This is a genomic window from Streptomyces sp. NPDC034099, assembly GCF_055575415.1.
Window position 1 is genome coordinate 227431 of sequence record NZ_JBVISR010000002.1, and the last position, 457574, is coordinate 685004.

The 457574-nt window shown below is 72.3% G+C and carries 380 protein-coding genes, 12 tRNA genes and 5 pseudogenes (2 of these 397 only partly in view); 179 read left to right on the plus strand and 218 right to left on the minus strand.

What is annotated here, in order from left to right; genetic code table 11:
* The 4 genes from ACZ56V_RS06115 to ACZ56V_RS06130 form a co-directional block, all read left to right on the plus strand.
* Nucleotides 1–2349, plus strand: the end of a protein-coding gene (locus ACZ56V_RS06115; protein ID WP_468939688.1) for an SAV_2336 N-terminal domain-related protein. The gene continues 2382 nt to the left of window position 1, outside the view; 2349 of the gene's 4731 nt are visible here — the last part of the coding sequence; its start codon lies off the left edge, out of view; it ends in the stop codon at nucleotides 2347–2349.
* 198 nt (nucleotides 2350–2547) lie between these two features.
* Nucleotides 2548–3609: a rod shape-determining protein gene (locus ACZ56V_RS06120; protein ID WP_398914278.1), complete on the plus strand. Its 1062-nt coding sequence runs from the start codon at nucleotides 2548–2550 to the stop codon at nucleotides 3607–3609.
* A 67-nt stretch (nucleotides 3610–3676) separates the two neighbouring features.
* Entirely contained in the window at nucleotides 3677–5101 is a 1425-nt protein-coding gene (locus ACZ56V_RS06125; RefSeq protein WP_467377923.1) for a GAF domain-containing sensor histidine kinase, read from the plus strand.
* Between the two features lie 70 nt (nucleotides 5102–5171).
* Nucleotides 5172–5318 (plus strand): hypothetical protein, encoded by a 147-nt coding sequence (locus tag ACZ56V_RS06130; protein ID WP_356360201.1) that lies wholly within the window; start codon nucleotides 5172–5174, stop codon nucleotides 5316–5318.
* A 422-nt stretch (nucleotides 5319–5740) separates the two neighbouring features.
* On the opposite strand, the gene ACZ56V_RS06135 is transcribed toward ACZ56V_RS06130, so the two are convergent.
* The 3 genes from ACZ56V_RS06135 to ACZ56V_RS06145 form a co-directional block, all read right to left on the minus strand.
* Nucleotides 5741–5814, minus strand: a tRNA-Ile gene (locus tag ACZ56V_RS06135).
* 198 nt (nucleotides 5815–6012) lie between these two features.
* A tRNA-Asn gene (locus ACZ56V_RS06140) sits at nucleotides 6013–6085 on the minus strand.
* 5 nt (nucleotides 6086–6090) lie between these two features.
* A tRNA-Asn gene (locus ACZ56V_RS06145) sits at nucleotides 6091–6163 on the minus strand.
* 148 nt (nucleotides 6164–6311) lie between these two features.
* Here ACZ56V_RS06145 and ACZ56V_RS06150 point away from each other — a divergent pair.
* The 4 genes from ACZ56V_RS06150 (at nucleotide 6312) to ACZ56V_RS06165 (ending at nucleotide 11911) form a co-directional block, all read left to right on the plus strand.
* Nucleotides 6312–6617, plus strand: coding sequence for a YtxH domain-containing protein (locus ACZ56V_RS06150; protein WP_016326153.1), 306 nt, complete (start codon nucleotides 6312–6314; stop codon nucleotides 6615–6617).
* Nucleotides 6618–6661: 44 nt separating this feature from the next.
* The gene (locus ACZ56V_RS06155; RefSeq protein ID WP_467377927.1) at nucleotides 6662–8110 is read left to right on the plus strand and encodes a xylulokinase; all 1449 of its coding nucleotides are present in this window, start codon (nucleotides 6662–6664) and stop codon (nucleotides 8108–8110) included.
* Between the two features lie 139 nt (nucleotides 8111–8249).
* The gene (locus ACZ56V_RS06160; protein ID WP_468939694.1) at nucleotides 8250–9983 is read left to right on the plus strand and encodes an ABC transporter ATP-binding protein; all 1734 of its coding nucleotides are present in this window, start codon (nucleotides 8250–8252) and stop codon (nucleotides 9981–9983) included.
* Nucleotides 9983–11911 (plus strand): ABC transporter ATP-binding protein, encoded by a 1929-nt coding sequence (locus tag ACZ56V_RS06165; RefSeq protein ID WP_398911112.1) that lies wholly within the window; start codon nucleotides 9983–9985, stop codon nucleotides 11909–11911. Before ACZ56V_RS06160 ends, ACZ56V_RS06165 begins: the two co-directional genes overlap by 1 nt.
* Nucleotides 11912–11920: 9 nt before the next feature.
* Here the strand turns inward: ACZ56V_RS06165 and ACZ56V_RS06170 are convergent, their stop codons facing one another.
* The 5 genes from ACZ56V_RS06170 to ACZ56V_RS06190 form a co-directional block, all read right to left on the minus strand.
* Entirely contained in the window at nucleotides 11921–13018 is a 1098-nt protein-coding gene (locus ACZ56V_RS06170) for an RNA polymerase sigma factor (RefSeq protein ID WP_467378473.1), read from the minus strand.
* A gap of 216 nt (nucleotides 13019–13234) precedes the next feature.
* The gene (gene dnaG / locus ACZ56V_RS06175; protein WP_468939698.1) at nucleotides 13235–15160 is read right to left on the minus strand and encodes a DNA primase; all 1926 of its coding nucleotides are present in this window, start codon (nucleotides 15158–15160) and stop codon (nucleotides 13235–13237) included.
* Nucleotides 15161–15189: 29 nt separating this feature from the next.
* Nucleotides 15190–16455: an NAD(P)/FAD-dependent oxidoreductase gene (locus ACZ56V_RS06180; RefSeq protein ID WP_398911108.1), complete on the minus strand. Its 1266-nt coding sequence runs from the start codon at nucleotides 16453–16455 to the stop codon at nucleotides 15190–15192.
* Nucleotides 16456–16634: 179 nt separating this feature from the next.
* Nucleotides 16635–17909 carry a deoxyguanosinetriphosphate triphosphohydrolase gene (locus tag ACZ56V_RS06185; RefSeq protein ID WP_468939700.1) on the minus strand — a complete coding sequence of 425 codons (1275 nt, stop codon included), beginning with the start codon at nucleotides 17907–17909 and terminating at the stop codon, nucleotides 16635–16637.
* 59 nt (nucleotides 17910–17968) lie between these two features.
* Entirely contained in the window at nucleotides 17969–18784 is an 816-nt protein-coding gene (locus tag ACZ56V_RS06190) for a sirohydrochlorin chelatase (protein WP_468939703.1), read from the minus strand.
* A 167-nt stretch (nucleotides 18785–18951) separates the two neighbouring features.
* On the opposite strand from ACZ56V_RS06190, the gene ACZ56V_RS06195 reads away from it, so the two are divergent.
* From ACZ56V_RS06195 to ACZ56V_RS06210, 4 genes are all read left to right on the plus strand, one after another.
* Nucleotides 18952–19638 carry a vancomycin high temperature exclusion protein gene (locus ACZ56V_RS06195; RefSeq protein ID WP_398911102.1) on the plus strand — a complete coding sequence of 229 codons (687 nt, stop codon included), beginning with the start codon at nucleotides 18952–18954 and terminating at the stop codon, nucleotides 19636–19638.
* 103 nt (nucleotides 19639–19741) lie between these two features.
* Nucleotides 19742–21874, plus strand: a complete 2133-nt coding sequence (locus ACZ56V_RS06200) for a molybdopterin oxidoreductase family protein (RefSeq protein WP_398911100.1) — start codon at nucleotides 19742–19744, stop codon at nucleotides 21872–21874.
* A gap of 128 nt (nucleotides 21875–22002) precedes the next feature.
* On the plus strand, nucleotides 22003–23646 hold the full coding sequence (locus ACZ56V_RS06205) for a M4 family metallopeptidase (protein ID WP_468939707.1): 1644 nt from the start codon (nucleotides 22003–22005) through the stop codon (nucleotides 23644–23646).
* A gap of 78 nt (nucleotides 23647–23724) precedes the next feature.
* Nucleotides 23725–24654 carry a LysR family transcriptional regulator gene (locus ACZ56V_RS06210; RefSeq protein WP_104634876.1) on the plus strand — a complete coding sequence of 310 codons (930 nt, stop codon included), beginning with the start codon at nucleotides 23725–23727 and terminating at the stop codon, nucleotides 24652–24654.
* On the opposite strand, the gene ACZ56V_RS06215 is transcribed toward ACZ56V_RS06210, so the two are convergent.
* From ACZ56V_RS06215 to ACZ56V_RS06225, 3 genes are all read right to left on the minus strand, one after another.
* The gene (locus ACZ56V_RS06215) at nucleotides 24603–25346 is read right to left on the minus strand and encodes an SDR family oxidoreductase (protein ID WP_468939711.1); all 744 of its coding nucleotides are present in this window, start codon (nucleotides 25344–25346) and stop codon (nucleotides 24603–24605) included. The genes ACZ56V_RS06210 and ACZ56V_RS06215 overlap by 52 nt on opposite strands.
* A gap of 65 nt (nucleotides 25347–25411) precedes the next feature.
* Nucleotides 25412–26179 carry an SDR family oxidoreductase gene (locus tag ACZ56V_RS06220; protein ID WP_467377939.1) on the minus strand — a complete coding sequence of 256 codons (768 nt, stop codon included), beginning with the start codon at nucleotides 26177–26179 and terminating at the stop codon, nucleotides 25412–25414.
* A gap of 145 nt (nucleotides 26180–26324) precedes the next feature.
* Entirely contained in the window at nucleotides 26325–26912 is a 588-nt protein-coding gene (locus tag ACZ56V_RS06225) for an NADPH-dependent FMN reductase (RefSeq protein ID WP_398911093.1), read from the minus strand.
* 165 nt (nucleotides 26913–27077) lie between these two features.
* On the opposite strand from ACZ56V_RS06225, the gene ACZ56V_RS06230 reads away from it, so the two are divergent.
* The 3 genes from ACZ56V_RS06230 (at nucleotide 27078) to ACZ56V_RS06240 (ending at nucleotide 29081) form a co-directional block, all read left to right on the plus strand.
* Nucleotides 27078–27611 (plus strand): hypothetical protein, encoded by a 534-nt coding sequence (locus ACZ56V_RS06230; RefSeq protein ID WP_468939716.1) that lies wholly within the window; start codon nucleotides 27078–27080, stop codon nucleotides 27609–27611.
* A gap of 118 nt (nucleotides 27612–27729) precedes the next feature.
* On the plus strand, nucleotides 27730–28362 hold the full coding sequence (locus ACZ56V_RS06235; RefSeq protein WP_104634881.1) for a class F sortase: 633 nt from the start codon (nucleotides 27730–27732) through the stop codon (nucleotides 28360–28362).
* A gap of 227 nt (nucleotides 28363–28589) precedes the next feature.
* On the plus strand, nucleotides 28590–29081 hold the full coding sequence (locus ACZ56V_RS06240; protein WP_398911089.1) for a hemerythrin domain-containing protein: 492 nt from the start codon (nucleotides 28590–28592) through the stop codon (nucleotides 29079–29081).
* A 48-nt stretch (nucleotides 29082–29129) separates the two neighbouring features.
* Here ACZ56V_RS06240 and ACZ56V_RS06245 read toward each other — a convergent pair whose 3' ends face one another.
* Nucleotides 29130–29912, minus strand: a complete 783-nt coding sequence (locus tag ACZ56V_RS06245) for a sulfite exporter TauE/SafE family protein (protein ID WP_121704708.1) — start codon at nucleotides 29910–29912, stop codon at nucleotides 29130–29132.
* Nucleotides 29913–30111: 199 nt separating this feature from the next.
* Between ACZ56V_RS06245 and ACZ56V_RS06250 the strand changes: the two genes are divergently transcribed.
* From ACZ56V_RS06250 to nirD, 3 genes are read left to right on the plus strand one after another with little or no spacing between them, the layout of a single operon-like run.
* Nucleotides 30112–31368 (plus strand): NAD(P)/FAD-dependent oxidoreductase, encoded by a 1257-nt coding sequence (locus tag ACZ56V_RS06250; RefSeq protein WP_398911087.1) that lies wholly within the window; start codon nucleotides 30112–30114, stop codon nucleotides 31366–31368.
* Complete coding sequence (gene nirB / locus ACZ56V_RS06255) at nucleotides 31368–33980, plus strand: nitrite reductase large subunit NirB (protein ID WP_468939722.1); 2613 nt, start codon at nucleotides 31368–31370, stop codon at nucleotides 33978–33980. The genes ACZ56V_RS06250 and nirB overlap by 1 nt, the downstream gene beginning before the upstream one ends.
* Nucleotides 33977–34342 carry a nitrite reductase small subunit NirD gene (gene nirD, locus ACZ56V_RS06260; RefSeq protein WP_468939725.1) on the plus strand — a complete coding sequence of 122 codons (366 nt, stop codon included), beginning with the start codon at nucleotides 33977–33979 and terminating at the stop codon, nucleotides 34340–34342. The genes nirB and nirD overlap by 4 nt, the downstream gene beginning before the upstream one ends.
* A gap of 51 nt (nucleotides 34343–34393) precedes the next feature.
* Here nirD and ACZ56V_RS06265 read toward each other — a convergent pair whose 3' ends face one another.
* A complete protein-coding gene (locus ACZ56V_RS06265) occupies nucleotides 34394–35326 on the minus strand; it encodes an oxidoreductase (protein ID WP_468939728.1) in 933 nt (310 codons plus the stop codon).
* 183 nt (nucleotides 35327–35509) lie between these two features.
* Between ACZ56V_RS06265 and ACZ56V_RS06270 the strand changes: the two genes are divergently transcribed.
* A complete protein-coding gene (locus ACZ56V_RS06270; protein WP_398911076.1) occupies nucleotides 35510–35965 on the plus strand; it encodes an LAETG motif-containing sortase-dependent surface protein in 456 nt (151 codons plus the stop codon).
* 31 nt (nucleotides 35966–35996) lie between these two features.
* Here ACZ56V_RS06270 and ACZ56V_RS06275 read toward each other — a convergent pair whose 3' ends face one another.
* Entirely contained in the window at nucleotides 35997–37205 is a 1209-nt protein-coding gene (locus ACZ56V_RS06275) for an acyltransferase family protein (RefSeq protein ID WP_468939732.1), read from the minus strand.
* A 225-nt stretch (nucleotides 37206–37430) separates the two neighbouring features.
* Complete coding sequence (ppdK, locus tag ACZ56V_RS06280; RefSeq protein WP_468939735.1) at nucleotides 37431–40160, minus strand: pyruvate, phosphate dikinase; 2730 nt, start codon at nucleotides 40158–40160, stop codon at nucleotides 37431–37433.
* A gap of 482 nt (nucleotides 40161–40642) precedes the next feature.
* On the opposite strand from ppdK, the gene ACZ56V_RS06285 reads away from it, so the two are divergent.
* A complete protein-coding gene (locus ACZ56V_RS06285; protein ID WP_468939737.1) occupies nucleotides 40643–42424 on the plus strand; it encodes an alkaline phosphatase family protein in 1782 nt (593 codons plus the stop codon).
* Here ACZ56V_RS06285 and dusB read toward each other — a convergent pair whose 3' ends face one another.
* A complete protein-coding gene (gene dusB / locus ACZ56V_RS06290) occupies nucleotides 42425–43591 on the minus strand; it encodes a tRNA dihydrouridine synthase DusB (protein WP_468939739.1) in 1167 nt (388 codons plus the stop codon). It lies immediately after the preceding gene.
* 108 nt (nucleotides 43592–43699) lie between these two features.
* Here dusB and ACZ56V_RS06295 point away from each other — a divergent pair.
* Nucleotides 43700–45144: pseudogene (locus ACZ56V_RS06295) on the plus strand (MFS transporter).
* Nucleotides 45145–45152: 8 nt separating this feature from the next.
* On the opposite strand, the gene ACZ56V_RS06300 reads toward ACZ56V_RS06295, so the two are convergent.
* The 4 genes from ACZ56V_RS06300 to ACZ56V_RS06315 form a co-directional block, all read right to left on the minus strand.
* Nucleotides 45153–45281, minus strand: a complete 129-nt coding sequence (locus ACZ56V_RS06300; RefSeq protein ID WP_468939741.1) for a hypothetical protein — start codon at nucleotides 45279–45281, stop codon at nucleotides 45153–45155.
* Between the two features lie 259 nt (nucleotides 45282–45540).
* Nucleotides 45541–49947, minus strand: coding sequence for an HAD-IC family P-type ATPase (locus ACZ56V_RS06305; RefSeq protein ID WP_467377956.1), 4407 nt, complete (start codon nucleotides 49945–49947; stop codon nucleotides 45541–45543).
* A 9-nt stretch (nucleotides 49948–49956) separates the two neighbouring features.
* Nucleotides 49957–50697, minus strand: coding sequence for a hypothetical protein (locus tag ACZ56V_RS06310; protein ID WP_468939744.1), 741 nt, complete (start codon nucleotides 50695–50697; stop codon nucleotides 49957–49959).
* 103 nt (nucleotides 50698–50800) lie between these two features.
* Entirely contained in the window at nucleotides 50801–51706 is a 906-nt protein-coding gene (locus ACZ56V_RS06315) for an MmyB family transcriptional regulator (protein ID WP_356359919.1), read from the minus strand.
* A gap of 101 nt (nucleotides 51707–51807) precedes the next feature.
* Here ACZ56V_RS06315 and ACZ56V_RS06320 point away from each other — a divergent pair, with 101 nt between their 5' ends.
* Both ACZ56V_RS06320 and ACZ56V_RS06325 read left to right on the plus strand, forming a co-directional pair.
* Complete coding sequence (locus tag ACZ56V_RS06320) at nucleotides 51808–53238, plus strand: MFS transporter (RefSeq protein WP_468939748.1); 1431 nt, start codon at nucleotides 51808–51810, stop codon at nucleotides 53236–53238.
* Nucleotides 53239–53362: 124 nt separating this feature from the next.
* On the plus strand, nucleotides 53363–54436 hold the full coding sequence (locus ACZ56V_RS06325; protein WP_468939751.1) for a chitinase: 1074 nt from the start codon (nucleotides 53363–53365) through the stop codon (nucleotides 54434–54436).
* 140 nt (nucleotides 54437–54576) lie between these two features.
* Here the strand turns inward: ACZ56V_RS06325 and ACZ56V_RS06330 are convergent, their stop codons facing one another.
* Entirely contained in the window at nucleotides 54577–55959 is a 1383-nt protein-coding gene (locus tag ACZ56V_RS06330; RefSeq protein WP_398911053.1) for a glycine--tRNA ligase, read from the minus strand.
* Between the two features lie 160 nt (nucleotides 55960–56119).
* Between ACZ56V_RS06330 and ACZ56V_RS06335 the strand changes: the two genes are divergently transcribed.
* The 4 genes from ACZ56V_RS06335 to ACZ56V_RS06350 all read left to right on the plus strand — a co-directional run bounded on the left by ACZ56V_RS06335 (nucleotide 56120) and on the right by ACZ56V_RS06350 (nucleotide 59307).
* Nucleotides 56120–57100, plus strand: coding sequence for a zinc ABC transporter substrate-binding protein (locus ACZ56V_RS06335; RefSeq protein ID WP_468939754.1), 981 nt, complete (start codon nucleotides 56120–56122; stop codon nucleotides 57098–57100).
* Nucleotides 57101–57138: 38 nt separating this feature from the next.
* Complete coding sequence (locus ACZ56V_RS06340; RefSeq protein WP_356359912.1) at nucleotides 57139–57909, plus strand: metal ABC transporter ATP-binding protein; 771 nt, start codon at nucleotides 57139–57141, stop codon at nucleotides 57907–57909.
* Nucleotides 57910–57922: 13 nt separating this feature from the next.
* Nucleotides 57923–58825 carry a metal ABC transporter permease gene (locus tag ACZ56V_RS06345; RefSeq protein ID WP_398911047.1) on the plus strand — a complete coding sequence of 301 codons (903 nt, stop codon included), beginning with the start codon at nucleotides 57923–57925 and terminating at the stop codon, nucleotides 58823–58825.
* Nucleotides 58826–58887: 62 nt separating this feature from the next.
* Nucleotides 58888–59307 carry a Fur family transcriptional regulator gene (locus tag ACZ56V_RS06350; RefSeq protein WP_087809450.1) on the plus strand — a complete coding sequence of 140 codons (420 nt, stop codon included), beginning with the start codon at nucleotides 58888–58890 and terminating at the stop codon, nucleotides 59305–59307.
* A gap of 109 nt (nucleotides 59308–59416) precedes the next feature.
* Here ACZ56V_RS06350 and ACZ56V_RS06355 read toward each other — a convergent pair whose 3' ends face one another.
* From ACZ56V_RS06355 to ACZ56V_RS06370, 4 genes are read right to left on the minus strand one after another with little or no spacing between them, the layout of a single operon-like run.
* On the minus strand, nucleotides 59417–60250 hold the full coding sequence (locus ACZ56V_RS06355) for an isoprenyl transferase (protein ID WP_468939759.1): 834 nt from the start codon (nucleotides 60248–60250) through the stop codon (nucleotides 59417–59419).
* 45 nt (nucleotides 60251–60295) lie between these two features.
* Nucleotides 60296–61045: a DNA repair protein RecO gene (gene recO / locus ACZ56V_RS06360; RefSeq protein ID WP_398911043.1), complete on the minus strand. Its 750-nt coding sequence runs from the start codon at nucleotides 61043–61045 to the stop codon at nucleotides 60296–60298.
* Nucleotides 61046–61067: 22 nt separating this feature from the next.
* Entirely contained in the window at nucleotides 61068–61289 is a 222-nt protein-coding gene (locus ACZ56V_RS06365; RefSeq protein WP_104632944.1) for a hypothetical protein, read from the minus strand.
* The gene (locus ACZ56V_RS06370) at nucleotides 61286–61492 is read right to left on the minus strand and encodes a hypothetical protein (protein WP_061444852.1); all 207 of its coding nucleotides are present in this window, start codon (nucleotides 61490–61492) and stop codon (nucleotides 61286–61288) included. Before ACZ56V_RS06370 ends, ACZ56V_RS06365 begins: the two co-directional genes overlap by 4 nt.
* Nucleotides 61493–61606: 114 nt before the next feature.
* Here ACZ56V_RS06370 and ACZ56V_RS06375 point away from each other — a divergent pair, with 114 nt between their 5' ends.
* The 4 genes from ACZ56V_RS06375 to ACZ56V_RS06390 all read left to right on the plus strand — a co-directional run bounded on the left by ACZ56V_RS06375 (nucleotide 61607) and on the right by ACZ56V_RS06390 (nucleotide 64794).
* Nucleotides 61607–62437: a helix-turn-helix domain-containing protein gene (locus tag ACZ56V_RS06375; RefSeq protein ID WP_468939764.1), complete on the plus strand. Its 831-nt coding sequence runs from the start codon at nucleotides 61607–61609 to the stop codon at nucleotides 62435–62437.
* Entirely contained in the window at nucleotides 62419–62631 is a 213-nt protein-coding gene (locus tag ACZ56V_RS06380; RefSeq protein WP_468939766.1) for a DUF397 domain-containing protein, read from the plus strand. The genes ACZ56V_RS06375 and ACZ56V_RS06380 overlap by 19 nt, the downstream gene beginning before the upstream one ends.
* A 29-nt stretch (nucleotides 62632–62660) precedes the next feature.
* The gene (locus ACZ56V_RS06385) at nucleotides 62661–63203 is read left to right on the plus strand and encodes a hypothetical protein (RefSeq protein WP_468939769.1); all 543 of its coding nucleotides are present in this window, start codon (nucleotides 62661–62663) and stop codon (nucleotides 63201–63203) included.
* A gap of 91 nt (nucleotides 63204–63294) precedes the next feature.
* The gene (locus ACZ56V_RS06390; protein ID WP_468939772.1) at nucleotides 63295–64794 is read left to right on the plus strand and encodes an alpha/beta hydrolase; all 1500 of its coding nucleotides are present in this window, start codon (nucleotides 63295–63297) and stop codon (nucleotides 64792–64794) included.
* On the opposite strand, the gene ACZ56V_RS06395 is transcribed toward ACZ56V_RS06390, so the two are convergent.
* The 9 genes from ACZ56V_RS06395 to ACZ56V_RS06435 form a co-directional block, all read right to left on the minus strand.
* Complete coding sequence (locus tag ACZ56V_RS06395) at nucleotides 64782–65459, minus strand: response regulator transcription factor (protein ID WP_467377970.1); 678 nt, start codon at nucleotides 65457–65459, stop codon at nucleotides 64782–64784. The genes ACZ56V_RS06390 and ACZ56V_RS06395 overlap by 13 nt on opposite strands.
* A complete protein-coding gene (locus ACZ56V_RS06400) occupies nucleotides 65456–66742 on the minus strand; it encodes a sensor histidine kinase (RefSeq protein WP_398911032.1) in 1287 nt (428 codons plus the stop codon). Before ACZ56V_RS06400 ends, ACZ56V_RS06395 begins: the two co-directional genes overlap by 4 nt.
* Nucleotides 66743–66809: 67 nt before the next feature.
* Nucleotides 66810–68888 carry an MMPL family transporter gene (locus ACZ56V_RS06405; protein ID WP_468939777.1) on the minus strand — a complete coding sequence of 693 codons (2079 nt, stop codon included), beginning with the start codon at nucleotides 68886–68888 and terminating at the stop codon, nucleotides 66810–66812.
* A gap of 147 nt (nucleotides 68889–69035) precedes the next feature.
* Nucleotides 69036–70151: a hypothetical protein gene (locus ACZ56V_RS06410; protein WP_468939779.1), complete on the minus strand. Its 1116-nt coding sequence runs from the start codon at nucleotides 70149–70151 to the stop codon at nucleotides 69036–69038.
* 98 nt (nucleotides 70152–70249) lie between these two features.
* A complete protein-coding gene (locus ACZ56V_RS06415) occupies nucleotides 70250–71230 on the minus strand; it encodes an SCO2521 family protein (protein ID WP_467377976.1) in 981 nt (326 codons plus the stop codon).
* A gap of 1 nt (nucleotide 71231) precedes the next feature.
* The gene (locus ACZ56V_RS06420) at nucleotides 71232–72197 is read right to left on the minus strand and encodes an SCO2522 family protein (protein ID WP_356359886.1); all 966 of its coding nucleotides are present in this window, start codon (nucleotides 72195–72197) and stop codon (nucleotides 71232–71234) included.
* A complete protein-coding gene (locus tag ACZ56V_RS06425; protein WP_468940450.1) occupies nucleotides 72194–73111 on the minus strand; it encodes an SCO2523 family variant P-loop protein in 918 nt (305 codons plus the stop codon). The genes ACZ56V_RS06420 and ACZ56V_RS06425 overlap by 4 nt, the downstream gene beginning before the upstream one ends.
* Before the next feature lie 2 nt (nucleotides 73112–73113).
* Nucleotides 73114–74958 (minus strand): SCO2524 family protein, encoded by a 1845-nt coding sequence (locus tag ACZ56V_RS06430; RefSeq protein ID WP_467377978.1) that lies wholly within the window; start codon nucleotides 74956–74958, stop codon nucleotides 73114–73116.
* An 83-nt stretch (nucleotides 74959–75041) separates the two neighbouring features.
* Entirely contained in the window at nucleotides 75042–75815 is a 774-nt protein-coding gene (locus ACZ56V_RS06435) for an SCO2525 family SAM-dependent methyltransferase (protein ID WP_468939783.1), read from the minus strand.
* Between the two features lie 252 nt (nucleotides 75816–76067).
* On the opposite strand from ACZ56V_RS06435, the gene ACZ56V_RS06440 reads away from it, so the two are divergent.
* On the plus strand, nucleotides 76068–76613 hold the full coding sequence (locus ACZ56V_RS06440; protein ID WP_468939786.1) for a GNAT family N-acetyltransferase: 546 nt from the start codon (nucleotides 76068–76070) through the stop codon (nucleotides 76611–76613).
* On the opposite strand, the gene ACZ56V_RS06445 is transcribed toward ACZ56V_RS06440, so the two are convergent.
* Both ACZ56V_RS06445 and leuA read right to left on the minus strand, forming a co-directional pair.
* On the minus strand, nucleotides 76610–77305 hold the full coding sequence (locus ACZ56V_RS06445; RefSeq protein WP_398911019.1) for a TerB family tellurite resistance protein: 696 nt from the start codon (nucleotides 77303–77305) through the stop codon (nucleotides 76610–76612). The two genes, ACZ56V_RS06440 and ACZ56V_RS06445, sit on opposite strands and share 4 nt — an antisense overlap.
* Before the next feature lie 184 nt (nucleotides 77306–77489).
* A complete protein-coding gene (gene leuA, locus ACZ56V_RS06450) occupies nucleotides 77490–79211 on the minus strand; it encodes a 2-isopropylmalate synthase (RefSeq protein WP_467377982.1) in 1722 nt (573 codons plus the stop codon).
* Nucleotides 79212–79563: 352 nt separating this feature from the next.
* Between leuA and ACZ56V_RS06455 the strand changes: the two genes are divergently transcribed.
* From ACZ56V_RS06455 to ACZ56V_RS06485, 7 genes are all read left to right on the plus strand, one after another.
* The gene (locus tag ACZ56V_RS06455; RefSeq protein ID WP_467377984.1) at nucleotides 79564–80634 is read left to right on the plus strand and encodes a M4 family metallopeptidase; all 1071 of its coding nucleotides are present in this window, start codon (nucleotides 79564–79566) and stop codon (nucleotides 80632–80634) included.
* Nucleotides 80635–80655: 21 nt separating this feature from the next.
* Nucleotides 80656–80922, plus strand: coding sequence for a protealysin inhibitor emfourin (locus tag ACZ56V_RS06460; RefSeq protein WP_356359872.1), 267 nt, complete (start codon nucleotides 80656–80658; stop codon nucleotides 80920–80922).
* Nucleotides 80923–80979: 57 nt separating this feature from the next.
* Nucleotides 80980–82308: a GH1 family beta-glucosidase gene (locus tag ACZ56V_RS06465; protein WP_467377985.1), complete on the plus strand. Its 1329-nt coding sequence runs from the start codon at nucleotides 80980–80982 to the stop codon at nucleotides 82306–82308.
* A 105-nt stretch (nucleotides 82309–82413) separates the two neighbouring features.
* A complete protein-coding gene (locus tag ACZ56V_RS06470; protein ID WP_398911011.1) occupies nucleotides 82414–83493 on the plus strand; it encodes a PhoH family protein in 1080 nt (359 codons plus the stop codon).
* A 12-nt stretch (nucleotides 83494–83505) separates the two neighbouring features.
* Complete coding sequence (gene ybeY, locus ACZ56V_RS06475) at nucleotides 83506–84003, plus strand: rRNA maturation RNase YbeY (protein ID WP_104632961.1); 498 nt, start codon at nucleotides 83506–83508, stop codon at nucleotides 84001–84003.
* Nucleotides 84000–85304, plus strand: coding sequence for a hemolysin family protein (locus ACZ56V_RS06480; RefSeq protein WP_398911009.1), 1305 nt, complete (start codon nucleotides 84000–84002; stop codon nucleotides 85302–85304). The genes ybeY and ACZ56V_RS06480 overlap by 4 nt, the downstream gene beginning before the upstream one ends.
* Complete coding sequence (locus tag ACZ56V_RS06485; protein WP_467377987.1) at nucleotides 85301–85672, plus strand: MmcQ/YjbR family DNA-binding protein; 372 nt, start codon at nucleotides 85301–85303, stop codon at nucleotides 85670–85672. The genes ACZ56V_RS06480 and ACZ56V_RS06485 overlap by 4 nt, the downstream gene beginning before the upstream one ends.
* Here ACZ56V_RS06485 and ACZ56V_RS06490 read toward each other — a convergent pair.
* Nucleotides 85634–87091 (minus strand): MFS transporter, encoded by a 1458-nt coding sequence (locus tag ACZ56V_RS06490; RefSeq protein ID WP_468939794.1) that lies wholly within the window; start codon nucleotides 87089–87091, stop codon nucleotides 85634–85636. The genes ACZ56V_RS06485 and ACZ56V_RS06490 overlap by 39 nt on opposite strands.
* A gap of 103 nt (nucleotides 87092–87194) precedes the next feature.
* Here ACZ56V_RS06490 and ACZ56V_RS06495 point away from each other — a divergent pair, with 103 nt between their 5' ends.
* The 4 genes from ACZ56V_RS06495 to ACZ56V_RS06510 all read left to right on the plus strand — a co-directional run bounded on the left by ACZ56V_RS06495 (nucleotide 87195) and on the right by ACZ56V_RS06510 (nucleotide 89763).
* Nucleotides 87195–88088, plus strand: coding sequence for a helix-turn-helix transcriptional regulator (locus ACZ56V_RS06495; protein ID WP_468939796.1), 894 nt, complete (start codon nucleotides 87195–87197; stop codon nucleotides 88086–88088).
* Nucleotides 88089–88146: 58 nt separating this feature from the next.
* On the plus strand, nucleotides 88147–88500 hold the full coding sequence (locus tag ACZ56V_RS06500; RefSeq protein WP_398911003.1) for a cytidine deaminase: 354 nt from the start codon (nucleotides 88147–88149) through the stop codon (nucleotides 88498–88500).
* Nucleotides 88501–88565: 65 nt separating this feature from the next.
* Nucleotides 88566–89519, plus strand: coding sequence for a GTPase Era (era, locus tag ACZ56V_RS06505; protein ID WP_059302590.1), 954 nt, complete (start codon nucleotides 88566–88568; stop codon nucleotides 89517–89519).
* A gap of 85 nt (nucleotides 89520–89604) precedes the next feature.
* Nucleotides 89605–89763: a hypothetical protein gene (locus ACZ56V_RS06510; RefSeq protein ID WP_398911000.1), complete on the plus strand. Its 159-nt coding sequence runs from the start codon at nucleotides 89605–89607 to the stop codon at nucleotides 89761–89763.
* A gap of 9 nt (nucleotides 89764–89772) precedes the next feature.
* Here ACZ56V_RS06510 and ACZ56V_RS06515 read toward each other — a convergent pair whose 3' ends face one another.
* From ACZ56V_RS06515 to ACZ56V_RS06530, 4 genes are all read right to left on the minus strand, one after another.
* A complete protein-coding gene (locus ACZ56V_RS06515) occupies nucleotides 89773–90915 on the minus strand; it encodes a carbohydrate kinase family protein (RefSeq protein WP_398911152.1) in 1143 nt (380 codons plus the stop codon).
* A gap of 124 nt (nucleotides 90916–91039) precedes the next feature.
* Nucleotides 91040–92425, minus strand: a complete 1386-nt coding sequence (locus ACZ56V_RS06520; protein WP_468940453.1) for an MFS transporter — start codon at nucleotides 92423–92425, stop codon at nucleotides 91040–91042.
* A gap of 107 nt (nucleotides 92426–92532) precedes the next feature.
* The gene (locus tag ACZ56V_RS06525; RefSeq protein WP_467377990.1) at nucleotides 92533–93828 is read right to left on the minus strand and encodes a glucarate dehydratase family protein; all 1296 of its coding nucleotides are present in this window, start codon (nucleotides 93826–93828) and stop codon (nucleotides 92533–92535) included.
* On the minus strand, nucleotides 93825–94799 hold the full coding sequence (locus ACZ56V_RS06530; protein WP_468939802.1) for a 5-dehydro-4-deoxyglucarate dehydratase: 975 nt from the start codon (nucleotides 94797–94799) through the stop codon (nucleotides 93825–93827). Before ACZ56V_RS06530 ends, ACZ56V_RS06525 begins: the two co-directional genes overlap by 4 nt.
* 111 nt (nucleotides 94800–94910) lie before the next feature.
* Between ACZ56V_RS06530 and ACZ56V_RS06535 the strand changes: the two genes are divergently transcribed.
* A complete protein-coding gene (locus ACZ56V_RS06535) occupies nucleotides 94911–95717 on the plus strand; it encodes an IclR family transcriptional regulator (RefSeq protein ID WP_468939804.1) in 807 nt (268 codons plus the stop codon).
* 174 nt (nucleotides 95718–95891) lie between these two features.
* Entirely contained in the window at nucleotides 95892–97241 is a 1350-nt protein-coding gene (locus ACZ56V_RS06540; RefSeq protein WP_398910991.1) for an MFS transporter, read from the plus strand.
* Nucleotides 97242–97244: 3 nt separating this feature from the next.
* Here the strand turns inward: ACZ56V_RS06540 and ACZ56V_RS06545 are convergent, their stop codons facing one another.
* From ACZ56V_RS06545 to ACZ56V_RS06565, 5 genes are all read right to left on the minus strand, one after another.
* A complete protein-coding gene (locus tag ACZ56V_RS06545; protein ID WP_468939808.1) occupies nucleotides 97245–98243 on the minus strand; it encodes an adenosine deaminase in 999 nt (332 codons plus the stop codon).
* Nucleotides 98244–98263: 20 nt separating this feature from the next.
* Nucleotides 98264–99169: a ribonuclease Z gene (locus ACZ56V_RS06550; RefSeq protein ID WP_468939811.1), complete on the minus strand. Its 906-nt coding sequence runs from the start codon at nucleotides 99167–99169 to the stop codon at nucleotides 98264–98266.
* 16 nt (nucleotides 99170–99185) lie between these two features.
* Complete coding sequence (locus ACZ56V_RS06555; protein WP_398910985.1) at nucleotides 99186–99539, minus strand: histidine triad nucleotide-binding protein; 354 nt, start codon at nucleotides 99537–99539, stop codon at nucleotides 99186–99188.
* Between the two features lie 90 nt (nucleotides 99540–99629).
* Complete coding sequence (locus ACZ56V_RS06560) at nucleotides 99630–102869, minus strand: S41 family peptidase (RefSeq protein WP_467377996.1); 3240 nt, start codon at nucleotides 102867–102869, stop codon at nucleotides 99630–99632.
* Between the two features lie 82 nt (nucleotides 102870–102951).
* Complete coding sequence (locus ACZ56V_RS06565; protein WP_467377998.1) at nucleotides 102952–103440, minus strand: hypothetical protein; 489 nt, start codon at nucleotides 103438–103440, stop codon at nucleotides 102952–102954.
* A gap of 99 nt (nucleotides 103441–103539) precedes the next feature.
* Between ACZ56V_RS06565 and ACZ56V_RS06570 the strand changes: the two genes are divergently transcribed.
* Entirely contained in the window at nucleotides 103540–103917 is a 378-nt protein-coding gene (locus ACZ56V_RS06570) for a hypothetical protein (protein WP_467377999.1), read from the plus strand.
* 9 nt (nucleotides 103918–103926) lie between these two features.
* Here the strand turns inward: ACZ56V_RS06570 and ACZ56V_RS06575 are convergent, their stop codons facing one another.
* From ACZ56V_RS06575 to hrcA, 4 genes are all read right to left on the minus strand, one after another.
* Complete coding sequence (locus tag ACZ56V_RS06575; protein WP_398910978.1) at nucleotides 103927–104676, minus strand: 16S rRNA (uracil(1498)-N(3))-methyltransferase; 750 nt, start codon at nucleotides 104674–104676, stop codon at nucleotides 103927–103929.
* Nucleotides 104673–105767 (minus strand): nitronate monooxygenase, encoded by a 1095-nt coding sequence (locus ACZ56V_RS06580; protein WP_398910977.1) that lies wholly within the window; start codon nucleotides 105765–105767, stop codon nucleotides 104673–104675. Before ACZ56V_RS06580 ends, ACZ56V_RS06575 begins: the two co-directional genes overlap by 4 nt.
* A gap of 110 nt (nucleotides 105768–105877) precedes the next feature.
* On the minus strand, nucleotides 105878–107014 hold the full coding sequence (gene dnaJ, locus ACZ56V_RS06585; RefSeq protein ID WP_003976250.1) for a molecular chaperone DnaJ: 1137 nt from the start codon (nucleotides 107012–107014) through the stop codon (nucleotides 105878–105880).
* Nucleotides 107015–108031: a heat-inducible transcriptional repressor HrcA gene (hrcA, locus tag ACZ56V_RS06590; RefSeq protein WP_356359829.1), complete on the minus strand. Its 1017-nt coding sequence runs from the start codon at nucleotides 108029–108031 to the stop codon at nucleotides 107015–107017.
* Between the two features lie 149 nt (nucleotides 108032–108180).
* On the opposite strand from hrcA, the gene ACZ56V_RS06595 reads away from it, so the two are divergent.
* Entirely contained in the window at nucleotides 108181–108921 is a 741-nt protein-coding gene (locus ACZ56V_RS06595; protein WP_398910974.1) for an MBL fold metallo-hydrolase, read from the plus strand.
* Nucleotides 108922–108955: 34 nt separating this feature from the next.
* On the plus strand, nucleotides 108956–109759 hold the full coding sequence (locus tag ACZ56V_RS06600; protein WP_356359825.1) for a DUF3097 domain-containing protein: 804 nt from the start codon (nucleotides 108956–108958) through the stop codon (nucleotides 109757–109759).
* 97 nt (nucleotides 109760–109856) lie between these two features.
* On the opposite strand, the gene hemW is transcribed toward ACZ56V_RS06600, so the two are convergent.
* From hemW to lepA, 4 genes are all read right to left on the minus strand, one after another.
* Nucleotides 109857–111089: a radical SAM family heme chaperone HemW gene (hemW, locus tag ACZ56V_RS06605; protein ID WP_468939820.1), complete on the minus strand. Its 1233-nt coding sequence runs from the start codon at nucleotides 111087–111089 to the stop codon at nucleotides 109857–109859.
* A 94-nt stretch (nucleotides 111090–111183) separates the two neighbouring features.
* Nucleotides 111184–113583, minus strand: coding sequence for a SpoIIE family protein phosphatase (locus ACZ56V_RS06610; protein ID WP_468939823.1), 2400 nt, complete (start codon nucleotides 113581–113583; stop codon nucleotides 111184–111186).
* Nucleotides 113584–113789: 206 nt separating this feature from the next.
* The gene (locus ACZ56V_RS06615; protein WP_468939825.1) at nucleotides 113790–115667 is read right to left on the minus strand and encodes an AMP-dependent synthetase/ligase; all 1878 of its coding nucleotides are present in this window, start codon (nucleotides 115665–115667) and stop codon (nucleotides 113790–113792) included.
* Between the two features lie 297 nt (nucleotides 115668–115964).
* Entirely contained in the window at nucleotides 115965–117833 is a 1869-nt protein-coding gene (gene lepA, locus ACZ56V_RS06620; protein ID WP_356359817.1) for a translation elongation factor 4, read from the minus strand.
* Between the two features lie 237 nt (nucleotides 117834–118070).
* Between lepA and rpsT the strand changes: the two genes are divergently transcribed.
* On the plus strand, nucleotides 118071–118337 hold the full coding sequence (rpsT, locus tag ACZ56V_RS06625) for a 30S ribosomal protein S20 (protein WP_030180898.1): 267 nt from the start codon (nucleotides 118071–118073) through the stop codon (nucleotides 118335–118337).
* Nucleotides 118338–118601: 264 nt separating this feature from the next.
* Here the strand turns inward: rpsT and holA are convergent, their stop codons facing one another.
* From holA to leuS, 9 genes and pseudogenes are all read right to left on the minus strand, one after another.
* A complete protein-coding gene (gene holA / locus ACZ56V_RS06630) occupies nucleotides 118602–119591 on the minus strand; it encodes a DNA polymerase III subunit delta (RefSeq protein ID WP_468939829.1) in 990 nt (329 codons plus the stop codon).
* 57 nt (nucleotides 119592–119648) lie between these two features.
* A complete protein-coding gene (locus ACZ56V_RS06635; protein ID WP_356359813.1) occupies nucleotides 119649–119894 on the minus strand; it encodes a hypothetical protein in 246 nt (81 codons plus the stop codon).
* Nucleotides 119895–119908: 14 nt separating this feature from the next.
* Nucleotides 119909–120790 carry a YceI family protein gene (locus ACZ56V_RS06640; RefSeq protein WP_356359812.1) on the minus strand — a complete coding sequence of 294 codons (882 nt, stop codon included), beginning with the start codon at nucleotides 120788–120790 and terminating at the stop codon, nucleotides 119909–119911.
* A 628-nt stretch (nucleotides 120791–121418) separates the two neighbouring features.
* Nucleotides 121419–121991: pseudogene (locus tag ACZ56V_RS06645) on the minus strand (N-acetylmuramoyl-L-alanine amidase); the annotation flags it as partial.
* 355 nt (nucleotides 121992–122346) lie between these two features.
* Nucleotides 122347–124917 (minus strand): ComEC/Rec2 family competence protein, encoded by a 2571-nt coding sequence (locus ACZ56V_RS06650; RefSeq protein WP_468939833.1) that lies wholly within the window; start codon nucleotides 124915–124917, stop codon nucleotides 122347–122349.
* The gene (locus ACZ56V_RS06655; protein ID WP_468939835.1) at nucleotides 124914–125966 is read right to left on the minus strand and encodes a ComEA family DNA-binding protein; all 1053 of its coding nucleotides are present in this window, start codon (nucleotides 125964–125966) and stop codon (nucleotides 124914–124916) included. The genes ACZ56V_RS06650 and ACZ56V_RS06655 overlap by 4 nt, the downstream gene beginning before the upstream one ends.
* Nucleotides 125967–126115: 149 nt before the next feature.
* Nucleotides 126116–126961: a DegV family protein gene (locus tag ACZ56V_RS06660; protein ID WP_398910957.1), complete on the minus strand. Its 846-nt coding sequence runs from the start codon at nucleotides 126959–126961 to the stop codon at nucleotides 126116–126118.
* 96 nt (nucleotides 126962–127057) lie between these two features.
* Nucleotides 127058–127825, minus strand: a complete 768-nt coding sequence (locus ACZ56V_RS06665; protein ID WP_468939839.1) for a hypothetical protein — start codon at nucleotides 127823–127825, stop codon at nucleotides 127058–127060.
* 163 nt (nucleotides 127826–127988) lie between these two features.
* Nucleotides 127989–130898 (minus strand): leucine--tRNA ligase, encoded by a 2910-nt coding sequence (leuS, locus tag ACZ56V_RS06670; protein WP_468939842.1) that lies wholly within the window; start codon nucleotides 130896–130898, stop codon nucleotides 127989–127991.
* Nucleotides 130899–131437: 539 nt separating this feature from the next.
* Here leuS and ACZ56V_RS06675 point away from each other — a divergent pair.
* Together ACZ56V_RS06675 and ACZ56V_RS06680 are read left to right on the plus strand one after the other, a co-directional pair.
* On the plus strand, nucleotides 131438–132703 hold the full coding sequence (locus ACZ56V_RS06675) for a cytochrome b/b6 domain-containing protein (RefSeq protein ID WP_398910950.1): 1266 nt from the start codon (nucleotides 131438–131440) through the stop codon (nucleotides 132701–132703).
* On the plus strand, nucleotides 132700–134310 hold the full coding sequence (locus ACZ56V_RS06680) for an NADH-ubiquinone oxidoreductase-F iron-sulfur binding region domain-containing protein (RefSeq protein WP_356359798.1): 1611 nt from the start codon (nucleotides 132700–132702) through the stop codon (nucleotides 134308–134310). Before ACZ56V_RS06675 ends, ACZ56V_RS06680 begins: the two co-directional genes overlap by 4 nt.
* 43 nt (nucleotides 134311–134353) lie before the next feature.
* Here ACZ56V_RS06680 and ACZ56V_RS06685 read toward each other — a convergent pair.
* The 9 genes from ACZ56V_RS06685 to ACZ56V_RS06725 form a co-directional block, all read right to left on the minus strand.
* Nucleotides 134354–134426, minus strand: a tRNA-Ala gene (locus ACZ56V_RS06685).
* A gap of 125 nt (nucleotides 134427–134551) precedes the next feature.
* Nucleotides 134552–134785: a hypothetical protein gene (locus tag ACZ56V_RS06690; protein WP_003976229.1), complete on the minus strand. Its 234-nt coding sequence runs from the start codon at nucleotides 134783–134785 to the stop codon at nucleotides 134552–134554.
* Nucleotides 134786–135164: 379 nt separating this feature from the next.
* Nucleotides 135165–135237 (minus strand) — tRNA-Ala (locus tag ACZ56V_RS06695).
* 108 nt (nucleotides 135238–135345) lie between these two features.
* Complete coding sequence (locus tag ACZ56V_RS06700; protein ID WP_398910948.1) at nucleotides 135346–136017, minus strand: histidine phosphatase family protein; 672 nt, start codon at nucleotides 136015–136017, stop codon at nucleotides 135346–135348.
* Complete coding sequence (gene rsfS / locus ACZ56V_RS06705) at nucleotides 136014–136460, minus strand: ribosome silencing factor (protein ID WP_398910946.1); 447 nt, start codon at nucleotides 136458–136460, stop codon at nucleotides 136014–136016. Before rsfS ends, ACZ56V_RS06700 begins: the two co-directional genes overlap by 4 nt.
* A 93-nt stretch (nucleotides 136461–136553) precedes the next feature.
* Nucleotides 136554–138341, minus strand: a complete 1788-nt coding sequence (locus ACZ56V_RS06710; RefSeq protein ID WP_468939847.1) for a LytR C-terminal domain-containing protein — start codon at nucleotides 138339–138341, stop codon at nucleotides 136554–136556.
* A gap of 16 nt (nucleotides 138342–138357) precedes the next feature.
* Nucleotides 138358–139062 carry a nicotinate-nucleotide adenylyltransferase gene (nadD, locus tag ACZ56V_RS06715; RefSeq protein WP_127895218.1) on the minus strand — a complete coding sequence of 235 codons (705 nt, stop codon included), beginning with the start codon at nucleotides 139060–139062 and terminating at the stop codon, nucleotides 138358–138360.
* 59 nt (nucleotides 139063–139121) lie between these two features.
* Nucleotides 139122–139289, minus strand: a complete 168-nt coding sequence (locus tag ACZ56V_RS06720; RefSeq protein ID WP_003976223.1) for a hypothetical protein — start codon at nucleotides 139287–139289, stop codon at nucleotides 139122–139124.
* Nucleotides 139290–139431: 142 nt separating this feature from the next.
* Nucleotides 139432–139593: a hypothetical protein gene (locus ACZ56V_RS06725; RefSeq protein ID WP_052838172.1), complete on the minus strand. Its 162-nt coding sequence runs from the start codon at nucleotides 139591–139593 to the stop codon at nucleotides 139432–139434.
* Nucleotides 139594–139734: 141 nt separating this feature from the next.
* Here ACZ56V_RS06725 and ACZ56V_RS06730 point away from each other — a divergent pair, with 141 nt between their 5' ends.
* Complete coding sequence (locus tag ACZ56V_RS06730; RefSeq protein WP_468940455.1) at nucleotides 139735–140904, plus strand: M48 family metallopeptidase; 1170 nt, start codon at nucleotides 139735–139737, stop codon at nucleotides 140902–140904.
* Nucleotides 140905–140917: 13 nt separating this feature from the next.
* Here the strand turns inward: ACZ56V_RS06730 and ACZ56V_RS06735 are convergent, their stop codons facing one another.
* The 5 genes from ACZ56V_RS06735 to proB all read right to left on the minus strand — a co-directional run bounded on the left by ACZ56V_RS06735 (nucleotide 140918) and on the right by proB (nucleotide 145876).
* On the minus strand, nucleotides 140918–141988 hold the full coding sequence (locus ACZ56V_RS06735) for an SCO2583 family membrane protein (protein ID WP_468939851.1): 1071 nt from the start codon (nucleotides 141986–141988) through the stop codon (nucleotides 140918–140920).
* An 85-nt stretch (nucleotides 141989–142073) separates the two neighbouring features.
* The gene (locus tag ACZ56V_RS06740) at nucleotides 142074–142643 is read right to left on the minus strand and encodes an SCO2584 family spore wall biosynthesis protein (RefSeq protein ID WP_398910940.1); all 570 of its coding nucleotides are present in this window, start codon (nucleotides 142641–142643) and stop codon (nucleotides 142074–142076) included.
* A gap of 121 nt (nucleotides 142644–142764) precedes the next feature.
* Complete coding sequence (locus tag ACZ56V_RS06745; protein ID WP_398910938.1) at nucleotides 142765–144051, minus strand: glutamate-5-semialdehyde dehydrogenase; 1287 nt, start codon at nucleotides 144049–144051, stop codon at nucleotides 142765–142767.
* Nucleotides 144052–144124: 73 nt separating this feature from the next.
* Nucleotides 144125–144637, minus strand: coding sequence for a hypothetical protein (locus ACZ56V_RS06750; RefSeq protein WP_398910936.1), 513 nt, complete (start codon nucleotides 144635–144637; stop codon nucleotides 144125–144127).
* Between the two features lie 135 nt (nucleotides 144638–144772).
* Nucleotides 144773–145876: a glutamate 5-kinase gene (proB, locus tag ACZ56V_RS06755; RefSeq protein WP_356359787.1), complete on the minus strand. Its 1104-nt coding sequence runs from the start codon at nucleotides 145874–145876 to the stop codon at nucleotides 144773–144775.
* Nucleotides 145877–146119: 243 nt separating this feature from the next.
* On the opposite strand from proB, the gene ACZ56V_RS06760 reads away from it, so the two are divergent.
* The 3 genes from ACZ56V_RS06760 to ACZ56V_RS06770 all read left to right on the plus strand — a co-directional run bounded on the left by ACZ56V_RS06760 (nucleotide 146120) and on the right by ACZ56V_RS06770 (nucleotide 154685).
* Entirely contained in the window at nucleotides 146120–148282 is a 2163-nt protein-coding gene (locus ACZ56V_RS06760; RefSeq protein ID WP_468939857.1) for a hypothetical protein, read from the plus strand.
* A gap of 584 nt (nucleotides 148283–148866) precedes the next feature.
* Nucleotides 148867–151098, plus strand: coding sequence for a bifunctional glycosyltransferase/CDP-glycerol:glycerophosphate glycerophosphotransferase (locus ACZ56V_RS06765; RefSeq protein ID WP_467378032.1), 2232 nt, complete (start codon nucleotides 148867–148869; stop codon nucleotides 151096–151098).
* Between the two features lie 23 nt (nucleotides 151099–151121).
* The gene (locus ACZ56V_RS06770) at nucleotides 151122–154685 is read left to right on the plus strand and encodes a bifunctional glycosyltransferase/CDP-glycerol:glycerophosphate glycerophosphotransferase (protein ID WP_468939861.1); all 3564 of its coding nucleotides are present in this window, start codon (nucleotides 151122–151124) and stop codon (nucleotides 154683–154685) included.
* A 79-nt stretch (nucleotides 154686–154764) separates the two neighbouring features.
* On the opposite strand, the gene ACZ56V_RS06775 is transcribed toward ACZ56V_RS06770, so the two are convergent.
* The 10 genes from ACZ56V_RS06775 to ACZ56V_RS06820 form a co-directional block, all read right to left on the minus strand.
* Nucleotides 154765–156807, minus strand: coding sequence for a glycosyltransferase family 4 protein (locus ACZ56V_RS06775; protein WP_467378034.1), 2043 nt, complete (start codon nucleotides 156805–156807; stop codon nucleotides 154765–154767).
* A gap of 212 nt (nucleotides 156808–157019) precedes the next feature.
* Nucleotides 157020–158456 carry a GTPase ObgE gene (gene obgE, locus ACZ56V_RS06780; protein WP_398910927.1) on the minus strand — a complete coding sequence of 479 codons (1437 nt, stop codon included), beginning with the start codon at nucleotides 158454–158456 and terminating at the stop codon, nucleotides 157020–157022.
* Between the two features lie 110 nt (nucleotides 158457–158566).
* Nucleotides 158567–158821, minus strand: a complete 255-nt coding sequence (gene rpmA, locus ACZ56V_RS06785; protein ID WP_003976205.1) for a 50S ribosomal protein L27 — start codon at nucleotides 158819–158821, stop codon at nucleotides 158567–158569.
* A 14-nt stretch (nucleotides 158822–158835) separates the two neighbouring features.
* Nucleotides 158836–159156: a 50S ribosomal protein L21 gene (gene rplU, locus ACZ56V_RS06790; RefSeq protein ID WP_007449531.1), complete on the minus strand. Its 321-nt coding sequence runs from the start codon at nucleotides 159154–159156 to the stop codon at nucleotides 158836–158838.
* 199 nt (nucleotides 159157–159355) lie between these two features.
* Nucleotides 159356–160417, minus strand: a complete 1062-nt coding sequence (locus tag ACZ56V_RS06795; RefSeq protein WP_398910925.1) for an iron-containing alcohol dehydrogenase family protein — start codon at nucleotides 160415–160417, stop codon at nucleotides 159356–159358.
* A 139-nt stretch (nucleotides 160418–160556) separates the two neighbouring features.
* A complete protein-coding gene (locus ACZ56V_RS06800) occupies nucleotides 160557–164537 on the minus strand; it encodes an Rne/Rng family ribonuclease (RefSeq protein ID WP_468939867.1) in 3981 nt (1326 codons plus the stop codon).
* A gap of 274 nt (nucleotides 164538–164811) precedes the next feature.
* A complete protein-coding gene (locus tag ACZ56V_RS06805) occupies nucleotides 164812–165588 on the minus strand; it encodes a TIGR03936 family radical SAM-associated protein (protein WP_052838159.1) in 777 nt (258 codons plus the stop codon).
* Nucleotides 165589–165636: 48 nt separating this feature from the next.
* Nucleotides 165637–166719, minus strand: a complete 1083-nt coding sequence (locus tag ACZ56V_RS06810; protein WP_467378041.1) for a hypothetical protein — start codon at nucleotides 166717–166719, stop codon at nucleotides 165637–165639.
* 51 nt (nucleotides 166720–166770) lie between these two features.
* A complete protein-coding gene (locus ACZ56V_RS06815) occupies nucleotides 166771–167541 on the minus strand; it encodes an SAM-dependent methyltransferase (RefSeq protein WP_468939872.1) in 771 nt (256 codons plus the stop codon).
* Nucleotides 167542–167665: 124 nt separating this feature from the next.
* Nucleotides 167666–167806, minus strand: coding sequence for a hypothetical protein (locus ACZ56V_RS06820; protein ID WP_468940488.1), 141 nt, complete (start codon nucleotides 167804–167806; stop codon nucleotides 167666–167668).
* A gap of 49 nt (nucleotides 167807–167855) precedes the next feature.
* Between ACZ56V_RS06820 and ACZ56V_RS06825 the strand changes: the two genes are divergently transcribed.
* Nucleotides 167856–169418: a recombinase family protein gene (locus ACZ56V_RS06825; RefSeq protein WP_468940458.1), complete on the plus strand. Its 1563-nt coding sequence runs from the start codon at nucleotides 167856–167858 to the stop codon at nucleotides 169416–169418.
* Nucleotides 169419–169477: 59 nt separating this feature from the next.
* On the opposite strand, the gene ACZ56V_RS06830 is transcribed toward ACZ56V_RS06825, so the two are convergent.
* The 5 genes from ACZ56V_RS06830 to ACZ56V_RS06850 form a co-directional block, all read right to left on the minus strand.
* On the minus strand, nucleotides 169478–169603 hold the full coding sequence (locus ACZ56V_RS06830) for a hypothetical protein (protein ID WP_468939875.1): 126 nt from the start codon (nucleotides 169601–169603) through the stop codon (nucleotides 169478–169480).
* Nucleotides 169600–170958 (minus strand): replication initiator, encoded by a 1359-nt coding sequence (locus ACZ56V_RS06835; RefSeq protein ID WP_468940460.1) that lies wholly within the window; start codon nucleotides 170956–170958, stop codon nucleotides 169600–169602. The genes ACZ56V_RS06830 and ACZ56V_RS06835 overlap by 4 nt, the downstream gene beginning before the upstream one ends.
* 302 nt (nucleotides 170959–171260) lie before the next feature.
* On the minus strand, nucleotides 171261–171458 hold the full coding sequence (locus tag ACZ56V_RS06840; protein WP_136207521.1) for a hypothetical protein: 198 nt from the start codon (nucleotides 171456–171458) through the stop codon (nucleotides 171261–171263).
* Nucleotides 171455–172756, minus strand: a complete 1302-nt coding sequence (locus ACZ56V_RS06845) for an FtsK/SpoIIIE domain-containing protein (protein WP_398911340.1) — start codon at nucleotides 172754–172756, stop codon at nucleotides 171455–171457. The genes ACZ56V_RS06840 and ACZ56V_RS06845 overlap by 4 nt, the downstream gene beginning before the upstream one ends.
* Complete coding sequence (locus ACZ56V_RS06850; RefSeq protein WP_361855384.1) at nucleotides 172756–173106, minus strand: SCO3933 family regulatory protein; 351 nt, start codon at nucleotides 173104–173106, stop codon at nucleotides 172756–172758. Before ACZ56V_RS06850 ends, ACZ56V_RS06845 begins: the two co-directional genes overlap by 1 nt.
* A 165-nt stretch (nucleotides 173107–173271) precedes the next feature.
* Here ACZ56V_RS06850 and ACZ56V_RS06855 point away from each other — a divergent pair, with 165 nt between their 5' ends.
* Nucleotides 173272–174051 carry a GntR family transcriptional regulator gene (locus ACZ56V_RS06855; RefSeq protein WP_468939881.1) on the plus strand — a complete coding sequence of 260 codons (780 nt, stop codon included), beginning with the start codon at nucleotides 173272–173274 and terminating at the stop codon, nucleotides 174049–174051.
* A gap of 410 nt (nucleotides 174052–174461) precedes the next feature.
* On the opposite strand, the gene ACZ56V_RS06860 is transcribed toward ACZ56V_RS06855, so the two are convergent.
* Nucleotides 174462–174761: a hypothetical protein gene (locus ACZ56V_RS06860; protein ID WP_468939884.1), complete on the minus strand. Its 300-nt coding sequence runs from the start codon at nucleotides 174759–174761 to the stop codon at nucleotides 174462–174464.
* A 323-nt stretch (nucleotides 174762–175084) separates the two neighbouring features.
* Nucleotides 175085–175651, minus strand: coding sequence for an ATP-binding protein (locus tag ACZ56V_RS06865; protein WP_468939886.1), 567 nt, complete (start codon nucleotides 175649–175651; stop codon nucleotides 175085–175087).
* A gap of 210 nt (nucleotides 175652–175861) precedes the next feature.
* Here ACZ56V_RS06865 and ACZ56V_RS06870 point away from each other — a divergent pair, with 210 nt between their 5' ends.
* Nucleotides 175862–177238: a sporulation protein gene (locus ACZ56V_RS06870; protein WP_468939889.1), complete on the plus strand. Its 1377-nt coding sequence runs from the start codon at nucleotides 175862–175864 to the stop codon at nucleotides 177236–177238.
* Between the two features lie 4 nt (nucleotides 177239–177242).
* Here ACZ56V_RS06870 and ACZ56V_RS06875 read toward each other — a convergent pair whose 3' ends face one another.
* The 13 genes from ACZ56V_RS06875 to ACZ56V_RS06935 all read right to left on the minus strand — a co-directional run bounded on the left by ACZ56V_RS06875 (nucleotide 177243) and on the right by ACZ56V_RS06935 (nucleotide 197705).
* The gene (locus tag ACZ56V_RS06875) at nucleotides 177243–178157 is read right to left on the minus strand and encodes a phosphotransferase enzyme family protein (RefSeq protein ID WP_468939892.1); all 915 of its coding nucleotides are present in this window, start codon (nucleotides 178155–178157) and stop codon (nucleotides 177243–177245) included.
* 126 nt (nucleotides 178158–178283) lie between these two features.
* Nucleotides 178284–181487 (minus strand): AAA family ATPase, encoded by a 3204-nt coding sequence (locus tag ACZ56V_RS06880; RefSeq protein WP_468939895.1) that lies wholly within the window; start codon nucleotides 181485–181487, stop codon nucleotides 178284–178286.
* A 17-nt stretch (nucleotides 181488–181504) separates the two neighbouring features.
* Nucleotides 181505–183001 (minus strand): alpha/beta hydrolase, encoded by a 1497-nt coding sequence (locus ACZ56V_RS06885; protein WP_468939898.1) that lies wholly within the window; start codon nucleotides 182999–183001, stop codon nucleotides 181505–181507.
* A 489-nt stretch (nucleotides 183002–183490) separates the two neighbouring features.
* Nucleotides 183491–185440 carry a TIGR03960 family B12-binding radical SAM protein gene (locus ACZ56V_RS06890; RefSeq protein ID WP_398910916.1) on the minus strand — a complete coding sequence of 650 codons (1950 nt, stop codon included), beginning with the start codon at nucleotides 185438–185440 and terminating at the stop codon, nucleotides 183491–183493.
* 91 nt (nucleotides 185441–185531) lie between these two features.
* On the minus strand, nucleotides 185532–186731 hold the full coding sequence (rodA, locus tag ACZ56V_RS06895; RefSeq protein ID WP_104633582.1) for a rod shape-determining protein RodA: 1200 nt from the start codon (nucleotides 186729–186731) through the stop codon (nucleotides 185532–185534).
* Nucleotides 186728–189025 (minus strand): penicillin-binding protein 2, encoded by a 2298-nt coding sequence (gene mrdA, locus ACZ56V_RS06900; RefSeq protein ID WP_468939902.1) that lies wholly within the window; start codon nucleotides 189023–189025, stop codon nucleotides 186728–186730. The genes rodA and mrdA overlap by 4 nt, the downstream gene beginning before the upstream one ends.
* A gap of 98 nt (nucleotides 189026–189123) precedes the next feature.
* Nucleotides 189124–189795: a rod shape-determining protein MreD gene (mreD, locus tag ACZ56V_RS06905; RefSeq protein ID WP_398910912.1), complete on the minus strand. Its 672-nt coding sequence runs from the start codon at nucleotides 189793–189795 to the stop codon at nucleotides 189124–189126.
* 13 nt (nucleotides 189796–189808) lie between these two features.
* Nucleotides 189809–190852, minus strand: a complete 1044-nt coding sequence (mreC, locus tag ACZ56V_RS06910) for a rod shape-determining protein MreC (RefSeq protein ID WP_468939905.1) — start codon at nucleotides 190850–190852, stop codon at nucleotides 189809–189811.
* Between the two features lie 182 nt (nucleotides 190853–191034).
* Complete coding sequence (locus ACZ56V_RS06915; protein ID WP_007449816.1) at nucleotides 191035–192054, minus strand: rod shape-determining protein; 1020 nt, start codon at nucleotides 192052–192054, stop codon at nucleotides 191035–191037.
* 319 nt (nucleotides 192055–192373) lie between these two features.
* Nucleotides 192374–192787 (minus strand): nucleoside-diphosphate kinase, encoded by a 414-nt coding sequence (gene ndk, locus ACZ56V_RS06920; protein WP_356867991.1) that lies wholly within the window; start codon nucleotides 192785–192787, stop codon nucleotides 192374–192376.
* Between the two features lie 114 nt (nucleotides 192788–192901).
* Nucleotides 192902–193258, minus strand: coding sequence for a DUF4233 domain-containing protein (locus ACZ56V_RS06925; RefSeq protein WP_104633586.1), 357 nt, complete (start codon nucleotides 193256–193258; stop codon nucleotides 192902–192904).
* Nucleotides 193259–193264: 6 nt separating this feature from the next.
* Complete coding sequence (gene folC / locus ACZ56V_RS06930) at nucleotides 193265–194788, minus strand: bifunctional tetrahydrofolate synthase/dihydrofolate synthase (RefSeq protein WP_468939910.1); 1524 nt, start codon at nucleotides 194786–194788, stop codon at nucleotides 193265–193267.
* Between the two features lie 292 nt (nucleotides 194789–195080).
* The gene (locus ACZ56V_RS06935; protein ID WP_398910905.1) at nucleotides 195081–197705 is read right to left on the minus strand and encodes a valine--tRNA ligase; all 2625 of its coding nucleotides are present in this window, start codon (nucleotides 197703–197705) and stop codon (nucleotides 195081–195083) included.
* A gap of 138 nt (nucleotides 197706–197843) precedes the next feature.
* Here ACZ56V_RS06935 and ACZ56V_RS06940 point away from each other — a divergent pair, with 138 nt between their 5' ends.
* Nucleotides 197844–198848: a hypothetical protein gene (locus tag ACZ56V_RS06940; protein ID WP_398910903.1), complete on the plus strand. Its 1005-nt coding sequence runs from the start codon at nucleotides 197844–197846 to the stop codon at nucleotides 198846–198848.
* 76 nt (nucleotides 198849–198924) lie between these two features.
* On the opposite strand, the gene clpX is transcribed toward ACZ56V_RS06940, so the two are convergent.
* The 5 genes from clpX to ACZ56V_RS06965 form a co-directional block, all read right to left on the minus strand.
* Entirely contained in the window at nucleotides 198925–200211 is a 1287-nt protein-coding gene (gene clpX, locus ACZ56V_RS06945) for an ATP-dependent Clp protease ATP-binding subunit ClpX (RefSeq protein ID WP_003976182.1), read from the minus strand.
* Nucleotides 200212–200402: 191 nt separating this feature from the next.
* Nucleotides 200403–201113 (minus strand): ATP-dependent Clp protease proteolytic subunit, encoded by a 711-nt coding sequence (locus tag ACZ56V_RS06950; RefSeq protein ID WP_398910902.1) that lies wholly within the window; start codon nucleotides 201111–201113, stop codon nucleotides 200403–200405.
* Nucleotides 201114–201163: 50 nt separating this feature from the next.
* Nucleotides 201164–201769, minus strand: a complete 606-nt coding sequence (locus ACZ56V_RS06955; protein ID WP_059302418.1) for an ATP-dependent Clp protease proteolytic subunit — start codon at nucleotides 201767–201769, stop codon at nucleotides 201164–201166.
* Between the two features lie 383 nt (nucleotides 201770–202152).
* Nucleotides 202153–203556 carry a trigger factor gene (tig, locus tag ACZ56V_RS06960; protein WP_356359744.1) on the minus strand — a complete coding sequence of 468 codons (1404 nt, stop codon included), beginning with the start codon at nucleotides 203554–203556 and terminating at the stop codon, nucleotides 202153–202155.
* A gap of 170 nt (nucleotides 203557–203726) precedes the next feature.
* Nucleotides 203727–203803, minus strand: a tRNA-Pro gene (locus ACZ56V_RS06965).
* Between the two features lie 162 nt (nucleotides 203804–203965).
* Between ACZ56V_RS06965 and ACZ56V_RS06970 the strand changes: the two genes are divergently transcribed.
* Nucleotides 203966–204036, plus strand: a tRNA-Gly gene (locus ACZ56V_RS06970).
* Between the two features lie 98 nt (nucleotides 204037–204134).
* Here the strand turns inward: ACZ56V_RS06970 and ACZ56V_RS06975 are convergent.
* On the minus strand, nucleotides 204135–204329 hold the full coding sequence (locus ACZ56V_RS06975) for a hypothetical protein (protein ID WP_104633591.1): 195 nt from the start codon (nucleotides 204327–204329) through the stop codon (nucleotides 204135–204137).
* 712 nt (nucleotides 204330–205041) lie between these two features.
* On the opposite strand from ACZ56V_RS06975, the gene ACZ56V_RS06980 reads away from it, so the two are divergent.
* Nucleotides 205042–206202, plus strand: coding sequence for an acyltransferase family protein (locus ACZ56V_RS06980; protein ID WP_398910899.1), 1161 nt, complete (start codon nucleotides 205042–205044; stop codon nucleotides 206200–206202).
* A 9-nt stretch (nucleotides 206203–206211) separates the two neighbouring features.
* On the opposite strand, the gene ACZ56V_RS06985 is transcribed toward ACZ56V_RS06980, so the two are convergent.
* Nucleotides 206212–206700 carry an HD domain-containing protein gene (locus ACZ56V_RS06985; RefSeq protein ID WP_356359722.1) on the minus strand — a complete coding sequence of 163 codons (489 nt, stop codon included), beginning with the start codon at nucleotides 206698–206700 and terminating at the stop codon, nucleotides 206212–206214.
* A 32-nt stretch (nucleotides 206701–206732) separates the two neighbouring features.
* Nucleotides 206733–207920, minus strand: a complete 1188-nt coding sequence (locus ACZ56V_RS06990) for a PP2C family protein-serine/threonine phosphatase (protein WP_398910897.1) — start codon at nucleotides 207918–207920, stop codon at nucleotides 206733–206735.
* A 162-nt stretch (nucleotides 207921–208082) separates the two neighbouring features.
* Here ACZ56V_RS06990 and ACZ56V_RS06995 point away from each other — a divergent pair, with 162 nt between their 5' ends.
* Nucleotides 208083–209354 carry a GNAT family N-acetyltransferase gene (locus tag ACZ56V_RS06995; protein ID WP_467378060.1) on the plus strand — a complete coding sequence of 424 codons (1272 nt, stop codon included), beginning with the start codon at nucleotides 208083–208085 and terminating at the stop codon, nucleotides 209352–209354.
* Nucleotides 209355–209525: 171 nt separating this feature from the next.
* Here ACZ56V_RS06995 and ACZ56V_RS07000 read toward each other — a convergent pair whose 3' ends face one another.
* Nucleotides 209526–210356 carry an Fpg/Nei family DNA glycosylase gene (locus tag ACZ56V_RS07000; protein ID WP_468939920.1) on the minus strand — a complete coding sequence of 277 codons (831 nt, stop codon included), beginning with the start codon at nucleotides 210354–210356 and terminating at the stop codon, nucleotides 209526–209528.
* 322 nt (nucleotides 210357–210678) lie between these two features.
* On the minus strand, nucleotides 210679–211164 hold the full coding sequence (locus tag ACZ56V_RS07005) for a ribose-5-phosphate isomerase (protein ID WP_468939923.1): 486 nt from the start codon (nucleotides 211162–211164) through the stop codon (nucleotides 210679–210681).
* Between the two features lie 207 nt (nucleotides 211165–211371).
* On the opposite strand from ACZ56V_RS07005, the gene ACZ56V_RS07010 reads away from it, so the two are divergent.
* Nucleotides 211372–212835, plus strand: coding sequence for an amino acid permease (locus tag ACZ56V_RS07010; protein ID WP_398910890.1), 1464 nt, complete (start codon nucleotides 211372–211374; stop codon nucleotides 212833–212835).
* Nucleotides 212836–212926: 91 nt separating this feature from the next.
* On the opposite strand, the gene ACZ56V_RS07015 is transcribed toward ACZ56V_RS07010, so the two are convergent.
* On the minus strand, nucleotides 212927–213511 hold the full coding sequence (locus ACZ56V_RS07015) for a biotin transporter BioY (RefSeq protein ID WP_398910889.1): 585 nt from the start codon (nucleotides 213509–213511) through the stop codon (nucleotides 212927–212929).
* Between the two features lie 330 nt (nucleotides 213512–213841).
* Here ACZ56V_RS07015 and ACZ56V_RS07020 point away from each other — a divergent pair, with 330 nt between their 5' ends.
* Nucleotides 213842–215227, plus strand: coding sequence for an amino acid permease (locus ACZ56V_RS07020; protein WP_398910887.1), 1386 nt, complete (start codon nucleotides 213842–213844; stop codon nucleotides 215225–215227).
* Nucleotides 215228–215379: 152 nt separating this feature from the next.
* A complete protein-coding gene (locus tag ACZ56V_RS07025) occupies nucleotides 215380–216021 on the plus strand; it encodes a superoxide dismutase (protein WP_356359707.1) in 642 nt (213 codons plus the stop codon).
* A 116-nt stretch (nucleotides 216022–216137) separates the two neighbouring features.
* On the opposite strand, the gene ACZ56V_RS07030 is transcribed toward ACZ56V_RS07025, so the two are convergent.
* Nucleotides 216138–216776, minus strand: coding sequence for a mycothiol-dependent nitroreductase Rv2466c family protein (locus ACZ56V_RS07030; RefSeq protein ID WP_468939928.1), 639 nt, complete (start codon nucleotides 216774–216776; stop codon nucleotides 216138–216140).
* Between the two features lie 170 nt (nucleotides 216777–216946).
* On the opposite strand from ACZ56V_RS07030, the gene pepN (ACZ56V_RS07035) reads away from it, so the two are divergent.
* A complete protein-coding gene (pepN, locus tag ACZ56V_RS07035) occupies nucleotides 216947–219529 on the plus strand; it encodes an aminopeptidase N (protein WP_468939931.1) in 2583 nt (860 codons plus the stop codon).
* A 300-nt stretch (nucleotides 219530–219829) separates the two neighbouring features.
* Nucleotides 219830–220903, plus strand: coding sequence for a hypothetical protein (locus tag ACZ56V_RS07040; RefSeq protein ID WP_398910882.1), 1074 nt, complete (start codon nucleotides 219830–219832; stop codon nucleotides 220901–220903).
* A 7-nt stretch (nucleotides 220904–220910) separates the two neighbouring features.
* On the opposite strand, the gene ACZ56V_RS07045 is transcribed toward ACZ56V_RS07040, so the two are convergent.
* Entirely contained in the window at nucleotides 220911–222050 is a 1140-nt protein-coding gene (locus ACZ56V_RS07045; protein ID WP_398910880.1) for a serine hydrolase domain-containing protein, read from the minus strand.
* 334 nt (nucleotides 222051–222384) lie between these two features.
* On the opposite strand from ACZ56V_RS07045, the gene ACZ56V_RS07050 reads away from it, so the two are divergent.
* On the plus strand, nucleotides 222385–225675 hold the full coding sequence (locus ACZ56V_RS07050) for a S8 family serine peptidase (protein ID WP_468939934.1): 3291 nt from the start codon (nucleotides 222385–222387) through the stop codon (nucleotides 225673–225675).
* 84 nt (nucleotides 225676–225759) lie between these two features.
* Here ACZ56V_RS07050 and ACZ56V_RS07055 read toward each other — a convergent pair whose 3' ends face one another.
* Together ACZ56V_RS07055 and ACZ56V_RS07060 are read right to left on the minus strand one after the other, a co-directional pair.
* A complete protein-coding gene (locus ACZ56V_RS07055) occupies nucleotides 225760–226503 on the minus strand; it encodes a hypothetical protein (RefSeq protein ID WP_467378070.1) in 744 nt (247 codons plus the stop codon).
* 1 nt (nucleotide 226504) lies between these two features.
* On the minus strand, nucleotides 226505–227035 hold the full coding sequence (locus ACZ56V_RS07060; RefSeq protein WP_398910874.1) for an RNA polymerase sigma factor: 531 nt from the start codon (nucleotides 227033–227035) through the stop codon (nucleotides 226505–226507).
* Nucleotides 227036–227391: 356 nt separating this feature from the next.
* Between ACZ56V_RS07060 and ACZ56V_RS07065 the strand changes: the two genes are divergently transcribed.
* Nucleotides 227392–228408 carry an aspartate-semialdehyde dehydrogenase gene (locus ACZ56V_RS07065; RefSeq protein ID WP_467378073.1) on the plus strand — a complete coding sequence of 339 codons (1017 nt, stop codon included), beginning with the start codon at nucleotides 227392–227394 and terminating at the stop codon, nucleotides 228406–228408.
* Between the two features lie 20 nt (nucleotides 228409–228428).
* On the opposite strand, the gene ACZ56V_RS07070 is transcribed toward ACZ56V_RS07065, so the two are convergent.
* Nucleotides 228429–228905 carry a DUF1203 domain-containing protein gene (locus ACZ56V_RS07070; RefSeq protein ID WP_398910870.1) on the minus strand — a complete coding sequence of 159 codons (477 nt, stop codon included), beginning with the start codon at nucleotides 228903–228905 and terminating at the stop codon, nucleotides 228429–228431.
* Nucleotides 228906–229018: 113 nt separating this feature from the next.
* Here ACZ56V_RS07070 and pepN (ACZ56V_RS07075) point away from each other — a divergent pair, with 113 nt between their 5' ends.
* The gene (gene pepN, locus ACZ56V_RS07075; protein ID WP_468939939.1) at nucleotides 229019–231592 is read left to right on the plus strand and encodes an aminopeptidase N; all 2574 of its coding nucleotides are present in this window, start codon (nucleotides 229019–229021) and stop codon (nucleotides 231590–231592) included.
* A 230-nt stretch (nucleotides 231593–231822) separates the two neighbouring features.
* Here pepN (ACZ56V_RS07075) and ACZ56V_RS07080 read toward each other — a convergent pair whose 3' ends face one another.
* Genes ACZ56V_RS07080 through ACZ56V_RS07090 form a run of 3 tightly spaced genes read right to left on the minus strand, consistent with a single transcriptional unit; the run spans nucleotide 231823 to nucleotide 234654 of the window.
* The gene (locus ACZ56V_RS07080) at nucleotides 231823–232725 is read right to left on the minus strand and encodes a LysR family transcriptional regulator (RefSeq protein ID WP_468939941.1); all 903 of its coding nucleotides are present in this window, start codon (nucleotides 232723–232725) and stop codon (nucleotides 231823–231825) included.
* 9 nt (nucleotides 232726–232734) lie between these two features.
* Nucleotides 232735–233667, minus strand: a complete 933-nt coding sequence (locus ACZ56V_RS07085) for a DMT family transporter (RefSeq protein ID WP_398910864.1) — start codon at nucleotides 233665–233667, stop codon at nucleotides 232735–232737.
* A 33-nt stretch (nucleotides 233668–233700) separates the two neighbouring features.
* Entirely contained in the window at nucleotides 233701–234654 is a 954-nt protein-coding gene (locus ACZ56V_RS07090; protein ID WP_468939945.1) for an EamA family transporter, read from the minus strand.
* A gap of 130 nt (nucleotides 234655–234784) precedes the next feature.
* Between ACZ56V_RS07090 and ACZ56V_RS07095 the strand changes: the two genes are divergently transcribed.
* Complete coding sequence (locus ACZ56V_RS07095; RefSeq protein ID WP_398910860.1) at nucleotides 234785–235306, plus strand: MarR family winged helix-turn-helix transcriptional regulator; 522 nt, start codon at nucleotides 234785–234787, stop codon at nucleotides 235304–235306.
* An 88-nt stretch (nucleotides 235307–235394) separates the two neighbouring features.
* On the opposite strand, the gene ACZ56V_RS07100 is transcribed toward ACZ56V_RS07095, so the two are convergent.
* The 3 genes from ACZ56V_RS07100 to ACZ56V_RS07110 all read right to left on the minus strand — a co-directional run bounded on the left by ACZ56V_RS07100 (nucleotide 235395) and on the right by ACZ56V_RS07110 (nucleotide 238206).
* On the minus strand, nucleotides 235395–235688 hold the full coding sequence (locus ACZ56V_RS07100; RefSeq protein WP_468939948.1) for a hypothetical protein: 294 nt from the start codon (nucleotides 235686–235688) through the stop codon (nucleotides 235395–235397).
* A gap of 85 nt (nucleotides 235689–235773) precedes the next feature.
* Nucleotides 235774–237885 carry a 4-alpha-glucanotransferase gene (malQ, locus tag ACZ56V_RS07105; protein WP_398910856.1) on the minus strand — a complete coding sequence of 704 codons (2112 nt, stop codon included), beginning with the start codon at nucleotides 237883–237885 and terminating at the stop codon, nucleotides 235774–235776.
* Between the two features lie 9 nt (nucleotides 237886–237894).
* A complete protein-coding gene (locus ACZ56V_RS07110) occupies nucleotides 237895–238206 on the minus strand; it encodes a hypothetical protein (RefSeq protein WP_398910854.1) in 312 nt (103 codons plus the stop codon).
* Between the two features lie 301 nt (nucleotides 238207–238507).
* Here ACZ56V_RS07110 and ACZ56V_RS07115 point away from each other — a divergent pair, with 301 nt between their 5' ends.
* Complete coding sequence (locus ACZ56V_RS07115) at nucleotides 238508–239164, plus strand: class I SAM-dependent methyltransferase (RefSeq protein ID WP_398910853.1); 657 nt, start codon at nucleotides 238508–238510, stop codon at nucleotides 239162–239164.
* An 84-nt stretch (nucleotides 239165–239248) separates the two neighbouring features.
* Here the strand turns inward: ACZ56V_RS07115 and ACZ56V_RS07120 are convergent, their stop codons facing one another.
* Nucleotides 239249–239785 (minus strand): HNH endonuclease, encoded by a 537-nt coding sequence (locus ACZ56V_RS07120; RefSeq protein ID WP_356359669.1) that lies wholly within the window; start codon nucleotides 239783–239785, stop codon nucleotides 239249–239251.
* Nucleotides 239786–240101: 316 nt separating this feature from the next.
* Here ACZ56V_RS07120 and ACZ56V_RS07125 point away from each other — a divergent pair, with 316 nt between their 5' ends.
* The 10 genes from ACZ56V_RS07125 to ACZ56V_RS07170 all read left to right on the plus strand — a co-directional run bounded on the left by ACZ56V_RS07125 (nucleotide 240102) and on the right by ACZ56V_RS07170 (nucleotide 252259).
* On the plus strand, nucleotides 240102–241220 hold the full coding sequence (locus ACZ56V_RS07125; protein ID WP_467378479.1) for a mechanosensitive ion channel family protein: 1119 nt from the start codon (nucleotides 240102–240104) through the stop codon (nucleotides 241218–241220).
* A 222-nt stretch (nucleotides 241221–241442) separates the two neighbouring features.
* Nucleotides 241443–242660: an ROK family transcriptional regulator gene (locus tag ACZ56V_RS07130; RefSeq protein ID WP_468939952.1), complete on the plus strand. Its 1218-nt coding sequence runs from the start codon at nucleotides 241443–241445 to the stop codon at nucleotides 242658–242660.
* A 71-nt stretch (nucleotides 242661–242731) separates the two neighbouring features.
* A complete protein-coding gene (locus tag ACZ56V_RS07135; RefSeq protein WP_467378087.1) occupies nucleotides 242732–244078 on the plus strand; it encodes an ABC transporter substrate-binding protein in 1347 nt (448 codons plus the stop codon).
* A gap of 5 nt (nucleotides 244079–244083) precedes the next feature.
* On the plus strand, nucleotides 244084–245064 hold the full coding sequence (locus tag ACZ56V_RS07140; protein WP_467378089.1) for a carbohydrate ABC transporter permease: 981 nt from the start codon (nucleotides 244084–244086) through the stop codon (nucleotides 245062–245064).
* Between the two features lie 11 nt (nucleotides 245065–245075).
* Nucleotides 245076–245966 (plus strand): carbohydrate ABC transporter permease, encoded by an 891-nt coding sequence (locus ACZ56V_RS07145; protein WP_356360209.1) that lies wholly within the window; start codon nucleotides 245076–245078, stop codon nucleotides 245964–245966.
* Between the two features lie 7 nt (nucleotides 245967–245973).
* On the plus strand, nucleotides 245974–247239 hold the full coding sequence (locus ACZ56V_RS07150) for a 6-phospho-beta-glucosidase (protein ID WP_468939957.1): 1266 nt from the start codon (nucleotides 245974–245976) through the stop codon (nucleotides 247237–247239).
* Complete coding sequence (locus ACZ56V_RS07155) at nucleotides 247230–248201, plus strand: N-acetylglucosamine kinase (protein WP_468939960.1); 972 nt, start codon at nucleotides 247230–247232, stop codon at nucleotides 248199–248201. The genes ACZ56V_RS07150 and ACZ56V_RS07155 overlap by 10 nt, the downstream gene beginning before the upstream one ends.
* A 154-nt stretch (nucleotides 248202–248355) precedes the next feature.
* Nucleotides 248356–249720: a hypothetical protein gene (locus tag ACZ56V_RS07160; protein WP_467378094.1), complete on the plus strand. Its 1365-nt coding sequence runs from the start codon at nucleotides 248356–248358 to the stop codon at nucleotides 249718–249720.
* An 83-nt stretch (nucleotides 249721–249803) separates the two neighbouring features.
* On the plus strand, nucleotides 249804–250853 hold the full coding sequence (locus ACZ56V_RS07165) for a glutamate ABC transporter substrate-binding protein (protein ID WP_398910840.1): 1050 nt from the start codon (nucleotides 249804–249806) through the stop codon (nucleotides 250851–250853).
* A gap of 71 nt (nucleotides 250854–250924) precedes the next feature.
* Nucleotides 250925–252259, plus strand: coding sequence for a coiled-coil domain-containing protein (locus ACZ56V_RS07170; protein ID WP_468939964.1), 1335 nt, complete (start codon nucleotides 250925–250927; stop codon nucleotides 252257–252259).
* Between the two features lie 87 nt (nucleotides 252260–252346).
* Here the strand turns inward: ACZ56V_RS07170 and ACZ56V_RS07175 are convergent, their stop codons facing one another.
* Entirely contained in the window at nucleotides 252347–252607 is a 261-nt protein-coding gene (locus ACZ56V_RS07175; RefSeq protein ID WP_467378098.1) for a hypothetical protein, read from the minus strand.
* Between the two features lie 10 nt (nucleotides 252608–252617).
* Here ACZ56V_RS07175 and ACZ56V_RS07180 point away from each other — a divergent pair, with 10 nt between their 5' ends.
* The 4 genes from ACZ56V_RS07180 to ACZ56V_RS07195 all read left to right on the plus strand — a co-directional run bounded on the left by ACZ56V_RS07180 (nucleotide 252618) and on the right by ACZ56V_RS07195 (nucleotide 259499).
* A complete protein-coding gene (locus ACZ56V_RS07180) occupies nucleotides 252618–255008 on the plus strand; it encodes a serine/threonine-protein kinase (RefSeq protein WP_468939967.1) in 2391 nt (796 codons plus the stop codon).
* A gap of 3 nt (nucleotides 255009–255011) precedes the next feature.
* Nucleotides 255012–256376, plus strand: a complete 1365-nt coding sequence (locus ACZ56V_RS07185) for a PP2C family serine/threonine-protein phosphatase (RefSeq protein ID WP_468939970.1) — start codon at nucleotides 255012–255014, stop codon at nucleotides 256374–256376.
* Nucleotides 256377–256489: 113 nt separating this feature from the next.
* On the plus strand, nucleotides 256490–257836 hold the full coding sequence (locus tag ACZ56V_RS07190; protein WP_467378104.1) for a vWA domain-containing protein: 1347 nt from the start codon (nucleotides 256490–256492) through the stop codon (nucleotides 257834–257836).
* Between the two features lie 46 nt (nucleotides 257837–257882).
* Nucleotides 257883–259499, plus strand: coding sequence for an FHA domain-containing protein (locus tag ACZ56V_RS07195; RefSeq protein WP_468939974.1), 1617 nt, complete (start codon nucleotides 257883–257885; stop codon nucleotides 259497–259499).
* 18 nt (nucleotides 259500–259517) lie between these two features.
* On the opposite strand, the gene ACZ56V_RS07200 is transcribed toward ACZ56V_RS07195, so the two are convergent.
* Complete coding sequence (locus ACZ56V_RS07200) at nucleotides 259518–260492, minus strand: methyltransferase domain-containing protein (protein ID WP_467378107.1); 975 nt, start codon at nucleotides 260490–260492, stop codon at nucleotides 259518–259520.
* Between the two features lie 86 nt (nucleotides 260493–260578).
* Here ACZ56V_RS07200 and ACZ56V_RS07205 point away from each other — a divergent pair, with 86 nt between their 5' ends.
* The 4 genes from ACZ56V_RS07205 (at nucleotide 260579) to ACZ56V_RS07220 (ending at nucleotide 268591) form a co-directional block, all read left to right on the plus strand.
* The gene (locus ACZ56V_RS07205) at nucleotides 260579–260992 is read left to right on the plus strand and encodes a globin (RefSeq protein ID WP_052838099.1); all 414 of its coding nucleotides are present in this window, start codon (nucleotides 260579–260581) and stop codon (nucleotides 260990–260992) included.
* 166 nt (nucleotides 260993–261158) lie between these two features.
* The gene (locus ACZ56V_RS07210) at nucleotides 261159–264458 is read left to right on the plus strand and encodes an FtsX-like permease family protein (protein ID WP_468939977.1); all 3300 of its coding nucleotides are present in this window, start codon (nucleotides 261159–261161) and stop codon (nucleotides 264456–264458) included.
* Nucleotides 264459–264855: 397 nt separating this feature from the next.
* A complete protein-coding gene (locus ACZ56V_RS07215) occupies nucleotides 264856–267579 on the plus strand; it encodes an FtsX-like permease family protein (protein ID WP_468939980.1) in 2724 nt (907 codons plus the stop codon).
* 52 nt (nucleotides 267580–267631) lie between these two features.
* Nucleotides 267632–268591: an ABC transporter ATP-binding protein gene (locus tag ACZ56V_RS07220; protein ID WP_398910823.1), complete on the plus strand. Its 960-nt coding sequence runs from the start codon at nucleotides 267632–267634 to the stop codon at nucleotides 268589–268591.
* Between the two features lie 26 nt (nucleotides 268592–268617).
* Here the strand turns inward: ACZ56V_RS07220 and ACZ56V_RS07225 are convergent, their stop codons facing one another.
* From ACZ56V_RS07225 to ettA, 3 genes are read right to left on the minus strand one after another with little or no spacing between them, the layout of a single operon-like run.
* Entirely contained in the window at nucleotides 268618–269313 is a 696-nt protein-coding gene (locus ACZ56V_RS07225) for a DUF8185 domain-containing protein (RefSeq protein ID WP_468939984.1), read from the minus strand.
* Entirely contained in the window at nucleotides 269310–269720 is a 411-nt protein-coding gene (locus ACZ56V_RS07230; RefSeq protein ID WP_104635765.1) for an acyl-CoA thioesterase, read from the minus strand. The genes ACZ56V_RS07225 and ACZ56V_RS07230 overlap by 4 nt, the downstream gene beginning before the upstream one ends.
* Nucleotides 269721–269722: 2 nt before the next feature.
* Nucleotides 269723–271387 carry an energy-dependent translational throttle protein EttA gene (gene ettA, locus ACZ56V_RS07235; protein ID WP_398910818.1) on the minus strand — a complete coding sequence of 555 codons (1665 nt, stop codon included), beginning with the start codon at nucleotides 271385–271387 and terminating at the stop codon, nucleotides 269723–269725.
* A gap of 135 nt (nucleotides 271388–271522) precedes the next feature.
* On the opposite strand from ettA, the gene ACZ56V_RS07240 reads away from it, so the two are divergent.
* Nucleotides 271523–272020 (plus strand): HAD domain-containing protein, encoded by a 498-nt coding sequence (locus ACZ56V_RS07240; protein ID WP_468939988.1) that lies wholly within the window; start codon nucleotides 271523–271525, stop codon nucleotides 272018–272020.
* Here ACZ56V_RS07240 and ACZ56V_RS07245 read toward each other — a convergent pair.
* The 4 genes from ACZ56V_RS07245 to ACZ56V_RS07260 form a co-directional block, all read right to left on the minus strand.
* A complete protein-coding gene (locus ACZ56V_RS07245; protein WP_468939990.1) occupies nucleotides 271989–273404 on the minus strand; it encodes a Cys-Gln thioester bond-forming surface protein in 1416 nt (471 codons plus the stop codon). The two genes, ACZ56V_RS07240 and ACZ56V_RS07245, sit on opposite strands and share 32 nt — an antisense overlap.
* A gap of 283 nt (nucleotides 273405–273687) precedes the next feature.
* Nucleotides 273688–274179, minus strand: a complete 492-nt coding sequence (locus ACZ56V_RS07250) for a single-stranded DNA-binding protein (RefSeq protein WP_468939993.1) — start codon at nucleotides 274177–274179, stop codon at nucleotides 273688–273690.
* Between the two features lie 181 nt (nucleotides 274180–274360).
* Nucleotides 274361–276829, minus strand: coding sequence for a YfjP family GTPase (locus ACZ56V_RS07255; RefSeq protein ID WP_468939995.1), 2469 nt, complete (start codon nucleotides 276827–276829; stop codon nucleotides 274361–274363).
* A 3-nt stretch (nucleotides 276830–276832) separates the two neighbouring features.
* On the minus strand, nucleotides 276833–278440 hold the full coding sequence (locus ACZ56V_RS07260; protein ID WP_468939997.1) for a dynamin family protein: 1608 nt from the start codon (nucleotides 278438–278440) through the stop codon (nucleotides 276833–276835).
* A gap of 330 nt (nucleotides 278441–278770) precedes the next feature.
* Here ACZ56V_RS07260 and ACZ56V_RS07265 point away from each other — a divergent pair.
* A tRNA-Arg gene (locus tag ACZ56V_RS07265) sits at nucleotides 278771–278843 on the plus strand.
* 76 nt (nucleotides 278844–278919) lie between these two features.
* Entirely contained in the window at nucleotides 278920–279903 is a 984-nt protein-coding gene (locus ACZ56V_RS07270; protein ID WP_467378151.1) for a D-2-hydroxyacid dehydrogenase family protein, read from the plus strand.
* 6 nt (nucleotides 279904–279909) lie between these two features.
* Here ACZ56V_RS07270 and ACZ56V_RS07275 read toward each other — a convergent pair whose 3' ends face one another.
* Entirely contained in the window at nucleotides 279910–280488 is a 579-nt protein-coding gene (locus ACZ56V_RS07275) for a DUF2087 domain-containing protein (protein WP_468940465.1), read from the minus strand.
* A gap of 308 nt (nucleotides 280489–280796) precedes the next feature.
* Here ACZ56V_RS07275 and chpF point away from each other — a divergent pair, with 308 nt between their 5' ends.
* Complete coding sequence (chpF, locus tag ACZ56V_RS07280) at nucleotides 280797–281069, plus strand: chaplin ChpF (RefSeq protein ID WP_104635758.1); 273 nt, start codon at nucleotides 280797–280799, stop codon at nucleotides 281067–281069.
* Between the two features lie 74 nt (nucleotides 281070–281143).
* On the opposite strand, the gene ACZ56V_RS07285 is transcribed toward chpF, so the two are convergent.
* From ACZ56V_RS07285 to chpG, 6 genes are all read right to left on the minus strand, one after another.
* Nucleotides 281144–282010: a tyrosinase family protein gene (locus ACZ56V_RS07285; RefSeq protein ID WP_398910807.1), complete on the minus strand. Its 867-nt coding sequence runs from the start codon at nucleotides 282008–282010 to the stop codon at nucleotides 281144–281146.
* A complete protein-coding gene (locus tag ACZ56V_RS07290; protein ID WP_398910805.1) occupies nucleotides 281994–282602 on the minus strand; it encodes a tyrosinase family oxidase copper chaperone in 609 nt (202 codons plus the stop codon). Before ACZ56V_RS07290 ends, ACZ56V_RS07285 begins: the two co-directional genes overlap by 17 nt.
* Before the next feature lie 118 nt (nucleotides 282603–282720).
* Nucleotides 282721–283236 (minus strand): hypothetical protein, encoded by a 516-nt coding sequence (locus tag ACZ56V_RS07295; RefSeq protein ID WP_398910803.1) that lies wholly within the window; start codon nucleotides 283234–283236, stop codon nucleotides 282721–282723.
* Between the two features lie 98 nt (nucleotides 283237–283334).
* Nucleotides 283335–283637 (minus strand): hypothetical protein, encoded by a 303-nt coding sequence (locus ACZ56V_RS07300; RefSeq protein ID WP_398910801.1) that lies wholly within the window; start codon nucleotides 283635–283637, stop codon nucleotides 283335–283337.
* A gap of 180 nt (nucleotides 283638–283817) precedes the next feature.
* Nucleotides 283818–284537, minus strand: coding sequence for a hypothetical protein (locus ACZ56V_RS07305; RefSeq protein WP_468940004.1), 720 nt, complete (start codon nucleotides 284535–284537; stop codon nucleotides 283818–283820).
* Nucleotides 284538–284812: 275 nt separating this feature from the next.
* Complete coding sequence (gene chpG / locus ACZ56V_RS07310) at nucleotides 284813–285052, minus strand: chaplin ChpG (protein ID WP_007449696.1); 240 nt, start codon at nucleotides 285050–285052, stop codon at nucleotides 284813–284815.
* 275 nt (nucleotides 285053–285327) lie between these two features.
* On the opposite strand from chpG, the gene ACZ56V_RS07315 reads away from it, so the two are divergent.
* From ACZ56V_RS07315 to ACZ56V_RS07350, 8 genes are read left to right on the plus strand one after another with little or no spacing between them, the layout of a single operon-like run.
* Nucleotides 285328–286590, plus strand: a complete 1263-nt coding sequence (locus tag ACZ56V_RS07315) for a glycosyltransferase (protein WP_398910797.1) — start codon at nucleotides 285328–285330, stop codon at nucleotides 286588–286590.
* On the plus strand, nucleotides 286587–288050 hold the full coding sequence (locus tag ACZ56V_RS07320; RefSeq protein WP_468940008.1) for a sugar transferase: 1464 nt from the start codon (nucleotides 286587–286589) through the stop codon (nucleotides 288048–288050). Before ACZ56V_RS07315 ends, ACZ56V_RS07320 begins: the two co-directional genes overlap by 4 nt.
* A gap of 5 nt (nucleotides 288051–288055) precedes the next feature.
* Nucleotides 288056–289372, plus strand: a complete 1317-nt coding sequence (locus ACZ56V_RS07325) for an O-antigen ligase family protein (protein ID WP_468940011.1) — start codon at nucleotides 288056–288058, stop codon at nucleotides 289370–289372.
* Nucleotides 289369–291153 (plus strand): murein biosynthesis integral membrane protein MurJ, encoded by a 1785-nt coding sequence (gene murJ, locus ACZ56V_RS07330; protein WP_468940014.1) that lies wholly within the window; start codon nucleotides 289369–289371, stop codon nucleotides 291151–291153. The genes ACZ56V_RS07325 and murJ overlap by 4 nt, the downstream gene beginning before the upstream one ends.
* A 31-nt stretch (nucleotides 291154–291184) precedes the next feature.
* Nucleotides 291185–291874 (plus strand): polysaccharide deacetylase family protein, encoded by a 690-nt coding sequence (locus ACZ56V_RS07335; protein WP_467378484.1) that lies wholly within the window; start codon nucleotides 291185–291187, stop codon nucleotides 291872–291874.
* A gap of 10 nt (nucleotides 291875–291884) precedes the next feature.
* The gene (locus ACZ56V_RS07340; protein ID WP_398911140.1) at nucleotides 291885–293057 is read left to right on the plus strand and encodes a glycosyltransferase; all 1173 of its coding nucleotides are present in this window, start codon (nucleotides 291885–291887) and stop codon (nucleotides 293055–293057) included.
* Nucleotides 293054–293770, plus strand: coding sequence for a YveK family protein (locus ACZ56V_RS07345; RefSeq protein ID WP_468940016.1), 717 nt, complete (start codon nucleotides 293054–293056; stop codon nucleotides 293768–293770). The genes ACZ56V_RS07340 and ACZ56V_RS07345 overlap by 4 nt, the downstream gene beginning before the upstream one ends.
* On the plus strand, nucleotides 293767–294909 hold the full coding sequence (locus tag ACZ56V_RS07350; RefSeq protein WP_468940019.1) for a GNAT family N-acetyltransferase: 1143 nt from the start codon (nucleotides 293767–293769) through the stop codon (nucleotides 294907–294909). The genes ACZ56V_RS07345 and ACZ56V_RS07350 overlap by 4 nt, the downstream gene beginning before the upstream one ends.
* A 37-nt stretch (nucleotides 294910–294946) precedes the next feature.
* On the opposite strand, the gene ACZ56V_RS07355 is transcribed toward ACZ56V_RS07350, so the two are convergent.
* On the minus strand, nucleotides 294947–296134 hold the full coding sequence (locus ACZ56V_RS07355) for a glycoside hydrolase family 26 protein (protein ID WP_398910787.1): 1188 nt from the start codon (nucleotides 296132–296134) through the stop codon (nucleotides 294947–294949).
* A gap of 175 nt (nucleotides 296135–296309) precedes the next feature.
* On the opposite strand from ACZ56V_RS07355, the gene ACZ56V_RS07360 reads away from it, so the two are divergent.
* On the plus strand, nucleotides 296310–297620 hold the full coding sequence (locus ACZ56V_RS07360) for an ATP-grasp domain-containing protein (protein WP_398910785.1): 1311 nt from the start codon (nucleotides 296310–296312) through the stop codon (nucleotides 297618–297620).
* An 87-nt stretch (nucleotides 297621–297707) separates the two neighbouring features.
* On the opposite strand, the gene chpA is transcribed toward ACZ56V_RS07360, so the two are convergent.
* From chpA to rdlA, 3 genes are all read right to left on the minus strand, one after another.
* Nucleotides 297708–298493 (minus strand): LAXTG-anchored chaplin ChpA, encoded by a 786-nt coding sequence (chpA, locus tag ACZ56V_RS07365; protein WP_468940022.1) that lies wholly within the window; start codon nucleotides 298491–298493, stop codon nucleotides 297708–297710.
* Between the two features lie 152 nt (nucleotides 298494–298645).
* Nucleotides 298646–298873, minus strand: a complete 228-nt coding sequence (gene chpD / locus ACZ56V_RS07370) for a chaplin ChpD (protein WP_019325477.1) — start codon at nucleotides 298871–298873, stop codon at nucleotides 298646–298648.
* Between the two features lie 286 nt (nucleotides 298874–299159).
* Nucleotides 299160–299552 (minus strand): rodlin RdlA, encoded by a 393-nt coding sequence (rdlA, locus tag ACZ56V_RS07375; protein ID WP_031014367.1) that lies wholly within the window; start codon nucleotides 299550–299552, stop codon nucleotides 299160–299162.
* 262 nt (nucleotides 299553–299814) lie between these two features.
* Here rdlA and rdlB point away from each other — a divergent pair, with 262 nt between their 5' ends.
* The gene (rdlB, locus tag ACZ56V_RS07380; RefSeq protein WP_104632096.1) at nucleotides 299815–300207 is read left to right on the plus strand and encodes a rodlin RdlB; all 393 of its coding nucleotides are present in this window, start codon (nucleotides 299815–299817) and stop codon (nucleotides 300205–300207) included.
* Nucleotides 300208–300298: 91 nt separating this feature from the next.
* On the opposite strand, the gene ACZ56V_RS07385 is transcribed toward rdlB, so the two are convergent.
* The 6 genes from ACZ56V_RS07385 to mmsA form a co-directional block, all read right to left on the minus strand.
* The gene (locus tag ACZ56V_RS07385) at nucleotides 300299–302227 is read right to left on the minus strand and encodes an AMP-dependent synthetase/ligase (RefSeq protein ID WP_468940026.1); all 1929 of its coding nucleotides are present in this window, start codon (nucleotides 302225–302227) and stop codon (nucleotides 300299–300301) included.
* Between the two features lie 145 nt (nucleotides 302228–302372).
* Nucleotides 302373–303965, minus strand: coding sequence for a vWA domain-containing protein (locus ACZ56V_RS07390; protein WP_468940029.1), 1593 nt, complete (start codon nucleotides 303963–303965; stop codon nucleotides 302373–302375).
* A 146-nt stretch (nucleotides 303966–304111) separates the two neighbouring features.
* Nucleotides 304112–305011: an ABC transporter permease gene (locus ACZ56V_RS07395; protein WP_467378175.1), complete on the minus strand. Its 900-nt coding sequence runs from the start codon at nucleotides 305009–305011 to the stop codon at nucleotides 304112–304114.
* Nucleotides 305008–307659, minus strand: a complete 2652-nt coding sequence (locus tag ACZ56V_RS07400; RefSeq protein ID WP_468940033.1) for a CocE/NonD family hydrolase — start codon at nucleotides 307657–307659, stop codon at nucleotides 305008–305010. The genes ACZ56V_RS07395 and ACZ56V_RS07400 overlap by 4 nt, the downstream gene beginning before the upstream one ends.
* Nucleotides 307660–307806: 147 nt before the next feature.
* Entirely contained in the window at nucleotides 307807–309228 is a 1422-nt protein-coding gene (locus ACZ56V_RS07405) for an APC family permease (protein ID WP_468940036.1), read from the minus strand.
* A gap of 314 nt (nucleotides 309229–309542) precedes the next feature.
* Complete coding sequence (gene mmsA / locus ACZ56V_RS07410) at nucleotides 309543–311045, minus strand: CoA-acylating methylmalonate-semialdehyde dehydrogenase (protein WP_468940039.1); 1503 nt, start codon at nucleotides 311043–311045, stop codon at nucleotides 309543–309545.
* 796 nt (nucleotides 311046–311841) lie between these two features.
* Between mmsA and ACZ56V_RS07415 the strand changes: the two genes are divergently transcribed.
* The 4 genes from ACZ56V_RS07415 (at nucleotide 311842) to ACZ56V_RS07430 (ending at nucleotide 315338) form a co-directional block, all read left to right on the plus strand.
* The gene (locus ACZ56V_RS07415) at nucleotides 311842–312033 is read left to right on the plus strand and encodes a helix-turn-helix transcriptional regulator (RefSeq protein WP_198601421.1); all 192 of its coding nucleotides are present in this window, start codon (nucleotides 311842–311844) and stop codon (nucleotides 312031–312033) included.
* A gap of 58 nt (nucleotides 312034–312091) precedes the next feature.
* Complete coding sequence (locus ACZ56V_RS07420; RefSeq protein WP_467378184.1) at nucleotides 312092–312676, plus strand: GNAT family N-acetyltransferase; 585 nt, start codon at nucleotides 312092–312094, stop codon at nucleotides 312674–312676.
* Nucleotides 312677–312781: 105 nt separating this feature from the next.
* The gene (locus ACZ56V_RS07425; RefSeq protein WP_007388555.1) at nucleotides 312782–313024 is read left to right on the plus strand and encodes a heavy-metal-associated domain-containing protein; all 243 of its coding nucleotides are present in this window, start codon (nucleotides 312782–312784) and stop codon (nucleotides 313022–313024) included.
* Nucleotides 313025–313058: 34 nt separating this feature from the next.
* Nucleotides 313059–315338 (plus strand): heavy metal translocating P-type ATPase, encoded by a 2280-nt coding sequence (locus ACZ56V_RS07430; protein ID WP_468940044.1) that lies wholly within the window; start codon nucleotides 313059–313061, stop codon nucleotides 315336–315338.
* Nucleotides 315339–316000: 662 nt separating this feature from the next.
* On the opposite strand, the gene ACZ56V_RS07435 is transcribed toward ACZ56V_RS07430, so the two are convergent.
* The 4 genes from ACZ56V_RS07435 to ACZ56V_RS07450 all read right to left on the minus strand — a co-directional run bounded on the left by ACZ56V_RS07435 (nucleotide 316001) and on the right by ACZ56V_RS07450 (nucleotide 321305).
* Complete coding sequence (locus ACZ56V_RS07435; protein WP_356369380.1) at nucleotides 316001–317311, minus strand: citrate synthase; 1311 nt, start codon at nucleotides 317309–317311, stop codon at nucleotides 316001–316003.
* Between the two features lie 225 nt (nucleotides 317312–317536).
* Nucleotides 317537–319798, minus strand: a complete 2262-nt coding sequence (recD2, locus tag ACZ56V_RS07440; protein ID WP_467378189.1) for an SF1B family DNA helicase RecD2 — start codon at nucleotides 319796–319798, stop codon at nucleotides 317537–317539.
* Nucleotides 319799–320277: 479 nt separating this feature from the next.
* The gene (locus ACZ56V_RS07445) at nucleotides 320278–320463 is read right to left on the minus strand and encodes a DUF397 domain-containing protein (RefSeq protein WP_468940047.1); all 186 of its coding nucleotides are present in this window, start codon (nucleotides 320461–320463) and stop codon (nucleotides 320278–320280) included.
* A gap of 5 nt (nucleotides 320464–320468) precedes the next feature.
* On the minus strand, nucleotides 320469–321305 hold the full coding sequence (locus ACZ56V_RS07450) for a helix-turn-helix domain-containing protein (protein ID WP_468940050.1): 837 nt from the start codon (nucleotides 321303–321305) through the stop codon (nucleotides 320469–320471).
* Between the two features lie 219 nt (nucleotides 321306–321524).
* Here ACZ56V_RS07450 and ACZ56V_RS07455 point away from each other — a divergent pair, with 219 nt between their 5' ends.
* Nucleotides 321525–321935, plus strand: a complete 411-nt coding sequence (locus ACZ56V_RS07455) for an ATP-binding protein (protein ID WP_468940053.1) — start codon at nucleotides 321525–321527, stop codon at nucleotides 321933–321935.
* Nucleotides 321936–322053: 118 nt separating this feature from the next.
* Here the strand turns inward: ACZ56V_RS07455 and ACZ56V_RS07460 are convergent, their stop codons facing one another.
* Nucleotides 322054–322794 (minus strand): AraC family transcriptional regulator, encoded by a 741-nt coding sequence (locus ACZ56V_RS07460; RefSeq protein WP_468940056.1) that lies wholly within the window; start codon nucleotides 322792–322794, stop codon nucleotides 322054–322056.
* 54 nt (nucleotides 322795–322848) lie between these two features.
* On the opposite strand from ACZ56V_RS07460, the gene ACZ56V_RS07465 reads away from it, so the two are divergent.
* Both ACZ56V_RS07465 and ACZ56V_RS07470 read left to right on the plus strand, forming a co-directional pair.
* A complete protein-coding gene (locus ACZ56V_RS07465) occupies nucleotides 322849–324057 on the plus strand; it encodes an MFS transporter (protein WP_468940058.1) in 1209 nt (402 codons plus the stop codon).
* A 75-nt stretch (nucleotides 324058–324132) separates the two neighbouring features.
* Nucleotides 324133–324924 carry an ArsR/SmtB family transcription factor gene (locus ACZ56V_RS07470; RefSeq protein ID WP_468940061.1) on the plus strand — a complete coding sequence of 264 codons (792 nt, stop codon included), beginning with the start codon at nucleotides 324133–324135 and terminating at the stop codon, nucleotides 324922–324924.
* A gap of 10 nt (nucleotides 324925–324934) precedes the next feature.
* On the opposite strand, the gene ACZ56V_RS07475 is transcribed toward ACZ56V_RS07470, so the two are convergent.
* Nucleotides 324935–325912, minus strand: a complete 978-nt coding sequence (locus ACZ56V_RS07475; RefSeq protein ID WP_467378200.1) for an RNA polymerase sigma-70 factor — start codon at nucleotides 325910–325912, stop codon at nucleotides 324935–324937.
* Between the two features lie 134 nt (nucleotides 325913–326046).
* On the opposite strand from ACZ56V_RS07475, the gene ACZ56V_RS07480 reads away from it, so the two are divergent.
* Entirely contained in the window at nucleotides 326047–326532 is a 486-nt protein-coding gene (locus ACZ56V_RS07480) for a carboxymuconolactone decarboxylase family protein (RefSeq protein ID WP_467378202.1), read from the plus strand.
* 19 nt (nucleotides 326533–326551) lie between these two features.
* On the opposite strand, the gene ACZ56V_RS07485 is transcribed toward ACZ56V_RS07480, so the two are convergent.
* Nucleotides 326552–326902, minus strand: a complete 351-nt coding sequence (locus ACZ56V_RS07485; RefSeq protein WP_468940065.1) for a hypothetical protein — start codon at nucleotides 326900–326902, stop codon at nucleotides 326552–326554.
* A gap of 273 nt (nucleotides 326903–327175) precedes the next feature.
* Between ACZ56V_RS07485 and ACZ56V_RS07490 the strand changes: the two genes are divergently transcribed.
* From ACZ56V_RS07490 to rbsD, 5 genes are read left to right on the plus strand one after another with little or no spacing between them, the layout of a single operon-like run.
* Nucleotides 327176–328219 carry a LacI family DNA-binding transcriptional regulator gene (locus tag ACZ56V_RS07490; RefSeq protein ID WP_398910742.1) on the plus strand — a complete coding sequence of 348 codons (1044 nt, stop codon included), beginning with the start codon at nucleotides 327176–327178 and terminating at the stop codon, nucleotides 328217–328219.
* Entirely contained in the window at nucleotides 328216–329760 is a 1545-nt protein-coding gene (locus tag ACZ56V_RS07495) for a sugar ABC transporter ATP-binding protein (protein ID WP_468940069.1), read from the plus strand. The genes ACZ56V_RS07490 and ACZ56V_RS07495 overlap by 4 nt, the downstream gene beginning before the upstream one ends.
* Nucleotides 329750–331705, plus strand: a complete 1956-nt coding sequence (locus tag ACZ56V_RS07500) for an ABC transporter permease/substrate-binding protein (protein WP_468940072.1) — start codon at nucleotides 329750–329752, stop codon at nucleotides 331703–331705. Before ACZ56V_RS07495 ends, ACZ56V_RS07500 begins: the two co-directional genes overlap by 11 nt.
* A gap of 59 nt (nucleotides 331706–331764) precedes the next feature.
* Nucleotides 331765–332685 carry a ribokinase gene (locus tag ACZ56V_RS07505; RefSeq protein ID WP_467378208.1) on the plus strand — a complete coding sequence of 307 codons (921 nt, stop codon included), beginning with the start codon at nucleotides 331765–331767 and terminating at the stop codon, nucleotides 332683–332685.
* Nucleotides 332682–333071, plus strand: a complete 390-nt coding sequence (rbsD, locus tag ACZ56V_RS07510) for a D-ribose pyranase (protein WP_467378210.1) — start codon at nucleotides 332682–332684, stop codon at nucleotides 333069–333071. Before ACZ56V_RS07505 ends, rbsD begins: the two co-directional genes overlap by 4 nt.
* Nucleotides 333072–333256: 185 nt before the next feature.
* On the opposite strand, the gene ACZ56V_RS07515 is transcribed toward rbsD, so the two are convergent.
* Genes ACZ56V_RS07515 through ACZ56V_RS07525 form a run of 3 tightly spaced genes read right to left on the minus strand, consistent with a single transcriptional unit; the run spans nucleotide 333257 to nucleotide 336428 of the window.
* Nucleotides 333257–334072 (minus strand): sugar phosphate isomerase/epimerase family protein, encoded by an 816-nt coding sequence (locus ACZ56V_RS07515; RefSeq protein ID WP_468940472.1) that lies wholly within the window; start codon nucleotides 334070–334072, stop codon nucleotides 333257–333259.
* A gap of 38 nt (nucleotides 334073–334110) precedes the next feature.
* Entirely contained in the window at nucleotides 334111–335280 is a 1170-nt protein-coding gene (locus ACZ56V_RS07520; protein ID WP_468940077.1) for a dihydrodipicolinate synthase family protein, read from the minus strand.
* Complete coding sequence (locus ACZ56V_RS07525; protein ID WP_468940079.1) at nucleotides 335277–336428, minus strand: Gfo/Idh/MocA family protein; 1152 nt, start codon at nucleotides 336426–336428, stop codon at nucleotides 335277–335279. Before ACZ56V_RS07525 ends, ACZ56V_RS07520 begins: the two co-directional genes overlap by 4 nt.
* A gap of 215 nt (nucleotides 336429–336643) precedes the next feature.
* Between ACZ56V_RS07525 and ACZ56V_RS07530 the strand changes: the two genes are divergently transcribed.
* Nucleotides 336644–337690 (plus strand): LacI family DNA-binding transcriptional regulator, encoded by a 1047-nt coding sequence (locus tag ACZ56V_RS07530; protein ID WP_398910731.1) that lies wholly within the window; start codon nucleotides 336644–336646, stop codon nucleotides 337688–337690.
* A gap of 170 nt (nucleotides 337691–337860) precedes the next feature.
* Nucleotides 337861–338661 carry a sugar phosphate isomerase/epimerase family protein gene (locus tag ACZ56V_RS07535; protein ID WP_467378215.1) on the plus strand — a complete coding sequence of 267 codons (801 nt, stop codon included), beginning with the start codon at nucleotides 337861–337863 and terminating at the stop codon, nucleotides 338659–338661.
* Here ACZ56V_RS07535 and ACZ56V_RS07540 read toward each other — a convergent pair.
* Nucleotides 338645–339292, minus strand: coding sequence for a GNAT family N-acetyltransferase (locus ACZ56V_RS07540; protein ID WP_398910728.1), 648 nt, complete (start codon nucleotides 339290–339292; stop codon nucleotides 338645–338647). The genes ACZ56V_RS07535 and ACZ56V_RS07540 overlap by 17 nt on opposite strands.
* Nucleotides 339289–340224, minus strand: coding sequence for an EamA family transporter (locus ACZ56V_RS07545; RefSeq protein ID WP_398910726.1), 936 nt, complete (start codon nucleotides 340222–340224; stop codon nucleotides 339289–339291). Before ACZ56V_RS07545 ends, ACZ56V_RS07540 begins: the two co-directional genes overlap by 4 nt.
* Before the next feature lie 121 nt (nucleotides 340225–340345).
* Here ACZ56V_RS07545 and ACZ56V_RS07550 point away from each other — a divergent pair, with 121 nt between their 5' ends.
* From ACZ56V_RS07550 to ACZ56V_RS07560, 3 genes are all read left to right on the plus strand, one after another.
* Nucleotides 340346–341272, plus strand: coding sequence for a LysR family transcriptional regulator (locus ACZ56V_RS07550; RefSeq protein ID WP_468940086.1), 927 nt, complete (start codon nucleotides 340346–340348; stop codon nucleotides 341270–341272).
* Nucleotides 341273–341464: 192 nt separating this feature from the next.
* On the plus strand, nucleotides 341465–343312 hold the full coding sequence (locus ACZ56V_RS07555; protein WP_468940089.1) for a glycoside hydrolase family 3 protein: 1848 nt from the start codon (nucleotides 341465–341467) through the stop codon (nucleotides 343310–343312).
* Nucleotides 343313–343463: 151 nt separating this feature from the next.
* The gene (locus tag ACZ56V_RS07560; RefSeq protein ID WP_468940092.1) at nucleotides 343464–344087 is read left to right on the plus strand and encodes a hypothetical protein; all 624 of its coding nucleotides are present in this window, start codon (nucleotides 343464–343466) and stop codon (nucleotides 344085–344087) included.
* 38 nt (nucleotides 344088–344125) lie between these two features.
* Here the strand turns inward: ACZ56V_RS07560 and ACZ56V_RS07565 are convergent, their stop codons facing one another.
* The 4 genes from ACZ56V_RS07565 to ACZ56V_RS07580 all read right to left on the minus strand — a co-directional run bounded on the left by ACZ56V_RS07565 (nucleotide 344126) and on the right by ACZ56V_RS07580 (nucleotide 350978).
* Nucleotides 344126–345550 carry a S28 family serine protease gene (locus ACZ56V_RS07565; protein WP_467378224.1) on the minus strand — a complete coding sequence of 475 codons (1425 nt, stop codon included), beginning with the start codon at nucleotides 345548–345550 and terminating at the stop codon, nucleotides 344126–344128.
* A 64-nt stretch (nucleotides 345551–345614) separates the two neighbouring features.
* The gene (locus tag ACZ56V_RS07570) at nucleotides 345615–346007 is read right to left on the minus strand and encodes a hypothetical protein (RefSeq protein WP_398910718.1); all 393 of its coding nucleotides are present in this window, start codon (nucleotides 346005–346007) and stop codon (nucleotides 345615–345617) included.
* Between the two features lie 84 nt (nucleotides 346008–346091).
* Nucleotides 346092–349832, minus strand: a complete 3741-nt coding sequence (locus ACZ56V_RS07575) for an ABC transporter ATP-binding protein (RefSeq protein WP_468940474.1) — start codon at nucleotides 349830–349832, stop codon at nucleotides 346092–346094.
* A 111-nt stretch (nucleotides 349833–349943) separates the two neighbouring features.
* Nucleotides 349944–350978 carry an esterase-like activity of phytase family protein gene (locus tag ACZ56V_RS07580; protein ID WP_468940096.1) on the minus strand — a complete coding sequence of 345 codons (1035 nt, stop codon included), beginning with the start codon at nucleotides 350976–350978 and terminating at the stop codon, nucleotides 349944–349946.
* Nucleotides 350979–351068: 90 nt separating this feature from the next.
* Between ACZ56V_RS07580 and ACZ56V_RS07585 the strand changes: the two genes are divergently transcribed.
* The 5 genes and pseudogenes from ACZ56V_RS07585 (at nucleotide 351069) to ACZ56V_RS07605 (ending at nucleotide 355039) form a co-directional block, all read left to right on the plus strand.
* Nucleotides 351069–351443 carry a hypothetical protein gene (locus ACZ56V_RS07585; RefSeq protein ID WP_398910715.1) on the plus strand — a complete coding sequence of 125 codons (375 nt, stop codon included), beginning with the start codon at nucleotides 351069–351071 and terminating at the stop codon, nucleotides 351441–351443.
* 162 nt (nucleotides 351444–351605) lie between these two features.
* Nucleotides 351606–352412 carry an SDR family oxidoreductase gene (locus ACZ56V_RS07590; RefSeq protein WP_468940100.1) on the plus strand — a complete coding sequence of 269 codons (807 nt, stop codon included), beginning with the start codon at nucleotides 351606–351608 and terminating at the stop codon, nucleotides 352410–352412.
* A gap of 26 nt (nucleotides 352413–352438) precedes the next feature.
* Nucleotides 352439–353326, plus strand: a complete 888-nt coding sequence (locus ACZ56V_RS07595) for a helix-turn-helix transcriptional regulator (RefSeq protein WP_468940103.1) — start codon at nucleotides 352439–352441, stop codon at nucleotides 353324–353326.
* A 43-nt stretch (nucleotides 353327–353369) separates the two neighbouring features.
* A pseudogene (locus ACZ56V_RS07600) lies at nucleotides 353370–353865 on the plus strand (glycosyltransferase family 39 protein); the annotation flags it as partial.
* 361 nt (nucleotides 353866–354226) lie between these two features.
* Nucleotides 354227–355039 (plus strand): endonuclease I family protein, encoded by an 813-nt coding sequence (locus ACZ56V_RS07605; RefSeq protein WP_398910709.1) that lies wholly within the window; start codon nucleotides 354227–354229, stop codon nucleotides 355037–355039.
* On the opposite strand, the gene ACZ56V_RS07610 is transcribed toward ACZ56V_RS07605, so the two are convergent.
* Genes ACZ56V_RS07610 through speB form a run of 4 tightly spaced genes read right to left on the minus strand, consistent with a single transcriptional unit; the run spans nucleotide 355002 to nucleotide 360401 of the window.
* Nucleotides 355002–357275, minus strand: coding sequence for a tetratricopeptide repeat protein (locus tag ACZ56V_RS07610; RefSeq protein ID WP_468940106.1), 2274 nt, complete (start codon nucleotides 357273–357275; stop codon nucleotides 355002–355004). The two genes, ACZ56V_RS07605 and ACZ56V_RS07610, sit on opposite strands and share 38 nt — an antisense overlap.
* The gene (locus tag ACZ56V_RS07615; protein ID WP_398910706.1) at nucleotides 357272–357691 is read right to left on the minus strand and encodes a hypothetical protein; all 420 of its coding nucleotides are present in this window, start codon (nucleotides 357689–357691) and stop codon (nucleotides 357272–357274) included. The genes ACZ56V_RS07610 and ACZ56V_RS07615 overlap by 4 nt, the downstream gene beginning before the upstream one ends.
* Before the next feature lie 59 nt (nucleotides 357692–357750).
* Nucleotides 357751–359436 (minus strand): thiamine pyrophosphate-binding protein, encoded by a 1686-nt coding sequence (locus ACZ56V_RS07620; protein ID WP_398910704.1) that lies wholly within the window; start codon nucleotides 359434–359436, stop codon nucleotides 357751–357753.
* Complete coding sequence (speB, locus tag ACZ56V_RS07625) at nucleotides 359433–360401, minus strand: agmatinase (protein ID WP_398910702.1); 969 nt, start codon at nucleotides 360399–360401, stop codon at nucleotides 359433–359435. The genes ACZ56V_RS07620 and speB overlap by 4 nt, the downstream gene beginning before the upstream one ends.
* A 209-nt stretch (nucleotides 360402–360610) precedes the next feature.
* Between speB and ACZ56V_RS07630 the strand changes: the two genes are divergently transcribed.
* Nucleotides 360611–361399, plus strand: coding sequence for a phosphatase (locus ACZ56V_RS07630; RefSeq protein ID WP_398910700.1), 789 nt, complete (start codon nucleotides 360611–360613; stop codon nucleotides 361397–361399).
* A gap of 18 nt (nucleotides 361400–361417) precedes the next feature.
* On the opposite strand, the gene ACZ56V_RS07635 is transcribed toward ACZ56V_RS07630, so the two are convergent.
* From ACZ56V_RS07635 to ACZ56V_RS07650, 4 genes are all read right to left on the minus strand, one after another.
* Nucleotides 361418–362398: a cation diffusion facilitator family transporter gene (locus tag ACZ56V_RS07635; protein ID WP_398910698.1), complete on the minus strand. Its 981-nt coding sequence runs from the start codon at nucleotides 362396–362398 to the stop codon at nucleotides 361418–361420.
* A gap of 5 nt (nucleotides 362399–362403) precedes the next feature.
* Nucleotides 362404–363276 carry an acyl-CoA thioesterase gene (locus ACZ56V_RS07640; RefSeq protein WP_468940111.1) on the minus strand — a complete coding sequence of 291 codons (873 nt, stop codon included), beginning with the start codon at nucleotides 363274–363276 and terminating at the stop codon, nucleotides 362404–362406.
* A 10-nt stretch (nucleotides 363277–363286) separates the two neighbouring features.
* Entirely contained in the window at nucleotides 363287–364444 is a 1158-nt protein-coding gene (locus ACZ56V_RS07645) for an acyl-CoA dehydrogenase family protein (protein WP_123624372.1), read from the minus strand.
* 127 nt (nucleotides 364445–364571) lie between these two features.
* Nucleotides 364572–365171 (minus strand): SACE_7040 family transcriptional regulator, encoded by a 600-nt coding sequence (locus tag ACZ56V_RS07650; RefSeq protein ID WP_398910694.1) that lies wholly within the window; start codon nucleotides 365169–365171, stop codon nucleotides 364572–364574.
* Nucleotides 365172–365276: 105 nt separating this feature from the next.
* Here ACZ56V_RS07650 and ACZ56V_RS07655 point away from each other — a divergent pair, with 105 nt between their 5' ends.
* From ACZ56V_RS07655 to desD, 10 genes are all read left to right on the plus strand, one after another.
* Entirely contained in the window at nucleotides 365277–366893 is a 1617-nt protein-coding gene (locus ACZ56V_RS07655) for a carboxyl transferase domain-containing protein (RefSeq protein WP_398910692.1), read from the plus strand.
* A 50-nt stretch (nucleotides 366894–366943) separates the two neighbouring features.
* Nucleotides 366944–368884 carry an acetyl-CoA carboxylase biotin carboxylase subunit gene (locus ACZ56V_RS07660; protein ID WP_398911135.1) on the plus strand — a complete coding sequence of 647 codons (1941 nt, stop codon included), beginning with the start codon at nucleotides 366944–366946 and terminating at the stop codon, nucleotides 368882–368884.
* Complete coding sequence (locus tag ACZ56V_RS07665) at nucleotides 368881–369828, plus strand: hydroxymethylglutaryl-CoA lyase (RefSeq protein WP_468940115.1); 948 nt, start codon at nucleotides 368881–368883, stop codon at nucleotides 369826–369828. Before ACZ56V_RS07660 ends, ACZ56V_RS07665 begins: the two co-directional genes overlap by 4 nt.
* A gap of 5 nt (nucleotides 369829–369833) precedes the next feature.
* Nucleotides 369834–370994, plus strand: a complete 1161-nt coding sequence (locus ACZ56V_RS07670) for an acyl-CoA dehydrogenase family protein (RefSeq protein WP_398911133.1) — start codon at nucleotides 369834–369836, stop codon at nucleotides 370992–370994.
* A gap of 131 nt (nucleotides 370995–371125) precedes the next feature.
* Nucleotides 371126–372166, plus strand: coding sequence for a siderophore-binding protein DesE (desE, locus tag ACZ56V_RS07675; protein ID WP_468940118.1), 1041 nt, complete (start codon nucleotides 371126–371128; stop codon nucleotides 372164–372166).
* Between the two features lie 26 nt (nucleotides 372167–372192).
* Complete coding sequence (locus ACZ56V_RS07680; protein WP_398910688.1) at nucleotides 372193–373089, plus strand: siderophore-interacting protein; 897 nt, start codon at nucleotides 372193–372195, stop codon at nucleotides 373087–373089.
* Nucleotides 373090–373236: 147 nt separating this feature from the next.
* Nucleotides 373237–374679, plus strand: coding sequence for a lysine decarboxylase DesA (gene desA / locus ACZ56V_RS07685; protein ID WP_398910686.1), 1443 nt, complete (start codon nucleotides 373237–373239; stop codon nucleotides 374677–374679).
* The gene (locus tag ACZ56V_RS07690) at nucleotides 374663–375943 is read left to right on the plus strand and encodes a lysine N(6)-hydroxylase/L-ornithine N(5)-oxygenase family protein (RefSeq protein WP_467378243.1); all 1281 of its coding nucleotides are present in this window, start codon (nucleotides 374663–374665) and stop codon (nucleotides 375941–375943) included. Before desA ends, ACZ56V_RS07690 begins: the two co-directional genes overlap by 17 nt.
* Before the next feature lie 14 nt (nucleotides 375944–375957).
* Nucleotides 375958–376503: a GNAT family N-acetyltransferase gene (locus tag ACZ56V_RS07695; RefSeq protein WP_467378488.1), complete on the plus strand. Its 546-nt coding sequence runs from the start codon at nucleotides 375958–375960 to the stop codon at nucleotides 376501–376503.
* On the plus strand, nucleotides 376500–378284 hold the full coding sequence (gene desD / locus ACZ56V_RS07700) for a desferrioxamine E synthetase DesD (protein ID WP_468940123.1): 1785 nt from the start codon (nucleotides 376500–376502) through the stop codon (nucleotides 378282–378284). Before ACZ56V_RS07695 ends, desD begins: the two co-directional genes overlap by 4 nt.
* Nucleotides 378285–378357: 73 nt before the next feature.
* On the opposite strand, the gene ACZ56V_RS07705 is transcribed toward desD, so the two are convergent.
* Nucleotides 378358–379965, minus strand: coding sequence for a beta-N-acetylhexosaminidase (locus ACZ56V_RS07705; protein ID WP_468940126.1), 1608 nt, complete (start codon nucleotides 379963–379965; stop codon nucleotides 378358–378360).
* Nucleotides 379966–380079: 114 nt separating this feature from the next.
* On the opposite strand from ACZ56V_RS07705, the gene ACZ56V_RS07710 reads away from it, so the two are divergent.
* The 3 genes from ACZ56V_RS07710 (at nucleotide 380080) to glmS (ending at nucleotide 383181) form a co-directional block, all read left to right on the plus strand.
* Nucleotides 380080–380967: a DUF4429 domain-containing protein gene (locus ACZ56V_RS07710; protein ID WP_468940129.1), complete on the plus strand. Its 888-nt coding sequence runs from the start codon at nucleotides 380080–380082 to the stop codon at nucleotides 380965–380967.
* A gap of 87 nt (nucleotides 380968–381054) precedes the next feature.
* Nucleotides 381055–381312 carry a hypothetical protein gene (locus tag ACZ56V_RS07715; protein WP_003976012.1) on the plus strand — a complete coding sequence of 86 codons (258 nt, stop codon included), beginning with the start codon at nucleotides 381055–381057 and terminating at the stop codon, nucleotides 381310–381312.
* A 51-nt stretch (nucleotides 381313–381363) separates the two neighbouring features.
* A complete protein-coding gene (glmS, locus tag ACZ56V_RS07720) occupies nucleotides 381364–383181 on the plus strand; it encodes a glutamine--fructose-6-phosphate transaminase (isomerizing) (RefSeq protein ID WP_104632154.1) in 1818 nt (605 codons plus the stop codon).
* An 81-nt stretch (nucleotides 383182–383262) separates the two neighbouring features.
* Here glmS and ACZ56V_RS07725 read toward each other — a convergent pair whose 3' ends face one another.
* Entirely contained in the window at nucleotides 383263–383790 is a 528-nt protein-coding gene (locus ACZ56V_RS07725) for a universal stress protein (protein WP_104632155.1), read from the minus strand.
* A gap of 292 nt (nucleotides 383791–384082) precedes the next feature.
* Between ACZ56V_RS07725 and ACZ56V_RS07730 the strand changes: the two genes are divergently transcribed.
* From ACZ56V_RS07730 to ACZ56V_RS07745, 4 genes are all read left to right on the plus strand, one after another.
* On the plus strand, nucleotides 384083–384361 hold the full coding sequence (locus tag ACZ56V_RS07730) for a hypothetical protein (protein ID WP_356371143.1): 279 nt from the start codon (nucleotides 384083–384085) through the stop codon (nucleotides 384359–384361).
* 386 nt (nucleotides 384362–384747) lie between these two features.
* Entirely contained in the window at nucleotides 384748–385938 is a 1191-nt protein-coding gene (locus ACZ56V_RS07735) for a helix-turn-helix domain-containing protein (protein WP_104632157.1), read from the plus strand.
* 173 nt (nucleotides 385939–386111) lie between these two features.
* Entirely contained in the window at nucleotides 386112–386714 is a 603-nt protein-coding gene (gene orn, locus ACZ56V_RS07740) for an oligoribonuclease (RefSeq protein ID WP_467378252.1), read from the plus strand.
* Between the two features lie 123 nt (nucleotides 386715–386837).
* Nucleotides 386838–386910, plus strand: a tRNA-His gene (locus ACZ56V_RS07745).
* 124 nt (nucleotides 386911–387034) lie between these two features.
* On the opposite strand, the gene ACZ56V_RS07750 is transcribed toward ACZ56V_RS07745, so the two are convergent.
* Nucleotides 387035–388090: a LacI family DNA-binding transcriptional regulator gene (locus tag ACZ56V_RS07750; RefSeq protein ID WP_398910674.1), complete on the minus strand. Its 1056-nt coding sequence runs from the start codon at nucleotides 388088–388090 to the stop codon at nucleotides 387035–387037.
* A 364-nt stretch (nucleotides 388091–388454) separates the two neighbouring features.
* On the opposite strand from ACZ56V_RS07750, the gene ACZ56V_RS07755 reads away from it, so the two are divergent.
* The 4 genes from ACZ56V_RS07755 to ACZ56V_RS07770 all read left to right on the plus strand — a co-directional run bounded on the left by ACZ56V_RS07755 (nucleotide 388455) and on the right by ACZ56V_RS07770 (nucleotide 393280).
* The gene (locus ACZ56V_RS07755) at nucleotides 388455–389780 is read left to right on the plus strand and encodes an ABC transporter substrate-binding protein (RefSeq protein ID WP_356371136.1); all 1326 of its coding nucleotides are present in this window, start codon (nucleotides 388455–388457) and stop codon (nucleotides 389778–389780) included.
* 5 nt (nucleotides 389781–389785) lie between these two features.
* Nucleotides 389786–390799 carry a carbohydrate ABC transporter permease gene (locus ACZ56V_RS07760; RefSeq protein WP_467378490.1) on the plus strand — a complete coding sequence of 338 codons (1014 nt, stop codon included), beginning with the start codon at nucleotides 389786–389788 and terminating at the stop codon, nucleotides 390797–390799.
* A 12-nt stretch (nucleotides 390800–390811) separates the two neighbouring features.
* Nucleotides 390812–391723 (plus strand): carbohydrate ABC transporter permease, encoded by a 912-nt coding sequence (locus ACZ56V_RS07765; protein WP_356371134.1) that lies wholly within the window; start codon nucleotides 390812–390814, stop codon nucleotides 391721–391723.
* A 114-nt stretch (nucleotides 391724–391837) separates the two neighbouring features.
* The gene (locus tag ACZ56V_RS07770) at nucleotides 391838–393280 is read left to right on the plus strand and encodes a GH1 family beta-glucosidase (RefSeq protein WP_468940138.1); all 1443 of its coding nucleotides are present in this window, start codon (nucleotides 391838–391840) and stop codon (nucleotides 393278–393280) included.
* Between the two features lie 115 nt (nucleotides 393281–393395).
* On the opposite strand, the gene ACZ56V_RS07775 is transcribed toward ACZ56V_RS07770, so the two are convergent.
* The 3 genes from ACZ56V_RS07775 to ACZ56V_RS07785 all read right to left on the minus strand — a co-directional run bounded on the left by ACZ56V_RS07775 (nucleotide 393396) and on the right by ACZ56V_RS07785 (nucleotide 397125).
* Nucleotides 393396–394853, minus strand: coding sequence for a glycoside hydrolase family 18 protein (locus ACZ56V_RS07775; RefSeq protein WP_468940141.1), 1458 nt, complete (start codon nucleotides 394851–394853; stop codon nucleotides 393396–393398).
* Nucleotides 394854–395011: 158 nt separating this feature from the next.
* Nucleotides 395012–396424: a sensor histidine kinase gene (locus ACZ56V_RS07780; protein ID WP_468940144.1), complete on the minus strand. Its 1413-nt coding sequence runs from the start codon at nucleotides 396422–396424 to the stop codon at nucleotides 395012–395014.
* A complete protein-coding gene (locus ACZ56V_RS07785) occupies nucleotides 396421–397125 on the minus strand; it encodes a response regulator transcription factor (protein ID WP_467378260.1) in 705 nt (234 codons plus the stop codon). Before ACZ56V_RS07785 ends, ACZ56V_RS07780 begins: the two co-directional genes overlap by 4 nt.
* Before the next feature lie 119 nt (nucleotides 397126–397244).
* On the opposite strand from ACZ56V_RS07785, the gene ACZ56V_RS07790 reads away from it, so the two are divergent.
* Nucleotides 397245–397814 carry a hypothetical protein gene (locus ACZ56V_RS07790; protein ID WP_468940148.1) on the plus strand — a complete coding sequence of 190 codons (570 nt, stop codon included), beginning with the start codon at nucleotides 397245–397247 and terminating at the stop codon, nucleotides 397812–397814.
* Between the two features lie 28 nt (nucleotides 397815–397842).
* Here ACZ56V_RS07790 and ACZ56V_RS07795 read toward each other — a convergent pair whose 3' ends face one another.
* On the minus strand, nucleotides 397843–398712 hold the full coding sequence (locus ACZ56V_RS07795; RefSeq protein ID WP_467378263.1) for a spermidine synthase: 870 nt from the start codon (nucleotides 398710–398712) through the stop codon (nucleotides 397843–397845).
* A 54-nt stretch (nucleotides 398713–398766) separates the two neighbouring features.
* Nucleotides 398767–399147, minus strand: coding sequence for a hypothetical protein (locus tag ACZ56V_RS07800; RefSeq protein WP_398910662.1), 381 nt, complete (start codon nucleotides 399145–399147; stop codon nucleotides 398767–398769).
* Between the two features lie 285 nt (nucleotides 399148–399432).
* Here ACZ56V_RS07800 and ACZ56V_RS07805 point away from each other — a divergent pair, with 285 nt between their 5' ends.
* Complete coding sequence (locus ACZ56V_RS07805; RefSeq protein WP_468940152.1) at nucleotides 399433–400845, plus strand: hypothetical protein; 1413 nt, start codon at nucleotides 399433–399435, stop codon at nucleotides 400843–400845.
* Nucleotides 400846–400961: 116 nt separating this feature from the next.
* On the opposite strand, the gene ACZ56V_RS07810 is transcribed toward ACZ56V_RS07805, so the two are convergent.
* Nucleotides 400962–401558 (minus strand): histidine phosphatase family protein, encoded by a 597-nt coding sequence (locus ACZ56V_RS07810; protein WP_356372197.1) that lies wholly within the window; start codon nucleotides 401556–401558, stop codon nucleotides 400962–400964.
* 213 nt (nucleotides 401559–401771) lie between these two features.
* Between ACZ56V_RS07810 and ACZ56V_RS07815 the strand changes: the two genes are divergently transcribed.
* From ACZ56V_RS07815 to ACZ56V_RS07830, 4 genes are read left to right on the plus strand one after another with little or no spacing between them, the layout of a single operon-like run.
* Nucleotides 401772–402749: a phosphatase PAP2 family protein gene (locus tag ACZ56V_RS07815; protein WP_468940154.1), complete on the plus strand. Its 978-nt coding sequence runs from the start codon at nucleotides 401772–401774 to the stop codon at nucleotides 402747–402749.
* Complete coding sequence (locus ACZ56V_RS07820; RefSeq protein WP_467378267.1) at nucleotides 402646–403878, plus strand: hypothetical protein; 1233 nt, start codon at nucleotides 402646–402648, stop codon at nucleotides 403876–403878. The genes ACZ56V_RS07815 and ACZ56V_RS07820 overlap by 104 nt, the downstream gene beginning before the upstream one ends.
* Complete coding sequence (locus tag ACZ56V_RS07825) at nucleotides 403875–405509, plus strand: hypothetical protein (protein WP_468940158.1); 1635 nt, start codon at nucleotides 403875–403877, stop codon at nucleotides 405507–405509. Before ACZ56V_RS07820 ends, ACZ56V_RS07825 begins: the two co-directional genes overlap by 4 nt.
* Nucleotides 405506–406867, plus strand: a complete 1362-nt coding sequence (locus ACZ56V_RS07830; protein WP_398910652.1) for an AAA domain-containing protein — start codon at nucleotides 405506–405508, stop codon at nucleotides 406865–406867. The genes ACZ56V_RS07825 and ACZ56V_RS07830 overlap by 4 nt, the downstream gene beginning before the upstream one ends.
* Before the next feature lie 150 nt (nucleotides 406868–407017).
* Here the strand turns inward: ACZ56V_RS07830 and ACZ56V_RS07835 are convergent, their stop codons facing one another.
* Nucleotides 407018–407344, minus strand: coding sequence for an ArsR/SmtB family transcription factor (locus tag ACZ56V_RS07835; protein WP_468940162.1), 327 nt, complete (start codon nucleotides 407342–407344; stop codon nucleotides 407018–407020).
* A 91-nt stretch (nucleotides 407345–407435) separates the two neighbouring features.
* On the opposite strand from ACZ56V_RS07835, the gene ACZ56V_RS07840 reads away from it, so the two are divergent.
* From ACZ56V_RS07840 to ACZ56V_RS07855, 4 genes are all read left to right on the plus strand, one after another.
* Nucleotides 407436–408695, plus strand: a complete 1260-nt coding sequence (locus ACZ56V_RS07840; RefSeq protein WP_468940164.1) for an MFS transporter — start codon at nucleotides 407436–407438, stop codon at nucleotides 408693–408695.
* The gene (locus ACZ56V_RS07845) at nucleotides 408683–409249 is read left to right on the plus strand and encodes a dihydrofolate reductase family protein (protein WP_468940168.1); all 567 of its coding nucleotides are present in this window, start codon (nucleotides 408683–408685) and stop codon (nucleotides 409247–409249) included. The genes ACZ56V_RS07840 and ACZ56V_RS07845 overlap by 13 nt, the downstream gene beginning before the upstream one ends.
* Before the next feature lie 133 nt (nucleotides 409250–409382).
* Entirely contained in the window at nucleotides 409383–409847 is a 465-nt protein-coding gene (locus tag ACZ56V_RS07850) for a pyridoxamine 5'-phosphate oxidase family protein (protein WP_468940170.1), read from the plus strand.
* An 82-nt stretch (nucleotides 409848–409929) separates the two neighbouring features.
* Complete coding sequence (locus ACZ56V_RS07855; RefSeq protein ID WP_398910644.1) at nucleotides 409930–411030, plus strand: LLM class flavin-dependent oxidoreductase; 1101 nt, start codon at nucleotides 409930–409932, stop codon at nucleotides 411028–411030.
* Here ACZ56V_RS07855 and ACZ56V_RS07860 read toward each other — a convergent pair.
* Nucleotides 411006–412904, minus strand: a complete 1899-nt coding sequence (locus ACZ56V_RS07860; RefSeq protein ID WP_467378281.1) for a putative bifunctional diguanylate cyclase/phosphodiesterase — start codon at nucleotides 412902–412904, stop codon at nucleotides 411006–411008. The two genes, ACZ56V_RS07855 and ACZ56V_RS07860, sit on opposite strands and share 25 nt — an antisense overlap.
* Before the next feature lie 284 nt (nucleotides 412905–413188).
* On the opposite strand from ACZ56V_RS07860, the gene ACZ56V_RS07865 reads away from it, so the two are divergent.
* Nucleotides 413189–414541 carry a M6 family metalloprotease domain-containing protein gene (locus ACZ56V_RS07865; RefSeq protein ID WP_468940174.1) on the plus strand — a complete coding sequence of 451 codons (1353 nt, stop codon included), beginning with the start codon at nucleotides 413189–413191 and terminating at the stop codon, nucleotides 414539–414541.
* A gap of 334 nt (nucleotides 414542–414875) precedes the next feature.
* On the opposite strand, the gene ACZ56V_RS07870 is transcribed toward ACZ56V_RS07865, so the two are convergent.
* The 4 genes from ACZ56V_RS07870 to ACZ56V_RS07885 all read right to left on the minus strand — a co-directional run bounded on the left by ACZ56V_RS07870 (nucleotide 414876) and on the right by ACZ56V_RS07885 (nucleotide 417752).
* A tRNA-Lys gene (locus tag ACZ56V_RS07870) sits at nucleotides 414876–414949 on the minus strand.
* Complete coding sequence (locus ACZ56V_RS07875; protein WP_467378283.1) at nucleotides 414940–415536, minus strand: bifunctional DNA primase/polymerase; 597 nt, start codon at nucleotides 415534–415536, stop codon at nucleotides 414940–414942. The genes ACZ56V_RS07870 and ACZ56V_RS07875 overlap by 10 nt, the downstream gene beginning before the upstream one ends.
* A gap of 152 nt (nucleotides 415537–415688) precedes the next feature.
* On the minus strand, nucleotides 415689–416036 hold the full coding sequence (locus ACZ56V_RS07880) for a hypothetical protein (protein ID WP_210975326.1): 348 nt from the start codon (nucleotides 416034–416036) through the stop codon (nucleotides 415689–415691).
* Nucleotides 416037–416186: 150 nt separating this feature from the next.
* Nucleotides 416187–417752 (minus strand): polysaccharide lyase family 1 protein, encoded by a 1566-nt coding sequence (locus ACZ56V_RS07885; RefSeq protein ID WP_398910636.1) that lies wholly within the window; start codon nucleotides 417750–417752, stop codon nucleotides 416187–416189.
* A gap of 307 nt (nucleotides 417753–418059) precedes the next feature.
* On the opposite strand from ACZ56V_RS07885, the gene ACZ56V_RS07890 reads away from it, so the two are divergent.
* Nucleotides 418060–418251, plus strand: a complete 192-nt coding sequence (locus tag ACZ56V_RS07890; protein ID WP_467378288.1) for a peptidoglycan-binding domain-containing protein — start codon at nucleotides 418060–418062, stop codon at nucleotides 418249–418251.
* Nucleotides 418252–418333: 82 nt separating this feature from the next.
* On the opposite strand, the gene ACZ56V_RS07895 is transcribed toward ACZ56V_RS07890, so the two are convergent.
* Together ACZ56V_RS07895 and ACZ56V_RS07900 are read right to left on the minus strand one after the other, a co-directional pair.
* Nucleotides 418334–419065: a maleate cis-trans isomerase family protein gene (locus ACZ56V_RS07895; RefSeq protein WP_398910633.1), complete on the minus strand. Its 732-nt coding sequence runs from the start codon at nucleotides 419063–419065 to the stop codon at nucleotides 418334–418336.
* On the minus strand, nucleotides 419062–419964 hold the full coding sequence (locus ACZ56V_RS07900) for a maleate cis-trans isomerase family protein (protein WP_398910632.1): 903 nt from the start codon (nucleotides 419962–419964) through the stop codon (nucleotides 419062–419064). Before ACZ56V_RS07900 ends, ACZ56V_RS07895 begins: the two co-directional genes overlap by 4 nt.
* A 188-nt stretch (nucleotides 419965–420152) precedes the next feature.
* On the opposite strand from ACZ56V_RS07900, the gene ACZ56V_RS07905 reads away from it, so the two are divergent.
* Both ACZ56V_RS07905 and ACZ56V_RS07910 read left to right on the plus strand, forming a co-directional pair.
* Nucleotides 420153–421124 (plus strand): D-2-hydroxyacid dehydrogenase, encoded by a 972-nt coding sequence (locus ACZ56V_RS07905; protein WP_398910630.1) that lies wholly within the window; start codon nucleotides 420153–420155, stop codon nucleotides 421122–421124.
* 36 nt (nucleotides 421125–421160) lie between these two features.
* Nucleotides 421161–422555, plus strand: coding sequence for an amidase (locus tag ACZ56V_RS07910; protein ID WP_468940181.1), 1395 nt, complete (start codon nucleotides 421161–421163; stop codon nucleotides 422553–422555).
* A gap of 205 nt (nucleotides 422556–422760) precedes the next feature.
* Here ACZ56V_RS07910 and ACZ56V_RS07915 read toward each other — a convergent pair whose 3' ends face one another.
* Nucleotides 422761–423258 carry a DUF3830 family protein gene (locus ACZ56V_RS07915; protein ID WP_468940184.1) on the minus strand — a complete coding sequence of 166 codons (498 nt, stop codon included), beginning with the start codon at nucleotides 423256–423258 and terminating at the stop codon, nucleotides 422761–422763.
* A 107-nt stretch (nucleotides 423259–423365) separates the two neighbouring features.
* Between ACZ56V_RS07915 and ehuB the strand changes: the two genes are divergently transcribed.
* From ehuB to ACZ56V_RS07945, 6 genes are all read left to right on the plus strand, one after another.
* Complete coding sequence (gene ehuB / locus ACZ56V_RS07920; RefSeq protein ID WP_398910626.1) at nucleotides 423366–424295, plus strand: ectoine/hydroxyectoine ABC transporter substrate-binding protein EhuB; 930 nt, start codon at nucleotides 423366–423368, stop codon at nucleotides 424293–424295.
* Nucleotides 424292–424993, plus strand: a complete 702-nt coding sequence (gene ehuC / locus ACZ56V_RS07925) for an ectoine/hydroxyectoine ABC transporter permease subunit EhuC (RefSeq protein WP_398910625.1) — start codon at nucleotides 424292–424294, stop codon at nucleotides 424991–424993. Before ehuB ends, ehuC begins: the two co-directional genes overlap by 4 nt.
* Nucleotides 424990–425640: an ectoine/hydroxyectoine ABC transporter permease subunit EhuD gene (gene ehuD, locus ACZ56V_RS07930; RefSeq protein WP_356361414.1), complete on the plus strand. Its 651-nt coding sequence runs from the start codon at nucleotides 424990–424992 to the stop codon at nucleotides 425638–425640. Before ehuC ends, ehuD begins: the two co-directional genes overlap by 4 nt.
* Nucleotides 425630–426415, plus strand: a complete 786-nt coding sequence (gene ehuA / locus ACZ56V_RS07935) for an ectoine/hydroxyectoine ABC transporter ATP-binding protein EhuA (protein ID WP_059300561.1) — start codon at nucleotides 425630–425632, stop codon at nucleotides 426413–426415. Before ehuD ends, ehuA begins: the two co-directional genes overlap by 11 nt.
* Nucleotides 426416–426596: 181 nt before the next feature.
* Nucleotides 426597–427355 carry an IclR family transcriptional regulator gene (locus ACZ56V_RS07940; RefSeq protein ID WP_468940479.1) on the plus strand — a complete coding sequence of 253 codons (759 nt, stop codon included), beginning with the start codon at nucleotides 426597–426599 and terminating at the stop codon, nucleotides 427353–427355.
* Nucleotides 427356–427456: 101 nt separating this feature from the next.
* Nucleotides 427457–427530 (plus strand) — tRNA-Lys (locus ACZ56V_RS07945).
* A gap of 58 nt (nucleotides 427531–427588) precedes the next feature.
* Here ACZ56V_RS07945 and ACZ56V_RS07950 read toward each other — a convergent pair.
* From ACZ56V_RS07950 to ACZ56V_RS07960, 3 genes are all read right to left on the minus strand, one after another.
* Nucleotides 427589–428194 carry a lytic polysaccharide monooxygenase auxiliary activity family 9 protein gene (locus ACZ56V_RS07950; protein WP_398910621.1) on the minus strand — a complete coding sequence of 202 codons (606 nt, stop codon included), beginning with the start codon at nucleotides 428192–428194 and terminating at the stop codon, nucleotides 427589–427591.
* Nucleotides 428195–428332: 138 nt separating this feature from the next.
* The gene (locus tag ACZ56V_RS07955) at nucleotides 428333–429505 is read right to left on the minus strand and encodes an SPFH domain-containing protein (RefSeq protein WP_468940187.1); all 1173 of its coding nucleotides are present in this window, start codon (nucleotides 429503–429505) and stop codon (nucleotides 428333–428335) included.
* A gap of 56 nt (nucleotides 429506–429561) precedes the next feature.
* Nucleotides 429562–430614, minus strand: a complete 1053-nt coding sequence (locus ACZ56V_RS07960) for a peptidoglycan-binding protein (RefSeq protein WP_468940190.1) — start codon at nucleotides 430612–430614, stop codon at nucleotides 429562–429564.
* 197 nt (nucleotides 430615–430811) lie between these two features.
* Between ACZ56V_RS07960 and ACZ56V_RS07965 the strand changes: the two genes are divergently transcribed.
* The 3 genes from ACZ56V_RS07965 (at nucleotide 430812) to glxA (ending at nucleotide 435079) form a co-directional block, all read left to right on the plus strand.
* Nucleotides 430812–430885 (plus strand) — tRNA-Lys (locus tag ACZ56V_RS07965).
* Between the two features lie 292 nt (nucleotides 430886–431177).
* Nucleotides 431178–433145: a glycosyltransferase family 2 protein gene (locus ACZ56V_RS07970; RefSeq protein WP_468940192.1), complete on the plus strand. Its 1968-nt coding sequence runs from the start codon at nucleotides 431178–431180 to the stop codon at nucleotides 433143–433145.
* The gene (glxA, locus tag ACZ56V_RS07975) at nucleotides 433142–435079 is read left to right on the plus strand and encodes a radical copper oxidase GlxA (RefSeq protein ID WP_398910614.1); all 1938 of its coding nucleotides are present in this window, start codon (nucleotides 433142–433144) and stop codon (nucleotides 435077–435079) included. Before ACZ56V_RS07970 ends, glxA begins: the two co-directional genes overlap by 4 nt.
* 90 nt (nucleotides 435080–435169) lie before the next feature.
* Here the strand turns inward: glxA and ACZ56V_RS07980 are convergent, their stop codons facing one another.
* The 4 genes from ACZ56V_RS07980 to ACZ56V_RS07995 all read right to left on the minus strand — a co-directional run bounded on the left by ACZ56V_RS07980 (nucleotide 435170) and on the right by ACZ56V_RS07995 (nucleotide 438425).
* A complete protein-coding gene (locus ACZ56V_RS07980) occupies nucleotides 435170–436201 on the minus strand; it encodes a glycoside hydrolase family 6 protein (RefSeq protein WP_398910612.1) in 1032 nt (343 codons plus the stop codon).
* 91 nt (nucleotides 436202–436292) lie between these two features.
* A complete protein-coding gene (locus ACZ56V_RS07985) occupies nucleotides 436293–436976 on the minus strand; it encodes a class F sortase (protein ID WP_468940196.1) in 684 nt (227 codons plus the stop codon).
* Nucleotides 436977–436978: 2 nt separating this feature from the next.
* Nucleotides 436979–437542, minus strand: a complete 564-nt coding sequence (locus tag ACZ56V_RS07990) for a hypothetical protein (RefSeq protein WP_467378304.1) — start codon at nucleotides 437540–437542, stop codon at nucleotides 436979–436981.
* A 103-nt stretch (nucleotides 437543–437645) separates the two neighbouring features.
* A complete protein-coding gene (locus tag ACZ56V_RS07995) occupies nucleotides 437646–438425 on the minus strand; it encodes an HAD-IIA family hydrolase (protein ID WP_104634851.1) in 780 nt (259 codons plus the stop codon).
* Between the two features lie 274 nt (nucleotides 438426–438699).
* Between ACZ56V_RS07995 and ACZ56V_RS08000 the strand changes: the two genes are divergently transcribed.
* The 4 genes from ACZ56V_RS08000 to ACZ56V_RS08015 are packed head-to-tail and all read left to right on the plus strand — an operon-like array spanning nucleotide 438700 to nucleotide 443932.
* On the plus strand, nucleotides 438700–439056 hold the full coding sequence (locus ACZ56V_RS08000) for a hypothetical protein (RefSeq protein WP_356361434.1): 357 nt from the start codon (nucleotides 438700–438702) through the stop codon (nucleotides 439054–439056).
* Complete coding sequence (locus ACZ56V_RS08005; protein WP_468940201.1) at nucleotides 439057–440580, plus strand: phosphohexomutase domain-containing protein; 1524 nt, start codon at nucleotides 439057–439059, stop codon at nucleotides 440578–440580. It abuts the gene before it with no gap.
* Nucleotides 440580–442829 carry an ROK family protein gene (locus tag ACZ56V_RS08010; protein ID WP_468940204.1) on the plus strand — a complete coding sequence of 750 codons (2250 nt, stop codon included), beginning with the start codon at nucleotides 440580–440582 and terminating at the stop codon, nucleotides 442827–442829. Before ACZ56V_RS08005 ends, ACZ56V_RS08010 begins: the two co-directional genes overlap by 1 nt.
* Nucleotides 442826–443932: a hypothetical protein gene (locus ACZ56V_RS08015; protein WP_468940207.1), complete on the plus strand. Its 1107-nt coding sequence runs from the start codon at nucleotides 442826–442828 to the stop codon at nucleotides 443930–443932. Before ACZ56V_RS08010 ends, ACZ56V_RS08015 begins: the two co-directional genes overlap by 4 nt.
* 22 nt (nucleotides 443933–443954) lie before the next feature.
* Here ACZ56V_RS08015 and ACZ56V_RS08020 read toward each other — a convergent pair whose 3' ends face one another.
* The 9 genes and pseudogenes from ACZ56V_RS08020 to ACZ56V_RS08060 all read right to left on the minus strand — a co-directional run bounded on the left by ACZ56V_RS08020 (nucleotide 443955) and on the right by ACZ56V_RS08060 (nucleotide 452109).
* Nucleotides 443955–444947, minus strand: a complete 993-nt coding sequence (locus ACZ56V_RS08020) for a hypothetical protein (protein WP_398910602.1) — start codon at nucleotides 444945–444947, stop codon at nucleotides 443955–443957.
* Nucleotides 444944–445819 (minus strand): HAD family hydrolase, encoded by an 876-nt coding sequence (locus ACZ56V_RS08025; RefSeq protein WP_467378313.1) that lies wholly within the window; start codon nucleotides 445817–445819, stop codon nucleotides 444944–444946. The genes ACZ56V_RS08020 and ACZ56V_RS08025 overlap by 4 nt, the downstream gene beginning before the upstream one ends.
* Nucleotides 445820–445913: 94 nt before the next feature.
* Nucleotides 445914–446933 carry an ROK family protein gene (locus ACZ56V_RS08030; RefSeq protein ID WP_468940210.1) on the minus strand — a complete coding sequence of 340 codons (1020 nt, stop codon included), beginning with the start codon at nucleotides 446931–446933 and terminating at the stop codon, nucleotides 445914–445916.
* A gap of 100 nt (nucleotides 446934–447033) precedes the next feature.
* Nucleotides 447034–447439, minus strand: a pseudogene (locus ACZ56V_RS08035) (type 2 periplasmic-binding domain-containing protein); the annotation flags it as partial.
* A pseudogene (locus ACZ56V_RS08040) lies at nucleotides 447433–447840 on the minus strand (ABC transporter ATP-binding protein); the annotation flags it as partial. The pseudogenes ACZ56V_RS08035 and ACZ56V_RS08040, both read right to left, overlap by 7 nt.
* Nucleotides 447840–448547 (minus strand): phosphonatase-like hydrolase, encoded by a 708-nt coding sequence (locus ACZ56V_RS08045; RefSeq protein ID WP_468940213.1) that lies wholly within the window; start codon nucleotides 448545–448547, stop codon nucleotides 447840–447842. The gene ACZ56V_RS08045 and the pseudogene ACZ56V_RS08040, both read right to left, overlap by 1 nt.
* 8 nt (nucleotides 448548–448555) lie before the next feature.
* The gene (locus tag ACZ56V_RS08050; protein WP_468940216.1) at nucleotides 448556–449701 is read right to left on the minus strand and encodes a TIGR03364 family FAD-dependent oxidoreductase; all 1146 of its coding nucleotides are present in this window, start codon (nucleotides 449699–449701) and stop codon (nucleotides 448556–448558) included.
* Between the two features lie 110 nt (nucleotides 449702–449811).
* Nucleotides 449812–450567, minus strand: coding sequence for a GntR family transcriptional regulator (locus tag ACZ56V_RS08055; protein WP_468940219.1), 756 nt, complete (start codon nucleotides 450565–450567; stop codon nucleotides 449812–449814).
* A 324-nt stretch (nucleotides 450568–450891) separates the two neighbouring features.
* Nucleotides 450892–452109, minus strand: a complete 1218-nt coding sequence (locus ACZ56V_RS08060) for an ROK family transcriptional regulator (protein ID WP_468940222.1) — start codon at nucleotides 452107–452109, stop codon at nucleotides 450892–450894.
* Between the two features lie 56 nt (nucleotides 452110–452165).
* Between ACZ56V_RS08060 and ACZ56V_RS08065 the strand changes: the two genes are divergently transcribed.
* From ACZ56V_RS08065 to ACZ56V_RS08075, 3 genes are all read left to right on the plus strand, one after another.
* A complete protein-coding gene (locus ACZ56V_RS08065; protein ID WP_468940225.1) occupies nucleotides 452166–453248 on the plus strand; it encodes a Gfo/Idh/MocA family oxidoreductase in 1083 nt (360 codons plus the stop codon).
* On the plus strand, nucleotides 453245–453721 hold the full coding sequence (locus ACZ56V_RS08070) for a heme-degrading domain-containing protein (protein WP_398910595.1): 477 nt from the start codon (nucleotides 453245–453247) through the stop codon (nucleotides 453719–453721). The genes ACZ56V_RS08065 and ACZ56V_RS08070 overlap by 4 nt, the downstream gene beginning before the upstream one ends.
* A 106-nt stretch (nucleotides 453722–453827) precedes the next feature.
* Nucleotides 453828–454700 carry an LLM class F420-dependent oxidoreductase gene (locus ACZ56V_RS08075; RefSeq protein WP_398910593.1) on the plus strand — a complete coding sequence of 291 codons (873 nt, stop codon included), beginning with the start codon at nucleotides 453828–453830 and terminating at the stop codon, nucleotides 454698–454700.
* 133 nt (nucleotides 454701–454833) lie between these two features.
* Here the strand turns inward: ACZ56V_RS08075 and ACZ56V_RS08080 are convergent, their stop codons facing one another.
* From ACZ56V_RS08080 to ACZ56V_RS08095, 4 genes are all read right to left on the minus strand, one after another.
* The gene (locus tag ACZ56V_RS08080) at nucleotides 454834–455691 is read right to left on the minus strand and encodes a fumarylacetoacetate hydrolase family protein (RefSeq protein ID WP_398910592.1); all 858 of its coding nucleotides are present in this window, start codon (nucleotides 455689–455691) and stop codon (nucleotides 454834–454836) included.
* Between the two features lie 168 nt (nucleotides 455692–455859).
* Nucleotides 455860–456573, minus strand: a complete 714-nt coding sequence (locus ACZ56V_RS08085; protein ID WP_468940229.1) for a YidC/Oxa1 family membrane protein insertase — start codon at nucleotides 456571–456573, stop codon at nucleotides 455860–455862.
* A gap of 119 nt (nucleotides 456574–456692) precedes the next feature.
* Nucleotides 456693–457043 (minus strand): DUF6412 domain-containing protein, encoded by a 351-nt coding sequence (locus tag ACZ56V_RS08090; protein ID WP_398910588.1) that lies wholly within the window; start codon nucleotides 457041–457043, stop codon nucleotides 456693–456695.
* A 36-nt stretch (nucleotides 457044–457079) separates the two neighbouring features.
* Nucleotides 457080–457574, minus strand: the 3' portion of a protein-coding gene (locus ACZ56V_RS08095; RefSeq protein WP_398910586.1) for a winged helix-turn-helix transcriptional regulator. 54 nt of this gene lie beyond the right edge of the window; the window shows 495 of its 549 coding nt (coding positions 55–549); its start codon lies off the right edge, out of view — the gene reads right to left on this strand; its stop codon occupies nucleotides 457080–457082.

Sequence of the window (457574 nt, forward strand, 5' to 3'; positions counted from 1 at the left end):
ACCCGGGCGAAGGAGGCGTACCGGCCGCGCCGGTACCGCGCCCTGGGCCCGCTGCGGGTCGGCTTGCCGGACGGTTCGTCCGGCCCCGCCCCCGAGGCGCGCGCGCTCCTCGCGATGCTGCTGCTCAAGCACGGCCGCACGGTGACGCACGAGGAGCTGCGGTGGGGGCTGTGGGATCCGGGCGACGAGCCCCGCAACCCGCGGGCCGAGGTGGCCCGGCTGGCGACGCGGCTGGCGGACGCCCTGGGCCCGGGCGTCCTCGCGAAGTCCGCCCACGGCTACGCCCTGCACACCAGCGCCGACGACCTGGACCTGGTGCGCTGCGACGAGCTGGTGCGGCGCGCCGACGCGGCCGGTCTGCGGGACGCGCTCACCGAGGCCCACGGCCTGGTCACCGAGGCACTGGCGCTGTGGCGCGACGCCGAGCCGCTGGCGGACGTGCCCGGCCCCGCCGCCCGCACCGCCCGCACCCGCCTGCTGCGGCTGCGGCTCGCCCTGCACACCAGGCGCGCCGAACTCGACCTGGCCCTGGGCGAGTACGACCGGGCCGCCACGGAACTGGCCGGCCTGCTGCGGGCCCACCCGCACCGGGAGGACTTCCGCCGCCTGTACCTGATCGCGCTGCGCCGCCAGGGCCGGAGCGAGGAGGCGCTGGAGGTGTACGAGGAGTACGAGCTGTCCGGCGGACGCAGCCCGGCCCTGACCGCACTGGGCCGGGAGCTGCGCGAGGAGCACACCGCACCGGCGGACGACACGCCGTGGTCGGAGTACGGGCAGCGCCCGTACGGCCCGGACGGCACCGCGTCCGCCGTGTCCGCGCCGGACGAGCTGCCGGAGGGCCCCTTCCCCACGGAGGACGACCTGTGGACGCCGCTGCCGGCGGACGACGCGGAGCACGACACGGCACGGGCCGGGGACGAGGCGGCGGTCGCGGCGGAGGCCGAGGAGGAAGGGGCGGAAGAGGGAACCGCCGCGGAGGAACGAACCTGGCAGCCGGAGGCCGACGAGACGGAGCAGGAACCGGACGGGGGCGACGACGACCTCGACACGGACTTCCGCTGCTGCGCCCGCTACGCCTTCGCCGACGGCCCGGGCACCCCCGGAGATCCGGTGGGCCACGACGCCCGCGCGGCCCTGCACGCCGTGGTCGCGGACCTGCTGGCGGACAGCGGCACGGACGGCGCCGCCTACGAACTCCTGGACGACCACGGCGGTCTGCTGGTGCTGCTGGCGCCGCGTGCGGAGGCCGCGCCGCTCCTGAGGGCGACCGTGACGGGGCTCCCCGGGCTGCTCGCCCGCCTGGACGGCGCGCGGCTGGACGGCGCGCGGCTGCGGGCGGAGTTCTGGCAGGTGGAGTTCCGGCTGGACGGGACCGGGGAACAGCCGCTGGGCCGCGCCGACGCCGGATCGGCCGGCACGGTCCTCGCCGCCTCCACCGCGCGGGCGGTCGTCGTCCTCTCCGACTCCTTCTACTACGACGAGGTGTGCGAGGAGGGCCAGGACGGACCCGCCTTCCCACCGGACCTCTTCCGCCCGCTGCCCGACGACACCGGCTGGTACCACCTGGTCGACGGCGCCGAGGCCCCACAGGAGGCGCCGGGCGGCGGGGCGGACGGCGCCACCGGAGCCCGGTCCCGCCGGGCGGCGTACTCGCCCACGGACCTGATCGCCGGTGCCCGCTGTGTGCTGCTCGGCTTCGACGACGTGCTGGCCCGGCTGTACCGGCCGGCGGCGGAGCGGGAGGTGCTCCTGGACATCGCACGGCTCTTCGTCGAGGAGCGCGATCCCGAGGAGGCGCTGGCCGGGGTCCCGCTGCCCCGGGTCACGACGGACGGGTACGCCGGCACGCTCGACTTCGTCCGGGCGCTCGCCGGCCACCGGCTCGCCCCCGCCGTACGGGTCCGGCTCGACCGGCACGAGGCGCGGGCGGCCCGCACCGCGCAGCCGACGCCCCTCGCCGACCGGCTGGTCCGGGCGCTGCGCACCTGCGGCGTGCCCACCGCCGTGGTGACCGACCGGGCCCCCGAGCCGGTCACCGGGTACCTGAGACGACGCGGCCTGCTGGCCGCGCTGCCGGGTGACGTGCACGGCAGGGGCGCCGACCTCACGCGCCTCATGCCCGACCCGGACGTCCTGCACCGGGCGCTGGACCGGCTCGGCGCCCCGGCCGGCGACTGCGTGCTGGTCGGCTCCTCCGTCGCCGAGCAGTCCGCCGCCCGCGTGATCGGTCTGCCGTTCATCGGCCACGGGCGCGACGAAGGGGCCCGGCGGGAGCTGGCCGCGGCGGACGCCCGGGTACTCCTCGTACCGGACCTGCGTCCACTGCTCACGGCCGCCGAGAACCGCTGAACGTACTCAGCGCCGCCGAGAACCGGTGAACCTGCTTACAGCCGCCGAGAACCGCGAACGCTCCGCGCGCCCCCCGTTCAGCGGCCCCCCTCACGGCCCCCTCCAGCGGGCGCCCGCCCGCGACGGGCCGCACGATCGGTGCCAGGAGGCCGTCCACCGGGCGGCTCCGCACGGTCCGCGCTCTCGGGAGGATTCGCCATGACCGCCAGTACCGCCAGTCTGGAGGCGCTGCGCCGCTGCCACTTCGCCGTCGACCTGGGCGCGGCGCGGACCCGGGTCTACGTGAAGGGGGTCGGGCTCGTCGTCGACCAGCCGTCCGCCGCGGCGGTCAACACCCGCACGGGCGCGCTCATCGCGGTCGGCGAGTTCGCGGAGAAGATGACCGGCCGCACCCCCGGCTACATCCGCGTCGTGCGACCGGTCTCCGGCGGCACGGTGGTCGACATCGAGATGGCCCAGCGGATGCTGCGCCACCTGCTCGGCGACCGGATCCGCCGCAACCTGCGCCGCAAGCCCCGGCTGCGGGCCGCCGTCTGCACCCCGCACGACGCGGATCCGCTGTCCCAGCGCGCGGCGATCGAGACGCTGGTCGGGCTCGGCGCGCGCCGCGTGGAGCTCGTGGACACGCTCATCGCGGCGGCGGTCGGCTGCGGACTGCCGGTGGAGCAGCCCGAGGCGACCATGATCATGGTGTGCGGCGCGCACGCCACGCAGGTCGCGGTGCTCTCCCTCGGCTCGATCGTGGCCGCCGAGCGCATCCCGGTGGGCGGCGAGGCCGTGGACCACGCGATCGTGCAGCTGCTGCGCCACCAGCACGAGCTGGTGCTGCCCAGCCAGTCCGTGCGCCCGCTGCAGCTCGCCCTGTCCGGCAACGGGCTGACCCCGCAGGGGCCGTCGTCCACCGAGATCCACGGGCGGGACGTGGCGACCGGGCTGGCCCGCAGTGTGCGGGTCGACACCGCCACGGTGCGCAACGCCATCCAGACGCCGCTGACGGCCGTGCTCGACGGCATCGGCAAGGTGCTGCGGGACTGCCCGCCCGACCTGGTCGCGGACCTCGCCGACCGCGGGATCATGATGGTCGGAGGGAGCGCCCTGCTGCCGGGCTTCGACCAGATGCTGCGCCAGGCCACCGGTATGCCGGTGCACATCGCGGAGCGGCCCGACGTGTGTGCGGTCCAGGGCCTCGGCAGCATGCTGGAGGGCCGGGTCGAGCCGCTCGTCCTGCACCCGACGACCGCCGACGCCGACGCCGACTGACGCCCGAAGGACCGAGGAAGCAGAGGAAGCAGGGGGGAAGCGCAGGAAAGCCGAGGAAGCCGGACGCATGACCGCGCAGCCCGCGCCCCGACTGGCCCGTCTCCTCGAAGCCCTCCTGGACGTCGGCACCGCCCTCGACCTGCGCACCGTCCTGCGGCACATCGTGGACGGTGCCGCCGGACTGACCGGCGCGGGCCGCGCGGCCCTGGTCGTCGCGGACCCCGGCGAGAGCGGCTTCGCCGAGATCCGCTCCCCGGGCCCGGGTCCCGTACCGGAGACGGAGCCCCTGCTGCGGGTGCCGATCCACGTGCGGGACGAGGAGTTCGGCGAGCTGCGGCTGGCCGGACGGCCCGGCGCCGCCCCGTTCACCGTCGAGGACGAGCAGCTGCTGCGGGTCCTGGCCACGCAGGCCGGTGTCTCGATCGGCAACGCCCGGCTGTACGAGACGGCCCGGCAGCGCGAGCGCTGGATCGAGGGCGCGGCGGCCGTCACCACCGCGCTGCTCACCGAGGAGGGCGCCGGCGACGCGCTGACCACGGTGGCCGAGCGGGCCCGGCTGCTCGCCGGCGCCTCCGCGGGCGTCATCCTGCATCCGACCGCCGAGGGCGGCATGGCGATCGTGACCGCCTCGACGCCCGACGACCCGGACGGCATGGTCGGCGCGACCATCGCGCCGGGCAGCCCCGTGCTGGAACAACTGCTGGGCGGCGAGCCGGTGTTCATCGAGGACTCGGCGACCGATCCCCGGATGACGACCCATGTGCGGAACCGGTTCGGGCCGAGCATGATGCTGCCCCTGCGGGCGGGCGGCCGGCTCATCGGCACCCTCGCCCTGCCCCGCCGGCGCGGCGGACGCCCGTACACGGACCTGGAACGGCTGCTCGCGACGCAGTTCGCCTCGCAGGCGGCGCTCGCCCTCGTCCTGGCCGACGCCCGGCGCGGCAGGGAGCGGCTCGCGGTCTACGAGGACCGCGACCGCATCGCCCGCGACCTGCACGACCTGGTGGTGCAGCGGCTGTTCGCCACCGGCATGATGCTGGAGTCCACCCAGCGCCGGCCGGGCGCCGACGACGTCCGCGACATCCTCGGCCGTGCGGTGGACGAACTACGCTCCACGGTCCGTGAGGTCCGCACCGCGATCCTCACCCTCCAGCAGCCCCCGGCCGGCCCTCCGACGGGCCTGCGCGGCCGGGTCCTGCGGGAGACCGCCTCCGCCGCCGCCCGGCTCGGTGTCGCACCGTCGACGCACTTCAGGGGTGCCGTCGACATCCGGGTGCCCGACCGGGTCGCCGACCGCCTGCTCTCCGCCCTGCGCGACGCCCTGGCCGACGCGTCCGCACGTCCGGGCGTCTCCCGCGTCGAGGTCACCGTGGAGGTGCCGGCCCCCTCGCCGGGGGGCCGGGACGGGGTGCGCCTGCGGGTCGTCGACGACGGCGAGGGCGGCCCGGAAGAGGGGCGCGGGACGACGGTCACGTGGTGGGCCCCGCTCTAGCGGACGCAGGGTGCCGGTCTCCGGACGGGGGTACCCGTGCCGTGACCACCCCGCAGGAGGAGGTACCACGATGAGCGAGCCGACCCCGTCCCAGGCCGAGGGCGAGCGCGACGACGAACCGGACACCCCGGACGTGCCGCACACCACTCCCTCCCAGGCGGAGGGCGAGCGCGAGGACGACGTCGAAAACGTCGAGGAGGCCCCGGAAGGCCGGTGACGCCTCTCACCTGGGAAAGCGGCGGGCCCGACCCCACCGGGTCAGTTGTTCAACCGCCCGGCACGGCCGGGGGGCGTCCGCACCGTCCACACGACGAGGGCCCGGAGCCCGCCGTCGGCGGCCGACTACGCCTTCTGCCGGACCACGTCGGGCAAGGTCTTCCACTTCGCCAGGATGAAGGACGGCGAACCCTACGGCGACCCCACGGAAGCGAGGGAGTCCGAGAACGGCTACGTGGTGGACTTCCTGCCGCAGGGGACCCGCTACCGCTTCGGCACCAGCGAGGTGACGGCCTACGACGAGGACGGCAAGGAGGTCTGGAAGGGCGAGCTGATCCCCGAGGCGACCGCCGACCGACGTCTGCGGCACGAGGGCGCGGGCTCCCGGGCAGGCGAGAACGTTCCTGCGAAGAGGGGCATGAGTGGGGCGGGTGGGACTCGAACCCACGGCCGACGGATTATGAGTCCGCTGCTCTAACCGGCTGAGCTACCGCCCCATAGCGGCGTGTCACGTACATGTGTGCGCGCCGTCTGCCGCAGCATAGCCGCTCATACGATCTCCTGCCTCGGATGGTCGGCTTCCACGGCTGCCTTCATGACCTTGAAGACTCCGCAGCGTGCCGCGTGGTTCCCGGGACTTGAGACCACCTGAGGGGCACATGAAAAAGGACCCCGGAGGGTCCTCGTTCACGGCGCTCCCCCGACTGGACTCGAACCAGTAACCTGCCGGTTAACAGCCGGCTGCTCTGCCAATTGAGCTACGGAGGACCGAGCTCCCCGGACTGGACTCGAACCAGTAACCTGCCGGTTAACAGCCGGCTGCTCTGCCAATTGAGCTACCGAGGAATGTCGGTGTCGCATCGAACGCGTCTTCCTGGGTATTCGCCAGGGGGCGCGCGCTCGCTGCGACACATACATTAGCGCAAGCAGGGGGGTGCTCCGCCAATCGGTACTCGCCAGCACCCCGGAGCCAGTGAAGGGAAGGGTGGCCGCCATGCGTTACCGGCTCACGTTCGTCGTCGGACTAGCGGTGGGTTACGTGCTCGGCACGAAGGCCGGGCGGGAGCGTTACGAGCAGTTGCGCAAGTCCGCGCAGCAGGTCGCGCAGAACCCGGCCGTGCGCAACACCGCGGAGTCCGCGGCCCAGCAGGGCAGGCACTTCGCCGACAAGGCTTACCACGTGGTGAGCGACAAGGTCGGTGACCGGATGCCCGACTCGGTCGCCCACCGGGTCCGCTCGCTGCGGGAACGCGGCAGCAACGGCAGCGGTCCCGACGACTGGGGCACCAGCAACACCTGAGGTCCCGGTACGGGCACCGTGGCCGGTGCGGCAGAATTTCGGGTATGGGGATAGTCGCCGGGTTGGACAGTTCGCCCGATTTCACTCGTATCGTCGTCTGCGATTCGGACACGGGCGCCGTGCTGCGCCAGGGCTACGCACCGCACCCGCTGGAGAGCCCCGAGGGCGGGGGCCGGCCCGCGGACGTCGATCCGCAGGCCTGGCTGCTGTCCCTCGGGGAGGCGGCCGGCGGCGGGCTCCTCGAGGGCGTGCAGGCCATCGGCGTCTCGGCGCAGGCCAACTCGGTCGTGCCGCTGGACGCCCAGGGCAACACCGTGCGCCCGGCCATGGTCGGCGGCGACAAGCGTTCCCAGGTCGCGGCGGCCGACCTGATCGACGCGCTCGGCGGGCGTGAGGTGTGGGCGCAGTCCGTGGGCACGGTGCCGCAGGCCGGGCAGCCCGTGACGAAGCTGCGCTGGCTGGCGCGGAACGAGCCGGAGGCCGCCGCGCGGACCGCCGTACTGCTCCAGGCGCACGACTGGCTGGTGTGGCAGCTGCTCGGGCGGCCGGCCCGGCGGACCACCGACCGGGGCGGGGCGTCGGGCACCGGGTACTGGTCGGCGGCGACCGGCGGTTACCGGCCGGATCTGGTCGAGCTGGCGCTCGGGCACCAGGCGGTGCTGCCGGAGGTGATCGGCCCGGCCGACGCGGCCGGCACCACGCCGGAGGGGCTGCTGATCTCCGCCGGGACCGGCGAGACCCAGGCCGCCGCCTTCGGGCTCGGGATCGGCCTCGGTGACGCGGTGGTGTCGCTGGGCGCGTCGGGGTCCGTGATGGCCGTGCACACCGAGCCGCTCGTCGACCAGTCCGGGATGATCACCGCCCTGGCGGACGCCACCGGCATGCATCTGCCGGTCGTCACCACCCTGAACGCCGTACGGGCCCTGCGCGGCACCGCCGAACTGCTCGGGGTGCCCGACCTGGAGAGCCTGTCCGAGCTGGCGATGAAGTCGACGCCGGGATCGCACGGGCTGGTGCTGCTCCCCTATCTGGAGGGCGAGCGGACGCCGAACCTGCCGCACACCGCCGGGACCCTGGCCGGTCTCCGGCGTGAGTCGATGCGGCCGGAGCACCTGGCGCGGGCCGCGTTCGAGGGGATGCTGTGCGGGCTCGCCGACGCCCTGGACGTGCTGCGCGGCCGGGGCGTGGACGTACGCCGGGTGTTCCTGCTCGGTGCGGCGGCCGAGCTGCCGGCCGTGCAGGCGGCGGCACCGGCGCTGTTCGGCACGCAGGTCGTCGTGCCGCAGCCGGCGGACTACGCGGCGATCGGCTCGGCCCGCCAGGCGGCCTGGGCGCTGGGCGTCTCCCAGGGCACGCTGGACCCGCGCACTCCCCCGGTCTGGCAGGGCGCGGTCGCGCAGGTCCTGGAGCCGGGCGAGGAGCTGGCGGTGGGGCAGGCCGTGCGCCAGCAGTACGTGTCGGTGCGCGAGCAGACGCACCCGGGCGCGCTGTGAAACGGAGGCTTACCGCCCGTAGGCCGGAATTTGCCGTGCTCTTGGGTTAATCGGTTGAGGTAACGCGGGTGGAGTGTTCGACGATAGGGGCCAGGGGCAACCAACCGCGGCCCCTGTCGCCGACTCCGAGAGACCCAGCGTGCTCATACGACTACTGCGGACCTATCTCAGGCCCTACAAGAAACCCATCGCCCTGCTGGTGGCGCTGCAGTTCCTGCAGACCTGCGCCTCCCTGTACCTGCCCACCCTGAACGCGCACATCATCGACGAGGGCGTCGTGAAGGGTGACTCGGGCTACATCCTGAGCTACGGCGCCCTGATGATCGGCATCTCGCTGGCCCAGGTGGTCTGCAACATCGGTGCCGTCTTCTACGGCGCGCGCACCGCGGCCGCCCTCGGCCGGGACGTGCGGGGTGCCGTCTTCGACCGGGTGCAGTCCTTCTCGGCGCGCGAGGTGGGCCACTTCGGCGCGCCCTCGCTGATCACCCGGACCACCAACGACGTGCAGCAGGTCCAGATGCTGGCCCTGATGACGTTCACGCTGATGGTGTCGGCGCCCATCATGTGCGTGGGCGGCATCGTGATGGCGCTCGGCCTTGACGTGCCGCTGTCCGGGGTGCTGCTCGGGGTCGTGCCGGTGCTGGCGATCTGCGTCACGCTGATCGTGCGGAGGCTGCGCCCGCTGTTCCGGAAGATGCAGGTGCGCCTGGACACGGTGAACCGGGTGCTGCGCGAGCAGATCACCGGCAACCGCGTCATCCGCGCCTTCGTGCGCGACGAGTACGAGCAGCAGCGCTTCCGGAAGGCCAACACCGAGCTGACCGAGGTGGCCCTCGGCACCGGCAACCTGCTCGCGCTGATGTTCCCGGTGGTCATGACGGTGGTGAACCTGTCGTCGATCGCGGTGGTGTGGTTCGGCGCCCACCGGATCGACAGCGGCGGGATGCAGATCGGCGACCTGACCGCGTTCCTCGCCTACCTCATGCAGATCGTCATGTCCGTGATGATGGCCACCTTCATGTTCATGATGGTGCCGCGCGCGGAGGTGTGCGCCGAGCGCATCCAGGAGGTCCTGGAGACCGAGAGCAGCGTGGTGCCGCCCCTGGCGCCGGTCACCGAGCTGCGCCGGCACGGGCACCTGGAGATCCGGGAGGCGGGCTTCCGCTACCCCGGGGCCGAGGAGCCGGTGCTCAGGAACATCGACCTGGTGGCCAGGCCGGGTGAGACGACCGCCGTCATCGGCTCCACCGGCAGCGGCAAGTCGACGCTGCTGGGGCTGGTCCCGCGGCTCTTCGACGCCACCGACGGCCAGGTGCTGGTCGACGGGGTGGACGTGCGGACCGTCGACCCGAAGACCCTGGCCAAGGTCGTGAGCCTGGTGCCGCAGAAGCCGTACCTCTTCGCCGGCACCGTGGCGACCAACCTGCGCTACGGCAATCCGGACGCCACGGACGAGGAGCTGTGGCACGCGCTGAAGGTGGCGCAGGCCAAGGACTTCGTCTCCGAGCTGGAGGGCGGGCTGGACGCGCCGATCGCGCAGGGCGGCACCAATGTGTCCGGCGGACAGCGCCAGCGGCTCGCCATCGCCCGGACGCTGGTCCAGCGCCCGGAGATCTACCTCTTCGACGACTCCTTCTCCGCCCTCGACTACGCCACCGACGCGGCGCTGCGGGCCGAGCTGAGCCGGGAGACGTCCGAGGCGACCGTGGTGATCGTGGCGCAGCGGGTGGCGACCATCCGGGACGCGGACCGGATCGTCGTGCTGGACGAGGGGCGGGTGGTCGGCGTGGGCCGGCACCACGAGCTGATGGCGGACAACGAGACCTACCGGGAGATCGTGCTCTCCCAGCTGACGGAAGCGGAGGCTGCCTGATGGCAGGGCCTGCGGGTCGCATGATGGCCGGGGGCGGCCCCGACCAGCGTTCGATGGACTTCAAGGGGTCGAGCAAACGGCTCGTCGCCCAGTTCCGGCCGGAGCGGGCGACGCTGTTCACGCTGCTGGCGTGCGTGGTCGTCAGCGTCGGCCTCAACGTGGTCGGGCCGAAGATCCTCGGCCGGGCCACCGACCTGGTCTTCGCGGGCATCGTCGGGCGGGACATGCCGTCCGGGGCCACGAAGGAGCAGGTCCTGGCCGCCATGCGGGAGCGCGGTGACGGCAAGGTCGCCGACATGCTCCGCAGCACGGACTTCACCCCGGGCCAGGGCATCGACTTCGGCGCGGTCGGCGAGGTGCTGCTCCTGGCGCTGGCGACGTTCGCGGTGGCCGGACTGCTGATGGCGGTGGCCACGCGGCTGGTGAACCGCGCGGTGAACCGGACGATGTTCCGGCTGCGCGAGGACGTGCAGACGAAGCTGTCGCGGCTGCCGCTGTCGTACTTCGACAAGCGTCAGCGCGGCGAGGTGCTCAGCCGCGCCACCAACGACATCGACAACATCGGGCAGACGCTCCAGCAGTCGATGGGCCAGCTGATCAATTCGCTGCTCACCATCATCGGCGTGCTGGCGATGATGTTCTACGTCTCCTGGATCCTGGCGCTGGTCGCGCTGGTGACCGTGCCGCTGTCGTTCCTGGTGGCCACGCGGGTGGGCAAGCGGTCGCAGCCGCAGTTCGTGCAGCAGTGGCGCTCGACGGGGCAGCTGAACGCGCACATCGAGGAGATGTACACCGGGCACGCGCTGGTGAAGGTGTTCGGGCGGCAGGAGGAGTCGGCGCAGCAGTTCGCCGAGCAGAACGACGCGTTGTACGAGGCCGGGTTCAAGGCGCAGTTCAACAGCGGGATCATGCAGCCGCTGATGATGTGCGTGTCCAACCTGAACTACGTGCTGGTCGCGGTGGTGGGCGGGCTGCGGGTGGCCTCGGGCCAGCTGTCCATCGGTGACGTGCAGGCCTTCATCCAGTACTCCCGGCAGTTCTCGATGCCGCTGACGCAGGTGGCGTCGATGGCGAACCTGGTGCAGTCGGGCGTGGCGTCGGCGGAGCGGGTCTTCGAGCTGCTGGACGCCGAGGAGCAGTCGACGGACCCGATCCCGGGCGCCCGGCCCGAGGACCTGCGCGGCCGGGTGGAACTGGACCACGTGTCCTTCCGCTACGACCCGGAGAAGCCGCTGATCGAGGACCTGTCGCTGAAGGTGGACCCCGGCCACACGGTCGCCATCGTCGGCCCGACGGGCGCGGGCAAGACCACGCTGGTCAACCTGCTGATGCGGTTCTACGAGGTGTCCGGCGGCCGGATCACCCTGGACGGCGTCGACATCGCGAAGATGTCCCGGGACGAGCTGCGGGCCGGCATCGGCATGGTGCTCCAGGACACCTGGCTGTTCGGCGGCACCATCGCGGAGAACATCGCGTACGGGGCCTCGCGGGAGGTCACCCGCGGGGAGATCGAGGAGGCCGCGCGGGCCGCGCACGCCGACCGGTTCGTACGGACGCTGCCCGACGGCTACGACACGGTGATCGACGACGAGGGCACGGGGGTGAGCGCGGGTGAGAAGCAGCTGATCACCATCGCGCGGGCGTTCCTGTCCGACCCGGTGATCCTGGTCCTCGACGAGGCGACGTCGTCCGTGGACACGCGCACGGAGGTGCTGATCCAGAAGGCGATGGCGAAGCTCGCGCACGGGCGGACGTCGTTCGTGATCGCGCACCGGCTGTCGACGATCCGGGACGCGGACACGATTCTCGTGATGGAGGACGGGGCGATCGTGGAGCAGGGGGCGCATGCGGAGCTGTTGGCCGCGGATGGCGCGTACGCGCGGTTGTACAAGGCGCAGTTCGCCGAGGCTGTGGCTGAGGTGGGGTGAGGAGGGGGGTCAGTCCAGGTAACCCCTCAGCTGGTCCGCGTAGGCGTGGTCGCGGAGTTTGTTGAGGGTTTTGGACTCGATCTGGCGGATGCGTTCGCGGGTGACGCCGAAGAGGCGGCCTATCTCCTCCAGGGTGCGGGGGCGGCCGTCGACCAGGCCGTAGCGGAGCTGGACGACCTTGCGTTCGCGTTCGCCGAGGGTGGAGAGCACCGCGTCCAGGTGCTGGCGCAGCAGCAGGAACGCGGCCGACTCGACGGGGCTGGCGGCGTCGCCGTCCTCGATGAGGTCACCGAGGGCGACGTCGTCCTCCTCGCCGACCGGGGCGTACAGGGACACCGGCTCCTGGGCCAGGCGCAGCACCTCCCCGACGCGCTCGGGGGCCAGGTCCAGGTGGGCGGCGACCTCCTGCGGGGTCGGTTCGTAGCCGCGTTCCTGGAGCATCCGGCGCTGGACGCGGACGACCCGGTTGATCAGCTCCACGACGTGCACGGGGACGCGTATGGTGCGGGCCTGGTCGGCCAGGGCGCGGGACATGGCCTGGCGGATCCACCAGGTGGCGTAGGTGGAGAACTTGTAGCCCCGGGCGTAGTCGAACTTCTCGACCGCCCGGATCAGGCCCAGGTTCCCCTCCTGGACCAGGTCCAGCATGGTCAGGCCGCGGCCGACGTACCGCTTGGCCACCGACACCACCAGCCGCAGGTTGGCCTCGATCAGGCGGCGCTTGGCGACGCGGCCCATGACGACCAGCCGGTCGAGGTCGAGGGCGAGGCGGTCGTCCAGGCCGGGGCTGCGCCGCAGCTTCTCCTCGGCGAACAGCCCGGCCTCCACGCGCCGGGCGAGGTCGACCTCTTCGGCCGCGCTGAGCAGCGGGATCCGCCCGATCTCGCGCAGATACTGCCGGAACAGGTCGGAGGAGGGTCCGCCGGACTCCGTACGGGTGGGCGGCGGCGGTTCCGGGGGCTCGGGCACGTCCGCGGGGGCGCCGGGGTGGTGCCCGGCCGCCCCGGCACCGGGCTGCCCGGGCATCGCGACGAGCACACCGCGCTCCGCGTCCGGTTCCGCGCCGCCGGTACCGGTGTCGGTCTGGGTGAGGGTCCGGGTCTGCACGGGGGCGACCTCCAGGATGGACGCGGCCGGCGGGGGCCGGCGGCGGTACGACGGGGGCGGAGCCGGCTCGCTCACCGCCGTCCGCCTCGCACGCGTGCACTCAGGTACCGCCCCCCAGTGTGGGGTACGACACATCACCGCCACGAGGGGCGTGCGGTGACTTTTTGCGTCCGGCCCGTGACCGACGGGTTACCCGCGGGTGTTCCCCGGCCGGTCCTAGAGGGCGGCGGCGCCGTGTTCGCGCAGCTTCTGGTCGTACTGCTGGAGGATCCACAGCTCGTTCTGTACGGCGGCCAGTTCGGCGGGGTCGCCGTGGCCGGAGAGGCGGGTGAGGCGGCCGGTGATGTCGCGGATGCGGCGCTCGACGGCGCGGCGGCGGACCGTGACGAGCTGGGCGCCCGCGTAGATCTCGTCGACGCCCTTCACGCCGCGGTGCAGCATGATCGCCTCGACCGCGAGTTCGGTGACCATGGCGCGGACGGCGTCGTCGGGGGCGGCCTCGCGGACCCGGACCAGGTAGTCCTGCGGGTCCTGGACGCCGAACTCGGCGCCGCCCGCCTCCATGATCGCCTCGCGTACGGCGGCGTAGGGCGGGGCGGTGAACTCGTCGACGCCGTACGCGTCGAAGGCCGGGGAGACCAGCTCGGGGCGCTGGAGGGCGAGCTTGAGCAGCTCGCGTTCGGTGGCGAAGACCGGGTTGCGGAGGTTGAGGGCGGGGCCCCGGGGAGTGTTCCGCGTCGGTCCGGCCTGCTGCTGCGGGGTGCCGCCGCGCTGCCGCTGGTCGGGGGCGGGGCCCTTGCCGCCGCGGTCGCGGGCCCAGCGGGCCAGCTGGGCGATCCGCTTGACCACGAACTGGGTGTCGAGGATGCCGAGCATGCCCGCGAGCTGCACGGCGACCTCGTGCTGAGCGCCGCTGTTCTTGATCCGGGCGACGACGGGAGCGGCCTCGTCCAGGGCCGAGGCGCGGCCGGCCGGGGTGTCCAGGTCGTAGCGGGAGACGATCTGGCGCAGCGCGAACTCGAAGAGCGGGGTGCGCGGCTGGACCAGGTCCGCGACCGCGTCGTCGCCCTTGGCCAGGCGCAGGTCGCACGGGTCCATGCCGTCGGGGGCGATGGCGATGTAGGTCTCGGCGGCGAACTTCTGGTCGTCCTCGAAGGCGCGCAGGGCCGCCTTCTGCCCGGCCGCGTCGCCGTCGAAGGTGAAGATCACGCGGGCCGAGCCGTTGTCCATCAGCAGTCGGCGCAGGATCTTGATGTGGTCGCCGCCGAAGGCGGTGCCGCAGGTGGCGATGGCGGTGGTGACCCCGGCGAGGTGGCAGGCCATGACGTCGGTGTAGCCCTCGACGACCACGGCGCGGGACGCCTTCGCGATGTCCTTCTTGGCCAGGTCGATGCCGTAGAGGACCTGGGACTTCTTGTAGATCGCCGTGTCGGGGGTGTTCAGGTACTTCGGGCCGTTGTCCGCCTCGTAGAGCTTGCGGGCGCCGAAGCCGACGACATCGCCGCCGATGTCGCGGATGGGCCACATCAGGCGGCCGCGGAAGCGGTCGATGGGGCCGCGGCGGCCTTCCTGGGAGAGGCCGGAGAGCAGCAGCTCCTTGTCGCTGAAGCCCTTGCCGCGCAGGTAGCGGGTGAGGTGGTCCCAGCCCTGGGGGCTGTAGCCCACGCCGAAGTGCTCGGCGGCGGCCTGGTCGAAACCGCGGTCGGCGAGGAAGGCGCGGCCGGTGTCCGCCTCGGGGCCGGTCGCCAGCTGCTCCGCGTACCACTGCGCGGCGATCTTGTGGGCCTCGACCAGGCGGATGCGCTCACCGCGCTGGTGGGAGGGGTTGTATCCGCCCTCCTCGTAGCGCAGGGTGATGCCGGCCTGGCCGGCCAGGCGCTCGACCGCCTCCGAGAAGGTGAGGTGGTCGATCTTCATCACGAACGTGATGGTGTCGCCGCCCTCCTGGCAGCCGAAGCAGTGGAAGAACCCCTTGCTCGGACTGACCTGGAAGGACGGCGACTTCTCGTCGTGGAACGGGCACAGCCCCTTCAGGTTGCCGCCGCCCGCGTTGCGCAGCTGGAGGTACTCCGAGACGACGGCGTCGATCGGGACCGCGTCCCGTACCGCCTTCACGTCCTCGTCGTTGATCCGTCCTGCCACGCGTGAAGTCTACGGCGACGGTACGACAGCTATGCGACGAGGCTTTCCAGCGAGACGTGCGGGTTCGCCAGGGCCTCCGTGTCCACCGGGGTCTTCGAGCGGATCAGCTGCTGGATCGGCTCCGTGACGTCCCACACGTTGACGTTCATCCCGGCCAGCACGCGGCCCTCCTTCACCCAGAAGGCGATGAACTCCCGCTTCGCCGCGTCCCCGCGGATCACCACCTGGTCGTACGACCCGGCCGGCGCCCAGCCGGAGTACTCCATGCCCAGGTCGTACTGGTCGGTGAAGAAGTAGGGCACGCGGTCGTGGGCGAGGCCCTTGCCGAGCATCGCGCGGGCGGCGGCCGGGCCGCCGTTGAGGGCGTTGGCCCAGTGCTCCACGCGCAGGCTCGTGCCGAAGAGGGCGTGGTGGAAGGAGGCGACGTCACCGGCCGCGTAGACGTCGGGGTCGGAGGTGCGCAGCCGGTCGTCGACGACGATGCCGCCGCCGTGGGCGCGGTCGGCGATCTCCAGCCCGGCGGCCTGCGCGAGCGCGGTGCGCGGGGCGGCGCCGATCGCGGCGAGCACGTCGTGCGCGGGGTGCTCCTCGCCGTCGTCGGTGCGGGCGGCCAGCACCATGCCGTCCTGGCCGACGATCTCGGTCAGCTTCACGCCGAAGCGGAAGCGGACGCCGTGCGCCTCGTGCAGCTCGGCGAAGACGGAGCCCAGCTCGGGACCGAGGACGCCGTGCAGCGGGGTCGGGGCGGGCTCGATGACGGTGACCTCCGCCCCGTACTCGCGGGCCGCGGCGGCGACCTCCAGGCCGATCCAGCCCGCGCCGGCGATCACGAGGTGCCCGTTGTCCCGGCCGAGGGAGGCGAGGACGCCCTTGAGGCGCTCGGCGTGGGCCAGGCGGCGCAGGTGGTGGACGCCCGCGAGGTCGGTGCCGGGGACGTCCAGGCGGCGGGGCTCGGCGCCGGTCGCGATGAGCAGCTTGTCGTACCTGACGTGGGTGCCGTCGTCGCCGTAGTGGACGGTCTTGGCGGCGCGGTCGATCGCGACGACGGTCTGGCCCAGGTGCAGCTCGATGTCGTGCCGCGCGTACCAGGCGGGCTCGTGGACGAAGACGCTGTCGCGCTCCTCCTTGCCCAGGAGGTAGCCCTTGGACAGCGGCGGACGCTCGTAGGGGTGGTCGCGTTCGTCGCAGACGAGGATCACCCGGCCGGTGAAGCCCTCCGTGCGGAGTGTCTCGGCCGCCTTCGCGCCGGCCAGGCCGCCTCCGACGATGACGAATGTCTGATCCGCGTCGACCACTTGTTTGCCTCCTCGTCAGGGTGCCGCCACATGCGAGCGTCCCGCACGCGGCGTGGTGCGGGAAGGGGCAGTGACCCGATCAGGCCACGAAGTGCCGCGATTCGGGCACCCGGGGCTCCCCGGGTGCCGCGATCCGGGCGCCCGGGGCCTGCCGGGTCACGCCTGTCCCGCCGCCAGTCTCATGGATGCCCCGTCAGGCGGGCGTGAAGCGAGCGGGCCGAGGCGTCGGTGAGGGAGGCGATCTGGTCGACGATCACCCGTTTGCGGGCCCGGTCGTCGGCGGCCGCGTCGAACAGGGCGCGGAACTGGGGGTCGAGCCCGTCGGGGGCGCGGGCGGTCAGCGCCTCGGCCAGCTCCGCGACGACGATCCGCTGGTCGGCGCGGAGCCGCTCCTGCTCGGTGCGCTGCATGACGTAGCGGACGGCGACCGCCTTGAGGACGGCGCACTCCATGCGGGTCGCACGGGGCACGACCAGCTCGGCGGTGTACCGGGTGAGCCGGCCGCCGCCGTACGCCGCCCGGGTGGCGGCCTCGGCGGACAGGCAGAAGCGGCCGATGAGCTGGCTGGTGGCGTCCTTCAGCCGTGCCTGGGCGACCGCCGAGCCGTCGTAGCCGTGCGGCCACCAGTCCTGGGCGAGGAGCCGGTCGAGGGCGGCGGCGAGTTCGGCGTGGTCGGTGCCGGCGGGGACGTACCGTCCGACGGCCGCGTCGAACACGGCCTCCCGCTCGGGGTCGGCGAGCAGGCAGTTCGGGTCGATGTGCCCGGCGTGCAGGCCGTCCTCGACGTCGTGCACGGAGTACGCCACGTCGTCGGCCCAGTCCATGACCTGCGCCTCGAAGCAGGTGCGGGCGCCGGGGGCGTCCTTGCGGAGCCACTCGAAGACGGACCGGTCGTCGTCGTACACCCCGAACTTCGGCGAGAGGGGGTCGCGGGGGTGGGCGCCGCGCGGCCACGGGTACTTGGTGGCGGCGTCGAGCGTGGCGCGGGTGAGGTTGAGCCCGACGGAGCCGTCCTCGGTGAACCGCTTGGGCTCGATGCGGGTGAGGAGCCTGAGCGACTGGGCGTTGCCCTCGAAGCCACCGCAGTCCTCGGCGAAGGCGTTGAGAGCCTGTTCGCCGTTGTGCCCGAAGGGCGGGTGGCCCAGGTCGTGCGCGAGGCAGGCCGCCTCCACGAGGTCCGGGTCGCAGCCGAGGGCGGCGCCCAGCTCCCGGCCGACCTGGGCGCATTCCAGGGAGTGCGTGAGGCGGGTGCGGGGGCTGGCGTCCCAGACGGGGCTGCCCTCCCCCGGCGCGACGACCTGTGTCTTCCCGGCGAGGCGGCGCAGCGCGGCGGAGTGCAGGATGCGGGCGCGGTCGCGTTGGAAGGCGGTGCGGCCGGGGCGTTTGTCGGGTTCGGGGGCGTAGCGGGCCACTGACGTGGGGTCGTACGGGGTGGGGGGTGCGGTGCCTTCCATGTCATGAACAGTAAGGGGAAGGTATGACAGGTGGGTGCCCACTCGTCTGCCTGGTGCGGTTATCCGGCGAGTGCGGCGTGCGTTGTGGCTGGTCGCGCCGTTCCCCGCGCCCCTTTGCCCGCGTTCCTCGCACTGCCACTTCCAAGGGCACGGTCGTAGCGGTGCAGGAGCAGGTGGGCCATCGACGGGTGGGTGCCCAGGGGGGCGGAGGCGATCCACGGGACCGCTGCCGTGCACTCGGTCGCGAAGCGGCCCGGGGCCGTGAAACAGGAGGCGACGGCCACCCGGCGGTGGCCCCGGGCCGTCAGGGTACGTACCGCGTCCGGGACCGTCGGGGACGCCGCCGAGGCGTACGCGGGGACGACCGGGACGCCCAGGCGGGCGGCGAGGAGGGCTGCCGTGCGGGCCGTGTCCGTGCGGGAGGCCGGGGCCCGGGAGCCCGCGGAGGCGAGGACCACGGCGTGCTCCGGGCCCGCGTGGGCGGGCCAGCCGGCCTCGGTGAGGCGGTCGTGCAGGGCGTCCACGAGGAGGGGGTGCGGGCCGAGCGGGGCGGCCACGCGGGTGCGGGCCGGGGAGGCGGCGGCCATGTCGGGGATGTCGCGTTCGACGTGGTGGCCGCGGCTGAGGAGCAGCGGTACGAGGACCGCCTCCGCGTCGCCGAGGGCGGCCAGGGTGTCGGGGAGGAGCGGGGCGTTCAGTTCTATGTGACCCAGGTGCACCGGCAGGGCGGGGCGCAGGGCGCGGACCCGGTCGAGGAGCGCCCGTACGGTGCCGAGCGCGCGGGGGTCGCGGCTGCCGTGGGCGACGACGACCAGGGCGGGGGTGCCGCCGGTGGCCGCTGTGGTCCTGTTGCTCGTCACTGTCATCGCCGTCATGCACCGAGGGTGGCCGCCGGACGTTGCCGTCCCGTTGCGTGGGTGTCACGGGGATTTTCCGTCGGTCCACACGGCACCGTCCCCCTCGTGTGAGCGGTGCCGGGTGAACCGGACGGCCCGCCCGGGCGTCCCCTCTGGCAGGGACCGACCGGGGAGGGGACCGTCCGATGCGCCGCCCGAGACTTCGCAGACCGCGTCTGCCGCGCACCCGGAAGGGGCAGCGGCGGCTGGTCCGGGCGGTGATGGCCGGGTGCGTGCTGGCGCTGCTGCCCGCCGCGTGGCTGCACGTCGTGACGGACGACCGGCTGCGCACCGCCGCCGACGTGCCGCGCACCGAGGTCGCCGTCGTCTTCGGGGCCGGGCTGTGGGACGGGGAGCCGTCGCCGTACCTCGCGCACCGGCTGGACGCGGCGGCGGAGCTGTACCGGGCGGGGCGGATCGAGGTGGTGCTGGTGACCGGGGACAACAGCCGCGAGGAGTACGACGAGCCGGACGCCATGCGCGCCTACCTGGTCCGCCACGGTGTGCCCGACGGGCGGATCGTCGGCGACTACGCGGGCTTCGACACCTGGGACTCCTGCGTCCGGGCGAAGCGGATCTTCGGCGTCGACCGGGCCGTGCTGATCAGCCAGGGCTTCCACATCCGGCGGGCGGTCGCCCTGTGCCAGGAGGCGGGGGTGGCCTCGTACGGCGTCGGGGTCGACGACGCGCACGACGTGACCTGGTACTACGGGGGCGCCCGGGAGATCCTCGCGGCGGGCAAGGCGGCGCTGGACGCGGTCTTCGAGCCGGACCCGCACTTCCTCGGCCCGAAGGAGCCGGGGGTGGCGCGGGCCCTGGCCGGCGCCGGGTGACGCGTCCCTCACCGTGCCCGCGCGGCGGCGGGGAGGTCGCCGTCCCCGCGGCGTAACAGGGCGCCGTCCGGCCGCGTAACACGCAAGCCGCAGGCTGGGCGGCATGCAGAACACCGGCACGCACACCACCGCCGCCCCGGGCACCGCCACACCCACGCCCACGCACTGCCCGTACTGCGCCCTGCAGTGCGGAATGAATCTGACGCCCGTCGAGGGCGGGACCGTCGAGGTGTCCGAGCGGACGGACTTCCCGGTGAACCGGGGCGCGCTGTGCGGCAAGGGCCGTACCGCGCCGGAGGTGCTCGCGCCGGGCGCGCGGCTGACCTCGCCGCTGGTGCGGTCGGACGACGGCGCGCTGGTGCCGGCCGGCTGGGACGAGGCGCTGGACCGGATCGCCGGGAACCTGGAGCGCACGCGGGCCCGGTACGGCGCGGACGCGCTCGGGGTGTTCGGCGGGGGCGGGCTGACCAACGAGAAGGCGTACGCACTGGGCAAGTTCGCCCGGGTGGTGCTCGGTACCTCGCAGATCGACTACAACGGGCGGTTCTGCATGTCGTCGGCCGCGGCGGCCGGGACGCGGGCCTTCGGGCTCGACCGGGGGCTGCCGTTCCCGCTGGAGGACATCCCGAGGACCGGGTGCGTGATCCTCGTCGGGTCGAACCCGGCGGAGACCATGCCGCCGTCCCTGCGGTACTTCACCGAACTGCGGGAGAACGGCGGCACGCTGATCGTCGTCGACCCGCGCCGGACCAAGACCGCCGAGCAGGCCGACCTGCACCTCGCGCCCCGGCCCGGGACCGACCTCGCCCTCGCGCTGGGCATGCTGCACCTGGTCGTCGCCGAGGGCCGGGTCGACGAGGCCTACGTCGAGGAGCGCACGTCCGGCTGGGAGGAGGCGCGGGCGGCGGCGATGGCGCACTGGCCGGAGCACGTGGAGCGGATCACGGGGGTGTCCGTTCCCGAACTGCGGGAGGCGGTAAGGCTGTTCTGCGCGCCGGAGGCGGCGATGGTGCTCACCGCGCGCGGGCCCGAGCAGCAGGCCAAGGGCACGGACACGGTGGGCGCGTGGATCAACCTGTGCCTGGCGACCGGGCGGGCCGGGCGGCCCCTGTCGGGGTACGGCTGTCTGACCGGGCAGGGCAACGGGCAGGGCGGGCGCGAACACGGCCAGAAGGCCGACCAGTTGCCGGGCTACCGCAAGCTGACCGACCCGGCGGCGCGGCGGCACGTCGCGGAGGTGTGGGGCGTGGACCCCGACGCGCTGCCCGGCCCGGGGCGCAGCGCGTACGAGCTGCTGGACGCGCTGGGCACGGACGTCAGGTCGCTGCTGGTGATGGGGTCCAACCCGGTCGTCTCGGCGCCCCGCGCCGCGCACGTCGAGGGGCGGCTGCGGTCGCTGGACTTCCTCGCCGTCTGTGACGTGGTGCTCTCCGAGACGGCCGAACTGGCGGACGTGGTGCTGCCGGTGACGCAGTGGGCGGAGGAGACGGGGACCACGACGAGCCTGGAGGGGCGGGTGCTGCTGCGGCGGCGCGCGATCACGCCGCCGGACGGGGTGCGCGGCGACCTGGAGGTGCTGCACGGTCTGGCCGGGCGGCTCGGCGTGGAGAAGGGCTTCCCGACCGGGCCCGAGGAGGTCTTCGAGGAGCTGCGGCGGGCGAGCGCGGGCGGCCCGGCGGACTACTCCGGGATCGACTACCGGCGGCTGGCGGAGGAGAACGGCGTGTTCTGGCCGTGTCCGGCACCGCCCGCGGGCGACGACGCCGGGTCCCACCCGGGCACCCCGCGCCTGTTCCTCGACCGCTTCGCCACCGAGGACGGCCGGGCCCGTTTCGTGCCCGTGACGCACCGGCCGAGCGCCGAGGAACCGGACGACGAGTACCCCGTGCTGCTGACCACCGGCCGGGTCGTGGCGCAGTACCAGTCCGGGGCGCAGACCCGGCGGGTCGCCGAGCTGAACGCCGCCGCGCCGGGCCCGTTCGTGGAGCTGCACCCGCGGCTGGCGGCGCGGCTGGGGGCGGCCGAGGGCGATCCGCTGGCGGTCGTGTCCCGGCGGGGGCGGGCGGTGGCACCGGCCCGCATCACCACCGGCATCCGGCCCGACACCGTGTTCATGCCCTTCCACTGGCCCGGCGAGGGCCGCGCCAACACGCTGACCAACCCGGCCCTGGACCCGACCTCGCGGATGCCGGAGTTCAAGGTGTGCGCGGTGCGGGTGGAAACGGTGACGTCCTAGCGGCGTCATCCTCTCCTCCCATGATCTCCACGTGAGCGCTATGGACATGTCATGTCCCGGGTTCTTGAATCCGAGTCAGGCACCAGCGCCCGCAAGCGCCGAGAGGCGCGCCCGTACCGAGGAGATCGATGAGCCGAATACGGCACGTCAACGGTTCCCGTCTTGTCCTGGCCGGTACCGCCGCCACCACCGCGACCCTGCTCATCGCCGCCCTCGCCCCCGGCGCCACCGCCGCCGGCCGCCCGACCCCGGCCGCCGCCCTCGACCACGCGGCGGCGGCCCTGTCGGACCACGCCGCCGCCCTGGACCTGACGGACGTCCAGGACACCGAGGTCCGCGACGTCATCGTCGACGAGGACGGCACCCAGCACGTCCGCTACGACCGCACCTACCGGCAACTTCCCGTCCTCGGCGGTGACTTCGTCGTCCACCTCGCCCCCGACGGCGGCTTCCGCGGCGCCGACCGCGCGACGGACACCCCGCTCTCCCTGCCCACCGTCACCCCGAAGCTGTCGGCGCCCAGGGCCGCCGACCTGGCCGCGAACGCGCTGCGCGCCGCCAACCCGGGCGAGCTGCTGAAGAGGCTCACCGCCAAGTCCGAGCTGGTCGTCGACGCCCTGCACGGCGCCCCGAAGCTGGCCTGGCGGACCGACACGGCGGCGCTGGACTCCCTCGGCAACCCGGTCGCGCGCACCGTGCTGACCGACGCGGGCACCGGCGCCCGCATCGACGCCTGGGACACCGTCGAGTCGGCCTCCGGCGACGGGAAGTCGCTGTACGGGGGCACGGTGCCGCTGGAGACGACGCGGAACGGGTCGTCGTACCAGCTCAAGGACGCGACGCGCGGCGGCACGTACACGGGTGACGCGGAGAATCAGACCGACCTGTGCTTCCTCACCCTCTGCCTGGTGCGGGCGCCCGCGACGCTGTTCACCGACGCCGACGACCACTGGGGCACGGGCAAGGCGGACGACCGCGCCTCGGCAGCGGTGGACGCGCAGTACGGCACCGACGCCACCTGGGACTACTACGAGGACGTCCACGGGCGCAGCGGCATCGCGGGCGACGGCAAGGGCTCGTACAACCGCGTGCACTACGGCACCCGGTACAACAACGCCTTCTGGGACGACGGTTGCTTCTGCATGACGTACGGCGACGGTGACGGGACGACCTTCGGGCCGCTGGTCTCGCTGGACGTCGCCGGGCACGAGATGTCGCACGGGGTGACGTCGAAGACGGCGGCGCTGACGTACTCGGGCGAGTCCGGCGGCCTGAACGAGGCGACCTCGGACATCTTCGGCGCCCTGGTGGAGTGGCACGCGGACAACTCCGCCGACCCCGGGGACTACCTGATCGGCGAGAAGGTCGTCCGGGACGGCTTCGGCCGGGACGCCCTGCGCTACATGGACCGGCCGAGCAGGGACGGCAGCTCGGCCGACTGCTGGAGCACCTCGCTGGGCGACCTGGACGTCCACTACTCCTCCGGCGTCGCCAACCACTTCGCCTACCTGCTGGCCGAGGGCAGCGGCGCGCGGACCGTGGGCGGCGTGGCCTACTCCTCCCCGACCTGCGACGGCTCCACGGTCTCCGGGATCGGCCGGGACAGGCTCGGCGACATCTGGTACCGGGCGCTGACGGTCTACATGACCTCGTCCACCGACTACGCGGGCGCCCGCGCCGCCACCCTGAGCGCGGCCGGTGACCTGTACGGCACCGACAGCGCCGAGTACGCCGCGGTCGGCGCGGCGTGGAGCGCGGTGGACGTGGGCTGACCCCCGGTCGTCCGGCGCCCGTCCCCGCCGCGCTCGCTTACGCTTGCGGCGAGAGCACGAACGAGGGGACGGAAGCCGATGAGCCTGAGGCAGTTCGAGTACGCCCTGGCCGTCGCCGAGGAGGGCTCGGTGACGGCCGCGGCCGAGGCGCTGCGCGTCGCCCAGCCCTCGGTGTCCCAGCAGATCCGCGGTCTGGAGCGGGACCTCGGCGTGGAGCTGTTCTCCCGCACCCCGGCCGGTCTCGTCCCCACCGTGGCCGGCCGCGCCTTCCTGCGGGACGCGGAGATCGCGGTGAACGCGGCCCGCCGGGCGCGGGCGACGGCGCGGGCCGGCGCCGAGGAGCTGGCGGGCGAGGTGGTGGTCGCGGTGCAGATGGGCCTGGGCACACGGCAGCTGCCGGGCGCCCTGAGCGCGCTGCGCCGCCGCTTCCCGCGCCTGGAGGTCACCGTCTTCGAGGAGCCGAACCCCACCGAGCTGGAGCGGCTGGCCCGCGGGGGCGTGCTGGACCTCGCCATCATGGCCGGGCCGTGCGACGAGGGCCTGTACGACGGCCACCACCTCGGCGACGAGGAGTTCGTCGTGGTGCTGGCCGCCGGACACCCGCAGCTCGCCGCGGACCGGGTCGCGCTGCGGGACCTGGAGCGGGAGCCGTGGGTGCGGTTCGACCCCGCCAGCGCCCTGGACGGCGTCCTGGTGGAGGTGCTGCGGGAGAACGGGCTCGCCCCGACCACCGTCGCCCGGGTCTCCCAGACGGCGACGGCCGTGCGCTGGGCCGCCCACGGCCTCGGGGTGACGTTCGTCCCGGCGTCCGCGGTGCCGCCCGGTCACGAGCACCTGGTGCGCCCGGTGTCCCCGGCCGTGTCCCAGCCCGTCGTCGCCGCGGTCCGGCCCGGCGCGGGCCCGGCGGAGACGGCGCTGCTGGAGTTCCTGCGGCAGGAGACCTGGTACCGGTTCGCTCAGAGCTGGGTGACGCCGCCGTCCACGGCCAGCTCGGCGCCGGTCGTGTAGGTGGCGTCGAAGGCGAGGAAGGCGGCGGCCCGGGCGATCTCCTCGGGGGTGCCGAAGCGCCGCATGGGGTTGTCCGCGACCCGTTCCGCCTTGAACCGCTCGGCCTCCTCGGCGGTCATCGTCGCGTCCAGGGCTCCCGTGTCGACGGGGCCGGGACTGATCGCGTTGACCCGGATGCCGCGGGGCAGCAGCTCACGGGAGAAGCTGCGGGCCATCGAGCGCAGCGCCGCCTTCCCGGCCGCGTAGACGCTGGTGTCCGCCATGCCGACGACGTTCGCGACCGAGGTGGTGAGGACGACGCCGGCGCCCGTGCTCAGCAGCGGGGCGAGCTTCTGCACGGTGAACCAGGCGCCCTTGACGTTGATCGCGAACAGCTCGTCGTACGCCTCCTCGGTCGTCGACGCGAGCGGCGTGAGGGTCGCGACGCCGGCGTTGACGAACAGGGCGTCGACCGTGCCCAGTTCGGCTTTCACGCGGTCGGCGAGAGCGTCCAGGTCCGGCAGTGAGGCCACGTCGCCGCGGACGGCCACCGCGTTCTCGCCGAGCCGCTCCCGCGCGGTGTCGAGCGTGGCCTGCGAACGGCCGGTGATCACGACGCGGGCTCCGCCGCGCACCAGCAGTTCCGCCATCGCGAAACCCATTCCACTGCCGCCACCCGTGATCACTACATTCTTGTTGCTGTACATACCCATTTCCGGACCCCTTTTTCGCAGGCTTTTCCAGCTTCACATTTCTTCGGAGGCCGACCCCCGGAATGTCAGCTCCTGGGATATTCCCCGCCGTCCACGGCTAGGTTGGTCCCGGTCACCCAGCCCGCCCGGTCGGACACGAGGAACAGCACCGCGTGGGCGATGTCGTCGGGCAGGCCGTCGCGCCCCAGCGGGGCGGTGCCGCTCGCGGCGGGTCCGGCGTCGAGGCTCGCCCAGTGCTCCCGGGTCTCCTCCCCGCCGGGGGTGGAGGTCCGGCCGGGACTGACGGTGTTGACCCGGACGCCGGAGGGGGCCAGCGTCGCGGCCAGTCCGGCGCTGTAGTTGTCCAGCGCCGCCTTCGCCGCCTGGTAGTGCAGGAACGGGGGTGCGGGGGGCGCGACCGCGGCCGAGGAGATGTGCACGATCGCCCCCGAGCGACGTTCCCGCATGCCCGGTACCAGGAGCGAGTTCAGCCGGACCGACGCGAGGAGGTTCAGGTTCAGCGTGTCCAGCCACTCCTCGTCGGGGATGACCAGGCCGTCCTTGTGGGGCCGCGCCCCGCCCGCGTTGTGCACCAGGATGTCCACCCCGCCGAGCGCCTCCCGCGCGGCCCCGGCGAGCGCCTCGGCGCCGGCGAGGGTCCGCACGTCCGCCTGCACGAAGCCGGCCCCTTCCGGCGCCGGGCCCGTCGCCGACCTGGCGGTCGTGATCACCTCGGCGCCGGCGTCCAGGAGCCGGCGCACGACGGCCGCTCCGATTCCGCGCGTACCGCCGGTGACCAGGGCCCGCTTTCCCGCGAGTTCCCTGTTTTCCGACACGTTTTCCTTCGCGGCCATGGCGTTTTCCCTTTCACCTTCGCATGATTACCTCCACACGGTAGGTCCGGAAATTGAGGGAAGGCAAAGACGAAATTGCAGCGGCTGCCATAGGAAGCTCCTATGGCGTCCGCGGCTATGACGTCCTACGGCGTCCGACGGCGTCTCACGCGCCGTCGTAGGGCCGCCGCTCCTTCGCCTCCCGCAGGGCCCGCCCCCACCACACCAGCTGGTCGAGCATCGTCTTGGCCGCCGCGTCCGGGCCGGACGGGTCCCTGAGCCTGCCCTCGTCGTCGAAGGACGCGCCCGCGTTGTGGAAGGAGACGGTGTCGCGGACGGTGACGGCGTGCAGTTCGGCGAAGACCTGGCGCAGGTGCTCCGCGGCCCGCAGACCGCCGGCCAGGCCGCCGTAGGAGACCAGGCCGACGGGCTTGGCCCGCCACTCGGTGAAGTGCCAGTCGATGACGTTCTTCAGACCCGCCGGGAACGAGTGGTTGTACTCGGGGGTCAGCACGACGAACGCGTCGGCGTCCGCCAGTTTCGGGGTGATCTCCGCCAGCGCGGCGGTCGTTTCCGGGGTCGGGGCCAGGGTCGTGGGCAGGTCGGTCCCGGCGACGTCCACCACCTCGGGGACCAGGTCGTCGTGGGCCCGGAGGTGGTCCAGGAGCCAGTCGGCGACGACGGGGCCGAAGCGGCCGTGGCGGTTGCTGCCGACGAGCAGGGTGACGCGGAGCGGTGCGGTCGTTGTGTCCATGCGGGAGAGCCTGGTACCTCAAGTTTGCTTGAGGTCAAGCCGCCCCGCTCCCGGGCTCGTCCGGCGGCACCGGTCACCCGTTCACACCCGCTCGGGGGGCGGGCCGGGCCCGGTGCCACTTTCCTCGGTAGGGCAGGGGCCACCGAAGAGCTCAAAGGAGCACCGATGCGACGTACCGCCCGCCTGCTGACCGGTACCGCGCTCGCCGCCGCGGCCGTCGGTCTGACCACCGCGGCCCCGGTGTACGCCGGGGAGAGGGTCGTCACCGGCGGCCTGGCGGTGTATCCGTCCTCGGTCGTGCCGGGCGAGCGGGCCGTGGTGACGACCGCGGTGTGCGGAAAGGGTGGCGCGGCGGCGGGGGACGCCAGCGCGGTCGGCGCGGGCGCGTTCCCGCTGGCGCCGGGCACGGGCGAGGGCGGGGCGACGGGGCACTTCGAAGTGCCGCCGAGCGCGCAGCCGGGGACGTACGAGATCGTCGCGACCTGTGGGGACGACGAGCGGCGGGTGACGGGCGACCTGGTGGTCACGCTCACCTCGGCCGCCGAGCAGGTGTACCCCAGAGGAAGCGTGAAGACGGGGGTCGGCGGCGCTCTTGGCCCCGATCCCGTGCAGACCGCGGCCGGCGTGGCGGCTCTCGCCGTCGCCGCCGCGGGCGGTACCTGGCTCCTGCATCGCCGGGCGAGAGGCGACGGGATCTGACGGGCACCCTCCGCTGCCCGTCCGCCGGTACCGCACTTCCCCACCCCCTCCGGGTCCGACGCCCCTCGCGGCCCGGAGGGGGCCGGGGTTCCCAGGGACGCGAGGGAGAGGGGACGTCATGCGCAGGGTCAAGGACACCGCGATAGCGGCCGTCACCGCGGTCGCCCTCTGCTCGGGCGGCTGGCTGCTGCTCGGCGGCGGCGGTACCGACGCTCCGCCGCAGCCGTCGGCCGCGCAGTCCGGCACCGCCGACCGGACCGGGCCGGCCGGCCGGGGCGCCGCCGCACCGGCGCTGCCGCCCTCCCCGCCGGACCGCGTCCGCATCCCGGCGATCGGCGTGGACGCCCCGCTGACGGGCCTGGGCCTGACCGGGACGGGCAGCCTGGACGTGCCGCCCGCCGAGAAGAAGAACCTCGCCGGCTGGTACGAGGCCGGCACCACCCCCGGCGAGACGGGCACCGCGATCGTCGCCGGCCACGTGGACAACGCCGAGGGCCCCGCCGTCTTCTACCGGCTCGGCGCACTGGCCAAGGGCGCGACGATCGAGGTCGACCGGCGCGACGGCGGCGTCGCGGTGTTCACGGTGGACGCGGTCGAGGTCTACGCCGCCGACGCCTTCCCCGACGAGAAGGTCTACGGCGCCGCCGACCGCCCCGAACTGCGCGTCATCACCTGCGGCGGCCCCTACTCACGCAGTACCGGCTACCAGGGCAACGTGGTCGTCTTCGCCCACCTCACCGGGAGCCGGTGACCGCCGGGGGGCCGAAGGGGACGGGGAGCGCGGCACGGCGAGGGGGGCACGGCGAGGGCGCCGGGGCACTCGCCCGGGAGGCGGCGGGCGACGGCGGTGGTCGAGCGGTCCGTCGGTCCGTCGGTCCGTGAGTGCCCCGGCTTTCCCGCGTCCCGGGCCGTTGCGACGGGGCGGTTCGGGGTATCCGGTGCTCGCACGTCGACTTCATGAGAGAACGGTGTCCAGTCATGGCCGAAACCCGGGACGTTGTCGAACTGATCCTCCGCGACCACCGGAAGATGGAGGACCTCTTCCGTTTGATGCGCAGCGTCGAGGCCGACCGCGCGGCCGCCCTGCGGGAGTTCGCCGACCTGCTGATCGCGCACGCGGAGGCCGAGGAGGCCAAGGTCTACCCGGCGCTCAAGCGGTACAAGAACATCGACGACGACGAGGTCGAGCACGGCGAGCACGAGCACGAGGAGGGCAACGAGGCGCTCCTCGCCCTCCTGGAGGTCGAGGAGGTCGGCTCCGAGGAGTGGGACTCGAAGCTGGAGGAGCTGGTGGAGGCCGTCACCCACCACGCCGACGAGGAGGAGCGCACCATCCTCAACGGGGCGCGCGAGAACGTCGCCGCCGAGCGGCGGGAGGAGCTGGGCGCGGCCTTCCTGGAGGAACGCGAGCGCCTGCTGAAGGACGGCTGCGGCGACGTCGACAACGTGCGCCGCATCGTCCGGTCCTGACCCCGCCGCCCCGCCCTCCGGCCCGCGGCGTGGGCCGGAGGGCGGGGGCTACGCCACCCACTGCTCGTACGCCAGGTTCGCCACCAGGGCGAAGACCACCGTCAGCAGGACGACGCGGACGAAGCCGCTGCCCTTCTTGAGGGCGGTGTGGGCGCCGAACATGCCGCCGGCCAGGTTGAAGGCGGCCATCAGGACGGCCAGCTGCCACAGGACCGCGCCCTGCCAGGCGAAGGTGGCGAGGGCGCCCGCGTTGGTGCAGCAGTTGACGATCTTGGCGGTGGCGGACGCCGTCACCAGGTCCAGGTGGAGCAGCGCGGTGAGGGCCAGGACCAGGAAGGTGCCCGTGCCGGGGCCGATCAGGCCGTCGTAGAAGCCGATGCCGAGGCCGGCGAGGCCGATCGCGGCGAGGATCTGGCGGCGGGTGGCCGGGCCGGTGGCGGGCGCGGTGCCGAAGGCGGGGCGCAGGATCACGAAGGCCGCGACCGCGAGCAGCACCACCATGATCACCGGCTTGAGCACCTCGGTGCTCATCCCGGCCGCGAAGAACGCCCCGCCGGACGATCCGGCCAGCGCCGCCAGGCCGATGCGTACGGCGGTGCGCACGTCCACCGGCGCCTTGCGGGCGTACGTCACCGCCGCGCCCGTGGTGCCGACGATGGCGACCGCCTTGTTGGTGCCCAGCGCGTGCGCGGCCGGGGTGCCGGCGGGCAGGCCGAGCAGCAGGGCGGGCAGCAGCAGGAGGCCACCGCCGCCGACCACGGCGTCGATCCAGCCGGCCGCGAGTGCGGCGAGGCAGAGCAGGACGACCGTGGTCAGCGATATGTCGGGCATGATCATGACCTTATGGACGGGATGAGTGTGCCGTCCATCGAGATGAGGGACTTCTGAGGTTCCCGCCGCGCCCGTCCGCAGCCCCTGACACGCCCCGGTCGCCCCTCACACGGCCCGGCCGCCCCCGCTGAGGGCAGCGTTCCCCGCGGGAAACAGAAGGGATGCCACCGGGTAACACCCGCACCGCACGCTCGGTGCCATGACCTCGAAAACGCGTGTGGTGGTGATCGGCGCCGGACTCGCGGGCGTGACGCTCGCCCGGCGGCTCGGTGAGCTGGGCACGCCCGCGCTGCTGCTCGGCGACGAGGAGCACCGTCCGTACAACCGGGTGCTGCTCGCCGAGGTGCTGGCCGGACGGTACAGCCCCGAGGTGATCGCCCTGCCGGCGCCCGCCGGACTGCTGCGCGGCCGGGTCACCGGCGTCGACCGGGCCGGGCGGACCGTGCGGTGCGCCGACGGTTCGGTGATCGCCTACGACACGCTGGTGCTGGCCACCGGCTCCAACGCCGTGCTGCCGCCCCTGCGCGGCCTGTTCTCCCCGGACCACGAGCTGCCCGAGGGCGTGCACGCGTTCCGGACGATGGACGACTGCCTCGGACTGTCGAAGGCGGTACGGCCGGGGGCGCGGGCGGTCGTCATCGGCGGCGGGCTGCTCGGGGTGTCCGCCGCCCGCGCGCTGGCCGTGCGCGGCGCCCAGGTCGTCCTCGCCCAGCAGTCCGAGCGGCTGATGGAGCGGCAGCTCGACCCGGCGGCCTCCGCGCTGGTGCGGCGGCACCTGGAGGGTCTCGGCGTCGAGGTGCACACCGAGTGCCGGGTACGGGACGTGCGCAGCGTCGGCGGGGCGGTGCGGTCCGTGGAGATGGGCGACGGGTACGCCCTCGGCACCGACCTGGTCGTGCTCGCGTGCGGGGTCCGGCCGCGGGTCGGGCTCGCGCGGGAGGCGGGTCTCGAGGTCGGCAAGGGCGTCCTCGTCGACGACGAGCTGCGCACCTCGGACCCGCGCATCCGCGCCGTCGGCGACTGCGCCGAGCACGCGGGACGCGTGTACGGGCTGGCCGCGCCCGCCCTCGAACAGGCGGACGCGCTCGCCGGGCTGCTCGCCGGGGACGGCACGGGGAGCGGCGCGGCAGCCCCCCGCTACACCGGCACCCGCTCGCTGACCCGGCTGACCCTCACCGGGCCGGACGGCCCCTTCGGCGGGCCGGACAGCCCCTTCGACCTCGCCGCGTTCGGCGAGACCGACCCCCGCCCCGGCGACGACGTCGTGCAGCTCGCCGACGCCACCCGGGGCACCTACCGCAAGGTCGTCGTCCGCGACGACCGGCTGGTCGGCGGGGTCCTGGTCGGCGAACTCGGCACCGTCGGCGCGCTGGCGCGCGCCTGGGAGGGAGCAGAGCCGCTCCCCTCCGACGGCGGCCCCCTGCTCCACCTGCTCACCCAAGACGGAGGCTCCTGATGACCGCCACCCCGGGGCACACCCCGACGATCGTGCTGGTCGGCCACGGCATGGTCGGCCAGCGTTTCCTGGAGGCCCTCGCCGAGCGCGGCCTGACCGGCACGCACCGCGTGGTCGTCCTGTGCGAGGAGCCGCGCCCCGCCTACGACCGCGTCCAGCTCACCTCGTACTTCTCGGGCAAGACCCCCGAGGACCTGTCGATGACCGACCCGGTCTTCGTCGCCGAGCACGGCATCGAGCTGCGCGTCGGGGACCCGGCGGAGACCGTCGACCGGGAGGCCCGCAAGGTGACCGCCCGCTCGGGGCTGGTCGTCGAGTACGACGTGCTGGTCCTGGCCACCGGCTCCTACCCGTTCGTCCCGCCGGTGCCCGGCAAGGACGCCGAGGGCTGCTTCGTCTACCGGACGATCGAGGACCTCCTCGCCATCGAGGAGTACGCGAAGAACGTCACGACCGGTGCCGTGGTCGGCGGCGGGCTGCTCGGCCTGGAGGCGGCCGGGGCGCTGAAGGGCCTCGGACTCACCTCGCACATCGTGGAGTTCGCGCCCCGCCTGATGCCGGTGCAGGTCGACGAGGGCGGCGGCGCGGCGCTGCTGCGCACCATCGAGGAGATGGGCCTGTCGGTCCACACGGGCGTCGGCACCCAGGAGATCGTGGTCGACGAGGCGGGCGCCGTCACCGGCATGAAGCTGTCCGACGGCTCCGAACTCGCCACCGACCTCGTGGTGTTCAGCGCCGGTGTCCGCCCCCGCGACCAGCTGGCCCGGGACTGCGGACTCGCGGTCGGCGAGCGCGGCGGGATCAGCGTCGACGAGCGGTGCCGCACGGTCACCGACCCGCACGTGTTCGCGATCGGCGAGTGCGCGCTGGCGGCCGACGGCCGGGTGTACGGGCTGGTGGCGCCGGGGTACGAGCAGGCCGAGACGGCGGCGGCGACCATCGCGGCCGAGGAAGCGTCCTTCACCGGCGCCGACCTGTCCACCAAGCTGAAGCTGCTCGGCGTGGACGTGGCGTCCTTCGGCGACGCGCACGGCACCGCCGAGGACTGCCTGGACGTCGTCTACTCCGACTCCCGGGCGGGCCTGTACAAGAAGCTGGTCGTCGGCCGTGACGGCACGCTGCTCGGCGGCATCCTGGTCGGCGACGCGGAGGCGTACGGCACCCTGCGGGCCTTCACCGGCTCGGTCCCGCCGGTCTCCCCGGAGTCGCTGGTGCTGCCCGCCGGTGCCGGTGCCCCGGTCCAGCTGGGCCCGGCCGCGCTGCCCGACGACGCGGTGATCTGCTCCTGCCACAACGTCACCAAGGGCACCATCCGCGGCGCGGTGACGGAGCACTCCTGCACGACCGTGCCCGAGGTGAAGAAGTGCACCAAGGCGGGGACCGGCTGCGGCTCCTGCGTCAAGGTGCTCGGCCAGCTGGTCACCGCCGAGCTGGAGGCGAGCGGCGTCGAGGTCGACAAGGGGCTGTGCGGCTGCTTCGCGCAGACCCGCGAGGAGCTGTACGAGATCGTCCGCGCCCTGCGGATCACCTCCTACCGGGAGCTGCTCGACCGGCACGGCCGGGACGGCGCGCGGGGCGGTGAGGGCTGCGAGGTGTGCAAGCCGGCGGTCGGCTCGATCATCGCCTCGCTGGCCCCGGCGATCGGCGCGAGCGGCTATGTCCTGGAGGGCGAGCAGGCCGCGCTCCAGGACACCAACGACCACTTCCTCGCCAATCTCCAGCGCAACGGCTCGTACTCCGTCGTCCCGCGCATCCCGGGCGGCGAGATCGCGCCGGAGAAGCTGATCGTCATCGGCGAGATCGCCCGGGACTTCGGGCTCTACACGAAGATCACCGGCGGTCAGCGCATCGACATGTTCGGCGCCCGCGTCGAGCAGCTGCCGCTGATCTGGGCGCGGCTGGTGGACGCCGGCTTCGAGTCGGGGCACGCGTACGGGAAGTCGCTGCGCACGGTGAAGTCCTGCGTGGGGCAGACCTGGTGCCGCTACGGCGTCCAGGACTCGGTGCGGATGGCGATCGACCTGGAGCTGCGCTACCGGGGCCTGAGGTCCCCGCACAAGCTGAAGTCGGCGGTCTCGGGGTGCGCCCGCGAGTGCGCCGAGGCCCAGTCGAAGGACTTCGGGGTGATCGCCACCTCCAACGGCTGGAACCTGTACGTCGGCGGCAACGGCGGCGCCACTCCGCGCCACGCGGACCTGCTCGCCCAGGACCTCTCCGACGCCGAACTGGTCCGTCTGATCGACCGGTTCCTGATGTTCTACATCCGCACCGCCGACAAGCTGGAGCGCACCTCCACCTGGCTGGAGCGCATCCCCGGCGGCCTGGACCACGTACGGGACGTGGTGGTGCACGACTCGCTCGGCATCTGCGACGAGCTGGAGTCCCTGATGCGGGCCCACGTCGCGCACTACCGGGACGAGTGGGCCGAGACCATCAACGACCCCGAGAAGCTGGCGCGGTTCGTGTCCTTCGTGAACGCGCCCGACACCCCCGACCCGGTCGTGGGCTTCGTGCCCGAGCGCGACCAGATGAAGCCCGACCTGCCGCTGCTGGACATCGGCCTGCGGCGCCCCTCGGAAGACGACCTCCTGGAAGGAAGCACCCGGCGATGACCCTGGCACCCGAGTCCCTGGCACCCGAGACGACCGACCTGAAGGTGCGGCTGAGGCTGACCGACGACTGGTTCACCGCCTGCGACCTCGGCGTCCTGCTCCCGGGCCGGGGCGTGGCGGCCCTGCTCCCGGACGGCGGCCAGGTCGCCCTGTTCCGCGACCGGGACGGCGGGCTGTACGCCATCGACAACCGGGACCCGTTCACCGGCGCGGCCGTCCTCTCCCGCGGCCTGACCGGCACCCACCGGGGCCGCCCGTTCGTCGCCTCCCCACTGCTCAAGCAGCGCTTCGACCTCACGACCGGCGAGTGCCTGGACGACGCGGCGATCCGGGTGGACGCGTACGAGGTGAAGGCCGCCTGACCCGTTCGGCGTGGCCGTGGAGGACTCGGGCGTGGGCGGCCCCGGAGCCCCTCAGGGCAGCAGCGGCTCGTAGACGACCCCGGTCAGCCGCTCGGAGGCGGCCCACAGCCGCTCCCCCATCGCGTCGTCGGTGGTCCAGGACGCCCGCCAGGACGGTGCGGGCGTCCCGCGCCACATCGCGAAGGACGGGCCGGTGAAGGAGTCGGAGGGCACGCCGGGCGCGGTCGCCGCGTACAGGACGGGCAGCGCGCCGGCCTCCGGGGACTGGGCGACGACCCGGCTCCCGAGCCGCGCCAGCCGCTCGGCGAGCCGGCGCCCCTCGGCCCGGGGCCCGGCGGCATGGAGCCCGGTCTCCGCGTACCCGGGGTGGGCGGCGACCGCGCGTACGTCGGAGGCGCCCTCCCGGGCCGCGAGCCGGCGCGCCAGTTCGTGGGTGAAGAGCAGGTTGGCGGACTTCGACCGGGCGTAGGCGGTCCAGCGCCCGTAGCGGCGCACGTTGTTGAGGTCGCGCGGATCGACGTTGGCCAGCACGTGCAGGAAGCTGGAGACGGTCACGATCCTGGCTCCGGGCGCGGCCAGCAGGGAGGGCAGCAGCAGCCCGGTGAGGGCGAAGTGCCCCAGGTGGTTGACGCCGAACTGGGTCTCGAAGCCGTCCACCGTCGTGCTGTGCGGCAGCGCCATCACCCCGGCGTTGTTGACGAGGAGATCCACCCGCTCGTACGACAGCCCGTAGGCGAACTCCCGGACCGAGGCGAGGTCACCGAGGTCCAGCCGCGCCGGTTCCACGGCGGCGGACGGCACCTCGCCGAGCAGGCGTGCCACGGCCGCGTTCCCCCGCTCGGCGCTGCGGCAGGCGAGCACGACGGACGCGCCCTTGCGCGCCAGCTCCCGGGCGATCACGTAGCCGAGGCCGCCGTTGGCCCCGGTGACGACGGCGACGCGCCCGTCCAGGTCGGGGATGTCGCCCGTGCTCCAGCCGGTCATCCGCGGCTCCTTCGCTGGTCGGGACCTCTCTCACCGTACGCGCCCGGCGGGCCTGAGCGGAGAGCTACCGTCCGGTCACGTCACGTTCCCATCACGAGTCCTTCATATCTCCACCACTTCTCGGTCACCTCAATAGCTTCGTCACCTCACATCCGCTCTTCCACACCATTCCCGGGACTCTCGATGAAGCTGCTCCGCAAGCCCGCCGCCGTGACCGTCGCCGCGCTGGCCCTGGCCGCCCTGCCGGCCGCCGCCCAGGCGCACGACGGCGCCCACCCGTTCAAGAACTGCACCGAGGCGTACGACGCCGGGTACTCCAACATCAAGAAGGGTGACGAGCACTACGGCGAGCACCTGGACCGCGACAAGGACGGCGTCGGCTGCGACAAGCCGCCGGCCGGTTTCGTGCCCGCCGACGACAAGGACACCGACGACGCGGCGGGCTCCGGCAGCGGCAAGGACTCCGGCAGCGAGGAGGGCGGCGGGGACGAGGCCGCCGGGCAGCAGGGCACCGACCTGGCCGAGACCGGCGGCGACGACAGCACGCCGTACCTCGCGGCGGGCGGCGGGATCGTCGTGCTCGCGGGCGGCGGACTGCTGCTGGCCGCGCGGCGGCGCCGGGGTGACGGCGCCGCCTGACCCCGCGTGCGGCGCGCGGAGCCCCGTCGGTTCAGCGGCGGGGCTCCGGCGTCTTGAGGCTGAAGGCGGCGCTGCTCAGCCAGCGCCGTGCGGCCCGGGCCACCGGGCGCTCCACGAACCGCTGCACGACGTAGGAGAGCGCGACCAGGGCGGCGACGGTGACGCAGACCACGACCCACGGGTGGGCCCGGTCGCCGAAGCGGTGCAGGATGTTGACGCCGATGGCGTCGTGCAGCAGGTACAGCGGGAAGGTCAGGGTGCCCGCGACGGTCAGCCCGCGCCAGCGGACGCGGCTGGTCCAGCCGAGCGCGACGGCGGCGATCAGCAGGAAGAACACCGTGATCACCACGACCAGCCAGGCGCGGTGAGGCTGCCAGGAGTCCCAGTTGAGGCGGCCCCCGTCGGGCGTCAGCAGGTAGTGCAGCGCCACCAGCCACGACATGGCGACGATGCCCCACAGCAGCGGGGTCGGCCGGTAGCGGTGCATCAGGTAGAAGGCCATGCCCGCGATGAAGTACGGGGCGGACGGCGGGTTCGTCAGCAGCGTGAGCAGGTGGATGTCGGCGCTGGGGGCGAGCACGGCGGCGACCGTCCACAGGCCGCAGTAGATCACCACGCGCTGGTAGGTCAGGCCCTTCCACACCACGACCGCGAACGTCAGGTAGAAGCACAGCTCGGGCCAGAGCGTCCAGTAGACGGAGTCGAGGTGCTCCACCCCGAGCGGGGTCTGGAGCATCGTCAGGTTGGCGAAGAGCACGCGCGGGGGCGGGTGACCGAACGGGTTGTCGGCGAAGTAGATCACGCAGGCCGTGATGGCGACGGCCGCCCAGTACATCGGGTAGAGCCGGGTGACGCGGGAGATGAAGAAGTCGCGCGGGGTGCGGCCCCACGCGCTCATGCAGATGACGAAACCGCTGATCAGGAAGAAGAGTTCGACACCGAGCCGGCCGTAGGCGAAGTAGCCGTGGGCCTCGGGGAAGACGTCCTCGACGGGGCGGTCCCAGATGGTCTGCATCGTGGAGGGCACCTGACCGACGAAGTGGAAGAAGACCACGGACAGGGCGGCCAGGAAACGCAGTCCGTCCAGGGCCGCGAGCCGGTTCCTGCGGACCGGGGGCCCGGCCTCGGGGACCGTCTCCCGGGCGCCGGTCCGGGGGCTCGGCACCGCGTCGGCGGTTCTGTCGCCGGTTCCGTCCCGGGTGGCCGTGCCGACCGTGTCCCGGTGCTCCGTCTGCGTCATCCAACCACCGTTCCGGGTGTCGGCCGCTGTCCGCTGCCAGGGCCCTCCAACTCTGCTGACAGCTTGCTGCTGCTCAGCACACGGGAATTCACACCGTTGAACGTGTCACAAAAGGCGGCACCCCCGCACGGGTGCCGCCTTCTCGTGGACCGGAGCCGCCGCCGATCGGTGAGGGTGGTCGGGTGACAGACGGCGGCTCCGGGGCATCAGGGTCCCTTTCGGGGACTAGCGGTGGTCGCTGCCCTTCGACAGCGACGCCGCCCGGCCCGCCTCCAGGCGGGCCACCGGGATCCGGAACGGGGAGCAGGAGACGTAGTCCAGACCCACCTCGTGGAAGAAGTGCACCGACTCCGGGTCGCCGCCGTGCTCGCCGCAGACACCGAGCTTCAGGTCGGGACGCGTGGCGCGGCCGGCCTTCGCGGCGGCGGCGACCAGGGAGCCGACGCCGTCCTTGTCGATGGTCTCGAACGGGGAGACGCCGAAGATGCCCTTCTCCAGGTAGGCGGTGAAGAAGCTGGCCTCGACGTCGTCGCGGCTGAAGCCCCACACGGTCTGGGTCAGGTCGTTGGTGCCGAAGGAGAAGAACTCCGCGGCCTCGGCGATCTGACCGGCGGTCAGCGCGGCGCGCGGCAGCTCGATCATCGTGCCGATCGACAGCTTGAGCTTGGCGCCGGTGGCCGCCTCGACCTCGGCGATGACCTGGTCGGCCTCCTCGCGGACGATCTCCAGCTCCTGGACGGTGCCGACCAGCGGGATCATGATCTCGGCACGCGGGTCGCCCTTGCTCGCCTTGCGCTCGGCGGCGGCCTCCGCGATGGCGCGGACCTGCATGGTGAACAGGCCGGGGATGACCAGGCCGAGGCGGACGCCGCGCAGGCCCAGCATCGGGTTCTGCTCGTGCAGCCGGTGCACGGCCTGGAGCAGGCGCAGCTCGTTCTCGTGCGGCTCCTGCCGGGACTCGGCGAGCGCCACGCGCACCGACAGCTCGGTGATGTCGGGCAGGAACTCGTGCAGCGGCGGGTCGAGGAGGCGGATGGTGACCGGCAGGCCGTCCATCGCCTCGAACAGCTCGACGAAGTCCTGCTTCTGGAGCGGCAGCAGCTCCTTGAGGGACTCCTCGCGCACGGCCTCGCTGTCGGCCAGGATCAGCCGCTCCACCAGCTCGCGCCGGTCGCCGAGGAACATGTGCTCGGTGCGGCACAGGCCGATGCCCTGGGCGCCGAACCGGCGGGCCCGCAGCGCGTCCTCGGCGTTGTCGGCGTTGGCCCGCACCCGCAGCCGGCGCTTGCGGTCGGCGAAGGCCATGATGCGGTGCACGGCCTCGACCAGCTCGTCGGCGTCCTCGGCGCCCGCGTGCATGCGGCCCTCGAAGTACTCGACGACCGGGGAGGGCACGACCGGCACCTCGCCGAGGTAGACCTTGCCGGAGGAGCCGTCGATGGAGACGACGTCGCCCTCCTCGACGACGTGCCCGCCGGGCACGGTCATCCGGCGGCGCTTGGTGTCGACCTCCAGCTCCTCGGCGCCGCAGACACAGGTCTTGCCCATGCCGCGCGCGACCACGGCCGCGTGGGAGGTCTTGCCGCCGCGCGAGGTCAGGATGCCCTCGGCGGCGATCATGCCGTCCAGGTCGTCGGGGTTGGTCTCGCGGCGGATCAGGATGACCTTCTCGCCGGACCGGGACCACTTGACGGCGGTGTACGAGTCGAAGACGGCCTTGCCGACCGCCGCGCCCGGCGAGGCGGCGATGCCCCGGCCGACCTGCTCGACCTTCGCCTCGTCGTCGAAGCGGGGGAACATCAGCTGGGCGAGCTGGGCGCCGTTGACCCGCTGGAGGGCCTCGGCCTCGTCGATCAGACCCTGGTCGACGAGCTGGGTGGCGATGCGGAAGGCGGCGCCCGCGGTGCGCTTGCCGACGCGGGTCTGGAGCATCCACAGCTGGCCGCGCTCGATGGTGAACTCGATGTCGCACAGGTCCAGGTAGTGGTTCTCCAGCGTCTCCATGATCTGCATCAGCTGGTCGTACGACTTCTTGTCGATCCGCTCCAGCTCCGCCAGCGCGACGGTGTTGCGGATGCCGGCGACGACGTCCTCGCCCTGGGCGTTCTGGAGGTAGTCGCCGTAGACGCCCTGGTGGCCGGAGGCGGGGTCGCGGGTGAAGGCGACGCCGGTGCCGGAGTCGGGGCCGAGGTTGCCGAAGACCATGGAGCAGACGTTGACGGCGGTGCCCAGGTCGTGCGGGATGCGCTCCTGGCGGCGGTAGAGCTTGGCGCGCTCGCCGTTCCAGGAGTCGAAGACCGCCTTGATGGCGAGGTCCATCTGCTCGCGCGGGTCCTGCGGGAAGTCCCGGCCCGCCTCGGTCTTGACGATCTTCTTGAACTTGGTGACGAGCTTCTTGAGGTCGGCGGCCTCCAGCTCGGTGTCGACCGCGACCTTCTTGGCCGTCTTCGCCGCCTCCAGCGCCTCCTCGAAGAGGTCGCCGTCGACGCCGAGGACGGTCTTGCCGAACATCTGGATCAGGCGGCGGTAGGAGTCCCACGCGAAGCGGTCGTCGCCGGCCTGCTTGGCCAGGCCCTGCACCGACTTGTCGGAGAGGCCGATGTTGAGGACGGTGTCCATCATGCCGGGCATGGAGAACTTGGCTCCGGAGCGCACCGACACGAGGAGGGGGTCGTCGGCCTGGCCGAGCTTCTTGCCCATCTTGGCTTCCAGGGCGTCGAGGTGCGCACTCACCTCGTCCCGCAGGGCCGCGGGCTCCTCACCGCTGTCGAGGTAGGTCTTGCAGGCCTCGGTGGTGATCGTGAAGCCCGGAGGGACCGGGAGACCCAGGTTGGTCATCTCGGCGAGGTTGGCACCCTTGCCGCCGAGGAGGTCCTTGAGGTCCTTGTTGCCCTCGGTGAAGTCGTAAACGAACTTCGCTGCGTTCGCTACCTGGGGATCTTTGTTTTCCGACACGGGTCTCGACTCCTCGAGGACGCGGTGGCTGCCCTGACGGCGAGGAATGTACCCAGATCAAAGGCACCTGGGTACGTCCACTTGCGCGTCACGCGCCCGTAACCACTCGTCCGCCAGCGGATCGAAAGTCAAGGCTTGGCAAGCGACCGACCGCTTGTGTTTTCACTTCTTGAATGAATGAACTCTTCGGTACGACTTCCATCGCTCATTCGAGCGGCATTCTCCACGTTTGAGTTCGATCGATGAACGATCAAGGTGTGGCACTCAGTGCCACACCTTGGAGAAGTGGAGTCGCTCAAGATCCGCTCATCTGAGCGCCACTCCTATCAGAGGTGGCGAGAATCACGCTCCCACAGACCGCCGGATTTCACCATGCGGACCGGTGAACGGACCGCTCGTGCCGGACGTACGAGAGTCCGGCGGGTCCCGGCCCCCTCGCCGGGGCCCGCCGTCCACCGGGTTTCGCACGGAAGGACCTTCGGGTGCCCGTCATCACGCCTTTCCGCCGGCCGCCACGCCCCACCGGCGACGCTCCCGACGGCCCCGACACACCCGCTCCCGCCCCGCTCGACGCCCTCAGGCCCCTCTGGGCCCGCCTCGCCCGCCGGCGCGCCTGGCGCACCCGGCACCCGCGCGCCGCCCGCGTCGTCCGCCGGGTCACCACGGCCCTTTCGGCCATTCTGGTTCTCGGGGCGCTGCTGCTGCCCAACACCCTCGTCGCCGTGGAGCCCAGCCGCTTCGCGCGGATCCCGGCGGAGGCGGTCGTCGCGGCGGTGCTGCTGCTCTGCCTGCCCCGCGTGCCGCGCCTGGTGGCGGCGGCGCTGTTCGGGACCGCCCTCGGGGCGCTGACCGTGCTGAACCTGCTCGACATGGGCTTCACCGAGTACCTGGGCCGGAGCTTCAACCTGGTCCTGGACTGGGGGCTGCTCGACGACGCGCAGTCGTTCGTGGCGGACTCGATGGGCGGGGCGGCGGCGACCTGGGCCGCGGTGGGCGCCGTGGTGCTGGCCGCCTCACTGCTGGTGGTCATGGCGCTCGCGGCGGTCCGGCTCGGCGAGCTGCTCGCCGCGCACCGGGAGCGGGCGGCACGGGGCGCGCTGATGGCGGCCACCGTGTGGATGACCTGCGTGGCGCTGGGTGTGCAGACCTTCGGCGTGCCGGTCGCCACCACGAGTGCCTCCCGGGCCGCCGAGGCGCAGGCGCACCGGGTGGTGGACACGCTGCGGGACGAGGCGGCCTTCGCGAAGGAGGCGAAGGCGGACCGCTTCGGCGCCACGCCCGGCGCCGAGCTGGTGCCGGACCTGCGCGGCAAGGACATGATCTTCACGTTCATCGAGAGCTACGGCCGCAGCGCCATCGAGGACCCGGTGATGGCACCGGGTGTCGGCCGGACGCTGGACGCGAGCACCGGGGCGCTGGCGAAGGCGGGCTTCCACGCCCGCAGCGGCTGGCTGACCTCGGCGACGTACGGCGGCAGCAGTTGGCTCGGCCACTCCACCTTCCTGTCCGGCCTGTGGGTGGACAACCAGCAGCGCTACCGCACCGTGACCGCGGGCGACCACCTCACGCTCACCAAGGCGTTCGGGAAGACCGGCGACTGGGACACGGTCGGGGTCATGCCGGGCGTGCAGAAGGCCTGGCCGGAGGCGGACTGGTACGGCCTGGACAAGGTCTACGACGCCTCCGACGTGGGCTACCGGGGGCCCAAGTTCAGCTGGTCGACGATGCCCGACCAGTACGCACTGGAGGCGTTCCAGCGCCTGGAGCACGGCAGGAAGCGCGACAGGCCGCTGATGGCGGAGGTCATCCTCACCTCCAGCCACCAGCCCTGGGCCCCGGTCCCGAGGATGGTCGGCTGGGACGAGGTCGGCGACGGTTCGGTGTACGACGGGATCGAGGCGGCGGGCGTGAAGGCGTCCGACATCATCACCGACTCGGCCCGCTCGAAGGAGGAGTACGGCAAGTCGATCCAGTACTCGGTCACCAGCCTCACCCAGTGGCTGGAGCGCTACGGCACCGACGACACCGTCCTCGTCTTCCTCGGCGACCACCAGCCGCTCGCCCGCGTCAGCGGGGACAAGGCCAGCCGCGACGTCCCGGTGTCCATCGTCGCCAAGGACCCGAAGGTGCTCGACGCGATCGACGACTGGAACTGGACGGAAGGGCTGAAGCCGGCCGAGGACGCCCCGGTGTGGCGGATGAGTTCCTTCCGCGACCGCTTCCTGACGGCGTACGGCTCCGTCCCGCACCCCACCCAGGGCTGATCAGCCGCCGGAGGTGTCCAGCTCCGCGTCCTCGCCGACCCCCGCGCAGTCGTACGGGTCCTTCAGCCAGCCGTCGGGCAGGACCACCCGGTTGTTGCCGGAGGTGCGGCCGCGGGGGCCGTCGGCGCCGGTGGGCCAGGGCTGGTCGAGGTCGAGTTCGTCGAGTCCGGCGCGCAGTGCTTCCAGGGAGGAGGTGATCGCGAGCCGCTTGCGCATCTCGGAGCCGACGGCGAAGCCCTTGAGGTACCAGGCCACGTGCTTGCGGAAGTCGATGACGCCCCGCGCCTCGTCGCCGATCCACTCCCCCAGCAGCGTGGCGTGCCGGACCATCACGTCGGCGACCTCGCGCAGGGTGGGCCGCACGAAGGAGTCGGTGCGCCCCTCGAAGGCGGCGACCAGGTCGGCGAAGAGCCACGGCCGCCCGAGGCAGCCGCGTCCGACCACGACGCCGTCGCAGCCGGTCTCGCGCACCATGCGCAGCGCGTCCTCGGCGGACCAGATGTCGCCGTTGCCGAGGACGGGGATCTCCGGGACGTGCTCCTTGAGGCGGGCGATGGCGTCCCAGTCGGCGGTGCCGCCGTAGTGCTGGGCGGCGGTGCGGCCGTGCAGGGCGATGGCGCTGACGCCCTCCTCGACGGCGATACGGCCGGCGTCGAGGTGGGTGAGGTGGTCGTCGTCGATGCCCTTGCGCATCTTCATGGTGACGGGCAGGCCGCCGGCACCGGTGACGGCCTCGCGGACGATGGCGCGCAGCAGGTTCCGCTTGTACGGCAGCGCCGAGCCGCCGCCCTTGCGGGTCACCTTCGGGACCGGGCAGCCGAAGTTCAGGTCGATGTGGTCGGCGAGGTCCTCCTCCGCGATCATGCGGACGGCCTTGCCGACGGTCACCGGGTCGACGCCGTACAGCTGGATCGAGCGCGGGGTCTCGGTCGCGTCGAAGCGGATCAGCTGCATGGTCTTCTCGTTGCGCTCGATCAGCGCCCGGGTCGTGATCATCTCGCTCACGAACAGGCCCTTGCCGCCGCTGAACTCCCGGCACAGCGTGCGGAAGGGCGCGTTGGTGATGCCGGCCATCGGCGCCAGCACCACGGGCGGCGCGACGGTGTGCGGGCCGATCCGCAAGGGCGCGGCGGTGATCTCGGGGGCGGGCGTGGTGAGCGTGGACATTCCCCCATTGTCACGCACGCGGGGCCGTGCCCGTCGCGCCCTGTGGACGAAGACCATGCATCGGTCATTAGTTAGACGCACTATCGAAGTGGGCGTAGGCTGGAGTTCATGCCGGAGCTCACCCATCGCCGCCGCATGCTCGTGCTCGCCATCTGCTGCATGAGCCTGCTGATCGTGAGTATCGACAACACGATCCTCAACGTCGCCCTCCCGTCCATGCAGCGCGACCTGCACGCGAGCACGTCGGGCCTGCAGTGGGCGATCGACGCGTACACGCTGGTGCTGGCCGCGCTGCTGATGCTGGCCGGCTCCACGGCCGACCGGATCGGCCGCAAACGGGTCTTCATGACCGGCCTGGTGCTCTTCACCCTCGGCTCGTTGCTGTGCTCCCTGGCCCCGGACCTGTCCTCGCTGATCGTCTTCCGGATGATGCAGGCGGTGGGCGGTTCGATGCTCAACCCGGTCGCGATGTCGATCATCACCAACACCTTCACCGACCCGCGCGAGCGCGCCCGCGCGATCGGCGTCTGGGGCGCGGTGGTCGGCATATCCATGGCCGCGGGGCCGCTGGTGGGCGGGGTGCTCGTGGATCGGTCGGCTGGCGCTCGATCTTCTGGGTCAACCTGCCGGTGGGCCTGGCCGCCCTGCTCCTCACCCTCCGCTTCGTCCCCGAGTCCCGCGCGCCGAAGGCCCGCCGCCCCGACCCGCTGGGCCAGGTGATGGTGATCGTGCTGTTCGGTTCCCTGACGTACGCGATCATCGAGGCGCCGAACGCCGGGTTCACCAGCGTGCTCCCCTACGCCGTCCTGGCCCTCGCCGCGCTGGTCGGCCTGCTCGTCCACGAGCCCCGTCGCGCCGACCCGCTCATCGAGCTGCGCTTCTTCCGGTCGGCGCCGTTCAGCGGGGCCACCGTGATCGCGGTCAGCGCCTTCGCCGCGCTGGGCGGCTTTCTTTTCCTGTCCACGCTGTACCTGCAGAACGTGCGCGGGCTGAGCGCCCTGGAGGCCGGCCTGTGGATGCTGCCGATGGCCGTCCCGACCTTCCTGTGCGCCCCGCTCTCCGGGCGGCTGGTCGGCAGCCGGGGGCCGCGCCTGCCCCTGCTGATCGCGGGCGGCGCGCTGACGGTCAGCGGGACGCTGTTCGCCGCCTTCGAGGCCGAGACCTCCGACGTCACGCTCTTCCTCGGCTACGTCCTGTTCGGCATCGGCTTCGGCTTCGTCAACGCCCCCATCACCAACACCGCGGTCTCCGGCATGCCCCGCGCCCAGGCCGGGGTCGCGGCCGCCGTCGCCTCGACCAGCCGCCAGCTGGGCCAGACGCTCGGCGTGGCGATCGTCGGCGCGGTGCTGGCGGCGGGCGTGGGCGCCTCGTCGTACCGCGACACCTTCGTCTCCGCCGCCCGCCCCGGCTGGTGGATCCTGGCCGCCTGCGGCCTCGCGGTCCTCGTCCTGGGCGCCGTCACGAGCGGCCGCTGGGCCCGCCGCACCGCGGAGCGCACGGCCGAGCGCCTGGCGTCGCCGGAGGTGCGGGAGGCGGCACGGACGGGGGCCTGACGGCGGCCTCAGACGTAGTCGAAGTACCGGTCGGGCCAGACCAGCGGCACTTCTTCGCCGCCCGCGTCGCCCTCATCGTGCGCGTCGTCGTGTCCGAGCGCCGCGAGTGTCTCCGCGAAGGCCCGGTCCTCGTCCACCGGCGTCGGGGCCGGGCGTGCACACCTCGTCCAGCGACGTCACGAACTCCCCGCTCGGGCCCGCCGCGGAGTCCGCCGTCCGGCCGGCTCCCGATCCGGCGCGCCCGTGAGGAGGGCGAGCGGCGCGCGGAGACCCAGGTCGAAGTCCCGGGGCCGTTCCCGGTGGTCCGGGGCGTCGTGTGCGCCCAGGGGCGTCCGGATCTCGTCCGGGGGGAAGCACGAACGCGCCCTTCGGTCGGCGACGGCCAACCCGCGCGCGTCATCCCCTCGCGTCCTGCGGCGCCGCACCGGATGTCACCGCGGGCAGCCGTTCCGCCATCTTCGGCCAGTACTTCACGATCGCGTCCTCCACGCCCGGCAGCGCCCGCTGCCCCGCGAGCGCCAGCGCGATCGCCGCGGCCACGCCCGTCCACGCGACCGGCCCCAGCGGGGTGCAGCCGAAGAGGCGGCTGGCGCCCGGGGTCTGGACCAGGGCGACCAGGGCGGCGGCCGAGCCGAGGGAGGTGACCTGGACCAGGCGGCTGTCACGGCGGTCGGCGAGGGTCTGGGCGAGCTGGGTGCCGACGACCGCGCACAGGGCCATGGTCGTCGCGCGGCGCTCCGTGCCCGGCGTGAAACGGCCGAGCAGCCAGGCCGCGGTCGCCCCCAGCGCCGTGGTCAGCGCCCGGTGCCGGATCTGCCGGAGCAGGGGCTCGCCCAGCACGGCCGTACCGAGCGGCGCGCCCGCGTCGGCGGCCTCCTGTTCCGGGTCCCCGGTCTTCGTCACCGCGACCGCCATCGCCGGGAACAGGTCGGTGAACAGGTTGACCAGCAGCATCTGGCGGGTGGACAGCGGGGCGGCGCCGCCCAGCACCGTGCCGAGGATGCCGAAGCCGACCTCGCCCGCGTTGCCGCCGATCAGGATGGCGATGGCGTCGGCGACGCTGTGCCACAGCGCCCGGCCCTCCCGCACCGCCTCCACCAGGACCAGCAGGTCGTCGCCGGTGACGACCAGGTCGGCGGCGTTGCGGGCGGCGGCCGAGCCGCGGGCGCTGATGCCGACGCCGATGTCGGCGGCCCGGATCGCGGCGGCGTCGTTGGCGCCGTCGCCGACCATGCCGACGACCCGCCCGGCGTCCCGCAGCGACTCGACGACCTGGAGCTTCTGCTCGGGCGCCACCCGGGCCACCACGTCCGCGTCGCGCAGCATCCGGGAGCGCGCGGTGCGGTCGGCGGCGGCGAGTTCGTCGCCGGTGACCACGACCGCGTCCTCGGGCCAGCCCAGGTCGACGGCGATGGCGTGGGCGGTCTGCGGATGGTCGCCGGTCAGCACCACGGGCCGTACGCCCGCCTCGCGCAGCCCGCGCACCAGCGCCGGGGAGGTCTCGCGGGGCACGTCGGCCAGCGCGAGCAGTCCGGCGAACTCCAGCTTCGACGGCTGCCGTTCGAGGACGTCGGCCGCCTTCTCGCCCTTGGCCAGGGTCCGCCGCGCCACCGCGATGATGCGCAGTCCGTCGCCGGCCAGCCGCTGCGCCACCTCCGAGGTGTGCGCCGGCAGGTCGGCGCAGGCGGGCAGCACCGTCTCCGGGGCGCCCTTGACCACCAGCACGGCGGGGCCCCTGCCGCCTTCGCGTCCGACGGCGGCGGCGTAGCCGCGGGAGGTCTCGAAGGGCAGTCCCTCCTCCTGCGTCCAGTCGGGGTCGTCCCCGGCCGCGTCCAGGACGGCCTCGTCGGTGGCGTGGGTGGGCCGGGCGCCGTCGCCGTTCAGCCGGGGGCAGGCGCGCGCGGCGACCCGTACGGTGCCGGCGGTCTCCGCCTCGCCCACCCTGCGGACCGTGCCGTCGGTGCCCGCGACCCGCGACAGCCGCAGCCTGTTCTCGGTGAGGGTGCCCGTCTTGTCGAAGCAGACGGTGTCCATCCGGCCGAGCGCCTCCAGTGTGCGCGGGGTGCGCACCAGGACGCCCCGGCGGCTGAGGCGGCGGGCCGCCGCGAGCTGGGCCACCGTCGCCACCAGCGGCAGCCCCTCGGGCACGGCGGCCACCGCCACCGACACGCCACCGGCGACGGCCTGCCGGATCGGCGCCCCGCGCAGCAGCGAGAGCCCGGTCACGGCGGCCCCGCCCGCCAGGGTGAGCGGCAGCGCCTTGCGGGTCAGCTCCTGGAGCCTGGCCTGCACCCCGGCCGCCGACGGTGTACGGGCCGCCAGCGCCACCGCCCGCGCGGCCTCGGTGTGCTCGCCGGTGTCGACGACGACGGCACGGGCCCGCCCGGCCACCACGGTCGTGCCCTCGAAGACCATGCAGAACCGCTCCGCCACCGGGGCGCGGGGCGACGGATCCACCGACTTGTCCACCGGCAGCGACTCACCGGTGAGCGCCGACTCGTCCACCTCCAGGCCGTCCTCCCACAGCAGCCGCGCGTCGGCGGGTACCACGTCGTCCGCCTTCAGCTCGATCACGTGGCCGGGGTGCAGCTTGGCCGCGTCCACGATCCGCGGCTCACCCTCCCTCGCGAACTCCGCGCTGTCCGGGCCTAGTTGCTCCTCGGTGACCCGGGCCTTCTGCTTCTGCTCCGCCAGCAGCCCGGACAGCGCCCGCTCGGCGCGCAGCCGTTGGAAGCCGCCGACCAGCGCGTTCAGGTCGAGGGCGCCGACGACGAGCAGCGCGTCGACGACCGAGCCGAGGATCGCGGAGGCGGCCGAGCCCACCGCGAGGACCGGGGTGAGCGGATCGTCCAGCTCCCCGCGTACGGCGCGGGCCAGCTGCCACGACCAGCGGACCGGGGCCAGCACGGGCACCCGGCCCGCCCGGTCGGCGGCGGCGCGCAGCCGGGCGGTGGCCTGCTCCACGGCGGTCGGCTCGGGCTCGCGCTCCCGCTCCAGCCGGTCCCGTACGTCGCCCGGGTCCAGCGCGTGCCACGCCACCCGGGCCCGGGGGTGCGGGGCGCGGGCCATCGCCACGCCGATCGCGGCCCGCGTTCCGGACAGCAGCGCCACCGCCGCGCTCGCGTCCACCGGCGCGTGCCGCATCCCCAGCAGCGACGACACGCCGCCCCGGCTCCTGCCGCGCGCCTCGCCGACCGCCACCAGCAGTCCGGACAGCGCGGCCCCGGACCGGGCCAGCGTCTGCGACCGGCGCCCGACCGCCCGCGCGACCGGCACCGCCCGCAGCACCCGCCACACGTCGGCGAGCCCCTGCGGTGCGAGCACGTCCGCGCCCCAGGCCACCGGGCAGTCCGCGTCGGCCAGCGCGACGGCCACGTCCCCGGCGAGCAGCCCGGCCGACACGGAGTCGTCGTCGCCGGGCAGCGGCCGTACGACGGTGAGGACGCCGCCCTCGGCGCGCAGTTCCGCCACGACGTCCGCGAGCGGGCGCCGGGCGGCGACGACCTGGTCGGCGAGGCCGGTGAAGTCGGCCAGCGCCGGGTCCTCGACCATGACCACGCGCAGTCCCGCGCGCCGCGCCGCGTCCAGCACGTCCTCGGTCCACGGGTCGGCGCCCGCGTCCGGCACGCGCAGCGCGCTGGGGTGCAGCACGACCGTGCGGACCATCTCCAGCTGCCGCAGCCGCCCGGGATCGCGCACGAGCACGCCGGTGCGGGACAGCGCGGCGCTCAGTACGGCGTGGAAGGCGGCGGGCCCGTAGCGCGCGGCCTTGGGCGAACCGGCGAGCAGCGCCTCGGCCGCCTCGGCCACGTCGTGCTTGACCAGCAGGGTCGCGGCGGCGCCCGCCACACTTCCCGCCGAGGCGTGGGCGGCGTAGTCCTGGGCCGGTGAGGTGCGCGGCGCCGGACGCAGCGCGGGTGCGGCGGGCAGGCTGTCCCGGCCGGGGACGCACAGCTGGTCGTGCACGACCTCGAAGGCGGCCCCGCGCGCCACCGCCTCCGTCAGCTGGCAGGCGCGCAGCGCCCCGTCGAGCACCAGCGAGGTGGGGCTCTGCCCGGCGCCGTGGACGGCGGCGTTGGCGGCGGCCAGCGCCACGTCCATGCGGTGCTCGCCCAGCCGCTCGCCCAGCCAGGCGCGGAAGGCCGGGTTCTCGCGCAGCAGCGTCGCCACGGCGGTGACCAGGCGGGGCGTGGGCGGCAGCCGCAGCCGCGCGCCGGTCACGGCGGCGGCGATGCCCAGCACGTCGGCTGCGAGCGCGGTCGCCGCGACCCGTACCGGGGCCGGGTCGCCGGGGTGGTCCGTCTCGTCCACCGGGTCGTCCGCGGCGGCGGGGGCGGCTTGGTCCGCCCGGGTGAGTCCGTGGCGTTCGGCGAGTTCGGTGGCGTGGTCCACGACGCGGTCGGTGAGCGTGTCCTCGGTCGCGGTCACCACGAGTCTGGCGAGACCGGTGTCCCAGTAGGCGAGCAGGACGTCCGGGTGCTCGGCCAGTGCCGCCGCCACCCGCCGCGCCACGCGCTCCGTACCGCCCGCCGCGCGTACCTCGTCCGTGGCGGCGGGCCGCAGCGCGAGGTGGGCCCGGGCTCCGGCCCGCCAGCCCGGCGATCCGCCGGGCAGCGCGGCGCGGGCCACCCGTGCCGCCCGCGCCGCGAAGTCGGCGCCGCGCACACCGGCCCGTGCGGTGCCCGCCGCCGCTCCGGCCGCGGCGCCCACGGCGGGCGCGGTACCGCGCGCGAGCAGCCGGGGACCGGCCAGCACCAGCCCCGTGACGGCGTCCTGGGAACGCGTCAGCAGTCCACCGACCATGGCGCTCCCTCAGCCGGACGAGCGGGTGCGCGACGCGGCGGCCGTCTTGCGGCCGCGGCCGCGGCTGCCGCCGGAGGCGGAGGGCCGACTGGAGGACGCCTTGGTCCCCGACTGGCTCCTGGCCCGAGTGGGGGACGCGGTCTTCTTCGCGGAGGTCTTCTTCGCGGAGGTCTTCTTCGCGGAGGTCTTCTTGGCGGCGGCCGACTTGCTCGCCGTGGACTTCTTCGCGGCGGCGGACCTGCCTGAGGTGGACTTGCTCGCCGTGGACTTGGCGGCGGCCTTCTTGGCGCCGGTGGTCCGCTTCGCCGCGGCCGCCTTCGTCCCGGCCGCGCCGGCCGTACCACTCTTCGCGGTACCCGCCTTCGCGGTGCCCGTCTTCGACGCGCCCGCCCTGGCGGTGGTCTTCCGGGCCGGCGTCCGGTCGGGCTTCGTGTCCGCGGCGCCCCGGGCCTCCCCCGCGTCACCGCCCTTGCCCGCGCTCCCGTTCCGGTCCTGCCCGCGCGGCTGCGTCAGCCAGGCCACCGCCGCTCCGGTGGCGGCCACCGGCCACTCCACCAGTCCGGCGACGCCCAGCACCCCGGCGCCCGTGTAGACGAGCACGCGCCGCCCGCGCGGCGACACCGCCCCGATCCTGTCCAGCGCGCCCTCGGCGGCCCTGCCCACCGTCCCGGCACCCGGCACCTTCCGCACCGCCGAAGCGGCCGCGTGCAACGGCCGCGGAAGTGTCCGCGCCGACTTCTGCTCAGCCATGACTCTTCGTCCTCGCCCTGTCCGTGCTGTGGGAACCCCGGGCCCGTGGAAGGCCTGGGAACATCACCTTCCGCACATCTCCGGGTTCCCGCACCTCGGGCACTCATCCGGACGATGTCGGTCCGCGTTCCAGGGCGATCGCGTGCAGCTTCTCCAGCCGCTCCCGGGAGACCTCGTCGGCCGGGGCGTACGTCACCATCCGGGGCCCCGGTTCCGGTCCGAGCCACAGGTCGGTGTGGTCGACGCGGATCCGGCCTACGTACCGGTTGAGGAACTCCTTGCGCTTGCCGCGGTGCGCGACCACCTCGTACCGCTCCCAGGCCTCGCGGAAGTCCGGCGACTGGGTGCGCAGCCGCTTGAGCAGCATCTTCCAGGCGGGCTCGGCGAGATGTCCGGCCATGGTCGCGCGGAACCGCGCCGCCATCAGCCGCTGGGTCTCCTCCAGGTGCACGATCGAGGACCGCCAGTCCTCGTGGGTGAAGCAGAGGATCATGCAGTTGCGGTCCTCGGGCGGTACCGCCTCCAGGTCGCACAGCAGCAGCCCGTACGTCCGGTTGTGGGCGAGGATGTCGTACCGGCTGTTCTGCACACAGGCGGGATACGGCTCGAACTGCTCGAGCAGGGCGCGCACCGCCGGGGTGATGGCCGGGCACACCGTCGCAGGCGTCGGGTCGACGGCCCCCGCCAGCCGGAAGAGGTGGGCGCGCTCGGTGGGGTCGAGCAGCAGGGCGCGGGCGAGGGCGTCGAGGACCTGCACGGAGACCTGGATGTCCCGGGCCTGCTCCAGCCAGGTGTACCAGGTGACGCCGACGGCCGAGAGCTGGGCGACCTCCTCGCGCCGCAGCCCCGGGGTCCGGCGCCGGCGTCCGCGGGGCAGCCCGACCTGCTCGGGGGCGATGCGCTCGCGGCGGCTGCGCAGGAAGGCGGCGAGTTCGTGCCGCCGGATCTCCGAGCCGGTGTCCCGGGGCGGGGACTGCACCGCCGTCTCCTGGCCCGTCGTGGTCGTCATGCCTCCATGGTGCCGCGTCCCGAACCCTGTTGCCAGGTACTTCTACTACCAGCATAAAGAGACTCTGGTACCACCCTGGAAAGGGTCGCAGGCTCGACCACGTGACCGAAACCATCACTTCACGTCCCGTCCGTACGGCACCCCCGGCGCCACCCGCGCTCGGCGGCCTCGGACTGTTCACGGTGCTGCTGGCCGCGGCACTCCCGCTCGTCGACTTCTTCATCGTCAACGTCGCCCTGCCCACCATCGGCGCGGACCTCTCCGCGAGCGAGGCGGTCCTGGAACTCGTCGTCGCCGGGTACGGGGTGGCGTACGCCGTCCTGCTGGTCCTGGGCGGCCGGCTCGGCGACCTCTTCGGCCGGCGCCGCCTGTTCCTGGGCGGCATGGCGGCCTTCGGGCTGACCTCGCTGGCCTGCGGTCTCGCGCCGGACGCCTGGACGCTGGTGGCGGCACGGGTGGCGCAGGGCGCCTCGGCCGCCGCGATGCTGCCGCAGGTGCTGGCGACCATCCAGGCGACCACCTCCGGTCCCCGGCGTGCGAAGGCCATGGGCCTGTACGGGGCGACGGCCGGCCTGTCGATGGTGGCCGGGCAGATCCTGGGCGGCGTCCTGGTGGCCGCCGACATCGCGGGCACCGGCTGGCGTTCCGTCTTCCTGGTGAACGTCCCGGTCGTCCTCGTGGGCCTGTTCCTCGCCGCCCGCGCGGTCCCGGAGACCCGTTCCGCGCACCCCGAGCCGGTGGACGTCCCCGGCACCTTCCTGCTGGCCGCCTCGATCCTGACCCTGCTGGTCCCGCTCACCGAGGGCCGGGCGGCGGGCTGGCCGCTGTGGACCTGGCTGTCGCTGGCGGCGTTCCCGTTCGTGGCGGCGGCGTTCTTCGCGGTGGAGCGCCGGGCGGACCGCGCGGGCCGTACGCCGCTGGTCCCGCCGAGCCTGTTCGCGATCGTGTCGCTGCGCCGCGGCCTGCTGCTCATCGTGCCGTTCTCGATCGGCTTCAGCGGCTTCATGTTCGTCATCGCGGTGGCGTTGCAGCAGGGCGCGGGTCTGGGCCCGGTGGCCGCGGGTCTGGCCCTGGCCCCGCTCGCGGTGGTGTTCTTCCTCTTCTCCCTCGCCGGTCCCCGGCTGGTCACCCGCTACGGCACCCGCGTGGTGCCGACCGGCGCCGCCCTCCAGGGGCTGGGCCTGGCCCTGATGACGCTGGCCGCGTGGCGTTCCTGGCCCGACCTCGGCCTGGTCGAACTCCTGCCGGGCGCGGCGGTCGCGGGCGCGGGCCAGGCGCTCCAGCTCCCGGTCGTCCTCCGGCTGGTCCTCTCGGAGGTGCCCGCCGAACGCGCCGGCGTGGGCAGTGGCGTCATGGTCACCACCCAGCAGTCGTCGCTGGCCCTGGGCGTGGCCACCCTGGGCACGCTGTTCCTGTCGCTGACCCCGGGCATGGGCATGCGGGACGCCCTGGTGACGACGCTGCTGGTGCAACTGGCGGCGGTTGCCCTGACCGGCCTGCTGAGCCTGCGCCTCCCCCGGACGATCGCCTGACGACCACCCGATCCACACCCGCCACTTGGTCCAGACCTCTTGACGAAAGGTCTGGACCAAACCACTGTCATGCCTACGACACAAGTCGACTCCCCCTCACCGAACCCCCACCGGGAGGCCCGGCATGATCCGCCGCACGTTCCGTCCACTGACCGCCGCACTGGCGGCCACCGTTCTGGTCCCCCTGGGCGTCGCCACCGCGTCCGCCGCCCCCACCGGCACCGCCCCCGCCCCGGCCGCCGACACCTGCGCCGTGAAGTCCAAGCCCGCCGGCAAGGTCCTCCAGGGCTACTGGGAGAACTGGGACGGCGCCGCCAACGGCGTCCACCCGCCCTTCGGCTGGACCCCGATCACCAACCCCCAGATCGCCGCCCACGGTTACAACGTTCTCAACGCGGCCTTCCCGGTGATCCGCTCCGACGGGACGGCGCTGTGGGAGGACGGCATGGACGCGGGCGTGAAGGTGGCGACGCCCGCCGAGATGTGCGCGGCCAAGGCGTCCGGGCAGACGCTGCTGCTCTCCATCGGCGGCGCGACGGCCGGCATCGACCTCAACTCGACCGCGGTCGCGGACCGTTTCGTCGACACGATCGTGCCGATCCTCAAGAAGTACAACTTCGACGGCATCGACATCGACATCGAGACCGGCCTGACCGGCAGCGGCAACATCAACCAGCTCTCCACGTCCCAGGCCAACCTGATCCGCGTCATCGACGGCGTACTGGCCCGCATGCCCGCGGGCTTCGGCCTCACGATGGCCCCGGAGACGGCGTACGTCACCGGCGGCAGCGTCGTCTACGGCTCGATCTGGGGCGCGTACCTGCCGATCATCAAGAAGTACGCGGACAACGGCCGCCTGTGGTGGCTGAACATGCAGTACTACAACGGCAGCATGTACGGCTGTTCCGGCGACTCCTACGCGGCCGGCACCGTGCAGGGCTTCACCGCCCAGACCGACTGCCTGAACAAGGGCCTGGTCATCCAGGGCACGACGATCCGGGTGCCCTACGACAAGCAGGTCCCGGGCCTGCCCGCCCAGCCCGGCGCGGGCGGCGGCCACATGTCACCGTCCCTGGTCTCCCAGGCCTGGAACCACTACAACGGCTCCCTCAAGGGCCTGATGACCTGGTCCCTCAACTGGGACGGCGCGAAGAACTGGACCTTCGGCGACAACGTGAAGTCCCTGCAGGGCCGCTGAGCCGGGGGCTGAGCCTGTAATACAGGCCCCCGAAACGCCGAAACGCCCACCCCCCGCCCGACCGAGTCGGGTGGTGGGTGGGCATGGATCCCGGGGGTCCAGGGGGCGGAGCCCCCTGGTACCTCAACGCAAACGGACGTTCAGCAGCCAACCAGCCGAGAGGCGAGGTACCCCTCGATCTGGTCCAGCGACACACGCTCCTGCTTCATGGTGTCCCGCTCGCGAACGGTCACCGCGTTGTCGTCCAGCGTGTCGAAGTCGACGGTCACACAGAACGGCGTCCCGATCTCGTCCTGACGCCGGTAACGGCGCCCGATCGCGCCCGCGTCGTCGAACTCGATGTTCCAGTGCTGCCGCAGCGCCTGCGCCAGCCCCTTCGCCTTCGGTGACAGGTCGGGGTTGCGGGACAGCGGCAGCACGGCGACCTTCACCGGGGACAGCCGCGGGTCGAGCCGCAGCACCGTGCGCTTCTCCAGCTTGCCCTTGGCGTTCGGCGCCTCGTCCTCGATGTACGCGTCGAGCAGGAAGGCGAGCATCGCGCGCCCGACACCGGCCGCCGGCTCGATGACGTACGGCGTCCAGCGCTCCTGGGCCTCCTGGTCATAGTAGGAGAGGTCATGGCCGGAGGCCTTGGCGTGCGAGGAGAGGTCGTAGTCGGTCCGGTTGGCGACACCCTCCAGCTCGCCCCACTCACTGCCGCCGAACTGGAAGCGGTACTCGATGTCGGCGGTGCGCTTGGAGTAGTGGGAGAGCTTCTCGGCGGGGTGCTCGTACCACCGCATGTTCTCCTCGCGCAGGCCGAGACCGGTGTACCAGTTCCAGCGCTGCTCCATCCAGTACTCCTGCCACTTCTCGTCCTCGCCCGGCTTGACGAAGAACTCCATCTCCATCTGCTCGAACTCGCGGGTGCGGAAGATGAAGTTGCCGGGCGTGATCTCGTTGCGGAAGGACTTGCCCATCTGGGCGATGCCGAACGGCGGCTTGCGGCGCGAAGTGGTCTGCACCTGGGCGAAGTTGGTGAAGATGCCCTGGGCGGTCTCGGGCCGCAGGTAGGCGACGGAGCCGCTGTCCTGGGTGGGGCCGAGGTGGGTGGAGAGCAGACCGGAGAACTGCTTGGGCTCGGTGAAGGTGCCCTTGTTGCCGCAGTTGGGGCAGTTGAGGTCGGCCAGACCGTTCTCGGGGGCGTGGCCCTTCTTCTCCTCGTACGCCTCCTCCAGGTGGTCCGCGCGGAACCGCTTGTGGCAGGAGGTGCACTCGGTCAGCGGGTCCGTGAAGGTGGCGACGTGACCGGAGGCCACCCAGACCTCGGGGGCCAGGATCACGGAGGAGTCGAGACCGACGACGTCCTCGCGCGAGGTGACCATGTAGCGCCACCACTGGCGCTTGAGGTTCTCCTTGAGCTCGACACCCAGCGGACCGTAGTCCCAGGCGGCGCGCTGACCGCCGTAGATCTCACTGCACGGGAATACGAAGCCACGGCGCTTGCTCAGGCTGACGATGGTGTCGATCTTGTCGGCGGCCACGGTGCTCTCTTCATTACGACGACGGGCGACGAAGCGAGATGCTTCCAGAGAATGCTTCAGGTTACCGGCGTGGGCCGCCCCTCGGCCAAATCGGGGCCTCCCAGCTGCGGAATCGCCCGCTTGTTGACAACGGTTTCCATATTTGTTGAAAATGAGTGTCATGAACGTACGACGACGCCGTATCTCCGGCATAGCAGTCACCGCGGCCACCGCGCTCGGCCTCGGGACCCTCTCCGCCTGCTCCAGCGACAGCTCGGCGGCGGGCAATACCGACAAGTTCGACGTCGTCGCGTCGTTCTACCCCATGGAGTACCTCGCCGAGCAGATCGGCGGGGACCACGTGAACGTCACCACGCTCACCGAGCCCGGCCAGGAGCCGCACGACCTGGAGCTGAGCGCCAGGCAGACCGCCCGGATGGGCGAGGCTGACGCGGTGCTCTACCTGAAGTCCCTGCAGCCGGCCGTGGACGAGGCCGTCGGCCAGTCCGACGTGAAGACCAAGATCGACGCGGCCTCGCTGACGAAGCTCGAGGACCACGGGAACGTGGAGCACGACCACGGCGGCGAGGAGCACGCGGACGAGCACGCCGAGGAGGAGCACGCCGAGGGCGGGGAGCACGCGCTCGACCCGCACGTCTGGCTGGACCCGGTGAAGTACGCCGAGATCGCCGCGGGCGTCGCCCATGCCTTCGAGAAGGCCGACCCGGACCACGCCGACGACTACCGCAAGAACGCCGAGGCGCTGGCGAAGAAGCTGAGCGGCCTGGACACGGCGTACAAGGACGGCCTGAAGAACACCGCCACCAAGGTCTTCTTCACCAACCACGCCGCCTTCGGCTACCTCGCCGAGCGCTACGGCCTCACCCAGGAGGCCATCAACGGCCTCGACCCGGAGAGCGAGCCCAGCCCCGCCCGGATCAAGGAGCTCCAGCAGGAGGCCAGGGCCGACGGCGTGACCACCGTCTTCTACGAGACACTGGTGTCCGACAAGACCGCGAAGACCCTCGCCAAGGACGCGGGCCTGAAGACGGACGTCCTCGATCCGCTGGAGGGCATCACCGACAAGTCCAAGGGCGAGGACTACGTCGGGGTCATGGAGTCCAACCTCAAGGCGCTCGAAACCGCCCTCGGCGCCAAGTAAGCAGTACCACCCGCAGTTCGATCGTTACGGAGGACATCGTGAGCGACGAGTCCGTCATATCCCTGCGCGGCGTCCGCGCCGAGCTGGGCTCACGCCCCGTCCTGCGTGGCATCGACCTCACCGTGCGGCGCGGCCAGGTGGTCGCGCTGCTCGGCGCCAACGGCTCGGGCAAGTCCACGGCCGTGCGCACGATCATCGGCCAGGTGCCGGTCACGGACGGGGAGATCGAGCTGTTCGGCACCCCCAGGCGCCACTTCCGCGACTGGGCGCGCGTGGGCTACGTCCCGCAGCGCACCACGGCCGCGGGCGGCGTCCCGGCCACGGTGACCGAGGTGGTCTCCTCGGGCCGGCTCTCCCGGGCCCGCTTCGGCGTCCTGCGCAAGGCCGACCACGAGGCCGTACGCCGCGCCCTCGGCCTGGTCGGCATGGCGGACCGCGCCAAGGATTCGGTGAACGCCCTCTCCGGCGGCCAGCACCAGCGCGTGCTGATCGCCCGCGCGCTCGCCGCCGAACCCGAACTGCTGATCATGGACGAGCCGATGGCGGGCGTCGACCTGGCCAGCCAGGAGGTGCTGGCCGAGACGCTGCGGGCGCAGGTGGCGGCCGGGGCGACCGTCCTCCTCGTCCTGCACGAGCTGGGCCCCCTGGAGCCGCTGATCGACCGGGCCGTGGTGCTCCGCGACGGCTGCGTCCTGCACGACGGCCCGCCGCCCGAGGCCGTCGGCCAGCACGCGCTGCCCGGCCACGACCACGTCCACCCGCACGCACCCGCGGGCGCCGAACCGATCCGCACCGGCCTGCTGAGCTGAGAAGGCGACGACCATGGAAATCCTGAACTACGCCTTCATGCAGCGGGCGCTGCTCGCGGCCGTCCTGGTCGGCATCACCGCCCCGGCCATCGGCATCTACCTGGTCCAGCGCCGCCAGGCCCTCATGGGCGACGGCATCGGCCACGTGGCGATGACCGGCGTCGGCCTCGGCTTCCTGCTCTCCTGGTCCCCGGTCTGGATGGCGACGCTGGTCTCCGTCCTCGGCGCGGTCCTCATGGAGCTGATCCGCTGGTACGGCAGGACCCGCGGCGACATCGCCCTCGCCATGCTCTTCTACGGCGGCATGGCGGGCGGCGTGATGTTCATCAACCTCGCGCCGGGCGGCTCCAACGCCAACCTCACCTCGTACCTCTTCGGCTCCCTGTCGACGGTCTCCGAGTCCGACGTCACCGCGATCTGCCTGCTGGCCGCCTTCGTGGTCCTCGTCACCGTCGGCCTGCGCCGACAGCTGTTCGCCGTCAGCCAGGACGAGGAGTTCGCCCGGGTCACCGGCCTGCCGGTCCGTGCGCTGAACCTGCTGACGGCCGTCACGGCGGCGGTCACGGTGACGGTCGCGATGCGCGTCGTCGGCCTGCTGCTGGTGTCGGCGCTGATGGTGGTCCCGGTGGCCGCCGCGCAGCAGCTCACCCGCAGCTTCGCCGCCACCTTCGCGGTCTCCGTCGCGCTCGGTGTGTGCGTGACCATCGGCGGCACGGTCACCTCGTACTACCAGGACGTGCCGCCCGGCGCGACGATCGTGCTGCTCACCATCGGCGCGTTCATCCTGCTGAGCGTGCTGGCCGCCCCGCTGGCCCGGCGACGCGCGCGGGCACTCGCCGCCGCGCAACCTGCCGCGGATCCGGCGGAGTGCAAGATTCCGGCCACCAGGGGGGCCGCCGACGAGGTCGGCGTCTGACCGCGGGCGAACCGGGCTGGCACAATGGCCCGGCAAGCCGCGAAGACGTGAGGAGGAATCCAGTGACCACCGCTGGACCGCCCGTGAAGGGCCGCGCCACCCGGCAGCGGGCTGCCGTGTCGGCCGCCCTCCAGGAGGTCGAGGAGTTCCGCAGCGCGCAGGAGCTCCACGACATGCTCAAGCACAAGGGCGACGCGGTCGGGCTCACCACGGTCTACCGCACCCTGCAGTCCCTCGCCGACGCCGGCGAGGTCGACGTCCTGCGCACCGCCGAGGGCGAGTCCGTCTACCGGCGCTGCTCCACCGGCGACCATCACCACCACCTGGTCTGCCGCGCCTGCGGCAAGGCCGTCGAGGTGGAGGGCCCCGCGGTGGAGAAGTGGGCCGAGGCCATCGCGGCGGAGCACGGCTACGTCAACGTCGCCCACACGGTGGAGATCTTCGGCACCTGCGCCGACTGTGCGGTGGCCTCCGGCGGTTGAGCGGGTGGGGCCGGGGATGCCCCCGGGCCCCGTATCGGCCTGAACGGCCTCGTCCTCAAACTCCCCCAGAGGGGGTACCCCCAGACGGGCTGGTTTTGCCGCCCGGGGCTTACTGGGTACTGCGGCCTTCCATGGCCAGAAGCTCCTCGTTGGGGATGGCGCCACCGAAGCGGCGGTCGCGGGAGGCGAACTCCAGACAGGCCCGCCACAGGTCGCGCCGGTCGAAGTCCGGCCACAGGACGTCCTGGAAGACCATCTCCGCGTACGCGCTCTGCCAGATCAGGTAGTTCGACGTCCGCTGCTCCCCGCTCGGCCGCAGGAACAGGTCCACGTCCGGCATGTCCGGGTAGTACAGGTACTTCGCGAGCGTCTTCTCGTTCACCTTCGACGGATCGAGCTTCCCGGCCCGTACGTCCTCGGCGAGGGCCTGCGCCGCGTCGGCGATCTCGGCCCGTCCGCCGTAGTTCATGCAGAAGTACAGCGTGAGCCGGTCGTTGTCCTTGGTCTGCTCCTGCGCGACCTGGAGTTCCTTGGCCACCGACTTCCACAGTTTGGGCATCCGCCCCGCCCAGCGCACCCGCACCCCCAGCTCGTCGAGGGTGTCGCGGGACTTGCGGATGAAGTCGCGGTTGAAGTTCATCAGGAACCGCACCTCCTCCGGCGAGCGCTTCCAGTTCTCGGTGGAGAAGGCGTACAGGGAGATGTTCCCGACGCCCATCTCGATCGCGCCCTGGAGCACGTCCATGACCTGCTCGGCACCGACCTTGTGGCCCTCGGTGCGCGGCAGCCCGCGCTCCTTGGCCCAGCGTCCGTTGCCGTCCATGACGATCGCCACATGCTCCGGAACCAGCTCGCCGAGCTTCGGGGGCCGCGCACCGGACGGGTGCGGCTCCGGCGTCCTGTACTCCCGGCGCTGCCGCCCCAGAATCCCGCGTACGGCCATGTGTCTCTCGTCTCCTCGTGCAGTTCTTGCTGTCTTGCTGTCTTGCTAGGACTTCTCGACGTAGCGCAGGGAGCGCAGACCGCGCTCCAGGTGCCAGTGCAGGTACGCGGACACCAGCCCGCTCCCCTCCCGGACGTACCGCGGCTCGCACGCGTCCGCCGTCCCCCAGTCCCCTGCCAGCAGCGCCCCGAGCAGTTCCAGGGCCTGCGGCGAGGGTACGACGCTGCCGGGCACCCGGCAGTCGACGCAGACGGAACCGCCCGAGCCGACCGAGAAGAACCGGTTCGGACCGGGCAGGCCGCACTTCGCGCAGTCCCCGAAGGTCGGGGCGTACCCGTTCACGGCCAGCGAGCGCAGCAGGAACGCGTCGAGCACCAGGTTCGGCGCGTGCTCGCCCCGGGCGAGGGTCCTGAGCGCGCCGACCAGCAGCAGGTACTGCTGCACCGCCGGCTCGCCCTCGTGGTCGGTGAACCGCTCGGCCGTCTCCAGCATGGCGGTCCCGGCGGTGTACCGAGCGTAGTCGGTGACGATCCCGCCACCGTAGGGAGCGATCGTCTCGCTCTGCGTGCACAGCGGCAGTCCGCGCCCGACCAGCTCGCTGCCCTTCGAGAAGAACTGCACGTCCACGTGCGAGAACGGCTCCAGCCGGGCGCCGAACTTCGACTTCGTGCGCCGCACCCCGCGCGCCACGGCGCGTACGCGCCCGTGACCGCGCGTGAGCAGGGTGATGATCCGGTCCGCCTCACCCAGCTTCTGGGTGCGCAGCACGATGCCGTCGTCGCGGAACAGACTCATGCCGCCCATTCTCGCGCATGCTTCAAGGGACCTCGCCACGGCTCCGGGCGTTGGTGTACGCCGTCGCCGCGCTGAGCCGCTCGGACGGGGTGGCGTGGCGTACGTCACCCGGCTCGGCGTCCCACTCCCGCCCGCCGCCGTACGGCCGCATCTGCACGTACGGCCCCTCGTGCCCCATGACGACACCGACCCGTCCACTGCGGGTGTCCACGGCGTAGACCCCGACGGGCGGCGTCGTCGTCATCGCAGTACCGCCGCGAGGCGCCGCGCGGTCTCCACGGAACACCGGCCCAATTCGACCAGTGGGCACGGTGCCTCCCGCGCAAGACTCACCGGGTCGAGCCCGAGTGAGGGCAGAGTAATTCCTGCCTCCGCGAGCGCCGCGCGCAATTCTTTCACCGTGTCCTCCGCTCCTTCGACGCAGAGCGCCGAGTGCCGTGCTTCCATGGCGTTCCCTTCCCTTTACGGTTTCACTCTTCGTGTCCCCAGAATGCCGCGACGTGCCTACACTCGGCAGGAGTACGTGCACTACAAGTGCGGGTCAGCGCAGGGGGGTTGGTCATGGCCAATGGTTCACGGCAGGCCGCGTGGGAGTTCTTCGGAACGGAACTGAAACGTCGGCGAGAGGACGCCGGAATCACCCAAGTGGAGCTGGGCGCGCGGGTATTCGTCTCCGGGGGCTACATCGGCCAGTTCGAACAGGCAATTCGGAAACCACAGTTGGACGTGGCCCAGCGGATCGACGAGGCGCTGCAAACCGACGGTATTTTCGAGCGCCTGTGCAGGAAGCTGATTGATGATCCGCGGTATGCGGATTACTTCGCCGGGGTGGTCGAGCTGGAGCGGCTGGCATCGACGGTCTGCGACTTCGAACCGACCGTGATTCCCGGGCTCCTCCAGACACCCGCCTATGCCAGGGCTCTGACCCTGGCGACACATCCGTTCGCGGCCGACGAGTTCATCGAGGACAGGGTTGCGGCCCGCATGGAACGGTCACGCATCCTCGACGACGCTACACGCCCCGTGTATTGGGCGGTGGTGCACGAGACCGTGCTCCACGTGCCTGTCGGTGGTCCTGAAGTGACGGCGCAGACGCTGGAACACATGAGCGTGCTGGCTGCCGAACGCAAGGTACTGCTCCAAGTCCTCCCCTTCTCCGCGGGAGCCCCGGCCAACAGCGGCTCCCTGCGGCTCATGGAGTTCGTGGACGCCCCACCGACCGCCTATACAGAGACATCGTTTTCCGGAAGCCTGTTGGACGATCCGGCGGTGGTGCACCGTGCCCGCCGAGCCTACGATCTGATCAGGGGCGCCGCACTGTCGCCGGAGGCGTCCCTCGCCCTGGTCCGATCGGCGGCTGAGGAATTCAGACGATGCGCGAGTACGACCTGAGCGACGCCCGCTGGCGCAAGAGCACGTACAGCAACGGCGACGGCGGCAACTGCCTCGAAGTCGCCCACGGTGTCCCCGGCGTTATACCCCTCCGGGACAGCAAGGTGACCGACGGTCCCGTGATCGTCGTCGGGTCGGCGGCCTGGACGGAGTTCGTCCGCACCGTTGTTCAGTCCTGCGAACCGGGTGTCTGAACAACTGGTCCGGCGCTTGAGTGAACCCCATGTTCACGCGCCGATCCGCCCTCGCCCTGTCCGCAGCCGTCGCGACGGTCCTGACGCTGTCCGCCTGCGGCGGCGATGACGGGCAGGCGGCCGACGACCGGAAACCGACCCGGGCCGCTTCCTCCGCCCAGGCGGATTCGGCCCAGCCGTCGGCGGCCGCCTCCTCCGACAAGCCCGCGACCCCGGCGGAGCTGATGCCGGCCTACCGGGTCGCCTACGGCATGAGCAGCTCCCCGATGTGCAGCCACGTCGCCTGGGACGACCCCGGGTGCGGAGCGGACCTCACCGCTGCCGGAGAGCTCGCCGGTGCCATGGCCGAGAGCATCGAGCGGGACTTCCCCGACGGTCAGTACACCGACGTCGAGGACTCCGCGAGGCAGGTGGTGAAGGCGGTGAACACCGTCCGCAAGCTCGGCTGCTACGGCATGGGCTCCACGCCGCCCAAGACCGACTCGGCCAAGCTGCGGGAGCTGTGCCCCTCGATGAGCACCATCGCCTCCCTCGCCTGGCTCAACTTCGAGAGCAACGTGACCCTCCCCTAGCCCGCGCGGCGCTCCCTAGGGGGTAACCCCCCGTAAATATCGGGTTGTTGCCCGGATGTGACGGCCCCAGGGCTTCCGCGAGGCTCCTCCCATGACGCAGCGCAAGCGAAGCAGAAGCATCCGCAACGCCGCCATCGTCGGCGTGTCCACCGCCCTCCTCGGCGTCACCGCTCCGGTGACCGCCTCCGCGGCGGGCGGGAGTGCACCCGAAGTCCTCACCTGGTCCGCCTGCGAGGGCGCCGGTCTCGACCCCCGGCAGGAGTGCGCCACCCTCGACGTGCCGATGGACTACGCCGACCCCGACGGCCCCCGCATCGAGATGGCCGTCTCCCGCATCCCCGCCGAGAAGCCGGACGCCCGGCGCGGGGCCCTGCTGCTCATCGCCGGCGGGCCGGGCGGGTCGAGCCTGAACGACCCCTCGGGGAAGGGGCAGAAGATCCCCCAGGACGTCCGCGACACCCACGACCTCATCGGGTTCGCCCCGCGCGGGCTCGCGCCGTCCACTCCGGTCAGCTGCGGGCTGGAGTACGGCGACCTCGCCACCTCCAAGCTCCGGCCCTGGCCCGCCCCCGACGGCTCGGTGGACGGGAACATGACCACCGCCCGGCGCATGGCCGACGCCTGTGCGCGCAACGGCGGTGAGCTGATCAAGCACCTCAGCACCGCCAACGAGGCCCGCGACATCGACCGCCTCCGGGCCGCGCTGGGCGAGCGGCGGATCTCCGCGTGGGGCGTGTCGTACGGGACGTATGTCGGGGCGGTGTACGCCCAGTTGTTCCCGCACCGCACCGACCGGTTCGTGCTGGACAGCGTCGACAACCCCGTCCCGGCCCGCGTCAACCGCGCCTGGCTCGCGGCGCACGAGCAGGGGGTCGAGGACACCTTCCCGCACTTCGCCGCGTGGGCGTCGGAGCCCGGCAATCCCGACCGCGTGGCGGACCGGGCCGCCGACGTACGGCCGATGTTCCTGAGCCTCGCCGCCCGGCTGGACCGCGAGCCCATCCCGTGGCCCGGCGCCAATCCCGAGGAGCTGAACGGCAACGTGCTGCGCCAGACCATGCTGGACAGCTTCGCCGCCCCCAGCCGCTACCCGACGCTCGCCAGGCTGATGCGGGCCGCGGCCGAGGGCACCGTGCCGCCCGCGCCGCAGGCGCCGCCCGAGGCGGTGCTGCAGAACGTCGCGGCCGTGGGCGCCGGGGTGCTCTGCAACGACGTGGCCTGGCCCACGGACCCGGCCGGGTACGCGAAGGACGTCGCCGAGAGCCGCGCCAAGTATCCGCTCACCGCCGGGATGCCCCGCAACGCGATGCTCTGCGCGGCCTGGCCGTACCCGCCGCGCGAGGCGCCGGTGCGGATCACCGACCGGGGGCCGTCCAACGTGCTGCTCGTCCAGAACGAGCGGGACGTCAACACCCCGCACTCCGGCGCGCTGCGGATGCGGGAAGCCCTCGGCCGGCGCGCGGTCATGGTGACCGTGGACTCCACCGGGCACGACGCCTACCTGGCCAACGGCAACGCCTGCGGGGACGCCACGGTCTCCCGGTTCCTGGCGACCGGGCAGCGGCCGGGCCGGGACGTCTACTGCGGCTGATCCGCGCCCGGCGTGACCAGGCCCGACTCGTACGCCACGATGACCAGTTGGGCCCGGTCCCTCGCCTCCAGCTTGCCCATGATGCGGCTGACGTGGGTCTTCGCGGTGAGCGGGCTCAGGCCCAGGGCCTCGGCGATCTCCGTGTTGGTCAGGCCCCGGGCCACCAGGGTGAGGACCTGGCGTTCCCGGTCCGAAAGGCAGTCGGGGCCGGATCCGGGCGGGTGGAGGACGGAGGGGCTGCGCAGGAAGCGTTCGATCAGGCGGGCCGTCGGGCCGGGTGAGAGGAGGGCGTCGCCCGCCGTCACCGTGCGGATGGCGTCCAGGAGTTCGGCGGGCTTGGTGTCCTTGACCAGGAATCCGGAGGCGCCCGCGCGCAGTGCCTCCACGATGTTCTCGTCGGTGTCGTAGGTGGTGAGGACCAGCACCTTCACGCCCGCCAGGTCCTCGTCGGCGGCGATCAGCCGGGTCGCCTCGATGCCGTCCAGGTCGGGCATGCGGACGTCCATGACGACGAGGTCGGCGCGTGAGGCGCGGGCCAGTTGCACGGCCTCGCGGCCGGTGCCGGCCTCACCGACGACCTCCATGTCGGGGGCCGACGCCACCAGCAGGGCGAACGCCGCGCGGACGAGGTTCTGGTCGTCCGCCAGCAGCACGCGTATCGTCATCCGGCTCTCTCCGAGGTGATCGTCGTGGTCGTCGTCAGGGGTGTGGCGGGGGTCGGCAGGACCGCCGTCACCTCGAAGCCGGCGGCGTCCTGCCGCGGTCCGGCGTCGAGTGTCCCACCCACGCTGCGGGCCCGCTCCCGCATGCCGACGAGACCGAAGCCGGGGGTACCGGCCGGGTCGGGTCCGGTGCCGTCGTCGGTGACGGACAGGCGCAGGACGCCCGGCCCGGCGCGCACCTCGACGCGCACGGACGGCTTCGGCCCCGCGTGCCGTACGGCGTTGGTCAGCGCCTCCTGCGTGATGCGGTAGACGGCGGCACCGACCGCGGGCGGGACGTCGCCGGAGGCCACCGACAGGTCCACCCGCGCTCCGGCGAGCCGGGCGCTCTCCGCCAGGTCGGACAGGCCGTGCAGGCCGGGCAGCGGGCCGCGGGCGTCGGGGACGCCGGTGGTGTCCTGGGCCCTGAGCACTTCGAGGGTGGTGCGCAGTTCGCCGCGCGCGGAGCGGCAGGTCTCGGCGATGTCGTCGAGGGCCTTGGCGACGGCCGTCCGGTCCAGGCGCTCGGGGTCGGCGGTCAGCACGTGGGCGGCGACCGAGGTCTGCACGCCGATGAGGGTGATGCTGTGCGCCAGCAGGTCGTGCAGGTCCCGGGCGACGCGCAGGCGTTCCTCGGCGACGCGGCGCCGGGCCTCCTCCTCGCGGGTGCGTTCGGCGCGCTCGGCGCGCTCCACGATGGAGGCGACGTACTGGCGGTAGTAGCGGACGTCGATGCCGCAGAAGAGGACGGCGATGACCCAGCCCGAGATCCGGATCAGCTCGATGGCCTGGTGGGTGTTGACGGTGAGCATGACGCTCACCGACGCGGTGAGGACCACGGTGCCGGTCACGATGGTGCGCAGGGGGCGGCCGGTGACGGCCAGCGTGTACAGCGCCACGTAGGAGGCGGGACCCACCGCGGTGTGGTTGTTCTCCATCGCGTGGTACGGCCCGACCACGGCGAACAGCACCGCCAGCACCAGCAGCGGATGGCGCCGCCGCCACACGATCGGGACGTGCGCGGCGACCAGCAGCGTCCAGCCCAGGGCGTCCGGGCGGCGGCCCTCGTCGGTGAACAGCGCCAGGCAGACGGCCCCGAGGAGGAGGACTCCCGCGAGCACGGCGTCGTTGCGGGTGCCGTGGGGGGCGGTGAGCGGGTCGCGGTTGATCGCGGCGATGATCCGCTCGCCCCTGCGGGTCCGGGCGGTCCGCCCGGGCGTCGTCGCTGTCGTCGTGGTCGGCTGCACGCGTCCATCCTCCGTGGCGGGTGCGCCCCTCCGGGAGGGGAGGGGTGCACTCCGGTTGTTCGGCGGTTCAGACACCGACGGGTTCGCGCTCTCCCGTCGGCGCCGCTCCCTCCGGCTCCCGGGACAGCCGCCCCGGCCACCACACCCGGCGCCGCAGCGCGACGCTCGCGCTGGTGACCAGGTAGGTGCGGACGAGGAAGGTGTCGAGCAGGACGCCGACCGCGATGACGAAGCCCAGCTCGACCAGCTGCACCATCGGCATGCTGGTGAGCACGGCGAAGGTGGCCGCGAGGACCAGTCCGGCCGAGGCGATGACGCCGCCGGTGGTGCGCAGCGCGGAGAGGGCGGCCTCGGTGGGTCCGGCGCCGCTCAGGGCCTCCTCGCGCATCCGGTGCATCAGGAAGATGCCGTAGTCGACGCCGAGGGCGACCAGGAAGACGAAGGACAGCAGGCCGAGCCCGGGGTCGGTGCCCTCGAAGCCGAAGAGGGGGCCGAAGACGAGCCCGCCGATGCCGAGGGCCGCGCCCCACACGGCGACGACGGCGGCCACCAGGATCAGCGGCGCGACCAGCGAGCGCAGCAGCACCGTGAGGATCAGCAGGACCGAGAGCAGCACGATCGGTACGACGATGGCGGTGTCCCGGGCGTTGGTGTCCTCCAGGTCGATCTGCTGGGCGCTGGGGCCGCCGACGTGGGAGCCGTCGAGCTTGTCGCGCAGCTCCGCGATGGTGGCGGTCTCGGCGGCGGACTGGGGCGGGGTGGAGGCCAGGACCGTCAGCTCGGTCCAGCCTCCGCCGCTGCGGCCGGCCTCGGCGCTCTCGACGCCGTCGGTGGCGCGGATCTCGGTGAGCGCGGCGTCGGCGCGGTCGGTGGGGCTGATGACGGTGATCGGCTGGGTGCCGGACTCGGGGAAGGCGTCGGCGAGCGTCTCCATCGCGGCGATCGCCTCGGGGCGGGTGGTGAAGGAGTCCTCCTGCTTGATGCTGCCGGGCAGGGCGAAGGCGCCCAGCGCGAGCGCGCCGAGCAGGACGGCGCCGCCCGCCAGGACGGTGCGGGGCCGCCGTTCGGCGGAGCTGCCCATCGCGGAGAACAGCGACCTGCGGGCCTTGGGGGTGCTGCCGTAGCGGGGCACCAGCGGCCAGAAGACGCGGCGGCCGAGCAGGACGAGGACCGCGGGGAGCAGGGTCAGCATGGCGGCCAGCGCGCACAGCACGCCGACGGTGCCGAGCGGGCCCATGCCCCGGCTGGAGTTGAGGTCGGCGGTGAGCAGGCACAGGAGCCCGGCGGCGACGGTGCCGGAGGAGGCGAGCACGGCGGGGCCGCAGCCGCGCAGGGCGGCGAGCATGGCGTCGTACGGCCGCTCCACGCGGCGCAGTTCCTCGCGGTAGCGCGAGACCAGCAGCAGCGCGTAGTCGGTGCCGACGCCGAAGACGAGGATGGTCATGATGCCGCTGGACTGGCCGGAGACGGCGGTGCCGAACATCTGGTTGAGGCCGTAGGCGACGCCCATGGAGAGGTAGTCGGCCATTCCGGCGACGGCGAGCGGGACGAGCCACAGGAAGGGACTGCGGTAGATGAGGATCAGGAGGAGGGCGACCACCGCGGCGGTGGTGTAGAGCAGCGGGCCGTCGAGGGAGTTGTAGACCTCGGAGGCGTCGGTGGCGAGCGCGCCCTCGCCGCCGACCTCGACGCCGAGTCCGTCTCCGCCCTCCGCGACGTCCCGCACCTCGTTGACGAGTGCGTCGCGGGCCTTCTCGTCCGTGCCGGGTTCGTTGGAGGCCACCGGGTACATGAGGGTGGTGCCGTCCTTGGACGGGATGCCCGTCGGGCGCCCGGTGAGTTCGTGCGCACGGGCGATCTCGGCGACCTGCTCGGCGGCGGTCCTGCGGTCGGCGGCGGTCAGCCCGGCGTCGCGGTGGTAGACGAGGACCATCTCGGTGGCCTCGCCGCCCGGCAGCCGCTCCTGGATCTTGGCGACCTGCGTCGAGTCGGCGCTCGCCGGCAGGTAGTCGACGGCGCGGTCGCGCTGCACGTCCCCGAGTTTCGCCGCGAACGGCGAGGCGATCGCCAGCACGGCGATCCACAGTCCGAGCACCAGCCAGGGCACGGCCCGCCGCCGCCCCGCGCCTGTCGTAGTGGCCCCCATCTGACGGGCCTCCCTCCGGTGGATGTCTGGGTGGGTCTCCAGACTTCCGCCGGCGGGGCGGCGACGCGTCGGGCGTGAGGGCGAGCCCCGGGCTACTGCCCGGGGAGACGCGGGGCCGCCGTTACTCCCCGGGGAGTACGGCGGTGGTCAGCCCCGGTCGACCATCCAGTTGCCGTCCTCCTCGTCGTCGACGCGCACCTCCAGTTCACGCAGGCCCATGCCCGCGTCCCAGAGTTCCCTGAAGCGCTTGAGCCGGTCCCGTACGTAGTCCTGGCGCGCGGTGAGCCGGGTGCGGACGTTGACGTCGCGCAGGTCCTGCTCGATCTCGAACGACACCTCCTCGTCGTAGAGGATGAAGTCGTTGGTGGTGCCGCGCTGGAGGTGCGGGGGCAGTTCGGGCAGGACCGCCACACGGACGTCGATGCGGCGCAGCTCCTGCTCCTCGCACAGCCGCAGCAGCCGGTCGTCGAGTTCGCGGGCGCTCTCCAGCAGGAACAGGCGGCGTACCGCGACGCCCTGTTCGTCGATGGCCGCCTGCTGGGCGTCGAGGTAGCGGCCGGCGGGCTCGCTGGTCCAGAACTCCCGGTCGACGGAGGTGCTGGTGGCGAGGATGGACTGCTCGGCGGCCTTGGTGAGGGTGAGCATCCAGTCGTGGTTCTCGCCGGGGCACTCGGCGCTCAGGTTGGTGAGGTCCGCCATGTGGCCGACCACCCGGGACATCTCCAGATGGACGAAGGTGTGCAGGATGGAGGGGCTGGGCAGCAGGACGTCGGCGAAGCCCTTGGCCAGGTCCGGCACGCTGTCGATGCGGACCGGGTCCAGCGGGCGCGCGGCCTCGGCGGACCGGTGGTCGACCTGGGTGACGTGCGTCTCGACCAGCTGCTTGACGTCCTCGGTGTGCCGGGTCAGCCCCGACTTCAGCTCGGTGTCGTACCGGCTGAGACCGTCGCGTACGGCGGCGGTGTTCTCGGCCAGGGCGTCCTCCACCCGCCGGGTGTGCTCCTCCAGCCGGTTGGGTCCGGGACGCGGGGCCAGGCCGAGGACGTACTGGACGGCGAGCGCGGCGGCGGCGCAGAGCACGGCGGCCACGAACTGCCTCAGGGTGCCGTTGTCCGGGTCGAGGATGGCCGCGACGCTCCAGAACAGGCCGCCGACGACGAGGGCGACCAGCAGCGTGCGGGCCCAGGGGGACTCCCCCCTCGGGTCGATCGGGTTGGTCGTGCGGGGCGTGCCGTCGGGTCGGGGTGACTGTGCCGTGCTCATCTCGCTCTCTCCCCCCGTTGGGATACGCGTCGGATCGTGCGGGGATGTGCGTGCGGTGACCGGCGTGCGGTGCTGCGCGTGCCGGACGGCGGGCTCGGTCAGGGAGCCGGTTCCACCTCCCGGTGGGCTGCGGGAATGGCGTGCAGGGTCAGCTGGTCGCGGATGCGCTGCACCAGGGCCTGCCACTGCCGGGTGAAGCCGGGGCGCTCCTCCAACGGGTCCCACAGCGCGGCCAGTTCGCGGCCGACCCGGGCGCCGGGCATCCACAGGTGGAGCAGGTGGTCGACGGCCGGGCGCAGCGTCCGCACCACGGCACCGGCGTCGTGGGCGGCTCCGGCGCCGAGGCGGAGGCCGTCGAGCATGCGGACGACGGTGGTGAGCAGCCAGTCGTGCAGGGCCAGGTCGTCGCAGAGCGCGGCCAGTTCGGCGCCCGTGGTGCCCTCGGGCACGCGCAGGCGCACGGTGCGCAGCTCGTCCTCGGCGAGGGTGAACCGTTCCAGCGAGGGACCTTCGCCCGGGGCCGCGGGCAGGGCCGCCCAGCGCAGCCGGGTGGGGCGGGAGCGGAAGGGCGGGCGCTGGTCGAGCAGGGGGTGGCGCAGCACCCGGGTGAGCAGGCCGTCGGCGATGAGTCCGACGTCGAGGTCACCGTGGCGCGGGCCGCCGAGGACGCCCTGCGCGACCGCCTCGTGCGGCAGCCTGCCGAGCGGCTCGACGACTCCGGGCCGCACCAGATACTCGCCCCAGGGCCGCCGCTGGTCGGGTCCGGTGCCGGGCAGGCGGCAGTGCGCGGAGGTCTGCAGGACGCGGCCCTCGGTGAGCGCGGCGTGCGCGGTGACGGTGCCGACGGCGCGGACGCGGGCGCCGTTGGCGCTGGGCAGGGGGCAGTCGACGCCGGTGAGGGTCTCGGGGGAACGCGCGTAGAGGCCGGGGCGCTCGGAGAGCAGTACGCGTTCGTCGGCGCGCAGGCCGAGGAGCTGGGCGGCGGAACGGATGTCGAGGGCCTGCCGGGCGGGCAGCAGGCAGGTGCGGATCTCGCCGCAGGCGAGGACGGCGGGCGGGGTGCTCTGCCGCGGCGCCATGTCAGGGCCCCGAGTAGTACACGTAGGAGATGCGGTCGGCGACCGAGTCGGGGACGGGCATGCGTTCCTTCCCGGAGCGGTCGGCGACCTGTGCCAGTGCACCCGGTTCGACCTCGATCTGGTCGAGGATCACGCGGACGGCGTGCTCGACGGGGAGGAACCGGGTGGGCAGGACGGAGCAGGTGCGGTAGGCGGCGAAGGGGTCCGCGCGCTCGTTGAGCTTCAGCAGGGTGGGCAGCTCGTCCCACTTGTCGGGGAAGCCGGTGGCGGTGTGCGGCTGGGGGGCCAGGACGGCCTCGCCCTCGTTGCGCAGGAGTCCGAGGCGGGCGAGCTGCCACACGGCGGCGAGGAAGGGGCAGGACCACAGGCGCTGCCCGTCGGCGTCGTCGCTCCACAGCTCGACGTCGAGGAAGACGGAGTGCCGGCGGGCCGCGGTCTCGTGCGGGGGCTGCCAGGCCACGGCCCGCTTCATGGCCTGCGGGGCGCGGGCGACGGGACTGCGCTCGCCGTTGGCGAGCCAGCCGGTCTGCGCGGCGGGCGGGCGCAGGCCGTAGCTGCCGGGCGGCGGCGACTCCACGATGCGGGCGGCGACCGCCTCGGCGACGGGCACCTTGCCGGTGACGGCGCAGCCGGACTCGCGGGCCAGGTAGTCGACGCTCAGTCCGGCCCGCTCGGCCTCCGCGAGGAGCATGGGGACGACCTCGGCGGGGGTGGAGAAGCGGGTGAAGTAGTCGTCGATGAGGAAGCAGGTGCTGATCCGGGCCCGCTTGCCGCCGGCCCGGGCGGTGGCGGCGGTGCGGGCCGCCTCCACCCAGGGCCGTACTTCGGCGAAGTGCGCGCGCAGCCGTTCGGGTCCGGCCTCGAAGTCCTCCATGTAGAGGTGGCCCAGCTCCACGGAGAGGTGGGCCAGCGGCACGGACTGGGTGCGCGGCTCGGCGGCGGTCTCGCGGAACACGGGCTCCGTCACAGCCGCCCCCAGTGGGTGTCGTCCGTCAGGCGCCGGGCGATCTCCTCCAGCGCCTCCAGGGTCTCCTTGTTGGCTATCTGGGTGGAGAGGACGTCCTCCTCCGTGATCAGCTGCTCCTGCCACTGGAGGATGGGTTCCAGCGGCACGATGCCGAGGACGACGCTGTCGCCGATGCGCTGTTCGGCGGCGAGCCGGCGCAGCGCCTCGTCGCACGCCTGCATCCAGGTGGCCTGGGCGGTCGAGCCCTGGGACCACAGCGGCGACTCGGGGTCGGGTACGGCGGCCCGCACGAAACGGATCGCGGCGCGCAGGGTGTCCTCGTCGTGGCCGCGTTCGACGCCGCCGCCGATGATGCCGTGCTCGCCGTGGACCAGTCCGGAGGCGGCGATCACGTGCTGGCGGGTCCAGCGGTGGAAGACCAGCCAGCGGAAGGGGACGTTGCGCATCCGGGGGTGGGCGGTGGCGTCGAGGACCATGTCGACGGCGTAGCTGCGGCCGGCGCTGAGGTCGACGAAGATGACGTCGAACTCGCCGTTGAGCTTGAGCAGCAGGTCGACGCAGCGCTCCAGGGCCTCCTCGCCGGTGGCGAACTCGCCGCCGCCCGCGTCGCCGGGGAACAGCACCAGGCGGCCGGACTGGTTGGGGCGGGCGCGCAGCAGGGGGTGCTCGGTCTCCCGCCAGACGTCGATGCGGACCGGGTCCGCGGTGTCGCCCTCCAGGTAGGAGTGCAGGCCGCGCTCCTCGGTGCCGCGCATGGCGCTGGGCACGTCGAAGACGGCGGCGGCGGTGGGCGAGCCGAAGTCGAAGTCGACGTAGGCCACGTGGTCACCGGTGAGGGCGCGCTGGTAGGCCAGGTTGGCGCTGGTCACCGAGCGTCCCGTGCCTCCCTTGTCGGAGGCGGCGAAGACCAGCACGCTCACACCTCCTGGGCGGCGGCGCCCCTGGCCTGGGCCAGGGTGTCGAGTTCCTGGAGCACGGGCAGGGCCAGCGCGAAGGCGGTCGCGGGCCGTTCGTCGACCAGGCTGCGGGCGTGGTCGAGGCGGCTCTCGATGCTCCGCATGGCCCTGGCTCTGGCTCCGTCGGCGGCGGCGGACGCCTCCAGCTGCTCCCGGCCGAACAGGTGGGTGGCCTCACTGAGCAGTTCCCGGGCCAGCTCGGCGAGTTCGGGGCTGCGGATGGGCTCCTGCTCGTACAGGATGCGGGCGGCGACCAGGCATTCGGTGACGCGCTCGGTGATGCTCCAGGACATGCGCAGTCCGGCGTCCTGGGCGTCGGGGTAGACGGCCTGGATGTTGTCCCAGAGGCCGGCGCCCTCGTCCTCGTCGATGCGCCGCTTCCACAGGTGCTCGAAGGACTGCTCGGCGAGGCGGAGCAGGCGGTCCTGGGCGCCGATGTTCCGGGAGAGTACGGCGAGCTGGATGATCCGCTTGAGGAGCTGGGCGGAGAAGTCGGTCATCCGCCACAGCAGCTGGCCGCCGGCGCGCTCGGACCCGGCGAGCGGCATGGTGACGCCGGGGGTGTGCAGCCGGAGGGTCGGGTCCCTCTTGGTCATGCGGCTGGTGACCCGGCCCCGGTCGGCGAGGCGCTCCATGATGGCGACGGTGCGCGTGAGGTCGTCGTCGGTCGCCTTCCGGCGGACCAGGTCGTGGACGAGGATGGCCGCGACGGTCAGGGAGAAGTACTCGGACTCCAGGCGCAGTCCGGTGGTCTGCCAGGGCAGGTCCTCCAGGGGCCAACGCTCGCCGCCGAAACGGGCGATCGCGGACCAGTACTGCTGGCTCAGCTCCCAGCGCAGGCGCAGCATCTCGGCGAGTTTCTGCTGGTCCTCGTCGAGCAGGCCGAGGGTGAGGGTGCGGTCGGAGAACAGGTCCTGGATGCCGTCGAGGGCGACGACGGTGAAGTACACGTAGGGCAGCCGGTCGGCGATGCCGTCGGGCTGGCCCGGGACGTCGACGGTCAGGTCGGTGATCTTCGGGGCGTCCTTGACGATGCCCCAGGCCCAGCCGCACTCGAAGAGCTGGCTTTCGTCGCGGATGCCCTCGTCGACCTGGATGCCTCTCGACAGGCTCTCGATGATGGTGGCGCGCAGCGGGCGTAAGCGGCGGGAGAACTGCTGGAGGACGATCCGGTCGGACTGTCCGCCCTGGCCGATGACCTGGATCAGCCGCTTGCCCTGTTCCGACTCGGAGTCGAAGACGTTCACGGAGAAGGACCGCAGCAGGCTGACCATCGCGGAGGTCAGCCGGGCGTTGGTGGCCTCCCGCAGCTCGGCGATCGCCTTCAGGACCTCGGGCCGGGTGGTGGTGCCCTCGTAGACCTTGAGGAAGCCGAGGGTGGCCAGGCAGAGCGTGACGGACATGGAGTAGGAGTCGACCACGCCCAGCTGGCGCTGTTCGTGGCTGACCGTGCCGTCGGGCTCGGAGGGGCGGAAGTAGTGGCCGCCGGAGAAGGTGGGGCTGTCGTCCGTGCCGGTGTGGGTGCGCATGAACTGGGTCAGCGCGGCGATCAGGTTGGGCGGGATCTCCAGCCGGCTGCCCACCCGTTCCAGGGCGCGCAGGACGTCACGTTCGGTGGTGTCCGGCTGGTCGAGCCGGAAGGCGGGGACCTCGGTGGCCGGATACAGCAGGCACAGCAGGCGTTCGGCGTCCGCGACGCTGCTCAGTCCGTCGGTGTCCCCCCGGACGAGCTTGCCGTCGTCGAACGAATGACGGGCCATGGCCTGCCAGATGTCCAGCAGGTGCTGGCGTGGCTTGATCTGCATCCCCGCACCCCTCGTACAGACCTCGTTGCCCTGTGTTCGGCATGTCCCCGTTGCGATGGTCCCCGTTGAGCATGTCCCCGTTCCTACGGGGCGGCAATCGCCGAATTGCGCCGTCCCAGGGCGAGGAGCATTCCCTCGTGCCCCGGCCGCACCGAGTGGTGCAGATCGTGGATCTCCAGCTCCGCGGTGAACGGCTCCAGGCTCAGTCGGACGGTTTCCTCGTTCACCCGGTAGGCCGGGTAGTCGTGTGCGCCGACGCGGTAGCCGACGGACTCCTTCATGAAGGCGGCGGCGAACGGCGCTCCCTCGCCGAGCGCGTTCATGAAGCAGCGCACGCCCCGGTGGAACTCCTCGGACGCCTCGGACATGGAGTCGGCGACGAAGAACATGGTCCCCAGCGTCCAGCGCCGGTCCCCGCCCTCCAGGTCGAACAGGTTGCCGCGCTCCACGCCGACGATCTCGCTGACCCGCGGTCTCGGCTCGACGGCGGCGTAGGCGGGAACCTCTCGCAGCACGTCCCAGAAGGGGTCCCAGGCGATGTCGTACCCGGCCGGGGCGACCTGCTTCTCCAGGTACTCGACGTTCGGGTGGGCGTACTCCAGCAGGAGCAGCTCCTCGCACCAGGGCAGCATGGACAGGGCGGGGTACAGGTTCGCCCCGGCGCCGACGTCGATGCCGCGCGCGGAGCGCGGGGGGGCTCCCTCGAAGCAGCGGGTGAAGTAGTCGCGCATCAACCGGACGATCAGCAGGTCCACTTCGAGGGGTGTCCGGTAGTTGTTGTCGACGTACACCTCTGGATCGAACTTCGACCAAGGCGCGTCGGCGTTGCGATCCATAGTCACCCTGCCACGTTCCATTCGATTTTGGACAAACCCCCACTACCGTTCACGGTAAGTGACACGGCCACTACGCAACAGTGGGTGAATACGCCATCCTCATCCGCCCGGCGCACGTCGGGCGCATGGTCGCACACTCGAACTCGCCCTTGCATGAGGGAAGTTGGACGCTCACTCTAGCCAGAAGCCGACACCGGCCGCCACATGAGTCCGTCACTCGATCGTGAGCGGGGCGGGTGTCCACGAGTTGACGCAGTCTGACCAGGGGGTTGCATGACCGCCGAACCGCTGGAACGTTCCCTCGACCACCACGACCAGCTCACCCGCCCCGGCCTGCCGCCGGACGACCTGCCACTGGACCTGCGCACGGCACGGGAGTCCGACCTGCCGGAGCTGCGGCGGCTGGACGAGGAGGTCTTCCAGGACTTCGCCTATCCCGGTTTCCTGCTGCGCCAGCTCTTCGACATGTACGAGGAGCACTTCCTGGTCCTCGACGACGGCACGGGCCGGCTGCGCGGTTACGTGCTGGCGGCCACCCGGACGCTCGGCGCGGACAGCTGGATACTCGGGCTGTGCGTGACCCAGGACCGGCGCCGCCACGGGCTGGGCCGGGAGCTGATGCGGGAGGTGCTGAGCCGGTTGCGCCGGGACGGCATCCAGCTGGTCCGCCTCACCGTGGAACCCGCCAACCTCGCCGCCATCTTCCTCTACCGCTCCCTGGGCTTCCGCCCCGAGGAACCCGACGGCGGACTGCGTCCGGACTACTTCGGCCCGGGCATGCACCGCCAGATCATGCGGCTGGACCTCGCGCCGGACTAGGAGGGCGTGCCCGCGGACTCCAGGAGGCGGGTCACGTCGTCGGAGCAGAGGGTCAGGGCCGCGCCGACGGTGGCCAGGGCGTCGCGCTCGGCGGGGGTGTAGGGGCCGTCGGCCAGGGCGATGCGGGCGCCCTGCAGCAGGATCGACTCGCGTCCGACGGCGGCGAGGTGCGGTGCCAGCGGGTCCAGCGCCTCGTGCAGTTCTATCGCCAGGCCCGGCACGCAGGGTTCGCCGCGGACCCGGCCGGTGTCCGCCTCCAGCGCCTCGACGAGCGCGTTCAGCTGGTCCTCGGTGCAGTCCTCGAAGCCGGCCGCGCGCACCGCGACGGTCGCGGTCTCCAGCGAGGTGCGGGAGCAGGTGCCGCCCGCGGTCAGGACCGCGAGGGCGACGGTGTGGACGGCGTCGCGGAGCATCGCGGAGAAACGGGTGGTGGTCGGGTGGTCGAGGACGTCGGTGCCGTAGTGGCGGCGGCAGGCCGCGCACTCGACGGTAGGCGCGGACTCGCCGCGGGGCAGCACGGGCACGCCGAGCAGGGTGAAGCGCCGACGGCCGGTGAGCCGCGTGTAGTTGCGGTCGCCGCCGCAGCCGGGACAGAAGAACTCGCCGTCGCCCACGGGCGTCCACGCGGTGCGGGTGCCCAGGATGCGTGGCAGCCGGGCAGCTCGGCTGGTTCGTCCCTGTCCAGGCAGCACGTCGCACCTCCATAACGGCGCGACAGCATCGTCGCGCTGGCGTGATGTTAGCCACATCACCGACGTGGAGTCAGTACCCAGGACGAGACCTTTCCGTGACCATCACAGATATATGGCCGGTATATGACGGGGTCCCGCCCACCGGTTTCCGGCGGGCGGGACCTCAAACCGCTGATTCGGCTGGTCAGCGAGCCGCGCGGTTGACGGCGGAGACGATGGCCTTCAGCGAGGCGCGCGTGGTGTTCGCGTCGATTCCGATGCCCCACAGCACCTTGTCGCCGATGGCGCACTCGATGTAGGAGGCGGCCTGCGCGGAGGCGCCCTCGCTCATCGTGTGCTCCTGGTAGTCCAGCAGCCGTACGTCGATGCCCACGCCCTGCAGCGCGTGGAAGAACGCCGAGATCGGGCCGTTGCCGGTGCCGACCAGGGTGGTCTCCGTGCCGTCGACCGTGGCCTCGACGGTGAGGGTGTCGACGCCGTCGCGGTCGGTCGTGGTCTGCCCGTTGGCCACCTGGATGCGCCCCCAGGGGTTGTCCGGGTTGGGCAGGTACTCGTCCTGGAAGACGTCCCAGATCGCGGTCGGCGTGATCTCGCCGCCCTCGGCGTCGGTCTTGGCCTGGATGAGCTTCGAGAACTCGATCTGCATGCGGCGCGGCAGGTCCAGGCTGTGGTCGTTCTTCAGGACGTAGGCGATGCCGCCCTTGCCGGACTGCGAGTTGACGCGGATGACCGCCTCGTAGGACCGGCCGACGTCCTTGGGGTCGATCGGCAGGTAGGGGACCGCCCACTCGATGTCGTCGACGGTGACGCCCTTGGCGGCCGCGTCGGCCTCCATGGCGTCGAAGCCCTTCTTGATGGCGTCCTGGTGGGAGCCGGAGAAGGACGTGTAGACCAGGTCGCCCACGTACGGGTGGCGCGGGTGGACCTCCATCTGGTTGCAGTACTCCCACGTACGACGGATCTCGTCAATGTCGGAGAAGTCGATCTGCGGGTCGACGCCCTGGGAGAACAGGTTCATGCCCAGGGTGACCAGGTCGACGTTGCCGGTGCGCTCGCCCTGCCCGAACAGGCAGCCCTCGACGCGGTCCGCGCCGGCCATGACCGCCAGCTCGGCCGCCGCGACCGCCGTACCGCGGTCGTTGTGCGGGTGGACGGACAGGCAGACGTACTCGCGGCGGGACAGGTGGCGGCCCATCCACTCGAAGCGGTCGGCGTGCGTGGACGGCGTGGAACGCTCCACGGTGGCGGGCAGGTTGAGGATGATCTCGCGGCCGGGACCGGGCTGATAGGTGTCCATCACCGCCTCGCAGACCTCCAGGGCGAAGTCCAGCTCGGTGTCGGTGAAGATCTCCGGCGAGTACTGGTAGCCGAACTCCGTCTCGGGGCCCAGCAGTTTCTCGGCGTACTCCATGACCAGGCGGGTGCCGTCGACCGCGATCTGCTTGATGTCGTCCTTCGAGCCGCGGAAGACGACCCGGCGGAAGACGGGGGCGGTCGCGTTGTACAGGTGGACGGTGGCCCGCTTGGCGCCCTTCAGGGACTCCACCGTGCGCTCGATCAGGTCCTCGCGGGCCTGGGTCAGTACGGAGATGGTGACGTCGTCCGGGATGGCGTCCGGGTCCTCGATGATGGACCGTACGAAGTCGAAGTCGGTCTGGCCGGAGGCCGGGAAGCCGACCTCGATCTCCTTGTAGCCCATCTTGACCAGCAGATCGAACATGGCGCGCTTGCGGACCGGCGACATGGGGTCGATCAGTGCCTGGTTGCCGTCGCGCAGGTCGGTGGAGAGCCAGCGGGGAGCGGTGGTGATCCGCTGGTCCGGCCAGGTGCGGTCGGCGAGGTCGACCTGCTCGTAGCCGCGGTACTTGGCGGTCGGCATGGGGCTGGGCTGCTGGCGGTTGGCCATGATGGCGTGGGCTCCTCGTGATGTCCGCGGATCTCGGCGGTGTCCGCGTCGTCCGCGTGTCCGGAAGGACGGCCGACGGCACCACCAAGCTCCGCGGGGAGGGAGTCGGCCTCTACAGGCCCTCGCCGCGGCAGCTAAGGAGAAGCAGCCCGAATCGCATGATGCCCAGCACCATAGCCGAGTCACGCGGGTCACGCGGGTCCGTATCAGTATGCGGGACCGAGGGGATAACCGGGACAAAAAGTGCCGTATACCACTCCCGGCCCGGCCGTGGGGACAGCTTGGCGCCGGTTTGCACCCATCGTGGTCGCGGGTGGTGACAGTGCGGTCACACAGTGCGAAAGTGCCGGACATGACGACATACGGGGGCTTCCAGCCCGTCTTCTGCACCATCGTGCCGCCCCACGTCCTCGACCGGCTCGCCCGGAACGCGGACCCGGTGCTCGCCGGTCCGGCCCGCCGCACCCTCCAGCGCGACGCCCTCGAACGCACCCGCCGCGGCCTGACCACGGTCATCGGCGCCCCCTCCGTTGCGCCGCGCGCGGGCGCCGAGCCCGAGAAGCCGCAGCGCACGGTCTACGACGCCCGGCACGGCACCGACCTGCCGGGCCGCCAGGTGCGCGGCGAGGGCGAGGACCCCGGCCAGGACGCCACCGTGAACCGCGCCTACGCGGGCCTGGGCGCCACCTTCGAGCACTACCTCAAGGTCTACCGGCGCAACTCCATCGACGGCCAGGGCCTGCCACTGGACGCGACCGTGCACTACGACCGCGAGTACAACAACGCGTTCTGGAACGGCGAGCAGATGGTCTTCGGCGACGGGGACGGCGAGATCTTCCTCGACTTCACCATCGCCCTGGACGTGATCGGCCACGAGCTGACCCACGGCGTCACCCAGCACACCGCCAACCTGACCTACTACGGCCAGCCCGGCGCCCTCAACGAGTCGGTGTCGGACGTCTTCGGCTCCCTCATCAAGCAGTACTCGCTGGGCCAGACCGCCGCCGAGGCCGACTGGCTGATCGGCGCCGGGCTGCTCGCCCCCCGCGTCACGGGCGAGGCGCTGCGCTCCATGAAGGCACCGGGCACGGCCTACGACGACGACGTGCTCGGCAAGGACCCGCAGCCCGCGACGATGGACGGCTTCGTGCGCACCGGCCGCGACAACGGCGGCGTGCACATCAACTCCGGCATCCCCAACCACGCCTTCTACCTCCTCGCCACCGCCCTCGGCGGGCACGCCTGGGAGCGGGCCGGGCAGATCTGGTACGACGTGCTGACCGGCGGCGAGCTGGCCGAGGACGCCCTGTTCGCGGACTTCGCGACGCTGACGCTCAAGGCCGCCCGGGAGCGCTACGGCGACGCGGACGAGCTGGAGGCGGTCCGCAAGGCCTGGGAGCGGGTCGGGGTGCGGACGCCGTAGTTCCGTACTAGACACGGGTCCATGCGGATTCAGGTGAGGCGCACAGGAGGCTTCGCGGGCATCGAACGCCACGCGGAGGTCGAGACCGCGGGACGCCCCGACGCGGACGAGTGGCACGCCCTGGCCGAGCGGGCGGTCGCCGACGGCCGGAACACCCCGCCGGTCAGCGTGCCGGACGGGTTCAGCTACCAGCTCACCGTGGACGGGAGGACGGTGTACGCCGCCGATCCCCGGCTCACCGACGAGCAGCGCAGGCTGATCTCGCGGGTGCTGAAGGAGGGTGCGTAAGTCGGTTGCCGTGCACGGGCGTTGACTTCCCTTACCGGCGGTACGGATGATCCGCGCATGGCGACTGACGCGATGCCGCGCTTCCCGGACGGCTTCCTGTGGGGCGTGTCCACGTCCGCGCACCAGATCGAGGGCGCGGCCGGGCTGCGGGGGCCGTCCGTGTGGGACGCCTTCACGGCGGAACCCGGCCGGGTGAAGGACGGCTCGACGGCGGCGGTGGCCTGCGACCACTACCACCGCTACCGCGAGGACGTCGCCCTGCTCGCGGACCTCGGCGTGGACGCGTACCGCTTCTCGGTCTCCTGGCCCCGGGTGGACTCCCCCGGCGGCCTCGACTTCTACGACCGCCTGGTGGACGAGCTGTGCGCGGCGGGCGTGCGTCCGGTGCCGACGCTCTTCCACTGGGACCTGCCGGCGCGCCTGGACTGGCTGGAGCGGGACACGGCCGCCCGGTTCGCGGAGTACGTGTCGGCCGTCGCGGGCCGCCTCGGCGACCGGGTCGGCAAGTGGATCACCCTCAACGAGCCCGCCGAGCACACCCTGCTCGGCCACGCCCTGGGCGTCCACGCCCCCGGCCGCGAACTGCTGTTCGACGCCCTCCCGGCCGCCCATCACCAGCTCCTCGCCCACGGCCTGGCCGTACGGGCCCTGCGCGCGTCCGGCGCCACGGACGTCGGGATCGCCAACTCGCACGGCCCGACCTGGCCCGCCTCTGACGACCCGGCCGACCGGGAGGCGGCGGAGTTCTACGACCTCCTGCTGAACCGGATGTTCGCCGACCCGCTCCTGACCGGGCGGTACCCGGAGGGCATCGGCGACCTCATGCCCGGTTCCGCCGAAAGGGTCGGGGCCGACCTGGAGATCATCGCCGAGCCGCTGGACTGGTACGGCGTGAACTACTACGCGCCGACCCGGGTGGGCGCCCCGCAGGGTGCGGAGATCGAGTTCGGCGGGGTGACGCTCCCGGCCGAACTGCCCTTCTCGGTGCGCCGGATCGAAGGCAGACCGCAGACGGACTTCGGCTGGCCCGTGGTCCCGGAGGGGCTGACGGAGCTGCTCACCGGCTTCCGCGACCGCTACGGCGACCGCCTGCCGCCGGTCGTGATCACGGAGAACGGCTGCTCCTACGAGGGCCTCGACGACCGGGAGCGCATCGCCTACCTCGACGGGCACGTGCGCGCCCTGCACCGGGCGGTCGAGGCGGGCGTGGACGTGCGCGGTTACTTCGTGTGGTCGCTCCTGGACAACTTCGAGTGGGCCGAGGGGTACGCCCGCCGCTTCGGACTGGTCCACGTGGACTTCACGACGCTCGCGCGCACCCCCAAGGCGTCCTACGGCTGGTTCCGGGAGCTGCTCGCCGAGCAGCGGCGGACACCGGTCGGATAAACCCCTCGGTGCTGTCGGCGGGGAGTCGTACGCTGGAGTCAGCAGACACACCCGTCACGCGGCGCACGCCGCAGAGGAGGACGAGCAGGCCTAGAGCGCCGGCCCATGACTCAGACACCCTCAGGCCACGCCCCCGCGCAGGGGCAGGCGAGAGCACAGATCAGCGTCCCCGCCCAGCACCCCATGGTGACCGTACTGGGCTCCGGAGACTCCCTCCTGCGCGTGATCGAGAAGGCCTTCCCGGCGGCCGACATCCACGTCCGGGGCAATGAGATCAGCGCCGTCGGGGACACCCATGAGGTCGCCCTCGTACAGCGCGTGTTCGACGAGATGATGCTGGTGCTGCGCACCGGGCAGCCGATGACGGAGGACGCAGTGGAACGCTCGATCGCCATGCTCAGGGCGAGCGAGAACGGGGAGAGCGACGGCCAGGAGACCCCGGCCGAGGTGCTCACGCAGAACATCCTGTCCTCGCGCGGCCGCACGATCCGCCCCAAGACGCTGAACCAGAAGCGGTACGTCGACGCGATCGACCAGCACACCATCGTCTTCGGCATCGGCCCCGCGGGCACCGGCAAGACCTACCTGGCGATGGCCAAGGCGGTGCAGGCCCTGCAGTCCAAGCAGGTCAACCGCATCATCCTGACCCGCCCCGCGGTCGAGGCCGGGGAGCGGCTCGGCTTCCTGCCGGGCACGCTGTACGAGAAGATCGACCCGTATCTGCGCCCGCTGTACGACGCACTGCACGACATGCTCGACCCCGACTCGATCCCGCGGCTGATGGCGGCGGGCACGATCGAGGTCGCGCCGCTTGCGTACATGCGCGGCCGCACGCTGAACGACGCCTTCATCATCCTGGACGAGGCCCAGAACACCAGCCCCGAGCAGATGAAGATGTTCCTCACCCGGCTCGGCTTCGAGTCGAAGATCGTGATCACGGGTGACGTGACCCAGGTCGACCTGCCCGGCGGCACGAAGTCGGGTCTGCGGCAGGTGCAGGAGATCCTGGAGGGCGTCGAGGACGTCCACTTCTCCCGGCTCACGTCGCAGGACGTCGTCCGGCACAAGCTGGTGGGCCGTATCGTCGACGCCTACGAGCAGTACGACAGCAGGAACGGCACCGAGAACGGCGGCCACAACGGCGGCCGGACACCGAGACACGGTGCCAAGACCAAGGGGAAGTAGACCAGCACGACCATGTCGATCGACGTCAACAACGAGTCCGGAACCGAGGTCGACGAGCAGGCGATCCTCGACATCGCCCGCTACGCGCTCGCGCGGATGCGCATCCACCCGCTCTCCGAGCTTTCGGTGATCGTCGTGGACGCCGGCGCCATGGAGCAGCTGCACATCCAGTGGATGGACCTGCCGGGTCCCACCGACGTGATGTCCTTCCCGATGGACGAGCTGCGCCCGCCGTCCAAGGACGAGGAGGAGGCTCCGCAGGGGCTGCTCGGCGACATCGTGCTCTGCCCGGAGGTCGCCGCCCAGCAGGGCACCGACGCGCCGACGCAGCACTCCATGGACGAGGAACTCCAGCTCCTGACCGTCCACGGGGTGCTGCACCTGCTCGGGTACGACCACGAGGAGCCGGACGAGAAGGCCGAGATGTTCGGTCTGCAGGCCGCGATCGTGGACGGCTGGCGTGCGGAGCGGGGCCTGACCGGCCCGTCCCCGGCCCCGACGGTCTCATGAGCCTCCCGCTCGTCGCCGGCGCCGTCGCCCTGGTGGTGGTCGCCTGGCTGGCCGCGTGCGCGGAGGCGGGGCTCGCCCGGGTCTCCAGCTTCCGTGCCGAGGAGGCGGTCCGGTCCGGGCGCCGGGGCGGCGAGAAGCTCGCCCAGGTCGCCGCCGACCCGACGCGCTACCTCAACGTGGCGCTGCTGGTCCGCGTCGCCTGCGAGATGGCGGCCGCCGCGCTGGTCACGTACGCCTGCCTGAGGGAGTTCGACGGCACCGGCGAGGCGCTGGTCATCGCCATCGCGGTGATGGTGCTGCTCTCCTACGTCGCCGTCGGGGTGTCCCCGCGCACCATCGGGCGCCAGCACCCGCTGAACACGGCGACCGCGGCGGCGTACGTCCTGCTGCCGCTGGCCCGGATCATGGGCCCGATCCCGTCGCTGCTGATCCTCATCGGCAACGCGCTCACCCCCGGCAAGGGCTTCCGCCGGGGCCCCTTCGCCTCGGAGGCGGAGCTGCGGGCGCTGGTGGACTACGCCGAGGCGGAGTCGCTGATCGAGGCCGAGGAGCGCCGCATGGTGCACTCGGTGTTCGAGCTGGGCGACACGCTGGTGCGGGAGGTCATGGTGCCGCGCACCGACCTCGTCGTCATCGAGCGCTACAAGACCATCCGGCAGGCCCTCACCCTCGCCCTGCGCTCCGGTTTCTCCCGCATACCGGTCACCGGCGACAGCGAGGACGACATCGTGGGCATCGTGTACCTGAAGGACCTGGTCCGCAGGACGCACATCAGCCGGGACGCGGAGAGCGACCTGGTCTCCACCGCGATGCGCCCGGCGTCCTTCGTGCCGGACACCAAGAACGCCGGTGACCTGCTGCGCGAGATGCAGAAGGAGCGCAACCACGTCGCCGTCGTCATCGACGAGTACGGCGGCACGGCCGGCATCGTCACCATCGAGGACATCCTGGAGGAGATCGTCGGCGAGATCACCGACGAGTACGACCGGGAGCTGCCGCCGGTCGAGGAGCTGGGCGAGGACCGTTTCCGGGTCACCGCGCGCCTGGACATCGGCGACCTGGGCGAGCTGTACGGCCTGGACGAGTACGACGACGAGGACGTGGAGACGGTGGGCGGTCTGCTCGCCAAGGCGCTGGGCCGCGTCCCGATCGCCGGGGCGTCCTCGATCGTGGAGCTTCCGGACGGCCGGGAGCTGCGGCTGACGGCGGAGGCCGCCGCGGGCCGCCGGAACAAGATCGTGACGGTGCTGGTGGAGCCGGTCGCCGCGGCGAAGCCGGCCGAGGAGACGGTGTCGGAATGACCCCCGGTGAGCTGCGCGACCTCTGTCTGTCCTTCAACGCCGCGGTGGAGGACTTTCCCTTCAACCCGGAGACCTCGGTCTTCAAGGTGCTGGGGAAGATGTTCGCGCTGACCTCGCTGGACGGGCGCCCGCTCACCGTCAACCTCAAGTGCGACCCGGACGACGCGATCCGGCTGCGGCGCGAGCATCCGGAGCTGATCGTCCCGGGCTGGCACATGAACAAGCGGCACTGGAACACGGTGACGGTGGGCGGCGGACCCGACGGCGGACTCCCGGACCGGGTGGTCCGGGAGCTCGTCGAGGACTCGTACGACCTGGTCGTCGCCGGGCTACCGCGCGCCGACCGGCTCCGCCTCGACCGTCCCTGAGCCCGCCCGGGCCACCCGCAGCCCCACCGCGACCAGGACGGCGGCCGCCAGCACTATCGCCGCGTCCAGGATTAGCACCGTGTGGACGCCGGCGCGCAGGTCCGTGGCGGTGGTGGCCAGCACGCCGAGCAGCGGAATACCGACGGTGATGCCGACCTGCTGGGTCGAGGTGACCAGGCCGGTCGCCAGGCCCTGCTCCTCGTCGGGGACGCCGGAGGTGACGGTCAGGCCGTAGGAGATGATCGCGCCCAGGTGGCACATGCTGGCCAGCGAGACCGCGGCGGTGGCGAGGACCACGGACCAGCTTCCCTCCCCCATCGCCAGCAGCGGCAGCCCCAGCAGGCCCTGCCCGGCGAGCGCGCCGGCCAGGGTGCGGCGGGCGCCGAAGCGGCCGATGACGCGCGGGGCGAAGGAACCGGCCACCACCGAGAGCACCCCCTGCACGCCGAAGACCAGGCCGGTCTCGAAGGCGCTCAGGCGCAGGATCTCCTGGAGGTACAGGGTGAGGACGAAGATCACCGTCGACATCATCGAGAAGGTGACCAGCCCGCCCAGGTTGCCCCACGCCACCGTGCGGCGGCGCAGCATCGGCAGCGAGACCAGCGGCTGGGGGGTGCGGGACTCGACGGCCGCGAAGGCGGCCAGGAGCAGCAGGCCCGCGCCGAGGGTGACGAGGACGTCGGTGCGGCCGAAGCCGTGCTCGGCGGCCGTGGTGAGGGCGTAGATCAGGGAGAGCAGGCCGCCGGTGACGGTGACCGCGCCGGGCACGTCGAGGCGGGGCCGCTCCGGGGTCCGCGACTCGGGCAGCAGGCGCGGGGCCAGCGGCAGCACGATCAGGGCGAACAGGGCGAGCAGGCCCATCGTGGAGCGCCAGCTCAGCAGGTCGGTCAGGACGCCGCCGGCCACCATGCCGACGGTGAAGCCGAGCGAGAGCAGGGTGCCGGAGATGCCGAGAGCGCGGTCGCGGGCGGGGCCCTCCGGGAAGGTCGTGGTCAGCAGGGACATGCCGGTCGGGACGATGGCCGCCGCGCCGAGGCCCTGGAGGGCGCGTCCGGCGAGGAAGGAGGCCGGGTCCCAGGCGAAGGTGGCCAGCAGGGAGGCGGCGCCGAAGAGCGCGAGCCCGGCGAGGAAGAGCCGGCGGCGGCCGTAGAGGTCGCCCATGCGGCCGAAGAGCAGCAGGAAGCCGCCGGAGGGCAGCGCGAACGCCGTGACCGCCCACTGCAGGGCGGAGGTGCTCATGCCGAGGTCCGCGCCGAGCACGGGCAGGGCGACGTTCAGGACGGAGAAGTCGAGCGCGACCATGAACTGGGCCGCGCAGAGCACGAACAGGACCAGCCGGTCGCGGGCGGAGAGCCGTGGAGCGGACGGTTCCGCCGCCACGGGGGCCGGAGTGGAAGTCGGGGTGGTGTCGATCGCCATGGACATGAGCCTCGGGCCCCCGGAATAGTTGTGGGGAGACGCCGATTGTTCTGGTGGTGCCACCACCAGGCACCGGCGGGTTGCCTACGGGGGGAGTACGTACGTGCCGGACGTGATCACGAGGACCGGGACCGCGGGCCGGGACCGGCGCCGCAGTGAGCTGCGTGAGTTCCTGATGAGCCGCCGGGCGCGGGTGTCCCCGGCCGAGGTCGGTCTGCCGGACGGCGGGGCGCGGCGCCGGACGCCGGGGCTGCGCCGCGAGGAGGTGGCCGTGCTCGCCGGGGTGGGTGCCTCCTGGTACCAGTGGCTGGAGCAGGGCCGCGACATCTCCGTCTCCCCGCAGGTGCTGGACGCGGTCGGCCGGGTGCTGCGGCTCGGCAACGCCGAGCGGCGCCACCTGTACGTGCTGGCCGGGCTGAATCCGCCCGCCGCCGAGGTGGAGCCGGCGAAGCGGGACATGTGCGAGGGGCTGCGGCGCCTGATCGACACGTGGATGCCGTATCCGGCGCACATCATGGACCGGTACTACAACTGCGTGCTGTACAACGACGCGGCCGCGATGGTGCTGGGCATGCGGCCCGAGACGACGTGGAACTGCATCCTCGACTTCTTCACCGACCCCCTCTACCGCTCCCGCGCCCGCAACTGGGAGCACAACGCGCGCACGGTCGTCGCCCAGTTCCGCGCGACCTGCGCGGCCAACCCGGACGACGAGGGCTTCCAGCAGGTGCTGGCGGACCTGAAGGAGGCCAGTGCCGAGTTCGCCGCGCTGTGGGAGGAACGGGACATCGAGGCCGCGGGGCAGATCCGCAAGGAGCTGGACCATCCGCTGGTCGGTCTGCTGAGCCTGGAGTCGACGGCGCTCCAGGTGCCCGCGCGGCCGGATCTGACGATCGTGCTGCACACGCCGCTGGACGAGGTGAACACCGCGGCGAAGCTGGAGTGGCTGGCCTCGCCCGAGGGCCGGCGCGGGGCGATGTACCCGGTGGCGGGGTGAAGTGGCCGGTGACGGGGTGAGCGGGCGGGCGTCCGGCGGGGCTCCGTATGCTCACCCCATGACCGAGACTCCCGACCTCGACCCCGAGGACCGCAAGATCGTCACCCTGGCCCGCTCGGCCCGCGCCCGCAACGGCGTGCCCGAGGGCGCGGCCGTCCGCGACGAGACCGGCCGCACCTACGTCGCCGGTACGGTCGCCCTGGACTCCCTCAGGCTCAGCGCGCTGCGTACGGCGGTGGCGATGGCGGTGGCGTCCGGCGCGAAGTCGCTGGAGGCGGCGGCCGTGGTGACCGAGTCCGGGGCGGCGTCGGAGGAGGACCGGGCGGCGGTGCGGGATCTGGGCGGGCCCCAGACCCCGGTGCTGGTGGCCTCGCCGGACGGGACGGTGCGGGCCACGGTGAGCGCCGGCTGACGCTCGCGGGCCCGGCGGACGACCGTGGTACGGCGGGGCTCCGGGGATCAGGGACAATGGGCGCCATGAGCGTTCGTACCCAGTCATCCGAAGAACCGGCCGAGGCTGTTCACCGGGCCGGCTTCGCCTGCTTCGTGGGCCGTCCCAACGCGGGCAAGTCCACCCTCACGAACGCTCTGGTCGGGCAGAAGGTGGCGATCACCTCGAACCGCCCCCAGACCACCCGGCACACGGTGCGGGGCATCGTGCACCGCGAGGACGCCCAGCTGATCCTGGTGGACACCCCGGGGCTGCACAAGCCGCGCACGCTGCTGGGCGAGCGGCTGAACGACGTGGTGCGCACCACGTGGGCCGAGGTGGACGTGATCGGCTTCTGCCTGCCGGCGAACGAGAAGCTGGGTCCCGGCGACCGCTTCATCGCCAAGGAGCTGGCCGGGATCAGGAAGACCCCGAAGGTCGCGATCGTCACCAAGACCGACCTCGTGGACTCCAAGACGCTGGCCGAGCAGCTGATCGCGGTCGACCAGCTGGGCAAGGAGCTGGGGATCACCTGGGCGGAGATCGTCCCGGTGTCCGCCACGGCGAACCAGCAGGTGGACCTGCTCGCCGACCTCCTCACCCCGCTGCTGCCCGAGGGTCCGGCGCTCTACCCCGAGGGCGACCTGACCGACGAGCCGGAGCAGGTCATGGTCGCCGAGCTGATCCGGGAGGCGGCGCTGGAGGGCGTGCGGGACGAGCTGCCGCACTCCATCGCGGTGGTGGTCGAGGAGATGCTCCCGCGCGAGGACCGCCCCGCGGACAAGCCGCTCCTGGACATCCACGCCAACGTCTACATCGAGCGCCCCAGCCAGAAGGGCATCATCATCGGCCCCAAGGGCAAGCGCCTGAAGGACGTAGGCATCAAGTCCCGCAAACAGATCGAGGCCCTCCTCGGCACGCCGGTCTTCCTGGACTTGCACGTCAAGGTCGCCAAGGACTGGCAGCGCGACCCGAAGCAGCTGCGACGGCTCGGGTTCTGAGCGCGCCTGGCTCCTGCGGGCCCGGGTTCTGCGGGCCCGGGTTCTGCGGGCCCGGGTTCTGCGGGCCCGGGTTCTGCGGGCCCGGGTGCGTGAAGCGGCCGACCGGCCCGTCGGCGCACCCGCGCCCCGCCAGGAACGCCGCCACGCGGCGGTAGCCGCACATCGACACAGCCTGGACCTGCACGTCAAGGTCGCCAAGGACTGGCAGCGCGACCCGAAGCAGCTGCGACGGCTCGGGTTCTGAGCGCGGGCGTCAGGGGGTCGGGGGGCGGAAGCCGATGGTCGGGACGGCTCGGCGCAGGGGCCACGGTGCGGGTGTCACCAGGTCGTCCGGGACGAGGCCGGTCAGGAAGGCGTAGCGGCTGAGGGCGGCCGGGTCCTGGTCCTCCAGGGACTGGACCTCGCGCCACCAGGTGGCGATCTCGCACCAGCCCGGCGCCGACAGCGAGCCGCCGAACTCCTGGACGGAGAGGGCGGCGGTCAGCCCGGCGAAGGCCAGGCGGTCGGCGAGCGGCCAGCCGGCCAGGGTGCCGGTGACGAACCCGGCGACGAACACGTCCCCCGCGCCGGTCGGGTCCAGGGCCTCGACCTCGATGGCCGGGACCTCGGCGCTCTCCCCCGTGCGCCGGTCCACCGCGTAGGCGCCGTCCGCGCCGAGGGTGACCACGGCGAGCGGCACGTGCTCGGTCAGGGCGTGCGCGGCGGCGCGGGGGCAGGTGGCGCCGGTGTAGCGCATGGCCTCCTCCGCGTTGGGCAGGAACGCCTCGCAGTGCGCCAGGTCGGGCAGCGCGGCCAGGTCCCAGGCGCCGGTGTCGTCCCAGCCGACGTCGGCGAAGACCCGGGTGCCGCGTGCCGCGGCCTGGGCGATCCAGGGGGCGCTGACGCCGGGTGTGAGGGAGGCGACGGCCGCGCGGGCGCGGGGCGGGCAGTCGGGGGACGGTTCCTCGGGCGGCGGCTCGTGGCCGTGCGAGACCATCGTGCGCTCCCCCTCGTACGCCATGGAGACCGTCACCGGCGAGTGCCAGCCGGGCACGGTGCGCGAGGGGGTCAGGTCGATGCCCTCGCCCCGGGACAGGGCGTCCCAGCAGTAGTCGCCGTAGTGGTCGTCGCCGAACGCGGCGGCCAGCGAGGTGCGCAGGCCGAGGCGGGCCAGGGCGGTCGCCATGTTGGCGATGCCGCCCGGGCTCGACCCCATCCCCCGCGCCCAGGACTCGGTCCCGCGCACCGGGGCGGAGTCGAGCCCGGTGAAGATCACGTCGAGGAAGACGGTGCCGGTCAGGTACACGTCCCAGGGCGGGCCCTGCGGTGTGCGCAGACCGGCGAGGGGATCGACCTGGGGGTCGCGGTGCGATCCCTCGGGCGGGACGTGCCGGTGCGTTCTCTCGTCGGCCGGCATGACGGGCACGTCGGGCACGTCGGTGGACACGGTGGACGCTGTCACGGTGCGCTCCCTGGCATGATGCGGACCCCGCCAGTGTGCACCAAGCCACCGACAGTGCGACGGTGCCGGCCGCGTGGCGTCAGGCCGTGGCCGGTCCCGGGTGCGCGGTCCGGGCGGCGCCCGGACCGGTCTCCGGGGCCGGCGCCGCCGCCGCCCCGGCCGGCCGGGTGCGGACGCGGTCGTTGCGCCCGCCGCCGCGCACCAGCAGCACGCTCAGCGCGGCCAGGAAGCCGACGACGGTCAGACCGACCAGGCCGCCCTTGGTCGAGCCGGTCGTGTCCTCGATGATGCCGAAGGCGGTGGGGGCGACGAACCCGCCGAGGTTGCCGATGGAGTTGATCAGCGCGATGCCGGGGGCCGCGGCACGGGCGTCGAGGTAGCTCTGCGGGATGGTCCAGAAGACCGGGGAGGCCGGTTTGAAGCCCATCGCGGCCAGGCACAGCGCGCCGAGCCCGACCCAGGGCGAGACGAACACGGCCAGCAGGGTGCCGCTGCCGCCGAGCAGGAGCAGGACCACCAGCACGGGCCGGCGCTTGCCGATGCGGTCGGAGACACGGCCGCTGACGAACAGGGCGACCAGCGCGCACAGCCACGGCACGGCGGTCAGCAGCCCCACCTGGAAGTCGCTCACGCCGCCGATGTCGTCCACGATCGACGGCAGCCAGAAGGTCACCGCGTACAGGGCGACGTTGATGGCGAAGTAGATCCAGAGGAAGAGCAGCATCTGGGGGTCGGCGAGCAGTTTCCAGCGGGAGACCTTGGCCGCCTTCCCACCGCGCCGCGCGTCCCGTTCCTCCTGCTCGGCGTCGATGGCCGCGACCAGGCCGGACTTCTCCTCGTCGGTCAGCCAGGTCGCCTGCTCGACGCCCGAGTCGAGGAAGCGGTAGACGACGAAGCCGAGGACGACGGAGAAGACGCCCTCGATGAAGAACATCCACTGCCAGCCCGCGTGGCCCCAGATCCCGTGCATCTCCATCAGCGCGCCCGAGACGGGGCCGACGATGACGGTGGCGGTGCCGGAGCCCATCAGGAAGATCGAGGTGGCCCGGCCCCGGTGGGAGTCGGGGAGCCAGCGGCTGAAGTAGTAGATGACGGCCGGGAAGAAGCCGGCCTCGGCGACGCCGAGCAGGAAACGCAGGGCGTAGAACATCTCCACGCTGTTGACGAAGGCCATCGCGGTGGCGACGACGCCCCAGCTGATCATGATGCGGGTGAGCCACACCTTGGGCCCGAACCGCTCCATCAGCACGTTGGAGGGGACCTCGAAGATGGCGTACGCGATGAAGAAGATTCCGGCGCCGAGTCCGAACGCGGCGGCCGACAGGCCCACGTCGGCACGGAGTTCGTCCTGGGCGAAACCCAGGTTGACGCGGTCCATGTAGTTCGCCACGAACATGACGAAGAAGAGGGGGACCACACGGCGGAAGATCTTGCGGACGGCGGACTGTACGGCGGGGGAATGCACCTCGGGACTGGCTGCGGCGGACACGAGCGGCTCCGGTCGTGGCAGGGGACGGGGAAGGGGTCGGGGGGAAGGGGTCGGGGAAAGGGGCTGTCACCGACGGGGACGGTTCACCAGCGGGGGACGGACGGGGTGACCCACCCGGGGTCGGCGACCCGCATCGCCGCCGCGTCGTCGCGGTCGCGGAGCGTGCCGTCGTCGTCGAGCCAGCGCCGGTGCAGGAACGCCAGGCGCTCGCGGTCGAGTTCGACGCCGAGACCGGGGGCGTCGGAGACGACGACCTTGCCGCCGTCGAAGGTGAGCCGCCGCGTCAGCACGTCCTCGGACTGCCAGGGGTAGTGGGAGTCGCAGGCGTGGTGGAGGTTCGGCACGGTGGCCGCCACGTGGGTCATGGCGGCGAGGCTGATGCCCAGGTGGGTGTTGGAGTGCATGGAGACACCGACGCCGAAGGTGCGGCAGACGGCGGCCAGTTGCTGGGTGTTGCGCAGTCCGCCCCAGTAGTGGTGGTCGGAGAGCACGACCTGCACGGCGCCCCGGGTGAACGCCTCCTGGATCTCGGCGAACGTCGTCACGCACATGTTGGTCGCGAGCGGCACCCCGGTCTTCGCGGCGACCTCGGCCATCGCCGGGGTGCCGAGCGCGGGGTCCTCCAGGTACTCCAGGACGTCCCCGAGTTCCGCGGCGACCTTGAGGGAGGTCTCCACGGACCAGGCGCCGTTGGGGTCCAGGCGCAGGGGGTGTCCGGGAAACGCCTCGGCGAGCGCCCTGATCGCGGCGATCTCCTCCTCGGGCGGGAAGACGCCGCCCTTGAGCTTGAAGGAGGTGAAGCCGTACCGCTCGGTGAAGGCGCGGGCCTGGGCGACGACTCCGGCCGGGTCGAGGGCGGCGCCCCAGTCGTCCTTCTCGCCGGCCACGCCCTCGGGGTGGCCGGCCCACTTGTAGAAGAGGTAGGCGCTGTACTCCACGGCGTCGCGGACCTTGCCGCCGAGCAGGGCGTGCACGGGCAGTCCGAGTGCCTTGCCGAGGGCGTCGAGGCAGGCGACCTCGAAGCCGGAGACGACGGACAGGCGCAGCTTGTCGGCGGTCTGGACGCCGCGCAGCCCGCCGACGTCGACCTGCCCGGAGACCCGGGAGGAGTCGACGGCGACCTCGTCGGCGAGAGTGAACAGGGCGTTGAGGTCCGAGACCTGACGGCCGACCAGCTTGTCGGCGAACGGGCGGGCCAGCTCCAGGTACTTGGCGTCGCCGTAGGTCTCGCCGACGCCGGTGACACCGTCGGCGGTCTCCACCTCGACGATCAGGCGGGGGGTGTACGGCTGGTGCACGCCCTGCGTGTTGAGCAGGGGCGGGTCGGCGACCAGGATCGGCGTCAGGTGGACGGCCGTGATGGTGAGGTCGCGGGTCACAGGGCGGCTCCTACGAGGTCGAGTCCGGTGGTGAGCAGGGTCTTCAGTTCGGCGAGGTCGGCGGACGACGGGTCGGTGAGAGGGGCGCGCACGGGGCCGACGGGGCAGCCACGCAGCCGGGCGGCCGCCTTCACGAGGGACACGGCGTATCCGGGGACGCGGTCGCGCAGTTCGACGAGCGGGACGTAGAAGTCGCGCAGCAGCTTGTCGACCGTGCCGGTGTCGCCGCCGTGCAGGGCGGCGAGGAAGGCGTTCGCGATCTCGGGCGCGAAGGCGTGCACGGCGGAGGAGTAGGCGGGGACGCCGACGGCGGCGTAGGCGCGGGCCTGGACCTCGGCGGTGGCGGCGCCGTTGAAGAAGAGGAAGTCCTCGGGGGCGGCGAGGACCGAGCGCTGGAGGCGGTCGAGGTCGCTGTGGCCGTCCTTGAGGCCGATCACGCCGGGGACGCTGGCGAGGCGCCGGACGGACTCGGCGGTGTAGGCGACCTGGCCGCGCTGGTAGGCGATGAGCGGCAGCCGGGTGCCGGCGGCGATCCGCTCCACCTGGGCGACCAGGCCGTCCTGCGGCGCGGCGGTGAGGTAGTGCGGCATGACGAGGAGGGCGTCGGCCCCGGCCTCCTCCGCGATGCGGGCGAACCGCAGGGCCTGCGCCCAGCCGTAGCCGGTCCCGGCGACGACCGGCACCCGGCCCGCGCTCTCCTCGACGGTGATGGTGACGACCTGGCGGTACTCGTCCTCGTCGAGGGAGAAGAACTCGCCGGTGCCGCAGGCGGGGAAGACGGCGCCGGGGTCGGTGGCGAGCCGTTCGGCGACGTAGGCGCGGTGGCCGTCGGGGTCGAGCGAACCGTCGTCGCGGAAGCTGGTCAGCGGGAAGGACAGCACGCTGTGGGCCATCCCCTCGCGCAGCCGTCGGACCACGGCCGCCCGGGCGGCGCCGCTATCGGTGCCCGCACTCGTGCCCACGCTCGTCATCTCAACCGTCTCCTGTCTCCGTATGTAGATGTCATCCACGTATGAAGATGGAGAGTAGAGAGGTGCCCCTGGGGCGTCAATGGGTCGGCGGCGTCGGATTACGATCGGCGCATGTCGGAGACAGGTGGCGCGACAGGTGGCGCGGCAGGTGGTGTCCGCGAGGTGAAGTCCGCGGCACGCACGGTGGAACTGCTGGAGGTGCTGGCCGCCCGCGGCGACCGCCCGGCCCGGCTCCAGGAGCTGGCGGACGGGCTGGGCGTGCCCCGCAGCTCGATGTACGCGCTGCTCCAGACGCTGATCTCGCGCGGCTGGGTCCGCACCGACGTCACCGGCTCCCTCTACGGCATCGGCATCCACGCCCTGCTCACCGGCACCAGCTACCTGGACTCCGACCCCCGGGTGCGGGCGGTGCGGCCGTATCTCGACGAGGCGTCCGAGGCGCTGGGCGAGACCATCCACCTGGGGCGGCTGGACGGGCACGACGTGGCGTACCTGGCGACCCGGGAGTCGCACGAATACCTGCGCACGATCAGCAGGGTGGGGCGCCGGCTGCCCGCCCACGTGGGCGCGCTGGGCAAGGCGCTGCTGGCCGAGCGGCCGGACACGGAGCTGCCCGAGGGCCCGTACGAGGCCTTCACCCCCCACACCCACACCACCAGGGAATCCCTGGCGGCCGACCTCGCCCGCACCAGGGAGCGCGGCTACTCCGTGGACCGCGAGGAGGGCGTGCCCGGCATCGTCGGCTTCGGCTTCGCGCTGCGCTACGAGGTCCCGGCGCTGGACGCGATCAGCTGCTCGGTGCCGGTGGCGCGGCTGACGCCGGGTCACGAGGCGCGGATCGTGGCGGTGATGCGGGAGATCAGGGCCAAACTGGAGGCGACAATTCCGGCCGGAGGCGGCTCGGTTCACTGGCGTTAGCGCTCGCTACTACCCAGCCTCGAACCCCCCAAACGGGTATGTGATCCAGAACACACCCCCTCGCCTGCTTCGGGCCTCCCCGCGCTTGATACAAATTGCCCGCGCGATCCGGTCAGTCGACGGTCGTCGCCCCCTCCCTCCCCACCGTCCCTTTCGCATGCCCTGGGAACGCCCGTGCTCGCCCCCCGCACCACCCCCTGGCCCCTCGTCGCCCTTTTCACGGCCGGGTACCTGCCTCCGTATCTGCTGCCCACCACCGTCGGCAGACTCGACACCGGCCTCGCGCTGTCCGCCACCCAGGCGGGCGCCGTCGGCAGCGCGCTGCTGCTGAGTTCGGCGACCGCGGGCTTCCTGCTGGCCTCCCGGGTGCAGCGGCTCGGCGCCCGGACGCCGGCCCGCTTCGGCCTCGCGCTGGCCGTCCTCGGGTACGGCGCCGCCGCGCTCACCACCGCCGTCCCGGCCGTCGTCGTCGGCGCGGTCGTGGGCGGTTTCGGCTCGGGGACGGCCACCACGGTCGCCGCGACCCGGATCGCCGCCGAGAAGGATCCCCACCGCGCCTCCACGATGGGCCTGCTGAGCGTGTCCGCGCTGGCCGGCGCGGTGTACCTGACGGTGCCCCACCTGGGCCGGGCGCACGGACTGCCGCTGGCCGCGATCGCCCTGACCGCGCTGGCGGTGTGGCCGCTGACCGGCCGCCTGCCGGGCGCGGAGGCCGCCTCCCCCGCCACGCCCGGCACCGACACCACCGCCCCGCTCCCGCACCGCCGTTCGGGACTGGTCCTGGCCGCCACGGTGCTGTGCTGGTCCCTGGCGCAGAACTCCCTGTGGGGTGTCAGCGGCCGGATCGGGCTGACCCAGGCCGGCCTGGGCGACGCCACCCTGGGGCTGGTCTTCGCCGTCGCGCTGGGCGCGGGGCTGGTCGGGGTACTGGTGGCCGGCGCCCTCGGGCCGCGGCTGGGGCGGGCCATGCCGGTCGGCGCCGGCACGGTGCTTATCGCGGGCTGCATCGCGGTCAGCGCGTCGGCGACGACCCCGGCGGCCTTCGCGACCGGGGAGATCGCCTGGAACACCGTCTACCCGGTCGTGCTGTCGTACCTGATCGGCCTCGCCGCCTCGCTCGACCCGCGCGGCCGGTGGGCGGTGCTGGTCGGTTCGGCGTCCTCGCTGGGCACGGCGGCCGGGCCGCTGGCCGGCAGTGTCCTGTCGGCGCGGGCCGGTTACCCGGGCATGGGGCTGGTGCTGGCCGCCGGTCTGCTGCTGGTCGCCGCGCCGATGACCGCCGTCGCGCTGCACACCGCGGGACGTCCGCTGCTGTCCGGCGCGATCCGCCGCCGCGGCGGCACCCCGGCCGCGCTGGTCGCCGCCACCACGGGTACGCCGAGCGGTGCGGTGCCGGAGGTCGGCGCCGTGGAGCAGCCGGTCGTGGAGATCGACGTGGCGGCCCCCGCGGTGGCCGTCCAGGGCGCCTACGACACGGCGGGACCCCGGCAGGCGGCGGCCACACCGGGGTCCGGGACGGGCTGAGTCCTACGCCGTCGGGAAGTCGTACGCATCGACTTCCGCGAGGTACCGCGCCCGCAGTTCCTCCTCGTCCTCCAGGAAGGAGGCGAGGAACGAGTTGCGGGCCAGCTCCCGCAGCCGCTCCTCGGTGAGACCGAGGGCCTGGCGCACGGCGTCGAAGTTGTCGTCCGCGTAGCCGCCGAAGTAGGCCGGGTCGTCGGAGTTGACCGTGCACATCAGCCCGGCGTCGAGCATCGCGGGCAGCGGGTGGTCGGCGAGGGTGTCGACGGTGCGCAGCCGCACGTTGGACAGCGGGCACAGGGTGAGCGGGACGCGCTCGCGCACCAGCCGCTCGACCAGCGCCGGGTCCTCCACGGAACGCAGCCCGTGGTCGATCCGCTCGACGCCGAGGACGTCGAGGGCCTCGACGACGTACGCGGGCGGCCCCTCCTCGCCCGCGTGCGCGACCCGGTGCAGCCCGAGGGCGGCGGCGGCCTCGTACACCTCGCGGAACTTCACGGGCGGGTGGCCGACCTCGGCGGAGTCCAAGCCGACGCCGGTGATGCGGTCCAGGTACGGCTTCACGGCGTCCAGCGTCGCCATCGCCGACTCGGCGGACTCGTCGCGCAGGAAGCAGAGGATCAGCCGGGTGGAGACACCGTGGTTCTCGCGGCCGGCGCCCAGCGCCCGCCACAGCCCCTCCACGACCGTGCCCATCTCCACGCCCCGGGCGAGGTGGGCCTGCGGGTCGAAGAAGATCTCGGCGTGCCGGACGCCCTGGGCGGCGGCGCGGGCGAGGTAGGCGTTGGCCAGGTCCTCGAAGTCCCGCTCGGTGCGCAGCACGGCCATCAGTTCGTAGTACAGGTTCAGGAACGACTGGAGGTCCTCGAAGCGGTACGCCTCGCGCAGCGCGTCCTCGTCCGCGTACGGCAGGGACACGCCGTTGCGGGCGGCCAGCGCGAAGGCCAGCTCGGGCTCCAGGGTGCCTTCGATGTGCAGGTGCAGTTCAGCTTTGGGCAGGGGCATCAGAGCATCGTACGGCGGCTTCACCGACGTTTCGGAACCGGTACGCGGGTGAGGTCGCGGGCCACGGTCAGCTCGCCCTGGTAACCGGCCGCGCGCGCCTGCCGCTCGAACGCCTGGGGTTCGGAGTAGCGCTGGCTGAAGTGGGTGAGGACCAGGTGCCGTACGCCCGCGTCCCGGGCCACGCGCGCGGCCTGACCGGCGGTGAGGTGGCCGTGGTCGGTGGCGAGGGTCTCGTCCTCGTCGAGGAAGGTGGACTCGATCACCAGCAGGTCGCAGCCCTCGGCGAGCGCGTGCACGCCCGCGCACAGCCGGGTGTCCATGACGAACGCGAACCGCTGGCCCCGCCGGACCTCGCTGACCTCGTCGAGCGCGACGCCGTTCAGCGAGCCCTCGCGCTGGATGCGGCCGACGTCGGGGCCCTTGATGCCGTGCGCGGCGAGGCGGTCGGGCAGCATGCGGCGGCCGTCGGGCTCGGTGAGCCGGTAGCCGTACGACTCGACGGGGTGCGACAGCTTGCGGGCGTCCAGGGTGTAGGCGGGGGTGACCGCGAGGGGGCCGTCGGCGGCGACCGGGGACTCGGTGAGGGCGACGGTCTCGCGGTAGGCGGTGGCGTACCGCAGGCGCTCGAAGAAACGCTGCCCGGAGCGCGGGTAGTGGGCGGTGATCTCGTGCGGGACCTGGTCCAGGTTGATGCGCTGGATCACCCCGGCGAGGCCCAGGCTGTGGTCGCCGTGGAAGTGCGTGACGCAGATCCGGTTCAGGTCGTGGGCGGCGACCCCGGCGCGCAGCATCTGGCGCTGGGTGCCCTCGCCGGGGTCGAACAGGATGCCCTCGCCGTCCCAGCGGAGCAGATAGCCGTTGTGGTTGCGGTGCCGGGTCGGGACCTGGCTGGCGGTGCCGAGGACGACGAGTTCACGTACGGACACGGTGGGGTGCGCCGGACTATCCGGGGGGCCATTCGAGGCCGCGGCCGCCGAGCACGTGGGCGTGCGCGTGCCAGACGGTCTGTCCGGCGCCGCTGCCGGTGTTGAAGACGATGCGGTAGCTGTCCAGCTTCTCGTCGTCGGCGACGGCCTGGGTCTCGCGCAGGACGTCGGCGGCGAGCTGCGGGGCTTCGGCGGCGAGCGCGGCGGCGTCCTTGTGGTGCGCCTTGGGGATCACCAGGACGTGGGTGGGGGCCTGGGGGTTGATGTCCCGGAACGCGACGGTGGTGTCCGTCTCGCGGACGATCGTCGCGGGAATCTGCCCTGCGACGATCTTGCAGAACAGACAGTCGTCCTGTGCCTCGCCAGTCACTTGGCTCTCCTCACACCGGTGATCTTCTGTGGGCATCGTATCCGCCGCCGTGGCTGCGGGCAGGCGCCCCACCCGCCGCCCGCCCCGCGGTCAAGGCAACGTGGGCGGTGTCTTCGCCGGGGTCTCCTCCAGCGCCGCCAGCGCCAGCGCGATCGCCTCGTCCAGCTGGGGGTCGCGGCCAGCCGCGTGATCCTGCGGACGCTGCGGGACCTCCACGTCCGGATCGACGCCGTGGTTCTCCACGCCCCACCCGTAACCCTCCAGCCAGAACGCGTACTTCGGCTGGGTGATCAGCGTGCCGTCGACCAGCCGGTAGCGGCTGTCGATGCCGATGACGCCGCCCCAGGTGCGCACGCCCACGACCGGCCCGATCCCCAGCGCCTTGATCGCCGCGTTGACGATGTCCCCGTCCGAGCCGGAGAACTCGTTGGCGACGGCGACGACCGGCCCGCGGGGCGCGTCCTGCGGGTAGCTGGTCGGCCGCATGCCGCGCGGCAGGTCCCAGCCGACGATGCGCCGGGCCAGCTTCTCCACCACCAGCTGGGAGGTGTGCCCGCCGCGGTTCTCCCGGACGTCGACGACCAGGCCCTCCCTGGCCACCTCGACGCGCAGGTCGCGGTGGATCTGGGCCCAGCCGGGCGCCTGCATGTCGGGGACGTGCAGGTAGCCGAGCCGCCCGCCGGACTTCTCGTGGACGTAGGCGCGCCGGTCGGCGACCCAGGCGTGGTAGCGCAGCGGCTCCTCGTCGGCGAGCGGGACGACGACGGCGTGCCGCACCTCGCCGCCGCCGGCCGGGGAGACGGTCAGCTCGACCGGCTTGCCCGCCGTGCCGACGAGCAGTGGTCCGGGACCGGTGACCGGGTCCACGGCCTGCCCGGCGACCGCGACGATCGCGTCCCCGGCGCGCACGGCGACCCCGGGCGCGGCGAGCGGGGAGCGGGCGTCGGGGTCGGAGGTCTCCGAGGGCAGCACCCGGTCGATGCGCCAGGTGCCGTCCTCGTGGCGGGAGAGGTCGGCGCCGAGCAGGCCCTGCCGGGCGCCGGAGCCGTGGCCGCCGCGGGGGGTGACGTAGGCGTGCGAGGTGCCGAGTTCGCCGTGCACCTCCCACAGGAGGTCGACCAGGTCGTCGTGGGTGGCGACGCGGTCGAGGACGGGCCGGTAGCGGTCGAGCACGCCGTCCCAGTCGACGCCGTTCATGTCGGCCCGCCAGAAGTGGTCCCGCATGATGCGGCCGGTCTCCTCGAACATCTGCCGCCACTCCGCGGCCGGTTCGACTCTCTGGCGGACCCGGCCCAGGTCGACGGTGACGTTGGTGTCGCTGTCCTCGTCGCCGGAGGCCCGCCGGTCGCTGGGGACGACCTTGAGCCGTCCGTCGGTCCACAGCAGCACCCGCTTGCCGTCGCCGCTGACCTCGTAGTGGTCGGCGTCGCCGCCGAGGTGCTCGACTCGCTGCTGGGCGAGGTCGTACCGCTCCAGCTCGGTGTTCGGGTCGGGGTCCTCCGGGGTGGCGCGGGAGGCGCCGAGGACACCGGTGAGCGGGTGGCGCAGCCACAGGACGCCGTCCTTGGCGGCGCGCAGCCGGGAGTAGCGGGCGGCCTCCACCGGGAAGGGCACGATGCGGTCGGCGAGGCCCTCGATGTCGATCCGGGTGCTGGGGGTGCCCTCGCTGTCGGGGGTCTCCTCGCGGTCCGGGGTCTCGAAGGGCCGGCCGTGGCGCTGCGGGCCGAAGGGCGAGGGCGTGGTCGCCGCGAGGGTGATCAGGTAGGGCCGGGCGCCCTCGACGAAGGCCAGGTCGAAGACGTGCTCGTCGTAGACCGGGTCGAAGGAGCGGGTGGAGAGGAAGGCGAGGTGCTTGCCGTCCAGGGTGAAGGCGGGCGAGTAGTCCTTGAAGCGCAGCGGGGTCGCCTCGCTCACCGACAGGTCGGTGGTGTTGGCGAGCTTGAGCTGGCGCAGTGGGTCGGGGCCGGGGTGGGACCAGGCGAGCCAGGCCGAGTCCGGCGAGAAGACCAGCCCGGACGCGTCGCCGTCCTCGCTGCGGTCGACCTCGCGGACCTCGCCGCTCTCGCGCTCGACGAGCAGGACCCGCCCGTCGTGCGAGGCGACGGCGACGCGGCTGCCGTCGGGGGCCACGGCGAGGTTCAGCACCCGGCCGAGCTGTCCGGCGGCCAGGCGCCGTGCGGTGGCGCCGGGGGCGAGGCCGGTGGCGGGCGCGAACTCCAGGGCGTCGTCGCCCTCGGCGTCCGTCACCCACACCACCCACTCCTCGCCGTCGGCGCGGAAGGTGCGCGGCAGCCGGGTGCGTACGCCCGGCGTGGCCGCGAGGGCGCGGGCGGGTCCCGAGCGGTGGGTGACCCAGTGCACGCCGCCGCGTACGGCGACGGCGCTGCCGCGCGCGGTGTGGTCGGGGGACGCGGAGCCGAACCAGCGGGCGGCGTTGACCGGGTACGGCTGGAGGTCGACGCGGGCGCCGCCGAGCCGGATGTCCAGGCGGCGCGGCTCGGCGCCGTCGAGGTCGTCCAGCGTCCACAGTTCACCGGCGGACGAGTAGACGACGCGGGTGCCGTCGGTGGCGGCGTGCCGGGCGTAAAAGCCTCCCCCACTCTCGGCTTCGCTCGAGCGGGAGGTGCCCCCATCCGGGGTGTGCCGGCGCAGGTCGGAGCCGTCGGCGAGGGAGGAGTACAGGGCGCCGGTGCCCTCGTGGTCGGAGAGGAAGGCGATCCGGTCGCCGACCCAGAAGGGGTACTCGATGTTGCCGTCGAGGTCGGCGTGCAGACGGACGAACTCGCCGTCGTCCTCGCGGTCGATCCACAGCTTGCCCGCCGTGCCGCCCCGGTAGCGCTTCCACCAGGCGGCCTCGCGGCCCATCGGCGCGGACAGCAGCACGGTGTGCGGGCCCCGGGCGACGTCCCCGACGGGCCCGTACGGCAGGGTGTCCGCCGGTCCGCCGTCGAGCGGGACGGCGCGGGCCCAGCTGCGGCGCAGGCTGGCCTGGCCGTAGGTGCTGAGGGCGAGGACGCGGCCGTCGGCGGTCCAGCCGCGGACCTGGGTCCTGATGCTGCCCCAGTGGGTGAGGCGCTGGGCGGGGCCGCCGTCGACGGGCGCGACGTGCACCTCGGGGGCGCCGTCGCGGGTGGAGGTCCAGGCGACCGTGGTGCCGTCGGGCGAGATCCGCGGGTGGTTCACCGGCACGTTGTCGGCGCTGACCCGCCAGGCCCGGCCGCCGTCGAGCGGGGCGAGCCACACGTCGTCCTCGGCGGTGAAGGCGACCAACTCGCCGTGCGGGTGCGGAAAGCGGAGGTAGGCAGGCGCTGCGGGCTGAGTCACCCCCATACCCTATGCAGGGGCGCCGCCCGCCGACAGAGGTTTGGATCACTTCCCGGCCGCCGGGCACCCCTGACCCGCCGGCGGTGGGCTACTTGCCCTCCACCGGCCGGCAGTGCGGGTCGTCCGGGCACCAGATGGTCCGGGTGACGGTCACGGTGGGCCCCGGTCCGTTCGGGGAGGGCCGGTTCGCGGGCGGGGCGCTGGTGGCGTCGCAGTCGCCCAGCCCCTTGACCCGGAACCACTCCTTGCCGTCCACCTTCGCGGTCAGGTTCCCGCGCACGCAGGCGCCCTCGACGACCCGGGTCACCTTGCCGTCGACGGTGATGTCCTGGCCGGCGTCCGTCCTGCCCTCGCAGTGGACGGAGGCGACGGCCTCCTCGGTCGCCGACGCGGTGGTGCCCCGGTCGCCGAAGGAGGCGGTGCAGGTGAGCCAGCGCACCTCCGCCTTCTGCCGCTCCAGTTCACGGGTCACGGTCTGGTCGGTCGTGTACGCCACCGACGCGGAACTGAGCCCGCCCGGTTCGCACGCGACGAGCCCGCCGACGACGGCGACCGAGCCGACGACCACCGGAGCCATGCGCCGAATCCGTCTCAAAGCCCCCATGGAGGGCAGCCTGCCACCGCACCGGGACCGGCGGTAGGGCGCATACGGCCACTCCTCACTACCGTGGGCGCCATGGGCAACGACCGCGGGCAGCGCGGGCTCGTCGTGGACGAGCACACCACCTGGCTGTGGAACCACCGGCAGAAACGCGGGCGCGACGGCGTCTGGCGGGACGCGCTGACGCTGTACCGCGACGGCGTGCGGGTGCGGTTCGTGTTCCGGCCGGGCGGCCCGGACTCCGGCCGGTACACCACCGAGGGCGACCACTGGTACGAGGGCTGCGTGGGCGACGGCCGGGGCCACCTGCTCAACCTGCGCGAACCCGGTGCCGCACGAGTGCTGGTCGAGGAGGCCGGGGGGCGCGGGCTGCTGCCCGGGCGCGGGGACGGGCCGGTGGAACTGGACGGCTGGGACATGTTCCCGGCCGTGGTCGCCGCCGTCGACGGCTGACCGGGCGGGTCAGGACCAGCGGCCGGTGCGGGCCAGGAGCACGGCGGTCGCGGCGGTGCCCGCGGTGGAGGTGCGCAGGACGCTGCGGCCCAGCCGGTAGGGCCCCGCGCCGGCCTCGGCGAACAGGGCCAACTCCTCGGGGGAGACGCCGCCTTCGGGGCCGACGACGAGCACGATGTGGCCGGTGGCGGGGAGTTCGACGGCGGACAGGGGTTCCTCGCCGCTCTCGTGGAGTACGGCGGCGAAGTCGGCCTCGGCCAGAAGTGAGGCAACCTGCTTGCTCGTCGCCGCGTCCGCGACCTCGGGGAAGCGGACCCGGCGGGACTGCTTGCCCGCCTCGCGGGCCGTCGCCCGCCACTTGCCGAGCGCCTTCAGGCCGCGCTCGCCCTTCCACTGCGTGATGCACCGGGACGCCGCCCAGGGCACGATGGCGTCGACCCCGACCTCGGTCATCGTCTCGACGGCCAGCTCACCGCGGTCGCCCTTGGGCAGGGCCTGGACGACGGTGATGCGGGGCTGCTCGGCGGGCTCCTCGCGCACGCCGTCCACGACGGTGACGACCAGGCGGTCCTTGCCCTCGGCGGCCTTCACGACGCCCTCGGCCCAGCGGCCGTTCCCGTCGGTGAGGACGACGTCCTCGCCCGCCCGCAGCCGCTTCACCGAGACGGCGTGCCGCCCCTCCGGGCCGTCGAGGACGTACTCGCCCGCGGGCAGGTCCTGGGGCCGCAGGGAGTCGGCCACGAACACCGGTGCCGTCATCGTGCGCCGCCTCCCGTCGCGTAGCCCGACAACCCCGACAACGCTGTCCCGGCGGCGGCGAGTTCGGCCACCAGCACCTCCACCAGCTGTCCGGCGGGCAGTTCCCGGGCCATCCGGTGGCCCTGTCCCGCCCACAGCGCCATGCCCTGCGCGTCGCCCGCCTTCGCCGCCGCCTTGCGCACCGGCGCGGTGAGGTGGTGCACGTCGGGGTAGGCGGCGGGGGCGTAGGGGCCGTGCTCGCGCAGGAAGCGGTTGACCAGGGCGCGGGCGGGGCGGCCGGAGAAGGCCCGGGTGAGTTCGGTGCGGACGTACAGCGGGTTGGTCAGCGCCTGCTTGTGCAGGTCGTGCGCGCCGGACTCCGCGGTGGCGAGGAAGGCGGTGCCGAGCTGGGCGGCGCTCGCGCCGGCCGCGAGGACCGCGGCGATCTGGCTGCCGCGCATGATGCCGCCGGCGGCGACGATCGGCAGGCTCACCGCCTCCCGGACCTGGGCGACCAGCGACAGCAGTCCGGTGCCGGCGCCGCCGGTCTCCGGGTTGTCCCGGTGGGTGCCCTGGTGGCCGCCGGCCTCGACACCCTGGGCGATCACCGCGTCGGCGCCGGACTGCTCGACGGCCCGGGCCTCGTCCGCGGTGGTCGCGCCGACCAGGGCGAAGGTGCCCACGCGGTGCAGGGAGTCGACGACCTCACGGCTCGGCACGCCGAAGTGGAAGGACACCACCGGTACGGGGTTGTCCAGCAGTACGGCGAGCTTGGTGTCGTAGCCGTCGTCCCGGCCGCAGTCGGGGTCGCCCAGCTCCGTCTCGTACCAGGCGGCCTCGCCGGCCAGCTGGTGGGCGTAGACGTCGACTGCGGCGGGGTCGGCCGTCTCCGGCTGCGGGAGGAAGAGGTTGACGCCGAACGGGCGGCTCGTCAGTCCCCGCAGCTGTTTGATCTCCTGGTACATCCCGTCCGCGGTCTTGTACCCCGCGGCCAGGAAGCCCAGCCCGCCCGCCTCGGACACCGCGGCCGCGAGCCGTGGCACGGAGACGCCGCCCGCCATGGGCGCCTGCACGATCGGGTAGGGGAAGAGATCGGTCAGTGCGGAGGACATGACGGCATGTTGTCACGTCCTCCACACAAGTCCGAATCCGGGCTTCCGTCGGCATACGCCAGGAGCATCCGCATCCCCGGAGGGGCCTCCACCGGCCGCCGAGCCGCGCCTCAGCGCCCGTTGAACGCGTCCTTCAACCGCGAGAACAGCCCTTGCTGCCCCGGCTGGAACTGCCCGGTCGGGCGTTCCTCGCCGCGGAGCTTGGCCAGCTCGCGCAAGAGGCGTTCCTGTTCGGGGTCGAGCTTGCCCGGGGTGGTGACCTCGACGTGGACGATGAGGTCGCCGCGGCCGCCGCCGCGCAGGTGGGTGACGCCCCGGCCGTGCTTCGGGATCGACTGGCCGGACTGGGTGCCCGGACGGATGTCGACCTCCTCCATGCCGTCGAGGGTCTCCAGCGGCACCTTCGTGCCGAGGGCCGCCGCCGTCATCGGGATGGTGACCGTGCAGTGCAGGTCGTCGCCGCGGCGCTGGAAGGTCGAGTGCGGCAACTCGTGGATCTCGACGTACAGGTCACCGGCGGGACCGCCGCCGGGGCCGACCTCGCCCTCGCCCGCGAGCTGGATCCGGGTGCCGTTGTCGACACCGGCCGGGATCTTCACGGTCAGGGTGCGCCGGGAGCGGACCCGGCCGTCGCCGGCGCACTCCGGGCACGGGGTCGGGACCACGGTGCCGAAGCCCTGGCACTGCGGGCAGGGGCGCGAGGTCATGACCTGGCCCAGGAAGGACCGGGTGACCTGCGAGACCTCACCGCGGCCGCGGCACATGTCACACGTCTGGGCCGAGGTGCCGGGCGCCGCGCCCTCGCCGTTGCAGGTGTTGCAGACGACCGCGGTGTCGACCTGGATGTCCTTGGTCGTGCCGAACGCGGCCTCGTCCAGCTCCACCTCGATGCGGATCATCGCGTCCTGGCCCCGGCGGGTGCGCGAGCGCGGCCCGCGCTGCGACGCCGTACCGAAGAACGCGTCCATGATGTCCGAGAAGTTCCCGAAGCCACCCGCGCCGAAGCCGCCCGCACCACCGCCGGCGGCCTGCGAGAGGGGGTCGCCGCCGAGGTCGTAGACCTGCTTCTTCTGCGGGTCCGACAGCACCTCGTAGGCGGCGTTGATCTCCTTGAACCGCTCCTGGGTCTTCGGATCGGGGTTGACGTCCGGGTGCAGCTCGCGGGCGAGCCTCCGGAACGCCTTCTTGATCTCGTCCTGGGAAGCGTCGCGGCGCACGCCGAGTACGGCGTAGTAGTCCGTGGCCACCTACGACTCCGCCAGGATCTGTCCGACGTACCGTGCCACTGCGCGTACCGCTCCCATCGTTCCCGGGTAGTCCATGCGGGTCGGTCCGACCACGCCGAGCTTGGCAACCGCCTCGCCGCCCGAACCGTAGCCGACCGACACGACGGACGTTGAGTTGAGTCCCTCGTGGGCGTTCTCATGACCGATCCGTACGGTCACGCCCGGATCCTTCGCCTCGCCGAGCAGCTTGAGGAGCACGACCTGCTCCTCCAGTGCCTCCAGCACCGGCCGGATCACCAAGGGGAAGTCGTGCCCGAAGCGGGTCAGATTGGCGGTGCCGCCGATCATCAGCCGCTCCTCGTTCTCCTCGACCAGCGTCTCCAGGAGAGTGGAGAGCACGGTGGAGACCGTACCGCGATCCTCGGCCTCGAAGGCCTCCGGCAGATCTTCCACCAGAGACGGCACATCCGTGAAACGGCGCCCCGCGACCCGGCTGTTGAGCCGCGCCCGCAGATCGGCCAGCGACGCCTCGCCGAACGGCGCCGGGCAGTCGACCATCCGCTGCTCGACCCGGCCGGTGTCCGTGATGAGCACCAGCATCAGCCGCGCGGGCGCGAGCGAGAGCAGCTCCACGTGCCGCACCGTCGAACGGGTCAGCGACGGGTACTGCACCACGGCGACCTGCCGGGTGAGCTGCGCGAGCAGCCGCACCGTGCGGGCCACCACGTCGTCGAGGTCGACGGCGCCCTCCAGGAAGTTCTGGATGGCACGCCGCTCGGGCGCGGTCATCGGCTTGACGCCGGCCAGCTTGTCGACGAAGAGCCGGTAGCCCTTGTCGGTCGGGATGCGCCCGGCGCTGGTGTGCGGCTGGGCGATGAACCCCTCGTCCTCCAGGGCCGCCATGTCGTTGCGCACGGTGGCCGGGGAGACGCCGAGGTTGTGCCGCTCGGTGAGGGCCTTGGAACCGACCGGTTCCTCGGTGCCGACGTAGTCCTGGACGATGGCGCGCAGCACCTTCAGCCTGCGTTCACTGAGCATCGGCGCGCACCTCCAGCTGTCCGTCCGCCCGTTTCCGGCCTGTCTGTCCTGGCACTCATGGCTCGCGAGTGCCAGACTTCCCCGGCCCAGTGTACGGCCGTGGGGTACGCCCCCGGCAAGGCCGGGACCAAGCCGTTAGCGTCGTCGCCGTGACGGTGACTTGGGAAGAGCTGGGCTGGGAGCGGCTGGCGGACGGAGTGGGGCGGTGCCGGCTGCCGGGATGGGACTGCACGGCGGGGCTGGTCCTCGGCGCGGACGCGGCGCTGATGGTGGACGCGGGGTCGAGCCTGGACGAGGGCGCCCGGCTGCACGAGGCGGCGCGGTGGCTGGCCGGCCGCCGTGTGACACATCTCGCGCTGACCCACCCGCACTTCGACCACGTCTTCGGCGCCGCGGCCTTCCCGGACGCGGAGGTGTACGGCGCGGTGGGCACCCACGCGTTGTTCGCGCCCGGCGGACAGGGGCGGCAGGCGCTGCGCGCGGACGCGGTGGCGGAGGGCCTGGACGCGCGGCGGGCGGCGGAGGCGGCCCACGCGCTCGTCCCCGTCCGGCACGAGGTCCGCGGTGAGCGCGTACTCGGCCTGGGCGGGGGCCGCCGGGTACTGCTGGCCGACGTGGGCCCGGGACACACCGGGCACGATCTCGCGGTGCTGGCGCTGGCGCCGGGGGCCCCGGTGGTCGTCTTCTGCGGCGACCTGGTCGAGGAGTCCGGCGAGCCGCAGGCGGGCCCCGACGCCGTGCCGGCGCGCTGGCCGGCCGCCCTGGACCGGCTGCTGGACCTGGGCGGCGACGACGCGCTGTACGTCCCCGGTCACGGAGCGGTGGTGGACGCGGCGTTCGTCCGGGCCCAACGGGACGCGCTGGCCGCCCGGTTCGGCGTGTCGCGTTGATCACGGGGCGGGCGTTCCTCGTATCGTCGGGAGAATGCGCCAGTACTCCGCCGACCTGACCCCTCCGTGGAAGAAACCGCAGCCCGTTCCCGAGGTACCGGCCGATCCCGGCCTGGTGGTCGAGGAGCCCGGCACCGGGTTCTGCGGCGCCGTGATCGGCTGCGAGGCGGGCACGGTGACCCTGGAGGACCGCTTCGGCAAGCACCGGGTCTTCCCGCTGGAACCGCGCGGCTTCCTGCTGGAGGGCCGCGTGGTGACGCTGGTACGGCCGTCCTCCTCCGGTCCGGCGCGCCCCTCCCGTACGGCGTCCGGTTCGGTCGCCGTCCCCGGCGCACGCGCACGGGTGGCGCGCGCCGGGCGCATCTACGTCGAGGGGCGGCACGACGCCGAGCTGGTCGAGAAGGTCTGGGGCGACGACCTGCGCATCGAGGGCGTGGTCGTGGAGTACCTGGGCGGCGTGGACGACCTGCCGTCGATCGTCGCGGACTTCGCCCCGGGCCCGGACGCACGGCTGGGCGTCCTGGTGGACCACCTGGTGCCGGGTTCGAAGGAGTGGCGGATCGCGGAGGCGGTGACGAGCGAGCACGCGCTGGTCGTGGGGCACCCGTACATCGACATCTGGGAGGCGGTGAAGCCGTCGTCGGTGGGGATCGATGCCTGGCCCCGCGTCCCCCACGGCCAGGACTGGAAGACCGGGGTCTGCCGGGCGCTGGGCTGGCCGTCGGAGAACACGGGCGCGGTGTGGCAGGCGATCCTGGCCCGGGTGGGGTCGTACAAGGACCTGGAGCCGGAGTTGTTGGGGAGAGTAGAGGAGCTGATCGACTTCGTGACGGCGTGAGCAAACCCAGCCCCTCCGGCGTTTGAGGAGCGGGGGTCCGGGGGCAGCGCCCCCGGGGTCGGGACGGGAAGGGGCGGCGGGGGCGAGAAAACCCTGGTCAGTCCACCAGGTCCCGCACCACCGCGTCCGCCAGCAACCGCCCGCGCAGCGTCAGCACCGCGCGGCCCGCCACGTACGGCCCCTCCTCCAGCAACCCCTCCGACAGCGCACGCCGCGAGGCCGCGAGCCCCGCGTCCCGCAGCAGCGCCAGCGGGACGCCCTCCCGCAGGCGCAGTTCCAGCAGGATGCGCTCGACCCGCCGGTCCTCGTCCGTCAGGACCTCGCGCCCCGCGCCCGGGGACTTCCCCGCCACCAGCGCCCCCGCGTACGCCCCCGGGTGCTTCACGTTCCACCACCGCACGCCCCCCACGTGGGAGTGCGCGCCGGGTCCCGCGCCCCACCAGTCGGCGCCCCGCCAGTACAGCTCGTTGTGCAGGCAGCGCCCCGCGTCGGAGGTGGCCCAGTTCGACACCTCGTACCAGTCGTAGCCCGCCGCGGACAGGGTCTCCTCGGCGATCAGGTACCGGTCGGCGTGCACGTCGTCGTCGGTCATCGGGACCTCGCCGCGCCGGATGCGCCGGGCCAGTTGGGTGCCCTCCTCGACGATCAGGGCGTACGCCGAGACGTGGTCGGGTCCGGCGCCGAGCGCGGCGTCCAGCGAGGCCCGCCAGTCGTCGTCGGACTCGCCGGGGGTGCCGTAGATCAGGTCGAGGTTGACGTGGTCGAAGCCGGCCGCGCGGGCCTCGGCGACGCAGGCCTCGGGGCGGCCGGGCGTGTGGGTGCGGTCCAGGATCTTCAGGACGTGCTGCTTGGCGCTCTGCATGCCGAAGGAGATCCGGTTGAAGCCGCCCTCGCGGAGCGCCGCGAGATAGGCCGGGTCGACCGACTCGGGATTGGCCTCCGTCGTGATCTCCGCGTCCGGCGCCAGGCCGAACTCGTCGCGGACCGCGCGCAGCATCCGTACCAGGTCCCCGGCGGCCAGCAGGGTGGGCGTACCGCCGCCGACGAAGACCGTGCGGACCTCGCGCGGGTCGTCGCCGAGCACCTTGCGGGCCAGGCGGACCTCGTCGACGAGCGTGTCGGCGTAGTTGTCGCGGGAGGCGAGGACGCCGCCGGTGCCGCGCAGCTCGGTCGCGGTGTAGGTGTTGAAGTCGCAGTAGCCGCAGCGGGTCGCGCAGTACGGGACGTGCAGGTAGAAACCGAGGGGGCGGTCGGCGGCCCCGGCGAGCGCGGACACGGGCAGGGCACCGTCGGCGGGGACGGGCTCGCCGTCGGGGAGTGCGGAGGGCATGCGTTCCATTGTCCCGTACGGCCGCGGTTACCCGGTTCCTCGATCGACCGGCTGCCCGAGCGACCGGCTGCCCGGCTGTCCGGCTGCCGCTCGGCTACTCGGCCTGGAGCACGAGCAGGGCCAGGTCGTCCTCCGGGGGCCTGGGCCCGAACTCGTGCACCAGCCGCCTGATGCGCTCGGCGACCAGCTCGGCGTCCAGGCCCGTGCACCCGGCCAGTGCCGTGGCCAGACCGTCGCCGTCGTCGAACTGGCGGGAGCCGCTGCGCCGCTCCGTGATCCCGTCCGTGACGCACAGCAGGGTGTCCCCGGACCGCAGCTCGAAGGTCTCGCTGACGTAGGTCGCGTCCTCGACGACGCCGAGCAGGGTCTGCGGGTGCGCGACGGCCGACACCGTGCCGTCGGGCCCGAGGAGCAGCGGCAGCGGGTGCCCGGCGGACGCGAGGGTGCAGCGGACGCCGCCGTCGAAGGGAACCAGCTCGCCGTAGAGCAGGGAGAGGAAGCGGGTCTGCGGTCCGTCGCCCGGGGCAACCGGTGGGCCGCCCGCGGCGACCAGCGCGCGGGCGGCGGCGTCGGCGGCCTCGGTGGCGTCGTCGAGGAGGAGCTGGTTGAGACGGTCGAGGACGTCGGGGACGCCGTACTGCTCGCGGGCCAGCAGGCGCAGCCAGGGCCGGGCGAGCCCGATGACGACGGCGGCCTCGGGGCCCTTGCCCTGGACATCGCCCACGGCGAAGCACCAGCGGCCGTCACCGGCCGGGAAGAGGTCGTAGAAGTCGCCGCTGGGGCCGCCCTTGTCGCGCGGTTCGTAGACGAGGGCGCTGCGCACACCGGGGATCTCCGCGACGGCGCCGGGCAGCAGGCCGCGCTGGAGTACGGCGCTGATGGTGGCCTGCCGGGCGTACTGGCGGGCGGCGCCGATGGCGAGCGCCACCCGGCGGCTGAGATCCTCGACCAGGCCGGTGATCTCGTCGGGGAAACCGGGAGTGTCGAGGGTGTCGGGGTCGTCCGGGTCGTCCGAGGCGTGCGGGGCGGCGCCCGAGCTGTCGGCCCGTCCGATGACCAGGGTGCCCAGTGGCCTGCCTCCGGCGACCAGGCGGTAGGCGAGCGCGGTGCCGTGCCTACCGTCCGGGCCGAGTGCGTCGCCGGGCCAGGGATGGCCGACGGGGCCGGAGCGCCAGGGGTCGCGCGGGCGGGGCGGGTCCTTCTCGAGGGCGGCGCGCAGCTCGTCCAGGTGCCCCTCGCCCGCGTGCCACACGCGGGCCAGCCGGGCGCCCACGGCCGCTCCGGTGTCGTCGGTCCAGGCGCCCCGGCCCAGGGACTCGTCCTCCAGCCACACCCCGCACCAGTCGGCGAGCCGGGGCACGATCAGCTGGCCGGTGAGGGAGGCGACCAGATCCTCGTCGAGCTGCCCGGCCAGGAGGTCGGAGGCCTCCGCGAGGAAGGACAGCGCGCCGCGGCCCAGCCACTCGCGGTCGCGGACACCACGCCTGGCGGTCCCGGCGGTGCCGTCCCACGGGTCGGGCCACCGCGGCCGGCCCGGCCGGCCGGGACACCCGCCGCGGTCGCGGGTCGCGCCCGCGTCTTGGTTCGCGCCCTGGCCCGCGTCTTGGTTCGCGCCCGGGGCGGCCGCACGGCCGGGAGCGGCCGTCCGACGGTCCGGGCCCAGCGCGGGGCCGTCCGATTTCCCAAGGCCGTCCGCGTCCGGGCCGTCCTGACCGGTGCCGTGGCCGCTCGGGCCTCCCTGGGGCACGTGGGCGGCCGTCCGGTCCCCCAGGCCGACCCTCACGTCCTCGCCGGACGCACCGAACTGGCCGGACTCGCCGGACTCCCGGGCATCACCGGCCTCGCCCGACGCCACGGCCTCACCAGACGCGCCGGACGCACCGCCCCCGGCGCCTTCGCCGTCCGCCCCGCCCGTCCCCTCCCCCGGCGTCCGCGTGCCCGGCGGCTCGGGGCGTCGCGCTCCGCACCCTCCGGCGTACGCCTCGGGCTGCCCGGCGGTGTCCGTGCCCGCGGCCGACAATCGCGCCCACACCGTCTTGATGCCCGGGCGGTAGGTGATGCCCCACGCCTCCGCGAGCGCGGCGACCAGGCGCAGGCCGCGCCCGTACTCGGCGGGATCGTGCGGCATCTCTGGGTCGGTGTTCCTCGGCGCACGGGACGGGTGCTGGTCCGTGGCCTCGACGACGAGCGCGCCCGTCTCCTCCAACCGGAGGACCACGTCGACGTCGGTGCCGGCGTGCACCACGGCGTTGGTGACCAGCTCGCTGACGACGACCAGGGCGTCGGCGACGAGGTGCTCCGTCAGCTGTTCCGTGCCGGGCAGGCGGAGCGCGGACCAGTCGGCGAGCGCGGCCCGCGCCATCGCGCGGGCGGCGCCCGGCGCCAGGGAGCTGCCGAGCAGGCTCACGCGTGCCCGCGCGCACTCCTGGGCGGTGTGCGCAGGCTCCGCGCCGGCGCGGGAGGCGGTCTCCCGCTGCGTCGGAATGGCCCCCATGGACGTCTCCCCGGGCAGTTCGTGCGAGTTCCTCGCAGTCGATGCCGACAGAGTGACAGACCGGCCCCGCCCATAAGCACGGAGTTACCGAAGTGGGTCGCGATGGGTGAGAACCGTGCTAGGCGAACGTTCGAAGACGACCGGAAGCCGAACGGAAACCGGACGTCTTCGGACATTCGCGGGCACGGACAGCGCCGCCCCGGGCTTTACGCCTCGCGCGAGCCCTCGTACATCTCCTCGATCAGGTTCTTGTACTCCCGCTCCACCACCGGCCGCTTCAGCTTCAGGCTCGGGGTGATCTCGCCGTGTTCGACGTCGAGGTCGCGGGGCAGCAGACGGAACTTCTTGATGGTCTGCCAGCGCTGGAGCCCCTCGTTGAGCTGCTTGACGTAACCGTCGACCATCTCGACGGTCGCGGGCGCCGCGACGATCTCGGCGTACGGCTTGCCCTCCAGGCCGTTCTCCTTCGCCCACTCCGTGATCGCGATCTCGTCGAGGGCGATGAGCGCGGTGCAGAAGTTCCGGTCGGCGCCGTGCACCAGGATGTTGGAGACGTAGGGGCAGACCGCCTTGAACTGGCCCTCGACCTCGGCCGGCGCGATGTACTTGCCGCCGGACGTCTTGATGAGGTCCTTCTTGCGGTCGGTGATGCGCAGATAGCCGTCGGGCGACAGCTCGCCGATGTCGCCGGTGTGGAACCAGCCGTCGGCCTCCAGCACCTCGGCGGTCTTCTCGGGCAGCTTGTGGTAGCCCTCCATGATCCCGGGGCCGCGCAGCAGGATCTCGCCGTCGTCCGCGATGCGCACCTCGGTGCCGGGCAGCGGCTTGCCGACGGTGCCGGTGCGGTAGGCCTCGCCGGGGTTGACGAAGGAGGCGGCGGAGGACTCGGTGAGGCCGTAGCCCTCCAGGATGTGGATGCCGGCCCCGGCGAAGAAGTAGCCGATCTCCGGCGCGAGGGCGGCCGAGCCCGACACGCAGGCGCGCAGGCGGCCGCCGAAGGCCTCGCGGATCTTGGCGTAGACGAGCCGGTCGGCGACGGCGTGCTTGGTGCGCAGCCCCGCGGGGGCGCTCGCGGTGCCGGTGCGCTTGAAGTTGTCCTGGGTGACCTTGGCGTACTCGCGGGCGATCCCGGCGGCCCACTGGAAGATCTTGTACTTGGCTCCGCCGCCCGCGCGGGCCTTGGCGGCGACGCCGTTGTAGACCTTCTCGAAGATGCGGGGGACGGCCGCCATGTAGGTGGGCTGGACGACCGGCAGGTTCTCGATGATCTTGTCGACCCGGCCGTCGACGGCGGTGACGTGCCCGGCCTCGATCTGGCCGGAGGTCAGCACCTTGCCGAAGACGTGCGCGAGCGGCAGCCACAGGTACTGCACGTCGTCCTTGGTGACCAGGCCGGTCGCGGCGATCGCCTTGGCCATGTACGACCAGCAGTCGTGCGGGAGCCGGACGCCCTTGGGCCGGCCGGTGGTGCCGGAGGTGTAGATGAGGGTGGCGAGCTGGTCCTTGGTGAGCGCGCCGACCCGCTCCTTGATCAGCTGGGGGTCCTGCTCCAGGCGGGCCGCGCCCCGGCGCTCCAGCTCGTCGAGGGTGAGGACCCAGTCCTCGGAGGTGTCCGCACCGGCCGCGTCGACCACGACCACATGGGTGAGGTCGGGCAGCTCCGCCTTCTTCTCCCTCGCCTTGGCGAGCTGCGCGGCGTCCTCCGCGATCAGCACCCGGCTCTCGGAGTCGGAGAGGATGTACGCCGATTCGTCGGCGTTGGTCTGCGGGTAGACGGTGGTCGTCGCCGCGCCCGCGCACATGATGCCGAGGTCGGCGAGGATCCACTCCAGGCGGGTCGAGGAGGCCAGGGCCACGCGCTGCTCCGGCCGCACGCCCAGCTCGATGAGGCCGGCCGCGATCGCGTAGACGCGCTCGGCGGCCTGCGCCCAGGTCAGCGACTTCCAGTCGTCGGGGCCCTCGCCCGCGGCCGGCGGCACCGGGTAGCGGTACGCCTCGGCGTCCGGCGTGGCGGCCACCCGCTCCAGGAAGAGTCCCGCCACGGAGGGCGGACGGTTCTCGATCAGTGTCTGTGTGTCGCTCACGACATCCTCCGGGCCCGCGACGGTGCGGCTGGCTCGTTGCGGCTGGCTCAGGTGCGGCTGGTTCACTCTCGGGCGGTGTTCGGGCGGTGACTCGGACTGTTGCCCGATCACTTGTTTAACTCACGAGTAACTAAGGGGCAGGCATCAGGGTAAAGGGCGACCGGCCGCCGCGTAAGACTCCGCGCCCTGTCACTTCCTACAGATGCGCGCCCGTGACATGCGAAGGGACCCGCCGCACTTTCGTACGACGGGCCCCTCGGTGTCCGTTTCACCCGGACTCGGCGTGCGGCGCGGCGGTTACTTCTTGCCCTTGCCCGACCCCGCGCTGTCATCGCTGGACAGGACCGCGATGAAGGCTTCCTGCGGAACCTCCACGGAACCCACCATCTTCATCCGCTTCTTGCCCTCCTTCTGCTTCTCCAGCAGCTTCCGCTTACGGGAGATGTCACCGCCGTAGCACTTGGCGAGGACGTCCTTGCGGATGGCGCGGATGGTCTCGCGGGCGATCACCCGGGAGCCGATGGCCGCCTGGATGGGCACCTCGAAGGCCTGGCGCGGGATCAGCTCGCGCAGCTTGGCGACGAGCCGCACGCCGTAGGCGTACGCCGCGTCCTTGTGGGTGATCGCCGAGAAGGCGTCCACCTTGTCGCCGTGCAGCAGGATGTCGACCTTGACCAGGCTGGAGGTCTGCTCGCCGGTGGGCTCGTAGTCCAGCGAGGCGTAACCACGGGTCTTCGACTTCAGCTGGTCGAAGAAGTCGAAGACGATCTCCGCGAGCGGGAGGGTGTAGCGGATCTCGACGCGGTCCTCGGAGAGGTAGTCCATGCCGAGCAGGGTGCCCCGCCGGGTCTGGCACAGTTCCATGATCGAGCCGATGAACTCGGTCGGCGCGAGGATCGTGGCCCGCACGACCGGCTCGTACACCTCGTTGATCTTGCCCTCGGGGAACTCGCTCGGGTTGGTGACGGTGTGCTCGGTGCCGTCTTCCATGATCACCCGGTAGACCACGTTGGGGGCGGTGGCGATGAGGTCGAGCCCGAACTCGCGCTCCAGCCGCTCGCGGATCACGTCGAGGTGCAGCAGGCCGAGGAAGCCGACGCGGAAGCCGAAGCCGAGGGCGGCGGAGGTCTCCGGCTCGTAGACCAGGGCGGCGTCGTTGAGCTGGAGCTTGTCGAGGGCCTCGCGCAGCTCGGGGTAGTCGGAGCCGTCCAGCGGGTACAGGCCGGAGAACACCATGGGCCTGGGGTCCTTGTAGCCGCCGAGCGCCTCCGTGGCGCCCTTGTGCTGGCTGGTGACGGTGTCGCCGACCTTGGACTGGCGGACGTCCTTCACGCCGGTGATCAGGTATCCCACCTCGCCGACGCCGAGGCCGTCGGCGGAGAGCATCTCCGGCGAGTTGGTGCCGATCTCCAGCAGCTCGTGCGTGGCGCCGGTGGACATCATCTTGATGCGCTCGCGCTTGTTGAGCTGGCCGTCGATGACCCGGACGTACGTCACCACTCCGCGGTAGGAGTCGTAGACGGAGTCGAAGATCATCGCGCGGGCGGGCGCGTCCTTGACGCCGACCGGGGCGGGGATCTCGGCGACGACCTTGTCGAGCAGCGCGTCGACGCCGAGGCCGGTCTTGGCGGAGACCTTGAGCACGTCGTCGGGGTCGCAGCCGACCAGGTTGGCCAGTTCCTCGGCGAACTTCTCGGGCTGCGCGGCCGGCAGGTCGATCTTGTTCAGCACGGGGATGATCGTGAGGTCGTTCTCCATCGCCAGGTAGAGGTTGGCGAGGGTCTGGGCCTCGATGCCCTGGGCGGCGTCGACGAGGAGGATGGTGCCCTCGCACGCGGCCAGCGACCGCGACACCTCGTAGGTGAAGTCGACGTGCCCGGGGGTGTCGATCATGTTGAGGATGTGCGTGTCGCTCTTGTCGTGGGTCGGGGCCCACGGCAACCGCACCGCCTGGGACTTGATCGTGATGCCGCGCTCGCGCTCGATGTCCATGCGGTCGAGGTACTGGGCGCGCATCTGCCGCTGCTCGACCACACCGGTCAGCTGGAGCATCCGGTCGGCGAGCGTGGACTTGCCGTGGTCGATGTGCGCGATGATGCAGAAGTTGCGGATCAGCGCCGGGTCGGTACGGCTCGGCTCGGGCACATGGCTGGGGATCGCGGGCACGCAGGGTCCTGATTCTTGAGGCGTCCGCAGTGTCTGCGGTCTCGGGTCTCGGGTCGGATCGATACGTAGCCTCCATGGTCCCACGGGTGGGGAGCCGGTACGGGTTTGGGACCCTCGACGACCCGCTGGTAGTGTGGGTGGCTGTGTCTCTTGCCCTCTCAGCACGAGGCACTCCTTCAAGAAATCACCGGCACGGGACCCTCGCGGCCTCGTGCCTGAACCTGCAAAGGCTCATTCGTGGCGAACATCAAGTCCCAGATCAAGCGGAACAAGACCAACGAGAAGGCCCGGCTGCGCAACAAGGCCGTCAAGTCCTCTCTGAAGACCGCGATCCGCAAGGCCCGTGAGGCCGCTGCCGCGGGTGACGTGGAGAAGGCCACCGAGTACCAGCGCGTCGCTTCGCGCCAGCTCGACAAGGCCGTCTCCAAGGGCGTCATCCACAAGAACCAGGCCGCCAACAAGAAGTCGGCGCTGGCGCAGAAGGTCGGCGCCCTCAAGGGCTGAACCCCTTATCTGGATTTATCTGGTGTGATCGCCGGAAGGACCCAGAGCGGGCCCTCTCTCATCCGCTCCCGTCCGGCACCCAGGATCCATGCGCGGCCTGCGTTCGCCACGCGGGCATGGATCCGCGAGCTTGATCCGAAGGCCCCGGCGGGCCGTCCTTCCCCAGGACGGACGCCGGGGCCTTCGGTGTGTCACGGGAGGGATGTCCCGGGTTCGGGGCCCTGGATCCGGTGTCCCGGACACGGGGCCGAGCGCGGTGGGTTTCTACGAGCGTCCCCGTGAACGCGCCGCCCGCGCGATGGTCACCACGGCCTTCTCCAGGGCGTACTCGGGATCGTCCCCGGCGCCCTTCACCCCCGCGTCGGCCTCGGCCACCGCGCGCAGGGCCACGGAGACGCCGTCCGGGGTCCAGCCGCGCATCTGCTGCCGGACGCGGTCGATCTTCCAGGGCGGCATTCCCAGCTCGCGGGCGAGGTCGGCGGGGCGTCCGCCGCGGGCGGAGGACAGCTTGCCGATGGCCCGCACGCCCTGCGCGAGCGCGCTGGTGATCAGCACCGGTGCCACTCCGGTCGCCAGCGACCAGCGCAGCGCCTCCAGGGCCTCCGCCGCGCGTCCCTCGACCGCCCGGTCGGCGACCGTGAAGCTGGAGGCCTCCGCCCGTCCGGTGTAGTACCGCCCGACGACCGCCTCGTCGATGGTCCCCTCGACGTCGGCGGTCAGCTGGGACACCGCCGAGGCCAGCTCACGCAGGTCGCTGCCGATCGCGTCGACCAGGGCCTGGCACGCCTCCGGGGTGGCCGACCGCCCGGCCGTGCGGAACTCCGAGCGCACGAAGGCCAGCCGGTCGGCGGGCTTCGTCATCTTCGGGCAGGCCACCTCGCGTGCCCCTGCCTTGCGGGCCGCGTCGAGCACGCCCTTGCCCTTGGCGCCGCCCGCGTGCAGCAGGACGAGGGTGATCTCCTCGGCGGGGGCGCCGAGGTAGGCCTTGACGTCCTTGACCGTGTCGGCGGACAGGTCCTGCGCATGGCGTACGACCACGACTTTGCGCTCGGCGAAGAGCGAGGGGCTGGTCAGCTCGGCGAGGGTGCCGGGCTGCAGCTGCTCGGGGGTGAGGTCGCGTACGTCCGTGTCGGCGTCGGCGGCCTTGGCGGCGGCCACCACTTCCTGCACGGCACGGTCGAGCAGGAGGTCCTCCTGGCCCACGGCAAGGGTCACCGGGGCGAGAGGGTCGTCGTTCGCAGTCTTCCTGGCCATCGTGACAAGCATCGCACGCACCACTGACAACGCCGGACGGGTGCTGCCGGGCGCGGGCTACGGCTCCTCGCGCCAGCCCTCCCACTCCCCGGCGAACGCGTCCAGCTCACCAGGGTCCAGCGCCTCCCGCTCGTCGCGCAGGACGACGAGCCACTGGGCGTCCTCGGCGTCGTCCTCGCCGGCCAGGGCGTCCCGCAGGATCCGCGGTTCCTCGTCGATCCCGAACCGCTCCCCCAGCTCCCGGGCGACCTCCTCCGCGGCGTCGCGGTCGGGCAGCACCAGCACATGTCTTACGTCGCTCACGGTGCCATTGTCGGTCAGCCCTTGGGCACGATCTGCACGTCGAGGTCGATGCGGATGCTGGGGCCGACCACGGCGATGCCGCGGGCCAGCATCGTCTGCCAGCTCACCGTGAAGTCGTCGCGGTGCAGCTCGGTGGTGGCGCGGCAGGCCGCCCGCGTCTCGCCCTCCATGCCGTTGCCGAGTCCGAGGTAGTCGGTCTCCAGCGTGACCGTGCGCGTCACGCCGTGCAGGGACAGCGCCCCGGTGACGGCCCACCGGTTGCCGCCGCGGTGCGTGAACCGGTCGCTGTAGAACTCGAGCGTCGGAAACCGCTCCACGTCCAGGAAGTCGGCCGAGCGCAGGTGGTCGTCGCGCATCTTCACATTGGTGTCGATGGACGCCGCGTCGATCACGACGTGCATCGCGGAGTGCTGCATGTCGTCGGCGATCCGCACCGCGCCCGCGAAGGAGTTGAACCGGCCGTGGATCCGCGCCAGCCCGATGTGCCGCGCGGTGAAGGCGATCGAGGAGTGCGCCGGCTCGATCTCCCAGTCGCCCGGCGCGGGCAGCTCCGGCGGCTGGGCCACCTGCAGCGTCACGTCGCCGAGCGAGGCCAGCGAGTCCTCGACGACCGTCGCCGAGGCGCGGTACGGGGTGTACCCCTCGGCGGACACGGCGAGCCGGTACTCCCCCGCGGGCACCGTCGCCACGAACGATCCGAAGGGGTCCGTACCCCCACCGACCACCTTGCGCCCCATGGCGTCGCTGACCGTGAACTCCGCGCCCGGCACCGGGGTGTTGACGGGGTCGAGGACGCGGCAGCTCAGCACGCCGGCGTCGCGCGGGGTGCGCACCGCCGCCAGGGGACCCGTCCGCTGCGTCCGCTTCGTTCGGCTTCCCAGCAAACGGCCGATCATTTGCGACACCCTCTGCACGACATCGAAAACCAGTTGACGGAGAAACATTCGATCACCGATGTGGCTTTCGGGGCAACACGGGACCACATCACGGGAAACCGTCACATGTGCTGGGAGTGGGCAGGAGTGGCCCCGTGTGGCCGTGTGTGCTCCCGTGTGGCCCGTTATCGGCGCACCGGGCGCGTTCCCCTCCTCGTCACCGTTCCCAGTACAGGCCGCGGACCTTCACGCCGGTGACCGTGGCCGGGGCCTGGTCGGCGGAGTCGGGCGGGTAGTAGATGAACTCGAAGCGCAGCCGTTCGTCGGCGACGATCGAGCCGCTGTTTCCGAAGTCGGGGAAGCTGCTGCCGTCGGTGCCCACCCGTTCGACGATCGGGCCGGTCCATCGGCTTCCGTCCCGGCGGAGGTGGTAGAAGCGGCCCTGGAGCGTGGAGCCGGGTGGCACGACGGCCCGGAGGTAGGCCGTGGCCTGGTAGTGGGACGCGCCGGTCAGCAGGTCCACGCCGTCCACGCTGAGCGTCGTCCACTGCCGGGGCGTGATCCGCTGGTCGTCGCTGTCGGATCGGCTGATCGCTCGCGGCATGTCTTCCTCCTCGGAATCGCCGGGTGTCCAGCCGGCGGGGTGGGTGAGGCGTTCTTCGACCCGGGCGCGCATCGACGCCATCGTGAAACCGCGCGGATCGATCTTTCCGGGCTGCCACTCCAGGTGGCCGATCACCGAGCGCTCGTTCCAGCCGTGGTGCCGGCACACGGCCGCGGCGGCCCGCTCGATCGCGTCCAGTTGCGCGGCGGGCCACGGGTCCTCGCCGTCTCCGAGGTTCTCGCACTCGAAGCCGTAGAAGTGCCGGTTGCCGTCGGTGTTCGCCTCGTTGTCCGGGGGCAGGGCCTGCTCCGCGACGACGGCGCGCAGGACGTCGTCGTCGCCGAGACCGGCGTGGTTGGCGCGGCCGTAGCCGACCAGGTGCACGCGGCCGTCCTTGGTGATGACGCCGTGGCACAGCGGGCCGGGCAGGCTCGCGTAGCCCTTGCGGCAGATCTCCACGGTGGCGGCGCTGCCCCGGGTCACGGTGTGGTGGATCATCACGCCGTTGACGGGTCCCCAGGCGCCCTTGTGGTTGCGGTTGTGGTCCCGCCAGTCACCGACCTCGACGACGGTGAGGCCCTCCGCCTTCAGCGCCTTGAGGAAGCTGCCCGCGGTCATGGGGGTGGCCATCAGGCACGCTCCGGACCCGGCCGGTCGGGCCGGTGGACGGTGTGCGTCGGATCGTCCTCGCCGCGCCGGTGCACAACGGGGTGACCCGGCCTGGGGGTTCGGGGCATGGTCTCTCCTTCGGTGTGGGGGTGACCGACCGTGGCCGGACGCGTCGGCCGCGCGACACGGTGACGTCTCCCGCGCTGGTCTGGAAATTCCCGGTGCCCGCCGGACTACGCCTCCCAGGGCACAGCAGGGACGGGAATCACTCGCGATCCGGCCAGTACGGGACCCCCTGCCGCACCCTGAGTACCGGCGCGGCAGACACGGACGACCTGCTCGTGGCCGACGAGCGCCCCCGTCCTCACTCCCCCGCCACCCGCAGCTCCCTCCCCGTACCGGCGACCGCCAGCGCCCCGTCCCGGTCCGTGCGCAGCACCGTCGCTCCCTGGGCGCGCAGTGCCGCGACCGTGCCGGGAGCCGGGTGGCCATAGGTGTTGTCCTCGCCGCAGCTGATGAGCGCGAGACGCGGGGCGACTTCCCGCAGGAACGCGAAGTCCTGGTGGGCGGAGCCGTGGTGGGCCACCTTCAGGACGTCCACGTCGTGCAGCAGTGCCGCCGCCGGGGCGCGGGCCAGCTCCCGCTGGGCCGGGGGCTCCAGGTCGCCGAGGAGGAGCAGGCGCAGGCCGGCCGTCCGGACCAGGAGGGTGACGCTGGCGTCGTTGGGGCCGCCTTCCGTGCCCGGTGGCGCGGTCATCGGCGGGCTCGGCGGGGGCCACACCACCTGCCAGGACAGCGGGCCGGAGCGTCGCCGCTCTCCGGCGGCCGCGTGCCGCAGGGGAATGTGCCGGGCCGCTGCCTGTCGGTGGACGAACTCGGCCTGGTCCGCCGGTTCTTCGAGGGCGGTTGTCTCGATCGCGCCCACCGAACGGCCCCGCAGCACCCCGGGCAGCCCGGCCACGTGGTCGGCGTGCGGGTGGGTCAGCAGCACGAGGGGCACGCGGGTGATGCCGAGGGCGCGCAGGCAGTGGTCGGCCAGGGCGGGATCGGGACCCGCGTCCACGACCACGGCCGTCCCCTCTCCCGCCGCGAGCACCAGCGCGTCGCCCTGACCCACGTCGCACATAACCATCCGCCAGCCGGGCGGGGGCCAGCCCTTGATCACCCGGGCCAGCGGGGGCGGCTGCGTCACGACGAGGAGCAGCAGCAGGGCGCAGACTCCGCACCACCACGGGTGCCGCAGCAGGCGTCGGCCGGCCAGCAGCACACCCACCGTGGCGAGGGCGAGCAGCGCCGCCCCGGCCCAGCCGCCCGGCCAGTCCACTCCCGCGCCGGGCAGCGCGGCCCCGGTGCGGGCGATCCCCGCGATCCACTCGGCCGGCCAGCTTCCGCACCAGGCCAGGCTTTTGGCCAGCGGCATCGCCGCGGGTGCCGTCGCCAGCGCCGCGAAGCCGAGCACCGTGGCCGGGGCCACCGCGAACTCCGCCAGCAGGTTGCACGGCACTCCCACCAGACTCACCCGCTGCGACAGCACGACGACGACCGGCGCACACACGGCCTGCGCGGCAGCCGCGGCGGCCAGCGCCTCCGCGAGCCGGGGCGGTACCCGGCGCCGGCGCAACGCCGCGCTCCACCGCGGAGCGATCGTGAGCAGCGCCCCCGTGGCCAGCACGGAGAGCAGGAAGCCGTAACCGCGGGACAGCCAGGGGTCGTAGAGCACCAGGAGCAAAACCGCCGTCGCCAGGGCCGGGAGCAGTGATCTGCGACGGCCGGTGGCCAGGGCGAGCAGGGCGACGGACCCGAAGGCCGCCGCCCGCAGCACGCTCGGGTCGGGCCGGCACACCACGACGAAGGCGAGCGCGAGCAGCCCGCCGAGCAGCGCGGTCGTCCGCAGGTGCAGGCCGAGGCGGGGCGCCAGTCCCCGGCGCTCACTGCGCTGGGCCAGGCCCGGCGGACCGAGGAGCAGCGCGAGCACGATCGTGAAGTTGGCGCCGGAAACGGCCAGCGTGTGTGTCAGGTCGGTTTCCTTGAACGCCTCCTCCAGCTCCGGGGTGACGCGCGAGGTGTCGCCGACGACCAGGCCCGGCAGCAGCGCCCGCGCGTCTGCCGGCAGGTCCTCGGTCGCCTCGCGCAGTCCGGCACGCAACCGTCCCGCCAGCCGTTGCGCCGTCGAGGGCTTCGCCAGGGGCTCCGGTGGCTGTCGGCCCGCACGCACGCGCAGCACCGCGGCGATCCGGTCACCGCCCTGCCTCGGGGGTGACAGCCGGGCGGTGACGCGGAGCCTCGTGGTCGGCAGCAGCTCCAGCCAGCGGGAGGGTGCGGGCCGGGCGCGGGACTGCTCCCTTTCCTCACCAACGTCGACGAGGACGAGCACCGGCGTCTTGGTCGTCACCGCCGTCCCGCCCGACTCGCTCAGCCTCCGCACGTCGGCCTCGATCAGCACCGTGGGCGGCACGGCGCGGTCGCCCCGGACCCGCGGCCGGGTGAGGCGGGGGTCGGCCGTGACCTCCACCTCCGCCGTGACCGTGGCGTACCGCCGCGCCAGCTCCGGCACGGGTCCGCGGCGCGGGTCCGCGCCGTGCAGCGCGGCCGAGGCGGCGGACGCGGCGACACAGAGCAGCAGAGCGGCGGCCGCGGGTGCGCGGGTCCGTCTGCGCGCCGGCCCCAGCAGCAGTGCCCCGGCCAGGAGCAGAGCGCCCGTCACCACGCCCACCGCCCAGCCGGTCGGCACGTCCAGCACCAGTGCCGCCGTCGCCCACGCCGCCAGGGCGGGCGGTACCAGGCGCAGGTCCGCGGGGCCCTCCTGCCGGGGGTGGGCCGCGCCCAGCCGGTGGCCGGAGGCAGCGTGCACGGCGGTGCGCGGGGGCCTCGCACGGGACTGCTCCGGTCCGGCGCGTCCGTCCGGCCGGTCCGCCTCCGTCACGTCCGTGTTCATGGCCGTACGAGGTCCCGCAGGTCGCCGAAGCGGCGTTCGCCGATGCCGTTGACCTCGCGCAGTTCGTCCACCGAGCGGAAACCGCCGTGCTGGGTGCGGTAGTCGATGATGTGCTGGGCGAGGACCGGACCGACGCCCGGGAGGGTGTCGAGCTGGTCGGTGGTCGCCGTGTTGAGGGAGACCGGTGCCGCAGGCCCCGCCGCACCCGTCGACCCACCCGGCGCGGGACCAGGCCCCGGTGGGGGCGCGGGCGCTCCGACGATCACCTGTTCGCCGTCCACCAGGAAGCGCGCCCGGTTCAGCCCGTCGGTCTTCGTGCCGGGCCGCACCCCTCCGGCGGCTCGCAGGGCGTCCGCGACGCGGGAACCGGCCGGGAGGCTGTGGACGCCGGGTTCGCGGACCTTGCCGCCGACGTCCACCACGATCTCGGGCCCTGCCGTGGTCGTCGGCGCGGCCTGGGACCCGGGCTTGCCCGTCGACGCGCGGTCCGCGGCCGTCGGCCCCGGTTTCCCGGCTCCGTACGCCGCCGCCTCCCGCACCACCTCGGGTGCCGCCACCGGCTGGGCGCGGCCGGACCGGAAGTGCTGCACCGCGAAGACCGCCGCGAGGACGAGCAGCACCGAGAGCGCGGCGACGCTGCGCCGCTCCAGGCCGCACCGTGTCTGCAGCCACACCGGCATCCGCTCCCGCAGTGCCTGCCCGGTCCGCTCCCGCCAGGCCGGCGTGGCGGCGCCGGAGTCACCGACGTCCGTGTCGCCGGGGGCCTCGGGGCCGGGCAACGGCGGCCCCTTTCCCGCCTCCCCCTGCGCCCTCTCCCTCTCGTGTCCGGCCTGGTCGAACCCCTCGGCGCGCTCGGCGAACAGCGCCTCCGCCCTCCGCCGCAGCTCCTCCGGAGGCGGTTGCCGGCGACCCTGCCGGGCGTGGGAGCGGGGGCGGGCGTGGGCACCGGAGCCGGGTGCGCGGCGGTGCACGAGGCGGCCGTCGGAGGCCGGGGCGCGGCCCGGGCCACTGGTCGCGGACGGGGTGCGTGAACGTGATCGAAGAGCCATGCGACGAGGATCGGGCACCTCGACGCCCTCGCGATGATCATGGACGATTCCCGGGGACTACCCACGGGTTGTGGAAAACTCCGGCCCCCTCACGGGTGATCCGACAGCACCCACCACGACCCTCGCCACGCCCCCCCGGCAGCCCGCCCTCACCGCGACGAGACCACGACCCCCAGCAGCCCCGGCCCCGTGTGCGCGCCGATCACCGCACCGACCTCGCTCACGTGCAGGTCGGCCAGCCCGGGCACCCGGTCCCGCAGGCGGTCCGCCAGGGCCGACGCCCGGTCGGGGGCGGCGAGATGGTGCACGGCGATGTCGACGGGCGCGCTGCCCGCCCGGTCCGCGGCGATCTCCTCCAGCCGGGCGATGGCCCTCGACGCCGTCCGGACCTTCTCCAGGGGTTCGATGCGGCCGCCCTCCAGCTGCAGCAGCGGCTTCACGGCGAGCGCGGAGCCGAACAGCGCCTGGGCCGCCCCGATCCGGCCGCCGCGGCGCAGATAGTCGAGGGTGTCGACGTAGAAGTAGGCGGAGGTGTCCGCGGCGCGCTTCTCCGCGGCCGCGACGGCCTCGTCGACCGTGCCGCCCGCCTCCGCCGTCTCCGCGGCGGCGAGCGCGCAGAATCCGAGGGCCATCGCGATCATCCCGGTGTCCACGACCCTGACCGGGACGGCGGCCTCACGCGCCGCGACGACGGCCGCGTCGTGGGTGCCGGAGAGTTCGGCGGACAGATGGAGGGAGACGATGCCGTCGGCGCCGGACTCGGCGATCCTGCGGTAGGTCTCGGCGAAGAGTTCGGGGCCGGGGCGCGAGGTGGTGACCGGCCGCCGTTTCTGCAGCGCCTGGGCCAGGGAACGGGTCGAGATCTCGGTGCCCTCCTCCAGGGCCCGGTCGCCCAGCACGACGGTCAGGGGTACCGCGGTGATGCCGTGCCGCTCCATCGTCCGGGCCGGAAGGTAGGCCGTTGAATCCGTGACGATAGCGACATGGCGGGACATGAGCTGGAGGTTACCTGGCGTAGTGCCCGTACGGCAGTCCGGCCCCGACGACCGGGCGTTCACAGGCCGGATCGGGCCGGCCGGACCGGCGGACGGTCAGGTCGTGCTCTCCGGGCGGGCCTTCTTCTGCCAGGGATACACGGGGCTCGCGGCGGGCGGGTTGATGGCGGGGCGCGTGGCGTCCTCCTCCGCCGGGCCCTGAGCGGCGGAATCCGGCCAGGTCTGCCGGGTGGACGGGGCCTCGGCGGCGGGCGCCTCGGGCCAGGACGGCGGCGCGGCGGCCGGCCCCGTCCCCAGCCCTGTTCCGGTCTCCGTCTCCGTCTCCGTCCAGTGCCGCAGCGCGCCGGCCTCCACGTCGATCTGCGCGCTCAGCGAGTCCAGGTCGTCGTCCGCGAAGCGGCGGGCGCGGTCGCGGGCCGCCCAGCGCAGGGAGTCCGCCGACCGGACGACGCGCTCGGTGCGCTCACGCAGTCCGGGCAGGCGCTCGGCGAGGGTGGCGCGGTCCGGCTCGGACTCCAGCCGCCGCAGCTCGCCGTCCAGCTCGAAGCCGTGCGCGCTGAGCCGCTCGAAGAGGGCGAGGGACTCCTTGAGGGACTCGTCCTCGGCCACGCGCGCGTGCAGTGCGTCCTGGGTGGCCCGCATGGAGGTGCGCAGGGTCAGCCGCAGCTGCGCCAGCTCGCCCGCCGGACCCACCTGGACGAGGGACTTGGCCCGCAGGGTGTGGTCCTCGACGGTGCGGCGGGCCTGGGTGATACCCCGGTCCACGCTGCGCTTGGCGGCGCCGACGGCCTTCACCGTGGCGTAGACACCCAGCACCACGGCGAGCAGGAAGAGCAGGGCGAACACTGTGAGCGCTGCTTCCACGAGGCTCCTCCTTCGAACGTCCGTCCCGCACACCGGCGGTCCACGGCACGTGTCGCGCCGCTCTTCCACGGTAAACGCAGCGGGCAGGCCCAGGGTTCCGCAAGAACCCCGAACCTGCCCGTACCGGACCCGTAGGGGGCGCCGGAGACGCCCCGGTCACCGCCTACGCGGGCACGATGTTCACCAGCTTCGGCGCCCGCACGATCACCTTGCGGATCCCGGCTCCGCCCAGCGCGGCCACGACCTTCTCGTCGGCCAGCGCGGCCTTCTCCAGGTCGTCGTCGGAGATGGAGGGGGCGACCTCCAGCCGCGCCTTGACCTTGCCCTTGATCTGGACGACGCAGGTCACGGTCTCGTCGACGACGTAGGCCGGGTCGGCGACCGGGAAGTCCTCGTGGACGACGGAGGACTCGTGCCCCAGCTTGCGCCACAGCTCCTCGGCGACGTGCGGGGCCAGCGGCGCGACCAGCAGCACCAGGCGCTCGGCGACCGACCGCGGGACCGGGCCTCCGGCCTTGGTCAGGTGGTTGTTCAGCTCGGTGACCTTGGCGATGGCGGTGTTGAACCGCATGCCCTCCAGGTCCTGCCGCACGCCGTCGATGGCCTTGTGCAGGGCGCGCAGGGTGTCGGCGTCGATGTCGGTCTCCGCGACGTCGGCCACGGACAGCTCGCCGGTGTTCTCGTCGACGACGTTGCGCCACAGCCGCTGCAGCAGCCGGAACTGACCGACCACCGCGCGGGTGTCCCACGGCCGGGACACGTCCAGCGGGCCCATCGCCATCTCGTACAGGCGCAGCGTGTCGGCGCCGTACTCGGCGCAGATCTCGTCGGGGGTGACGGCGTTCTTCAGGGACTTGCCCATCTTGCCCAGCAGCCGGGAGACCTTCTCGCCCTGGTAGTAGTAGGCGCCGTCGCGCTCCTCCACCTCGGCGGCCGGCACGGCGATGCCGCGGCTGTCCCGGTAGACGTAGGCCTGGATCATGCCCTGGTTGAACAGCTTGTGGAACGGCTCGGCCGAGGAGACGTGCCCCAGGTCGAACAGGACCTTGGACCAGAAGCGGGCGTACAGCAGGTGCAGCACGGCGTGCTCGGCGCCGCCGACGTACAGGTCGACGCCGCCGTGCGGCAGGCCCTCGCGCGGGCCCATCCAGTACTGCTCGATCTCGGGGTCGACCAGCTGCTCGCTGTTGTGCGGGTCCAGGTAGCGCAGCTCGTACCAGCAGGAACCGGCCCAGTTGGGCATCGTGTTGGTCTCGCGGCGGTACTTCTTCGGCCCGTCGCCCAGGTCCAGGGTGACGTTGACCCAGTCCTCGTTGCGGGACAGCGGGGTCTCGGGCTTGGTGTCGGCGTCGTCCGGGTCGAAGGTGCGCGGGGAGTAGTCCTCGACCTCGGGCAGCTCCAGCGGCAGCATCGACTCGGGCAGGGGGTGGGCGATGCCGTCCTCGTCGTAGACGATCGGGAAGGGCTCGCCCCAGTAGCGCTGGCGGCTGAACAGCCAGTCGCGCAGGCGGAAGTTGACGGTGCCCTCACCGGCGCCGGTGCGCTCCAGCCACTCGGTGATGCGCTCCTTGGCCTCGACGACGGACAGGCCGTCCAGGCTCACCCCGTCGCTCGAGGAGTCGGTGCTGGACGAGTTCATGATCTTCGCGTCGTAGGAGGAGAAGGCGTCCTCCCACGTCGAGGTGTCGGTGCCGCGGCCGTCGGTCGGCTCGACGATGCAGCGGATCGGCAGCTCGAAGGCGCGGGCGAACTCGAAGTCGCGCTGGTCGCCCGCCGGGACGGCCATGATCGCGCCGGTGCCGTAGCCCATCAGCACGTAGTCGGCGATGAAGACCGGGACCTGCTCGCCGTTGACCGGGTTGGTGGCGTACGCGCCGATGAAGACGCCGGTCTTGTCCTTGGCCTCGGCCTGCCGCTCGACGTCGGACTTGGAGGCGGCCTGCGCGCGGTACGCGGCGACGGCCTCGGTCGGGGTGGCGTGACCGCCGGTCCACGCCTCGCGGGTGCCCTCGGGCCAGGCGGCCGGGGTGAACTTCTCGACCAGCGGGTGCTCGGGCGCCAGCACCATGTAGGTCGCACCGAACAGGGTGTCGGGGCGGGTGGTGAAGACGGTGATGCGCTCGCCGTCGACGGGGAAGTCGACGCGGGCGCCCTCGGAGCGGCCGATCCAGTTGCGCTGCTGCAGCTTGATGGCCTCGGGCCAGTCCAGCTGGTCCAGGTCGTCCAGCAGCCGGTCGGCGTAGGCGGTGATTCGCATGTTCCACTGGCGCAGCTTGGACTTGAAGACGGGGAAGTTGCCGCGCTCGGAGCGGCCGTCGGCGGTGACCTCCTCGTTGGCCAGCACGGTGCCCAGTCCGGGGCACCAGTTGACCGGCGCGTCGGAGGCGTAGGCCAGGCGGAACCCGCCCAGGACGTCGGCGCGCTCGGCCTCGCTCAGGGTGCTCCACGCGCGCCCGGGGTGGCCCGGGACCGCCCGCTCACCGGAGGCGAACTGCGCGACCAGCTCGGCGATCGGACGGGCCTTCTTCGCCTCGTCGTCGTACCAGGAGTTGAAGATCTGCAGGAAGATCCACTGGGTCCACTTGTAGTACTCGGGGTCGATCGTGGCGAACGACCGGCGCTTGTCGTGGCCCAGGCCCAGCCGGCGCAGCTGGCTCTGCATGTTCTTCATGTTGGCTTCGGTGGACACGCGCGGGTGCGTGCCGGTCTGCACGGCGTACTGCTCTGCGGGCAGGCCGAAGGCGTCGAAGCCCAGGGTGTGCAGGACGTTGTGGCCGGTCATCCGCTGGAAGCGGGCGAAGACGTCGGTGGCGATGTAGCCCAGGGGGTGACCGACGTGCAGGCCCGCACCGGACGGGTACGGGAACATGTCCATGATGAACTTCTTGGGCCTGGCGACCAGCTCCGGGTCGCCCGCCAGGTCACCCTTGGGGTTCGGCGCGGCGTACGTCCCCTCGGCGTCCCAGAAGTCCTGCCAGCGTGCCTCGATCTCGGCGGCCATGGCGGCCGTGTAGCGGTGCGGCGCGGCGTCCGCCGACACAGGGGCGGTCGCCGCGGGGTTCGTCTCGCTCATGATCCTCAAAGCTCCATCGATCGTCTCTGCCAGCGGCTGCGACATTCATGACCAGCGGCTGCGATTGCCGGGAAATGAAAAATCCCCTCGCACAGGAGGGGACGCCGCGCCGATTCCGGCCACCGGACTACGACCGGGGTCGGGACTGATCAGCGCGGCTCGCTAAGCAGAAGGCGTACGGCACGCATGGCGTCAGGGTACCGCAGTCGTCGAGCGGGTCGCGAGGGGCTTCCGGCCGACGTGCGGCCGACCGGAATCCGGGGCCCGCGAACCGGAAACCGGAGGCAAACCTGAACCAAGGTCAAAGGTTACTTCGCGTAACGACCGCTAAGGGACACCAGCACGAGCGCGCTGTCATTTGATAACAACGCAATAACTCAAACCTCCTACCCACGGGTATGGCGCCACTTAGAGTGCGGCAGCGGGACCGCTTTCCCGAACCGCTCCGGAGTTGCCCCCATGAACCCTCCCCCGATCCACCCCCGCGACACCAGCTCGCCGCCTCCCGTCACGTCCCTGACGTGCGGAGGTCCGTCGTCATGACGAACGACAGCACGGTGGACGACACCTTCGCCCAGTTCCTGAACTTCGGCGCCGGCGTCCTCTCCCTCGTCTTCCTCAGCTGCTCGGTGATCTGGGGTCTGCTCGCCCAGGACCGGATCGTCCTCGACACCCGGCAGCGGATCCTGGCCCAGGCGGTGCACCGGACCACCGCGGTCGCCTCGGTCGTCTTCCTGCTGGTGCACATCGTGGTCAAGCTGGTCCTGGACCACACCACCTGGGTCGCCGCGGTCCTCCCGTTCGGGCTCCTGGCCACGGACGACGAGGAGTTCGGCGGCCGCGCCGTCCTCATCGGCTTCGGCACCCTGGCCAGCATGCTCATGATCTTCGTGGGGGTCACCGGGGCCCTGCGCAACCGCTTCGCCTCCCCGGCCCCCGTGGCGGCCCGCTGGCGGGCCATGCACATGCTGGCCTACCCGGCGTGGTGCCTCGCCCTGCTGCACGGCCTCTACGCGGGTCGCGCGGCGAAGCCGGTCTTCGTGGTGCTGTACGCGCTGTCCGTGGTCGGCGTCATGGCGGCCCTGGCGCTGCGCGCGGCGCCCCGTCCGGTCAAGCGCAGGGTCGCCGACCGGATCGCCGGCCTCCTCGGGACCGGGGAGCGGCCCGTCCGAGAGGAGCAGGCGGAGAGCCGGCCGAGGGACACCGCGGCCCTGCCGGGCCACGAGCGCGCCGGAGCGTCGTCCGCGCGCGGCGCGTCCCCGTCCGCCCCGCTGTACGAACCCGCGGAGCGCGTCACTCCCCCGGAGCCCGCGAGCGGCTTCGCGGCGGCCTACCGCGCCGTGTCCGCTCCCTCGGGCACGCGCCGGCCGCCGCTGACGGCCGACCCGGCCGTGTCCGCCCAGCTGCCGCCGGACCCGCGGCCCACCGAGGCGATGCCGCTCGCGGACGGCGGCGGCAGCACCTCGGGCAGCTGGCCCGTACCGTCGCCGCCCCCGGTCGGCGAGGCGCCCCCGTCGGTCTACGACCCGCTCAACGACACGGGACACACCATCCCGGTCTACGGCAGCACGGACGCGGCGGACTACTCCGCGCGGTACTCCGCTCCCCCCGCCTCGGGCTACGGCTCGAGTGACGTGTACGACACCCGTGAGACGAACGCGGTCTACGACACGTACTACCCCAGCGACACGTACAACAGCGGTCCCGCCCCTGAACCAACCCCCGGTGTGCCGTCGCCGTCCCACGACTTCGACGCACCGGGTTCCGGTGAACCTTGGAACACGCCTTCCGGAGGCTTGAATTGAACGAGGCCCTGCCCGACGTCCCCGAGGTCCGCGTGGTCGGGCTTCCCCAGCTCACGTCGGGCTTCGACCTTGTCGAGCGCCTGGATCTGCCGATGCACCTCAAGGTGCACGGTCCGCTCGAACCGATGGGCGGGGAGCAGCTCGCGCAGCTCTCCGAACGCATCGGCCTGAAGGGCCGCGGCGGCGCGGGCTTCCCCTTCCACAAGAAGCTGCGCTCGGTCGCCGAGGCGGCGATCAAGCGCGGCGTACGCCCGGTCGTGGTCGTCAACGGCAGTGAGGACGAGCCGGCCTGCCGCAAGGACACGGTGCTGATCAACCGTGCCCCGCACCTGATCCTGGACGGCGCGCTGCTGTGCGCCGAGGCGATGGGCGCCCGCACGCTGGTCATCGGGGTCACCCGCGAGTCCACCCAGCGCTCCATGGAGGCCGCCCTCGCCGAACGCGGGCTGAGCAACGGCCGCCGGTCCGCCCTCCGCGCGCGCGTGCAGCGCAATCCGGTGCGCATGGTCACCGGCGCGGCGGCCTCGCTGATCCGCTCCATCGACGGCGGCCCGGCGATCCCGCCCGGCCGCAAGGTGAGCGCGTCCAGGAGCGGCGTCGGCGGCGCGCCGACCCTGCTGTCCAACGCCGAGACCTTCGCCCAGCTGGCGATCGCCGCCCGCATCGGCCCGGAGCGCTACGGCAACACCGGCCTGTACGACGAGCCGGGCACCGTGATGCTCACGGTCTCCGGCGCGGTGGCCCGCCCCATGGTGATCGAGGTCCCGACGGGCGTGCCACTGCGCTACGTCCTCCAGCTGGCCGGCGCCCCGCCGGTGCCGCAGGGCGTGCTGACCGGCGGCTACCACGGCAAGTGGATCGACGCGGCGACCGTCGACGAGGCGATCGTCTCCCGCAACTCGCTGCAGCAGGTGGGCGGCTCGCTCGGCGCGGGCGCGATCCTGCCGATCAGTCAGGACACCTGCGCGCTGGGGGAGTCGCTGCGGGTGGCGCAGTGGCTGGCCGAGGAGAGCGCCGGCCAGTGCGGGCCCTGTTACCTGGGCCTGCCGGCCGCCGCGCGGGGCCTGGAGGACATCCTGAACGGCGGCGGTCCGGCCGCCCTGGAGGCGGTCAAGCAGGTCGCGAAGAACGTGAAGCGGCGCGGCGCCTGCTCGCACCCCGACGGCTCGGCGATGTTCCTGGAGTCGACCGTCAAGGCGTTCACGGACGACCTGGCCGCCCATGTCCTCGGCAACGGCTGCGGCCGGCCCGTGGAGGGCGTCCTGCCGCTCTTCGAGGGGGGCAGGACCCCGACCGGCGTCCCCGGCGGCGGTGAGGAGAACGGCCCCAGCCGCCAGAAGATCTACGTCGACTGGACGCTGTGCCGCGGGCACGGGCTGTGCGCGGACATCCTCCCGGAGGTCTTCCAGCTCGGCGCCGACGGCTTCCCGACCGTCGCGCAGGCCGAGGTGCCGCGTTTCGCGGAGGCCAAGGCGGTGCGTGCGGTGCGCCGCTGCCCGGCGCTGGCACTGCGCATCGAGGAGGACACCCGCGGGCAGGCGCCGTCCCCGCGCGGCAACCTGCCGGTGCTGTCCCAGGGCCGCGGCCGCCGGGCGCTCGGCCGCTGAGGAACGAACAAACCCCCCGGATACGATCCGGGGGGTTTCTCTGTGGAGCTAAGGAGAATTGAACTCCTGACCTCCTGCATGCCATGCAGGCGCTCTACCAACTGAGCTATAGCCCCTTGCTGTCTGCCGCCCGGTCTCCCCGGCGGCGACGCCAACATTACACGGTCCACCGGGGACAACACCAAATCGTTTCCGCTTCGCCCGCTTTGCCCTCTTGCGGGCCCTCCCGCCGTCAGGTCCGTCAGGCCGTCACGAACGAGTAGAAGCGTTTGAGCGTGCAGTGCTCCTCCAGGAGCCGGCCGTAGATCGGCTCACCCTCGAGTTCGCGGTACGTCTCGATGGGGTCGCCTTTTATGATCAGCGCCCGCGCGCATTCCTCGCACCAGTACTGGTAGTCGGGGTTGACGGGTTCCATGTCGCGCACGATGGGCGTACCGCTGCCGCACCAGTCGCACTTCCGCCTGTGTGCACCCATCGATCAGCTCCAGCTGTGGCCGCAGGCCGTGCACACGTAAGAGATTCCGCCGTTGTCGCCGAGGACTTGGGCCACATGACCGGAACCGCAGGAAGGGCAGCTGAGACGGGTGACCGTGTTCCGTGCCACCGCTCCGCCGAGGAGGTGACCGACCTCCTCGAGGATGCTCCCAGGCATCGCCACTCCCTCCCGTCGGGCCGCGGTCCCCTTCCGGCCGTTTGATTCTGCCACGGCCGGGCCGACCCGGTCAGCGACGCCTCAGTACCGGTCCGGACACGGCGTCCCACCGACGTATACGCCTGTGGGACGCCTGTTGCTCAAGCGGACGCAGACGAAAAATCCCGTCCCCCCGAAGGGGACGGGATTCGTCCGTGGGCTGTGGAGCTAAGGAGAATTGAACTCCTGACCTCCTGCATGCCATGCAGGCGCTCTACCAACTGAGCTATAGCCCCTGGTGCCACGCGACCGGGGCCGCATGGTCCTCCACTTCGTCCGCTCCGCTCGGCGGGGCGAACAAGAAGAACTTTAGCCTGCGACCTGCCGGAAAGTGAAATCGCGGTTCAGACGTCGTCGCCGATCACCGGTTCCGGCAGCGTGCCCGCGTTGTGCTCCAGCAGGCGCCAGCCGCGGGCGCCCTCGCCGAGGACCGACCAGCAGCAGTTGGTCAGGCCGCCGAGGCTCTCCCAGCTGTGCGGCTCCAGGCCCAGCAGGCGGCCGATGGTGGTGCGGATCGTGCCGCCGTGGCTGACCACGACGAGGGTGCCGTCCTCGGGGAGCTTCTCGGCGTGCCGGAGCACCACGGGGGCGGCGCGGTCGGCCACCTCGGTCTCCAGCTCGCCACCGCCCCGGCGCACGGGCTCGCCGCGCTTCCAGGCCGCGTACTCGTCGCCGTGCCGGGCGATGATCTCCTCGTGGGTCAGGCCCTGCCAGACGCCGGCGTAGGTCTCCCGCAGGCCCTCCTCCAGGGTCACCTCGAGGCCGGTGAGCACGGACAGCTCGGCGGCCGTGTCCGCGGCGCGCGCGAGGTCGGAGGCGACGATCGCGTCGGGCCGCATGTGCACGAGCAGCCCGGCCGCGCGGCGGGCCTGGGCGACGCCGGTCTCGGTCAGCTCGACGTCCGTGCTGCCCTGGAAGCGGCGCTCCACGTTCCACGCGGTCTGGCCGTGCCGCCAGAGGATGACGCGGCGGCCGCGGCCCGGCCTGCCCGCCGTCACCTCTCCGGTGGCGCTCATCGCCAGTCCTCGTCGGTGCGCGTCGCCTCCTCGGCGGCCTGGAGCTTCGCGTGCTCCTCCGCCTTGCCGCGGGTCTCCTTGGCGTCTGCGGGCAGCTCCAGCTCGGGGCAGTCCTTCCACAGCCGCTCCAGGGCGTAGAAGACGCGCTCCTCGCTGTGCTGGACGTGGACGACGATGTCGACGTAGTCGAGCAGGACCCAGCGGGCCTCGCGGTCGCCCTCGCGGCGCACCGGCTTGGCGCCGAGCTGCTTGTTCAGCCGCTCCTCGATCTCGTCGACGATCGACTTGACCTGGCGGTCGTTGGGCGCGGAGGCCAGCAGGAAGGCATCCGTGATCGACAGCACGTCGCTGACGTCGTAGGCGATGATGTCGTGCGCGAGCTTGTCGGCCGCCGCCTGGGCGGCGGCGTTGATGAGTTCGATGGAGCGGTCGGTCGCGGTCACTGCCTGGCTTTCGGGTCGGCGGTCGGTTGACCTCAAGGGTCTCACGACCGCCGACACCGGCCCACGCGACGAGCGCCCGCCGGCCGCGTGCCCCTACGACGCCGGCTTGTAGTCCTGGCCGAGCACCACCGAGACCCGCGCGTTCGCGGAGACCTTCCCCTGGGACACGGCGTCGGCGGGCAGGCCCAGGGTCTTGGCGACCTGGACGGCGTTCTCCTTGTCGGCGGCCTGCGCGTAGACGACCTCCGACGTGGCCTCGGTGCCGGAGGCGGTGCCGCCCGACACGAAGGTGAAGCCGCCGTTGACGAGGACGACGCGGGCCTTGCCGGTGCGGTCCTCCTCGCCGGTGGCGTTGCGGACGGAGACGCTGACGGCCGCGTCCTTGTCGGGGCTCTTGGCGGTGCCGCCGAGGACGTCCTTGACGACGCTGTCACTGGCCTCGGCGCTGAGCCCGCCGCCGTCCTGGACGGGCAGCAGCGCGGTCTTGAAGTCACCGCCCTTGGCCCGGTCGGAGAGCCCGGCGAGGAAGGTGCCGAGGTCCTTCTCGGTCAGCGGCGGGTCGAGGATCATCCCCATGGTCTGGACGGTGGTCGTCGCGGCCTGCGGGTCGGAGGACAGCTTGCGCAGCACCCCCTGCATGACCTGCCCGAACCGCTGCAGCTGGGCGTTCGCGTCCTCGCCCTTGGCGCTGTAGGTGGCGTAGGCGACGGCCATCTTGCCGCTGAGGGTCTGGCCCTCGCCCTTGTGCACGAGGGTCGCGGCGCCCTTGCCCTTGGACTCCGGGTCGGGGACGTCGGCGTCGGTGTCGACGTCGATGTTGCCGACCAGGTCGACGAGGATCTGGAGGTAGGGCGTGTCCAGCCGCCAGGTGCCCTCGATGTCGGTTCCGAGGGCGGAGTCGAGGGCGGTGCGGGTCGCGTCGGGACCCTCGTCGTCGACGGACTTGGCGAGCGAGGTGGTGCTGCCGTCGTCGCCGGTCAGGGCGAGCGCGTTGGGCACCAGCACGGCGGTGCCCTGCTTGGTGGTGGTGTTGTTCACGAGCAGCGCGGTGGAGGTGCCGCCGCCCTTGGTGTCGTGCAGGTGGACGGCGATCACGTCGCGCTTCTGGGCGCCCGCCGTCGTCGCGGCGCCGGTCTTGTCGTCGGAGGAGGACAGTCCGGGCAGCTTTCCGGCGTACCAGAGGTAGCCGACGCCGCCGACCGCGACCAGCGCCAGGACGACGACCAGGGCGACGACGCGCGAGCGGGCGCGCCGCCGGGCCTCCTCGCGGCGCTCGGTGCGGTTCTCCGTGAACTTCATCCAGTCGATGACGTCCTCGGAGTCGCCGGTCGGCTCCTCGACGAAGGCGAACTGCTCGGTGCGGTAGTCCCCGCCGGGTTCGGCGGCCTCGCGGTGGTCCGTGCGCTCCCGCTCCTCGGGCGGGCCGGCCTGCTGCGGGATGTGGGCGGTCTGCTCGGCGACCCGGGGCTGCGGCCCGCTGGTCGCGGCCTGCCCGTACGGGTCGTACGGCGGCTGCGGGGCCGGGGCGCCCCCGTGCGGGCCGGAGGGGTGGCCGCCGTAGCCGCCGTAGTCGGGCGCGGGCGGCTGGGCCGGCTGCTGACCGGTGTCGTAGCCGCCCTGGGAGCCGTAGGGGTCGTAGGGCTGCTGGACGGGCTGCTGGGTGCCCGTGGCGTACGGGTCGTAGCCGTAGCCCTGCTGCCCGTACTGCTGCTGCGTGTACGGGTCGTACTGCTGCTGGTGGCCGGGCTGGGCGTGGCCCTGTCCCTGCGCCTGCCCCTGCCCCTGCCCCTGGGCCTGGCGGTACACGGGGCGGCCGTACTCGTCGTAGCCGACGAGTTCGTACTGGTCGTCGCCGTGTCCCGCGTCGTGTCCGTCGTTCACCGGTGCCCCTCTCGGCTCACTCGCCGCGGTACAGGTGGCGTTTGTCGATATAGCGCACGACTCCGTCGGGCACCAGGTACCAGACGGGATCGCCCTTGGCGACTCTCGCACGGCAGTCCGTGGAGGAGATGGCGAGGGCGGGCACCTCGACGAGCGAGACACCGCCCTTGGGGAGTCCGGCGTCCGTGAGGGTGTGGCCGGGCCGGGTGACGCCGATGAAGTGGGCGAGGGAGAACAGTTCCTCGCTGTCGCGCCAGGTGAGGATCTGGGCGAGGGCGTCGGCCCCGGTGATGAAGAACAGGTCCGCGTCCGGGTTGAGGGCGCGCAGGTCGCGCAGGGTGTCGACGGTGTAGGTGGGGCCGCCGCGGTCGATGTCGATGCGGCTGACGGAGAACTGCGGGTTCTCGACGGTCGCGACGACCGTCATCAGATAGCGGTCCTCGGCCGCGGAGACCGCGCGGTGGCTCTTCTGCCACGGCTGCCCGGTGGGTACGAACACCACCTCGTCGAGCTGGAACTGCGCGGCGACCTCGCTGGCGGCCACGAGGTGGCCGTGGTGGATCGGGTCGAAGGTGCCGCCCATGACGCCCAGGCGTCGCTTGCCCGGCGACGGGCCGTCGCCCGGACCGTTGACCGGGCCGGTGGCGCGGGCGGGCACCGCGTTCTGCGTGCCGCGCGCCGGCGCGTGCGCCGGGCCGGTAGGCGTGTCGTGCTCTCCCATGCGAGCAGACCCTACCGGCCCGCCCGGAGCGACCCGGTCGCGCCCACCGGGCCGCGGGCTCAGCGGTCGCGGTTGAACCGGGTGGTGATCCACAGCAGGAGCAGCAGGATGACGAACGCGCCGATGCCGGTGACGTAAGGGCTGAGGCTCTCGTGGTTGCCGCCGTGCTCCTCGCCGCCCTCGGCGGCGAGGGTGACGAACTGGGCGGCGCTGAGGGGAAGGCTCATCTTCGGCAGGACCTATCCGGTGTGGGCGGGACTGGACGTCCGCTCATCGTATGCGGGCGCCCCGCGGGCGATCACGCCGACTCCGCCGTTGGGGACGGGCCACGACCGGGTGCGGCGGGTCCGGGGGAACCTTCGGATCTCCTCAGTCGTCCTTCTGCTTGTACCCCCGCAGCAGGAACCACGCGGTCAGCACACAGCCCACCACCATGACGATCAGGACGATCCGGAGCAGATTCCCCGGCCCCTGCTGCCCGGCGGCGGTCGCGGCCCCGGCGAGCCAGTCGGGGTGGGGGATGTGCTGCATGGTGTGGACTCCTTAGACGTACTGCCCGTCCACGGTATCTCCGCCTAGGCTGGGCCCGGCTCGGGGGGCGCAAAGGGCCGCACAAGGGTTCGCAAAAACCATACGTACGTCCAGGTCACACATACGCGCATGGGGGAAGAGATGTCCGACGGCCACCACAACGGTCACGAGCACGTGCCGAGCAGGCAGCGCAGGCGCTTCCCCGGCATCTCCTCGCGTGCGTACGAGCATCCGGCCGACCGCAGCGCCCTGGTGGCGCTGCGCAAGCTGAGCGGCTTCGACACGGTCTTCAAGGCGCTCAGCGGCCTGCTTCCCGAGCGGAGCCTCCGGCTGCTGTTCCTGTCCGACTCGGTGCGCGTCTCGGACCGGCAGTTCGCCCATCTGAACGTCATGCTGCGCGACGCCTGCTACATCCTGGACCTGGAGAAGGTCCCGCCGATGTACGTCAACCAGGACCCGACGCCGAACGCGATGTGCATCGGCCTGGACGAGCCGATCATCGTCGTCACCACGGGCCTGGTCGAGCTGCTCGACGAGGAGGAGATGCGGGCGGTCGTCGGGCACGAGGTGGGACACGCCCTGTCCGGGCACGCGGTCTACCGCACCATCCTGCTCTTCCTGACCTCCCTCGCCGTCCGGGTCGCCTGGATCCCGCTGGGGAACGTGGCGATCATGGCGATCGTGACCGCGCTGCGCGAGTGGTTCCGCAAGTCGGAGCTGTCCGCCGACCGCGCGGGACTGCTGGTCGGCCAGGACCCGCAGGCGTCCATGCGGGGCCTGATGAAGATCGCGGGCGGCAACCACCTGCACGAGATGAACGTGGACGCGTTCCTGGAGCAGGCCGAGGAGTACGAGGCGGGCGGCGACCTGCGCGACTCGGTGTTGAAGATCCTGAACGTGCTGCCCCGCTCGCACCCGTTCACCACGGTGCGGGCCGCCGAGCTGAAGAAGTGGGTGGCCTCCCGGGACTACCAGCGGATCATGGACGGCCACTACCCGCGGCGCGACGAGGACAAGGACGCCTCGGTGCGGGACTCCTTCCGGGAGTCGGCGTCCCACTACGCCACGCATGTGCGCAGCTCCAAGGACCCGCTGATGAAGCTGGTCAACGACATCGCGGGCGGCGCCGGTGACCTCGGTGACCGGATGCGCCGGGGCTTCGGCGGCTTCACGGGCTCCCAGCCGAGGCCGTCCGAGGACGGGGGCGGGCCGGCGGACGGACCCGGTTCCGACACGCCCGGCGAGGGGCCCGGGGGCACCGGTGGCGGCCCGGAGTCTCCGCGGGACGGCTCACCGCGCGACGGCGCCTGACCTTCCGCCCCGCTCAGACCTTCGGCTGGGCGCTCGTCGCGAGGCTCCCGCACAGGGCCGTGGCGTTGTCCGACGTGTACGGGTCGGTGCCGGCCGGGACGCCGGCCCCGGCCCGCCGGCCGGCCAGCAGCGGGCGGAGGTGGTTCGCCGAGTCGTCGGCGCAGGACAGCGGTCCGGCCTGGACGTAGGAGGCGACGAGCCGGGTCTGGTGCAGCCGCAGGTCGTCCCGGTCGAAGCGGAAGCGCAGCTCGCGCCGGACGGTGAACAGCGACGCCTCGGCCCGGGCGTCGTCGGCCGGCCGCAGCGCGTACACCATGGTGTGGTCGGCGGTGACCTCCAGCGTGGACCCGTCGCTCTCCACGGCGCGCAGGCTGCCGTCCACCCGGATCGCGGGGTCGGCCAGCTCGGCCCGGGCCGGGTCGAAGCGGATCAGCCATCCGGTGGGGGCGTGCCGGCCGTCCGGGGCGGGTTTCTCGAAGCTCTCGTCGAACTGGTGGAGCTGGTCCGGGTCCAGCAGCACCCGCACCGGGCGGACGTCTCCGCCGCCGAGCACGTCCGGGTCGAGCGCCGAGCGGACGATGTAGTTCTTGGCGGTGGTGAGCGCGTTGAACACCTGGTCCTCGGAGAAGTGCGCCGTGCGCCGGGCCCCCGGCATCGGGATGCCCTGGGCCGCGGTCCTGAAGTGCGCGGCGGGGCTGTGCGCGTACAGGAACGCGGTGTCGTCGGCGCCGGGCACCCGGTCCCGGGGGGCGAGCGGGACGACGGTCATCCGCACCGGCTCGGCGGCCCGCTGCCCGGAGGCGCTCTGGTAGGGGTGCCGTACACCCATGTAGATGGCGGTGCCGAAGGCGACGGCGATCAGCAGGACGAGGATCAGCGCCTGCCGGGACAGTCCGGCCCGGCGCAGGGGCGGCCGGCGGCGCACGGCGGGCGCGTGGTCGGTGATGCGCTCCTGGGCGGAGAACTCCTGAAGCCGGGCAGCGCGCACGAACGATTCGTCGAAGACGACGGATCGGTACTCGTCCTCTCCGCCTCCGGTACCGCCCTCGGGCGTCCCTCCGGGCGGACCGCCAAGCCCTGCCATACCTTCAGAGTGAGTCTGCGGAAGGTCGCGTAAACGCTCTGCCACAGGTCAAGTTGGGACAGCTTGGCGCCGCCCCTGGGGCAGGTCAGGGACTGCGCGGAAGCACCGAGACGGCGGGCTGGGAGTAGTCGGCGGAGGTCGAGGGGGTCGCGGTGCCGCCCTGTTCCGGGCCGGTGGAGGCGGGGGGCGGCACCTGCTGCGGGCCGCCGCCCGAGGACGCGCCCCGGTAGACGGCCACGAAGGCCAGCGCGACCATGCCGATGCCCATCGCGAGGGCGAGCAGCCAGGCGACGGGGCGGTGCCAGCGCACCTGCTTGCCGTAGGCCGCGGGAGCGCCGTACGGGCGGTCGAGGAGGTCGCGGTCGTCGTCCGGGTCGTCGAGGTCGGGATCATGGCCGAAATCGCCGTACCCGTCGTCGTAGCGCTCGGCTCTGCTGCGGCCGCGGCGGGCCGCTTCCGCCTCGGTGGCCTCGGCTCGGGCCTGCGCGGCGGCCAGGAGGCGTTCGACGGCGGTGGGCTCGTGCACCGCGGCCGCCCGTACGAAGGCCTCGTCGAAGACCACGGAGGCGAACTCTTCGTCCGACACCCCGCGGTCGTGGTCGTCGTCGGGCTCCCTGCCGTCCGGGAACGGCGTGCCCCCCACGTCCTCCGGCACGGCTCCAGAGTAGACCTGGGGGGTCGTTTTGGGCAGACGGCGGGGAAATTCATCCGGTGGGTGAGATGCCCCGATCGGTGCTCCGCGGGGCGCCCGACGTGTCTCCGGGGCGCGCCCGCCGTCAGCGCCGTACGTGCCCGTCGCCGGTGACGATGTACTTCGTGCTGGTCAGCTCCGGCAGCCCCATGGGGCCGCGGGCGTGCAGCTTCTGCGTGGAGATGCCGATCTCGGCGCCGAAGCCGAACTGGCCGCCGTCGGTGAAGCGGGTGGAGGTGTTCACCGCGACGGTGGTGGAGTCGACCAGTTGGGTGAAGCGCCGGGCGGCCTGCTGCGAGGTGGTGACGATGGCCTCGGTGTGACCGGAGGTCCACAGCCGGATGTGCTCGACGGCCCGGTCCAGGGAGTCGACGACGGCCGCCGCGATGTCGTACGACAGGTACTCGGTCTCCCAGTCCTCGGGCGTCGCCTCGACGACGGTCGCGCCGGAGTCCTTGGCATACGCCATGACCCGCTCGTCGGCGTGCACGGTGACCCCGGCCCCGGCGAGCGCGGCCAGCGCGCGGGGCAGGAAGTCGGCGGCGATGTCCTGGTGGACCAGGAGGGTCTCGGCGGCGTTGCAGACGCTGACGCGCTGGGCCTTGGAGTTGATCAGGATGTCGACGGCCATGTCGAGGTCGGCCTGGGCGTCGACGTAGACGTGGCAGTTGCCGGTGCCGGTCTCGATGACGGGGACGGAGGACTCCTGGACGACCGTGTTGATCAGAGAGGCGCCGCCGCGCGGGATGAGCACGTCGACCAGGCCGCGGGCCCGCATCAGCTCGCGCACGCTCTCACGGCTCTCACCGGGCACCAGCTGCACGGCGTCGGCGGGCAGCCCGGCCCCGCCCACGGCGTCCCGGACCACCCGGACCAGGGCGGTGTTCGACTGGTAGGCCGAGGACGAGCCGCGCAGCAGGACCGCGTTGCCGGACTTCAGGCACAGGGCGGCGGCGTCGACCGTGACGTTGGGCCGGCCCTCGTAGATGATGCCGACCACGCCGAGCGGCACCCGGACCTGGCGCAGGTCGATGCCGTTGGGAAGGGTGGAGCCCCGCACGACCTCGCCGACCGGGTCGGGCAGCGCGACGACGTCGCGCACGTCGGAGGCGATGGCGCGGACCCGCTCCGGGGTCAGGGTGAGACGGTCGATGATGGCCTCGCTGGTCCCGGCGGCGCGGGCCTTGGCCACGTCCTGGGCGTTGGCCTCGACGATCTCGCTCGTGCGGACCTCCAGCGCGTCCGCGACGGCGAGCAGCGCGTCGTCCTTGGCCGCCCGCGGCAGCGGCGCGAGGTCGGCCGCGGCGGACTTGGCCCGGTAGGCGGCCCGGGTGACGGGTGACATCGAGTCGTACGGCGAGAGCGTGGTCATGGGGGGAAGGGTAGTGCGCGTGCTCCGGGCGGCCACCCGCCGTCCCATCCCGCGAGATACGCCGAGGGACGGGTCAAAACGGGTGGACACCGACGGGTGTCGCCGGGGCGGGCCCGTACCCCGCGGCGATGCGCTGGTGGTAGGTGGCCCGGTCGATGACCTCCAGGCCGACGATCTCCCAGGGCGGCAGCCCCGCGGTCTGCCGGTGCTCGCCCCACAGGCGCAGGGCGACGGCGGCGGCGTCGTGCAGGTCGCGGGCCTCCTCCCAGTACCGGATCTCCGCGTGGTCGTCGGCGTAGCGGCTGGTCAGTAGGAAGGGGTGGTCGTGCGCGAGCTGTTCGAGCGCCCGGCGCACCTCGGTGAGCGGGGCGCGGGAGCCGGAGACGCTGAGGGTGACGTGCCACAGGCGCGGGGTGTGCTCGGGCTCCTCGCCGTGGAAGCGGTCCCCGGCCGCGACGCTGGTCAGGGCGCGCTCCTCGCCGCCCGCGCGGTTCGCGCCCCGGGCGCCGCCGGAGCGCGCGCCCGCGCCACCGCGGGAGGCGGTACCACCGCGGGGCGCCGCCGTCCCAGGGCGTACTCCGCTCACGACGGCCTCCTTCACGCACACGGCTCGGCCCGGTGGTCGGCCGGACTTGTCCCTGAGGAAAGTTGAGCAGGCCGCGCGGGCTCGCGGGGCGGTTTTGCGGAACGTCCACCACCGATTCGGGGACGTTTCGACCCATTACGGGTGCAGGATCACCAGATCGTCCCTGTGTACGACCTCACGTTCGTACGCGGGTCCGAGTTCGCGCGCCAGTTCCCGGGTGGAGCGGCCGATCAGCCGGGGCATCTCCTTGGCGTCGAAGTTGACCACTCCCCGGGCCACCGCCCGGCCGGTGCCGTCCCGCAGCTCGACGGGGTCGCCCGCGGCGAACTCGCCCTCGACGCCCGCGATCCCGGCCGGCAGCAGCGATTTGCGACCCTCGACGACCGCCCGTACCGCCCCGTCGTCGAGGACGAGCGCCCCCCGCGGGGTGGAGGCGTGCTGGAGCCACAGCAGCCGGTCGGCGGAGCGCCTGCCGGTGGCGTGGAAGTAGGTGCCGGTGTCGCCGCCGGTGAGGGCGTCGGCCGCGTGCACCGCGCTGGTCAGCACCACGGGGATGCCGGCGGCGGCGGCGATCCGGGCCGCCTCGACCTTGGTGACCATGCCGCCGGTGCCGACCCCGGCCTTGCCCGCGCTGCCGATGTCGACGCCCGCGAGGTCGGCCATGTCCCGCACCTCTGCCAGCCGCGAGGTGCCGGGCCTGCTCGGGTCGCCGTCGTAGACGCCGTCCACGTCGGACAGCAGCACCAGCAGGTCGGCGCGGACCAGGTGGGCGACGAGGGCGGCGAGGCGGTCGTTGTCGCCGAAGCGGATCTCGTCGGTGGCGACGGTGTCGTTCTCGTTGACGATCGGGAAGGCGCCCATCGCCAGCAGCTTGTCCAGGGTGCGCGAGGCGTTGCGGTGGTGGGCGCGGCGGCTCATGTCGTCGCTGGTCAGCAGCACCTGGCCGACACGGACGCCGTAGCGGGCGAAGGAGGCGGTGTAGCGGGCGACCAGCAGCCCCTGGCCGACGCTGGCGGCGGCCTGCTGACGGGCCAGGTCCGTCGGGCGGCGGCGCAGGCCCAGCGGGGCGAGCCCCGCGGCGATGGCGCCGGAGGAGACGAGGACGATCTCCTTGTCGGTCCCGCACACCTTGGCCAGCACGTCGACGAGCGCGTCGACCCGGTCGGCGTCCAGACCTCCCGCGGCGGTGGTCAGCGAGGAGGAACCGACCTTGACGACGATCCTGCGGGCCTCGCCCACGGCCTGCCTTGCCGCCGGCCCCGTTCCCGGCCTTGCCCCTGCCACGGCCCCGTCCGCCTCTCCCGTCGACACGCGCCGATCCCTGCGCTCGCCAGGCAATCTACGCGAAGGCGAACACGCGCCGCACCGGAGTTCACGCTGCGGACGGCGGGCCCGGAGCCCGCCGGGTCCGCGCCGCGTCAAGGCCCGGCGTCAACACGCGCGTGTCGTCGGGCGGTCACCGGGCGTTAACCCGGTTGTCCGATGCGTGACGAGCCTGGAGCGACCGCAGTGCCCCTACCCCTGCCCCGCCGCCGTCTGCCCCGGCCCTCCCGGCGGCCCCGTGGTCCCCGCTTCCGCCTGCCCGGGCGGCGGACCGCCGTGAAGCTGCTGGTCCTGGGTGTGCTGGCGGCGGCCTTCGCCGCCCAGGCCCTCGGCGCGCTGCTGCCGCACGTGCCGCTGCTGCTCGCGGCGAGCGTCGCCTCGCTGGCCGCCGAGGGGGCGCTGTACCGGTGGCAGCGGGGCATGGTGTCGCTGTTCGCCAAGTCGCACGCCGATGTCACCGTCCGGCACGTGCTGCGCGACCTGCTGCTCGTGGTGGGCCTGCTGCGCCTGGGCGAACAGCACCGGGAGGGGGCGTACGCGCCGCTCGTCGCCGGGCTGCTCGTCTTCTATGCGGCGCACTGGGCGATCCAGGCGGCGTCCGTCCTGGTCCGGCGTACCCGGACGCCGCCCGTGGTGACCCGGAACATCGACGCCTCCGCGCTGCGGCTGACCCCGGCGCCCCCGGTGCTGCTGCGCCGCCCCGGGCACCGGCTGGCGGCCTTCGGGCTGCCCGCGACGGCCGGGCTGCTGGCGACGGCGGCGACCGACGCGCCGGTGTACGGGGCGGCCGGGCTCGCGCTGTCCCTGGCGCTGGCGCTGACGGGTCTGGGCGCGCTGCTGCTGCGGCTGCTGCCGGGGCGCCGGCCCGCGGGCGAGCAGGAGGTGCTCGACTGGTTCGAGGCGTGGCTGACCCGGTACCGGCCGACGGTCGGCCTGTACTTCTCGGGCGGGGCGTCCTCGGCGTACCAGGCGAACATGTGGCTGGAGCCGCTGGCGCGGCTGGACGAGCGGCCGGTGATCGTGCTGCGGGAGCGGCACATGGTGCAGCGGATCGCGGCGACGGACATCCCGGTCGTGTGCCTGCCGAAGGTGTCGACGCTGATGCGCCTGGAGCACTCGACGCTCCGGGTCCTCCTCCACCCCTCCAACTCCGGGAAGACGTCACAGGTCCTGCGCATCCCGACCATCAAGCACGCCTTCGTCAACCACGGGGAGAGCGACAAGCTGTCCTCGTGCAACCCATACGCGAAGGCGTACGACGAGGTGTGGGTGGCGGGTCCGGCGGCGCGCGAGCGGTACGCGCTGGCGGAGGTCGGCGTCGAGGACAAGGACGTGGTGGAGATCGGCCGCCCGCAGCTGGACGCCGTACGGCCGTACGCGGGGCCGCCCGCGCCCGGGGCGTTCACGACCGTCCTATACGCGCCGACCTGGGAGGGCTGGGACGGCAACCCGGGCAACACCTCGGTGGTCGAGGCCGGGGAGCACCTGGTGCGGGCGCTGCTCGCGGACCCGGGCGTACGGCTGCTGTACAAGCCGCACCCGCTGACGGGGTCGGTGGACCCGCGGGCCCGGGCCGCCGACCTGCGCATCCGCGAGCTGGTGCGGGCGGCGAACCGGGAGCGGGGCGGGCCCCGGCCGGGCGCGTCGGCGGCCACCGCCCTGGCCCGGCGGACGGCGGAGCTGGACCGGCTCACCGCGGCCGGTTTCCGGTCGGCGGCGGACCAGGCGGAGCGGATGCTGCGGCAGCCCGCGCCGCCGCCCGGGCGGGCCGAGGCCGTGCGGCGGGCGGCCATCGCGTGGGAGGAGGCGTACTGGGCGTCGCTGCCCGCGTGGGAGCACCAGGTCGTCACGGAGGTCCGGCCGTCGCTCTACGCCTGTTTCAACCGCGCCGACCTGCTGATCAGCGACGTGTCGAGTGTGATCAGCGACTTCCTGGCGAGCGGCAAGCCGTACGCGGTCGCCAACACCAGCACGCTGGCCGAGGACGTGTTCCGCAAGTCGTTCCCGACCGTGGCGGCGGCGACCGTGCTGGCGCCGGACGCGTCCGGGGTGCCCGCGCTCCTCCAGGCGGTGCGCCGGCCGGAGCGGGACGAACTCGCCGGGGAGCGCGCCGCGTTGGCCCGGCGTCTGCTGGGTCCGGCCGAGCCGCCGTCCCAGGAGCGCTTCGCCGGTGCGGTACGGGACCTGTGCGCGGCGGCGGGGCGGCACCGGGCCAGGATGGCGGAGCGGCTCGCCGCGGAGCTTCCCTTCCCCGGCCCGCGCCGCGAACCCGCCCGGCCGTCCGCCCCCTCCGCGGCCCCGGAATCGCGCGGCCACGTCTGAGCCCCGTTCCCGGGCCGTGGTGTGCGCCACGCCTGTCACAGCATGGTCACGAATCACGCCCTCCGGGAGGGGCGGTCCAGCACGCCGCCGGCACCGGCCCGGGCAGGCGGCCGGTGCCGCGCGCGAACAGGTCGCGCGCAGGGCGCGCCCGCTTCGTCGTGCCCGCCCCCTTCGCCGCCCCGGGCGGCGTCCGCGCCCCGCACCCCCGCGCTAGTCGGCGCCGCCCGTGACCAGCCAGCTCGCCTCCGTTCCGTACGGGCGCGCGTCAGCGGGTGCGGCCCTTCCATGAGCCAGGTGAATCGAGTCGGGCACATGGGGCGGAAACCGACGCAAGTCGGTAAAGAGGACAGGGGGTCCGAATGTGAGGAAGTTCTCCAGCCGCTTCCCCGCGGCCCTTTCGGGCGGCCGGTCCGGCCATTTCCCGCTGTGGCGGGGCGCACGGTGTCCGGCTACCGTGCCCGCGGAAACTCCGCGTGAATCCTTTACGCTGATGCGGCGGCGCGCTCCAGGCCCGAGCGGTGCCCGGAGCGCGTTCCGGTCCCAGCCCGCGGTCCCGTGGTCAGTTCTCGGAACAGGTTGTAAGGATGCCCAAGCTCTCTCTCGTTGTCCCCGTGTACAAGGTGCAGGGCTATCTGCCCGAGTGCCTTGACTCCATACTCGGGCAGGACTGCACGGACTTCGAGATCATCGCGGTCGACGACTGCTCGCCGGACGGGTCAGGGGCCATTCTCGACGAGTACGCGAAACGGGACACCCGGATTCATGTGATTCACCTCACGGAAAACGTGGGCCTGGGACGCGCGCGCAACGCCGGACTCGAAAAGGCCACCGGCGATTACGTGTTGTTCCTGGACAGTGACGACACGTTGTCCGACGGCGCCCTTTCGGCCATCCGGGACCGGCTCGAGGCCACCGGCGACCCCGAGATCCTGATCTTCGACTACGCGCGTACCTACTGGGACGGCCGCGTCCGCCCGAACCTGCGGGCCGACCTGCTGAAGGAGGAGGGGCCGGACACCTTCTCCCTCGCCGAGCGCCCCCAGTTGCTCGACCTGCTCCAGATCGTGTGGAACAAGGCCTACCGGCGCGACTTCGTCACCCGGACCGGACTCACCTTCCCGCCCGGGTACTACGAGGACGCCCCCTGGACGTTCTGCTCCCTGATCAGCACCGAGCGGATCGCCGTGCTCGACCGGGTCTGCGTGCACTACCGGCAGCGGCGCGAGGGCGGCAACATCCTCAAGACGGTCAGCCGCAAGCACTTCGACGTCTTCGACCAGTACCAGCGGGTCTTCGACTACCTCGACGCGCACGAGGAACTCACCAAGTGGCGCGGCCCGTTGTTCCGCAAGATGGTCGACCACTACCTGACCATCCTGGAGCGTCCCGGCCGCCTGCCGCAGGACGCGCGCGCGGAGTTCTTCCACCGGGCCTCGGCCGACTACCGCGCCCGGGTGCCGAAGGGCTTCACCCGCCCCGGCGGCGGCCGCGGCCACAAGTACGGGATGCTGGAGCGCGACGCCTACACGACCATGGTGAGCGCCCTGACGGCGGTGAAGTTCCGCCAGCGGGTCAGGACCCGCACCCGCACCGCACTCAACCGCTCCAAGCGCGGTGCGATGGGCGCCTTCTACCAGTCGCAGCTCAGGCTGCCGCTGGACGACAACCTGGTGCTGTTCTCCGCCTACTGGAGCCGCAGCGTCTCCTGCAACCCCGCCGCCATCGACGCCGAACTGGCCCGGCTGGCCCCGCACATGCGCCGGGTCTGGGCGGTCCGCGCGGACAACGCGGACCAGGTGCCGAAGGGCGTGAAGGTCGTCCGCGTGGGCTCCCGCGACTACTGGGCGGCCCTGGCCCGCGCCAAGTACCTCGTGAACAACGTGAATTTCGCGGACTCCGTGGTCAAGCGCGAGGGCCAGATCCACGTGCAGACCCACCACGGCACACCGCTGAAGACGATGGGCCTGGACCAGCAGAAGTACCCGGCCTCCACCGACATGGACTTCGAGAAGCTCCTGGAGCGGTGCGACCGCTGGGACTACAGCATCAGCGCCAACCAGTTCTCGACCGTGATCTGGGAGCGGGTCTACCCCTGCTCGTACACCACGCTGGAGACCGGCTACCCGCGCAACGACGTCCTCGTCAACGCCACGTCCGAGGACGTGCGCGCGGCCCGCGCCGCGCTCGGACTGGCCGACGGCACCAAGGCGTTCCTGTACATGCCGACGCACCGCGAGTACCAGCCGGGCTTCACCCCGCCCCTGGACCTGGGCAGGTTCGCCCGCGAACTCGGGCCCGACGTGACCCTGCTGGTGCGCGGCCACTACTTCTACGGCAACTCCCCGCACGTCAACGAACTGCGCCGCACCGGCCGCATCGTCGACGTCTCCGGGCACGCCCGGGTGGAGGAGCTGTACCTCGCGGCCGACGCCCTGATCACGGACTACTCCTCGGCGATGTTCGACTACGCCGTCCTCGACCGCCCCATCATCAGCTACGTCCCCGACTGGGACGTCTACTCGGCGGTGCGCGGCACCTACTTCGACCTGCTCCAGGAACCGCCCGGCGCGGTGGCCACCACGCAGACGGAGCTCCTGCGGCTGCTCACCTCCGGCGCGTACGACAGCCAGGAGACGACCGAGCGCCGGGACACCTTCCGCCGGCGTTTCTGCGAATTCGACGACGGACACGCAGCCGAACGGGTGGTGCGGCGCGTCTTCCTCGGTGAAGAGAGCCTGCCGCCCATCGTCCCGTTCGACGAACGCCACCACGCCCCGACCCCCGCCCAGGCGCTCGAACTGGTCGAGCGGGCCTGACCCCGAAAGGAGATCACCAAGCCATGGCCCCTCGGCTCAGTGTCATCGTCCCCATCTACGACGTGGAGCGTTACCTCCCCGCCTGTCTGGACTCGCTCGCGGCACAGACCTTCCGTGACTTCGAGGTCCTGATGGTGGACGACGGTTCACCCGACGGCTCCGCCGCCATCGCCGAGGAGTACGCCTCCCGCGACCCGCGCTTCAAGCTCATACGCAAGGAGAACGGCGGCCTGGGCGCGGCCCGCAACACGGGCATGACCCACCTGGCGCCCGAGTCCGAGTTCCTGACCTTCGTCGACAGCGACGACCTGATCCCGCCGGACGCCTACCGGCTGATGGTCGGCAGCCTCGACGAGAGCGGCTCGGACTTCGCGACCGGCAACGTCTACCACCTCAAGGGCGAGAAGTCCTGGCAGGTGCCGCTGATGCGGATGCTGGCCGGAGAGGCCCGGCTGGGCACCCACATATCCCGCTACGCCAAGCTCGTCGCCGACCGCATCGCCTGCAACAAGGTCTTCCGGCGCACCTTCTGGGAGAAGCACGGCTTCGCCTTCCCCGAGGGCCGGCTGTACGAGGACACCCCGGTCACCATGCGGGCCCACTACCTGGCCGAGAGCGTCGATGTCATCTCGGAGCCCTGCTACTACTGGCGGCTGCGCGAGGGCGAGTCCGCCCCGTCGATCACCCAGCGGCGCACCGACCCGGCGGGCGTGCGCGACCGGGTCACCTCCGTGATGGAGATCAGCGCCTTCCTCGCCGAGCAGCCCGGCGAGACCTACGCCCGCCTCAAGCGCGAGTACGACACCCGTGTCCTCCGCGACGACCTGCGGCTCTTTCTCAACGTGGTGCCGGACGGCGACGAGGAGTACCGGGCCGAGTTCCTGCGTTCGGCGAACCGCTTCCTCGACAGCATCGACCCCAAGGTCGTCATGGACCTCCCGGCCGAGCTGCGCGTGCAGTGGCTGCTGGTGCGCAAGCACCAGATGGAGGAGCTGATCGCCCTGCTGGCCGGCCAGCGCCGCCGGGAGACCCCCGAGGTCAGCGGCCTGGTCCGCAAGTACGCCTCCTTCCCGTCCCTGGAGGGTGCGGATCTGCACCTGCCCAAGGGGGCGCTGCGCATCGACCAGCACCTGAACATGCGTGCCCCGCTGCAGGAGGTGAGCTGGTCCGGCGGCAAGCTCGTGCTGTCCGGCAACGCCTGGATCGACAAGATCGACCTGCCCACGCGCAAGGCCTCGGTCAAGGTGCTCCAGCTGCGCAAGGACCGCTCCCGCCGCCGCATCCTGCTGCCGGCCCGCAATCTGCCGCGCCCCGAGGTCACCACCGACTCCGGCCAGGACCGCTACAACTACGAGTGGGCCGGCTGGGAGGTCACCATCGACCCCACCCGGCTCCGCAAGGGCGGCGAGTGGCAGGAGGCCGTGTGGCACGTGGGCCTGGGCATCTTCGCCTCCGGCCTGGTGCGGCGCCACGCGGTCCACTCCAGCGGCGGCGCGGCCTGCAACTTCCCGCCGTACCACTGGCTGAGCCCGGACTTCCGGATGCTGCCCGCCGTGGAGCGCGGGGCGCTGAAGCTGCGGATCGAGAAGGTCCGCGCCCTGATCACCGGCCGCACCCTTCAGGGCGACCGGATCAGGGTCACCGGTGAGATCCGCGAGCCCCTGGCGGCGGACGAGCAGGTGGTTCTGCGGGTCAAGAACCAGAAGGGCGCCGAGACCCTCGAGTACCCCGTCACCGTGGAGAGCACGGGCTCCGGGCAGTCCTTCTCCGTCGAGGTGCCGATCGCGGACGTGGCGCTGATCTTCCACGAGGGCGTCGACGAGAAGGCTCAGCCGGAGAAGCGGACCTGGTCCACGGTGCTGGTCGCGACCGGCCCGACGGGCACGGAGCGCCGCTTCGGCACCGTGATGCAGGAGGGCCTGAGCGACGCCGAGTTCGCGCTGCCGGTCTCCCTCGGCACCCAGTCGCACCTGGTGGAGCTGGCCGTCGTGGCGGGCCACACCGGGTTCCTGAAGTTCTCCGGCCGCACCCGCCGCGCCGTGATCGACACCGCCACGGTGCGCGACGGCAAGATCGCCCTCACCGGGCACGCCGACCCGCGGCTGTCCGGCTCCCGCTTCCTGCTCAAGCCGCGCAACCGCTACGAGGAGCGCTTCGTCGAGACCCGGTGGCTCGACGGCGGACGCTTCGAGGTGTCCTTCGATCCCTCCCGCCTCGGCGGCGCGGGCGACGTCCCGCTGCGGGCCGGCCGCTGGAACCTCTTCCTGCGGCCCGACGAGGAGGGCGCGCCCGACGTCCCCTTCGTGACCGACCGCCTGGCCGCGGACTCGTTCCCGGTCCAGGCCGAACTGAACGGCCGCCGCTACTGGCTGGAGAACCGCTGGGGCGACTTCCCGCAGCTGAACGCCCGTTCCGAGCTGAGCGACCTGGAGCGCGGGCCGTACCGCCAGAGGGAGCTGCGCCGCACCGTCTACGAGCCGCTGTTCCAGCAGCCGCTCAAGGACCAGGTCTTCTACCTGAGCTACAACGGCAAGCAGTTCTCGGACAGCCCGCGCGCGATGTACGAGGAGCTGGTGCGGCGCGGCTCGGACCTGAAGCACCTGTGGGCCGTCCGTGACGGCCAGGTCAACCTGCCGGACGGGGTCGAGAAGATCCGCATGTGGGGCAAGGAGTGGTACGAGGCGCTGGCCTCCAGCCGCTACATCGTCACCAACGGCCACCTTCCCGACTGGATCGTGCGCCGCCCCGGCCAGTCGATCGTGCAGACCTGGCACGGCACGATGCTGAAGAAGATCGGGCACGACATCGACACCCTGCACTTCGACCGGCGCTACCAGGAGAAGCTGGCGCTGGAAGCCAAGCAGTGGAGCCTGCTGGTGTCCTCCAACCGCTTCAGCACGCCGATCCTGAAGCGGGCGTTCTCCTACGACGGTGAGATCCAGGAGGCGGGCTACCCCCGCAACGACTACCTGTACTCCGCCGACCGGGACGCCATCACGGAGCGGGTGAAGAAGGCGCTCGGCCTGCCCGAGGGCAAGAAGGTCGTCCTGTACGCGCCGACCTGGCGCGACGACCAGTCGCACAGCGCCGGGCAGTACCTGTTCGACCTGCGCATCGACCTCGAGGACGCCCAGCGCCGCCTCGGCGACGACCACGTGCTGCTGATCCGCCGCCACTCCAACGTGGTGGACGCGGTGCCGGGCGCGGGCAACGGGTTCGTGTGGGACGCCTCGGAGTACCCGGACATCGTCGACCTCTACATCGCGGCGGACATCATGATCACGGACTATTCGTCGGTGATGTTCGACTACGCGCACCTGAAGCGCCCGATGCTGTTCTTCACGTACGACCTGGAGCACTACCGGGACACGCTGCGCGGGTTCTACTTCGACTTCGAGCAGGACTCCCCCGGTCCGCTGATCGACAACTCCAAGGAACTGGTCGACGCGATCCGGGACATCGACCAGGTGCGGGCGGAGTACCAGGAGCGGTTCGACCGCTTCCACCACCTGTTCTGCGACCTGGACGACGGCAACGCCTCCGCGCGGGTCGTCGACCGGATGATCGAGCAGGCGCGGGAGGGCTGACCCGCTGCCGCCAGGGCAAAGGGGCGGGGCCCGGAGGATCGTGATCCTCCGGGCCCCGCCCCTTTCGTCTCCGGTCGGCTCAGAGCCGCACGGTCTTCACCGCGAGCTGGCAGGCGGCCGTGAAGTAGGGCCGCAGCTCGGTGCGCCGGCGGGTGGGCGGCAGCGGGGCGGGCGTCTGGCCCAGCGCCCGGCGGGACTTGCGCACCGCGCGGGTCAGCACGGTCGGCCCGGCGGCCACGGCCTCGCTGATCACCGGGCGGGGGAAGGTGAACACGTTGATCGGCTGGAGCACGTCGGTGCCCAGCTTGGCCAGCGGCACCCGGGGCGCGTCGGGCGCGGCGCGCAGCGACAGGTCCCAGATGACTTCCTTCTCCTCGTCGTCCTCGCCGTGCTCGCGCACCAGGGTGGCGCAGTCCAGGTCCACGGCCACCCAGCCGTCGCCCTCGTCGCGCAGCGGGAAGGTCAGCACCCGCTCCTTGTCCCGGCGGTGCACGGCCTCCACCACGGCGCCCGCGGCGACCCGCGCGCCCCACAGTTCGGCGCGTACGGCGATGGTCCGCTCGTCGACCCTGACCGGGCCGACCTCGGCGTGCACGTCACGCAGCGCGCTGCGCAGCCGCAGCCCGCCGTCCTCGTGCAGGTGCGGCAGCAGCAGCGCCAGGGACGGCCCCTGCGTGCGCGGCAGTGCCACGGCGAGCAGGTCCCGGGTGTCGCAGCCGTAGCCGTCGGTGGTGAGCGCCACCTCGCGCTCGCCCTCGCGGGTGGCCAGGGTCAGCTCCCAGGTGCCGTGCGGCACCCCGGCGTCCCAGGGCACGACGGCGTCGCCCTCGGCGGAGAACGGGAAGCGGTGCTCCTCGCCGCCGGCGCCGCCCTTGCGCAGGACCAGGTCGGCCTGCCCGGCGCTCGGCGGCAGCGTGCCGACCGCGACGTGGACCGAGCCCTCCCGGTCCACCCGGGCCGTGGCGTGGCGGGGCAGCTCCTTGCGGGCGAAGGCCTCCTCGAGGATGGCCTCGAAGCGTTCGCGGCTGGCCCGCTCGTGGAAGCGCTCGGCGTTGCGGATGCCGGCGGCGGCCATCTTCAGGCGCAGTTCGTCGTCCTGGACCAGGCGCCGGATCGCCTCGGCCATCGCCTCCACGTCGCCGCGCGGGACGATCAGCCCGTCCTCGCCGTCGGTGAGGATGTTGCGCGGCCCGTGGTCGGCGTCCGTGGCGACGACGGGCAGCCCGGCCGCCATCGCCTCGACGAGGACGTTGCCGAACGCCTCCCGCTTGGAGGGCAGGACGAAGATCGAGGCCTTGCCGAACTCCGGGGTGACGGGCGAGGTCTGGCCCATCAGCAGGATGCTGTTGGACAGCCCCAGTTCCTCGATGCGGGCCCGCAGCTTCTTCTTCTCGGCGCCGTGGCCGTAGATGCGCAGGGTCCAGTCCGGTGCGACGGCGTGGACCTTGGCGAAGGCCTCGATCAGCAGGGCGTGGTTCTTGTTGTCCGTCAGGTGACCGGCGGAGACCACGACCTTGTTGGTGCCGCTGGAGCGGATCGTGGAGGCGGGCACGCAGTTGGGCATCACCGCCAGGCGGTTGCGCACCGCGGGGACCTGCCGGGCGAGCGAGGCGACCTCCTCCGGGGTGAGCGCCGTGAGGGCGTCCAGGTGCCGGTAGGCCGGGAAGAGGCGCTGCTTGATGTCCGTGGCGTAGATGGCGGGCATCGAGTGCTCCTGGGTGACCTTCAGGAAATCACCCGGTGCCTGCGCCAGCATGATCGTGTTGCGCGGGCTGGAGCTGACCACGACGTCGGCGTCGGTGGTGGCGAAGTACTCCAGCAGCCGCAGCTCCGCGAGCCGGCTCACCACCGGCGTCTTGGCACCGGCGTTGAGCGGGTAGATCAGCGGGAACTTGTCGGACAGCGGGTTGTCCACGTCGGACACCGGGGAGTGCGGCCGCATGTCGGTGAGCGCCCGGACCTTGACCCGCGGGTCCAGCGGGAAGTACGACTCGTCGCGCACCTTGCGCAGCGCCACGATCTCGACGTCGTGCCGCTCGGCCAGTGCCCCGGCGAGGTTCTGCGTGGCGCTGACCACGCCCCCCATGTGGCACAGGTCCCGAACGAGGAATGCGATCTTCACTTTGCGGCTTCTCTCTGCTCCCGGGAGCGGCTGGTCAGGCCGTTCCCCCGCCCCTGGCCACGCGGGTGGCCACATCCTCCTCACAACGTACACACGGCTGCCCGGCGGCGGGTCACGGCCCCGACACACCTGTGTAACCCTGTGCACAGCAAGATGCCGCCCGCGGGACTGTGGTTCCACGGGCGGCCGTGCGCGGTGCTGTCACAGAGGGGTCAGAACGGCTCGAAGCCGTCGAACTCCTGCTGGGCCTCGTCCCGTTCGGCGTCGCGGTCCCGGCGTCGCTGGGCGGCCGGGCGGGGCGCCTCGAAGCGGTGGTCCTCGCCGCGGCGGCCGAGCATCTCGGCGCCCGCCGTGACCGAGGGCTCCCAGTCGAAGACGACCGCGTTGTCCTCGGGGCCGATGGCGATGCCGTCGCCGTTCCGCGCGCCCGCCTTCATCAACCGCTCCTCGACACCGAGGCGGTTGAGCCGGTCGGCGAGGTAGCCGACGGCCTCGTCGTTGCTGAAGTCGGTTTGGCGCACCCAGCGTTCGGGCTTCTCGCCGCGCACCCGGAACAGGCCGTCCTCCTCGCGGGTGACGGTGAAGCCCGCCTCGTCCACGGCCTTGGGCCGGATGACGATCCGGGTGGCCTCCTCCTTGGGCCGGGCGGCACGCGCCGTGGCGACCAGCTCGGCCAGAGCGAAGGACAGCTCCTTCAGGCCCATGTGGGCCACGGCCGACACCTCGAAGACCCGGTAACCGCGCGCCTCCAGGTCCGGCCGGACCATCTCGGCGAGGTCCTTGCCGTCGGGCACGTCGATCTTGTTGAGGACGACGATCCGGGGCCGGTTGTCCAGGCCGCCGTACTCGCGCAGCTCGGCCTCGATGACGTCCAGGTCGGACAGCGGGTCGCGCTCGGACTCCAGCGTCGCCGTGTCCAGGACGTGCACCAGCACGCTGCACCGCTCCACGTGCCGCAGGAACTCCAGGCCCAGGCCCTTGCCCTGGCTGGCGCCGGGGATGAGACCGGGGACGTCGGCGACGGTGTACACGGTCGATCCGGCCGTCACCACGCCCAGGTTGGGCACGAGCGTCGTGAAGGGGTAGTCGGCGATCTTCGGCTTGGCCGCGCTCAGCACGGAGATCAGCGAGGACTTGCCGGCGCTCGGGTAGCCGACCAGCGCCACGTCGGCGACGGTCTTCAGCTCCAGGTGGATGTCCTGGAGGTCGCCGGGCTCGCCGAGCAGCGCGAAACCGGGCGCCTTGCGCCGCGCGGAGGCCAGCGCCGCGTTGCCGAGGCCGCCCCGGCCGCCCTGCGCGGCGACGTAGGAGGTGCCGTGGCCGACCAGGTCGGCGAGCACGTTGCCCGCGCCGTCGAGGACCACGGTGCCGTCCGGTACGGGCAGGACCAGGTCCTGGCCGTCCTTGCCGGAGCGGTTGCCGCCCTCGCCGGGCTTGCCGTTGGTGGCCTTGCGGTGCGGGGAGTGGTGGTAGTCGAGGAGCGTGGTCACCGACTGGTCCACGGTGAGGATCACGTCGCCGCCCCGGCCGCCGTTGCCGCCGTCCGGGCCGCCGAGCGGCTTGAACTTCTCACGGTGGACGGAGGCACAGCCGTGGCCTCCGTTACCCGCGGCGACGTGCAGTTCGACGCGGTCCACGAAGGTGGTCATGGGATGTGCCTCCAGTTACTGCCTACTGCGGGGATGTCTCTTGGGTAACACGCGAAAGGCGGACCCGCTTCCCCTCGGGGAAGTGAGGCCCGCCTCGCGAAAGTGTCCGATCAGGCGACCGGGACGATGTTCACGACCTTGCGGCCACGGTGGGTGCCGAACTGCACCGCACCGGCCTGCAGTGCGAACAGCGTGTCGTCGCCGCCACGGCCGACGCCGGCGCCGGGGTGGAAGTGGGTGCCACGCTGGCGGACCAGGATCTCACCCGCGTTGACGGCCTGACCGCCGAAGCGCTTCACGCCGAGCCGCTGGGCATTCGAGTCGCGACCGTTCCGGGTGGACGATGCGCCCTTCTTGTGTGCCATGTCTCCTCAGTCCCTTACTTCGCAGCCGCGGGGATCTCAGTGACCTTGATCGCCGTGTACTGCTGGCGGTGGCCCTGACGACGGCGGTAGCCGGTCTTGTTCTTGTAGCGCAGAATGTCGATCTTCTGGCCCTTGTGGTGGTCCACGACCTCGGCCTGGACCTTGATGCCGGCCAGCACCCACGGGTCGCTGGTCACAGCGTCGCCGTCAACCACGAGCAGGGTCGAGAGCTCGACCGTGTCGCCGACCTGGGCGGTGGAAATCTTGTCAACCTCAACGATGTCGCCGACAGCAACCTTGTGCTGGCGACCACCGCTGCGCACGATGGCGTACACGCGGATCTCACTCTCTCGCTCGGAACGGCACCCCCGCAGTCCAGCCACCCGGTGACACACGGACAGCCTCTCCCGGCCGGGGCCCGCGAGGGCCCGCACCCGGAAGGAAAGAGGTTTACGGGGATGTGACGCGTCAGTCGACACGCCGACGGTCAAGATTACGGGGCCGCACGACAGGGGTCAAACCGGGCCCCCGGCGTCAGCCGGAGACGGCTGCGACGTACTCGGCGTACGCCTCCCCCGCCCGCGCGGGCGACAGGTCGAGGTGCTCCAGGATCGTGTACCGGCCGGGCCGGGTCTGCGGCGCGAAGCCCACGGCCCGCACGAACTCCGCGTCGTCGAACCCGATCTCCCGGGCCACCACCGGCAGCCCGTGCCGGCGCAGTGTGTCCGCCATCAGCAGGGCACCCTCCCGGTCGCCGCGCAGGTACGTCGCGAAGGCCGCCCCGATGCCCACCTGCTCGCCGTGGCTGGCCGCGCGCCGGGGATACAGCAGGTCGAGGGCGTGGCTGATCTCGTGGCAGGCGCCGGACGAGGGACGGGTGTGCCCGGCGATGGTCATGGCGACGCCGGACAGCACCAGGCCCTCGGTGAGCACGGTCAGGAACGCGTCGTCGCCGCAGCCTCCCGGGTGGCGCAGCACGGCCTGTCCGGCCTGCCGGGCGAGGGCGGCGGCGAGGCCGTCGACCTTCTCGCCGTTGACCCGGTGGGCCAGCTCCCAGTCGGCGACCGCGGAGACGTTGGAGACGGCGTCGCCGATCCCGGAGCGCACGAAGCGGATCGGCGCCTCGCGGATCACCGCGAGGTCGACGACGAGCGCGATGGGCGTCGGCACGCCGTAGGAGCCGCGGCCCGCGTCGTTGTCGAGGATCGAGACCGGCGAGCAGATGCCGTCGTGGGACAGGTTGGTGGCCACGGCGACCATGGGCAGGCCCACCCGGGCCGCGGCGAACTTGGCGCAGTCGATGACCTTGCCGCCGCCGAGTCCCACGACCGCGTCGTAGCGGCCCGACTTCACGCCGTCGGCCAGCCGCACCGCGTCGTCGATGGTGCCGCCGCCGACCTCGAACCAGTGGGCGCCGGGCAGGGACGGCTCCAGCCGCCGGCGCAGCCGTGCCCCCGAGCCGTCGCTGATCGCCACGGCCAGCTTCCCGGACTGCGAGATCCGCTGGTCCGCGAGGACGCTCGCCAGGTCGTCCAGGGCGCCCGGCCGGACGTCCACGACGAGCGGCGAGGGGATGAGCCTCGTCAGTACCGGCACGCGGTCTCCTCTCCTCGCCCGTCACCGCGGCGACGCGGCTGTCGTTGATGATGCGCCCGGCAAGGCCCGGGGAAACGTGCGGCCCCGTCCGGGCGGAATCCCTCCGGACGGGGCCACACGTTTCGGGACGGGTGCCGGATCAGCCCTCGTCGGTGGCGGCCGTGACCGACGACGGTGCCTGCTGGGCGGCCGCCGCGGTCTTCTTCGACGCCGTCTTCTTGGCCGTGGCCTTCTTGGCGGTCGTCGTCTTGGCCGCCTTCTTGGCGGTGGCCTTCTTCGCGGTCGTCGTCTTCTTGGCCGCGGTCTTCTTGGTGGCGGCCTTCTTCGCCGTCGCCTTCTTGGCCGTCTTGCGGGCCGCCGCCTTCTTGGCCGGTGCGGCCTCGGCGTCGGTCTGCTCGTCGGCCTGCCCGTCCGCGTCCTCCGCCGGGGCCGACGGGACGACCACGACGGCCGCCTCCTCGGACGCGGTGGACGTGGTGGGCTTGCGCACCGCACGGCGCCGCGGACGGGCCGGGGCGGCGCTCTCGGCCACCTCGGCGGCGACCGGGGCTTCAGGCGCCTGCTCCGGCTGCTCGGGCTGCTCGGACACCGTGGTCTCCGGGACCGTCAGTACGGCGGCCTCGGCGCCCTCGGGCGAACCGGCCGGTGCGGACACCTTCCGGGTGGCCCGACGGCGGGTACGGCCCTTGGGCGCGGCCTCCTCCGGCGCGGGCGCCGACGCCTCGGACGGAGCCGGGGCCGGGGCACCGGAGACCGCGTCCTCGACGGCGGCGGGCTCGGCCAGCACCTCGGCGGCGGGCTCGCGCCGCACGGGACGCTCGACCTCCTCCCGCACCGTGACGTCCTGCGCGGTCGGCGCCTCGGCGGGCGCGGACTCGGCCTTCGCGGCCTCGCCCTTCGCGGCCTTCGGCGCACCGGCCGGGGCGGACGCCCGACGGCTCGCCCGACGGCGGCCACGACCACGCGTGGCGGCGGCCTCGGCCTCGGCGGCGCTGCTGTACAGCTCCTCGTCCGCGCTGAAGTCGGGCGCCGGGAGAGCGACCGGCTCGGCCACCTCGGCGGCCACCTCGGACTCGGACTCGGTGTCCGCCTCCTGCTCCGCCGTCGGGCCGGTCTCGACCCCGGCGACGGCCTCGTGCTCGTGCGACTGCTCGCCGCCGGCCCGGGCCCGCTTGCGGCGCTTGCCACCGCCGCCGCCCGCGGCGGACGTCGGCTGGTCGAGGTGGACGATGACACCGCGGCCGTTGCAGTGGACGCAGGTCTCCGAGAAGGACTCCAGCAGGCCCTGCCCGACCCGCTTGCGGGTCATCTGCACCAGGCCCAGCGAGGTCACCTCGGCGACCTGGTGCTTGGTCCGGTCCCGGCCCAGGCACTCCAGCAGGCGCCGCAGCACCAGGTCCCGGTTGGACTCCAGCACCATGTCGATGAAGTCGATGACGATGATGCCGCCGAGGTCGCGCAGCCTGAGCTGGCGCACGATCTCCTCGGCCGCCTCCAGGTTGTTCCTGGTGACCGTCTCCTCGAGGTTGCCACCCTGACCGGTGAACTTTCCGGTGTTGACGTCGATGACGACCATCGCCTCGGTCCGGTCGATCACCAGCGAACCGCCGCTGGGCAGCCAGACCTTGCGGTCCAGCGCCTTGGCCAGCTGCTCGTCGATCCGGTACGTGGCGAAGACGTCGACCTCGCTGGTCCACTTGGACAGCCGCTCGGCGAGGTCCGGCGCCACGTGGGACACGTAGCCGTGGATGGTCTGCCAGGCGTCGTCGCCGCTGACGACGACCTTGGAGAAGTCCTCGTTGAAGATGTCCCGCACGACCCGGACGGTCATGTCCGGCTCGCCGTAGAGCAGCGAGGGCGCGTTCGAGCTGCCGCCGCTCTTCGCCTTCTTCTGGATGTCCTCCCACTGCGCCTGGAGCCGCTCGACGTCGCGGCGCAGCTCGTCCTCGCTGGCGCCCTCGGCGGCGGTGCGCACGATGACGCCCGCGTCCTCGGGGACGATCTTCTTCAGGATCGTCTTCAGCCGGGACCGCTCGGTGTCGGGCAGCTTGCGGCTGATGCCGGTCATCGAGCCCTCGGGCACGTAGACCAGGTAGCGGCCGGGCAGCGAGACCTGGCTGGTCAGGCGGGCGCCCTTGTGACCGATCGGGTCCTTGGTGACCTGCACCAGGACCGGCTGGCCGGACTTGAGGGCGGACTCGATGCGGCGCGGGCCGTTGGCCATGCCCAGCGCCTCGAAGTTGACCTCACCGGCGTACAGGACGGCGTTGCGGCCCTTGCCGATGTCGATGAAGGCGGCCTCCATCGACGGCAGCACGTTCTGCACCTTGCCGAGGTAGACGTTGCCGACGTACGAGGTGGCCTGCTCCTTGTTGACGTAGTGCTCGACGAGCACCCCGTCCTCCAGGACGCCGATCTGGGTGCGCTCGCCGTGCTGGCGGACGACCATGACGCGCTCGACGGCCTCGCGGCGGGCCAGGAACTCGGCCTCGGTGATGATCGGCACGCGCCGGCGGCCCTGCTCGCGGCCCTCCCGGCGGCGCTGCTTCTTGGCCTCCAGGCGGGTCGAGCCCTTGATGGACTGCACCTCGTCGGACGGCTCGCTCTTCTCCCGCGCGGGCCGCGGCTCGCGGACCTTGACGACGGTGCGCTCGGGGTCGTCGGAGGAGGACTCGGCCTCCCCGGAGCCGTCCCCGGCCCGGCGGCGACGGCGACGGCGGCGCCGGCTGCTGCTGGAACCGCCCTCGCCGGCGGCGTCCTCGCCCTCCTCGGCCTCCTCGTCCGCCTCCTCGGCGGTGTCCGAAGCGTCCTGATCGGCCCGGTCGCCCTGATCGGCGGCGGTGTGCTCGGCCTCGCCGTCCGTCAGGTCGCCGTCGGCGGCATCACCCCGGCGGCGGCGACGGCCGCCCCGGCGACGGCGACGGCGCGAGCCGGACTCCTCGTAGCCCTCGGCGTCGTCGTGGTCCTCGTGGTCCTCGTGGTCCTCGTCGGCCTCGGACTCGGGCTCGGGCTCGGGCTCGGGCTCCGCGTCGGCCTCTGCCTGGGGCTCGGCCTGGGTGACGGCGGCGGTGGCCCGCTCCTCGGCGGCCTCCTCGGCGGCGGCACCCCGGCGCTTGCGGCGGCGACGCGATCCGGCGGGCTGCTCCTCCGGGGCCTCCGCGCTCTCCTCGACCGGCTTCGCCGGCTCCGCACCGGCCGCCTCGGCGGCGGCCTCGGCCGCGGCGCGCTCGGGCGTCTGGAACTGGGGCTCGGCGAACACGGGCGCCTGGAACACGGCGACCGCGGGACGCGACGGGCGCTTGGGCGCCTCCGCCTCGTCGGACGCCGCGGCGGTCTGCGCCGGGGCGGCGAAACCGGTGGCGGCCTTGCGGGTGGACCGGCGGCGCGCACGACGCGGCGCGGCCTCCTCACCGGACTCGGCGCTCTCCACGGGCGCGGCGGTCTCGGCGGGCGCGGCGGTCTTCGTAGCCTTCGCGGGCTCGGGGGCCGCGGCGGCCTCCGGCGCGCTCGCTTCGGCGGTGGCCTCGGCGGGCGTCTCGGCCGGGGCGGTCACGCGGCGCGTGGCACGCCGACGGGTCCGGCCCTTGGGCGCGGCGCTCTCGGCCTCGGTCTCCTCCGTCTCGGCCTCGGCGGGCTCGGTGACGGTCGGCTCGGCGGCGGGCTCCACGGCGGCCGATTCGCCGGCCGGGCTCACGCTGCGCGTGGCACGACGGCGGGTACGCCCCTTGGGCGCGGCGGTCTCGGTGGTCTCGGCCACCTCGACGGGCTCCTCGGCCTGCGCCGGTGCCTCGGCGGCGGGGGCCGCGGGCACGACGGTCTCGGCCGCCTCCGCCGCCTCGGGAGCCCCGGCGGGCGCGGAGGCACGGCGTACGGCACGGCGCCGCGGCCGGACGGGAGCAGCGGGCTCCGCAGCCGGCTCGGGGGCCTCGACCACCTCGGCGGGGGCCGCCTCGGCCGGTGCGACGGTCTCCGCCGACGCCTCGGCGGCACCGGACGGCGGACCCGCCGGGCGGGACGCGGCCCTGCGCCGACGGCGCGGCGGCAGGGTGTCGCTGGGGGTGTTCGCTTCGGAGTCCGTCGAAGCGGTCGACGACTCGGTGGGTTCGGTCGGTTCGAGCATGCGGGGGTTTCTCCCGTCAGGCTCCCGGGCGCCGCGCCTGGTCCGGCATCGACATGTCGACCGCCGGTGACGTCCGCGGCTCGCGCGGTGCGCGGTCGCCGCCGTCCGGGGCGCGGGCGCCGCTCGGAAGCTCATCCGTGTCTTGTCTCGCCGGTTCCGTACCCCTTGTCGTGCACGGCCTGGCGAAAGTCTTGTGGTCGGTGCGCTGCCCGACCCAGGTGGCTCCCGAGTTCGAGGGCGGCGCTACGACGTCCGTCCCGACGCGGAACCTTCCTTACGCCGGCGCCTTCGCGGCGGCGGAAGCGGCGGCCGGATGCGGCACGGGCGCTTCTGCCTCGCGGTCGGGCGCGAGCGGGTCGGTCACCGCACCGGTCTCTTCATCGAACAGCCCCTGCGCCAGCCTGGTCACCGCTGCGGGGACCGGCGGCGCCAGGTCGGCCACGGCGCGAAGACCGGACAGGACGTCGTCGGGTCGTACGGCAGGCGTCACGTGCCGAACAACCAGCCGCAGTATCGCACAGGGCCGGTCGGTCGGCCTATCAGCCGGTGAACCGTGCGTGGTGACGCTCTCCAGGTGCGCGACGGCGGAGCGGGTGTCGAAGGTGCGCACGCCGTTCTTCGTACGGCGCTGCACCTCCACCGCCGGGGCCGCGTTGAACGCCGCGACGGCGGCTTCGGCCTCGGCGGACTCCACCCCGTCCAGCCGCAGCTCCCACACGGAGGCCGTCAGCCGGTCGGCGAGCCCGGAGGTCCGGGCCTCGACCGCCTCGACGACGTCGAGCCCGGCGGGCAGCGACTCGTCGAGGAGCAGCCGCAGCCGCTCCGGATCGCGCGCTTCGGTGAGCGCGATCTCCAGGTACTCCGCCTCACTGCCCGTGCCGGTGGGTGCGGCATTGGCGTACGACACCTTCGGGTGCGGAGTGAACCCCGCCGAGTACGCCATCGGCACCTCGGCGCGGCGCAGCGCACGCTCGAAGGCGCGCTGGAAGTCACGGTGGCTGGTGAACCGGAGGCGGCCGCGCTTGGTGTAACGCAGTCGGATGCGCTGCACCGCGGGAACGGGCGGCGGGCCTACGGGCTGTCGCTTGCCCAGTGTCGTTCAGTCCTTCGTGAGAGCGGTCGTACTACTACCAAGAGTACGTGCCTCGGCGGCGGATGGTTCCCGCCCGTCCACCGGCCGCCGCCCGGCGGGGCCCCCGAAGAGCATCCGGCGCACATCGGCGCGGGCCTGCCGTACGGACAGCCGGGCCGAGGCCAGCGCCTGCCGGGCCGCCCGCCCCGCGACGCGCCCCGCCTCGGCGAGGGGCCGCAGGACGGCGTCCCGCACGGCGTGCCCCACCGGGGTCAGCACGCTCCGGTACACCCAGCGCGCCGGTTCGGCCACGGTCCACCGCAGGACGGTGCCGAGGAACCGCCCGACGGCGCGCGAGAGGTGCCCGGCGATCCGCCAGGCGTGCCCGAGGGCGTCCGCCACTTCCCGGCCGACGACGGAGAGGGCCCGGCCGACCGGGGTGAGCACCCACCGCCACACGGCGAGGGCCGGCAGCACCAGCAGCACCCGGACAGTCCAGTACAGAACGAACCCGAGCCCGGTGACGACCAGCCCCACACCCCGCGCCACCTGCCTGCCGCACCAGACGAGCCCCCTGCCGCACCAGGCAAGCGCGTGCCCGACCGGCGTCAGCAGCCACCGGTACAACCACGCCGCCGGTACGACGAGCAGGTACCGCCCGAGCCACGCCAGACCGGCGTACAGCCCGCGCCCGATCGCCGCGAGCACCACGCCCACCCGGGTGAAGAACCAGGCGAGCCCGTGCCCGACCGGAGTCAGCACCCACCGGTAGAGCCACACCGCCGGCACCACGAGCAGCACCTGCCCCAGCCACCCCACGCCCTTGGCGAGCGGCACGACGACGTACCGCCACAGCCCGACCAGCGGCCACACGAAGACGGCCCGCCCGAGCCACGCCAGCGCCCGCCCGACGGGACGCAGCACCGTGTCCCGCAGGAACCGCCCCACGACGACCAGCGCGTCCCACACGATGCGCACCGGCACGACCAGCACCAGCACCACGATCCGCACCGGAATCCGGACCGCCACGGCCAGGCACCCCTCGGCGTCCGACCGGCGCACCGGCTCTTCCCGCGGCCCCGCGTCGGGCGCCTTCTCCAGATCCACCATGCTCACAAGGACGCCGCGGGACCCCGTTCGGATCCCGCGGCGTCCTCACACTCAGGCCCTGGAGACCGGCACCAGAGTCAGATACGTGATGCCGAGGACGTTGCGGTAGCCGTTGACCCAGGACGACCGCTGGCCGTCGACTCGCTCCCGGGTCTCGGCGGCAAGGGGATGGTCCGGGTGTGTGGCGAGCCAGAGCTCCGTGTCATGGCGGTACCCGGACTCGAACTCCTCCCACTCCTCCCTGCTCGCCGACTCGATCCAGGCCGGCCGGAAGCCCGACGCGACGGCGAGGTCGACCAGCGGACCGAGCTCCAGGTGATCGCCCGCGCGCGCCCCTGGCCACATCGCCGCGAGTTCCGTCTCCGACGGAAGGCGCTCCCAGAAGCCCTCGCCGAGTACGACCCGGCCGCCCGGCCGGACCAGGCGGCGCAGCTCGCGCAGCACGACACCGGGATCGTACGGCTGCCCCGGGTCGCACAGCGCCTGGCCGGCTCCCAGGCAGAGCACCACGTCCACGGGTCCGCGTGCCGTGCCGAGCGCCGACTCCTCCACGAACTCGACCCGATCGGCGAGCCCGCGTTCCCTCGCGAGGCCCCTGCCCCTGGCCAGGTCTTCGGCGTTGATGTCCATGCCCACGCCCGTCGCCCCGGGGACGGACTCCAGGACACGGAGCAGCAGTTCGCCCCAGCCGCAGCCGATGTCGAGGACGGTCGCGGGCGAGGCGGCGGCGAGCCGCGCGACCATGCGCCCGGCGCGGTCCTCGGAAAACGGCCCGTGGAACATCAGACCGCCGAGACGCGGGGGAAGACCGGAAGCTGTCATGCGACGGACGGTAGTTCCCCCCGAGCGGCATGCCGACCCATTTAACTGCGGCCCGTCCGCACCCGGACCTGCGGGCGCGGACGGGCCGCATCGACTCGTCGGCCGTACACGGGACTCCCCGTGTTCAGCCGGTCGGAGCGCTGTTCTTGACCGTCAGCGGCAGCAGCTTCTTGCCGGTCGGACCGACCTGGATCTCGGTGTCCATGGCCGGGCATATGGAAAAACGCTTAAAACTGTCCGCGAACTGCGCCACGCTGTCTGACATGAGGAAACGAGGACAGCGCCGACTCGCGGCAGACCGAGCGGCCTACAGCGTGGAAGCCGAGTGGACCGAGGCCGACCTTGCCCTGTTGGAGGAGCTCAAGCGGGCTGAGGCCCTACTCCCCCAGGACGCACCCCGGGCGCTCTTATCCATCCGCTTGTCCGTACTGACGGACGACACGACGTCGCCGGTACGGCAGGAGCTCGATCTCCGCATCCTGGCAAGGGAGCGCGGGAGTCGAGTCGTCGGCGTCGCCTCCGACCTGAACGTGTCGGCGACGAAGGTTCCGCCGTGGAAGCGGAAGGAGCTCGGGGAGTGGCTGAACAACCGCTCCCCTGAGTTCGACGAGCTCCTGTTCTGGAAGCTCGACCGCTTCGTACGGCGTCTCTCCGATCTCTCGACGATGATCGAGTGGAGCCTGAAGCGCGGGAAGAACCTGGTCTCGAAGAACGACAGCCTTGACCTTACGACGACCGCCGGAAAGATCATGGTCACGATCATCGGCGGCATTGCCGAGATCGAGGCGGCCAACACCTCGACCCGCGTCGCGAGCCTGTGGGACTACGCGAAGTCGCAGGAAGACTGGATCATCGGGAAGCCGGCGTACGGCTACGTCACGGACGAGGACGACACGGGGAAGGTCGTTCTCGTCATCGATCCCGAGGCGGCCAAGGCCCTGCACTGGGCCCGACGCATGGCGCTTCGGGGACGCTCCGCCGGGTTCATGGTGCGCTGCTTGAAGCGGTCCGGCCTGATGACCCAAGGGCTCACCGTGGCAACGCTCCACCGACGCCTACGCAACCCTGCGCTCCTCGGCTATCGGGTAGAAGAGGACAGGAACGGCGGGCAGCGACGATCGAAGCCGCTCCTCGGCAAGGACGGCAGGCCGATCAAAGTCGCCCCTCCCCTCTTTACCGAGGAGGAGTTCGAGACCCTCGGCGCCGCTCTCGACAAGCGCAAGAAGAATCAGCCGCCGCGTCGTGTCGGAGGAGCGACACAGTTCCTCGGCGTCCTGCTGTGCGCCGACTGCAAGACGAACATGACCGTGCAGATCACGAACAACACGCACGGGACGTACCAGTACCTGCGGTGCCGCAACTGTAAGAGCGGCGGCCTCGGAGCGCCCAACCCCGAGCGGGTCTACGAGCGCCTGGTGCAGGACGTACTCAAGGTCCTCGGAGACTTCCCCGTGCAGGTCCGCCAGTACGCAGAGGGCGCCGAGGCTCGCAAGGAGATCAAGCGCCTTCAAGAGACCATCGCGCTGTACATGAAGGATCTCGAACCCGGGGGTCGGTACACGAAGACGCGGTTCACGAAGGAGCAGGCGGAAGCGACGCTGGACAAGCTCATCGGCGAACTCGAAACGATCGACCCCGAGACAGCAAAGGATCGATGGGTTAACGTCCACGGCGGCAAGACGTTCCGTGAGCACTGGCAGGAAGGCGGCATGGAGGCCATGTCCGCGGACCTGTACCGGGTCGGAATCCGCTGCGAGGTGACCCGCACGAAGGTGCCGAAGGTCCGAGCCCCGAAGGTGCACCTCCGCCTACTGATCCCGAAGGACGTACGCGAGCGACTCGTGATCCGAGAGGACGACTTCGCGCAAGCCTTCTGATCCAGCCCGCGCACGAACGAAGCCGCCTTCCCGGCATCTGAGGGAGGCGGCTTCGTCGTCTACTCGAACCATGCAGCAGGGTCAAACGGTTCTTCCGCACCGTCCTCACCCACAATCACAATCTCGCTGTCGATCAGAGGCATCGCTTCGTCGTTCGCAGGCTCAGGCTTGGGCAGCGGAGTCATCGGCCCCACCCCCCCTGTTGGCTGGCTTCTGCGCTGAGTCGCCGACACTCCGCGAGGTCTTCAGCGACTCCGGCGGCTATGAGGGCAGCGCCGGGGGTGTGGCCCGAGCCGATGTAGCGCCAGTGCGCGTCTGTGATCGCGTCGGGGATGTCGGTGTGGCCGACGTGGTGGGCTCGTTCGGCACGTAGTGCGGCGTAGGTCGTGGAGTAGACGCGGGATTTCGTGAGGATGTGACCCCGGTAGCCGAGGGTGTGGGTCCAGGTACGCAGGCGTAGCGGTGCGTATTCGGGGAGGCCACCGAGTCGCCAACAGGTGTGCATGAGGGCACGGACGTGTCGGCTGACGGGGGCCGTGTCGATGTCGTCCCTGGTGGTGACCTTATGGTCGGTGCCGGCGCCGGTCTCGTCGGTGCCTTTGGTCACGTACTTCGCGACGTACGCGGCCACGGCGTCGTCGTCGGGGCCGTCACCGTCGGCGTGCAGGGCACGGACGTCGGTCTGTATGCCCCAGCTCAGTTCCAGTTCGCCTACGGCTGGGCTGTAGGGAGTGTGGACGGTCACCCGCTTGGCGGAGGCGTGCACGGCGCGGGTGAGCCGATCCGTTGTGCCCCAGGCCGGGGGATCGTCGGCGGGACCGTCCGGCCCGTCGAGGCGAACCACGGCATGCACGTGGACGGCCGCCCGCTTCTGGTACTCGGCGATGCGCGCGAACGACAGCCGGGCGTGCCGGGCGAAGCGGGATTGCACGATGCCCGCCGAGGAGGCGAGGCGCCGCCGGACGTCGATGACGAACCGGTCCCACAGCTTGGCAGCGTGCGCGTGCCACAGGACGTGTGCGGTGTAGTCGTAGCAGTCCGGGCAGAGGGGCTGTCCGACAGCGGGGGCGTCGGGGGCGTGGACGGTGTGGCAGCCGAGGGGACGGCCGTGCTCGCAGGCGCCGCCGTCACGGCGAGGGCGGCAGGTCTGCCCCGCACGGTGGACCGCTCCGAAGGAGGGAGCGGTCAGGGTGGCGAAGAGACGTGGCCGGGTGCGAACAGTGGCGGGAACGTTCTTGCCGCCCATGAGACCGGCGCGAACCAGGTGGAACGTGTCGCCCGCGTGTAGTCGGGAGCAGGCGGGGCACACGGTCGCCCGGCGGTTGCGGCAGCGGACCAGAAGGCGTTCGCCGGGTTCGTTGCGGGTGTCGTAGTGGCGGAGGATTTCGCCGGTTGTGCCGTCCAGGGTGGTGGTGGAGCCGGAGAGGTGGACGGGGTGGGCGCAGCCGCCGGTTGCGGTGATCTGTTGCAGCCAGCGGGGGAAGTCGGGGTCTTGGGCGATGCGGAGGGCGTCTCGGTCGACTTCGGGGAGCTGACGCAGGCGCGCCGCTTGGTCGAGGGCAGCGCGCCTGTCAGCCGGGGTGGTGGGGTGCGGGGTGATGGTGGTGACCTTCCGGGGTGGGCCGCCGCAGCGGCACGGGTGGTGGGTGGTGGCGCGTCATCCGTCATGGGGATCACTCCTGATCGGGTGCTGAGTCGTGGGGGTCGTTGGTCAGCGGATGGTTCCGGTGCCCCGGCAGACGCGGCAGCGGCGCAGTCGTCCGGTCCAGGTCTTGCGTGCTCCGTCGCCCTTGCAGTGGGTGCACCTCACGCGGCGCATCGTCATGGAGGGGTCCTTGTCTCTCAGGTGTGGGAGAAGCCGCTGACGGCCCACGTGACGAAGCCGTGGATGGTGAACAGGACGGGGGTCTGGCCGAGGTAGAGGCCGAAGAGGCCGACGCAGACCGCCTCCCAGCCGCGTACGTCGCGGGAGCGGACGAGGAGGACGGTGATGATCCCGAAGACCACCGCGAACGTGAACGCCGTACCTTCGCTGATCACTTGACGTCTCCTTCCAGCGCCACCAGGGCGCGCTCTACAGCCGGGAGTTCGGGGGCCATGCCGGAGTGCTTCCGGGCCGTGGCCACGGCCTCATCCGTGGGGGTGAGGTGGGAGCGGGCACGGGCCCAGCCCCCGTCCGGTCCGGTGCACACGGCCACACCGCGTTCCTGAGCCGTGATCGCCTGTGCGACCGCCACGGCGTCCTTGTTGAGGTCGCCCAACGTCATTTCTGCGGTGCCGGGGTCGTTGACGCGGTGGCAGATCCGGCCGCCGAGCTGGGCGCGCAGGGCGGTGACGCCTGGGCCGAGGTCGGATCCGACGCGTTGGCCGGCAACCACCAGGTGCAGGCCGAGCGCGGCACCGAGCTGCGCCAGCCGCAGCAGGAGCGTGGAGCACTGCTCTGCTTCCGCCTTGCTCTGCCGCGTGCCGTCGGACAGGTACAGCTCCGCGATCTCGTCCACCAGCACCACGACCGGCACCGGACGGAGCTTGTCCGGCAGCTCCCAGACGGACCGGACCCCAGCCGTGCGGCAGTCGCTCATGCGCTCCTGCATGTCGACCACCAGGGCCGTCAGCACGGCAACTGCTTCGCGCCTCGATGTGGCGAGCGCGCTCAACCGGTCGGCGAAGAGACCGAGTTCCATGCCGCCCTTGCAGTCGATGCCGACCAGCGCGACGGGTTGCGGTGCGAGCTGCGTGATGACCCGGGCGAGCAGGGTCGACTTGCCCGAGCGGGTGGCCCCCGCGATGAGCCAGTGCGGGACCAAACGCAGGTTCATCACCCACGCCCCGCCCGTTTCCAACGCCCCGATCAGCGCCGAGAGCAGTTCCGCCGGAGCGCTCGCTAACCCGGGCCGCTCCAACGGGTCTGTGGCCGTGGCGGTCAGCAGCACCAGGCCGCGTTCCGGCGAGGTCACCCGCACGGCGTGGACCTTCCACGCGTGGACCAGCGCGTCAGCCGCCTGCATGTAGGTAGCCGGGGTCTGGCCCGCGTGCAGCCGCACCACCACCGTCAGCCCCATACGGGTCGCTCGTGGGAAGGAAATCCGCGGAGCCACCGGCCGCACCGGATCACCCTTGACCAGCAGATGCCCGACCAGCGTGCGGGCCGGGAGCCGGGACACGGCGAGGTCGTTGAGCAGGGCGACCCGCCGCCAGGTCGACGCCACCCGCCACGCGGTCACCGGGTATCCGGTGAGGTACCAGTGCCAGGCCGGACGGTGGCGGCGCACCAGGTCACCGACGACCAGCAGCCAGGCCACCACCGCCAGGGCGAAGGCGATCAGGATCGGTTCCATCAGGCGTCACCACCCTTGCCGTGCGCCGTCGCCGTGGCGGGGACGGGGGTGATGGCGTCGGCGCGGAAGCTGACGCCGTGCCGGTCGCCCATCGACCAGGCGAACGCCGTCAGGCCGGTCACCTTGACGATCTGGCCCTCTTGGATGCCCTTCGGTTCGCCGCTCACGGCGATCTCGATGACGGAGATCCGCCGCCGGTCCTGCCGCACGGTCACGGCGACGGTGTAGACCGGGTTGCCGTCCCGGTCCTTCTTCACCTCCTGTGTCTCGGGGTTGCTGAGCTTTGCTTCCGGCGCGATGGCGCAGCGCAGTACGCCGAGCCGCGTCGTGTCCACGGGAATGGACTGCATGTTCTGTGGCCTCCCTGGCCGTCGACGACGCCCGACCTATCCGGACGTCACTTGTCCTTACGAGTGAAGAGCTTGGAGCACTGTACGGCGAGAGTGCAAGTACTTATGCTGACGAGTGATGTCGCGCGTGCGACGTGCCTACGACACCAGACCGGAGATGCCGAGATGACGGAGATCCAGCGCCCCGGAGCCCTCTACCAACAGGTGGCCGCCGCCATCCGGGAAGCGATCCTGTCGGGCGAGTTCGCCCCCGAGTCCCTGCTGCCGTCCGAAGCCCAGCTCATGGCCCGCTACGAGGTATCCCGCCCCACCGTCCGCAACGCCATCGCAGCCCTGCGCGCGGAAGGTCTGATCGATGTCCGGCACGGCAAGGGCAGCTTCGTACGCGCCGACGGACACCCCACGCTCGCCCTTGACCGCCGCATCCAGCACGCCCCTGGCGGACGGTTCGTGATGCCCGGGGGCGACGTCTGGGACGAGGCCGAGGAACCGAGCGTGCACCGCGCCCGCACGACGAAGGCGACCGGGCAGCTCCTCGGTCTGGGCGAGGAAGAGGAGCTGTTCGGCTGTGACCGTCTCCTGTCCGACGCCGCCACGGGCACACGGGCGATGCACCGGACGCTGATCCCCTTCGAGGTCGCTGAGAGTGTGCCGGCACTCGCCGAGGAGCCTGGTCAGCAGCCGACAGCCGTCTACGCCGTCTTGGCCGAGGCCGGGCACAAGCTGTGGTGGTCGGAGACGGTACGCGCCCGCATGCCGGTGCCGGACGAGCGCGCCACGCTCCAGCTCCCGGATGCGACCCCGATCCTGCACCTGTCCCGCATTACGCACGGCACCGACGACCGCCCGCTGATCCTCGAAGAACTCCGCATCGGAGCCGACCGCGCCGAAGCCGCCTACCGGATCACCGCCGACAAGCAGCCCACCCGACGCCGCCAGACCTGACCGGCGACGAGGATCGGTCGAAACCGCCTTCACTTCCTCAAGGGCGCGCCTGCGGCGCGCCGGGGTGCCCGGCCGCCCCGGCCGGGCGTGCGGCGTGGCCGCCGGTCCCGTCCGGTCGCCGGACGCCCCACACCGCAGCACGCCCGAGCAGCCGAGGCGACGACCGCCCGCCGGTAGCTGGGGCGTGGTGGGCTGGGGGTCGCCGGGCTCCGAGACTTTAGGCAGCCACCATGGGGCGAGCCTCGAAGAACAGGGGGCCCATCGGGCATAAACGCGGGCAGGACCAGTGCCCGCCCGATTCGCCGGGCGAGCGTAAGGCCCCCTGTTCACTCGCCCCATGGCAGCTCCCGCCCAAAGTCTCTCCACCCGACGACGTGCCCACCCGCACCGCTCACCCGCCACGGCACCCATCACCGCGCACCGCCGTCGTGGCCAGCCAGCGCCTCCAGGACCACGGCGAGCCGATCCGCCGCCTCCGGCCAGCCCGCCAAACGCACCACACCGCGCCCCGCCTCGTCCGCCGACGCCACGGCTCGCACCGCGGACAGCTCAAAGCCTGCACCCAGAAGCGCACGATTCAGCCGATCCGCAGACTCACGCGCCGACCGCCAACCCCCGACGTAATCGACCCCACGCACCCACAGACTCGACCCCGCGTCTGCGATGTCGTCGAGGCCGTCTCGAAGCCAATCCTCACCCGCGCTAGTCACTTGGCCACTCCCATCCGCTTAACCGACGGATCGTCAACTCTTCGTGGCCCGGGGCGTGTAGACAGCACAGCGACCCCGGTACCATCGGGCACCGGGGAACTCTGTGTCCCCTCCCGGACCACCCCGGTTGCTGCCAGGCGCGGGGGTGGTCCGGTCTCGGTATGAGGTTGTGAAGCGCGGCCCCTTGGCCGGGTGGGGAACCCGGTAGACAGTTCGCAAGGGACCGCGCCCCGTGGGCCGGAGAGGTCAGACTCCGGCCGGTGTCCGGGCCATCGCTCCGCTCCTGATCGCGAAGGAGGGTTCGGGAGGCGACGGCCCGGAGATCAACGAGGTGAGCCGGCCTCTGCTCCTTGGGCCACATCCATGCGGCACCACACCGTCTTGCCGCCGCCTTCTCCCGGCGTCCACCAGACAGCGGACGCCAGCCGCTGAACGATCAGCAGCCCTCGACCGTTGTCGGGCAGCACTGCCTCTGACAGCTCACCCATCAGCCCAGGCGAGAAGACATCTCCCACAGGGAGAAGCGGCGGTGTCGAGTCCTCATCCGTGACCCCGATGAAGAGCCACTTCGGCCACAGCTTGAAGCTCACGTCCATACGACGGGACCCGCCAGGCTGAGCCAGAGCAGCTTCCGGCACGACGTGATTCACCACGTTGCCGACCAGTTCCGAGACGATCAACCGAGCATCGTCCACCATGGCATCCGCGCCTGCGCCCCGCAGGAACACGGCCGTCATGTCTCGCGCCACGCGAGCCGAGTCGGCTGCCTCCGCAAAGAGGGTCACGGTCAGGAAGTGCCCTGCGGAGAGATCAGGCTTCGCGAACCAATGGGCGAACGCCTCGATCTCCGCACCCACGTGCTCGCGCTGCCGCGTTTTCCTCGCGTCCATGACGTCCCCTTGTCAGCTTCGACGGCCCCTTCCCGGACCACTTGCTACGCGGAAGCCAGTACACGGCGAACGGCTTCTGACCGGGAGTGTCCACCGGGGGGTTCAGATGAACACCGGCAAAGCCCGCGGGGGTTCACCAATGAACCCCCCAACTCGTCACGTTGTGACACGATGAACACTCGCCGTCATTTCTCGGGTTGGCAGGGGAGCATGAGCCGAGAGCCGAACGCGCAACTGATCGCCGTCATGAACGAAGCGCAGGTCTCGAACAAAGGGCTTGCGAAACGAATGAAGGACGCCGCAACGCAACGCGGCGTGCCCCTGGGAACCACTCACGTCGCCGTCCAGCGTTGGCGCGACGGCGCAGGCATCCAGCCTCAGACTGCAGCGATCATGGCCGATGTCCTCAGTGCCAAGCTGAACCGTCGCGTCACGCCCGGCGATCTTGGATTCTTCGATCACGCGAAGCAACCCACCCCGGACTCTGTCGGTTACCCGAGCACTGTCCCCGACGCGCTGTCCATGCTTGATGGACTAGCCCAGGAACGCGCCGAAGACACACCGGACGATGGAGGTCTGATCGTCGCCGACGTGGACCTGAGTTCCACCGTCCTGTCGTGGATGATCAGCAGGCCCGACGGCATCCAGGCCGACAGGCCGGCACACCAGCGCATCGGCATGCGCGACGTCCGGGCCATCCGAGACGCAGCGGACATGTTCATGCAGCTGGACTTCAAGTACGGAGGTGGCCACGGCCACCGCGCCTTACGCCACTACTTCCGGCACGAAGTCCTCCCCCTGCTCAGCGCGAGCTACAGCCAGAAGGTAGGCACCGCGCTCTACGGCGCAGCCGCCGAGGTGTCGCAGCTCCTCGCGTGGACCGCGTACGACACCGGCAACCACCGGCTCGCCCACCGCTACCTGACTTCCACATTGCGCCTGTCCCAGGTCATCGACGACCGCATGTTCGGCGCCCGCATCCTCGGCAACCTCAGCCACCAGGCCAACTACCTCGGCCACCACACCCAGGCCATCCAACTGGCCCGAGCCGCCGTCGAGGGAGCCAAGGGGAGAGCCACCCCACGTGCCATGGCGAACTACGCCGCCATGGAAGCGCGCGCCCTGTCGAACGCAGGCGACCGAATCGCCGCCGGACGCGCCATGAACGAAGCGGAACGCCACTTCGAGCGCGCAGACACCGGAGAAGACCCGGCTTGGCTGGGCTACTTCGACTCAGCGGAACTCATGGGCGAACTCTGCCACTGCTTCCGCGACCTCAAGATGCGCCGCGAAGCCGTCGAGCAGGCACAACGAGCCGTAGACAGCACCGACCCGAAGTACGCGCGCACACTAGGGTTCTGCCGCATGGTTCTTGCCCAGAGCCAGCTACTCAACGGCGAACTGGAAGCCGCCGTCCAGACAGCCAGCCTGGCCGTGGACGGCGGCGACAGCCTTCAGTCAAACCGCTTCCAGCGCTACGTCACCGACTTCCAGGCCGAGGTCAGCGGACACGGGGGCAACCCAGTGGTAGCCGCCTTCAACGACCAGGTACGCGATGCACTGGCCCGCCTGGACGACGACGAATAGCCCCCTACCAGGGACGCCAGTCCCGCGGAGCAGCGTCATCACGAAGCGCCGCGATGCGCCGGCGGTACTCCGCAGCCGTCCTCTCATCCTCCCGGATGTTCTGCATGAGCCACGTCGTCATACCGAACTCTTGAAGACCCCGCAGCGTCTCGTAACCGGGCCAGTCGTACAGGTCCCGCCCATACGCACTCACGAAGTCGGCGTACTGCTCGTCGCTCTGCCACCCAAGGCTGTGATGCTCAACAGCGGTGACCATCAGATCCCACTCAGGGTGGTCGTAACAGAAGGCCTCGAAGTCGATGAGCACCACCTGCCCACGGTCGTCCACCATGAGGTTTTGCACATGAGCATCCCCGTGCACCGGCCCCTTGGGCGTATCGAACCGCAGCTCCGCGTGCCGATCTTGAAGCTCACGCCACCGCTTCCGCAGGAACGAACGGTCATCCTCCGGAATCGGCGCACGGTCGATCCGCAGTTCCTGCTTACCGAAGGGGTCGAACCGAGGCAACTCCAGCCCGGCCGGAACCGTGAGCGAGTGAAGGCCACGCAACATGACACCTAGCTCGCCGTAGGTGGGCTTCCGGTCGCCCTCCACGATCCGGTGCCAAAACGTCACCGGGTGCCCGTGGATCAGCAGGGGTTGCTTAAGGTCCTCCACGATACGCGCCGCAGAGACTCCCTCCCGCTCCAACCACCGAGCAACGGCAACTTCCTTCTGCGCCGTCGCGAACCATTCCTGCCCCCGCGCCACACGCACGACCACCGGGACCTCAGCCAGCCTGAACAGCGCATTCTCACCGAGCCGAATCAACTCGGCGCCTCTGTCGTTGACCCCCGCCATCCGGCACGCGGCAACCAACACCCGCGAGACCGTCGCCGAGGAAAACCCTTCATCCGATCGAGCAGCGTCAACCGCCATGCCCGTACCAGCTCCCCTAGTCGCGCGCGATCACTCGGCGCACGCCTACGGGCGACCAACCCAGCGCGCACCTGACACGACCATGACGGTACCCATCGCAAGCAACCGCGGCGAGGGCCGCTAGCCCTACCGGCCCGTCAAGACTCCAGGAGCCCAAATCCGAACAGTGCCATCAACACCACCTGTTGCGATCAACGAGTGGTCATCGTCCATTTCCACCGCAGCGACTGCGGCGACTGCTCCATCGTGGCCGCTCCACGCAGCTACTTGATGACAAGAAACTGGGTTCCAGAAACGGACAACGCCATCATTTCCTGCCGTAACGATCAGCCTCTCTCCATCGGCCGAAGTAAAGGTCGTGACATCGTTTAGCGGCACTTGCGAACTGGCCATTTCGGCAACTTGTGAACCAGTAAAAGGATCCCAAATTCGGATTGTGCCGTCTCCACCAACCGTCACAATCAAATCTCTGTCGCCTTCAGACGGAAGTGTAACAATTGCACTCACCCACTTTTCGTGGCCCTTCAAGACTGCGAACAGATCTCCCGTCAACGGATCCCAGACGCAGACAGTGCCATCATCGCCTCCCGTGGCGATCCGAACCGAACCATCGCGCGATACAAACGAGGTAATAGCGTTGACCCAGCCGGCATGACCGACAAGGATAGCCAGCTCCGCACCAGACCCCATCTCCCAAACGCGAATAACTTTTTCATTTCCTGCTGTTACAAGTATCGTCCTACCGTCTGAGTCAATGAACGAACAGAGGGCACGAACCCAACCAGAAAACCCAGTACAAATAGCGAGTTCTACACCGTCCACTGGATCCCAGATTCGAACCGTGTAATCATCACTTCCCGTCGCAAGGAGCGTTCGGCCGTCTGAGCAGGGCACGGCAGTCACTGAACGAACCCAGTCGGAATGGCCAGTTAGCGTGGCAGTAACGGTTCCTGTTACGGAGTCCCAAATCTGAACGTTCGCATCATCTCCAGCGGAGACCATTTTGATATTTCCATCACGTCCACAAAAAACGGAGATTGCGCGCACCCAACTACTGTGAGACATAATGGGTATATTGATCACGTCGCCCTGAGTGCTCGACCAAGACGAACCCGACTGAGAGACGATTATATCCACAATAGGCAGCGGCAGTTCGAAGCGCCCGAAGGCTGTGCGTGTGGCGCTTCTTGCAATAGTGCCTGGATTAAGGAGTCCGAGAACTCGACTGCCTGCCAAATCCTCCCACGCCTCTTTGCCTCCTAACCCAGAATGAACAGGGAGAAACTGAGAAGCGTAAGGATTTACATGAGGCACAGGAAGACGTCTCTCGATCTCCAATGTCAAGCGACCTGAGATGGCTCGATGCATTCGGCTCGTAGCTGAAACAGACAGCGATTGGGCAAAGTGCTCGTCAAACGTGTGATGAGCCAGCCGATACACGCTTTGCCCTGAATCAGCATCGAGCGCAATATAAGGCGATGCAGCCTTGAGGAGAGCCTCAATATCACCATCTGATACTGATACCGGGGTTTCCAACTCAGCCGCCAGAGAGGAGGCTACGCAGGACCACAGCCCATCACGAATGGGAAGTCCGCTTCCCTGAGCCAGGGATAGAGAGAAAAGCAGTGACCGGTTCACCGGAGAAATTTTCGCAAGACGCTCCACAGCATATGCAAATAGTTGACGATGATCGCTTTCTAGTAGAGCGTTCACATCGTGCATAATTTCAGGACTCTGAATAAGTTCGTGGACAGCCAGGCGCGCGTACAAGAACTCCCTATCCAATGACCCGATCGCTTTCGCCACGGCTTCTATTTGTGACACTTCTCCTGCCAAGGTCCCCTTGCTGTGGGCAGCCATCAGTCGCCGTCGCACATACCGCTTCATGGCCTCGCTATCCCGACCAACGGTTACAACCGTATGCGTGGTTCCGACTACGAGAGCTTCGATCAACTCGGGATGCTTGGATGTTGGCAAGTCGGGCCCCTCCCGTGTTGAACCACGCGTGCCAACAAGGACGCGAACGCCCGGCAGCTCTGCTAGAGGCGCGAGGATCTCTCGGGCGATCACGAGAGGAAGTCGCGCCTCATCTAGCGCATCAACGAGAATCACGAAAGGGCGATGAGGCCTGAGGAAATTGCGCTTGCGGCTTCGTCGCAACCTTGCTGAGAGTGAAGCTATCTGTGCTGTGACTGGCATCCGTTCATCCGGCACATCGACAGCTGCCGCTTCAGCGATACGAACTATAAGATCCCTAGGCGTGGCCCCAGTAAGATGGATTACGGCGTCAAAGTGAGTAATTGGTCTAGGCGTGTCAGCCGGCAGGGGGTTCAGTTGCCCCGCCCGCTCCAAGATCCCATGCAAGTCAGGTCGCGTGTGAACGAGAATATGGCCCAATAGGGCTGACTTTCCGGATCCTGCCGCTCCAGTCACTACAAGCATCCCTTGGCGAGCACCGTCAAGCCAGGAGAGGATCTCTCGTCTTTCATTTTCCCTCCCTTCGAAATACCAGGCCTGTTCGCCAAGCTCCGCACCTCTTGCTTTCGGTATAAAATGCCTCCTCTCGTCATCAGGGAGCCCCTCCAGAACAGATTCAATTTCGGCTAGTACATCGAGAGAGGTATGCAATTTGCCCGCAAGGGCTGGCCATCGTCTACGCAGGAACGCTTGCCCTGTATCAGTATGTGGAATTGCTGGGCAGCCATGCAGGTTTCGGTTGAGTTCAGTTGCGAGATCTCTCAAATCGATTGCATCTTGAGCAGGGAAAGTCACATTCAGCACGGTGGTCAGCGCTCTTCGAAATTCTCCCAGATTGGCCGTTCCATCCTTCGAAGTGGCTACCAAAAGGAAGTTCTCTGAGCCCGTAGGGTTAAGATGTGCATAGGCACTCATCAACTGCACGAACCGCGCAGATTTACAGGCATCAATTACAACTATCGCCCAGCCGCTGCCATTTTTGTGCCCCTGTCGTGCAGCAAGCGACCGGACCAACTCCTCAGGTCCCATCCCGTTGGCAGTCAAAGGACGTGGACTCAGTGCGTGAGCGAGAAGGGCCGTAGGCCCGTCATCGCTCTCCCCGTGTCCTACCCAGTACAGGAAGGTGTCGCTATCCGAACTCGGATTCGACCATACATGTAGTCGCTCATGAATGGCGTCAGATCCCCGCTGTTCTTCCGGAACCTCCCATCTATCGATCTCTGCTCCAAAGGAGCGGAGCAGTTCAGCAACTCCATCAATCTCTGGTTGGGATTCTAGCGGCGGGTGGTAAAGGTAACTCCCAATACCTACCGGAAAGAACTGAAGTGGTCTGCTGTCAACGTCGTCAATCATTGTAAGATCCATGTGCGCTATTTAGCATGTGCGGCTGCGTCGATTGCCAAGACGAGTTGCGTAACGGGAGCGTTTCCGCCTGAGGATACTGATACTCGGTATAGTCCTGGTTCGCGTACAGCAGTCCGAGCTACAATTTCGCCATCTTTCCATCCCAAACGTGGGACAGCTACCTGTCTCAAGGTGTCGGCCTCGTACACACCGCAGCGAATTCCTGCATGCGTATCCGCCTCAGTCGACAGGCGAATCACCCACTCGGTTCCGACGTATACAAAATCAGGGACCGACAACCCTACTTCTCCGGTCCCCATTGGCGGCCCTAGTTCCTGATCATGTTCAGTTAGGACCGCCCGGATGAAATCAATGACAACGCTGTTCTTAGCGAGCGCACCATGCTGCAATGGAAGCGCAGTTACTGACACCCCCGGAAGGTAGGCAGAATCACGATAGACCGTTCCATCACCCCTACGATCTCTGCGGCGGGGGATGCCGTTTTCGTCACGCGCTATTTCTCCGTCGGCTCCTCTCTCGAACGATACGTATTGCTCATGCACCACTCCCGCTTCAAGGCGGAGGCTCTGACTTGTCGGTTGTGTTACTCCCACGACGGCGCGGTGAGTACTCGCTTTTAGCGGGCCTGCGTCCAGGGAACGCATTCTTTGCTGAAAGGCTTGCGCACTATGCGCTAGTTCTTTGTCTCCGCCAATCGCGGCAACATCACTTGGCGTCAATCTAGCAATGTCGAGCCCTCCGTCAACACAACGGTAATCTGGGAGTAGATCATATACACCAGGTAGCGACGAGGCAAGTGCCTGCATCTGCTTTCGCGGCAGCGCAGAGATTGATTCTGATCGATTTCCGTTCAGCATTACCGCAGTCTTTACAGAGCCGAGAAATGGAGTTCCGAGTGTGATCACGGTGCGCACTTCGGCGGCGAGTTCCGGGAAATGAGAGAGCGCCGCTCGGGTGACCAATCCTCCCATTGAATGAGCAACGATCACCAGCTGGGCGGGTCGCTCGTCAACATGCAATCGACGGCCTAGTGAATGCGCCTCCGATGCACGCCAATTCGTTAGGTGTCGGTGAGCTGCCTCAGCAAGAGCGACACCATTTACGGACACAGGCAATCGCCAGTCGTAGGCAAATGGAAGGACAGCAGTCGGATCTGTGACCGTCTCTTCAACCGCCCGGACAAGGTCACCGTACGGCTCGAAGCCTTGCAGAAACGGCGCCCAAGCAGGGAAACGTAGAAGCTCAGTGGCGCTAATACGCCCGTAGTTGCCAGAACGCTCGTCAGCAGTCAGGTGCAGGGGTTGAAGACCGTTAGACCTCGACCAGGCTGAGCGGAGCCACCTGAGATCACGAAGGCCCCAGACGTGTTCGCCCGTCACAGTGTCGCGGAGGGCACTTCCCATGATCCCTGGAACGATGATCACTGCGTCATGTGTACGGTCCGGCGTAACGTCCGGTGCGGCCGACCACGGCGTTACGCTGTCGATCCCCCGTTGTGTCATAGCTTGTGACACTAACTAGTCTCAAGGGCTCAAGGAAGCGAAATCGACGCACTGAGACCATCGTTCTAGGCCACGTAGGTCATGATCTATGTGTCGTTGTCAGGACATAACCAACGGCCCAGCGCTCTGAACGGACGAGGTCAGGCCCCCTGCAGAGACTCGGTCACTTCGGGCCTACGGCTCCGGAGGGGACCGTCAACCTGACTCGCCGCCGTCGGGAGATCTAGTCGGTCTGACCAGCCGACTCACAGGCTTCGAGGGCCCCAGGCTTCCATACGGCAGCTAGACCCACTCCACCTCGGACTGGATGCTCGCGTGGCCGCCTGCGGCCGGCAGAGCCGTTCGGAGAGCGTCTCGGTTCGACTGCCGTGCCTTCACCGCCCCAAGCGAACCGACCACCGCGGCCACCTCATCCTCTGTGGCGTCCGCCACAGCCTCAGCGATGCGCCGCAGTGGCTCAGTCATCCCCAACTCCCCCGTATCTGCAGGTCAGTCTGACTTCTTGACCGTCAGCGGCAGCAGCTTCTTGCCCGTCGGGCCCGTTTGCGGCCATGTGTCGAACTGGGGGCACACCCCGCAGTCGAAGCACGGGGTCCAGCGGCAGTCGTCGACCTCGGTCTCGTCGAGGGCGTCCTGCCAGTCCTCCCAGAGCCACTCCTTGTCGAGGCCGGAGTCGAGGTGGTCCCAGGGGAGGACCTCCTCGTAGCCGCGCTCGCGGGTGGTGTACCAGTCGACGTCGACGCCGGTCGGCTCCAGGGCCTTGTCGGCGCAGGCCATCCAGCGGTCGTAGGAGAAGTGCTCGCGCCAGCCGTCGAAGCGGCCGCCGTCGTCGTAGACGGCGCGGATGACGGCGCCGAGGCGGCGGTCGCCGCGGGAGAGGAGGCCCTCGACGATGCCGGGCTTGCCGTCGTGGTAGCGGAAGCCGATGGAGCGGCCGTACTTCTTGTCGCCGCGGATCTTGTCGCGGAGCTTCTGGAGGCGGGCGTCGGTCTCCTCGGCGGAGAGCTGCGGGGCCCACTGGAAGGGGGTGTGGGGCTTGGGGACGAAGCCGCCGATCGAGACCGTGCAGCGGATGTCGCCGGAGCCGGAGACCTCGCGGCCCTTGGCGATGACGCGGGTGGCCATGTCGGCGATCTGGAGGACGTCGTCGTCGGTCTCGGTGGGCAGGCCGCACATGAAGTACAGCTTCACCTGGCGCCAGCCGTTGCCGTAGGCCGTGGCGACGGTCCGGATGAGGTCGTCCTCCGAGACCATCTTGTTGATGACCTTGCGGATGCGCTCGGAGCCGCCCTCGGGGGCGAAGGTGAGTCCGGAGCGGCGGCCGTTGCGGGTCAGCTCGTTGGCCAGGTCGATGTTGAAGGCGTCGACGCGGGTGGAGGGGAGGGACAGGCCGATCTTGTCCTCCTCGTACCGGTCGGCGAGGCCCTTGGCGACGTCGGCGATCTCCGTGTGGTCGGCGGAGGAGAGGGAGAGGAGGCCGACCTCCTCGAAGCCGGTGGCCTTGAGGCCCTTGTCGACCATCTCGCCGATGCCGGTGATGGAGCGCTCGCGCACCGGGCGGGTGATCATGCCGGCCTGGCAGAAGCGGCAGCCGCGGGTGCAGCCGCGGAAGATCTCCACGGACATGCGCTCGTGGACGGTCTCGGCGAGCGGGACGAGGGGCTGCTTGGGGTAGGGCCACTCGTCGAGGTCCATGACGGTGTGCTTGCTGACCCGCCACGGGACGCCGGAGCGGTTGGGGACGACGCGGGCGATACGGCCGTCGGGGAGGTACTCGACGTCGTAGAAACCGGGGACGTAGACGCCGCCGGTCTTGGCCAGGCGCAGGAGGAGTTCCTCGCGGCCGCCGGGGCGGCCCTCGGCCTTCCAGGCGCGGATGATCGCGGTGACTTCCAGGACGGCCTGCTCGCCGTCGCCGATGACGGCGCAGTCGATGAAGTCGGCGATCGGCTCGGGGTTGAAGGCGGCGTGGCCGCCGGCCAGGACGACCGGGTCGTCGATGCCGCGGTCCTTCGCCTCCAGGGGGATGCCCGCCAGGTCCAGGGCGGTGAGCATGTTGGTGTAGCCCAGCTCCGTGGAGAAGGAGAGGCCGAAGACGTCGAAGGCGCCGACCGGGCGGTGGCTGTCGACGGTGAACTGCGGGACGGAGTGCTCCCGCATCAGCTCCTCCAGGTCCGGCCACACGCTGTAGGTGCGCTCGGCGAGGACGCCCTGCTGCTCGTTGAGCACCTCGTAGAGGATCATGACGCCCTGGTTGGGCAGGCCGACCTCGTAGGCGTCGGGGTACATCAGGGCCCAGCGGACGTCGCAGGATTCCCAGTCCTTGACCGTGGAGTTCAGCTCTCCGCCGACGTATTGGATCGGCTTCTGCACATGCGGGAGCAGGGCTTCGAGCTGCGGAAACACGGACTCGGCGGCCTGGGTGGCTTCGGCAGGCATCTCACGGGACCTTTGTGTGCGGACAGGGGGGACCATCCAGCCTAACCCGGCCGGGACGGTCCCCTTTACCGCTCACCGGGCGGGTGCCGGGCTACGCCGACATGGGTCTCTGCACGGTGATCGACTGGAGCAGGCCGACCGCTATCCACACGGCGAACATGGAGGAGCCGCCGTAGGAGACGAAGGGCAGGGGCAGGCCGGTGACCGGCATGATGCCGAGCGTCATGCCGACGTTCTCGAAGGTCTGGAAGGCGAACCAGGCGACGATCCCGGCGGCGACGACCGTGCCGTACAGGTCGGGGGTGCCGCGGGCGATCTTGCAGGCGCGCCAGAGGACCACGCCGAGCAGGGCGATGATGAGGCCCGCGCCGAGGAAGCCCAGTTCCTCGCCGGCGACGGTGAAGACGAAGTCGGTCTGCTGTTCGGGGACGAACCGGCCGGTGGTCTGGGAGCCGTGGAAGAGGCCGGAGCCGGTGAGTCCGCCGGAGCCGATGGCGATGCGGGCCTGGTTGGTGTTGTAGCCGACGCCCGCGGGGTCGAGGGCGGGGTTGGCGAAGGCGGCGAAGCGGGCGATCTGGTACTCGTCCAGGATGCCGAGCTGCCACACGGCGAGCGCCCCGGCGGTGCCGGCGCCGAGCAGTCCGAAGATCCAGCGGTTGCTGGCGCCGGAGGCGAGCAGGATGCCGAGCACGATGATGACCATGACCATGACCGACCCGAGGTCGGGCATGAGCATCACGATGAGCATCGGCACGGTGGCCAGGCCCAGGGCCTGGAGCACGGTGCGGTGGTCGGGGTGGGGCCGGTCCCCCGCGTCGACGCGTGCGGCCAGCAGCATCGCCATGCCCAGGATGATGGTGATCTTCACGAACTCCGAGGGCTGGAGGGAGAAGCCTCCGGGGAGCTTGATCCAGGAGTGGGCGCCGTTGATGGTCGAGCCGAGCGGGGTGAGCACCAGCAGGATCAGGAAGACGGAGGCGCCGTAGAGGAGCGGCACGGCGGTGCGCAGGGCGCGGTGGCCGAGCCAGACGGTGGCGACCATCAGGGCGAGGCCGATGCCGGTGTTCAGGAGGTGCCGGGTGAGGAAGTAGTACTGGTCGCCCTGGTTGAGTTCGGTGCGGTTGCGGGTCGCGGAGTAGACGAGCAGCGAGCCCATCAGGGACAGCGCCACGGCGGCCAGCAGTATCGGCCAGTCGAGCCGCCGCGCCATGGAGTCCCGGGCGAAGAGGCGGGTCCAGCCGGCCTTCTCGGGGCCGTAGCCGGAGACCTGGAAGCTGTTGGCCCCGGTCATGCGCGCGCCCCCCGGCTTCTCGCGTTGCCGCCCCGCCGGGCGCCGCGGGCGCCGCCTCGGCGTCGGTGGCGGCGGGTGTCGCGGTTCTGGCCGTTCTGGTTGGGGGTGGTCGCCGGCTGGTCGCCTTCCTCCACGGGGGCGTACTCCTCGTCCGGGGAGGCCTTCTCGTCGGGCTGGAGTTCCTTGACGACGTCCCCCGGCATCTTCGGCGAGAGGATGGTGCCGTCCGTCTTGATCTTCGGAAGGCTCGCCTGCGGCTTGGGCAGCAGGGCCTTCTTCGGGTCGATGTCGCCGTCGTCGGAGACGCCGTACAGCGCGTCGTAGATGTTGCGGACGGCGGGGCCCGAGGCGCCGGAGCCGGTGCCGCCCTGGGAGATCGTCATGACGATCGAGTAGTCCTTGGTGTACGTGGCGAACCAGGACGTGGTCTGCTTGCCGTAGACCTCGGCGGTACCGGTCTTGGCGTGCATCGGGATCTTTTCCTGCGGCCAGCCCACCTGGGCGAACCGCCAGGCGGCGGTGCCCCGGCTGGCGACGCCGGCGAGGGCCTCGTCCATCTTGGCCAGCGTGGTCTTGCTTATGGGCAGCTTGCCGTGCGCCGTGGGCCGGATCTCGCGGACGTTCTTGCCGTCGGGGCTGACGACGGCCTTGCCGATGGTCGGGTCGTAGAGGGTGCCGCCGTTGGAGATGGCCGAGTAGATGGTGGCCATCTGGATGGGGGTGACGAGGGTGTCGCCCTGGCCGATGGAGTAGTTGATGGAGTCACCGGCGCGCATCTTGTTGCCTTCGAGGCAGTTCTCGTACGCGATCTTCTCGACGTAGGAGCCGTCCTTCTTGCCGGACTTGCACCAGGCGTCCTTGTTGGCCTTCCAGTAGTCCTGCTTCCACTGGCGGTCGGGGACGCGGCCGGTGACCTCGTTGGGGAGGTCGATGCCGGTCTTGGCGCCGAGGCCGAACTGGTGGGCGGCCTTGTAGAAGTAGTCGTTGGGGTGCTTGGGGTTCATCCCGCCGTCCTTCTTCCACTCCTGGTGGGACAGGCGGTAGAAGACGGTGTCGCAGGAGAGCTCCAGGGCGCGGCCGATGCTGATCATGCCTTCGTTGGCCGACTCGAAGTTCTTGAAGACCTGGCCGCCGACGTCGTAGGCGCTGGAGCAGTCGTAGTTGCCGTCGAAGTCGTAGCCGGCCTCGACCGCGGCGGCCGAGGAGACCACCTTGAAGATGGAGCCGGGGGCCGCCTGGCCCTGGATGGCGCGGTTGAGCAGCGGGTAGTTGGAGTCCTTGCCGGTGAGCTTCTTGTAGTCCTTGGCGGAGATGCCGCCGACCCAGGCGTTGGGGTCGTAGTCGGGGTTGGAGGCCATGGCGACGACGCGGCCGGTCTTGGCCTCCATCACCACGACCGCGCCGGAGTCGGCCTCGTAGGTGCGGTTGGTGTTGCGGTCCATCTCCTTGCGGGCGGCCTTCATCGCCTCGTTCAGCTCGTACTCGGCGACCCGCTGGACGCGGGCGTCGATGCTGGTGACGAGGTTGGAGCCGGGGGTGCCCGCGTCGGACTCGGCCTCGCCGATGACGCGGCCGAGGTTGTCGACCTCGTAGCGGGTGACGCCGGCCTTGCCGCGCAGGGCCTTGTCGTACTGGCGCTCCAGGCCGGAGCGGCCGACCTGGTCGGAGCGCAGGTAGGGCGAGTCGGTGTCCTGGGCCTGCTGCAGTTCCTCGTCGGTGACCGGCGAGAGGTAGCCGAGCACCTGGGCGGTGTTGGACTTGCCGGGCGCGGCGTAGCGGCGTACGGCCATGGGTTCGGCGGTGATGCCGGGGAAGTCCTCGGCGCGCTCGCGGATCTGCAGGGCCTGCTTGACGGTGGCCTCGTCGGTGACGGGGATCGGCTGGTAGGGCGAGCCGTTCCAGCAGGGCTGGGGGGTCTCGGCGTCGCAGAGCCGGACCTTGTCGATGACGTCCTGGGGCTTCATGCCGAGGACGCCGGCGAGCTTGGTGAGGACGGCCTTGCCGTCGTCCTGCATCTTCAGCAGGTCGGTACGGGAGGCGGAGACGACGAGCCGGGTCTCGTTGTCGGCGAGGGCGACCCCGCGGGCGTCCAGGATCGAGCCGCGGGTGGCGGGCTGGACGACCTGCTGGACGTGGTTGCCGGAGGCTTCCTCGGCGTATTCGTCGCCCTGGCGGATCTGGAGGTACCAGAGCCGTCCGCCGAGGGTGGCGAGGAGGGAGAGGACGAGGATCTGGATGACGACGAGCCGGGTCCGGACGCGGGTGCTGCGGCCGGTCTCGGGAATGTTAGTCATGGGCGCGGCCCATCCGGTTGAGGGTGGTGGCGGGCGACGGGTGGGCGGTCACTGCTGCCTCCCCCTGACGAAGTAGGTACTGGTGTGCTGGCAGGCCGTCACAGCCGCTTGACCCCCTTGATGCGTCCGGCGCGGGCGACGCGCGCGCGTGCCGCCTTCACCCGCAGTCCGTTGCGCTGCCTTCCGATGCGCAGGCCGGTGCCTCCGGAGAGCCAGCCGGAGGAGATGTCGGGGCTCTGGGCGGCGGAGTTGGTGTCGGCCAGCGGGTCGTGTTCGGCGCGCCGGGCGAGCGCCATGATGCCGGGGACGACGAAGGGCGCGAGCAGCAGGTCGTACAGGGCGGCCGTGAACAGCAGGCTGGGCAGGCCGACGTGGCGGGCGGCGGTGTCGCCGACGAGGGAACCGACGCCGGCGTAGAGCAGGGTGGTGCCGATGGCGGCGGCGACCACGACGACCATGGGGCCGGTGGCCGAGCGGAGCCGTCCGTTGTCCGGTCTGGCGAGACCGGCGAGGTAGCCGATGACGCAGAGCACGAGGGCGTAGCGGCCGGCGGCGTGGTCGGCGGGCGGGGCGAGGTCGGCGAGGAGTCCGGCGCCGAAGCCGACGAGGGCGCCGCCGACGTGGCCGTAGACCAGGGCGAGGCCCAGGACGGTGAGCAGCAGCAGGTCGGGGACGGCGCCGGGCAGGTGGAGGCGGGCGAGGACGCTGACCTGGATCACCAGGGCGACGACGACCAGGGCGACGGACAGCAGGATCCGGTTGACGCGCATGGGGTGAAGGCTCCTACGGCTCGGGCTGCTCGTTCTGCTGCTCTGTCTGGTCGTTCTGACCGGTCGCGTCGTTCTGGCCGGTCGCGTCGTTCTGCCCGGTCGCGTCGTTCTGCCCGGCCTCGTCGTTCTGGGCCTGGCCCTCGGGGTCGGCCCCCGGGGTGACGGTGACCGTCACGGTCGGCGTGGGCTTCGGCTGCTTCTTCTCCGGGAGCACCGTGTCGCGCGGGTCCTTCGCCGGGGCCTGGACGACGACGCCGACGATGTCGAGCTTGGTGAAGCTGACGAACGGCGTGACGTCGAGGATGCGGGTGAGGTCGCCGCCGTTGGGGTCGACGCGGGTGATGGTGCCGACGGGCACGCCCGGCACGAACGGCTTGTCGGCCTGGGAGCCGAAGGTGACGAGGCGGTCGCCCTTCTTGACGTCGGCCTTGCCGTTGAGGAGTTCGACGCGCAGCGGGCGGCTGCCCTGCCCGGAGGCGAAGCCGAGTTCGTCGCCGGACTCCATCCGGGTGCCGACGGTGAAGTCCGGGTCGTTGGCGAGCAGCACGGTGGCGGTGTGGGGGCCGACGGTGGTCACGCGTCCGACGAGACCGTCGCCGTTGAGGACGGTCATGTCGCGCTTGATGCCGTCGTTGGCGCCGGCGTCGATGGTGATGGTCCAGGAGAAGCCCTGGGCGGCTCCTATGGCGATGACCTGGGCGCCCTTGATGCCGTACTGCCCGGCCCCGGCGAGTCCGAGCATCTTGTCGAACTGCTTCAGCCGGCTGCGGCCGCGCTCGTCGCTGCCGAGCTTCGCCTTGAGGGCCGCGTTCTCCGTCTCCAGCCGGGAGAGCCGGTCGTGCCGGTCGCCGGAGTCGCGGATCGCGGAGACCGCGTTGCCGACCGGGTCGACCGCGGAGGAGACCCCGTTCTCGATCGGACCGAAGACGTTGGCCGCGGCCTGCCGGGCACCGTCGACCGGTGAGTCCTCCCCGCCGCGGATGTCCACCGTGATCAGTGCGAACGCGATGGCGATCAGCAGCACCAGGAGCAGCCGGCTCTCTTTCGTGTCCCTCACGTGCGGCGGCCGTGCCTTCCTCGTCGAAATTCGGGAATCTCGGAATGTACGTGGCGGTGTTCAGGAATTCAGGTGATGCGGTACGTCGGGCACTTCACGCGCATCCGGTACCGGAACCCTCTATATCAACGATCCGCCGCACGAGAGGAGATCGTCTCGTACGGCGGAACCGAAGTGTGACGTCATCTGCGGGGCGAGGCGTCCAGCACCTGCTGGAGCGCCTCGAACTCCTCGACGCACTTGCCGCTGCCGAGCGCCACGCTGTCCAGCGGGTCCTCGGCGATGTGGATCGGCATCCCGGTCTCCCGGCGCAGCCGTTCGTCGAGCCCGCGCAGCAGCGCACCGCCGCCGGTCAGGACGATGCCCCGGTCCATGATGTCGCCGGACAGCTCCGGCGGACACTTGTCGAGGGTCGTCTTGACGGCGTCGACGATGGCGTTGACCGGCTCCTCGATCGCCTTGCGCACTTCGGCGGCGGAGATGACGACGGTCTTGGGCAGCCCGGAGACGAGGTCCCGGCCACGGATTTCGGTGTGCTCGTCGGAGTCGAGGTCGTACGCAGAACCGATCGTGATCTTGATCTGTTCGGCCGTGCGCTCACCCAGCAGAAGGCTGTACTCCTTCTTCACGTGCTGGATGATCGCGTTGTCCAGCTCGTCACCCGCGACGCGGATGGACTGGGCCGTGACGATGCCGCCGAGCGAGATGACCGCGACCTCCGTGGTGCCGCCGCCGATGTCCACCACCATGTTGCCCGTGGCCTCGTGGACCGGCAGGCCGGAGCCGATGGCCGCGGCCATGGGCTCCTCGATGATGTGCACCTGCCGGGCGCCGGCCTGGGACGACGCCTCGATGACGGCACGGCGCTCGACGCCGGTGATGCCCGAGGGCACACAGACGACGACCCGCGGACGAGCCAGATAACGCCGCTTGTGGATCTTCAGGATGAAGTAGCGGAGCATCCGCTCGGTGATCTCGAAGTCGGCGATGACGCCGTCCTTCAGCGGACGCACGGCAACGATGTTGCCGGGCGTGCGCCCGATCATCTTCTTCGCTTCGGCGCCGACCGCGAGGATGCCACCGGTGTTGGTGTTGATCGCGACGACGGACGGCTCGTTGAGTACGATCCCGCGACCCCTGACGTACACCAGCGTGTTGGCGGTCCCGAGGTCGACAGCCATGTCACGGCCGATGAACGACATTGAGTTCCCCATCAGGATTCGACTGGCCTTCCCAGGAGCTTTTGAGGGCTTTTCAGGTCGGCGAAGTGGGTGCAGTGACGCGTGGAGGCTTCCATCGTAGACGCGCTTTCGCGAACACTGCGCGAGGGTCTCCGCCATTGTCAGCAGATGGCGCACCGCCTCGCTTGTGGAGACGGGCCAACGGTGGGATCCGTTCCCCCGATCAGGCGCGCATATGCCACAGGGCGGTCGCTTTCGCGCGACCGCCCCGGCTCCGCCCGGTCCATTCGACTGACGTGGTGTCAGAAAAAAGGTGCTCCCGGCGTGTCCCGAAGGAGGATCAGACCCGGCCCGGGAAGAAGATCTTCAGCTCACGCTCGGCGGACTCCTCGGAGTCGGAGGCGTGGATCAGGTTCTCGCGGACGATCACACCGTAGTCCCCGCGGATGGAGCCCGGGGCGGCGGCGATCGGGTCGGTCGGACCGGCCAGCGCGCGCACGCCCTCGATGACCCGCTCGCCCTCCACGACCATCGCCACGACCGGCCCGGACGCCATGAACTCGACCAGCGGCTCGTAGAACGGCTTGCCCTTGTGCTCGCCGTAGTGCTGCTCCAGCGTCTCGGCGTCCAGGGTGCGCAGTTCCAGCGCGGTGATCTGCCAGCCGGCCTTGCGCTCGATACGGCTGATGATCTCGCCGGTCAGGCCACGACGGACGGCGTCGGGCTTGAGGAGGACGAGGCTGCGCTGGGTCACGAGGGCTCCCTTGGAGATGTGCGGTCGTGCGGGTGATGAATGAGGTTACCGGGCGTGTCGCGGCGCCCGTCACGCAGCGTCAGGCACACCGGTCCGTCGGCCGGGTCGCGCCCCTCAGGCGGGATCGGGCGCGGAGGCCTCGGCCTGGGCGGCGAACCTCGCCTTCGCCTCGTCGATCTTCCGCCCGTAGTGCACGGAGGCCCACCACAGGGCGGCGAAGACCGCGCCGAGGAAGAACATGGTCGGCACCACGAAGCCGGCGGCGATCAGCGCGACCTGCAGCGCCCAGCCGAGGGCGACCCCGCCGGGCCGGGTGATGACCCCGCACAGCAGCACGCTGAGGACCATGGCGATGCCGCTGACCGTCCACACGGTCCCCACGGACAGGTCCGGGTCCTTCATGGCGACCAGCCCGGCGAAGCCGATCACGAAGAACTCGCCGATCAGAGTCGAAGCACAGAGCGTACGCACGGTTTCTCAGCCCCTCCTCAGGAGCAGTCGGGCCTCGCCGACGGTGATGACGGAACCGGTGACGAGCACACCGCCGCCCGCGAACTCGCCCTCCTCCTCGGCCAGCGTGATCGCGGCCTCCAGGGCGTCCGGCAGCCGCGGCTCGACCTGGACGCGGTCGTCGCCGAAGACCTCCACGGCGATCGCGGCCAGCTCGTCGGCGTCCATCGCGCGGTGGCTGGAGTTCTGGGTGACGACGACCTCGGCGAAGACCGGCTCGAAGGCTTCGAGGAGCCCCCGCACGTTCTTGTCGCCGCTGGCGCCGACCACACCGATCAGCCGGCTGAACTGGAACGCCTCCCCCACCGCCTCGGCGGTGACCCGGGCGCCGGCCGGGTTGTGCGCGGCGTCGAGGACCACGGTCGGCGAGCGCCGCACCACCTCCATCCGCCCCGGCGAGGCGACGGAGGCGAAGGCCTTGCGGACCGTGTCGATGTCCAGCGGCTCGGGGCGCTGCGCGCCGACGCCGAAGAACGCCTCGACGGCGGCCAGCGCGACGGCCGCGTTGTGCGCCTGGTGGGCGCCGTGCAGCGGCAGGTAGACCTCGGTGTACTCGCCGCCGAGCCCGCGCAGGGTGACCAGCTGCCCGCCGACGGCGACCTCGCGGGCGACGACGCCGAACTCCAGCCCCTCGCGGGCCACGGTGGCGTTGACGTCGACGGCCTTCTTCAGCATCACCTGCGCCGCGTCCACCGGCTGCTGGGCCAGGATGACGGTGGCGTCCTGCTTGACGATGCCGGCCTTCTCGACCGCGATCTCGCCGGGCGTCTCGCCGAGCCGGTCGGTGTGGTCCAGGTCGATGGGGGTGACGACGGCGACGTCCCCGTCGATGACGTTGGTGGCGTCCCAGGAGCCGCCCATCCCGACCTCGACGACGGCCACGTCCACGGGCGCGTCGGCGAAGGCGGCGTACGCCATGCCGGTCAGCACCTCGAAGAACGACAGCCGGTACTCCTGCTGCGCGTCGACCATCTCGACGTACGGCTTGATGTCGTCGTACGTCTCGACGAACCGCTCGGCGGAGATCGGCGCCCCGTCCAGGCTGATCCGCTCGGTGATCGACTGCACGTGCGGCGAGGTGTACCGCCCGGTGCGCAGCTCGAAGGCGCCGAGCAGGGCCTCGATCATGCGGGCGGTGGAGGTCTTGCCGTTGGTCCCGGTGATGTGGATGGAGGGGTACGAGCGCTGCGGCTCGCCCAGCACGTCCATCAGCGCGGCGATCCGGCTGACGGACGGCTCCAGCTTGGTCTCGCCCCAGCGGGTCGCCAGCTCCGTCTCCACGGCACGCAGCGCCGCGTCCACCTCGGGGTCCTCCGGGCGCCCGGGGACGTCGGCCTCCGGGGGGCCGCCCTGGGTGCGCAGGGTGCGGCTGCCGGCCTCGATGACGGCGAGGTCGGGGTCGCGGGTGGTCTCCGCGTCGATGATCTCGTCGAAGGAGTCGAGGGGGTCGGAGGGGTCGGGCTGGTCGTTCTCGCCGGGGTTGTCGCTCACGGGGACCAGTCTACGTACCCCGTCCCGCGGGCAGTCGTGCCCACCGCTGCGGGCAGTCGTGCCGCTGGGGCGGCACGGGTGGGCGCAGCGGCACCCCGTCAGCGCCGGGCTGCGCGACCCCCTGCGGGGCGCCGGCGGAGGGGGTGGCCCGGGTCTCGCGGCGAGTGCGGCGCCGTTGTGGCCGGTCGCGCCCGCGCGGCGGAGCCGCATACCGATAAGGCCCCTCGCCCCTGGATAAGTGACGGCCCCCGGTGCCAGTACGGCGCCGGGAGCCTTCATCGACGTACGGGCGTTACGCCTCCGGCAGCTTCTCCAGCTGGGCCTGGATACGGGCGATGTCCTCGTCCGCCTTGGTCAGGCGGCCCCGGATCTTGTCCACGACGTGGTCCGGCGCCTTGGCGAGGAACGCCTCGTTGCCGAGCTTGGCGTTCGCCTGGGCCTTCTCCTTCTCCGCCGCCGCCAGATCCTTCGCCAGCCGCTTGCGCTCGGCCGCGAAGTCGATGACACCGGAGAGGTCGAGGGCCACCTCGACTCCCGCCACCGGCAGCGTCGCCGTCGCCGTGAACGACTCGCCCTCCGGCTGGAGCCGCAGCAGCTGACGGACGGCCGCCTCGTGGGCCGCGAGCGCGCTGCCGGTCAGGGTCAGCCGGGCCGGGACCCGCTGGCCGGGCTGGAGCCCCTGGTCGGCACGGAAGCGCCGGACCTCGGTGATCACCGACTGGACGGTCTCGATCTCCCGCTCGGCCGCCGCGTCCCGGAAGCCCGAGTCGGTGGGCCACTCGGCGATGACGACCGACTCGCCACCCGTGAGCGTCGTCCACAGCGTCTCGGTGACGAAGGGGACGACCGGGTGGAGCAGGCGCAGCGTCACGTCCAGGACCTCGCCCAGGACGCGCTGGGAGACCTCGGCCGCCTCGCCGCCCGCCTGGAAGGTGGTCTTGGACAGCTCGACGTACCAGTCGAAGACCTCGTCCCAGGCGAAGTGGAACAGGGCGTCGGAGAGCTTCGCGAACTGGTAGTCCTCGTAGTACGCGTCGACCTCGGCGACCACCGAGTTCAGCCGGGACAGGATCCACCGGTCGGTCGAGGACATCTTCGACGCGTCCGGCAGCGGGCCGTCCACCGTCGCGCCGTTCATCAGCGCGAAGCGGGTGGCGTTCCAGATCTTGTTGGCGAAGTTCCGCGAGCCCTGGACCCAGTCCTCGCCGATCGGGACGTCGACGCCCGGGTTGGCGCCGCGCGCGAGGGTGAAGCGGAGGGCGTCCGAGCCGTACTTGTCCATCCAGTCCAGCGGGTTCACGACGTTCCCGAAGGACTTGGACATCTTCTTGCCGTTCTGGTCACGGACCATGCCGTGCAGGGCGATGGTGTGGAACGGCGGGGTGCCGTCCATCGCGTAGAGGCCGAACATCATCATCCGGGCGACCCAGAAGAAGAGGATGTCGTAGCCGGTGACCAGGACGGAGTTCGGGTAGAACTTCGCGAGCGACTCGGTCTGCTCGGGCCAGCCGAGGGTGGAGAAGGGCCACAGGCCGGAGGAGAACCAGGTGTCCAGGACGTCGGAGTCCTGGTACCAGCCCTCGCCGCTCGGCGGCTCCTCGTCGGGCCCGACGCAGACGACCTCGCCGTCCGGGCCGTACCAGACCGGGATGCGGTGGCCCCACCAGAGCTGACGCGAGATGCACCAGTCGTGGAGGTTGTCGACCCAGTCGAAGTACCGCTTCTCCATCTCCTGCGGGTGGATCTTGACCTTGCCGTCGCGGACCGCGTCACCGGCGGCCTTCGCCAGCGGGCCGACCTTGACCCACCACTGCATGGACAGGCGCGGCTCGATGGTGGTCTTGCAGCGCGAGCAGTGGCCGACGGAGTGGACGTAGGGCCGCTTCTCGGCGACGATCCGGCCCTCGGCGCGCAGCGCGGCGACGATGGCGGAGCGGGCCTCCAGGCGGTCCAGGCCCTGGAAGGGGCCGTGGGCGGTGATGACGGCGTGCTCGTCCATGACCGCGATGGCGGGCAGGTCGTGGCGCCGGCCGATCTCGAAGTCGTTCGGGTCGTGGGCGGGCGTCACCTTGACGGCGCCGGTGCCGAACTCGGGGTCGACGTGCTCGTCGGCGACGACCGGGATGGAGCGGTCGGTCAGCGGCAGCTTGATCTGCTTGCCGACCAGGTGCTTGTACCGCTCGTCCTCGGGGTGGACGGCGACGGCGGTGTCGCCGAGCATCGTCTCCGCGCGGGTGGTGGCGACGACGATGGTCTCGTCGCCCTCCCCGTACTTCATGGAGACCAGCTCGCCGTCGTCGTCCTGGTACTCGACCTCGATGTCGGAGATCGCGGTCAGACAGCGCGGGCACCAGTTGATGATGCGCTCGGCGCGGTAGATCAGCTCGTCGTCGTAGAGCCGCTTGAAGATGGTCTGGACGGCCTGGGACAGGCCCTCGTCCATCGTGAAGCGCTCACGCGACCAGGCGACGGCGTCGCCGAGGCGGCGCATCTGGCCGCTGATCTGGCCGCCGGACTCGCTCTTCCACTGCCAGACGCGCTCGACGAAGGCCTCCCGGCCGAGGTCGTGCCGGGACTTGCCCTCCTTGCCCAGCTCCCGCTCGACGACGTTCTGCGTGGCGATGCCGGCGTGGTCCATGCCGGGCTGCCACAGCGTCTCGTAGCCCTGCATGCGCTTGCGGCGCGTCAGGGCGTCGATGAGCGTGTGCTCGAAGGCGTGCCCGAGGTGCAGGCTGCCCGTGACGTTCGGCGGCGGGATGACGACGGTGTACGGCGGCTTCTCGCTCTTCGCGTCGGCCTCGAAGTAACCCCGCTCTACCCAGCGCTCGTACAGCTGCCCCTCTACCTCGGCCGGCGTGTACTGGGTCGGCAGTTCGGTGCTGGGTGCGGGCTGCGGCTGCTGAGAGTTCTCGGTCACGGGGGTCAGTTTACGGGCGTCACGGCCCTGTCCCGAAACCCGTTTCATTTGTAACGGTGCGGCCCCCGGTGACCTGCGCACGCCATGCCTGAGTCAGGATGTCAGCACCACGTAAAGCATCTGAGGGGGAACCCAGGAATGAGTCACAACCAGCCGGGCCCGTACGGCGGGCAGCCCCAGCAGCCCGGACCGTACGGTCAGCCGGGGCCGTACGGCCAGCAGCCGCCGCAGGCCCCGCAGCCCGGCTACGGCTACCCCCAGCAGACGCCTCCCCCGCAGCCGGGTTACGGCTACCCCCAGCAGCCCCAGCAGGGCGGCGTCCCGCCGCAGGCTCCGCCCTACGGCCAGCAGCCCGCGTACGGTCAGCAGCCCCCGTACGGCCAGCAGCCGCCCTACGGCCAGCAGCCGTACGGCATGCCGCAGCCCCCGGCTCCGGGCGGTGGCGGCAAGAAGAAGGCCGGTCTGATCATCGGCGCGGTCGCCGTCGTGGCGGCGATCGGCGTGGGGGCCTACTTCGTGATCGGCGGAGGCGGCGGCGCGGGTGGCCTGGAGGACGACGGCGCCCACAAGCTGACGACGCCGGCGAAGGCGCTCAGCGAGTACACGAAGGTCCAGGGCCAGGAGAGCGGCGACTCCGACACCGCCAAGGACATGGAGAAGAGCGGCGTCAAGGACGGCACCGCCGTGATCGGGCAGTGGTCGACCGCCGACTTCAGCGGCTACGACCCCGAGGACCCGTCCACCCTGCCCGACCAGTCGGAGCTGCTGACCGCCAAGGGCTTCACCATGGTGGGCGGTTACGGCAAGATCGACGACCCCCAGGCGACCCTGGACAAGTTCTTCGCCAACATCCAGAAGGAAGTCAAGGAGAGCTCCACCAGCGACACCGGCGGCATGCAGAACGCCGAGCTGGTCGGCGAGCCCGAGGAGGTCGAGATCGACGGCGCCGTCGCCAAGTGCCAGTCGACCAAGGCCACCAACGCGCTCACCAAGAAGGAGTCGACCGACTGGTTCTGCGCCTGGGCCGACTACAGCACGATCGCCATGGTCTCGCCCGGCGACAACTCCGGCACCGGGGTGAACAAGGACACCGCGGTCGACATGACGACGAAGCTGCGGGGCGAGGTCCGCGTCAAGGCCTGACGCACGACCCACCACAGCGTGGAAGGGGCCCGGTCGCCGTGACCGGGCCCCTTCCACGTGTGTTCGTACGGTGCGGCTACGCCGTCTTCTGCTCGCCCGGGCCGCGCCCGCGCGAATCCCGGGGGATCAGCGTCGGGTTGACGTTGGAGAGGACCACGTCGGCGGTGATGACGACGCGGGCCACGTCCTTGCGGGACGGGACCTCGTACATCACGCCCTGGAGGACTTCCTCCATGATGGCCCGCAGGCCGCGCGCGCCGGTCTGGCGGAGGATGGCCTGGTCGGCGATGGCCTCCAGGGCCTCGCGCTCGAAGTCCAGCTCGACGCCGTCGAGTTCGAAGAGGCGCTCGTACTGCTTGACGAGGGCGTTGCGCGGCTCGACCAGGATCTGGAGGAGCGCCTCGCGGTCGAGGTTGTGCACCGAGGTGATGACCGGGAGCCGGCCGATGAACTCGGGGATCATGCCGAACTTGACCAGGTCCTCCGGCATGACCTGCTCGAACTGGTCCTTGGACTCGATCTCCCGCTTGGAGCGGATCTGCGCGCCGAAGCCGATGCCCTTGGCGCCCGCCCGGCCCTCGATGATCTTCTCCAGGCCCGCGAAGGCACCGCCCACGATGAACAGCACGTTCGTCGTGTCGATCTGGATGAACTCCTGGTGCGGGTGCTTGCGTCCGCCCTGCGGCGGGACGGAGGCCGTGGTGCCCTCCAGGATCTTCAGCAGGGCCTGCTGGACGCCCTCGCCCGACACGTCGCGCGTGATGGAGGGGTTTTCACTCTTCCTCGCGACCTTGTCGATCTCGTCGATGTAGATGATCCCGGTCTCGGCCTTCTTGACGTCGTAGTCCGCGGCCTGGATCAGCTTGAGCAGGATGTTCTCGACGTCCTCGCCGACGTACCCCGCCTCGGTGAGCGCCGTGGCGTCGGCGATCGCGAAGGGCACGTTCAGCATGCGGGCGAGGGTCTGGGCGAGGAGGGTCTTGCCGGAGCCCGTGGGGCCCAGCAGGAGGATGTTGGACTTCGCCAACTCGATGGCGTCCTCGCGCCCTTGGGCGCCGCCGTTCTCGCCGGCCTGGACCCGCTTGTAGTGGTTGTACACCGCGACGGAGAGGGCCTTCTTGGCCGCTTCCTGGCCGACCACGTAGCTCTCGAGGAACTCGTAGATCTCGCGGGGCTTCGGGAGCTCCTCCCAGCGCACCTCGCTGGTCTCGGCCAGCTCCTCCTCGATGATCTCGTTGCAGAGGTCGATGCACTCGTCGCAGATGTACACACCGGGCCCTGCGATGAGCTTCTTGACCTGCTTCTGGCTCTTCCCGCAGAACGAGCACTTGAGCAGATCGCCGCCGTCACCGATGCGTGCCACGGTGTGCTTCCCCTTCGCCTGGGAGACTCCCGGACGTCGACGTCACGTCAACGGCGGGCGGACTCCTGGTGCTGCCTTATGTCCGACGGTACCTTGCCGGGCCCCTCGTCCGGGCCCCCCTTGGCACGGTTCCCTTTGACGTGAATCGCGTCAAACCGTGCCAAGGAGCGGCAGACGATACAGCCTCCCGCCTAGCGGAGAGAGGAGTTGTCCATCTTCCGGGTGGTGATGATCTGGTCGATCAGGCCGTAGCTCAGCGCGTCCTCGGCCGTGAGGATCTTGTCGCGCTCGATGTCCTCGCGGATCTTCTCGACCGGCGTGGTGGAGTGCTTGGCCAGCATCTCCTCCAGCTGCGAGCGCATCCGGAGGATCTCGTTGGCGGCGATCTCCAGGTCGGAGACCTGGCCGCGGCCGGTCTCGCTGTACGGCTGGTGGATCAGGACGCGGGCGTTCGGCAGGGCCATGCGCTTGCCCGGCGTACCGGCGGCCAGCAGGACGGCGGCGGCGGAGGCGGCCTGGCCCATGCAGACCGTCTGGACGTCCGGCTTCACGTACTGCATCGTGTCGTAGATGGCCGTGAGCGCGGTGAAGGAGCCGCCGGGGCTGTTGATGTAGACCGAGATGTCCCGGTCGGGGTCCATCGACTCCAGGCACAGCAGCTGCGCCATGACGTCGTTGGCCGAGGCGTCGTCGATCTGGACGCCGAGGAAGATCACCCGCTCCTCGAAGAGCTTCGCGTACGGGTCGTACTCGCGCACGCCCTGCGAGGTGCGCTCGACGAAGCGCGGGATGACGTAGCGGGACTCGGCCTGCGGGCCGGTGTAGCGGCCCTGGGAGGCGGCGCGCGTGTCCTGTGTGGCGTTCATGCGGTCGTACAGGCCGCTGCCGGGGAAGTCGTTCACAGTGTCTCCTGTAAAGGGGCTGAGGCGGTCGGCTCGGGGCGGAGGATGGCTCAGGCGCCCGTGCCGCCGCCGCCCGGCATGCCGGCGGCCGTGGCGATGACGTCGTCGATGAGGCCGTACTCCTTGGCCTCGAAGGCGTCGAACCAGCGGTCGCGGTCCGAGTCGCGGGTGATCTGCTCGATCGTCTGGCCGGTGTGCTGGGAGGTCAGCTCGGCCATGCGCTTCTTGGTGTGCAGCAGCCGCTCGGCGTGGATCTTGATGTCCGAGGCCGAACCGGCGAGGCCGGCGGAAGGCTGGTGGATCAGGATCTCGGCGTTCGGCAGCGCGAAGCGCTTGCCGGGGGTGCCCGCGCTGAGCAGGAACTGCCCCATGGAGGCCGCGAGACCCATCGCGATCGTCACCACGTCGTTCTTGATGTACTGCATGGTGTCGTAGATCGCCATGCCGGCCGTGATCGAACCGCCCGGGCTGTTGATGTACAGGAAGATGTCCTTGTCCGGGTCGGAGGCAAGGAGCAGCAGCTGTGCGGTGATCTTGTTGGCGATGTCGTCGTCGACCGGCTGGCCGAGGAAGATGATCCGCTCGCCGAGCAGTCGGTTGTAGACCTGGTCGCCGAGGCCGCCACCGATAGAGGGCTCGCCGGCGGCTGAGGGCATCAGATTCGTCACGTATCCACCTGCTCGTCTTACGACGGCGCCGGGCCGTCTCACGTTTCCCTGCGGGGCTGGAGCCGCTTTCGGGGACTCCCCTGCCCTCGTATTCATGGACCCTAACGCGGTGACCGTGCGGTGCCATCCCGGTTCTGCGGGTGTTCGCCGGGGGCGTAGCGCTCCGCGAGGGTGCGGTTGCGGGATCCCGCCCCTGCGGTAGGTGTACGTCGCCGGGTGCGGGCCGTCTGTGGCTGGTCGCGCCCACGCGGCGGAGCCGCACAGTGATACAGCCCCGCGCCCCTTGCGGCGCTGTCCGGCCGTAAGCGAAAGGGCCCCGGCGTCAGACGTCCGGGGCCCGTTTCACACCCGTCGGGAACGGCGCGAGGGGGTCAGCCCTCGGTCTTCTCCTCGGCCTTGTCGTCGGCCTTCTCGGCGTCGGTGGACTCGGCGGCGGCCTCGGTGGCCTCCGTCTCCTCGTCCTCCTCGTCGTCCAGGTCGACGATCTCGCCGTTGGTGTCCTTGACCGTGGCCTTCTCGACCACGGCGGCCAGGGCCTTGCCGCGGGCGACCTCGCCGACGAGGAGCGGGACCTGGCCCTGCTCGACGACGGCCTGGGCGAACTGGTCGGGGGACATGCCGGAGGAGGCGGCGCGGCGCATGAGGTGCTCGGTCAGCTCTTCCTGGCTGACGTTGAGCTTCTCCTGCTTGACCAGCTCGTCGAGGACGAACTGGGTCTTGATGCCCTTGACCGCGGCCTCGCGGGTCTCGGTCTCGAACTCCTCGGCGGTCTTGCCCTGGAGCTCCAGGTACTTCTCGAGGTCGAGGCCCATCTGGCCGAGCTGGTGGTGCTCGAGGTTGTGCTTGCGGGTGTTGATCTCGTCCTCGAGGAGCTTCTCGGGGACCGGGACCTCGACCAGCTCGAGCAGCTTGTCCAGCACGCGCTCCTGGGCCTGCGTGGCCTGGTCGTACTGCTTCATGTTGGCCAGGCGCTTGCGGCTGTCGGCCTGCAGCTCCTCCAGCGTGTCGAACTCCGACGCGAGCTGCGCGAAGTCGTCGTCCAGCTCGGGCAGCTCGCGCGCGGCGACCTGGGTGACCTTGACGGTGACCTCGGCCTCCTTGCCGGCCGCCGAGCCGCCCTTGAGCTCGGAGGTGAAGGTGGCCTCGCCACCGGCCTCCAGGCCCTTCACGGCGTCGTCGATGCCGTCCAGCAGCTCGCCGGAGCCGATGGTGTAGGACACACCGTCGGCGACGCCGTCCTCGAGGATTTCGCCGTCGACCTTGGCCTGCAGGTCGATGGTGATCACGTCGCCGTCGGCGGCGGCGCGCTCGACCGGGGAAGTGGAGGCGAAGCGCTCGCGCAGCTGCTCCACCGACTTCTCGACGTCCTCGTCGCTGACCTCGACGGCGTCGACCTCGACCTCGATGCCGGAGTAGTCCGGGATCTCGATGGAGGGACGGATGTCGACCTCGGCGGTGAAGTTCAGCGTCTCGCCGTCCTTCAGCTCCGTGATGTCGACCTCGGGCTGGCCGAGCGGGTTCAGCTCGGCCTCGTTGACCGCGTCGGTGTAGAACTTCGGAAGCGCGTCGTTGACCGCTTCCTCCAGAACCGCACCGCGGCCGAACCGCTGGTCGATGACCCGGGCCGGGATCTTGCCCTTGCGGAAGCCCTTCACCGTGACCTGCTGGTTGATCTTCTTGTACGCCGCGTCGAGGCTGTCCTTGAGCTCCTCGAAGGGCACCTCGACAGTGAGCCGAACCCGGGTCGGGTTCAGGGTCTCCACGGCGCTCTTCACGGTTCGGTCTCCTTGGTGGCTGACTTCTTCGGTTCTGCCGGAACCAGAGAGTGTCCGGCAAATTTCGCCGCCCGGAGACTTCAGACGCTGATGACACACGGGCGTGCAGCTTGCATAGTAACGGCAGCGACTACACGGCCCAAAAGGCGATCACTCGGTGGATCGGTCGGTGGTCGGGGTGGCGGGATTTGAACCCACGGCCTTCCGCTCCCAAAGCGGACGCGCTACCAAGCTGCGCCACACCCCGTCTGGTGCGACACGTAGGGTACATGCCGCCAGGCACCGGGGCCGCAGGGTTTCCCGAGCGTCCGTGAAGGTCCGGCACGGACCGGAAGGGGTGTGCGGTGAGGGGGGACGACCCGCTACGATGCGTGCAGTGCCGCGGTCACCGACCCGCGGCGCGTGCTGTGCGGGCGTAGCTCAATGGTAGAGCCCCAGTCTTCCAAACTGGCTACGCGGGTTCGATTCCCGTCGCCCGCTCCGAGAGGCCTCCGGCCCGGTCCCCCAGGGGATCGGGCCGGAGGCCTTTGTGCGGTCCGGGGGCTGCCCGGGACGCATGGGGGCCTGGCAGCGGCGGGCTAGAACTGGATGTCGTTGATCGTCCTCGCTATCGAGTCCAGGAAGCGCTGGATGTCGTCGGCCATGCCGGTCGAGGCCAGGAAGAAGCCGAAGAGGACCGCGACGATCGCCGGCCCCGCCTTGATCGAGCCTCCCCGCAGCAGTACCACCAGGATGATCCCCAAGAGCAGCACCACTGACAGTGAAATGGCCACAACTGATCACACCCTCGGTCGGTCCGCACTCCCGCCCGGAGGTGCGGCACCGCACACCCCCGCCAGAACCATCGTGCCACCAACCGGGCCCCGTCATGCGGCAGGTGACACATCGTCCGGCCGGTTACGTCGACGGCGTGCTCCCCCGCGCGCGCGGGCGCGGCCCACCACCGCGATCCGTACGGAATTTCGATGGGCCACCCGTACGGGGAATTCGAGTCACTTCGTTTCCATGTCCACACAACGCGTTCGCAGATATTTCGAATTGTCGCGGCGGACACATCGGCGAGGACATCGGCGGCACATCGACAGGTACGCCGACAGGGTCATCACAGGGAGATCACAGGCTCACCCATGAGGCCCGTAAGGGTATTGAAGCGGACATTCCAGCGGAGTCGCCCGCCGGTCTTATGCGCCGTTTAGTCACGACGTGTCATGACAAGTGGGGTGCTCCAGCCGGGGCTTGGACGCGCGGCGACGCGCCGGGGATGTGGAAGCGGTCACGCGACCGGAGAGGCCGAGTTCCCGAAATACCGGGGTAGTCGAACGGTACTCACACCGTACTCAAGACCCGAAATGCGGGAATGACGTCGAGGGTTTTACGGATTCCCACGGAGAACGCTAGGGTGCCTCAGATGTTCTACGCTGCCTCGTCCCCCACCAGAGCAGCGAGGTCCTGTGACCGCTCGCCGGGTTCTCGGCGGGGGGTTGCATGACTAGCTCGCTGCGACCGCAGGGCGACCGGAAGTCGCCGTCCCCGCCCTCCCCGCCGAGCCGGCAGCGCGACGCGTTCTTCGACAACGCCAAGTACCTGGCGATCGTGCTGGTCGGTGTGGGCCACGCCTGGGGACAGATCCTGGACGGGAACCGGACCGTGGAGACCCTCTACCGGGTCCTGTACACGTTCCACATGCCGGCGTTCATCGTCATCTCCGGCTATTTCTCGCGCAGTTTCGACCTGAGCCCCAAGCGCGTCAAACGGCTGATCACCGGTGTCGCCGTCCCGTACCTCGTCTTCGAGGTCGCCTACACGCTGCACCGCCGCGTCAGCGAGGACCCGCAGAGCGACTTCAGCCTGCTGGACCCCACCTACCTCCTGTGGTTCCTGTGCGCGCTGTTCGTCTGGCGGCTGACCACCCCCATCTGGCAGACGGTCCGTTGGCCGCTCCCGATCGCCCTCGGCATCGCCGCGCTGGCCTCCGTGACGCCCAGCGTGGGCAACGACCTGAACATGCAGCGGGTGCTGCAGTTCCTGCCGTGCTTCGTGCTGGGTCTGGTACTGCGCCCCGAGCACTTCCAGCTGGTGCGGCGCCGCGCGGTGCGGATCCTGTCCGTGCCGGTGGTCGCGGCGGCGCTGGTGATCGCCTGGTGGTCGGTGCCGCGCATGGAGACCGGCTGGTTCTACCGCAACGCCGCCATGCAGGACACGGGCGCCCCCTGGTGGTCCGGGCCCGTCCTGACGCTGGCGCTCTTCGGCTGCTCCGTGGTGCTGACCGCGTGCTTCTTCGCCTGGGTGCCCGGCCGGCGCATGTGGTTCACGGCGCTCGGCGCCGGCACGATCTACGGCTACCTGCTGCACGGCTTCCTGGTGAAGGAGGGCACCTACACGGGCTGGTTCCAGCACTCCTTCCTGGACCAGCCGCTCGGCGAGATCGGGCTCACCGTCCTCGGCGCCGGCGCCGTCACCCTGCTGTGCACCAAGCCCGTCCAGCGGGTGCTGCGTTACGTGGTCGAGCCGAAGATGGACTGGGCCTTCAAGCGGGACCCCGGTGACGCCGCCCGGGGCCGTGAGAAGCGGGAGCGGTCCGGGGCGCGCGACACGGCCACCGCGCCCGCCGCGCCGAACGGCAGCGGCGAGAAGGTCTCCGTCTAGGACCGGTGGTCACCCCTGGCCGAGAAGTGCGCGCATGCGCGTGTACTTCTCGGCCAGTCGTGTGCGGGTGGCCTCGTCGAGGACGGCCAGCCGCGCGGGGTCGGCGTTGTGCGCCAGGTCCGCCTCCTTGACCAGCCGCGCGCCGGGGGTGGCCAGGATGCGCGCGGCGTACGCCTCGGGCGGCTCCCCCGGCCGCTTGGTGAGGGCCAGGACGATGTCCTTGGTACGGCGGCTCAGCGGCGCCTCGTCCAGCCGGCGCTCGGTCAGCGCGTCGTCCTCGACGGCGTCGTGCAGCCAGGCGGCCGCGATCTGCTCGTCGTCGCCGCCGCGCTCCCGTACGCCCTCGGCGACGGCCCGCAGGTGTTCGGCGTACGGCCGGCCCGCCTTGTCGGTCTGTCCGGCGTGGGCGGCGCGGGCGGTGGCCTCGACCTCGGCCAGCGAGAGCGGCGGGACGGGCGGTCCGGAGCCGGGTCCGGAGTCGTGGGAGGAGGGCGGCATGGGCCCAGTATGTCGGCGCGGGCCGTGGGGCGTCAGTCCATGGCCGGCGCGGACTGGGCGGTCGGGCCCTCCCGGCTGATCAGCAGCAGCGCCCGGTCGTCGTTGACGTCCTTCGCCACCGCCTCGATCAGGTGCCAGGCCGCGCCGTGGAAGCCGCCCGCGACATAGCGGTCGGCCTCGCCGGTGAGGCGGTCGATGCCCTCGACGATGTCCCGTTCGGAGGTCTCCACCAGGCCGTCCGTGAACAGCATCAGCACGTCCCCGGGCCGCAGCGATCCCTTCACCTGGTCGAATTGCGCACCGTCGTACACCCCGAGCAGCGGCCCCTCGGCCGACTTCTCCTCCCATCGGCCGGTGCCCGCGCTGAGCTGGAGGCCCGGCGGATGGCCGGCCGAATACAGCTCGTAGTCGCCGGAGTCGAGGTCCAGGACGAGGTGGATGGAGGTGGCGAAGCCCTCGTCCCAGTCCTGGCGGAGCAGGTAGCCGTTGGCGGCCGGCAGGAAGGCGTGCGGGGGCAGGCTGCCCAGCAGTCCGCCGAAGGCCCCCGAGAGCAGCAGGGCGCGCGAGGCCGCGTCCATGCCCTTGCCGGAGACGTCGGTGAGGACGACCTCCAGCGTCCGGCCACCGTTGGTGCGGGCCGCGACGACGAAGTCGCCGGAGAAGGACTGCCCGCCCGCCGGGCGCAGCGCCATCTCGCGGTGCCAGCCCTTCGGCAGCTTGGGCAGCTTGCTCTGGACGCGGATGCGTTCGCGCAGGTCGAAGAGCATGGTGCCGCCGCGCCGCCAGGGCACGCCCACCCGGCTGCGGAACTGGGCGACGAGGAGCCCGAAGAAGCCGCAGGCCGCGACCACCAGGACCACACCGGGCGTGACCCGGGAGGGGCCCTCGGTGTACGGGCCGAGCTGCACGGATTCCACGATCAGCGCGGTGGCCGCCGCGGCGTACAGGCCGAGCAGGCTCGCCGGGCGCAGCAGCAGGCCGCCCGCGACGATCGGGATGACCAGCGCGGAGGGCGAGCACCACACCGAGTTGGCCATCGTGGTGGCCGCGATGACGGGGATGGTCAGCAGCAGTCCGGCGAGCGCGATCCAGTCCGAGCCGTCGCCGCGGAAGTAGTCGACGGCGGCTCGGCGCACGCCGACGCGGGCCCGGTGCCACTGCTTCTTCCACCGGGCCGCGAACGTCTCGGCCTCCGCGCGCCGCTGTCGTCCTGCTGCCATTAGTTCGGGACCCTATCCATCGAACCGGCCGCTTGGCACGGGAGGTCCTACTTGTCCCCCGTCCGAGACCGGACTTCACAGTGAACTTCACGAACGGCTCCCGCGCCGCACCCCCGCGGAAATTCCCTCGCCCGTCCCGCGCGGCCCTGGTACGCATGCTGCATGGGAAGCTCCACGGATGATGACGGCGGTGTGAAGACGGAGCCGCGAGTGCTGCGGCGCGACGAGTGGGACAGGTGGTACGGGACGCTGATCCGTGCCTTCAGCGGGGTTCCGGAGCCCGCCGAGGAGTTGGAGCTGTACCGGGAGCTGACGCAGGTCGACCGGTCGATCGGTGTCTGGGAGGACGAGGGGGAGGGCGGCGCGTGCGTCGGGACGGCGGGGGCGTTCGCCTTCCGGATGACCGTGCCGGGCGGCGCGCTGGTGCCCGCCGCGGGCGTGACGATGGTGAGCGTCGCCGCCACGCACCGGCGCCGGGGCGTACTGACGTCGATGATGCGGCGGCAGTTGGACGACGTACGGGCCTGGGGCGAGCCGCTGGCCGTGCTGACGGCCTCCGAGCCGGCGATCTACGGCCGGTTCGGGTACGGCGCCGCGACCTTCGGGCTGAGCGCGGAGATCGACACGAGCCGGGTCCGGCTGTCGGTGCCGGCCGGCACGGACGACGTACGGCTGCGGTACGAGGCGCCCGCGGAGGTGCTCGACGCGTGCGAAGCGGTGTACGCGCGGCTGGTGCCGGGGCGGCCCGGGATGCTGGCCCGGCGGCCCGGCTGGGAGCGGCTGGCGCTGCTCGACCCGGAGAGCGGGCGGGACGGCGCCTCGCCCCTGCAGTGCGTGGTCGCCCGGCGGGGCGGCGAGGTCACCGGGTACGCGCGGTTCCGGGTACGGCCGTCCTGGGGGCCCGCGGGTCCCAAGGGCACGGTGGCCCTCGACGACCTGGCCGGCCTCGATCCGGCGACCGAGGCGGCGCTCTGGCGCTTCCTGTACGACATCGACCTCACCTCCACGCTGGCGGTGCGGGGGCGGCCGGTCGACGAGGCGTGGCAGCACCAGGTGTCGGACATCCGGCGGTGCCGGCCGGAGCTGCGGGACGCGCTGTACGTACGGCTGGTGGACGTGGGGGCGGCGCTCGCGGCGCGGACCTACCAGGCGCCGGTGGACGTGGTGTTCGAGGTCGAGGACGCCTTCTGCCCCTGGAACGCGGGGCGTTGGCGGCTGAGTGGCGACGCGAAGGGGGCGTCGTGCGAGCGTACGTCGGACGCGGCCGATCTCGCGCTGTCGGTACGGGAGTTGGGGGCGGCGTACCTCGGGGGCGTGAGCCTCGGTTCGCTGGGCGCGGCCGGGCGGGTGCGCGAGGTGCGGGCCGGGGCACTGGCGGCGGCGTCGGTGGGGTTCGGGTCGGACGTGGCGCCGTGGCTGCCGCACGGGTTCTGAGCGCGGGGCGCTAGGGGGGCCGTTCGGATCAGGCCGGCTCCGGGCGACGGTGCCATGTCGCCGACCCGAGCGGGGTCTGGTGCTGCAACTGGGGGCACCTCCCACGCCCTTCAGGCAGTGGGGGAGTGCGTGCCAGACCCCGCGACCCCGGCAAGATCCGAACGACACTCCCTAACGCCGCTGGCAGGCCGGGCACCAGAAGAGGTTGCGGGCGGCGAGGCCGGCGGTGCGGACCGGGCTGCCGCAGAGGTGGCAGGGCTGGTTCGCCCGCCGGTAGACGTAGACCTCGCCGCCGTGGTCGTCGACGCGGGGCGGGCGGCCCATGGCCTCGGGGGTGTGCTCGGGGCGGACGGTGTCGATGCGGTTGTTGCGCACGCCCTCGCGCATGAGGGCGGTGAGGTCCCGCCAGATCGCGTCCCACTCGGCGGGGGTGATGTCCTTGCCGGGGCGGTACGGGTCGATGCCGTGGCGGAAGAGGACCTCGGCGCGGTAGACGTTGCCGACGCCGGCGATGACCTTCTGGTCCATGAGCAGGGCGGCGATGGTGGTGCGGCTGCGGGAGATCCGGCGGTGGGCGGCCGCGGGGTCGGCGTCCGGGCGCAGGGGGTCGGGGCCGAGGCGGTCGTGTATCGCCTGCTTCTCCGGCGGCGTGATCAGGGCGCAGGTGGTGGGGCCGCGGAGGTCGACGTACGCGGTGTGGTTCGCGAGGCGGAGGCGGACGGTGTCCGTGGGCGGGGGTGCGGGGGTGGGGCCGAAGGTGACCTTGCCGAAGAGGCCGAGGTGGATGTGGACCCAGGTGGGGCTCTCGACCGCGTCCTCGGCTGCGCCGAAGCCCAGGAAGAGGTGTTTGCCGTGGGCGTCGGCGGTGGTCAGGACGGTGCCGTCGAGGAGGGCCGCGGAGTCGGCGAACTTGCCCTGGGGGCTGGTGACGTGGACTGCCGTCCGGGCGAAGGCGGCGGTGTAGTCCTGGGCCAGCCGGTGGATCGTGTGCCCCTCTGGCACGGGTGTGTCCTTTCGTCGCCTTCGGGTTGCCTCTGCCCACCCGTCCGCCCCACTCGGTGGGTCGAGAGGCTCGACTCGCCGCGGGGCTCCGCCCCGCACCCCGGCGGGGACTCCGTCCCCCGCACCCCTCCGGGCCGGTTTCCCAGCTCCCCGCCAGGCCCGGTCCCCTGCACCTCTCCAGGCCCGTTTCCCTGCACCTCTCCGGGCCACGTTTCCCTGCGACCGCCCGCCCCGGAGGGCTCATCCCCGTCCGACAGGCTCGCCTCCCCGGGTCGGCACCGCCCCCGGGCTGACGGGCCGGGGGGCGGGGCGGTCGGGGTTGTTACTGCTGGGGGTGGTGGGGCGGGATGGGGGGGAGGTCGCCCGTGGTCTCGTAGGACGTGAGCATGTCGATGCGGCGGATGTGGCGCTCGTCGCCGGAGAACGGGGTGGCGAGGAAGGTCTCGACGAACTTCGTCGCCTCGTCCTGCGTGTGCATGCGGGCGCCGACCGCGACGACGTTGGCGTTGTTGTGCTGGCGGCTCAGCGACGCCGTCTCCTCGCTCCAGGCCAGCGCCGCACGCACGCCCTTCACCTTGTTCGCCGCGATCTGCTCGCCGTTGCCGGAGCCGCCGATCACGATGCCGAGGGCGTCGGGGTCCGCGGCCGTGCGCTCGGCGGCGCGCAGGCAGAAGGGCGGGTAGTCGTCCTGGGCGTCATAGATGTGCGGGCCGCAGTCGACGGGCTCGTGGCCCGCCGCCTCGAGCCATTCGACGAGGTGGTTCTTGAGTTCGAAGCCCGCATGGTCCGAGCCGAGATACACGCGCATGCGTCGAGTGTGACACGGGGGGCGAGACGCGGACTCTCGGGGTGGCAGCCATGAGAAGACCACGTGAAGCTATGGAAGCTCAGGGAAAGCTCAAGTAACGATCCGGATTCAAAGGTTCCCGAATCCGTTCACCTCCGTTTCACTGGTCCGGCTCGTACACCGCTCGTACGGGAAAATGCTCGACCGGCGCAAAGGAAACCCTCCCCCATGACTTCGCAGCCGACCTTGACCAAACCCGAGGAGGAGCCCGCGGGTCCCTCCGGTCCCGGGTCCGGGCTTCAGGCCGGGCTCAAGAACCGCCATCTCTCGATGATCGCCATCGGCGGCGTCATCGGAGCCGGGCTGTTCGTGGGCTCCAGTACCGGGATCGCCACCGCGGGACCCGGCATCCTCCTCTCGTACGCCCTCGTCGGCACGCTCGTGGTGCTGGTGATGCGGATGCTCGGGGAGATGTCGGCCGCCAATCCGACCTCCGGATCGTTCTCCGCCCACGCCGACCGGGCGCTCGGGCCCTGGGCCGGGTTCTCCATCGGCTGGCTCTACTGGTTCTTCTGGGTCGTGGTGCTCGCCGTGGAGGCGACGGCCGGGGCGAAGATCCTGGAGGGCTGGATCCCCGCCGTGCCGCAGTGGGGGTGGGCGCTGATCGTGATGGTCGTGCTGACCGCCACCAACCTCGCCTCCGTCGGCTCCTACGGCGAGTTCGAGTTCTGGTTCGCCGGGATCAAGGTCGTCGCCATCGCCGCGTTCATCGTCGTCGGCGGGCTGGCCGTCTTCGGCGTGCTGCCCGGCGTGGACAGCGACCAGGCGGGGCTCGGCAACCTGACGGAACACGGCGGGTTCCTGCCGAACGGGGCCGGGGCCATCCTCACCGGTGTGCTGCTCGTGGTCTTCTCCTTCATGGGCAGCGAGATCCCCACCCTCGCCGCCGGTGAGTCCGAGGACCCGCAGCGGGCCGTCACCAAGGCGACCAACAGCATCATCTGGCGCATCGCCGTCTTCTACCTGGGCTCCATCTTCGTCGTGGTCGCCCTGCTGCCCTGGGACTCGCAGTCGATCGTCGACAAGGGCTCGTACGTCGCCGCGCTGGACTCGCTCGGCATCGCGAACGCCGGTCAGATCATGAACTTCATCGTGCTGACGTCCGTGCTGTCCTGTCTGAACTCCGGTCTTTACACCGCTTCCCGCATGGCCTTCTCGCTCGGTGAGCGGGGTGACGCGCCGCGGGCCTTCGCCCGGACCACCCGGCGCGGGGTGCCGCGGACGGCGATCCTGGTCTCCGTGGTGTTCGGCTTCGTCGCCGTGTTCTTCAACTACGAGTTCCCGGACTCCGTCTTCCTCTTCCTGGTCAACTCCTCCGGTGCCGTGGCCCTCTTCGTGTGGCTGGTGATCTGCTTCTCCCAGCTGCGGCTGCGCCGGATCATCCAGGCCGAGGCGCCGGAGAAGCTGGTGGTGCGGATGTGGCTGTTCCCGTATCTGACCTGGGCCGCCGCCGCCCTGATCGTCTTCGTGCTGGGCTACATGCTGACCGACACCGAGCACGACGGGCGCACCACCGTGCTGCTGTCGCTGCTCGTCGCCGCGCTGGTCCTCGTCGTCGCCTTCGTCAAGCAGCGGCTCGGGGCGGGCAAGGTGCGGCGCGGGACGGCCGAGGCCGTCGCCGAGAAGGACTGATCCCGGGCGCGGGTGCCTGAACACGCGAAAGAGGCTCGCGGGGAGCGCTTGCAACGCTCCCCGCGAGCCTCTTGCGTGGGCCCGTCGGCCGCTAGCGCTTGTCGACCAGCTTCCACGCGGTGGGCAGGACGCCCATCGCCAGCGCGGCCTTGAGCGCGTCGCCGATCAGGAACGGGGTGAGGCCGGCCGCGATCGCCGCGGTGAGGGACATGTCGGCGGCGAAGGCCAGGTAGGGCACGCCGACGGCGTAGATGACCGCCTCGCCGAGCAGCATCGTGCCGGCCGTGCGCAGCACCGAGCGGTCGGCGCCGCGACGGGCCAGGGCGCCCACGACCGTGACGGCGAGCAGCATGCCGAAGACGTAGCCGAGGGAGGGGGCCGCGGTGCCGGAGCCGCCCTCCGCGAACCACGGCATGCCCGCCATGCCGACCAGGGCGTACAGCGCGAGGGAGAGCAGACCGCGGCGGGCGCCGAGCGTGGTGCCGACGAGCAGTGCCGCGAAGGTCTGGCCGGTCACCGGCACCGGGGAGCCGGGCACGGGCACCGCGATCTGGGCCGCGACGCCGGTGAGCACGGCGCCGCCCGCCACGAGCGCGACGTCCCGGACTCGGGAGGAGGGGATGAGGTCGGCGAGGACCTGCCCGGAGCGGCGGGCGGAAACGGCAGCGGTGCTCATGGGGACTCCGCGGTGGTGTGGACATGTCGGGACACCGCGACGCTATCCCAGCGGCCGGGGCCGATCACCAGCAGCGCTCGACAAAGGCACGTTCGTCGGCTTGGTGGGCTCCCGACAAAGGACGCGGGATACACCTGGACTCGGGTGACACCGGTCACCGAGGGCGTGAGGCGGGCGTCACCAGTAAGCGGAACGACGCATTCGGACGATCACGTTCCGTATCCGGGCCGTCCGTATCGTGGGCATCCGCTGTCGCCGGGCGGCGCGAGACCGGAAACTGTGGGCGCTTTTGCCCTGCCCCAGTCCCCCACGCATCGGACGAGCCGCTCCATGTCCCACAGCACCACCACCGAGGCGCCCCGGCAGCCGGTGGACTCCTCCCTCTCCCACGGCCTCAAGCAGCGCCATCTGTCGATGATCGCCCTCGGCGGAGTGATCGGCGCCGGGCTGTTCGTCGGCTCGGGCGCCGGTATCGCCGCCGCCGGGCCCTCGATCGTCGTCGCCTACACCCTCTCCGGCCTCCTGGTGATGCTGGTGATGCGGATGCTGGGCGAGATGTCCGCCGCGTATCCGTCCTCCGGCTCCTTCTCCGCACATGCCGAACGGGCGATCGGCCCCTGGGCCGGCTTCACCGCGGGCTGGGCGTTCTGGGTGCTGCTGTGCACGGCGGTCGGCCTGGAGGGCATCGGTGCCGCGCAGATCGTGCACGGCTGGCTGCCGGGCACGCCCGAGTGGGCGTGGGTGGCGCTGTTCATGGTGGTGTTCTGCGGGACGAACCTGGCCGCGGTGAAGAACTTCGGCGAGTTCGAGTTCTGGTTCGCCGCGCTCAAGGTCGGCGCGATCTCGCTGTTCCTGGTGCTGGGCGTGCTGGCGATCTGCGGCGTCCTGCCGGGCACCGACTCCCCCGGCGGCTCCCACCTGGGCGACTTCCTGCCGAACGGCGGCAACGGCCTGATCATCGGCCTGCTCGCCTCGGTGTTCGCCTACGGCGGCCTGGAGACGGTCACCATCGCGGCGGCCGAGTCGGAGAACCCGGTCAAGGGCGTGGCGAGCGCCGTACGGACGGCGATGTGGCGCATCGCGCTGTTCTACATCGGCTCGATGGCGGTCATCGTGACCCTGGTCCCGTGGGACTCCCCCGAGGTCGTCGAGAAGGGCCCGTACGTCGCCGCCCTCGACGAGCTGGGCATCCCGGGCGCGGGTCAGCTCATGAACGTCGTGGTCCTGGTGGCCCTGCTCAGCGCGATGAACGCCAACATCTACGGCGCCTCCCGCATCGGCTACTCGCTGGTCGAGCGCGGCCAGGGCCCGAAGGTGCTGGGCCGGGTGTCGGGCGGGGTCCCGCGGATCGCGGTGCTGGTCTCCTCCCTCTTCGGCTTCGGCTGCGTCCTGCTCAGCTACTGGCGGCCGGACGACGTCTTCTCCTGGCTGCTGAACATGATCGGCGCGGTCATCCTGGTCGTCTGGATCTTCATCGCCGCCTCCCAGCTGCGGCTGCGCCGCCGCCTGGAGCGGGAGGCGCCCGACAAGCTGGTCGTGCGCATGTGGGGCTTCCCGTGGCTGACCTGGGTGGCGCTGGCGGCCATGGCCGCGGTGTTCGTGCTGATGGCCCGTGAGCCGGACACCCGGGTCCAGCTGTACTCGACGGGCGGGATGACGCTCGCCCTCGCCGCCGTCGGCTACGCCCGGCAGCGGCGGGCGGCCGCCCGCGGCTAGCCCCGGCGCCCGGTTCCTCCCGAGGGCCCCCGCACACACGCGTGCGGGGGCCCTTTCGCGTGCACCGGCACGCCCCTCCACTCCTCCGCAGACTCTTGCTGCTAGCGTGCACTTGCAAGCCTTTTGCAATAAGAGGTCGGAGGGGATCCGCCATGTCCGTCTACACGCTTCCTGAACTGCCGTACGACTACTCGGCGCTGGCTCCCGTGATCAGCCCCGAGATCATCGAGCTGCACCACGACAAGCACCACGCCGCGTACGTCAAGGGCGCCAACGACACGCTGGAGCAGCTCGCCGAGGCGCGGGACAAGGAGACGTGGGGCTCGATCAACGGCCTGGAGAAGAACCTGGCCTTCCACCTCTCCGGCCACATCCTGCACTCGATCTACTGGCACAACATGACCGGCGACGGTGGCGGCGAGCCCCTGGACAAGGACGGCGTGGGCGAACTGGCCGACGCGATCGCCGAGTCCTTCGGCTCCTTCGCGGGCTTCAAGGCCCAGCTCACCAAGGCCGCCGCGACCACCCAGGGCTCGGGCTGGGGCGTGCTGGCCTACGAGCCGCTGAGCGGCCGGCTGATCGTCGAGCAGATCTACGACCACCAGGGCAACGTCGGCCAGGGATCCACCCCGATCCTGGTCTTCGACGCCTGGGAGCACGCCTTCTACCTGCAGTACAGGAACCAGAAGGTCGACTTCATCGACGCCATGTGGGCCGTCGTCAACTGGCAGGACGTGGCCAAGCGCTACGAGGCCGCCAAGTCCCGCACCAACACGCTGCTGCTGGCGCCCTGAGAGCCGGCCCCCGAGCGTCCTGCCTCGTGATCGTCTTCTCAACCTTCACCGGGCGGGCGGAATGAGGGAAGCCCCCGCGAGGACGTGACTCGCGGGGGCTTCCTGTGCGCGGGGGCCTACAGGTTGCTGAAGTCCGGGCCCTTGGTGCGGGTCCGCTTGATCTCGTAGAAGCCCGGCACGGACGCCACGGCGAGGGTGCCGTCCCAGAGCTTGGCGGCGTCCTCGCCCTTGGGGGCGGGGGTGACGACCGGGCCGAAGAAGGCGAGCTGCTCGCCGTCGGCGCCGGGCACGGCGATGACCGGGGTGCCGACCTCCTGGCCGACCTTGTCGATGCCCTCCTTGTGGGAGGCGCGCAGCTGGGGCTCGTAGGGGGTGTCGTCCCAGTGGTCCATGAGGGACTCGGGCAGGCCGACGTCCTTCAGGGCGGCGGCGACCGTGTCCCGGCCGGGGCCCTCGTCCTGGTTGTGGATGCGGGTGCCGAGCGCCGTGTAGAGGTCGCCGAGCACCTCGCGGCCGTGCTCCTCCTGGGCCGCGATGACGACGCGGACCGGGCCCCAGGCCTTGACCTCCAGCATCTCGCGGTACTCCGCGGGCAGCTCGTCGAGCTTGTCCTCGTTGAGCACGGCCAGGCTCATCAGGTGCCAGCGGACCTCGATGTCCCTGACCTTCTCCACCTCCAGGACCCAGCGGGAGGTCATCCAGGCCCAGGGGCACAGCGGGTCGAACCAGAAGTCGACAGGCGTCTTCTCGGACATGTCTCTCCTCATGAGGCGGCGCGAAGGTGTTTCTCGGGGCAACCGGCCGGTCGGCCCGCCCATTCCCCGCTGCCGTGCGACAGGGGCGCATGGCAGGATCGGTGCTGTCCGCATACTGAACACCACGGAACACCAGTCGTATACCGAACACCATCCGAGGAGTGCCGCCCGTGCCCGGTGAGAATCTGTCCCGCGACGAGGCCCGGGAGCGGGCGGCCCTGCTGTCCGTCGACGGGTACGAGGTGTCCCTCGACGTGCGCTCGGCCGTCGGCGACGCGCAGGGCGAGGGGCCGCGCACGTTCCGGTCCGTCACCACGATCCGCTTCCGCTGCAACGAGCCCGGCACGAGCAGCTTCGCCGACCTGATCGCACCGAGCGTCACCGCCGTCTCCCTGAACGGCCGCGACCTCGACCCGAGCGAGGTCTTCGACGGCTCCCGGATCGCCCTGGAGGACCTGGCCGCCGACAACGAGCTGGTGGTCGACGCCCGGTGCGCCTACTCCCGCACCGGCGAGGGACTGCACCGCTTCGTCGACCCCGAGGACGGCGAGGTGTACCTCTACACCCAGTACGAGCCGGCCGACTCGCGCCGGGTCTTCGCCAACTTCGAGCAGCCGGACCTCAAGGCGCCCTTCCGCTTCGAGGTGCGCGCGCCCGAGGAGTGGACGGTGTGGTCCAACGGCGCGGGCGAGCGCGCCGACGGCGTGTGGCGGTTCGCGGAGACGAAGCCGATCTCGACGTACATCACCTGTGTCGTGGCCGGTCCGTACCACTACGTGACGGACTCCTACGAGCGGACCTTCGAGGACGGCACCCGGCTGGAGATCCCGCTCGGCGCCCTGTGCCGCAAGGGACTCGCCCCGCACTTCGACGCCGACGACGTCTTCCTGATCACCAAGCAGGGCCTGGACTTCTTCCACGACCACTTCGACTACCCCTACCCCTTCGGGAAGTACGACCAGGCGTTCGTGCCCGAGTACAACCTCGGCGCGATGGAGAACCCGGGGATGGTGACCTTCCGGGAGGAGTACATCTTCCGCGGGAAGGTGACGCGGGCGTCGTACGAGGGCCGCGCCAACACGATCCTGCACGAGATGGCGCACATGTGGTTCGGCGACCTGGTCACCATGGAGTGGTGGGACGACCTGTGGCTGAAGGAGTCCTTCGCCGACTTCATGGGCGCGTTCGCGAACGTCGGCGCCACCCGCTTCAAGGACGCCTGGATCACCTTCGCCAACCGCCGCAAGGCCTGGGCCTACCGCGCCGACCAGCTCCCCTCCACCCACCCGATCACGGCCGACATCCGCGACCTGGAGGACGCCAAGCTCAACTTCGACGGCATCACCTACGCCAAGGGCGCCTCGGCGCTGAAGCAGCTGGTGGCGTACGTCGGGCAGGACGCGTTCCTGGAGGGCGCGCGGCGCTACTTCAAGCGGCACGCGTACGGCAACACCCGGCTGGGTGATCTGCTGTCGGTCCTGGAGGAGACCAGCGGGCGGGACATGGCGGCCTGGTCGCGCTCCTGGCTGCAGACGGCGGGCGTCAACTCGCTGACGCCGCAGGTGCTGCTGAGCGCGGCCGGCACGGTCGACGAGCTGGCGGTCGTGCAGGAGGCCGCGGAATCGCACCCCGAACTGCGCCCGCACCGCGTCGCGGTGGGCCTGTACCGGCGTACGGCCCAGGGCGCGCTGGAGCGGTACGCGCGCGCCGAGGTGGACGTCGAGGGGCCGCGCACGGTGGTCGCGGAGCTGGCCGGTGCCGAGGCGCCGGAGCTGGTCCTGGTCAACGACGACGACCTCACGTACTGCAAGACGCGCTTCGACGACACCTCGCTGGCGACGCTGCGCGAGCACCTGGGCGCCCTGACCGACCCGCTGGCCCGTGCCCTGTGCTGGTCGGCGCTGTGGAACATGACGCGGGACGCGCTGCTGCCGGCCCGGGACTTCGCGGCGCTGGTGCTGCGGTTCGCGGGGCGCGAGTCCGACATCGGCGTCCTGCAGATGCTGCACGCCTGGACCGGCTCGGCGCTGGTGCACTACGCGGCGCCCGACTGGCGGGAGACCGGCGGGCGGCTGCTCGCCGAGGGTGCGCTGCGCGAGCTGCGGGACGCCGCGCCGGGCAGTGAGCAACAGCTGGCGTGGGCGCGGTTCTTCGCGTCGGTGGCGTCCGAGGAGGCGGACCTGGCGCTGCTCCGGGGGCTGCTGGAGGGCACGGAGAAGATCGACGGCCTGGACGTGGACCAGGAGCTGCGCTGGGTCTTCCTCGCCCCGCTCGCGGCCCACGGCGCGGCCGACGAGGACGTCCTGGCCGCCGAACTGGCCCGCGACGACACGGCCTCCGGCAAGCGGCACCAGGTGCGCTGCCTGGCCTCGCGGCCGTCGGAGGTGGTGAAGGCGCAGGCGTGGGCGCAGGTCGTCGAGTCGGACAAGCTGTCCAACGCCCTGGTGGAGGCGACCATCGCCGGGTTCGCGCAGCCCTCGCAGCGGGAGCTGCTCGCGCCGTACGCCGAGAAGTACTTCGCGGCGATCGAGCGGGTGTGGGCCGAGCGGTCCATCCAGATCGGGATGGACGTGGTCCGGGGCCTGTTCCCGTCGCTGCGGGACTCCCAGGACACGCTGGACGCGACCGACGCGTGGCTGTCGGCGCACGAGGGGGCGGCGCCGGCGCTGCGGCGGCTGGTGCTGGAGGCTCGGGACGATCTGGCGCGGGCCTTGCGGGCGCAGGCTTGTGACGGGGCCTTTGGCGCTCGGTGAGTTGGCGGGCTCGGTTGTTCGTCGGGTGCGGGTGCGTTGTGCTGGTCGCGCAGTTCCCCGCGCCCCTTTGGGGCGCATGCCCGCCCGGCGATGAATGAGCAGCCTAGCTTTGGCCAATGAATTGGCGTTCCGTCATCGTTACAAAATGCGTGCGCTGTCGGCCGTAACCCCTGGTCCCACCCTTTCGGACCAGGGGTTTCGGCATCCGAACAGGCGTCCTTTAGTTCGGGCTTGTCCCGGTTCGGCGATGGGCGTGTAACAGGGGTTAAGGGGCGGATCGGGCGCGGGAAATTGCCGGTCATGACGCACAACACCCCGCTCCCGCCCCGCCCCCGCCCGCTCCACGAACTGGCCGTCGGCCGACGCCGGCTGATGACGGCCGCCCAGTTGCGGGCGCACGGCGTCTCCGCCGCGGAGACCAACGAGCAGTGCCGGCCCGGCGGCCCCTGGCAGCAACTCCTCCCGAACGTCGTGCTGCTGCACCCGGGCCCGCCGACCGGCGACGAGCGCCTGCACGCGGTGCTGCTCTACGCGGCGCGGGACCGCACCGCCGCCGGCTCGGCATCCGGCGTGACCGCCTCCGTGCCGGTCCAGCCGGGCGGGGAGCAGCCGCCCGTGCCGGCCTACGCGGAGGCGATGATCACCGGCCTGGCCGCGCTGACGCTGCACGGCTTCTCCGCCGCGCCGCCGCTGTCGTCCCTGGACCTCATCGACGTCCTGGTCCCGCGGCTGCGCCGGCTGCGCACGACCGGCTGTGCGCGCGTCGTCCGCACGGCCGCGCTGCCGACCGCCGTGGAGCTGACCGGGGTCCCGGTGGCACCGGTGGCGCGGGCCCTGGCGGACGCGGTCGCGGAGCTGACCGACCCGGGCACGGTCCGCCGGCTGCTGACGGAGGCGGTGCGCGGCGGGCACTGCGAACCGGCCGCGGTGGTACGGGAGCTGAACCGGGCCCGGCTGCTGAGCCGCCCGCACGTGGTGGACGCCGTGGACTCGCTGGTCGCCGAGGGGCGGGCGCTGGCCGAGCAGCGGCTGTACCGGATGGTGCGCGAGCACGCCCTGCCCGAGCCGGTGTGGAACGTCGACCTGCGCCTGCCCGGCGGCCCTCACCTGGGCGGCGTGGACGCCTTCTGGCCGGAGCACGCGGTGGCGCTGGAGCTGGACACCCGGGCGCACCGGCAGCACGAGGACGACGCCGCCTGGGCGGAGCACGCCCGCAAGCGCGAGCACCTGGAGCGGCTGGGGATCACGGTCGTGCACCTCACCCCGCGCAAGCTGCGGGACTGCCCGGAGCACCAGGCGGCCGTCGTGCGTACGGCGCTGATGGCGGCCGGGGACCGGGAGCCCGCGGCGTACGTCGTGGTGCTGCCCCGTTAGGCCCGGGTCACCCGGCGCAGAACTCGGCCTCGATCACCGCCTCGCCGTCGCCGGACCAGTCGCCGTTGAAGTTGAGGGCGAGCGCATGCCGGCCGTCCCTGGTCGTCACCGCCTCCGAGGAGGAGCCGTGGATGGCACCGGCGTGCCCCCAGACCGTCACCCCGCAGTCGAGTTGCCGCTTGATCAGGCCGAGTCCGTAGTCGGCGCCCTCCCGGGCGGGGACCGTGGTGGTCATCTCGGCCAGCTGCTCGGCGGGCAGCAGCCCGCCGCGGAACAGGGCGGTGTAGAAGCGGTTCAGATCGGCCGAGCTGGAGACCGCCTCGCCCGACGCGCCGGCCATGGACGGGTTGAGCCGCGTGACGTCGTACGTCGGGCCGGTCGCCGTGAGCGCCAGCTTGGAGTAGGCCCGGCTGCTGGGCCGGGGCAGGCCGGTGCGGGTGCCCGGGAAGGAGGTGGCGCGCAGCCCGAGCGGCTCGATGATCCGGCGGCGCACCTCCTCGCCGTAGGGGCGGCCGGTGGCCTCCTCGATCACCAGGCCCGCCAGGACGTAGTTGGTGTTGGAGTAGTTCCAGGAGGTGCCGGGGGTGAAGTCCGGCTCGTGGGCCATGGCGATCGCGACCAGCTCGCGCGGTGTCACCGTCTCGTAGCGGTGCGCGAAGAAGCCGTCCTTGAGGAAGTGGTCGCGGGCGAATCCCTCGTCGGACGTGTAGTCGTAGACGCCGCTGGTGTGATTGAGGAGCCGGCGCAGGGTGATCCGGCCGCCGTCGTGGCCGTGGCCCGCGACCAGGCCCGGCAGCCACCGGTCCACCGTGTCGTCGAGCGAGAGCCGGCCCTCGGCCTCCAGCTGGAGCAGCACGGTGGCGACGAAGGTCTTGGTGATGCTGCCGACCCGGTAGCGGTCCCGCTCGGAGCGCGGCTCGCCGGTGCGCAGATCGCCCACTCCGGCGGCCTGGGACCAGGTGCCGCGGCCGTCGCGGGCGGTCGCCGTGACGCCGGGCACCCCGTCCTCGACGGCGGCCCGGAGGGCCCGGCGGGTCGCGTCGTGGCCGCCGGTGGCGGCGGGCGCGGCCACCGCGGGGCCCGCGACGGCCGCCGACAGGGCCAGGACGGTGGCCGCGAGCAGGGCGGTCCGTACGCGTGCGGTCATGTCTTCCCCCATTTCTCGGTACTGCTCGGTCCCGGGAGAGACCGCACCGACCGCATGAGGGTTGCCGTGGTTTACGAGAGTTGAACAGGATGAGGCCTCTTTTCACCCGTGTCGGTGCGGTACGGGCCACGGGATTGTCACGGGCCGTCCCAAGTGTCCCCGATGGCGTATGGCGGAATCACGCCATGCCTTCTTCCCGCCCCGGACAACTCTCCCCAATCAGTGATCCCTTGAGTAAAGCTGAGCGGTCGTCCGGGATCGGATTCCGGACTGTCCCGGCCAGGGCCGGTCGGCCTTGGTCGTGCCGCTCGTTCCTTCACCCCAAGGGATGCCGATGACCCACAGCCCCCAGCGCGAACCGATACCGGGCGCGAGACGCAGGGCCCGCCTGGCCGTCGCCACGGGCCTCGTCGCCGCACTCGCCGCGGTCGGACCCGTGCCCGTGGCCCTCGCCGCCGACGGCCCGGCGACGACCGCCCCTGTCGACACCTCCGTCAAGTCCGCGCACGACAAGCTCGGTTCGCACGACGCCGACCTGCTCGCCGAGGCGAAGGCCGACGGCCGAAAGAACGTCACGATGATGGTGGCCACCGCGCCGGGCCGGACCGAGCAGGTGGCGAAGGAGCTGGACGCGGTCGCCGGCGGCACCGTCGGACGCACCTACGACGAGCTGGGCTACGTACGCGCCACCGTGCCCACCGCCAAGGCGGACTCGGCCATCGCCGCCGCCGCGAAGCTCTCCTCCGTGAACGGCATCGACCTGCGCGACGAGATCCCGCTGGACGACCCGACGCCCGGCGCGGACACGGCCGAGGGCGCCGCGCACCAGGGCCGTTCCTACCCGGCGCCGAACCGCTGGACCCCGGCCGAGAACCCCTACAACCCGTCCTTCGAGACGGGCGCCGTCGACTTCGTGAAGAAGAACCCGAAGTCGGACGGCCGCGGCGTCACCATCGGCATCCTCGACTCGGGCGTCGACCTCGGCCACCCGGCGCTGCAGAGGACCACCACCGGCGAGCGCAAGATCGTCGACTGGGTCACCGCGACCGACCCGGTCGTCGACGGCGACCGCACCTGGCGCCCGATGACCACCTCCGTCACCGGGCCCGCCTTCACCTACGGCGGGCAGACCTGGACGGCGCCCGCGGGCTCGTACCGGGTCAGCACCTTCCTGGAGTCGTACACCACCGGCGGTGACGCCGCGGGCGACGCCAACCGGGACGGCGACACCACCGACTCCTGGGGCGTCCTGTACGACCCGAAGGCCGGCACGGTCCGCGTCGACCTGGACAACGACCACGACTTCTCCGACGACACCCCGATGAAGCCCTACAAGGACGGCTTCCAGGTCGGGTACTTCGGCACCGACGACCCGAAGACGGACGTGGCCGAGCGCCAGCCCTTCGTGGTCGAGATCCGCAAGGACGTCGTCGGCTCCGCCGGCACCAAGACCGACTTCGTCAACATCGGCGTCATCGAGTCCGAGCACGGCACGCACGTCGCCGGACTCGCCGCCGCCAACGGGCTGTTCGGCGGCCGGATGGACGGCGCCGCGCCCGGCGCGAAGATCGTCTCCTCCCGGGCCTGCACCTGGAGCGGCGGCTGCACCAACGTCGCGCTCACCGAGGGCATGATCGACCTCGTCGTCAACCGCGGCGTCGACATCGTCAACATGTCGATCGGCGGCCTGCCCGCCCTCAACGACGGCAACAACGCCCGCGCCGAGCTGTACACCCGCCTCATCGACACCTACGGCGTGCAGCTGGTCATCTCCGCGGGCAACTCGGGACCCGGCGCCAACACCATCGGCGACCCCGGCCTCGCCGACAAGGTGATCTCGGTCGGCGCCTCCATCTCCCGCGAGACCTGGGCCGCCAACTACGGCTCCGCGGTGCGGACCGAGTACGCGATGATGCCGTTCTCCTCGCGCGGACCGCGTGAGGACGGCGGCTTCACGCCGACGCTGACCGCGCCCGGCGCCGCGGTCAACTCCATCCAGACCTGGATGCCCGGCGCCCCGGTCCCCGAGGCGGGCTACGACCTGCCCGCCGGCTACGGCATGCTCCAGGGCACCTCGATGGCGTCCCCGCAGGCCGCCGGAGCCTCGGCGCTGCTCCTGTCGGCGGCCAAGCAGGCCCGCGTCGACCTCACCCCGGCGAAGCTGCGCACGGCGCTGACCTCCACGGCCGACCACATCAAGGGCGTGCAGGCGTACGAGGAGGGCGCGGGCCTGATCGACATCCCCGGCGCCTGGAAGTCGATCCGGCGCGGCGCCACCGCCCACGAGTACACGGTCAAGGCGCCGGTCGACACCGCGATCGACGAGTCCCTGGCGACCCCGGGCTACGGCACCGGCCTCTACGACCGCGAGGGCGGCCTGAAGGCCGGGCAGAAGAAGACGTACGCGATCACGCTCACGCGTACCTCGGGACCGGACCGGGCGATCCGGCACGAGCTGGAGTTCGAGAACAACGCGGGGCACACCTTCCGCGTCGTGGGCCGGGACGAGGTGCGGCTGCCGCTGAACGAGCCGGTCACCGTCGAGGTCGAGGCCCGGCCCGGCTCCGCCGGTCTCAAGAGCGCGATCCTGGAGGTCGACGACCCGCGCACCGAAGGTGTCGACCAGCAGGTCCTGACCACGGTCGTCGTCTCCGCACCGCTGAAGTACGACTTCTCCGCGAAGGGCTCGGTGCAGCGCAACGCCACCAAGTCCTACTTCGTGACCGTCCCCGAGGGCGCGAAGGCGCTGGAGGTGGCGATCGGCGGGCTCAAGGGTGAGAGCCAGACCCGGTTCGTCTCCCTCCACCCGTACGGCGTCCCGGTGGACAACACCTCCACGCCGTACTGCTACAACAACTACCTCGACGGCAACGGCTGCCGCCCCGACGTGCGCGCGTACGCCGACCCGCAGCCCGGCGTCTGGGAGGTCGAGGTCGAGGCCCGGCGGACCTCGCCGCTCCTGGACAACCCCTACGAGCTGGACGTCACCGTGCTCGGCGCGGACTTCGCCCCGGAGGTCGTCACGGTGCCCGAGGCCGAGGCCGGCACCCCGGCCGACGCCTCCTGGACGGTGACCAACCGGTACGCCCCGCTCGACGGCAAGCTGGTCGGCGGCCCGCTCGGCTCCTCCGAGACGTCCCGCCCGACCATCGAGCAGGGCGACACGGCCACCTCCACGGTCGAGGTGCCCGAGGGCGCCGAGTCGCTGGACGTCGCCATCGGGGGCGTCTCCGACGCGGCCGCCGACCTGGACCTGACGGTCTACGACGAGAACGGCGCCGTCGTCGCCCAGTCCGCCGACGGCGACTCGGAGGAGTCGGTCTCCCTCGCCGAGCCGGCCGCCGGTACGTACACCGTCGAGGTCGCGGGCTACTCGGTGCCCTCGGGCAGCACGGAGTACGACTACCGGGACGTGTACTTCGCCGACACCCTCGGCTCGGTCACGGTGGACGGCTCGGCGCCGGTGAAGCTCGGCACGGGCGACTCGGTGACGGTCTCCGGCAGCGTCACGGCCCTGGCCGCCGCGCCCGAGGGCCGCGAGTTCTTCGGCCGGGTCCAGCTGGTCAACGCCCACGGCACGGTCGCGGGCCTCGGCAGCGTGCGGATCGGGAAGGTCGTGCCGTAGTCCGGTGCGGTACGGGGAGGGGCGGGCGTGCCGGCTGGGGCGCCCGCCCCTTTCGTGTGCTCCTCGGTGTGCTTCTCGGCGTGGTCAGTCGCAGGCGAGGGTGCGGGACTCGGGGAGGGAGGCGGTGACCCGGGAGCGGGCGGTGGCGATGTTCCGGTCGCCGGTGATCACCGTGTCCGCGGTGGGCCGGTCCCGGAGGACACCGGCGAGGACCCGGTCGCCGGGGCGGAGGGTGGCCAGCGCGTCGTCCAGGACGAACGTCGCCGGCCCGGTGCTCCCCTCGGGTGCGTAGGCGTGCGCCACGCGGAGCGTGACCCGGTGCTGTCGCGTCCCCGGTACGGCTTCGACGCCGGTCACCGTGCCCTCGGCGACCAGACGTGCGCAGGCGAGGTAGCGGGGGGTGCCGAAGACGACGGCGGCCTCCCGGCTCGCGGACGGGCTGTCCGGCCGCGCCGCGGACTTGTCGGCCGCGCTGCCGCTCGCCGCGTCCTCGGAGGCACCACTGCCGCTCTGCACGACCAACCAGCCCAGGCCGGTGACGACGACCCCCGCGCAGGCCGCCGCGAGGACGCCCAGGGCGAGACGGAAGGGACGGCGGCGCGGTGCCGGGGCCCGCGCCGGTTGCCGCGGCACTGTCGTGCGCTCCTGCGGAACGGCGTCGCCCAGGGCGTCGCCGAGCAGGTGCAGCTGCTCCCGCAGCAGCGCCACGTCGGCCGTCGCCGACCGGTACGCGCCGCGGGCGTCCGCCCCCGCGTCGGGCGGCAGCGGCTCGCCCGTGATCGCGGCCGTCAGCGCGTCGTACCCACCGGGGTGCTCTTCGGCGGCCATCTCACACCACCTCGTCCTCGTGCAGGCGGGCGCGCAGGGCCCGTACCGCCGTGTGCAGCCTGCTCTTGACCGTGCCCTCGGGGATGCCCAGCTCCTCGGCGATGCCGCGCACCGGCAGGTCGGCGTAGAAGCGCAGGACGAGGACCTGGCGCTGGGCGTCCGGCAGCTCGTCCAGGCCCTGCGCGACGGCGAGGGACAGGACGCTGCTGTCCTCGTCGCCGGGGTGCTCCGTCTGGCGCAACGCGGCCAGGCGTTCCCCGAGCCGGTCCTGGCGGCGCCTGGCCCGGTGCCAGTCCATGGCCAGGTTGGAGGCGACGACCGCCGCCCAGGCGGACACGTCGCGCGGTGCCTCGCGGCCACTGGCCGTCCGCTCCAGCAGCCGCAGACGGACCTGCTGCACCCCGTCCGGCAGGTCCGTCTGCGGCACCCCGCCCAGCGCGAGCACCGCCCGCACCCGGCGTTCCTGTGCCGCGTCCAGGGGGTCGTCGCGTACGTCGTCCCCCTGGCCGCGGCGGGCCTTCCTGCGCAGCAAAAGCCACCCCTCCCCCGGCCACGTTTCCCCTAGGACGCGCGAGGCGCCCGAAACGTTCGCCCGCGCGGCCGCCTTCCGGCGCGAGGCGTACGTCACATCGTCGTGTGGGCCGGGAAGGGATGGGCAGGGGCGGAACAGCACAGCTTGCGGCGCGGGGGCGGGGCGACGGAATTTCTGCAGCTCAGCCGGGGTTCGTGCGCAAGGACCACACCCACCGTCCGAGTCGCCGCGTCCCGGGGTGCGGGCACACCGCGCAAAGGATTGGACAGGCGGGCCGGGCTTCGCCCCATGATGGAAAAGTCTCGGCCGAGCAAAGCGCGCGTGAAGACACGCGCACGAACGGAGAAGGAGTCACCGTGAGGGTCGGAATCGTCGGAGCCACCGGTCAGGTGGGCACGGTCATGCGCAGGATCCTCACGGAGCGCGACTTCCCCGTCACCGAGCTGCGCCTGTTCGCCTCCGCGCGCAGCGCCGGCAAGGAGCTGGACGGGGTGACGGTGGAGGACGCGGCCACCGCCGACTACTCCGGGCTGGACATCGTGCTGTTCTCCGCGGGCGGCGCCACCTCCAAGGCGCTGGCCGAAAAGGTCGCCTCGCAGGGCCCCGTCGTGATCGACAACTCCTCCGCCTGGCGCCGCGACCCCGAGGTGCCCCTGGTGGTCTCCGAGGTGAACCCGCACGCGATCGCCGACCGCCCCAAGGGCATCATCGCCAACCCGAACTGCACCACGATGGCCGCGATGCCGGTGCTGCGTCCGCTGCACGCGGAGGCGGGTCTGGAAGCCCTCGTCGTCGCCACCTACCAGGCGGTGTCGGGTTCCGGCCTGGCCGGCGTGGACGAGCTGTTCGAGCAGATCCAGAAGGTGGGCGCGGACGCCCCCAAGCTGACCCACGACGGTTCGGCCGCCGAGTTCCCGAAGCCGGAGAAGTACGTGGCGCCGATCGCGTACAACGTGCTGCCGCTGGCCGGGTCCATCGTCGACGACGGTCTGCACGAGACGGACGAGGAGCAGAAGCTCCGCAACGAGTCCCGCAAGATCCTGGAGATCCCGGAGCTGAAGGTGTCAGGCACCTGCGTGCGCGTGCCCGTCTTCAGCGGCCACTCCCTTCAGATCAACGCCCGTTTCGCCCGCCCGATCAGCGTGGAGCGCGCCAAGGAGCTGCTGGCCGGCGCCCCCGGTGTGGCGCTCACCGAGGTGCCGACCCCGCTGGAGGCGGCCGGCCAGGACCCGTCGTACGTGGGCCGTATCCGCCGGGACGAGACCGTGGACAACGGCCTCGCCCTGTTCGTCTCCAACGACAACCTGCGCAAGGGCGCGGCCCTGAACGCGGTGCAGATCGCCGAGCTGGTGGCGGCGGAGCTGAAGGGCTGACGACCTGGGCCGGCCATGAGCTAGCCCCGCCTCACCTCGTAGAGGAAGCAGCCGTACTCGACGGCCCGGACGTGGACGAGCGCCACGGCCGGGTCGTCGAACGCTTCCCGGAGGGCGTACCCGAAGGCGCCGGGGTCCCCGATCAGCCGCCCGCCCAGGATGTGTCCGTCGGCGGAGTAGCGGCGCAGGGTGCGGTGCGAGTTGGTGAAGGGGAGGCCTTCCGTCTCCGGTCCCGCGCACTCCTCGGCGTGGACGAAGACGGGACCCTGCTCGTCGTACGGGCCCGGGTCGGCGCCCGTCTCCGCCGCCCAGCGGCGCAGCGGGGCGTAGGAGACGAGCGCGATCCGCTCGCCCGCGCGACTGTGGCGCAGGCAGCAGCGCAGGGGTGCGCCGCCCTCGTCGTCGGTGAAGGGTGCGGGGACGCGGCCCGCGTCGTCGGTGGCGCGCAGTTCCTCGAGGGTGGCCGGGGGGACGGGATGTGCGATGCAGCCGTTCATGGGGTCCAGGCTCGCGCGCGCGGGACCCGCGCACCGGCGGGAAACGGACATCGCGTTGGGCGCGGGTCACGTGGAAGGATGGCGCAACCCACACATAACGAGGAGATGACCGCGTGCCTGGCACAAACCTGACTCGCGAAGAGGCGCGGCAGCGGGCGACGCTGCTGACCGTTGACTCGTACGAGATCGATCTCGACCTCACCGGCGCGCAGGAGGGCGGCACCTACCGGTCCGTGACCACGGTGCGCTTCGACGTCGCCGAGGGCGGCGGCGAGTCCTTCATCGACCTGGTCGCGCCGACGGTCCACGAGGTGACGCTGAACGGCGACGCCCTCGATGCCGCCGAGGTGTTCCAGGACTCCCGCATCGCCCTGCCGGGCCTGCTGCCGGGCCGCAACATCCTGCGTGTGGCCGCGGACTGCGCGTACACCAACACCGGCGAGGGCCTGCACCGGTTCGTCGACCCGGTGGACGAACAGGCGTACCTGTACACGCAGTTCGAGGTGCCGGACGCGCGCCGCGTCTTCGCGAGCTTCGAGCAGCCGGACCTGAAGGCGACGTTCCAGTTCACCGTGAAGGCCCCCGAGGGCTGGACGGTCATCTCCAACTCGCCGACGCCCGAGCCGAAGGACAACGTCTGGGAGTTCGAGCCGACCCCGCGCATCTCGTCGTACATCACGGCGCTGATCGTCGGCCCGTACCACTCGGTGCACAGCGTGTACGAGAAGGACGGCCAGTCCGTGCCGCTCGGCATCTACTGCCGTCCCTCGCTGGCCGAGCACCTCGACGCGGACGCGATCTTCGAGGTGACCCGGCAGGGCTTCGACTGGTTCCAGGAGAAGTTCGACTACCCGTACCCCTTCAAGAAGTACGACCAGCTCTTCGTGCCCGAGTTCAACGCGGGCGCGATGGAGAACGCGGGCGCGGTGACCATCCGCGACCAGTACGTGTTCCGCTCGAAGGTGACGGACGCCGCGTACGAGGTGCGGGCGGCGACGATCCTGCACGAGCTGGCGCACATGTGGTTCGGCGACCTGGTCACCATGGAGTGGTGGAACGACCTGTGGCTGAACGAGTCGTTCGCCACCTACGCCGAGGCCGCCTGCCAGGCCGCGGCGCCGGGGTCGAAGTGGCCGCACTCGTGGACGACGTTCGCCAACCAGATGAAGACCTGGGCGTACCGGCAGGACCAGCTGCCGTCCACGCACCCGATCATGGCGGACATCAGCGACCTGGACGACGTGCTCGTCAACTTCGACGGCATCACGTACGCCAAGGGCGCCAGCGTGCTCAAGCAGCTCGTGGCGTACGTCGGTGAAGAGGCGTTCTTCAAGGGCGTGCAGGCGTACTTCAAGCGGCACGCGTTCGGCAACACCCGCCTGTCGGACCTGCTGGGCGCGCTGGAGGAGACCTCGGGCCGCGACCTGAAGACCTGGTCGAAGGCGTGGCTGGAGACGGCCGGCATCAACGTCCTGCGCCCGGAGATCGAGACGGACGCGGAGGGTGTCATCACCTCCTTCGCCGTCCGCCAGGAGGCCCCGGCGCTGCCCGCCGGCGCCAAGGGCGAGCCCACGTTGCGCCCGCACCGCATCGCGATCGGCGCCTACGACCTCGACGGCGACGGCAAGCTGGTGCGCGGGGAGCGCGTCGAGCTGGACGTGGACGGCGAGCTGACGGCCGTACCGCAGCTGGTCGGCAGGGCCCGCCCGGCGGTGCTGCTCCTGAACGACGACGACCTGTCGTACGCGAAGGTCCGCCTGGACGAGCAGTCGCTCGCGGTCGTCACCGAGCACCTCGGCGACTTCACCGAGTCGCTGCCGCGCGCGCTGTGCTGGGCGTCGGCGTGGGACATGACCCGGGACGCGGAGCTGGCGACCCGGGACTACCTGTCGCTGGTGCTGTCCGGCATCGGCAAGGAGTCCGACATCGGTGTCGTGCAGTCGCTGCACCGCCAGGTGAAGCTGGCCATCGACCAGTACGCCGCCCCCACCGCCCGCGAGACGCTGCTCACCCGCTGGACCGAGGCCACGCTGGCCCACCTGCGCGCCGCCGAGGCGGGCAGCGACCACCAGCTGGCGTGGGCGCGGGCGTTCGCGGCGACGGCGCGGACCCCGGAGCAGCTGGACCTGCTCGACGCGCTGCTCGACGGCACGCAGACGATCGAGGGTCTGGCCGTCGACACCGAGCTGCGCTGGGCATTCGTGCAGCGGCTCGCGGCCGTGGGCCGGTTCGGCGGGTCGGAGATCGCCGCCGAGTACGACCGGGACAAGACCGCCGCCGGTGAGCGCCACGCGGCCACCGCGCGGGCCGCCCGGCCGACCGAGGCGGCCAAGGCGGAGGCCTGGGAGTCGGTCGTGGAGTCCAACAAGCTGCCGAACGCCGTCCAGGAGGCGGTCATCGCCGGCTTCGTCCAGACCGACCAGCGCGAGCTGCTGGCGTCGTACACGGAGCGGTACTTCGAGGCGCTGAAGGACGTCTGGGAGTCCCGTTCGCACGAGATGGCCCAGCAGATCGCGGTCGGCCTGTATCCGGCGGTGCAGGTGTCCCAGGAGACCCTGGACCGCACGGACGCCTGGCTGGCCTCCGCCGAGCCGAACGCGGCCCTGCGCCGCCTGGTCTCGGAGTCCCGCTCCGGCATCGAGCGCGCCCTGCGGGCGCAGGCCGCGGACGCGGCGGCGGCCGAGTAGCCGGTCGGTACGTACGAGGGGGCGCCCGTCGCGCATGTCGCGCCGGACGCCCCCTCGCGCGCGCTCGGGCGGCGTTCAGGCGCGCGCGTCCGCCGCCGTCCGCAGGGCCGTGAGGACGGTGGCCACGGCGGGGCCTCTCCGCCCCCCTGCGGACCGCCGTCGGCACGTACGAGGGCACGTCCGGCGGGCATGTCGCGCCGGACGCCCCCTCGCGCCCCCTCGGGCGGCGTTCAGGCGCGCGCGTCCGCCGCCGTCCGCAGGGCCGTGAGGACGGTGGCCACGGCGGGGGCCTCCTCCGCCCCCTTGCGGACCGCCGCGACGACGTGCCGGACGGGGCGGTCCGCGTGCAGTTCGCGCATCGCCACTCCGTCCCGGGGCACGGCCGCCATGCGCGGTACCAGGGCGACGCCCATGCCAGCCTCGACCATGGCGAGGATCGCCGGCCAGCCGGCCGCCGCGTGGCCCTGGTGCGGCCGGAACCCGGCGGCCTCGCAGGCGCCTCGCGTGATGTCGGACCAGGGCCCGCTGCCGCCGAAGATCCACGGTTCGGCGGCGAGGTCGGCCAGCCGCAGCCGCTCCGCGCGGGCCAGCCGATGGTCCCCGGGCAGGGCGACGTCCAGCGGGTCGGCGAGCAGCGGGACGCGGGTGAAGCGCGGGTCGACGACGCTCGGCGCCTGCGCGGCCAGCGACAGCGCGAGGTCCACCTCCCCGGCGGCCAGCAGCTCGTACGCCTCCTGCGCCTCGGCCTCCCGCACCCGCACCGCGATCCCCGGGCGCGTGGCGCGCAGCGCGGTGACGGCCGGTACGACCAGGGCGGGTACGGCGGTGGAGAAGGCGCCGACCCGGACCTCGCCCGCCTCCCCGCGGATGTGGGCCGCCAATTCGGCTTCAGCGCGTTCCAGTTGCTCGAACACCGCCTCGGCGTGCCGCAGCACCAGCCAGGCCGCGTCGGTCAGCCGGACCCTTCTGCCGTGGGCCTGGAGCAGCTCCACCCCGAGCTGTCGGGAGAGGTTCGTCAGCTGCTGGGAGACGGCGGACGGCGTCATGTGCAGCGCCTCGGCCGTAGCGGTCACCGTGCCCCTCTCGCGCAGCGTCCGCAGGATCTGCAGCTTGCGGATGTCCCAGTCGGCCATGGCGGCAACCTACCGGCGGGCCCCCGCGCCGAGGACGACGCCGCCGAGGATCAGCGCCATGCAGCCCGCCTGCGTCCAGCCGGTCGGTTCGGCGAGCAGCGCCCAGGACAGCAGGGCGACACACACCGGCTGGAGGTAGTAGACGACCCCGGCGCGGGACGGGCCGATCAGGGAGATCGCCTTGTTCCAGGCGAAGAAGGCGACGGCGGAGGAGGCGACGCCGACGTAGAGCAGTGGCCAGACGGTGCCCGCCGTCGGCTGGAAGCCGCCCTGCACGGCGAGGCTGACGCCCTGTGCGGGCAGCAGCAGGACCGTGCCGAACAGGAACGTGGTGAACAGGAATCCCGCCCCGTCGAGTCCCGCGGGCCTGCGGCGCAGCAGTGCGCTGTAGGACCCGAAGCAGCAGGCGGCGGCGATCATCCACAGGTCGCCGGCCGAGAAGGACGCCCCGTCCCCTCCGACGAGCAGCAGGACGCCCGCGCAGGCCACGACCAGCCCGGCGATCCGGCGGCCGCCGAGCCGCACGCCGCCCGCCCGTTCGTACAGGGCCATGAGTACCGGGGACGCCGCCATGATCATGCCCATGTTGGCGGCGGGGGTGGTGACGCCGGCCTGGTTGACGAGGGTGTTGTAGACGGTCACGCCGAGCAGGGAGGCGAGGACCACGAAGCCGAGGTGGCGCCGGATCAGGGCGCGCTGCCGCCAGGCCCGCCGGGCGCCGAAGGGGGCGACGACGGCGAGGGCAACCACCCAGCGCCAGAACGCGTGCTGGACGGGCGGCACGCTGTCGCCGAGGGCCCGGGAGGTGACGAAGCTGCCGGACCAGACGAGGGTGGCGAGGACGGCGAGCGCGAGTCCGAGGGCGACGGGCGCCGTCGGGCTCGCCCCGGTGGCCCGTCGGGCGGTGGTCGGGGCGGCGGTGCGGCGGGCGGCTGTGGCCACGAAGGTCCTTTGCTGGTCGGGGGCCTGGCGGGCCTACCGTCGCAGGGCCGGACCCGTCAGGTCCATCGAATCTTTCCGACTGTTCTGTGAAGCAGAACTGAAAGGTGGCGCGCTCACGACGGTCACCCGCGTGCGCGGCGCCCACTGCCCCACGAGGGTCGCCCCGAACGCCAGCGCCATGCCCGCCAGTTGCACCGGCCCGAGCGCCTCGCCGAGCGCCGCCCAGCCGATCACGGCGGCGGTCAGCGGCGAGAGCGGGCCGAGGAAGGTGACCTGGGTGGCGGAGAGCCGGCCGATGCCGCGGAACCAGAGCCAGTACGCCAGTGCCGTGTTGGCCAGCGCCAGGTAGAGGTAGCCGCCGATCGCCGGGCCGTCCAGGGCGGGCGGGGCGCCCTCGACCAGCAGGGCGAGCGGCGCGATGAGCAGGCCGCCCGCGGTCAGCTGCCAGCCGGTGAGCGCGAGCGGGCCGACACCGTCGGGGCGGCCCCAGCGTCCCGCGAGCACGGTGCCGGTGGACATGGCCGCGGTGGAGGCGACGGCCGCCAGCACGCCGAGGGCGTCCAGTCCCCCGGCCGCCTCCAGCACCACCAGGCTGACGCCGAACGCGGCGACGACGCCGGTGAGCACGGACCGGGTGGTGGGCCGCTGCCCGAGCAGCAGGGCCGAGAGCCCGACGACGAGGAGCGGGCCGACCGAGCCGACGACGGCGGCCATCCCGCCCGGCATCCGGTAGGCGGCGAGGAACAGCAGCGGGAAGAAGGCCCCGATGTTCAGCGCGCCCAGCACCGCCGCCTTCGCCCACCAGGCGCCGCGCGGCAGCACCCGGGCGAGGGCGAGCAGCAGCAGACCGGCGGGCAGGGCGCGCATCAGCCCGGTGAACAGGGGCCGGTCGGGCGGCAGGAACTCGGTGGTCACGGCGTAGGTGCTGCCCCAGGAGACGGGGGCGAGGGCGGTGAGCGCGATGACGGCGGTGCGGGCGGTGGCCATGGGGGCACCCTTCGGAGGGCGAGAGAGAAGCTCAGCAGTCAGCAGCTTAGCTCTAGGTAGCTTACTTCTAAGCTAGTTTCCGTCAAGCCACTTTCTTGCGGCCGAGCGGAATCGACTCGATACTCGTCCCATGACTGAACGCCCCGAGCCGCGGTCCGGGCCGCGCAAGGACCCCGTCGACGTGATCATCGACCAGTGGGCGGCGGTGCGGCCCGACCTGGACACGGCCGGCATGGAGGTGTTCGGCCGGGTCTTCCGGCTGGCGCGCGCGATGGGCGACCGGATGGAGCAGGCGTACGCGCGCTTCGGCATCTCGCGCGGCGAGTTCGACGCCCTGGCCACCCTGCGCCGCTCCGGCGAGCCGTACACGCTCTCCCCGCGGCAGCTCTCGGCCACGCTGATGCTCACCACCGGCGGTATGACCGGCCGGCTGGACAAGCTGGAACGGGCGGGGCTGCTGCGCCGCTCCCCCGACCCGCACGACCGCCGGGGGCTGCAGGTCACGCTCACCGAGCGGGGTCTCCAACTGATCGACGAGGCGGTCGGCGCGGGCCTCGACGCCCAGACCGAGGCGCTGGCCTCCCTCGACGCGGAACGGGCCGGTCAGCTGGCCGGCCTGCTGCGGGACCTCCTCGCCGGTACGGAGAAGTAGGCACCGCCCTCCGAAACGCCGAAGGGCGCCGTCCCCGTCCGCGTACGTGCGGTGGGGGCGGCGCCCTCGGTGAAGCGGGGCAGGGAGGTCAGGCCTTCGCGCCGACCTTGGCCTTGGTCTTCGCCTTGGTCCTGGTGCCGGGAGTCGACACCCGGTGGTCCGGGTGGGACCGGTCCAGGACCATGACCAGGCCCGCGATGATCGCGAACAGCGCGAGCGGGGCCAGGACGTAGAGGCCCAGCGTCTCGACGACGCTCAGGCCGGTGCCGGGGTCGTCGCCGTCGTCGCGCGTCAGCGCGAGCGCGGGGGACGACATGAGCAGCATCATCAGCGTCGTACCGGCTGCCAGGGCGCCGGCGCGCAGGGCGTTCTTCTTGTCCACGGTGCAAAGTTAGCGAACGGTCCGGGCGGCCGCGCGCCCGGGGTGCCCGTACGGGGCCCGCGGACGCCCGGCGCGAGCGCCCCGTTCAGCCGTCCCGGTCCCCGTCGCCTTCCCGTACGACGTCGATCAGCGCGTGCAGGCGGGCTGAGGCGGCCAGGTCCTCCAGCGTCACCGGGCGGCCCTCGGCATCGGCGACGGGCAGCCGCCAGTTCGGGTACTGGTCCCAGGTGCCGGGCAGGTTCTGCGGGCGGCGGTCGCCGACGGCGTCCGGGAGCCAGATGCCGACCATGCGGGCGGGGGTGCGCAGCAGGAAGCGGTGCACCGCCTGGATCCCCGCCTCCTCGGCGGGCGTCCCGGAGTCGCCGCCGGTGCCGTGCAGCAGGCCGAGCCGGGCCAGTACGTCGAGCCATTCCGCGGTGTCCGCGGCGGCCTCGGCGCGTTCCTCCTCCAAGGGCCGGGTGAGCAGACCCAGACGGTCACGGAGTCCGACGTGCTCTCCGGTGAGGCGGGCGGCGGTGGACGGCAGGTCGTGGGTGGTGGCGGTGGCCAGGCAGTCGGCGCGCCACCGCTCGGGCGGCAGGGGGCGGCCGTCGCCGGTCCAGTCCCGTTCGAACCACAGCACCGAGGTGCCCAGCACCCCGCGCTCGCGCAGCGCCTCGCGCACACCGGGCTCCACGGTGCCCAGGTCCTCGCCGATGACGACGCCACCGGCCCGGCCCGCCTCCAGGACGAGGACGGCGAGCATGGCCTCGGCGTCGTAGTGGACGTAGGTGCCCTCCGTGGGCGGGTGGCCCTCGGGCACCCACCAGAGCCGGAACAGTCCCATGACGTGGTCGACGCGCAGGGCCCCGGCGTGCCGGAACAGGCCGCGCAGCAGCTCCCGGAAGGGCGCGTACCCGCGGTCGGCCAGGCGGTCCGGACGCCAGGGCGGCAGGCCCCAGTCCTGGCCGCGGGAGTTGAAGGCGTCCGGCGGTGCGCCCACCGACATCCCGGCGGCGAAGTACTCCTGCTGCGCCCAGGAGTCGGCGCCGCGCGGGTGCACGCCGACGGCGAGGTCGTGGACGATCCCGACCGGCATGCCCGCCTCGCGGGCGGTGCGCTGGGCGGCGGTGAGCTGGGTGTCGGCGAGCCAGGTGAGCCGGGAGTGGAAGTCGACCCGGTCCATCAGCTCGCGGCGGGCGCGGTCGGTGTCGGCCGAGCGGGGGTCGCGCAGCCCCTCGGGCCACCGGTGCCAGTCGGAACCGTGGACCTCGGCGAGCGCGCACCAGGTGGCGTGGTCCTCCAGGGCGGCGCCCTGTTCGGCGAGGTAGTCGCAGTAGGCGGCGCGGCGGCCGGGGCCGAGGGGGACCTCGTGGAGCAGTTCGAGGGCGTCGCGCTTCAGCTCCCACACGGCGTCCCGGTCGATGAGGGCGCCCTTGTCCAGGACGCCCTCGCGCAACCGCCCGGCCCGTTCCCGCAGGGTCCGGGCGCGCTCGTGGTCGGTGACGTACGCGAACTCGGGCACGTCCTCGATCCGCAGGTGCACCGGGTCGGGGAAGCGGCGCGAGGACGGCCGGTAGGGGGAGGGGTCGGTGGGGGCGCCGGGCACGGCCGCGTGCAGCGGGTTGACCTGGACGAATCCGGCGCCGAGGGAACGTCCGGCCCAGGCGGCCAGCTCGCCGAGGTCGCCGAGGTCGCCCATGCCCCAGGAGCGGCGGGAGAGGAGGGAGTAGAGCTGGACGAGGAGCCCGTGGGAGCGGGCGGCGGGGGTGGGCAGCCGGGCGGGCGCGACGATCAGGTGGGCCTCGGCGGTGCGGCCGTCGGGCGCGGTGGCGGTCAGCCGGTGCACCCCGTGCGGAAGCCGCCCGGCGCCGTCGTGGCGCTCGCCCTGCTCGGTGTCGACGCGCAGCCGGGTGCCCGCGGGCAGGGCGGAGAGTGCGGCCGGGGTGGCGCCGCCGTCCCAGCGGACGACGGTGGGCGGCAGCAGCCGTTCGCGCAGCTCGCTCTCGCGGGCGGCGAGCGCGGCCCGTACGGCCCCGTGACTGCTCGCGTCCACGCCGAGGGCGGCCAGCGCGAGGGTCACGGCGGTGGCCGAGGCGGGGACGGTGCGGTCCGGGGAGGGGCGGTAGGAGGTGGCGACGCCGTGCAGGGCGGCGAGCCTGGTCAGATCCTCGGGAAGGTCCTCGGCGGGGGGCTCGGCCGACTGGGCTGCGGGCATCTGCTTCCTCTACGGCCTCGTGGATTCCGGGACGGGGACGGCGAAGGAGGGGCCGCCCTGCTCCGGCACGTCGGCCGTGAGTTCGGGCGAGGACTCGCTGGTCAGCGGTACGGCGTCGGCGAACGGCGACTCGCTGGTGAGGGGCTCGGCGTCGGGCAGCGGCGGTTCGCTGGTCAGCGGGGTCTCGGCGCAGCTGCCGGTGGCGCCGAAGACGCAGTAGTGCGGGGTCTCGGAGGCGGCGGAGGGCTCCGCCCAGGGGGTGGACGGCTCCGCCACGGGTTTGGAGGGGGCCGGCAGCAGAAGGGGCGCCAGTGCAGCCACGGGGGTCTCCTTTGGATCAGGCTCTGGTTCGGACTCTGGATCAGGCTCTGGATCAAGCTGTGGGTCGGGCGTGGTGTCGAGCACGCTTGTGGCGAGTTACGGCAGCCCCTACCCAGTCCGCGCGAGGACAGACGCCCCATTACCGCCAACGTGGCCCTGGTCACACCTACCCCCTCCCGAACACGCCCGGACCCGGCCAAAAATCACCTATCCCACGCACGGATCGCCCAAACCGGCCAGGCTTGCCCGCCGCGCACGCGCGCTCGGATCCCGGCTCGGGACGAATTGTCGAAGGAAGCACATGCCGTCACTGCCCCACCGGCTCGTCCAGGCACTCGACCGGTTCAACGCCGCTCACCCCTGGGACCACAACGCCCACTACCACCGCTGGATCCTGCGGCAGCTCCCCCACCGGTTCGGCAGCGCGCTGGACGTCGGTTCCGGCTCCGGTGACCTGGTCCGCCTGCTCGCCACCCGCGCCGACGAAGTCCACGGCGTCGACTCCGATCCCGTGATCGTCGCGCAGGCCCGAGCGCTGACCCCCGAGCCGACGGCGGCGTCCTTCACCGTCGCGGACGCCCTGACGGAACTCCCCGCCGGACCTCACGACGTCATCACCTGCGTCGCCGCCCTGCACCATCTGCCGTTCACCGAGGCCCTCGACACCTTCCGCGGGCACCTGGTCCCCGGCGGCACCCTGGTCGTCGTCGGCCTCTTCCGGCCGCAGACGGCCGCGGACCACCTGCTCGGCGCGGCCGCCGTCCTCCCCAACGCCGCCATCGGGTGGCTCAAGAACAGGGGCCGAAACGCCGCCCCGCCCACCTCGATGACCGCCCGGACCCGACCGGCCGACATGCCCTTCTCCGACATCGCTGCCGCGGCCCGCACAGCTCTGCCCGGCGCCCGACTGCGCCGCCGCCTCTTCTGGCGCTACACCCTCACCTGGCGCCGCCCCTGACCGGCCGGATCTCCCCTCCGCTGAGCGCGTGCGCCCCCGCACATCCGGGGTGCGCCGACCCGGAGCATGCGGAGGCCCGGAGCGTCAGGCGGAGATGCCGTCGATCCGGGCCATGGCGTCGTCCGCGCCGTACGGCTGCAAGTACGGCAACCAGCGCGGGTCCCGGTGCCCGGTGCCGATGATGCGCCAGGCCAGACCGGTGGGCGGGGCCGGTTTGTGGCGCAGGCGCCAGCCCAGCTCGACCAGGTGGCGGTCTGCCTTGACGTGGTTGCAGCGGCGGCAGGACGCCACCACGTTGTCCCACGCGTGCAGGCCCCCGCGGCTGCGCGGGATGACGTGGTCGACGCTGGTGGCGACGGCGCCGCAGTACATGCAGCGGCCTCCGTCGCGGGCGAAGAGGGCACGGCGGGTGAGCGGGACGGGGCCGCGGTAGGGCACCCGCACGAATCGCTTGAGCCGGACCACGCTGGGTGCGGGCACGGTGACGGTCGCGCTGTGCAGATAGGCGCCGGACTCCTCGAGGCACACGGCCTTGTTCTCCAGGACGAGGACGAGCGCGCGGCGGAGCGGTACGACGCCGAGTGGCTCGTACGACGCGTTGAGGACCAGGACATGCGGCACGGGTGCCTCCTTGGGCGTCGGCGGCGCGTGGCTCGCGCCGGGACGATCTGGTTCAGTCTCCCCTCATGCCTGGTCGTAGCGCCACCATGTCCCGGTAACGGGCTGGGAGTGTTTTCGACCACACGGGGCCCGGGGCCCCGGGCGTGACCAGTTCGAGCGCGGGTGAGCAGTGTCTCCCCCGCCCATTTCGGGCCGAACCGCGTCCGGTGCCCCGTTAGTGTGGTGCATCTGCCCGTCCGGTGACCTTTCCGTGACCTTGGACCGGACCTCGGACCGGACCGCGCAGGACGGGCCGCCGCACCTGGAGGTTTCCGCCGTGTCCCTGTCCGCCGCCGTCCTGCCGGCCGCCGGTTCGTCGTCTGCGTCGTCTGCGGCGTCGCCCTCGCCGTCACCGTCACCGACGACCCCGACCGTGCCCTCGCTGAAGGAGGCCCACGAGAGCGCGACGAACGCCGCGGGCTGGGTCGAGGAGAACTGGTCGACGTGGCTCGCGATCGGGCTGCGGGTGCTGCTGATCGTGGTGATCGCGGTGGTGCTGCGCGCGGTGGTGCGCAGGGCGATCACCAAGCTCATAGACCGGATGAACCGCAGGAGCGGGGCGTCCGGCGGCACCGCGCTGAGCGGGCTGCTGGTCAACGCCGAGCGGCGCAGGCAGCGCTCCGAGGCGATCGGGTCCGTCCTGCGCTCGGTGGCCAGCTTCCTCATCCTCGGCACCGCCGCCCTGATGGTGCTCGGCACCTTCCAGATCAACCTGGCCCCGCTGCTCGCCTCCGCCGGTGTCGCCGGTGTCGCGATCGGCTTCGGCGCCCGCAACCTGGTCACCGACTTCCTGTCCGGCGTGTTCATGATCCTGGAGGACCAGTACGGCGTCGGCGACAGCATCGACGCGGGCGTGGCCTCCGGCGAGGTCATCGAGGTCGGGCTGCGGGTGACCAAGCTGCGCGGCGTCGACGGCGAGATCTGGTACGTCCGCAACGGCGAGGTCAAGCGCATCGGCAACCTCTCCCAGGGCTGGTCCACGGCCGGTGTGGACGTGACCGTCCGCTCCGACGAGGACCTGGACAAGGTGAAGGAGAACCTCACCGCGGTCGGCGAGCGGATGAGCAAGGAGGAGCCCTGGAACGAGATGCTCTGGGGGCCGATCGAGACGCTCGGCCTGGACTCCGTACTGCTCGACTCGATGGTGGTGCGGGTCTCCGCGAAGACCATGCCCGGCAAGGCCCTCACCGTCGAGCGTGAGCTGCGCTGGCGCATCAAGCGGGCCTTCGACGGGGCCGGCATCGCGATCGTCGGCGGCGCCACCGTCCCGCTGGAGGGCGTCCCGGCGGCCGCCGACCCGGCGGCGGGCGTCGCGGCGCCGTCGGCGTACGCGAGCACCGCGTCGCCGCAGTCCATGGCGGCGTCCCCCATTCCGCCGCCCAGCACCAGCAAGTAGCCGCGCCCCGTGCGCCTCCCGCCCCCGAGGTGACGACCGCGTCGTCTCGGGGGCGGACTCTTGACGCCTCCTCGCGGCGGGCCTACGTTCTCCAGCCAACAGGAAACTTTCCTAACAGACGCTTCCAGGCGTCCCGCCGGAACGTCTCCGGTGATCCGCGCGGTGGACTTCCCCCACCGCCCCCTGAAAAGCTGAGCGGTCGAGAGGCAGGTGTGGACACGCATGGCAGGAACCGCCGGTACGCCGGGCACCCCGCGCGTCCTGCGCGCCATGAACGACCGGGCCGCACTCGACCTCCTGCTGGAGCACGGGCCGCTGTCCCGGACCCGGATCGGCAAGCTGACCGGTCTGTCGAAGCCGACCGCCTCGCAGTTGCTGGCCCGCCTGGAGGCGGCGGGGCTGGTCCTGGCGGGCGGCACGACCGAGGGGCGCCCCGGGCCCGGCGCCCAGCTCTACGAGGTCAACCCGGCCGCCGGGTACGCCGCCGGGCTCGACGTCGCCCCGGGCCGCATCATGGCCGCGGTCGCCGACGTCACCGGGCGCATGGTCGGCCGGTACGAGCTGCCCACCCCGGGCCGCCGTCCCGCCCTCCCCGTCGTGCAACAGGTCACCGACGCCCTGGACGGCGCGGTGAAGGCGGCCGGACTCGCCCGCGCCGACGTCCACCGCCTCGTCATCGGCACGCCGGGCGCCTTCGACCCCGGTACCGGGCGGCTGCGCTACGCCTCCCACCTGCCCGGCTGGCACTCCCCCACGCTCCTGGAGGAACTCGCCGCCGCCCTGCCGATGCCGGTGGAGTACGAGAACGACGTGAACCTCGCCGCCGTGGCCGAGCAGCGCCTCGGCGCGGCCCGGGGGCACGAGGACTTCGTCCTGCTGTGGAACCAGGAGGGCCTGGGCGCCGCCCTGGTCCTGGGCGGCCGGCTGCACCGCGGCTGGACCGGCGGCGCCGGGGAGGTCGGGTTCCTGCCGGTGCCGGGCGCCCCGCTGGTCCGCAAGGTCAGCCGTACCGGCAGCGGCGGCTTCCAGGAGCTGGCCGGTTCCCAGGCCCTGCCGGGGCTGGCCCGGGAGCTGGGCGTCGCCGACGTGCCCGCGGGGCCGTACACCGAGGCCGCCGCCGCCCTGGTCGCCCGCGCGGCGCGGGCCGACTCCGGCGACGACCCGCACCGCCGGCTGCTCCAGACCTACGCCACCCGCCTGGCCACCGGCCTCGCCTCCCTCGTCTCGGTACTGGACCCCGAGCTGGTGGTCCTCAGCGGCACCTCACTCACCGCGGGCGGTGAGGCGCTGCGCGACCTGGTCCAGGACGAGCTGGAGGAACTGGCCGCCTCCCGGCCCCGGCTCGCCGTCGGCGACGTGACCGAGCACCCCGTGCTGCGCGGCGCACTGGAGAGCGCGCTCGCGGCCACCCGCGACGAGGTCTTCGACACCTCGCGCTGACCCCCGCGCCACCCCACCGGCCCCACCCCGCCCCACCCGCCTGTCCCCACCCTGCCCCTGGGAGCTTCGCCATGCCCGGAATATCCAGGAAAGCGGCCCTCGCGATCGCCGCCTCCGCCTCCCTCGCCCTGCTCACCACCGCCTGCACGGGCCAGTCGGATTCCTCGGCGGACGGCGCCTCCGACGATCCGCACGCCGAGACGACCATCACCTTCTGGCACGGCTGGAGCGCGCCCGCCGAGGTGAAGGCCGTACAGGCCAACGTGGACCGCTTCGAGAAGGCGCACCCCAACATCAAGGTGAAGGTCGTCGGCAACATCAACGACGACAAGCTCAACCAGGCCCTGCGCGCGGGCGGTTCGAGCGGCCCCGACGTGGTGTCCTCGTTCACCACCTCCAACATCGGCAAGTTCTGCTCCTCGGGCGCCTTCCTCGACCTCAAGCCCTTCATCGAGAAGTCGAGGCTCGACCTGGACGCGCTCATCCCGAAGCCGATGCTGGACTACACCCAGTTCGAGGGGACGCGCTGCGCCCTGCCCCTGCTCGGCGACGCCTACGGCCTCTACTACAACAAGGACGCCTTCGAGGCGGCCGGGATCAAGGCACCGCCGAAGACCTGGTCGGAGTTCGCCCAGGTGGCGAAGAAGCTGACGAAGACCAAGGGCGACGGGTACCAGCAGCTCGGCTTCATGCCGAACTACCACGGCTACGAGAGCGTCGTCGACCACTACATGTCCCAGTGGGACCACGCCTACTTCGACGAGGACGGCAGGTCGAACGTCGCCAAGGACCCGGCGTTCGCCGAGATGTTCACGTACCAGAAGAAGCTCGTCGACGACCTCGGCGGCTTCGAGAAGCTGGAGAGGTACCGCAACACCTTCGGCGACGAGTGGGGCGCCAAGCACCCCTTCCAGACCGGCCAGGTCGCCATGCAGCTGGACGGCGAGTGGCGGCTCGGCATGGCGAAGGACGCGGGCGTCGGCTTCGAGATCGGCACCGCGCCGATGCCCGTCGCCGACGACGAGGCGGACGAGTACGGCAAGGGCTTCCTGTCCGGCACCGTCATGGGCATCGCCCCGCAGAGCAAGAAGCAGAACGCCGCGTGGGAGCTGGTGAAGTACATGACGACCGACACCGGGGCCGTCGTCGCCTTCGCCAACGCCATCCGCAACGTGCCCTCCACCTTCCCGGCCCTCAAGTCGCCGGACCTGAAGACCGACCCGGCGTTCAAGACCTTCCTGGACATCGCCCAGCACCCCGAGTCGAACTCCCCGCCCGCCTCCGTCAACGGCGCCACGTACCAGCTGACCCTCCAGGACTTCGGCTACCGGTACGAGTCGGGCAAGGAGAAGGACCTCAAGGCCGGTCTGGAGAAGGCCGCCGCGCAGATCGACCGCGACATCGCGCAGGCGAAGTAGCGCACATGACCACGTCCATGACCGCGTCCGTGACCGCGTCCCGGTCCGCGAACACCCTCCGCGCCAAGCGTCGGCGCTCGGCGCTGCGCACGGTGGCCTTCATGTCACCGTGGCTCGTCGGGTTCGGCGTCTTCTTCGCCTATCCGCTGGTGTCCACCGTGTACTTCTCGCTGATGAAGTACGACGGCTTCGGCGTCCCGGAGTTCCGGGGCCTGGAGAACTGGGCGTACGTCTTCCGGGACTACCCGCTGTTCTGGCCCGCGCTGCGCAACACGCTCTGGCTGGTCCTGGTGATGGTGACCTGCCGGGTGGCGTTCGGGCTCGGGGTGGGGCTGCTCATCACGAGGATCAGGACGGGCGCCGGCATCTTCCGCACCCTCTTCTACCTGCCCTACCTCGCCCCGCCCGTCGCCGCGACCCTGGCCTTCGTCTTCCTCCTCAACCCCGGTACGGGACCGGTCAACTCGGTCCTGGAGGGCCTCGGCGTGCCGGCGCCCGGCTGGTTCACCGACGCCGCCTGGTCCAAGCCGGCGCTGACCGCGCTCGCGGTGTGGGGCGTGGGCGACCTGATGGTGATCTTCATGGCCGCGCTGCTCGACGTGCCGAAGGAGCAGTACGAGGCGGCCGAGCTGGACGGGGCCTCGGCCTGGCAGCGGTTCCGGTTCGTGACGCTGCCGAACATCTCGCCGATCGTGCTGTTCGCCGTGGTCACGGGCGTGATCCAGACCATGCAGTACTACACGCAGCCGCTGGTCGCCGGGAAGGTCGCCTCCGGGATCATCGGCGGCTCCGGCCAGTCCTTCGAGCCCGGCTATCCCGACCAGTCGACCCTCACCCTCCCCCAGCTCGTCTACAACCTCGGTTTCCAGCGCTTCGACTACGGCTCCGCCTGCGTGGTCGCGCTCGTGCTGTTCGCGCTGGCGATGGCGTTCACGGCGCTGCTGATGCGCCGCCGGGGCGGTCTGATCCAGGCAGGTGACCGATGACCGAGGTACCGATGACCCAGGTACTGGACCGGCCCGTCGCGGCCGGTACGCCGCCCACCGAGGAGCGCGTCGCGCGCAGACGCGTCCTGCTGCGCTGGATCGCCGTCCACTCCCTGGGCGTGGCCGCGGCCCTCTTCTTCACGCTGCCGTTCGTCTTCGTGGTGCTCACCTCGCTGATGAGCGACCAGCAGGCCCTCACCCGCGACCTGTGGCCGCACACCTGGGAGTGGGGCAACTACCGCGCGGTCCTGGACACGCCGGGCTTCCTCACCTGGTGGAAGAACACCCTGCTGTACGCGGGCCTCGGCACCGTGCTGACCGTGGCGTCCTCGATCCCGGTGGCGTACGCGCTGGCCAAGTTCCGCTTCCGGGGCCGGCATCTGTCCCTGATGCTGGTGATCTCGATGATGATGCTGCCCCCGCAGGTGATCGTCATCCCGATGTACCTGTTCTGGGCCAAGCAGCTGGACCTGTCCGGCACGCTGTGGCCGCTGATCGTCCCGATGGCCTTCGGCGACGCCTTCTCCATCTTCCTGCTGCGCCAGTTCCTGCTGACCGTCCCGGACGAGTACCTGGACGCGGCGAAGGTCGACGGCTGCGGGGAGCTGCGCACCCTGCTGAAGGTCGTCCTGCCGATGGCGAAGCCGGGCATCGCGGCCGTGGCCCTCTTCCAGTTCTTCTACGCCTGGAACGACTACTTCGGCCCCCAGATCTACGCCTCCGAGAACCCCGGCGCCTGGACGCTCTCCTACGGCCTGGAGTCCTTCAAGGGCGCCCACCACACCGACTGGAACCTCACCATGGCCGCGACCGTGCTGGTCATGGCCCCCGTGATCCTCGTGTTCTTCTTCGCGCAGAAGGCGTTCGTCGAGGGTGTCACGCTGACTGGAGTAAAGGGTTGATGTCTGCATGAAACTCACCGTGGTCGGCGGCGGTTCGACCTACACGCCCGAACTGATCGACGGCTTCGCCCGGTTGCGGGACACGCTGCCCGTCGAGGAGCTGGTCCTCGTCGACCCGGCGGCGGACCGGCTGGAGCTGGTGGGCGGCCTCGCCCGGCGCATCCTCGCCAAGCAGGGGCACGGCGGCCGCGTGGTCACCACCTCCGACCTGGACGCGGCCGTCGACGGCGCCGACGCCGTCCTGCTCCAGCTGCGCGTCGGCGGTCAGGCCGCCAGGCAGCGGGACGAGACCTGGCCGCTGGAGTGCGGCTGCGTCGGCCAGGAGACGACCGGTGCGGGCGGCCTCGCCAAGGCGCTGCGCACCGTGCCGGTGGTGCTGGACATCGCCGAGCGGGTGCGCCGGGCCAACCCGGACGCCTGGATCATCGACTTCACCAACCCGGTCGGCATCGTCACCCGGGCCCTGCTCCGGGCCGGGCACCGCGCGGTCGGGCTGTGCAACGTGGCGATCGGGCTGCAGCGCAAGTTCGCCGGGCTGCTCGGGGTGGCGCCCGCCGACGTCCATCTGGACCACGTGGGCCTCAACCACCTCACCTGGGAGACCGGCGTACGCCTCGGCGGCCCCGAGGGCGAGGACGTGCTGCCCAGGCTGCTCGCCGAGCACGGGGACACGGTCGCCGCCGACCTGCGCCTGCCCCGGCCGCTCCTGGACCGCCTGGGCGTCGTCCCCTCCTACTACCTGCGCTACTACTACGCCCACGACGAGGTCGTCGACGAGCTGCGCACCAAGCCGTCCCGGGCCGCCGAGGTGGCGGAGATGGAGCGGCGACTGCTGGAGATGTACGGCGACCCGGCCCTGGACGAGAAGCCCGCGCTGCTCGCCAGGCGCGGCGGCGCCTACTACTCCGAGGCCGCCGTCGACCTCGCCGCCGCCCTGCTCGGCGGCGCGGGCTCCCCGTACCAGGTGGTGAACACCTGCAACCGGGGCACGCTGCCCTTCCTCCCCGACGACGCGGTGATCGAGGTCCCGGCGGCGGTCGGCGGCAAGGGTGCCTCCCCGCTGCCGGTGGCGGACGTGGACCCGCTCCACGCGGGGCTCATCGCGCACGTGACCGCGTACGAGGACCTGGCCCTGGACGCGGCCCTGCGCGGCGGCCGGGACCGGGTCTTCCGGGCGTTGCTCGCCCACCCCCTCGTGGGCCAGTACGCGTACGCCGAGCGGCTCACCGACCGGCTGATCGCGCACAACCGGGAGCACCTGGCGTGGGCCTGAGCGCGAGCGTCCTCGCCGTCGACGCGGGCAACAGCAAGACCGACGTGGCCGTGGTGGCGGCCGACGGCGAGGTCCTCGGCACGGCGCGCGGCGGGGCCTTCCGGCCGCCCGCCGTAGGGGTCGAGCGGGCCGTGGACGCCCTGGCGGACGCGGTGACGCGGGCCTTCGCGGCGGCCGGAGTCACCTCCGTCGACCACGTGTCGGCGTGCCTGGCCAACGCCGATCTGCCCGTGGAGGAGGAACAGCTGGCCGCCGCGCTGCACGCGCGCGCGTGGGGCACGAGCGTCGAGGTCCGCAACGACACCTTCGCGATCCTGCGGGCGGGCGTCGCCGAGCCGCTGGGGGTCGCCGTCGTGTGCGGGGCCGGCGTCAACTGCGTCGGCATGCGCCCCGACGGCCGCACCGCCCGCTTCCCGGCCATCGGCCGCATCTCCGGCGACTGGGGCGGCGGCTGGGGGCTGGCCGAGGAGGCGCTGTGGCACGCCGCGCGCGCGGAGGACGGCCGGGGCGGGCCCACGGAACTGGCCCGCGCCCTGCCGGCCCACTTCGGCCTCGGCTCGATGTACGCCCTCATCGAGGCCCTGCACCTGCGGCGGGTCGAGCCGGTGCGGCGGCACGAGCTGACCCCCGTGCTGTTCGCCACGGCGGCCGACGGCGACCCGCTGGCGCGCTCCATCGTGGACCGGCAGGCCGACGAGGTGGTGGCCATGGCCACGGTCGCGCTGACCCGCCTCGACCTGCTGGCCGAACCGGCGCCGGTCCTGCTGGGCGGCAGCGTGCTGGCGGCCCGGCATCCGCAGCTCGACGGACGGATACGGGAACTGCTGGCGGCCCGTGCCCCCAAGGCCGTGCCCCGGGTGGTGACCGCCCGGCCCGTCCTGGGCGCGGTGCTGCTGGGCCTCGACCACGTGCGCGCGGCGCCCGGGGCCGGGGAGCGCGCCCGGGAGCACTTCGCCGTGTGAGCCGCCACGGGAACCGAACCGGTTCCCGTGGCGTATTCATGGGCAGGGGTGGTGCGTTGCACCGGGATCACATCAAGATCGGGTGAAGGCCGGTGCGAATGTCGGTGCGGGCAGCGATACTTGCGGCGACGGATGACCATGGGGGAGGTCAGCAGTGACTCGACCGCCGGAGAGCGGCGCGGCACCGCCGCCGGCCACGGCGCCGCGGCGTACCGCCTTCGCCGAGGGCGTGGACCGGCTGCGCGCGGCGGCGGTCACCGAGCCGGGGCGGCTGCGCATCATCGGCGCGGTGCTCGCCGCGCTCGTCGTCGCCTTCGGCACCGTCACCGCCTGGCAGATGAACGAGCGGGCCGCGGCGGCCGACGACGTGCTCACCCGCAGCCAGCCCCTCAGCTCCGCCGCGGCCGACATCTACCGCTCCCTCGCCGAGGCCAACACCGCGGCCTCCAGCGGCTTCCTGGCCGGCGGCCAGGAGACGGAGGACTCCCGCACGCGCTACGACAACGGGATCCGCGCGGCCGCCGAGGGGCTCGTGACGGCCGCCGCCAACTCCGAGCCGAAGTCTCCGGCGGCCACGACCGTCGCGAAGCTCAACCGCCTGCTGCCCGAGTACAAGGGTCTGGTCGAGCGCGCCCGCACCTACAACCGGCAGGGCTTCCCGGTCGGCGGCGCCTACCTGCGCTACGCCAACGAGAAGATGCAGAAGGAGATGCTCCCGGCGGCGGAGGACCTCTACAAGAAGGAGAACCAGCGGCTGGGCGCCGACTACGGCGACGCCAAGCCCTACCCCTGGGCGGCGATCGCCCTGGGCGTCGTCCTGCTCGCCGCGCTGGCCTGGGCCCAGCACCGGAACTACCGGCGCACCAACCGAGTCCTGAACCACGGCCTGGTCGCGGCGACCGCCGCCTCCGCGGTGGTGCTGCTCTGGCTGGTCGTCGGCCACAGCGTCGCCCGGTCGAACCTGACCGACTCCTACGAGCACGGCGTACGCTCCCTCAACGCGCTCAACGAGGCCCGTATCGCCTCCCTCAAGGCGCGGGGCAACGAGAACCTGACCCTGGTCTCCCGCGGCGCGGAGACGACCAAGGTGGGCGACAAGACGTACGACTCCTACGACCTGGCCTTCGGCAAGAACCTGGACAGCCTCGGTGAGGCACTGGCCGAGGCGGGGCGGCTCGCCGACGACAAGGCGGGCGAACAGCCGGTCGACACGGCGAACGGCAACATGACGGAGTGGAAGAAGCGCCACACCTCGGCCCGGACGCAGGACGAGAACGGCAACTACCAGCAGGCGCTGAACCTGGTGATCGGCGGCGACGGCGCCACGGTGGAGTGCTTCGACGGCGTCGACACCGCGCTCGCCACCGCGCTGAAGCACGAGAAGGCGGAGTTCGAGCAGGCGGCGGGCGACGGTCTGGACGCGATGGGCTACCTGCCGCAGGGCGCCGGCGTGCTCGCCGCGCTGGGGGCGGCCGGCGCGCTGATCGGCATCGGCCGCAGGCTGTCGGAGTACCGGTGAGGCGGGGTGCGGGCCCGGTGGGCCGGTGGGAAGGGGTGCCCGTGAAGGCCGTGGAGGCAGGACCCGGGAAAGGGGGCGTGAGGATGCGTGCGGGACGCCTGCGGGCCGGCCTGAGGGGCTGGGGCGGTGTGGGAGCGATGGCCTTCGCCTGCGTCCTCGCGGTGCTGGCGGCCCTGCTCCTGCCGATGGTCCCCTGGCACGGCACGGGCGGCGGTGGCGGTGCGGACGACGACGGCCACGGCGCCGCCCGCGGCAGCCAGGCACGGGCCGCGCGGGAGTGCACGGACCCGGAGAAGCAGACCCTCGCCCCGTCCGGGGACGACGGGCCCACCGTCGACGCGATCCGCGCCCGCGAGGGCGAGAAGCGCAAGCTCGTCGTCGGCGTCGACCAGAACAGCTACCGCTGGGGCTACCGCGACCCGAACAGCGGCGGCGACGCCGAACTGGAGGGCTTCGACATCGACCTGGCGCACCGGATCGCGAAGGACATCCTCGGCGACGAGAACGCCGTGCAGTTCAAGGCGATCCCCACCGACCAGCGCATCCCCGCGATCCAGGACGGCCGGGTCGACATGGTGGTCCGCACGATGACCATCAACTGCGACCGGCTGGAGGACGTCGCGTTCTCCGCCCCCTACTTCAGGACCGGCCAGCAGGTGCTGGCCCCCAAGTCCTCCAAGATCACCGGGTACGACGGCACGCTGGCCGGCAAGGAGGTCTGCACGGCGGCGGGTTCGACGGCGCTGAGCACGCTGGAGCAGGACCAGAAGGACGGCAGGCTCGCCGAGGGTGTCGGCCTGCGCACCACCGTGCCCAACCAACTCGACTGCCTGGTGCGGCTCCAGCTCGGCGAGGTGGACGCGGTGGTCACCGACGGCGCCCTCGCCGCGAGCCAGGCCGCGCAGGACCCGACGGTCGAGCTGAAGGGTGACGCCTTCACCACCGAGTACTACGGCGTGGCGATGAAGAAGGACGCCGACGATCTGGTACGCCGGGTCAACCGGGTCCTCGAGGAGTGGCGCGCGGACCGGGCGGGCGGGTGGCAGCACTCGTACGAGGAGTGGCTGTCGGAGACCATGGACGGGGCGGCGAAGTCGCTGCCGCCGACCCCGCAGTACCTGCGCAGGAGCTGACCGGCGGCGGCGCAGGCGAGGACAGAGCACACGCACGGCACACGCAAGTCCGCTACGGCGAGAGGTGATCGATGGGCGACACGGGACCCACCGGGCCGGTGATGGACCGGGACGAGGTGGACCGTGCGCTGGCGCGGCTCGGCGCGGAGCACGAGGCGATCGAGACCTCGCTCCTCGCCCTCCAGGACCACGCGGGCCGCAGACTCCTCGAGGGCGCCGAGCTGACCGGTGTCACCGCCGAGCGCTGGAGTGCCGCGGAGGCGTCGATCACGCTGCTGTGGACCTACTTCGACGCGTACACGGGCGCGCTGCGCACCGCCCGGGAGATCCGCTCCCGGCGCCGCTGGTCCAGCCGCGAGGACCTGGTGGAGCTGACGGAGCTGCTGCGCGGCGAGGCCGTCACGGTGTCCGGCGCGGCCGCCGCCACCGCCCACGCGCCCACCCCGCAGGGCGGTCCGGGCCGGCTCAGCGAGCGGTACTCGCTGGTGACGCTGGTGGAGCGGATGAACCAGCTCTACGCGACCTCCCTGGACATGGTGGTCGCCGCCGACGCGGTGTGGTCGGCGCTGCCCGCCCGGATCGATTTACTCGCCGCCGAGCTGCAGCGCACCCGCAAGCTGGCCCACTCCGTGGGCGTACGCCCCGGCGAGCACCCGGCCGGCGACGACCTGGAGCGGATCACCCGCACCCTGACCCGGCTGCGTGAGCAGGTGGTCTCCGACCCGCTGGCCTTCTGGACGCCCGCCCAGGGCAGTTCGGCGCCCGGCGGCGGCCGCCCCGACACCACGGTGTACGACCGGGAGGCGCGTGCCCTGGAGGAGGTGCGCCGCGAGATCGACGCCGTGCTGGCCGTGCGCCAGGACGCCGAGCAGCGGATCGTGCGGCTGCGGGACGTGCTCTCGCGCGCGGACCGCACGCTGGCCGAGGCCCGTACCGCGCGGGGCGAGGTGCTGGCGAAGATCGCCGCGACGGAGGTGCCGGTGGTGGGCGGACCGCCGATCGTGCTCCAGGAGCAGTTGGCGGCGGCCGCCGAGTACCGCAGGCACGCCCAGTGGCACCGGCTGTCGCCGCTCCTGGAGTCCCTGGAGGAGAAGGCGGAGGACGAACTGCTGCGGGCCCGCGAGTCGTTGACGGCGGTCACCGCGCCGCTCGCGGTCCGCGCCGAGCTGCGCGGCCGGCTCGACGCGTACAAGGCGAAGATGGCCCGGCTGGGCCACGCCGAGGACCCCGAGCTGGCCGAGAAGTACGAGAAGGCGCGCCGCATGCTGTGGAGCGCGCCCTGCGACCTGCGCGTCGCCGAGCAGGCCGTGCTGCGCTACCAGCACGCGGCGGCCGAACTGCTCGGCACCACGCGGCGCGTGCCCGGCCAGGGCGGTCCGGTGGACCGGACGGGACCCGGCGCGTGAAGGGCGACCCGCGCACACGCGAGAAGGGGGAGGCAGCGTCATGAGTGAGGCAGGACGGACGTGTCAGCGTCCCGGTTGCGGCGGGACCTACGAGGACATGGGCGGCGGCGAGCTGTACTGCGACACGTGCGGTCTCGCGCCGGTCGTCGCGGCGGGCGGCGCGCTGGGCTCGTCACCGACCGGCGTCACCGGAGGCGGGGGCCGGGGCTCGCGCGGATCGCGCGGTTCGTCGCGCAGCGGCGGCGGCTCCCGCTCCAGCGCCCGCAGTTCCCGTACGTCCTCGCAGTCGTCGAAGTCCCGGCGCTCCGTGTCGGGGCGGCTCTCGCGAGCCGTGTCGGGCCGCTCCACGGGGCGTTCGGTGTCGGTGCGCAGCTCCGGTTCGGGCGCGGGTTCGACCGGGCGCGGGCGCCTCGGCGTCGGACTCGTCGAGGTGCCGGCGGTGCCGCGGCCCGATCCGCGCGAGATGGTGATGGACCACCCGGAGGTGCCGGAGCGCAAGCGGTTCTGCTCCCGCTCGGACTGCGGGGCGCCGGTCGGGCGGGCGCGCGGCGAGCGGCCGGGCCGCACCGAGGGCTTCTGCACCAAGTGCGGTCACCCGTACTCGTTCGTGCCCAAGCTGAAGGCCGGGGACGTGGTGCACGGCCAGTACGAGGTGGTGGGCTGCCTCGCGCACGGCGGCCTCGGCTGGATCTACCTCGCCGTCGACAAGGCGGTCTCCGACCGCTGGGTGGTCCTCAAGGGCCTGCTGGACACCGGCGACCAGGACGCGATGGCGGCGGCGATCTCCGAACGGCGCTTCCTCGCCGAGATCGAGCACGCCAACATCGTGCGGATCTACAACTTCGTCGAGCACCTCGACCAGCGCACCGGTTCCCTCGACGGCTACATCGTCATGGAGTACGTCGGCGGCAAGTCGCTCAAGGAGATCGCCAACGCCCGGCGCTCCCCGGACGGCAGACGCGACCCGCTGCCGGTCGAGCAGGCCTGCGCGTACGGCATCGAGGCGCTGGAGGCGCTCGGCCACCTGCACAGCCGCAAGCTGCTGTACTGCGACTTCAAGGTCGACAACGCCATCCAGACCGAGGACCAGCTCAAGCTCATAGACATGGGCGCGGTGCGCCGCATGGACGACGACGAGTCGGCCATCTACGGCACGGTGGGCTACCAGGCCCCGGAGGTCGCCGACGTCGGCCCGTCGGTGGCGTCCGACCTGTACACGGTCGGACGGACCCTCGCCGTGCTGTCGTTCGACTTCCAGGGCTACACCACCGTCTACGCGGACTCGCTGCCCGACCCGGACAGCATCGAGGTCTTCCGGCAGTACGAGTCGTTCTACCGGCTGCTGGTGCGGGCCACCGACCCGGACCCGGCCCGCAGGTTCGCCTCCGCGCAGGAGATGGCGGAGCAGCTGACGGGCGTGCTGCGCGAGGTGGTCTCGCTCCAGACGGGCCGGGCCAGGCCCGCCGTGTCCACCCTGTTCGGGCCCGAGATCCGGGTCACGGACACGGAGTTGTTCCCGCGCCTGGACGGCGAGGTGTCGCGGCTGGGGGCCAGGGTGCCGGGTCCGAGAGGACGCCGGGGCGGCTCCGGTGCGGCCCTGCCGGGCGGGGCGGGTTCCGCGCCCGCGCTGCCGGGCGGGTCCGGTCCGGCCGTGGGCGCGCCGGGCGGGACCGTCGCGCACGCCCCGCCGGTCGGCGCGGCCGCGGGGCCGGCCGGAGCGCCGGCGGCCGCCCCCGGGGGCGCGAGCGCCTCGCTGCCCGGTGCGGTCAGCACGGTCGGCGGTCTCGGCACCGCCGCCGTCGGCCTGGTCAAGGGTGCCGACGCGCCCACCGCCTCGCTCGCGCTGCCGGTCCCCCGGGTCGACGCCGGTGACCCCAACGCGGGTTTCCTGGCGGGCCTCATGGCCTCCGCGCCGGCCGAGCTGCTGACCGCGCTGGCGGCGGCCCCGGCGCCGTCGACCGAGACCCGACTGCGGCAGATCAGGGCCCGGCTGGAGAACGGCGACGCCTCCGGCGCCCTGGAGGCGCTGGGGACCCTGGAGGGCGAGCGCCCCGACGACTGGCGGGTGGTCTGGTACCGCGGTCTCGCCGCCCTGGTGACCGGCGCCCACGAGGACGCCGCGCTGGCCTTCGACGCGATCTACGACGCCTTCCCCGGCGAGATCGCGCCCAAGCTCGCGCTCGGCCTGTGCGCGGAGGTGCTGGGGCAGCTCGACAACGCCGCCGAGTACTACCGGCTGGTGTGGTCCTCCGACCCGAGCCACGTCAGCGCGGCGTTCGGTCTCGCCCGGGTGCAGCTGGCCGCAGGCGACCGGGCCGGTGCCGTACGGACGTTGGAGTCCGTGCCGGAGACGTCCGTCCACTGCACCGCGGCGCGCGTGGCGGCCGTCCGGGCGCGGCTGCGGCAGCGCACCGCGGCGGCGGGCGACCTGGAGTTCCTGGACGATCTGGTCGCCGCCGCGCGGCAGGTCGAGGCGCTGGACGTGTACGGTCTTGACCCGGCGCGGCGCGAGCAGCTGTCGGCCGAGGTCCTCGGTTGCGCGCTGGACTGGGTACTCTCCGGAGGTCGGGGTTCCGTCCCTCCCGCCGCCGGGGGACGGACGCTGCTCGGCAGCGGCCTGGACGAACGCGGCCTGCGCTTCGGCCTGGAGCGTTCGTACCGCACGCTGGCCCGGCTGGCGCGGGGCGGCGAGGAGAGGATCGACCTGGTGGAACGTGCCAATCGTTACCGCCCCCGGACGTGGGTGTAGTTGATGTCGCAGATGCCCCAGCAGGCCGCTGTGCCGAAGTGCCCGAGCTGCGAGGAACCCCTCGAGTCGGGTGACCGTTTCTGCGGTGCGTGCGGATACGACCTGTCCGTCGTGCCCGCGCGGCCCGAGGACAGCCCGACCCCGGCGGTCAACGGCGCGGTGCCCGCGCCGCACGGCGTGGACTGGCCCACGGCCCGGGACTCGGACGGTCACGGCCGGCCCGCCCCGGTGCACGCGGCGGCCGAACTGCCGGGCACCGACTCGGGCGGCTCCCCGCTGCTGCCGCCGCAACCGCCGGCGCCGCCCTCGGCACCGGCCGTTCCGGCGCCCGGTGTGCGGTTCGACCGGCCGGGCGAGCCCGAGGAGTACCCCTTGCAGGCGCCCGACCCGCGGCAGAGCCCCGAACCGGCCGCGACCGCCGCACCGGTCCCGCCCGCCGCACCGGCCGCGGCCGAGAAGGTGTGCGTGGCCTGCCGCGCGGGCCGGGTCGACGACGACGGCTACTGCGAGAACTGCGGGCATGCCCAGCCCCGCGAACGCGACCACATGGAGCAGGAGTCGGGACCGGTGGCCGCCGTCAGCGACCGCGGTCTGCGCCACCACCGCAACGAGGACGCGTTCTCGGTGGGCTGCACCGCGCTGCCGGACGGCGCCCCCGCCTCCGTGGCGATCGTCTGCGACGGCGTGTCCTCCGCGACCCGCCCCGACGACGCCTCCCTCGCCGCCTCGCGGGCGGCCGGCGAGTCGTTGCTCGGCGCCCTGCCGCGCGGCACGCACCCGCAGCAGGCCATGCACGACGCCATCCTCGCCGCCTCGCGGGCCGTCAACGCGCTGGCCGACGAACCGGCCACCGCCCGCGAGCAGGCCCCGCACCAGAACGCGCCCGCCTGCACCCTGGTCGGCGCCGTGGTCACCGCGGGTCTGCTGGTCGTCGGCTGGGTCGGCGACAGCCGGGTCTACTGGGTCCCGGCCGACCGCACCACCCCGCCCGCCCGGCTCACCGAGGACGACTCGTGGGCCGCGCAGATGGTCGCCGCCGGTCTGATGAGCGAGGCGGAGGCCTACGCCGACGAGCGCGCCCACGCGATCACCGGCTGGCTGGGCGCCGACGCCTACGAACTGGAGCCGCACACCGCGTCCTTCAAGCCGGACCGCCCCGGTGTGGTCGTGGTCTGCACGGACGGCCTGTGGAACTACGCGGAGTCCGCCGAGGAGATGGCCGAGGCCATGCCCCTGGACGCCGCCGCCCGCCCGCTGCACGGCGCCCGCGTCCTGGTCGGTCACGCCCTGGACGGCGGGGGCCACGACAACGTAACAGTGGCCCTCCTGCCGTTCCCGGCCCCGCCGCAGGGGGCAGGATCGGCCTGAGGCCCCCGCACGGACACGGGTGGAGGGGCGGCCTCGCGGACCGCAGGGGGCGGTCCGCACCAGTGAGCCAAGGCCCCACCGCTGTGGGGACGTAGAGGGGGATGCGATCCGGCATGGCCAATTTCTCGAAGTCGAACGTGCCGCAGTTCGCGGTGGACGTCTACCAGAACGAGTACCTGCCCGAGGGCGGCCGTGAGGTCAACGCCATCGTCACGGTCACCGCGACCGGCGGCGGCACGGTCGGGAGCGCGGTCGCCGCGCCCCACCTGTACTCGCCCGGCCAGGGGCCGTCCGCCGCCGTGGCGCTGATGGTCGACTGCTCGGGCTCGATGGACTACCCGCCGACCAAGATGCGCAACGCCCGCGACGCCACGTCCGCGGCGATCGACACCCTGCGCGACGGGGTGCACTTCGCCGTGGTCGGCGGCACGCACGTGGCCAAGGAGGTCTACCCGGGCGGCGGCCGGCTCGCGGTCGCCGACGCCACCACCCGGGCGCAGGCCAAGCACGCGGTGCGGAGCATCGGCGCGGGCGGCGGCACCGCCATCGGCACCTGGCTGCGGCTGGCCGACCGGCTGCTGTCCACCGCGGACGTCGCCATCCGGCACGGCATCCTGCTCACCGACGGCCGCAACGAGCACGAGTCGCCCGAGGACCTCAGAGCCGCGCTCGACGCCTGTGCCGGGCGTTTCACGTGCGACGCCCGTGGCGTGGGCACCGACTGGGAAGTGAAAGAAGTCACAGGGGTCGCCTCCGCCCTGCTCGGCACCGCCGACATCGTCGCCGATCCGGCCGGTCTGGCCGCCGACTTCACGCGGATGATGGAGACGGCCATGGGCAAGGAGGTCGCGGACGTCGCGCTGCGCCTGTGGACCCCGGTCGGCACCACCGTGAAGTTCGTCAAGCAGGTCGCCCCGACGGTCGAGGAGCTGACCGGCCGCCGCACCGAGGCGGGACCGCGGGCCGGCGACTACCCCCTCGGTTCCTGGGGCGACGAGTCCCGTGACTACCACGTCTGCGTGGAGGTACCGGCCGCGGACCTCGGCCAGGAGATGCTGGCCGCCCGGGTCTCCCTGGTCATCCCGGAGCCCGACGGCAGCGTGCAGAACCTCGGCGCGCAGGGTCTCGTACGGGCCGTGTGGACCGACGACATGACCGCTTCCACGTCGATCAACCCCCAAGTCGCCCACTACACCGGCCAGGCCGAACTGGCACAAGCCATCCAACAAGGGCTCGATCTGCGCAAAGCGGGAGACATCGACGGAGCAACGGCCAAACTGGGCCGCGCGGTTCAGCTCGCCGGTGCCTCCGGAAACGCCGATACGGCGAAACTGCTCGCCAAGGTGGTGGACGTAGTGGACGCGGCGGCAGGTACTGTGCGACTGAAAGCGAAGGTCGAGGAGGCCGACGAGATGACTCTCGAGACCCGGTCGACCAAGACGGTTCGTGTAAAGAAGTGACGCACAACAACCGCGCGACACGCCCGCAAGAGAGGGAAGCTCCGACATGCCGACCTGCCCGAACGGACACCAGTCGGGTTCCGACGACTGGTGCGAGGTCTGCGGTCACCGCATGGCCGGTGCCGTGCCGCCCCCTCCGCCGCCACCCCCGCCCGGCGGCGGTTACGGCTTCCCGCCGCCCGCCGGTCCCGGCGGTCACGGTGGGCCGGGCGGCGGCCCCGGCGGTCCCGGCGGCGAGCCGCAGTTGTGCCCGCAGTGCCGCACGCCGCGTGAGGGCGGTGCGCCGTTCTGCGAGGAGTGCCGGTGGAACTTCCTGACCAACACCGCCACCTCGTACACCCCGGCCGCCCCGCGCCCGCCGGCGTCCGGCGGCCCGGCGCCGGCACCGCACTTCGGGCAGCCGCCCGCGGGTCCGTCGTACGGCGGCGGTGACTCGTACGACTACCAGGGCTCCCGCCCGTCCCAGATGAACCGTCCCGCAGAACCGATCCCCCCGGGCCCTCCGCCCTTCGGCGCCGACCCGTCGGGCCGCGGCGGTCCCGGTGGCCCTGGCGGCCCTGGAGGTCCCGCGGGCGGTCCCGGCGGCCCGAACGGTCCCTACAGCCCCAATGGCCCCGGTGGTCCCGGCGGTCCCGGCGGCGGACCTGGCGGCCCCGGTGGGCCCGCGGGCGGCTTCGGCCGCCCGGGGGGGCCTGGTGGTCCTGGTGGCCCCAATGGGCCTGGTGGGCCTGGTGGCGGCTTCGGTGGGCCCGGTGGGCCCGGTGGGCCCAGTGGTCCCGGTGGGCCCAACAGCCCCCACGGTCCCGGCGGTCCGAACGGTCCCGGTGGCCAGGGCGGTCCCTCCGGTCCCCCGGCCCCTCCCGGTTTCGGTGGCGATCCGTCGCGTCCGGTTCCGCCTCCGCCCGGCCCCGTTCCGCCCCCGCCCGGTGGCGCCGGCGGCCCTGGCGGCCCCGGTGGCGCCCCGCAGGGGTTCCAGTCCGGTCCGCCGGCCCCGCCCGCCTTCCCGCGAGAGACCAACCGCCCGCAGCAGGGCGGCCCGTCCTTCGGCGGCGGTGACGACGACTGGGTGCTCTCCCCGCCGTCGTCCACCGGCCCGGGAGGACCTGGTGGACCGGCCGGCCCCGGCGGGCCGAACGGCCGGGGCCCGGCCCCGGCCCCGGCCCAGGGCGGCGGCTACGGCTACCCGCAGCCCGGCGCCACCCAGGCACCCCCGCCCGGCCAGGGCTTCCCGCAGCAGCCGCAGCGGCCCCAGCAGCCGACGACCTGGTCGGCGACGATCGGTCCGGACCGCGAGTACTTCATGGCGATGATGCAGCGCTCCGGCCCCGAGGCCGCGGGCCTGAACCTGCCCGCGTACTCGCCCGAGCAGCAGCGCACGCTCACCGGCAACCAGATCACCATCGGCCGCCGGAGGCACTCCACCGGCGACACCCCGGACATCGATCTGGCCGTGCCGCCGGAGGACCCGGGCGTCTCGCACCAGCACGCGGTGCTGGTGCAGCAGCCGGACGGCAACTGGGCGGTCGTCGACCAGAACTCGACGAACGGCACGACGGTCAACGGCGGCGAGGAGCCGATCCAGCCCTTCGTGCCGGTGCCGCTCCAGGACGGCGACCGGGTGCACGTGGGCGCCTGGACGACGATCACGATCCGCCGGGGATAGCGCGACCGGCACGCACCGTCAGGCGAACGGCCAGGCGTAGGGGCCCTCGGGGTCGTCCAGCCACGCCCAGGCCCGTTCGCCGCTGACGGTGATGCCGTAGCGCTCGCGGCGCGGGGCCTCCTCGCGCTCCCACAGCGCGTACGCCTCCTGGGGATCGAGCCCGCCCCGGCTCAGCGCCAGCAGGAAGCGGAACAGGTCGTCCTCCCGGGCCCGGCGCGGTACGCCGCCCAGTCCCGGTGTCCCGGGCTCGGCACGGTCCGCTCCGCGCAGCGGGACGAAGTACGCGGGCGTGTGCAGGAAGCGCCCCTCGGCATGCCCCGCGTCACGGACCGTGAGGACGACGAGACCGGTGGCCAGCGGGGTCAGGATCCGGCCGCCGGGGCGGCACTGGGCCAGCCAGGCGCGCGGCACCGAGGGCAGCGTGCAGGTGGCGAGGATCCGGTCGTAGGGGGCGCGCTCGGGGACGCCCCGGGCGCCGTCGCCCGTGACGACGGCCGGGTGGTACCCGGCGGTGTCCAGGTGCCGGCGGGCCGACTCGGTGATCTCGGGCTCCAGGTCCACGGTGGTGACCAGGTCGCCGTCGCCGAGGCGATGGGCGAGCAGGGCGGCGTTGTAGCCGGTGCCGGCGCCGATCTCCAGGACCCGGTGGCCGTCCCGCACGTCCAGCTCGACCAGCATCATCGCCATCAGTGAGGGCTGGCTGCTGGAGGAGAGCAGTTCGCCGTCGCGCAGCCGGGTCGCCAGCGGTGCGTCGGCGTACGCGCCGCGCACCCAGCGCTCGCGGGCGCCGGGGTCGGGGTCCTCGCCCCACCGGCGTTCGTAGCCGCCCCAGACGCCGACGTAGTAGTACGGCACGAACAGGTGGCGCGGGACCTCCCGGAACGCCTCCCGCCACACCGGGTCGGCCGCCCAGGCACCGCTCAGCTCGATCTCCCGCACCAGCTCCGCCCGCGCGGAGGCGGCGAGGCTGTCCAGGTCCTCGTACCCGCCCATGTCTCCACAGTACGGGCCGGGCGCACGGCGGGCAGGGACCCGGAGCGGTCCTAGGTCTTGAGTCCTATGCCCCCGTGTCTGAGACCATGGACGGCGTGAACGAGATTCGGCGCGGCACGCTTCAGGAGCAGACCTTCTACGAGCAGGTCGGCGGGGAGGAGACCTTCCGCCGGCTCGTCCACCGTTTCTACGAGGGGGTCGCCGAGGACCCGATCCTGCGGCCGATGTACCCGGAGGAGGACCTGGGTCCGGCCGAGGACCGTTTCGCGCTGTTCCTCATGCAGTACTGGGGCGGCCCGACGACGTACAGCGACAACCGCGGCCACCCGCGGCTGCGGATGCGGCACGCGCCCTTCGCCGTCGACCGGGCCGCGCACGACGCCTGGCTGAAGCACATGCGGGTCGCGCTCGACGAGCTGGGCCTGTCCGAGGAGCACGAGCAGACGCTGTGGAAGTACCTGACGTACGCGGCGGCCTCGATGATCAACACCCAGGGCTGATCCCCGTCCGGCCCGGTGTGACCCGGCGGACTGACGGGCGCATTCCGGTCAGCCAACGCCGGATTCCGGTCACGATCCGGTCAAGTCCGTATCCCGAGCGCTTACTTCCGCACCTCCACCTCTGACAACATCCGGAGAGGTCTGGACAACAGCGGCGGGGGGCCGGGTGGCGGGGTACGGGGGGCTCATCGGGTTCGTGCTGCTGCGGGCGCGGGCGCACCGCGTGCTGCTGGCCGCGGCCCTGCTCACCGTCCTGCTGACCACCACGGTGCTGGCCACCCTGACCGCCTACTCGGGTGCCATCGGCGACGCGGCCCTGCGGCACGCCCTCGCCGACCCGCGCACCGGGGCCGACGCCGCGCTGATCGTGAAGGCGGACGTACCGGCCGAGCAGCGGTCGGCCGCCGACGCCACCGTGCGCGAGGGCGCCGCGAAGACCTTCGAGGGCCTGCCGCGTACGGTACGGACCCTGGTGCGCTCGGGCCCGTACGCGCTGCCCGGTTCCCTGCGGCCGCGCACCGAGCGGTCCGGCGACCCCGACCTGACCTTCTTCGCGGCGCTCGACCCGACGCAGGTCCGCGTCGACGAGGGCCGGATGCCCGCGCACGGTGGCCCGGACGCCGACGGAGCCGTCGAGGTGGCGGTGCCGGTGGCAGCCGCCGAGCGCATCGGTGTCGGTCCGGGCGACCGGCTCACCCTCACCGACCGGCTCGACGGCCCCGCCGTCCGTATCGTGGTGAGCGGCCTGTACCGGCCGGTCGACGCCGGGTCACCGTACTGGCGCCTCGACGACCTGTCCGGGCGCGGCCTCCAGCAGGGCGGCTTCACGACGTACGGGCCGCTGCTCGCCCCGCCCGGTGCGCTGAGCGGTGGCCGGGTCAGCACGGGGTCGTCCGGGTGGCTGGTGACGGCGGACTACTCGTCGCTGACGACCGGACGGACGCAGGACCTCGGGGACGCGGCCCGGGACGGCCTGGCGTGGCTGCGCGAGCAGCAGGTGCTCAGCGGCACCACCGCGGCGACCACCGAACTGCCCGCGATCCTGGAGCGCCTCGACCGTTCGCTGGAGGTCTCCCGTTCCACCCTCCTGGTCATCGCGTCGCAGCTCGTGCTGCTCGCGGGCGGCGCACTGCTGCTGGTGGCGCGGCTGCTGAGCGTGGAGCGGGCGGGCGAGCTGCGGCTGCTGCGGGCACGCGGCGCCTCCCGGTCCCGGCTGGCGGCCGGTTCCGCGCTGGAGGCGCTGCTGCTGGCGGTGCCCGCGCTGGTCTGCGCGCCGCTGCTGGCCGGACCGCTGATCCGGCTGCTGGCCGGGCAGGGGGCGCTGGCCCGGATCGGGCTCGGCTGGGAGCCGACGGCCGGCGGCAGCGGCACGGTGTGGCTGGTGGCGGCGGTCGCGGCCCTCGGGTGCACGCTGGCCGTGACGCTGCCCGCGCTGACCCTCGCGCCGGAGGCCGGCGGCGGCCGGCCGCGGGCGCTGCCGGGCTGGCTGCGGGCCGGTGCGGACGTGGGCCTGCTGGTGATCGCCGGTATCGCCTACTGGCAGCTGGACCAGCAGACCTCCGCCGCCGGGAAGGGCGAGGCCGAGGACACGGGCGGCCTGGGGGTCGATCCGCTGTTCGTGGCGACGCCCACGCTGGCGCTGCTGGCCGGGACGGTGCTGGCGCTGCGGCTGCTGCCGCTGGTGGCGCGGCTCGCGGAACGCCGGGCGGCGAGCGGGCGCGGGCTCGCGGCGGCGCTGGCGGGCTGGCAGCTGAGCCGCCGTCCGATGCGCGGGGCGGGTCCCGTGCTGCTGCTGGTGCTGGCCGTGGCGCTGGGCACGATGGCGATCGGGCAGGGCGCCTCGTGGTCCCGTTCGCAGGACGACCAGGCGGACTTCCGGGCGGGGGCGCCGATCCGGGTGCAGGCCCCGGGCACGCCGGGCCCGGGCCGCACCGACCTGGTCGCGGGCGTCACGGGGGTGGCGGAGGTCGCCCCCGCGGCCCGGTCCGAGGTCTCCCTGTCCGGCGACCGGACGGCGACGGTGCTCGCGCTGGACACCTCGCGCGCGGCGGGCCTGATGCTGATGCGGCCGGACCTGGCCGACGAGTCGCCGCGGGCGCTGCTGTCCGGGATGGCGCCCGGCCGGCCGTCGAAGGGGGCGGAGATCCCGGCGGACACGGCCCGGCTCGCGCTGACGGCGACGCTGGCCGTCCAGGACGCCGGCCCGGGCGCCGCCGACTCCCGGTCGGCGGACGTGACGGTCACCGTCGAGGACCGCTGGGGCACCCCGTACCGGCTGGCGGCCGGTTCGCTGGCCGCCGACGGCCGGGAGCACACCCTCGGTCTGGACGTCTCCGCCGGACCGCTCACCCTGACCGGCGTCGAGTCCACGGTGGTCCAGCCCGGCGGCCACAGCGAACAACACCGCCTGACCGTACGGCGGGTGACGGCCACCGCCGCCGACGGGACGGTACGCCGGGTGCCGCTGCCCGCCGCCTGGACGGCCGGGTCGGAACTGGCGCCCCCGCCGGCCGTACCGGACGCGGTCGGTGCCCCGTCCAAGCCCCGCCTGCTCGGCTCGAAGCCGCTCGCCGTCGAGTACTCCACCGGCCGCTCGGACGGCGGCTGGAAGATCACCACGCTGACCGTGCGGATGCGGGTCGCGCAGTCGAAGCCCGCCGAGGTGACCGCGGTGGCCACCGACCGCTTCCTCGACTCCTCGGGCGCCCGCACCGGGCAGCGCGTCACGGTGCTGATCGGCGGCCACGACGTCCCGGTGCGGATCGTCCGCTCCGTGCGCGAGCTGCCGGGCACCGGGCCCGAGACCCCCTCGGCGCAGTTCGGCGGCGCCCTGCTGGTCGACCTGCCGACGGTCAACCGGCGGTTGCAGGGCACGTACGGCGCCGCCGTCGCGCCCACCGAGTGGTGGCTGCGGACGGCGCCGGGGCGGACCGAGGAGGCCGCGGCGGGCCTGCGGGCGTTCCCGGACACCGCACCGGCCCAGGTCCTGGTGCGCGACGAGGTCGCCGAGCGGCTGCGCGACGACCCGTTCGGCGCCGGTCCCGGGGCGGCGTTCGCCGCGGCGACCCTGGTGGCGGCGGCGCTCGCCGCGGTCGGCTTCGCGGTCAGCGCGGCCGGGTCGCTGCGCGAGCGCGGCACCGAGTTCTCCGTACTGCGCGCCCTGGGCGCCTCGCGCCGCCGGCTGGCCCGCACGGTCGCCGCCGAGCAGGGCGTGCTGACCGGCCTGGCCCTGCTGACCGGCGCCGCCCTGGGCGCGGTCCTCACCCGGGCGGTGATCCCGCTGACCGTACTGACCCCGCAGGCCACCCGCCCCGTGCCGGACGTCCACGTGGCCCTGCCGGGCGACCGCATCGCCCTGCTGCTGGCCGGCATGGCCGTCGTCCCGCTCCTGGTCACCGCCGCCCTGGCCCTGCGCCGCACCGACACCACGGTGACCCTCAAGGACCCCGGAGGCACCGGCCGATGAACCCCACGACCACGCCCCGGACCCTCACCCGGCCCCGCGCCGACGCCCTGCCGGGCCACCCCACCGGCGCCGGTAACGACGCCCGTCCCACCGCTGCCCGCCACCGCACCGGCCTCACGCCGCCGCACGGACCCCACGGCCACTCTCAAGGACCCCGGAGGCACCGGCCGGTGAACCCCGCCGGCACACCCCGGACTCCCACCCGGCTCCGCGCCCACGCCTTGCCGGACGACCCACGCGCGTGTGCCCCGCCGGACGGCCCACGCGCACGTGTCCTGCCGGGCCGCCGGGCCGTACCGCTGACGGCCACCGCGACCGTCACTCCGCCCGTGCCACCACCGCGCCGCGCGGAGACCCCGGTGTCCCTCAAGGACGGAGGTACCGGACGGTGAACCCGGTGACCGCGCCCTGGGTGCGTACCCGGTTGCGGGCCGCGCCCGGCGCCGCCGTCGCGCTGGCGGTGCTGGTGGCGGTGACCGCGTGCCTGGCCGCCGCGTTTCCCCGGGCGCTGGACCGGTACACGGACGCCGGGCTGCGCCAGGCCGTCGAGCACGCCCCGGTCGACGAGAGCGGCATCCTGGTGACCGCCAGGCCCGACCTCGACGGAGAGGTGGCCCACACGGAGGAGAGCGTCCGGCCCGAACGCCTCACCGGCCTCTACGAGTCCACCCTCGGCACGGTCGAACGTCCGCTGGTCATCGACGAGAAGCGCTCCTCCTTCGGCGTCCGCACCACCGAGACCCTGCCGTCGCCGGACAAGTGGCTGCCCCGGCCCGACGGCCTCCCCGCGGAGATGCTCCTCGCCGCCCCGCACGGTCTCGCCGACCACACCCGGCTGCGCTCCGGCCGACTGCCCGAGGTCCCCGGCAAGGAGGCGACCGCCTCGACCCCCGAGGTGCAGGCCGCGGTGACCGAGGGGACGGCCCGCACGCTGCACATCAAGGTGGGCTCGGTCGTCCACGTGTCCGGCCAGCGGGATCTCACCGTCCGCGTCACCGGCATCGTCACGGCCGAGGAACCCGACAGCCCCTACTGGTCCGTCGACTCCCTGCTGCGCGCCCCCTCGCTGCGGCGCATCCCGGGACCGATGGGGGCCTCCAACCCCTCCTACTGGGTCGGCGGCCTGCTGCTCGCCCCCGAGGCGGCCCCCGCGCTGCTGAGCGTGACCCCGACGGTCCGCTACTGGCACCTGGCCCCCGACCCGGACGCCCTGCACAGCCGCGACCTCGACGGACTCGCCTCCGCCGTGGCCTCCCTGGAGTCCGGTCCGGGCCTGGAGACGCTGCACTCGACGATCAGCCCCTTCACCGACGTCACGACCGGACTCGACAACGCCTTCACCACGTACGAGGACCTCCGCGGCGACATCGGCCCGCTGATCGTCGTCGCCGCCTCGGGCGCGGGCACGGTCGCCGCCGTCGTCCTGCTGATGGCGGGCGGTCTGGCCACCGACCGGCGCCGCCCCGAACTGGCCCTGCTGCGGGCCCGCGGCGCCTCCGTACGGGGCATGACGGGACGGTTGCTGGCCGAGACGGCGGTCGTGGCCGTGCCCGCGGGCGCCCTCGGATGCGGCGTGGCCCTGCTCGCGCTGCCCGGCGGCCGGCCGCTCCCCGCGCTGTGGGCCGCCGTCGCGGTCACGGCCGTGGCCTGCCTGGCGCTGCCGCTGCGGGCCGCCGCCGCGCACCGTGCCGTACGGGTCCACGACGGCCGTCACGACGCGGTGTCCCCGCGTGCGTCCAGGCGCCGTACCGTCGCCGAACTGACCGTCGTGGTCCTCGCGCTCGGCGCGGTCGAGATGCTGCGCCGGCGCGGGGCGACGAACGGCGCCGGTGACCTGGTGGCGATGGCCCCGGTCCTGGTCGGGGTGATCGCCGCGCTGGTGCTGGTGCGCCTGTATCCGCTGCCGCTGCGCGGGCTGGCCCGCCCGGCCCGGCGGCTGCGGGGCGCCGTGGGGCCGCTCGCGCTGGCCCGGGCCGGCCGCGGCTCCGCCTCCGCCGTGCTGCCCCTGCTCGCGCTGCTGACCGCGTTCACCGTGGCGGCGTTCGGCGGCTCGGTCCTCAGCGGCGTGGCCGACGCCCGTGACCGGGCGGCGCTGCTCTCGGTCGGCGCCGACGGCCGGGTGGAGGCGGAGGCCGCGCTGCCCGCCGGGCTGCCCGGCCGTATCGGGAAGGCGCCCGGAGTGCGGGAGGTCACCGAGGTCGGTCTCGACTACCAGGCCAGGACGAACGACGGCCGCCAGTCCCTGCCGCTCGCGACGGTGGACCCGGGCGACTACGCTGCGCTGGCCGGGCGGACGGACCTCGGCGCGTTCCCCGCGGGCGAGCTGAGACGGCCGGACGGCGCCGAGGGCGGCTCCGAGGACGCCGTGCTGCCCGCGCTGGCCTCGCCGACGGTCGCCGAACGGTTCGGCAACGACACCTTCCAGGTGCGCCTGGCCGACGGCAGCGTCGCCACGCTGCGGATCGTGCTGGTCCGCGACCACACCCCGGCCGTGTACGGCGACGACTTCCTCGTCGTGGACCGGGCCGGGCTGCCGGCCGGGGCGGTCCGGCCGAACGTACTGCTGCTGACCGGCGACGACCTGGACGCGGGCGCGGTGCGCCGGGCGGTGGACCACGCCGGCACCGTCCAGCTGCGGTCCGAGGAGCGCGGCACGTACGTGGACTCGCCGTTGCAGTCCGGTGCGGAGCACATCTACACGGCCGCCGTGGCCGCCGGCGCCGGCTACGCCGCCCTGGCGCTGCTGTTGTCCCTCGCCAGTACCGCGCCCGAACGCGCCGCGCTTCTCGCCCGGCTGCGCACCATGGGCCTCACCCGCGCCCAGGGCCGCCGCCTGCTCGTCCTCGAGTCGCTCCCGCAGGCCCTGCCCGCGGCCCTGGGCGGCGTGCTGACCGGCTGGGCGGCCGTCCGGCTGCTCTCCCCCGGCATCGACCTGACGACCATCGCGGTGTCGGCGCCGACGTCCCCGGCGGGGCGCGCGGAACTGAGCGCCGACCCGTGGTCGCTGGCCGTCCCGGCGGTGGCGGTGCTGGTCCTGGCGGTGGGGGTGGCGGCACTCCAGGCATGGTGGTCGGGCCGGCGCGGCGCGGTGGCGGAACTCCGGGCGGGGGACGCGCGGTGAGGGCCCGACCGGAGGCACGGCGGACCGCGGACGCGGACATGGAGGAGACCCGATGACGACCGACCCCACCCTCGCGGACCTGGCCGACCGCGCCACCGCGTCCCGAAACCGGCCCGCGTACGGCCACGACGCCCTGATCACCTGCGACCGCCTGGTGCGGATCTTCAGCGCGGACGGCGTGGAGGTGCAGGCCCTGCAAGGGCTCGACCTGCTGGTACGGGAGGGCGAGCTGATGGCGCTGGTCGGCGCCTCGGGCAGCGGCAAGTCCACGCTGATGAACATCCTGGCCGGTCTGGACACGCCGACCGCCGGGGCGGCCCGGGTCGCGGGGCGCGATCTGCTCGCGATGACGGCGAAGGACCGCCTGGCCTACCGCCGCACGGTGGTCGGCTTCGTGTGGCAGCAGACGGCCCGCAACCTGATGCCGTACCTGACGGCCGCGCAGAACGTGGCCCTGCCCATGCAGCTGGCCGGCACCGGCGGACGCCGGGCGGCGCGCACCGAGCGCGCGCTGGAGCTCCTGGACCTGATGGGCATCGCGGACTGCCGCGACCGGCGCCCGCGGCAGCTGTCCGGCGGGCAGCAGCAGCGGGTCGCCATCGCCGTGGCCCTCGCGGGCAACCCGTCCGTGCTGCTCGCGGACGAGCCGACGGGCGAGCTGGACTCCCACACCGCGGAACAGATCTTCGCCGCGTTCCGCACGGCGAACGAGCACCTGGGGACCACGGTCGTCATCGTCACCCACGACCAGGCGGTGGCCGGTGAGGTCCGCCGCACCGTCGCCATCCGCGACGGCCGTACCTCCACGGAGGTGCTGCGCCGCAGCGAGGTGGACGCCGAGACCGGCCACGAGACGGTGGTGGCCCGCGAGTACGCCATGCTCGACCGCGCCGGCCGGCTCCAGCTGCCCGCCGACTACACCGCGGCCCTCGGCATGCGCGACCGCGTCGCCCTGGAGCTGGAGTCGGACCACATCGCCGTACGCCCGGACGACAGCGAGCCCCCGCACTGAGCGGCGGCCCGGACGGCCGGACGGCCTCAGCGCACGCTGATGCCCAGGGCCCCGGTCCCCGCCCGCCGCAGCGCGACCGACCCGAAGGGGGTGCGCAGCCGCAGCCACGCACCGGAGGAGAACAGCGTCGGCGCGCCCTCTCCCGCGCTGGAACCCGGCGCTCGGGGCGTCCGCAGGAACCCCAGGGACTGGGCCGCGTGCACGGCCCGCACCGGCAGCCCGGTCTCCCCGACCGTCCGGGACCAGATGTCCCGTCCGATGCGGTCGAGTTCGGCCCGCGTGCGGTCCTCGGCGGCCAGCTCCTCGGTACGCGCCCGGAACTCCGCCACCCCGGCGGCGACCAGCGCGCGCAGGGCGTCCGGGGCGGGCAGCCCCGCCTCGGTGCGCCAGCCCCCGCGCGGGGGCAGCACCCCGGCCCAGGGCGGCCCGGTCACCGCGTCCGGCACGCCGGAGGTGGCCGCCTGCTCGTCCACGCTCTCCAGCAGCTCACCGGCGGAGACGGTCACGTCGAGCGTGACGTCGAGCCCGTTCTCGTACGGCTTGGCCAGCCGTACCGCGCGTACGGCCAGCACGTCGAAGGAGGGCGGCCGCCCGAAGACGGCCAGGGAGGTGCCGGCCGCCTGGAGGCGCACCGCGGCCGAACGGTCGTAGTGGAGCAGCCGGGAGAGGAAGGCCGCGAGATCCGCGGCCTCCCCCTCGTCGGCCAGGTGGAGGACCGTCATGCGGCGACGGCCTCCTCCTTGGTGTCCGTGTACTCCTGGAGGAACTCCCGTTCCTCGGCGGTGAGCCGACGGGGCCGCTGCGCCTCGAAGTCGAACGGCACGATCACCGTGGAGGCGCGGACGTAGATCTCGTCCCCGTCCTTGACCTCGTAGGTGAGGGTGAACGAGGCCGCCCTGATCTGCGTGACCCACAGCTCGATGTCGACCGGGTGGTGCCGGTGGACGAGCTGCCGCTTGTAGTCGATCTCATGGCGTGCCACCACCGACCCCTGCTTGAAGTCCTTCTCCGGGCGGAACAGGAAGTCGATACGGGCCTCCTCCAGGTAGCGGAGGAAGACCACGTTGTTGACGTGGCCGTACGCGTCCATGTCCGCCCAGCGCAGTGGGCAGCGGTAGATGTGCCGCAAGATCAGCCCCGGGTCAGCTTCTTGTAGGTGGCGCGGTGCGGGCGGGCGGCGTCGGCGCCGAGCCGCTCGACCTTGTTCTTCTCGTACGACTCGAAGTTTCCCTCGAACCAGAACCACTTGGACTCGCCCTCGTAGGCGAGGATGTGGGTGGCGACGCGGTCCAGGAACCACCGGTCGTGGGAGACGACCACGGCGCACCCGGGGAACTCGAGCAGCGCGTTCTCCAGGCTGCTGAGGGTCTCGACGTCGAGGTCGTTGGTCGGCTCGTCGAGGAGCAGCAGGTTGCCGCCCTGCTTGAGGGTGAGCGCGAGGTTCAGCCGGTTGCGCTCACCGCCGGAGAGGACCCCGGCCGCCTTCTGCTGGTCCGGCCCCTTGAACCCGAAGGCGGACACATAGGCGCGGGAGGGCATCTCGACCTGGCCGACGTTGATGTAGTCCAGCTCGTCGGAGACGACGGCCCACAGCGTCTTCTTCGGGTCGATGTGCTCGCGGCTCTGGTCGACGTAGGAGATCTTGACGGTGTCGCCGACCTTGATGTCGCCGGAGTCCGGCTCCTCGAGGCCCTGGATCATCTTGAACAGCGTGGTCTTGCCCGCGCCGTTGGGCCCGATGACCCCGACGATCCCGTTCCGGGGCAGTGTGAAGGACAGGTCGTCGATCAGCACCTTCTCCCCGAAGGCCTTGCTGAGGTTGTTCACCTCGACGACGACGTTGCCGAGCCGCGGGCCCGGCGGGATCTGGATCTCCTCGAAGTCCAGCTTCCGCATCTTGTCGGCCTCGGCGGCCATCTCCTCGTACCGCGCGAGGCGGGCCTTGGACTTGGCCTGGCGGCCCTTGGCGTTGGAGCGCACCCACTCCAGCTCGTCCTTGAGGCGCTTCTGCCGCTTGGCGTCCTTCTGGCCCTCGACCTTGAGGCGGGTGGCCTTGGTCTCCAGGTACTTGGAGTAGTTGCCCTCGTAGCCGTGCAGGCGGCCGCGGTCGACCTCGCAGATCCAGCCGGCGACGTTGTCCAGGAAGTACCGGTCGTGGGTGACGGCCACGACGGTGCCCTCGTACTTGGCGAGGTGCTGCTCCAGCCAGTTCACCGACTCGGCGTCGAGGTGGTTGGTGGGCTCGTCGAGCAGCAGCAGGTCGGGGGCCTCCAGCAGCAGCTTGCACAGCGCGACGCGCCGCTTCTCACCACCGGAGAGGTTCACGACGGGCCAGTCGCCGGGCGGGCAGCCCAGCGCGTCCATGGCCTGCTCCAGCTGGGCGTCGAGGTCCCAGGCGTTGGCGTGGTCCAGCTCCTCCTGGAGCTTGCCCATCTCCTCGAGCAGCGCGTCCGAGTAGTCGGTCGCCATCTGCTCGGCGATCTCGTTGAACCGGTCGAGCTTGCCCTTGACCTCGGCGACACCCTCCTGGACGTTCTCCAGAACGGTCTTCGCCTCGTTCAGCGGGGGCTCCTGGAGCAGGATGCCCACGGTGTAACCCGGGGACAGGAAGGCGTCCCCGTTCGAGGGCTGCTCGAGCCCCGCCATGATCTTCAGAACGGTGGACTTACCGGCGCCGTTCGGTCCGACCACACCGATCTTCGCGCCGGGCAGGAAGCTCAGCGTGACGTCATCAAGGATCACCTTGTCGCCGTGCGCCTTGCGCGCCTTGCGCATGGTGTAAATGTACTCAGCCAAGAGAAACCGTCCGGCAGCTTGATCAGGCAGTGGGCAGATACACCCCATCTTGCCGCACCGCCACCCCTGGGCGGAAACCCGTTTGACCCGACCTCTCTGACCTGGGGGTTTCGTGCACTGCCCTACCGTGCCGCAGTGACCAACGCGACGAGGCGCCCCCTCCTCTTCCTCGACATCGACGGCCCGCTGATCCCGTTCGGATCACCGGCCGGCGCCGTTGCCCCCGTCGACGAAGACAACCCGCTGATGGCCCGGCTCGACCCCGGTGTCGGGGCGCGCCTGTCGGCCCTGGGCTGTGATCTCGTCTGGGCGACGACGTGGGGGGAGGAGGCGAACGAGGTCGTCGCCCCACGCATCGGTCTGCCGAGGCTGCCCGTGCTGGACCGGCCGGACGCGTGCGTGGAGGGGAGCCCGCGCGGACTGCACTGGAAGGCCCGCCCCCTGGTCGAGTGGGCAGACGGCCGTCCCTTCGTCTGGGTCGACGACGAGATCAACGCCGTGGACCGCCAGTGGGTGGCAGCCGCTCACCCCGGCCCGTACCTGCTCCACCGCGTCGACCCGGCGGAGGGCCTCACCGACGCCGACTTCGCCGTACTCGGCGTCACTGTTCGTTCCTTCGGCGGACGAAGATGAGGACCGCGCCGCCGATGACCACGAGGCCGATGGCCGCGCCGCCGATCAGGGGGGTCGCGTCGGAGCTGCCGGTTTCGGCGAGGTTGGGGTTGGGGGAGGGGGTGACGACCGTGGCGGGGGCCGGTTCGCCGAGGGTGTGAGTGGAGTCGGACAGGGTGGCGCTCTGGGTGCGGCAGTCGAGGACGCCGCTGAAGCGCTGCTCGAAGCCGGCCGGGCCGCGGATCGTGAAGTCGTAGGCGCGGTCCTCCGGCAGCGGGACCGGCACCGTCCGGGTCTCGCCCGGCGCGACGGTGTACTCGGTGTCCAGCAGTTCGAAGGTGAAGGGCTCGTCGCCCTTGTTGAGCGCGGTGATGTCGAGGGTGCCCTCGGCGCAGTTCTTCTCGGCGGACAGGGCGGGTATCGCGCCCTCGGCGGCCCAGGTGGCGGTCGCCGTCGCGCCGACCGTCGACTCGCTGGAACCGGCCAGGATCTGCGTCTGGCTGCGGCTCTCGGAGGCGAAGGCGCGGCCGACCGGCACGGTCGTCGACGCCTGGACGGACAGCCGGGCGGTGCCGGCCTCCGCGTCCTCGGGTACGTCGAAGAAGAGCTGGGTGCCGTCGGTGACCTCGGTGACGGGCTCGCCCTTCTTGTCGACGATCCGTACGGCGTCCTTGGCGGTGGCGTCCACCGGGGGCGTCACCGTCGCGCCGCCCGCGTCGGTGTGAACGGTCACCGGGCCGAGCCGCTCACCGGGGCGGCCCGAGACGGCCGGCGGGTCGAGGGCGAGGGACGCCTCGGGCTCGGCCAGGTCGCGGGCGTTCTTCTCCAGGTAGTCGGCGAGCCGCTCGGCCTGCGGGTCGACGGCCTCGACGTCGGTGTCGTCCGAGTACCGCCAGATGGCGACCTGGGTTCCGGCCGCCGCGTCCTCTTCGGTGAGCCCGCCCCGGACGCCCGCCTTCTTCGCGAGCGCGGCCAGGTCGTTGACCTGCGGGTAGGAGTTCCCCAGGATCCAGCGGACACGGCCGGCGTCCTTGTTGGTGCCCAGGGACGTCCCGCTCCAGGGAGTCTCCTGGTACTTCGCGTCCTTCTGCGTCGGGTTCTGGATGTCGACGCAGTACGTCTGCAGCATGCCGCCGCCCTCGACGGACATCTCGAAGAGACCGGCCGACACCTGCTGGTCGCCGTCCTCCCCGTGGATGACCGCGGTGCCGTGCGTCTTCAGGCCGCCTATCGTGGCCGTCGCCCCGCCCTGCCCCCTTACGCCGTCCCGCGCGCCGTCCTGGGCGGCGGCCGGTGCCGCACCGGTCACCACACCGGCGACGGCGAGCACGGACGCCAGCGCCCCGGCGGCGAGACGCGCCGCCCCTCGACCGGGCAGAGACGGCGCAGCGAGCGAAGAAAACACCAAATTCCCCTTCGAGCAGGACCCGTTGGCGTGGGGGGAACGGTCCCACCAGCAGAATCAGCAGCCACACAAGGCTCGTTCGGCATCCTAAGGACGTGACGGACCGGGCTTGCCGGTGATCGTCGCCCGCGCGGTGATCCGAATCGGAATCGTTATCGCCGAGAGCCTCTTTGAGCAGGGCTTATCGACAAATCCACCCGGGTTGACCCCGGGCGCATGCGGGGACAAGCCGTACTTCGGGCGGTTTCGGCAGGGCCGGCCGGTCTCGGTCATCCACTCGGTGTCATCCCACCGGGACGGGCTCCGGTCGCTGTTCGGGGGCCGGACCAGTCGGCTCCCCCGTCGGTTCCCCGGCCGATCCCCCGGCCGCCACCTCCCAGTTGGGTTCCGGCTGGGGTGGTGAGGTCGACGCCTCCGCCCTGCCGGTGCGCCGGAAGGCCGCCGTGCCGCGGGCGAGATCGTGGCCGATCGCCACCGCGTCGATGTCGGCCGAGGTCCTGCTCTGCCCCTCGCGCACGTCGGTGCGCACCTTCAGCCTGCCCTGCACGACGACGGGGTCGCCGACCGCCAGTGACGCCGAGGCGTTGGTGGCGAGCTGCCGGTTGGCCCACACCGTGAAGAAGTTGGTGTGTCCGTCCGTCCAGGCGCTCTTCTCGCGGTCCCAGTAGCGCGCGGTGACCGCGAGCCGGAAGCGCACCGACGCGCCGTTCGCCAGGTCCCGGAAGACCGGCTGGGTGGCCACGTTGCCCACCGCGCAGATCATCGTCTCGTTCATCGCGAGTCCTCCCTCCCGCACGGGCCCGTCCCGTACGGCGGCCGGGGCGATCGCGTCCGTCGCGATCGCCGTGGAGGCCAGACTGCCCGCGGTCGGGCCGGTCCGCCGAGGGCTGTGGACCGGCCCGGCGCCTGTGGAGAACTCCGCCACCCGCGCGGGTGGCAGCCGTGGCCGGGCGCCACTACCTCGTCGCGGCCCCGACCCCGGTCCCCACCCCGGTTCCCGCCCCCGCGACCCGCGCGTACTGTTCCCGCACCTCGCGGTACCGCAGCAGTTCCGCCGCCAGCGGATCCAGCACCCTGGCCCGGCCGCACCCCGCGGCCGCCTCCCGCAACAGGCGTTCCGCCTCGTGGCCGTAGCGCCTGGCGGGTCCGCGGGCCGCCAGACGGCAGCTCCACTCGATGAGCGGGCCGCCGACGATGCCGGCCAGCATCAGCAGCACGGGCACCCCCAGGTTCGGCGGCACGACGCCGATGATCTGGCCCAGCAGCCACAGGCCGCCCACCACCTGGAGCAGGGTCATGGTCGCCTGGGCGAGGACGGCCACCGGCCACCAGCCGGGCCGCGGCGGGCGTCCCGGGGGCAGCCCCGCGCGCACCACCAGCTCGTCGAGGGCCTCGGGCAGCCCCTGGGCGCCGCGGACGGCCGCCTCGCGCATCGCCAGCGCCCACGGTGCCGGCAGCCCGGCCGACGCCCGGTCCGAGACCGTACGCACCGCATGCTCGACGCGCTGACGGGCCGTGGCCTCCTCGTCCGCCTGGGCGCGGGTGGACAGCCGTCCGGTGACGGGGTCGCGCCGGTCGTGGTACCAGCGCCACAGCCGCAGCCAGGGAGTACCGCACGCGCGGTTGGCGTTGCGCAGCCAGGCGCGTTCGGCCGCCTCGCCCGCCGCGGTGGCGCCCACCGCGTCGGCCAACCGGTCCGAGAACTCCTCCCGCGCCTCCTCACTGAGCCCGGTGCGCCGCCCCGTGACGTACACGGGGCGCAGGTACCGGGCGGCGGCGTCCACATCGGCCGCGATGCGGCGGGCCGGAGCCTGCCGTTCGGCGACGAACTGGCCGAGTGTCTCGCGCAGTTCGCCGACCCCCTCACCGGTGAGCGCGGACAGGGCGAGCACGGTCGCGCCCGGTTCGCCGTGCTCGCCCAGTGCGATGCCGTCCTCGTCGAGCAGGCGCCGCAGGTCGTCGAGGACCTGCTCGGCGGCCTCCCCGGGCAGCCGGTCGACCTGGTTGAGGACGACGAAGGTGACCTCGGCGTGGCCCGCCATCGGCCGCAGATAGCGCTCGTGGATCAGGGCGTCGGCGTACTTCTCCGGGTCGACGACCCAGATGACGGCGTCGACCAGGGCCAGGATGCGGTCCACCTGCTCACGGTGCTGCACGGCCGCCGAGTCGTGGTCGGGCAGGTCGATCAGGACCAGCCCGCGCAGCGGCGACTCGGAGTCCGGGTGCTGGAGCGGACGGCGGCGCAGCCGGCCGGGGATGCCGAGCCGGTCGAGGAGGCTGGCGGCGCCGTCGCTCCAACTGCACGCGATGGGCGCGGCGGTGGTCGGCCGGCGGACGCCGGTCTCGGAAATGGTCACCCCGGCGAGGGTGTTGAACAGCTGCGACTTGCCGCTGCCGGTCGCGCCGGCGATGGCGACGACGGTGTGCTGTCCGGAGAGCCTGCGCCGCGCGGCGGCCTCGTCCAGGACCCGGCCCGCCTCGGCCAGGGTCCCGCTGTCGAGCCGGGCCCGGGAGAGTCCCACCAGTTCACGCAGCGCGTCCAGACGTGACCTGAGGTTCCCGTCGTAGGCGAGCGGCATCAGGGCGGCCGAGGTCGCGGCGGGCCTGCTCGGCAGGACGGCGAACTGCTCGGCCCCGCCGTTCTCGTCCACCCGCCGTGCGATCAGTCCGTCGCCCCAGGCGGCCTCACCGTCCCCGGAACCGCCCGAACCTCCCGCGCCACCGGGACCTCCCGCACCACCGGGGCCTCCCGCACCACCGGGGCCTCCGGCACCGCCGGGACCTCCCGCACCACCGGGACCTCCCGCACCGCCGAGACCTTCCGCACCGTCCTGGCCACCGGTCGAGCCGTCCCTGCGTTCCGCGCGGGGGTGCGCCCCGGGGCCCTCGTCCCGCACGCACGTGTGGGAGCCGCCCGAGCGCTCGCTCACGCGTTCCCGCGGTCGCCTTCCACGGCCCGCGTCCTCGGTCTCGCCCGCCTCCCCCACCGCGTCCCCGCGCGGGACGCGCTCACGGACGGCACGCTCACCGGTGGCTGCCTGCTCGGCAGAGTCGTCCTTCCGAGCCCGGCCGTCCTGGCCGTCCAGCCCGTCCCGGCCGTCGCGCCGCTTCCGGTCACCCCGCCGGCCTTGGCCGTCGCGGGGGTCCCGATCGTCCCAGTGGCCCCGGTGGTCCTGCCCGTCCCGGCGGTCTCGCTCGTCCCGGTCACCCCGCTGGCTCCGGCCGTCCCTGTGGTCGCGATCCTCGGCACGGTCCCGGCGGTCTCGCTCCTCCCGCGCAGCCCGATCGGCCGGGGCAGCCCGGTCGCCCCGGTCGTCCCGGGAGCCCGCCGTGTCGGCGGCCCGGTCTCCGCGTTCCGTCTCCTTCGTCGCAGGTTCGGTGTGCTCGGTGTGCTCGGTGGGGTCCTGGTCAGTGACGGCGGTCACCGGTCACCTCTCCTTCTGCAGTACGGACAGCGCGGCGATGAGCTCCGCCTGTGGCTCGGGGTGCACCTCAAGACCGTCGAGCGGCGCCAGCCTGCGCTCCCGCTCGACGTGCATGACCCGGTCGACGAGTTCCTCGAGCAGTCGCCCGCCCCGGTCGCGCAGCCGCAGCGCGCCGTGGGCACCGATCCGCTCGGCGAGCCGCTCCCCGGCGACGCGCGCGCGCCGCCCGCCCAGCAGCACGGTGGCGACCAGGCCGGCCACCACCCCGGGGTCCGGTGCCAGGTTCCGGTCCAGCTCGCGCACCTCCTCCTCGGCGTACTCCTCCAGTTCGCGCCGCCAGCGCCGTACGGCCATCCCGATGCGGTGCTCGGCGCTCTCCGGCGCGGGGACGCGGTCCGCGAGTTCGGGGGCGTCCGCCGCCGGTTCGTGCCGCCAGGCCTCGTCGACGCGTTCGTCTGCGGCCGTGACGGCGCACAGCAGCAGGGTGCTCAGGCTCTCCACCAGCGAGTCGAGGAGCTCTTCCGGGGAGCAGTCGAGGGGGAAGGCCCGCCAGCGCTTCAGCGCGTCCCCGGCGAGCACGGCGCCCGCCTGCAACCGCCCCCGTGCGCGCGCGTGCTCACCGTCGTAGGCGCTCTCGACGGCGGCGGTGAGCCGCAGCGCGGCGGCGTACTGCGCGGCGGTGGCCCCGGCCAGCTCGGGCATCCGGGACTTGAGCGAGTCCAGGATGCCGTGCGCCGTACGGGCCATGGCGTGGTGCCGGGCGTCGAGTTCCTGCGCCCGGTGGACGAGCCAGGAGCGCAGCGGTGCCACGGCGCTGGCCGGCAGCAGTCCGCCGCCCCAGGCCGACTCGGGCAGCTCGGGGACCGTGAAGCGGGGGACGTCGCCGAGCCCGGCCTTGGTGAGCAGTGCCCCGTACTGCCGCGACACCTCGGACACCACCTGGTGGGGCACCCGGTCGAGCACGGTGACCAGCGTGGCGTCGTACTCCTTGGCGGTGCGCAGCAGGTGCCAGGGCACCGCGTCGGCGTACCGCGCGGCCGTGGTGACCATCACCCAGATGTCGGCGGCGCAGATCAGTTCGGCCGCCAGGACGCGGTTGTCGGCGACGAGGGAGTCGACGTCGGGCGCGTCCAGGAGGGCGATGCCGGGCGGCAGGGTGTCGGCGGTCTCGACCCGCAGCACGCGCGCGGGGTTCTCGCCGGGCAGCAGCAGGTCGTCGTCCGGGTCCCGGTGGGGCACCCACACGCGCGTGAGGTCGGGCAGCACCCGCATGCCGCTGAACCAGTGGTGGTCCTCCGGGTGGCACACCAGGACCGGCGTGCGAGTCGTGGGCCGCAGCACACCCGCCTCGCTGACCCGGCGTCCGACCAGGGAGTTCACCAGGGTCGACTTCCCGGCGCCGGTGGACCCGCCCACCACCGCCAGCAGGGGCGCTTCCGGTTCTTTCAGGCGGGGCACCAGGTAGTCGTCGAGCTGGGCGAGCAGTTCGTCGCGGTTGGCACGCGCGCGTGGGGCCCCCGGCAGGGGCAGCGGGAAGCGTGCGGCCGCGACACGGTCGCGCAGGGCGGAGAGTGCGTCGAGCAGCTGAGGCCGTACGTCCAAGGTCACCACATGTGAAGAATGCCCAATTTTGAGGGAATTCTGAAGCATATGAGCATGATGAGCATGTCTGCGCCCTCACCGGACACTCCGGACGGAAAGGACTACTGGGACGCGAGGACAGTCCAGGCATAACGAGTGGACAACACCCGATGCGCGAGACGCCAAAAGCGATGCACGATTCGTAACTGCCTGCGATTATCGGGATCGCTTCACCGAACCTCCACATCGAGCCACGGAGGGGAAGCAGCCGGGACAGGGAGCCAGGAGCCCTATCCTTGTCCCCGGCGAGGTCACGGAACGGCCCACACCCGGGCACCACGACCGAGGCCACCACACCAGGCCCCCGTAGCTCAGTGGATAGAGCAGGCGCCTTCTAAGCGCTTGGCCGCAGGTTCGAGTCCTGCCGGGGGCGCCGGACTCCCTCCTTCCAGGAGGGTACGTCCGCCGGCGCCGGCGCCATTTCCCGTTCGGCGAGAGGGACCACCACCGTGCGACTGCGCTGCGCCGTGCTCGACGACTACCAGGGGGTGGCGACCGAGGTGGCCGACTGGTCGCCGGTCGCCGACTCCGTGGACGTCGTGTCCTACGACACCCACTTCCCGGACGAGGACTCCCTCGCCGCGGCGCTCGCGGACGCCGACATCGTGGTCACCCTGCGCGAACGCGTGCCGTTCCCCGGCTCGTTGCTCGCCCGGCTGCCCCGGCTGAAGCTGCTCGTCGCCTCCGGCATGCGCAACAGCGTGATCGACTACGCCGCCGCCGACGCGCACGGCGTCACCGTCTGCGGTACGGCCTCCTCCTCCACCCCGCCCGTCGAGCTGACCTGGGCCCTGCTGCTGGGCCTCGCCCGCGGCATCGTCCAGGAGGGCAACGGGCTGCGCGAGGGCGGCCCCTGGCAGCAGACGGTGGGCGCCGACCTGCACGGCCGCCGGCTCGGACTGCTGGGCCTGGGCAGGATCGGCGGGCGGGTGGCCCAGGTCGGCCTGGCCTTCGGCATGCGGGTGAGCGCCTGGAGCCAGAACCTCACCCGGGAGCGCACCGACGAGGTCGGCGTCGAACTGGCCCCCTCCAAGGAAGAGCTCCTGAGCACCGCCGACTTCGTCTCCGTCCACCTGGCGCTGGGCGAGCGCACCCGCGGCCTGCTCGGCCCCGCCGAACTGGCCCTGCTCAAGCCGACCGCCTACCTGGTCAACACCTCGCGCGCGGCGATCGTCGACCAGGAGGCGCTGCTCGCCGCGCTGCACGGGGGCCGCATCGCCGGCGCGGGCGTGGACGTCTTCGACACCGAGCCGCTGCCCGCCGGTCACCCGATGCGCACCGCCCCGCGCCTGCTCGCCACACCCCACCTGGGCTATGTCACGCGCGCCAACTACGCCACGTACTACGGCCAGGCCGTCGAGGCGATCGCGGCCTACCTCGCGGGCTCACCCGTACGGCGGCTGCCCGTGCCCCCGACCCCGGGCCGGGCGTAAGGACGCTCAGGCGGTGCCCGTCCGGGCGGCGTCCGCCGGGCGCGCGTAGATGCCGTCGCTCCGGCGCAGGTGACCGAAGTCCACCAGGTGGCGCCGGAGCGTCACATGGTCGACCTCGCCGTCCTCGCACCAGGCGCGCAGCTTCTCGTCGACGGTGCGTTCCGGGTACTCCACACCCGGTGCGAAGGTCTGCTCGGCGATGTGCCGCAGCACCACCTTCTTGCGCGTCCAGCGTGCGGGGAGACGGACCAGCCGGCCGTTCCTGACAAAGGTCCGCACGATCATGCCGACCGGGCCGTCGTCGCCCGCCGCGGCGGGGTCGCCGGTGGCCTGCACCGCCGGGCGGCCCGCGAGGGCCAGCTCCCGGAAGCGATCGTGGACGACGACGAGTTCGCCGTCCTGACCGGACGCCACCACGCCCAGCGCCCGCAGTCGGCGCAGCGCGGCGGACGTCTCCTGCGGGGAGAGGCCGGCGTCCCGTGCCACCCGTACGGCGTCGCCCGCGCCCAGCGCCACGGCCGCGAAGGCCCGCACCCGGCTCTCCTCGGCGAAGAGGGCGGGCAGCGCGGCGAGCGCGGCCGACAGCGACGAGGCCTCCGCGGCCCGCTGGGACCGCTGAGGCGACTGGGGCGACTGGAGCGACTGGAGCGACTGGGGCGACTCGGAATCCTCGACGGACGAGTCGGATCGGTCATTCGGCATGCCGGGAGGCTAGTGGACACACCGGCGCGCACGGGACCGATTTTCCGCGGCCCGCCGTCATCCGCACCCCCACGCGCTCAAAAAGGGTGATCCGCACATTCCCCCCGTGACCCGCTGCGACCGGGTGCGTTGAACCGACAGTGCGGCGGCGCGTCCTGCCGCCGTGCTCCCCGAGTCAGAAGGAGAACGTGATGTCTCGCATCGCGAAGGCCACCGGCATCGCCCTCGGCGCCGGTGCCGTGGTGCTCAGCGGCACCGGCATGGCCATGGCGGACGCGGGCGCGGCGGGCGCGGCCGTCGGCTCGCCCGGTGTCCTGTCCGGCAACGTCGTCCAGATCCCCGTGCACGTGCCGGTCAACGTCTGCGGCAACACCATCGACGTCATCGGCCTGCTGAACCCGGCCTTCGGCAACGCCTGCGAAAACGGCGACGACGAGGACAAGAGCGGCGGCTACGGCAGCTGAGTCCCCAGACACCGAGGAGCCCCGGCCTTCCCGGCCGGGGCTCCTCCCTTGTCGGTGTCCGGGGACGGACCCGCTCAGGCGTACCGGTAGATCCGGCCGACGTCCTCCAGCTCGTCCGGCGTCACGTCCCACGGCGGCAGCTTCTCGTGCCGTGCGACGATCCGCCCGCGCTGCGCGCTGCCCCGGCCGGGCGGCTCGGCGGGCAGGTAGCGGGCGCCGCGGTGGCGGGCCTGCCAGCGCGACCACTGGAGGTCGACGAAGGCGTGGTGCAGCCAGAACACCGGGTCGTTGACGGAGGCGCCGCCGACCATGGCGCCGCCGACCCAGCGGTGCACGCGGTTGTGGTTGCGCCAGGAGACGCTGCCCCGGCCGGCCCCCCACCCCTCCAGTTTGTTGCGGAAGCCCTTGCGGACCGTGGAGTCGTAGGGCGAGGTGTCGTACTTCGGGTCGTCCAGCGCCCACTCCAGGTCGCTCTTCGTGGGCAGGGCGAGGGGATCGCCCGCGCGCCCGAGGTCCCGGGTGAGGTACTCCGTGTCGGTGACGTTCACTTTGATGGTCCAGTTGCCCTCGGCGTGGGCGAAGGGACCGGTGGTGACCCGGTGGTCGGAACGCCGTCCGGTACCGCCCAGGAGATCGGCGGTCCAGGGCGTCGACTTGGCGCCGCGGTCCTTCGTCCAGTCCCAGTACGGCACGGTGACCGACTCGTCCACCCGGCGCAGCGCCTCCTCCAGGTCCAGCAGGAACCGGCGGTGCCAGGGCAGGAAGGACGGCGCCATGTGCGCCGTACGCAGTCCGTCCTCGCCGTCGGAGACGTAGTACTCGATGTGGGTGCGCACGAACTGGTCGTACTCGCCGCGTCGTTTGACCTCCAGCAGCGCGTTGACGAACCGCCGCTTCTCGCTGCGGGTCAGCGTGCTGACGTCCTTACGCGTGTACGCCATGCCGCTCCCCGGAGTGCTGGTCGTGGCCTGCGGACGGGGTGTCGCGCAGGTGCTCGCCGGGGCCGAGTTCGTCGACGGCGCCGCGGGCCGCTTCGAGCGGCGTGGGGTAGGACCGGTAGTGGTCGACCATGCTCAGCCAGGTGCCGTCGGCCCGGCGCATCAGGTGCAGCGGACGGCCGTCCACGGTGACCTGCCAGGTGCCGGCGCCCACGGCCCGGCCCGCGGCGGAGCGGATGCCCCGGATGCGCCGACCGCGGTAGGTCTCGTCGAAGGCGACACCCTCGACACCTTCGGCGCCCCCGGCGGGCTCGGCGGTGTGCGGCCCGGGGTGGGCGCACCGCGGTCCGGTGGTGGCGGCCTCGGCGGCCCCGGAGGGGCGCGAGGCGGCGATCAGGGGCGCCAGGCCGACGGCGAGGGCCGGGGCGAGCAGCCCCCGCATCACCTGCCGCCGGGTGCCCGCGACCGGCCCGCCTCTCGCCGAATCCTCCGCCGCCTGCTCCCGCTTCCGTCCCGCGCCACCACCTGGCGCGCCACTCCCCGGCGCGCCGCTCCCTGACGCGCCCTTCGCTGTCGCGCCCGCGTTGCCGACCATGGCTCACTCCTCGTCCGGTTCCGTTGGTCCGCACCGCTAACCGAACGACGGGCCCCGCGGTCACCGCGCACAGGGCCAGTCGGAGCACGGCCGCTCGGCCGAGCGAGGTCGCCGGGGGTTACAGACCCGGCCCGACGCCCAGGTTGGCCACCGGAACCGTCTGGACCACCGGGGCGAGCACACCGGCCTCGGGGAGCTTGGGCGCCGGCAGGCCGAGGGCCTCGGGGTTCGGCGCGGTGAGCGGGGCGTCCAGGGACAGTCCCGGCGCCAGGGTGCGCAGCTCGGCGGCGGGGGCGTCGACACCGGCGTGGTCGAAGTCGTCGCCGAGGACGTGCGGCAGCGGCTGGCGCAGGTCGACGCCGGGCAGCCCGCCGCGCACCGGTAGCTGCGGCAGCGTCCGCTCCGGCAGCAGCCGGCCCTCGACGTACTGGGGGCCCTCCGGCGCGCCCGCCGTCGGCACGGGCAACTCGCCGGCCACCTCGGGCAGTTCCATGCCGAGGGCCGTCTCCGCGCCGCCCAGCGGCACCGGCACGGGAACCGCGCGGGCCGCGGCGGCGGGGGTCGCGGCAACGCCCACGGCGGCGGCCACACCGGTGACCACGGCGGCCAGGGTTCGTCTGGTGGTCGGCTTCATGACAGGCACGGTCCCTTTCGAGAAGGCGGGAGGTACGGCTTCGGGAAGGCGGGAGACACGGCTCCGGAAGGCGGGGGTGCGGCGGGGGGCGGGGTGGCTCAGCCGCCCAGCGGGAGGCCGCCCAGCAGTCCGCTCGCGGAGTTCAGCTTCGTGGTCGTGCCCTTCACGGTGTGCAGCACGGAGTCCTTGTTCTCGGTGTCCAGCGCGTCGGACCGCGCTTCCGACTGGTGCTTGATCGGCATGACGTCGATGGGCTCCGCGGTCAGCGCGTTCACGGCGCCGTTGAGGCTGGTGGGCGTGAGCGCGGCGGCATCGGAGGCGTCGTAGGCGAACGCGGGCACGGCGGAGCCGGCGGCGACCAGGGAACCGGCGACGACGGCGGCGGCCTTGAGGGACTTCATCGTGTTCCTTTCTTCGGCGACCCGTGTCACCGGAGGTATTGCTGACGCCCTCCCTAACGACCTGCGCCGGAGCCGGAAACTCCGCCGTCCGGAAGACATATGAGATCTCCGGACACGGAAAGGGCCGTCGCGCCTCCGACAGGGAGGCGCGACGGCCCGGACGCCCGGGACGGCTCGGCGTCAGGAGGGGTTCGCGGGCGCGGCGGTCTCCGGCGTGGCGGCCTCCGGCGCGGTCGGTACGCCGGGCAGGCCGGCCAGGTCCGCGGCGGGCAGCCCGTTGCCGACCATCGTGGCGGCGACGACGTTGACGATGCCGGTCATGAGGTCCTTGACGGCCGGGCTCACCTGTTCGGCGGTACCGGAGGTGCTGGCCTTCACCAGGGCGTCGATCTGCTTCTGCAGCTCGGCCTCCGCGGCCGCGGACAGGTCGGAGGCCGCCGCGGTGCCGTCGTCGCTCTGGGCCGTGACGGGCGCCGGCAGCGTGACCGGGGTGTCGGTGCCGGTCTCCGGCGCGGTGGCGGCCGGCGGCTGGGCCGGGGTGCTCGTGCCGGGCGTGGTCGCCGCGTCGTCGGCGTCCGTGTCCGCGGCGTCCGCCTTGGCGAGGGCGTCCTTGACGGCCGCGGAGAGCTTGTCCGCGTCCGTGGCGGAGAGCCGGCCGTCGTCGGCCTTGAGGACGGCGCCGAGCAGGTCGGTGACCGGCGTGAGCACTCCACCCAGACCGGCCAGGCTGCCGACCTGGTTCTGCAGTTCCGCCGCGTCGGGGAGAGGGGCGTGGGACGCCGCGTGGGTGCGTTCCCGGACCGAGTCGCCGTCGGCCGCCATCACCGCCGGGCCGGAGAGGCCGATCAGCAGGCCGGCGCAGAGAGCGGAGGTGGCGATTCGCCGTGCGGGCAGACGCATGGGGGTTCCTTTCGGTGGTGCGTCGGATGTTGTGCCCACCGTGGAATCGCCCTGGGCGCTCTGCAACGCAGGCACGGACCCCGAGCGCCCGCCCGCCCTTCTCGCGGGCCGCGTCTTACCTGGTGAGACGCCCTGTCAAGGCCCGTGCGCCGTGTCGTCGCCCGGACCCCCCATTCGGGGCAGCACACCGCCGTCCGCGCGGCAACGCGAACCGGCCGCCCGTTCGCGGAGGAACCGCGGTACGGACGGCCGGTGCGGCAAGGGGTGAGCCGACGTCAGTCGTTCTCGCACTCGTTGCCGAACGCCGGGTTCAGCAGGCCGATGACGTCGATGGTGTTACCGCAGACGTTGACCGGGATGTGGACCGGGACCTGCACCACGTTGCCGGACAGGACGCCCGGGGAGTGGGCGGCGGCGGCCTGCGCGCCGCTGTCGGCGGCGGCGACACCGGCGGTGCCCGCCACCGCGGCGGCGGCGACGGAGGTCAGGGCCAGGCCCTTCGCGATACGCGACATGGAGAAGTGCTCCTTGGGGTTGTACACACATCCGGGCGGCTGCCCGGCGCAGTGTCAACGCGTAGCACGGGCGCGAGTTGTGCCGCCAAAGGGGTGATCTCACGAAAGACCGGCGTTCACAAATCCAACACAGTTACCCGGTTTCGCCGTATTAGTACGGATAGCAGCTAGAGTCCCACACCATTCGACGCACCCGTATGCCGCTAGCGGCCGGCGCCCGCGGCCGGGCGCGTTCCCGCCCGTCCCGAGCCATCTCCGTGAGCGAGGAAACGCGCATGCACCTGCCACCGACCGGCTCACGGCCACGGGTTCTGCACCTCACCCAGCCGGTGGACGGCGGGGTCGCCCGGGTGGTGACGGACCTGACGCGGGTTCAGCTCGCCGCCGGACTGCGCGTCGCGGTCGCCTGTCCCGGCGGGGACCTCGCCGACCGGCTGCGTGCCCTCGGCGCCGACGTGCGGCACTGGCCCGCGACCCGCTCGCCGGGCCCGGCGCTGGTGCGGGAGGTATGGCGGCTCGTCCGCGTGGTCGAGGACGTACGGCCCGATCTGGTGCACGCGCACAGCGCCAAGGCCGGTCTGGCCGGGCGGCTCGCCGTACGGGGCCGGGTGCCGACCGTGTTCCAGCCGCACGCCTGGTCGTTCGAGGCGGTCGGCGGGGCCGCCGCGCGCCTCGCGCTGGGCTGGGAGCGGTGGTCGGCGCGGTGGACGGCGCGGACGGTGTGCGTGAGCGAGGCGGAACGGCTGCGGGGGGTGCGGGCCGGGCTGCGCGGGCCCTGGGCGGTGATCCCGAACGGCATCGACCTCACCGGCTTCCCCTCCGACGCGCCCGGGTACGCCCGCCCCGACCCGGCCGGCCCGCGACCGCGGCACGGTGTCGCCCCGCACGCCCCGCTGGTGGTCTGCGTGGGGCGGCTGTGCCGGCAGAAGGGGCAGGACGTTCTGCTGAGCGCCTGGGAGTCGGTCCTCGCGCGGGTGCCCGGCGCCCGGCTGGTCCTCGTCGGCGACGGCCCGGACCGCGCCCGGCTGGCCGCGCGGGCCCCGGCGTCCGTGCTGTTCACGGGTGCCGTAGCGGACGCCGCCGCCTGGTACCGGGCCGCCGACCTCGTGGTGCTGCCGTCGCGCTGGGAGGGCATGGCGCTGGCCCCGCTGGAGGCGATGGCCTGCGGGCGGCCCGTGGTGGTGACCGACGTGGACGGTGCCCGCGAGGGCCTGCCGCCCGCGCTCGTACCGCACTGCCTGGTGCCGCCCGGGGACCCCGCGGCGCTGGCCGACGCCGCCGCCGCGCTGCTGCTCGACGCGCCGCTGCGCGCCTCGCTCGGCCGCCGGGGGCGTGCGCACGTCCGGTCCGCGCACGACGTACGGCACACGGCCGCGGCGGTCGCGGCCCTGTACGGCGACCTCCTGGGCGGCGTACGGCCCACGACCGCGGCACACACCGGCGTCGGCGACCGCGCCGGTGCCATCGGCGACAGGCCCGCAGCCGTGGGGCGGTCGGCCGTCGTGCCCAACGAGTGCAGGGAGACCACCCACCCGTGACCGCGGAAAGCACCGTCCCCTCCCCCGCCGGCCAGTCGCGCGGCCTCGGCTCCTCCCCCGTCTCGGTGCTGCCGCGGCGCGACGGCACCGCGGGCCCGCGGCTGCCCGCGCGGCGCCTCGCCCCACGGCCGGACTCCCGGCTGCCGCTGCTCGTCGCGGACGGCGCGGCGGCCCTGCCGGGCTCGCTGGCCCTCACCGGCACCCCGCACCAACCGCTGCTCGCGGCCCTGCTGGTGGCCGCCTCGCTGCTGCTGCGCCCCCGGCCGCGCCCGGCCCGGCGGACGCCCGGCGCGCTGGACGACCTGCCCGCCCTGTGCGGCCGGATCGCCGTCGGGTGGCTGGCGCTCGCGGCGCTCGTCGCGGCGTACGCCCCGTCGCACGCGCTCTCCGCGCGCACCCTGTGCGCCGGTTTCCTGCTGCACGCGGTGACGGGCTGCGCCGGCCGGGGTGCCGTGCACCGCAGACGCCGTACGGCGCTGCTGAACCACCCCCGCGCCGCCCTCGTCGTCGGACCCGCCGCGACCGCGCAGCGCGTGGCCTCGGCGCTGCTGCGCCACCCGCGCTGCGGGGTGCGCCCCGTCGGGATCGTCACCGACGACCCGGGCGGCACCACGGGCCTGCCCGTGCTGTCCACGGACGAGGAGGTGCGGCGGGCGGTCGTGCAGAACGGCGTACGGGACGTGCTGGCCGTGGATCCCTCCGTGGACGCCCCCTCCGTACGGCCCGGGCAGGCGGCGCTGCTGCGGGCGCTGGCCGAGTCGGGCTGCGCGGTGTGGGAGCTGGACGCCGAGGCCCCCGCGTACGCCGGCGCTCCCGCCCGCCCCGGCGGGGACCGGATCGCGGGGTTCTCCTGCCGGCGTCTGGAACCGGCGGCGCGGCGGCCGGGCGGCGCGGGCAAGCGGGTCCTCGACGTGACGGTGTCCGGGGCGCTGTTGCTGCTGCTGAGCCCGCTGCTGCTGGCCTGTGCGGCGGTGCTGCGGGTGGTGAGCGGTCCCGGCGTGCTGTTCCGGCAGGAGCGCGTCGGTGAGGGCGGCAGGCCGTTCACGCTGCTGAAGTTCCGCACCCACCGGCCGGCGGACGAGCACGAGTCGGCGACCCGGTGGAGCGTGGCGGACGAACGCCGGATGCCGTGGTTCTGCCGCTTCCTGCGGCGCACCTCGCTGGACGAGCTGCTCCAGCTGTGGAACGTCTTCCGGGGCGACATGAGCCTGGTCGGCCCGCGTCCCGAACGCCCGTACTTCGTGGCCCGGTTCAGCCAGACCTATCCCGGCTACGCGGCCCGTCACCGGATGCCGGCCGGGATCACGGGCCTGGCCCAGATCAACGGGCTGCGCGGTGACACGTCCATCGAGGACCGGGCCCGCTTCGACAACGCCTACATCGACGACTGGTCGCTGTGGCAGGACGTCTGCATCCTGCTGCGCACGGCCGCCGCGCTCGTGCGCCCCACGGGGAGCTGACCCAGGTGGCCCACGCCCTGCCCCTTGGGCCGACGGCGCGCGTACGGCGGCTGCCGCCCGTGCTGGCCGTGGTCGCCGTCGTCGCGCTGCTCGCGCTGCCCTTCGCCCCGGGCGACGGGGGCGGCGCGCACCCGGCCGACGCGGTCTCCGCGCTGGCGGTGCTGTACTGCGCGCTGCGGCTGGTGCGGGACCGGCGGCGCCCCCTGTCCCGTACGGCGGCGGTGGTGCTCGGGCTGCCCGTGCTCGGGCTGGCCGTCGCCGCCGCGGGCGCCGGGTCGCCGGGGGCCGGACTGGCGGGCCTCGGCCGCTACCTCCAGGTCTTCGTGCTGGTCCCGGCCGCCGTACTGCTGCTCGTCCGCGACCGGGGCGACGTACGGCTGCTGGCCCGGTCGATGGTGGGGCTGGCGCTGTGGCAGGGGGCGGTCGGGGTGCACCAGTACGTGACCGCGACCGGCGCCTCCTACCAGGGCGAGCGGGTCCGGGCGGTGGGCACCTTCGGGCCGCAGGACGTGATGGGGATGGCGACCGTGGTCTCCCTGGGGCTGGTCTGCGCGGTGGGGCTGGCGCTGGGCCGGACGCCGGTGCGGCAGCGGCTGCTCGCCGCCGGGTGCGCGCTCGCCCTGCTGCTGCCGCTCGCCCTGTCGTTCAGCCGCGGGGCGTGGATCGCGACGGCGGTGACATGCGCGGCGCAGCTGCTGCTCGCGGGGGTGCGCAGGGCGCTGGCGGTGGGGGCGGCCGTGGTCGCGGCGGCGGTGGTGCTGGTGGGCGGCTTCGGGGTCGGTACGGCGATGCTCCAGGAGCGGGCCGGCAGCATCACGCGGGTCGCCGACGCCCCCGACCAGTCGGTGACCGACCGCTACACGATGTGGGCGGCGGCGGCCGGGATGTGGCGGGAGCGGCCGCTGACCGGCGTGGGGCTGAAGGGCTTCCCCGAACACCGTGACGCGCACGCCTCGTTGGCGCTGTCCTCGGGCAGCGAGACCGACGGCGCGGGTGCCGGGTACCGCAGGCAGCCGCTGCTGTCCCCGCACAACATGTACCTGCTGGTGCTGGCCGAACAGGGACTGATCGGGCTGCTGGCGCTGGCCGGGAGCTGGCTGGCGCTGCTCGTGCTGGGCCTGCGCCGGTTGCGCGGCGCACGGCGGAAGAAGGGCTCGGTGCCGGACTGCGCGTTGGTCGCCTGCGGGCTGCTGGTGTGGCAGCTGACCGACTTCGCGTACGCCGACATCGGCGGGCCCTCGACCGTGCTCACGGCGGTGTCCTTCGGGCTGGCGGCCTGGTGGGCGCTGGGTTCCGCCGCGCGGGAGGTGCCGGAGCGGTGACGACGACCTCGCCGCACCCGGCGGGCGAAGCGGACGCGTCCCACGGCGCGGTCCCCCGGGCCGAGACCCCGTACGCGGGGACCGCACCCGTCGCCGGGGGCGGCTCCTCGGGGCGTTTCCTAGCCCGCGCCGCCCTCGTCACGGCCGTGCTCTCGGTGGCCGGGTCGGTGCTCGGGCTGGCCCGGGACCAGGCGCTGGCCCGGCTGTTCGGGGCCGGGAGCGAGACGGACGCCTTCCTGGTGGCGTGGACGGTGCCCGAGTTCGCGGCGACGCTGCTGATCGAGGACGGGCTGGCCTTCGCGCTGGTCCCGATGTTCAGTCTGGCCCTGGCCCGCCGCGCGCAGGGTGTCCCCGGCGACCCGGTCCGCGCGCTGGTCGCCTCGACGCTGCCCCGGCTGGCCCTGGCCTTCGCCGCGGCCGGTGCGCTGGTCGCCGCCGCCGCACCGGTGCTGGTGCGGGCCCTGGCGCCGGGGCTGGCCGACCACGCCCTCGCCGTGGACTGCACCCGGCTCACCGCCACCTGCGTCGTCAGCTTCGGTCTCGCCGGGTACTGCAGCGCCGCGCTGCGGGCGCACCGCCGGTTCCCGGCACCGGCGGCGATCTACGTCGCCTACAACACCGGCATCATCACGGCGATGTTCGTGCTCGGCGGGCGCTGGGGGGTGCGCTCGGCGGCGGTCGGGGTCGCGGTGGGCGGTGCCCTGATGGTGGCGACGCAACTCCCGTCGCTGCTCGGCCAGCTGCGGCGGCGGAGCAACGGCGCGGGCCCACCGGGCGGCGCGCGCCCGTCAGGCATCGCGGACGCCGAGAACGCGCCGGGCGCCACGCACAGCACGTCCCGGTCAGGCACCACGGACAGCACCCGCCCCCTCACCCTCGCCCTGTTCGGCACCGTGCTGCTGTTCGCCCTGTGTCGCCAGTCCCAGGTCCTCATCGAGCGCTTTCTGGCCTCCGGGCTCCCCTCCGGGGCCATCTCGCACCTGAACTACGCGCAGAAGGTCGCCCAGATCCCGATGACGCTGTCGCTGATGCTGTGCACGGTCACCTTCCCGGTGGTGGCCCGCGCGCTGGCCGACGGCGACACGGAGCGGGCCCGCGACCGGGTCGAGCGGGACGTGGCGCTGGCGGCCTGCCTGGTGCTGCTCGGCGCGGCCACCGTCGTCGCCTGCGCGCCGCAGATCATCCAACTCCTTTTCCAGCGCGGCGCGTTCACGCCGTCCGACACGGCGGCGACCGCGGCCGTCATGCGGGTGTACGCGCTCGGGCTGCTCGGCCAGACCGTGGTGGGCGCGCTGGCCCGCTCCTACTTCTCGGCGGGCCGCGCCTCCTGGTACCCGTTCGGCGCGATGGCCGTCGGCGTCGTGGCCACCGCCGTCGCGGGCGCCCGCGCGGTCGGCCCGTGGGGCGTGACCGGCATCGCCGCCGCCAACGCCGCCGGCATCACCGTCACCGCCGCCCTGCTGCTCGCCGGGATGGGTCCGCGCAGCGTGCCGGTGCGGGTCCGGCGGGTCCTGGGCGACCTGGGCAGGCCGCTGCTGGCGGCGGCCGTGGCGACCGGCTCGGGCGCACTGGCCGCGGACCTGGTCACCGACGCCGGTGCCGCCGTGTCGCGGACCGCCCTCTCGCTGGCCGTCGGCGCCGCCACCGTCGGCGGTGTCTTCGCCGTCCTCTGCCTGGCCCTGGGCGTTCGGGTCCTGAGCCCCGTCCGTCTCCTCCACCCCGTCACACGAAGGCTCCCTCATGGCCGTTTCCGCTTCCCCTTCCGCGACCACGACCGCTGACGCCCGCCCCGGCACCGTCCCCTGGGTCGCCATGTACCACTCCGTCGGCGACTGCTCGGACGACCCGTACCGCATCACGGTCACGCCCGACCGGCTGGACGCGCAGCTGGGCTGGCTGCGGCGGCGCGGGCTGCGCGGCGTTCCGGTCGCCGAGCTGCTGGCCGCCCGCGCCCGGGGCGGCGGCCGGGACCTGGTGGGGCTGACCTTCGACGACGGGTACGCCGACTTCGTCGAGCACGCGCTGCCGTGCCTGCGCCGCTGGGGCTGCGGGGCGACCCTCTTCGTGCTGCCGGGGCGGCTCGGCGGCGACAACGCCTGGGACCCGCTGGGCCCGCGCAAGCCGCTGCTGACCGCCGACGGCATCCGCCGTGCCGCCGCCGAGGGCGTCGAGATCGGCTCGCACGGTCTCACCCACGTCGACCTGACCACGGCGGACGACACCACGCTGACCGCCGAGACCACTCAAAGCCGGGCGCTGCTCTCGGAGTTGACCGGCGCTCCGGTCAGCGGCTTCTGCTACCCGTACGGCACGGTCGACGCCCGCGCCGCCGACGCCGTGCGCGCCGCCGGTTACACCTACGCCTGCGCCATCGACCCCGGCCCGCTGTCCGGTCCCTACGCCCTGCCCCGCGTGCACGTGGGCCAGCGGGACACACCCGTACGGCTGCTGCTGAAGACCCGGCTGCACCGCCTGCGCCGCCGGGCCCCGGCGGGAGTGTGAGGTGACCGACGTGAAGGCCCTGCACATCATCACCGGTCTCGGCGTCGGCGGCGCCGAGCAGCAGCTGCGGCTGCTCCTGCGGCACCTCCCCGTCGACTGCGACGTCGTGACGCTCACCAACCCCGGCCCGGTCGCCGACGGTCTGCTGGCCGACGGCGTGCACGTCGTCCACCTCGGCATGACCGGCAACCGCGACCTGGCCGCGCTGCCCCGCCTGGCCCGTCTGATCCGCACCGGCGGCTACGACCTCGTGCACACCCACCTCTACCGCGCCTGCCTCTACGGCCGCCTCGCCGCCCGCCTGGCCGGGGTGCGCGCGGTCGTCGCCACCGAACACTCCCTCGGCGACTCCCAGATGGAGGGCCGCCCGCTCACCGCGGGCGTCCGCGCCCTGTACCTGGCCGGGGAGCGCCTGGGCAGCGCCACGGTCGCCGTCTCCCCCACCGTCGCCGACCGGCTGCGGCGCTGGGGCGTGCCCGCGCCCCGCATCGAGGTCGTCCCCAACGGCATCGACCTGGCCCGTTTCCGCTTCGACCCGGTCCGGCGGCTGCGCACCCGGCGCCGCCTCGGCCTGCCCGAGGGCGCCTACGTCGTGGGCGGCGTCGGCCGGCTGACGGCGGCCAAACGCTTCGACGTCCTGGTCCGCGCCCTGACCCTGCTCCCGGCGGACTGCTGGCTGCTGCTGGTCGGCGGCGGTCCCCAGGAGCACCTGCTGCGCCGCACCGCCCACGAGGCGGGGGTCGCCGACCGCGTCCTGCTCACCGGCGAACGCCCTTACCTCCCCGACGGCTCCCCCGGCCCCGACCTGCCCGCGCTGGCCGCCGCGATGGACGTCCTCGCCTCGCCGTCGCCGGAGGAGGCCTTCGGCCTGGCCGCCGTGGAGGGGCTCGCGTCCGGGCTGCCGGTGCTGTACGCCTCCTGCCCGGCGATCGAGGACCTGCCCCCCGAGTCCGCGCCCGGGGCACGGCGGGTCGTGGGCGGCGCCGGGGAGTTCGCGCGCGCCCTCGCCGAGACCCGCGCGGCCCAGGGCCCGGTCCCCGGCACGCGCACCGCGCCCGAGGCGGCCCGCCACTACTGCGTCACCCGCAGCGCGGCCCGGCTGATGGACGTCTACGCGACCACCCTCACGCAACCGCTGCCCCCGTCACCGTCCCCGGTATCCCAGGGAGTCACCTCCGCATGACCGAGCCCCTCACCCAGTCCCCGGCCGCGCCCGCGACGGACGACGAGCCCGCACCCCCCTCACGGAGGCAGCGCGTCCGGGCCGCCCTGCGCCACGTCCCGCACCGCCTGCGCTCCCTGCCGCCCTGGTCCCCGCTCGCGGCCGGCGTCCTCGCCGGCGGGCTGCTGGGCGCCGGGTACGGCCTGGTCGCCACCCCGCAGTACACGGCGACCGGTTACGTCGTCGCCGTCCCCGCCGACGCGTCCGACCCGGCGGCCGCGCTGGGCTTCGCTCAGGCATACGGCCGGGTCGCCACGCAGCTCGCGGTGCTCGGGGACGCGCAGATGTGGGCCCACGTGCCGGTGGCGACCCTGGAGCGGAGCGTCCGCACCGCGACCTCGCCGGACGCGCCGATGGTCTCGGTGACGGCGACCTCCGCCGACCCGGAGGAGGCCGCCGACATGGCCAACGCCGTCACCCGCGCCCTGACCCGGCACGCGCAGGCGTCCGCCGACGACACCCACGTGGAGCTGCAACAGTTCGCCCGCGCCACCGAGCCCACCGAGCCGTCCTCGGCGTCCGCCGCCGTGACGGCCCTGGTGGGCGCGAGCGCGGGCGGACTGCTGGGCGGGCTGGCCCTGCTGGTCCGGCCGCGCCGCGGCGCACGCGAGCCCGGCCGCGCGGCGGCGGTGCCCGGACCGGCGTCGGCGGCCGACGTCCGCGGACAGCTGTGACGCACCCGAGGCCGCCGCACCCGCTCCCGCCCGGCCACACGATCGAACTGGTCACCGACGAGGCCGCCTTCGCCGAGCTGGCCCCGCAGTGGCGGCGGCTGTACGACCGGTGCGCCGCCGCGACCCCGTTCCAGAGCCACGCCTGGCTGCTCTCCTGGTGGCGCTCCTACGGCTCGGCCGGGCGGCTGCGGCTGGTGCTGGCCCGCGAGGGCGGCGAACTGGTCGGCGCCGCGCCGCTGATGCTCGTACGGCGTCCGGTTCCGGCGCTGGTGCCCCTGGGCGGGGCCATCTCGGACTACGGGGACGTCCTGCTGGACGACGAGCGGGGCCCGGACGCGGAGACCGCGCTCGCCGCGGGCCTGGCCGCGGCGTCCCGCACCGCGCTGGTCGACCTGCGCGAGGTCCGGCCGGGCGCCGCCGCCGAACGGGTCTACGCACGCTGGCGCGGGCCCCGGCACCGGCTCGCGGACTCGCTCTGCCTGGAACTGCCCGCCCTGCCCATGGACGACCTGGTCGCCCGGCTGCCTTCGGCCAAGGCCAGGCAGCGGGTCCGCGCCCAGCTGCGCCGGCTGGACGCGCTCGGCGTCAAGGCCCGGCCCGTCCTGCCCGACGAGGCGGACGTGGCGCTGCGCCGGCTCCTCGATCTGCACCGGTTGCAGTGGCGGGGGCGGAAGGTGACGGGCGAGCACCTGCGGCCCCGGTTCCGCGAGCACCTGGTGCGGGCGGTGGGGCCGATGGTGCGGACCGGGGACGCGCAGGTCACCGAGTTCCGGATGGCCGACGAGGTGGTGGCCGTGGACGTGACGCTGCTGTCGCGCCGGCTGGCCGGGGGCTATCTGTACGGGGCGCATCCCGGGCTGCGGGAGCGAAAGGCGGACGTGGCGGTGATGCTGCTGGCCGCGTGCGCCGAGCACGCCCGTGCCCCGGGGCGCTCGACGCTGAGCCTGCTGCGCGGCGACGAGCCGTACAAGCACCACTGGCGTCCGGAGCCGGTGCCGAACCAGCGGCTGCTGCTGGCCCGCCGCCGCACGGCCCCGCTGCTGGCGGCGGCCCTGGCCGACGCCGCCGCACGACGGCGGGGCAAGGAGCTGCTGCGGCGGCGGGCGGAGCGGAGGGGGCGCGCCGGTGGCGGCACCTGACCGGGCCCGCCGCCACCGTGGCGCCCTCCGCGCGCCGCTACTTGGCGCGCGCGTACCAGTCGAGACGCATGCACAGCTTCCCGCCGAGCCAGTACTCGACCCAGTCGCCCAGCTCCAGCGGCGAGCAGTCGGCCGGGGCCTCGGGTGTCGTGGGCGGCACCGTGGGCACGGGCGGCGCGGTGGGCGTGGTGGGCTCCGGGGGTGTCGGGGCCGTCGGCTCGGGCTCGTCGGTGCGGCCGAAGAGCACGGAGCGGTAGACGGCCGTGGACCGGGGATTGTCGTCGCACTGCCACACGCCGTGCGGGCAGTAGTCGGTGACCGTGTTGTACACCGGCTTGTGCTCGTCCATCCAGGCGAGCATGCGCCGCATGTACGCGGCGTTGTCGCCGTTGCGGAACAGCCCCCACTCCGGGTAGGAGACGGGCTTGCCGTGCGCCTTCGCGAAGTCCACGTGCGCCTGGAGCCCGTAGGGTTCCTTCACCTGTTCGTCGAACGTCATGCCGCGCGGCTGGTCGTAGGAGTCCATGCCGACGATGTCGACGGTGGCGTCGCCGGGATAGCACCGCGTCCAGGGCACCGCGTCCCGGCCGCGGCTCGGCGCGAAGTCGAAGCGGAACTTCTGCCCGGGCACCGCGCGCATGGTGGTGACGATCCGGTTCCAGTACGTCTTCCAGGCCTCGGGGTCCGGTCCGCAGCGGTGGGTGTAGGTGGTGCCGTTCATCTCCCAGCCCAGCACCAGGACCGTGTCCGGGACCTTGAGCGCGACCAGGCGTTCGGCGAGGGCGCGGAAGTGGTGGTCGAAGCGTCCGGCGGCGCCCTGGCGCAGCAGTGCGCGCACCTCGTCGTCGTCGACGTGCTCCTCGTTGCGCTCCATCATGGGCACGTTGAGGACGAGCATCCGGTCGGCCTTGCGGGTGCGCCAGTCGGCCCACACGTCGAGGAAGCCGGGGGCGCCCTCGATGTTGCTCCAGCGGTCGCCGGGCAGGTAGGTGTGGCCGACGCGCAGCTCGGCGCCGCCCAGCCAGTGGCTCAGCGCGGCCATCCGGGCCACGCCGCGGGGGCCGTAGTCGAGGTACGCGCCGAAGGCGGGGGTGGGTTCGGGCGCGGCCGGTTCGCCCGCGGCGACACCGGGGCCCGCGGCGAGGAACGCCGCCGCCGCGATCGCCGCGGCCGCGGCGCGCGCCGGACGCCGCCTGGACCGGGCCCGTGACTGCCGTGCGGCCATGCCGGCCTCCTTTGGTTCTTCGTTCTGTCTTCGGCTGGTCTTTCGTCCTTGTGCATCGCTCCCCGTTACTGACACCCAGTCATATGAAATGCCATCACGCCACCGCCGTTACGGCTTTCGAGTGCGTTGATCGCCCGCACCGGTGAACCCCGTCCCGATCCGAAGGAAGTCTCCCGTGTCGCTGTTCGACACCCGTGTCCCCGCCGTTCTGCTGCGGATCGACCGCAATCCCTTTCACCACGGAACGCTGGGCGCCGTGCGTTCGCTCGGCCGCGCGGGAGTGGACGTGCACGTGGTCGCCGACTGCGCACAGAGCCCGGTCCGCGCCTCCCGTTACCTGAGCGGGCTGCACACCCCGCCGCCGCCGGGCGCGTCGCCCGCCGAGATCGCGGCGGTCCTGAGCCGCCTCGCCGCGCGGCTCGCGCGGCCCGCGGTGCTGATTCCGATGGACGACGCGTGCGCCGTGGCGGTGGGCCGGGCGCGGGCGGACCTGGCGCCCGCGTATCTGCTGCCCGACCAGCCGGGTGAGCTGCCCGCACGCGTGGCCGACAAGGCGGAACTGGCCGGTGTGTGCGCCTCCCTGGACGTCCCGCATCCCGAGACCCTGGTCCCGGACGGCGCGGCGGAGGCGGCGCGGGCGGCGTGGCGGCTGGGCCTGCCGGTGGTGGCGAAGTGGAGCCGGCCCTGGCTGGTGCCCCCGGGCGGCGGGCTGCGCAGCACGGTGCTGGTGCGCTCGGCGCGGGAGGCCGGGGAGCTGTACCGGCGGGCCGAGGAGGCGGGCAGCCGGCTGCTGCTCCAGGCGTTCCTGCCGCCGGGTGCCGACCGGGACTGGTTCTTCCACGGGTACGCCGACCGCTCCGGCGCGGTACGGGCGGGCGGTCCCGGCCGCAAGACCCGGGCCAGGCCGCGCGGCGCCGGTCTGACGGCGGTGGGCCGCTGGACGCCGAACCCCCGGGTGCAGGCGCTCGCCGAGCGGGTCACCGCGGAGCTGGGCTACCGGGGCGTCTTCGACCTCGACTTCCGGCGCTGCGGCACGACGGGCCGCTATCACCTGCTCGACTTCAACCCGCGCCCCGGCGCCCAGTTCCGGCTGTTCACCGACACCGCCGGACTGGACGTCGTACGGGCCCTGCACCTGGACCTAACCCACCGCCCGCTGCCGGAGGGGGCGCCGCGGCCGGGGCGGGTGTTCGTGGTGGAGAACTACGCGCCGCTGAGCGCCCTGCGTCCGGCCCGCGAGGGGCACGGGGGCCGCGAGCTGGCCTGGCACGCCCGGGACGACCGGGCGCCGGGCCGGGCCCTGTGGGCGCTGTGGGCCCGCCATGTGGGCGCCCGGCTGCGGGAGCGCGCGCACCGGGGCCGGGACACCCGCCCGGACGCCGCGCCCCCGGCCCGCGCCCGCGTCGTACGCCAGGCCTCCGCCCCCACCACGCACCGCACCGGGGCCCCCGACCGCCCGGACGAGGACCGGGCGGGCAGCCACTGAGCCTCCCGCGCGCCCGCCGGCGGAGACGACGACGCCCCCGGTGGCCCGTGGGGGGCCGCCGGGGGCGTCGGGGTGGGGCGGGAGGGGTCAGCGACCGGCGAGGGCGCGGCCCCTGCGGTACAGGATCGCTCCGCCCGCGATCAGCACGGCACCGGCGGCCGCGGCGCCCAGCGTGCCCTCGCTGCCGGTCTCGGCCAGGGCGGGCGGCTGCTCCGTCTGGGGAGCCGGCGGGGTGTGCTCCTCCTCGGAGGGCGGCGGCGGCTCCTCGTGAGTGGGCGGCGGCGGCTCCTCGTGGGTGGGCGGCGGGGGCTCCTCCTCGCCGTAGCCGGGCGGCGTGGTCGGGGGCGGCGGCTCCTCCTCGCCGTAGCCGGGGGGCTCCTCGGAGGAGTTCTCGCACTCGTTGCCGAAGACCGGGTTCAGCGCGGCGATCACGTCGACGGTGTTGCCGCAGAGGTTGACCGGCACGTCGACCGGGACCTGCGCGTTGTTGCCGGATCCGACGCCGGGCGAGCCCTCGGTCGCGCCGTCCGCGTGGGAACCGGTCGACGAGGACGGAGTCGAGGACGAGGACGTGCTCGAGGACGAGGTGTCCTCGCCGTACCCGCCGCCGTTGCCGTCGGTCTGCTCGTCCGAGGAGTTCTCGCACTCGTTGCCGAAGGCCGGGTTCAGGGCGGCGATCACGTCGACGGTGTTGCCGCAGGCGTTCACGGGCACGTCGACGGGGACCTGGAGGGCGTTGCCGGACACGGCGCCCGGCGAGTTCGTGGCGGCCCCGTCCGCATGCGAGTCGGCAAGGGCGGGGCTGCCGCACAGGGAAAGGATGCCCGTCGCGGCGGCAGCCGCGACCATCCCCCTGCTCAGGGTCTGTCGCACTCTGGTTGTCTTCCTGCTTGGAGAGATGAGAGATGAGATAGGGCTGGAGAACGATCCGGGGGGACGGGCTGCAGAAAGGGGAAAAGGCCGGCCCCGAACCAAACGAGTTGGCCAGGGCCGGCCCTGACACAGCCGGTCGGTGCGGAACGACGTCAGTCGTTCTCGCACTCGTTGCCGAACGCCGGGTTCAGCAGACCAACGACGTTGATGCTGTTGCCGCACACGTTGACGGGAACGTGCACGGGAACCTGGACGACGTTGCCGGACAGGACGCCCGGGGAGCCTACGGCGGCACCCTCGGCGCCGGCGTCGGCGAAGGCCGGGGCGGCCATGCCGAGGGCCATGATCGCGCCCGCGACGACAGCAGCGCTCTTCTTCATGAACTTTCCCTTCTCTGCGGTCATGCCTGAATGACGGCCGAAACCGCGCGAGCACAGCATTGACGGCTCGCACCATGACCTGCAGCCTGCAAACGAGGAATTGACGGCCGGAGAAACTACCGAACGTGGGACACCCCGAAATTCACTCGGATGCCTCACGAAACGGCCCGGCCGTTCCCCCAAGAGAGCGACGACGTCGATCCGCTCCCCGGCGAAATCCCGTCCCTTGACGGCCGGGCGGCCCGCGGAGAAGTCAGCGGGCCGCCCGTACCGGGCGGGGTACGGCTCAGCCCTCGCCGTTCGCCGACAGGACCGACAGGTCCTCCAGGACGTGCGACACGGCGCCGTCCCGCTTGGCCTGCGTGGAGTTGTCCGCGCACTGCTGGTTCAGGTCGTCCGCCAGGACGTTGATGTCCTGGATCGGGACGAGGTTGATGACGGCGACGTTGACGTCCTCGACACCGAGGCACGGCTTGTTCAGCGTGCCCTCGACCAGCGACAGCTGCGGGCTCATGTCGCCGTCGGTCGCCGAGTTGCCGAACGACGACGAGGCGCCGTTGCCGTTGGCCACGGCCGGCCCGTTGTCGTCCCCGATGGCCAGGGCCTGGGGCGCGGCAGCAGCGGACATGCCGATCACAGAAGCGGCAGCCGCCGCGGCGACCATTGCCTTCTTGAGCACTTCGCGTTCCTTTCGTCGTAGCGACGCACTGTCCTACGGCCTCATCAACCCGGTGCGCGATGATTGGTTGCGGGCGTTCACCCGGTTGGCCCGCACCGGATCTCGAAAACGGCGCGGAAATCGCCGGAATCCCGGGGGAAAACTCGGACCCGTACACATTTCCCGTTGTCCGCCGACGGAGTGAACGGGAGAAACCCGACCGGACTCACGGAGTTGACCAGAGCGCTCCGGTGGACGGGGTTTCCTCAGAAAGGACTGGCCAGTGATCAAGAAGGTAGTTGCCTACGCGGCGATCGCCGCCTCCGTCATGGGCGCCTCCGCTGCCGCGGCACCGCAGGCGATGGCGATCGGTGACGACAGCGGGCCCGTCTCGGCCAACGGAAACGGCGCCTCGCAGTACTTCGGCAACTCGATGACCACGGGCAACATGAGCCCGCAGATGGCGCTCATCCAGGGCTCGTTCAACAAGCCGTGCATCGCGGTCAGCGACATCCCGGTCAGCGTCATCGGTCTCGTGCCGATCCAGGACCTCAACGTCCTGGGCGACGACCTGAACCAGCAGTGCGCCGAGAACTCCACGCAGGCCAAGCGCGACGGTGCGCTGGCCCACCTGCTGGAGGACGTCTCGATCCTGTCCTCCAACGGTGAGGGCTGACGGCGGCAGGCGCTGACAGCGCGCCCGGGGCGGGTCGCCGAGGACATCGGCGGCCCGCCCCTCTCGCATGCCCGGGGCGCCGGGGTGCGGATCAGCGTCCCGGCGTCGCGTACAGCGCCGCTATCTCGTCCGCGTACGCCGCGACGGCCGCGTGCCGCCTCACCTTCAGGGACGGGGTCAGCAGCCCGTTCTCCTCGGTGAACTCGCCCTCGACCAGCCGGAAGGCCCGGATCGACTCGGCCCGGGAGACGGCCGCGTTGGCGTGGTCCACGGCCTTCTGGACGTCGGCGCGCATCCTCTCGTCCCGCACGACCTCGGACATCGGTGTGCCGGCGGGCAGCCCGCGCACCGCCAGCCAGTGGGCGACGGCGTCCGGGTCGAGGGTGACCAGGGCGGCGACGAAGGGGCGGTTGTCGCCGACGACCAGGCACTGGGCGACGGGTGGGCGGCTGCGCAGGCGGTCCTCCAGGACGGCCGGGGAGACGTTCTTGCCGCCGGAGGTGACCAGGAGGTCCTTCTTGCGGCCGGTGATGGTGAGGTAGCCGTCGACGTCGAGGGAGCCGAGGTCGCCGGTGGCGAACCAGCCGTCGGTGAGGGCCGCGTCGGTGGCCTCCGGGTTGCCGCGGTAGGAGCCGAAGACGATGCCGCCCTTGACCAGTACCTCGCCGTCGTCCGCGATGCGCACGGCGGTGCCGGGGACCGGCGGGCCGACCGTGCCGGGGCGGGGGCCGAGCGGCGGGACGATGGTGGCGGCGGCGGTGGTCTCGGTCAGGCCGTAGCCCTCGTAGACCATGATTCCGGCGGCGTAGAAGAACAGGTTGAGGTCGCTCTCCAGCGGGGAGCCGCCGCTGATGGCGTAGCGCATCCGGCCGCCCAGTTCCTTGCGGACCCGGCGGTAGACCAGCAGGTCGTACAGGGCCCAGCCCGCCCACAGGCCCGGGGTGGGGCCCTTGCCGCGGCCCAGGAAGCGTTCCAGGTGCGCGGCGCCGAAACGGACGGCGAGGCGGTGGGCGCGTTCGAAGGAGGCGCCGCGGCCGATCTTCTCGGCGGTCGCCCGGCCGGTGTCGTGGATCTTCTCGAAGAGGTACGGGACGCCGACCAGGAAGGTCGGGCGGAAGGACTTCAGCGCGGGGCGCAGTTCGTCGGGCCTGATGCTCGGGAAGTGGCCGATCTCGATGCGGGCCAGCAGGCAGGAGATCTGGATGGTGCGGCCCAGGATGTGGGCGAGCGGCAGGAAGAGGAGGGTCGACGCCCGCTGGCCGGTGACCTCCTTGAAGATCGGGTGCAGCAGCTCGACCGTGTTGGCGGCCTCGGCGTGCAGGTTGGCGTGGGTGAGAACGCAGCCCTTGGGACGGCCGGTGGTGCCGGAGGTGTAGCAGACGGTGGCGACCGTGTCCGGGGTGAGGGCGGTGCGGCGCTTGGTGACCTCGTCGTCGCTCACGCCCCGGCCGAGAGCGGTGAGGTCGGCCAGGGCACCGGCGTCCAGTTCCCAGACCTGCGGGCGCTCGGCGTGCCCGGCGGTGCCGGTCAGGACGGTGGCGGTGTTCGCGGCGGTCTCGGTGACGGCGTACCGGGCGCCGGAGTCGCGGACGATCCACTCGACCTGGTCGGCCGAGGAGGTGGCGTACACGGGGACGGTCTGTCCGCCGGCCGCCCAGATCGCGAAGTCCAGGACCGTCCACTCGTAGCGGGTGCGGGACATGACGGCGACCCGGCCGCCGGGTTCCAGACCGGCGGCGATCAGGCCCTTGGCCACCGCGGTGACCTCGCGGGCGAACTCCGCGGCGGTGACGGGCCGCCAGGTTCCCGCCGCCTCGCGGCGCAGGACCACCGCGTCGGGTGCCTCGGCCGCGTTGGTGAACGGGATGTCGGCGGTGCTGCCCTCGGTGGGGCGGGGCGCGAGGGCGGCGGTGCGGGCCTCGCGGACGGTGCCGTGCGCGTCCCGGACGGTCTCGGTCCTCGTGCGGGACACCAGGTCACCGCGCCTTCTCGCCCGTTTCAGGTCCCTGCGTACGCCCATGACGGCTCCCGGTCGCGGATCGGACTGATGCGCTGTCGCGTGTACTCGGCCACTAACTTACTTCAGAGTAAACTTACTCACGCGTAAGGAAACGTCAATGGGCCACGCCGCCCGGCGGCGTCCCGGCCGCCGGGCGGGGCCGGGCTCAGGCCAGCCGGTCCGCCTCCTCGATCGCCTCGGCCAGCTCGCGCACGTCCTCGTCCTCCGTGCGGTCCGCCAGGCCGTCGGCCCGCTCGGACAGTTCGGGCAGGCCTGGCGCTCCGGGCAGGGAGCCGCCGTCGCCGCCCGGGGACCGGAGCGCGTCGGCGAAGTAGGCCGCGGTCGCCGTGATCCGCAGCCCGCGGCCGGACTCCCAGACGGAGTCGTCGAGGGCGTCGCTCTCCACGTCGCCTGACTCCTCGTGCGGGGTGCGGCTCATGGGGTCGAGCCAGCGGACGGTGGCCGTGGCGAGGTGGCCGTCGGCGCCGGCCCTGGTGCGGACGGCGTAGAGGGCGGTGACCGTGTGGCCGGGGCCGACCTCGCCGCCGTCGACGCGGTCGTCGCGGAAGTCCTCGTCGGCGACCTGGCGGTTGTCGTAGCCGACGAGGCGGAACTCGGCGACGGTCTCCGGGTCGAAGGCGACCTGGGCCTTGGCGTCGCGCGCGGTCAGCTCGTTGTGGCGCGGGAGCTGCTCGCAGAACACCTCACGGGCGTCCTCGGGGGTGGACACGTACGTGGTGTGGCCGTCGCCCCGGTCGGCGAGGCGTTCCATCAGGGCGTCGCCGTAGTCGCTGCCGACGCCGACGCCGAAGAGGGTGATGCCGTGCTCGCGGCGCTCGGTGGCGACGCGTTCGAGGATGGTGTCCGCGTCGGTGTCGCCGGTGTTGGCGAGGGCGTCGGAGACGAGGACGACACGGTTGGTGACACCCTCGCGGCGGCCCTCGACGGCGGTCTCGTAGCCGGTCTCCACGCCCGCGCCGAGGTTGGTGGAATCCGTCGGCTCCAGGCCGTCGATCGCGTCGTGGACGCGGTCGCGGTGGTCGCCGAGGCGGGTCATGGGCAGGACGGTCTCGGCCTCGTCGCTGAAGGTGACGATCGCCACCGAGTCGTCGTCGCGGAGCCGGTCGGTCATGGTGCCGAGAGCCTCCTGGGCGAGGTCGAGGCGGCCGGGTTCGCCCATGGAGCCGGAGATGTCGATGACGAACGTCAGGGCGGCGGGCGGGCGTTCGCTCTGCCGCTCGGCGGGGCGGGTGGCCAGGCCGACGCGGACCAGCGACCAGTCCTCGTCGTCGGTGCGGGCGCCGTCCACGGTCACCGAGAAGCCGTCGCCGTCGGGACGGTCCTGGCGGAAGCTGTTGACGAACTCCTCGGGGCGGACCGTGGCCGGGTCGGGCAGCCGGCCCTCGGCCAGGGTGCGGCGGGCGTAGCCGTAGGAGGCGGTGTCCACGTCGAGGGCGAAGGTGGACAGGTGGTCGGGGCCGGGCGCGATCTCGCGGGAGTCGCCGTTCTTCTCGCCCTCGCCGGCCCCGCCGGTGCCCGTGCCGCCGTCGTAGCGCTGCCCGCCCTCGCCGCGCGGGCGGTCGGGTGCGGGCAGCGGGGCCGAGCCGCCCCGGGAGTCGGCCGCGGTGTCCTTCGCCCCGTTCGACGCGTCGTCCCCTTCCCCGCAGCCGGTGAGCAGCAGGCCGCCCGCCAGGGTCAGCGCGAGCAGCGCGGTCGTGCCGCGCCACCCCCGCGGTCCTTCGGTCCCGTACCGGTTCATGTCCGTCCCCCTGTGCTTCGTCGGCGCCGGTGTACGTGACTGTGACGGGGCGGCGGGGCGAAACGTGCGGCACGGGGTGTTACGGCTGCGTCTCGAAGCGGGCACGGGGGCGGGCCGCCGAGACCGGTCGGTGATGCTCCGGAGGCCTACGACACGATGTCCTTGCGGGCGAATCCCCGGAAGGCCAGGGCGAACAGCACCAGCGCGTACGTGACCGAGACCGCCGTGCCCTGGATCATGCCCGACCACTGAGGGTTCGGCTGGACGGCGTCCGCCCAGGCGAACTGCCAGTGCGCGGGCAGGAAGTCGCGCCAGTGGCCCAGCGCCGTCACGGCGTCCAGGACGTTGCCGACGATGGTGAGGCCGACGGCGCCGCCGACCGCGCCGAGCGGTGCGTCGGTCCTGGTCGACAGCCAGAACGCGAGCGCGGCGGTGACCAGTTGGGACACGAAGATGTACGCCACGACCACCACGAGGCGCTGCGCGGCCGTGCCCGGCGCGAGCGAGCCGCCCGTGGGGATGGCCAGCGGCCCCCAGCCGTAGGCGACCGTGCCCACGGCCAGCGCCACCAGGGGCAGCAGCACCATCGCGGCCAGGCTCAGCCCCAGCCCGACGGCCAGCTTGGACACGAGCAGCCGGGCGCGCGGCACCGGCGCGGCGAGCAGATAGCGCAAAGAGGACCAGCTGGCCTCGGAGGCCACGGTGTCCCCGCAGAACAGGGCGACCGGGACGACCAGCAGGAAGCCCGCCGAGACGAAGAGGTTGACCGCGGCGAAGTTGGCGCCGGAGGCGGTGGCGGTGTCCATCAGGGTGATGCGGTCGCCGGGGCCCTCCGGCTCGCCGCCGATCGCGAAGGCGACGACGAGGACGAACGGCAGCACGGCGAGGATCGCTCCCATGACCAGGGTGCGGCGCCGCTTGAGCTGGCGCACCAGCTCCACCCGCAGGGGGAGGGTGCGGCCCGCCCGGTAGCCGTGGGCGGAGTCGGACGCCGGCGCCGGTCCGGGCGCGGGTCCGGTCGTCACCGGCTTGGTGGGCGTGCTCATGCGGAACCTCCGATCAGGGTGAGGAAGGCGTCCTCCAGGCGGCGGTGCGGGCCGACCGACGCCACGGGCACGTCCAGCCGGACCAGTTCGGCGACCAGGCCGGACGCGGTGCCGCCGGGGTCGAGGCGGACCAGGAGCCCGTCGTCGGTGTGCACGACCGAGGCCACGCCGGGCAGGGCGGCGACCTTGTCCACGAGCGGTTCGTCCACGGGCAGGCCGGTGCCGACGAGGAGGGTGTCGCCGGAGCCGATGATCTCGGCGACCGGGCCCGCCTGGACCAACCGGCCCCGGTCCATGACCACGAGGTGGGTGCAGGACTGCTCGACCTCGGCCAGCAGGTGGCTGGAGACGATCACGGTGCGCCCGGCCGCCGCGTAGCGGATCATCACCTCGCGCATCTCGCGGATCTGCGGCGGGTCGAGGCCGTTGGTCGGTTCGTCGAGGATGAGGAGGTCGGGCAGGCCGAGCATGGCCTGGGCGATGGCGAGGCGCTGGCGCATGCCCTGGGAGTAGGTGCGCACCGCGCGGGCGAGCGCGTCACCGAGACCGGCGATCTCCAGGGCCTCGTCCAGGTGGGCGTCCTCGGGCGGGCGGCCCGTCGCCCGCCAGTACAGCTCCAGGTTCTCCCGGCCCGACAGGTGCGGCAGGAAACCCGCGCCCTCGACGAAGGCGCCGACCCGGGACAGCACCGGGGCACCGGGCCGGATGGCGTGGCCGAAGACCCTGACCTCGCCGTCGTCCGGTGTGATCAGGCCCATCAGCATCCGCAGGGTGGTCGTCTTGCCCGCGCCGTTGGGCCCGAGCAGGCCGAGCACCTGCCCCTTCTCCACGCGGAACGACAGCTCCCGCACCGCGTACCGCTCGGCGGACCCGGCGTAGCGCTTGCTCAGGCCGGTGATCTGCAGGGGTACGTCGGCCAGGGCGGGGTCGGGGGCGGGTCCGGCGGTGCGGCGGCGGGCCGTCCACAGCAGGGTGAGGGCGACGGCGGCGCCGGCGACGGGCAGCCACCACACCCACGCGGGCAGCGGGGCGGCGGCGGTCGTCACGCCGGGGGCGGTCGGCACCTTCAGGTCGCCCTTGAGGGAGACGGTGTACGTCGCCGGGGCGGCCGGGGAGGCGTACCCGAGGTCGGTGGAGGCGAGGACCAGGCGCAGTCGGTGGCCCTTCTCCACCTCGTGGTCGATCGCCGGGAGGGTGACCGTCACGTCCCTGCCGGCCTTGGCGCCCTCGACGCGGACGGGGGCGACCAGCTGGGAGGGGAGCACGGGCGACGTGCCGCGGGGGCCGACGTCGTACACCTTGGCGAACAGGACCGCGTCCTCGGTGGTGGAGCGGACGTGGACGGTGGCCGTCGGGGAACCGGTGATCCGCAGGTCGTCGCCGACCGGGGCGGACTCGAAGGCGGCGTACTGGCCGGGGAAGTCCAGGGAGATCCCGACGCCGAGCGAGGAGAGCCGGGAGAGTCCTCCGGCGCCGCCGATGCCGGGGAGGGCGGAGACCGCGGGCGGGTTGGCCCCGGCGGGGTTGTCGACGCTCTGCTCACGGCCGCGCAGGGGCACGGACCGCTGTCCGTTCAGCAGGCCCGGGTAGCGGTCGGCGCTCGCGCCGCGCAACTGGGCCTGGCCGTCGGTGGAGTCGACGCCTCCGGTGCGGGTGACGCGGAAGGCCGGACCGGTGTCGGCGCCCTTGTCGTCCTTGAGGTACCGGTCGAACCAGTCGTCGACGCGTGCCTGGACGCGGCCGGTCTCCATGTCACCGCCGTCGTGGCCGCCCGCGATCCAGTCGACGCCGACGGGCGCGCCGTTGGCCCGGATCGCCTTCGCCGCGGCGTCGGCCTGGCCGAGCGGGAACAGGGAGTCGGTCTGGCCCTGCGTCAGCAGGGTGGGCACCTTGACGCGCTCGCCCACCGCCTGCGGGCTGCGCTCCGCCAGGAGCTTCACGGCCTCGGCGTCGGGCGTGCCGGATTCGGCGACCCGCTGGTACATCCGGCACAGGTCGGCCTCGAACCGGTCGCAGCCGCCACCGGAGTTGACGAAGATGCCGGCCCACAGTTTCTTGAAGACGCCGTTCGGGAACAGCGCGTCCGCCAGGTTCCAGTACGTGATGGCGGGGGCGACGGCGTCCACCCGGGCGTCGTGCCCCGCCGCGAGCAGCGCGACCGCGCCGCCGTAGGAACCGCCCGCGATGCCCACGCGGGGATCGCCGTCCTTGTCCAGCTCGATCTGGGGCTGCTCCGCGAGCCAGTCGATCAGCCGGGACACGTCGGCGACCTCGCCGTCCGGCGCGTTCAGCCCGATCTTGCCGGTGGACTCGCCGAAGCCGCGCGCCGACCAGGTCAGGACCGCGTACCCGTCCCTCGCCAGGTCCTCGGCCTGCTGCCGTACGTCGTCCTTGCTGCCGCCGAAGCCGTGCGCGAGCAGGACCGCCGGGCGGCGGCCGCCGGAGCCCGCCGTGAAGTACGAGGTGTCCAGGCGCACGCCGTCGCCCACCGCCATGTCCCGGTCGGCGCGCCGCACCGGGGCCGGGTCGTCACCGGCGACGGCCGTCCACGTCCCGGCGCCGGCGAGCACGACGACGGCGGCCGCGGCGGAGAGCATCCGCCGCGGCCCCCGTAGCAGCCCTCGCACGCGGGGCAGTCGAAGATCCATGGGTCAACGGTACGGGCCGCCGCCGGCAACCGAGGCCGCCCCGGGGCTGAACCGGCGGCCCTCCCACGGAAGTACGCGGCCGCTCTCGCGTACCACGGGCGCGGTAGGCCGGTCACGTCCGGCGGGCCGTCCCGCCCCCGCGGGCCGTCACGGTCCGGCGGGCTCGCGGACGTCCTGCGGGACCGTCACCAGCCAGCGGGTGGCGCGGCGCGGGCGCAGGTACAGGGCCCAGTACAGGGTGGCGACGGCCGCGATGGAGCCGGTCAGCAGGAGGTGGCTGGTCTCCTGCTGGGTCAGGATGTAGGCGAGGACCACGATCAGCAGGACCGGCACCGCCGGCCAGAGCGGCATGCGCCACGCGCGCGCATGGCGGTGGGCACCGCGCCGGGACAGCAGGGCGGCGACCGCGACCAGCAGGTACATCGCGGTCACGGAGACGCCGGTGACGCCGTACAGGGTGTCGAGGTTGACGTAGCACAGCGCGGCGCCCGGCACGCCGACGGCGAGGGTGGCGACCCACGGGGAGCCGAACCGGCCGAGCCTGGCGAAGAGCTCGTTGACCGGAGCGGGCCAGGCCTTGTCGCGGGCGGAGGCGAACAGCACGCGCGAGTTCTGGATGACCATGACGATGCCCGCGTTGATGATGGCGAGCGCCACGCAGAGGCTCACGAAGGTGCCGACGGCGGAGTTGGACCAGGCGGTGACCATGGCGCCGATGTCGCCGCCGGTCAGCTCCGTCAGGTCGGACGCGCCGAGCGTGATGGCGACGACCGGGACCAGGATGATCACCGTGGAGATGGCGAGGGTGGCGAGCACCGTGCGGGCGACGTTGCGGCGCGGGTTCTCCAGTTCCTCGGAGAGGTAGACGGCGGTGGAGAAGCCCTGCGTGATGAAGAGGGCGATGGCGAGCCCGGAGACGACCAGCATGGCCGTCACGGGGTCCGCACCGCCGTGGGCGCCGCCCACCTCCATCGACACGAGGCTGCCGGGGCCGCGCTCGGCGTGGGCGAAGCCCAGTACCGCGACGACGGCCGCGGCGATGACCTCCAGGACCAGGAAGACGCCGGTGATCCAGGCGTTGGCGCGCAGGTCGAGCAGCCCGGCGAGGGTGGCGAGCACCATGACGCCGGCGCCCGCCAGGGAGGGGTCGAGGTGCAGGATCGGCTGGAGGTAGTCGGCCGTGCCCATGGCGATCACCGGGGGCACGATCATGACGACCAGCAGGGACAGTACGAAGACCAGCCAGCCCGCCAGGCGCCCGGCCATCGTCGACACCATGGCGTACTCGCCGCCCGCGCTGGGGACCAGGGTGCCCAGCTCCGAGTAGCAGAACGCCACGGCGACACAGAGCACGGAGCCGATGGCGATGGTCAGCGCGGTGGCGGTGCCGAGCGAGCCGAAGAGGTCGGGGACGACCACGAACAGCGTGGAGGCGGGGGTCACGCACGACAGCGTCAGGAGTGTGCCGCCGACGACCCCGATGGAACGCTTGAGGGTCCTCGACTCCGGAGGTGCCGGAACGTCCGGGGGCGCGGCGGCGGTCTCGACGGGGCGGAGCGTGTCGGTCATGGAGCGGTTCCGATCGACTCGTGCGGCGTGGTTCGCGAGGGAGCGCTATCGCCTCCGGAGGCTGGGTCGTACGTCGTTCTGTTTCGCTCCCGACGCCAGATGGAATCGCGACGAAAACCGCTGCGTCAATGGGTGTTTACCTACGGAAACCGTTGATCGAAACCGTTCGTACATCTGGAAACAGCAGCATGCCCCTTGGCGCAACGGGAGTTTGAGCCGTGCGGGAACCGTAGGGGGCGGGGCAAAAAAACCTGCCACGCACGAGGGTGCCGTGGCCCCGGTGGGACCACGGCACCCTGGGGGCGGCAGAAACCTCAGTGGTTGCGCGGGAAGCCCAGGTCCACGCCCGCCGGGGCGTCGGCCGGGTCCGGCCAGCGGGTGGTGACGACCTTGCCGCGGGTGTAGAAGTGCGTGCCGTCGTTGCCGTAGATGTGGTGGTCGCCGAAGAGCGAGTCCTTCCAGCCGCCGAAGGAGTGGTAGCCGACGGGGACCGGGATCGGGACGTTCACGCCGACCATGCCGGCCTCGATCTCCAGCTGGAAGCGGCGGGCCGCGCCGCCGTCCCGGGTGAAGATCGCGGTGCCGTTGCCGAACGGCGAGGCGTTGATGAGGGCCACGCCCTCCTCGTACGTCTCGGCGCGCAGCACGCACAGCACCGGGCCGAAGATCTCCTCCCGGTACGCCTTCGCGGTGGTCGGCACCCGGTCGAGCAGGGAGATGCCGATCCAGTGGCCGTCCTCGTGGCCGTCCACCGTGTACCCGGTGCCGTCCAGGACGACCTCGCAGCCCTCGGCCGCCGCGCCCTCGACGTAGGAGGCGACCTTGTCGCGGTGTGCCTTGGTGATCAGCGGGCCCATCTCGGAGGACGGGTCGGTGCCGGGGCCGATCTTGATCTTCTCGGCGCGCTCGCGGATCTTCTCCACCAGCTCGTCGCCGACGGCACCGACCGCGATGACCGCGGAGATCGCCATGCAGCGCTCGCCTGCCGAGCCGTAGGCGGCGCTCACGGCCGCGTCCGCCGCCGCGTCGAGGTCGGCGTCCGGCAGCACCAGCATGTGGTTCTTGGCGCCGCCGAGGGCCTGCACGCGCTTGCCGTGGGCGGAGGCGGTGGTGTGGATGTAGCGGGCGATGGGGGTGGAGCCGACGAAGGAGACCGCCTTGACGTCCGGGTGCTCCAGGAGGCGGTCGACGGCCACCTTGTCGCCGTGCACGACGTTGAAGACGCCGTCCGGCAGACCGGCCTCGGAGAGCAGTTCGGCGAGCTTCACGGCGGCCGACGGGTCCTTCTCGCTCGGCTTGAGCACGAAGGTGTTGCCGCAGGCGATGGCGATCGGGAACATCCACAGCGGCACCATCGCCGGGAAGTTGAACGGCGTGATGCCCGCGACCACACCGAGCGGCTGCCGGATCGAGGACACGTCGACGCGGGTGGCGACCTGCGTCGACAGCTCGCCCTTGAGCTGGACGGTGATGCCGCAGGCCAGGTCGACGATCTCCAGGCCGCGCGCGACCTCGCCGAGCGCGTCGGAGTGCACCTTGCCGTGCTCGGCGGTGATCAGCTCGGCGATCTCGTCGCGGTGCGCGTCCAGCAGCGCCCGGAACTTGAAGAGGATCGAGGTCCGCTGGGCCAGCGAGGACTGACCCCAGGTCAGGTACGCCTCCTTGGCGGCGGCGACCGCGGCGTCCACCTCGTCGACGGAGGCGAAGGCGACCTCGGTGGTGACCGCGCCGGTCGCCGGGTCCGTCACCGGCCCGTACGTGCCCGAGGCGCCTTCGGCGGTCTTGCCGCCGATCCAGTGGTTGACGATGTTCGTCATGACCGAGAACTCCTTCACAGATGGCGGCGACGGGTCCAGACGTGCCGTTGGTGCAGCTCACGCTGCTCGTGCTGCTCACGGGCCGGGACCGGCGACGGTCGGGTCGCGGTCTCGGCCGTGACTCCATCCCACCAGCCGGGCGCCGCGGACGCGCCCGACACTGTGTCTGCGGTTTGGGCGTCCGCGTAGACACGTGGGGCAGTGCGGGCGGCCCGCGCCGGGACGTGACGCGGGGACCTCCGGCGCGGAGCCGGTGCGAGCGGGGAGTTGGCGCTCGTGCCTCGCTCCTGCCAGGGCGAGGCCGCCTTCCCGCGCCGGAGGCGTTCGGTGGGGGAACCGGCGACCGGGCCGTGTGCCATCGGGTCGTGCCCCATCGCGTTCCCTTCTTGCCCGCGCCCTTGCGTCACCCCGGTTTCTAGCCCCGTGCGTGCAGCCTGTCAATGTTTTGTCCGGACATTCGGACGACTTGATCCGGGTGGCGGTCCGGAAGCCGCCCGCGGGCGCACGAACGGGCGCACGACCGGACGTACGGCGGAGCACGACCGGCCGCCACAGTCAACGCGCCGCGCCTGAACGACGGCGTACGCCTGTGTGGCACTCGTGTCACAAAAGCGCCCTCCGGGTCACACATGTCACGCGCACGCGGGGCTTCCGTCACACCCGGGAACGGCCCCTGACCGCCGCTCACTCCGCGTCGTTCACCCGGAACAGGCTTGGTGATCGCCAGCGCAGCGCCCGGCCACCCCCGGCGGCCGTCCCCGGTCGCCGCCGCGGCGCGCGCAGGGAGGTGCAACGAGTGACCGACCGAAGGCTCTGGTCCTACAAGGACATCGCGGCCCACATCCACGTCCAGCCGGACACCGTGCGGTCGTACCGCAAGCACGGGCTGCTGCCCCCGCCGGACCACGTGGAGGGCGGAAAGCCGTACTGGTACGCGGACACGGTCCGGTCCTGGGTGGCGTCCCGTCCCCGCAACCGGAACAAGTAGCCCGGCCCGCCGGAAAACCGTTCTGTGCCCCACCGTCGCGTGGGGCACAGTGCCGTGCATGGACTTCTCCGTGAAACCCGTCCTCACCGGCGACAAGACCGTCCTGCGGCCGTTCACCGCGGAGGACGCCGACGCGATGTGGGAGATCATCAACGATCCCGAGGTCGTCCGCTTCACCTTCGAGCCGGCCACCGAACTCACCCTCGACGGACTGCGCTCCTGGTACGGCGTGCGCACCGCCGATCCCGACCGGCTCGACCTGGCCGTCACCGACCGGGCCACCGGCGAACTCGTCGGCGAGGTCGTCCTGTACGAAGCGGACCCGGCGGCCCGCAGCTGCACCTTCCGCACCCTCGTGGGCCCCCGGGGCCGCGGTCGCGGGCTGGGCAGCGAGGCGACGCGGCTCATCGTCGGGCACGCCTTCGAGCAGGTCGGCCTGCACCGCGTCCAGTTGGAGGTCTACGCCGACAACCCACGGGCGCGGCGGGTGTACGAGAAAGCCGGTTTCGTGGTGGAGGGCGTACGGCGGGAGGCAGCCCCGCGGGACGGCGCGTGGGTGGACGAGGTGCTGATGGCGGTCCTCGACCACGAGTGGGCCGCGCAGGGGCGCGACGCGGGTCGGACGCAGGTGGGACGCGGGTGACGGGTGAATCTCGCCTTTATACCCCCTAGGGGTAAGGTGGAGTGAGTGGTCCGGGCCGGACCACGGGTATCCGCCCACGCACGTCCCCCGACGAGGAGTAACGACATGAGCGCCCAGACCGACACCACCCAGGGCTCCGTCACCACCGTCTACAAGGTGAGCGGAATGAGCTGCGGCCACTGCGAGGGCGCCGTCTCCGGCGAGATCTCCGAGATCGCGGGCGTCGGCTCCGTGCAGGCCGTCGCCGCCACCGGTGAGGTCACCGTCGTCTCCGAGGCCCCCCTCGACGACGCGGCCGTGCGCGCCGCCGTGGACGAGGCGGGCTTCGAGCTCGTCGGCCGGGTCTGAGCCCGGCGCACCCGCCCTCCTTGGAGCCCGGACCATGACCAGCAGCCCCGCGGACACCCGCACCACCGCGGACACCCGCACCGCCGCGACGGCCGCCGAGCCCGGCCTCGCCGAGGTCGAGCTGCTCATCGGCGGGATGACCTGCGCCTCCTGCGCGGCCCGCGTCGAGAAGAAGCTCAACCGCATGGACGGCGTGACCGCCACGGTGAACTACGCGACGGAGAAGGCCCGGGTCAGTTACCCGGCGACCACCCGGGTCGCCGAACTGATCGCCACCGTCGTGAAGACCGGGTACACCGCCGAGGAGCCCGCACCGCCCCCGGAGCCCTCGGCCGAGGGCGGCTCCGGGGAGAGCGGTGACGACCCGGGGCTGTCGGCCCTCCGGCAGCGCCTGATCGTCTCGGTGCTCCTCGCCGCCCCCGTGGTCCTGCTCGCGATGGTCCCGGCGCTCCAGTTCGACAACTGGCAGTGGCTCTCGCTCACCCTGGCCGCGCCCGTCGTGGTGTGGGGCGGGCTGCCTTTCCACCGCGCCGCCTGGACGGGCCTGCGGCACGGCGCGGCCACCATGGACACGCTGGTCTCGCTGGGCACGCTGGCGGCGTTCGGCTGGTCCCTGTGGGCGCTGTTCTTCGGCGACGCGGGCATGCCGGGCATGCGGCACGGCTTCGACCTCACCGTCTCCCGCACCGACGGCGCCTCCGCGATCTACCTGGAGGCCGCCGCCGGGGTCACCGCCTTCCTGCTCCTCGGCCGCTGGCTGGAGGTCCGCTCCAAGCGCCGCGCCGGGGCCGCACTGCGGGCGCTGATGGAGCTGGGCGCGAAGGACGTCGCGGTCCTGAGGGACGGGCGCGAGGTGCGGATACCGGTGGCCCGGCTGGCCGTGGGCGACCGGTTCGTCGTACGGCCCGGCGAGAAGATCGCCACCGACGGCACGGTGACCGAGGGCGCCTCCGCCGTGGACGCCTCCCTGCTGACCGGCGAGTCCGTGCCGGTGGACGTCACCGTCGGCGACGCCGTCACCGGTGCCACGGTGAACGCCGGGGGCCGGCTGGTGGTCGAGGCGACCCGGGTCGGCGCGGACACGCGGCTGGCGCGGACGGCGAAGCTGGTGGAGGACGCGCAGAGCGGCAAGGCGCAGGTGCAGCGGCTCGCCGACCGGATCTCCGGCGTCTTCGTGCCCGTGGTCCTGCTGATCGCGGTCGCCACCTTCGGCGGCTGGCTCGGCGCGACCGGCGACACGGTCGCCGCGTTCACCGCGGCCGTCGCCGTCCTGATCATCGCCTGCCCGTGCGCGCTGGGCCTCGCCACGCCGACCGCGCTGCTGGTCGGCACCGGGCGCGGCGCCCAGCTCGGCATCCTCATCAAGGGCCCGGAGGTGCTGGAGTCCACGCGGCGCGTCGACACGGTCGTCCTGGACAAGACCGGCACCGTCACCACCGGCCGCATGACCCTGCACGAGGTGTACGCCGCCGAGGGCACCGACGAGGAGGAGCTGCTGCGGCTCGCGGGCGCGGTCGAGCACGCCTCCGAGCACCCGGTGGCCCGCGCGGTCGCGGCCGGCGCCGAGGAGCGGCTCGGCGCGCTGCCGGGCGTCGAGGACTTCGAGAACGTCCCCGGGCGCGGCGTACGCGCCCGCGTGGAGGGCCGCCAGGTCGCCGTGGGGCGCCTCTACGACACCCTGCCCCCCGAGGTCGCCCGGGCCGGGGACGAGGCCGAGAGGAAGGGCCGTACGGCCGTCGTCGTCGGCTGGGACGGCGAGGCGCGCGGGATCGTGGCGGTGGCGGACGCGGTCAAGGAGACCAGCGCCGAGGCGGTGGCCGGACTGCGCCGACTGGGCCTGACCCCCGTCCTGCTGACCGGCGACAACCACCGGGTGGCCGAGTCGGTCGCGGCGGCCGTCGGCATCGACGAGGTGATCGCCGAGGTGCTGCCCGAGGACAAGGTCGCGGTGGTGGAGCGGCTGCGGGCCGAGGGCCGTACGGTCGCCATGGTCGGGGACGGCGTCAACGACGCGGCCGCGCTCGCCACCGCCGACCTGGGCCTCGCGATGGGCACGGGGACGGACGCGGCGATCGAGGCGGGCGACCTGACGCTGGTCCGCGGCGACCTGCGGGTGGCGGCCGACGCGATCCGGCTTTCCCGGCGCACCCTGGCCACGATCAAGGGCAACCTCGTGTGGGCCTTCGGCTACAACGTGGCCGCGCTGCCGCTGGCCGCCGCCGGGCTGCTGAACCCGATGATCGCGGGAGCGGCGATGGCCTTCTCCTCGGTCTTCGTGGTCACCAACAGCCTCCGGCTGCGCACCTTTCACTAGTTCGCATTTCACGCAGGTCGAGGGGCTGCGCCTCTGGAGTCCGGCACGCACCTCACATAAGCTCTTCACAAGGCTCGCGCATCTTCCTTACGCTTGAGTCCCGCGCGACGTACGGGGCTCTTGCGTACCTAACGGACATATGCAAGAGACGCAGATCACAGTGATGCGAACGTAACCATCGAAGGGGTTCGAAGGTCTAAGTTGGCGATGTCAGGCAGCGTCTTGGGGGGCGCCACCTGGCATCTGGGGATGTCTTGGGGGACTTTCCCAGAGCTGCGTTGCCGGGACACGTACGCCGGGAAGCTTTGAGCGGCCCTCCCGGACGTGCGCTGTCCCGGCAGACCGCGCGGCAAGCACCACCGGCACGACACCAAGCACCACCAGCACCACCAGCAGCACCAGCACGACACAGCGAATTCAGGCGCTGTCCTCACAGACGCCCGGCCGGATCCCGTGGGGGGAATCCGCACCGGGACATGGGAAGGCGCCCTGGATCGTCGGCCCGTGGGGGGACCGGCGCCAGGGCGCCTTCTTTCTTACGCTGGTGCAGCGCGCCCAAAGGGGGCGCGGGGAACCGCGCGACCAGCCCAGAGACTGCCCGCAACCGCCCCACGCCCCTCAGCGACGAACTCTTGGGCGCACGGCACCGACACCGGCAGGTGTCAGCGCTCCTCGACGGGGATGAAGTCGCGCTCGACGACGCCCGTGTAGATCTGGCGCGGGCGGCCGATGCGCGAACCCGGCTCCTTGATCATCTCGTGCCACTGGGCGATCCAGCCCGGCAGCCGGCCGAGGGCGAACAGGACCGTGAACATCTCGGTCGGGAAGCCCATGGCCCGGTAGATGAGACCGGTGTAGAAGTCGACGTTCGGGTAGAGGCTGCGCGAGACGAAGTAGTCGTCGGAGAGCGCGTGCTCCTCCAGCTTCAGGGCGATGTCCAGCAGCTCGTCGGACTTGCCGAGGGCGGAGAGCACGTCGTGCGCGGCGGCCTTGATGATCTTGGCGCGCGGGTCGAAGTTCTTGTAGACCCGGTGGCCGAAGCCCATCAGGCGGACGCCGTCCTCCTTGTTCTTCACCTTGCGGATGAAGGAGTCGACGTCGCCGCCCGCGTCGCGGATGCCTTCCAGCATCTCCAGCACCGACTGGTTGGCACCGCCGTGCAGCGGGCCCCACAGGGCGTTGATGCCGGCGGAGATCGAGGCGAACATGTTCGCCTGCGAGGAGCCGACCAGGCGGACCGTGGAGGTCGAGCAGTTCTGCTCGTGGTCCGCGTGCAGGATCAGCAGCTTGTCGAGCGCCGCGACGACCGTCGGGTCCAGGTCGTACTCCTGCGCCGGCACCGAGAACGTCATGCGCAGGAAGTTCTCGACGTAGCCGAGGTCGTTGCGCGGGTAGACGAAGGGGTGGCCGATCGACTTCTTGTAAGCGTAGGCCGCGATCGTCGGGAGCTTCGCGAGCAGCCGGATCGTGGAGAGGTTGCGCTGCCGCTCGTCGAACGGGTTGTGGCTGTCCTGGTAGAAGGTGGACAGCGCCGAGACCACCGAGGAGAGCATGGCCATCGGGTGGGCGTCGCGCGGGAAGCCCTTGTAGAAGTTCTTGACGTCCTCGTGCAGCAGGGTGTGCTGCGTGATCTCGTCCTTGAACGCGGACAGCTCGTCGACGGTCGGCAGCTCACCGTTGATCAGCAGGTAGGCCACCTCCACGAAGGAGGAGCGCTCGGCCAGCTGCTCGATCGGGTAGCCGCGGTACCGGAGGATGCCGGCTTCGCCGTCCAGATAGGTAATGGCGGATTTGTAGGCGGCGGTGTTGCCGTAACCGCTGTCCAGCGTCACCAGACCGGTCTGGGCGCGGAGCTTCCCGATGTCGAAGCCCTTGTCACCGACGGTGCTGTCGATCACCGGGTAGGTGTACTCGCCGTCGCCGTACCGCAGTACTACCGAGTTGTTGGTGTGCTCGCTCACGTCTTCCCTCACCGACGTAGTGCCTCATCTTCGAGGTGCCCTGACTGTCTCTACCATCCCCCACTTGGCTCAGGAGAGTGCACTCGGGGTCGACCATCGGGCCTATTGGCGGCACTCAGTGCCGTCAACTTGCTCATCCTGCCCGCTCCAGGGCCCATCCGGAAGTGCTGTGTGACCTTTCCGACTCGTTTGATCGATCATTTTTTTCACACGGGTGGACAGGTTTACCGCAAGGTTTCACGGCCGGGGCCCGGCCAGCCGGAAGTCGAGCGCCGTGCACCGCCGCCCGGCCGACACCGTGCGCACCGCCTGGCCGATCGCCTTGCGCGAGCCGACGAGGACGACCAGCTTCTTCGCCCGGGTGACCGCCGTGTACAGCAGGTTCCGCTGGAGCATCATCCAGGCGCCGGTCGTCACGGGGATGACGACGGCCGGGTACTCGCTCCCCTGGGACCGGTGGATGGTGACCGCGTACGCGTGGGCCAGTTCGTCCAGTTCGTCGAAGTCGTACGGCACCTCCTCGTCCTCGTCGGTCAGCACGGTGAGGCGCTGGTCCACCGGGTCGAGCGAGGTGACGACGCCCACGGTGCCGTTGAAGACGCCGTTCTCGCCCTTCTCGTAATTGTTGCGGATCTGGGTGACCTTGTCGCCGACCCGGAACACGCGTCCGCCGAACCGCTTCTCGGGCACGTCCGGGCGCCCCGGCGTGACGGCCTGCTGGAGCAGCCCGTTCAGCGTCCCGGCGCCGGCCGGTCCCCGGTGCATGGGGGCCAGCACCTGCACGTCCCGGCGCGGATCGAGCCCGAACTTCGCGGGGAGGCGCCGCGCGGCGACGTCGACGGTGAGCCGCCCCGCCTCCTCGGTGTCGTCCTCGACGAAGAGGAAGAAGTCCTTCATGCCGTCGGTGACGGGGTGCTGCCCGGCGTTGATCCGGTGCGCGTTGGTGACCACGCCGGACTGCTGGGCCTGCCGGAAGACGCGGGTGAGGCGCACGGCGGGCACCGGGCTGCCGGGCGCCAGCAGGTCCCGCAGCACCTCCCCCGCACCCACACTCGGCAGCTGGTCGACGTCCCCGACGAGGAGCAGGTGGGCGCCCGGGGCGACGGCCTTGGCGAGCTTGTTGGCGAGGAGCAGGTCCAGCATCGACGCCTCGTCCACCACCACCAGGTCGGCGTCGAGCGGCCGTTCCCGGTCGTAGGCCGCGTCGCCGCCGGGCTTCAGCTCCAGCAGCCGGTGCACGGTGGACGCCTCGGCGCCGGTCAGCTCGGCGAGCCGCTTGGCGGCCCGTCCGGTGGGCGCGGCGAGCACGACCTTCGCCTTCTTGGCCCGCGCCAGCTCCACGATCGACCGGACGGTGAAGGACTTGCCGCAGCCGGGCCCGCCGGTGAGCACGGCGACCTTCTCGCTGAGCGCGAGCTTGACGGCGGCCTCCTGCTCGGGCGCGAGGTCGGCGCCGGTGCGCCCCTTCAGCCACCCGAGCGCCTTGTCCCAGGCCACGTCCTGGAAGCCGGGCATCCGGTCCTCGTCCGTGTGCAGGAGGCGGCGCAGTTGTCCGGCCAGGGCCAGCTCGGCACGGTGGAAGGGCACGAGGTAGACGGCGGTGACCGGCTCGCCCCCCTCGGGGTGGGGGACCTTCTCCCGCACGACACCGGGGTCCTCGCCGTCCTCCTCGGGCTCGGCGGCCAGCTCTCCCAGGCACTCGATGACCAGCCCGGTGTCCACCTGGAGCAGCTTCACCGCGTCGGCGATCAGCTTCTCCTCGGGGAGGTAGCAGTGCCCCTGGTCGGTGGCCTGCGAGAGCGCGTACTGCAGCCCGGCCTTCACCCGCTCCGGGCTGTCGTGCGGGATCCCGACGGACTGGGCGATCTTGTCGGCGGTGAGGAAGCCGATGCCCCAGACGTCGGCGGCGAGCCGGTAGGGCTGGTTCTTCACGACGGAGATGGAGGCGTCCCCGTACTTCTTGTAGATGCGGACGGCGATGGAGGTGGACACCTCGACGGTCTGGAGGAAGAGCATGACCTCCTTGATCGCCTTCTGCTCCTCCCAGGCGTCGGCGATCTTCTTGGTCCGCTTGGGCCCCAGGCCGGGCACCTCGATGAGCCGCTTGGGCTCCTCCTCGATGATGGTGAGGGTGTCCAGCCCGAAGTGCTGCGTGATCCGGTCCGCGAAGACCGGCCCGATGCCCTTGACCAGCCCGGACCCGAGATAACGCCGGATGCCCTGCACGGTGGCGGGCAGCAGCGTCGTGTAGTTCTCCACGTGGAACTGCTTGCCGTACTGGGGATGCGACCCCCAGCGCCCCTCCATCCGCAGCGACTCCCCCACCTGCGCACCGAGCAGCGCGCCGACGACGGTCAGCAGATCGCCGGCGCCTCTGCCGGTGTCGACCCGGGCGACGGTGTAGCCGTTCTCCTCATTGGCGTACGTGATCCTCTCCAGAACGCCTTCGAGGGTGGCGAGCCGCCGCTCGCCGGGGGCCGCGGGGGGCTGGTTGGGCATGATCCGACGGTACCGGTGGGGTGTGACAGGGGTGACCGTGACCGGGTTCTCAGTACGCTCGGAGCGTGGACTACCTCAGGATGCGCGACATCGCCGAGGGCCTTGAGTCATACGCGGAGCGGCCGGAAGGGGCCTGGCGCGTGGAGATCGGGCCGTCAGGCCCGGTGCTGACCATGAGGCGTCCGTCCAAACGCCGTGAAGGCATGGTCCGACGCATCCGCGAGCAATTGGATGCGCAGCTCATCAGCGCCCACCCCGGCTACATCTGCGCGAACGGCCCCGAGATCGAGCACCCCGCCATCGGCCGCAGCATCCCGCACCACATGATCGTCGACCCGCGCACCGGCACGATCGAGGTGCACTCCGAGCCGTGCAAGGGCCGCTACAGCAGCAAGGAACCGTACATCTTCGGCGACTTGGTGCCGTTCGGGCCGTGGACGGTGGAAACGTCGGAGTTCCGCCAGGTACGGCAGGGACGGCTAGCGCCGAGCGGGCGACTTCAGGGCTTCGAGGAAGTGGGTGAAGGCACCCACCGGGAAGCCGAGGGTGGCTCGGTTGGGCGCCTTGCTGTCGCGGACGGCGACGTGAGTGTCCGAGGTGGCTATCTCCACGCATTCGTTGCCGTCGCCCGGGCCTGAGTGGGACGACTTACGCCAGTTGTCCATGGGTCTTAGAACTCCTTCGCCAGGCGGTGGATGAAATCCCGCGACTGTCCGGGATCGAGTGACGCGGCTTCCACCTTAAGAAGAGTTGTTCGATAGGTGTTGAGCTGAGCCTCGGAATCGATGAAGGCCGAGCCGTGAAGGGCGTCGCGGACCACGGTGTCGAGTTTGGGCAGCGGACCGCCCACGTACGTCATCGTGCTGGAGGCGGCGGCGAAACCGTCCAGGTCGAAGGGGATGACACGCACGGTGATGTGTTCCGCCTCGGAGAGCTCCAGAAGCCGTGCGAGTTGGGTCCTGGACGTGGCACGGTCACCGACTCTGATGCGAAGCGCCGCTTCGTGGATCACCGCTTCGTAGGGGATGCCGAACCTCTGGCGCCCCTTCCGGTGCTGGATGCGCAATTCCAGCTCTTCGGCAGTCAGTTCCGGCAACCTGGCGGAGAAGACGGCACGCGAATAGTCCTCGGTCTGAAGCAGCCCCGGCACGTAGAGGATTGCCACGTGGCGAAGGAACCGGGCGTGGTGCTCCAGCTCGGACAGGTCCAGGAACGGCGTGGGAAGCAGTCCTCGGTACTGCTCCCACCAGCCGGTTGACCGCTCGGTGGCCATGGCGACCAGCGCGTCGACGAACTCCTCGTCCGTACAGGCGTAGTGGGAGGCCAGTCGGCGAACTCGCTGCTCGCTCACGCCCGCGAGGGCGGACTCGATGTGAGTGATCTGAGCGGGCGCCACACCGAGCAGCTCCGCCGCCTGGCGGGAGTTGAGGCCGGCCGCCTCCCGGAGCCTGCGCAGTTCGGTTGCAAGTCGCATCTGACGTGCCGTCGGTTCGCGCCTCTTCACCATCGACTGGCCCTCTTCACACATCTGTTGGTGCAACTCGTTCGGCGTCAGATTACGCGATCGACTTGCCGCGTCCCTAAATTTAGATCTACCTTCAGTGACGCGACGCACACCGTGCGACACCAGCTCACCGGAAGCGCACCGCCCCGTCCTGCCATGACGGCTGCGGCAATGACACCGGGCCCGCCCCTCACCCCAACCGCTCTCTGCGAGGAGTCCCGCATGCCCGAAAACGAACCCTGGGAGTACTCCCTCTACATCCCCAACGACCTGCGCGCCGTCACCGTCAGCCGCCGCACCCTCCGCCTCGTCCTCACCATGCACGGGCTGATCCGCCTCGTCGACGTGGCCGAACTGCTCGCCACCGAGCTGGTCTCCAACGCCGTACGGCACACCAAGGGCCCCGTCGCCCTCCGCATCCGCTGGTCGCCGCCGGGCACGCTGCGGATCGGGGCGTGGGACGCGGACCCCGAGCCGCCCGAGCCACCCGCCAGGTTCGAGAAGGTGACGGAGATGGAGGAGGGGCGGGGGCTGGCGCTCGTGCGGGCCTGCGCGGACGTGTGCGGGTGGCGTCCGCTGGCCCGGCACGGCAACCGGGGGAAGTACGTGTGGTGCGAGCTGTCGGCGGCCTGACATCGGCGCTGTCAACCCCTGATCACCCGAGGCGCCATCCATGAAGCCCTCGGTCTCCAGGTGGACGCCGATCAGGGGCGCGTCGACGTCGACGTCGTAGGTGTTGCCGGCCGAGCGGTCACCCGGAGTGCTTGCCCGGGGTGTGGCCGAACGCGCGGCGGAACACGTCGATGAAGGCGCTGGTGGACGACCATCCGCACTGGTTCGCGACCTTGGTCACCGGCGTCTGCTCGGCCAGCAGGACCAGGGCGCGGTGAAGGCGCAACTGGGTGCGCCACTGGGGGAAGGTCATCCCGAGCTCCTTGCCGAACAGGCGTGAGAGTGTCCGGGCGCTTGCTCCGGCCTCTCGGCCCAGTTCGGCGAGTGTGCGGTTGTCCGACGGGTCGACGCGCAGCCGGTCGCAGACCGTCCGCAGCACTGGGCTGCTCGGGGTGGGCAGGTGCAGGGGCTGTTGCACCGAGATGCGCAACTGGTCGAGCAGCACCGCGCGCAGCCTCTTTTGCTCGGGGCTGTCGTCGTCCTCGCCGCGGGTACAGGTGATGATCAGCTCACGCAACAGCGGGCTCACCGCCAGCACGGCAGGGCCGTCCAGACGCAGCGGGTCTTCTCGCCGGGGCAGTCCCAGCAGATGCAGTTCGACATCACCGTGCGCCTGATGGGCATGTCCGGTGCCGGCCGGGATCCAGATGGCGCGGGTCGCCGGGGCGACCCAGGAACCCGCGCTGGTGGTGACGGTCAGCACGCCCCGGCCCGCGTGGACGATCTGATGGTCGTCGTGCCGGTGGGCGTCGATCTCCCCACCCGAGGGCAGCCGCTGGGTCCGGGTGGGGGCCACGGGCGTGTGGCGTACTTCCGTCATTGTCTGGCACGTTATCGGAAGCGCGACGCGTTGAGTACCGCGCAGGATGACGAAGTGAGAAGAAGCCTCTCCATCACCTTGCTGTCCGTCGGGCACGGCTGTGTCGACGTCTACCAGGGGGCCGTCGCCGCTCTCGTACCGTTCTTCGTCGCCGAGCGCGCGTACGGTTACGCGGCCGCCTCGGGCATCGTGCTCGCGGCCTCGATCCTCTCCTCGGTGGCCCAGCCCCTCTTCGGCGTGCTCACCGACCGCAGGGCCGTACCCTGGCTGCTTCCCGGCAGCACCCTGCTCACGGGCCTGGGCATCGCGCTGAGCGGCGTGAGCGACTCGTACGCCGTCACACTCGCGGTCGTCGCGGCCTCCGGGGTCGGAGTGGCGGCCTATCACCCGGAGTCCGCGCGGGTGGCCAGGGTCGCCGGCGGCGGCAGCCACAGCGCCATGGGATGGTTCTCGCTCGGCGGCAACCTCGGCTTCGCGCTGGCCCCGCTCGCGGTCGCGGCGGTGGTCGCCGTCGGCGGACTGCGGCTGACTCCGCTGCTCCTGCTGCCGGCCGTGGTCGGTGCCTCCCTGTGCCTGCCCGTGCTGCGCGGACTGGAGACCCGGCTGCCCGACACCGCCAGGTCCCCTGTGACGGGCCGGGACGACACCGCTTCGTTCGTCCGGCTCTCGCTGGCCGTGGTGTGCCGATCCATCGCGTTCATCGGCCTGGGCACGTTCATCTCCCTGTACGCCGCCGAGCGCATGGAGGGCAGCAGGGCCGCCGGCACGGTCGCGCTGTTCCTGCTGTACCTGGGAGGCGCGGTGGGCAGCGTGCTGGGCGGTGCGCTGGCCAACCGCTGGGACCGGGTCCGGGTCTCGCACTGGTCGTACCTGCTGACCGCCGGATCGATCGCCGGCCTGGTCTTCGTCCCCGGCCCGGCCCTCTACCTGTTCGTCATCCTCACCTCGGCCGGTCTGTACGTTCCGTTCTCGCTCCAGGTCACGCTGGGCCAGGACTACCTGCCCTCGCGGATCGGAACCGCCAGTGGCATCACGCTCGGTCTGACCGTGAGTATCGGCGGCCTGATCAGCCCGGTCATCGGCACCATCGCCGACAGGACCTCGCTGCAGACCGCCCTGACCCCGCTGATCGTGATGCCTCTCCTCGCCTGGCTGCTGTTCAGGACCCTGCCCGAACCCGCCGTGCCGGGGTTCGAGAACACGGCGTCGAAGGAAGACGACGCTCATGCCGAGCCCTCCGACGCCAGATCCCGGCCACGGTAGCGGGCCTTTGACATGCAGCTCATTGGCTGCCTATCGTTAAAGGCAGCCAATGAGCTGCATGTCAGAGGGGCGGAGATGGACGAGGTCTTCAAGGCGCTGGCGGACGGCAGTCGGCGACGGCTGCTGGACAGTCTGAACGCGCGCAACGGGCAGAGCCTGCGCGAGCTGTGCGCCGGGCTGGACATGGCCCGGCAGTCGGTCAGCAAGCACCTGGCGCTGCTGGAGGCGGCCCACCTGGTCACCACCGTCCGGCGGGGCCGGGAGAAGCTGCACTACCTCAACGCCGAACCGATCAACGCCATCGCCGAACGCTGGATCAGCCGCTACGACCGGGAGCGGGTGCACGCACTCGCCGACCTCAAGCACGCGCTGGAGGACACCGCCATGGACAGCAACGCGTTCGTCTACACGACCCACATCAGGACCACGCCGGAGAAGCTGTGGCAGGGCCTGACCGACCCGGCCTTCACCCGCCGCTACTGGGGGCTGGAGTTCGGCACCGACTGGGCGGCGGGGTCGCCCGTGGTGTGGCGGGAGCGGGGGGCCGAGACGGCCGACCCCGAGCAGGTCGTGCTCGAATCGGACCCCTACCGGCGGCTGGCGTACACCTGGCACACCTTCACACCGGAGTGGGCGGCGGCCAACGGGATCGACGACGCGACCCTCGCCCGGCTCTCCGCCGAGCGGCGCTCGAAGGTGGCGTTCGACATCGAGGACCTCGGCGGGTCGGTGAAACTGACCGTCGTCCACGACGGGTTCGAGCCCGGCAGCACCGCCCGCGAGATGATCCAGCACGGCTGGCCCGCCCTCCTGTCCAGCCTCAAGACGCTGCTGGAGACCGGAGAGGCGCTCCCGGCACCTCACTGAGCCGCTCGGCTCAGCGGCTCAGGGCCGTCTCCTCGCCCATGCGCGACAGCTTCTCCGGATTGCGCACCGCGTAGAGCCCCGTGATGCGGCCGGCCTCGAAACGGACCGCCACCACGGTGTCCAGCTCGCCGTCGAGCCGGATGACCAGGGCCGGGTGTCCGTTGACCTGGGCCGGGTCCATCGTCATCGCGACGGGCAGCTTGACCAGGCCGCCCAGCATGAGGCGGGCCACCTTGTCGGCGCCGGTGACGGGCCGCAGCACCGCCTGCTTGATGCCGCCGCCGTCGCCGAGCAGGACGACGTCCGGAGCGAGGATGTCGAGCAGGCCCTGGAGGTCACCGGTCTGGACGGCCCGCTGGAACGCGGCGAGCGCGTCCCGGGTCTCGGAGCGCGAGACGGCTCCGCGCGGCCTGCGTGCCGCGACGTGCGCACGGGCCCGGTGCGCGATCTGCCGGACGGCGGCCGGGCTCTTCTCCACGGCCTCGGCGATCTCGTCGTAGCCGAGGTCGAACACCTCACGCAGGACGAACACCGCCCGCTCGACCGGCCCCAGCGTCTCCAGGACCAGCATCATCGCCATCGACACGCTGTCGGCCAGCTCGACGTCCTCGGCCACGTCGGGCGTGGTGAGCAGCGGCTCGGGCAGCCAGGAGCCGACGTAGGACTCCTTGCGGCGGCCGAGCGTACGCAGTCGGTTCAGGGCCTGGCGGGTGGTGATGCGGACCAGGTAAGCGCGGCGGTCGCGCACCGTGCCGAGGTCGACTCCCGCCCACTTCAGCCAGGTCTCCTGGAGGACGTCCTCGGCGTCGGCGGCCGAGCCGAGCATCTCGTAGGCGACCGTGAAGAGCAGGTTGCGGTGCGTGACGAAGTCCTCGGTGGCCGCGTCCACGGCGGCGCCCTCGCCGGTCGCGTCGCCCTGTTCGCGGCCACTGTTCTCGCTGGTCACCAGCTTCTCCCGTTCGTTCGGTTCCGGCGGTGTCTCACGCACGGGACACCGGTCGCCGGGTTTCTGTGACACCTGTCGGTGGTGTCCTGGGTCACGTCCGCGTCCTGTCACAGGGCGCGGGGCGGCGGCGTCTTGTGTTCGTCACCGAGGCACCGAGAGCGAGCGAGGACGAGATCATGGACACCCGATTCAACCTGTTCGAGAACGAGGTCGGCAGCCGGTTCGCCAAGCGGTTCGCGGGCACCGCGATGATCCTCCAGCAGTCGACCCTGCCGCACTCCACGCAGGAGCTGGTGGCGTTGCGGGCCAGCCAGATCAACGGCTGCGGGCACTGCATCGACATGCACACCAAGGAGGCCGCGGCCGCGGGCGAGAGCGCGGTACGGCTCCACCTGGTCGCCGCCTGGCGCGAGTCGACCGTGTTCACGGAGGCCGAGCGGGCCGCACTGGCCCTCGCCGAGGAGGGCACCCGGCTCGCCGACGCCCACCAGGGCGTGTCCGACGAGACGTGGGCCCAGGTGCGCAAGCACTACGACGACAACGAGGTCGCCGCGCTGGTCTGCGAGGTCGCCATGATCAACGCGGCCAACCGGCTCGCCGTGATCACCCACCAGCAGGGGGGCTCGTACGAGGCGGGGATGTTCGCGGCCGCCATGGACTGAGCCGCACGAGCCGCACGGCTCACGACCCGCGGAGGGCGCCGACGACGAGTTCCACGTCGGCGCCCTCCCGCACGACCAGGTCCCGCACCCGCCACGCCCGCGCGTCGATCCGGGTCCCGGCGGCCGTGGTGTGGGCGGGGACGGTCAGCACCAGGGGCGACCCCTCCCCCGGCTCCGTGCGCAGCCGCGCCGCCACCATCACCCCGTCGGAGAACCTCAGGTCCACGTCGAGCGGCCGGGGCACGGCGACGAAGGCGTCCGGGTCCGGGAGCCCTTGGACACGGCAGCGCGCCCCCGGGAAGAGGTGCGTGTGCCCGCACAGCGCCGGGAAGGTGTCCGTCCCGGCCGGTCCGCCGGAGGGGTGGGCCATGTGCGTGCTCCCGGGTTCGAGGAGGGGCGGGGGCGCTCACCCCCGCACCCGGCGAGGCGGCCACCGCCGTCGTCCCGTTCCTACCGCCTGACCGGCCCGGACGGTACTCGGACGGCCCGTTCGTGGCGGTGGGCTGGGTGTCGGGCACCGGTCCACCGCCCCGGACGGGCCCGGTCACGATTGCGTCTCGGCCCGATCCGACCCCTTGATTCCTGCCCGTGTAATCGTTTCCAATCCTCCGTGTAATCGATTCCACGAGGAGGTGGAACGACGATGGCGAGCATCAAGGACGTCGCCGCCGAGGCGGGTGTGTCCGTCGCGACGGTCTCGCGGGCGCTCAACGGCCACCCGTCGGTCAGCGCCGCCGCACGCGCCCGCGTGCTGGCCGCCGTCGAGACGCTGGGCTACCGTCCGAACGCCCTCGCCCGGTCGCTGCGCACCGACCAGACCCGCACCCTCGGCCTGGTCATCAGCGACGTCATGAACCCGTACTTCACCGAGCTGGCCCGTTCCGTCGAGGAGGAGGCCCGCGCGCTCGGCTACAGCGTCATCATCGGCAACGCCGACGAGCGGCCCGACCTCCAGGACCACCACGTCACCACGCTGCTGGACCGCCGGATCGACGGGCTTCTCGTCTCCCCCACCGACGGGGGCTCCCCGCGCATGCTGGACGCCGCGCGGGCCGGGACGCCGATGGTCTTCGTCGACCGCTGGATCCCCGGCGTGGACGTGCCCGTCGTCAGGTCGGACGGGCGGGCGGCCGTACGGGATCTCGTCGCGCATCTGCACGGGCTCGGGCACCGGCGGCTCGCGATCATCGCCGGGCCCGCCGCCACGACCACCGGACGCGAGCGCGTCGACGCCTTCCGAGAGGCGCTCGCCGCGTACGGGCTCCCCCTCCCGGACGCCTACATCGGCCAGGGCGACTTCCAGGCCGGCAGCGGACGCCGGGTCACCGAGGGCTTCCTCGACCTGCCCGAGCCGCCCGAGGTCGTCTTCGCCGCCGACAACCTGATGGCGCTCGGCGCGCTGGACGCCGTACGCGCCCGCGGGCTGCGGGTCCCCGAGGACATCGGGCTCGCCGCCTTCGACGACATCCCGTGGTTCGTGCACACCGGCCCGCCGGTCACCGCGATCGCCCAGCCCACCCGCGAGCTGGGGCGGGCCGCCGTACGCGCGCTGGTCGAGCGGATCGCGGGGCGGGCCGGTGAGTCCGTGACCCTTCCGGCACGGCTCGTCGTCCGCCGCTCGTGCGGTGAGCCGCCCGGCGCACCACACCCCCCGTCCCCGTCCCCCGTACGAAGGAGTACGCCGTGAGCAGCCGCAGTCCGGACGAGTTGCTGCGCATCGAGGGCATCCGCAAGACCTTCCCCGGCGTGGTCGCGCTCGACAGCGTCGACTTCGACCTGCGCCGGGGCGAGGTGCACGTGCTCCTCGGTGAGAACGGCGCGGGCAAGAGCACGCTCATCAAGATGCTCTCCGGCGCCTACACGCCCGACGCCGGGCGGATCCTGGCCGGTGGTGAGGAGGTGCGCATCCACGGTGCGCAGGACTCCGAGCGCCTCGGGATCGCCACCATCTACCAGGAGTTCAACCTCGTCCCCGACCTGACGGTGGCGGAGAACATCTTCCTGGGGCGCCAGCCCCGCCGGCTCGGCGTGATCGACCGGAAGAAGATGGAGGCCGACGCCGAGGTGCTGCTGGAGCGGGTGGGGGTCCACGTGTCTCCCCGCGCGCGGGTGCGTGAACTCGGTATCGCCCGGCTCCAGATGGTCGAGATCGCCAAGGCGCTCAGCCTGGACGCGCGGGTGCTCATCATGGACGAGCCGACCGCCGTGCTCACCTCCGACGAGGTGGAGAAGCTGTTCGCCATCGTGCGGCGGCTGCGCGAGGACGGCGTCGGCATCGTCTTCATCACCCATCACCTGGAGGAGATCGCCGCGCTCGGCGACCGGGTCACCGTCATCCGGGACGGCCGGAGTGTCGGCCAGGTGCCCGCCTCCACGCCGGAGGACGAGCTGGTCCGGCTCATGGTCGGGCGGTCGATCGAGCAGCAGTACCCGCGCGAGCGCACCGACGCCGGTGAGGCGCTGCTCAAAGTGGAGGGGCTCACCCGGGACGGTGTCTTCCACGACGTCGGCTTCGAGGTGCGGGCCGGTGAGGTCGTCGGCATCGCGGGGCTCGTCGGCGCCGGGCGGACGGAGGTGGTGCGGGCGGTGTTCGGTGCCGATCCCTACGACGCCGGAACCGTGCGGGTCGCGGGCGCGCCGCTGCGCCGGCACGACGTGAACGCCGCCATGGCCGCCGGGATCGGGCTCGTCCCCGAGGACCGCAAGGGGCAGGGCCTCGTGCTCGACGCCTCCGTGGCGGAGAACCTCGGGCTCGTCACGCTGCGGTCCAGCGCCCGCGCCGGACTCGTCGATCTCAAGGGGCAGCACGCGGCGGCCGAGCGCATCGCCGGGCAGCTCGGGGTGCGGATGGCCGGGCTCGGCCAGCACGTGCGCACGCTGTCCGGCGGCAACCAGCAGAAGGTCGTCATCGGCAAGTGGCTGCTGGCGAACACCAAGGTGCTGATCCTCGACGAGCCGACGCGCGGTATCGACGTCGGCGCCAAGGTCGAGATCTACCAGCTCATCAACGAACTGACGGCCGCCGGTACCGCCGTGCTCATGATCTCCAGCGATCTGCCGGAGGTGCTCGGCATGAGCGACCGCGTGGTCGTCATGGCGCAGGGGCGCGTCGCGGGTGAACTCACCGCCGAACAGGCCACCCAGGACGCCGTGATGGCGCTCGCCGTCAGCACCCACACCAGCAACTCCCCCCACAGCGACGGAACGGAGGCCTCCGGTGGCCACTGACACGCTCAAGAGCAAGCCGGGCGCGCAGGGCGCCACGGGCGGTCTGCGCCGCCTGCTGCTCGACAACGGCGCGCTGACCGCGCTGATCGTCCTCGTCATCGCCATGTCGGCGCTGTCCGGGGACTTCCTGACCGCCGACAACCTCCTCAACGTCGGCGTCCAGGCCGCCGTCACCGCGATCCTCGCGTTCGGCGTCACCTTCGTCATCGTCTCGGCGGGCATCGACCTGTCGGTCGGCTCGGTCGCCGCGCTGTCGGCCACCGTGCTGGCCTGGAGCGCCACCGAGGCCGGGATCCCGGTGGTGCTCGCGGTGCTGCTGTCCGTCCTGACGGGCATCGCGTGCGGTCTGGTGAACGGTTTCCTCATCTCGTACGGGAAGCTGCCGCCGTTCATCGCGACGCTCGCCATGCTGTCGGTGGGCCGCGGTCTGTCGCTGGTCATCTCGCAGGGCTCGCCGATCGCCTTCCCGGACTCGGTCTCGCACCTCGGCGACACTCTCGGCGGCTGGCTGCCGGTGCCGGTGCTCGTGATGATCGTGATGGGCCTGATCACCGCGTTCGTCCTCGGCCGGACCTACATCGGCCGCTCCATGTACGCCATCGGCGGCAACGAGGAGGCCGCGCGGCTGTCCGGCCTGCGGGTGAAGCGGCAGAAGCTCGCCATCTACGCCTTCTCCGGCCTGTTCGCCGCCGCCGCGGGCATCGTGCTCGCCTCCCGGCTCTCCTCCGCGCAGCCGCAGGCCGCGCAGGGCTACGAGCTGGACGCCATCGCCGCCGTCGTGATCGGCGGTGCCTCGCTGGCGGGCGGCACCGGCAAGGCCTCGGGGACGCTGATCGGCGCGCTGATCCTCGCCGTGCTGCGCAACGGCCTCAACCTGCTGTCCGTCTCCGCGTTCTGGCAGCAGGTCGTCATCGGTGTCGTCATCGCGCTGGCGGTGCTCTTCGACACGCTGCGCCGCAAGGCGGGCGCGGTCACGCCGGCGGCCGGGGCGTCCGGTGGCGGCAACCGGGGCAAGCAGGCCCTCACGTACGTGATCGCGGCCGTCGTCGCGGTGGCCGTCGTCGGCGCCACCTCGCTGCTGCACAACGGTTCCTCCGGCGGCAAGGACGAGAAGATGGGGCTGTCGCTGTCCACGCTCAACAACCCGTTCTTCGTGCAGATCAGGAACGGCGCGGAGGCGGAGGCGAAGAAGCTGGGCGTGGACCTCACGGTCACGGACGCCCAGAACGACGCCTCCCAGCAGGCCAACCAACTGCAGAACTTCGTCAGCGGCAGCCTGTCCGCGGTCATCGTCAACCCGGTGGACTCCGACGCGGCCGGTCCCTCGGTGCGCTCGGCGAACAAGGACGACATCCCCGTCATCGCCGTGGACCGCGGCGTCAACAAGGCGGACACGTCCGCGCTGGTGGCCTCCGACAACGTCGAGGGCGGCAAGCTGGGCGCCCGGGCGCTCGCCGAGAAGCTCGGCGGCAAGGGCACCATCGTCGTCCTCCAGGGCCAGGCCGGCACCTCCGCCAGCCGGGAGCGCGGGGCGGGCTTCGCGGCCGGGCTGAAGGAGTACCCGGGCATCAAGGTCGTCGCCAAGCAGCCCGCGGACTTCGACCGCACCAAGGGCCTGGACGTGATGACCAACCTGCTCCAGGCGCACCCGGACGTCGACGGCGTCTTCGCGGAGAACGACGAGATGGCGCTGGGCGCGATCAAGGCGCTCGGTTCCAAGGCCGGAAAGTCGGTCCAGGTCGTCGGCTTCGACGGCACCCCGGACGGACTGAAGGCGGTCCAGGACGGCGCGTTGTACGCGTCCGTGGCGCAGCAGCCGAAGGAACTGGGCAGGATCGCCGTACAGAACGCGCTGCGGGCTGCCGAGGACAAGAAGGTGGAGCAGACGGTGAAGGTGCCCGTGAAGGTCGTCACCAAGGAGAACGTGGCCGGCTTCGGGGGCTGAGACCGGCCGTCGGGACCCGGCGGAAACCAGCGGGAATCACTCGAATCGGAGAACGATTGATGTACGACTACGACCTGCTGGTCGTCGGATCGGCCAACGCCGATCTGGTGATCGGTGTCGAGCGGCGGCCGGCCGCGGGCGAGACGGTGCTCGGCTCCGACCTGGCCGTCCACCCGGGCGGCAAGGGCGGCAACCAGGCCGTCGCCGCCGCCCGGCTCGGTGCCCGTACGGCCCTGCTGGCCCGGGTCGGCGACGACGACTACGGCCGGCTGCTGCTGGACTCGCAGCGGGCGGCCGGCGTCGACACGGTCGGTGTGCTGGTGGGCGGCGCCCCGACCGGCGTCGCGCTGATCACCGTCGACCCGTCCGGGGACAACAGCATCGTGGTCTCGCCGGGCGCCAACGGCCGGCTGGCACCGGGCGACGTCCGGGCCGCCGCGAGCCTCTTCCACGCCTCCCGGGTGGTCTCCACGCAGTTGGAGATCCCGCTGGAGACGGTCGTGGAGGTGGTCCGCTCGCTCGCGCCGGACAGCCGTTTCGTGCTGAACCCGTCGCCGCCGCGCGCTCTCCCGCGGGAGGTGCTTGCCGCCTGTGACCCGCTGATCGTCAACGAGCACGAGGCCAAGGTGATCCTCGGGGACTCGCTGATCGGCGAGCGCCCCGAGGACTGGGCCCGCGTCCTGCTGGCCAAGGGCCCGCGCTCGGTGGTCGTGACCCTGGGCGCCGAGGGCGCGCTGGTCGCGTCGGCCGCCGGGGGCGTGGTCCGGGTGCCGTCCGTGAAGGTGGACGCCGTGGACACCACGGGCGCGGGTGACGCGTTCACCGCGGCGCTGGCCTGGCGGCTGGGCACCGGCGAGTCGCTCGCCGAGGCGGCGGCGTACGCGGCCCGGGTGGGCGCGGCGGCGGTCACCAAGGCGGGCGCGCAGGAGTCGTACCCGACGGCGGCCGAGGCCGAGGCACTGGAGGCCGGGGCGCTGTGAAGAAGGCGGGGATACTCAACCGGCATCTGGCGGGCGCGCTCGCCGAACTCGGGCACGGGGACGGCGTCCTGGTGTGCGACGCGGGCATGCCCGTGCCGGACGGGCCGCGCGTCGTCGACCTGGCCTTCCGGGCCGGGGTGCCGTCCTTCGCGGAGGTCCTTGACGGTCTGCTGGCCGAGCTGGTCGTCGAGGGCGCGACGGCGGCGACGGAGGTCCGGGAGGCGAACGCCGAGTGCGCCGCGCTGCTCGACGGGCTCTTCCCCGCCCTCGGGCTCGTCCCGCACGAGCGGCTCAAGGAGCTGTCGGCGGGCGCGCGGCTGGTCGTGCGCACCGGGGAGGCGCGGCCGTACGCCAATGTGCTACTGCGGTGCGGGGTCTTCTTCTGAGGCTATGAGCCTCCGAGTTCCGCCCAGGTGCGGAACAAGTTTGAGGGGGCCCGGTCGACGACCGGGCCCCCTCGGGTTTCCCCTCCCCTTCGGAACCCCGGGAATTCCCCCCCAGGTACCCCCACGGGAGTTCCGATGCCAGGTACGACCCGCCGGGGGGCGGAAGGGTTGCACGGTCGCCGGGATTATTTTCCGGGCGTCCCGTCCCCCGCGTGCTCGGCGAACCGGGCCGCCGTCTCGGCGAGCACCTCCCGCCCGTCCCGCGCCCACAGCCCCTCGTTGAACAGCTCGACCTCGATCGGGCCGCTGTATCCGGCCGCCTCGACGTACGACTTCCACTCCCGCATGTCGATCGCGCCGTCGCCGATCTGGCCGCGGCCGTTGAGGACGCCCTCGGGGAGCGGGGTGGTCCAGTCGGCGAGCTGGAAGGTGTGGATGCGGCCGCCCGCGCCGGCCCGGGCGATCTGCTCGGGCGCCCGGTCGTCCCACCAGATGTGGTACGTGTCGACGGTGACGCCGACCTGCTGGGCCGGGAAGCGTTCGGCGAGGTCCAGGGCCTGGGCGAGGGTGGAGACCACGCAGCGGTCCGAGGCGAACATCGGGTGCAGCGGCTCGATGGCCAGGCGTACCCCGTGCCGCTCGGCGTAGGGGCCCAGCTCGGCCAGCGCGTCCGCGATGCGTTCGCGGGCGGCGCGCAGGTCCTTGTCGCCGGCCGGGAGGCCGCCGGAGACCAGCACGAGGGTGTCGGTGCCGAGGGTGGCGGCCTCGTCGACGGCGCGGCGGTTGTCGGCCAGGGCCCTGGCGCGTTCGCCGGGGTCGACGGCCGTGAGGAAGCCGCCCCGGCACAGGGTGGTGACGGTCAGGCCCGCGTCGCGGACCAGCTTGGCGGCCGCCTCGACGCCGTACGCCTGGACGGGTTCGCGCCACAGGCCCACGTTCGTGACGCTCAACTCGGTGCAGGCGTCCGTCAGTTCCGGCAGTGGCAGTTGCTTGACCGTCATCTGGTTGATGGAGAAGCGGGAAAGGTCTCCGGTCGCCGTCACTGGTTCACCCCGTACAGGCTCAGCAGGTTCTTCATGCGCTCCTCCGCCAGCTTCGGGTCCGGGAACAGGCCCAGGCCGTCCGCCAGTTCGTAGGCGCGCGCGAAGTGCGGGAGGGAGCGGGCCGACTGGAGGCCGCCGACCATGGTGAAGTGGCTCTGGTGGCCCGCCAGCCACGCCAGGAACACCACGCCCGTCTTGTAGAAGCGGGTGGGGGCCTGGAAGAGGTGACGGGACAACTCGACTGTGGGGTCGAGGAGTTCCCGGAAGCCGTCGACGTTCCCGGTGTCCAGGACACGGACCGCTTCCGCCGCCAGGGGGCCCAGCGGGTCGAAGATGCCGAGCAGGGCGTGGCTGAAGCCCTTCTCGTCGCCCGCGATCAGCTCGGGGTAGTTGAAGTCGTCGCCGGTGTAGCAGCGCACGCCCTGCGGGAGGCGGCGGCGCAGGTCGACCTCGCGCCGGGCGTCCAGCAGGGAGACCTTGATGCCGTCGACCTTGTCGGGGTGGGCGGCGATGACCTCCAGGAAGGTGTCCGTCGCCGCGTCCAGGTCGGACGAACCCCAGTAGCCCTCCAGGGCCGGGTCGAACATCGGGCCCAGCCAGTGCAGGATCACCGGTTCGGTGGCCTGGCGCAGGAGGCGGCCGTAGACGTCCAGGTAGTCGTCCGGGCCTTTCGCGGTCGCGGCGAGGGCGCGGGAGGCCATGAGGATGGCCTGGGCGCCCGACTCCTCCACCACCGCGAGCTGTTCCTCGTAGGCCGTCCGGACCTCCGCGGGGGTGGTGGTGGCCGTCGCGGTCAGCTGGTCCGTGCCCACGCCGCAGGCGATGCGGCCGCCCGCCTGCTTCGCCTCGGCGGCGGAGCGGCGGATCAGTTCGGCCGCCGTCGCCCAGTCCAGGCCCATGCCGCGCTGAGCGGTGTCCATCGCCTCGGCGACGCCGAGCCCGTGCGACCACAGGTGGCGGCGGAAGGCGAGGGTGGCGTCCCAGTCGACCGCGGCGTGCCCGTCGGGGGTGGTGTCCGCGAACGGGTCGGCGACGACGTGCGCGGCCGAGAAGACCGTACGGGAGGTGAAAGCGCTTCCGCCGCCTGTCCCCGGAACGGCCGGGGGTGCGGTGCGGGGTTCGTAGGCGCGCAGGGAGCCGTCGGGGTTCGGGAGGTGGAGGGTCACAGGCCGATCTCCGGTACGTCGAGGCGGCGGCCCTCGGCCGAGGACTTCAGGCCCAGCTCGGCCAGCTGGACGCCGCGGGCGCCGGCCAGCAGGTCCCAGTGGTAGGGGGCGTCGGCGTAGACGTGCTTGAGGAACAGCTCCCACTGGGCCTTGAAGCCGTTGTCGAACTCGCCGTTGTCCGGGACCTCCTGCCACTGGTCGCGGAAGACCTCGGTGGCGGGGATGTCCGGGTTCCAGACGGGCTTGGGGGTGGCGGAGCGGTGCTGGACGCGGCAGTTGCGCAGTCCCGCGACGGCGGAGCCCTCGGTGCCGTCGACCTGGAACTCGACCAGTTCGTCGCGGTTGACGCGGACCGCCCAGGAGGAGTTGATCTGGGCGATCGCGCCGCCCTCCAGCTCGAAGACGCCGTAGGCCGCGTCGTCGGCGGTGGCGTCGTAGGGCTTGCCCTTCTCGTCCCAGCGCTCGGGGATGTGGGTGGCGGTGAGGGCCTGGACGGTCTTCACGCGGCCGAACAGCTCGTGCAGCACGTACTCCCAGTGCGGGAACATGTCGACGACGATGCCGCCGCCGTCCTCGCTGCGGTAGTTCCAGGACGGGCGCTGCGCCTCCTGCCAGTCGCCCTCGAAGACCCAGTAGCCGAACTCGCCGCGCACCGACAGGATCCGGCCGAAGAAGCCGCCGTCGATGAGGCGCTTCAGCTTGAGCAGTCCGGGGAGGAAGAGCTTGTCCTGCACGACGCCGTGCTTGATGCCCTTGGCCTGGGCGAGGCGGGCCAGTTCCAGGGCGCCGTCGAGGCCGGTGGCCGTCGGCTTCTCGGTGTAGACGTGCTTGCCCGCGGCGATCGCCTTCCTGATCGCCTCCTCGCGGGCCGAGGTCACCTGGGCGTCGAAGTAGAGGTCGATGCCGTCGTCGGCCAGGACCGCGTCGAGGTCCGTGGAGACGTGGTCGAGTCCGTGGCGTTCGGCCAGCGCCCTGAGCGCGTGCTCGCGGCGGCCGACCAGGACCGGCTCCGGCCACAGCACGGTGCCGTCGCCGAGGTCGAGGCCGCCCTGTTCACGGAGGGCCAGGATGGAGCGGACGAGGTGCTGGCGGTAGCCCATGCGCCCGGTCACACCGTTCATGGCGATACGCACCGTCTTGCGTGTCACGTCATTCCCTTCGTACGAGCCGTACCGAGCCATACAGCACGTCGTACGAGCCGTACAGCAAGCGCTTTCTATGTAGAACGAAGCTAGCCTGTGAACGGTGGTCTGGACAAGACCGCGATCGGGGCGAGTTGTTCGAGGGGACGAACGACGGCGGACGGTGGCCGTAAGGTCACCCGGGACGGCGTTCACACACGCGCGAGGCGGAGGACGAGGACATGACGGTGACACTGGCGGACGTGGCGGCCCGCGCCCAGGTCTCCCCCGCGACGGTGTCGCGCGTACTGAACGGCAACTACCCGGTGGCCGCCTCCACCCGGGAGCGGGTGCTCAAGGCCGTCGACGAGCTGGACTACGTGCTCAACGGCCCCGCGAGCGCGCTGGCGGCGGCCACGTCCGACCTGGTGGGCATCCTCGTCAACGACATCGCCGACCCCTTCTTCGGCATCATGGCCGGCGCCGTCCAGTCCGAGATCGGCGGGCCGGGCGGCAGAGCGGGCGGCGAGAGACTCGCGGTGGTCTGCAACACCGGCGGCACCCCGGAGCGCGAGCTGACCTACCTCACGCTGTTGCAGCGCCAGCGCGCGGCGGCGGTCGTGCTGACCGGCGGCGCGATGGAGGACGAGGCCCACCAGGCGGCCGTGGCGGCGAAGCTGCGCAAGCTCACGGAGGCCGGGACGCGGGTGGTGCTGTGCGGGCGGCCGCCCGCGCCGGACACCGGGGCGATCGCGCTCACCTTCGACAACCGCGGGGGCGGCCGGGAACTGACCGAGCACCTGATCGGGCTCGGGCACCGGCGGCTCGGCTACATCGCGGGCCCGGAGGAACGGACCACGACCCGGCACCGGCTGGAGGGCCACCGCACCGCGCTCGCCGCGCACGGCATCGAGGAGGACCCCCGCTGGACGGTCCACGGCCGCTACGACCGGCAGGCCGGGTACGAGGCCACGCTGGAGCTGCTGCGCAGGGACCCGACGCTGACCGCGGTCGTCGCCGCGAACGACACCGTCGCGCTGGGCGCGTGCGCGGCGCTGCGCGACTCGGGGCTGCGGATCCCGGACGACGTGTCGGTGGCCGGCTTCGACGACCTGCCGTTCAGCATCGACGCGGTGCCCGCGCTGACGACGGTGCGGTTGCCGCTGGCGGAGGCGGGGGCGCGGGCGGGGCGGGTCGCGATGGGGCGGGAGGAGGCACCGGCGGGCGGGATCGCTGTGGTGCGGGGGGAGTTGATGGTGCGGGGGTCCTCCGGAGGGCCGCGGGGTTGAAACGGACCGTTGGTTTCACGGGTGCCCGTGTTGGTGCGGGCGTTGCTGGGGGCTGCCGCCCCCAGACCCCCGCTTCGGCCTGAACGGCCTCGTCCTCAAACGCCGGACGGGCTAACGGTGCCCACCTGCGTAGACATGTGGGCCGGTGATCGCGGGTACGCTCCGTGGGCATGAAGCTGGCGTTCTCCACCCTCGGTGTTCCCGGACTGCCCCTGAGCGATGTGCTGGGGCTCGCTACCGCGCACGGTTACCACGGTGTCGAATTGCGCGCCCATCCGGAGGAACCGGTCCACCCGGGCCTGGGTCCGGACGAACGGGCCGCGGCGGCCGCCGAGTTCAAGGCGGCCGGTGTCGAGCCGCTGGGGCTCGCGGGGTACGCGCGGGTCGCCGCGCCCGGTGACGACGAGGCCGTGATCGGCGAGCTGCGGGGTCTGCTCGACCTGGCCCGCGACCTGGGCGCCCCGTACGTCCGGGTCTTCCCCGGCGGTGGCACCGAGCAGAGCGCGGACGAGGCCGACGCGGTGGCCGCGCGGCGACTGGGCACGGCCGCCGAGTACGCCACCGAGCTGGGCGTACGCATCCTCCTGGAGACCCACGACTCGCACCGTACGGGCGCCGACGCGATGCGCGTCCTCGGGCTGGTCGGGCACCGCCAGGTGGGCGCCCTGTGGGACGTGATGCACACCTGGCTGGGCGGGGAGCAGCCCTCCGACACCTACGCGGCGCTCTCCCCGCACCTGGGCTACGTCCAGGTCAAGGACATCGCCTCGGCCGAGGACACCACCCCGCTGCCGCTGGGCGCCGGGGTGCTGCCGCTCACCGAGGTGGTGGACGTGCTGTCCCGGCACAGCTGGGACGGCTGGCTGTGCTGGGAGTACGAGAAGCGGTGGTACGAGTCGGCGGCGCCGCTGCCCGAGCTGCTCACGCGGGGCCGCGAGCACCTGGCCCGGCTGCTCACGGACGCGGCGTGAGCGCGGGCGGCACCGACGCCGAGCGCACCCTCTCCTCCAGCCGCTCCCGGCAGCCCGGCCACTCCTCCGACGTGATCGAGTAGATCGCGGAGTCGCGCAGCCGTCCCTCCTCGCCCGGCGCCGAGGAGCGGGACCAGTTGCGCAGGACACCCTCGAAGCGGGCGCCCGTCTTCTCGATCGCGGCGCGGGAGCGCTCGTTGCGGGCGTCGGTCTTGAGGTCGACGCGGGACACGCCCCAGACCTCGAAGGCGTGGCGGAACAGCAGCAGCTTGGCCTCGGCGTTCACGCCCGTGCCCTGCGCGGAGCGGGCCAGCCAGGTGAAGCCGACCTCGACGGCGTCGAGCGCGTCGTCGGTGAGCCAGGAGCGGGGTTCCCAGTAGGAGGTGGTGCCGGCCGCGCGGCCGGTGGCGCGGGAGACCTGCGCGTAGGGCGCCAGCCGTCCGGTGGCCGCCCTGGCCAGCTGGGCGTCGATGTAGGCGCCGACCTCGTCGCTCTCCGGGACCCACGTGAACGCGTAGGTGCCGCGGTCCTCCTCCGCCGCCCTCGCCAGGTCGGCCGCGTGCTGATGGCCCAGCGGCTCCAGCCGTACCAGCGTGCCTTCGAGGACCGGGGCCTTCAGAGTGAATGTCACCGGACGGATTCTTCAGCCGGCGCGGGGAGCCGTCCAGCGAATTGCGGGGAGGTGCGCACGGTGATCCCCGGCATCCGCCTGCGGGCGGTGAGCGTGGTCAGCGCCACCCCGCCCACCAGCAGGGCCGCCGCGCACCAGCGCAGGGGTGTCACCGACTCGCCCAGGAAGAGCGCCGCCGAAGACATGCCGAAGACCGGGACCAGGAGGGAGAACGGCGCGACCGTCGAGGCGGGGTGACGGCGCAGCAGCCAGCCCCAGGCGCCGAAGCCGAAGACGGTCGAGACCCAGGCGACGAAGAGGATGGTGCCCGCCCCCTGCCAGTCCAGGGCGCGCAGGGCCGCGAGATCCTCGGTAGGGCCCTCGGTGAGCAGGGAGAGGGCCAGCAGGGGGAGCACGGGGACGGTGGAGACCCACACCATGAAGTTCAGCGCGTCCGGCGGGGACGCCTTGCGGGTCAGGACGTTGGACACGCCCCAGGCCGCCGCCGCGCCGACGACCATCAGGAACGCGCCCAGCGGTCCCGAGGCGCCCTCGTCGAGCGCCGCGACGCCGATGCCGGCCAGCGCGACCAGCATGCCGAGGGCCTGGACGCGGGAGGGGCGTTCGGCGAGTACGGCGGCGGCGATCACCGCGGTGAACACCGCCTGGATCTGCAGCACGAGGGACGACAGGCCGGCCGGCATGCCCGCGTCCATGCCCACGAAGACCAGGCCGAACTTGGCCACGCCCAGCACCAGTCCCACCGCCACGATCCACTTCCAGGCCACCTTCGGGCGGCCCACCAGGAACACGGCGGGCAGCGCGGCGGCCAGGAAGCGCAGGGCGGAGAAGAGGAGCGGCGGGAAGTGGTCGAGGCCGATCTCGATGACCGTGAAGTTCACGCCCCAGACGGCGGCGACGAGCACGGCGAGGAAGAGGTGGGAAGGTCGCATGTGTCGAGGATCGACCGGGAGGACCGTGTAGCACCAGCGATGTTTGCTGCATGGTTGGATGAAGCATCGCTAACCGTTTCGTCAACCGTCTCCGCTCGTTGTCTCGCTCTCGGGAGCCGTCATGCTCGACCTCCAGCGTCTGCGCGCCCTGCACGCCGTGTCCGTGCACGGGACCGTCGGAGCGGCCGCCGCCGCGCTCGGCTTCACGCCGTCCGCCGTGTCGCAGCAGATCACCAAGCTGGAGCGGGAGACCAGGACGGTGCTCCTGGAGCGGGAGGGGCGCGGGGTCCGGCTCACCGACGATGCCTGGCAACTGGTGGCCGCCGCAGGCGAGTTGCTGGCCATCGTGGAGCGGGCGGAGACCCGGCTGGAGGAGCGGCGCGGCGTGCCGTCGGGGCGGCTGACCATCGCCGCGTTCGCGTCCGCTGCGCGCGGGCTGCTGCCGTCCGTCCTGGCCGACCTGGCGGTACGCCACCCGGCGCTGGACGCGCGGCTCAGCGAGGTCGATCCGCACCTGTCCGTGGACCTGGTGGCCAAGGGGGCCGTCGATCTGGTGGTGGCGCACGACTGGGACATCGCCCCGCTGCCGGCGCCGGCCGGGGTCGAACAGGCGCCGATCGGGGAGGACCTGTGCGACCTGCTGGTGCCCGAGGACCACCGCTTCGCGGGGCGGGCGGCCGTGCGGCGGGACGAGCTGGGCGGGCAGCGGTGGATCTGCCAGCCGCCCGGGCGGGTCTGCCACGACTGGCTGCTGCGGACGCTGCGGGGTGCCGGGCACGAGCCGGACATCGTCCACCAGGCCGACGAGAACCCGACGCTCGTCGCGCTGGTCGCGGCCGGTCTCGGCGTCGCCCTCATCCCCCGGCTGGGGCGCGGCCCGCTGCCGGCCGGGGTGGTGGAGGTACCGCTCGACCCGATGCCGGTACGCCGCCTGTACGCGCTGTGGCGCACGGGCGCGGCCCGCCGCCCGGCGATCGCGGAAACGGTCCGCACTCTCCGGGCCCACTGGCCGGACGCCGCGGCCCACACCACCCGGACGAGCGCTTAGAAGGCGCTTGCCCTCCGCGGCTCCGTCCGGCGCACGGCTCACAGGGCCCGGCGTACGGCGCCGGCGGCGGCCCCGCCCGGCGTCCCGCGCCGCTTGTGGCGACTCGTGTGCGGTCCCTTGACTGGCAGAAACTTCCCGGATATTGGTGACTCCTTGGCAGTTTCCTTCACCAGCCCTCCGGAAGGAGCGCACGTGCACCACAGCAGCACGGCCGGCACGGGAAGCACCGCACAGCCCTCCAGACGCACCGTCCTCACCGCCACGGCGGTCGTCACCGCGGCCCTCGCGGCCGGGGGCGGCACGGCGTACGCCGACGCCCGCAGGCCCGACGACGACAAGCTCCGCGGCCTGATCTCCCGCATGACGCTGGAGGAGAAGGTCGGCCAGCTCTTCGTCATGCGGGTCTACGGCCACTCCGCCACCGATCCCGACCAGGCCGACATTGACGCCAACCTGAAGGAGATCGGCGTCCGCACCGCGGCCGAGCTGGTCGCCGAGTACCGGGTCGGCGGCATCATCTACTTCGCCTGGGCGCACAACACCCGCGACCCGCACCAGATCGCCGACCTGTCCAACGGCATCCAGAAGGCCTCCCTGGAGCAGCCGCGCGGCCTGCCGGTGCTCATCTCCACCGACCAGGAGCACGGGATAGTGGCTCGCGTGGGCGAACCCGCCACCCTCTTCCCTGGCGCGATGGCCGTCGGGGCGGGCGGGTCGCGCTCCGACGCCCGTACGCTCGGCCGGATCGCGGGCGCCGAGCTGCACGCCATGGGCATCCGCCAGGACTACGCCCCCGACGCCGACGTGAACGTCAACCCGGCCAACCCCGTGATCGGCGTACGGTCCTTCGGCGCCGACCCGGAGGCCGTGGCGGGGCTGGTGGCCGCCGAGGTGGCGGGCTTCCAGCGGTCCGGGGTCGCCGCGTGCGCCAAGCACTTCCCCGGGCACGGCGACACCGCCACCGACAGCCACACCGGCCTCCCGGTCATCACGCACAGCCGCGAGCAGTGGGAGGAGCTGGACGCGCCGCCGTTCCGCGCCGCGATCGAGGCGGGCATCGACGCGATCATGACCGCCCACCTGGTGGTCCCCGCGCTCGACGACTCCGGCGACCCCGCCACCCTCTCCCGCCCCATCCTCACCGGCATCCTGCGCGAGGAGCTGGGCTACGACGGCGTCGTGGTCACCGACTCCCTCGGCATGCAGGGCGTACGGACGAAGTACGGCGACGCGCGGGTGCCGGTGCTGGCGCTGAAGGCCGGGGTCGACCAGCTGCTCAACCCGCCCGACCTGCCGCTCGCCTGGAACGCCGTCCTGACGGCCGTACGGGAGGGCGAACTCACCGAGGCGCGGCTCGACGAATCGATCCTGCGCGTGCTGCGGCTGAAGGCCAAGCTGGGGCTGTTCCGGGACGCGTACACCAGCCGCCGGGACGTCGACCGGACCGTCGGCACCCGGGCGCACCTGGCCGCGGCCGACCGGATCGCCGAGCGGAGCACCACGCTGCTGGTCAACGAGGGGCGGCTGCTGCCGCTCTCGCGCCGGGAGCACCGCAGGCTGCTGGTCGTGGGCGCCGACCCCGCCTCGCCGTCCGGCACGACCGGGCCGCCCACCGGCGTCCTCGCGGGCGCGCTGACGGAGCTGGGCTTCACGGCCACCGCCCTGTCCACCGGCACCGCGCCGTCGGCCGCCGTGATCGACCGCGCCGTCGCGGCGGCCGGGGATGCCGACGCGGTGGTGGTCGCCACGTACAACGTGACCGCGGACAGCAGCCAGCGCACCCTGGTCACGCGGCTGCTGGAGACCGGGAAGCCGGTCGTCGCGGTCGCCGTCCGCAATCCGTACGACGTCGCCCAACTGCCCGGCGTGCCCGCCTTCCTGGCCGCCTACTCCTGGACCGACGTGGAGGTACGGGCGGCGGCCCGGGTGATCGCCGGGCGGGTGCGGCCGCGCGGGAAGCTGCCGGTTCCGGTGGTGCGGGCGGACGATCCGGACACGGTGCTCCTCCCGCTCGGGCACGGGCTGACCTACCGGTCGTAGCCCGGGTCGCGGTCCCGTCGCGGCCGGTCGTAGCGCGGCCCGCGACGCGCGCCGGGGGCGCTCCCGTCGACCCTGCCCGAAGCCTCCCGCGCGTCTGGCGTGCGCCCGCTCCGGCGGGCCACGCTGGACGGGGGAATCCGGGGGGACGGCGATGGGTGAGCGAGGGGCCGCGAGGGTGCACGCCCTGCTGTGCGCCGTGCTGTGTGCCGGGCTGCTGACGGGGTGCCAGGGCCCGTCGGGGCAGGGCGAGGTGGCGGGCTCCGCTGCGGCCGGGGTGCGGCCGTCCGGGTACGGGGCGGTGTTCCTGGCGGTCGGCGAGTGCAGTTCGTTCGGCACGGTCGCCCCCACCGAGGTGTCCTGCGACAGCGAGCGGGCGGCGGCCCGGGTGGTGGCCCGGGAGGACGGGCGCGCGAGCAGCGGTCCGCCGTGCCCCGCGACCACCGACTTCGTCCTGCACATCAGTGAGCGGCGGCCGTCCGCCGACGAGGACGGCGACGGGGCCGTGCCCCTGGGATACGCCTGCATGCGCGGGCTCCGGCCGCCGCACCCCGGTGATCCGGGCGGCGGGGGCGGCCCGCGCACGATCGTCGGCGACTGCGTCCGCGAGACCGGCGGCGGCAGGGTCCGCGAGACCGCGTGCGACGGCGGGACCGGGCGCGGACCGCGGTTCGAGGTGGTCGAGGCGGTCGCCGACCGTGCGGACTGCCCCGCCTCGACCGGTCTGTACGTCCGGCTCGGCGGTGCACGCCCGGTGGGCTGTGCCCGGCCGCTGTGAGCGGCCGGGCACAGCCCACCGTCGCGGACGGGGCGTCCTTACGGACGCAGCGCCGGCTCGCGCTCGACGTCCCGCTGGTCCAGCCCGGCGTCGAACGACGCCAGCGGCCTGGCCGCCGACGGGTTCTCCCGGACCTTGGCGGGGGCGACGTCCGCCCAGTCCAGGATGCGGGCCGTGGCCAGGGCCTTCTGGTCGGGCACCAGACCGGCCACGTTCGCACCGTGGTTCATGCCGGGCGCGGTCATGACGTAGGAGTCACGGGCGCCGTGGCCGAGGCGGAAGCGCTCGGCACCCCACGGGTCGTTCTCGCCGTACACGAACAGCATGTGCCGGGCGTTTTGCCTCACCCAGGTGTCGACGTCCCGCATCGCCCAGGGCTCGAACTTCATCGGGATCGAGCGGGGCACGAAGTTGCGCGGCGGCTGGTAGCCGTAGCGGATGTACTTCTTCTCGATGTGCGGGAAGTGGATCGTCGGCGCGCCCAGCTGGGTGCCCGCCTGGTAGTAGTACGGCGTGTACGTCTCCAGGCCCTGGTCCGTGTAGGCGGAGAAGCCGGAGATCGTGTCGACGGAGCCCCAGATCGCCTCGTCGGTGGCGTTCTTCGCGTCGGCCGGGATGTCCGCGCAGTCGGCGAGGGTGCTGTACTGCCAGAAGCCCCACACGTAGTCGAGGACGACGGCCTCGTAGGCGCGGTCGAGGCTGCCGATGGTGTCGAAGGTGTAGCCGTTCTCGGCCGCGTACGCCGCGTACTTCTTCTCCAGCGGCGCCCGGCGCACCAGCGCCTCGCGCTGCACGCCGTTGAGCTTGTCGCGGCACTCGTCGGTGCCGACGCGGGCGAAGAAGCGGTCGTAGGCCGAGTCCTCCTTGTTCACCACGTCGTTGGGGGCGACGTAGGCGACGACGCCGTCCATGTCACGCGGGTAGAAGCGCTCGTAGTAGGTGGCGGTCATGCCGCCCTTGGAGCCGCCGGTGGAGATCCAGTTCTCCGAGTAGACGGGCTTCAGGGCCTCGAAGATGCGGTGCTGGTCGCTGGCGGCCTGCCAGATGTCCAGCTTGGACCAGTCGGCCGGGGCGGGCCGGGACGGCGTGAAGTAGCGGTACTCCATGGAGACCTGGTTGCCGTCCACGATCTGGGTCGGCTCGCGCCGGCTCGGGCTCGTGGAGACGTTGTAGCCGCCGGTGTAGAAGACCGTCGGCCGGTTCACGTCCTTGTGCAGCACGGTGATCCGCTGCTGGAACGTGCCCTTGGACGGGTGCCGGTGGTCCACCGGCTGGGTGTAGTTGAGGACGAAGAAGCGGTAGCCGGTGTACGGCTTCTCCTCGATCAGGCTCATGCCCGGTATGGACAGCAGCCGGTCCTTGATGTCGACGGCCTTCGGCTCGGCGGCGGTGGCCGCCCCCGCCGTGCTGACGGTGCCTATGAGCACCACGAGCGCCAGCAGCCATCTGAGCGCCTTGCGCATGCACCCTCCCTGTGAAACCGATGTCCGCCGGAAGCTATCGGAGCAACTCCCGCGAGCACCAGGGTCAGCAGAGGATCCAGCCGGAGCTGACCGAGGACTTGGCCACCTTGCCGGTCACCCACACGCAGCGCTTCCCGGCGTGCACGGTCACCGGTCCGGCCCGGTGGGCGAAGCGGCCGGAGTCCACGACCGCCCGGCCGCCGCGGGCCCGCACGCCGACGGACATCTGCTGCTTCTTACCGGTCGTCTCGGGGACGGTGACGGCGCAGACGTAGCCGCCGCGTCTGTGGACGAGGACGGAGCCGGTGGCGAAGTGGAGGGTGCGCACCTTGCGGCCGGCGCACCCCGTGGCGGCCTGTGCCTCCTGCGGCATCGCGACGGCGAGCAGCGCGGTGGCGCTCAGCACGGCGGTGCCGAGCGCCAGCCGACGACGGGTTGCGGCACCGGCCCGGCCCACTGCGGTCCCCTTCCGTAGGACGATCACTGACGACGTACGGATGTACGGACGCAGGACATGTGTCGCACGGTTGCGCGAAAGGCGTCAGTGCAGCGCGCCGACCGGCTCCTCGGGTTCGGACGCGCCGACGAAGGTCCGCCACAGCCGCGCGTACCGCCCGTCGAGGGCCAGCAGTTCGTCGTGCGTGCCGTCCTCGGCGACCCGCCCGCCGTCCATGACGACGACCCGGTCCGCGCGGGCGGCGGTGGTCAGCCGGTGCGCCACGACGAGCGTCGTACGGCGTCCCGCGACGCGGTCGGTGGCCTGGTTGACCTGCGCCTCGGTGGCCAGGTCCAGGGCCGCCGTGGCCTCGTCGAGGAGCAGCACGTCCGGGTCGACCAGCTCGGCGCGGGCCAGCGCGATCAGCTGGCGCTGCCCGGCGGAGAGGTTGCGGCCCCGCTCGGCGACCTCGTGGAGGTAGCCGCCGGTGAGCGTGGCGATCATCTCGTGCGCGCCGACCGCCCGCGCCGCGGCCTCCACCTCGGCGTCGGTGGCGTCCGGACGGCCGTAGGCGATGGCGTCCCGGACGGTGCCGGGGAAGAGGTACGCCTCCTGCGGGACGACGCCCAGGCGGTGCCGGTAGGAGGTGAGGTCGAGGGCGCGCAGGTCCTGCCCGTCGACGGTGACCCGGCCGCCGGTCGGGTCGTAGAACCGGGCCACCAGCTTCACCAGGGTCGACTTGCCCGCGCCGGTCTCGCCGACGAAGGCGACGGTCTGGCCGGCCGGGATGCGCAGGTCGATGCCGGTGAGGGCCGCCTCCGCCGCGTCGTCGCCGCCGTAGGCGAAGTGCACGTCCTCGAAGGCGATCTCGCCGCGCAGCGAGGTGACCTCGGTGGGCTTCTCGGCGGCCCGGGTCGAGGTCGGCTCGCGCAGCAGTTCCTGGATGCGGCCCAGCGAGACGGACGCCTGCTGGTAGCCGTCGAAGACCTGGGAGAGCTGCTGGACCGGCGCGAAGAACAGGTCGATGTAGAGCAGGTAGGCCACCAGCGCGCCGGTGGTCAGCGTGGCGTCGTCGATCCGCCCGCCGCCCACGACCAGCACGGCGGCGGCGGCGGCCGAGGACAGCAGCTGCACGAACGGGAAGTAGACCGAGATCAGCCACTGTCCGCGGATGCGGGCCTGGCGGTAGCTGTCGCTGCGTTCGGCGAACCGCCGCCCGCCGTCCCGCTCGCGCCGGAAGGCCTGCACGATCCTGAGGCCCGCCACCGACTCCTGGAGGTCGGCGTTGACCGTGGACACCCGCTCACGGGCCAGTTCGTACGCCTTCACGCTGGCCCTGCGGAAGTAGTACGTGGCGATGACCAGCGGCGGCAGGGTCGCGAAGACGATCAGCGCGAGCTGCACGTCGATCACCAGCAGGGCGACCATGATGCCGAAGAAGGAGACGACCGAGACGAAGGCGGTGACGAGTCCGGTCTGCAGGAACGTCGACAGCGCGTCCACGTCCGTCGTCATCCGGGTCATGATCCGGCCGGTCAGCTCGCGCTCGTAGTAGTCGAGGCCGAGCCGCTGGAGCTGGGCGAAGATCTTCAGACGGAGCGAGTACAGGATCCGTTCGCCGGTCCGGCCCGTCATGCGGATCTCGCCGGTCTGCGCCCCCCACTGGGCGAGTACGGCGAGCAGTCCGAGCAGCGAGGACGCCCACACCGCGCCGAGGGCGACCTGGGTGACGCCGTCGTCGATGCCGTTGCGGATCAGCACCGGCAGCAGCAGGCCCATGCCCGCGTCCACGGCCACCAGGGCCAGGCTGACCAGCAGCGGCGTGCGGAAGCCGCGCAGCAGGCGCCGCAGGCCGTACGACGACTCGGGCCGCACCGCCGCCGTCTCGTCGATGTCCGGGGTGCCGTCCGCCGGGGGCAGCGCGTCGACCTGGGCGAGCAGCTCGGGGGTGGCCGGGGTGCCGGCCAGCGCGGTGTCCTTGGGCGCGCGGTCGCCGGTCCACAGCCGGGGCGTGACCCCGCGCTCGGCGTCGAACTCGGCGTCCAGCTCGTCCCGTACGGAGGTGTCCTCGGCCTTCTCGGCGGGGCGGGTGTGGCCGGGTGAGACGCCGCCCAGCTCGTCGGGGTCGGTGAGCAGCCGCCGGTAGAGGGCGGAGCGCTCCTGGAGTTCCTCGTGGGTGCCGAGGTCGGCGAGGCGGCCGTGGTCGAGGACGGCGATGCGGTCGGCGAGGCCCAGGGTGGAGCGGCGGTGCGCGATGAGGAGGGTGGTGCGGCCCCGCATGACCTGCTTGAGCGCCTCGTGGATCTCGTGCTCCACGCGGGCGTCCACGGCGGACGTGGCGTCGTCCAGGACCAGCAGCCGGGGGTCGGTGAGGATCGCCCGGGCGAGCGCGACGCGCTGGCGCTGGCCGCCGGAGAGGGTCAGCCCGTGCTCGCCGACGGTCGTGTCGTAGCCGTCGGGCAGCTCCGTGATGAACCCGTGCGCCTGCGCGGCCCGTGCGGCGGCCTCGATCTCCTCGTCGGTGGCGTCCGGGCGGCCGTAGGCGATGTTGGCGCGGACGGTGTCGGAGAAGAGGAAGGAGTCTTCGGGCACCAGGCCGACGGCGGCCCGCAGCGAGTCGAGGGTCAGCTCGCGCACGTCGTGGCCGCCGACGAGGACGGCGCCGCGCGTCACGTCGTAGAAGCGCGGCAGGAGCAGCGAGACGGTGGACTTGCCGGAGCCGGAGGAGCCGACGACGGCGAGGGTCTCACCGGCGCGGATCTCGAAGGAGAGCCCGTCCAGGACGGGCCGCGGCTCCCCGTCGCCCGTGTCGTAGCCGAAGGCGACGTCGTCGAACTCGACGGTGGCGGGCGCGTCGGCCGGCAGGGTCTTCGTGCCGTCCTCGATGGCCGGCTCGGTGTCGATCAGTTCCAGGACGCGCTCGGTGCCGGCGCGGGCCTGCTGGCCGACGGTGAGCACCATGGCGAGCATGCGGACCGGGCCGACCAGCTGGGCGAGGTAGGTGGAGAAGGCGACGAAGGTGCCGAGGGTGATGTGCCCGCGTACGGCCAGCCAGCCGCCGAGGGCGAGCATGGCGACCTGCCCGAGCGCGGGGACGGCCTGGAGGGCCGGGGTGTAGGTGGCGTTCAGCCTGATCGTGCGCAGCCGCCCGGCGAAGAGCCTGCGCCCGACCTCCCGGAGCTTGCCGGTCTCCTGCTCCTCCTGCCCGAAGCCCTTCACCACGCGGACGCCGCTCACCGAGCCGTCGACCACCCCGGCGACGGCGGCGGCCTGCGCCTGCGCGTACCAGGTGGCGGGGTGCAGCCGGGTGCGGCTGCGGCGGGCGATGAACCACAGGGCGGGGGCGACGGCCAGCGCGACCAGGGTGAGCGGCAGGGACAGCCACGCCATGATCACCAAGGAGATCAGGAAGAGCAGGACGTTCCCGATGGTCATCGGGAGCATGAACAGCAGGCCCTGGATCAGCTGGAGGTCGCTGGTGGCCCGTCCGATCACCTGTCCCGTGGACAGCTCGTCCTGCCGCCGGCCGTCGAGCCGGGTGATGGTCCCGTACATGTCGGTGCGCAGGTCGTGCTGGACGTCGAGGGCGAGCCGGCCGCCGTAGTAGCGGCGGATGTAGGTCAGGACGTAGACGACGAGGGCGGCACCGATCAGGAGACCCGCCCAGACGGCCATGTCCCTGGTCTTGTCGCCGATCACGTCGTCGATGATCACCTTGGTGATCAGGGGCACGAAGGCCATGACGGCCATGCCGCCCAGCGAGGCCCCGAGAGCCAGCACGACGTCCTTGGGATACCGCCAGGCGTACCCCGCCAGTCGTCGCACCCAGCCCCGTTGCGCGTCCACGCCGTGCCCTCCGGTCGTCGTCCTGCTCACCTGATCTACCGGAAGGCACCAACACGGGCGAGCGGGGATTTCATCCCCCCGCAACAATCGAGGGCTGTTTCAGGGGCTGTTTCAGGCGCGCACGCGGAGCCTGAGGAAGCGGGTGGTCTGTGCGGCGTTCTGGTTGTCGTCGCTCACGATCGAGACCTCCAGGCGGCCCCCGGAGCGGCCGGTCACGGCCATCCCCTCGAAGTTGTCGAGGAGAGGGTTGGGCTGGGGCTGCTTGGCGGTGGCGCCGAGGGAGGGGCAGTCGGCGAGGTCGGCGAGGAGCCGCTTGTGCAGCGCGGTGCCGCGGCCGGGCCGGTCGGCCAGCTGGAGGCGGACGGTGTTGCCGACGCCGGAGGTGAAGCCGCGCTCCAGGACGAGGAGGCGCCCGTCGGGGGTCGCGGTGACCTCGGAGACGCCGAGGCCGGGATCGGTCCGGTAGGTGTACCGGGCGCCCGGCCGGAAGTCGCCGTGCCGGGTCCGCTGCCAGGTCTGGAGGCGGACCAGGTCGGCGGGGTCGCCGTCGAGCGGGTACTCCATCGAGGCGAGCAGGGTCCGGCCGCCGGGGAGGAGGGTGAGCCCCTCGAAGCTGCCGTTGGCCCTGGCCCGTCCCTCGGGGGCCGTACGGAGGTCGTCCGGCACGGGCAGGCGGCCGAGCAGCTCGCCGGTGCGGGAGTAGCGGCGGACGGACGGCTCGGTCTCGGAGGTGACCAGGTACGTGGCGGTGGGGGTCCCCCCGCTCGAGCGAAGCCGGGAGTGGGGGAGGTCGGCGACCAGGCCCTCGGAGTCGAGCGCGGCGCCGTTCTCGTCGGTGAGCGTGACCACACCGCGCGGCTCCAGGGTGCGCGCGTCCAGCCGGAACAGCTCCGAGCGGTCGGAGAGGGCGGCCAGGGAGCCGCGCCCGCCGGGGGCGAGGGCCGAGAGGTTGCCGACGTAGGTGCCGTCGTGGGTCGTCTTGTCGAGGGCGTCGGTGAAGCCGGTGAGGGAGACGGCGGGCGAGCAGGCGTTCCCCGGGGGCCGCTCCTGCGCTGCGGTGGCCGGAGCGGCGGCGGTCAGGCAGCCGGCCGCGGTGAGGGTCGCGGTGAGGGCGGCGAGGGCGGTACGGAGGGTTCTCGGGCGCATACCGGTCAGCCTAGGGCGGGAGGATGGACGGAAGTTGACCGCTTTTCGAAAGCTGGGATGCGGGGGCGCCGGGATGGCAAGTAATCCTTCATGCCAGAGCAGAAGGAAAGCGGTCAGAGACTGGCCGGGCGGCTGTACGCGACGCTGCGGGTGCTCAAGTTCATCGCGGATCCCGGCGGCAGCCCCAAGCCGACCGTGCGGGACGAGTTCAAGGACAAGGACAGTCCGCGCAGGCGTATCCAGGCCCTGAAGCTCGACCTCTTCGAAGACCTCGTGACCGCCGTCCAGAAGGGCCGGCACGCGAAGGCGATGGCCGAGGTGTTCGGCGCGATGCCCGCCATGGTGCCCTTGAAGGAGGGCGATCTGGGACACAACCTCGGCGTGCGCGAACTGGCCGAGTTCAACGCGGGCTACCGCGCCCAGCTCGCGACGCTCAAGGGGGCCCTGCCCAAACTGCTCGGCTGACCCGCGTACCCCAGGGAAGGGGGACCTCCCAGTACCTGGATCACCAGGATCTCCCAGATGTCCGGAACTCCTGCCAGCCTCGTCGAGTCGAAAGCGCCGACAACACCCCGTGGACCCGACTCCATGGGCACGACTCCACGGACACGCGAGGTACGGAGACCAATGGCGGACAGCCAACGCACCACCCACAGGGGACTTTTCGATCTGAGTGGGAAGTACGCCCTTGTCACTGGCGGCACCAAGGGCATCGGGATGATGATCGCGCGCGGCCTTCTCCAGGCGGGCGCCCGCGTCGTCATCAGCTCACGCAGTGCGGACACGTGCGCGGAGGCACAGCAACTACTGTCCGCGTTCGGCGACGTCCGAGCCGTCCCCGCCGACCTGTCCACGCACGACGAGTGCCGGCGCCTCGCCGATCTCGTCATGGCCGACTCGGAACACCTGGACATCCTGGTCAACAACGCGGGAGCGATGTGGCGCGAGCCGCTGGCGACGTTCCCGGACGAGGCCTGGGACGCGGTGCTCGACCTCAACCTCAAGTCGCCGTTCTGGCTGGTACAGGCACTGCTCCCGGCACTGCGCAGGGCGGGCACCGCCGATGATCCCGCGCGGATCATCAACATCGGCAGTATCGCCGCCATCCACGTCGCCCAGTCGCCCAACTACTCGTACGCCACTAGCAAGGCGGCACTCCACCAGCTCACCAGAGTGCTTGCCAGGGAGCTGGGCCCACAGCACGTCGCCGTGAACGCGGTGGCACCGGGGGTGTTCCCGTCGCGGATGATGGCGGCCACGCTCGACGCCGTCGGCGACACGCTCGCGGCGGCGACCCCGCTGCGCCGCCTCGGCCGCGACGACGACATGGCGGGTGTCGCCGTGTTTCTCGCCGGCAGGGCCGGGTCCTACCTCAACGGCACCGTCATCCCGGTGGACGGCGGCATCGCGACGACCGCGTCGGGAACCCCGTGACTCCGGGACGGGCTTACGGTGAGGGGATGACCACGAGGGATCCGCGCACCGAGATCCGGGAGTTTCTCAGCTCGCGACGCGCCCGCATCACACCCGAGCAGGCGGGCCTGCCCGCTTACGGCGGCAACCGTCGCGTCAAGGGTCTGCGCCGCGAGGAGGTGGCGCTGCTGGCGGGGGTGTCGGTCGACTACTACGTGCGCATGGAGCGTGGCGGCCTCGCCGGTGCCTCCGACGGCGTGCTCGACGCGCTGGCCTCTGCCCTGCGGCTCGACGAGGCCGAGCGCGACCACCTGTTCCACCTCGCTCGCCGGACCCCGGCGCCCGGCGGCCCACGCCGGTCCGATTCTGCCGCGACGGTGCGCTCGACGCTGCGGCAGGTGCTCGACGCGATCTCCGACGCGCCGGCCTGGATCGGTAACGGCCGTTATGACGTGCTCGCCACGAACCAACTCGCTCGCGCGCTGTACTCCACGGTACTGGCCGATCCGCGACGGCCGGCGAACACGGCGCGGTTCGTCTACCTGAAACCCGAGGCGGCCAGGGACTTCTTCGTCGACTACGACGATATCGCCGGCGGCGTGGCCGCGAAGCTGCGCATGGAAGCCGGTCGCCATCCGCACGACGCGGAGCTGATCGCCCTGATCGGCGAACTGTCGACGCGCAGTGAGCTGTTCCGGCAGCGGTGGGCCGCTCAGGACGTGCGGCTGCACCGGCCCGGCCGCAAGCGGGTGCGTCATCCGGTCGTCGGCCGGTTCGACCTGGACGTCGAGACGCTGGAGCTGCCCGCCGAGCCCGGCCTGTACCTCAACGTCTACACCGCGCCCGCGGGCACACCGACCGCTGACAACCTGGCGCTCCTGGCATCGTGGGCGGCCACCCAGCGTCTCGGCCCGTGGGCGGCCGCCCCCGAGTGATCCCGGCGGGACTCACAGCTCATCCCCAGACCTGACGCAGCCCGTGCCCATCGCCCACGGACACCGTGGCGTCGTGACATCCGTACCGTCCTCCGCACCCGGCGCGCCCCGCTGGTCGCGGCCCGCCCTGCCGGTGATCCTCGCCCTGGCGGGGGGGCTGTACTGCTGGAACCTGTCCGGGTCGGGTCTGAACAGCTTCTACAGCGCCGCCGTGCTCAGCGGCACCGAGAGCTGGAAGGCGTGGTTCTTCGGCTCCGTGCCGGCTGTTCGGCTACGGCACCTGGCAGATGATGCTGCCGCTGATCGGCTCCGCACTCGCGACGATGATCCTGCACGCGTCCGTGCGGCGGGTGTGGGGCCACGGCGCGGCGGCGGTCGCCGCGCTGGTGCTGGCGCTGACCCCGATCACGGTCGCCATCTACCGGGACAACAACCCGGACACGCTGCTGGTGTTCCCGATGGTGGCCGGGGCGGCGCTCGGCCTGCGGGCCGTCCGCGACGGGCGGTTGCCGCCCCTGCTGGGCTCGGCGGTCTGCTTCTCGGAGAACGGCACCGGCACGGAGAACGGCACCGGTACGGGTGAACGGCCGGACGGCACCGGTGGCTTCGCGGGCGGCGGCTTTGGCACCGCCTCCGAGGTGACCCAGTGGGTCCAGGAGCACGGCACCGCCGTCGAGGCCGACGAGTACGGCGGCACCTCGGAGAGCACGTCGGCCGTCTACCGGCTGGACCCCGCGGACGTGAACTGACCCACGGCACACCCGCCCCGGTGGCCCCCGACCCTCACGGCCGGGGAGCCACCGTCACGCAATCGGCACCCTCCGTACACCCCGTCTCCAACATGTCCATGTCACGCTCGTCCTACAACTCCGTTCCACACGCGTAGATCGGACCCCCCACATGCTCGCGATACGCACCCGGCGCCGGAATGCGGCGGCCCTCGCCACGGCGGCCGTCCTGGCCGGACTCGCCGCGCCCTCCCTCACGGCGAGCCCGGCCACGGCGACCACGACGACCAACACGGACTACGACGCGACGTACTACAAGGACGCGATCGGCAAGACGGGCACGAGTCTCGAGTCGTCCCTCCACACGATCATCAGCGACCAGACGAAGCTGTCGTACTCGGCGGTCTGGGACGCCCTGAAGGCCACCGACGAGGACCCGGACAACACCGGCAACGTGATCCTGCTCTACTCGGGCGTCTCCCGCGGCAAGTCACTCAACGGCGGCGACACCGGCGACTGGAACCGCGAGCACGTGTGGGCCAAGTCCCACGGCGACTTCGGCACCGCCACCGGGCCCGGCACCGACCTGCACCACCTGCGCCCCTCGGACGTCCGGGTCAACAGCGTGCGGGGCAACAAGGACTTCGACAACGGAGGCAGCGCCGTCAGCGAGGGCGGCGGCAGCCTCACCGACTCCGACTCCTTCGAACCCCGCGACGCGGTCAAGGGCGACGTGGCCCGCATGATCTTCTACATGGCGGTCCGCTACGAGGGCGGCGACGGCTTCGCCGACCTGGAGGTCAACGGCCAGGTCGACAACGGCAGCGCCCCGTACATCGGCAAGCTCTCCGTGCTGAAGGAGTGGAACGACGAGGACCCGCCGGACGCCTTCGAGGAGCACCGCAACCAGGTCGTCTACGACGACTACCAGCACAACCGCAACCCGTTCATCGACCACCCGGAGTGGGTGGAGTCGATCTGGTAGACGGTCGGCCCACGAGATCGTCCGGCGCGGGCGGCATCGCCAGGACCTCGGTGTACCAGGTGCGGGCCGCGACGGTCTCGGGGTGGTCCTCGCCCAGGACCGCGGCCCGCCCCTCGGCCACCTCGCGCGCGCTCTCGGCGGCCTGTTCCCGCTTGCCCTGCGCGTACTGGGCGCGGCTGAGCTGGATGAGCACTCCGAGGACCAGGGGATGGTCGTCCCCGTACCCCGCCCGTTGTCCGGCCAGCACCCGGCGGAAGAGGTCCTCGGCCTCGGCGCCCCGGCCGGAGCGCAGGAGCCCTCGCGCCAGCGCGTCGCGCGCCCACACGGTCACCAGGTGCTCGGGGCCGAGAAGGCGTTCGCACTCCCCCGCCAGTTCCCCGGCCGCCGTCGTGTAACCGTCGAACTCATCCTGTGCGAGGCGGAGTTCCAGCATCTCGCAGCGGGCCTTGAGGGTGGCGACATGGTCCTCGCCGAGCGCCTGGCGGCGGCCGTCCACGACGGTGTCCAGCAGCGTACGCGCTTGCGCCAGGTCGCCCAGGCGGTGCAGCACCCGCTGCAGTTCGTAGGCGGCGTCCAGGGTGCGCGTGTCATGGGGGCCGAGCGTGCGCAGCGCGTCCTGGTGGGCCGGTCGCAGCAGGTCGGCGGCTTCGGCGTACCGGCCCAGCCGGAACAGGACGGTGCCCTGGCCCGACCGGGCCTCGATGGTGGCCGGGTGCTCGCCCCCCAGCCGCTCCGCCGCCGCCTTCGCGGCGGTGGAGGCCAGGGCCAGCGCGGCGGTCCAGTCCCCCGCCTCGTACACCAGCCGCGCGAGACGGACCGCGAGCCGTACGGATTCCGCCGTCACCAGGTCGTGGCGACGGGACCGGTGCAGCAGGCCGGTCGCGTGCGGTGCCAGGAGCCGCACCAGGGAACGGGCCCGCGACGTTGCGGCGCCTTCCTGCGGCAGCGCGGCCAGCAGCAGGCGGCCCGCCGCTGCCGCCAGGAGTCCACGCTCCGTGTCGGGCACGCCCGCGGCGACGCTGTCCAGCAGGACGCCGTGGGCCTTCACACAGCGGTGTCCGTCCGTCTCCACCATCTCGATCAGCGAGTGGTCGAGGAGTGCGCGCAGGGCCGGTTCGACCCGGGGCGCGGCCAGCGGCGGATCGAGGTGTTCGAGACCGGCCCCGCCCTGTGCCGCCGGCATGAGCAGGGACAGCGGCACGGGGTCCGCCGCCCAGAAGGACAGCAGCCGCAGCAGGGCCGTCGCCTCCGGCAGGCCGCCGTCCGCCAGGCTGTCCAGCGACAGCTGCCAGGTACGGCCCACCAGGTGGCGGGACTGCCCGCCGCCGGTCGCCGATGCCCCCCGGTCGACCAGGGCCGTGGACTCCTCGGTCAGTTTCCGGTCGTACTCGTCCATGGACCACGACTCCAGCAGCTGGTGGGCCAGATGCGCCCCGGCCAGGGTCAGCGCCAGCGGCAGGCAGCCCAGGCGCCGGGCGACCTTCCGCGCGGACTCCCGTGTGCCCGCGTCCGGGGCCAGGTCACGCAGGACCAGCGTCGCGTCCTCCAGCGGCAGCAACCCGAGCCGGTGGCTGCTCGTCGCCGGGGCGCGCCACAGCGGAGAGCTCGCGTGGCGGGTGGTGACCAGCACCGTGCCCGAGGGACTCGGACGCAGCCAGGAGCCCTCCTCCAGGATGGCGGGGTCGTCGGCGTTGTCGAGGACCAGCAGCCAGGGTTGTGCCGAGTGGTCCAGGTAGTGCCAGACCAGGTCGGCCGCGGCGCGCCGGCCGCCGGACGCGGCGGCCAGTTCGCCGGCGGCGGCACCGCGGTCCCCGGCGACGGCGAGCATGCCGGCGCGCAGGGAGACGTGTTCGGAGGCGTTGACCCACAGGCCGACGCGACCGTGGTCCCGTACGGCCTCGGTGAACAGGGCCTGGGCGACGGCCGTCTTGCCGCAGCCGCCCATTCCGTGCAGGACCTGGATGTCGCCGCCGGGCCCGGTCACGGCGGCCCGCAGGCGCTCCATGAGGTCGGTGCGGTCCCGCAGGACACCGGGCGCGCGACCGACCAGGGGCATGCGGACGGAGTCGGGAGCGGCCTCGCGGGGTTCGGCCGGGCCCGTCCACGGGTGTCCGAACAGCGGGGCCGAGCCCGGGGCCCAGTGGTGGACGTGTTCCTCGATGTACTGGTCGCCGCCGGTCTGGTAGATCCGGGCGCTGCCCGACGCGCGGCCCTCCATCGGCGTGGGGACGCTCATCGTTCGGTGATGTGCTGGTCGCGCCCGGCCTGGTAGATCCGGGCGCTGCCCGACGCGCGGGCCCGCAGGTGGACGGAGGGCGCAGCCGGTTCCTCCGGCATCGACGGTGCCAACTCGTCGAGGAGGGCGCGCAGTTCGTCGGCGACTTCGGGGCGGGCGAGCAGCAGGCGCCGTACGCGTCCCTGCCATTCGGCGGTCAGCCCGGCCTCGGCTTCGTCATCGCCGGCCTGACGCGCGAGGAGCAGCTCCTCGCGGCCCGCGTCCAGCTCCTCGCCGACGCTCTCGGCCCTGGCGGGCTGGAAACGGCGCCACAGGGCGACCATGCCGTCCCTCGCCGATTCCCAGGCGTTCGTGACCATCAGCGTGACGACGGTCGTGCCCGCCGTCCCCGCGAGTGCGGCGATCTCCGGATCCATGGTCCCCCCTACGGCCGGCTCCCGATCCTAGGGCCCCGAGACGCCGGCGGCACGGGGTTTCACGCCGCGTGCGTCGGCGCGAACATCCGCAGGACGGCGGGGAGTACGACGACCGACGGGCCCGGAGTCGCCAGGGCCTTCGCGAGGTCCCGTGCCAGGGTCTCGGGGCTGGTACGCACGCCGGGAACCCCGAACGACTCGGCCAGGGCGACGAAGTCGGGTCCGGGCAGGTCCGTCGCCGTGGGCTGTCCGAAGGCGTCGGTCATGTACGCGCGCAGGATGCCGTAGCCGCCGTCGTCGACGACGAGCCAGGTGACGTTCAGGTCGTACTGGCGGGCGGTGGCCAGCTCGGCGATCGAGTACAGGGCGCCGCCGTCGCCGGAGACGGCCAGCACCGGGTGGGTGGGGTCGGCGGCGGCGGCGCCCAGGGCGGCCGGGAAGGCGTAGCCGAGACCGCCGGAGCCCTGGGCGGAGTGCATGGTGCCCGGGGCCTTCGCGTCGAAGGCGGACCACGCCCAGTAGGCCAGGACGGTCATGTCCCAGAAGGAGGGGGCGCGGGGCGGGAGGGCCTCGCGCACGGCGGCCAGGACGTCCTGTTCCAGGGTGAGTTCCTGGGCGGCGACGCGGGCGCGGACCCGGTCCAGTACCGCGCGGACCCGCTCGGGGGCGGCCGGGTCGGTGCGCTCCCCCGCCGTCTCCAGCAGGGCCTGGAGGGCGAGGCGGGCGTCGGCGTGGATGCCGAGGGCCGGGTGGTTGGACTCCAGTTTGCCGAGGTCGGCCTCGATCTGGATCACCCGGCCGCGGGGGGTGAACGTGTGGTAGTTCGAGGAGAGTTCGCCGAGGCCCGAGCCGATCACGAGGAGGACGTCGGCGTCCTCCAGGAAGTCCGTCGTGTGGCGGTCCTCCAGCCAGGACTGGAGGGAGAGGGGATGCGTCCAGGGGAACGCGCCCTTGCCGCCGAAGGTGGTGACGACGGGGGCCTGGAGCCGCTCCGCCAGCTGCCGCAGCTTCTTGGCGGCGTCCGCGCGGACCACACCCCCGCCCGCGATGATCGCCGGGCGCTCGGCGCGGGTGAGCAGGTCGGCGGCCACGGCCGTCAGCTCGGGGCGCGGCGGCAGCTCCTCGGGGAAGGTGTCGCCGCCCGTCACCACGGGGATCGGGGTCCGGGCCAGCAGGACGTCCTGCGGGATCTCCACCCACACCGGGCCGTGCGGGACGGTCAGCGCCGAGACCCACGCCTCCGCGATGGCGGACGGGATCTGGGACTGGGTGCGGGCGGTGTGCACGGACTTGACCACGCCCCGGAAGGAGGCGGCCTGGTCGGGGAGTTCGTGCAGGTAGCCGTGGCGGCCGCCGCCGAGGCCCGCCGTGGGGACCTGGCTGCTGATCGCGAGGACGGGCGCGGAGGCCGCCCGCGCCTCCTGGAGCGCGGCCAGGGAGGTGAGCGCGCCGGGGCCGGTCGACAGCAGCAGCGGGGCCGCCTCGCCGGTGATCCGGCCGTAGGCGTCCGCCGCGAACCCGGCGTTGTTCTCCACCCGCAGGCCGATGTAGCGCAGGTCGGAGCGGCGCAGGGCGTCGAACACGCCGAGCGCGTGCTGGCCGGGCACGCCGAAGACGGTGGTCGCGCCGAGGGCGGCCAGGGTCTCCACGACCAGGTCTCCGCCGATGCGTCCGGGGGGAGGATTCAGCGCGGCCTCCGTCTGGGCGGCGGTCGGACGGAGTTCCAGGTCGTGGTCGTGGGTCACTTCGAACGGGCCTCGGCGATCTGGCGGGACATGAGGGTGGTCAGTTCGTAGGCGGTGTGGGAGGCGGCCACCGACGTGATCTCCGCGTGGTCGTAGGCCGGGGCAACCTCGACGACGTCGGCGGAGACCAGGTTGCAGGAGGCCAGGCCGCGCAGGATCTCCAGCAGTTCGCGGGAGGTCATGCCGCCGGCCTCGGGGGTGCCGGTGCCGGGGGCGTGGGCGGGGTCGAGGCAGTCGATGTCGATGGAGATGTACAGCGGGCGGTCCCCGATGCGCTGCCTCAGCTGGTCGGCGACCTCGTCGGCGCCGCGGCGGTAGACGTCCGCCGACGTCACGATGCCGAAGCCCATCTTCTCGTCGTCGGTGAGGTCCTTCTTGCCGTACAGGGGGCCGCGGGTGCCGACGTGGGAGAGCGCGGAGGTGTCGAGGACGCCCTCCTCCACCGCGCGCCGGAAGGGGGTGCCGTGCGTGTACTCGGCGCCGAAGTAGGTGTCCCAGGTGTCCAGGTGGGCGTCGAAGTGCAGCAGGGCGACGGGGCCGTGCTTCTTGGCGACCGAGCGGAGCAGCGGGAGGGCGATGGTGTGGTCGCCGCCCAGGGTCATCAGGCGGGCACCGGTGCCGAGGAGGTCGTCGGCGGCGGCCTCGATCGTCTCGACCGCCTCGTGGATGTTGAACGGGTTCACGGCGATGTCGCCGCCGTCCGCGACCTGGGCGAGGGCGAAGGGGGAGGCGTCCTGCGCCGGGTTGTAGGGGCGCAGCAGGCGGGAGGCCTCGCGGATGGCGTTGCCGCCGAAGCGGGCGCCGGGCCGGTAGGAGACGCCCGAGTCGAACGGCACGCCCACGACGGCGACGTCGGCGGCGCCGACCTCGTCCAGGCGCGGGAGCCGGGCGAAGGTCGCGGGCCCGGCGTACCGGGGGATCCGGGAGGAGTCGACGGGACCGCGGGGCGTCTCGTTGCTGCTCATGTACTGCCTTCCTTCTTACGCTTCGTCGCGTATGTACTGCTGCCGTCCGACTGTACTGGTGAGCGGGGCAGCCGGTCGTCGCAGACTAGATGGCCCAATTGCCGCCGCGACATGTACATTCCGTCCATACGCGCGCCGGGGACTGGTGGAATCGGCTATCCCGCCGGGACCGGCTGCTGTCCGGACCGGGGCTGCCTCACAATGGAGCCATGCCGATACCCGGGACACCCAGCCGCGCCGAACTCGCCGAGCACCTCGTCAGGACGCGAATCGCGGGCGACGTCGCCACGCCCCGCGAGAACAACCTCTCCCACTACCGGAAACTGGCGAACGGCGACCGGGGCTACTGGCTCGGTCTGGAGCTGGGCGACCGCTGGAACGACGAGCAGGACGTGCTCGCGGTGATGGCGGAGCGGGTCGGCGTCAACGACGACCCCGAGCACCGCTACGGCCAGGACACCATCGACCCCGAGCTGACGATCTCCGCGCTGGAGCGGATGGCGGGGCGGCTGCGCAAGGCGGCCGACGGCGGGCAGCGGGTGCTGTTCGCCACCGGTCACCCCGGCGGGCTGCTCGACGTGCACCGGGCGACGGCCGCCGCGCTGCGGGCCGCGGGCTGCGAGATCGTGGTGATCCCCGAGGGGCTGACCACGGAGGAGGGGTACGTCCAGCAGTTCGCGGACGTCTCGGTCCTCGAGCACGGGGCCTCGCTGTGGCACACCCACTCGGGGGAGCCGATGAAGGCGATCCTGACCGGTCTGGAGCGCGAGGGCCGTCCGCTGCCGGACCTGGTGGTCGCCGACCACGGCTGGGCCGGGTACGCCGCCCAGCACGGCGTGGACTCGGTGGGCTACGCGGACTGCAACGACCCGGCCCTCTTCCTCGCCGAGTCCGAGGGCACCCTCCAGGTGGCGGTGCCGCTGGACGACCACGTGGTCAGCCCGCGCTACTACGACCCGATGACGGCGTACCTGCTGACGGAGGCCGGGCTGAAGTAGCCCGCGCTCCTACGGCCCCTACGGCCAGGGGTTGAGCCCCTCCGAGCGGCGCTGCGCGAAGCCCGGCGTCGGGTCCAGGTAGACCCGGCGCACCATCGGGAACTCCTCCCGCAGCCGCTGCTCGGCCCGTTCGCAGGCCCACTCGATCTGCGCCGCCGTCGACACGTCCCGGAAGTCGACCTTGGCGGCGACCAGCGCCTCCCGCGGCCCCTGCACGAGGGTGGTCAGCTCCAGTACGGCCTCGATGTGCTCGACGGCCACCAGTTCCGCCCGGATCCGGTCCCGGACGGTGCGCGGCAGCGGGCGGCCGACGAGGAACTCGGCGTTGGAGCGGCCCAGCACCCAGGCGACGTACAGCAGCAGGGCGCCGATGCACAGCGAGGCGGCCCCGTCCCAGACGCCGGAGCCGGTGAGCTGCCCGCCGAGCAGTCCGCCCGCGGCCAGCAGCAGGCCGGCCAGGGCGGCGGAGTCCTCCATGACGACGGCCTTCACGGCGGTGTCGGGGGTGCGGCGCAGATAGCGGCCGAAGGACACCCGGTGGCGGTCGGCCTCGCCGCGGACCTGCCGCAGGCCGGTGCGCAGCGAGTAGCCCTCCAGGACGAAGGCGACGGCCAGGACGATGTACGACACCAGCGGGTCGCCGAGGTCCTCGCCGTGGGTGAGCGTGTGGATGCCGTCGTAGAGGGAGAAGACGGCGCCGCCGACGAAGGTGGCGACTGCGGCGAGCAGGGCCCAGATGTAGCGCTCGGGGCCGTGGCCGAGGGGGTGGTCCTCGTCGGCGGGGCGGACGCTGCGTTTGAGCGAGGTCAGCAGCAGTACCTCGGTGACGGTGTCCGCGACCGAGTGCGCGGCCTCGGACAGCATGGCGCTGGAGCCGCTGATCACGCCGGCCACCGCCTTGGCGACGGCGATGCCCAGATTGGCGAAGGCGGCGACGAGCACCGTGAAGGTGCTGTCGCCGTTCTTCTCCGCCTCCGCCGTGTCCCCTGTGTCCGCCATGCCCCTCAGTGTTCCCGAGGGACGCGGACCACGCCTTCCTGGACGACCGATACGGCGAGCCGCCCGTCCTGGGTGTGGATGCGGGCCTGGCCGAGGCCCCGGCCGCCGGACGCGGACGGCGACTGCTGGTCGTACAGCAGCCATTCGTCGGCGCGGAAGGGCCGGTGGAACCACATGGCGTGGTCCAGCGAGGCCCCGACGACGTCGCCGACGGCCCAGCCGCCGCGGCCGTGTGCGAGCAGGACCGAGTCGAGCAGGGTCATGTCGGAGACGTAGGTGGCGAGGACGACGTGCAGCAGGGGGTCGTCCGCGAGTTTGCCGTTGGTGCGGAACCACACCTGGGAGTGCGGTTCGCGCGGGGTGCCGAAGTCGCCGAAGGGCGGGTCGTCGACGTAGCGCAGATCGACGGCCGCGCGTGCCTCCAGGAAGCGCTCGACGGTCTCGGCGGGCAGGTGCGGGTAGCTCCGCAGCCGTTCCTCGCCGGTGGGGAGGGCCGCCGGGTCCGGTGCGGGCGGCATCGGGGCCTGGTGGTCGAGGCCCTCCTCGTACGTCTGGAAGGACGCCGACAGGGTGAAGATCGGCTTGCCGTGCTGGACGGCGACGACGCGGCGGGTGGTGAAGGAGCGGCCGTCGCGCAGGCGGTCGACGTTGTAGACGATGGGGGCGCCGGGGTCGCCGGGGCGCAGGAAGTACGCGTGCAGGGAGTGCGCGTGCCGGTCCCCGGGGACCGTGCGTCCGGCGGCGACCATGGCCTGGGCCGCCACCTGACCGCCGAAGACCCGGGGGACGACGGCGGACCGGGAGCGGCCGCGGTAGATGTCCTCCTCGATCCGCTCGAGGTCGAGCAGGTCGAGGAGGGACTGGAGTGCTTCGCTCATGTCCTGTGGTCTACAGGCCCATGTTCTTCGCGATGATCGACTTCATGATCTCGCTGGTGCCACCGTAGATGCGGTTGACGCGGTTGTCCGCGTACAGGCGGGCGATCGGGTACTCGTTCATGTAACCGTAGCCGCCGTGCAGCTGGAGGCAGCGGTCGATGACGCGGTGGGCGACCTCGGTGCAGAACAGCTTGGCGGACGCGGCCTCGGCGGGGGTCAGCTCACCGGCGTCCAGGGCCTCGGTGGCGCGGTCGACGACGGCCTCGGCGGCGTCCACCTCGGCCTGGCAGGCGGCCAGCTCGAACTTGGTGTTCTGGAAGTGGGCGACCGGCTTGCCGAAGACGGTGCGGTCCTGCACGTACTGCTTGGCGAACCGGACGGCGGCCTTGGCCTGGGCGTAGGCGCCGAAGGCGATGCCCCAGCGCTCGGAGGCCAGGTTGTGGCCGAGGTAGGAGAAGCCCTTGTTCTCCTCGCCGAGCAGGTCCTCGACGGGGACCTTGACGTCGACGAAGGCCAGCTCGGCGGTGTCGGAGGTGCGCAGGCCCAGCTTGTCGAGCTTGCGGCCCACCGAGTAGCCCTCGGACTTGGTGTCCACGGCGAACAGGGAGATGCCGTGGCGGCGGTCCTCGGCCGTGGGCGCGGCGGTGCGGGCGCAGACGATCACCTTGTCGGCGTGCACGCCGCCGGTGATGAAGGTCTTGGCGCCGTTGAGGACGTAGTGGGTGCCGTCCTCGGAGAGCTTGGCGGTGGACTTCATGCCCGCGAGGTCGGAGCCGGTGCCGGGCTCCGTCATCGCGATGGCCCACATCTCCTCGCCGGTGACGAACTTCGGCAGATAGCGCTTCTTCTGCTCGTCGGTGGCCAGCATGTTGATGTAGGGCAGGGCGAGCAGCACGTGGACGCCGGAGCCGCCGAACTGGACGCCCGCGCGGGCGGTCTCCTCGTAGAGGACGGCCTCGAACTTGTGGCTGTCCATGCCGGCACCGCCGAACTCCTCGGGCACGTTGATGCCGAAGATGCCCAGCTCGCCGAGCTTGTAGTAGAACTCGCGCGGCGCCTGGCCCGCGGCGAACCAGTCGTCGTAGACGGGGACGACCTCGGCCTCGATGAAGGCGCGGAGGGTCTCCCGGAACGCCTCGTGGTCCTCGTTGAACACCGTACGGCGCACCGCGCCACCTCCAGGGTACGAATATCTAAGCGCTTGCTCAGACATCACGGTACCGGTGAGTAGGGAGGAGCGTCCAGACCGGGACGCGGGTAACCCTCGTCACTCCCCTGCCGCCGGAGGGGCGCCCCTACGCCTCCCCCACCGCCGCGAACGCCCCCCGCGCCATCCGGTGCAGCAGGGACGCCGTCACCGCGCGGCCGGGGAGGGAGCCGGGGCGGCCCAGGTGGGGGGTGGAGTTCAGGAGGCCGAAGACGGAGTGGACGGCGGAGCGGGCCGCGGGCTCGGCGACCGCCGGGTAGACCTCCCGGAGCACCCCGACCCACAGCTCGACGTACTGCCGCTGCAACTGGCGCACCATCTTGCGGTCGGCGTCCCGGAGGCGGTCCAGCTCGCGGTCGTGCAGGGTGATGAGCGGGCGGTCGTCGAGCGCGAAGTCGATGTGCCCCTCGATCAGCGAGTCGAGGACCGCCTCGGAGCCGGCCGCCCCGTCCGCCTCCGCCAGCCGCCGCTTCGCCCCGGTCAGCAGCGAGTCGCTGATCCCGACCAGCAGCTCGGCGAGCATCGCGTCCTTGCCGGGGAAGTGCCGGTACAGGCCGGGGCCGCTGATGCCGACCGCGGCGCCTATCTCGTCGACGCCCACCCCGTGGAAGCCGCGCTCGGCGAAGAGCCGGGCGGCCTCCTTGAGGATCTGCTCGCGGCGGGTGGGGGCGTCGGTTCTGGTGGCCATGGGACCAATTCTAGACAGGGCGGTTAGCGGTCGTTAACCTGAGGGAAATGCGTTAACGCTCATTAACCGATCGACCGATCGACCATCGGGTGAGGGGACCGCAGGATGCACGAGGCACCGGAGCTGACGACGGCGGCAGATCCCGCGTCGGAGGCCTTTCGGGCCAACGAGGAGGCGCACGCCGCCCTCGTTCAGGAACTGCGCGCCAAGCTCGCGGCGGCCCGGCTGGGCGGCGGCGAGCGGGCGCGGGCCCGGCACACCGCGCGGGGCAAGCTGCTGCCGCGCGACCGCGTGGACACACTGCTCGACCCGGGCTCGCCGTTCCTGGAGCTGGCGCCGCTCGCCGCCGACGGGCTCTACGACGGAGCGGCCCCGGCCGCCGGCGTCATCGCCGGCATCGGCCGGGTCAGCGGCCGGGAGTGCGTGATCGTCGCCAACGACGCCACCGTCAAGGGCGGCACGTACTACCCGATGACCGTGAAGAAGCACCTGCGGGCGCAGGAGGTGGCGCTGGAGAACCGGCTGCCGTGCCTGTACCTGGTGGACTCGGGGGGCGCCTTCCTGCCGATGCAGGACGAGGTCTTCCCCGACCGCGAGCACTTCGGGCGGATCTTCTACAACCAGGCCCGGATGTCGGGCGCGGGCATCCCGCAGATCGCGGCCGTCCTCGGCTCCTGCACGGCGGGCGGCGCGTACGTCCCGGCGATGAGCGACGAGGCCGTGATCGTCCGCGACCAGGGCACGATCTTCCTGGGCGGGCCGCCGCTGGTGAAGGCGGCCACCGGTGAGGTGGTCACGGCGGAGGAGCTGGGCGGCGGCGAGGTCCACGCGCGGGTGTCCGGCGTGACCGACCACCTCGCGGAGGACGACCCGCACGCCCTGCGCATCGTGCGGCAGATCGTCTCCACCCTGCCGGAGCGCGGCGCGCTCCCCTGGGGTGTCCAGCCCGCGGTCGAGCCGAAGGCGGACCCGCAAGGGCTGTACGGCGTGGTGCCGGTCGACTCCCGCACCCCCTACGACGTGCGCGAGGTCATCGCGCGCGTGGTGGACGGCTCCCGCTTCGCCGAGTTCAAGTCCGAGTACGGGCAGACCCTGGTCACCGGCTTCGCCCGCATCCACGGTCACCCGGTCGGGATCGTCGCCAACAACGGCATCCTGTTCTCCGAGTCGGCCCAGAAGGGCGCCCACTTCATCGAGCTGTGCGACCAGCGCGGCATCCCGCTGGTGTTCCTGCAGAACATCTCCGGGTTCATGGTGGGCCGGGACTACGAGGCCGGTGGCATCGCCAAGCACGGCGCCAAGATGGTGACGGCGGTGGCGTGCACGCGCGTGCCGAAGCTGACGGTGGTCGTCGGCGGGTCGTACGGCGCGGGGAACTACTCGATGTGCGGGCGGGCGTATTCGCCGCGCTTCCTGTGGATGTGGCCCAACGCCAAGATCTCCGTGATGGGCGGCGAGCAGGCCGCCTCCGTGCTGGCCACGGTCAAGCGGGACCAGCTGGAGGCCCGCGGCGAGGAGTGGCCGGCCGAGGAGGAGGAGTCCTTCAAGGCGCCGGTCCGCGCCCAGTACGAGCGGCAGGGCAACGCCTACTACGCGACCGCCCGCCTGTGGGACGACGGCGTGATCGAGCCCGCCGACACCCGGCAGGTGCTGGGACTGGCCCTGACCGCGTGTGCCAACGCGCCGCTGGGCGAGCCCCAGTTCGGCGTCTTCCGGATGTGAGGAGGGGACCCATGCAGAACACGAACACGAGCACGGACGGGACGCCGCGCATGTTCGACACCGTGCTCGTCGCCAACCGGGGCGAGATCGCCGTCCGCGTCATCCGGACCCTGCGCGCGATGGGCGTGCGCTCGGTGGCGGTCTTCTCCGACGCCGACGCGGACGCGCGGCACGTGCGGGAGGCCGACGAGGCGGTACGGATCGGCCCGGCGCCGGCGACGGAGAGCTATCTGTCCGTGGAGCGGCTGCTGGAGGCGGCGGCCCGGACGGGGGCGCGGGGGGTTCACCCGGGGTACGGCTTCCTCGCCGAGAACGCGGGCTTCGCGCGGGCCTGCGAGGAGGCGGGGCTGGTCTTCATCGGGCCGTCGGCCGACGCCATCGCCCTGATGGGCGACAAGATCCGGGCCAAGGAGACGGTGCGGGCGGCCGGAGTGCCGGTCGTCCCCGGCTCCAGCGGCAGCGGACTCACCGACGAGCAGCTCGCCGACGCCGCCCGCGAGATCGGCACCCCGGTGCTGCTCAAGCCGTCGGCGGGCGGTGGCGGCAAGGGCATGCGGCTGGTGCGGGACGCGGCCCTGCTGGCCGACGAGATCGCCGCCGCCCGCCGCGAGGCGCGCGCCTCCTTCGGCGACGACACGCTGCTGGTGGAGCGGTGGATCGACCGGCCCCGGCACATCGAGATCCAGGTGCTGGCCGACGGTCACGGCAACGTGGTGCACCTGGGCGAGCGCGAGTGCTCGCTCCAGCGCCGGCACCAGAAGGTGATCGAGGAGGCGCCGAGCGTCCTGCTGGACGGGGCGACGCGGGCGGCGATGGGCGAGGCGGCCGTGCAGGCGGCCCGCTCCTGCGGCTACCGGGGCGCGGGCACGGTGGAGTTCATCGTCCCCGGCAGCGACCCCTCCCAGTACTACTTCATGGAGATGAACACCCGTCTCCAGGTCGAGCACCCGGTGACCGAGCTGGTGACCGGCCTGGACCTGGTGGAGTGGCAGCTGCGGGTGGCGGCCGGCGAGCGGCTCGGGTTCACGCAGGAGGACGTACGGCTGACCGGGCACGCCATCGAGGCCCGCCTGTGCGCCGAGGACCCTTCGCGCGGCTTCCTGCCCTCCGGCGGCACGGTGCTGCGGCTGCGGGAGCCCGAGGGCGACGGTGTGCGCACCGACTCCGGGCTCAGCGAGGGCACCGAGGTCGGCAGCCTGTACGACCCGATGCTGTCCAAGGTGATCGCGTACGGCCCCGACCGGGAGACCGCGCTGCGCAGGCTCCGGGCGGCCCTCGCCGGGACGGTCACCCTGGGCGTGCCGACCAACGCCGGGTTCCTGCGGCGGCTGCTCGCGCACCCGGCGGTGGTGGCGGGCGAGCTGGACACGGGGCTGGTGGAGCGCGAGGTCGACGGCCTGGTCGCCACCGGCGTACCGGAGGAGGTGTACGAGGCGGCGGCGGCCGTACGGCTGGAGGCGCTGCGCCCCAGCGGCGACGGCTGGACGGACCCGTTCTCGGTGCCCAGCGGCTGGCGCACCGGAGGCGAGCCCAAGCCGGTCTCCTTCCCGCTGCGTGCGCCGGGACTCGAACCCGTCACGCACACCCCGCGCGGCGCCCACACCGTCACAGACGACCAGGTCGCCGTGACCCTGGACGGCGTCCGGCACACCTTCCACCGCGCCGCCGACTGGCTGGGCCGCGACGGCGACGCCTGGCAGGTGCGCGACCACGACCCGGTCGCCGCGTCCCTCGACCGGGCCGCCCACGCGGGCGCCGACTCGCTGACCGCGCCGATGCCGGGCACGGTGACGGTGGTGAAGGTCGCCGTCGGCGACGAGGTGAGCGCCGGGCAGAGCCTGCTGGTGGTGGAGGCGATGAAGATGGAGCACGTCATCTCCGCCCCGCACGCGGGCACCGTCGCCGAGCTGGACGTGGCGCCGGGCACGACCGTCGCCATGGACCAGGTGCTCGCGGTCATCACGCCCACCGACGAGGAGGAGACGGCATGAACGCCCCGGAACCGGGCCTCCCGATGGCCGTACCGGCCGAGGGCCTGCCCGCCCGCGTCCGCGTCCACGAGGTCGGCGCGCGCGACGGGCTGCAGAACGAGAAGGCGACCGTGCCGACGGCCGTCAAGGCGGAGTTCATCCGGCGCCTGGCCGGCACGGGCCTGACCACCGTCGAGGCGACGAGCTTCGTCCACCCCAAGTGGGTCCCCCAGCTGGCGGACGCGGAGGAGCTGTTCCCGGCGGTGGCGGACCTGCCCGTCGAGCTGCCGGTGCTGGTGCCGAACGAACGCGGCCTGGAACGGGCCCTCGCGCTCGGCGCGCGCCGCGTCGCGGTCTTCGCCAGCGCCACGGAGTCCTTCGCCAGGGCCAACCTCAACCGCACGGTGGACGAGGCGCTGGCCATGTTCGAGCCGGTGGTGTCCCGGGCGAAGGCGAGCGACGTCCACGTCCGCGGCTATCTCTCCATGTGCTTCGGCGACCCGTGGGAGGGCCCCGTCCCGGTCCCCCAGGTGGTGCGGGTCTGCCGGGCCCTGCTGGAGATGGGCTGCGACGAGCTGAGCCTGGGCGACACCATCGGCGTGGCGACCCCGGGCCATGTGACGGCCCTGCTCACCGCGCTGACCGAAGCGGGCGTGCCGGTCTCCGCGCTGGGCGTGCACTTCCACGACACCTACGGCCAGGCCCTGGCCAACACGCTGGCCGCGCTCCAGCAGGGCGTCACCACGGTCGACGCCTCCGCCGGCGGTCTCGGCGGCTGCCCCTTCGCCAAGTCCGCCACCGGCAATCTCGCCACCGAAGACCTCGTGTGGATGCTGCGGGGCCTCGGCATCGACACCGGAGTCGACCTCGGCCGTCTGGTCGCCACAAGCGTCTGGATGGCCGCGCACCTGGGCCGACCGAGCCCGTCCCGCACCGTTCGAGCCCTCTCCCACCAGGAGTCGTGAACACCATGGACCACAAGCTCTCCCCCGAACTGGAAGAACTGCGCCGCACGGTCGAACAGTTCGCGCACGACGTGGTGGCGCCGAAGATCGGCGACTTCTACGAGCGGCACGAGTTCCCGTACGAGATCGTCCGCGAGATGGGCCGCATGGGCCTGTTCGGGCTGCCGTTCCCGGAGGAGTACGGCGGCATGGGCGGTGACTACTTCGCCCTCGGCGTGGCCCTGGAGGAGCTGGCCCGGGTCGACTCGTCGGTGGCGATCACGCTGGAGGCGGGCGTGTCGCTGGGCGCGATGCCGCTCCACCTGTTCGGCACCGAGGAGCAGAAGCGCGAGTGGCTGCCCCGGCTGTGCTCGGGCGAGATCCTGGGCGCCTTCGGCCTCACCGAGCCGGACGGCGGCAGCGACGCGGGCGCGACCCGTACGACGGCCCGCCTGGACGAGGCCACCAACGAGTGGGTGATCAACGGCACCAAGTGCTTCATCACCAACTCCGGCACGGACATCACGGGTCTGGTGACGGTCACGGCGGTCACCGGCCGCAAGCCGGACGGCAGGCCCCTGATCTCGTCGATCATCGTCCCGTCGGGCACCCCGGGCTTCACGGTGGCCGCCCCGTACTCGAAGGTCGGCTGGAACGCCTCGGACACCCGTGAGCTGTCCTTCGCCGACGTCCGGGTCCCGGCGGCGAACCTGCTGGGCGAGCGGGGGCGCGGCTACGCGCAGTTCCTGCGCATCCTGGACGAGGGCCGGGTCGCCATCGCCGCGCTGGGCACGGGGCTCGCGCAGGGCTGTGTGGACGAGTCGGTCGCCTACGCGAAGGAACGTCACGCCTTCGGCAGGCCCATCGGCGCCAACCAGGCCATCCAGTTCAAGATCGCCGACATGGAGATGAAGGCCCACACGGCCCGCCTCGCCTGGCGGGACGCGGCCTCGCGCCTGGTGGCGGGCGAGCCGTTCAAGAAGGAGGCGGCGCTGGCGAAGCTGTACTCGTCGACGGTCGCGGTGGACAACGCCCGGGACGCCACCCAGATCCACGGCGGCTACGGCTTCATGAACGAGTACCCGGTGGCCCGCATGTGGCGGGACGCGAAGATCCTGGAGATCGGCGAGGGCACCAGCGAGGTCCAGCGGATGCTGATCGCACGGGAGTTGGGGCTGGTGAGCTGAGCCCCGGACGGCCGGGGGTGGGGGCGGTACCAGGGCCCCCACCCCTGGACAAGATCTGAGGTTAGGCTAACCTACCTTCGAATTGTCCCGCAGAGCACGACGCTCCGCACCGTTCGAAGGCAGCCACCACCATGTCCCACGCCAGCGCCACCCATCCGACCCGCCGCGGAATCCTCGCCGCCGGCGGCGCCCTCGGCCTCGGTGCCGTGCTCGCGGCCTGCGGGGACGGCGACAAGGACAGCGGCGGGACGAGCGAAGGCGCCGCCAAGTCGGGCCCCTGGTCCTTCAAGGACGACCGCGGCACGACCGTGAAGCTGGACAAGGTGCCGACGGCCATCGTCGCCTTCACCGGCGTCGCCGCCGCCCTCTACGACTACGGCGTCCAGGTCAAGGGCGTCTTCGGCCCGACCACCACCAAGGACGGCAAGCCCGACGTGCAGGCCGGCGACCTGGACGTGGACAAGGTCACCGTCCTCGGCAACGAGTGGGGCAAGCTCAACGTCGAGAAGTACGCCTCCCTCGCCCCCGAGGTGCTCATCACCACGACGTTCGACACCGCGGGCACCCTGTGGTCCGTCCCGGAGGAGTCGAAGGACAAGATCGCCAAGCTCGCCCCGAGCGTGGCGATCTCCGTCTTCGACCGGCAGCTCACCCAGCCGCTCCAGCGCATGTGGGAGCTGGCCGAGTCGCTCGGCGCCGACATGAAGGCCAAGAAGGTCACCGACGCCAAGGCCGCCTTCGACAAGGCCGCCGCCCGGCTGCGCGCCGCCGCCAAGGCCCACCCCGAGATCCGGGTGCTGGCCGGCTCCGCGAGCCCCGACCTGTTCTACGTCTCCGGCACCAACCTCTCGGTGGACCTGGAGTACTTCAAGGCCCTCGGCGTGAACTTCGTCGAGCCCTCCGAGGCGGCCAAGAAGGCGACCGGCGGCTGGTTCGAGAGCCTGAGCTGGGAGAACGTCGACAAGTACCCGGCCGACGTCATCATCATGGACGACCGCGCCTCGACCATCCAGCCCGCCGACATCGCGGAGGGCACCTGGAAGAAGCTCCCCGCGGTCAAGGCCGGCCAGGTCATCGCCCGCTCCCCCGAGCCGATCCTGTCCTACGACAAGTGCACCCCCCTGCTGGACAACCTGGCCGAGGCGATCGAGAACGCCAAGAAGGTCGGCTGACCCACCCCCCTTCTCCGGAGCCCCTCATGACGACGGCCGTTGCCGCCCCGTTCCGTTTCTTCTCCCTCCAGGTCGTACGGACGAGACGGCTCGGCCCGTCCCTGGCCCGGGTCACCTTCGCGGGGCCCGACCTGCGCGCCTTCCACTCCGACGGCCTCGACCAGTCACTGTCGCTGTTCCTGCCCCACCCGGGGCAGGCCGAGCCCGCGGTCCCGGTCGAGCTGGGATGGGGGTCCCCCCGCTCGAGCGCAGCCGAGAGTGGGGGAGGCTGGTGGCAGGGCTGGCGCGAACTGCCGGACGACGTGCGGGCGGTGATGCGCTCGTACACGCTGCGCGCGCTGCGCCGGGACGCCGACGGGCACACCGCCGAGGTCGACATCGACTTCGTCCTGCACGGCGTCGAACCGGGGTCGGGGATCGACGCCGGTCCCGCCGCCCGCTGGGCCGCCGGCGCCGCCCCCGGTGACCGCGTACTGGTACTCGGTCCCGCGATCGCCGACAACCGGGCGATCCGCTTCCGGCCGCCCGAGGACACCGACCTGGTGGTGGTCTGGGGCGACGAGACCGCCGTACCGGCCGCCTGCGCGATCGTGGAGGCACTCCCGGCCGGCACCCGTGCCCGGGTCTGGCTGGAGGTGCCGCACGCCGAGGACGTGCAGGACCTCCGGACGGCCGCGGACGCCGAGGTCACCTGGCTGGTCAGGGGCACCGGCGGCGGACGGGGGGCGGCCCTCGCCACCCTCCGGGACGCCGGCTTCCCGCCCGCCGAACGCCCCTACGTCTGGATCGCGGGCGAGTCGGGGTGCGTCAAGGAGCTGCGGCGGCACTTCGTGGGCGAGCGCGGCATCGACCGCCGGCGCGTCACCTTCGTCGGTTACTGGCGCCGCGGCCTGACGGAGGAACAACTCCGCGAGCAGGGCTGACGTCCGCCCCCCATGGGGCCACAGTGACAGCGGTCACCCACAGGCACGCGTTTGATCGACTCAACTTAGGTTAGGCTAACCTAAGTCGAAGCGAGGGTTCCGCCCTCTTCCGCCCCTCTCGGACCGTCCCCACCGGAGGACCCCCACATGCGCTCGCACCTGCTCAACGACGCCACCGCGGAGCAGTACCGCCGTTCCGTGACCGAAGGAGTCGAGCGGGTGGCCGCCAGAATCGCCGCCACCGACCGGCCGTTCACCGGTGTCACGGTCGACGCCCTCTCCCCCCGCATCGACGGGATCGACCTCGACCGGCCCCTGCACGACACGGCCGCGGTCCTCGACGAGCTGGAGGACGTCTACCTGCGCGACGCCGTCTACTTCCACCACCCCCGCTACCTCGCCCACCTCAACTGCCCGGTCGTCATACCGGCGGTGCTCGGCGAGGCGGTCCTGTCCGCCGTCAACTCCTCCCTGGACACCTGGGACCAGTCGGCCGGCGGCACCCTCATCGAGCGGAAGCTGATCGACTGGACCTGCGCCCGGATCGGCCTCGGCCCGGCGGCCGACGGCGTGTTCACCTCGGGCGGCACCCAGTCCAACCTCCAGGCGCTGCTGCTGGCCCGCGAGGAGGCGAAGGCCGAGTCCTTCGCCGACCTGCGGATCTTCGCCTCCGAGGTCAGCCACTTCAGCGTGAAGAAGTCGGCGAAACTGCTCGGCCTCGGCCCCGACGCCGTCGTGTCGGTCCCCGTCGACCGCGACAAGCGCATGCAGACCGTCGCCCTCGCCCGTGAGCTGGAGCGCTGCGCGAAGGACGGCCTGGTCCCCATGGCCGTCGTCGCCACCGGCGGCACCACCGACTTCGGCTCGATCGACCCGCTGCCGGAGATCGCCGGGCTGTGCGAGCAGTACGGCGTGTGGATGCACGTCGACGCGGCCTACGGCTGCGGACTGCTCGCCTCCCTGAAGTACCGGCACCGCATCGACGGCATCGAGCGCGCCGACTCGGTCACCGTGGACTACCACAAGTCCTTCTTCCAGCCGGTGAGTTCGTCCGCCGTGCTGGTCCGCGACGCCGCCACCCTGCGCCACGCCACCTACCACGCGGAGTACCTCAACCCGCGCCGCATGGTGCAGGAACGTATCCCCAACCAGGTGGACAAGTCCCTCCAGACCACTCGCCGCTTCGACGCGCTCAAGCTGTGGATGACGCTGCGCGTGATGGGCGCCGACGGCATCGGCGAACTCTTCGACGAGGTCTGCGACCTGGCCGCCGAGGGCTGGAAACTGCTCGCCGCCGACCCGCGCTTCGACGTGGTCGTCCAGCCGTCGCTCTCCACCCTGGTCTTCCGCTGCATCCCGGCGGCGGTCACCGACCCCGCCGAGATCGACCGCGCCAACCTGTACGCCCGCAAGGCCCTGTTCGCCTCCGGCGACGCCGTGGTCGCGGGCACCAAGGTGGCCGGCCGCCACTACCTGAAGTTCACCCTGCTCAACCCCGAGACGACCACGGCCGACATCGCCGCCGTCCTCGACCTGATCGCCGGCCACGCCGAGCAGTACCTGGGAGACTCCCTTGACCGCGCTTCCTGAAGCCAGCGCCCCGTACGACTTCGTGGGGATCGGCCTCGGCCCCTTCAACCTCGGCCTGGCCTGCCTCACCGAGCCCATAGCCGAGCTGAACGGCGTCTTCCTGGAGTCCAAGCCGGACTTCGAGTGGCACGCCGGGATGTTCCTGGACGGCGCGCACCTCCAGACCCCGTTCATGTCGGACCTGGTCACGCTCGCCGACCCGACCTCGCCGTACTCCTTCCTCAACTACCTGAAGGAGAAGGGCCGGCTGTACTCGTTCTACATCCGGGAGAACTTCTACCCGCTGCGCGTCGAGTACGACGACTACTGCCGCTGGGCCGCGCACCGGCTGAGCAGCGTCCGCTTCTCCACCACGGTCACCGAGGTCACCTACGACGAGCGGGAGGAGCTGTACGCCGTCGCCACCACCTCCGGCGACACCTACCGCGCCCGCCGCCTCGTCCTCGGCACCGGCACCCCGCCGCACATCCCGGACGCCTGCCGTGGCCTGGCCGGCGACTTCCTCCACAACTCCCGGTACGTGCGGCACCGGGCGGAGCTGGTGAAGAAGAAGTCGATCACCCTGGTCGGCAGCGGCCAGTCCGCCGCCGAGATCTACCTGGACCTGCTGGGCGAGATCGACGTCCACGGCTACCGGCTGAACTGGGTGACCCGCTCCCCGCGCTTCTTCCCCCTCGAATACACCAAGCTCACCCTGGAGATGACCTCACCGGAGTACGTGGACTACTACCACGCGCTGCCCGAGGACACCCGCTACCGCCTCACGGCCGAGCAGAAGGGCCTCTTCAAGGGCATCGACGGCGACCTGATCAACGAGATCTTCGACCTGCTCTACCAGAAGCAGCTCGCCGGCCCCGTCCCCACCCGCCTGCTCACCAACTCGGCGCTGACCGGGGCCCGGTACGCGGACGGCACCTACACGCTCGGCTTCCGCCAGGAGGAGCAGGGCAAGGACTTCGAGATCGAGACCGAGGGCCTGGTCCTCGCCACCGGCTACCGGTACGCCGAGCCGGAGTTCCTCAAGCCCGTCCGCGACCGGCTGCGCTACGACTCCCGGGGCAACTTCGACATCGGCCGCAACTACGCCGTGGACGTCACCGGAGGCGGCGTGTTCCTGCAGAACGCGGGAGTCCACGCGCACAGCGTCACCAGCCCCGACCTGGGCATGGGCGCCTACCGCAACAGCTGCATCGTCCGGGAGCTGCTCGGCCGCGAGTACTACCCGGTCGAGAAGACGATCGCGTTCCAGGAGTTCGCCGTATGAGCCGCACGAGCCGCATGAGCACCGCCACCGCCGTCGGGGCACTGACCCTGCGCCCCGTCGACCCCCTCAAGGACGCCGTACTGCTGCACGGCTGGCTCACCCACCCCAAGTCCGCGTTCTGGATGATGCAGGACGCGGAACTCGTGGACGTGGAGCGGGCGTACATGGAGGTGGCCGCCGACGAGCACCAGCAGGCCCACCTCGGCCTGCACGACGGGGTCCCGGCCTTCCTGATGGAGCGCTACGACCCCGCCCACCGCGAGCTGGTCGGGCTGTACGAGCCGGAGCCGGGCGACGTCGGCATGCACTTCCTGGTCGCGCCGACCGACCGGCCCGTGCACGGCTTCACCCGGGCCGTGATCACCACCGTCATGGCCGAGCTGTTCGCCGACCCGGCGACCCGGCGGGTCGTCGTCGAACCGGACGTCACCAACACCGCCGTCCACGCCCTGAACGCAGCCGTCGGATTCGTGCCCGAGCGCGAGATCCAGAAGCCGGAGAAGAAGGCGTTGCTGAGCTTCTGCACCCGCGAGCAGTTCGAGAAGGCGGTGTCCGCATGAGCCTCGCCGACGCCGTCGCCCACCTGACCCCCGAACACTGGGAGCGGGCCAACCGCCTCCTGGTCCGCAAGGCACTGGCCGAGTTCACCCACGAACGGCTGCTGGCCCCCGAGCGGGAGCCGGACGACGGGGGCGGGCAGACGTACGCCGTCCGCAGCGACGACGGTACGACCGTGTACCGCTTCACCGCCACCGTCCGCGCCCTGGACCACTGGCAGGTGGACGCCGACTCCATCACGCGCCACCGCGACGGCGCCGAACTGCCGCTCGCCGCGCTGGACTTCTTCATCGAGCTGAAGCAGACGCTGAGCCTGAGCGACGAGATCCTGCCCGTCTACCTGGAGGAGATCTCCTCCACCCTCTCCGGGACCTGCTACAAGCTGACCAAGCCGCAGCTCACCTCCGCCGAACTGGCCCGCGGCGGCTTCCAGGCCGTCGAGACCGGCATGACCGAGGGCCACCCCTGCTTCGTCGCCAACAACGGCCGGCTCGGCTTCGGCATCCACGAGTACCTGTCGTACGCCCCCGAGACCGCGAGCCCGGTCCGGCTGGTGTGGCTGGCCGCGCACCGCTCGCGGGCGGCGTTCACGGCCGGCGTGGGCATCGAGTACGAGTCCTTCGTCCGGGACGAGCTGGGCGCGGCCACCGTCGACCGCTTCCACGGCGTGCTGCGCGAGCGCGGCCTGGACCCGGCCGACTACCTCCTCATCCCGGTCCACCCCTGGCAGTGGTGGAACAAGCTCACCGTCACCTTCGCCGCCGAGGTCGCCCGCGGGCACCTGGTCTGCCTCGGCGAGGGCGACGACGAGTACCTGGCCCAGCAGTCCATCCGCACCTTCTTCAACGCCTCGCACCCCGAGAAGCACTATGTGAAGACGGCCCTGTCCGTCCTCAACATGGGCTTCATGCGCGGCCTGTCGGCGGCGTACATGGAGGCCACCCCGGCCATCAACGACTGGCTCGCCCGGCTGATCGAGGGCGACCCGGTGCTGAAGGCGACGGGGCTGAGCATCATCCGGGAGCGGGCGGCCGTCGGCTACCGGCACCTGGAGTACGAGCAGGCCACCGACCGCTACTCGCCGTACCGCAAGATGCTGGCGGCGCTGTGGCGGGAGAGCCCGGTGCCGTCCCTCCAGGAGGGCGAGACGCTCGCCACCATGGCCTCGCTGGTCCACGTCGACCACGAGGGCGCCTCCTTCGCGGGCGCGCTGATCGAGCGGTCCGGGCTCGCGCCGGCCGAGTGGCTGCGGCACTACCTGCGGGCCTACTACGTCCCGCTGCTGCACAGCTTCTACGCCTACGACCTGGTGTACATGCCGCACGGCGAGAACGTCATCCTGGTCCTGGAGGACGGGGTGGTGCGGCGCGCGATCTACAAGGACATCGCCGAGGAGATCGCGGTGATGGACCCGGACGCCGTGCTGCCGCCGGAGGTCTCCCGCATCGCGGTGGACGTGCCGGACGACAAGAAGCTCCTGTCGATCTTCATGGACGTCTTCGACTGCTTCTTCCGCTTCCTCGCCGCGAACCTCGCGGGCGAGGGGTTCCTGACGGAGGACGCCTTCTGGCGGACGGTCGCGGAGGTCACCCGGGAGTACCAGGAGTCGGTGCCGGAGCTGGCCGACAAGTTCGAGCGGTACGACATGTTCGCGCCCGAGTTCGCGCTGTCCTGCCTCAACCGGCTCCAGCTGCGCGACAACCGGCAGATGGTGGACCTCGCGGACCCGTCCGGCGCGCTCCAGCTGATCGGGAACCTGAGGAATCCGATAGCCGGACGGTAGGCGGTCGGCGCCCCTCACCCACGGACGGGCACCCCGGAGACGGTCCTCCGGGGTGCCCGTCGTGCCGTCCGGGTCAGGTCCAGGGCACCTGCGGCGAGCGGTAGTAGTCGATCCCCATCGCCTCCCAGCGCGGTGCCTGCTCGGCGAGCCGCACCTTGTAGGTGTCCCAGTCGTGCGTCGACGCCGGGGACCAGCCCAGCTCGGCGACGCCCGGCAGCCTCGGGAAGGCCATGAAGTCCAGCTGGTCCGGGTCGGACAGGGTCTCCGTCCACAGCGGGGCCTCCACCCCGCGGACCGCCTCGGCCGGGGCGCCCGGCAGATAGGCGGCCGGTTCCCAGTCGTAGGACCGCTGCACCTCGACGTAACCCGCCCATGACAGGCCCAGCGGGGTGTCCTTGGTGTACTTCATGTCCAGGTACGTCCGGTCGGCCGGGGAGAGGATCAGCCCGGTGCCGTTCCTCGCGGCCTCGGCGACCTCGGCCTTCTCCGCGTCGCTGGTGCGGTCCAGGCCCCAGTACTGGACGAGCGCCCCCTCGACCGGTTCGGCGCCGGCCAGCTGGTGCCAGCCGACGACCGTCTTGCCGTACTTGGCGACGATCGGCTGCACCCGCTTCATGAACGTCACGAAGTCGGCGTGCGGCGTGGAGTGCGCCTCGTCACCGCCGATGTGGAGGTAGCGGCCGGGGGTGAGCGCGGCGAGTTCGCCGAGGACGTCGTCCACGAAGTCGTAGGTGACGTCCTTGCCCACGCACAGCGTGCTGAAGCCGACCTTGGTGCCGGTGTAGAGCGGGGGTGCCACGCCGTCGCAGTTCAGCTCGGCGTAGGAGGCGAGGGCGGCGTTGGTGTGGCCGGGCATGTCGATCTCGGGCACGACCTCCAGGTGGCGGGAGGCCGCGTAGCGGACGATCTCCTGGTAGTCCGCCTTGGTGTAGTAACCGCCGGGTCCGCCGCCGACCTCGGTGGAGCCGCCGTACGTCGCCAGGCGCGGCCAGGAGTCGACGGCGATGCGCCAGCCCTGGTCGTCGCTGAGGTGCAGATGGAGCTTGTTGTACTTGTAGAGGGCGACTCGGTCGATGTAGCGCTTGACCTCGTCCACGCTGAAGAAGTGCCGGGAGACGTCGAGCATGGCGCCGCGCCAGGCGTAGCGCGGGGCGTCCTCGATGGTGCCGCCCGCGACCAGCCAGGGGCCGGGCTGCGCGGTGTCCTTCTCGACGGCGGCGGGCAGCAGCTGACGCAGGGTCTGGACGCCGTGGAAGAGCCCGGCGGCCTCACGGGCGGTGATGGTGACGCCCGAGCGTCCGCTGTCGAGGCGGTAGCCCTCGTCGCCGTACGCGCCCTCGGCCAGGCGCAGCCGTATGCCGCCGTGGCCGTGGGAGGTGACGGGCAGTCGGTAACCGGTGGAGGGCCGCAGGAGGTCCGCGAGGTAGTCGCCGACGCGGCGGGCCTCGCGCGAGTCGTCGACGCGGATGTGGGTGCCGCGGGTGATGCGGTACGGGGCGCCGCCGGGATCGACCGAGGCGGGGGCCGGGATCACCCGGTCCAGCGGGGTCGGTTCCGCGGCCGTCTTCCGGTCCGGGGCGGCGCCGGTGGTCATGGCGCCGACCGCCGCCACCAGCAGCAGCGATCCCAGCAGCCGGGTGATGCGGGGAGTCGTTCTGTGGTGCCGTCGATGAGGTCTCACGTGCGCTCCCTTCGCGAGGCGTGCAATCAGGGGTCCGGGGACGGGGGTTGAGGACGGGTGCGGACCACTCTCCCGCACCATCACCGCCCGCGGGAGCGATGAAACAATCCCCGCATGGCGGAAATCATCCAGAAGGACGGAACGTGGGTCTTCGACGGCGATGCCCTGCGGCTGACACCCGGCCGGGACAAGAACGTCAGTCTGCTCCGCAGGGAACTGGGTGAACTGCTCGTGCCGCTGGCCGCGTTGGCGGGCATATCGTTCGAGCAGGGGAAGAGGTCGGGGCGGCTCAGGCTGCGGCTGCGGGACGGCGCCGACCCCCTGCTGCACGCGACGGGCGGCCGGCTGACCGAGCCGCACGACCCGTACCAGCTCCTGGTGGAGTCCGACCGGTACGGGGTGGCCGAGTACTTCGTGGACGAGGTGCGCAACGCGCTGCTCCTCGACCAGGTTCCGTCCGGCCCGGTGGACGCCTATCTGCTGCCGGGGCCCTCGGTGCCGCTGTCGGTGTCGGCCGGGGACGGGATCGCGAGCTTCGACGGGGAACGGGTGCGGCTGGAGTGGAAGTGGCAGGCGGAGGACGCCAAGTCCGCCGCCGGACCGCGCACCCTGCCCCTCGCCGACATCGCCGCGGTGGAGTGGCAGCCGACGGTCGGCCTGGAGAACGGCCACCTCCGCTTCACCGTGCGGGCGGCGCCGGGCAAGGTGCCGCCGAAGTACGACCCCAACGCCGTGGAGCTGTGGGGCTTCAAGAAGGACCCGCTGATGGCCCTGGTGGCCGCGGCCGTGCAGGCCCGCCTCCCGCACCCGGCCGCCCGCGCAGCCCTGGAGGAGGCCCGCCCGGCCGACGAGACCTCCGCGCCCGCCCCCGCACCGGCCGCCGAGGACGACCACGACGCCCTGCTGCGAAGGCTGCGGGAACTGGGCGAACTGCACCGCTCCGGGGTACTGACGGACGAGGAGTTCACCCTGGCGAAGCAGGCGGTACTGAAGCGCATGTAGTCACGGCTGAACGCAGCATTCCCCACGCCTGCCCGATATCGGGCAGGATTCTTGCACAAGCGTCTCTCTTACCCCAGGATCTACCGGGTGCACGACGAACTCGTTGATCATCTGACGCGGTCCACCCCCCTGAGCCGGGGCGAGGCGCTGCGTGTGGTCCAGGACGTGCTCGCCTACTTCGACGAGACGACCGAGGAATACGTCCGTCGCCGCCACCGCGAGCTCCAGGCCCAGGGCCTGGTGAACGCGACGATCTTCGAGCGGATCGAGGCGGAACTGAAATACCGGGCGGTCGCACCCCCGGAGCTGTCGCTCCGTCAGCTGCGCCGCATCGTCTACGGCTGAGAAGCCGGCTACGGCCGAGAGGCCGAAGAGAGACACGAGGTTTACCGATACATGTGCGGAATCGTCGGATACATCGGCAAGCGTGACGTCGCGCCCCTGCTCCTCGAAGGCCTCCAGCGCCTGGAGTACCGCGGGTACGACTCGGCGGGCATCGTCGTCACCTCCCCGAAGGCGGCCGGCCTGAGGATGGTCAAGGCCAAGGGCCGGGTGCGCGACCTGGAGGCCAAGGTCCCGGCGCGCTTCAAGGGCACCACCGGCATCGCCCACACCCGCTGGGCCACCCACGGCGCCCCTTCCGACGTGAACGCCCACCCGCACATGTCGGCCGACAACAAGGTCGCCGTCGTCCACAACGGCATCATCGACAACGCCGCCGACCTGCGCCGCAAGCTGGAGGCGGACGGCGTCGAGTTCCTCTCCGAGACCGACACCGAGGTCCTCGTCCACCTCATCGCCCGCTCCGAGGCCGAGAAGCTGGAGGACAAGGTCCGCGAGACCCTGCGGGTCATCGAGGGCACGTACGGCATCGCCGTGATGCACGCCGACTTCCCCGAGCGCATCGTCGTGGCCCGCAACGGCTCGCCGGTCGTCCTCGGCATCGGCGAGAAGGAGATGTTCGTCGCTTCCGACATCGCCGCGCTGGTCGCCCACACCCGGCAGATAGTCACCCTCGACGACGGCGAGATGGCCACCCTCAAGGCCGACGACTTCCGCACCTACACCACCGAGGGCACCCGCACCACGTCGGAGCCGACCACCGTCGAGTGGGAGGCCGCCTCCTACGACATGGGCGGCCACGACACCTACATGCACAAGGAGATCCACGAGCAGGCCGAGGCCGTGGACCGCGTGCTGCGCGGCCGGATCGACGACCGCTTCTCCACCGTGCACCTCGGCGGCCTGAACCTGGACGCCCGCGACGCGCGCGCCGTGCGCCGCGTGAAGATCCTCGGCTGCGGCACCTCGTACCACGCGGGCCAGATCGGCGCCCAGATGATCGAGGAACTGGCCCGCATCCCCGCGGACGCCGAGCCGGCCTCGGAGTTCCGCTACCGCAACGCGGTCGTCGACCCCGACACCCTGTACATCGCCGTCTCCCAGTCCGGTGAGACCTACGACGTGCTGGCCGCCGTGCAGGAGCTGAAGCGCAAGGGCGCCCGGGTCCTCGGCATCGTCAACGTCGTCGGTTCGGCGATCGCCCGCGAGGCCGACGGCGGCATGTACGTGCACGCGGGCCCCGAGGTCTGCGTCGTCTCCACCAAGTGCTTCACCAACACCTGCGTCGCCTTCGCGCTGCTCGCCCTGCACCTGGGCCGCACCCGCGACCTGTCCGTGCGCGACGGCAAGCGGATCATCGAGGGCCTGCGCAAGCTGCCCGCGCAGATCTCCGAGATGCTGGAGCAGGAGGAGGACATCAAGAAGCTGGCCGCGCAGTACGCCGACGCCCGCTCGATGCTCTTCATCGGCCGCGTGCGGGGCTACCCGGTGGCCCGCGAGGCCTCCCTGAAGCTCAAGGAGGTCTCCTACATCCACGCCGAGGCCTACCCGGCCTCCGAGCTGAAGCACGGCCCGCTCGCCCTGATCGAGCCGGCCCTGCCGACGGTCGCGATCGTGCCGGACGACGACCTGCTGGAGAAGAACCGCGCGGCGATGGAGGAGATCAAGGCCCGCAGCGGTCAGATCCTCGCCGTCGCCCACCAGGAGCAGGAGAAGGCCGACCACACCATCGTCGTCCCGAAGAACGAGGACGAGCTGGACCCGATCCTCATGGGCATCCCGCTCCAGCTCCTCGCGTACCACACGGCGCTGGCGCTCGGCCGGGACATCGACAAGCCCCGCAACCTCGCCAAGTCGGTGACGGTGGAGTAGCCCCCTGCGTGCCTCCGGGACGGCCCTCGCACGTGGTGACACGGGCGGGGGCCGTTCGTCGCGCCGGAAACGTCCGGTACGTCAGGGAATGACCACCACGGGCCGCTTCGCCCGCTTGGCGAGCCGGCCGGCGACGGAGCCGAAGATCCGGCCGACCAGGCCGTGACTGGAGCCGACGACGATGGCGTCCGCCTCGTACTCCCGCCCCACCTCTTCGAGTTCGTGGCAGATGTCGCCACCGCGCTCGACGAGGATCCAGGGCACTTCGGCGAGGTAGTCCGCGCACGCCAGCTCCAGACCGAGCACCTCGGTGCGGTGGTCGGGCACGTCGACGAAGACCGGGGGTTCGCAGCCGGCCCACACGGTGGTGGGCAGCCGGTTGGCGACATGCACGATGACCAGGCCGGAGCCCAGTCGGGAGGCCATGCCGATGGCGTAGGCGAGGGCACGCTCGCTGGAGGTGGAGCCGTCGAAGCCGACGACGACACCGTGCTTGAAGGCTGGGTCGCACGACTGGCGTGGCTCTTCCGCCGCCAGGGGCTCGGCCGCCGTAGGTTCGGCGACGGGCCGCTTGCGGTCCGCGGGTTCGAAGAATTCGTGACCGGCCATGGCTGTCTCGGCGTTTTTATCCTCTATGGGGGACGACAGTGTGCGGCGGAGCTGTGTCCGGGAATGGTCTTCCCAACCCCATACCCCCAAGGGTACGGCGGCACGCCTCCTTCGCCCAGATCTCGCAGGGGGTCCCCGCGGGATTCCCCGGAGCATGCCCGAGAGGGCGCCCGTAACGCAATGGTTGCTGCTCTGTACAGGCGGTTTGCGCAGGATTCAACTGTCCGTGGCCGGTCGTGACCGACGTCCCGCGCGGGCGTTGATCTCCATGCCGCCATCCCAGGGAGCACCCGTGTCAGGATCGCACCGTCCCGCCGACCCGACGTCCGGCCCACCCGGCCGGGACGGCGTCACCGATCTCGTCCGCTGGGCGGCGTTCAGTTGCTTTCTCGTCCCCGTCGCGCTCCTCTGGTACGGCACCTCGTTCGCGGGTGCCGCCGGCACGGCCTTCGGTCTGGCCGCCGTGACCGGCGTGTGCCGTCTGCTGCTGCGGCGTTCCGAACGTGTCGCGGCCCGGCCGCGGGTCCGCAGGGGCGGGCGGCACGCCGGGGAAAACACACCGGTCGACTGACCGGTTTCCGCGCACCGTTCCGCTTCTTTTCAGCCAACTTCCGCAGGTGGCGCATCCGCACCCCTCACCACCCCCAAACCCCCGTTCCACCTGCACGGAAAGGGTCTCGGCACCCCTCCGCACCCTACGTGGATTGGCCACTGACACAAGGCGCACTTCCCAGGGGCGCCCCGGAGTGCAACGCTTCGTGATCGACTGCTTCACGCCAAGTTGCCATGTCGACAATGTCCCAAGTGCCGAACCAGCCACCTCGGCGCGGCGGGACACAGTAGATTCGATCTTGACCGTCTACGGCGGGGGACTCGTGCAGGACCGAGGGGAAACGTGTTGGAGCGACAGACCCGAAGGGTGAAGGGCGCCGCGACCACCGAGGGGGGCTTAGCAGTATGAGCCACGACTCCGCTGCCGCGCCGGAAGCCGCGGCCCGGAAGCTTTCCGGGCGACGCCGCAAGGAGATCGTCGCGGTGCTGCTGTTCAGCGGCGGCCCCATCTTCGAGAGTTCCATACCGCTGTCGGTGTTCGGGATCGACCGCCAGGACGCCGGCGTGCCGCGCTACCGGTTGCTGGTGTGCGCCGGCGAGGAGGGCCCGCTGCGGACCACAGGGGGCCTGGAACTCACCGCGCCACAAGGGCTGGAGGCGATCTCGCGCGCGGGCACGGTCGTCGTACCGGCCTGGCGGTCGATCACCTCGCCGCCACCGGAGGAGGCGCTCGACGCACTGCGCCGGGCGCACGAGGAGGGGGCCCGCATAGTCGGACTGTGCACGGGTGCCTTCGTCCTCGCGGCGGCCGGCCTGCTGGACGGCCGCCCCGCCACCACGCACTGGATGTACGCACCGACGCTGGCCAAGCGCTATCCGTCGGTGCACGTCGATCCGCGCGAACTCTTCGTGGACGACGGCGACGTGCTGACGTCCGCCGGCACCGCGGCCGGGATCGACCTGTGCCTGCACATCGTGCGCACCGACCACGGCAACGAGGCGGCCGGCGCGCTGGCCCGCCGGCTGGTGGTCCCCCCGCGTCGCAGCGGCGGCCAGGAGCGCTACCTCGACAGGTCTTTACCGGAGGAGATCGGCGCCGACCCGCTCGCCGAGGTCGTCGCCTGGGCGCTGGAGCACCTCCACGAGCAGTTCGACGTGGAGACGCTGGCCGCGCGCGCCTACATGAGCCGCCGCACCTTCGACCGCCGGTTCCGCTCACTGACGGGCAGCGCCCCGCTCCAGTGGCTGATCACCCAGCGGGTCCTCCAGGCGCAGCGCCTCCTGGAGACGTCGGACTACTCGGTGGACGAGGTCGCGGGCCGCTGCGGCTTCCGCTCGCCGGTCGCCCTGCGCGGCCACTTCCGCCGCCAGCTGGGCTCGTCCCCGGCCGCCTACCGAGCGGCCTACCGGGCCCGCCGCCCCCAGGGCGACCGCCAGCCCGACCCGGACACCGCGGGCGCCTCCCGGCCCCTGCCCCCGTCCGACCCACCGGCCGCCCTCCCCCCGGAGAACGCGGTCCCGTTCCAGACCCGCCGCACGGCGACCCCCATGCCGGCGGGCGCGGCAAGCGTCCCGGGCCAGCGCAGCGCACCGTGAGGTCAGGAGCCGACCGCTCGCTCTGAACGCCGGACGGGCTGTTTCAGCCCGTCCGGCGTTTGAGGACGAGGCCCGTTCAGGGCCGAAGCGGGGACCTGGGGGCGGCAGCCCCCAGCAGGGCCGGCACGGACGCCGGGGACCAAGAGACAGGCGTCCCCCGTACAGTGGCCCGCATGAACGATCGCATGGTGTGGATCGACTGCGAGATGACCGGCCTCTCGCTGTCCGACGACGCGCTCATCGAGGTTGCCGCCCTCGTCACCGACTCCGAGCTGAACATCCTCGGCGAGGGCGTCGACATCGTCATCCGCCCGCCGGAGCAGGCCCTGGAGACGATGCCGGAGGTGGTGCGGGAGATGCACACCGCGTCCGGACTGCTCGCGGAGCTGGACGGCGGCACGACCCTGGCGGACGCCGAGGCCCAGGTCCTGGCGTATGTGCGGGAGCACGTGAAGGAGCCGGGCAAGGCCCCGCTGTGCGGCAACTCCGTCGGCACCGACCGCGGCTTCCTGCTGCGGGACATGGCGACGCTGGAGGGCTACCTCCACTACCGGATCGTCGACGTCTCCTCGATCAAGGAGCTGGCCCGCCGCTGGTACCCGCGGGCGTACTTCAACAGCCCCGAGAAGAACGGCAACCACCGGGCGCTCGCCGACATCCGCGAGTCCATCGCCGAACTGCGCTACTACCGGGAGGCGGTCTTCGTCCCGCAGCCCGGCCCCGACTCCGACACGGCCAGGGCGATCGCCGCGAAGCACGTCGTCTCCGCCGGTTAGGGGCGCGGGTCCGCCGGGCGGCGGCCTCCGGAAAGCCGGGCGCGAGCACCCCTTCGGACCCTGTACACTTTTTCTCAGCCGGTCGGGAAACCCCGCCACACGGGATTTCGAGCACCGGCCTTGGTGGGTGTAGCTCAGCTGGTAGAGCACCTGGTTGTGGTCCAGGATGCCGCGGGTTCAAGTCCCGTCACTCACCCTGAGTAATCAGCCGGTGGCTCTCGCGAGAGAGTCACCGGCTGATTGCGTGAGAGCACTCACTCCGCGCGCAGAGGGTGCCGACCGGGGCCGCACACCCTCGCGCGCGGCCCCGTGTACGGCCCTCAGGACGACCGGCGCTCCACCAGCTCCGTCGCCAGGACCACCTGATGGCGTTCCAGGCCCCGTGAAGCGGCCGGGCGGCGGTCGGCGATCTCGGCGAGCAGCAGGTCGATCATCGCGCGGCCCATCTCCTCGATGGGCTGGCGCACGCTGGTCAGCGGCGGCTCCATGTGGCGGGCGATGGCCGAGTCGTCGTAGCCGACCAGCGCCACGTCGTCCGGGATGCGCCGGCCCGCCTCGCGCAGGACCTGGCCCGCGCCCGCCGCGGTGACGTCCGAGGCGGCGAAGACCGCGTCCACGTCGGGGCGGCGGCGCAGCAGCTCCGCCATCGCGCGGCGCCCGCCCTCCTCGGTGAAGTCGCCCGGCTCGATCAGCCCCTCGTCCACCTCGTGGCCCGCCTCCCGCAAGGCGTCGCGGTAGCCGTCGACGCGTCGCTGGGCGCCGTAGACCGCGAGATGACCGGTGATGTGGGCGATGCGTCCGCGGCCCCGGGACAGCAGGTGCTCGACGGCCGAGCGGGCGCCGCCGTAGTTGTCCGAGTCCACCGAGGCCAGCGGTTCCGCGGCCGAGCGCGGGCCGCTGATCACCGCGGGGATCTCCAGCTGGGTCAGCAGGTCGGGCAGCGGGTCGTCGGCGTGCACCGAGACCAGCAGGACGCCGTCCACCCGGTGCGCCGCGAGGTACTGGGCGAGCCGCTCCCGCTCCCGGTCGCTGCCCGCGAATATCAGCAGCAGCTGCATCTCGGTCTCGGACAGCTCGGAGCCGACGCCCTTCAGCATGTCCGAGAAGTACGGCTCCGCGAAGAACCGGGTCTCCGGTTCCGGCACCACGAGGGCGATCGCGTCCGTGCGGTTGGCCGCCAGCGCGCGGGCGGCCGTGTTCGGGACGTAACCGAGCTCCGCGACCGCCGCCTCGACGGCCGCCCGGGTCGCGTCGCTGACCCGCGGCGAGCCGTTGATCACGCGGGAGACCGTGCCGCGGCCGACGCCCGCGCGTGCCGCCACCTCTTCGAGGGTGGGCCGGCCACCGCTCCGACCACGCACTCCGTGGCTTGCCATCGGCTCCGCCTCCCGTCGTCACCCCCGCACTCTGCGGCTGGCCTGGAATTTAACAGGCCGGTCGGGTGTAATGACCGACTCCGGTCCCTCCCCGGCGGTACGGGGGTGTCTCCGCGCCGTTCGCAACGTCCAGTTAACAGGCCGATAACTGAACGCAATTCGCCGCGTCCGCTCCCTTGACACCCCCGCCCGGACCGACGACTCTTCAACACATCACTTGTGGGAGCGCTCCCACACTACCTGGCACATACACATCCCGCACGTTCCCCGCCCGAGCCGCAGCGACGAACGAAACACATGAAGCAGCGGGTCCAACCATGTAGTTGGCCGGGGGGTCGGCACGTCAGGGCAACAGGAGGACGCAATGCGAGCAGCACGCAGAGGATCGGCCCGCAGGGTGGTGGTCATGGCGGCCATCGCGTCGCTGGGCGCCGGGCTGCTGGCCGGCTGTGCCGACGACGGGAACGACGAGGACAGCTCGTCGTCGGGCGACAGCAGCGGCAAGACCACGATCACCCTCGGTCTGTTCGGGACGATGGGCTTCAAGGAGGCCGGTCTCTACGACGAGTACGAGAAGCTCAACCCGGACATCAACATCGAGGAGAACGTCACCGAGCGGAACGAGAACTACTACCCCGCCCTGGTGAACCACCTCACCACCAACAGCGGCCTCCAGGACGTGCAGGCGATAGAGGTCGGCAACATCGCCGAGGTCGTCGCCACCCAGGCGGACAAGTTCGAGGACATGTCCAAGGCCGCGGGTGTCCAGAAGAGCAACTGGCTCGACTGGAAGTGGCAGCAGGCCACCACCAAGGCCGGCGCCACGATCGGCCTGGGCACCGACATCGGCCCGATGGCCATCTGCTACCGCAAGGACCTGTTCGAGAAGGCCGGCCTGCCGACCGACCGCGAAGAGGTCTCCAAGCTGTGGGCCGGGGACTGGAACAAGTTCATCGAGGCCGGCGAGAAGTACAAGAAGGGTGCCGGCAAGGACACCTACTTCATGGACTCCCCCGGCGGCCTGATCAACGCCGTCCTCAGCAGTGAGGACGAGAAGTTCTACGACTCCTCCGGCAAGGTCATCTACAAGACCAACCCGGCCGTCAAGGACGCCTTCGACCTGACCGCCGAGGCGGCCGAGAAGGGACTGGTCCAGTCGCAGACCCAGTTCCAGCCGGCCTGGGACCAGACCATTTCCAACAGCCTGTTCGCCACCGTCGCCTGCCCGCCGTGGATGCTCGGCACCATCAAGGCCAAGTCCCAGCCGGACTCCGCCGGCAAGTGGGACGTCGCCCAGGCCCCGAAGGCCGGCAACTGGGGCGGCACCTTCCTGGGCGTGCCCAAGGGCGGCAAGCACGTGAAGGAGGCGCAGAAGCTGGTGACCTGGCTGACCGCGCCCGAGCAGCAGGCCAAGCTCTTCTCCAAGATGGGCAGCTTCCCGAGCGCGCCCGCCGCGTACAAGCTTCCCCAGGTGACCGGCGGCAAGAACGACATGACCGGTGACGCGCCGATCGGCGAGCTGTTCGCCAAGGCCGCCGAGCAGATCCCGACCCAGGTGATCGGCCCGAAGGACCAGATCGTCCAGCAGGGTCTGACCGACAACGGCGTCATCCTCGTCACCCAGGGCAAGTCCGCGAAGGACGCCTGGGAGAACGCCGTGAAGACCATCGACAACAACCTGGAGAAGTGACCGGAATGACCACCCGGCACGACACCGCCGCGTCCCCCGTCAAGGGGGGCGCGGCCCCGGGCCGCCCGCCCGGCCCCGGGGCGTCCGCCGAGGCGGACCGCAAGAGGCGGGACAGACTCTCCCGCCGCTGGCAGCGGGACATGCGCTGGAGCCCGTACGCGTTCGTCTCGCCGTTCTTCCTGCTCTTCCTCGCCTTCGGCCTGTTCCCGCTGATCTACACCGGCTGGGCCTCGCTGCACACGGTGGAGCTGACCGCGCCCACCGACATGAAGTGGACCGGGCTGGACAACTACACCCGGATCTTCGACGACGAGTTCTTCTGGAACGCCGCGAAGAACACGCTGTGGATCGGCATCATCTCCACGGTGCCGCAGCTGCTGATGGCGATGGGCCTGGCGCACATCCTCAACTACAAGCTGCGTGCCTCGACCTTCTACCGGGTCGTCATGCTGGCCCCGTACGCCACCTCGATCGCCGCGGCCTCGCTGGTCTTCGTGCTGCTCTTCGGCCGCGACTACGGCATGATCAACTGGGTCCTCGACATGGTGGGCCTGGACAAGATCGACTGGCAGAACGGCTCGTGGGCGTCCAAGTTCGCCGTGTCCACCATCGTCATCTGGCGCTGGACCGGCTACAACGCGCTGATCTACCTGGCCGCGATGCAGGCGATCCCGCAGGACCTGTACGAGTCGGCGGCGCTGGACGGCGCCAGCCGCTGGCGGCAGTTCATCCACGTCACGCTGCCCTCGCTGCGCCCGACGATCCTGTTCACGGTCGTCGTGTCGACCATCGGCGCCTCGCAGGTCTTCGGCGAGCCGCTGCTGTTCGACGCGAACAAGGGTGCCTCGGGCGGCTCCCAGCACCAGTTCCAGACGCTCGGCCTGTACCTGTACGAGCAGGGCTGGGTCAACCAGCACCTGGGCCGCGCCTCCGCGATCGCCTGGGCGATGTTCCTGATCCTCATCGTGATCGGGATCCTCAACGCCGTCATCTCGCGCCGGCTGCGCGCCAGTAGTTAAGGAGAACCGGCCGTGACGACGACCATGACGAAACCCCCGGCCGACGCGGCACCCGAGCCGTCCCGGCGGGGCCGACGACGTCCCAAGGCGGCACGGGCGGGCGGCACACTGCACGCCGGGCCGATCGCCTACATCATCCTCGCCCTGTTCACCATCGGCTCGCTCTTCCCCCTGGTGTGGACGGCGATCGCCGCCTCGCGCGACAACCAGCGGCTCGCCCAGACGCCGCCGCCGCTCTGGTTCGGCGGCAACCTGTTCGACAAGCTCGAGATCGCCTGGACCGACGCCAACCTCGGCGAGGCGTTCCTCAACACCACGATCGTGGCCGGGATCTCGGCGTTCACCATCGTCTTCCTGTCGACGATCGCCGGGTTCGCCTTCGCCAAGCTGCGCTTCCGCGGCCGCAACGCGCTGATGCTGATCGTCATCGGCACGATGATGGTGCCGCCGCAGCTGAGCATCATCCCGCTGTACATGATGGTCGCGCAGCTGGACTGGTCCGACCAGCTCCAGGCGGTGATCCTGCCGTCCCTGGTGAACGCGTTCGGCGTGTTCTTCATGCGGCAGTACCTGCTCCAGGCGCTGCCCGACGAGATCATCGAGGCCGCGCGCGTGGACGGCGCCAGCAGTTGGCGCGTGATCTGGCACGTGGTGTTCCCGGCGGCGCGGCCCGCGATGGCCGTCCTCGGCATGCTGATGTTCGTGCAGTCCTGGAACGACTTCCTGTGGCCGTTCCTGGTGCTGACGCAGAACGGCAGTCCGACCGTGCAGGTCGCCCTCGCCGGACTGGGCCGCGGCTACACCCCGGACCAGTCCCTGATCATGGCCGGCGCGCTGCTCGGCACGCTGCCGCTGCTCCTGGTGTTCGCGATCTTCGGCAAGCAGATCGTGGGCGGCATCATGCAGGGCGCCGTCAAGGGATGACACCCGTCCCGGGGGCCGGGCCAGCACCGTCCCGGCCCCGCCTTCCCCCCTCGTACTTCCACGCGTCGGTCTTCCACGACCCGACCCGCCATGACCCGCAATGGGAGCGCTTCCATGCCTGAGTCCGCAACGCCGGTGACCCCGGTGACCTTCCCCCCGGCCTTCCTCTGGGGCGCCGCCACCTCGGCGTACCAGATCGAGGGCGCGGTGCGGGAGGACGGCCGTACGCCCTCGATCTGGGACACCTTCAGCCACACGCCCGGGAAGACGGCCGGCGGGGACACCGGGGACGTCGCTGTCGACCACTACCACCGCTATCGCGACGACGTGGCGCTGATGAAGGACCTGGGCCTCGGCGCCTACCGCTTCTCGGTCTCCTGGACCCGGGTGCAGCCCACCGGCCGCGGCCCCGCCGTCCAGCGCGGCCTGGACTTCTACCGCCGCCTGGTGGACGAGCTGCTGGCCGCCGGGATCAAGCCGGCCGTCACCCTCTACCACTGGGACCTGCCGCAGGAGCTGGAGGACGCGGGCGGCTGGCCCGAGCGGGACACGGCCCACCGGTTCGCCGAGTACGCGCAGATCGTCGGCGAGGCGCTCGGCGACCGGGTGGAGCAGTGGATCACGCTGAACGAGCCGTGGTGTGCCGCCTTCCTGGGCTACGCCTCCGGTGTGCACGCCCCCGGCCGCACCGACCCGGCGGCCGCGCTGCGCGCCGCGCACCACCTGAACCTGGCGCACGGCCTGGGCACGGTCGCGCTGCGTTCGGTGATGCCGGCCCGCAACTCGGTGGCGATCAGCCTCAACACGTCCGTGGTGCGGCCGCTGTCGCAGACCCCGGCGGACCTGGCGGCGGCCCGGAAGATCGACGACCTGTCCGGCGGGATCTTCCACGGTCCGATCCTGCACGGCGCCTACCCGCAGACGCTCCTGGAGGCCACCGCGCCGGTGACGGACTGGTCGTTCGTCCAGGACGGCGACCTGGGCCGGATCCGCCAGCCGATCGACGCGATCTGCCTCAACTACTACACGCCCACGGTGGTGTCGGCGGCCGACGCCGACTCGCGTGCGCCGCGCGCCGACGGCCACGGCGCGAGCGACCACTCGCCGTGGCCCGCCGCGGAGGACGTGGCGTTCCACCAGCCGCCGGGCGAGCGCACCGAGATGGGCTGGAGCGTCGACCCGACCGGCCTGCACGAGCTGATCATGCGGTACAACCGGGAGGCCCCGGGCATGCCGCTGTACATCAGCGAGAACGGCGCGGCCTACGACGACAAGCCCGGCGCGGACGGCTCGGTGCACGACCCCGACCGGGTCGCCTACCTGAACGGTCACCTCACCGCGGTCCGGCAGGCCATCGCCGATGGCGCCGACGTCCGCGGCTACTACCTGTGGTCCCTGCTGGACAACTTCGAGTGGGCCTACGGCTACGAGAAGCGCTTCGGCGCGGTGTACGTCGACTACGCCTCCCAGCAGCGCACCCCGAAGTCGAGTGCCCTGTGGTACGGCCGGGCGGCCCGCACCGGGACGCTGCCGCCGCTGGACGCCGTGGGGCAGTAGTCCCTCCGGCGGGGCGGCTCACGGACTGAGCGGGGCGCGGTATCCGACGGGGGGATGCCGCGCCCCGCTCGTGGGGCCGGTGTGGGGCCCGGCCCCGCGCGGGGAGGAGCCCGGCCTACTTGTAGGCGGCGAAGGCCTTGGCGAAGGCGTTCGGCTCCTGGTCCACGGAGCTGCAGGTGGCGTCGGCCGAGGGCTTCGGGCCGCCGGGGCAGGCCTTGTCGCGGGTCGCGGACCACATGGACAGTGCGCCCAGGCCCCTGGCCTTGGCGAACTCCACCAGCTGGGCGGCGTCGTCGACCTTGAAGACCTCACTGGCGACGTCGTTGACGCCGATCATCGGGGTGACGGCGACCGTCTTCCAGGCGTCCGCGTCGGAGAGGCCGAGGACGCCCTTGACCTGGGCCTGGGTGGCGGTGGCGGCCTGCTCGGCGTAGGTGCCCATGTCGTCGCTGTACGCGGGGCCGTAGTCCATCGCCATGATGTTGACCGCGTCGATGTCCACGCCGTTCTTCTTCGCGTCGGCGAGGAGGTCGACGCCCGCCTGGGTGAGGCCCTCGGGCATCACCGGGAGGGTGAAGGAGACGTCCAGGCCGGGGTGCTCCTTCTGGAGCGCGGCGATCGCCTGGGCGCGACGGGTGTTGGCGGCGGTGTCGGGCAGCGCGCCGCCCTCGACGTCGAAGTCGACCTTGGTGAGCCGGTAGGCGTCGACGACCTTGCCGTACGCCGCCGCCAGGGCGTCGGCCGACGTGCAGGTCGTGCCCAGTTCGGAGCCGGAGGCGCCGCCGAAGGACACCCGGACGTCGCCGCCCTTGGCGCGCAGGGCGCCTATCTGGTTCGCGACCGCGTCGCTGCCGAGGTCGGTGACGCCGCCCCACTTCGGGGTGCAGCCGCCGCCGTCGGTGACGAAGGCGAGGTTGTACTCCTTCACGCCGGTCGCCTCGGCGTGCGCGAGCAGGTCGAAGGCCGGGTAGAGCGAGGTGTCGACGTACGGCGCGAAGCCGGCGCCCGCCGCGGTGCCGTCGCCGGGGGTGCCGGTGGGCGCCGGGGTGGTGGGAGTGTCGGTCGGGGTCGGCTCGGCGGTGTCGGACGCCGTGGGGGTGGGGGCCGGGGGCTCGGTGGGGCGGCCGCCGGGCTCGGGGGTGGCGCCGTCGTCGGTCGAGCACGCGGCGTCGTCGACCAGGCAACCGGTGGGGTCGGCGGTGCCGTTGACGACGAAGCCGACCGTGACGGACTCGCCGGCCTTCAGCCCGTCCGTGTCCCACTTGGGCGGGGTCACGGTGACGTGCTGCCCGTCGGCCTTCGACTCGGCGTTCCACAGCGAGCCGAGCCTCGCGCCCGCGGGCAGGTCGAACTCCAGGGTCCAGTCCGCCTTGGCCTGGCCGGTGTTGTTGGTGACGACGTACTGGGCGGTGTAGCCCGTCGACCACTCGCTGGTCTTCGTGTACGCGGCGCCGACCGAGGCCGCCTGGGCGGTGCTGGTGAACAGCAGCGCCCCGCCACCGGCCACGGCCGCCGCGACGAGGGCGCCGATCGCCTTGTTCCTGCCACTGACCTTGCGTCGGTGCGTGCGCATCACGTGCCTGCCTTCGCTGTTCACGGTGCCCCCGGCGGAGGTCCGACGGGGGGGGTGGGGGTGCGGCAGCACGCTAGCGACCCGGAAACGGTCAAAGGGCCTGATCCGGACGGGGGTTGGCGATCTTAGGGTGGGCTTAAGGAAGGGATCGGGGCCGATTAATGGTGGGTCTGCGCCTGCGCACGGCCCTGGCGGCGTCGGCGTACCGCCCCGCGGTGCCCGCGCCGCACCGGTGCCGTACGCCCGTCGAGCTGGATCCAGATCCGCACCTCGGTGCCGCCCAGCACGGAGGAGCCGATGCGTACGTCGCCGCCGGTCGACTCCGCCATCCGGCGCACGATGTCCAGGCCGAGCCCGGTCGAGCCGTCGGTGCCGGAGCCCCGGCCGCGGGCCATCGCCGCCTCGGGGTCGGCTATGCCGGTGCCCGCGTCGGAGACCAGCACGATCACCGCGTCCTCGCCGTTGTGCAGGTCGACCGCGAAGGCGGTGCCCTCGGCGGTGTGCCGGAAGACGTTGCCGAGCAGCGCGTCGAGGGAGGCGGCCAGGTCGGCGCGGGCCACGGGTATGCGCACCGGCCGGTCGGCGCCGGCCACCCGCCACTTGCGGCCCTCGTCCTCGGCGAGCGCCGACCAGAACCCCATCCGCTCCCGGACCACCTCGGCCGCGTCGCACCCGGCGCCGGGACCGGCGGCCGCCGTCTGCGGCTTGGCGTCCCGTGCCGTGCGGATGATGGTGTCGACCTCGCGCTCCAGCTGCTCGACGGCGGCCCGGGTCTGCTCGGCGGCCGGACCGTCGCCGAGCGAGGCGGCGTTGAGGCGCAGCACGGTCAGCGGGGTGCGCAGCCGGTGGGACAGGTCGGCGGCCAGCTCCCGTTCGTTGGCGAGGAGCTGGACGACCTGGTCGGCCATGGAGTTGAACGCGACCGCCGCGCGCCGCAGTTCGTCCGGCCCCTCCACCGGCACCCGCGCGCCCAGCTTGCCCTCCCCCAGTTCGTGCGCCCCGTCGACCAGGCGCCGCGCGGGCTGCACCATCCGTACGCCCAGCCGGTCGGCGACCGCGACCGAGCCGACGATCAGGGCGGCGCCGACCGCGGCCAGCACCGCCCAGGCCGTACCGACGCCGTTGGTCACCTCGGACTCGGGGACGTACACCTCGACGACGGCGATCTCCCCGGAGCTGAGCGCGACCGGCTGGAGCAGGGTGGACCCGCCGCCCACCTCGGTGGTGGAGGCCCGCCCCATCTCCCGTACGGCGGCGATGTCCTCGTCCGTGGCGCGCTGCCGGCCGAGGTCGGTGGCGCCGCCGGTCCCCGCCTCCCCGGACCCGGCGCCGGGGGCCGGTATGTGCACGGCCATCCCGGCGTCCGAACCGGCGGAGGCGACGACGCGTTCCAGCTGCTCGCGGTCGGTGGTGATGGACAGGGCGGGGGCGACGGCGGCGGCCTCCCGCTCGGCGTTGGAGAAGGCGCGGTCGCGGGCCATCTCCCGGATGACGAGGCCGAGCGGCACGGCGAAGGCGACCACGACCATCGCGGTGACCGCCAGCGAGACCTTGACCAGGGCCCATCTCATCGCGGGGGCTCCCGTCGTGGTGGCTCCAGCTTCACGCCGACGCCGCGCAGGGTGTGCAGATAGCGCGGCCGGGCCGCGGTCTCGCCGAGCTTGCGCCGCAGCCAGGACAGGTGGACGTCGATGGTCTGGTCGTCGCCGTAGGACTGCTGCCAGACCTCGGCGAGCAGTTCCTTGCGGGGGACGACGACCCCGGGGCGGCCGGCCAGGAAGGCGAGCAGGTCGAACTCGCGGCGGGTCAGGTCGAGGACCGCGCCGTCCAGTTCGGCCTGGCGGCGCAGCGGGTCGACGGTGAGGCCGCCGACCCGCAGGACCGTGGGCGCCGCCGCCTCCGCGGGGCCGCCGCGGGCGCGGCGCAGGACGGCCGCCATCCGGGCCGACAGGTGCTCCACGGAGAACGGCTTGGTGAGGTAGTCGTCCGCGCCCGCGTTCAACAGCCGTACGATCTCCGCCTCGTCGTCCCGGGCGGTGGCGACGATCACCGGTACGTCGGTGATGCCGCGCAGCATCTTCAGCGCCTCGGAGCCGTCCAGGTCGGGCAGTCCGAGGTCCAGGATCACCACGTCGAACCGGAAATGGGCGACCTCGCGCAGCGCCTCCAGTGCCGTGCCCACGCTGCGCACGGTGTGCGAGGCGTCGGTCAGCTGCCGGATGAGCGCCGAGCGTACGAACTGGTCGTCCTCGACCACGAGCACACTTGCCATGGGCGGCACCGTACGCCATGCGGACCGGCCCGGCCCGGGCCTGTGGACAACTCCGCCCGGACCCGCGTCACACCGCTTTCGGGCGACACGCGTGGGACGGGTGAGGCAGTATGGCCGCGATGCGCAGAGGACTCGTCCACGTGATCGCCTGGCTGCTCGCCACCGGCGCGGCGGTCACGCTGTCGTGGTGGGGCGTGCACACGGTGATGGCCGGCACGGCCTACGACGCCCCCCGGGCGCTGCCGATCACGGCGGCCGACGCGAGCGTGCGGGACGGGGAGGGCGACGACGGGGAGTCCCTGGCGTCGTCCACCAGCCGGCCCTCGCCGTCGTCGTCGCCGTCGTCGTCGGGCAGCCCTTCGCCGACGCCGAGCGGGACGTCGCGCGAGCCCGCCCCCGCTCCGTCGCGCACCGCACCGTCCACCACGCCGCCCGAGGGCCCGGCGAGCCCCGCACCCGACACGTCCGGCGAGGTCAGGAGTTACGACACCGACGGGGGCCGCGCGGTCTTCGACCTCGGTACGTCGTCCGCGTCCCTGGTGTCGGCGACGCCGGGCACGGGCTGGTCGATGCAGGTGTGGAAGACGGAGTCGTGGATCCGGGTGGAGTTCACCTCGGGCGCGGACCGGGTGTCGGTGTTCTGCACCTGGCACGACGGGCCGCCGCGGGTGGAGATCGGCAGCTACTGAACCCACGCGGTCGGCAGCCGGGAGAGGCTCACTTGAAGACGGACTCCGGCGGCGCGGGCGAGTCCACCGCCGCCGCGTCCGTCACGGGCTGGGCGCCGCCGGTGAAGTCGGTGAGCGCGCGGCCGTGTTCCACGCGCGCGGGGTGCGGGTCGGAGGCGGCCCTGCGGGTGAGTTCGGCGACCGGCAGCGGGTGGTCGGCGGCGACCAGGATCGCGTTGCCGAAGCGTTTGCCTCGCAGGACGGCCGGGTCGGCGACGAGGGCGAGTTCGGCGAACCGGGCGGCGGCGGTGGCGATCTGGCCGCGCAGGTGGGCGAGCGGCGGGCCGTCGGCGAGGTTGGCGGCGTAGACCCCGCCGGGCACGAGCGCGCGCCGCACCTCGTCGAGGAACTCGGTGGAGGTCAGGTGGGCCGGCGTGCGGGCCCCGCCGAAGACGTCCGCGACGACCAGGTCCGCCCAGCCGTCGGGCACCTTGGCCAGCCCGGCGCGGGCGTCGGCGGAACGCACCCGTATCCGCGCGCCGGGGTCGAGGGGCAGCTCCCGGCGGACCAGGTGGACGAGGGCGGCGTCGCGCTCGACGACCTGCTGGGTGGAGCGGGGGCGGGTGGCGGCGACGTAGCGGGCGAGGGTCAGGGCGCCGCCGCCGAGGTGCACGGCCCGGACCGGTCTGCCCGGCGGGGCGGCGAGGTCGATGACGTGGCCGATGCGGCGCTGGTACTCGAAGGACAGGTACGCCGGGTCGTCGAGGTCGACGTGCGACTGCGGGGCGCCGTCGATCAGCAGCGTCCAGGCCCGGGGCCGGTCCCGGTCGGGCACCAGCTCGGCACGCCCCCCGTCCACGTCCTCGACGACGGCGTCGACGGCTGCGCGCCCGCGGCGGGCGTTCCTGGACTTTCCCATCGGCCCATTATCGGTCGGTGGCGGGACCGCGCCCGGCGGCCTGCCCGGCGGTGCTCAGCGGCAGCTGTCCGCGGCCCTGATCAGCCGGGCCGCTTCGCCCAGCGCGGCCCGCAGGACGGCGGGGTCGGTCGCCAGGTCCGCCTCGCCGGGCGGCAGCAGCCAGTCGGAGCCCTCCACGGGCGGCTCGGGCGCCGGGACGATGCTCAGTCCGCGGCCGTCCGTCTCCGTGCAGGTGCTGCCCGGCACGTCCCAGGCGGCGGCGGTGCCCGGCGGCACCAGGAACCCCAGGGTGTCGCAGCCGTCGTCGTGGATCACCGAGCCCACTCCCTCACCGGCTCCCCGCCTGAGGATGTCGACCGCCTCCAGACCCTGACGGGTCGGCACGGTGACGACGTCACAGGCGTCGCAGAGCGGATCGCTGATGCTGGTGTCCATCCCGGCCTCCACCACGGAACTCCTCCTCGGACGAGCTGCTCGGGAGTCGGGGGCCTCCCGGTCCACCCCGTTCAACGCGGCGGACCGTCAACGGCTACGGCCCAGGGCCGCCGCAAAGGATGGCACTTCATGGCAGATCGTGGATGAGATATCCGGTTTGTAGCCAAACAGCGCGTGGCCGCTCCGTCACAGCCGGTACGTTCTTGCTCGCCGGAAACAGGGCCGCCAGCCTTGCTCGCCTCCTGTCCCGGCATGGTTCGACGGTTCGCACGAGAGGACCCGGCCATGGCGTCGTCAACGGTGACCTCAGCCCAGCCCGAACGGCCACCGCGGCCGAACCTCGCCTTCAGGCGGTTGCGCGGCAAGCGCTCCCCGGCGGAGTTCGCGGCGGCGGTCCGCCGGGCCGCGCGCGAGATCGGCGAGCGGGTCAGCTGCGACGCGCGCTACGTCGGCCGGGTCGAGGCGGGTGAGATCCGCTGCCCCAACTACGCCTACGAGCGGGTGTTCCTGCACATGTTCCCCGGCCGCACGCTCACCGACCTGGGGTTCGCGCCCCGCTCGTCGGTGCGTGGACGCCAGACGCGTACGACCGGTGAGTCGCGAGGGGCGGGTGAGCCGTATGAGACGTATGACACGCGAGACACGCAAGACCTGTACGAAACGCACGACAACAACGAGGAGAGCGACGTGCTGCGTCGCGCATTCATGACGAGCGGTGCCACGGTGGCCGCCGCCTCGCTGGGCCCCCTGGGACTCGCTCTCGACGCCGCGGCGGCGGGGCGCCCCACGCGCCGGGCCGGGACGGGCGAGGCCGGCGCCCTCGAAGAGGCCGTCCGCCGGATCCGGCTGCTCGACGACCGGCACGGCGCGGACGGCCTCTACCGGCGCGCGACGGCCCCGCTGCGCACCGCGTACGCGCTCCTGGACGCCGGCGCCTCCCGGCAGGCGACCGCGGACCGGCTCTACACGGGCGCCGGTGAACTGGCGATCTCCGTCGGCTGGCTGGCGCACGACTCGGGGCGCTTCGACGACGCGCGCTCCCACTACGCCGAGGCCCTGGCCACCGCCCGGATGAACGCCGACGCCGGCCTGGAGGCGCACGCCTTCTGCAACATGGCGTTCCTGGCCCGCGACGCCGGCCGCCCCCGCGAGGCGGTACGGGCGGCCCAGGCCGCGCAGCGCGCCGCCCGACCGCTGGGCTCGGACCGGCTGATGTCCCTGCTCGCGCTGCGCGAGGCGGGCGGCTGGGCGGGGCTCGCCGACCGCGTCGGCTGCGAGCAGGCGCTGGTCCGCGCACAGACCTTCTTCGAGCGGGGCCCTTCGGACACCGACCCCGAGTGGATGAGCTTCTACGGCGAGGCCGAGCTGGAGGGGCTGGAAGCGCAGTGCTGGTCCACCCTGGGCGACTGGCCGCGGGCCGCCCGGCACGCGTGGCGGGCGGCGGATCTCCAGGACCCGCACTTCACCCGGAACCTCGCGCTGTACTCGGCGGAGCTGGCGGACGACCTGGCCCGCGGCGGCCGCCCCGACGAGGCGGCGGGGGCGGGCATGCGGGTGCTGGACCTGCTGGACGAGGTCCAGTCCTCCCGCATCCACACGATGCTGGCGGGGACGGCCCGGGTCCTCCTCCCCCACCGCCGCGCGTCGGGCGTCTCCGCCTTCCTGGACCGCCACGGAGCGCTGCCGCGACCGGCCTGACCGAGCTGCGGGCAGTCGTGCCGCTGGGGCGGCACGGGTGGGCGCAGCGGCACCCCGCAACGCCGGGCCGCGTCCCCGCCCCCGCCCAGCCCCGACGCCGGGCACCGGCATCGCCGTCAGCCGACCAGGTGTCCCAGGTCGTTCCAGCTCTCCACCGCCGGCTCCCCGTACGCCCACCCCAGGACCGACAGCGACGTCGGGTTCAGCCGTATCCGTGCCCCGAAGGTCAGCGGCAGCCCCAGCCACCGCGCCCCGATGGCCCGCAGAATGTGCCCGTGGGCGAAGACGAGCACGTCCCGCTCCGCCTCCCGCGCCCACGCCACCACCTCGTCCGCGCGCGCGGTGACGTCCGCCACACCCTCCCCCTCCGGGACGCCGTCCCGCCAGATCAGCCAGCCGGGCCGCACGGCCTGGATCTGCTCCGGCGTCATGCCCTCGTACGCCCCGTAGTCCCACTCCAGCAGCGTGTCCCACGCGCGGGCGCGGTCGCCGAAACCGGCCAGCTCGCAGGTCTCGCTCGCACGCACCAGCGGACTGGTCCGCACCTCGACGCCGGGCAGCCCGTCCAGCGGCGCCCGGTGCAGCCGCTCGCCGAGCAGCTTCGCGCCGCGCCGGCCCTCCTCCAGGAGCGGCACGTCGGTCCTGCCGGTGTGTCTGCCGGACAGCGACCACTCCGTCTGTCCGTGCCGGGCCAGCAGGATGCGCGGTGCCATGGAGGGGCCTTTCCGGGAGAAATGTCTGAGGGGACCCCTCCATCATCCCGTACTGCCCCTGCGGGCAACCCGAGGGGCGGCGCCCGCGTCTATCACGTCCGAGGGCGCTTCGCGGAGCGGTCGCGGCGAGGCCGTAGAGTGGCTCGCCCGTGTCCGTCCAGGCGCACGAGTGAGCGAGAAATGAGAAGCGTGAGAAGGGGGAGGGCGATCGGATTGCGGCACACCGAGACACCGGGCACCGAGGCGGCCCCGCACCCTCGGCTGCGCTGGTGGACCGAGTTGCCGCTCATCGTCCTCGTGTACGCCTGCTACAGCGCCGGTCGCCTGCTCGTGCGGGGCGACGTCTCCGACGCCGTCGACCACGGCCTGGCCATCCTGGACATCGAGAAGACGCTCCACCTCAACGCGGAGCACCCCCTCAACCGCCTCTTCACGAGCGAGCCGTGGATCGGCGTACCGGCGGACTTCTGGTACGCGTCGCTGCACTACGTGGTCACGCCGGCGATCCTGATCTGGCTCTTCCGCTCCCGCGCGGTGCGCTACCGGGCCGCCCGCACCTGGCTGATGACGTCCACGTTCATCGGCCTCATCGGCTTCACTCTCCTGCCCACCTGCCCGCCCCGGCTGCTGGACGCCGGTCACGGGTTCGTCGACACGATGGCCCAGTACAGCTCGTACGGCTGGTGGGGCGGCGAGGCGAGCGCTCCGCGCGGCCTGGGCGGGATGACCAACCAGTACGCGGCGATGCCGAGCCTGCACGTGGGCTGGGCGCTGTGGTGCGGGGTGATGCTGTGGCGCCACGGCGGCACGCGCACGGCGAAGGTGGCGGGGGTGGTCTACCCGCTGGTGACCACGATCGTGGTGATGGGCACCGCGAACCACTACTTCCTGGACGCGGTCGCCGGTGCGGCCGTGATGGGCGCGGGGCTGCTGCTGACGCCGTTCGTGCTGCGGATCGCGGTGCGCGCGCGGACCCGGCTCACGGCCCGTTTCGCACCGGCCGCGGCCGACTCCGCGAGCGCCTCGGCGTCCGTCCGGGACGGCGCGGGTTCCGCGATTGTCAGTGGCGGATGCCAGACTTCCGCGGGTGAGCGATTTCCACGGCAGCGCGAGCAGCGGTTCGGACCAAGGGCCGAGCCGGACCCCGCCCCCTCGGACGCGGGGGACGAGACTCCGGCACCGGCTCGCTGAGCTGCGCGGTCCCGACGTACCGGCCAAGGCGCTGGACGCCCGGGCCCTGGCCGCCCTCGCGGCCAACCCGGGGTGCCGTCGGCGCGCGATCCTCGACGGCGCGGGCGTGGACAAGGCCTCCCTGGCCAGTGCGCTGGGCTCGCCGTCGGCCTTCGGACAGTCGCAGTTCGCCCTCACCCGGGGCAACGCCTTCGAGGCGAAGGTCAAGGCGGACGGCGGCGCCGAGCTGCTGCGGCTCGTGCACGAGAAGCTGGACCGGGGCGCCGAGCCGCCCGCCGAGGCCGGGGCCGAGGTGCCCGACCTGACCGCGACCGGACCCGAGGGGCGTACCGCGCGCACGGCGCTGGCCCTGCGCGAGGCCGGTGGCACAGCCGGTGCGTGGACGCTGCTCGACCATCCGATGCTCGCGCTGGACGTCGCCGGTTCGCCCGCCTTCCTGGAGCCGGACGCCGTGGTGGTGCATCCGGACGGCAGCTGGACGGTCGTCGAGATCAAGTCCTTCCCCATGCTGGACGGCTCCGCCGACCCGGCGAAGGTCGGCGCCGCCGCGCGGCAGGCTGCGGTGTACGTGCTGGCCCTGGAGCGGGTCGCCGCCCGGCTCGACCCGGCCCCGCGCGTGCGTCACCGGGTGCTGCTCGTCTGCCCCAAGGACTTCTCCAACCTGCCCACCGCGTCCGCCGTCGACGTGCGCAAGCAGCGTGCCGTCACCGCCCGCCAGCTGGCCCGGCTGACCCGTGTCGAGGACATCGCCGACGCGCTGCCGGAGGGCGTCTGCTTCTCCCCGGAGCTGCCGGCCGAGGAGCTGGCGGCGGCGGTCGAGGCGGTCCCGGCGACGTACGCGCCCGAGTGCCTGTCCGCGTGCGAGCTGGCCTTCCACTGCCGTGCCCGGTCCCGCGAGGCCGGTGCGGTCACCTCCCTGGGCCGCCCGGTGCGGGCCGAGCTGGGCGGTCTTTGCACGGTCGAGGACGTGCTGGCCGCGGCCCGCGGGGAAACCGGCGATCCGGACGACCCGGCGGTGGCCGCGCTGCGCAGGGCGGCCCGGCTGCGCGCGGAGGCACTCGCGACGGCGGGTGCGGGGACCGGCGCGGCCGCGGGCGGCGGCATCGGAGCCGGCGGGGGGCCCGCGTGACGCTGATCACCACGCTGGCCCGGCTGGAGGCCGTGCGCACCGGCCGGGCCCAGCCCGCCGCCACCGTCCGGCACCGGCACCTGTCCGACCGTCCGCTGGTCTTCGTGCCGCTGACCACCGCCGGTGAGGCCGGGGCCCCGCTCGGCGCGCTGGTCGGCACCGACCGGGACGCGCCGCACCTGCTGGTCGTGCCGCAGCCCCGCGACCGCGATCTGCGCTTCGCGTTCCTGGCCGACCTGGCCGACATCGTGCTGCCGCACATCGAGGCGTACGCGCAGAGCGTCGAGGCCGCCGAGCGCACCGAGACCGACCCGGAGACGGGCAAGCGGGTCAAGGTCGAGGTCGACCTGTGCGCGGACGCCGCGCAGCTGGTCGTGCCGAGCCGCGCGGGCATCGACTTCGTGCGGCTGCTGGGCCGGTCCATGCGTTTTCGCCGTACGGCGGAGCAGGACCCGGAGACTCCGCACCCGGCGCCGCCGCGGGTGCCGCTGCTCGGCCGGTGGCTGACCCACTACGGCGAGCGGGCCCGCGTGCCCGGTTCCGCCCTCCTCCTCGCCATGACCGACCTGCTGGGCCGGCACTGGGCGACCGGGCAGTCCACGCTGGAGGACCAGCACCTGGGGGCCCTGCTCGCGTGGATCGCGCCCGAGGACGCACCGGAGCCCGGCCTGACCGGCGCCGAGGCCGCCCGCCGCGCCGAGCTGGCCCGCGACGCCGAAGGCCAGCTGCTGTGCCCGCCCGCGGGCCCGGCGACCGACCCGGCCTTCGACAACAAACTGCTCGCTCCCGCGATCGAGCGCCACGACCGCGCCCGCACCGCGCTGGCCGCCGCCGAGGACGGCCTGGAGGCCGACGAGCGGCTCGGCGCGCTCACCGCCGCCGAGCGGGAGATCCGCGCCCTGGTCGACAGCCGGACCCGGCCCACCTGGGACGCGGTGTGGCGGGGCCTGGACCTGCTGCGGGAGCTGCCCGAAGGGGCGCACACCGAGGAGCGCTGGACCCGCGACCGCTGGTCGTTCACCTCCCACCGGGACCGCATCCTGGCCGGTGAGCCCCCGCAGCCGCGCCGGGACGACGCGGTGACGGCGGCGAACAAGCTGGCCACGCGCGAGCGCGAGCAGGCCCGTCTGGAGGCCCAGGAGGCGTTGGACGATCCGCTGGTGATGGCCGGGCGGCGGCTGGCCGGGGAGGCGTTCGCGGGCGAGGTCGTCGACGTGGTGATGGCGTACAGCGAGAGCAAGCGGCCCAGTCCGCGCCCGCTGGTCACGGTCCGCACGGACGACCGCCCGCACCTGGGCGAGCGGGTGAAGGTCTACCGCTCGCTGGGCGGCAAGCCCCAGACGGCCGAGTACGTCGGACCGGCGTTCCCGGACGGATCCGACGGCGATCCCGACAACGGCACGCTGGTCCTGCGGATCATGGACAAGATGGGCCGCGGCAAGGAGCCCGAGGCGGGGTCGGTGCCGGAGAAGGGCGACCTGGTCTGCTTCACGCTCTTCGAGCACGAGCAGCGCGGCGGCGCGAAGCTCCCCGACCCGGAGCAGACGCCGTGGACGCACGGCGGCCCGCCCGGTGAGGCGGCCGCGGTGCCGGAGGCCGCCGACGCCCAGACCGAGGAGGACGTGCTGTGACCGCCGAGGCCCTTGCCGCACCCGCCCCCGCGGCGTTCGACCCGGGCACGGAGGCCGCCCGCGCCACCGCGGCGATCCTCCACGACACCCTGCACGGCACGGAGCGCGGTGTCGTCGTGGACTCCCCGCCCGGCGCCGGGAAGTCCACGCTGGTGGTGCGGGCGGCGCTGGAGCTGGCCGAGGCGGGCCGCCCCCTGATGGTGGTGGCGCAGACCAACGCCCAGGTCGACGACCTCGTGCTGCGCCTGGCCGAGAAGAACCCGGACCTCCCGGTGGGCCGCCTGCACAGCAGTGACGCCGACCCCTACGACAAGGCGCTCGACGCGCTGGCGGGCGTCCGCAAGTCGGCGAAGGCCGCCGACCTCGCCGGGCAGGCCGTCGTCCTGTCGACGGCGGCGAAGTGGGCGCACGTCAAGGTGGACGAGCCCTGGCGGCACGCGATCGTCGACGAGGCGTACCAGATGCGCTCGGACTCCCTGCTCGCGGTCGCGGGGCTCTTCGAGCGGGCGCTGTTCGTGGGCGACCCGGGCCAGCTGGACCCGTTCGCGACGGTGGGCAGCGAGCAGTGGGCGGGCCTGGCCTACGACCCGTCGTCCTCGGCGGTGACCACCCTCCTCGCCCACAACCCGGGCCTCCCCCAGCACCGCCTCCCGGTCTCCTGGCGGCTCCCGGCGTCGGCGGCCCGCCTGGTCTCCGACGCCTTCTACCCGTACACGCCGTTCCGCAGCGGCACGGACCACGGGGACCGGAGTCTGGCCTTCGCGGTGCCGTCGGACGGCTCGGGTCCCGACCAGGTGATCGACGAGGCCGCCGCCTCGGGCTGGGGCCTGCTGGAGCTGCCCGCCCGGCACACGCCGCGCACCGACCCGGAGGCGGTGCGCGCGGTGGCGGCGGTGGTCCGGCGTCTCCTCGACCGGGAGGGCCGGGCGACCTCCGAGCGCTCCCCGGACCCCGCTCCGCTGACCGCGGCCCGCATCGCCGTGGGCACCGCGCACCGGGACCAGGCGGCGGCCGTCCGTGCGGCGCTGACCGACCTCGGGGTGAGCGAGGTGACCGTCGACACCGCCAACCGCCTCCAGGGCCGCGAGTACGACGTCACGGTCGTCCTGCACCCGCTCTCCGGCCGCCCCGACGCCACCGCCTTCCACCTGGAGACCGGCCGCCTGTGCGTCCTGGCCTCCCGGCACCGGCACGCGTGCATCGTGGTCTGCCGCGAGGGCGTGGGCGACCTCCTGGACGACTATCCGTCCACGGAACCGGTCCAACTGGGAACGCTGGTGAAGTTCCCCGACGGCTGGGAGGCCAACCACGCGGTACTGGCCCACCTCGCGGAACACCGGGTGGCCTGGCGGCCCTGACCACCGCCCCGACTCATGCTCACCTGATTCCAGGCTGCCCGCGCGGGCTCCTTCACCGACGCCGACCCGCTGCCTGCCGAACTCCTCGGCCGCGAGCCCGCGCCGCCGCCGACCGGCTCGCGGTCGGCATCGCCGGCTGACGCCCGTTCGTCAGTTCTCGTGAGCCAGGGCTCCCATCAGTGCGTCCAGCAGGCCGGGCGCCGCCTCCTGCAACGCGTCACGTCGCAAGCGGTGACCCCGGGAGGGGCCGACCATGACCGGATGGAAGACGCCCACTTCCACCAGGATCTTGAAGTGGTGGGTGGCGGTGGACTTGTTCAGGCCCTCGTAGAGATCCGAGCAGGGCGCTTCGCCGGCCGGATCCACTGCCAGACGCCGCACCATTTCCAGGCGTACCGGATCCGCGAGTGCGCGCAGCAGTTTCTGGACCGCGGCGACGGGCGGCAACTGGTCGGACGGGACCTCCCAGGGCGGCATCAGACACCACCAAGTTTGACGAGCATCATACTTCTCCCTAGCATCCTCGAAGTACGACGCACATCATACTTCCCTTTCCCCTGGAGTCCTCGTGCGGGAACTCTCCCAGGGCCGCCGCCCCCAGTCATGGAGCTACCCGGCCCTCCTCGTCCTCCTCATGCTCGGGCAGGCGACCTCCGCCATCCCCTCACCGCTCTACTCCCTGTACGCCGAGAAGTGGGACTACCCTCCCGTTCTCACCACCGTCATCTTCGCCGCGTACGGGGCCGTCGCGGTCGTCGCGATCCTCCTGTCCGGCGCCCTGTCCGACCGCTACGGCCGTCGGCCCGTACTTCTCGTGGCCGTCCTGCTGCTGCTCGCCGGGCTCGCCGTCTTCGTGCTGGCCGCAGGACCCGCGTACCTCGTCGTGGCCCGGATGCTCAACGGCCTGGGCATCGGCGCGATCGTCGTCGTCGGCGGAGCCGCCCTGCTGGACGTGAGCCCCGAGCGGGCGGCGCGCAGCGGGACGCTCACCGCCATCGCGTTCAACATCGGCATCGCCGCCGCCGCGCTCGGCACCGCGGCCCTCGCCCAGACCGGCTTCCACCCCCTGCTTCTGCCCTACCTCACTGACGCGCTGATCGGCCTCGTCCTGTTCGTCCTCCTCCTGGTGATGCGCGAACCGCACCCCTCGCCCGGTACCGCACCCCTCGGAATCCCGCGTCCGCACGTGCCCAAGGAGATGCGCGGACGCTTCACCTTCGCCGTGATGGGCGCGGGTGCCGCCTGGGCCGTACTCGGGGTCTGCTTCTCCCTGGAACCCGCGATCGCCGCCGACGCCGCGGACGTGGACGGTCCGTTCTTCGGCGGTGTCGTCATCGCGGCCGTGACCCTCGCCGCCGCCTGCACCCAGATCCTCAGTGCCCGCCGTCCGGCCCGCACGGTCGCACTCGTCGGCGACACGGCGCTTGCCGTACTCATGCTGGCCGGAGTGGGTGCCTTCGCGACCGGCAACGCCGTCGTCATCGTCGTCACCGTCGCCCTCCAGGGCGGCGCCTACGGGCTCGCCTTCGGCGGCTCCCTGCGTCACCTCACCGCCGGCATCCCCGCCGAAGGGCGCGGGGCCGTCATGTCGATGTTCTACCTGCTCGCGTACGGCGCACTCATCACGCCCACACTTCTCGTCGGCGTCGGCGCGACCGTCTGGGGCAGCAGCACGGTCTTCTTCGTCTTCTCCGTGCTCACGGCCCTGCTCTGCCTCTCCGCCGGGTTCGTCGAGCGGGTGCTGGAACGTCGGCGACGGCGCCCCGAGGCCGTACTGTCGAACCCGACCGGTTACCGAGGTGAGGAGACCGTCCGATGCACAGGGTGACCTATTCGATGAACGTGTCCCTCGACGGATGCATCGTCGACCCGAACGGCGCCATCGACTGGTCCGACCCGGACGAGGCGGTCTTCCGGCACTTCATCGACGAGCTGCGGCAGACCGGCGTCCACCTGCTGGGCCGACGCCTGTACGAGACGATGCTGTACTGGGAGACCGCCGAGCAGGACGAGCCGCTGGGCGCCGCGGAGCTGGAGTGGGCCGCGCTGTGGAAGGCGCTGCCGAAGGTGGTGTTCTCCAGGACGCTGACGACGGTCCGGGCCACCAACACCCGTCTGGCCTCCGGCACCCTGGCCGAGGAGATCGAGCGCCTGCGGGCCGAACCCGGCGACGGCGACATCGCCCTCGGCGGCGCGACCCTCGCCGCCGAGGCCGCCGACTCCGACCTGATCGACGAGTACCGGGCCATGGTCCACCCGGTGCTGCTCGGCGGCGGCACCCCGTACTTCCCCCGGCACGAGCGCCGGGTGAACCTCGAACTCGTCGAGTCCCGCACCTTCGGGCGGAACGTCGTCCACCTCCGCCACCGCGTGCTCCACTGACCAGCGGCGCCAGACCGGCCGGTCCGCCGTGACGGGCACGCCCGGACCCCGCGAAACGGCCGGGGCTCGGGCACCTCGGCCTAGGACTCGCGCCCGATGCGCAGCGCGATCGCCGAGCCTAGGGTCGGCGTCCATGCAGGCTACGGAGATCACCCGCCGCACCGCGGCGGAGCGCAGGCGCGACACCCTGGACCGGCTGGACACGGAGCGCGACGTGTGGGTGTCGACCGCGCACCCCGACCAAGGGCCGCACCAGGTGCCGCTGTGGTTCCTGTGGGACGGACGGGCGATCTGGATGTGCACCGGTGCGTCCTCCGCGAGCGCGCGCAACGTACGCGAGGAGCCGCGCGTACGCCTGGCGCTGCCGGACACCTTCGACGTGGTGATGCTGCAGGGAGAGGCGGAGGCGTTTCCCGCGAGCGAGGTGCCGCGGGACGCCGCCGACGCCTTCGCGGGCAAGTTCGGCTGGGATCCGCGGACGGAACAGGGTCCCTTCCTCTACCTGCGCGTCGAGCCGAGGACGGTGCGCGCCTGGCGAGGAGAACCGGAGCTTCGCGGCCGGGTCATCATGCGTGAGGGAGCGTGGCTGGCGCGGTGACCGGGCCGGGGAATAACCGGAGGCCCCCTCCTGTTAACTCGCGAAGCGACCCGTGTACGTCAACCACAGGAGGCACCCCGCCATGCCCGCAGACGCCGCAGAGGAGATCCGGGGCACCGCCCACGGCACCGCTCCCGTCCCCCTCTCCGTACTGGACCTGGTGACCGTCGGTGCCGGTCGGACCGCCACCGACGCGCTGCGGACCGGTGTGGACATCGTGCGGCTCGCCGAGGCCCGCGGGTTCCAGCGGTACTGGGTCGCCGAGCACCACTCCATGCCCGGCGTCGCCTCGTCCTCCCCCGCGGTGATCCTGGCCCACCTGGCGGCCCACACCGACCGCATCCGGCTCGGGTCCGGCGGCGTCATGCTGCCCAACCACGCGCCGCTCGTCATCGCGGAGCAGTTCGGGACGCTGGAGGCCATGGCGCCGGGGCGGGTCGATCTCGGGCTCGGCCGCGCCCCGGGCACGGACGGGGCCACCGCCGCCGCCCTGCGCCGCACCGACCGGCTGAACGAGGGCGCCGACGACTTCCCGCAGCAGCTCGCCGAGCTGATCCGGTTCCTGGACGACGACTTCCCGGACGGCCACCCCTACGCCCGGATCCACGCCGTCCCGGGCCCCGTGCAGGCCACCTCGCCCGGGGGCGTGCAGTCGGCGCACCGGCCGCCGGTGTGGCTGCTCGGTTCCTCCGGCTTCAGCGCGCGGCTGGCCGGCACCCTCGGGCTGCCGTTCGCCTTCGCGCACCACTTCTCGGCGCAGAACACGGTCCCGGCGCTCGACCTGTACCGCGAGTCCTTCCGCCCGTCGGCCGTCCTGGACGCGCCGTACGCCCTCATCGGCGTCTCCGCGCTCGCCACCGACGACGAGAAGGAGGCCCGCAGGCAGGTGCTGGCGGCCGCGCTGAACATGGTGCGGCTGCGCACCGGGCGCCCGGGGCTGGTGCCGACGCCGGAGGAGGCCGAGGCGTACGACTTCAGCCCGATGGAGGAGGAGTTCGTGCGGTCCTGGAACGCCAACGTCATCCACGGCACCGCCGACGAGGTGCGCTCCGGCCTCGACGACCTGCAGAAGCGCACCGGCGCCGACGAGCTGATGCTCACCGCCAACGCCCACGGCGGCGACGTACGCCTGCGCTCCTACGAACTGATCGCCGACGCCTACGGGTTGCCGACGCCCGCCTGAACCCCGGCGGGGCCGCCGGGTCCCGCGTGGCCCAGCAGCGCGGAGATGCGGTCCGGTGCCACCGGCCGGGAGTAGAGCCAGCCCTGGCCGGTGTCGCAGCCGATGCGGCGCAGCCGGGTCGCCTGGTCCGAGGTCTCCACGCACTCGGCGGTGACGGTCAGGCCGAGGCGGTGGGCGAGCTGGACCATCGCCTCGACGATGACCTCGTCGGCCGGGTTGGCCACCTCGCCGGGTCCCGCGTCGGACACGGCCGCGTACTGGAAGCCCCGGACGAACGCGCCGTCCAGCTTCAGCACCGAGACCGGCAGGCGGCTGAGGTAGGCCAGGTTCGAGTAGCCGGTGCCGAAGTCGTCGATGGCGATGTGGACGCCCATGTCGCTGAGCGCCTTGAGGACCTGGAGGGGGCGTCCCGCCGAGCCCATCACGGCCGACTCCGTGAGTTCCAGCTGGAGCAGCTCCGGGGCGAGGCCGGTCTCCTCCAGGGTGCCGGCCACGTCGGCCACCAGGTCGGAGTCCCACACCTGGCGGACCGCCACGTTGACGCTGACGAAGATCGGCGGCTCGTCCGGATGGGCCAGCTGCCAGCGGCGGGCCTGGTGGCAGGCGGTGCGCAGGATCCAGCGGCCGAGGGGAACGATCGAACCATCCTCCTCCGCCAGTGCGATGAACCGATTCGGCGCCAGTACGCCGAACTGAGGATGATTCCAGCGGATGAGCGCCTCGACGCCCCGCACCCGGCCGTCCTCCATGCCGACCAGCGGCTGGTACTCCAGGGCGAACTCGCCGCGTTCGATGGCCGGGCGGAGGGTGGCGGCCAGCGCCTGGCGGGTCATGCGGTTGGCGTTGCGCTCGGGGTCGAAGAGGGTCCAGCGGGCCCGCCCGTCGGCCTTGGCCCAGTACAGGGTCGTGTCGGCGGCCTGCATCAGCGCGGTGGGGGTGGTACCGGCGGTGTGGCGTTCGACGACGCCGACCGAGGCGGTGACCGACAGCCGGCGGTCGGACAGCTCGAAGGGCGGCTGGAGGGCCGCCAGGACCGCCCCGGCCAGGTCGGCGAGCTGGTCGGTGCCGGTGGAGTCCTCCACCAGCAGGGCGAACTCGTCACCGCCGAGCCGGGCGACCAGGGGCGCGCCGGACCGGGGGTGGGCGGCCTCCTCCGCGCACCTGGTCAGCCGTTCGGCCACGGCGGCGAGCAGCCGGTCGCCGACGCGGTGGCCGTGGGTGTCGTTGACGGCCTTGAAGCCGTCCAGGTCCAGGTAGCACACGCCGATCCGGCCGGTGCCGCCGTTCTCGTACGACTCCGCCTCCAGCGCGGCCGTCAGGCGTTCGAAGAACAGGGCGCGGTTGGGCAGCCGGGTCACCGGGTCGTGCATCTGGAGGTGGCGCAGCCGGGCCTGGAGTTCTCGCCGGGCGCTGACATCGGTGACGGAGAGCAGCAGGCCCGGGGTGTCCCCGCCCCCGGAGTCCCCGGCGTCCCCGGAGTCGGCCAGCGGCTCGACCGTCACCTGCGCCCACAGGGAGTGCCCGTCGCCCCGCTTCAGCCGTCTGGTGCAGCGCAGCCGGGGCCGGTGGCCGCGCAGCACCTCGCGGTAGGCGTGCCAGGTGCCGGCGTCGGAGGCGAGGTCGACCAGGTCGGCCGCCACGCAGCCGGCCAGCGCGGCCGGGTCGGTGCCGAGCAGGGTGCCCAGGGTGTCGTTGGCGCTGACGACCAGGCCCTCGGCGTCGACGACGGCCATGGCGAGCGGGGCCGCGGTGAACACCGACCGGTAGGTCGGCGGCCCCGTACGCCCGGCACGAGGAGCCAGACAGTCGTCACTCTCTGTGACCATCGGGCCGAGGTCTGCCGCAGGCGCCGGCCCTTCGGAGGTTCCGTTCACCGCTCGCTCCCGCAGTGCCTCGATCTCTGTTCGTGCTCTGTTCGTGCAGGAAAGTGTGCCGATCATAGAGGCTGACACCGGGCCCTTCCAGCCGCCGACCCGCGTTCCGGACCGAGCGACCCCTTCGGCAGATCGTTTCTGCTCACACCTGGACGGGTCCGTCACGCCTCCGACCAGTTGTGACGTTCCGTGAGTGCCTTCGAGGTGTCGGCCGGGAGAACACCGTCGAAATCCCGGCCGGCTCACCCGTCCGGTGCAGGCGAACAGGGCGCAATACGACAATCATGCACAAGCTGGACGCGGTGTCCCGTCAACCGCGTCCGGAGGTCCATGTGCCGCGCCAGCTCCCCCTGAGGCGATCTCCCCGGGAGGCGGGCACGGCGCGGGCGGCGCGGACCAGGCTGCGCAGCACCACCGCGGTGTGCACGACGATGTCGGCGCTCGCCGCGACCTCGCTGATCACCGCGCCCTCGGTCGCCGAGCCCTTCTCCCCGGAGCCCTGCGCGCTCCAGCGCACGGACGTGCACCACTCGGAGGGCCTGGACGCCTGGAACGCCACGTACCCGCGGCCCGCCCGCACCCTGGACGCGGTGATGGTGTTCCTGTCCTTCCCCGACTCCCAGCCACTGACGGCACCGGCGGAACTGGCCGCCGACCACTTCCCCGCCACCGGCGACTTCTTCCGGCGCGCCTCCTACGGCGCCTTCACGCTCCGCCCGCACCCGCTGCGGGACTGGATCCGGATGCCCAGCCCGTCGACGTCGTACGCCATACGGCGCGACTGGAGCCCGGAGCGCCGGGCCGCCTACCTGCGCGACGCGCTGGCCGCTGCCGACCGGTACGTCGACTTCTCCCGGTACGACGTCGTCTACTTCGTCGCGGACCCGGACGCGCCCGGGGTGGACTCCGACGCCACGAAGGTCGTCAACCTGGACACCCCGATGCGGGCCGACGGCACCGACATCCGGCGGGTGGTCACGGTCTTCGAGAACCATCCGCCGGACCGGCTGGTGCTGGCCCACGAGACGGGGCACGTCTTCGACCTGCCCGACCTGTACCACCGGCCGGTGGACGGCAAGGGCGACTGGGACACGCACGTCGGCGACTGGGACCTGATGGGCAGCCAGTTCGGGCTCTCCCCCGACCTGCTCGGCTGGCACAAGTGGAAGCTGGGCTGGCTGCAGCCCCGGCAGGTGGCCTGCGTGCGGGGCGACGAGCCGACCCGGCTGACGCTGGAGCCGCTGGGGGCGGGCCCCGGGGTGGTGGTGACCGGCGCCGCCGGCGCGCCGGCCTTCGGCCTCGGGCGGGGCACGAAGCTGGCGGTGGTGCGCACCGGCGCGGGCAGCGCGCTCGCCTTCGAGGTGCGCACGCCGGTCGGCAACGACGTCTCCTCCTGCCGGGCGGGGGTGCTGGTGTACCGGGTGCACAGCGGGGCGGAGTCGGGGGGCGGGCCGGTCGAGGTGATCGACGCCCACCCGGACACCGAGGCCTGCTGGGCCGACTCGGTCTACCCCCCGCTCGCCGACGCCCCGGTGGCACTCGGCGAGAGTTTCACGGTGCCGGGCGACAACGTACGGGTGAAGGTCGAGGACCGCACACAGTCGGGCACCTGGACGGTACAGATCACCCCCGGCTGACCGCCCATCCCCGGACCCCACGGACCCCCGCCCGAGCCGACACCCCCGGCCACAGCGGGCGCCACCCGGGCAAACCAAGCACCCACGGCCGCGGCGGGCGAGCCACGCGGGCGAGCCAGACCCCTGGACCACGGCAACACCCACGCGAACCAGTCCCCCGGCATCCCACCCATCCCCGGCCCACGCAACCCCCTGCGCGAGCCCACGATCCCCGGGCCACCGCGCGAGGGGGGTGTGGGGGGCGAAGCCCCCACAACGCGCGGCGAAACCGCGCAAAAACAACGATGGCGAGGAGGTTCGCGCTTTCCGCGAACACGCCTCGCCATCGCCATCGTGCGCCGCCAGGGACTCGAACCCCGGACCCGCTGATTAAGAGTCAGCTGCTCTAACCAACTGAGCTAGCGGCGCCTGCTGACGTCGTAGACCTTAGCACCCTGCTCGGCGGGAGGAAAAATCGAAATCCGCACCGCCGAGCGGGCCGCCCGCACGGCCGCCCAGAGCAGGATCTCCGGGCCGGGCAGCCACGGCTGGCGGGTGTCCGGGGCCACCAGCCAGCGGGACCCGGAGCGCGGGGGCGCCCCCTCGGGGGCCGGTACGGTCACCGCGTCACCGGAGCCGTGGCACAGCAGCGGCGGCACCTCGCCCCTGCGGCCGTCCTCCCGGCCGCGGGCGCCCCACTCCTCCCAGTCGAGCAGCGACGGCAGTCGCTGGGCGGTGCCCGGCGCGGCGAACAGCAGCATCCGGCCGCGGAACTCCGCCACCGGGCCCGAACCCGGGCCGTCGTCCCACAGCCGGTCCAGCATCCGGCGGCCGAAGATCGCGGGAGCGCTCACCACGTCGAAGGCGGAACCACAGGGCAGGACGACCGGAGCGTCAGGCCGCTCCTCCCAGAGCGCGAGCGTGCTGCGCGGGTACGCGCCCGCCGAGGCCAGCCAGGCGGCGCCGTCCGAGGTGACGTCCGAGACATGGGGCGTGGCGTTGCGTGTGCTGCTCATGCCACCCATGTCTACCCGGCGTGAGGAACCCGCTCCGCCGGGTTACCGGAAACCGGGACACGGCGGCCGGGAGGGGAGTATCTTGCCCACCCTCCTGGCATATGCGCCCTGGCTACTCGGCCGCCCGGGCTGCCCGATGGCCGGCTTCCGGTTCACTCGGCCGGTTCGCCGCGCATCAGGTCCCGTCCGAACTCGACCATCTTCTTGGCGTAGTCCTCGGTCCACTCGGCGCGCTCGGCGATGTCGGCGGCCGTCAGCCGGTCGAACCGCCTGGGATCGGCCAGCTGCGCCGCGGCGACCGCCTGGAACTCCATCGCCCGGTCCGCCGCCGCGCGGAACGCGTGGGTCAGCTCGGTGGCCCGCTCCAGCAGGGCCCGGGGGTCGTCGATCGACTCGAGGTCGAAGAAGTGCTCGGGATCGGCGGCCGCCTCCGCCGGCTCGAAGAGCAGGGGCGCGGGGCGTAGCCGCGGTTCGTGCCGACGCGGCGTGGGCTCCGCCATGTCTTCTCCTCCTCGTACGTGACGACGGCCCGTCCCCGGGTGCGGGGGCACTCCGGTGGAGTGGGCCACCGTCCATTGTCCCGCGCCCGCGCAAGAGGGCGGGGTGTGCCCGGAGCCGCGATCCGGTCACACCCCGCCCGCCGGGCCGCGTCAGCCCGCGTACGTCTCGAACTCGGCGATCTTCGGGGTGCCCGAGGCGCCGGTGATCTCGAAGGTGATCTTCTCCAGCGAGACCGGGGAGAAGCCGATCACGCCGGCTCCGCTGCCCGAGGCCAGGACGGCGCCGGTGTCGTGGTCGACGACGCGGTAGGAGCCGATGGTGCCCTCTGAGCCGGCCGCCTCCCGAATATTGATCTTGGCGACGGTGGTCGCGGAGGACCACTTGACGGAGATGGAACCGGTCGTGCCGGCCGGGGACCAGTACGTGCCGAGGTCACCGTCGCGCACATTGCCGTAGCTGGTGCCGCTCGCCTTGGACGAGCCGTCGGCACCCGCCCCGACGCTCAGGTTGGTCCCGCTCGGCGGATCGGTCGGGTCCGGGTCCGTCGGGTCGGTCGGGCCGGGGTCGGTCGGGTCCGGGTCGGTGGGGTCGGTCGGGTCCGGGCTCTGCGGCGTGCAGCTGCCGTCCGACACCTTCAGCCCCTTGTTCGCGCCCGCCGTCGCGCCCACGACGGACGGCACGCAGGAGGCGTCGTCGAGGCTGTAGGAGTACGGGATGGACACCGTGGTGTTGGACTGCGGGTTCGGGCCGGCCGGGTTGTTGTCCTCGCCGGGCTCGGACCAGGTCACGTTGTCGAAGATGTTGCCGCTGACCTGCCAGGTGCCGGCCTGGTCGGTGTAGAAGGTGCCGAGGACGTCCTTGGAGTCCTCGAAGTAGTTGTTGTCCACCTTGGCCTTGGCGCCGGCCCGGGAGTTGATGCCGGACTCGTTCAGGCTCTTGTAGTGGTTGTTGTACACGTGGGCGATCCCGCCGCGCAGCAGGGGCGTCCGGGAGTCGATGTTCTCGTACAGGTTGTGGTGGAAGGTGACGTAGCCGTTGGACCGGTCGCTCTCGCTGGACCCGATCAGCCCGCCGCGGCCGGAGTTGCGCAGGACGCTGTAGGACAGGGTCACGTACTGGGTGTTGTCCTTCATGTCGAAGAGGCCGTCGTAGCCCTCCGACTCCCCGCCGGAGGCCTCCAGGGTGGAGTGGTCGACCCAGACGTTGCGGACGTCGCTCTCCATGCCGATGGCGTCGCCGCCGTTGGAGGTGGGCGAGCCGGACTTCTTGACGTTCCGTACGGTCACGTTCTGGATGACGATGTTGCTGGATTCCCGGATGTGGATGCCCAGCTGGTCGAAGACGGCACCGCTGCCGACTCCGACGATCGTGATGTTGCTGACCTGCTTCAGCTCGATCTTGTCGGCCGCGGTGCTGCAACTGTCGCCCGACACCTTGCTGGTGTTGCCGTGGTTGATGGTGCCCTCGACCTCGATGGTGATCGGGGTGCTGCTGCTGGCCCGGCCGCACAGGGCCTGGTGGATCGCGGTGCCGGTGGTGGCCCGCACGGTCTGCCCGCCCGCGCCGCCGGTCGTGCCGCCGTTCTGGGTCGCGTAGCCGGTGGCGCCGCCGGCCGCTGCCGCCGCCTCGGGCATCGTCAGCACCACACCGGCCGCGGCCGCGAGGGCCAGCGTGCCCAGTGCCGCTTGGAGTCGCAGCGCGACTGGTCGTCTCATCCTCGGTCTCCCCATTCGCCTTCACATGCCGGAACGGACGCCATGGCGTGATCATGTCAATCGCGCGATGGCGGAAAGCGCTTTCTCGGCGTGAGAATAGGGGGAGCTTCGAAAGCTGACAAGAGTTCAGACGCGCCTCAGCCGTTCAGATTGACGATCAACATCCACCTACATGAACGATAGGCGCTCGATGTGCACCCCGCCCGGAGCTGCGGTACGATCATCTTGCCTGACCACGGGGACCAACTCCCCGCAACGGGCACTGCGTTGGTGGTCCAAGGAAAGACGCCCCACTTCCCGTGGGGAAATGCAGGTGCAAGGCCTGCCCAGCGCTCGACGAGAACCCCGGTTCCGCTCACGCGGACCGGGGTTCTTCCGTGTCGGCTCCCCGCGCGGCTCGGCGACGCGGTCGGCCGTCGTGGCGTTCCGGCGGCACAACAAGATCGGGGTCGACGGCATCGTCGGCCCCGACACCTGGTGGGCCCTGCGTATGCCCTGACCGGTCCGGCGACACCGGGGGCGGGTCCGGAGCGGCTCCTCGCTCCGGACCCGCCCCCGGCCCGTTCCCCGGCGCACCCGCCTCAGGCCTGCACCACCGGCTCCCGCGTGAACAGCGCGCCCAACTCCGGCGCGTTGACCCGGCGGTCGGCCAGCCGCAGGCCCTCCCAGACGGTGACCTGGTTCGCGGTGAGGACCGGCTTGCCCAGCTCCTTCTCCAGGGCGGGGATGTGGGCCGCCGTGTGCAGGGCCGTGTCCGGCAGGAGCACCGCGCCGGCGTCCGGGCGGTCGGCGGCGCGGGCCAGCGCCAGCACCTCCTGCTCGGTCCAGGTGCCGACCTCCGCCGCGGTGATGATGCCCGAGCTGACGACGTCGGCCACCTCGATGCCGGCGGCGCCCAGGAAGTCCGCGAAGATCCGCGCCACGTCGTCCGGATAGGTCGCGCCGATCGAGACCCGCCGCACCCCGATCTCCTTCGCCGCGTGCACGAAGGCGAAGGAGGTGGACGAGGCCGGCATCCCCGCCGCCTTGGCCAGGGCGCGCACCTGTTCGTGGGCGCCGTCCCAGCCATGCACGAAGCTGCCGCTGGTGCAGGCCCACACCACGGCGTCGGCGCCGGCCAGCCGCAGTTCGGCCACGCCCGCCTCCAGCCGCCGCGGCGAGCCCATCTCCAGGAGCGCGTCCACCCGGTGGGCGTCCTCGCCGATGTCCGTGTGCACCAGGTCCACCCGGATGTCGCTGCCCAGGAGCTGCTCGATGCGTGGGTAGTCGTCCTCGCCGGAGTGGCCCGGGTACAGGAATCCCAGTGCTGTCATGTCCACCCTTCCTGCTGCTGTTCCGTGTCCGGGCCGTCACCGACGCCCGGCATGTCCGCCGCCGCGGGTCCGACCGGGCCCGCCACCGCGGGGTCGACGGGGCCCACCGGTCCCACCACCGCGGGACCGGCCGCACCCGTCGCCGCGGGGCCGATGCGCGCGGCCGGATCGGTCAGCGCCTGGTACGGCCCCACCGCAGGGGTACCCAGTCGGCGCAGTGCCGCCCACATCGTCACTTGGTTGGCCGAGATCACCGGGATCCTCAGCTCGGCCTCCAGCTGCGGGATGACGTCGTAGGTGGGGAGGTTGGTGCAGGAGATGAACAGGGCGTCCGCCGCTCCCGGCGCGGGCACGGCCTGGCGCGCCATGTCGGCCACGTCGCGGTAGGGGACCTTCCAGATGTGCCGGGTCAGTCCCATGAAGGCGCAGCCGGTGACGGCGACGCCGGCCTCGGCGACGTACGCCTCCAGCGCCCGAGTCACGGACACGGTGTACGGCGTCACCAGCGCGACCCGGCGTACGCCCAGCTCGGTCAGCGCGTCGAGCAGCGCGCCGGAGGTGGTGACGGAGGGGACCGCGCCCGCCCAGGTCATCGCCTCGCACATGGCGCGTTCCCCGGCGATGCCGCCGACGAAGCTGCCCGAGGTGCAGGCATAGGCGACGACCTGGGGCGCGATGGCGTTGAGGGTGCGCACCGCCTCGCCGAGGGTCTCGTGCTCGCTGACCATCCGGGCGAGGTCCAGACTGACCTCGACGGGCACGAAGGGCGTCCGGGTCATGTGCAGTGACACTTCGTCGGGCACCCATCGCCACAGCTCGCGATCGAGTGCGAAGTCGAACGGGGCGACCACGCCGACCCCGCGTTGCGGAGCTGGTCCGCCGAGAAAGGAGATGTCCATGGCACGCACCGGCCTCACACTGAGGAAGGAGAGGGCAACGCACCGTTACGCACGGCCGTGTTGACGAAGGTAGGTTCCGGTGCGAGCGTGGTCAATCCGCTCGCATCACTCCCAGGTCAACAGCCGGTTAACTTCCGCGTCAACACCCGAACCGCCCCCGCTTCCACCGACCGGAGACAGGCCCGCCGATGACCACGTCCCCGCCCGCGCCCGCTTCTCTGCCGACCCTGCTCGTCCTGGACGCCGAGCCGCCGCCCCGGCTGGGCCGGCTGACCGGCCGGGCCCGGATCGAGCACGCCGACGCGGCGACGCTGGCCGAGCGGCTGCCGCACGCCGACGTCCTGCTGGTGTGGGACTTCACCTCGCACGCGGTGCGCGAGGCCTGGCCGGGCGGCGGTCCGCGCCCGCGCTGGGTGCACACGGCGAGCGCCGGTGTGGACCATCTGATGTGTCCGGAGCTGGCCGTGTCGGACACGGTGGTGACCAACGCGCGCGGTGTCTTCGACCGGCCGATCGCCGAGTACGTCGCCGCGCTCGTCCTGGCGATGGCCAAGGACCTGCCCACGACGCTGCGCCTCCAGGGCGAGCGGACCTGGCGCCACCGCGAGTCGACGCGGGTGGCCGGTACACGCGCCTGCGTGGTGGGGTCCGGCCCGATCGGCCGGGCGGTCGCGAGCACGCTGGAGGCGCTCGGCATCACCACCGCGCTGGTCGGCCGCACCGCGCGCCCCGGTGTGCACGGGACCGAGGAGCTGGACCGGCTGCTGGCCGGGGCCGACTGGGTGGTGGCGGCGGCACCGCTCACCGACGACACGCGCGGCATGTTCGACGCCCGGCGGTTCGGGCTGATGCGGCCCTCCGCCCGGTTCGTGAACGTGGGGCGGGGACAACTGGTCGTCGAGGAGGACCTGGTCGAGGCGCTGACCGCGCGCCGGATCGCGGGCGCCGCCCTGGACGTGCTCAGTCACGAGCCGCTGGCGCCGGACAGCACCCTGTGGGAGGTGCCGGAGCTGATCGTCTCGCCGCACATGAGCGGGGACACGATCGGCTGGCGGGACGAACTGGGCGCGCAGTTCGTGGAGTTGTTCGAGAGCTGGGCGGCGGGCGGACCGCTGGCCAACGTGGTCGACAAGAAGCGTGGATACGTGCCCGGACACTGACGTCGCCGACGTCACCGACCCGCGGGAGGGTGCCGCATGACCGACCTCACCGAGCTGACCGCCGTACAGCTCGTCGACGGCTTCCGCAAGGGCGCTTTCAGCCCCGTGGAGGCGACCCGGGCGGTCCTGGAACGGGCCGAGCGGATCCAGCCGGAGGTGAACGCCTTCGTCCGGCTGACCGGTGAGGAGGCGCTGGACCAGGCCCGGCGCGCCGAGGAGCGGTGGCGCCGCGGGGAGCCGTGCGGACGTCTGGACGGGGTGCCGGTCACGGTGAAGGACATCCTGCTGACGCGCGGTCAGCCGACCCTGCGCGGCTCCCGGGCCGTCTCCCCGGACGGCCCCTGGGACGAGGACGCGCCGTCCGTCGCCCGGTTGCGCGAGCACGGCGCGGTGTTCGTCGGCAAGACCACGACGCCGGAGTACGGCTGGAAGGGCGTGACGGACTCGCCCCTGTCCGGCGTCACCCGCAACCCGCACGACCCCTCCCGTACCGCGGGCGGTTCCAGCGGAGGTGCCGCGGCGGCCGTGGCGCTCGGGGCGGGGCCGCTGGCGCTGGGCACGGACGGCGGCGGCAGCGTGCGCATCCCGGCCTCCTTCTGCGGCATCTTCGGCCTGAAACCGACGTACGGCCGGGTGCCGCTGTACCCGGCGAGCGCGTTCGGCACGCTCGCGCACGTCGGTCCGATGACCCGGGACGCGGCGGACGCGGCGCTGCTGCTGGACGTCATCGGCACCCCGGACGCCCGGGACTGGTCGGCGCTGGGTCCGGCCCCCGGGTCGTACACCGAGGCCCTGTCGGGCGGGGTGCGGGGGCTTCGGGTCGCGTACTCGCCCTCGCTCGGCGGGCAGGTGGCGGTGCGTCCGGCGGTGGCCGGGGCGGTGCGGCGGGCGGTGGAGCGGCTGGCGGGTCTCGGCGCGTACGTGACGGAGGCCGACCCGGACTTCACGGACCCGGTGGACGCCTTCCACACCCTGTGGTTCAGCGGGGCGGCGCGGGTGGTGCAGCACCTGAGGGCGGGGCAGCGGGAGCTGCTGGACCCGGGGCTGCGGGAGATCGTCGGGGCGGGGGCGCGGTACTCGGCGCTGGACTATCTGGCGGCGGTGGACGTCCGGATGGAGCTGGGGCGGCGGATGGGCGTCTTCCACCAGGCGTACGACCTGCTGGTGACGCCGACGCTGCCGATCACGGCGTTCGAGGCGGGGGTGGAGGTGCCGAAGGGGTCGGGGCAGCGGCGGTGGACGGGGTGGACGCCGTTCACGTATCCGTTCAATCTCACGCAGCAGCCGGCGGCGACGGTGCCGGTGGGGGTGGACGGGGACGGGTTGCCGGTGGGGGTGCAGATCGTCGCGGCTCGGCATCGGGACGATCTGGTGCTGAGGACTGCGCATGCGCTGTACGAGGCGGGGGCGGCGGGTACGTCGGTCCAGTAATGACCGGCGTGGGGTGGGCGGGGGGTGGGTCGCGCGGCCCGGCGCTTGCGGGGTGCCTCCCCCACTCTCGGCTTCTCCCCCACGCTCGGCTGCGCTCGCGCGGGGGGACCCCCATGAGCGGGAGGTACCCCCACCGCCCACCCGCGCCGCCTGAGGGTGCCTCCCAGGCTGTTCAGGCACTGGGGGAGGCACGACCGCCCGCAGCTCAGGGGGCCCGACGGAAGCGGAGCGTCTCTCCCGCCGCTCCCGTGCGCCACAGGTCGTTGCAGGCCTCGGCCATCTCGTCCAGGCCCTCCGTGATGCGGCCCCAGACGGTGCCGGGGACCCAGCCGACGTCGCCGTTGAGGAGGAGGTTGTTGCGCTCGTAGAACAGGGCGAGGTCGACGAGGGTGGTGCCGGGGCGGACCTCGCGGTCGTAGCCGTACGCCTTCGTGCCCAACTCGGCACCCGCGAAGGCGAAATAGCACAGGTCGCCCGGAATGGGCGTTACCGTCGGGTTCTCCAGCGGGGGCTCGGATGTCGCGAAGGGTGGGAAGAGGGCATAGATCTCGTTGCGGGCGTATTTGGCGTGGTACACGTCGCCGCCGAGGGGGAGCGCGTCCCAGACGGCCGCGCAGGTGATCGGGGCCCGGTCGTCGAGCAGTTGGGCCGTGCAGGTGATTCCGCGCTTGACCAGCGAGACTTCGATGAAGCGATCAGCCATGCCCTCCATGGCAGTGCCCCGCGGCCCCGCGGTCAAGAGCGCCGGGCCGATGTATCGGACTGAAAAAGATCGGCATAACATGCCCCCCTTCGGGTAGCTGCGCGCCCATGGCTCCACCACACAGAACCCCACCAAGGGGTATATCCGACCTGAGGTCCAGGACAGCCGGGCCCACTCGCCGGTCGCTGCTCGCGGGGGTCGCGGCGCTCGGCGCGCTGGGGGCGGCCGGCTGCTCGCGGGTGGCCACCGCGTCCGACGTCAAGGGGGGTGACCTGCTCGACCGGCTCCGGGCCCAGGGTGTCGCCCGGCTCGGCATCGCCGGCGAGATCCCCTTCGGGTACATCGACAAGAACGGCGAGCTGACCGGCGAGGCGCCGGAGCTGGCGAAGGTCATCTTCAAGCGGCTCGGCGTGGACCGGGTGCAGCCCGTGCCGACCGAGTTCGGCTCCCTCATCCCGGGCCTGGCGTCCCAGCAGTTCGACGTCGTGGCGGCCGGGATGTACATCAACGCCGAACGCTGCCAGCAGGTCATCTTCTCCGACCCCGACTACCAGATGCTCGACGCGTACATCGTGCGCAAGGGCAATCCGCTCGGGCTGCACAACTACCGGGACGTCGTCAAGAAGAAGGCCAAGTTCGCGACCGGCACCGGCTACGCCGAGATCGCCTACGCGGTGGAGCACGGGTACAAGGAGGACGACATCCTGATCGTCCCCGACCAGGTGGCCGGACTCAACGCCGTCGAGTCCGGGCGCGTGGACGTCTTCGCGGGCACCGCGCTGACCGTCCGTGAAGTGGTGAAGAAGTCCAGCAAGGCCGAGGCGACCGAGCCCTTCGCGCCGCTCGTCGACGGCAAACCGCACGTCGACGGCGGGGCCTTCGCCTTCCGTCCGGACGAGACCAACCTGCGGGACGCCTTCAACGTCGAGCTGCAGAAGCTCAAGAAGAGCGGCGAACTGCTGCGCATCCTCAAGCCCTTCGGTTTCACCCAGAACGAGATGACCGATCTGACCGCGAAGGAGCTCTGCGGCGGATGACCTCGGGACTGTGGGAACTCGTACTCCAGGGCGTCTGGGTCACCGTCCAGTTGCTCTTCTTCAGCTCGCTGCTGGCGGCGGCCGTCTCCTTCGTGGTCGGCATCGCGCGCACCCACCGGCTGTGGATCGTCCGCTTCCTCGCGGGCTTCTACACCGAGGTGTTCCGCGGGACCTCGGCGCTGGTGATGATCTTCTGGGTCTTCTTCGTTCTGCCCCCGGCCTTCGGCTGGCAGCTGGTGCCGATGTGGGCGGGCACGCTGGCGCTCGGCCTGACCTACGGGGCGTACGGCTCCGAGATCGTGCGCGGCGCGCTGGCCGCGGTCGACCCTGCGCAGAAGGAGGGCGGCATCGCGCTCAGCTTCACGCCCTGGCAGCGGATGAAGCTGATCCTGCTGCCGCAGGCGGTGCCGGAGATGATCCCGTCCTTCTCCAACCTGCTGATCGAACTGCTCAAGGGCACCGCCCTGGTCTCGATCATGGGCATGGGCGACCTGGCCTTCAGCGCCAACCTGGTGCGCCTGGCGCTGCAGGAGAGCGCGGAGATCTACACGTACGTGCTGCTGATCTACTTCGTGATCGCTTTCCTGCTCACGCGGGTGATGCGCGGCCTGGAGAAGAAGCTGAAGGCGGGCGTCGGGAAGGCGCCGCAGAAGAAGACGGCGGCCGTGCGCGTGCCTGAGGGAAGTGGTGTGTCGTGAAATGGGACTGGAGCGCGGTCTCCGACTTCATGCCGCACTTCTGGGACGGCCTGCTGGTCACCCTGCAGATCCTGGTGCTCGGCTCGCTGGTCTCGTTCGGCGTCGGCCTGGTGTGGGCGCTGCTGATGCGGGTGCCGACCCGCTGGGTGACCTGGCCGGTCGGTGTGGTCACCGAGTTCATCCGGAACACCCCGCTGCTGGTGCAGCTGTTCTTCCTCTTCTACGTGCTGCCCGAGTGGAACATCACCTTCTCGGCGCTCACCACCGGTGTGGTCGCCATCGGGCTGCACTACTCGACGTACACGATGCAGGTCTACCGGGCCGGCATCGAGGGGGTGCCGGTCGGTCAGTGGGAGGCCGCGACGGCGCTGAACCTGCCGCTGCGGCGGACCTGGACGGCGGTCATCCTGCCGCAGGCGATCCGCCGGGTGGCCCCCGCCCTCGGCAACTACGTGATTTCCATGCTGAAGGACACGCCGCTGCTGATGGCGATCACGGTGCTGGAGATGCTCGGCGAGGCACGGCTGTTCTCGCAGCAGAACTTCCAGTTCACCGAGCCCCTGACGGTGATCGGCGTGGCCTTCATCGTCATCTCCTACCTGGCCTCCCTTGCCCTGCGAGCCCTGGAGCGACGCCTTGCCCACTGACACCCTCCCCAACCCCGAGAAGAGCCCCGAGCGCAGCTCCGGCGAGCTGATCCGCCTGGAGCAGGTCACCAAGCGGTTCGGGGACAACACGGTCCTGGACCACCTGGACTTCTCCGTCGACGCCGGCAAGCACGTCACCCTGATCGGCCCGTCCGGTTCGGGCAAGACGACGATCCTGCGGCTGCTGATGACGCTCCTCAAGCCCGACGAGGGCACGATCACCGTGGACGGGCAGAAGCTCTTCCCGGCGACCGAGAAGGAGCGGCGCGAGGTCCGCAAGCAGATCGGGATGGTGTTCCAGCAGTTCAACCTGTTCCCGAACATGAGCGTCCTGCGCAACATCACCGAGGCACCGGTCACGGTGCTCGGGATGTCCAAGGACGAGGCGGTGGAGCGGGCCAAGGGCCTGCTCGACATGGTGGGCCTGGCCGACAAGTGCGACGCCCGGCCGGCCCAGCTCTCCGGCGGCCAGCAGCAGCGGGTGGCGATCGCCCGGGCGCTGGCGATGCGCCCGAAGGTGCTGCTGCTCGACGAGGTGACCTCGGCGCTCGACCCGGAGCTGGTCGCGGGCGTGCTCGACCTGCTGCGGGACATCGCCCGCAGCACGGACATCACCATGCTGTGCGTGACCCACGAGATGAACTTCGCCCGGGACATATCGGACCAGGTGCTGATGTTCGACTCGGGCCGGGTCATCGAGGCCGGAGCGCCGGAGAAGATCTTCAGCGAGCCGGAGCACGACCGGACGCGGGAGTTTCTCAGCGCGGTCCTGTAATTGCGCGGCGGGCCTGCCCCAACGACCGAGGTCGCGACGCTGGGGCAGGCCGTCGGCATATGCCGGTGGGCCTGCGTCGCAGATGAGGGCGCCGGAATCCGGTCAACACCCCCTCACGAGGCGCCTCTTGGCGGCTATCGTGAACGCAGGGATGCACCAGCGAGCGCAGGGGGAGACCACCGTGGCGCTGCAGCACCAGCCGACCGCGCCGCACCACTCGGCCCAGGACGCCCTGCGCGTCCTGGAGACGGTGGCGCGGCACACCTCCGGTGTCACTGACACCGAGATCGGCCGCGGGAGCGGCCTCGACCGGGAGCGGCTGACCACGCTCCTGCGCATGCTGCGCCGCGAGGGCTACGTCGAGCAGACCGCCGACGGCGTGTACGTCACCGGGGAGGTACTGGCCCGCCTCGGCTCGGCGCACGGCCGCGAGGAGGCCCTGCGCGCGAAGCTCCAGCGCACCCTGGACCGGCTGCGCGACTCGGTGGGCGCCGCCGTCTACATCAGCCGGTACGTCGACGGAGAGGTCAGCGTCACCCAGTACGCCGACAGCCCGGCCACGCCCAGGGTGAACGAGTGGGTGGACTTCCGCGTCTCGGCGCACGCCACCGCGGTGGGCAAGTCCCTGCTGACCCAGCTGGACCACGCCGGCCGCCGGGACCACCTGTCCCGGCACCGGATGGCCCGTCTGACCTCGCGCACCATCACCAGCGACAAGCTGCTGCTGTCCCGGCTGGAGTCCCAGCCGGCCACCGTGCCCGTCCTCGACCTCCAGGAGTACGCGGTGGGCACGGTCTGCGCGGCCGTGCCGATCACGGCGGGTTCCGCCGTGGGCTGCCTGGCCCTGTCGCTCCCGGTCGAGCACGCGCACCGGCTGCGCCGGGCCGCGGACGAGCTGAACCGGAGCGCGGCACCGGTACTGCTGTCCCTGGCGATCTAGGGGGTGTCCGGCGGCCGGTCCGGGGCTGGTCACGAGCACTGCTCGGGACCGGGTAGTATTTTCGTCGTCGCCGACCGCGGGAAGCGGACGGCGGGAGTCATGCGCCGCTAGCTCAGTTGGTTAGAGCAGCTGACTCTTAATCAGCGGGTCCGGGGTTCGAGTCCCTGGCGGCGCACAGCGGAAGGGCCCCCTCGCTCAGGCGAGGGGGCCCTTCGCTCGTTCGGGGCGCCCGTTCAGAAGGTGACGTCCGAGCAGGCGTAGAACGCGTTGCCCGTGTCGTGGACCGTCCACACCGCGAGGATCACGTGGTGCCCGCTCAGCCCGGACGGCAGCGTGCCGCTGTGGGAGAGCGTGGCCGGGGGCTGCTGGCCGCCGTAGGGCACCGTGAAGAACGGCGTGAGGTTGAGGTCGGACCGGGCCAGGTTGTGGTTCTGGTTCCAGCCCGGCTTGGTGACGTAGTACTTGAAGTCGGTCGTGGCGTGCCGGGCGGTGAACTGCCAGCGGAAGGTGTAGCTCTGTCCGCCGTTCACCTTGGTGGTCGGCCACGCCTGGCCGTTCGGCTGCTTGGGGCTGTCGAGCGCGGCGAACGACCCGTGGCCCGCGGAGCAGATGCTCCCGTCGGCCGGCCCGGAGGCCGGGAAGCCCTTGGGTCCCTCGACGCTCTGCGGCTCCCACTGGATGGCGCCGCAGCCGCCGACCGTGCCGTTCTGGCACACCTTCTGCCGACTGACGGGCAGGTCGGTGTAGCCGTGACCGCTGGCGCCGCCGGACGAGAGGACGAGGGCTCCGGTGGTCGCCATGCCCAGCGCGGCCGCGTACAACTTGGTCCTTGTGCGCATACTGCTGCTCCCTGTGACGTGTGGGGAAGTTCAGTGAGCCGTGCAGGTCTAGACCAAGTTCAGATTATTGCCGGTAGTTGAACATGTCCATACCAAAGGCGGAACCCGCTGCCCGCCCTCGCCGGGCAGTCGGACGGGTCAGGCCCCCGTGTCCCGCCGCCCCGCGCAGAACGCCACCGTCAGGTCCTTCACCAGCACCTTGCGCTCGTAGTCGTCCAGTTCGACCAGCCCGCGCATGGTCAGCCGGGTCACCGTGTCCTCCACCGAGTCCACGACCGAGGTGAGCACGCTCGCCCGCTGCGCCGCGTCCAGTGCGGCGATCCGGCGCCGGTGCATCGCGGCGGCGACCTCGGGGGCGTACTCCACCCGGACCGGCCGCACCGAGAACACCTCCAGGCCGACCGGCGCCGCGTCCGCCGCCACCAGCCGGGTCAGCGTGTCGCCGGCCACGTCCGCCGAACTGCGGACCGTGCCGAGCGGCTCCACCGGGACCCGGGCCAGCGCCGCCTCGACGCACTCGCGCAGATACGTCTCGTGGTCCTCGACGCCCAGCGTGGCCTTCGCGGTGTCCCGCACCCGCCAGACCACCAGCGTCACCGTCCTGAGCGCGACTCCGTTGCCGTCCGCCGCGGGCATCGGCTCGCTGCGCCAGTGCCGCAGCCGCACGTCCACCCGGCGGCGCAGCAGCAGCGGGTTCACCCACATCAGGCCGGTGCGGCGCACCGTCCCCCGGTAGCGGCCGAACAGACCGAGCACCCAGGCCCGTCCGGTCCGGCCCCGGGCGAGGCCGCCGAACCCGACCATCCCGAGCGCCCCCGCCGCCGCGTACGCCGCCCACTGCGCGGGTCCGAGCCCAGCGCCCGCGGACGCCGGCAGCCCCAGCGCCTGGGCCGCGAGCGGCGGCACCAGACCGGCCCACCAGGAGGTGGCCGCGCACCCGGCCGCCCCGCACAGACCCGCGGCCACGCCCGCGGCGCCGGGCAGCACCCGGGCCGGACGCTCCGTCAGCTCCGGGTCGATCCGGGGCACGGGACGCGGTCGCGCGGCGACGGGTCGCCGGGTGCCCGGCCGTTCGACCGACCGCTCCCCGAGCCCCTGGCGCCGCGCGACGACCGCGGGCCGCACCGGCGCCGGGTCGGGGTCGTCGCGGAACAGCAGATGGACCGGGATCTCGGTGGTGGCCTCGTTGTGGATGAGCCGGGCGGGCCGCTGACCGGTCGCCGCCGCGGCGTCGGGCCCCTCCGGCACCGGGGCCGGAACCGTGCTCTGCGGCTCCGGGGACGATGTCGTGGATGTCGTGTTCGTACTCATGCGTGCTCCAGCCTCCGCGCCAGACGCGTCATGAACGGGTGATCACCCCGGTGCGGTCAGGAGAAGAGCCGCCGCCAGGTCTCCGGGCCCGGGAGGCCGTCCGCCGCTCCGCCGCGCCAGCCCTGGGCGCGCTGGAAGTCCCGGACACCCCGCCGGTCCGCCTCGCCCCAGCGCGGACCCGGCCCCTTCGTGTAGTGCGTGCCGAACCCCTTGTTCACCAGCTGCCTGCCGAGCCGGGTGACGTACGGGTTGTCCGCGCCCGGCCCGAACATCGCCCGGCCGGGATATCCGGCCACCCCGTGGGAGGCGGGACCCGCGGCCCCGGGCACCGCCTCCCCGGCACTCGCCGTGCCCGCCTTGCCCGCCGTGACCCCCTTGTAGCGGTACGGCAGGTACTTGGCCGAGTTGCTCCAGTAGGCGTAGGGCGTGTCGAGCTTGCGGGTGTGCGGCGGGGTCTGTTCGTACGCCGTGTAGGCGGTGTGCGTGCCGTCCGTCCAGCCGCCGAAGATCACCACGTGGGAGCCCTCCTGGGGGTCGGACGCGTTGTGGAAGAGCAGGATGTCGCCGGGCTGGAGCTCCTCCTTGGTGATGCGGTCGGCGACGGTGGCGAGGCTTCCGGTCCATTCGTTGGCGGGCAGCTTCCAGGCCATCGACACGAAGCCCGAGCAGTCCTGCCGGTAACCGTCGGACCAGTAGGCGGTCATGCTGTACGGGACCTTCGCGTCCACCCAGGTCCCGGCCCGGTCGATGATCTCCGTACGGGTGATGCCGGCCAGTTCCGCACCGGCGGGGGGCGCCGCGGGCCGGCCCGTCGCGCCGTGCAGCGGAGCCCGGGGCCCCTGGGGGGTGCCGGGCTCGTCACCAGCGGGAACGCCCGGCCGATGGGGGGCGTGGGCGGCTGCGGGGAGCGCCGCCGCCGGCCCCGCGCCGAGGGCGGACACGGCGGTCGCGGAAGCGGCGGCGGCAGCCACGGCCAGCGCGCGGTACGCCGCCGGATGGGCGAGCGACCGGCCCGCCGGGGCGTGCGGCAGAACGCGCCGCCAGTGACGGCAGCCGGCGCAGTCGCAGTCGCTCGCGGGCTCGATCTCCTCGAATACGGGAGTCTCCATGCGATTCCCCTCACACTCCCGGTACGGATGTCCGCGGCGGTGCACTTCGGTACATGTCGGTCAGTTTCTCAACTGTCCACATCACTCGCATGTTGACGGTCCGAATGATGTACCCGGCCGCTGCGGCCGGCGGGCGGGGCCGCGGACGGTGGTCCGGAGCACCGGTCGGCATCCGGTAGAGTTGTGCAGGTCAGCAGGCGCCGCTAGCTCAGTTGGTTAGAGCAGCTGACTCTTAATCAGCGGGTCCGGGGTTCGAGTCCCTGGCGGCGCACCGACGGCCGAAGGCCCCCCGTATCACACGGGGGGCCTTCGGCGTATCCGGCGCCGGGACGTCTTGCGATCATGACGAACGCCGTAGAACTCTGGTCCGGTTGCGGGGCCGGGCGCCGAGGCGATGCCGAGGGGGACCCTGCAACCGGGGGCCGACATTCCATGTCTATATAAGGTGTGCATGCCGTGGTGACAGTGACCCACCACTGACACGTCCGTGACGGTCGAGGGGGACCGGAGCAGGCGAAGGAAGCGACGAAACACGCATGACCCGCGTGTGGGGGGAATGACTCATGACGTCGACGCCGACGGGCGCCGGGCCAGACCACGACCCGTCCCAGACCACCCAGCTCAGGGTGCCCGGGCACCGGAACTGGAACACCGGTTCGTTCCGCCGGATAAAGAAGACGCTGCCGAAGTACGACTACGAGCACTACAGCCGCCTCGCGGGCCCCCTCACCCAGCCCGACCCGGACAAGCCGTACCGGGTGCAGTACCGCTCGCTGATCTCGCAGGAGCCGCACCGCATCCGGGTCGCCCTGATGCTGGCCGCCGCGCCGCTGCTGTCGGTGGTGCTGCTGGTCTGGCTGCTCCAGCCGGAGCACTGGACGGAGCGCGACTACGTCGCCTTCGACTGGCTGCCCGCGCTCGACATCGTGATGCTCGTCGCGATCGGGCTGATCGAGTTGTTCCGCTGTCTGAACGTGCTGTCGAACGCGCACGCCACCCTGGTCGCCCGCGACCCGGTCCCGGTGGTGCCCGAGACCGGAACCAGGGTCGCCTTCCTCACCTCCTTCGTGCCCGGCAAGGAGCCGCTGGAGATGGTGACGAAGACCCTGGAGGCGGCCGTGAAGATCCGCCACCGCGGTCTGATGCACGTCTGGCTCCTCGACGAGGGCGACGACCCGGAGGTGAAGGAGGTGTGCGCGCGCCTGGGCGTGCACCACTTCTCCCGCAAGGGCGTCGCCAAGTGGAACCGGAAGAAGGGCCCGCACCGCGCCAAGACCAAGCACGGCAACTACAACGCCTGGCTGGAGGCGCACGGCGACGACTACGACTTCTTCGCCTCCGTCGACACCGACCACGTGCCGCTGCCCAACTACCTGGAGCGGATGCTCGGCTTCTTCCGCGACCCGGACGTCGGCTTCGTCATCGGCCCGCAGGTCTACGGCAACTACGACAACCCGATCACCAAGGCCGCCGAGTCGCAGCAGTTCCTCTTCCACGCGCTGATCCAGCGCGCCGGCAACCGCTACGGCGGACCGATGTTCGTGGGCACCTCCAACGCGGTGCGCATCAGGGCGCTCAAGCAGATCGGCGGCCTGTACGACTCGATCACCGAGGACATGGCGACCGGCTTCGAGATGCACCGCCACAGGAACCCGGCCACCGGCCGCAAGTGGCGCTCGGTCTACACCCCGGACGTGCTCGCGGTCGGCGAGGGACCGAACGCCTGGACGGACTTCTTCACCCAGCAGATGCGCTGGTCCCGGGGGACGTACGAGACGATCCTCAAGCAGTACTGGAAGGGCTGGTACTCGCTGCCGCCGAGCAAGCTCTTCAACTACACGATGATGATCATCTTCTACCCGATGTCGGCCCTGAACTGGATCCTGGCGGCGCTGAGCTGCTGCCTGTTCCTGGGCCTGGGCGCGTCCGGCGTCAATATCGACCCGGCGGTCTGGCTGATGCTCTACGGCAACGCCTCCGCGCTCCAGATCGGCCTGTACGTCTGGAACCGCCGCCACAACGTCTCGCCGCACGAGCCGGAGGGCTCCGGCGGCGTGGCCGGCATGATCATGTCCGCGCTGTCGGCGCCGCTGTACGCGAAGGCGCTCATCGACTCCGTGCTGCGCCGCAAGAGCAAGTTCGTGGTGACGCCGAAGGGCGACTCGGCCAGCCCGGACACCCTGTTCGGCACCTTCCGGTACCACTGGTACTTCATCGTGATCTTCGCCGGCTCGATCGCCGCCGGCTTCGCCCTCGGCCACTCGCACCCCGCGATGATCATCTGGGCGACCTTCGCGCTGCTGATCACCGCGTCGCCGATGTTCGCCTGGCGCCACGAGCTGAGGAAGGCGAAGAAGCGACCGCCGGTCGCTGCGGCGGAACCCGCACCGCGGGTCCCGCCGCAGCAGCCGCACGGACGACACGCGGCACACGCACCGCAGCAGAGGCCCAACTGGGCCGCCCCCGCCGACGGGGGCGACGACCAGACCATGCAGATCGCCCTTGGTGGACTTGGGGGACGTAAGGAATGAAAGACCGTGCCGGCCGCCGCCGCGCCCGTCGCTTCGCGATAGGTACGGCGGTGGTAGTAGCGCTGGCCGGGATGAACGGGCCGTGGCTCTACCGCTTCGGGACCGAGAAATACCACCAGTACAAGATCAACAAGCCGGAGTACAAAGCCGCCAACGGCAAGTGGGAGATCATCGAGTTTCCCGAGAAGTACCGGCAGAACACCATCCACGCGGCACTGCTGCGCACCGGCAAGGTGCTGATGGTCGCCGGGTCCGGCAACAACCAGGACAACTCCGACGACAAGCAGTACGACACCCGGATCTGGGACCCCGTCAAGGGCACCGTCAAGAAGGTGCCGACGCCCACCGACCTGTTCTGCACCGGGCACACGCAGCTCGCCAACGGGAACCTGCTGATCGCGGGCGGCACCAAGCGGTACGAGAAGCTCAAGGGCGACGTCACCAAGGCCGGCGGCCTGATGGTCGTCCACAACGAGAACCCGGACAAGCCGATCACCCTTCCGGCGGGCACCAGGTTCACCGGCAGGGAGAACGGCAAGACCTTCGTCTCCAAGGACCCCGTGCTGGTGCCGCGCGCGAAGAAGGTCTTCGACCCGGCGACCGGCGCGTTCGTGCGCAACGACCCGGGCCTCGGCCGGATCTACGTCGAGGCGCAGCGAAGCGGCAGCAAGTACGAGACGGGCACGGAGGACAACTACCGCGTCCAGGGCCTGTCGGGTGCCGACGCCCGCAACACGTACGGCATCGCGCAGAAGCTCGCCCTCGACAAGAAGGACTTCCAGGGCATCCGGGACGCCTTCGAGTTCGACCCGGTCGCCGAGAAGTACATCAAGGTCGACCCGATGCACGAGGCCCGCTGGTACCCGACGCTCACCACCCTGGGCGACGGCAAGATCCTCAGCGTCTCCGGCCTCGACGACATAGGCCAGCTGGTCCCGGGCAAGAACGAGGTCTACGACCCGGAGACCAGGAAGTGGACCTACACCGACAAGGTCCGCCAGTTCCCGACGTACCCGGCGCTGTTCCTGATGCAGAACGGCAAGGTCTTCTACTCGGGCGCGAACGCCGGCTACGGCCCCGACGACGTGGGCCGCACCCCGGGCGTCTGGGACGTGGAGACCAACAAGTTCAGCAAGGTCCCCGGCATGAGCGACGCGAACATGCTGGAGACGGCGAACACGGTGCTGCTGCCGCCGGCGCAGGACGAGAAGTACATGGTGATCGGCGGCGGAGGGGTCGGCGAGTCCAAGCTCTCCAGCGAGAAGACCCGGATCGCCGACCTCAAGGCGGACGACCCGAAGTTCGTGGACGGGCCGTCACTGGAGAAGGGCACGCGCTATCCGCAGGCCTCGATCCTGCCCGACGACAGCGTGCTGGTCTCCGGCGGCTCTCAGGACTACCGGGGCCGCGGCGACTCCAACATCCTCCAGGCGCGGCTGTACCACCCGGACACGAACTCGTTCGAACGGGTCGCCGACCCGCTGGTGGGCCGCAACTACCACTCCGGGTCGATCCTGCTGCCCGACGGGCGTCTGATGTTCTTCGGCTCGGACTCGCTCTACGCCGACAAGGCCAACACCAAGCCGGGCAAGTTCGAGCAACGCGTGGAGATCTACACGCCGCCGTACCTGTACCGGGACTCGCGGCCGGACCTGTCCGGCGGCCCGCAGACCATCGCGCGCGGTGAGTCGGGGACGTTCACTTCGCGTGCGGCGGCGACGGTCAAGAAGGTGCGGTTGATCCGGCCGAGCGCGTCCACGCATGTCACCGACGTGGATCAGCGGTCCATCGCGTTGGACTTCAAGGCGGACGGGGACAAGCTGACGGTGACGGTGCCCACTGGTAAGAACCTGGTTCAGTCGGGGTGGTACATGATGTTCGTGACGGACGGGGAGGGGACGCCGAGTAAGGCGCAGTGGGTGCGAGTGCCGTAGCGCTGCGCTGCTCGGCCGTTGTTCACCTGCGGGTTCGTCGTGGCTGGTCGCGCAGTTCCCCGCGCCCCTTCGGGGCGCAGGGACCACGCGTCACCCAGTGCCCTCGGCCAAGCTCAAGGCGTACTCGGGGTACCACTCCCCCGCCTTGGGTCCGCCCTTGCACTCGCCGTCCGACTCCCCGGGGCGCTTGACCCAGAGGTAGGCGTCGACCAGGGGGTCGGCGGTCTTCGTCGTCGGGGTTTCGCCGAGGGACCGGCCCGGGGGGTTGCACCAGCGTTCGTCGGGGGCGCCCTCGGTGTAGGGGCCGTTGCCGTTGCGGCTGGTGTCGATGACGAAGTGTTTGCCGCCCACCTTGGCGGAGAGCTGCTTGCCGTAGGCGATGGAGTCCTCGGTGGTGTAGAAGTTCGACACGTTGACCGAGAAGCCGTCGGCCTGGTCGATGCCGGCCCGCTTCAGGGGGTCGAAGATCTGGTCGGGGTGGCCCCAGCCGGCGTTGCCCGCGTCCAGGTACACCTTGGTGTTCTTCAGGGCGCCGAGCTTGGCGACCGCGCCCTTGAGGAGGTCGTAGCGCTCCTCGTGGAACTCCTGCGGGGTGCAGCCGTCGACGAGGTGGAGTACCGCGTCCGGTTCCAGCACGACGGTGGCGGCGCGGTCGCCGATGCCCTTGGCCACGCCGTCGACGAAGGAGCGGTAGGCGTTGCCGTCGGCGGCGCCGCCGCCCGAGTACTGGCCGCAGTCGCGGTGCGGGATGTTGTAGAGGACGAGCAGCGCGGTGCGGCCGGCCTCGTCGGCGGCCTCGGTGAAGCCGCGGGCCTGCTCCTCGGGGTTCTCCGGGCTGATCCACTCGCCGGTCGGCTGCTGGGCGATCTTGCGGATCTGTTCGGCCTGGTCCTTCTTGCCGTCCTCGGTGAGGGACGCGACCTGCTGTGCCGCGGTGCCGTCGGGGTTGACCCAGAACGGGTCGGCCTCCTTGGGCTGTTGCGTGATCCCGGCGCCCGCGCCCTTGTCGTCCCCGTCGCCGGACGAGGAGCAGCCCGCGAGCAGCAGGGCCGCCGCTCCGAGTGCCGCCGCCGACGCAGCCCGCCTCCTGGACGTGATTCCGGCCGGCTTGCTGCCGTACATCCAACCCCCCTGGGTGCACTGTTCCGAGGCTCAATCCTGACATACGCGGCCTGGACCCATGCGGTTCCCGGGACGGGGGCCGGACGCTGTGCTAGGAGCCGGTTCCGGTCAGGTAGGCGGAGACGACGACGTTGGCCGTGTAGCTGTCGGTGGTGTGGTCGAAGGTGCCGCCGCAGGTGACGAGGCGGAGTTCGGCGCGTTCCGTCTCGCGGGGTCCGTAGGCCTGCTGGGCGTCGAAGCCGTCGCGGGTGAGGACCTGGACGTCGTCGACGGTGAACTCGGCGACCTCGTCGTCGGCGCGGGCCACCCGGATCGTCTCGCCGGGTTCCAGGGTGCTCAGCTCGTAGAAGACGGCGGGCCGGGTCTCGGTGTCGACGTGGCCGACCATCAGGGCGGTGCCGGCCGCTCCGGGGGTGACGCCGGCCGCGTACCAGCCGACGGTGCCGGGCTGGTCGAAGGGCGGGGGCTCGATGGCGCCCTTGGCGTCGAGGCCGCGGGCCACGACGGGGGCGTCGATGCCGAGTTCGGGGACGTCGAGCCGCTGCGGGCGGGCGTCGCCGAGCGGTGCGTGGGCCGGGGGCAGGGGGACGTCGGGGGGCCGGCCGGCCGCCGCCATGTCGCCGGTGGCCGGCCGTGATATGCCCTCGCGCACGTCGGTGGCCTCGCGACCCCACAGCCACAGCCCGAGGAGCAGCACCGCCCAGGCGATGCCGGTCACCAGGCGGCCGCCGGGGGCGACGGTCGGTGCGGTGTCCCGCGCGTGCTGTTCGGACATGGTCAGTCCGTCCCGCGGCTCCGGCTGCGGACGCTGCGCAGCGCCACGGCGACGGCGGCGATGCCCGCGAGCACCAGGCCGGTCACGGTGTGCGCCGTGCCCGGAGGCGCGGAGCGGGCCTGCTCCGCGCTGTCGGCGGCCAGCCGCGCGGTGCCGCCGCCGCCCGCGTCCACCGGGGCGACGGGCGAGGCGGGTGCGGACGGCCGGGTGTCCTGGCGCCGGTTCTCCGCGACGGTGAGGGTGCCCTTGCGGGCGCGGTCGCCGCACTTGACCTGTACGGCGTACGCACCGGCCCGCACGGTGGTGCGCACCCGGCTGGAGCCGACGAGGACGCCGTCGCCCGCCGCCAGGCTGAGCCGTACGTCCGTATCGAACGCCGCGGACACGGCGACGGCCGTCTTCTCGGTGCAGTCGGGCACGCGGAGTGTGACGTCGGTGCCGGGGGCGGGCGAGGACGGTGTCACGGAGACACCCCCGCCGTCCGCCGCGTAGGCGTGGGCCGCCGGTGCGCACAGCACGGTGGCCAGCGCGGCTCCGGCACAGAGCGTGACTTTCAGTGAGCCCATCGTGTACCTCCAGTTACCTGGAGGCTGCCCCGCGGGACCCGTCACCGCATCCTGCGCGGGGGTGGCGCTACTCCGATCGGGTCATGCGGAGAACTTCCGCGTTTCAGACCCGTTCCACGAGGTCCGCGATGGAGTCGACCACCTGGGACGGGCGGTACGGGAAGTTCTCGACCTGCTCGGGCCGGGTGAGGCCGGTGAGCACGAGGAAGGTCTGCATCCCGGCCTCCATCCCGGCCAGCACGTCGGTGTCCATGCGGTCGCCGATCATCGCGCTGGTCTCGGAGTGGGCGCCGATCGCGTTGAGCCCGGTGCGCATCATCAGCGGGTTGGGCTTGCCGGCGAAGTACGGCTGCTTGCCGGTCGCCTTGGTGATCAGGGCGGCCACCGCGCCGGTCGCCGGGAGCGGTCCCTCGGCGGAGGGGCCGGTCTCGTCGGGGTTGGTGCAGATGAAGCGGGCGCCCGCGTTGATCAGGCGTACCGCCTTCGTCATGGCCTCGAAGGAGTAGGTGCGGGTCTCGCCGAGGACCACGTAGTCGGGGTCGTGGTCGGTGAGGATGTAGCCGATGTCGTGCAGGGCCGTGGTCAGGCCGGCCTCGCCGATGACGTACGCCGAGCCGCCGGGCCGCTGGTCGTCCAGGAACTTGGCGGTGGCGAGCGCCGAGGTCCAGATGGACTCGATCGGCACCTCCAGGCCCATGCGGCGCAGCCGGGCGTGCAGGTCGCGCGGGGTGTAGATCGAGTTGTTGGTGAGGACCAGGAAGGGCTTGCCGGATTCGCGGAGCCTCTTGATGAAGGCGTCGGCGCCGGGGATCGGCACGCCTTCGTGGATGAGGACCCCGTCCATGTCGGTGAGCCACGACTCGATGGGCTTGCGGTCTGCCATGTGCTCGGTCTCCTGCCTGGGCGGTCCTGCGTGCGCCCCAGCCTAGACAGAGCACGTCACTCTGCGGCCACCGCGGGTGGCATCTCCGGCACGCACGCCTCAACACGCAGCAAAGAAAGGGGGATTGCGCGCCCGACGTTGACCAGGAACCTTGCTGGCCGCGAGCGGCCCAGACAGTATAGTGACCACCATGACACCTCGTCACTCTGCGTCACGGCGAGATCACTGTCCGGGCTGCGGGGTGAGCCTCGAGCTCCGAAAAAGCGGGAGCAGAATGAACACGATCCTCCGCATCCCTCATCCGGTCGAGGGCAGTGTGGACATCCTCGCCGACGAGAAGGACGTCGTGATCAAAGCGCATTGGCCGTTCGACCTCCAGGCCGATGAATGGGTGGACATCACCGGCCGTTTCCGGCAGGAGGACCTGACCCGCCTCGCCACCTTGGTCATCGCGCATTCCGGACCGCACTCCATCGAGTCGGAACACGATCACCTCACCCTGGAACGCGATGGGGAGAGATTCTCGTTCGACCTGTCCAGAGGCGGAGTCATGCCCAGGCGTTTAATTCTTGATTTCCCGCTCGAACACCTCCAGGCACTCAGCGCGGCAACCCCTCAAGGCGATGCATAGATGAACGACACCTACAACTCGGACAGGTACTTCCGGGAAGCGCTCATGGCGGCAACCGGATTCCGCGAGTACGACGTGCGCTGGGTCATCGAACCGACCGGTGACGGTACCCCCGTCGGCCTGAACTACGTGGGTGTCCGCACCCTCGGACTCCACCTCGGCAGGTTCCTCGCCGACCGGCTCGACGCCGGCCGGCGCATCGTGGTGGGCCACGACTTCCGGAGTTACTCCGAGAACGTGAAGAACGCGTTGGTGGTCGGGCTGCTCCAGTCCGGTATGGACGTCGTGGACATCGGTCTCACCACCACCCCCGGCGCCTATCACGCACAGTTCGCACGGGACATTCCCTGCGTGGCCATGGTGACGGCCAGCCACAACGAGAACGGCTGGACCGGGGTCAAGATAGGGCACCGGAAGGCATCCACGTTCGGCCCCGCCGAAATGCGTGATTTCGCGTCCTACACGCTCGAGGGCCGGGCCGAGGACACGAAGAACTCTCACGCCGGCTCCTACACGTTCGACGCGGATGCCCGCGACCACTACATCGACAGCCTGGTCGAGTCCTGGACCGAGCGGTTCCGGGGATTGCCGCGCATCAAGGTCGCGGTGGAGACCGGGAACGGAACGGCCGGCCTCTTCGCCCCGCAGGTCCTCGAGAAGCTGGGCTTCGAGATCGTCCCGGGGAATGTGGAGCCGGACTGGACGTTCCCCCATTTCAACCCGAACCCCGAGAGCGTTCCCTTCCTTCGTTCGGTGGAGTCCCTGGTCGCCGGGAGCGGAGCCGACGTCGGGCTCTGCTTCGACGGAGACGGTGACCGGCTGGGCGTCATCGACGACCGGGGGAACCTCGTCTTCGCGGACCGGGTGGGGCTCGTCATCGCGAAGTTCCTCGAAGAGCGGGGCTCGTCGGGTCCCTTCGTCATCGACGTCAAGTCGACCTCTCTCTACGAGTCCGAACTGAACAGCGACGTGGTCTGGGCGAAGACGGGCCACTCCTACGTCAAGGCCAAGGTCGCCGAGGTCGGAGCCGTGGCGGGGTTCGAAAGGAGCGGGCACTTCTTCTTCAGCGAACCCCTCGGCCACGGCTACGACGACGCCTGTGTGGCCGCCCTCGCCCTGCTGTGGATGCTGTGCAGCGCGAAGGCCACGGCCGAGGACGGGAGCCTGTCGCACAAGCTGGCGGCGCTCCCGAGGTCCTTCTCGTCCCCCAACCGCCAGCCCTACGCGTCGGACGAGACGAAGTACACCGTGGTCGACAAGCTGGCCGCGTACTTCGAGCAGCGGGAGAGCCTCGCCGGCAAGCGCATCACGAACATCAGGCGGATCAACGGAATCCGTCTCGAACTGGAAGACCGCAGCTGGCTTCTGATCAGGGCCTCGTCCAACTCGCCCAATCTGGTGATCATCGCGGAGGCGTTCGACCACGACGGCACGGTGCTCAAGCTCATCGACGCGGAAGTCAGGGCCGCCGTCTCGGAAACGGGCGTCGACATCGGCCGGTTCGACTCCCTGGCGGAGTACTAGTGGCCGCTCCGGTCGACTCGGCCGCAGCACTCCACGCGTCCCCCGCGGAACGTCCGCATGTCGTCTTCGACCTCGGAGGCACGTGGTTCCGCTGCGGTGTGAGGCGGCCGGACGGCGTCCTGGAGCAAGTGACCCGGCAGCCCGCCGTGAACTACCTGAGTCACCCGCGACTTTCCCAACCGGAGTTGCGGGAGGGCCTCGTGGGGTACGTCCTCACGCAGACGCAGCGCCTGGCGCCCCAGGCTTCCGGTCGTTCTCCGCGGGTCAGCATCTCGATGGGGGCCGCCCTCAACGGCCACACCGGCGTCATTCTCAACGCGGGGCCCCTCTGGGGGCCGGACTCCCAGCCGTTCGACCTGCTCGGCGCCCTTGTCGCGCGACGCGGGGACGTCACCTGGTTCGTCACCAACGACGTCACCGCGCTGGCGACGTACTTCGCGCATCAGCCGAAGTACCAGAAGGCCGCGAAGATCTCCGTGGTGACGGTGAGCACGGGAATCGCGTGCCGGACCATCGAGACGGCCACCCGTACGGTGCCCCTGCACCCGCTCCAGGGGATACAGGGAGAGATCGGGCACGTGCCGGTCGACTTCCACGCCGCCGGTGATCCGATGCGATTACGCTGCGACTGCGGAGCCGTCGCCCACCTGAACGCGTACAGCTCGGGGCGTGGCATACCGCAGGTGATGGCCCGCCTGGGGCACGCCTTCGGTGAGCCGGACTGGCTGGATCCGGCTCTGCTCCACGAGCCCGCGGTCTGGGCGCGGGTGCTGCGACGCGGCCTGGACGAGCGGAAGCCGGCTGCGCGACGGCTGCTCGACGCGGTGGTGAAGCCGCTCGCCCGGTCGGTCATCTCCCTGCTGACCGTCGACCCGGAAGTGGCGCGGATCGTCATCACCGGGGGCGTTCCCCGAGCCCTCGGCCGCCACTACCCGGACGCGATGCTCCGTAACCTGACGGAGCTGGGGCTGTATCTGGTCTCCGGCGACGATCCTTCCTACTTCGCCGACACCGTCGCCTTCGCGGATTCCGAGGCCGACGCCGGGCTCCAGGGAGCGGCACTCGCAGCGGATGCGTCCGTCACCGGCTCACCGGGCGGCCCCCCACCGGACGCGCCCGTTCTGCTCGCGCACCGCAGTCGCCGGATGGAGGAGGTCCGCCGGACGGCCTACGCGGTCACGGTTACGGATTCCGGCGCATCGAAAGTGCTGGTCGACAGCCTGGTGGCCATGGGATCCGGGCTCCATCCCGTAGTCGTCGTCGACGCGGCGGTGGCCGGGACCCACGGGCCCGTGCTGGTATCGGCACTCGAACAAGCCGGCTTTCGCCCCGTGCTGAAAAGCGTCGAGGCCGGCGAGGAACTGAAGAGTTGGTCGTCCCTCGCCGCCATCCTGGAAGTCTTCGAGAGCGTCGGCGTCTCCCGGAAGCAGCATCCCGTCGTGGCGGTGGGGGGCGGGGCGCTCCTGGATGCGGTGGGCCTGGCAGCCGGCCTCTACCGGCGAGGCGTGCCCTACCTCCGTGTCCCCACCTCCCTCGTCGGGCTGATCGACGCGGGGGTCGGAGCGAAGGTGGCCATCAACGCCTTCGGACACAAGAACCGCCTGGGCCTTTTCTATCCTCCGACGGCCGTGGTCCTGGACGTCGCCTTTCTGCAGACGCTTCCTCACCCCTACATGGTCAGCGGCATCGCGGAGGCGATCAAAATAGCGGTGGTGGAGGACCCTGACCTCTACCGGCTGCTGGAGGCCCACTCCGGCCGGCTGTCCGACCCGGATTTCTACCGTACGGAACACGGTGTGGAGTTGGTCGCACGGGCGGCGGACTCGACGATGTCCTCGTTGGCCGGGAATCTCTGGGAAGCCGATCTGGAGCGGCCGCTGGACTTCGGTCACAGCGTGAGCCCGATGATCGAGGTGGCCACTCGGGGCGGCACGACCCACGGGGAGGCGGTCGCGATCGACATGGCGTTGTCGTTGGAGATCGGTCGGCGGCGAGGCGTCACGGCGCCCCGGCTCGCCGACCGCGTCATCGACTTGATACGACGCGTGGGGCTTCCCACGCACAGCGGGAGTGTCTCTGCCGCCCAGCTCTTCGACCACCTCGGCGAGACGGCGGGACACCGGGGAGGCGACCAGCGCTTTCCCCTGATTCACCGGCTCGGCCGCCACCCGGTGTTCGTCAGCGACGTCACGGCCGGCGAGCTGGCCGGAGCCTGGTCGCGTCTCTCGTCCGAGTGGGGACCCACATGACGGGCCGGCGACTGCGGCGGGTCGTCGTGGTTCCCGGCGGAGGCGGAGTCGTCCTCGCACCCCACCGTCTCGCGGGCGAGGATGCCGGCTCGCTGGTCCTCGCCCCGGACTTCGTGGGCATCTGCGGGACGGATCTCGACATCGTCGCAGGCAGGCGGGGCGACAGAGCCGCCGTACTGGGACACGAGGCCGTGGTCCGGATCGTCTCCGGCCGGCCGTCCGACGGTCCCGGGACGACGTTCGGCGCTCGCTGCCTCGTCAACCCCGTCAACGTCGAGGATCAGGACCGGATCATCGGGCACAGCGAGGAGGGCATGCTTCAGGAAGCGGTGCGGATTCCGGCATCCGCCGCCTGGGACGGGCTGCTGGTCCCGGTCCGCCCCGGCCTCGAACCCCTTTTGGCCGTGCTCTCCGAGCCGCTGGGTGTGGCGGTCTACGGCATCGGGCTGCTCGCCCGTTCACGACTGCCCGAGCGGCTTCTCGTCGTCGGGGCCGGGCCCATGGGCCTGCTCACCGCGGTGGCGGCCCGACTCCTCGGTGTGCCGGAGATCGCCCTGGCCGACCGTTCCGACCGCAGGATCCGGTACGCGACGGAGAACGGGCTCGTGGCGGATCACCTCGCGTGGTCCGCGGCGTCGGGTCGGCTGAAAAGGGACTTCACCCCCGATGCCGTGGCCCTGTGCGTGGGCCGGGAGCACCGGCGGGGCGCGCTCGACGAGGCCGTCCGGGTGGCGGCGTCCGGTGCCCGGATCGACCTCGTCACGGGCTTCCCGCCCGGGGAGACCCGGCCGGCGCTCCCCGGAGTGGATCTGCACGGCATACGCCGGGCCAACGTATGCGGTCGGCCCTCGCCGGGCCGTGTCGCGCCGGTGACCACGACCGGCGGCAAACCGCTCGGTCTCACGGGGCACCGCGGCACGTCCCGGGGGCATCTGGAAGACGCGATGAAGCTGCTCGTGGATCATCCGTCGGTCTTTCGGAAGATCATCACCGACGTCGTGCCACTCGACGAGGCTCCTCGTCTCGTCCGTGCTCTGGTGCTCGCTCGCGGCGACGCGGCCACGGCGCCCTACCGCAAGGCGGTCGTGTCCGTGAACGCCTGACGCGGGTTTCCTGCGGTCAGGGTCAGCGATGACGCAGTGAGCGCCAGGTCAGGAAGAGAACGCCGCGGAGGAAGGTGACGCCGCTCACCAGGGCCGCGAACAGCAGACTCGTCGCGAAGTTGCCCGCCCAGGTGTCGCCGTACGGGATGGAGGACGTGAGCACTCCCGACTGCAGCAGCAGGAAGAGACCGGCGCCGAGTGCGAGCACACCGGCGACGCTGACGACGGTCCGCACGCGCCTCTTGCGTTCCTGGGCGTCGTGGAAGTGGTGGATGGCGTTGGAGTGGCTGCGCGCCCCCACGACCAGCGACTCGATGAGGTCGGCGACGTTGGACGAGGCGAGGAACATGGTCGAGACGATCCACAGGCCGAGTCCTTCGGTCTTCACCAACAGCACGGGGTGGCGGCGGTCTTCCGTGTAGAGCAGCGGGAGCCAGCCCCTCGACCAGCTCCGGAAAGCGCCCGTGTACATCTTGGTCGGGTGCAGTTCCTCGATCGACCGCGGACTGGTCGAACCTGGCGGGAACCAGGACGTGTCGAGGGGATGGGGGTAGGCGGAGTTGATGGTGCCGGGGATGCCCTGGAGGAGCGGATGTCCCCGCAGAGCGGCGTTCGTCCGGACGGTGGAGCTGTAGACGTAGGTCTCGCCCTGTGTGACGACGAGCTGACCCGGGAAGAGGACGTCGTAGGCCTGCTGGGCTGGACGCCAGCGTTTGGGCTGGTTCTCCATGATGACCACGCCGCCCCGGCGGACGTACTGGAAGAAGTGGTCGTCGTAGAAGGCGAGGATGTCCCGGGCGCGGTCGGACGCGTACATCACCGCCCCGTCGAGCACACACCAGTTGAATATGACGACGTCGAACTCGTACACGTTGAAGAAGCGACGGCTCTCCATGTTCGCCAGCAGGCTGACGAGTTTGCACTCGACGCCGGCCACTGCCGAGAGCTGCTCCTCCCAGAAGCACCTCCTGCGTCTGGCGGGGTCCAGGTCGTCGACGATGACGGCCACCTTCATCCGCTGTGCCCCCTCTCCGTCCCGTCCAGGTATTCCGTGAACATGTCCAGATCCCCCACGGACAGGGCCCGATCACTCTCCACCCGGGCCGCGGGCTGCTTGCGCCGGCAGAGGATGCCGACGGCCGATTCGACCAGTGCGAGCGGCGTCTGGATGTCGGACCGGTAGGAGTCGCCCACGGCGACGACGAAGAAGTCACCACGAGGCGTGCTCAGGTCCTCCGCAATACCCGAGAACACCAGGTCGTAGAATCCTTCCGACGGTTTGTCCGTCGGATCGCCGATGAAGGACTTCGCGTAACGGATGCCGTGATCCTTGAGGTTCACCATCCGCCGGCGCTTGTCGTGACGTGACGCACGCGGGTCATAACTGAACCCCCCGTCGGCTTTCGGCCGGTAGCGGGCGTCGCTGGATGTCATGAGATACACCGGCGCCCGGCGGGTTTCCAGTTTCTGGAGCATGCGCACCGCGTCGGGATAGACGAGGGGATGCTTCAGCATGTGGTCCCAGTATTGGTCCACGGCCAGCCGCAGCCGTTCCGGATCGAGTGGAACTCCGCAGTCCTCGGCGGCGATGTGCAGCAGGATCTCCCGGCTGAAGAGCCGGGTGGTACCCCACTTTTCGGAGATCTCCCGCTGGGATTCCCGGACGCGCTCCTCCAGTTCCCTGAGGGGGCGCAGTTTCTCGTCGTCGACCGGTCTCTGCTGATGGAGCAGGAGGAGTTCGTCGAAGACCGTGCGGAAACGGCGCGACACGGACGAGGCGCGGTCCGGACCCATGAAGGCCGTCAGCCCGGACGTCAGGGACTCGGCTGCTCGATGGTGCATGGACTGCGTGTCCGTGAGCGTGTCGTCCACGTCGAACAGCCACACGACGGGCAGGTCCGACTGCGGAAGAGCGGACCGCATCCACTGTGTGACGTCTTCCGGGGTCATCGGCTGTCTCCTCGGGCGGTGCGGTCTTGGTCTATAGCGGGTCCCTGCGTCCGGCGCCGTCGGGCCCGGCGGCCGTGACGGCGGCGCCTATCGCCCCGGTCAGCGACCCGTGTGCGGCCCGACGGACGCGTACGCGCCGTGCGGGCGCCGGAAAGGAGCGCCGGGACACTCCCGCCTGCACCGGCTCCGTGAGCGACGGTCCGAGGTCTGCCACTCCCCCGCCGAGGACGACCAGCTCGGGATTGAGCACGTTGACGACGCCGGAGATCGAGATGACGAGAGCCCGCACCGCCTCGTCGAGGGCGCGCCGGGCCGAGGGGTCCTCCTGCCGCAGGGACTCCGCCAGGTTCACGGCGCCTGGTGCGGTGTCCCCTCCGCCGTCGTCGCCGGAGTGCGCATCCGCCCTCAACTCCAGGTAGCGGGAAGTGATGGCCGTACCCGAGGCGTAGGCGTTGAGACACCCCGTTGCTCCGCACGCGCACGTACGGCCCGTGGCATCGACGGTCGTGTGCCCGATCTGGCCGGCCGTCCCGTCGGGGCCTCTCATCGGTACACCGTGGAGCAACACGGCGCCTCCCACTCCGGTGCCGAGCGTGAGGCAGACGAGGCAGTTCGGGCGTTGCCGCTCCGGAAGGCCGGCCAGATGTCCGAGGGCCGCCATGGTCGCGTCATTGTCGACGACGACGGGAATGTTCAGTCGGGGCTCGAGACAGGACCCGAAGTCCACGTTTCGCCAAGCGGGAAGAATAATGGAATCGCGAAAGGTCCGGTCGGGCGCGATCAGTCCGGGAAGGCCGACTCCGACGGCGTCGAGTGAGGCACGTGTACGACCGGTCGTTCTCAGCAGCCCGTCGGTCAGCGACACCAAGTGATCGGCGCATTGACGCGGAGACCCGGAGCGGTTCGTGGGTTCGGTCACCGTCGCCAGTACTTTTCCGTTGCCGGACAGGAGAACTGCGGCGGTCTTCGTGCCCCCCACGTCGATTCCCACGGTCAACCGCTCGGCCACGCTTTCCTCCCGCGGAAGCACTGGGGCGCCAAGAATAGCCACACGGGAGCGGCCTCGGATAGGCCGCGACCGGCAACCGGCGGGAAACGGAGTCAAGTTGCCGGCGCGTGATCGTTTACGGCTGAGTCGGCCCGCGGCCGGGTCAGTTCCCGGTCGCCTCCTTCCAGGCGTCGATGTAGGAGGTGAGGTTTTCCTCGATGTCGTTCCAGTCGGGGTCGAAGACCTCCACGCCGTCCATCAGCCCGGTGAGGGCGATGGCGTTGGGCGTCCGTGGCCTTGACGTCCTGGCGGGCCGCGAAACCGCCGCCGATCTCGCTGACCTGCCGCTGCGCCTTCCGGCCCAGCAGGTAGTCGAGGAGCTTCCCGCCTTTCTCGGTGTGCGGGGCGTCGGTGACCAGGCCGGCCGCGTAGGGCAGGGCGAAGGTCGTGGGCTTTCCGCCCTCGCGGGCCGGGAACCAGATGCCGGGGTTCGGCATGGACTTGGACTGGGCGTAGTTCATCTGCACGTCCCCGTCGGCGACGAGGAGTTCACTCTTGTCGACCTTGGGTGGCGGCGGGCGTAGGCGCCCATGCCGGTCATCTCCAGCGCCTCGGACACCCGGGTCCGGATCTCGGCCTTGGCGGCCTTGCGGGCCTTCAGCCCGAAGGCGACGTTGTCCTCCACCCGCATGTGCGGGAACAGGGCGTACTGCTGGACGACCATGCCGATGCCGCGCCGGTGCGGGGGCAGTCCCGTGACGTCGCGGTCGCCGAGGAACACCCGCCCGGAGGCGGGCCGTACGAACCCGGCGACCGCCCGCAGCGCGGTGGTCTTGCCGGATCCGGACGGCCCGAGCAGCGCCATGGCCTCGCCCGGTCCGACGGTGAGGTCGAGGGCGTCCAGGACGACGTTGCCGTCGTAGGCGACGGTGACCGAGTCGAAGCGGATGCCGCTGCCGATGGTGCTCATCAGCCGGCTGCTCCCCGCAGGAGGGCGGGCAGAGCGGCGACGGAGTCCAGCACGTGGGTCGCGCCCGCCTCGCGGAAGGCGTCGTCGCCGTGGGCCCCGGTGCGCACCCCGGCGACCAGTCCGGCGCCGGCGCGTACGCCGCTCAGCACGTCGTACGAGGTGTCGCCGACGACGGCGACCTGCCGTACGGCGTCGGCGGCCTTGGTGCGCAGGAACGCCTCCAGCACCATGTCCGGGTACGGCCGGCCGTGGCCGCCGGCGTCGGCGGGGCACAGGGTGAGCGGCACCAGGTCGCGCCAGCCGAGCGCGTCGAGGATGGCGTCCTGGGTGACGCGGGCGAAGCCGGTGGTCAGGACGACGGTGCGGCCGTCGGCGGTGAGTTCCCCGACGGCCTCGCGGGCGCCGGGGACGGGGGCGATCAGGCCGGCGTCGACGAGTTCGCCGTACGCCTTCTCGAAGGCCGCGTTGGCGCGCCGGGCGCGGTCCTCGTCGCCGAACAGGTGCCGGAAGACGGAGATCTTGGACTCGCCCATGGTGGCGCGGACGTAGTCGAGCTTCTCGGCGTGGTCCGGGGTGCCGGGCTCGACGCCGAGTTCGCGGGCGGCGGTGTCGAAGGCGCGCTCGACGAGGCCGCCGTCGGCGACGGTGGTGCCGGCCATGTCGAGGACGACGAGGCGGATGTCTGGGGTGTTCTCGGTCGTGGTCATCAGGGGGTTCACCAGCCCAGTTCGTTTGCCGTGGTCTCGGCTATCGCGGGTGAGCAGGTCATGCCGCGCCCGCCGGGCCCGGTGACCAGCCACACGCCGTCGCGCACCTGCTGCCGGTGCACGACGCGGCTCTCGTCGGTGCACTGCGCGTACACGCCGGCCCAGCGGCGGCGGACGCGGGGCAGCGGGCGGCCGAGGAGGGACTCGACGACGCCGGTGAGGTGCTCGTAGGGGTCCTCGACGGTGTCGAAGGCGAAGGGGTGCTCGTACTCGTGGGTGTCGCCGATGGTCAGGCCGCCGTCGGCGCGCTGGACCATCAGCAGCTGCATCCGGTGCTCGGCGGCCGTGGCGGGCTGCGGCTGCCGGGCGTTCAGCTCGTCCAGGGCGGGCGAGCCGTACGCGGGGTAGTAGCGGAAGCTGTCGGCGTCGGCGACCGAGGTGGTGAGCGGTTCGCCGAGGGGGTCGGTCTGCATCATCTGCAGGCGGACCCGGCGCACGGGCAGGTCCGGTCCGGCCAGTTCGCGCACCAGGCCGCCGAGCCAGGCGCCGGTGGCGAGGACTACGACGTCGCCGGTGTGGGTGTCGCCGTGGTCGTCGCGGACGCCCCTCTCGCCGACGACGTCGCGGACCTCGCGGCCGGGCAGGAAGGTGTAGCGCGGGGACTTGCGGAGTTCCGCGCGCAGGGCGAGCTGGGCGGTGCGCGGTTCCACGGCGGCGTCGCGCTCGCAGTACAGCGCGGCGTCGAACTCGCCCCGCAGGGCCGGGTTCAGGGCGCGGGTCTCGCCGAAGGTGAGCAGCTTGTGGCCGCGGGCGGCGGCGTCCGGGCGGGCGACGGCCGCCTCGGCGACGGCGCGCTCCAGGTCGCCGCGGAGCGGGGTCAGGGAGCCGTTGGCGCGGAAGCCCAGCGCCGGGACCCGGCCGCCGATCTCCTCCCACAGCTCCCGGGCCCGCAGCGCGGTCTCCAGCTCCTCACCGCCCGCTCGGCCACTGACCCAGATCTGGCCGAAATTGCGCAGTGAGGCGCCCCGGGCCTCGGACTCGCGCTCGATCTGTACGACCTCGTGGCCGCGGTCCACTGCGTGCCACGCGTGCATGGTGCCCACCACGCCGGCTCCGACGACTATCACTTTCACGACCGCCACGCTCCTTGGCATCGGGAACCGGAGGAATCCGGCTGACAACGAGAGCGTGAACCGGTCATCACGTTTGGGCTAGACCCGTTATCCTTTCGTTATTCCGCCGGGTGGTCGGCGAGGGTGTTCTTTCAGCCGCTCAGGTGGGTGGTGAACGAGAAGCGGTCGCCGCGGTAGAGCGTGCGCACCCGCTCCAGCGGGCGGCCCTCGGTGTCCTGGGAGACCCGGTGGATGAGCAGCATCGGCAGGGCCGGCGGGGTGCCGATGAGCAGGGCCTCGCGCGGGGTGGCGAGCACGGTCTCGATGCGTTCGTCGGCGTCCCCGAAGGCGATGCCCTGCGCGGCGAGGTGGGCGTAGAAGGACGAGTCCGGGTCGAAGGCGGTGTCCAGGTCGGGGATGCGGGCCACGGCGACGTAGGTGCTCTCCAGCCCGACCCGCTCGTCGTCGGCGAGCAGCACGCGCTCCAGGTGCCAGACGGGCTCCCCGCGCGTGAGGCCGGTCTCGGCGGCGAGCGCGTCGGGGCAGGGGAAGCGGTCGAGGGTGACGAGGGCACGGCCGGGGGTGCGCCCCTGGCGCCGGACGCCCTCGGTGTAGCTGGCCAGGGACAGCGGCTGCGCCAGCTTCGGCCCCGCGACCACGGTGCCGCGCCCCTGCCGGCGCAGCTTGCCCTCCAGCACGAGTTCGCGCAGTGCCTGCCGCACGGTCTCGCGGGCGACGCCGTAGCGCTCGGACAGGTCCCGCTCGGTGGGGATGGCGCCGCCCTCCCCCAGCTCGCCGACGAGTCGGTCGATCCGCGCCTTGACGGCGTAGTACTTCGGCACACGCCCGTGCTCGGGAATCCCGGAGCGGACGGGGGCTCCCGGGGCCTGGTCGTTCGGATAGTCCACGCAGGGATGGTCGCAGACGCGGGTGAGGGGAGACGGCGGGGCTGTCGGGGGCCTGGGGGCCGTCGGGGCCTTGGCGACGGCGAGCCCTTGGGGGCTGCGGACCGTGGGACCGGGAGTCCCGCGCCGGGGCAGCCGCTCAGCGGCGTCCGCGGACCCGCCGGACGGCCGCGCCTCGCGCGGCGAGGAGGGGGGACCGCCGTCCGCCAGGGTCAGGTCGGGGGGCCGAATCCGGAGCCGGTGGGTTCGTCGGCGGACGGCAAATCACTGCCCTGCTCGTCCCGGGGGCGGGGAGCGAGGGGCGGAAGGGCGCCGGGGCCCCGGCGTTCAGCCGCCGTCGCCCCGGCCGAACAGCGGGGCCAGCAGCAGTTGGGCCGCGCCCTCCGCGACCCCGCGCGTTCCGCCCGGCGCGAGCCGTACGGGTACGGCGCCGTCGTGACCGCCCTCGCGCCGGGCGCGGGCGCCGAGGACCGCGCCGACGCCGTGGACGAAGGCCTCGGGCGCGGCGGCGACGGTACGGCCGCCCAGCAGCACCAGGTCGATGTCCAGCAGCCCGGCGAGGTTCGCGGCGCCCGTGCCGAGCACCCTCGCCGCCTCCGCGAGGTCCCCGCGGGCGACGGCGGCGAGGCACAGGGCCTCTATGCAGCCCCGGGCGCCGCAGGTGCAGGGCGGCCCGTCCAGCTGGACGACCTGGTGCCCGAACTCCCCGGCACCGGTCCTCGCACCCCGGTGCACGGCGCCGCCGAAGACGAGACCGGCGCCGAGTCCGGTGCCGAGGTGGAGGTACGCGAAGGACCCGCTCCCGGCCCCGCCCTCCCCGACTCCCGCGCCGCCGACCGCCAGGCCGAGCGCCGCCGCGTTGGTGTCCTTGTCGACGACGACCGGCATGCCCAGCCGCCGCTCCAGCGCGTCCCGCAGCGGGTAGCCGTCCCACTCCGGGAAGCCGGTGACCCGGTGCAGCACGCCACGGACGTGGTCCAACGGCCCCGGCAGGGCGACACCGAGCCCGAGGAGGGTGGGAACGGCGGCGAGAACACCACCCGGCGACCGAACGCCCTGCGGGGCGGAAGGCCCCAGCCCCTCCGCCACGAGTCCCTCCGCCGCCCGCGCCACCTCCTCCCGTACGGTCTCCGCACCCGCGCCCAGGTCCAGTGGGGCGCGCCGTTCCCCCACCACGGTGCCGTCGAGGTCGACCAGCACCGCGCGCAGCTCGTCGCGGTCCAGGTGGACGCCGAGGGCGTGGCCCGCCCCGGGCACCAGGCGCAGTACCGTGCGCGGCTTGCCGCCGGTGGACGCGCGGCGTCCGGCCTCGACTGCCAGGCCCTCGCCCCGGAGCCGGGCGGTGATCTTGCTGACCGCCTGCGGGGTGAGTCCGGTGCGCTCGGCGAGTTCCAGCCGGCTGATGCCCTCGCCGCCTGCGGTGCGCAGCAGGTCGAGCACCAGGGCGGTGTTGTGGCTGCGCAGGGCGAGCAGGTTCGCGCCGCCGCCCGTACCCGTGCCTGCGCCCGCGCCGATCCCCGTACCTCCGCCGTTGCTCCTGTTCACGCCCCCATTGTCCCCGGCGCTTGCACTTTGGCAACACCGTTGCGAAAGTAGGACGCATGACTGGTACTCCTCCCGGCAATCCCCCTCTGCGCGTCGGCCTCGTCGGCTACGGCCTCGCGGGTTCCGTCTTCCATGCCCCGCTGATCGCCGCCACCGAGGGCCTGGCCCTGGACACGGTCGTCACCTCGAACCCGGAGCGGCAGCAGCAGGCCCGCGACGAGTTCCCTGACGTGCGGACCGTCGCGGGCCCCGACGAGCTGTTCGACCGGGCCGGCGAGCTGGACCTGGTCGTCGTCGCCTCCCCGAACAAGACGCACGTACCGCTCGCGACGCGGGCCCTGGAGGCCGGTCTGCCGGTCGTGGTGGACAAGCCGGTGGCGGGCACGGCCGCCGAGGCGCGTGCGCTGGCGACGCTGGCCGAGGAGCGCGGCCTGCTGCTCTCCGTCTTCCAGAACCGCCGCTGGGACAACGACTTCCTGACCCTGCGCACGTTGCTCGCCGAGGACGCGCTGGGCGAGGTGTGGCGCTTCGAGTCCCGCTTCGAGCGCTGGCGGCCGAAGCCGAAGGGCGGCTGGCGCGAGTCCGGCGACCCGGCGGAGATCGGCGGCCTCCTGTACGACCTCGGCAGCCACGTCGTCGACCAGGCCCTGGTCCTGTTCGGCCCGGTCACCCAGGTGTACGCCGAGTCCGTGGTCCGGCGGGCGGGCGCGGCGGCGGACGACGACACGTTCCTCGCGCTCACGCACGCGAACGGCGTCCGCTCCCACCTCTACGTCTCCTCCACCGCCGCCCAGCTCGGCCCCCGTTTCCGGGTGCTCGGCTCGAAGGCGGGTTACGTCAAGCACGGCCTCGACCCGCAGGAGGCGGCGCTGCGCGAGGGCAAGCGGCCGGGCCCCGGCTGGGGCGAGGAGGACGAGTCGCTGTGGGGCCGCGTCGGCGCCGGGGACTCCCCGCTGACCGGCGGCGGGCAGGTGGCGGCGACCGTCGCGGGCGACTACCCCGCGTACTACGCGGCCGTGGCCAAGGCCCTGCGCGAGGGCGGCCCGAACCCGGTGGACGCGCTGGAGGCGGCCGCCGCCCTGGACGTGCTGGAGGCGGCCCGCAGGTCGGCCCGCGACGGAGTGGTGGTGTCCCTGTGAGCACGGCACCGACGACACCCACCGTGGCGGAGCTGGAGGAGCAGGAACGCCGCCTGGTCTTCCGCCGCTTCACCCACGACGACGCGTGGGCGCTGGGCTCCCTGCTCGTCGAGCTGGCCCGGGAGCGCGAGGCCCCGGTCGCCATCGACATCCACCGCGCCGGACAGCAGCTCTTCCACGCCGCGCTGCCCGGCTCGACCCCCGACAACGACGCCTGGATCGCCCGCAAGCGCCGTGTCGTGGAGCGGTACGGCTCGGCGTCGTACCTGGTCGGCTCGCGTTTCCGGGCCAAGGGCACGACCTTCGAGGAGTCCTCGCGGCTCGACCCCGACACCTACGCGGCGCACGGCGGCTCCTTCCCCGTCACCGTCGCGGACGTCGGCGTCGTCGGCGCGGTGACGGTCTCCGGGCTGCCGCAGGTGGAGGACCACCGGCTGGTCGTCGAGGCGCTGGAGCGGTTCCTCGGCGAGTAGCCCGACCGGCCCCGGACGGCGTGGTCGGGGAATCAGCGGTGGGTACCCGTGGTTGTCTGGCAGACAGGCAAGATGATCACGGTGCCCACCGGAGGGATCGCAAGCGATGAACGAGGCGACGGCTTCCCTGAAGGAATCGGTCGGACGGTACGGCGTCTGGAGTGCGCAACTGCGCTCCGAGGACCCGGAGGGCGCGGCCGAACGCGCCGAGGTGGCCGCCGAGTTGGAACAGCTCGGCTACGGCGCCCTGTGGCTCGGCGGCAACACCGCCGCCCAACACGCCGCGCCGCTGATCGGGGCGACCGAGCGGATCGTGGTCGGCACCAGCATCCAGAGCATCTGGGAGCACAAGGCGTCCGAGGCGGCGGCGAGCTTCGCCGAGCTTGAGGTGTCCCACCCGGGCCGCTTCGTGCTGGGCCTCGGGGTGAGCCACGGCCCGCGCGTGGAGGGGTACCGCCGCCCGTACTCGACGATGGTCGGCTACCTGGACGAGCTGGACCGGGCCGGGATGCGCTCCGGCCACCGGGTGCTGGCCGCGCTCGGCCCGAAGATGCTGGACCTGTCCCGGGACCGGGCGGCGGGTGCCATCCCCTACCTGGTCACGCCCGAGCACACCGCGCAGGCCCGCGAGCGGCTCGGCGGGGGCGCGCTGCTGGCCCCGGAGTTCAAGGTCGTCCTCGACTCCGACCCGTCCCGCGCCCGCGCGACGGCCCGCGCCTATCTGGCCATGTACCTGAAGCTGCCGAACTACACGAAGAACTTCCTCAACCTCGGCTTCACCGACGCCGACGTCGACGGCGGCGGCAGCGACCGCCTCATCGACGCCGTCTTCGCCTGGGGCGACGAGGCCACGATCCGCGCCCGCATCGACGCCTTCCACGACGCGGGCGCCGACCATGTCGCCCTCCAGCTGGTGGAGGACGACATGACCCGCCTCCCGAGGGAGGGCTGGCGCAGGCTCGCTTCACTGCTGACGTGAGAGAACGCGCCCCAAAGGGGCGCGGGGCTGTGACATGAGCGGCTCCGCCGCGTGGGCGCGACCAGCCACAGTCAGCCCGCGGCCGACAACCAACCGCACTCCCCGGCGCCCCTCCCCTGCCCCAGCGGAGCGCCTACGCGTTCTTCAGCTCCTGCCGCTGCCGCCCCAGCCCCTCGACCTCCAGCTCGACCACGTCCCCGGCCCGCAGGTACGGCTTCGGCTCGGGCTGCCCCATCGCCACCCCCGCCGGCGTCCCGGTGTTGATGACGTCACCGGGTCGCAGCACCATGAACTGGCTGACGTACCGCACGACCTCCCCGACGGGGAAGATCTGCTCGGCGGTCGTGCCGTTCTGCTTCAGCTCGCCGTTCACCCACAGCCGCAGCGGCAGCCGCTGCGGGTCGGGCACCTCGTCGGCGGTCACCAGCCACGGGCCCAGCGGGTTGAACGTCTCGCAGTTCTTGCCCTTGTCCCAGGTCCCGCCGCGCTCGATCTGGAACTCCCGCTCGGACACGTCGTGCGCGACCGCGTACCCGGCGACACACGCGAGCCCCTCCTCCGCCGACTCCAGGTAGCGGGCGGTGCGCCCGACGACGACCGCCAGCTCCACCTCCCAGTCGGTCTTGGTGGACCCGCGCGGCACGAGCACCGTGTCGTGCGGCCCGACCACCGTGTCCGGCGCCTTGAAGAAGACGACCGGCTCGGCGGGCGGCTCGGCCCCGGTCTCGCGGGCGTGGTCGTGGTAGTTCAGCCCGATGCACACGATCTTGCCGATGCGTCCCACCGGCGGTCCGACACGCAGTCCCGTGCCGTCCAGGGCGGGCAGCTCACCGGCCGCGGCGGCGGCCCGTATCCGGTCGAGCGCGCCCTCGTCGGCGAGCAGGTCGCCGTCGATGTCCGCCACGACGCCCGACAGGTCTCGCAGGGTTCCGTCGGCGTCGAGCAGCGCGGGCCGCTCCGACCCCGCCGTACCGACTCGCAACAGCTTCATGATCCCCAACTCCTCGATCGCGGGCAGCCCGCCCGACGATGCGCGACCTGGGTGCGGCAGCGACGCGACAGCCGTCGGAGGACTGGTCGATCCTCCAAGGCCCGGTTCCACTCCGCAATACCCCGTTCACGTACTGGACCGTAGCGTCGCGGCCGCCCCACCCGGCGTTCAGCGGTAGAGCACGGCCCGCTCGACGGCGCTCCACGTCGTGCTGGTGACCACGTACAGCGCGGCGGCCAGCGGCACCACGGCCACGGTGACGAGGGTGAAGAAGGACATGAACGGCATGACCCGGGTGATCGCGCCGACGCCCGGCACCGCCTCCCGGTCACCGGCGGGCAGCACCGGCCGGTCGGCCATCGTCCGCCTGGTGAGCCGGTAGCTGAAGGTGGCGACCCCGGCGACGACCGCGAACAGCGCCACGTACACGAGCCCGGCGCCGCCGGTGAGCCCGCCGTCCCCGAACGCGTCGGCCCACCGCCCGCCGAGCGGGGCGGCCAGGAGCCGGTGGGAGAGGAGTTCGTTGGCCTCGCCGCCGATCGAGGAACTGGAGAAGAGGTGGTAGAGCAGGAAGAACGCGGGGATCTGGCAGAGGCTGGGCAGGCAGCCCGACAGCGGGGAGACCTTCTCCTCGGTGTGCAGTTCGAGCACGGCCCGCTGGAGCTTCTCGGGGTTCTTCGCGTGCTTGCGGCGCAGTTCGGCGATCCGCGGCTGGAGCGCGGTGCGCGCCTTCTGCCCGCGGGCGGCGGCCCGGGAGAGCGGGTGGACCAGGAGCCGTACGAGCGCGGTGAACAGGACGATGGCGGCGGCCGCGGCGGAGGCGCCGAACAGGGGCTGGAGCAGGTCGGCGAGGTGCTCGACCAGGCTGGCGAAAACGGACATGGGTGGGTGAACCCTCCGGGGGTCTCGTCGTGCCGGTGACGGTGACGCCGGCGAGGCCGGCGAATGGCGGCATGACGACACGGCCCGCGCGGGGATGTGCCCTGGTGGAAGGGGGTGCCCTACGCGGCGGTCGCCGGGAGGGCGTGTCCGGGTGCTCGGGGCCGGCGGCGGCCGGGCGCGTCGGGATCGCGCTGGGGCAGGAAGGCCGTACGCAGGTCACGGTCCCTGATGGCCGTACGCACCCGGGTGGGCGGCACGGCGGGCGCGCAGCGTGCGGCGATGACGGCGCACGCGGCGAGCGCGGAGCCGACCGCGGTGGTCGCGGCGAGCGCGACGGTGGCGGAGAGGCTGCCGACGTCGACGAGCGCGACGGGCAGCAGGACCAGCAGCAGGCCGAGGAGGGGGCGGAGATGGCGGAGGGGGCGGAGCACCGGGACGACGGTCCGGCGGTTCCGGTTGGTCGGCCGCATCGGCAACTCCTCCTCTCGCGCGCGTGTTTGTCCCAGTTATACAGGACGACGCGGTGCGGGACCCTGCTCGGTCTCGATCGGCCGGAGCAGCCTCCGGGGGCCGAGCAGCGCCCGGCTGACCGGGTCCGCGGGGTCGGGGTCGAGCCCGGGCCCCGGCCGCATGTCGATGTCGCGCACGGCGACGGGGGTCCCGCAGGCGGGGCAGGAACCGTGGGGAGTGAGTTCGGTGCCGCAGTCGGCGTGCCAGAAGGTGCGCATCGGCTCGCCGCCGAGCTGCTCGCGCCCCCAGATGCCGAGCGCCCGCAGGGCGGGCCACAGGGCGATGCCGCGGTCGGTGAGGACGTACTCGTCCCGGGGCGGCGACTCCTGGTACCTGCGCTTCTCCAGGATGCCCTCGGCGGTGAGCGCCTGGAGGCGGTTGGCCAGGACGGCGCGCGGGATGCCGAGGTGGACGAGGAAGTCGTTGTACCGCCGGACGCCGTAGAGCGCGTCGCGGATCACCAGCAGTGTCCAGCGCTCGCCGACGACCTC

What these genes read in the sequence shown, in the direction of transcription:
- ACZ56V_RS07845 (WP_468940168.1), top strand. Translation starts at nt 408,683, where the DNA reads ATGCACAGGGTGACCTATTCGATGAACGTGTCCCTCGACGGATGCATC.
- ACZ56V_RS06250 (WP_398911087.1), top strand. Translation starts at nt 30,112, where the DNA reads ATGACCTCGAAAACGCGTGTGGTGGTGATCGGCGCCGGACTCGCGGGC.
- ACZ56V_RS07580 (WP_468940096.1), bottom strand. Translation starts at nt 350,978, where the DNA reads ATGCGCCCGAGAACCCTCCGTACCGCCCTCGCCGCCCTCACCGCGACC.
- ACZ56V_RS06485 (WP_467377987.1), top strand. Translation starts at nt 85,301, where the DNA reads ATGACCCCCGGTGAGCTGCGCGACCTCTGTCTGTCCTTCAACGCCGCG.
- ACZ56V_RS07485 (WP_468940065.1), bottom strand. Translation starts at nt 326,902, where the DNA reads ATGGCCCACCCCTCCGGCGGACCGGCCGGGACGGACACCTTCCCGGCG.
- ACZ56V_RS07445 (WP_468940047.1), bottom strand. Translation starts at nt 320,463, where the DNA reads ATGGACAACTGGCGTAAGTCGTCCCACTCAGGCCCGGGCGACGGCAAC.
- ACZ56V_RS06480 (WP_398911009.1), top strand. Translation starts at nt 84,000, where the DNA reads ATGAGCCTCCCGCTCGTCGCCGGCGCCGTCGCCCTGGTGGTGGTCGCC.
- ACZ56V_RS07650 (WP_398910694.1), bottom strand. Translation starts at nt 365,171, where the DNA reads ATGGCCACCAGAACCGACGCCCCCACCCGCCGCGAGCAGATCCTCAAG.
- ACZ56V_RS06315 (WP_356359919.1), bottom strand. Translation starts at nt 51,706, where the DNA reads ATGACGACCACGACGGGCCAGGAGACGGCGGTGCAGTCCCCGCCCCGG.
- ACZ56V_RS07165 (WP_398910840.1), top strand. Translation starts at nt 249,804, where the DNA reads ATGCGTGCGGGACGCCTGCGGGCCGGCCTGAGGGGCTGGGGCGGTGTG.
- ACZ56V_RS07755 (WP_356371136.1), top strand. Translation starts at nt 388,455, where the DNA reads ATGCGAGCAGCACGCAGAGGATCGGCCCGCAGGGTGGTGGTCATGGCG.
- ACZ56V_RS07290 (WP_398910805.1), bottom strand. Translation starts at nt 282,602, where the DNA reads ATGGTCGGCAACGCGGGCGCGACAGCGAAGGGCGCGTCAGGGAGCGGC.
- leuA (WP_467377982.1), bottom strand. Translation starts at nt 79,211, where the DNA reads ATGGCCAACCGCCAGCAGCCCAGCCCCATGCCGACCGCCAAGTACCGC.
- ACZ56V_RS06990 (WP_398910897.1), bottom strand. Translation starts at nt 207,920, where the DNA reads ATGGCAGCAGGACGACAGCGGCGCGCGGAGGCCGAGACGTTCGCGGCC.
- ACZ56V_RS07040 (WP_398910882.1), top strand. Translation starts at nt 219,830, where the DNA reads ATGACGCACAACACCCCGCTCCCGCCCCGCCCCCGCCCGCTCCACGAA.
- ACZ56V_RS06470 (WP_398911011.1), top strand. Translation starts at nt 82,414, where the DNA reads ATGACTCAGACACCCTCAGGCCACGCCCCCGCGCAGGGGCAGGCGAGA.
- ACZ56V_RS07680 (WP_398910688.1), top strand. Translation starts at nt 372,193, where the DNA reads ATGACGACGGCCGTTGCCGCCCCGTTCCGTTTCTTCTCCCTCCAGGTC.
- ACZ56V_RS06270 (WP_398911076.1), top strand. Translation starts at nt 35,510, where the DNA reads ATGAAGCTGCTCCGCAAGCCCGCCGCCGTGACCGTCGCCGCGCTGGCC.
- ACZ56V_RS06275 (WP_468939732.1), bottom strand. Translation starts at nt 37,205, where the DNA reads ATGACGCAGACGGAGCACCGGGACACGGTCGGCACGGCCACCCGGGAC.
- ACZ56V_RS06675 (WP_398910950.1), top strand. Translation starts at nt 131,438, where the DNA reads ATGACGAACGACAGCACGGTGGACGACACCTTCGCCCAGTTCCTGAAC.
- ACZ56V_RS07025 (WP_356359707.1), top strand. Translation starts at nt 215,380, where the DNA reads ATGTCCGTCTACACGCTTCCTGAACTGCCGTACGACTACTCGGCGCTG.
- ACZ56V_RS07490 (WP_398910742.1), top strand. Translation starts at nt 327,176, where the DNA reads ATGGCGAGCATCAAGGACGTCGCCGCCGAGGCGGGTGTGTCCGTCGCG.
- ACZ56V_RS07355 (WP_398910787.1), bottom strand. Translation starts at nt 296,134, where the DNA reads ATGGCCGCACGGCAGTCACGGGCCCGGTCCAGGCGGCGTCCGGCGCGC.
- ACZ56V_RS06335 (WP_468939754.1), top strand. Translation starts at nt 56,120, where the DNA reads ATGAACGTACGACGACGCCGTATCTCCGGCATAGCAGTCACCGCGGCC.
- era (WP_059302590.1), top strand. Translation starts at nt 88,566, where the DNA reads ATGAGCGTTCGTACCCAGTCATCCGAAGAACCGGCCGAGGCTGTTCAC.
- ACZ56V_RS08050 (WP_468940216.1), bottom strand. Translation starts at nt 449,701, where the DNA reads ATGCCAAGGAGCGTGGCGGTCGTGAAAGTGATAGTCGTCGGAGCCGGC.
- ACZ56V_RS06240 (WP_398911089.1), top strand. Translation starts at nt 28,590, where the DNA reads ATGGCCGAAACCCGGGACGTTGTCGAACTGATCCTCCGCGACCACCGG.
- ACZ56V_RS06500 (WP_398911003.1), top strand. Translation starts at nt 88,147, where the DNA reads ATGACCGAGACTCCCGACCTCGACCCCGAGGACCGCAAGATCGTCACC.
- ACZ56V_RS07460 (WP_468940056.1), bottom strand. Translation starts at nt 322,794, where the DNA reads ATGACGGAAGTACGCCACACGCCCGTGGCCCCCACCCGGACCCAGCGG.
- ACZ56V_RS06375 (WP_468939764.1), top strand. Translation starts at nt 61,607, where the DNA reads ATGGCCAATGGTTCACGGCAGGCCGCGTGGGAGTTCTTCGGAACGGAA.
- ACZ56V_RS07800 (WP_398910662.1), bottom strand. Translation starts at nt 399,147, where the DNA reads ATGGACACCAGCATCAGCGATCCGCTCTGCGACGCCTGTGACGTCGTC.
- ehuC (WP_398910625.1), top strand. Translation starts at nt 424,292, where the DNA reads ATGACCTCGGGACTGTGGGAACTCGTACTCCAGGGCGTCTGGGTCACC.
- ACZ56V_RS06985 (WP_356359722.1), bottom strand. Translation starts at nt 206,700, where the DNA reads ATGCCGCCCTCCTCCCACGACTCCGGACCCGGCTCCGGACCGCCCGTC.
- ACZ56V_RS06880 (WP_468939895.1), bottom strand. Translation starts at nt 181,487, where the DNA reads ATGATTGACGACGTTGACAGCAGACCACTTCAGTTCTTTCCGGTAGGT.
- ACZ56V_RS07875 (WP_467378283.1), bottom strand. Translation starts at nt 415,536, where the DNA reads ATGAGCAGCACACGCAACGCCACGCCCCATGTCTCGGACGTCACCTCG.
- hemW (WP_468939820.1), bottom strand. Translation starts at nt 111,089, where the DNA reads ATGCCCTCCGCACTCCCCGACGGCGAGCCCGTCCCCGCCGACGGTGCC.
- ACZ56V_RS07020 (WP_398910887.1), top strand. Translation starts at nt 213,842, where the DNA reads ATGTCCCACAGCACCACCACCGAGGCGCCCCGGCAGCCGGTGGACTCC.
- ACZ56V_RS06650 (WP_468939833.1), bottom strand. Translation starts at nt 124,917, where the DNA reads ATGAACACGGACGTGACGGAGGCGGACCGGCCGGACGGACGCGCCGGA.
- ACZ56V_RS06125 (WP_467377923.1), top strand. Translation starts at nt 3,677, where the DNA reads ATGACCGCGCAGCCCGCGCCCCGACTGGCCCGTCTCCTCGAAGCCCTC.
- ACZ56V_RS06200 (WP_398911100.1), top strand. Translation starts at nt 19,742, where the DNA reads ATGCAGAACACCGGCACGCACACCACCGCCGCCCCGGGCACCGCCACA.
- ACZ56V_RS06690 (WP_003976229.1), bottom strand. Translation starts at nt 134,785, where the DNA reads ATGGGTGCACACAGGCGGAAGTGCGACTGGTGCGGCAGCGGTACGCCC.
- ACZ56V_RS07880 (WP_210975326.1), bottom strand. Translation starts at nt 416,036, where the DNA reads ATGGCGGAGCCCACGCCGCGTCGGCACGAACCGCGGCTACGCCCCGCG.
- ACZ56V_RS07185 (WP_468939970.1), top strand. Translation starts at nt 255,012, where the DNA reads ATGTCGCAGATGCCCCAGCAGGCCGCTGTGCCGAAGTGCCCGAGCTGC.
- ACZ56V_RS06235 (WP_104634881.1), top strand. Translation starts at nt 27,730, where the DNA reads ATGCGCAGGGTCAAGGACACCGCGATAGCGGCCGTCACCGCGGTCGCC.
- ACZ56V_RS06560 (WP_467377996.1), bottom strand. Translation starts at nt 102,869, where the DNA reads ATGGGGGTGACTCAGCCCGCAGCGCCTGCCTACCTCCGCTTTCCGCAC.
- ACZ56V_RS07970 (WP_468940192.1), top strand. Translation starts at nt 431,178, where the DNA reads ATGACGTCGACGCCGACGGGCGCCGGGCCAGACCACGACCCGTCCCAG.
- ACZ56V_RS07470 (WP_468940061.1), top strand. Translation starts at nt 324,133, where the DNA reads ATGGACGAGGTCTTCAAGGCGCTGGCGGACGGCAGTCGGCGACGGCTG.
- ACZ56V_RS07790 (WP_468940148.1), top strand. Translation starts at nt 397,245, where the DNA reads ATGCGCAGAGGACTCGTCCACGTGATCGCCTGGCTGCTCGCCACCGGC.
- ACZ56V_RS06205 (WP_468939707.1), top strand. Translation starts at nt 22,003, where the DNA reads ATGAGCCGAATACGGCACGTCAACGGTTCCCGTCTTGTCCTGGCCGGT.
- ACZ56V_RS06830 (WP_468939875.1), bottom strand. Translation starts at nt 169,603, where the DNA reads ATGACTCCGCTGCCCAAGCCTGAGCCTGCGAACGACGAAGCGATGCCT.
- ACZ56V_RS06760 (WP_468939857.1), top strand. Translation starts at nt 146,120, where the DNA reads ATGCGTGACGAGCCTGGAGCGACCGCAGTGCCCCTACCCCTGCCCCGC.
- ACZ56V_RS07905 (WP_398910630.1), top strand. Translation starts at nt 420,153, where the DNA reads ATGACCACGTCCCCGCCCGCGCCCGCTTCTCTGCCGACCCTGCTCGTC.
- ACZ56V_RS07635 (WP_398910698.1), bottom strand. Translation starts at nt 362,398, where the DNA reads ATGGCGGACACAGGGGACACGGCGGAGGCGGAGAAGAACGGCGACAGC.
- ACZ56V_RS06345 (WP_398911047.1), top strand. Translation starts at nt 57,923, where the DNA reads ATGGAAATCCTGAACTACGCCTTCATGCAGCGGGCGCTGCTCGCGGCC.
- ACZ56V_RS07670 (WP_398911133.1), top strand. Translation starts at nt 369,834, where the DNA reads ATGGACCACAAGCTCTCCCCCGAACTGGAAGAACTGCGCCGCACGGTC.
- ACZ56V_RS06655 (WP_468939835.1), bottom strand. Translation starts at nt 125,966, where the DNA reads ATGGCTCTTCGATCACGTTCACGCACCCCGTCCGCGACCAGTGGCCCG.
- orn (WP_467378252.1), top strand. Translation starts at nt 386,112, where the DNA reads ATGAACGATCGCATGGTGTGGATCGACTGCGAGATGACCGGCCTCTCG.
- ACZ56V_RS06440 (WP_468939786.1), top strand. Translation starts at nt 76,068, where the DNA reads ATGACCGCCGAACCGCTGGAACGTTCCCTCGACCACCACGACCAGCTC.
- ACZ56V_RS06305 (WP_467377956.1), bottom strand. Translation starts at nt 49,947, where the DNA reads ATGGTCGGTGGACTGCTGACGCGTTCCCAGGACGCCGTCACGGGGCTG.
- ACZ56V_RS07080 (WP_468939941.1), bottom strand. Translation starts at nt 232,725, where the DNA reads ATGGCCGACTGGGACATCCGCAAGCTGCAGATCCTGCGGACGCTGCGC.
- ACZ56V_RS07780 (WP_468940144.1), bottom strand. Translation starts at nt 396,424, where the DNA reads ATGAGATGGGCCCTGGTCAAGGTCTCGCTGGCGGTCACCGCGATGGTC.
- ACZ56V_RS06770 (WP_468939861.1), top strand. Translation starts at nt 151,122, where the DNA reads ATGGCCCCTCGGCTCAGTGTCATCGTCCCCATCTACGACGTGGAGCGT.
- ACZ56V_RS06955 (WP_059302418.1), bottom strand. Translation starts at nt 201,769, where the DNA reads ATGCCCTCAGCCGCCGGCGAGCCCTCTATCGGTGGCGGCCTCGGCGAC.
- ACZ56V_RS08075 (WP_398910593.1), top strand. Translation starts at nt 453,828, where the DNA reads ATGAACGAGGCGACGGCTTCCCTGAAGGAATCGGTCGGACGGTACGGC.
- ACZ56V_RS07250 (WP_468939993.1), bottom strand. Translation starts at nt 274,179, where the DNA reads ATGAACGAGACGATGATCTGCGCGGTGGGCAACGTGGCCACCCAGCCG.
- ACZ56V_RS06165 (WP_398911112.1), top strand. Translation starts at nt 9,983, where the DNA reads ATGGCAGGGCCTGCGGGTCGCATGATGGCCGGGGGCGGCCCCGACCAG.
- ACZ56V_RS06455 (WP_467377984.1), top strand. Translation starts at nt 79,564, where the DNA reads ATGACGACATACGGGGGCTTCCAGCCCGTCTTCTGCACCATCGTGCCG.
- ACZ56V_RS06210 (WP_104634876.1), top strand. Translation starts at nt 23,725, where the DNA reads ATGAGCCTGAGGCAGTTCGAGTACGCCCTGGCCGTCGCCGAGGAGGGC.
- ACZ56V_RS06580 (WP_398910977.1), bottom strand. Translation starts at nt 105,767, where the DNA reads ATGTCCTCCGCACTGACCGATCTCTTCCCCTACCCGATCGTGCAGGCG.
- ACZ56V_RS06815 (WP_468939872.1), bottom strand. Translation starts at nt 167,541, where the DNA reads ATGACAGCTTCCGGTCTTCCCCCGCGTCTCGGCGGTCTGATGTTCCAC.
- ACZ56V_RS07655 (WP_398910692.1), top strand. Translation starts at nt 365,277, where the DNA reads ATGCACGAGGCACCGGAGCTGACGACGGCGGCAGATCCCGCGTCGGAG.
- ACZ56V_RS07895 (WP_398910633.1), bottom strand. Translation starts at nt 419,065, where the DNA reads ATGACAGCACTGGGATTCCTGTACCCGGGCCACTCCGGCGAGGACGAC.
- malQ (WP_398910856.1), bottom strand. Translation starts at nt 237,885, where the DNA reads ATGCCCGCAGCCCAGTCGGCCGAGCCCCCCGCCGAGGACCTTCCCGAG.
- ACZ56V_RS07305 (WP_468940004.1), bottom strand. Translation starts at nt 284,537, where the DNA reads ATGCGTCTGCCCGCACGGCGAATCGCCACCTCCGCTCTCTGCGCCGGC.
- ACZ56V_RS07810 (WP_356372197.1), bottom strand. Translation starts at nt 401,558, where the DNA reads ATGGCACCGCGCATCCTGCTGGCCCGGCACGGACAGACGGAGTGGTCG.
- ACZ56V_RS07640 (WP_468940111.1), bottom strand. Translation starts at nt 363,276, where the DNA reads ATGAGCGAAGCACTCCAGTCCCTCCTCGACCTGCTCGACCTCGAGCGG.
- ACZ56V_RS07055 (WP_467378070.1), bottom strand. Translation starts at nt 226,503, where the DNA reads ATGGCCGCCGAAGAGCACCCCGGTGGGTACGACGCGCTGACGGCCGCG.
- ACZ56V_RS07960 (WP_468940190.1), bottom strand. Translation starts at nt 430,614, where the DNA reads ATGGAGACTCCCGTATTCGAGGAGATCGAGCCCGCGAGCGACTGCGAC.
- ACZ56V_RS07590 (WP_468940100.1), top strand. Translation starts at nt 351,606, where the DNA reads ATGGCGGACAGCCAACGCACCACCCACAGGGGACTTTTCGATCTGAGT.
- ACZ56V_RS06310 (WP_468939744.1), bottom strand. Translation starts at nt 50,697, where the DNA reads ATGGCTGAGCAGAAGTCGGCGCGGACACTTCCGCGGCCGTTGCACGCG.
- ACZ56V_RS07900 (WP_398910632.1), bottom strand. Translation starts at nt 419,964, where the DNA reads ATGGACATCTCCTTTCTCGGCGGACCAGCTCCGCAACGCGGGGTCGGC.
- ACZ56V_RS06390 (WP_468939772.1), top strand. Translation starts at nt 63,295, where the DNA reads ATGACGCAGCGCAAGCGAAGCAGAAGCATCCGCAACGCCGCCATCGTC.
- ACZ56V_RS08015 (WP_468940207.1), top strand. Translation starts at nt 442,826, where the DNA reads ATGACGGGCCGGCGACTGCGGCGGGTCGTCGTGGTTCCCGGCGGAGGC.
- chpD (WP_019325477.1), bottom strand. Translation starts at nt 298,873, where the DNA reads ATGAAGAAGAGCGCTGCTGTCGTCGCGGGCGCGATCATGGCCCTCGGC.
- ACZ56V_RS07295 (WP_398910803.1), bottom strand. Translation starts at nt 283,236, where the DNA reads ATGAAGCCGACCACCAGACGAACCCTGGCCGCCGTGGTCACCGGTGTG.
- ACZ56V_RS06730 (WP_468940455.1), top strand. Translation starts at nt 139,735, where the DNA reads ATGTCCGACGGCCACCACAACGGTCACGAGCACGTGCCGAGCAGGCAG.
- ACZ56V_RS06845 (WP_398911340.1), bottom strand. Translation starts at nt 172,756, where the DNA reads ATGGAACCGATCCTGATCGCCTTCGCCCTGGCGGTGGTGGCCTGGCTG.
- ACZ56V_RS06700 (WP_398910948.1), bottom strand. Translation starts at nt 136,017, where the DNA reads ATGAGCGCCACCGGAGAGGTGACGGCGGGCAGGCCGGGCCGCGGCCGC.
- ACZ56V_RS07200 (WP_467378107.1), bottom strand. Translation starts at nt 260,492, where the DNA reads ATGGGCGGGTACGAGGACCTGGACAGCCTCGCCGCCTCCGCGCGGGCG.
- ACZ56V_RS07505 (WP_467378208.1), top strand. Translation starts at nt 331,765, where the DNA reads ATGTACGACTACGACCTGCTGGTCGTCGGATCGGCCAACGCCGATCTG.
- ACZ56V_RS06430 (WP_467377978.1), bottom strand. Translation starts at nt 74,958, where the DNA reads ATGCAGATCAAGCCACGCCAGCACCTGCTGGACATCTGGCAGGCCATG.
- ACZ56V_RS06640 (WP_356359812.1), bottom strand. Translation starts at nt 120,790, where the DNA reads ATGATCGGCCGTTTGCTGGGAAGCCGAACGAAGCGGACGCAGCGGACG.
- ACZ56V_RS08065 (WP_468940225.1), top strand. Translation starts at nt 452,166, where the DNA reads ATGACTGGTACTCCTCCCGGCAATCCCCCTCTGCGCGTCGGCCTCGTC.
- ACZ56V_RS06575 (WP_398910978.1), bottom strand. Translation starts at nt 104,676, where the DNA reads ATGACGGCACCGGTGTTCGTGGCCGACTCCCTGCGGCCCCAGGACCTG.
- ybeY (WP_104632961.1), top strand. Translation starts at nt 83,506, where the DNA reads ATGTCGATCGACGTCAACAACGAGTCCGGAACCGAGGTCGACGAGCAG.
- ACZ56V_RS06570 (WP_467377999.1), top strand. Translation starts at nt 103,540, where the DNA reads ATGGGCAACGACCGCGGGCAGCGCGGGCTCGTCGTGGACGAGCACACC.
- ACZ56V_RS08045 (WP_468940213.1), bottom strand. Translation starts at nt 448,547, where the DNA reads ATGACCACGACCGAGAACACCCCAGACATCCGCCTCGTCGTCCTCGAC.
- nirD (WP_468939725.1), top strand. Translation starts at nt 33,977, where the DNA reads ATGACCCTGGCACCCGAGTCCCTGGCACCCGAGACGACCGACCTGAAG.
- leuS (WP_468939842.1), bottom strand. Translation starts at nt 130,898, where the DNA reads ATGAGCGAGACGAACCCCGCGGCGACCGCCCCTGTGTCGGCGGACGCC.
- ACZ56V_RS06355 (WP_468939759.1), bottom strand. Translation starts at nt 60,250, where the DNA reads ATGGCCGTACGCGGGATTCTGGGGCGGCAGCGCCGGGAGTACAGGACG.
- ACZ56V_RS07150 (WP_468939957.1), top strand. Translation starts at nt 245,974, where the DNA reads ATGAAACTCACCGTGGTCGGCGGCGGTTCGACCTACACGCCCGAACTG.
- ACZ56V_RS08090 (WP_398910588.1), bottom strand. Translation starts at nt 457,043, where the DNA reads ATGCGGCCGACCAACCGGAACCGCCGGACCGTCGTCCCGGTGCTCCGC.
- recD2 (WP_467378189.1), bottom strand. Translation starts at nt 319,798, where the DNA reads ATGCCCAACCAGCCCCCCGCGGCCCCCGGCGAGCGGCGGCTCGCCACC.
- ACZ56V_RS06535 (WP_468939804.1), top strand. Translation starts at nt 94,911, where the DNA reads ATGTCGGAGACAGGTGGCGCGACAGGTGGCGCGGCAGGTGGTGTCCGC.
- ACZ56V_RS07115 (WP_398910853.1), top strand. Translation starts at nt 238,508, where the DNA reads ATGCCGTCACTGCCCCACCGGCTCGTCCAGGCACTCGACCGGTTCAAC.
- ACZ56V_RS07405 (WP_468940036.1), bottom strand. Translation starts at nt 309,228, where the DNA reads ATGACCGACACGCTCCGCCCCGTCGAGACCGCCGCCGCGCCCCCGGAC.
- ACZ56V_RS07425 (WP_007388555.1), top strand. Translation starts at nt 312,782, where the DNA reads ATGAGCGCCCAGACCGACACCACCCAGGGCTCCGTCACCACCGTCTAC.
- ACZ56V_RS07385 (WP_468940026.1), bottom strand. Translation starts at nt 302,227, where the DNA reads ATGGGCGTACGCAGGGACCTGAAACGGGCGAGAAGGCGCGGTGACCTG.
- ACZ56V_RS06565 (WP_467377998.1), bottom strand. Translation starts at nt 103,440, where the DNA reads ATGGCTCCGGTGGTCGTCGGCTCGGTCGCCGTCGTCGGCGGGCTCGTC.
- ACZ56V_RS07595 (WP_468940103.1), top strand. Translation starts at nt 352,439, where the DNA reads ATGACCACGAGGGATCCGCGCACCGAGATCCGGGAGTTTCTCAGCTCG.
- ACZ56V_RS07300 (WP_398910801.1), bottom strand. Translation starts at nt 283,637, where the DNA reads ATGAAGTCCCTCAAGGCCGCCGCCGTCGTCGCCGGTTCCCTGGTCGCC.
- ACZ56V_RS07430 (WP_468940044.1), top strand. Translation starts at nt 313,059, where the DNA reads ATGACCAGCAGCCCCGCGGACACCCGCACCACCGCGGACACCCGCACC.
- ACZ56V_RS06820 (WP_468940488.1), bottom strand. Translation starts at nt 167,806, where the DNA reads ATGTCAGACAGCGTGGCGCAGTTCGCGGACAGTTTTAAGCGTTTTTCC.
- ACZ56V_RS07805 (WP_468940152.1), top strand. Translation starts at nt 399,433, where the DNA reads ATGGCGTCGTCAACGGTGACCTCAGCCCAGCCCGAACGGCCACCGCGG.
- ACZ56V_RS07480 (WP_467378202.1), top strand. Translation starts at nt 326,047, where the DNA reads ATGGACACCCGATTCAACCTGTTCGAGAACGAGGTCGGCAGCCGGTTC.
- ACZ56V_RS06465 (WP_467377985.1), top strand. Translation starts at nt 80,980, where the DNA reads ATGGCGACTGACGCGATGCCGCGCTTCCCGGACGGCTTCCTGTGGGGC.
- glmS (WP_104632154.1), top strand. Translation starts at nt 381,364, where the DNA reads ATGTGCGGAATCGTCGGATACATCGGCAAGCGTGACGTCGCGCCCCTG.
- dusB (WP_468939739.1), bottom strand. Translation starts at nt 43,591, where the DNA reads ATGTCCACGCTCACCACGCCCGCCCCCGAGATCACCGCCGCGCCCTTG.
- ACZ56V_RS06195 (WP_398911102.1), top strand. Translation starts at nt 18,952, where the DNA reads ATGCGCCGCCCGAGACTTCGCAGACCGCGTCTGCCGCGCACCCGGAAG.
- ACZ56V_RS06980 (WP_398910899.1), top strand. Translation starts at nt 205,042, where the DNA reads ATGACTAGCTCGCTGCGACCGCAGGGCGACCGGAAGTCGCCGTCCCCG.
- ACZ56V_RS07605 (WP_398910709.1), top strand. Translation starts at nt 354,227, where the DNA reads ATGCTCGCGATACGCACCCGGCGCCGGAATGCGGCGGCCCTCGCCACG.
- ACZ56V_RS07775 (WP_468940141.1), bottom strand. Translation starts at nt 394,853, where the DNA reads ATGCGCACGCACCGACGCAAGGTCAGTGGCAGGAACAAGGCGATCGGC.
- ACZ56V_RS06855 (WP_468939881.1), top strand. Translation starts at nt 173,272, where the DNA reads ATGACGGAGATCCAGCGCCCCGGAGCCCTCTACCAACAGGTGGCCGCC.
- ACZ56V_RS07785 (WP_467378260.1), bottom strand. Translation starts at nt 397,125, where the DNA reads ATGGCAAGTGTGCTCGTGGTCGAGGACGACCAGTTCGTACGCTCGGCG.
- ACZ56V_RS07835 (WP_468940162.1), bottom strand. Translation starts at nt 407,344, where the DNA reads ATGCCGCCCTGGGAGGTCCCGTCCGACCAGTTGCCGCCCGTCGCCGCG.
- ACZ56V_RS07050 (WP_468939934.1), top strand. Translation starts at nt 222,385, where the DNA reads ATGACCCACAGCCCCCAGCGCGAACCGATACCGGGCGCGAGACGCAGG.
- ACZ56V_RS07950 (WP_398910621.1), bottom strand. Translation starts at nt 428,194, where the DNA reads ATGCGCACAAGGACCAAGTTGTACGCGGCCGCGCTGGGCATGGCGACC.
- ACZ56V_RS07135 (WP_467378087.1), top strand. Translation starts at nt 242,732, where the DNA reads ATGCCCGGAATATCCAGGAAAGCGGCCCTCGCGATCGCCGCCTCCGCC.
- ACZ56V_RS06875 (WP_468939892.1), bottom strand. Translation starts at nt 178,157, where the DNA reads ATGGCGGTTGACGCTGCTCGATCGGATGAAGGGTTTTCCTCGGCGACG.
- ACZ56V_RS06610 (WP_468939823.1), bottom strand. Translation starts at nt 113,583, where the DNA reads ATGGGGGCCATTCCGACGCAGCGGGAGACCGCCTCCCGCGCCGGCGCG.
- ACZ56V_RS07995 (WP_104634851.1), bottom strand. Translation starts at nt 438,425, where the DNA reads ATGGCAGACCGCAAGCCCATCGAGTCGTGGCTCACCGACATGGACGGG.
- ACZ56V_RS06155 (WP_467377927.1), top strand. Translation starts at nt 6,662, where the DNA reads ATGGGGATAGTCGCCGGGTTGGACAGTTCGCCCGATTTCACTCGTATC.
- ACZ56V_RS07315 (WP_398910797.1), top strand. Translation starts at nt 285,328, where the DNA reads ATGCACCTGCCACCGACCGGCTCACGGCCACGGGTTCTGCACCTCACC.
- ACZ56V_RS07985 (WP_468940196.1), bottom strand. Translation starts at nt 436,976, where the DNA reads ATGTCCGAACAGCACGCGCGGGACACCGCACCGACCGTCGCCCCCGGC.
- ACZ56V_RS06530 (WP_468939802.1), bottom strand. Translation starts at nt 94,799, where the DNA reads ATGACGAGCGTGGGCACGAGTGCGGGCACCGATAGCGGCGCCGCCCGG.
- recO (WP_398911043.1), bottom strand. Translation starts at nt 61,045, where the DNA reads ATGAGTCTGTTCCGCGACGACGGCATCGTGCTGCGCACCCAGAAGCTG.
- ACZ56V_RS06995 (WP_467378060.1), top strand. Translation starts at nt 208,083, where the DNA reads ATGGGAAGCTCCACGGATGATGACGGCGGTGTGAAGACGGAGCCGCGA.
- ACZ56V_RS06225 (WP_398911093.1), bottom strand. Translation starts at nt 26,912, where the DNA reads ATGGACACAACGACCGCACCGCTCCGCGTCACCCTGCTCGTCGGCAGC.
- ACZ56V_RS06850 (WP_361855384.1), bottom strand. Translation starts at nt 173,106, where the DNA reads ATGCAGTCCATTCCCGTGGACACGACGCGGCTCGGCGTACTGCGCTGC.
- ACZ56V_RS06215 (WP_468939711.1), bottom strand. Translation starts at nt 25,346, where the DNA reads ATGGGTATGTACAGCAACAAGAATGTAGTGATCACGGGTGGCGGCAGT.
- ACZ56V_RS08020 (WP_398910602.1), bottom strand. Translation starts at nt 444,947, where the DNA reads ATGAAGGTGGCCGTCATCGTCGACGACCTGGACCCCGCCAGACGCAGG.
- ACZ56V_RS06395 (WP_467377970.1), bottom strand. Translation starts at nt 65,459, where the DNA reads ATGACGATACGCGTGCTGCTGGCGGACGACCAGAACCTCGTCCGCGCG.
- ACZ56V_RS06870 (WP_468939889.1), top strand. Translation starts at nt 175,862, where the DNA reads ATGAGCCGAGAGCCGAACGCGCAACTGATCGCCGTCATGAACGAAGCG.
- ACZ56V_RS07915 (WP_468940184.1), bottom strand. Translation starts at nt 423,258, where the DNA reads ATGGCTGATCGCTTCATCGAAGTCTCGCTGGTCAAGCGCGGAATCACC.
- ACZ56V_RS07005 (WP_468939923.1), bottom strand. Translation starts at nt 211,164, where the DNA reads ATGCGCGTGTATCTCGGCTCGGACCATGCGGGCTTCGAACTCAAGAAC.
- ACZ56V_RS08085 (WP_468940229.1), bottom strand. Translation starts at nt 456,573, where the DNA reads ATGTCCGTTTTCGCCAGCCTGGTCGAGCACCTCGCCGACCTGCTCCAG.
- ACZ56V_RS07885 (WP_398910636.1), bottom strand. Translation starts at nt 417,752, where the DNA reads ATGAGACGACCAGTCGCGCTGCGACTCCAAGCGGCACTGGGCACGCTG.
- ACZ56V_RS06230 (WP_468939716.1), top strand. Translation starts at nt 27,078, where the DNA reads ATGCGACGTACCGCCCGCCTGCTGACCGGTACCGCGCTCGCCGCCGCG.
- ACZ56V_RS06490 (WP_468939794.1), bottom strand. Translation starts at nt 87,091, where the DNA reads ATGGCGATCGACACCACCCCGACTTCCACTCCGGCCCCCGTGGCGGCG.
- desD (WP_468940123.1), top strand. Translation starts at nt 376,500, where the DNA reads ATGAGCCTCGCCGACGCCGTCGCCCACCTGACCCCCGAACACTGGGAG.
- ACZ56V_RS07735 (WP_104632157.1), top strand. Translation starts at nt 384,748, where the DNA reads ATGAGCCACGACTCCGCTGCCGCGCCGGAAGCCGCGGCCCGGAAGCTT.
- ACZ56V_RS06185 (WP_468939700.1), bottom strand. Translation starts at nt 17,909, where the DNA reads ATGGAAGGCACCGCACCCCCCACCCCGTACGACCCCACGTCAGTGGCC.
- ACZ56V_RS07760 (WP_467378490.1), top strand. Translation starts at nt 389,786, where the DNA reads ATGACCACCCGGCACGACACCGCCGCGTCCCCCGTCAAGGGGGGCGCG.
- ACZ56V_RS07090 (WP_468939945.1), bottom strand. Translation starts at nt 234,654, where the DNA reads ATGGCCACCGCCCGCACCGCCGTCATCGCGCTCACCGCCCTCGCCCCC.
- ACZ56V_RS07910 (WP_468940181.1), top strand. Translation starts at nt 421,161, where the DNA reads ATGACCGACCTCACCGAGCTGACCGCCGTACAGCTCGTCGACGGCTTC.
- ACZ56V_RS07980 (WP_398910612.1), bottom strand. Translation starts at nt 436,201, where the DNA reads ATGTACGGCAGCAAGCCGGCCGGAATCACGTCCAGGAGGCGGGCTGCG.
- ACZ56V_RS06890 (WP_398910916.1), bottom strand. Translation starts at nt 185,440, where the DNA reads ATGCCTGCCGAAGCCACCCAGGCCGCCGAGTCCGTGTTTCCGCAGCTC.
- glxA (WP_398910614.1), top strand. Translation starts at nt 433,142, where the DNA reads ATGAAAGACCGTGCCGGCCGCCGCCGCGCCCGTCGCTTCGCGATAGGT.
- ACZ56V_RS06915 (WP_007449816.1), bottom strand. Translation starts at nt 192,054, where the DNA reads ATGTCGTTCATCGGCCGTGACATGGCTGTCGACCTCGGGACCGCCAAC.
- ACZ56V_RS06120 (WP_398914278.1), top strand. Translation starts at nt 2,548, where the DNA reads ATGACCGCCAGTACCGCCAGTCTGGAGGCGCTGCGCCGCTGCCACTTC.
- ACZ56V_RS07195 (WP_468939974.1), top strand. Translation starts at nt 257,883, where the DNA reads ATGCCGACCTGCCCGAACGGACACCAGTCGGGTTCCGACGACTGGTGC.
- ACZ56V_RS06865 (WP_468939886.1), bottom strand. Translation starts at nt 175,651, where the DNA reads ATGGACGCGAGGAAAACGCGGCAGCGCGAGCACGTGGGTGCGGAGATC.
- obgE (WP_398910927.1), bottom strand. Translation starts at nt 158,456, where the DNA reads ATGACCACCTTCGTGGACCGCGTCGAACTGCACGTCGCCGCGGGTAAC.
- ACZ56V_RS07865 (WP_468940174.1), top strand. Translation starts at nt 413,189, where the DNA reads ATGCACAAGCTGGACGCGGTGTCCCGTCAACCGCGTCCGGAGGTCCAT.
- ACZ56V_RS07535 (WP_467378215.1), top strand. Translation starts at nt 337,861, where the DNA reads ATGAAGCTGGCGTTCTCCACCCTCGGTGTTCCCGGACTGCCCCTGAGC.
- ACZ56V_RS07665 (WP_468940115.1), top strand. Translation starts at nt 368,881, where the DNA reads ATGAACGCCCCGGAACCGGGCCTCCCGATGGCCGTACCGGCCGAGGGC.
- ACZ56V_RS08000 (WP_356361434.1), top strand. Translation starts at nt 438,700, where the DNA reads ATGAACACGATCCTCCGCATCCCTCATCCGGTCGAGGGCAGTGTGGAC.
- ACZ56V_RS07345 (WP_468940016.1), top strand. Translation starts at nt 293,054, where the DNA reads ATGACCGAGCCCCTCACCCAGTCCCCGGCCGCGCCCGCGACGGACGAC.
- ACZ56V_RS07030 (WP_468939928.1), bottom strand. Translation starts at nt 216,776, where the DNA reads ATGTCCGAGAAGACGCCTGTCGACTTCTGGTTCGACCCGCTGTGCCCC.
- ACZ56V_RS07550 (WP_468940086.1), top strand. Translation starts at nt 340,346, where the DNA reads ATGCTCGACCTCCAGCGTCTGCGCGCCCTGCACGCCGTGTCCGTGCAC.
- ACZ56V_RS07395 (WP_467378175.1), bottom strand. Translation starts at nt 305,011, where the DNA reads ATGAGCACGCCCACCAAGCCGGTGACGACCGGACCCGCGCCCGGACCG.
- ACZ56V_RS07615 (WP_398910706.1), bottom strand. Translation starts at nt 357,691, where the DNA reads ATGGATCCGGAGATCGCCGCACTCGCGGGGACGGCGGGCACGACCGTC.
- ACZ56V_RS07710 (WP_468940129.1), top strand. Translation starts at nt 380,080, where the DNA reads ATGGCGGAAATCATCCAGAAGGACGGAACGTGGGTCTTCGACGGCGAT.
- speB (WP_398910702.1), bottom strand. Translation starts at nt 360,401, where the DNA reads ATGAGCAGCAACGAGACGCCCCGCGGTCCCGTCGACTCCTCCCGGATC.
- ACZ56V_RS07695 (WP_467378488.1), top strand. Translation starts at nt 375,958, where the DNA reads ATGAGCACCGCCACCGCCGTCGGGGCACTGACCCTGCGCCCCGTCGAC.
- ACZ56V_RS06515 (WP_398911152.1), bottom strand. Translation starts at nt 90,915, where the DNA reads ATGCCGGCCGACGAGAGAACGCACCGGCACGTCCCGCCCGAGGGATCG.
- ACZ56V_RS06130 (WP_356360201.1), top strand. Translation starts at nt 5,172, where the DNA reads ATGAGCGAGCCGACCCCGTCCCAGGCCGAGGGCGAGCGCGACGACGAA.
- ACZ56V_RS07225 (WP_468939984.1), bottom strand. Translation starts at nt 269,313, where the DNA reads ATGACGGTCCTCCACCTGGCCGACGAGGGGGAGGCCGCGGATCTCGCG.
- ACZ56V_RS06220 (WP_467377939.1), bottom strand. Translation starts at nt 26,179, where the DNA reads ATGGCCGCGAAGGAAAACGTGTCGGAAAACAGGGAACTCGCGGGAAAG.
- chpF (WP_104635758.1), top strand. Translation starts at nt 280,797, where the DNA reads ATGTCTCGCATCGCGAAGGCCACCGGCATCGCCCTCGGCGCCGGTGCC.
- ACZ56V_RS06190 (WP_468939703.1), bottom strand. Translation starts at nt 18,784, where the DNA reads ATGACGGCGATGACAGTGACGAGCAACAGGACCACAGCGGCCACCGGC.
- ACZ56V_RS06600 (WP_356359825.1), top strand. Translation starts at nt 108,956, where the DNA reads ATGCGCCAGTACTCCGCCGACCTGACCCCTCCGTGGAAGAAACCGCAG.
- holA (WP_468939829.1), bottom strand. Translation starts at nt 119,591, where the DNA reads ATGGCCAGGAAGACTGCGAACGACGACCCTCTCGCCCCGGTGACCCTT.
- ACZ56V_RS07955 (WP_468940187.1), bottom strand. Translation starts at nt 429,505, where the DNA reads ATGAGTACGAACACGACATCCACGACATCGTCCCCGGAGCCGCAGAGC.
- desA (WP_398910686.1), top strand. Translation starts at nt 373,237, where the DNA reads ATGCGCTCGCACCTGCTCAACGACGCCACCGCGGAGCAGTACCGCCGT.
- ACZ56V_RS07285 (WP_398910807.1), bottom strand. Translation starts at nt 282,010, where the DNA reads ATGGCGTACACGCGTAAGGACGTCAGCACGCTGACCCGCAGCGAGAAG.
- ACZ56V_RS06370 (WP_061444852.1), bottom strand. Translation starts at nt 61,492, where the DNA reads ATGGAAGCACGGCACTCGGCGCTCTGCGTCGAAGGAGCGGAGGACACG.
- ACZ56V_RS06735 (WP_468939851.1), bottom strand. Translation starts at nt 141,988, where the DNA reads ATGGCAGGGCTTGGCGGTCCGCCCGGAGGGACGCCCGAGGGCGGTACC.
- ACZ56V_RS07400 (WP_468940033.1), bottom strand. Translation starts at nt 307,659, where the DNA reads ATGGATCTTCGACTGCCCCGCGTGCGAGGGCTGCTACGGGGGCCGCGG.
- ACZ56V_RS06725 (WP_052838172.1), bottom strand. Translation starts at nt 139,593, where the DNA reads ATGCAGCACATCCCCCACCCCGACTGGCTCGCCGGGGCCGCGACCGCC.
- ACZ56V_RS08080 (WP_398910592.1), bottom strand. Translation starts at nt 455,691, where the DNA reads ATGAAGCTGTTGCGAGTCGGTACGGCGGGGTCGGAGCGGCCCGCGCTG.
- ACZ56V_RS06365 (WP_104632944.1), bottom strand. Translation starts at nt 61,289, where the DNA reads ATGACGACGACGCCGCCCGTCGGGGTCTACGCCGTGGACACCCGCAGT.
- ACZ56V_RS07795 (WP_467378263.1), bottom strand. Translation starts at nt 398,712, where the DNA reads ATGGGAAAGTCCAGGAACGCCCGCCGCGGGCGCGCAGCCGTCGACGCC.
- ACZ56V_RS06745 (WP_398910938.1), bottom strand. Translation starts at nt 144,051, where the DNA reads ATGACCACGCTCTCGCCGTACGACTCGATGTCACCCGTCACCCGGGCC.
- ACZ56V_RS07630 (WP_398910700.1), top strand. Translation starts at nt 360,611, where the DNA reads ATGCCGATACCCGGGACACCCAGCCGCGCCGAACTCGCCGAGCACCTC.
- ACZ56V_RS06435 (WP_468939783.1), bottom strand. Translation starts at nt 75,815, where the DNA reads ATGGAACGTGGCAGGGTGACTATGGATCGCAACGCCGACGCGCCTTGG.
- rodA (WP_104633582.1), bottom strand. Translation starts at nt 186,731, where the DNA reads ATGACCGGGGCCAACAGCTTCCAGGTCTCCGGCTACGGCCCCGAGAAG.
- ACZ56V_RS07850 (WP_468940170.1), top strand. Translation starts at nt 409,383, where the DNA reads ATGCAGGCTACGGAGATCACCCGCCGCACCGCGGCGGAGCGCAGGCGC.
- ACZ56V_RS06245 (WP_121704708.1), bottom strand. Translation starts at nt 29,912, where the DNA reads ATGCCCGACATATCGCTGACCACGGTCGTCCTGCTCTGCCTCGCCGCA.
- ACZ56V_RS06720 (WP_003976223.1), bottom strand. Translation starts at nt 139,289, where the DNA reads ATGAGCCTTCCCCTCAGCGCCGCCCAGTTCGTCACCCTCGCCGCCGAG.
- ACZ56V_RS06265 (WP_468939728.1), bottom strand. Translation starts at nt 35,326, where the DNA reads ATGACCGGCTGGAGCACGGGCGACATCCCCGACCTGGACGGGCGCGTC.
- ACZ56V_RS07190 (WP_467378104.1), top strand. Translation starts at nt 256,490, where the DNA reads ATGGCCAATTTCTCGAAGTCGAACGTGCCGCAGTTCGCGGTGGACGTC.
- ACZ56V_RS06460 (WP_356359872.1), top strand. Translation starts at nt 80,656, where the DNA reads ATGCGGATTCAGGTGAGGCGCACAGGAGGCTTCGCGGGCATCGAACGC.
- ACZ56V_RS07010 (WP_398910890.1), top strand. Translation starts at nt 211,372, where the DNA reads ATGACTTCGCAGCCGACCTTGACCAAACCCGAGGAGGAGCCCGCGGGT.
- ACZ56V_RS06545 (WP_468939808.1), bottom strand. Translation starts at nt 98,243, where the DNA reads ATGCCCCTGCCCAAAGCTGAACTGCACCTGCACATCGAAGGCACCCTG.
- desE (WP_468940118.1), top strand. Translation starts at nt 371,126, where the DNA reads ATGTCCCACGCCAGCGCCACCCATCCGACCCGCCGCGGAATCCTCGCC.
- ACZ56V_RS06940 (WP_398910903.1), top strand. Translation starts at nt 197,844, where the DNA reads ATGAGTCACAACCAGCCGGGCCCGTACGGCGGGCAGCCCCAGCAGCCC.
- mmsA (WP_468940039.1), bottom strand. Translation starts at nt 311,045, where the DNA reads ATGACGAACATCGTCAACCACTGGATCGGCGGCAAGACCGCCGAAGGC.
- ACZ56V_RS06380 (WP_468939766.1), top strand. Translation starts at nt 62,419, where the DNA reads ATGCGCGAGTACGACCTGAGCGACGCCCGCTGGCGCAAGAGCACGTAC.
- ACZ56V_RS07660 (WP_398911135.1), top strand. Translation starts at nt 366,944, where the DNA reads ATGTTCGACACCGTGCTCGTCGCCAACCGGGGCGAGATCGCCGTCCGC.
- ACZ56V_RS07585 (WP_398910715.1), top strand. Translation starts at nt 351,069, where the DNA reads ATGCCAGAGCAGAAGGAAAGCGGTCAGAGACTGGCCGGGCGGCTGTAC.
- ACZ56V_RS06810 (WP_467378041.1), bottom strand. Translation starts at nt 166,719, where the DNA reads ATGGTGGATCTGGAGAAGGCGCCCGACGCGGGGCCGCGGGAAGAGCCG.
- ACZ56V_RS07450 (WP_468940050.1), bottom strand. Translation starts at nt 321,305, where the DNA reads ATGGTGAAGAGGCGCGAACCGACGGCACGTCAGATGCGACTTGCAACC.
- hrcA (WP_356359829.1), bottom strand. Translation starts at nt 108,031, where the DNA reads ATGCTCAGTGAACGCAGGCTGAAGGTGCTGCGCGCCATCGTCCAGGAC.
- ACZ56V_RS07130 (WP_468939952.1), top strand. Translation starts at nt 241,443, where the DNA reads ATGGCAGGAACCGCCGGTACGCCGGGCACCCCGCGCGTCCTGCGCGCC.
- nirB (WP_468939722.1), top strand. Translation starts at nt 31,368, where the DNA reads ATGACCGCCACCCCGGGGCACACCCCGACGATCGTGCTGGTCGGCCAC.
- ACZ56V_RS07610 (WP_468940106.1), bottom strand. Translation starts at nt 357,275, where the DNA reads ATGAGCGTCCCCACGCCGATGGAGGGCCGCGCGTCGGGCAGCGCCCGG.
- ACZ56V_RS07990 (WP_467378304.1), bottom strand. Translation starts at nt 437,542, where the DNA reads ATGGGCTCACTGAAAGTCACGCTCTGTGCCGGAGCCGCGCTGGCCACC.
- ACZ56V_RS06660 (WP_398910957.1), bottom strand. Translation starts at nt 126,961, where the DNA reads ATGTCCCGCCATGTCGCTATCGTCACGGATTCAACGGCCTACCTTCCG.
- mreD (WP_398910912.1), bottom strand. Translation starts at nt 189,795, where the DNA reads ATGCGCGTCAACCGGATCCTGCTGTCCGTCGCCCTGGTCGTCGTCGCC.
- mrdA (WP_468939902.1), bottom strand. Translation starts at nt 189,025, where the DNA reads ATGACTAACATTCCCGAGACCGGCCGCAGCACCCGCGTCCGGACCCGG.
- rpmA (WP_003976205.1), bottom strand. Translation starts at nt 158,821, where the DNA reads ATGGCACACAAGAAGGGCGCATCGTCCACCCGGAACGGTCGCGACTCG.
- ACZ56V_RS07545 (WP_398910726.1), bottom strand. Translation starts at nt 340,224, where the DNA reads ATGCGACCTTCCCACCTCTTCCTCGCCGTGCTCGTCGCCGCCGTCTGG.
- ACZ56V_RS07170 (WP_468939964.1), top strand. Translation starts at nt 250,925, where the DNA reads ATGGGCGACACGGGACCCACCGGGCCGGTGATGGACCGGGACGAGGTG.
- ACZ56V_RS07145 (WP_356360209.1), top strand. Translation starts at nt 245,076, where the DNA reads ATGACCCAGGTACTGGACCGGCCCGTCGCGGCCGGTACGCCGCCCACC.
- ACZ56V_RS07565 (WP_467378224.1), bottom strand. Translation starts at nt 345,550, where the DNA reads ATGCGCAAGGCGCTCAGATGGCTGCTGGCGCTCGTGGTGCTCATAGGC.
- ACZ56V_RS07420 (WP_467378184.1), top strand. Translation starts at nt 312,092, where the DNA reads ATGGACTTCTCCGTGAAACCCGTCCTCACCGGCGACAAGACCGTCCTG.
- ACZ56V_RS06405 (WP_468939777.1), bottom strand. Translation starts at nt 68,888, where the DNA reads ATGGGGGCCACTACGACAGGCGCGGGGCGGCGGCGGGCCGTGCCCTGG.
- ACZ56V_RS07205 (WP_052838099.1), top strand. Translation starts at nt 260,579, where the DNA reads ATGGACGGCGTGAACGAGATTCGGCGCGGCACGCTTCAGGAGCAGACC.
- ACZ56V_RS06150 (WP_016326153.1), top strand. Translation starts at nt 6,312, where the DNA reads ATGCGTTACCGGCTCACGTTCGTCGTCGGACTAGCGGTGGGTTACGTG.
- ACZ56V_RS06765 (WP_467378032.1), top strand. Translation starts at nt 148,867, where the DNA reads ATGCCCAAGCTCTCTCTCGTTGTCCCCGTGTACAAGGTGCAGGGCTAT.
- ACZ56V_RS07335 (WP_467378484.1), top strand. Translation starts at nt 291,185, where the DNA reads ATGTACCACTCCGTCGGCGACTGCTCGGACGACCCGTACCGCATCACG.
- ACZ56V_RS06410 (WP_468939779.1), bottom strand. Translation starts at nt 70,151, where the DNA reads ATGAGCACGGCACAGTCACCCCGACCCGACGGCACGCCCCGCACGACC.
- ACZ56V_RS07855 (WP_398910644.1), top strand. Translation starts at nt 409,930, where the DNA reads ATGCCCGCAGACGCCGCAGAGGAGATCCGGGGCACCGCCCACGGCACC.
- ACZ56V_RS06885 (WP_468939898.1), bottom strand. Translation starts at nt 183,001, where the DNA reads ATGACACAACGGGGGATCGACAGCGTAACGCCGTGGTCGGCCGCACCG.
- ACZ56V_RS07390 (WP_468940029.1), bottom strand. Translation starts at nt 303,965, where the DNA reads ATGAACCGGTACGGGACCGAAGGACCGCGGGGGTGGCGCGGCACGACC.
- chpG (WP_007449696.1), bottom strand. Translation starts at nt 285,052, where the DNA reads ATGTCGCGTATCGCGAAGGGCCTGGCCCTGACCTCCGTCGCCGCCGCC.
- ACZ56V_RS06325 (WP_468939751.1), top strand. Translation starts at nt 53,363, where the DNA reads ATGATCCGCCGCACGTTCCGTCCACTGACCGCCGCACTGGCGGCCACC.
- ACZ56V_RS07560 (WP_468940092.1), top strand. Translation starts at nt 343,464, where the DNA reads ATGGGTGAGCGAGGGGCCGCGAGGGTGCACGCCCTGCTGTGCGCCGTG.
- ACZ56V_RS07045 (WP_398910880.1), bottom strand. Translation starts at nt 222,050, where the DNA reads ATGACCGCACGCGTACGGACCGCCCTGCTCGCGGCCACCGTCCTGGCC.
- ACZ56V_RS07095 (WP_398910860.1), top strand. Translation starts at nt 234,785, where the DNA reads ATGACTGAACGCCCCGAGCCGCGGTCCGGGCCGCGCAAGGACCCCGTC.
- ACZ56V_RS07140 (WP_467378089.1), top strand. Translation starts at nt 244,084, where the DNA reads ATGACCACGTCCATGACCGCGTCCGTGACCGCGTCCCGGTCCGCGAAC.
- ACZ56V_RS07015 (WP_398910889.1), bottom strand. Translation starts at nt 213,511, where the DNA reads ATGAGCACCGCTGCCGTTTCCGCCCGCCGCTCCGGGCAGGTCCTCGCC.
- ACZ56V_RS07455 (WP_468940053.1), top strand. Translation starts at nt 321,525, where the DNA reads ATGCCCGAAAACGAACCCTGGGAGTACTCCCTCTACATCCCCAACGAC.
- ACZ56V_RS06800 (WP_468939867.1), bottom strand. Translation starts at nt 164,537, where the DNA reads ATGCTCGAACCGACCGAACCCACCGAGTCGTCGACCGCTTCGACGGAC.
- ACZ56V_RS07070 (WP_398910870.1), bottom strand. Translation starts at nt 228,905, where the DNA reads ATGAACGGCTGCATCGCACATCCCGTCCCCCCGGCCACCCTCGAGGAA.
- ACZ56V_RS07530 (WP_398910731.1), top strand. Translation starts at nt 336,644, where the DNA reads ATGACGGTGACACTGGCGGACGTGGCGGCCCGCGCCCAGGTCTCCCCC.
- ACZ56V_RS06415 (WP_467377976.1), bottom strand. Translation starts at nt 71,230, where the DNA reads ATGGCGCCGCGGCAGAGCACCCCGCCCGCCGTCCTCGCCTGCGGCGAG.
- ACZ56V_RS07750 (WP_398910674.1), bottom strand. Translation starts at nt 388,090, where the DNA reads ATGGCAAGCCACGGAGTGCGTGGTCGGAGCGGTGGCCGGCCCACCCTC.
- ACZ56V_RS07770 (WP_468940138.1), top strand. Translation starts at nt 391,838, where the DNA reads ATGCCTGAGTCCGCAACGCCGGTGACCCCGGTGACCTTCCCCCCGGCC.
- ACZ56V_RS08005 (WP_468940201.1), top strand. Translation starts at nt 439,057, where the DNA reads ATGAACGACACCTACAACTCGGACAGGTACTTCCGGGAAGCGCTCATG.
- ACZ56V_RS07725 (WP_104632155.1), bottom strand. Translation starts at nt 383,790, where the DNA reads ATGGCCGGTCACGAATTCTTCGAACCCGCGGACCGCAAGCGGCCCGTC.
- ehuB (WP_398910626.1), top strand. Translation starts at nt 423,366, where the DNA reads ATGGCTCCACCACACAGAACCCCACCAAGGGGTATATCCGACCTGAGG.
- nadD (WP_127895218.1), bottom strand. Translation starts at nt 139,062, where the DNA reads ATGGGAGAGCACGACACGCCTACCGGCCCGGCGCACGCGCCGGCGCGC.
- ACZ56V_RS06385 (WP_468939769.1), top strand. Translation starts at nt 62,661, where the DNA reads ATGTTCACGCGCCGATCCGCCCTCGCCCTGTCCGCAGCCGTCGCGACG.
- ACZ56V_RS07515 (WP_468940472.1), bottom strand. Translation starts at nt 334,072, where the DNA reads ATGACGGTCAAGCAACTGCCACTGCCGGAACTGACGGACGCCTGCACC.
- ACZ56V_RS07220 (WP_398910823.1), top strand. Translation starts at nt 267,632, where the DNA reads ATGACGACCGACCCCACCCTCGCGGACCTGGCCGACCGCGCCACCGCG.
- ACZ56V_RS07890 (WP_467378288.1), top strand. Translation starts at nt 418,060, where the DNA reads ATGCAGGTGCAAGGCCTGCCCAGCGCTCGACGAGAACCCCGGTTCCGC.